At 65.4% G+C, this 453620-nt stretch carries 413 protein-coding genes, 12 tRNA genes, 6 rRNA genes, 1 other RNA gene, 2 pseudogenes and 6 riboswitches (1 of these 440 running past the window's edge); of the genes and pseudogenes, 230 read left to right on the plus strand and 204 right to left on the minus strand.

Translation table 11 applies throughout. The features are described from left to right. Positions 1 to 100: 100 nt before the first annotated feature. The 10 genes from dnaA to AC6I21_RS00050 all read left to right on the plus strand — a co-directional run bounded on the left by dnaA (position 101) and on the right by AC6I21_RS00050 (position 11070). Positions 101 to 1543 carry a chromosomal replication initiator protein DnaA gene (dnaA, locus tag AC6I21_RS00005; protein WP_054820493.1) on the plus strand — a complete coding sequence of 481 codons (1443 nt, stop codon included), beginning with the start codon at positions 101 to 103 and terminating at the stop codon, positions 1541 to 1543. Positions 1544 to 2073: 530 nt separating this feature from the next. Continuing rightward, positions 2074 to 3201 (plus strand): DNA polymerase III subunit beta, encoded by a 1128-nt coding sequence (dnaN, locus tag AC6I21_RS00010; protein WP_138176445.1) that lies wholly within the window; start codon positions 2074 to 2076, stop codon positions 3199 to 3201. Between the two features lie 56 nt (positions 3202 to 3257). After that, entirely contained in the window at positions 3258 to 4421 is a 1164-nt protein-coding gene (gene recF, locus AC6I21_RS00015; RefSeq protein ID WP_446754463.1) for a DNA replication/repair protein RecF, read from the plus strand. Then, positions 4411 to 4938, plus strand: a complete 528-nt coding sequence (locus AC6I21_RS00020; protein WP_497762828.1) for a DciA family protein — start codon at positions 4411 to 4413, stop codon at positions 4936 to 4938. The genes recF and AC6I21_RS00020 overlap by 11 nt, the downstream gene beginning before the upstream one ends. 343 nt (positions 4939 to 5281) lie before the next feature. Then, a complete protein-coding gene (gyrB, locus tag AC6I21_RS00025; protein WP_138176439.1) occupies positions 5282 to 7282 on the plus strand; it encodes a DNA topoisomerase (ATP-hydrolyzing) subunit B in 2001 nt (666 codons plus the stop codon). 79 nt (positions 7283 to 7361) lie between these two features. After that, positions 7362 to 9992 (plus strand): DNA gyrase subunit A, encoded by a 2631-nt coding sequence (gene gyrA / locus AC6I21_RS00030; protein ID WP_360028968.1) that lies wholly within the window; start codon positions 7362 to 7364, stop codon positions 9990 to 9992. Continuing rightward, positions 9989 to 10642 carry a DUF3566 domain-containing protein gene (locus AC6I21_RS00035; RefSeq protein ID WP_138925379.1) on the plus strand — a complete coding sequence of 218 codons (654 nt, stop codon included), beginning with the start codon at positions 9989 to 9991 and terminating at the stop codon, positions 10640 to 10642. Before gyrA ends, AC6I21_RS00035 begins: the two co-directional genes overlap by 4 nt. A 121-nt stretch (positions 10643 to 10763) precedes the next feature. After that, positions 10764 to 10837 (plus strand) — tRNA-Ile (locus AC6I21_RS00040). Between the two features lie 30 nt (positions 10838 to 10867). Then, positions 10868 to 10987 (plus strand): DLW-39 family protein, encoded by a 120-nt coding sequence (locus AC6I21_RS00045; RefSeq protein ID WP_212743898.1) that lies wholly within the window; start codon positions 10868 to 10870, stop codon positions 10985 to 10987. A 7-nt stretch (positions 10988 to 10994) separates the two neighbouring features. Continuing rightward, a tRNA-Ala gene (locus tag AC6I21_RS00050) sits at positions 10995 to 11070 on the plus strand. Positions 11071 to 11151: 81 nt separating this feature from the next. Here the strand turns inward: AC6I21_RS00050 and AC6I21_RS00055 are convergent. After that, entirely contained in the window at positions 11152 to 12297 is a 1146-nt protein-coding gene (locus tag AC6I21_RS00055) for a glycosyltransferase family 4 protein (protein WP_497762829.1), read from the minus strand. Between the two features lie 98 nt (positions 12298 to 12395). On the opposite strand from AC6I21_RS00055, the gene AC6I21_RS00060 reads away from it, so the two are divergent. Beyond that, positions 12396 to 13388, plus strand: a complete 993-nt coding sequence (locus AC6I21_RS00060; RefSeq protein ID WP_497762830.1) for a bile acid:sodium symporter family protein — start codon at positions 12396 to 12398, stop codon at positions 13386 to 13388. Positions 13389 to 13472: 84 nt separating this feature from the next. Further along, positions 13473 to 14360, plus strand: a complete 888-nt coding sequence (locus AC6I21_RS00065) for a DMT family transporter (protein WP_497762831.1) — start codon at positions 13473 to 13475, stop codon at positions 14358 to 14360. A gap of 60 nt (positions 14361 to 14420) precedes the next feature. Here AC6I21_RS00065 and AC6I21_RS00070 read toward each other — a convergent pair whose 3' ends face one another. Continuing rightward, complete coding sequence (locus tag AC6I21_RS00070) at positions 14421 to 14627, minus strand: hypothetical protein (RefSeq protein ID WP_497762832.1); 207 nt, start codon at positions 14625 to 14627, stop codon at positions 14421 to 14423. Between the two features lie 182 nt (positions 14628 to 14809). On the opposite strand from AC6I21_RS00070, the gene AC6I21_RS00075 reads away from it, so the two are divergent. Together AC6I21_RS00075 and AC6I21_RS00080 are read left to right on the plus strand one after the other, a co-directional pair. Next, entirely contained in the window at positions 14810 to 15355 is a 546-nt protein-coding gene (locus AC6I21_RS00075) for a peptidylprolyl isomerase (RefSeq protein WP_138176427.1), read from the plus strand. A 345-nt stretch (positions 15356 to 15700) separates the two neighbouring features. Next, a complete protein-coding gene (locus tag AC6I21_RS00080) occupies positions 15701 to 16327 on the plus strand; it encodes a rhomboid family intramembrane serine protease (RefSeq protein WP_360028965.1) in 627 nt (208 codons plus the stop codon). 570 nt (positions 16328 to 16897) lie between these two features. Here AC6I21_RS00080 and AC6I21_RS00085 read toward each other — a convergent pair. Next, positions 16898 to 17509: a LysE/ArgO family amino acid transporter gene (locus AC6I21_RS00085; RefSeq protein ID WP_360028964.1), complete on the minus strand. Its 612-nt coding sequence runs from the start codon at positions 17507 to 17509 to the stop codon at positions 16898 to 16900. A 71-nt stretch (positions 17510 to 17580) separates the two neighbouring features. Between AC6I21_RS00085 and AC6I21_RS00090 the strand changes: the two genes are divergently transcribed. After that, positions 17581 to 18465, plus strand: a complete 885-nt coding sequence (locus tag AC6I21_RS00090) for an ArgP/LysG family DNA-binding transcriptional regulator (RefSeq protein WP_343832189.1) — start codon at positions 17581 to 17583, stop codon at positions 18463 to 18465. Between the two features lie 37 nt (positions 18466 to 18502). Here AC6I21_RS00090 and AC6I21_RS00095 read toward each other — a convergent pair whose 3' ends face one another. Then, positions 18503 to 18754 (minus strand): cell division protein CrgA, encoded by a 252-nt coding sequence (locus tag AC6I21_RS00095; RefSeq protein WP_054820827.1) that lies wholly within the window; start codon positions 18752 to 18754, stop codon positions 18503 to 18505. Positions 18755 to 18961: 207 nt separating this feature from the next. Here AC6I21_RS00095 and AC6I21_RS00100 point away from each other — a divergent pair, with 207 nt between their 5' ends. Both AC6I21_RS00100 and AC6I21_RS00105 read left to right on the plus strand, forming a co-directional pair. Beyond that, positions 18962 to 19726, plus strand: coding sequence for a class E sortase (locus AC6I21_RS00100; RefSeq protein ID WP_497762833.1), 765 nt, complete (start codon positions 18962 to 18964; stop codon positions 19724 to 19726). Positions 19727 to 19899: 173 nt separating this feature from the next. Beyond that, a complete protein-coding gene (locus tag AC6I21_RS00105; RefSeq protein ID WP_138176417.1) occupies positions 19900 to 20541 on the plus strand; it encodes an anthranilate synthase component II in 642 nt (213 codons plus the stop codon). Between the two features lie 28 nt (positions 20542 to 20569). On the opposite strand, the gene pknB is transcribed toward AC6I21_RS00105, so the two are convergent. The 7 genes from pknB to AC6I21_RS00140 are packed head-to-tail and all read right to left on the minus strand — an operon-like array spanning position 20570 to position 29789. Then, positions 20570 to 22420 carry a Stk1 family PASTA domain-containing Ser/Thr kinase gene (pknB, locus tag AC6I21_RS00110; protein WP_497762834.1) on the minus strand — a complete coding sequence of 617 codons (1851 nt, stop codon included), beginning with the start codon at positions 22418 to 22420 and terminating at the stop codon, positions 20570 to 20572. Beyond that, positions 22420 to 24240, minus strand: coding sequence for a protein kinase domain-containing protein (locus AC6I21_RS00115; protein WP_497762835.1), 1821 nt, complete (start codon positions 24238 to 24240; stop codon positions 22420 to 22422). The genes pknB and AC6I21_RS00115 overlap by 1 nt, the downstream gene beginning before the upstream one ends. Beyond that, complete coding sequence (locus AC6I21_RS00120; protein ID WP_138176412.1) at positions 24237 to 25688, minus strand: penicillin-binding transpeptidase domain-containing protein; 1452 nt, start codon at positions 25686 to 25688, stop codon at positions 24237 to 24239. The genes AC6I21_RS00115 and AC6I21_RS00120 overlap by 4 nt, the downstream gene beginning before the upstream one ends. Next, a complete protein-coding gene (locus AC6I21_RS00125) occupies positions 25688 to 27073 on the minus strand; it encodes an FtsW/RodA/SpoVE family cell cycle protein (RefSeq protein ID WP_497762836.1) in 1386 nt (461 codons plus the stop codon). The genes AC6I21_RS00120 and AC6I21_RS00125 overlap by 1 nt, the downstream gene beginning before the upstream one ends. Beyond that, positions 27070 to 28467 (minus strand): PP2C family protein-serine/threonine phosphatase, encoded by a 1398-nt coding sequence (locus tag AC6I21_RS00130; RefSeq protein ID WP_346922433.1) that lies wholly within the window; start codon positions 28465 to 28467, stop codon positions 27070 to 27072. The genes AC6I21_RS00125 and AC6I21_RS00130 overlap by 4 nt, the downstream gene beginning before the upstream one ends. A gap of 3 nt (positions 28468 to 28470) precedes the next feature. Further along, positions 28471 to 28950: an FHA domain-containing protein FhaB/FipA gene (locus tag AC6I21_RS00135; RefSeq protein WP_054821811.1), complete on the minus strand. Its 480-nt coding sequence runs from the start codon at positions 28948 to 28950 to the stop codon at positions 28471 to 28473. Continuing rightward, positions 28947 to 29789, minus strand: coding sequence for an FHA domain-containing protein (locus tag AC6I21_RS00140; RefSeq protein ID WP_138176408.1), 843 nt, complete (start codon positions 29787 to 29789; stop codon positions 28947 to 28949). Before AC6I21_RS00140 ends, AC6I21_RS00135 begins: the two co-directional genes overlap by 4 nt. Positions 29790 to 30057: 268 nt before the next feature. Here AC6I21_RS00140 and AC6I21_RS00145 point away from each other — a divergent pair. Together AC6I21_RS00145 and AC6I21_RS00150 are read left to right on the plus strand one after the other, a co-directional pair. After that, positions 30058 to 30141 (plus strand) — tRNA-Leu (locus tag AC6I21_RS00145). Between the two features lie 123 nt (positions 30142 to 30264). After that, complete coding sequence (locus AC6I21_RS00150) at positions 30265 to 30768, plus strand: metallophosphoesterase family protein (protein ID WP_497762837.1); 504 nt, start codon at positions 30265 to 30267, stop codon at positions 30766 to 30768. Positions 30769 to 30815: 47 nt separating this feature from the next. On the opposite strand, the gene AC6I21_RS00155 is transcribed toward AC6I21_RS00150, so the two are convergent. Together AC6I21_RS00155 and AC6I21_RS00160 are read right to left on the minus strand one after the other, a co-directional pair. Further along, positions 30816 to 31883 carry an ABC transporter ATP-binding protein gene (locus AC6I21_RS00155; RefSeq protein WP_497762838.1) on the minus strand — a complete coding sequence of 356 codons (1068 nt, stop codon included), beginning with the start codon at positions 31881 to 31883 and terminating at the stop codon, positions 30816 to 30818. Positions 31884 to 31997: 114 nt separating this feature from the next. Further along, the gene (locus tag AC6I21_RS00160) at positions 31998 to 33041 is read right to left on the minus strand and encodes a LacI family DNA-binding transcriptional regulator (RefSeq protein ID WP_497762839.1); all 1044 of its coding nucleotides are present in this window, start codon (positions 33039 to 33041) and stop codon (positions 31998 to 32000) included. Positions 33042 to 33207: 166 nt separating this feature from the next. On the opposite strand from AC6I21_RS00160, the gene uriH reads away from it, so the two are divergent. The 13 genes from uriH (at position 33208) to AC6I21_RS00225 (ending at position 43329) form a co-directional block, all read left to right on the plus strand. Next, positions 33208 to 34203, plus strand: a complete 996-nt coding sequence (gene uriH, locus AC6I21_RS00165) for a uridine-preferring nucleoside hydrolase UriH (RefSeq protein ID WP_138173190.1) — start codon at positions 33208 to 33210, stop codon at positions 34201 to 34203. Positions 34204 to 34214: 11 nt separating this feature from the next. Then, the gene (uriT, locus tag AC6I21_RS00170) at positions 34215 to 35621 is read left to right on the plus strand and encodes a uridine transporter UriT (protein WP_138927123.1); all 1407 of its coding nucleotides are present in this window, start codon (positions 34215 to 34217) and stop codon (positions 35619 to 35621) included. Continuing rightward, positions 35618 to 36574 carry a ribokinase gene (locus AC6I21_RS00175; RefSeq protein ID WP_497762840.1) on the plus strand — a complete coding sequence of 319 codons (957 nt, stop codon included), beginning with the start codon at positions 35618 to 35620 and terminating at the stop codon, positions 36572 to 36574. Before uriT ends, AC6I21_RS00175 begins: the two co-directional genes overlap by 4 nt. A 215-nt stretch (positions 36575 to 36789) precedes the next feature. Then, complete coding sequence (locus tag AC6I21_RS00180) at positions 36790 to 37197, plus strand: four-helix bundle copper-binding protein (protein ID WP_497762841.1); 408 nt, start codon at positions 36790 to 36792, stop codon at positions 37195 to 37197. A gap of 211 nt (positions 37198 to 37408) precedes the next feature. Next, on the plus strand, positions 37409 to 38107 hold the full coding sequence (locus AC6I21_RS00185; protein ID WP_138173184.1) for a dienelactone hydrolase family protein: 699 nt from the start codon (positions 37409 to 37411) through the stop codon (positions 38105 to 38107). A 91-nt stretch (positions 38108 to 38198) separates the two neighbouring features. After that, a complete protein-coding gene (locus tag AC6I21_RS00190; RefSeq protein ID WP_138173182.1) occupies positions 38199 to 38630 on the plus strand; it encodes a universal stress protein in 432 nt (143 codons plus the stop codon). A gap of 62 nt (positions 38631 to 38692) precedes the next feature. Next, on the plus strand, positions 38693 to 39382 hold the full coding sequence (locus tag AC6I21_RS00195) for a LysR family transcriptional regulator substrate-binding protein (protein WP_346922646.1): 690 nt from the start codon (positions 38693 to 38695) through the stop codon (positions 39380 to 39382). A 67-nt stretch (positions 39383 to 39449) separates the two neighbouring features. Further along, positions 39450 to 40238 (plus strand): enoyl-CoA hydratase/isomerase family protein, encoded by a 789-nt coding sequence (locus AC6I21_RS00200; RefSeq protein ID WP_138173178.1) that lies wholly within the window; start codon positions 39450 to 39452, stop codon positions 40236 to 40238. Then, positions 40235 to 40915, plus strand: a complete 681-nt coding sequence (locus AC6I21_RS00205) for an alpha/beta hydrolase (protein ID WP_446753953.1) — start codon at positions 40235 to 40237, stop codon at positions 40913 to 40915. Before AC6I21_RS00200 ends, AC6I21_RS00205 begins: the two co-directional genes overlap by 4 nt. Continuing rightward, complete coding sequence (locus tag AC6I21_RS00210; protein WP_138173173.1) at positions 40912 to 41814, plus strand: carbohydrate kinase family protein; 903 nt, start codon at positions 40912 to 40914, stop codon at positions 41812 to 41814. Before AC6I21_RS00205 ends, AC6I21_RS00210 begins: the two co-directional genes overlap by 4 nt. Positions 41815 to 41819: 5 nt before the next feature. Further along, positions 41820 to 42245, plus strand: a complete 426-nt coding sequence (locus tag AC6I21_RS00215) for an HAD family hydrolase (RefSeq protein ID WP_497763434.1) — start codon at positions 41820 to 41822, stop codon at positions 42243 to 42245. Next, entirely contained in the window at positions 42242 to 42604 is a 363-nt protein-coding gene (locus AC6I21_RS00220; protein WP_497762842.1) for an HAD family hydrolase, read from the plus strand. The genes AC6I21_RS00215 and AC6I21_RS00220 overlap by 4 nt, the downstream gene beginning before the upstream one ends. Then, positions 42601 to 43329 (plus strand): glycerophosphodiester phosphodiesterase family protein, encoded by a 729-nt coding sequence (locus tag AC6I21_RS00225; protein WP_497762843.1) that lies wholly within the window; start codon positions 42601 to 42603, stop codon positions 43327 to 43329. Before AC6I21_RS00220 ends, AC6I21_RS00225 begins: the two co-directional genes overlap by 4 nt. Positions 43330 to 43455: 126 nt before the next feature. Here AC6I21_RS00225 and AC6I21_RS00230 read toward each other — a convergent pair whose 3' ends face one another. Then, positions 43456 to 44436, minus strand: coding sequence for a hypothetical protein (locus tag AC6I21_RS00230; protein WP_138173167.1), 981 nt, complete (start codon positions 44434 to 44436; stop codon positions 43456 to 43458). Positions 44437 to 44525: 89 nt separating this feature from the next. On the opposite strand from AC6I21_RS00230, the gene AC6I21_RS00235 reads away from it, so the two are divergent. Beyond that, positions 44526 to 47723, plus strand: a complete 3198-nt coding sequence (locus AC6I21_RS00235; protein ID WP_138173165.1) for a beta-phosphoglucomutase family hydrolase — start codon at positions 44526 to 44528, stop codon at positions 47721 to 47723. A gap of 10 nt (positions 47724 to 47733) precedes the next feature. Here AC6I21_RS00235 and AC6I21_RS00240 read toward each other — a convergent pair whose 3' ends face one another. The 6 genes from AC6I21_RS00240 to AC6I21_RS00265 all read right to left on the minus strand — a co-directional run bounded on the left by AC6I21_RS00240 (position 47734) and on the right by AC6I21_RS00265 (position 55204). Next, positions 47734 to 49140: a sugar porter family MFS transporter gene (locus tag AC6I21_RS00240; RefSeq protein ID WP_497762844.1), complete on the minus strand. Its 1407-nt coding sequence runs from the start codon at positions 49138 to 49140 to the stop codon at positions 47734 to 47736. Between the two features lie 60 nt (positions 49141 to 49200). Continuing rightward, positions 49201 to 50493, minus strand: a complete 1293-nt coding sequence (locus tag AC6I21_RS00245; protein WP_497762845.1) for a uracil-xanthine permease family protein — start codon at positions 50491 to 50493, stop codon at positions 49201 to 49203. A 34-nt stretch (positions 50494 to 50527) separates the two neighbouring features. Continuing rightward, positions 50528 to 51970 (minus strand): bifunctional hydroxymethylpyrimidine kinase/phosphomethylpyrimidine kinase, encoded by a 1443-nt coding sequence (locus tag AC6I21_RS00250; RefSeq protein ID WP_497762846.1) that lies wholly within the window; start codon positions 51968 to 51970, stop codon positions 50528 to 50530. Beyond that, a complete protein-coding gene (gene thiE / locus AC6I21_RS00255; protein ID WP_497762847.1) occupies positions 51967 to 52608 on the minus strand; it encodes a thiamine phosphate synthase in 642 nt (213 codons plus the stop codon). Before thiE ends, AC6I21_RS00250 begins: the two co-directional genes overlap by 4 nt. 68 nt (positions 52609 to 52676) lie before the next feature. Then, positions 52677 to 53462, minus strand: a complete 786-nt coding sequence (gene thiM / locus AC6I21_RS00260) for a hydroxyethylthiazole kinase (RefSeq protein ID WP_360028948.1) — start codon at positions 53460 to 53462, stop codon at positions 52677 to 52679. Next, positions 53454 to 53548: riboswitch (TPP riboswitch) on the minus strand. (Overlaps the previous gene by 9 nt.) Positions 53549 to 53614: 66 nt before the next feature. Beyond that, positions 53615 to 55204: a hypothetical protein gene (locus tag AC6I21_RS00265; RefSeq protein ID WP_497762848.1), complete on the minus strand. Its 1590-nt coding sequence runs from the start codon at positions 55202 to 55204 to the stop codon at positions 53615 to 53617. Between the two features lie 76 nt (positions 55205 to 55280). Between AC6I21_RS00265 and AC6I21_RS00270 the strand changes: the two genes are divergently transcribed. Beyond that, a complete protein-coding gene (locus AC6I21_RS00270; protein WP_360028946.1) occupies positions 55281 to 56714 on the plus strand; it encodes an aldehyde dehydrogenase family protein in 1434 nt (477 codons plus the stop codon). Positions 56715 to 56735: 21 nt separating this feature from the next. On the opposite strand, the pseudogene pgm reads toward AC6I21_RS00270, so the two are convergent. Then, a pseudogene (pgm, locus tag AC6I21_RS00275) lies at positions 56736 to 58342 on the minus strand (phosphoglucomutase (alpha-D-glucose-1,6-bisphosphate-dependent)). A 296-nt stretch (positions 58343 to 58638) separates the two neighbouring features. Here pgm and AC6I21_RS00280 point away from each other — a divergent pair. After that, positions 58639 to 58779, plus strand: coding sequence for a hypothetical protein (locus tag AC6I21_RS00280; RefSeq protein ID WP_497762849.1), 141 nt, complete (start codon positions 58639 to 58641; stop codon positions 58777 to 58779). Positions 58780 to 59640: 861 nt separating this feature from the next. Here the strand turns inward: AC6I21_RS00280 and AC6I21_RS00285 are convergent. Next, a complete protein-coding gene (locus AC6I21_RS00285) occupies positions 59641 to 60057 on the minus strand; it encodes a POT-type proton-dependent oligopeptide transporter (protein ID WP_497762850.1) in 417 nt (138 codons plus the stop codon). 408 nt (positions 60058 to 60465) lie between these two features. Then, positions 60466 to 61818 carry an amidase gene (locus AC6I21_RS00290; protein ID WP_497762851.1) on the minus strand — a complete coding sequence of 451 codons (1353 nt, stop codon included), beginning with the start codon at positions 61816 to 61818 and terminating at the stop codon, positions 60466 to 60468. Between the two features lie 67 nt (positions 61819 to 61885). Between AC6I21_RS00290 and AC6I21_RS00295 the strand changes: the two genes are divergently transcribed. Together AC6I21_RS00295 and pheA are read left to right on the plus strand one after the other, a co-directional pair. After that, a complete protein-coding gene (locus AC6I21_RS00295) occupies positions 61886 to 62212 on the plus strand; it encodes a rhodanese-like domain-containing protein (protein ID WP_054821759.1) in 327 nt (108 codons plus the stop codon). Next, positions 62209 to 63132, plus strand: a complete 924-nt coding sequence (gene pheA / locus AC6I21_RS00300; RefSeq protein ID WP_497762852.1) for a prephenate dehydratase — start codon at positions 62209 to 62211, stop codon at positions 63130 to 63132. The genes AC6I21_RS00295 and pheA overlap by 4 nt, the downstream gene beginning before the upstream one ends. Here the strand turns inward: pheA and AC6I21_RS00305 are convergent. Then, on the minus strand, positions 63129 to 64172 hold the full coding sequence (locus AC6I21_RS00305; protein WP_343832144.1) for a diacylglycerol/lipid kinase family protein: 1044 nt from the start codon (positions 64170 to 64172) through the stop codon (positions 63129 to 63131). The genes pheA and AC6I21_RS00305 overlap by 4 nt on opposite strands. Before the next feature lie 38 nt (positions 64173 to 64210). Here AC6I21_RS00305 and serS point away from each other — a divergent pair, with 38 nt between their 5' ends. Beyond that, positions 64211 to 65488 (plus strand): serine--tRNA ligase, encoded by a 1278-nt coding sequence (serS, locus tag AC6I21_RS00310; protein ID WP_138173137.1) that lies wholly within the window; start codon positions 64211 to 64213, stop codon positions 65486 to 65488. Between the two features lie 59 nt (positions 65489 to 65547). Here serS and AC6I21_RS00315 read toward each other — a convergent pair whose 3' ends face one another. From AC6I21_RS00315 to AC6I21_RS00325, 3 genes are all read right to left on the minus strand, one after another. After that, on the minus strand, positions 65548 to 67479 hold the full coding sequence (locus tag AC6I21_RS00315; RefSeq protein ID WP_497762853.1) for a heavy metal translocating P-type ATPase: 1932 nt from the start codon (positions 67477 to 67479) through the stop codon (positions 65548 to 65550). Between the two features lie 14 nt (positions 67480 to 67493). After that, complete coding sequence (locus tag AC6I21_RS00320; RefSeq protein WP_054822077.1) at positions 67494 to 67727, minus strand: heavy-metal-associated domain-containing protein; 234 nt, start codon at positions 67725 to 67727, stop codon at positions 67494 to 67496. 117 nt (positions 67728 to 67844) lie between these two features. Beyond that, on the minus strand, positions 67845 to 68606 hold the full coding sequence (locus tag AC6I21_RS00325; protein ID WP_343832140.1) for a Crp/Fnr family transcriptional regulator: 762 nt from the start codon (positions 68604 to 68606) through the stop codon (positions 67845 to 67847). A gap of 123 nt (positions 68607 to 68729) precedes the next feature. Here AC6I21_RS00325 and AC6I21_RS00330 point away from each other — a divergent pair, with 123 nt between their 5' ends. Then, the gene (locus tag AC6I21_RS00330) at positions 68730 to 69560 is read left to right on the plus strand and encodes a Cof-type HAD-IIB family hydrolase (protein WP_054821662.1); all 831 of its coding nucleotides are present in this window, start codon (positions 68730 to 68732) and stop codon (positions 69558 to 69560) included. Here AC6I21_RS00330 and AC6I21_RS00335 read toward each other — a convergent pair. Next, entirely contained in the window at positions 69557 to 70999 is a 1443-nt protein-coding gene (locus tag AC6I21_RS00335) for an HNH endonuclease signature motif containing protein (protein ID WP_497762854.1), read from the minus strand. The genes AC6I21_RS00330 and AC6I21_RS00335 overlap by 4 nt on opposite strands. A gap of 91 nt (positions 71000 to 71090) precedes the next feature. Then, positions 71091 to 71693 carry a hypothetical protein gene (locus AC6I21_RS00340; RefSeq protein ID WP_446754966.1) on the minus strand — a complete coding sequence of 201 codons (603 nt, stop codon included), beginning with the start codon at positions 71691 to 71693 and terminating at the stop codon, positions 71091 to 71093. Positions 71694 to 71805: 112 nt separating this feature from the next. On the opposite strand from AC6I21_RS00340, the gene AC6I21_RS00345 reads away from it, so the two are divergent. Then, positions 71806 to 73119: a serine/threonine-protein kinase gene (locus AC6I21_RS00345; RefSeq protein ID WP_497762855.1), complete on the plus strand. Its 1314-nt coding sequence runs from the start codon at positions 71806 to 71808 to the stop codon at positions 73117 to 73119. Positions 73120 to 73126: 7 nt separating this feature from the next. Here the strand turns inward: AC6I21_RS00345 and AC6I21_RS00350 are convergent, their stop codons facing one another. Both AC6I21_RS00350 and AC6I21_RS00355 read right to left on the minus strand, forming a co-directional pair. Beyond that, a complete protein-coding gene (locus tag AC6I21_RS00350; protein ID WP_497762856.1) occupies positions 73127 to 74380 on the minus strand; it encodes a hypothetical protein in 1254 nt (417 codons plus the stop codon). Next, positions 74377 to 76371, minus strand: a complete 1995-nt coding sequence (locus AC6I21_RS00355; RefSeq protein ID WP_497762857.1) for a vWA domain-containing protein — start codon at positions 76369 to 76371, stop codon at positions 74377 to 74379. Before AC6I21_RS00355 ends, AC6I21_RS00350 begins: the two co-directional genes overlap by 4 nt. A gap of 86 nt (positions 76372 to 76457) precedes the next feature. On the opposite strand from AC6I21_RS00355, the gene AC6I21_RS00360 reads away from it, so the two are divergent. After that, positions 76458 to 76934, plus strand: coding sequence for a DNA-binding protein (locus AC6I21_RS00360; RefSeq protein WP_138173121.1), 477 nt, complete (start codon positions 76458 to 76460; stop codon positions 76932 to 76934). Here the strand turns inward: AC6I21_RS00360 and yczE are convergent. Next, on the minus strand, positions 76897 to 77544 hold the full coding sequence (gene yczE, locus AC6I21_RS00365; RefSeq protein WP_138173119.1) for a membrane protein YczE: 648 nt from the start codon (positions 77542 to 77544) through the stop codon (positions 76897 to 76899). The genes AC6I21_RS00360 and yczE overlap by 38 nt on opposite strands. Before the next feature lie 60 nt (positions 77545 to 77604). Further along, entirely contained in the window at positions 77605 to 78219 is a 615-nt protein-coding gene (locus AC6I21_RS00370; protein ID WP_497762858.1) for a pyroglutamyl-peptidase I, read from the minus strand. An 85-nt stretch (positions 78220 to 78304) separates the two neighbouring features. Here AC6I21_RS00370 and AC6I21_RS00375 point away from each other — a divergent pair, with 85 nt between their 5' ends. Both AC6I21_RS00375 and AC6I21_RS00380 read left to right on the plus strand, forming a co-directional pair. Continuing rightward, a complete protein-coding gene (locus AC6I21_RS00375; protein ID WP_497762859.1) occupies positions 78305 to 79540 on the plus strand; it encodes a DNA recombination protein RmuC in 1236 nt (411 codons plus the stop codon). Between the two features lie 86 nt (positions 79541 to 79626). Next, positions 79627 to 79968 (plus strand): YciI family protein, encoded by a 342-nt coding sequence (locus tag AC6I21_RS00380; protein WP_054821889.1) that lies wholly within the window; start codon positions 79627 to 79629, stop codon positions 79966 to 79968. Between the two features lie 3 nt (positions 79969 to 79971). On the opposite strand, the gene AC6I21_RS00385 is transcribed toward AC6I21_RS00380, so the two are convergent. Next, on the minus strand, positions 79972 to 80439 hold the full coding sequence (locus AC6I21_RS00385) for a hypothetical protein (RefSeq protein ID WP_138173113.1): 468 nt from the start codon (positions 80437 to 80439) through the stop codon (positions 79972 to 79974). 94 nt (positions 80440 to 80533) lie between these two features. Further along, positions 80534 to 81013 (minus strand): inorganic diphosphatase, encoded by a 480-nt coding sequence (locus AC6I21_RS00390; RefSeq protein WP_054822082.1) that lies wholly within the window; start codon positions 81011 to 81013, stop codon positions 80534 to 80536. A 98-nt stretch (positions 81014 to 81111) separates the two neighbouring features. On the opposite strand from AC6I21_RS00390, the gene AC6I21_RS00395 reads away from it, so the two are divergent. The 13 genes from AC6I21_RS00395 to panC all read left to right on the plus strand — a co-directional run bounded on the left by AC6I21_RS00395 (position 81112) and on the right by panC (position 93627). Then, the gene (locus AC6I21_RS00395) at positions 81112 to 82473 is read left to right on the plus strand and encodes a D-alanyl-D-alanine carboxypeptidase/D-alanyl-D-alanine-endopeptidase (protein ID WP_497762860.1); all 1362 of its coding nucleotides are present in this window, start codon (positions 81112 to 81114) and stop codon (positions 82471 to 82473) included. Positions 82474 to 82500: 27 nt separating this feature from the next. After that, positions 82501 to 83424, plus strand: coding sequence for a zinc-dependent metalloprotease (locus AC6I21_RS00400; RefSeq protein ID WP_138173109.1), 924 nt, complete (start codon positions 82501 to 82503; stop codon positions 83422 to 83424). Positions 83425 to 83434: 10 nt separating this feature from the next. Continuing rightward, positions 83435 to 84385, plus strand: coding sequence for a tRNA lysidine(34) synthetase TilS (tilS, locus tag AC6I21_RS00405; RefSeq protein ID WP_497762861.1), 951 nt, complete (start codon positions 83435 to 83437; stop codon positions 84383 to 84385). Between the two features lie 64 nt (positions 84386 to 84449). Further along, complete coding sequence (gene hpt / locus AC6I21_RS00410) at positions 84450 to 85001, plus strand: hypoxanthine phosphoribosyltransferase (RefSeq protein ID WP_054821563.1); 552 nt, start codon at positions 84450 to 84452, stop codon at positions 84999 to 85001. Between the two features lie 110 nt (positions 85002 to 85111). Continuing rightward, on the plus strand, positions 85112 to 87040 hold the full coding sequence (gene ftsH, locus AC6I21_RS00415) for an ATP-dependent zinc metalloprotease FtsH (protein ID WP_138173107.1): 1929 nt from the start codon (positions 85112 to 85114) through the stop codon (positions 87038 to 87040). A gap of 183 nt (positions 87041 to 87223) precedes the next feature. Then, positions 87224 to 87835 carry a GTP cyclohydrolase I FolE gene (folE, locus tag AC6I21_RS00420; protein ID WP_054821888.1) on the plus strand — a complete coding sequence of 204 codons (612 nt, stop codon included), beginning with the start codon at positions 87224 to 87226 and terminating at the stop codon, positions 87833 to 87835. Positions 87836 to 87839: 4 nt separating this feature from the next. Continuing rightward, positions 87840 to 88742 (plus strand): dihydropteroate synthase, encoded by a 903-nt coding sequence (gene folP / locus AC6I21_RS00425; protein ID WP_497762862.1) that lies wholly within the window; start codon positions 87840 to 87842, stop codon positions 88740 to 88742. Next, positions 88729 to 89568, plus strand: coding sequence for a 2-amino-4-hydroxy-6-hydroxymethyldihydropteridine diphosphokinase (folK, locus tag AC6I21_RS00430; protein ID WP_497762863.1), 840 nt, complete (start codon positions 88729 to 88731; stop codon positions 89566 to 89568). The genes folP and folK overlap by 14 nt, the downstream gene beginning before the upstream one ends. Then, positions 89565 to 90041: a DUF3180 domain-containing protein gene (locus tag AC6I21_RS00435; protein ID WP_497762864.1), complete on the plus strand. Its 477-nt coding sequence runs from the start codon at positions 89565 to 89567 to the stop codon at positions 90039 to 90041. Before folK ends, AC6I21_RS00435 begins: the two co-directional genes overlap by 4 nt. Next, complete coding sequence (locus tag AC6I21_RS00440; protein ID WP_171021076.1) at positions 90028 to 90513, plus strand: PH domain-containing protein; 486 nt, start codon at positions 90028 to 90030, stop codon at positions 90511 to 90513. The genes AC6I21_RS00435 and AC6I21_RS00440 overlap by 14 nt, the downstream gene beginning before the upstream one ends. Continuing rightward, complete coding sequence (locus AC6I21_RS00445) at positions 90510 to 91871, plus strand: PH domain-containing protein (RefSeq protein ID WP_497762865.1); 1362 nt, start codon at positions 90510 to 90512, stop codon at positions 91869 to 91871. Before AC6I21_RS00440 ends, AC6I21_RS00445 begins: the two co-directional genes overlap by 4 nt. A 3-nt stretch (positions 91872 to 91874) precedes the next feature. Beyond that, positions 91875 to 92741, plus strand: a complete 867-nt coding sequence (locus AC6I21_RS00450; RefSeq protein ID WP_497762866.1) for a Rossmann-like and DUF2520 domain-containing protein — start codon at positions 91875 to 91877, stop codon at positions 92739 to 92741. 4 nt (positions 92742 to 92745) lie between these two features. Further along, entirely contained in the window at positions 92746 to 93627 is an 882-nt protein-coding gene (gene panC / locus AC6I21_RS00455; RefSeq protein WP_497762867.1) for a pantoate--beta-alanine ligase, read from the plus strand. Here the strand turns inward: panC and AC6I21_RS00460 are convergent. Next, positions 93624 to 94586, minus strand: a complete 963-nt coding sequence (locus AC6I21_RS00460; RefSeq protein WP_497762868.1) for an NAD(P)H-dependent flavin oxidoreductase — start codon at positions 94584 to 94586, stop codon at positions 93624 to 93626. The two genes, panC and AC6I21_RS00460, sit on opposite strands and share 4 nt — an antisense overlap. Positions 94587 to 95174: 588 nt before the next feature. Here AC6I21_RS00460 and AC6I21_RS00465 point away from each other — a divergent pair. The 3 genes from AC6I21_RS00465 (at position 95175) to rrf (AC6I21_RS00475) (ending at position 100709) form a co-directional block, all read left to right on the plus strand. Further along, positions 95175 to 96711 (plus strand): 16S ribosomal RNA (locus AC6I21_RS00465). A gap of 553 nt (positions 96712 to 97264) precedes the next feature. Continuing rightward, positions 97265 to 100405: ribosomal RNA gene (locus AC6I21_RS00470) — 23S ribosomal RNA — on the plus strand. A 187-nt stretch (positions 100406 to 100592) separates the two neighbouring features. Beyond that, positions 100593 to 100709, plus strand: a 5S ribosomal RNA gene (rrf, locus tag AC6I21_RS00475). Together the 16S, 23S and 5S rRNA genes form the textbook arrangement of a ribosomal RNA operon. Positions 100710 to 101283: 574 nt before the next feature. On the opposite strand, the gene AC6I21_RS00480 is transcribed toward rrf (AC6I21_RS00475), so the two are convergent. Together AC6I21_RS00480 and AC6I21_RS00485 are read right to left on the minus strand one after the other, a co-directional pair. Continuing rightward, positions 101284 to 102483, minus strand: a complete 1200-nt coding sequence (locus AC6I21_RS00480) for an IS1249 family transposase (protein ID WP_497762869.1) — start codon at positions 102481 to 102483, stop codon at positions 101284 to 101286. A gap of 1303 nt (positions 102484 to 103786) precedes the next feature. Further along, positions 103787 to 104221 (minus strand): MepB family protein, encoded by a 435-nt coding sequence (locus AC6I21_RS00485; RefSeq protein ID WP_497762870.1) that lies wholly within the window; start codon positions 104219 to 104221, stop codon positions 103787 to 103789. A gap of 1118 nt (positions 104222 to 105339) precedes the next feature. Between AC6I21_RS00485 and AC6I21_RS00490 the strand changes: the two genes are divergently transcribed. The 8 genes from AC6I21_RS00490 (at position 105340) to AC6I21_RS00525 (ending at position 117959) form a co-directional block, all read left to right on the plus strand. Further along, positions 105340 to 106876 (plus strand): 16S ribosomal RNA (locus tag AC6I21_RS00490). 555 nt (positions 106877 to 107431) lie between these two features. Then, a 23S ribosomal RNA gene (locus AC6I21_RS00495) occupies positions 107432 to 110572 on the plus strand. 185 nt (positions 110573 to 110757) lie between these two features. Further along, positions 110758 to 110874 (plus strand): 5S ribosomal RNA (rrf, locus tag AC6I21_RS00500). 158 nt (positions 110875 to 111032) lie between these two features. After that, positions 111033 to 112997 (plus strand): M13 family metallopeptidase, encoded by a 1965-nt coding sequence (locus AC6I21_RS00505; RefSeq protein ID WP_497762871.1) that lies wholly within the window; start codon positions 111033 to 111035, stop codon positions 112995 to 112997. A gap of 117 nt (positions 112998 to 113114) precedes the next feature. Beyond that, on the plus strand, positions 113115 to 114635 hold the full coding sequence (lysS, locus tag AC6I21_RS00510; RefSeq protein ID WP_497762872.1) for a lysine--tRNA ligase: 1521 nt from the start codon (positions 113115 to 113117) through the stop codon (positions 114633 to 114635). A gap of 1 nt (position 114636) precedes the next feature. Continuing rightward, positions 114637 to 114825: a hypothetical protein gene (locus AC6I21_RS00515; protein ID WP_138174729.1), complete on the plus strand. Its 189-nt coding sequence runs from the start codon at positions 114637 to 114639 to the stop codon at positions 114823 to 114825. A 116-nt stretch (positions 114826 to 114941) separates the two neighbouring features. Then, positions 114942 to 115262 (plus strand): histone-like nucleoid-structuring protein Lsr2, encoded by a 321-nt coding sequence (locus AC6I21_RS00520; protein ID WP_138174727.1) that lies wholly within the window; start codon positions 114942 to 114944, stop codon positions 115260 to 115262. A 183-nt stretch (positions 115263 to 115445) separates the two neighbouring features. Then, on the plus strand, positions 115446 to 117959 hold the full coding sequence (locus AC6I21_RS00525) for an ATP-dependent Clp protease ATP-binding subunit (RefSeq protein ID WP_138174725.1): 2514 nt from the start codon (positions 115446 to 115448) through the stop codon (positions 117957 to 117959). A gap of 99 nt (positions 117960 to 118058) precedes the next feature. Here the strand turns inward: AC6I21_RS00525 and AC6I21_RS00530 are convergent, their stop codons facing one another. Beyond that, positions 118059 to 119273 carry an MFS transporter gene (locus AC6I21_RS00530; RefSeq protein ID WP_497762873.1) on the minus strand — a complete coding sequence of 405 codons (1215 nt, stop codon included), beginning with the start codon at positions 119271 to 119273 and terminating at the stop codon, positions 118059 to 118061. A 212-nt stretch (positions 119274 to 119485) separates the two neighbouring features. On the opposite strand from AC6I21_RS00530, the gene AC6I21_RS00535 reads away from it, so the two are divergent. After that, entirely contained in the window at positions 119486 to 119992 is a 507-nt protein-coding gene (locus AC6I21_RS00535) for an amino-acid N-acetyltransferase (protein WP_138925417.1), read from the plus strand. 19 nt (positions 119993 to 120011) lie between these two features. Here AC6I21_RS00535 and AC6I21_RS00540 read toward each other — a convergent pair whose 3' ends face one another. Then, a complete protein-coding gene (locus tag AC6I21_RS00540; RefSeq protein WP_497762874.1) occupies positions 120012 to 120920 on the minus strand; it encodes an iron-sulfur binding domain-containing protein in 909 nt (302 codons plus the stop codon). Positions 120921 to 121006: 86 nt separating this feature from the next. On the opposite strand from AC6I21_RS00540, the gene AC6I21_RS00545 reads away from it, so the two are divergent. After that, positions 121007 to 121630, plus strand: a complete 624-nt coding sequence (locus tag AC6I21_RS00545; protein ID WP_497762875.1) for a hypothetical protein — start codon at positions 121007 to 121009, stop codon at positions 121628 to 121630. A 3-nt stretch (positions 121631 to 121633) separates the two neighbouring features. On the opposite strand, the gene disA is transcribed toward AC6I21_RS00545, so the two are convergent. From disA to AC6I21_RS00560, 3 genes are read right to left on the minus strand one after another with little or no spacing between them, the layout of a single operon-like run. Then, entirely contained in the window at positions 121634 to 122707 is a 1074-nt protein-coding gene (gene disA / locus AC6I21_RS00550) for a DNA integrity scanning diadenylate cyclase DisA (RefSeq protein WP_054821708.1), read from the minus strand. Between the two features lie 33 nt (positions 122708 to 122740). Then, positions 122741 to 124132, minus strand: a complete 1392-nt coding sequence (gene radA, locus AC6I21_RS00555) for a DNA repair protein RadA (protein ID WP_138925420.1) — start codon at positions 124130 to 124132, stop codon at positions 122741 to 122743. 44 nt (positions 124133 to 124176) lie between these two features. Further along, entirely contained in the window at positions 124177 to 125310 is a 1134-nt protein-coding gene (locus AC6I21_RS00560) for an FUSC family protein (RefSeq protein WP_343831806.1), read from the minus strand. A gap of 218 nt (positions 125311 to 125528) precedes the next feature. On the opposite strand from AC6I21_RS00560, the gene pstS reads away from it, so the two are divergent. From pstS to pstB, 4 genes are all read left to right on the plus strand, one after another. Beyond that, positions 125529 to 126662, plus strand: coding sequence for a phosphate ABC transporter substrate-binding protein PstS (gene pstS, locus AC6I21_RS00565; RefSeq protein ID WP_138925422.1), 1134 nt, complete (start codon positions 125529 to 125531; stop codon positions 126660 to 126662). Between the two features lie 110 nt (positions 126663 to 126772). Continuing rightward, a complete protein-coding gene (gene pstC / locus AC6I21_RS00570) occupies positions 126773 to 127705 on the plus strand; it encodes a phosphate ABC transporter permease subunit PstC (protein WP_138174709.1) in 933 nt (310 codons plus the stop codon). Then, positions 127705 to 128859, plus strand: a complete 1155-nt coding sequence (pstA, locus tag AC6I21_RS00575; RefSeq protein ID WP_138925424.1) for a phosphate ABC transporter permease PstA — start codon at positions 127705 to 127707, stop codon at positions 128857 to 128859. Before pstC ends, pstA begins: the two co-directional genes overlap by 1 nt. A gap of 54 nt (positions 128860 to 128913) precedes the next feature. Beyond that, on the plus strand, positions 128914 to 129693 hold the full coding sequence (gene pstB, locus AC6I21_RS00580; RefSeq protein WP_138174705.1) for a phosphate ABC transporter ATP-binding protein PstB: 780 nt from the start codon (positions 128914 to 128916) through the stop codon (positions 129691 to 129693). Between the two features lie 309 nt (positions 129694 to 130002). On the opposite strand, the gene AC6I21_RS00585 is transcribed toward pstB, so the two are convergent. Then, a complete protein-coding gene (locus tag AC6I21_RS00585; RefSeq protein ID WP_497762876.1) occupies positions 130003 to 131439 on the minus strand; it encodes an IS1380 family transposase in 1437 nt (478 codons plus the stop codon). A gap of 549 nt (positions 131440 to 131988) precedes the next feature. Between AC6I21_RS00585 and AC6I21_RS00590 the strand changes: the two genes are divergently transcribed. From AC6I21_RS00590 to AC6I21_RS00600, 3 genes are all read left to right on the plus strand, one after another. Continuing rightward, a complete protein-coding gene (locus AC6I21_RS00590) occupies positions 131989 to 132984 on the plus strand; it encodes a hypothetical protein (protein WP_497762877.1) in 996 nt (331 codons plus the stop codon). Between the two features lie 111 nt (positions 132985 to 133095). Then, a complete protein-coding gene (locus AC6I21_RS00595) occupies positions 133096 to 133704 on the plus strand; it encodes a hypothetical protein (protein ID WP_497762878.1) in 609 nt (202 codons plus the stop codon). 64 nt (positions 133705 to 133768) lie between these two features. Then, complete coding sequence (locus AC6I21_RS00600; protein ID WP_138174703.1) at positions 133769 to 134290, plus strand: hypothetical protein; 522 nt, start codon at positions 133769 to 133771, stop codon at positions 134288 to 134290. Between the two features lie 87 nt (positions 134291 to 134377). Here AC6I21_RS00600 and AC6I21_RS00605 read toward each other — a convergent pair whose 3' ends face one another. From AC6I21_RS00605 to AC6I21_RS00615, 3 genes are read right to left on the minus strand one after another with little or no spacing between them, the layout of a single operon-like run. Further along, the gene (locus AC6I21_RS00605) at positions 134378 to 134815 is read right to left on the minus strand and encodes a DUF4913 domain-containing protein (RefSeq protein WP_497762879.1); all 438 of its coding nucleotides are present in this window, start codon (positions 134813 to 134815) and stop codon (positions 134378 to 134380) included. A gap of 52 nt (positions 134816 to 134867) precedes the next feature. Beyond that, positions 134868 to 135068: a hypothetical protein gene (locus AC6I21_RS00610; RefSeq protein ID WP_497762880.1), complete on the minus strand. Its 201-nt coding sequence runs from the start codon at positions 135066 to 135068 to the stop codon at positions 134868 to 134870. Continuing rightward, positions 135065 to 135595, minus strand: a complete 531-nt coding sequence (locus tag AC6I21_RS00615) for a type IV secretory system conjugative DNA transfer family protein (RefSeq protein WP_497762881.1) — start codon at positions 135593 to 135595, stop codon at positions 135065 to 135067. The genes AC6I21_RS00610 and AC6I21_RS00615 overlap by 4 nt, the downstream gene beginning before the upstream one ends. 294 nt (positions 135596 to 135889) lie before the next feature. Here AC6I21_RS00615 and AC6I21_RS00620 point away from each other — a divergent pair, with 294 nt between their 5' ends. Beyond that, complete coding sequence (locus AC6I21_RS00620) at positions 135890 to 136078, plus strand: hypothetical protein (RefSeq protein ID WP_138174701.1); 189 nt, start codon at positions 135890 to 135892, stop codon at positions 136076 to 136078. 287 nt (positions 136079 to 136365) lie between these two features. On the opposite strand, the gene AC6I21_RS00625 is transcribed toward AC6I21_RS00620, so the two are convergent. The 4 genes from AC6I21_RS00625 to AC6I21_RS00640 form a co-directional block, all read right to left on the minus strand. Further along, a complete protein-coding gene (locus tag AC6I21_RS00625) occupies positions 136366 to 137385 on the minus strand; it encodes an inorganic phosphate transporter (protein ID WP_497762882.1) in 1020 nt (339 codons plus the stop codon). Positions 137386 to 137390: 5 nt separating this feature from the next. Next, entirely contained in the window at positions 137391 to 138005 is a 615-nt protein-coding gene (locus tag AC6I21_RS00630; protein WP_497762883.1) for a hypothetical protein, read from the minus strand. Positions 138006 to 138291: 286 nt separating this feature from the next. Then, the gene (locus AC6I21_RS00635) at positions 138292 to 139536 is read right to left on the minus strand and encodes an MFS transporter (protein ID WP_138925429.1); all 1245 of its coding nucleotides are present in this window, start codon (positions 139534 to 139536) and stop codon (positions 138292 to 138294) included. 55 nt (positions 139537 to 139591) lie between these two features. Continuing rightward, entirely contained in the window at positions 139592 to 140257 is a 666-nt protein-coding gene (locus AC6I21_RS00640) for a hypothetical protein (protein WP_138174693.1), read from the minus strand. Positions 140258 to 140445: 188 nt separating this feature from the next. Here AC6I21_RS00640 and AC6I21_RS00645 point away from each other — a divergent pair. Beyond that, positions 140446 to 140521, plus strand: a tRNA-Lys gene (locus AC6I21_RS00645). 73 nt (positions 140522 to 140594) lie between these two features. On the opposite strand, the gene AC6I21_RS00650 is transcribed toward AC6I21_RS00645, so the two are convergent. The 6 genes from AC6I21_RS00650 to AC6I21_RS00675 form a co-directional block, all read right to left on the minus strand. After that, positions 140595 to 141209, minus strand: coding sequence for a dienelactone hydrolase family protein (locus tag AC6I21_RS00650; protein WP_497762884.1), 615 nt, complete (start codon positions 141207 to 141209; stop codon positions 140595 to 140597). A 97-nt stretch (positions 141210 to 141306) separates the two neighbouring features. Then, positions 141307 to 141558 (minus strand): hypothetical protein, encoded by a 252-nt coding sequence (locus tag AC6I21_RS00655; protein WP_497762885.1) that lies wholly within the window; start codon positions 141556 to 141558, stop codon positions 141307 to 141309. 312 nt (positions 141559 to 141870) lie between these two features. Then, a complete protein-coding gene (locus AC6I21_RS00660; RefSeq protein WP_497762886.1) occupies positions 141871 to 142350 on the minus strand; it encodes a DUF3817 domain-containing protein in 480 nt (159 codons plus the stop codon). 72 nt (positions 142351 to 142422) lie between these two features. Beyond that, on the minus strand, positions 142423 to 143136 hold the full coding sequence (locus tag AC6I21_RS00665) for a demethylmenaquinone methyltransferase (RefSeq protein WP_497762887.1): 714 nt from the start codon (positions 143134 to 143136) through the stop codon (positions 142423 to 142425). 97 nt (positions 143137 to 143233) lie between these two features. Continuing rightward, positions 143234 to 144205: an SRPBCC family protein gene (locus AC6I21_RS00670; RefSeq protein ID WP_497762888.1), complete on the minus strand. Its 972-nt coding sequence runs from the start codon at positions 144203 to 144205 to the stop codon at positions 143234 to 143236. Positions 144206 to 144215: 10 nt separating this feature from the next. Further along, positions 144216 to 144557, minus strand: coding sequence for an ArsR/SmtB family transcription factor (locus tag AC6I21_RS00675; RefSeq protein WP_497763394.1), 342 nt, complete (start codon positions 144555 to 144557; stop codon positions 144216 to 144218). A 220-nt stretch (positions 144558 to 144777) separates the two neighbouring features. Here AC6I21_RS00675 and AC6I21_RS00680 point away from each other — a divergent pair, with 220 nt between their 5' ends. After that, positions 144778 to 145674 carry an ABC transporter ATP-binding protein gene (locus AC6I21_RS00680; protein WP_396277689.1) on the plus strand — a complete coding sequence of 299 codons (897 nt, stop codon included), beginning with the start codon at positions 144778 to 144780 and terminating at the stop codon, positions 145672 to 145674. Next, the gene (locus AC6I21_RS00685; protein ID WP_497762889.1) at positions 145671 to 147329 is read left to right on the plus strand and encodes an ABC transporter permease; all 1659 of its coding nucleotides are present in this window, start codon (positions 145671 to 145673) and stop codon (positions 147327 to 147329) included. Before AC6I21_RS00680 ends, AC6I21_RS00685 begins: the two co-directional genes overlap by 4 nt. A gap of 12 nt (positions 147330 to 147341) precedes the next feature. On the opposite strand, the gene AC6I21_RS00690 is transcribed toward AC6I21_RS00685, so the two are convergent. After that, positions 147342 to 147620 carry a hypothetical protein gene (locus AC6I21_RS00690; RefSeq protein WP_138174676.1) on the minus strand — a complete coding sequence of 93 codons (279 nt, stop codon included), beginning with the start codon at positions 147618 to 147620 and terminating at the stop codon, positions 147342 to 147344. A gap of 193 nt (positions 147621 to 147813) precedes the next feature. Between AC6I21_RS00690 and AC6I21_RS00695 the strand changes: the two genes are divergently transcribed. Further along, the gene (locus AC6I21_RS00695; protein ID WP_497762890.1) at positions 147814 to 149037 is read left to right on the plus strand and encodes a transcriptional regulator; all 1224 of its coding nucleotides are present in this window, start codon (positions 147814 to 147816) and stop codon (positions 149035 to 149037) included. A 1-nt stretch (position 149038) separates the two neighbouring features. Here the strand turns inward: AC6I21_RS00695 and AC6I21_RS00700 are convergent, their stop codons facing one another. Next, the gene (locus tag AC6I21_RS00700) at positions 149039 to 149935 is read right to left on the minus strand and encodes an amidohydrolase family protein (RefSeq protein ID WP_497762891.1); all 897 of its coding nucleotides are present in this window, start codon (positions 149933 to 149935) and stop codon (positions 149039 to 149041) included. Between the two features lie 226 nt (positions 149936 to 150161). Between AC6I21_RS00700 and adh the strand changes: the two genes are divergently transcribed. From adh to AC6I21_RS00715, 3 genes are all read left to right on the plus strand, one after another. Next, entirely contained in the window at positions 150162 to 151685 is a 1524-nt protein-coding gene (adh, locus tag AC6I21_RS00705) for an aldehyde dehydrogenase (protein WP_138174670.1), read from the plus strand. A gap of 165 nt (positions 151686 to 151850) precedes the next feature. After that, on the plus strand, positions 151851 to 152879 hold the full coding sequence (gene adhP / locus AC6I21_RS00710) for an alcohol dehydrogenase AdhP (protein WP_138174668.1): 1029 nt from the start codon (positions 151851 to 151853) through the stop codon (positions 152877 to 152879). Positions 152880 to 152996: 117 nt separating this feature from the next. Next, positions 152997 to 153410, plus strand: a complete 414-nt coding sequence (locus tag AC6I21_RS00715; protein WP_138174665.1) for a DUF779 domain-containing protein — start codon at positions 152997 to 152999, stop codon at positions 153408 to 153410. A 24-nt stretch (positions 153411 to 153434) separates the two neighbouring features. Here AC6I21_RS00715 and AC6I21_RS00720 read toward each other — a convergent pair whose 3' ends face one another. Next, entirely contained in the window at positions 153435 to 154079 is a 645-nt protein-coding gene (locus AC6I21_RS00720) for an AmiS/UreI family transporter (protein WP_138174663.1), read from the minus strand. 185 nt (positions 154080 to 154264) lie between these two features. Here AC6I21_RS00720 and AC6I21_RS00725 point away from each other — a divergent pair, with 185 nt between their 5' ends. From AC6I21_RS00725 to AC6I21_RS00735, 3 genes are all read left to right on the plus strand, one after another. Further along, positions 154265 to 154729 (plus strand): pyrimidine dimer DNA glycosylase/endonuclease V, encoded by a 465-nt coding sequence (locus AC6I21_RS00725; protein WP_138174661.1) that lies wholly within the window; start codon positions 154265 to 154267, stop codon positions 154727 to 154729. A 34-nt stretch (positions 154730 to 154763) separates the two neighbouring features. Beyond that, positions 154764 to 155195: an acyl-CoA thioesterase gene (locus tag AC6I21_RS00730; protein ID WP_497762892.1), complete on the plus strand. Its 432-nt coding sequence runs from the start codon at positions 154764 to 154766 to the stop codon at positions 155193 to 155195. 326 nt (positions 155196 to 155521) lie between these two features. Next, positions 155522 to 155860 carry a hypothetical protein gene (locus AC6I21_RS00735; protein ID WP_138174657.1) on the plus strand — a complete coding sequence of 113 codons (339 nt, stop codon included), beginning with the start codon at positions 155522 to 155524 and terminating at the stop codon, positions 155858 to 155860. On the opposite strand, the gene AC6I21_RS00740 is transcribed toward AC6I21_RS00735, so the two are convergent. Then, positions 155857 to 156510, minus strand: a complete 654-nt coding sequence (locus AC6I21_RS00740; RefSeq protein ID WP_497762893.1) for a GntR family transcriptional regulator — start codon at positions 156508 to 156510, stop codon at positions 155857 to 155859. The genes AC6I21_RS00735 and AC6I21_RS00740 overlap by 4 nt on opposite strands. A gap of 128 nt (positions 156511 to 156638) precedes the next feature. Here AC6I21_RS00740 and AC6I21_RS00745 point away from each other — a divergent pair, with 128 nt between their 5' ends. Continuing rightward, a complete protein-coding gene (locus tag AC6I21_RS00745) occupies positions 156639 to 159470 on the plus strand; it encodes an FAD-binding and (Fe-S)-binding domain-containing protein (protein WP_497762894.1) in 2832 nt (943 codons plus the stop codon). 451 nt (positions 159471 to 159921) lie between these two features. Here the strand turns inward: AC6I21_RS00745 and AC6I21_RS00750 are convergent, their stop codons facing one another. The 6 genes from AC6I21_RS00750 to AC6I21_RS00775 are packed head-to-tail and all read right to left on the minus strand — an operon-like array spanning position 159922 to position 163758. Then, positions 159922 to 160083, minus strand: a complete 162-nt coding sequence (locus tag AC6I21_RS00750) for a DUF8730 family Cys-rich protein (protein ID WP_138174651.1) — start codon at positions 160081 to 160083, stop codon at positions 159922 to 159924. Between the two features lie 35 nt (positions 160084 to 160118). After that, positions 160119 to 160397, minus strand: coding sequence for a metal-sensitive transcriptional regulator (locus AC6I21_RS00755; RefSeq protein ID WP_054821262.1), 279 nt, complete (start codon positions 160395 to 160397; stop codon positions 160119 to 160121). A 42-nt stretch (positions 160398 to 160439) separates the two neighbouring features. After that, positions 160440 to 160811: a thioredoxin gene (trxA, locus tag AC6I21_RS00760; protein ID WP_138174649.1), complete on the minus strand. Its 372-nt coding sequence runs from the start codon at positions 160809 to 160811 to the stop codon at positions 160440 to 160442. A gap of 24 nt (positions 160812 to 160835) precedes the next feature. Continuing rightward, the gene (locus AC6I21_RS00765; protein ID WP_497762895.1) at positions 160836 to 161708 is read right to left on the minus strand and encodes a sulfite exporter TauE/SafE family protein; all 873 of its coding nucleotides are present in this window, start codon (positions 161706 to 161708) and stop codon (positions 160836 to 160838) included. A gap of 10 nt (positions 161709 to 161718) precedes the next feature. Further along, the gene (locus AC6I21_RS00770) at positions 161719 to 162324 is read right to left on the minus strand and encodes a rhodanese-like domain-containing protein (protein ID WP_497762896.1); all 606 of its coding nucleotides are present in this window, start codon (positions 162322 to 162324) and stop codon (positions 161719 to 161721) included. 36 nt (positions 162325 to 162360) lie between these two features. Then, positions 162361 to 163758, minus strand: a complete 1398-nt coding sequence (locus AC6I21_RS00775; protein WP_497762897.1) for an MBL fold metallo-hydrolase — start codon at positions 163756 to 163758, stop codon at positions 162361 to 162363. Between the two features lie 215 nt (positions 163759 to 163973). Between AC6I21_RS00775 and AC6I21_RS00780 the strand changes: the two genes are divergently transcribed. Next, positions 163974 to 165329: a TIGR01777 family oxidoreductase gene (locus tag AC6I21_RS00780; protein WP_497762898.1), complete on the plus strand. Its 1356-nt coding sequence runs from the start codon at positions 163974 to 163976 to the stop codon at positions 165327 to 165329. A gap of 75 nt (positions 165330 to 165404) precedes the next feature. Here the strand turns inward: AC6I21_RS00780 and AC6I21_RS00785 are convergent, their stop codons facing one another. Then, the gene (locus tag AC6I21_RS00785; RefSeq protein ID WP_497762899.1) at positions 165405 to 166046 is read right to left on the minus strand and encodes a carbonic anhydrase; all 642 of its coding nucleotides are present in this window, start codon (positions 166044 to 166046) and stop codon (positions 165405 to 165407) included. A 373-nt stretch (positions 166047 to 166419) separates the two neighbouring features. Between AC6I21_RS00785 and AC6I21_RS00790 the strand changes: the two genes are divergently transcribed. The 3 genes from AC6I21_RS00790 (at position 166420) to AC6I21_RS00800 (ending at position 170165) form a co-directional block, all read left to right on the plus strand. Next, on the plus strand, positions 166420 to 168081 hold the full coding sequence (locus tag AC6I21_RS00790; RefSeq protein ID WP_497762900.1) for a thiamine pyrophosphate-binding protein: 1662 nt from the start codon (positions 166420 to 166422) through the stop codon (positions 168079 to 168081). A gap of 41 nt (positions 168082 to 168122) precedes the next feature. Continuing rightward, the gene (locus tag AC6I21_RS00795) at positions 168123 to 169262 is read left to right on the plus strand and encodes an endonuclease/exonuclease/phosphatase family protein (protein WP_497762901.1); all 1140 of its coding nucleotides are present in this window, start codon (positions 168123 to 168125) and stop codon (positions 169260 to 169262) included. Positions 169263 to 169355: 93 nt separating this feature from the next. Next, the gene (locus tag AC6I21_RS00800) at positions 169356 to 170165 is read left to right on the plus strand and encodes a hypothetical protein (RefSeq protein ID WP_138174637.1); all 810 of its coding nucleotides are present in this window, start codon (positions 169356 to 169358) and stop codon (positions 170163 to 170165) included. A 23-nt stretch (positions 170166 to 170188) separates the two neighbouring features. Here the strand turns inward: AC6I21_RS00800 and AC6I21_RS00805 are convergent, their stop codons facing one another. Next, positions 170189 to 171445, minus strand: a complete 1257-nt coding sequence (locus AC6I21_RS00805; protein ID WP_497762902.1) for a DUF445 domain-containing protein — start codon at positions 171443 to 171445, stop codon at positions 170189 to 170191. Positions 171446 to 171588: 143 nt separating this feature from the next. On the opposite strand from AC6I21_RS00805, the gene AC6I21_RS00810 reads away from it, so the two are divergent. From AC6I21_RS00810 to AC6I21_RS00830, 5 genes are all read left to right on the plus strand, one after another. Then, positions 171589 to 172458, plus strand: coding sequence for a glycerophosphodiester phosphodiesterase (locus AC6I21_RS00810; RefSeq protein WP_497762903.1), 870 nt, complete (start codon positions 171589 to 171591; stop codon positions 172456 to 172458). A gap of 89 nt (positions 172459 to 172547) precedes the next feature. Next, positions 172548 to 173228: an alanyl-tRNA editing protein gene (locus AC6I21_RS00815; RefSeq protein WP_497762904.1), complete on the plus strand. Its 681-nt coding sequence runs from the start codon at positions 172548 to 172550 to the stop codon at positions 173226 to 173228. Then, positions 173221 to 173943 (plus strand): AzlC family ABC transporter permease, encoded by a 723-nt coding sequence (locus AC6I21_RS00820; RefSeq protein ID WP_138174629.1) that lies wholly within the window; start codon positions 173221 to 173223, stop codon positions 173941 to 173943. The genes AC6I21_RS00815 and AC6I21_RS00820 overlap by 8 nt, the downstream gene beginning before the upstream one ends. Beyond that, a complete protein-coding gene (locus tag AC6I21_RS00825) occupies positions 173940 to 174257 on the plus strand; it encodes an AzlD domain-containing protein (RefSeq protein WP_138174627.1) in 318 nt (105 codons plus the stop codon). The genes AC6I21_RS00820 and AC6I21_RS00825 overlap by 4 nt, the downstream gene beginning before the upstream one ends. Before the next feature lie 85 nt (positions 174258 to 174342). After that, entirely contained in the window at positions 174343 to 174657 is a 315-nt protein-coding gene (locus AC6I21_RS00830; RefSeq protein ID WP_054821224.1) for a thiamine-binding protein, read from the plus strand. A 106-nt stretch (positions 174658 to 174763) separates the two neighbouring features. Here AC6I21_RS00830 and AC6I21_RS00835 read toward each other — a convergent pair whose 3' ends face one another. Next, positions 174764 to 175135 (minus strand): hypothetical protein, encoded by a 372-nt coding sequence (locus AC6I21_RS00835; protein ID WP_054821225.1) that lies wholly within the window; start codon positions 175133 to 175135, stop codon positions 174764 to 174766. 199 nt (positions 175136 to 175334) lie between these two features. On the opposite strand from AC6I21_RS00835, the gene AC6I21_RS00840 reads away from it, so the two are divergent. Both AC6I21_RS00840 and AC6I21_RS00845 read left to right on the plus strand, forming a co-directional pair. After that, entirely contained in the window at positions 175335 to 175850 is a 516-nt protein-coding gene (locus AC6I21_RS00840; RefSeq protein WP_497762905.1) for a GNAT family N-acetyltransferase, read from the plus strand. Next, positions 175843 to 176670, plus strand: coding sequence for a spermidine synthase (locus AC6I21_RS00845; RefSeq protein ID WP_497762906.1), 828 nt, complete (start codon positions 175843 to 175845; stop codon positions 176668 to 176670). The genes AC6I21_RS00840 and AC6I21_RS00845 overlap by 8 nt, the downstream gene beginning before the upstream one ends. 6 nt (positions 176671 to 176676) lie before the next feature. Here the strand turns inward: AC6I21_RS00845 and AC6I21_RS00850 are convergent, their stop codons facing one another. Together AC6I21_RS00850 and AC6I21_RS00855 are read right to left on the minus strand one after the other, a co-directional pair. Next, positions 176677 to 177159, minus strand: a complete 483-nt coding sequence (locus tag AC6I21_RS00850) for a DUF2087 domain-containing protein (protein WP_497762907.1) — start codon at positions 177157 to 177159, stop codon at positions 176677 to 176679. A gap of 192 nt (positions 177160 to 177351) precedes the next feature. Further along, a complete protein-coding gene (locus AC6I21_RS00855; protein ID WP_054821227.1) occupies positions 177352 to 178809 on the minus strand; it encodes an NCS2 family permease in 1458 nt (485 codons plus the stop codon). 169 nt (positions 178810 to 178978) lie between these two features. Here AC6I21_RS00855 and AC6I21_RS00860 point away from each other — a divergent pair, with 169 nt between their 5' ends. Further along, positions 178979 to 179941, plus strand: a complete 963-nt coding sequence (locus AC6I21_RS00860; protein ID WP_138925458.1) for a universal stress protein — start codon at positions 178979 to 178981, stop codon at positions 179939 to 179941. Between the two features lie 244 nt (positions 179942 to 180185). Here the strand turns inward: AC6I21_RS00860 and AC6I21_RS00865 are convergent, their stop codons facing one another. Continuing rightward, on the minus strand, positions 180186 to 181742 hold the full coding sequence (locus AC6I21_RS00865; RefSeq protein WP_497762908.1) for an NlpC/P60 family protein: 1557 nt from the start codon (positions 181740 to 181742) through the stop codon (positions 180186 to 180188). A 707-nt stretch (positions 181743 to 182449) separates the two neighbouring features. Next, positions 182450 to 182821, minus strand: a complete 372-nt coding sequence (locus AC6I21_RS00870; protein ID WP_138174615.1) for a metallopeptidase family protein — start codon at positions 182819 to 182821, stop codon at positions 182450 to 182452. A gap of 145 nt (positions 182822 to 182966) precedes the next feature. Between AC6I21_RS00870 and AC6I21_RS00875 the strand changes: the two genes are divergently transcribed. The 4 genes from AC6I21_RS00875 to AC6I21_RS00890 all read left to right on the plus strand — a co-directional run bounded on the left by AC6I21_RS00875 (position 182967) and on the right by AC6I21_RS00890 (position 183431). Further along, positions 182967 to 183039, plus strand: a tRNA-Glu gene (locus AC6I21_RS00875). A gap of 54 nt (positions 183040 to 183093) precedes the next feature. Continuing rightward, positions 183094 to 183167: transfer RNA gene (locus tag AC6I21_RS00880), tRNA-Asp, on the plus strand. 53 nt (positions 183168 to 183220) lie between these two features. Beyond that, a tRNA-Phe gene (locus tag AC6I21_RS00885) sits at positions 183221 to 183293 on the plus strand. Between the two features lie 61 nt (positions 183294 to 183354). Further along, positions 183355 to 183431: transfer RNA gene (locus AC6I21_RS00890), tRNA-Asp, on the plus strand. Between the two features lie 85 nt (positions 183432 to 183516). On the opposite strand, the gene AC6I21_RS00895 is transcribed toward AC6I21_RS00890, so the two are convergent. Both AC6I21_RS00895 and AC6I21_RS00900 read right to left on the minus strand, forming a co-directional pair. Beyond that, positions 183517 to 184371 carry a DUF8083 family protein gene (locus AC6I21_RS00895; RefSeq protein ID WP_138174613.1) on the minus strand — a complete coding sequence of 285 codons (855 nt, stop codon included), beginning with the start codon at positions 184369 to 184371 and terminating at the stop codon, positions 183517 to 183519. Beyond that, positions 184371 to 185171: an exodeoxyribonuclease III gene (locus AC6I21_RS00900; RefSeq protein WP_138174611.1), complete on the minus strand. Its 801-nt coding sequence runs from the start codon at positions 185169 to 185171 to the stop codon at positions 184371 to 184373. Before AC6I21_RS00900 ends, AC6I21_RS00895 begins: the two co-directional genes overlap by 1 nt. 158 nt (positions 185172 to 185329) lie before the next feature. On the opposite strand from AC6I21_RS00900, the gene AC6I21_RS00905 reads away from it, so the two are divergent. Together AC6I21_RS00905 and mmsB are read left to right on the plus strand one after the other, a co-directional pair. Then, on the plus strand, positions 185330 to 186379 hold the full coding sequence (locus AC6I21_RS00905; RefSeq protein WP_497762909.1) for a 3-hydroxyisobutyryl-CoA hydrolase: 1050 nt from the start codon (positions 185330 to 185332) through the stop codon (positions 186377 to 186379). Between the two features lie 7 nt (positions 186380 to 186386). Further along, complete coding sequence (gene mmsB, locus AC6I21_RS00910; protein WP_346921838.1) at positions 186387 to 187283, plus strand: 3-hydroxyisobutyrate dehydrogenase; 897 nt, start codon at positions 186387 to 186389, stop codon at positions 187281 to 187283. Between the two features lie 12 nt (positions 187284 to 187295). Here mmsB and AC6I21_RS00915 read toward each other — a convergent pair whose 3' ends face one another. Beyond that, complete coding sequence (locus AC6I21_RS00915; protein ID WP_054821581.1) at positions 187296 to 187799, minus strand: MarR family winged helix-turn-helix transcriptional regulator; 504 nt, start codon at positions 187797 to 187799, stop codon at positions 187296 to 187298. Positions 187800 to 187871: 72 nt separating this feature from the next. On the opposite strand from AC6I21_RS00915, the gene AC6I21_RS00920 reads away from it, so the two are divergent. From AC6I21_RS00920 to AC6I21_RS00935, 4 genes are all read left to right on the plus strand, one after another. After that, entirely contained in the window at positions 187872 to 189014 is a 1143-nt protein-coding gene (locus AC6I21_RS00920; protein ID WP_497762910.1) for an acyl-CoA dehydrogenase family protein, read from the plus strand. 93 nt (positions 189015 to 189107) lie between these two features. Continuing rightward, on the plus strand, positions 189108 to 189347 hold the full coding sequence (locus AC6I21_RS00925) for a hypothetical protein (RefSeq protein WP_138174601.1): 240 nt from the start codon (positions 189108 to 189110) through the stop codon (positions 189345 to 189347). Next, complete coding sequence (locus AC6I21_RS00930; protein ID WP_497762911.1) at positions 189344 to 189781, plus strand: hypothetical protein; 438 nt, start codon at positions 189344 to 189346, stop codon at positions 189779 to 189781. The genes AC6I21_RS00925 and AC6I21_RS00930 overlap by 4 nt, the downstream gene beginning before the upstream one ends. Next, positions 189778 to 190077 (plus strand): winged helix-turn-helix domain-containing protein, encoded by a 300-nt coding sequence (locus tag AC6I21_RS00935; RefSeq protein ID WP_249354287.1) that lies wholly within the window; start codon positions 189778 to 189780, stop codon positions 190075 to 190077. Before AC6I21_RS00930 ends, AC6I21_RS00935 begins: the two co-directional genes overlap by 4 nt. On the opposite strand, the gene nadE is transcribed toward AC6I21_RS00935, so the two are convergent. Beyond that, on the minus strand, positions 190074 to 190904 hold the full coding sequence (gene nadE / locus AC6I21_RS00940) for an NAD(+) synthase (protein WP_497762912.1): 831 nt from the start codon (positions 190902 to 190904) through the stop codon (positions 190074 to 190076). The two genes, AC6I21_RS00935 and nadE, sit on opposite strands and share 4 nt — an antisense overlap. 9 nt (positions 190905 to 190913) lie before the next feature. Continuing rightward, positions 190914 to 191360: a MarR family winged helix-turn-helix transcriptional regulator gene (locus AC6I21_RS00945; RefSeq protein WP_446754024.1), complete on the minus strand. Its 447-nt coding sequence runs from the start codon at positions 191358 to 191360 to the stop codon at positions 190914 to 190916. 39 nt (positions 191361 to 191399) lie between these two features. Here AC6I21_RS00945 and pyrE point away from each other — a divergent pair, with 39 nt between their 5' ends. After that, positions 191400 to 191957 carry an orotate phosphoribosyltransferase gene (gene pyrE / locus AC6I21_RS00950; protein ID WP_497762913.1) on the plus strand — a complete coding sequence of 186 codons (558 nt, stop codon included), beginning with the start codon at positions 191400 to 191402 and terminating at the stop codon, positions 191955 to 191957. Between the two features lie 229 nt (positions 191958 to 192186). Here pyrE and AC6I21_RS00955 read toward each other — a convergent pair whose 3' ends face one another. Further along, entirely contained in the window at positions 192187 to 193020 is an 834-nt protein-coding gene (locus AC6I21_RS00955; protein WP_138174757.1) for an HAD-IIA family hydrolase, read from the minus strand. A 190-nt stretch (positions 193021 to 193210) separates the two neighbouring features. After that, positions 193211 to 194218, minus strand: coding sequence for a magnesium/cobalt transporter CorA (gene corA, locus AC6I21_RS00960; RefSeq protein WP_138174592.1), 1008 nt, complete (start codon positions 194216 to 194218; stop codon positions 193211 to 193213). A gap of 73 nt (positions 194219 to 194291) precedes the next feature. Here corA and AC6I21_RS00965 point away from each other — a divergent pair, with 73 nt between their 5' ends. From AC6I21_RS00965 to AC6I21_RS01000, 8 genes are all read left to right on the plus strand, one after another. Further along, positions 194292 to 194966 (plus strand): TrmH family RNA methyltransferase, encoded by a 675-nt coding sequence (locus tag AC6I21_RS00965; protein ID WP_391495632.1) that lies wholly within the window; start codon positions 194292 to 194294, stop codon positions 194964 to 194966. A 172-nt stretch (positions 194967 to 195138) separates the two neighbouring features. Continuing rightward, complete coding sequence (locus AC6I21_RS00970; protein ID WP_497762914.1) at positions 195139 to 196503, plus strand: M23 family metallopeptidase; 1365 nt, start codon at positions 195139 to 195141, stop codon at positions 196501 to 196503. Between the two features lie 151 nt (positions 196504 to 196654). Next, complete coding sequence (gene fbaA / locus AC6I21_RS00975; protein ID WP_138174586.1) at positions 196655 to 197677, plus strand: class II fructose-bisphosphate aldolase; 1023 nt, start codon at positions 196655 to 196657, stop codon at positions 197675 to 197677. Positions 197678 to 197679: 2 nt separating this feature from the next. After that, on the plus strand, positions 197680 to 198096 hold the full coding sequence (locus AC6I21_RS00980; RefSeq protein WP_138174755.1) for a DUF3151 domain-containing protein: 417 nt from the start codon (positions 197680 to 197682) through the stop codon (positions 198094 to 198096). A gap of 97 nt (positions 198097 to 198193) precedes the next feature. After that, positions 198194 to 199108 carry a hypothetical protein gene (locus AC6I21_RS00985; RefSeq protein WP_497762915.1) on the plus strand — a complete coding sequence of 305 codons (915 nt, stop codon included), beginning with the start codon at positions 198194 to 198196 and terminating at the stop codon, positions 199106 to 199108. A 185-nt stretch (positions 199109 to 199293) separates the two neighbouring features. After that, positions 199294 to 199653 (plus strand): hypothetical protein, encoded by a 360-nt coding sequence (locus AC6I21_RS00990; protein WP_497762916.1) that lies wholly within the window; start codon positions 199294 to 199296, stop codon positions 199651 to 199653. Positions 199654 to 199987: 334 nt separating this feature from the next. Continuing rightward, a complete protein-coding gene (locus AC6I21_RS00995; protein WP_346921845.1) occupies positions 199988 to 200389 on the plus strand; it encodes a hypothetical protein in 402 nt (133 codons plus the stop codon). 468 nt (positions 200390 to 200857) lie between these two features. Next, on the plus strand, positions 200858 to 201217 hold the full coding sequence (locus tag AC6I21_RS01000) for a hypothetical protein (protein WP_497762917.1): 360 nt from the start codon (positions 200858 to 200860) through the stop codon (positions 201215 to 201217). A 177-nt stretch (positions 201218 to 201394) separates the two neighbouring features. Here the strand turns inward: AC6I21_RS01000 and AC6I21_RS01005 are convergent, their stop codons facing one another. Beyond that, the gene (locus AC6I21_RS01005; protein WP_497762918.1) at positions 201395 to 201613 is read right to left on the minus strand and encodes a hypothetical protein; all 219 of its coding nucleotides are present in this window, start codon (positions 201611 to 201613) and stop codon (positions 201395 to 201397) included. Between the two features lie 54 nt (positions 201614 to 201667). Between AC6I21_RS01005 and AC6I21_RS01010 the strand changes: the two genes are divergently transcribed. Beyond that, on the plus strand, positions 201668 to 202303 hold the full coding sequence (locus AC6I21_RS01010) for a DUF4956 domain-containing protein (protein ID WP_421014688.1): 636 nt from the start codon (positions 201668 to 201670) through the stop codon (positions 202301 to 202303). Further along, on the plus strand, positions 202303 to 203163 hold the full coding sequence (locus AC6I21_RS01015; RefSeq protein WP_497762919.1) for a polyphosphate polymerase domain-containing protein: 861 nt from the start codon (positions 202303 to 202305) through the stop codon (positions 203161 to 203163). The genes AC6I21_RS01010 and AC6I21_RS01015 overlap by 1 nt, the downstream gene beginning before the upstream one ends. A 29-nt stretch (positions 203164 to 203192) precedes the next feature. On the opposite strand, the gene mgtE is transcribed toward AC6I21_RS01015, so the two are convergent. From mgtE to AC6I21_RS01040, 5 genes are all read right to left on the minus strand, one after another. Next, positions 203193 to 204548, minus strand: a complete 1356-nt coding sequence (gene mgtE / locus AC6I21_RS01020; protein WP_343831697.1) for a magnesium transporter — start codon at positions 204546 to 204548, stop codon at positions 203193 to 203195. Positions 204549 to 204714: 166 nt separating this feature from the next. Then, entirely contained in the window at positions 204715 to 205383 is a 669-nt protein-coding gene (locus tag AC6I21_RS01025) for a response regulator transcription factor (protein WP_346921848.1), read from the minus strand. Then, the gene (locus AC6I21_RS01030) at positions 205380 to 206834 is read right to left on the minus strand and encodes a sensor histidine kinase (protein WP_497762920.1); all 1455 of its coding nucleotides are present in this window, start codon (positions 206832 to 206834) and stop codon (positions 205380 to 205382) included. Before AC6I21_RS01030 ends, AC6I21_RS01025 begins: the two co-directional genes overlap by 4 nt. Next, positions 206821 to 207225, minus strand: a complete 405-nt coding sequence (locus AC6I21_RS01035) for a hypothetical protein (protein WP_497762921.1) — start codon at positions 207223 to 207225, stop codon at positions 206821 to 206823. Before AC6I21_RS01035 ends, AC6I21_RS01030 begins: the two co-directional genes overlap by 14 nt. 101 nt (positions 207226 to 207326) lie before the next feature. After that, on the minus strand, positions 207327 to 207812 hold the full coding sequence (locus tag AC6I21_RS01040) for an Lrp/AsnC family transcriptional regulator (RefSeq protein WP_497762922.1): 486 nt from the start codon (positions 207810 to 207812) through the stop codon (positions 207327 to 207329). Between the two features lie 125 nt (positions 207813 to 207937). On the opposite strand from AC6I21_RS01040, the gene kynU reads away from it, so the two are divergent. From kynU to AC6I21_RS01055, 3 genes are all read left to right on the plus strand, one after another. Then, positions 207938 to 209218, plus strand: coding sequence for a kynureninase (gene kynU / locus AC6I21_RS01045; RefSeq protein WP_497762923.1), 1281 nt, complete (start codon positions 207938 to 207940; stop codon positions 209216 to 209218). Between the two features lie 120 nt (positions 209219 to 209338). After that, the gene (locus AC6I21_RS01050; protein WP_497762924.1) at positions 209339 to 210748 is read left to right on the plus strand and encodes an amino acid permease; all 1410 of its coding nucleotides are present in this window, start codon (positions 209339 to 209341) and stop codon (positions 210746 to 210748) included. Positions 210749 to 210758: 10 nt separating this feature from the next. Next, positions 210759 to 211382, plus strand: coding sequence for a thymidine kinase (locus AC6I21_RS01055; protein WP_054820926.1), 624 nt, complete (start codon positions 210759 to 210761; stop codon positions 211380 to 211382). A gap of 37 nt (positions 211383 to 211419) precedes the next feature. Here AC6I21_RS01055 and AC6I21_RS01060 read toward each other — a convergent pair whose 3' ends face one another. After that, positions 211420 to 211965, minus strand: coding sequence for a TetR/AcrR family transcriptional regulator (locus tag AC6I21_RS01060; RefSeq protein ID WP_346921853.1), 546 nt, complete (start codon positions 211963 to 211965; stop codon positions 211420 to 211422). 128 nt (positions 211966 to 212093) lie between these two features. Between AC6I21_RS01060 and AC6I21_RS01065 the strand changes: the two genes are divergently transcribed. The 6 genes from AC6I21_RS01065 to AC6I21_RS01090 all read left to right on the plus strand — a co-directional run bounded on the left by AC6I21_RS01065 (position 212094) and on the right by AC6I21_RS01090 (position 216672). After that, complete coding sequence (locus tag AC6I21_RS01065) at positions 212094 to 212711, plus strand: GyrI-like domain-containing protein (RefSeq protein WP_497762925.1); 618 nt, start codon at positions 212094 to 212096, stop codon at positions 212709 to 212711. Continuing rightward, on the plus strand, positions 212708 to 213145 hold the full coding sequence (locus AC6I21_RS01070; RefSeq protein WP_497762926.1) for a hypothetical protein: 438 nt from the start codon (positions 212708 to 212710) through the stop codon (positions 213143 to 213145). The genes AC6I21_RS01065 and AC6I21_RS01070 overlap by 4 nt, the downstream gene beginning before the upstream one ends. 18 nt (positions 213146 to 213163) lie before the next feature. Then, on the plus strand, positions 213164 to 213733 hold the full coding sequence (locus tag AC6I21_RS01075) for a TetR/AcrR family transcriptional regulator (protein WP_497762927.1): 570 nt from the start codon (positions 213164 to 213166) through the stop codon (positions 213731 to 213733). Next, positions 213730 to 214695, plus strand: coding sequence for a DMT family transporter (locus tag AC6I21_RS01080; protein WP_497762928.1), 966 nt, complete (start codon positions 213730 to 213732; stop codon positions 214693 to 214695). The genes AC6I21_RS01075 and AC6I21_RS01080 overlap by 4 nt, the downstream gene beginning before the upstream one ends. Before the next feature lie 77 nt (positions 214696 to 214772). Continuing rightward, entirely contained in the window at positions 214773 to 215141 is a 369-nt protein-coding gene (locus AC6I21_RS01085; RefSeq protein ID WP_497762929.1) for a hypothetical protein, read from the plus strand. Between the two features lie 241 nt (positions 215142 to 215382). After that, positions 215383 to 216672: an adenylosuccinate synthase gene (locus AC6I21_RS01090; protein WP_138174555.1), complete on the plus strand. Its 1290-nt coding sequence runs from the start codon at positions 215383 to 215385 to the stop codon at positions 216670 to 216672. 118 nt (positions 216673 to 216790) lie between these two features. Here AC6I21_RS01090 and AC6I21_RS01095 read toward each other — a convergent pair whose 3' ends face one another. Further along, a complete protein-coding gene (locus AC6I21_RS01095) occupies positions 216791 to 217414 on the minus strand; it encodes a flavodoxin family protein (RefSeq protein WP_497762930.1) in 624 nt (207 codons plus the stop codon). Positions 217415 to 217746: 332 nt separating this feature from the next. Between AC6I21_RS01095 and AC6I21_RS01100 the strand changes: the two genes are divergently transcribed. Together AC6I21_RS01100 and AC6I21_RS01105 are read left to right on the plus strand one after the other, a co-directional pair. Continuing rightward, positions 217747 to 218115 carry a hypothetical protein gene (locus AC6I21_RS01100; protein ID WP_138925481.1) on the plus strand — a complete coding sequence of 123 codons (369 nt, stop codon included), beginning with the start codon at positions 217747 to 217749 and terminating at the stop codon, positions 218113 to 218115. A 74-nt stretch (positions 218116 to 218189) separates the two neighbouring features. Next, complete coding sequence (locus AC6I21_RS01105; protein WP_497762931.1) at positions 218190 to 218621, plus strand: SRPBCC family protein; 432 nt, start codon at positions 218190 to 218192, stop codon at positions 218619 to 218621. Positions 218622 to 218628: 7 nt separating this feature from the next. Here AC6I21_RS01105 and AC6I21_RS01110 read toward each other — a convergent pair whose 3' ends face one another. From AC6I21_RS01110 to AC6I21_RS01150, 9 genes are all read right to left on the minus strand, one after another. Continuing rightward, complete coding sequence (locus AC6I21_RS01110; protein WP_497762932.1) at positions 218629 to 219402, minus strand: polysaccharide deacetylase family protein; 774 nt, start codon at positions 219400 to 219402, stop codon at positions 218629 to 218631. Between the two features lie 114 nt (positions 219403 to 219516). Further along, complete coding sequence (locus AC6I21_RS01115; RefSeq protein WP_138925484.1) at positions 219517 to 219795, minus strand: HPr family phosphocarrier protein; 279 nt, start codon at positions 219793 to 219795, stop codon at positions 219517 to 219519. Positions 219796 to 219893: 98 nt separating this feature from the next. Continuing rightward, entirely contained in the window at positions 219894 to 221588 is a 1695-nt protein-coding gene (ptsP, locus tag AC6I21_RS01120) for a phosphoenolpyruvate--protein phosphotransferase (RefSeq protein ID WP_497762933.1), read from the minus strand. Beyond that, the gene (locus AC6I21_RS01125; RefSeq protein ID WP_497762934.1) at positions 221585 to 223609 is read right to left on the minus strand and encodes a PTS fructose transporter subunit IIABC; all 2025 of its coding nucleotides are present in this window, start codon (positions 223607 to 223609) and stop codon (positions 221585 to 221587) included. The genes ptsP and AC6I21_RS01125 overlap by 4 nt, the downstream gene beginning before the upstream one ends. Positions 223610 to 223624: 15 nt before the next feature. Continuing rightward, on the minus strand, positions 223625 to 224584 hold the full coding sequence (locus AC6I21_RS01130) for a 1-phosphofructokinase family hexose kinase (RefSeq protein ID WP_497762935.1): 960 nt from the start codon (positions 224582 to 224584) through the stop codon (positions 223625 to 223627). Further along, the gene (locus tag AC6I21_RS01135; RefSeq protein WP_497762936.1) at positions 224581 to 225354 is read right to left on the minus strand and encodes a DeoR/GlpR family DNA-binding transcription regulator; all 774 of its coding nucleotides are present in this window, start codon (positions 225352 to 225354) and stop codon (positions 224581 to 224583) included. Before AC6I21_RS01135 ends, AC6I21_RS01130 begins: the two co-directional genes overlap by 4 nt. A gap of 135 nt (positions 225355 to 225489) precedes the next feature. Next, the gene (locus AC6I21_RS01140) at positions 225490 to 226797 is read right to left on the minus strand and encodes an MFS transporter (RefSeq protein WP_497762937.1); all 1308 of its coding nucleotides are present in this window, start codon (positions 226795 to 226797) and stop codon (positions 225490 to 225492) included. A gap of 126 nt (positions 226798 to 226923) precedes the next feature. Continuing rightward, positions 226924 to 227418 (minus strand): CoA-binding protein, encoded by a 495-nt coding sequence (locus tag AC6I21_RS01145; RefSeq protein WP_138925489.1) that lies wholly within the window; start codon positions 227416 to 227418, stop codon positions 226924 to 226926. Next, positions 227418 to 228782, minus strand: coding sequence for an O-acetylhomoserine aminocarboxypropyltransferase/cysteine synthase family protein (locus AC6I21_RS01150; RefSeq protein ID WP_138174531.1), 1365 nt, complete (start codon positions 228780 to 228782; stop codon positions 227418 to 227420). Before AC6I21_RS01150 ends, AC6I21_RS01145 begins: the two co-directional genes overlap by 1 nt. 122 nt (positions 228783 to 228904) lie before the next feature. Then, positions 228905 to 228999, minus strand: a riboswitch (SAM riboswitch). Between the two features lie 137 nt (positions 229000 to 229136). Between AC6I21_RS01150 and AC6I21_RS01155 the strand changes: the two genes are divergently transcribed. The 3 genes from AC6I21_RS01155 to AC6I21_RS01165 all read left to right on the plus strand — a co-directional run bounded on the left by AC6I21_RS01155 (position 229137) and on the right by AC6I21_RS01165 (position 230955). Next, a complete protein-coding gene (locus AC6I21_RS01155) occupies positions 229137 to 229706 on the plus strand; it encodes a histidine phosphatase family protein (RefSeq protein WP_497762938.1) in 570 nt (189 codons plus the stop codon). A gap of 113 nt (positions 229707 to 229819) precedes the next feature. Beyond that, complete coding sequence (locus AC6I21_RS01160; protein WP_497762939.1) at positions 229820 to 230317, plus strand: RNA polymerase sigma factor; 498 nt, start codon at positions 229820 to 229822, stop codon at positions 230315 to 230317. After that, positions 230314 to 230955, plus strand: coding sequence for a methylated-DNA--[protein]-cysteine S-methyltransferase (locus tag AC6I21_RS01165; RefSeq protein ID WP_497762940.1), 642 nt, complete (start codon positions 230314 to 230316; stop codon positions 230953 to 230955). The genes AC6I21_RS01160 and AC6I21_RS01165 overlap by 4 nt, the downstream gene beginning before the upstream one ends. Positions 230956 to 231157: 202 nt before the next feature. On the opposite strand, the gene AC6I21_RS01170 is transcribed toward AC6I21_RS01165, so the two are convergent. Together AC6I21_RS01170 and AC6I21_RS01175 are read right to left on the minus strand one after the other, a co-directional pair. Then, positions 231158 to 232552 (minus strand): flavin reductase family protein, encoded by a 1395-nt coding sequence (locus AC6I21_RS01170; RefSeq protein ID WP_497762941.1) that lies wholly within the window; start codon positions 232550 to 232552, stop codon positions 231158 to 231160. Continuing rightward, positions 232549 to 233853 (minus strand): aromatic ring-hydroxylating oxygenase subunit alpha, encoded by a 1305-nt coding sequence (locus AC6I21_RS01175; RefSeq protein WP_497762942.1) that lies wholly within the window; start codon positions 233851 to 233853, stop codon positions 232549 to 232551. The genes AC6I21_RS01170 and AC6I21_RS01175 overlap by 4 nt, the downstream gene beginning before the upstream one ends. Before the next feature lie 156 nt (positions 233854 to 234009). Between AC6I21_RS01175 and AC6I21_RS01180 the strand changes: the two genes are divergently transcribed. The 3 genes from AC6I21_RS01180 (at position 234010) to AC6I21_RS01190 (ending at position 238592) form a co-directional block, all read left to right on the plus strand. Further along, positions 234010 to 234942: a LysR family transcriptional regulator gene (locus tag AC6I21_RS01180; protein WP_497762943.1), complete on the plus strand. Its 933-nt coding sequence runs from the start codon at positions 234010 to 234012 to the stop codon at positions 234940 to 234942. A 110-nt stretch (positions 234943 to 235052) separates the two neighbouring features. Then, positions 235053 to 236267, plus strand: coding sequence for a formaldehyde dehydrogenase, glutathione-independent (fdhA, locus tag AC6I21_RS01185; protein WP_138925495.1), 1215 nt, complete (start codon positions 235053 to 235055; stop codon positions 236265 to 236267). 411 nt (positions 236268 to 236678) lie between these two features. After that, positions 236679 to 238592 carry a BCCT family transporter gene (locus tag AC6I21_RS01190; protein WP_497762944.1) on the plus strand — a complete coding sequence of 638 codons (1914 nt, stop codon included), beginning with the start codon at positions 236679 to 236681 and terminating at the stop codon, positions 238590 to 238592. A 139-nt stretch (positions 238593 to 238731) separates the two neighbouring features. Here the strand turns inward: AC6I21_RS01190 and acs are convergent, their stop codons facing one another. The 4 genes from acs to AC6I21_RS01210 all read right to left on the minus strand — a co-directional run bounded on the left by acs (position 238732) and on the right by AC6I21_RS01210 (position 243483). After that, a complete protein-coding gene (gene acs / locus AC6I21_RS01195; RefSeq protein WP_497762945.1) occupies positions 238732 to 240690 on the minus strand; it encodes an acetate--CoA ligase in 1959 nt (652 codons plus the stop codon). Positions 240691 to 240722: 32 nt separating this feature from the next. Continuing rightward, positions 240723 to 241547 (minus strand): ABC transporter permease, encoded by an 825-nt coding sequence (locus tag AC6I21_RS01200; protein ID WP_138174510.1) that lies wholly within the window; start codon positions 241545 to 241547, stop codon positions 240723 to 240725. Positions 241548 to 241550: 3 nt separating this feature from the next. Further along, positions 241551 to 242564 (minus strand): aliphatic sulfonate ABC transporter substrate-binding protein, encoded by a 1014-nt coding sequence (locus tag AC6I21_RS01205; protein ID WP_497762946.1) that lies wholly within the window; start codon positions 242562 to 242564, stop codon positions 241551 to 241553. A 91-nt stretch (positions 242565 to 242655) separates the two neighbouring features. Next, positions 242656 to 243483 (minus strand): ABC transporter ATP-binding protein, encoded by an 828-nt coding sequence (locus tag AC6I21_RS01210; protein WP_497762947.1) that lies wholly within the window; start codon positions 243481 to 243483, stop codon positions 242656 to 242658. Between the two features lie 5 nt (positions 243484 to 243488). Beyond that, a riboswitch (SAM riboswitch) is annotated at positions 243489 to 243599 on the minus strand. A 264-nt stretch (positions 243600 to 243863) separates the two neighbouring features. Further along, positions 243864 to 243953: riboswitch (SAM riboswitch) on the plus strand. A 15-nt stretch (positions 243954 to 243968) separates the two neighbouring features. On the opposite strand from AC6I21_RS01210, the gene AC6I21_RS01215 reads away from it, so the two are divergent. Beyond that, on the plus strand, positions 243969 to 245309 hold the full coding sequence (locus AC6I21_RS01215; protein WP_138925499.1) for an acyl-CoA dehydrogenase family protein: 1341 nt from the start codon (positions 243969 to 243971) through the stop codon (positions 245307 to 245309). A gap of 45 nt (positions 245310 to 245354) precedes the next feature. Continuing rightward, positions 245355 to 246758 (plus strand): LLM class flavin-dependent oxidoreductase, encoded by a 1404-nt coding sequence (locus AC6I21_RS01220; RefSeq protein ID WP_138174502.1) that lies wholly within the window; start codon positions 245355 to 245357, stop codon positions 246756 to 246758. Positions 246759 to 246849: 91 nt separating this feature from the next. Here AC6I21_RS01220 and ggt read toward each other — a convergent pair whose 3' ends face one another. Continuing rightward, positions 246850 to 248691, minus strand: coding sequence for a gamma-glutamyltransferase (gene ggt, locus AC6I21_RS01225; RefSeq protein WP_138174500.1), 1842 nt, complete (start codon positions 248689 to 248691; stop codon positions 246850 to 246852). Positions 248692 to 249059: 368 nt separating this feature from the next. Here ggt and AC6I21_RS01230 point away from each other — a divergent pair, with 368 nt between their 5' ends. The 10 genes from AC6I21_RS01230 (at position 249060) to AC6I21_RS01275 (ending at position 259368) form a co-directional block, all read left to right on the plus strand. Continuing rightward, entirely contained in the window at positions 249060 to 249524 is a 465-nt protein-coding gene (locus AC6I21_RS01230; RefSeq protein ID WP_249354281.1) for an ASCH domain-containing protein, read from the plus strand. 395 nt (positions 249525 to 249919) lie between these two features. After that, positions 249920 to 250010: riboswitch (SAM riboswitch) on the plus strand. A 118-nt stretch (positions 250011 to 250128) separates the two neighbouring features. Then, complete coding sequence (locus AC6I21_RS01235) at positions 250129 to 251760, plus strand: ABC transporter substrate-binding protein (RefSeq protein WP_138174496.1); 1632 nt, start codon at positions 250129 to 250131, stop codon at positions 251758 to 251760. An 11-nt stretch (positions 251761 to 251771) separates the two neighbouring features. Then, positions 251772 to 252728, plus strand: coding sequence for an ABC transporter permease (locus AC6I21_RS01240; protein WP_497762948.1), 957 nt, complete (start codon positions 251772 to 251774; stop codon positions 252726 to 252728). A gap of 14 nt (positions 252729 to 252742) precedes the next feature. Next, positions 252743 to 253633, plus strand: coding sequence for an ABC transporter permease (locus AC6I21_RS01245; protein WP_138174492.1), 891 nt, complete (start codon positions 252743 to 252745; stop codon positions 253631 to 253633). 16 nt (positions 253634 to 253649) lie between these two features. Next, complete coding sequence (locus AC6I21_RS01250) at positions 253650 to 255275, plus strand: ABC transporter ATP-binding protein (protein WP_249354279.1); 1626 nt, start codon at positions 253650 to 253652, stop codon at positions 255273 to 255275. A gap of 70 nt (positions 255276 to 255345) precedes the next feature. Beyond that, positions 255346 to 256569 carry an acyl-CoA dehydrogenase family protein gene (locus AC6I21_RS01255; RefSeq protein ID WP_138174490.1) on the plus strand — a complete coding sequence of 408 codons (1224 nt, stop codon included), beginning with the start codon at positions 255346 to 255348 and terminating at the stop codon, positions 256567 to 256569. Next, positions 256570 to 257988: an NtaA/DmoA family FMN-dependent monooxygenase gene (locus tag AC6I21_RS01260; RefSeq protein ID WP_138174488.1), complete on the plus strand. Its 1419-nt coding sequence runs from the start codon at positions 256570 to 256572 to the stop codon at positions 257986 to 257988. Between the two features lie 130 nt (positions 257989 to 258118). Then, a complete protein-coding gene (locus AC6I21_RS01265) occupies positions 258119 to 258535 on the plus strand; it encodes a CoA-binding protein (protein WP_054820967.1) in 417 nt (138 codons plus the stop codon). A gap of 94 nt (positions 258536 to 258629) precedes the next feature. Next, the gene (locus AC6I21_RS01270; protein ID WP_138174486.1) at positions 258630 to 259031 is read left to right on the plus strand and encodes an MmcQ/YjbR family DNA-binding protein; all 402 of its coding nucleotides are present in this window, start codon (positions 258630 to 258632) and stop codon (positions 259029 to 259031) included. 13 nt (positions 259032 to 259044) lie between these two features. Continuing rightward, positions 259045 to 259368, plus strand: coding sequence for a putative quinol monooxygenase (locus AC6I21_RS01275; RefSeq protein WP_138174484.1), 324 nt, complete (start codon positions 259045 to 259047; stop codon positions 259366 to 259368). Positions 259369 to 259489: 121 nt separating this feature from the next. Here AC6I21_RS01275 and AC6I21_RS01280 read toward each other — a convergent pair whose 3' ends face one another. From AC6I21_RS01280 to AC6I21_RS01295, 4 genes are all read right to left on the minus strand, one after another. Further along, on the minus strand, positions 259490 to 261724 hold the full coding sequence (locus tag AC6I21_RS01280) for a bifunctional metallophosphatase/5'-nucleotidase (RefSeq protein ID WP_138174482.1): 2235 nt from the start codon (positions 261722 to 261724) through the stop codon (positions 259490 to 259492). A gap of 262 nt (positions 261725 to 261986) precedes the next feature. Next, positions 261987 to 262196: a hypothetical protein gene (locus AC6I21_RS01285; protein WP_138174479.1), complete on the minus strand. Its 210-nt coding sequence runs from the start codon at positions 262194 to 262196 to the stop codon at positions 261987 to 261989. Positions 262197 to 262397: 201 nt separating this feature from the next. Further along, complete coding sequence (locus tag AC6I21_RS01290) at positions 262398 to 263126, minus strand: HNH endonuclease family protein (protein WP_138174477.1); 729 nt, start codon at positions 263124 to 263126, stop codon at positions 262398 to 262400. A gap of 146 nt (positions 263127 to 263272) precedes the next feature. After that, positions 263273 to 263431, minus strand: a complete 159-nt coding sequence (locus AC6I21_RS01295; RefSeq protein WP_171021127.1) for a hypothetical protein — start codon at positions 263429 to 263431, stop codon at positions 263273 to 263275. A 143-nt stretch (positions 263432 to 263574) separates the two neighbouring features. Continuing rightward, positions 263575 to 263669: riboswitch (TPP riboswitch) on the plus strand. 79 nt (positions 263670 to 263748) lie between these two features. Between AC6I21_RS01295 and AC6I21_RS01300 the strand changes: the two genes are divergently transcribed. Then, complete coding sequence (locus tag AC6I21_RS01300; protein WP_138174475.1) at positions 263749 to 264552, plus strand: 3-oxoacyl-ACP reductase; 804 nt, start codon at positions 263749 to 263751, stop codon at positions 264550 to 264552. Beyond that, positions 264549 to 265889 carry an LLM class flavin-dependent oxidoreductase gene (locus AC6I21_RS01305; protein WP_138174473.1) on the plus strand — a complete coding sequence of 447 codons (1341 nt, stop codon included), beginning with the start codon at positions 264549 to 264551 and terminating at the stop codon, positions 265887 to 265889. The genes AC6I21_RS01300 and AC6I21_RS01305 overlap by 4 nt, the downstream gene beginning before the upstream one ends. A gap of 14 nt (positions 265890 to 265903) precedes the next feature. On the opposite strand, the gene AC6I21_RS01310 is transcribed toward AC6I21_RS01305, so the two are convergent. The 4 genes from AC6I21_RS01310 to purS form a co-directional block, all read right to left on the minus strand. Further along, positions 265904 to 267025, minus strand: coding sequence for a siderophore-interacting protein (locus tag AC6I21_RS01310; RefSeq protein WP_138174471.1), 1122 nt, complete (start codon positions 267023 to 267025; stop codon positions 265904 to 265906). 563 nt (positions 267026 to 267588) lie between these two features. After that, entirely contained in the window at positions 267589 to 269904 is a 2316-nt protein-coding gene (gene purL / locus AC6I21_RS01315) for a phosphoribosylformylglycinamidine synthase subunit PurL (protein ID WP_396277770.1), read from the minus strand. Then, positions 269901 to 270653, minus strand: a complete 753-nt coding sequence (gene purQ / locus AC6I21_RS01320; protein WP_138174467.1) for a phosphoribosylformylglycinamidine synthase subunit PurQ — start codon at positions 270651 to 270653, stop codon at positions 269901 to 269903. The genes purL and purQ overlap by 4 nt, the downstream gene beginning before the upstream one ends. Beyond that, on the minus strand, positions 270653 to 270904 hold the full coding sequence (gene purS, locus AC6I21_RS01325) for a phosphoribosylformylglycinamidine synthase subunit PurS (protein WP_054820624.1): 252 nt from the start codon (positions 270902 to 270904) through the stop codon (positions 270653 to 270655). Before purS ends, purQ begins: the two co-directional genes overlap by 1 nt. A 203-nt stretch (positions 270905 to 271107) precedes the next feature. On the opposite strand from purS, the gene AC6I21_RS01330 reads away from it, so the two are divergent. Beyond that, positions 271108 to 271530 (plus strand): YchJ family protein, encoded by a 423-nt coding sequence (locus AC6I21_RS01330; protein ID WP_246049680.1) that lies wholly within the window; start codon positions 271108 to 271110, stop codon positions 271528 to 271530. 20 nt (positions 271531 to 271550) lie between these two features. On the opposite strand, the gene AC6I21_RS01335 is transcribed toward AC6I21_RS01330, so the two are convergent. Further along, entirely contained in the window at positions 271551 to 272504 is a 954-nt protein-coding gene (locus AC6I21_RS01335) for an ankyrin repeat domain-containing protein (protein WP_138174465.1), read from the minus strand. A gap of 154 nt (positions 272505 to 272658) precedes the next feature. Here AC6I21_RS01335 and rlmC point away from each other — a divergent pair, with 154 nt between their 5' ends. Then, positions 272659 to 273804 carry a 23S rRNA (uracil(747)-C(5))-methyltransferase RlmC gene (gene rlmC, locus AC6I21_RS01340; protein ID WP_138174741.1) on the plus strand — a complete coding sequence of 382 codons (1146 nt, stop codon included), beginning with the start codon at positions 272659 to 272661 and terminating at the stop codon, positions 273802 to 273804. On the opposite strand, the gene AC6I21_RS01345 is transcribed toward rlmC, so the two are convergent. From AC6I21_RS01345 to AC6I21_RS01360, 4 genes are all read right to left on the minus strand, one after another. Next, a complete protein-coding gene (locus AC6I21_RS01345) occupies positions 273801 to 275384 on the minus strand; it encodes a cation:proton antiporter (protein WP_138174463.1) in 1584 nt (527 codons plus the stop codon). The genes rlmC and AC6I21_RS01345 overlap by 4 nt on opposite strands. 87 nt (positions 275385 to 275471) lie before the next feature. After that, positions 275472 to 275966 carry a hypothetical protein gene (locus AC6I21_RS01350; RefSeq protein ID WP_138174461.1) on the minus strand — a complete coding sequence of 165 codons (495 nt, stop codon included), beginning with the start codon at positions 275964 to 275966 and terminating at the stop codon, positions 275472 to 275474. Between the two features lie 46 nt (positions 275967 to 276012). Further along, entirely contained in the window at positions 276013 to 276933 is a 921-nt protein-coding gene (locus tag AC6I21_RS01355) for a 3-methyladenine DNA glycosylase (protein WP_138174459.1), read from the minus strand. 135 nt (positions 276934 to 277068) lie between these two features. Continuing rightward, positions 277069 to 278481, minus strand: a complete 1413-nt coding sequence (locus tag AC6I21_RS01360; RefSeq protein ID WP_138174457.1) for a CitMHS family transporter — start codon at positions 278479 to 278481, stop codon at positions 277069 to 277071. Between the two features lie 170 nt (positions 278482 to 278651). Here AC6I21_RS01360 and AC6I21_RS01365 point away from each other — a divergent pair, with 170 nt between their 5' ends. Genes AC6I21_RS01365 through AC6I21_RS01375 form a run of 3 tightly spaced genes read left to right on the plus strand, consistent with a single transcriptional unit; the run spans position 278652 to position 282004 of the window. Next, positions 278652 to 280334: a sensor histidine kinase gene (locus tag AC6I21_RS01365; protein ID WP_138174455.1), complete on the plus strand. Its 1683-nt coding sequence runs from the start codon at positions 278652 to 278654 to the stop codon at positions 280332 to 280334. A 3-nt stretch (positions 280335 to 280337) separates the two neighbouring features. Then, on the plus strand, positions 280338 to 281012 hold the full coding sequence (locus AC6I21_RS01370) for a response regulator (protein WP_138174453.1): 675 nt from the start codon (positions 280338 to 280340) through the stop codon (positions 281010 to 281012). 50 nt (positions 281013 to 281062) lie between these two features. Continuing rightward, complete coding sequence (locus AC6I21_RS01375) at positions 281063 to 282004, plus strand: cytochrome b/b6 domain-containing protein (RefSeq protein WP_138174451.1); 942 nt, start codon at positions 281063 to 281065, stop codon at positions 282002 to 282004. Positions 282005 to 282106: 102 nt separating this feature from the next. On the opposite strand, the gene AC6I21_RS01380 is transcribed toward AC6I21_RS01375, so the two are convergent. The 9 genes from AC6I21_RS01380 to AC6I21_RS01420 all read right to left on the minus strand — a co-directional run bounded on the left by AC6I21_RS01380 (position 282107) and on the right by AC6I21_RS01420 (position 293890). Continuing rightward, a complete protein-coding gene (locus tag AC6I21_RS01380; protein ID WP_138174449.1) occupies positions 282107 to 283393 on the minus strand; it encodes an aspartate kinase in 1287 nt (428 codons plus the stop codon). A gap of 265 nt (positions 283394 to 283658) precedes the next feature. After that, positions 283659 to 284210, minus strand: a complete 552-nt coding sequence (locus tag AC6I21_RS01385) for a hypothetical protein (RefSeq protein ID WP_138174447.1) — start codon at positions 284208 to 284210, stop codon at positions 283659 to 283661. A 140-nt stretch (positions 284211 to 284350) separates the two neighbouring features. Continuing rightward, entirely contained in the window at positions 284351 to 284857 is a 507-nt protein-coding gene (locus AC6I21_RS01390) for a MarR family winged helix-turn-helix transcriptional regulator (RefSeq protein ID WP_138174445.1), read from the minus strand. A gap of 6 nt (positions 284858 to 284863) precedes the next feature. Continuing rightward, the gene (locus AC6I21_RS01395) at positions 284864 to 286609 is read right to left on the minus strand and encodes a DHA2 family efflux MFS transporter permease subunit (RefSeq protein ID WP_249354277.1); all 1746 of its coding nucleotides are present in this window, start codon (positions 286607 to 286609) and stop codon (positions 284864 to 284866) included. Positions 286610 to 286788: 179 nt separating this feature from the next. After that, positions 286789 to 287424: a recombination mediator RecR gene (gene recR / locus AC6I21_RS01400; RefSeq protein ID WP_138174443.1), complete on the minus strand. Its 636-nt coding sequence runs from the start codon at positions 287422 to 287424 to the stop codon at positions 286789 to 286791. 102 nt (positions 287425 to 287526) lie between these two features. Next, a complete protein-coding gene (locus AC6I21_RS01405) occupies positions 287527 to 291336 on the minus strand; it encodes a DNA polymerase III subunit gamma and tau (RefSeq protein WP_497762949.1) in 3810 nt (1269 codons plus the stop codon). Positions 291337 to 291345: 9 nt separating this feature from the next. Continuing rightward, positions 291346 to 292266, minus strand: coding sequence for a tRNA glutamyl-Q(34) synthetase GluQRS (gene gluQRS / locus AC6I21_RS01410; protein WP_497762950.1), 921 nt, complete (start codon positions 292264 to 292266; stop codon positions 291346 to 291348). A 27-nt stretch (positions 292267 to 292293) separates the two neighbouring features. Beyond that, positions 292294 to 292390: signal recognition particle sRNA small type (gene ffs / locus AC6I21_RS01415), an RNA gene on the minus strand. Positions 292391 to 292474: 84 nt separating this feature from the next. Beyond that, on the minus strand, positions 292475 to 293890 hold the full coding sequence (locus AC6I21_RS01420) for an HNH endonuclease (RefSeq protein WP_497762951.1): 1416 nt from the start codon (positions 293888 to 293890) through the stop codon (positions 292475 to 292477). A 293-nt stretch (positions 293891 to 294183) separates the two neighbouring features. On the opposite strand from AC6I21_RS01420, the gene AC6I21_RS01425 reads away from it, so the two are divergent. Beyond that, positions 294184 to 294271, plus strand: a tRNA-Ser gene (locus AC6I21_RS01425). Between the two features lie 144 nt (positions 294272 to 294415). Here the strand turns inward: AC6I21_RS01425 and AC6I21_RS01430 are convergent. Continuing rightward, positions 294416 to 295615, minus strand: coding sequence for an IS1249 family transposase (locus AC6I21_RS01430; protein WP_497762869.1), 1200 nt, complete (start codon positions 295613 to 295615; stop codon positions 294416 to 294418). Positions 295616 to 295714: 99 nt separating this feature from the next. Between AC6I21_RS01430 and AC6I21_RS01435 the strand changes: the two genes are divergently transcribed. Both AC6I21_RS01435 and AC6I21_RS01440 read left to right on the plus strand, forming a co-directional pair. Further along, positions 295715 to 296110, plus strand: a complete 396-nt coding sequence (locus AC6I21_RS01435) for a VOC family protein (RefSeq protein ID WP_497762952.1) — start codon at positions 295715 to 295717, stop codon at positions 296108 to 296110. A gap of 140 nt (positions 296111 to 296250) precedes the next feature. Then, entirely contained in the window at positions 296251 to 297045 is a 795-nt protein-coding gene (locus tag AC6I21_RS01440; RefSeq protein ID WP_138925534.1) for a response regulator transcription factor, read from the plus strand. Positions 297046 to 297315: 270 nt separating this feature from the next. Here the strand turns inward: AC6I21_RS01440 and AC6I21_RS01445 are convergent, their stop codons facing one another. Further along, positions 297316 to 298356 carry an isopenicillin N synthase family dioxygenase gene (locus AC6I21_RS01445; RefSeq protein WP_497762953.1) on the minus strand — a complete coding sequence of 347 codons (1041 nt, stop codon included), beginning with the start codon at positions 298354 to 298356 and terminating at the stop codon, positions 297316 to 297318. A 254-nt stretch (positions 298357 to 298610) separates the two neighbouring features. Here AC6I21_RS01445 and AC6I21_RS01450 point away from each other — a divergent pair, with 254 nt between their 5' ends. Then, positions 298611 to 298910 carry a type II toxin-antitoxin system VapB family antitoxin gene (locus AC6I21_RS01450; RefSeq protein WP_054821128.1) on the plus strand — a complete coding sequence of 100 codons (300 nt, stop codon included), beginning with the start codon at positions 298611 to 298613 and terminating at the stop codon, positions 298908 to 298910. Positions 298911 to 299001: 91 nt separating this feature from the next. Next, a complete protein-coding gene (locus AC6I21_RS01455; RefSeq protein WP_497762954.1) occupies positions 299002 to 299643 on the plus strand; it encodes a LytR C-terminal domain-containing protein in 642 nt (213 codons plus the stop codon). Positions 299644 to 299682: 39 nt separating this feature from the next. Here AC6I21_RS01455 and AC6I21_RS01460 read toward each other — a convergent pair whose 3' ends face one another. Both AC6I21_RS01460 and AC6I21_RS01465 read right to left on the minus strand, forming a co-directional pair. Next, entirely contained in the window at positions 299683 to 300336 is a 654-nt protein-coding gene (locus tag AC6I21_RS01460) for a DsbA family oxidoreductase (RefSeq protein WP_497762955.1), read from the minus strand. Between the two features lie 28 nt (positions 300337 to 300364). Then, positions 300365 to 301711: an amino acid permease gene (locus AC6I21_RS01465; protein WP_138174737.1), complete on the minus strand. Its 1347-nt coding sequence runs from the start codon at positions 301709 to 301711 to the stop codon at positions 300365 to 300367. A gap of 269 nt (positions 301712 to 301980) precedes the next feature. On the opposite strand from AC6I21_RS01465, the gene AC6I21_RS01470 reads away from it, so the two are divergent. Continuing rightward, entirely contained in the window at positions 301981 to 302637 is a 657-nt protein-coding gene (locus tag AC6I21_RS01470) for a YoaK family protein (RefSeq protein WP_138174427.1), read from the plus strand. 13 nt (positions 302638 to 302650) lie between these two features. Here the strand turns inward: AC6I21_RS01470 and AC6I21_RS01475 are convergent, their stop codons facing one another. The 4 genes from AC6I21_RS01475 to AC6I21_RS01490 form a co-directional block, all read right to left on the minus strand. Beyond that, on the minus strand, positions 302651 to 303751 hold the full coding sequence (locus AC6I21_RS01475; RefSeq protein ID WP_138174425.1) for an alpha/beta hydrolase: 1101 nt from the start codon (positions 303749 to 303751) through the stop codon (positions 302651 to 302653). Between the two features lie 210 nt (positions 303752 to 303961). Next, positions 303962 to 305599 (minus strand): malate synthase A, encoded by a 1638-nt coding sequence (gene aceB / locus AC6I21_RS01480; protein ID WP_138174423.1) that lies wholly within the window; start codon positions 305597 to 305599, stop codon positions 303962 to 303964. Between the two features lie 129 nt (positions 305600 to 305728). Then, entirely contained in the window at positions 305729 to 307030 is a 1302-nt protein-coding gene (aceA, locus tag AC6I21_RS01485; RefSeq protein WP_138174421.1) for an isocitrate lyase, read from the minus strand. A 515-nt stretch (positions 307031 to 307545) separates the two neighbouring features. Further along, entirely contained in the window at positions 307546 to 308151 is a 606-nt protein-coding gene (locus AC6I21_RS01490; protein ID WP_138174419.1) for a HutD family protein, read from the minus strand. Positions 308152 to 308451: 300 nt separating this feature from the next. On the opposite strand from AC6I21_RS01490, the gene AC6I21_RS01495 reads away from it, so the two are divergent. The 7 genes from AC6I21_RS01495 to AC6I21_RS01525 all read left to right on the plus strand — a co-directional run bounded on the left by AC6I21_RS01495 (position 308452) and on the right by AC6I21_RS01525 (position 317848). Further along, positions 308452 to 309942 carry a helix-turn-helix domain-containing protein gene (locus tag AC6I21_RS01495; RefSeq protein WP_171021125.1) on the plus strand — a complete coding sequence of 497 codons (1491 nt, stop codon included), beginning with the start codon at positions 308452 to 308454 and terminating at the stop codon, positions 309940 to 309942. Positions 309943 to 309981: 39 nt separating this feature from the next. Further along, positions 309982 to 310881 carry a universal stress protein gene (locus AC6I21_RS01500; RefSeq protein ID WP_138174415.1) on the plus strand — a complete coding sequence of 300 codons (900 nt, stop codon included), beginning with the start codon at positions 309982 to 309984 and terminating at the stop codon, positions 310879 to 310881. Between the two features lie 11 nt (positions 310882 to 310892). Continuing rightward, the gene (pdxR, locus tag AC6I21_RS01505) at positions 310893 to 312401 is read left to right on the plus strand and encodes a MocR-like pyridoxine biosynthesis transcription factor PdxR (RefSeq protein WP_138174413.1); all 1509 of its coding nucleotides are present in this window, start codon (positions 310893 to 310895) and stop codon (positions 312399 to 312401) included. A 110-nt stretch (positions 312402 to 312511) separates the two neighbouring features. After that, complete coding sequence (alr, locus tag AC6I21_RS01510; RefSeq protein ID WP_138174411.1) at positions 312512 to 313702, plus strand: alanine racemase; 1191 nt, start codon at positions 312512 to 312514, stop codon at positions 313700 to 313702. A 130-nt stretch (positions 313703 to 313832) separates the two neighbouring features. Continuing rightward, positions 313833 to 315227, plus strand: coding sequence for an aspartate aminotransferase family protein (locus AC6I21_RS01515; RefSeq protein WP_138174409.1), 1395 nt, complete (start codon positions 313833 to 313835; stop codon positions 315225 to 315227). Between the two features lie 27 nt (positions 315228 to 315254). Next, the gene (locus AC6I21_RS01520) at positions 315255 to 316241 is read left to right on the plus strand and encodes a phosphotransacetylase (protein WP_212743863.1); all 987 of its coding nucleotides are present in this window, start codon (positions 315255 to 315257) and stop codon (positions 316239 to 316241) included. 53 nt (positions 316242 to 316294) lie between these two features. Beyond that, the gene (locus AC6I21_RS01525) at positions 316295 to 317848 is read left to right on the plus strand and encodes an APC family permease (protein ID WP_497762956.1); all 1554 of its coding nucleotides are present in this window, start codon (positions 316295 to 316297) and stop codon (positions 317846 to 317848) included. Positions 317849 to 318456: 608 nt separating this feature from the next. On the opposite strand, the gene AC6I21_RS01530 is transcribed toward AC6I21_RS01525, so the two are convergent. Genes AC6I21_RS01530 through AC6I21_RS01540 form a run of 3 tightly spaced genes read right to left on the minus strand, consistent with a single transcriptional unit; the run spans position 318457 to position 322004 of the window. Beyond that, positions 318457 to 320181, minus strand: coding sequence for a cobaltochelatase CobT-related protein (locus tag AC6I21_RS01530; protein WP_138175175.1), 1725 nt, complete (start codon positions 320179 to 320181; stop codon positions 318457 to 318459). Positions 320182 to 320193: 12 nt separating this feature from the next. Beyond that, positions 320194 to 321174, minus strand: a complete 981-nt coding sequence (locus tag AC6I21_RS01535) for an AAA family ATPase (protein WP_212743869.1) — start codon at positions 321172 to 321174, stop codon at positions 320194 to 320196. A 2-nt stretch (positions 321175 to 321176) separates the two neighbouring features. Beyond that, a complete protein-coding gene (locus tag AC6I21_RS01540; RefSeq protein WP_054820484.1) occupies positions 321177 to 322004 on the minus strand; it encodes an IclR family transcriptional regulator in 828 nt (275 codons plus the stop codon). 175 nt (positions 322005 to 322179) lie between these two features. Here AC6I21_RS01540 and xsc point away from each other — a divergent pair, with 175 nt between their 5' ends. Next, positions 322180 to 324039, plus strand: a complete 1860-nt coding sequence (gene xsc, locus AC6I21_RS01545; RefSeq protein ID WP_246049685.1) for a sulfoacetaldehyde acetyltransferase — start codon at positions 322180 to 322182, stop codon at positions 324037 to 324039. Positions 324040 to 324185: 146 nt separating this feature from the next. On the opposite strand, the gene AC6I21_RS01550 is transcribed toward xsc, so the two are convergent. From AC6I21_RS01550 to AC6I21_RS01570, 5 genes are all read right to left on the minus strand, one after another. Then, a complete protein-coding gene (locus AC6I21_RS01550; RefSeq protein WP_138175171.1) occupies positions 324186 to 324848 on the minus strand; it encodes an alpha/beta hydrolase family protein in 663 nt (220 codons plus the stop codon). A 52-nt stretch (positions 324849 to 324900) separates the two neighbouring features. Further along, on the minus strand, positions 324901 to 325227 hold the full coding sequence (locus AC6I21_RS01555; protein ID WP_249354351.1) for a hypothetical protein: 327 nt from the start codon (positions 325225 to 325227) through the stop codon (positions 324901 to 324903). 9 nt (positions 325228 to 325236) lie between these two features. Beyond that, the gene (locus AC6I21_RS01560; protein ID WP_249354349.1) at positions 325237 to 325830 is read right to left on the minus strand and encodes a hypothetical protein; all 594 of its coding nucleotides are present in this window, start codon (positions 325828 to 325830) and stop codon (positions 325237 to 325239) included. Positions 325831 to 326035: 205 nt separating this feature from the next. Further along, positions 326036 to 328579, minus strand: a complete 2544-nt coding sequence (locus tag AC6I21_RS01565; protein WP_138175169.1) for an ATP-dependent Clp protease ATP-binding subunit — start codon at positions 328577 to 328579, stop codon at positions 326036 to 326038. Between the two features lie 116 nt (positions 328580 to 328695). Next, entirely contained in the window at positions 328696 to 329388 is a 693-nt protein-coding gene (locus AC6I21_RS01570) for a response regulator (protein ID WP_138175167.1), read from the minus strand. 314 nt (positions 329389 to 329702) lie between these two features. On the opposite strand from AC6I21_RS01570, the gene AC6I21_RS01575 reads away from it, so the two are divergent. Together AC6I21_RS01575 and AC6I21_RS01580 are read left to right on the plus strand one after the other, a co-directional pair. Further along, the gene (locus tag AC6I21_RS01575; RefSeq protein ID WP_138175165.1) at positions 329703 to 330893 is read left to right on the plus strand and encodes a sensor histidine kinase; all 1191 of its coding nucleotides are present in this window, start codon (positions 329703 to 329705) and stop codon (positions 330891 to 330893) included. Positions 330894 to 331234: 341 nt separating this feature from the next. Further along, positions 331235 to 331855, plus strand: coding sequence for a malonic semialdehyde reductase (locus AC6I21_RS01580; protein WP_138175163.1), 621 nt, complete (start codon positions 331235 to 331237; stop codon positions 331853 to 331855). A gap of 79 nt (positions 331856 to 331934) precedes the next feature. Here AC6I21_RS01580 and AC6I21_RS01585 read toward each other — a convergent pair whose 3' ends face one another. Further along, positions 331935 to 333128 carry a hypothetical protein gene (locus AC6I21_RS01585; RefSeq protein ID WP_138175161.1) on the minus strand — a complete coding sequence of 398 codons (1194 nt, stop codon included), beginning with the start codon at positions 333126 to 333128 and terminating at the stop codon, positions 331935 to 331937. Positions 333129 to 333490: 362 nt separating this feature from the next. On the opposite strand from AC6I21_RS01585, the gene AC6I21_RS01590 reads away from it, so the two are divergent. Beyond that, a complete protein-coding gene (locus tag AC6I21_RS01590; RefSeq protein WP_138175159.1) occupies positions 333491 to 334768 on the plus strand; it encodes an NAD(P)/FAD-dependent oxidoreductase in 1278 nt (425 codons plus the stop codon). 152 nt (positions 334769 to 334920) lie between these two features. On the opposite strand, the gene AC6I21_RS01595 is transcribed toward AC6I21_RS01590, so the two are convergent. Next, a complete protein-coding gene (locus tag AC6I21_RS01595) occupies positions 334921 to 335769 on the minus strand; it encodes an NAD(P)H-binding protein (RefSeq protein ID WP_171021148.1) in 849 nt (282 codons plus the stop codon). Positions 335770 to 335922: 153 nt separating this feature from the next. Between AC6I21_RS01595 and AC6I21_RS01600 the strand changes: the two genes are divergently transcribed. The 3 genes from AC6I21_RS01600 to AC6I21_RS01610 are packed head-to-tail and all read left to right on the plus strand — an operon-like array spanning position 335923 to position 338971. After that, complete coding sequence (locus tag AC6I21_RS01600; RefSeq protein WP_054821624.1) at positions 335923 to 336339, plus strand: LexA family protein; 417 nt, start codon at positions 335923 to 335925, stop codon at positions 336337 to 336339. Further along, positions 336329 to 337654, plus strand: a complete 1326-nt coding sequence (locus AC6I21_RS01605; protein ID WP_138175155.1) for a Y-family DNA polymerase — start codon at positions 336329 to 336331, stop codon at positions 337652 to 337654. Before AC6I21_RS01600 ends, AC6I21_RS01605 begins: the two co-directional genes overlap by 11 nt. A gap of 48 nt (positions 337655 to 337702) precedes the next feature. Next, the gene (locus tag AC6I21_RS01610; protein WP_138175152.1) at positions 337703 to 338971 is read left to right on the plus strand and encodes a glycoside hydrolase family 3 N-terminal domain-containing protein; all 1269 of its coding nucleotides are present in this window, start codon (positions 337703 to 337705) and stop codon (positions 338969 to 338971) included. Between the two features lie 94 nt (positions 338972 to 339065). On the opposite strand, the gene AC6I21_RS01615 is transcribed toward AC6I21_RS01610, so the two are convergent. The 5 genes from AC6I21_RS01615 to AC6I21_RS01635 form a co-directional block, all read right to left on the minus strand. After that, entirely contained in the window at positions 339066 to 342398 is a 3333-nt protein-coding gene (locus AC6I21_RS01615; RefSeq protein WP_138175150.1) for a S8 family serine peptidase, read from the minus strand. A gap of 370 nt (positions 342399 to 342768) precedes the next feature. Continuing rightward, positions 342769 to 343257 carry an FBP domain-containing protein gene (locus AC6I21_RS01620; RefSeq protein ID WP_138175148.1) on the minus strand — a complete coding sequence of 163 codons (489 nt, stop codon included), beginning with the start codon at positions 343255 to 343257 and terminating at the stop codon, positions 342769 to 342771. A 410-nt stretch (positions 343258 to 343667) separates the two neighbouring features. Continuing rightward, positions 343668 to 344492 (minus strand): bifunctional hydroxymethylpyrimidine kinase/phosphomethylpyrimidine kinase, encoded by an 825-nt coding sequence (gene thiD / locus AC6I21_RS01625; RefSeq protein WP_138175146.1) that lies wholly within the window; start codon positions 344490 to 344492, stop codon positions 343668 to 343670. 30 nt (positions 344493 to 344522) lie between these two features. Next, on the minus strand, positions 344523 to 345143 hold the full coding sequence (locus tag AC6I21_RS01630) for a hypothetical protein (protein ID WP_138175144.1): 621 nt from the start codon (positions 345141 to 345143) through the stop codon (positions 344523 to 344525). A 109-nt stretch (positions 345144 to 345252) separates the two neighbouring features. Then, entirely contained in the window at positions 345253 to 345963 is a 711-nt protein-coding gene (locus tag AC6I21_RS01635) for a TetR/AcrR family transcriptional regulator (protein WP_138175142.1), read from the minus strand. A 507-nt stretch (positions 345964 to 346470) separates the two neighbouring features. Between AC6I21_RS01635 and AC6I21_RS01640 the strand changes: the two genes are divergently transcribed. The 3 genes from AC6I21_RS01640 to AC6I21_RS01650 are packed head-to-tail and all read left to right on the plus strand — an operon-like array spanning position 346471 to position 349502. Continuing rightward, entirely contained in the window at positions 346471 to 347187 is a 717-nt protein-coding gene (locus tag AC6I21_RS01640) for a queuosine precursor transporter (RefSeq protein WP_138175140.1), read from the plus strand. A gap of 58 nt (positions 347188 to 347245) precedes the next feature. After that, the gene (locus AC6I21_RS01645; protein ID WP_138175138.1) at positions 347246 to 347932 is read left to right on the plus strand and encodes an ABC transporter ATP-binding protein; all 687 of its coding nucleotides are present in this window, start codon (positions 347246 to 347248) and stop codon (positions 347930 to 347932) included. A gap of 1 nt (position 347933) precedes the next feature. Next, positions 347934 to 349502, plus strand: a complete 1569-nt coding sequence (locus AC6I21_RS01650; protein WP_138175136.1) for a hypothetical protein — start codon at positions 347934 to 347936, stop codon at positions 349500 to 349502. Positions 349503 to 349524: 22 nt separating this feature from the next. Here AC6I21_RS01650 and tgt read toward each other — a convergent pair whose 3' ends face one another. Further along, positions 349525 to 350817: a tRNA guanosine(34) transglycosylase Tgt gene (gene tgt, locus AC6I21_RS01655; protein ID WP_138175134.1), complete on the minus strand. Its 1293-nt coding sequence runs from the start codon at positions 350815 to 350817 to the stop codon at positions 349525 to 349527. Positions 350818 to 350988: 171 nt separating this feature from the next. On the opposite strand from tgt, the gene AC6I21_RS01660 reads away from it, so the two are divergent. Next, a complete protein-coding gene (locus AC6I21_RS01660; protein ID WP_171021147.1) occupies positions 350989 to 352074 on the plus strand; it encodes an FUSC family protein in 1086 nt (361 codons plus the stop codon). Between the two features lie 78 nt (positions 352075 to 352152). On the opposite strand, the gene AC6I21_RS01665 is transcribed toward AC6I21_RS01660, so the two are convergent. Beyond that, positions 352153 to 352692: an NUDIX hydrolase family protein gene (locus AC6I21_RS01665; protein ID WP_054821910.1), complete on the minus strand. Its 540-nt coding sequence runs from the start codon at positions 352690 to 352692 to the stop codon at positions 352153 to 352155. A 199-nt stretch (positions 352693 to 352891) separates the two neighbouring features. On the opposite strand from AC6I21_RS01665, the gene AC6I21_RS01670 reads away from it, so the two are divergent. Then, positions 352892 to 354337 (plus strand): MDR family MFS transporter, encoded by a 1446-nt coding sequence (locus tag AC6I21_RS01670; RefSeq protein WP_138175130.1) that lies wholly within the window; start codon positions 352892 to 352894, stop codon positions 354335 to 354337. Between the two features lie 160 nt (positions 354338 to 354497). Further along, complete coding sequence (locus tag AC6I21_RS01675; protein WP_138175128.1) at positions 354498 to 355274, plus strand: SDR family NAD(P)-dependent oxidoreductase; 777 nt, start codon at positions 354498 to 354500, stop codon at positions 355272 to 355274. 9 nt (positions 355275 to 355283) lie between these two features. Here the strand turns inward: AC6I21_RS01675 and AC6I21_RS01680 are convergent, their stop codons facing one another. The 7 genes from AC6I21_RS01680 to AC6I21_RS01710 all read right to left on the minus strand — a co-directional run bounded on the left by AC6I21_RS01680 (position 355284) and on the right by AC6I21_RS01710 (position 364216). Beyond that, positions 355284 to 356168, minus strand: coding sequence for a hypothetical protein (locus AC6I21_RS01680; protein ID WP_138175126.1), 885 nt, complete (start codon positions 356166 to 356168; stop codon positions 355284 to 355286). Between the two features lie 105 nt (positions 356169 to 356273). Continuing rightward, on the minus strand, positions 356274 to 357287 hold the full coding sequence (locus tag AC6I21_RS01685) for a pseudouridine synthase (protein WP_171021150.1): 1014 nt from the start codon (positions 357285 to 357287) through the stop codon (positions 356274 to 356276). 11 nt (positions 357288 to 357298) lie between these two features. Beyond that, positions 357299 to 358111 (minus strand): Fpg/Nei family DNA glycosylase, encoded by an 813-nt coding sequence (locus AC6I21_RS01690; RefSeq protein WP_138175122.1) that lies wholly within the window; start codon positions 358109 to 358111, stop codon positions 357299 to 357301. A 71-nt stretch (positions 358112 to 358182) separates the two neighbouring features. Beyond that, a complete protein-coding gene (locus AC6I21_RS01695; protein ID WP_497762957.1) occupies positions 358183 to 362844 on the minus strand; it encodes an ATP-dependent helicase in 4662 nt (1553 codons plus the stop codon). A 58-nt stretch (positions 362845 to 362902) separates the two neighbouring features. Further along, on the minus strand, positions 362903 to 363208 hold the full coding sequence (locus tag AC6I21_RS01700; protein WP_446753892.1) for a transcriptional regulator: 306 nt from the start codon (positions 363206 to 363208) through the stop codon (positions 362903 to 362905). Next, positions 363192 to 363662: a hypothetical protein gene (locus AC6I21_RS01705; protein ID WP_497762958.1), complete on the minus strand. Its 471-nt coding sequence runs from the start codon at positions 363660 to 363662 to the stop codon at positions 363192 to 363194. Before AC6I21_RS01705 ends, AC6I21_RS01700 begins: the two co-directional genes overlap by 17 nt. A 95-nt stretch (positions 363663 to 363757) precedes the next feature. Continuing rightward, complete coding sequence (locus AC6I21_RS01710) at positions 363758 to 364216, minus strand: 23S rRNA (pseudouridine(1915)-N(3))-methyltransferase RlmH (protein WP_421014783.1); 459 nt, start codon at positions 364214 to 364216, stop codon at positions 363758 to 363760. Between the two features lie 91 nt (positions 364217 to 364307). Between AC6I21_RS01710 and AC6I21_RS01715 the strand changes: the two genes are divergently transcribed. From AC6I21_RS01715 to AC6I21_RS01735, 5 genes are all read left to right on the plus strand, one after another. Continuing rightward, on the plus strand, positions 364308 to 364997 hold the full coding sequence (locus tag AC6I21_RS01715) for a phosphatase PAP2 family protein (protein ID WP_421014784.1): 690 nt from the start codon (positions 364308 to 364310) through the stop codon (positions 364995 to 364997). Positions 364998 to 365434: 437 nt separating this feature from the next. Beyond that, positions 365435 to 366154, plus strand: a complete 720-nt coding sequence (locus tag AC6I21_RS01720; RefSeq protein ID WP_175419293.1) for an IclR family transcriptional regulator — start codon at positions 365435 to 365437, stop codon at positions 366152 to 366154. Beyond that, positions 366151 to 367089, plus strand: a complete 939-nt coding sequence (hutG, locus tag AC6I21_RS01725; protein ID WP_497762959.1) for a formimidoylglutamase — start codon at positions 366151 to 366153, stop codon at positions 367087 to 367089. Before AC6I21_RS01720 ends, hutG begins: the two co-directional genes overlap by 4 nt. A gap of 6 nt (positions 367090 to 367095) precedes the next feature. Beyond that, on the plus strand, positions 367096 to 368379 hold the full coding sequence (locus tag AC6I21_RS01730; RefSeq protein WP_138175108.1) for a sodium/glutamate symporter: 1284 nt from the start codon (positions 367096 to 367098) through the stop codon (positions 368377 to 368379). 122 nt (positions 368380 to 368501) lie between these two features. Continuing rightward, on the plus strand, positions 368502 to 369671 hold the full coding sequence (locus tag AC6I21_RS01735) for a hypothetical protein (protein ID WP_497762960.1): 1170 nt from the start codon (positions 368502 to 368504) through the stop codon (positions 369669 to 369671). Between the two features lie 11 nt (positions 369672 to 369682). Here the strand turns inward: AC6I21_RS01735 and pcaC are convergent, their stop codons facing one another. The 7 genes from pcaC to AC6I21_RS01770 form a co-directional block, all read right to left on the minus strand. Then, on the minus strand, positions 369683 to 370078 hold the full coding sequence (gene pcaC / locus AC6I21_RS01740; protein WP_138175104.1) for a 4-carboxymuconolactone decarboxylase: 396 nt from the start codon (positions 370076 to 370078) through the stop codon (positions 369683 to 369685). A gap of 13 nt (positions 370079 to 370091) precedes the next feature. After that, positions 370092 to 370889 (minus strand): alpha/beta fold hydrolase, encoded by a 798-nt coding sequence (locus AC6I21_RS01745; RefSeq protein ID WP_497762961.1) that lies wholly within the window; start codon positions 370887 to 370889, stop codon positions 370092 to 370094. Further along, positions 370871 to 372277: a lyase family protein gene (locus AC6I21_RS01750; RefSeq protein WP_497762962.1), complete on the minus strand. Its 1407-nt coding sequence runs from the start codon at positions 372275 to 372277 to the stop codon at positions 370871 to 370873. The genes AC6I21_RS01745 and AC6I21_RS01750 overlap by 19 nt, the downstream gene beginning before the upstream one ends. A 106-nt stretch (positions 372278 to 372383) precedes the next feature. After that, entirely contained in the window at positions 372384 to 372962 is a 579-nt protein-coding gene (gene pcaG / locus AC6I21_RS01755; RefSeq protein ID WP_346922578.1) for a protocatechuate 3,4-dioxygenase subunit alpha, read from the minus strand. Continuing rightward, positions 372963 to 373802 carry a protocatechuate 3,4-dioxygenase subunit beta gene (gene pcaH / locus AC6I21_RS01760; protein ID WP_054821288.1) on the minus strand — a complete coding sequence of 280 codons (840 nt, stop codon included), beginning with the start codon at positions 373800 to 373802 and terminating at the stop codon, positions 372963 to 372965. A gap of 50 nt (positions 373803 to 373852) precedes the next feature. Further along, the gene (locus AC6I21_RS01765) at positions 373853 to 375049 is read right to left on the minus strand and encodes a 4-hydroxybenzoate 3-monooxygenase (RefSeq protein ID WP_138925579.1); all 1197 of its coding nucleotides are present in this window, start codon (positions 375047 to 375049) and stop codon (positions 373853 to 373855) included. Between the two features lie 257 nt (positions 375050 to 375306). Then, positions 375307 to 376536 (minus strand): MFS transporter, encoded by a 1230-nt coding sequence (locus tag AC6I21_RS01770; RefSeq protein WP_497762963.1) that lies wholly within the window; start codon positions 376534 to 376536, stop codon positions 375307 to 375309. A gap of 80 nt (positions 376537 to 376616) precedes the next feature. Here AC6I21_RS01770 and AC6I21_RS01775 point away from each other — a divergent pair, with 80 nt between their 5' ends. Continuing rightward, a complete protein-coding gene (locus tag AC6I21_RS01775) occupies positions 376617 to 377507 on the plus strand; it encodes a LysR family transcriptional regulator (RefSeq protein ID WP_497762964.1) in 891 nt (296 codons plus the stop codon). Between the two features lie 59 nt (positions 377508 to 377566). On the opposite strand, the gene AC6I21_RS01780 is transcribed toward AC6I21_RS01775, so the two are convergent. Together AC6I21_RS01780 and AC6I21_RS01785 are read right to left on the minus strand one after the other, a co-directional pair. Next, positions 377567 to 378316 (minus strand): IclR family transcriptional regulator, encoded by a 750-nt coding sequence (locus tag AC6I21_RS01780; RefSeq protein ID WP_497762965.1) that lies wholly within the window; start codon positions 378314 to 378316, stop codon positions 377567 to 377569. A gap of 194 nt (positions 378317 to 378510) precedes the next feature. Then, the gene (locus AC6I21_RS01785; protein WP_246049687.1) at positions 378511 to 379704 is read right to left on the minus strand and encodes an MFS transporter; all 1194 of its coding nucleotides are present in this window, start codon (positions 379702 to 379704) and stop codon (positions 378511 to 378513) included. 206 nt (positions 379705 to 379910) lie between these two features. Between AC6I21_RS01785 and AC6I21_RS01790 the strand changes: the two genes are divergently transcribed. From AC6I21_RS01790 to AC6I21_RS01820, 7 genes are all read left to right on the plus strand, one after another. Then, a complete protein-coding gene (locus AC6I21_RS01790; RefSeq protein WP_497762966.1) occupies positions 379911 to 381122 on the plus strand; it encodes a thiolase family protein in 1212 nt (403 codons plus the stop codon). Positions 381123 to 381177: 55 nt separating this feature from the next. Continuing rightward, a complete protein-coding gene (locus AC6I21_RS01795; RefSeq protein WP_497762967.1) occupies positions 381178 to 381849 on the plus strand; it encodes a 3-oxoacid CoA-transferase subunit A in 672 nt (223 codons plus the stop codon). Further along, positions 381849 to 382505: a 3-oxoacid CoA-transferase subunit B gene (locus tag AC6I21_RS01800; RefSeq protein ID WP_054821251.1), complete on the plus strand. Its 657-nt coding sequence runs from the start codon at positions 381849 to 381851 to the stop codon at positions 382503 to 382505. The genes AC6I21_RS01795 and AC6I21_RS01800 overlap by 1 nt, the downstream gene beginning before the upstream one ends. 149 nt (positions 382506 to 382654) lie before the next feature. Continuing rightward, positions 382655 to 383452 (plus strand): IclR family transcriptional regulator domain-containing protein, encoded by a 798-nt coding sequence (locus AC6I21_RS01805; RefSeq protein WP_497762968.1) that lies wholly within the window; start codon positions 382655 to 382657, stop codon positions 383450 to 383452. 127 nt (positions 383453 to 383579) lie between these two features. Then, positions 383580 to 384785 (plus strand): glycerophosphodiester phosphodiesterase family protein, encoded by a 1206-nt coding sequence (locus AC6I21_RS01810; RefSeq protein WP_497762969.1) that lies wholly within the window; start codon positions 383580 to 383582, stop codon positions 384783 to 384785. Between the two features lie 344 nt (positions 384786 to 385129). After that, a complete protein-coding gene (locus AC6I21_RS01815; RefSeq protein WP_497762970.1) occupies positions 385130 to 385813 on the plus strand; it encodes a hypothetical protein in 684 nt (227 codons plus the stop codon). A 288-nt stretch (positions 385814 to 386101) separates the two neighbouring features. Then, positions 386102 to 387511, plus strand: coding sequence for an anaerobic C4-dicarboxylate transporter family protein (locus tag AC6I21_RS01820; RefSeq protein WP_497762971.1), 1410 nt, complete (start codon positions 386102 to 386104; stop codon positions 387509 to 387511). Here the strand turns inward: AC6I21_RS01820 and AC6I21_RS01825 are convergent. From AC6I21_RS01825 to AC6I21_RS01845, 5 genes are all read right to left on the minus strand, one after another. Then, complete coding sequence (locus AC6I21_RS01825) at positions 387508 to 388647, minus strand: N-formylglutamate amidohydrolase (protein WP_497762972.1); 1140 nt, start codon at positions 388645 to 388647, stop codon at positions 387508 to 387510. The genes AC6I21_RS01820 and AC6I21_RS01825 overlap by 4 nt on opposite strands. Positions 388648 to 388708: 61 nt before the next feature. Continuing rightward, the gene (locus tag AC6I21_RS01830; RefSeq protein WP_497762973.1) at positions 388709 to 389212 is read right to left on the minus strand and encodes a molybdopterin-binding protein; all 504 of its coding nucleotides are present in this window, start codon (positions 389210 to 389212) and stop codon (positions 388709 to 388711) included. Beyond that, positions 389205 to 389723: a cyclic pyranopterin monophosphate synthase MoaC gene (moaC, locus tag AC6I21_RS01835; RefSeq protein ID WP_497762974.1), complete on the minus strand. Its 519-nt coding sequence runs from the start codon at positions 389721 to 389723 to the stop codon at positions 389205 to 389207. Before moaC ends, AC6I21_RS01830 begins: the two co-directional genes overlap by 8 nt. Then, positions 389716 to 390948: a molybdopterin molybdotransferase MoeA gene (locus AC6I21_RS01840; protein WP_497762975.1), complete on the minus strand. Its 1233-nt coding sequence runs from the start codon at positions 390946 to 390948 to the stop codon at positions 389716 to 389718. Before AC6I21_RS01840 ends, moaC begins: the two co-directional genes overlap by 8 nt. A 3-nt stretch (positions 390949 to 390951) precedes the next feature. Beyond that, complete coding sequence (locus AC6I21_RS01845) at positions 390952 to 391203, minus strand: MoaD/ThiS family protein (protein ID WP_138175032.1); 252 nt, start codon at positions 391201 to 391203, stop codon at positions 390952 to 390954. 53 nt (positions 391204 to 391256) lie between these two features. On the opposite strand from AC6I21_RS01845, the gene AC6I21_RS01850 reads away from it, so the two are divergent. Beyond that, on the plus strand, positions 391257 to 392426 hold the full coding sequence (locus AC6I21_RS01850; RefSeq protein WP_497762976.1) for a ThiF family adenylyltransferase: 1170 nt from the start codon (positions 391257 to 391259) through the stop codon (positions 392424 to 392426). 22 nt (positions 392427 to 392448) lie between these two features. Continuing rightward, the gene (locus AC6I21_RS01855) at positions 392449 to 392856 is read left to right on the plus strand and encodes a molybdenum cofactor biosynthesis protein MoaE (protein WP_138175028.1); all 408 of its coding nucleotides are present in this window, start codon (positions 392449 to 392451) and stop codon (positions 392854 to 392856) included. A 360-nt stretch (positions 392857 to 393216) separates the two neighbouring features. Here the strand turns inward: AC6I21_RS01855 and AC6I21_RS01860 are convergent, their stop codons facing one another. Further along, positions 393217 to 394173, minus strand: coding sequence for a helix-turn-helix transcriptional regulator (locus AC6I21_RS01860; RefSeq protein ID WP_497762977.1), 957 nt, complete (start codon positions 394171 to 394173; stop codon positions 393217 to 393219). A 91-nt stretch (positions 394174 to 394264) separates the two neighbouring features. Here AC6I21_RS01860 and AC6I21_RS01865 point away from each other — a divergent pair, with 91 nt between their 5' ends. After that, positions 394265 to 394813 carry a DinB family protein gene (locus tag AC6I21_RS01865; protein WP_497762978.1) on the plus strand — a complete coding sequence of 183 codons (549 nt, stop codon included), beginning with the start codon at positions 394265 to 394267 and terminating at the stop codon, positions 394811 to 394813. On the opposite strand, the gene moaA is transcribed toward AC6I21_RS01865, so the two are convergent. Then, a complete protein-coding gene (moaA, locus tag AC6I21_RS01870; protein ID WP_346921446.1) occupies positions 394814 to 395857 on the minus strand; it encodes a GTP 3',8-cyclase MoaA in 1044 nt (347 codons plus the stop codon). 240 nt (positions 395858 to 396097) lie between these two features. Between moaA and modA the strand changes: the two genes are divergently transcribed. From modA to AC6I21_RS01885, 3 genes are read left to right on the plus strand one after another with little or no spacing between them, the layout of a single operon-like run. Then, on the plus strand, positions 396098 to 396898 hold the full coding sequence (modA, locus tag AC6I21_RS01875) for a molybdate ABC transporter substrate-binding protein (RefSeq protein ID WP_497762979.1): 801 nt from the start codon (positions 396098 to 396100) through the stop codon (positions 396896 to 396898). Positions 396899 to 396901: 3 nt separating this feature from the next. Beyond that, a complete protein-coding gene (locus tag AC6I21_RS01880) occupies positions 396902 to 397711 on the plus strand; it encodes an ABC transporter permease (protein ID WP_497762980.1) in 810 nt (269 codons plus the stop codon). Continuing rightward, positions 397708 to 398466, plus strand: a complete 759-nt coding sequence (locus AC6I21_RS01885; protein WP_497762981.1) for an ABC transporter ATP-binding protein — start codon at positions 397708 to 397710, stop codon at positions 398464 to 398466. The genes AC6I21_RS01880 and AC6I21_RS01885 overlap by 4 nt, the downstream gene beginning before the upstream one ends. Positions 398467 to 398562: 96 nt before the next feature. On the opposite strand, the gene narI is transcribed toward AC6I21_RS01885, so the two are convergent. Genes narI through AC6I21_RS01905 form a run of 4 tightly spaced genes read right to left on the minus strand, consistent with a single transcriptional unit; the run spans position 398563 to position 405432 of the window. Beyond that, positions 398563 to 399345, minus strand: coding sequence for a respiratory nitrate reductase subunit gamma (gene narI, locus AC6I21_RS01890; protein WP_175419295.1), 783 nt, complete (start codon positions 399343 to 399345; stop codon positions 398563 to 398565). Next, on the minus strand, positions 399342 to 400046 hold the full coding sequence (gene narJ / locus AC6I21_RS01895) for a nitrate reductase molybdenum cofactor assembly chaperone (RefSeq protein ID WP_138175006.1): 705 nt from the start codon (positions 400044 to 400046) through the stop codon (positions 399342 to 399344). Before narJ ends, narI begins: the two co-directional genes overlap by 4 nt. After that, positions 400043 to 401698, minus strand: coding sequence for a nitrate reductase subunit beta (narH, locus tag AC6I21_RS01900; RefSeq protein ID WP_138175004.1), 1656 nt, complete (start codon positions 401696 to 401698; stop codon positions 400043 to 400045). The genes narJ and narH overlap by 4 nt, the downstream gene beginning before the upstream one ends. Beyond that, positions 401695 to 405432 (minus strand): nitrate reductase subunit alpha, encoded by a 3738-nt coding sequence (locus AC6I21_RS01905; protein ID WP_497762982.1) that lies wholly within the window; start codon positions 405430 to 405432, stop codon positions 401695 to 401697. Before AC6I21_RS01905 ends, narH begins: the two co-directional genes overlap by 4 nt. A gap of 205 nt (positions 405433 to 405637) precedes the next feature. Here AC6I21_RS01905 and AC6I21_RS01910 point away from each other — a divergent pair, with 205 nt between their 5' ends. From AC6I21_RS01910 to AC6I21_RS01925, 4 genes are all read left to right on the plus strand, one after another. Then, a complete protein-coding gene (locus tag AC6I21_RS01910; protein ID WP_138175000.1) occupies positions 405638 to 406870 on the plus strand; it encodes an MFS transporter in 1233 nt (410 codons plus the stop codon). Positions 406871 to 406961: 91 nt separating this feature from the next. After that, positions 406962 to 408209, plus strand: a complete 1248-nt coding sequence (locus AC6I21_RS01915; RefSeq protein WP_497762983.1) for a molybdopterin molybdotransferase MoeA — start codon at positions 406962 to 406964, stop codon at positions 408207 to 408209. Further along, a complete protein-coding gene (gene mobA, locus AC6I21_RS01920; protein WP_497762984.1) occupies positions 408206 to 408886 on the plus strand; it encodes a molybdenum cofactor guanylyltransferase in 681 nt (226 codons plus the stop codon). The genes AC6I21_RS01915 and mobA overlap by 4 nt, the downstream gene beginning before the upstream one ends. 79 nt (positions 408887 to 408965) lie before the next feature. Further along, positions 408966 to 409235 carry a DUF6457 domain-containing protein gene (locus tag AC6I21_RS01925; protein WP_138174994.1) on the plus strand — a complete coding sequence of 90 codons (270 nt, stop codon included), beginning with the start codon at positions 408966 to 408968 and terminating at the stop codon, positions 409233 to 409235. A 38-nt stretch (positions 409236 to 409273) separates the two neighbouring features. Here the strand turns inward: AC6I21_RS01925 and AC6I21_RS01930 are convergent, their stop codons facing one another. From AC6I21_RS01930 to AC6I21_RS01950, 5 genes are all read right to left on the minus strand, one after another. After that, the gene (locus AC6I21_RS01930; RefSeq protein ID WP_497762985.1) at positions 409274 to 409885 is read right to left on the minus strand and encodes a M23 family metallopeptidase; all 612 of its coding nucleotides are present in this window, start codon (positions 409883 to 409885) and stop codon (positions 409274 to 409276) included. Between the two features lie 127 nt (positions 409886 to 410012). Then, on the minus strand, positions 410013 to 410567 hold the full coding sequence (locus tag AC6I21_RS01935; RefSeq protein ID WP_497762986.1) for a DUF421 domain-containing protein: 555 nt from the start codon (positions 410565 to 410567) through the stop codon (positions 410013 to 410015). 271 nt (positions 410568 to 410838) lie between these two features. Then, the gene (locus AC6I21_RS01940) at positions 410839 to 411072 is read right to left on the minus strand and encodes a hypothetical protein (protein WP_497762987.1); all 234 of its coding nucleotides are present in this window, start codon (positions 411070 to 411072) and stop codon (positions 410839 to 410841) included. 437 nt (positions 411073 to 411509) lie between these two features. Continuing rightward, positions 411510 to 412544 carry a helix-turn-helix domain-containing protein gene (locus tag AC6I21_RS01945; protein WP_497762988.1) on the minus strand — a complete coding sequence of 345 codons (1035 nt, stop codon included), beginning with the start codon at positions 412542 to 412544 and terminating at the stop codon, positions 411510 to 411512. A gap of 41 nt (positions 412545 to 412585) precedes the next feature. Continuing rightward, positions 412586 to 413242, minus strand: a complete 657-nt coding sequence (locus tag AC6I21_RS01950) for a hypothetical protein (protein WP_497762989.1) — start codon at positions 413240 to 413242, stop codon at positions 412586 to 412588. Positions 413243 to 413806: 564 nt separating this feature from the next. Here AC6I21_RS01950 and AC6I21_RS01955 point away from each other — a divergent pair. From AC6I21_RS01955 to AC6I21_RS01965, 3 genes and pseudogenes are all read left to right on the plus strand, one after another. Further along, entirely contained in the window at positions 413807 to 415195 is a 1389-nt protein-coding gene (locus AC6I21_RS01955) for an IS256 family transposase (protein WP_497762990.1), read from the plus strand. 643 nt (positions 415196 to 415838) lie between these two features. Next, positions 415839 to 416205 (plus strand): annotated as a pseudogene (locus AC6I21_RS01960) (IS1380 family transposase); the annotation flags it as partial. 312 nt (positions 416206 to 416517) lie between these two features. Next, positions 416518 to 416988, plus strand: coding sequence for a tyrosine-type recombinase/integrase (locus AC6I21_RS01965; protein ID WP_497763395.1), 471 nt, complete (start codon positions 416518 to 416520; stop codon positions 416986 to 416988). Positions 416989 to 417186: 198 nt separating this feature from the next. Here the strand turns inward: AC6I21_RS01965 and AC6I21_RS01970 are convergent. Together AC6I21_RS01970 and tadA are read right to left on the minus strand one after the other, a co-directional pair. Further along, a tRNA-Ser gene (locus AC6I21_RS01970) sits at positions 417187 to 417277 on the minus strand. Positions 417278 to 417408: 131 nt separating this feature from the next. After that, positions 417409 to 417885 carry a tRNA adenosine(34) deaminase TadA gene (tadA, locus tag AC6I21_RS01975; RefSeq protein ID WP_343833357.1) on the minus strand — a complete coding sequence of 159 codons (477 nt, stop codon included), beginning with the start codon at positions 417883 to 417885 and terminating at the stop codon, positions 417409 to 417411. Positions 417886 to 418065: 180 nt separating this feature from the next. On the opposite strand from tadA, the gene upp reads away from it, so the two are divergent. After that, complete coding sequence (gene upp, locus AC6I21_RS01980) at positions 418066 to 418713, plus strand: uracil phosphoribosyltransferase (protein ID WP_497762991.1); 648 nt, start codon at positions 418066 to 418068, stop codon at positions 418711 to 418713. Between the two features lie 12 nt (positions 418714 to 418725). Here upp and AC6I21_RS01985 read toward each other — a convergent pair whose 3' ends face one another. Together AC6I21_RS01985 and AC6I21_RS01990 are read right to left on the minus strand one after the other, a co-directional pair. Beyond that, positions 418726 to 420210 carry a sensor histidine kinase gene (locus tag AC6I21_RS01985; RefSeq protein WP_497762992.1) on the minus strand — a complete coding sequence of 495 codons (1485 nt, stop codon included), beginning with the start codon at positions 420208 to 420210 and terminating at the stop codon, positions 418726 to 418728. Beyond that, on the minus strand, positions 420207 to 420947 hold the full coding sequence (locus tag AC6I21_RS01990; RefSeq protein ID WP_054821151.1) for a response regulator transcription factor: 741 nt from the start codon (positions 420945 to 420947) through the stop codon (positions 420207 to 420209). The genes AC6I21_RS01985 and AC6I21_RS01990 overlap by 4 nt, the downstream gene beginning before the upstream one ends. Before the next feature lie 614 nt (positions 420948 to 421561). Here AC6I21_RS01990 and AC6I21_RS01995 point away from each other — a divergent pair. Together AC6I21_RS01995 and AC6I21_RS02000 are read left to right on the plus strand one after the other, a co-directional pair. Beyond that, entirely contained in the window at positions 421562 to 422353 is a 792-nt protein-coding gene (locus AC6I21_RS01995) for a winged helix-turn-helix domain-containing protein (RefSeq protein WP_138174982.1), read from the plus strand. A 120-nt stretch (positions 422354 to 422473) separates the two neighbouring features. Continuing rightward, entirely contained in the window at positions 422474 to 423013 is a 540-nt protein-coding gene (locus tag AC6I21_RS02000; RefSeq protein WP_497762993.1) for a SixA phosphatase family protein, read from the plus strand. Positions 423014 to 423094: 81 nt separating this feature from the next. Here AC6I21_RS02000 and AC6I21_RS02005 read toward each other — a convergent pair whose 3' ends face one another. From AC6I21_RS02005 to AC6I21_RS02030, 6 genes are all read right to left on the minus strand, one after another. Beyond that, a complete protein-coding gene (locus tag AC6I21_RS02005; protein ID WP_497762994.1) occupies positions 423095 to 423697 on the minus strand; it encodes a TetR/AcrR family transcriptional regulator in 603 nt (200 codons plus the stop codon). Continuing rightward, complete coding sequence (locus AC6I21_RS02010; protein WP_497762995.1) at positions 423694 to 426030, minus strand: YhgE/Pip family protein; 2337 nt, start codon at positions 426028 to 426030, stop codon at positions 423694 to 423696. Before AC6I21_RS02010 ends, AC6I21_RS02005 begins: the two co-directional genes overlap by 4 nt. Then, on the minus strand, positions 426027 to 427091 hold the full coding sequence (locus AC6I21_RS02015) for a P-loop NTPase family protein (RefSeq protein WP_497762996.1): 1065 nt from the start codon (positions 427089 to 427091) through the stop codon (positions 426027 to 426029). Before AC6I21_RS02015 ends, AC6I21_RS02010 begins: the two co-directional genes overlap by 4 nt. A 136-nt stretch (positions 427092 to 427227) precedes the next feature. Then, on the minus strand, positions 427228 to 428346 hold the full coding sequence (gene ald, locus AC6I21_RS02020) for an alanine dehydrogenase (RefSeq protein WP_497762997.1): 1119 nt from the start codon (positions 428344 to 428346) through the stop codon (positions 427228 to 427230). Between the two features lie 310 nt (positions 428347 to 428656). Continuing rightward, positions 428657 to 428730: transfer RNA gene (locus AC6I21_RS02025), tRNA-Arg, on the minus strand. 275 nt (positions 428731 to 429005) lie between these two features. Further along, positions 429006 to 429082, minus strand: a tRNA-Arg gene (locus AC6I21_RS02030). Between the two features lie 316 nt (positions 429083 to 429398). Between AC6I21_RS02030 and AC6I21_RS02035 the strand changes: the two genes are divergently transcribed. Next, positions 429399 to 431231, plus strand: a complete 1833-nt coding sequence (locus AC6I21_RS02035) for a phosphoenolpyruvate carboxykinase (GTP) (RefSeq protein WP_138925608.1) — start codon at positions 429399 to 429401, stop codon at positions 431229 to 431231. 127 nt (positions 431232 to 431358) lie between these two features. Here AC6I21_RS02035 and AC6I21_RS02040 read toward each other — a convergent pair whose 3' ends face one another. Both AC6I21_RS02040 and AC6I21_RS02045 read right to left on the minus strand, forming a co-directional pair. After that, positions 431359 to 432561: a multidrug effflux MFS transporter gene (locus tag AC6I21_RS02040; RefSeq protein ID WP_175419296.1), complete on the minus strand. Its 1203-nt coding sequence runs from the start codon at positions 432559 to 432561 to the stop codon at positions 431359 to 431361. 52 nt (positions 432562 to 432613) lie between these two features. Then, positions 432614 to 433543: an EamA family transporter gene (locus tag AC6I21_RS02045; protein WP_497762998.1), complete on the minus strand. Its 930-nt coding sequence runs from the start codon at positions 433541 to 433543 to the stop codon at positions 432614 to 432616. Between the two features lie 154 nt (positions 433544 to 433697). Between AC6I21_RS02045 and AC6I21_RS02050 the strand changes: the two genes are divergently transcribed. Both AC6I21_RS02050 and AC6I21_RS02055 read left to right on the plus strand, forming a co-directional pair. Next, on the plus strand, positions 433698 to 434225 hold the full coding sequence (locus AC6I21_RS02050; RefSeq protein WP_054821049.1) for a PadR family transcriptional regulator: 528 nt from the start codon (positions 433698 to 433700) through the stop codon (positions 434223 to 434225). Continuing rightward, positions 434222 to 435802: an alpha/beta fold hydrolase gene (locus AC6I21_RS02055; protein WP_497762999.1), complete on the plus strand. Its 1581-nt coding sequence runs from the start codon at positions 434222 to 434224 to the stop codon at positions 435800 to 435802. Before AC6I21_RS02050 ends, AC6I21_RS02055 begins: the two co-directional genes overlap by 4 nt. A gap of 136 nt (positions 435803 to 435938) precedes the next feature. On the opposite strand, the gene AC6I21_RS02060 is transcribed toward AC6I21_RS02055, so the two are convergent. The 4 genes from AC6I21_RS02060 to AC6I21_RS02075 all read right to left on the minus strand — a co-directional run bounded on the left by AC6I21_RS02060 (position 435939) and on the right by AC6I21_RS02075 (position 439674). Then, entirely contained in the window at positions 435939 to 437117 is a 1179-nt protein-coding gene (locus AC6I21_RS02060) for a globin domain-containing protein (RefSeq protein WP_497763000.1), read from the minus strand. A gap of 106 nt (positions 437118 to 437223) precedes the next feature. Further along, on the minus strand, positions 437224 to 437682 hold the full coding sequence (locus AC6I21_RS02065; RefSeq protein WP_497763001.1) for an RrF2 family transcriptional regulator: 459 nt from the start codon (positions 437680 to 437682) through the stop codon (positions 437224 to 437226). A gap of 45 nt (positions 437683 to 437727) precedes the next feature. Continuing rightward, the gene (locus AC6I21_RS02070) at positions 437728 to 438204 is read right to left on the minus strand and encodes a hypothetical protein (RefSeq protein ID WP_343833347.1); all 477 of its coding nucleotides are present in this window, start codon (positions 438202 to 438204) and stop codon (positions 437728 to 437730) included. A gap of 45 nt (positions 438205 to 438249) precedes the next feature. Continuing rightward, positions 438250 to 439674 (minus strand): phosphomannomutase/phosphoglucomutase, encoded by a 1425-nt coding sequence (locus AC6I21_RS02075; protein ID WP_497763002.1) that lies wholly within the window; start codon positions 439672 to 439674, stop codon positions 438250 to 438252. 155 nt (positions 439675 to 439829) lie between these two features. Here AC6I21_RS02075 and AC6I21_RS02080 point away from each other — a divergent pair, with 155 nt between their 5' ends. From AC6I21_RS02080 to AC6I21_RS02090, 3 genes are all read left to right on the plus strand, one after another. Then, the gene (locus tag AC6I21_RS02080) at positions 439830 to 441950 is read left to right on the plus strand and encodes a RecQ family ATP-dependent DNA helicase (RefSeq protein ID WP_497763003.1); all 2121 of its coding nucleotides are present in this window, start codon (positions 439830 to 439832) and stop codon (positions 441948 to 441950) included. A 30-nt stretch (positions 441951 to 441980) separates the two neighbouring features. Continuing rightward, positions 441981 to 443006 carry an ICP22 family protein gene (locus AC6I21_RS02085; protein WP_446754181.1) on the plus strand — a complete coding sequence of 342 codons (1026 nt, stop codon included), beginning with the start codon at positions 441981 to 441983 and terminating at the stop codon, positions 443004 to 443006. A 155-nt stretch (positions 443007 to 443161) separates the two neighbouring features. Further along, on the plus strand, positions 443162 to 443353 hold the full coding sequence (locus AC6I21_RS02090) for a CsbD family protein (RefSeq protein ID WP_054821052.1): 192 nt from the start codon (positions 443162 to 443164) through the stop codon (positions 443351 to 443353). A gap of 1018 nt (positions 443354 to 444371) precedes the next feature. Here the strand turns inward: AC6I21_RS02090 and AC6I21_RS02095 are convergent. Beyond that, complete coding sequence (locus AC6I21_RS02095; RefSeq protein ID WP_497763004.1) at positions 444372 to 444701, minus strand: helix-turn-helix domain-containing protein; 330 nt, start codon at positions 444699 to 444701, stop codon at positions 444372 to 444374. Positions 444702 to 444707: 6 nt separating this feature from the next. Between AC6I21_RS02095 and AC6I21_RS02100 the strand changes: the two genes are divergently transcribed. From AC6I21_RS02100 to AC6I21_RS02110, 3 genes are all read left to right on the plus strand, one after another. Beyond that, positions 444708 to 444941, plus strand: coding sequence for a hypothetical protein (locus tag AC6I21_RS02100; RefSeq protein WP_446754182.1), 234 nt, complete (start codon positions 444708 to 444710; stop codon positions 444939 to 444941). Then, positions 444938 to 445174: a helix-turn-helix domain-containing protein gene (locus AC6I21_RS02105; protein WP_396277865.1), complete on the plus strand. Its 237-nt coding sequence runs from the start codon at positions 444938 to 444940 to the stop codon at positions 445172 to 445174. Before AC6I21_RS02100 ends, AC6I21_RS02105 begins: the two co-directional genes overlap by 4 nt. A gap of 95 nt (positions 445175 to 445269) precedes the next feature. Continuing rightward, positions 445270 to 445518 (plus strand): hypothetical protein, encoded by a 249-nt coding sequence (locus tag AC6I21_RS02110; protein WP_446754183.1) that lies wholly within the window; start codon positions 445270 to 445272, stop codon positions 445516 to 445518. A 2-nt stretch (positions 445519 to 445520) separates the two neighbouring features. Here the strand turns inward: AC6I21_RS02110 and AC6I21_RS02115 are convergent, their stop codons facing one another. Then, complete coding sequence (locus AC6I21_RS02115; protein ID WP_396277867.1) at positions 445521 to 446171, minus strand: hypothetical protein; 651 nt, start codon at positions 446169 to 446171, stop codon at positions 445521 to 445523. A gap of 75 nt (positions 446172 to 446246) precedes the next feature. Here AC6I21_RS02115 and AC6I21_RS02120 point away from each other — a divergent pair, with 75 nt between their 5' ends. The 5 genes from AC6I21_RS02120 (at position 446247) to AC6I21_RS02140 (ending at position 448317) form a co-directional block, all read left to right on the plus strand. Next, the gene (locus AC6I21_RS02120; protein WP_396277868.1) at positions 446247 to 446537 is read left to right on the plus strand and encodes a hypothetical protein; all 291 of its coding nucleotides are present in this window, start codon (positions 446247 to 446249) and stop codon (positions 446535 to 446537) included. A 22-nt stretch (positions 446538 to 446559) separates the two neighbouring features. Then, positions 446560 to 446838: a hypothetical protein gene (locus tag AC6I21_RS02125; RefSeq protein WP_346922755.1), complete on the plus strand. Its 279-nt coding sequence runs from the start codon at positions 446560 to 446562 to the stop codon at positions 446836 to 446838. Between the two features lie 114 nt (positions 446839 to 446952). Then, complete coding sequence (locus AC6I21_RS02130) at positions 446953 to 447354, plus strand: hypothetical protein (RefSeq protein ID WP_446754184.1); 402 nt, start codon at positions 446953 to 446955, stop codon at positions 447352 to 447354. A gap of 166 nt (positions 447355 to 447520) precedes the next feature. Then, on the plus strand, positions 447521 to 447685 hold the full coding sequence (locus AC6I21_RS02135) for a hypothetical protein (protein ID WP_396277871.1): 165 nt from the start codon (positions 447521 to 447523) through the stop codon (positions 447683 to 447685). Between the two features lie 299 nt (positions 447686 to 447984). Then, positions 447985 to 448317, plus strand: coding sequence for a YqaJ viral recombinase family protein (locus AC6I21_RS02140; protein ID WP_497763005.1), 333 nt, complete (start codon positions 447985 to 447987; stop codon positions 448315 to 448317). Here AC6I21_RS02140 and AC6I21_RS02145 read toward each other — a convergent pair. Continuing rightward, positions 448300 to 449607 (minus strand): ISL3 family transposase, encoded by a 1308-nt coding sequence (locus AC6I21_RS02145; RefSeq protein ID WP_497762827.1) that lies wholly within the window; start codon positions 449605 to 449607, stop codon positions 448300 to 448302. The two genes, AC6I21_RS02140 and AC6I21_RS02145, sit on opposite strands and share 18 nt — an antisense overlap. Positions 449608 to 449650: 43 nt before the next feature. On the opposite strand from AC6I21_RS02145, the gene AC6I21_RS02150 reads away from it, so the two are divergent. From AC6I21_RS02150 to AC6I21_RS02165, 4 genes are all read left to right on the plus strand, one after another. Next, entirely contained in the window at positions 449651 to 450058 is a 408-nt protein-coding gene (locus tag AC6I21_RS02150) for a hypothetical protein (protein ID WP_497763006.1), read from the plus strand. 177 nt (positions 450059 to 450235) lie between these two features. Beyond that, the gene (locus AC6I21_RS02155; RefSeq protein WP_446754461.1) at positions 450236 to 450901 is read left to right on the plus strand and encodes a hypothetical protein; all 666 of its coding nucleotides are present in this window, start codon (positions 450236 to 450238) and stop codon (positions 450899 to 450901) included. A gap of 341 nt (positions 450902 to 451242) precedes the next feature. Continuing rightward, positions 451243 to 452631, plus strand: coding sequence for an IS256 family transposase (locus AC6I21_RS02160; RefSeq protein WP_497763007.1), 1389 nt, complete (start codon positions 451243 to 451245; stop codon positions 452629 to 452631). A gap of 711 nt (positions 452632 to 453342) precedes the next feature. Next, on the plus strand, positions 453343 to 453537 hold the full coding sequence (locus AC6I21_RS02165; RefSeq protein ID WP_446754460.1) for a CsbD family protein: 195 nt from the start codon (positions 453343 to 453345) through the stop codon (positions 453535 to 453537). A 59-nt stretch (positions 453538 to 453596) separates the two neighbouring features. Here the strand turns inward: AC6I21_RS02165 and AC6I21_RS02170 are convergent, their stop codons facing one another. Next, on the minus strand, positions 453597 to 453620 hold the end of the coding sequence (locus tag AC6I21_RS02170) for a type II toxin-antitoxin system death-on-curing family toxin (RefSeq protein WP_446754459.1). 393 nt of this gene lie beyond the right edge of the window; the window shows 24 of its 417 coding nt (coding positions 394-417); the start codon falls outside the window, past its right edge; its stop codon occupies positions 453597 to 453599.

The raw sequence follows: 453620 nt of genomic DNA on the forward strand, positions 1-453620 counted from the left end.
GAATCAGAGTCGATGTCCCGCGATTGCCAAGCGTTTTCGGCCCCCAGGGCGACCGAAATGTGATGAGAATTGCACAAACTGAAGGAAGTGGAGCACCTACGTGAGCACCGACGAGACCAATACCATTGGCAGCTCATGGCGTCAGGTGATCCGCCAGATCGAGGATGACGACCGGGTCAAGGCGCGCTACCGCCCGTTTGTATCACTGGCCAAGGCCCAGGGTCTGATCGGCAGCACTCTCTTGGTAGCAGTGCCCAACGATCTCACACGCGATATTCTCCAGACGCAACTGCGCGAACCTCTTGACGATGCACTGCGCATTGTCTTCCAGGACGAGATTCGCTGTGCAGTCAGTGTTGATCTGACGCTGGCAGATTCTGAGGAAGAAGAGAAGGCCGAGGATGTCGCTGCTGCCGCAGCCATCGAAGAAGACACCGGGCCAGAGCCTACCGGCCCACGTCCCAAGCCGGCGCCGCAGCCGACTCCCCCATCGAATTCTCAAGAGTTCGGTCGTCTGAATCCGAAATACATTTTTGACACGTTTGTGATCGGTTCCTCCAACCGCTTCGCCCACGCCGCAGCGGTGGCGGTCGCCGAAGCGCCGGCCAAGGCCTACAATCCTTTATTCATTTATGGAGATTCCGGACTGGGCAAGACTCACCTCTTGCACGCCATTGGCCACTATGCTCGCCACCTGTATAAGGGCATTCGGGTTCGCTACGTAAATTCCGAAGAGTTCACAAATGATTTCATCAATTCAATTCGGGATGACGAGGGCGCAAGCTTCAAGCAGACCTATCGCAACGTGGACATCCTGCTCATTGACGACATCCAGTTCCTCGCGAATAAGGATGCCACCCAGGAAGAGTTCTTCCATACCTTCAATGCGTTGCACAACCACAACAAGCAGGTAGTGATTACCTCCGATCTGCCTCCGAAACAGCTACAGGGCTTCGAGGACCGGATGCGTTCCCGCTTCGAATGGGGTCTACTCACGGATATTCAGCCTCCGGAGCTGGAAACACGTATCGCCATCCTGCGTAAAAAGGCAGATGCCGAGAACCTGTCCGCACCCAGTGACGTCATGGAGTACATCGCTTCCAGGATCTCTACAAATATCCGCGAACTGGAGGGCGCCCTGATTCGGGTGACGGCGTTCGCTTCCCTGAATAATCAGCAGGTTGACCTGACGCTGGCGGAAACCGTGCTGAAGGATCTCATCAGCGAAGACGGCGCGCAGGAGATCACTCCCTCCACCATCATCAAACAGACCGCCGAGTATTTTGGTTTGACTATTGACGAGCTGAACAGCAAGTCGCGAACGCGTACTTTGGTCACCGCGCGACAGATCGCCATGTACCTGTTGCGGGAATTGACCGACATGTCGCTTCCTAAGATCGGTGCGGAGCTGGGCGGACGTGATCATACGACGGTGATCCACGCCGATCGCAAAATCCGCGAACTCATGGCTGAACGTCGTGCCATCTTCAACCAGGTCACAGAGCTAACTAACCGCATCAAACAGAGCCAGCGCGAACATTAGGACCGAAAACCACAGCTGTGGATAGATTTGTGGATGAACTGGTGACAGCTCCTGAGTTCTCTGCGGATAACTCAGGGGGTCGCTGTGGATCTAAAAAATCGTGAAACTGAGTATCAACACCTTCGTGGAACTGAGTTCCACTTGAAACCACAGACTGTTCACATGCACAATCTGGGTTCGATCTGCCCTTTAATCGGTTATCCACAGGATCCACAAGGGTTATTAACACTCCCCCTTTAAACCCTTAGGCCTTCAAATAACGAGTCCTTGTTCCCCCGACCTATTCCTCTCACCGAACACCAAGATCAGCTGTCGCTGATGTCGGAGACATTCTGGACAACGCAGGAACCTCGTGACATCACATCGAGCCACTTACCGGAGCGATCAGCTTTTCTCGATGAGAGCAATAGCTCTAAACATGGCAAGATTGACCTTGCTCCGTGGTTCGTTGTCTATGCTTAAGAACTCGGTAGAGATTGACCTCAAAGGCTTGCTGGCAAGCTAGTGCGCTCCGAAAGGCGGATTGATTCGTGAAGTTCAGCGTTGAAAAGGATGTGTTGGCTGAAGCCGTGTCCTGGACCGCTCGGTCTTTGTCGCAGCGTCCGCCGTCGCCGGTCCTAGCCGGTATTTTGCTGACCACCAATCAAGGAATGGTTCGGCTTGAGGGATTCGACTACGAGATCTCCTCGCATATCCAAATTCCCGCTGACATTTCCGAAGAAGGCTCGATTCTCGTTTCGGGACGCCTCCTGGCGGACATCACCCGAAGTTTGCCTCAGTCCACCGTGACGATTGAAACCGAAGGGTCAAAGATCACGGTGACCTGCGGTCGCTCACGGTTCCATCTGGCAACGATGCCGGTGGATGAATACCCTGAACTGCCCAAACTCCCGGAAGTCTCGGGAACCGTGGACGGTCAAGCTTTCGCCGAAGCAGTTTCACAGGTGATTGTTGCTGCCTCAAAGGACGACACCCTTCCGGTTCTGACCGGGATCAAGGTTGAAATTGAAAATGACCTGATAACGTTCCTGGCCACCGACCGTTACCGATTGGCCATGCGTGAGCTGCACTGGAAGCCTGCCCAGCCGGAAATCTCAACCTCACTGCTCATCAAGGCCAAAACGCTCAATGAAGTCGCCAAGACCTTGGCCTCAGCGGGAGAATTGAAGATTGCCATTGGCGAGAACGGCGAAATGGTCGGTTTCGAAAGCGCCAACCGGCGCACCACCTCGCTGCTGATCAACGGCGATTACCCCAAGATCCGCTCGCTCTTCCCCGAAAACACCCCGATTCATGCGACCGTGCGCACCAACGAACTCATTGAGGCGGTTCGCCGCGTCTCGGTGGTGGCCGAACGAAATACTCCAGTGCGCATGGCATTCACCGACGGACAGCTGACGTTGGATGCTGGAACCGGGGAAGACGCCCAGGCCGAAGAGGCAATCGAAACCCAGCTCTCCGGTGAAGACATCACCGTCGCCTTCAACCCCACCTACCTGGGTGAAGGGCTGGGATCCTTCAACACTGACTACGTGCGCTTCTCATTCACCAGTGCACCTAAGCCGGCAATGATGACCGGACAGGCCTCGGCCGAGGATGACGATCAGGACCAGTACCGGTATCTGGTCATGCCTGTGCGCCTTCCGAACGCGAACTAACTACCTTTGCGGTGGGGGGGCAGGCAGCCCTCACCGCTTTCATTTCAGGACTCTTGGTGTACATCTCGCAACTCTCCCTCACCGACTTTCGCTCCTACGCGCAAGCCGATGTGCGGTTGGCTCCGGGGATCAACGTACTGATCGGTCCCAACGGGGTCGGCAAAACAAATATCGTCGAGGCCGTCGGCTACCTCGCCACCTTGTCATCGCACCGGGTGAGCAACGATGCACCTCTGATCCGTTTCGGTGCCGAGCGCGCCATTATCCGCGGAGCCCTGCATCGAGCCGAGCGCGTCACGTCGCTGGAGGTTGAAATCACCAGCGGGAAGGTCAACAGGGCGCGGATCAACCGCGCCAATCCGGTGCGGGCGCGGGAAATCGTGGGGATTGTTCGCACCGTACTGTTCGCCCCCGAGGATTTGGCCTTGATCAAGGGTGACCCGTCCAACCGCCGCAAGTTCCTAGATGACTTGTTGCTTTCCCTGCGCCCAGCGGAAGTGGCCACAAAGAACGACTACGAACGCATCGTCAAGCAGCGCAATGCGCTGCTGAAGTCGGTGCGCGGACGCACCACCCTCAACTCATCGCAGGAAGCAACCCTGCAGGCATGGGACCTGCAACTGGCCGCCATGGGCGCAAGGTTGATGCACGGACGGCTTCGGGTGCTGGAACTGCTCGAGCCCTACATGGCGGCGGCCTACGCCGACTTGGCCGACGGCGCCAAGAGCGCGAGCACCCAATACCTCAGTTCGATCAGTGGAGAGGGTCCGGAGGCGGAACTGGATCATTCGCAGTTGCCCGGCCTCACCCAGCAGCAGCTGCAGGAACAGCTGCTGCACATGGTTGAATCCAACCGGGACCGTGAGCTGGAGCGGGGGATCACATTGTTTGGCCCGCACCGCGACGACGTGGCCTTGTATCTGGGCAGCACCCCGGCCAAGGGCTACGCCTCTCACGGCGAAACCTGGTCCTTCGCACTGGCGCTGCGCCTGGCCGCCTACCGCGTGTTCGGCGATGACGACCCGCGTCCGGGATCCGGGCCGATCCTGATCCTCGACGACGTTTTCGCCGAATTGGATGCCACCCGCCGCGATCGCCTGGCCCATATTGTTGCCGGCGCGGAGCAGGTGCTGGTCACGGCGGCGGTGCCCGAGGATGTACCTCCCACGCTCAAGGGCAGTTTCTTCCAGGTCAGTCCGGGACACGTCGATGACGTCTGAGGAAGAGATTGACCCGGCCAAGGCACTGCTAAACCGGATGCGCCGTCTGGCCGAGGAACGCGGGGAAACCCGCATCGATGCCGCACGCATGGCCCGCGTGCAGCAGCGCCAGGCGGCACGCAAGTCCGGGGACAAGGCTCCCCGCAAGGCCGCCGACGGGGGCCGGGACCCCAGGGTCATTGGCGAAGTGATTTCCCGTTTGTCCAAAACCCGCGGCTGGGGAACCCAGGTGGCCGTGGGCTCGGTGCTCGGACGCTGGGAAGAGATCGTGGGTCACGACGTGGCTGCCCACTGCAAGCCCGAGTCCTTTGCGGATACGGTGGTGGTGGTGCGCTGCGATTCCACCTCGTGGGCCACCCAGCTGCGGCTGCTGACCCACCAACTGCTCAAGCGCTTCGACGCGGAGCTGGGGCCAGGAATTGTCACCGTGATCAAGGTGCTGGGTCCCAACGCCCCCTCCTGGCGCCATGGCAGTCGTTCGGTCGCCGGCCGTGGTCCGCGGGACACCTACGGGTAGAAATTGCTGGCGTGCCATGTGGCGCTCTCACGCCCCCGGTGCATGCATCCCCCCTCAGTTGCGGTCCCCGAACCTCTTAGATGCAGGATTTTGTGCGTTTAGCGGCCTGTTTTGAGACGCCGATCCCAGCATTTTTCCATAAACCGGGTAGAATTGGTGTAAGTGTGCCCGCGCGGGAGTGTTGCGATTCATTCCGGTCAGGGCATAGGAACATGGCCGCGTCTTTCCGGATCAACCGGAAGCATCGGCCAGCGCATCAAAATTCGAGGAGTACGTAGCACCCGTGTCTACCGAAAACGCTTCACCGCAGGAGCCAGCGAACAGCCCCAGCTCCACGGAATCGATGTCTTCCAAAGTTGAACACACCTATGGAGCCCAGGACATCACGGTGCTCGAGGGCCTGGAGGCCGTCCGCAAACGCCCCGGCATGTACATCGGCTCCACCGGACCGCGCGGGCTGCACCACCTGGTCTATGAAGTCGTGGACAACTCTGTGGACGAGGCCCTGGCCGGGTACTGCGACACCATCGAGGTGACCCTGCAGGCCGATGGCGGGGTACGCGTGGAGGACAACGGACGCGGCATCCCGGTGGACGTGCACCCCACCGAGGGCAAACCCACCGTTGAGGTCGTCATGACGATCCTGCACGCCGGCGGCAAGTTCGGCGGTGGCGGCTACGCCGTGTCCGGGGGCCTGCACGGCGTAGGCATTTCCGTGGTCAACGCGCTGTCCCGGCGCGTGGAGACCGAGGTCCGCCGTGAGGGCTATGCCTGGCGGATCTCCTTCGCCAACGGCGGGGTCACCCAGCAGGAGCTGACCCGGGGCGAGGAAACCCAGGAAACCGGCACCATCCAGACCTTCTACCCGGACCCGGACATCTTTGACACCACCGAGTTCGACTTCGAGACGCTGCGGGCCCGCTTCCAGCAGATGGCGTTCCTGAACAAGGGGCTGCGCATCCGGCTGACCGACGAACGGGTGCTGCACACCGAGGACGCGCTGGAGGACGACGAGGCCGGGCAGGACGCCGACCCCAAGCCCCGCGTGGTGGACTACCTGTACGAAAACGGCCTGCTGGACTACGTCAAGCACCTGAACCAGGCCAAGAAGGTCGAGCTGGTGCACGATGAGGTCATCGCCTTCGAGGCCGAGGACACCGAACGCGGAATCAGCATCGAGGTGGCCATGCAGTGGACCACCGCGTACGCCGAATCGGTGCACACCTACGCGAACACCATCAACACCCATGAGGGCGGCACCCACGAAGAGGGCTTCCGCGCCGCGCTGACCAGCCTGATCAACCGCTACGCCCGGGAAAACAAGATCCTGCGCGAAAAGGACGACAACCTCACCGGCGACGATGCCCGCGAGGGGCTGACCGCGGTGGTCTCGGTCAAGCTTGCCGAACCGCAGTTCGAGGGGCAGACCAAGACCAAGCTGGGCAACTCGATTGCCCGCGGCTTCGTGCAGGGCGTGGTCAACGACCAGCTCGGCGACTGGTTCGGGCGCAACCCGGGCTCGGCCAAGGACATCATCCGCAAGGCCCAGCTGGCCTCCCAGGCCCGCGTCGCCGCCCGCAAGGCGCGTGACAACGCCCGGCGCAAGTCCCCCATGGAGTCCTTCGGCATGCCGGGCAAGCTCTCGGACTGCTCCTCGAAGAACCCCGAGGAATGCGAGATCTTCATCGTCGAGGGTGACTCGGCCGGCGGTTCGGCCAAGCGCGGGCGGGACCCGCACACCCAGGCGATCCTGCCGCTGCGCGGCAAGATCCTGAACGTGGAGCGCGCCCGCCTGGACCGCGCACTGGGCAACGCCGAGGTGCAGGCGATGATCACCGCCTTCGGCACCGGCATTGGCGAGGAATTCGACATGGCCAAGCTGCGCTACCACAAGATCGTGCTGATGGCCGACGCGGACGTGGACGGCCAGCACATCACCACGCTGCTGCTGACCCTGATCTTCCGCTTCATGCGCCCGCTGATCGAGCAGGGCTACGTCTACCTGGCCTCCCCGCCGCTGTACCGGATCAAGTGGTCCAACGCGCCGCACGAGTTCGTCTACACCGACAAGGAACGCGACGACGCGCTGCTGGCCGGGCAGGCCGCGAACAGGCGCCTGCCCAAGGACAACGGCATCCAGCGCTACAAGGGCCTGGGCGAGATGGACTACTCGGAGCTGTGGGACACCACCATGGACCCCGAACACCGCACCCTGCGCCAGGTGGCGATGGACGACGCGGCCGCCGCCGACGAGGTGTTCTCCGTACTGATGGGCGAGGACGTCGAATCCCGGCGCAGCTTCATCCAGCAGAACGCCAAGGACGTGCGCTTCCTGGACATCTAGTCCCAGGCGCGCTCCGCGCAGACACTTCGCCGCATGACGGCGTGACTACCTAAAAGCTTGACTTACCCAAAGGGATGAAATGAGCGACGAGCAGACTCCTGGCAGCGAACCGGTCGACGGGGAGATCGTGGCCGACGGCGGCGACGTGCTGGACCGCATCGACCAGGTTGACTTGCAGACCGAAATGCAGCGGTCCTACCTGGACTACGCGATGGCCGTGATCGTCGGGCGTGCGCTGCCCGACGTGCGCGATGGGCTCAAGCCCGTGCACCGGCGCGTGCTGTACGCGATGTACGACGGCGGCTATCGTCCCGAACGCGCCTACAACAAGTGCGCCCGCGTGGTCGGCGAGGTCATGGGCCAGTACCACCCGCACGGCGACAGCGCGATCTACGATGCGCTGGTGCGCCTGATCCAGGATTGGGTGATGCGCTACCCGCTGGCCCTGGGACAGGGCAACTTCGGCTCCCCGGGCAACGACGGGGCCGCCGCCCAGCGTTACACCGAAACCAAGATGGCCCCGCTGGCCATGGAAATGGTCCGGGACATCAACGAGAACACCGTTGACTTCCAGGACAACTACGACGGGAAGAACCAGGAGCCGGTGGTCCTGCCGGCCCGCTTCCCGAACCTTCTGGTCAACGGCTCCTCGGGCATCGCGGTGGGCATGGCCACCAACATTCCGCCGCACAACCTGCGCGAGGTCGCCGAGGGTGTGCAGTGGTACCTGCAGAACCCTGAGGCCTCCCGCGAGGAGCTGCTGGCCGCGCTGATGCAGCGCATCAAGGGCCCGGACTTCCCGTCCGGATCGATGATCCTGGGCACCAAGGGCATCGCCGACGCCTACCGCACCGGCCGCGGTTCGATCACCATGCGCGCGGTGGTCAACGTGGAGGAAATCCAGGGCCGCACCTGCCTGGTGGTCACCGAACTGCCGTACATGGCCAACCCGGACAACCTGGCGATGAAGATCGCCGACCTGGTGCGCGACGGGAAGATCTCTGGCATCGCGGACATGCGCGACGAGACCAGCGGCCGCACCGGCCAGCGCCTGGTGATCATCCTGCGCCGTGACGCGGTGGCCAAGGTGGTGCTGAACAACCTCTACAAGCACACCGAGCTGCAGTCCAACTTCTCCGCGAACATGCTCGCCATCGTCGACGGGGTGCCGCGCACCCTGCCGCTGGACGGATTCATCCGCCACTGGGTCACCCACCAGATCGAAGTGATCGTGCGCCGCACCCAGTACCGGTTGGCCAAGGCCGAGGAGGAAGCCCACATCCTGCGCGGGCTGCTCAAGGCCCTGGACGCGCTGGATGAGGTCATCGCGCTGATCCGCCGCTCCTCCACCACCGAGGCCGCCCGCGACGGGCTGATGGAGCTGCTGGACATCGACGAGGAGCAGGCCCGCGCCATCCTGGACATGCAGCTGCGCCGCCTGGCGGCCCTCGAGCGCCAGAAGATCCAGGACCGCCATGCGGAGCTGGAAACCATGATCACCGAGTTCAAGGCGATCATCGCCGACCCGGCCCGCCAGCGGGAGATCGTCTCGGAGGAACTGGCCGAGATCGTGGACAAGCACGGGGATGAGCGCCGTACCCGGATCCTGATGGGCTACGACGGGGACATGAGCGTCGAGGACCTGATCCCCGAGGAGGAGATGGTCGTGACCATCACCCGCGGCGGCTACGTCAAGCGCACCCGGATCGACAACTACCGCTCCCAGGCCCGCGGCGGCAAGGGCATCCGCGGGGCCAGCCTGCGCGGGGACGACGTGGTGGAGCACTTCTTCGTCACCTCCACCCACAACTGGCTGCTGTTCTTCACCAACCACGGCCGCGTCTACCGCACCAAGTGCTACGAGCTGGCCGAGGCCAGCCGGGACGCCAAGGGCCAGCACGTGGCCAACGTGATGGCCTTCCAGCCTGATGAGCACATCGCCCAGGTGCTGGATCTGCGCACCTACCAGGACGCCGAATACCTGATGCTGGCCACCCGCGACGGGCTGGTGAAGAAGACCCGCCTGGAGGACTACGACACCAACCGCACCGCCGGGGTCATCGCGATCAAGCTGCGGGAGGGCGATGAGCTGGTCTCCGCCCAGCTGCTGACCCCCGAAGATGACGTGATGCTGGTCTCACGCAAGGGACAGTCGGTGCGCTTCACCGCCACGGACACCGCACTGCGCCCGATGGGCCGGGCCACCTCCGGGGTGACCGGCATGAAGTTCCGCGACGGGGACGAGCTGCTGGCCGCCGATGTGGTGCGTGATGAATCCTACGTCTTCACCGTCACCAACGAGGGCTACGCCAAGCGCACCGAAGTCTCCGAATACCGTGTGCAATCCCGTGGTGGCTTGGGCATTAAGGTGGCCAAGCTGAATGAGGAGCGCGGTGAACTGGTCGGCGCGCTGATCGTGGAGGAAAGCGACGAGGTGCTGGTGGTGATGCAGTCGGGCAAGGTGGTGCGTTCGGCCGTTTCCCAGGTCCCATCCAAGGGGCGTGACACCATGGGCGTGATCTTCGCCAAGCCCGGCAAGAAGGACCACATCATCGCGGTGGCCAAGAACTCCGAGGAAGAGCTCGAAGAGAACTTGGAGGAAAGTGCAGTACCGTTGAACCCAGAAAATACGACCACTGAATCATCCGAGGACGATCACACCCCCACCGAGGGCACCGCGGATGAAAGCACTGACGGAGGTAACGCATGAGTACACCATCGACGCCTCGCCCGAGCGGTAATGGTGAATCAGGCAATGCGACACCACGGACCACTCAGGTGAAACGGCCGGCGCAGGGCACCGCCCCGCGCGGCAACCAGCCCCGTCCGGCGGCCCGCCCGGGCACCGGCACCGCGCGTCCGGCCACCGGTTCCCGGCCCGCCGCCGGCCAGGCCCGCCCCGCAGGCGCCGCCCGCCCGGCAGCCGGTCGTCCCGCTCCGGCCAACGCCCGACCGGCCGGCAGCCAGGAGAAGCTGGTGCGTCCGGCTCCGAAGGCCAAGGTGCGCAAGGCCCGGCTGCTGGTGTCGAAGGTGGAGCCGTTCTCGGTGCTCAAGCTCGCCTTCCTGCTTTCGGTCGCCTTCGGCGTGGTCACCGTGGTGGCCGCGGTGGCGTTCTGGGCGGTGCTGGATCTGACCGGCACGTTCGACAGCTTCAACCAGCTGATGCGCGACGCGATCGGCGCCGACAGCGGCTTCGACCTGCGTGACGCGTTCTCGCTGGGCCAGGTCGCCTCCTACGCCACCATTCTCTCGGTGGTCAACGTGGTGGTCATTTCGGTGCTCTCGATGCTGGGCGCGGTCCTGTACAACATCGCTGCCTCGCTGGTCGGCGGCGTCGGAGTCACCCTGACCGACGACTAAACACGCACCGCAACGCGCTTTTCGAGCCCTGGAGGGATCTGTGATGGATGCCACCAGGGCTCGATTTGTGTCCGGGCCAAAACCCCGGTAATGTTTTATTTCGTTCCGAAGGGAATGGCAAGGGCGTATAGCTCAGGCGGTTAGAGCGCTTCGCTGATAACGAAGAGGTCCCAAGTTCAAGTCTTGGTACGCCCACGGAAACCTTGCCACTGGGAAAGAGGGAAAATGAAAAAGATCCTGATTCTCGGCTCGATCGCGGCCGCTGCAGCGGTTCTGATCAAGAAGGCCAAGGGTTCTTCGGAAACCAAGGAGACCTGGCAGCAGGTCACCGACAAGGTATCCTGATCCCTGCGGGGGTATGGCGCAATTGGTAGCGCATCTGCTTTGCAAGCAGAGGGTTAGGGGTTCGAGTCCCCTTACCTCCACCAGCACAGAGAATCCCATCCCACACCGGATGGGATTTTTGCTTTAATCACGCCAGGTTCCCGGCGCCTGCCAGGAGAAAACGCTCAGCGGCCCGTCAATGCGTGCTCTGCGGCGGCAACGTAGTGGCCGAGCAGCTGATCCCCGATGCGGCCCCAGGAGCGCTCCTGGACGCTTTCCAACGCCGCTGCGGAGAACGCCGCGCGCTTGGCGTCATCATAGATCAGATCGGCCACCTGGGAACGCAGCTGCACCAGGTTCCCGGGCTGATACAGCCAGCCGTTGTGCGAGGAAGAGACCAGGTCCACCGGTCCCCCGCGTCCAACCGCCACCACCGGGACCGCACTGGCCATGGCCTCCTGGATGGTCTGGCAGAAGGTCTCCGACTGCCCCGGGTGCACGAACAGATCCAGGGAGGCCAACATCTCGGCCAGCTCGCTGCCGCGCAGGAAGCCGGGGAAAACGGCACCGGGCAGCTGCTGCTGCAGGCTTTTACGCAACGGCCCGTCACCGACGATCACCAGCCGCGTGCCGGGAAGGCCAGCCAGTACCCGCAGGTCGCCGACCTGCTTCTCCGCTGCCAGGCGTCCCACGTAGCCGATGATCCGCTGCCCGCCGGGCGCCAGGCGCTGCCGCAGTTGCTCGTTTCTTCGCACCGGGGTGAATAGGGCGGTGTCCACGCCCCGGCGCCACAGCTTGACGCGTCCCACCCCCAGCTGCTGCAGCTGCGAACGGGAGAACGTGCTGGGGGCCAGGGTCAGGTCCGCCGCCAGGTGAATGGCCCGCACATGTTCCCACAACCGGGCCTCGAGCCAGGGCACGCGGTACGGACGGGCATAGGCCGGCACCTCGGTCTGATAGACCGCCACGGTGGGCAGGCCCAGCTCCCCCGCGGCCCGCAGTGCCCGCCAACCCAGCACGAAGGGACTGGCCAGGTGGACGACATCCGGGGCCGAGGCGTGGAACATGCGGCGCAACACCCCGACCGGGCCAGCGGCCAACCGGACACTGGGATAGCTGGCCAGGGACATGGAGGGCAGGGTGCGTACCGGAAAGCCGCAGTACTGCCCCGGAACTCCCCTCCCGCGACGCTGCCGCGCCTGGGAAGCGGCAGGGGCGATCACCTCGGCCTCGTGGCCGGTGGCCCGCAGATGCTCCAGGGTGCGCAGCACCGAATTGGTGACTCCGTTGGTGTGGGGCAGGAACGATTCGGCGACGATGCTAACCTTCACGCCACCCATCGTGGAAGGCGCATATGGCCGCTTCATGAACCGCTCGGCTCCCCCGGGTGAACTTCGCGTTCGTGCACCGCCGTGCCATGATATTGCACATGCCCACGCACGACCCATACACCGCTGATGCCGCGCAGGAAAACGAAACCCGCAGTGCACGCACCGCGGTACTGCTCTTTCCCGCCTTGATCCTGCTTGGCGGGCTGACCGGCATGCTGATGCCCGCAGCCTTCCAGCCGCTGTCCCCGTTGATTAATCCGCTGCTGATGGTGATCATGTTCGGCATGGGACTGACCCTGACCCTGCCGGACTTCGGGATGGTGCTGCGTCACCCGCTTCCGGTGCTGGGCGGGGTCTGCGCCCAGTTTGTCATCATGCCGCTGGTGGGTTGGGCCATCGCCGCGCTGCTGGGCCTGGATCCCGCGCTGGCCGCCGGCGTCATCCTGGTCGGCTGTGCCCCCGGCGGCACCGCCTCCAATGTCGTTACCTACCTAGCACGCGGGAATGTGGCACTGTCCGTGGCCATGACCAGTATCTCCACCCTGCTGGCACCACTGCTCACTCCCCTGCTCACGCTGTGGCTGGCAGGGCAGTACCTGCCGGTGGCTGCCGGGTCGATGGCCGGCACCGTAGTTCAAATTGTGCTGATTCCGGTCCTGCTGGGCCTGGTCATCCGGTTGATGTTCAACCGGGCAGTGGAAGCCGTCCTCAAGGCCCTGCCCTGGGTTTCCGTACTGGCGATCGCATTCGTGGTCACCATCATCGTTGCCGGCAGTGCCCAGACCATTTTGCAGGCCGGGCTGCTGGTGCTGGTTGCAGTGATCCTGCACAACGCGGCAGGACTGCTGCTGGGTTATGGAGTCGGAGCCGCACTACGGTTGCCCGAGGGGTCCAAGCGCACCGTATCCATCGAAGTGGGAATGCAGAACTCGGGATTGGCCGCCGGATTGGCAACCCAGTACTTCTCCCCTGAAGCCGCTCTTCCAGGCGCGGTGTTCTCCGTCTGGCACAACCTCTCAGGAGCCCTCGTGGCCGCGTTCTGGCAACGCCGGCGCCAGAACGCGGAGGCAGCAGGCGCATCCAAGAACTAGCCGGCCACAGGCGATTACAGCGCCTTGCGGCAACATAGGACTCGCGAGGCGGCCAACAGCGGGGTGGAAATGTAGCCTTGGTTGGTGACCATCCTTCTTGTGATCGTAGGCGTCCTGGGAGTCTCCGCCTCCGGCCCGCTGATTGCGGCGTTTCCCGGTGTTCCCGTCTTGGCGATGGCCTTGTGGCGGAACTTCGGCGCCACCGCGGTGCTGGTGGCGCCGACACTGCACCGGGACCCGACCTCGTTTCGCCGCATGGGTCGACGCGAATGGGCCTTTTGTTCCATCGCCGGAGTCTGCTTGGCTTTGCACTTCGTCTGCTTCATGTACGCAGTGCGCATGACCTCGGTGGCGGCCGCAACGGCCTTGGTCTGCATCCAGGGTGTCTGGATTGTGGTGTTCCAACGGTTGCGGGGAGTTAGCTACACCCGCATGGTGTTCCTGGGAATTGCGCTGTCCATCACCGGCGTCGTGATCATCACCGGTTTTGATCTTGGGCACGGGCGTGAGGCCATTCTCGGTGACCTTCTGGCTATCCTCGGAGGAATGCTTGCAGGAGCATATACCCTAGCGGGATCGGTGGCGCGGCGGACAATGTCAACCGGTGCCTACGCATCGGTCTGCTATGCCGTGACCTCCCTGGTACTGCTGGCGATTTGCCTCCTGGCCGGGGAGCGGATCTGGGGTTTTGACGCCTGGGGATGGTTTGGCATCGTCGCACTCACCGTGTGTTCGCAGCTTCTGGGTCATACGGCCCTAAACCATTTGCTGAGCATCCTCGGTCCACTGACGGTCTCGACTCTCATTTTGCTCGAGATCCCCGGGGCGGCATTCATCGCGGCCCTGATGATCGGCCAGCTCGTGCCCGCCGGAACCATCCTGGGCCTGATCGTGATCCTCGGCGGCCTAGTTCTGGTGGTCCGCGGACAAGCCAAGCCCGAGCCACCCACTGTGCCCCTCGAATCACCGTAAAAGTAGCCAAGCACGTGCATTCCCTTAAAGGAATACACGTGCTTGGCTTGGTCTTTTTTGTTATTCGGATGCCAGCCTGCGAATGTCTTCGGTCTCGGCTTCCGTGGACTTTGCCACCGGAGACTGCGGCTCAGTCGAAGGGGCAGGCATTTGCCAGGGGTCTTCAATCGGCTTCGACGCCTTCCACACCGCTACTAACGCGGCGACGGCCGCGGCGAGCACACCGATCATCATGAACTTGCCGAACCCGAACTTCTTCTTTTCCATGTGAACTCCTTTAGCTAGACCACGCGCCGGCCCAATGGAAGACCTTCGACTCATCCAGCCTATGCACTTTCTCCCTGACGCACCATGCGAGAATCGCCAGACCACGCCTTTACCGCGTTTTTCACTCAACGCGTACAGGTGTCTTTGGCAGTCGCCGGTCTCAACGTGGGAGAATAAGGAGCATGACCGCAATTGCAACGCATAAAGCCACAATCCACACCAATAAGGGCGACATCGTCGTCAACCTCTTTGGCAACCACGCCCCGAAGACCGTGAAGAACTTCGTGGGACTGTCCACCGGTGAGCAGGAATGGGTGCATCCCGAAACTGGCGACAAGAAGACCGATACCCCGCTGTACAACGGCACGATCTTCCACCGCATCATTTCTGACTTCATGATTCAGGGCGGCGATCCGCTGGGCCAGGGCTTTGGCGGCCCCGGCTACCAGTTTGATGACGAGATCAACCCTGAGCTGGACTTCAACGCGCCCTACAAGCTGGCCATGGCGAACGCCGGCATTCGTATGGGTCGTGGAACCAACGGATCCCAGTTCTTCATCACCACCGTTCCCACCACCTGGCTGCAGGGCAAGCACACCATCTTCGGTGAGGTTGTTGACGAGGACTCGCGCAAGATCGTCGACTCGCTGAACGCAGTGGCCACCGACGGGCGTGACAAGCCGCTTGAGGATGTCGTCATCGATTCGATCGATATCGAGACCCTCTAGGATCTTCGCGTCATTGACGCCGCGGGCTCCGGTCGCCATTGAAGTGGCGGTCGGAGCCCATACCTTTAACGTCCCCGCCGCTTCCCCAACACTAAATATCTGAGGAACACCCCCATGTCCTACGGGCAAGTCTCACCGGAATCAACGCAGGTACCGACGTGCTACCGACATCCAGACCAGATCTCCTACGTGTCCTGCCATCGATGTGGGCGACCAGTATGCCCACGGTGCCAGGTCTCTGCCCCGGTGGGGGTGCAATGCATTGAGTGTGTCCGCAACGCCAACAGGGCCATACCCAGTGCGAAGACCGAGTTTGGTGGGACCGCCCGCTCGAGTGCAAAACCGGTGTTGACCTACACCCTGATCGGCGTGAATTTGCTGATGTATGTCCTGCAATGGGTCATCCCCAATTTCACGCAGCAAATTGTGCTCGTCGGCGCACTGGCTTACTGGGAGCCCTGGCGTGTACTGACCAGCGCTTTCGCCCACTCGCAGGGGTCTTTGCTGCATATCGCCATGAATATGTACGGCGTGTATATCTGCGGGGTGCTGCTGGAACCGCGTCTTGGACGCGTGCGCTTTGGCTGGCTCTATTTCCTCTCGGCCTTGGGTGGTTCTCTGGGCGTCTTGCTTCTCAGTGACCCGTACACTGCGACATTGGGTGCATCGGGAGCGCTCTCGGGTTTGTTCCTGGCCTTGTTTGTGGTTTTCCGTACCAACCGGACCGCGTTGCGCCAAATGGGCATTGTCCTACTGCTAAATGTCGTTATGGGCTTCGTGGTGCCCGGGATCTCCTGGCAAGGCCACCTAGGCGGAGCAGTGCTTGGCCTAGCTGCCGCAGCGTCCATCGTACTTATCCCCAAGGGATCCCAGCGGACGACCTTGCAATTTGTTCTGCTCGGTATTCTCAGCGTGGTGGTAACGGGCATGCTCTATCTGGCAGCGGTGGCCGTTCGTTTTCCACTGGCCTAGTTCGAACACTACTCCAGCGCCTTATCCACACTGCTTATCCACACTGTTAATAACTTACACACATGTAATTCCCGAGCCGAACCGGGTTGTTAGATACCGTGGATCCCCTTGTTGCCGGGGCTGGAGGGCCGACGTTCAACTATTTTACACAGGAATCTCCACACCTGTGGATAAATTTTAAACAGGGCCTGTAGATTCACGTTTTCCGAGCATGGGCGCATTCGGGGCGGCTGATTCGAATTTTTAAACGACTCAAGGCTGACATGTACTTATGTGGATTCCTGGTGACTCAAAGTGCTCGTATCCACAGCGGTAATCCACACTGTTAATAACTTACAGGCGTGTAATTCCTCTCCCTCCACCTCCCGGGATCCCTGGGTTTTCGCTTCTTTTGGGGGCGGCGCCGACGGACTTCTCCCCAGCTGTGGATAACTTTGTGAACAAGTTGTCGCGAAAGATTCCCACAGGTGCTGTGGATAGATGTGGAGAGCTGTTGATAACTGCGCAATCAAATCGCCCACCTATTAGCCAAGGATGATGTCGCCGGCGGCTCGGGGCGGGATTTTCCGCCTAGAACAGGGGGAGGACCAGGCGGATCGCAAAGTAGAGCATGAACAGGCAGATGAACCCGTCGAGCAATTGCCAAGCGCGTGGCTTGGCGAAGATGCGCGCCAAATAACGCGAACCGACACCCAGGGCCGTGAACCAGACCAAGCTGGCGACGATGGCACCAGCACCAAACTGCCAACGGGCACCGGCAAATGAGTTGCCGATAGAACCTAAGAGCAGAACAGTATCAACGTAGACGTGAGGGTTGAGCCAGGTGAGGGCGAGGGTGGTCAGAGCCACTCTCCATGCCGAGGATTCGCTGGGGGAGTTCTTGGTAGCCATGCTCGTGGGAGAGAGCGCGCGGCGTAGCGCGAAGAGGGCATAGAGCGCCAGGAAAAGTGCTCCACCTATGCGTGCCGCACTCATGATCCATTCCGCGCGCTCTATCAGGGCACCCAGGCCGGCAATACCCGCAGAGATCAGGACAATGTCCGAGAGCATGCAGATGATGATCGCCACCCAAACGTGCTGACGAGTGATTCCCTGGCGCAGGATGAAGGCATTTTGGGCGCCGATCGCGACGATGAGCGACAGTCCGGTGCCGAAGCCCAACAGGGCAGGTGTAGCAAGCATGTAGCAACAGTAGAAAAACCTCATAACTATTGTCGAACTTAAAAGTCTTAGGACACTTTAGAGTTGCTAATGTGAACTTCGATTTTGAGCAGCTGGAGACTCTCCTGGCGGTCATCGAGGCTGGCAGCTTCGATGGCGCCGCCATTGACCTGGGGATCAGCGCTTCGGCGGTGAGTCAGCGCATGAAGGCACTGGAGAAACGGGCCGGGACCATTCTCGTGTTGCGTAGTAAGCCGGTGCGGCCCACGGAGCCCGGTGTCACGGTGCTGCGCTACGCGCGCCAGATCGTCTCCCTGGGCAGAGAGCTGAACACGCATCTGGGGGAAGGGGAGCATGCGGAAACGCCCCAACGGATCACCATTGGCGTCAATGCCGATTCCCTGGCAACTTGGTTCATCGACGTTCTGCGGGAACTGGGTCGGCGCGAGGACCTCATTTGTGATTTGCGCAGGGGAGATGAGCACCGTAACGCGGAACTGCTGAGGAAGGGCGAGGTCAGTGGGGTGGTGACGACCAGCGCCGATGCGGTGCAAGGATGCGCGGTGCAAAAGTTGGGAACCATGCGCTACTGGGCGGTGGCATCAACGGAATTCATTGCCCGCCGGGACGGGATGGCGCCACGTGACTGGCTGGCGGTGGCCCCGGTGGTGATCTTTGACCGCGACGATCCGCTGCAAGCCCAGCTGCGTGGGCGAGTGACCGGACAGTCAACGTGGGACGGAGTGGCGACGCACTATGTCCCGGACTCGTGGCGTTACGCTACGGCAATTGAGGCAGGTATGGGCTGGGGGATGCTGCCGGAACTGCAGCTGCGGCAGCTGCCTGAGCTGCACCGTCTTGACGATGCATGGAGCATTGAGGTGCCGCTGTACTGGCAACGGTGGTCCATGGGTTCGCGGGCACTGGACAGTTTCGGTCGGATTCTGATGTCCGCGGCACAGGCCGCCGGGCTTTAGGCTGTCTACGCTGCGGACCACAGCGGTGTTGCGGAAACTATTTCCAATTTGTGGTCATGAAGAAGCCGATCATGGCAATGCCAAAACCGATCACGATGTTCCAGCCACCAATGTTGGGGATGGGGAAGAGCGTCTGCGAAATGTAGTACACCATGACCCAGACCAGGCCAAGGAGCATCAGCCCGAACATTACCGGCTTGTACCAAACCGGATTCGGGCTCTCAGCGCTGCGCGCCGCGCGCTCCGCGGCGGCCTGGGGCTTCTTCGTGCGACGCTTCGATTCCGGCAATGTATAGCTCCCTAGCTTCATCAGCTCATTGTATTAAACAGGACTCGCCACGGCGTTCCCGGTAGTCTTAGGAACGAAGTATCACCGACAAGACGATCCATACTTCGCGTAGCTTCCATACTAGCCGTTGCGCCGCTTCCCGCGGGGGCTAACTGGCTATGATGCGAACAACTTTGCTCCAAGTATCCCGTGCTAAGGACCGCCCCTTTGAACCGAACGCTTGCCCGGCCCGGACGCCGAACCGACCGCCGTCCCGTCAGCGTGGGTAATCGTCTGCTCGGGTTTTTCGGGGAACTGCTGATCACCCTCGGAATTGTGTTGATGCTCTTCGTTGTGTGGGAATTATGGTGGACGAATATTGACTCGGCCCACGCGCAGAAGCAGGCCACCGGTGAGCTGGTGCAAAGCCTGGGCGAAGTGAACATCCCCGAGACGGTGGATGAAAAGGACTACGGACCGGCCCCCGTTACGGAGATCGCCGATGCAGAGACCTTCGGAATCATGTATTTTCCGCAGTTTGGCCGAAATGGAACGCATCATCCGGTCACCAATGGAGTGGGCAGCGATGTGATCGACAGCGTGGGCATCGGCCACTATCCCACGACCCAGAAGCCGGGGGAGCAGGGCAACTTCGCGGTCGCGGCCCACCGCCAGACGCACGGACAGGTTTTCTGGGACATCGACAAGCTCGGAGAAGGCGACAAGGTCTACCTGCAGACCAAGCAGGGGTACTACACCTACACCTGGCGCAAAACCGAGATCGTCCCGCCCAGCGCCGGGGAAGTGCTGTTGCCGGTGCCCCACGAGTACGGAGCCGAACCGACCATCTCGATCCTGACCATGACCAGCTGCCATCCGCCGTTCACCACCCGTGAACGCATCATCGCCTACTCCGAACTGACCAGCTGGCGACCGCTGGAGGCCGGGCCTCCCGAGGAGATCCGGGACCTGGTCAAGGACGCCACGAGCTAGGGGTAGGAAATGTATTCATGGATTTTTCGTAATTTGCCCGGACCGCTGTGGTTTCGCGTCATCCAGGCACTGATTCTGATTGCCGCAGTCGTACTATTACTGATGGTGTATGTTTTCCCGTGGCTGAGCCAGTTCAGCCCCTTTACCGAGTCGACGATTGGTTTGAGGATACTGTGAGTGCGACAAAGATCCTGGTGATCGACAACTACGACAGCTTTGTCTACACCCTCGTCGGATACCTGCAGGAGCTGGGGGCGCAGACCACGGTCATCCGCAACGACGACCGGGACCTTTCCGGGGCCATTGCGCTGGCCCAGGAGCATGACGGGGTGCTCATCTCGCCTGGGCCGGGGGATCCGGCCGGGGCCGGGGTCAGCATTGACCTGATCAAATGGTGCGGCGAGCACAACAAGCCGATGCTTGGGGTCTGCCTGGGGCATCAGGCCCTCGCCGAGGCCTACGGTGGCACGGTGACCCACGCCGAACAGCTGATGCACGGCAAGACCTCGCTGGTGCGCCATGCTGAGCATCCGGTCTTCGCGCAGGTGGCCAACCCGTTCACGGCAACCCGCTACCACTCACTGGCCGCGGTGCGCTCCACGATCCCGCAGGAACTGGAAATCATCTGCGAAACCGAGGACGGGGTAGTGATGGGTCTGGCGCACCGCACCGCGCCGCTATGGGGGCTGCAGTACCACCCGGAATCGGTGCTGACCCAGGATGGCTACCTGATGCTGGGCAACTGGCTGCAGTTTGTGGGGCTCGAGGGAGCCGCTGCCAAAGCCGCCGGACTCAGCCCGCTCTTCTCCGCGTAGCCTCCCGCCCGGGGCGGGAGACAGGGAGCTAGTCCTCCTTGGCCGAGGGCGAAGGGCTCTCGCTGGGGGATTCGCTGGACTCATCCGATTCATCCGGCGAAGGGCTGGAAGAGGCGGCCGCCCGGGCGATGGTCAGCTGGATGGTGCTGCCCTGTTCCACATCCTCGTTCGGGCCGGAGGACTGCTCGAGCACGGTGTCGACGGCTTCGCTGCTCTCCTCATAGGTGTACTGCACCTTCAGGCCGAGGTCATCGGCCTCGAGCTTCGCCTTGGCGTCATCCAGGCTGGACCCGGTGACATCCGGGACGGTGACCTTGCCGGTGGACAGGATCAGGTCTACCTGCGAGCCGACCTTGACCTTGGAACCCATTTCCGGGCTGGTCTGCACCACCCAGTCGGTGGGGATGCTTGGATGGTTGATCCTGGTGACTTCGCCAACTTCCAGCCCGGCTTCACGCAGTGCCTCGCGCGCGGCGACCTCGGTCTGGTTTGCCAGCGAATCGGGGATGGTGCGCTGTTCAGAGCCGTCGGAGATGTACAGGCGCACCAGGCTTTCCTTGGGCACCGAGGCACCGCTCTTCGGGTCGGTGCGCACCACCAGGTCCTCGTCGACGGCGTCGCTGTATTCGTGCTCCACCTGCACGTTCAGGTTCAGCGCGGTCAGCTGGGCGGTGGCTTCCTCCTCGGAGAGCTTTTCCACGTTCGGGATGCCCACCGGGGCGTTGCGCTCCTGGTCCAGCTGGACCATCCGGTAGACCATGAAGCCGGCGACGATGACCGCGATCGCGGCAATGATGGAGATCAGCCAGAACATGCCGCGGTTGGACTTGTGCCGCCGGGTGGCGTCGTGCAGCTGCTGGCGGCTGGCGAACACCGGGTGCTCGTCGGTCGGCGGACGGGTGGCGGACGCATCGTATGCGGCGGCCTCGGCGTCCATCGCCTGGGTCGGCTCCTGGTAGAGGGCGACCGTGGGCTGGGTGCTGGTGGCCAGCTGCGGGTCCTGGTAGGGGATGCCGTGCAACGCGTCGTCCAGGGCCCGGGACAGGTCCGCGGCCGAGTCGAAACGGTCGTCGCGTTCCTTGGCCAGCGCCTTGAGCACCACAGCATCGTAGATCTGTGGAACGTCCGGGTTTGCCTCGCTGGGCGGCACCGGGTCCTCGCCGACGTGCTGGTACGCCACCGATACCGGGGAGTCCCCGGTGAAGGGTGGCTCGTGCACCAGCAGTTCATAGAGCAGGCAGCCGGCGGAGTAGATGTCGGTGCGGTGGTCCACGATCTCCCCGCGTGCCTGCTCCGGGGAGAGGTACTGGGCGGTGCCCACCACCGCGGCGGTCTGGGTCATCGTGGCCGAGGAGTCGTTCACGGCCCGGGCGATGCCGAAGTCCATGAGCTTGACGTGCCCGTCGTCGGTGACCATGACGTTGGCCGGCTTGATGTCCCGGTGCACCACGTGGTTCGCGTGCGAGTGCTCCAGCGCCTGGCAGACCCCGTGCATCACGTCCACGGCGAACTCGGGTTCGATCCGCTCTTCCTTCAGCATTTGGCGCAGCGTGCGACCGGTGACGTACTCCATCACGATGTAGGGCAGCTCATCGGGCCGGGTGTCCCCTGCCGGGATGACCCCGGTGTCGTAGACGCCCACGATGTTCGGGTGGCTGAGCCCGGCCACCGCCTTGGCCTCACGCTCAAAGCGCGCCACCACCATCGAATCGCGCGCCATGTCCGGGCGCAGCAGCTTGATGGCGACCTTCCGGGAAAGCACCCGGTCCATGCCCAGGTACACGTCCGCCATCCCGCCGCGCCCGATCAGCGACTGCAGCTCGTAGCGCCCGGCCACCAGGTCGGGCACGCCCGGCGGAAGCACTGACTGTTCGTTCATCAGTTATCTTCCGTGGCCGATGCGGTGGGCGAGGAGGAGGGGGCGGCGGCAGGGGAGGAAGTCTCGGCCGGTGCCGAGGAGGTGGCTTCGGTCGGCTCGGGGCTGGGCTCCGGGCCGGAGGAGATGACCAGGCTGACCTTGCTCCCCGGGGTCTGGCTGCTGCCGGCGGCCGGGCTTTGGCTCAGCACGGTGCCGGCCGGCTCGTCGCTGGCACGCTCGGTCACCGAGCCGACCGACAGGCCGGCCTGTTTCAGCTGCGACCTGGCGGCACTGGAGGACTGGCCGAGCACGCCGGGCACCTCCACGGTTTCCGGGGCAATGGCGTAGGTGACCCGCACGGTCGATCCCGCATTGACGGTGCCCATCGGGGAAATGTCGGTGACGTTGCCCGGATCCTCGTCCTGCATGGGCCGAGCCACCGCGTCCACCTTCAGGCCCAGGTCCCGCAGCTGCGCGGTGACCGCATCAATGTGCTGGCCGAGCAAGGCGTTGCTGACCTGCACCGTCTTCGGCGACTGCGCATCCTCGGAAGGGGAGCTGGCGGCGGTGGTGCTCTGCGTCGGCTCGGTGGTTTCCTCGCTCGGCTCGCTGCTGGTCTCGCTCGCGCTCACCGTGGGGGAGACGCTGGACTCATCATCGTCGCTGGCGCCGGTGAACATCGGCATCAGCCAGGCGCCCAGGGCGATCAGCACCGCCAGGACGATGACCACGATCAGCGGGACCAGCCACGGGGCGCGCTTCCTCTCCTCCTGGTCGTGGGCGTCCTCGTTGTCCGCCAGCCCATCGGAGTCGAAGTCCTGGTAGCTGGAGGAGGCCTGCAGCGACTGGGTGGCCGCCGGGGTGACCGGCAGGGCGCTGGTGGCCGGGGCGGCAGCCTGCACCGTGGTGTCCTGGGTGGGCACCGCCTGGGTCTTCTCATCGTCCAGGTTCATCGCCTGGGTGGCGGTGTCCTCGATCCCGGTGCGCAGCATGCCCGGCACCGCGAGCACCGCGGTGTGCGTGTCCTCGTGGCGCAGGGCCTCGGCGGCGTCGGCCAGGGCGTTGGCGTTCTTCGGGCGGTCGGCCGGGTCCTTGGCCAGCATGGACATGATCAGCTGGCGCACCGGGGCCGGAATGGATTCGGGCAGCGGCGGGGGAGTGTCGTTGACCTGGGCCAGTGCGATGGCGATCTGGGATTCGCCGGTGAAGGGCCGGCGTCCGGCCAGCAACTCGTAGCCGATGACGCCCAGCGCGTAGATGTCCGAGCTGCCGGTGGCGGTCTGCCCGGTGGCCTGTTCCGGGGCCAGGTACTGGGCGGTGCCCATCACCTGGCCGGTGGCGGTCAGCGGGACCTGGTCGGCCAGTCGGGCGATGCCGAAGTCGGTGATCTTCACCTTGCCCGAGGGGGTGACCAGGATGTTGCCCGGCTTCACGTCACGGTGCACCAGCCCGTGCTCGTGCGCTGCGGCCAGGGCCCGGGCGGTTTGGGCGATCAGCGACAGCGTGCGGTCCACATCCAGCTTGCGGTCCCGTTCAATGATGGTTGACAGCGGCGGGCCGGGCACCAGTTCCATGACCAGGTAGGCCGAGCCCTCTTCCTCGCCGTAGTCGAAGACGCCGGCGATGCCCGGGTGGTTCAGCAGTGCGGTGTGCCGGGCCTCCACGCGGAAGCGCGTGAGGAAGCCCTCGTTGCCGGTGTACTCCTCCTTGAGGATCTTGATGGCCACCAGCCGACCCAGCACCTGGTCGCGAGCCTTCCAGACTTCGCCCATGCCACCGATCGCGATGCGGTCGGTCAGCTTGTAGCGACCTCCCAATGTAGTACCGGTAACTGGTCTCACTGGTTGAACACCGCCTCTGTCATTTGCTTCATAAGGGAAACCGCCAACCGGTGGTTCTTGTCGTAGTCAATTCTTTCAAAGGCCACCGTGATGGCCACTTCGGGGTCATCGCCCGGGGCGAAGCCGGTCACCCAGGAGTTCACCGTGCGCCCCGGCTGGTCATCCGGCACATCCGCGGTGCCGGTCTTGACCCGCAGGTCCACGCCGGGCACGTTGGCCCGCATCGCCGTGCCGGACTGCACCGGGCCCTTCATCAGTTCGGCGACCTTGTTGGCCACCTCCTTGGTGGTGGCCGTGGAGAACTCCTTCGGCTTGGTCTCCTCCAGGACCCGCAGGTCCGGGGCGATGACCTTCTTGACCAGGTTCGGCTGCATGATCACCCCGTCGTTGGCGATGCCCATGGCCACCATGTTCATCTGCAGTGGGGTGGCCTGCACGTCACGCTGGCCAATGACCGACTGGGCCAGTTCGCCGGCGCTCATGTTGGGCTTGAACTGGCTTTCGGTTACCTTCAGCGGGATGTTCAGCTGTTGGTTGAAGCCGAAGCGCTCGGCCACGTCCTCGAACGGTGCCGAACCCAGCTTCTCGCTCATCTGCGCGAACGGCGTGTTGCAGCTCTGCGCGGTGATGAAGCGCAGATCCGCCTGCGTCCGGTTGGCGCAGATTCCCTCGGCGAAGTTGCTGATCTTCGCGCCCTGGATGTTCACCTGCTGCGGGTTGGGGACCGGGGTGTCCATGTCGTACTTCCCGGACTCCAGCCCGGTGACCAGATCCAGGATCTTGAAGGTCGACCCGGGGCTGAACCGGTTGCCCAGCGCCGGGTTGACGTACGGGCTCAGACCCTTGACGCCGGTCAGCTTCTTCAGGTTCTCCGAGGCGGCCTTGGTGGAATGCACCGAGAGCTTGTTCGGGTTGTAGCTGGGCTTGGAGGCCATGGCCAACACGTCGCCGGTCTTCACATCGGTGACGATGATGGTGCCGCGCAGTCCGTCGGGCAGCATGTTGAACGCCTTGTGCTGCAGCTCGTCGTCGATGGTCAGCTCCACCGAGGCGCCCTCGGTGGTCTTGCCGGTGAACAGCGCGGAGAGCCGGTCAAAGAGCAGGTCGGAGCTCTTGCCGGTCAGCCAGTCGTTCAGTTCGCTTTCCAGATGAGTGGACATGTTGGCCAACGAGTAGAAGCCGGTCAGGTGCGCGTACACTTCCGGGTCGTTGTAGACGCGCTGGTAGGTGAACTGCCCGTCCTCGGTTGGCACCGACTCCGCGATCGGCTTGCCGTCCACCAGGATCGCCCCACGGGGCATGTCGAATTCACGGTACAGCTCACGCTTGTTCAGGGCGTTGCCCGCCAGCTGGTCGGCGGCGAAGAACTGGATATAGCTCAGCGCCCCGAAACAGACCAGGAACATCACCATCAGGGCAACCCAAACGCGCCGAATGGCCTGATTCACTAGCTTTTCACCGCCTTCGGATCGCTGGCACCGGGGGTGGCCACTTCATCGGTCGGGCCCACATGCCCGGTCATTGGTCTGCGTGAGTTGTGGGAGATCAGCAGCAGCAGCGCCACAATGATCCAGTTCGCCAGCAGTGAGGATCCGCCGGCCGCCATGAACGGGGTGGCCAGACCGGTGAGCGGGATCAGCCGGGTGACCCCGCCAATGATCACGATGCACTGCAGCGCCAGGGTGAAGGACAGGCCGGTGGCCAGCAGCTTGCCGAAGCTGTCTCGCGATCCCAGTGCGGCGCGCAGCCCACGGGAGACCAGCAGCAGGTAGAGCATGATGATGGCGGCCACGCCGATCAGCCCCAGCTCCTCGCCGAAGGAGGCGATGATCATGTCCGAGTTGGCCAGCGGCACCCGGTAGGGCGAACCGTTGCCCAGCCCCGTGCCGATCAGCCCGCCGTCGGCCATGCCGAACAGGCCCTCGACGATCTGCATGCTGCCGCCGGTGGCGTAGTAGATGTCCGGGTTGAACGCGTCCAGCCAGGTGGTCAGGCGTCGGGTCACGTGGCTCATGGTGGTCGCGGCGAACACGCCGCCGACCGCCACCATCAGCAGGCCGATGACCACCCAGGAGATGCGGGCGGTGGCCACGTAGATCATCACGATGAACAGGCCGAAGAACAGGATCGAGGACCCCAGGTCGCGCTGGACCACCAGCACGCCGATGGACAGGATCCAGGCGACCACCATGGGCGCCATGTCCCGCATGCGCGGCAGCTGCATGGGACCGACCTTGCGCCCGGCCATCAGGATCAGGTCGCGGTTGGAGGAGAGATAGCCGGCGAAGAAGATCGACAGGGTGATCTTGGCCAGCTCACCGGGCTGCAGGGAGAACCCGGCCACCCGGACCCAGATCCGCGCGCCGTTGATGGTCACCCCGAGCCCGGGAATCATCGGAAGCAGCAGCAGCACAATGGATGCCAGCAGGGCGATATAGGTAAAGCGGCGCAGGTTGCGGTGATCGCGCACCGCCCACATCACCACCGCGGCGATGAGCATGGCGATGCCCGTCCACAGCAGCTGGCGGAACGATTGCTCCGTGGACTTTGCCAGGTCCAGGCGGTAGATCATGGCCAGACCCAGCGAGTTCAGGGCGATCGTGATCGGAAGTATTACCGGATCAGAATATTTGGCGAAAAGCCGCAATAGGATGTGGACCAGCAGCGCCAGGCCACTGAGGATCCCCATCTCCAACACGAAGCCGCTGCGGTCGGTTTCCTCGGTGGCGGTCCCGATCAGGTAGAAGGCGGCGAAGCCAACTCCCAGGGCGAGCACGAGCAGGAGGAGTTCGAAATTGCGCCGGGGAACCGGTGCTGTCTGCAATTCGCTCATTGCATGATCTCCTCACAGTAGGCGGGCACGGGTTCCTGGTCATTGTTCTGGTCGTCCTTGGCCGGGGCCTGCACCGGACATTTCTGCTTGGCGGTCACCAGCAGTTCGTGCACCATCGCCTGGGCGTGGTTCAGGTCCTGCGCGTAGAGCGAGGACTCGACCCGCTGACGCGAATAGGTGGGCAGGGCCTCGAGCGGGATATTGCTGACCGACTCCACCTCGGAGAGGGAGATCGGCCCCAATTCCTGGGGCACCCCGCGGTAGATGGCCACATTGCCGTCCTTGGGAGCCACGAAATACTGGGTTTGGGTCCACAGGTAGCCCCACGCGCCGACGATCACCACCAGCACGCTCATCAGGGTCAGCAGCGCCGGCAGGAACCAGCGTCGACGCGGGCCGTGGCTCTCGAGCGGGTCGAGCATGTCGCCCGCTTCCGGTGAACGGTGGGTGAGCAGGGCCGCGGCGCGGCGCTCACCGGTGCTCTGGGTTACCACCGGGATCTGCCCGGTCTGGGTGGCCAGGTCGGCGGCGCCCACCAGTACGTGCGGGCGCTGGGAGATCTCATGGCGGATCAGCGAGGCGCTGGCCTCGATGTCACCCTCCACGGCGATCGTCAGCTGTCCGGTGTCCGGTTCCGGCTCCCCGGAGACCGCCTGGACCGGGGGCAGGTCAGGAGTTTCGACAATGTCGAACAGGACGATGGTGACGTTGTCCGGCGCCCCGTTGTGCAGGGTCGTGGCCACCAGGTCGGCCGCGATCTCCTCCAGGTCCGCGGTGGTGCGCATCGCCTGCTCAATGATTTCGTCGGGCACCACATCGGTCAGGCCGTCGGAGCACAGCAGCCAGCGTTCACCGACCGCGGCCGGCAGCTGCTGGATGTCCAGTTCGGGGGAGGCATCCGAATCGCCAAGGACGCGCAGCAGCACGTTCTTGTGCGGGTGCACCGATGCTTCCTCGGGGCGGATTCGGCCTTCCTCGACCAGGCGCTGCACGAACGTGTGGTCCCGGCTGATCTGCTCGAACACCCCGTCCTTCAGGCGGTAGGCGCGCGAGTCGCCGATGTGCGCCAGGTGCAGCGTTTCCTCGGAGAGCAGCAGCGAGGTCACGGTGGTGCCCATGCCCGAAAGCTTCGGGTTCGCGCCCACCAGTTCGTTCAGCACCAGGTTCGCCGCCTGGATCTCATCGGGCAGCGCGTTCTGCGGGTCCGGGGTGTAGCGGCGGTCCAGGTGGATCAAATCCAGCACGGTGGAGGCCGAAGCCACGTCGCCACCGACATGCCCGCCCATGCCGTCGGCCAGCACCGCCAGGTACTCGCCAACGTAGGCCGAATCATCGTTCTTTGAACGCACTCGGCCTACGTCTGACAGGGCGGCAAACTTGAGCTTCAATGCCATAGGCTAGGCCTTCAACTCCAGCACAGTCTTGCCAATGCGGATCCGCTGGCCCAATTCCACGGGCTGCGGACGCGACAGCTGGTTCTCCCCGATAAAGGTGCCGTTGGTGGATCCCAGGTCCTCCAGGAACCAGCGCGAACCCTGCGGGAAGAGCCGGGCGTGGCGACCGGAGGCGTAGTCGTCTTCCAACACGACGGTTGCATCCTGGGCGCGCCCAAAGAGGATCGGCTGGCCGTCAAGCTTGATTTCGCGGCCGGAAAGTGGGCCTTCCACCACCTGCAGGGCGGTGGCCGTCTTGCGGGCGGTCGGTTCGGGTTCAGCCAGTGTCGGGTTCTTCTTGATCGCCCGGGCGCTGGGCTGGCCGGTGCGGGCGCGGGTCCCGATGACCAGGTCACGGCGCATGGCGCCCACGACGCTGAGCACCAGAAGCCACAGCAGAACCAGGAAGCCCAGGCGGAACAGGGCGAGCAGCAGGTCGTTCATGCGCGTCCCTTCTGCCCCTGGGCGATGAGTCGGAAGACAACCTTGGTCTTGCCCAGGGAAATGACCGAGCCATCGCCCACCCGGGTCTCGCCGTTGACCTTGCGGCCGTCGACGAAGGTGCCGTTGGTGGACCCCAGATCGAGCACCACGTAGTCATCTCCTCTTTGTTCGACACGGAAATGTTGCCGGGAAACGCCCGGGTCATCGATCGGGATGTCGGTGGAGGCTGAACGGCCCAGCACAATCGAATGATGGTGCAGGGCATAGCGCTGGCCATCAACCTCCAGCACGGCCTGTTTGGCCACCGGTGCCGGGGCGGCGCGTGCCGGTTCGGGGCGGGCCGCGGCCCGCGGCTGGGCGGTGGTGCGTGGCTGCTCGGCCGCCGGGGTTGCCGGAGCCGGTGCTGCGGCCGGTGTGGGAGCGGGAGCTGGATTCTTTACCGACGCGGAGGCGGCGGCGCCTGCCGCGCCTTCCTTGATGGAGGCGCTGATCTCGACTTCACCGCGGCGGCGGTCCTCTTCGCCCACGAAGTGAATGCGGATGTTGTCCCGCACCGAGTATCCCTGGCTCATCGCGTGCTCGGCGGTAACCTTGGCCATTTCGTTGACAACCGAGGAACCCCAGGCCTTGGCGGTCTGGTAGTCATCGTTGCTCAGGTGTACGACAAAGTCGTTGGGGGCAAGGCTGCGCCCTTCGCTGATGGCCAGGATGCCCCGGTCCATTTCATTGCGCAGGGCAGTAGTCAGTTCCACCGGTTTGATCTCCGCGCTGCTGTTGCCACGAAAGAAGCTGGTGACGACCTTCTCTAGACCACGTTCGACGTTGTCGAGAAAGCTCATTTCGAGCGCTCCTTTCTTAGATTCACGCATGTCGCAGGGCAAGTGCTTGGTTCCTGCGACCCGTGTGGCGCGGAACGTCTCTGTCGATCTTACTGTTTTCGGCTGTGGAAATGCAGGATGCCAACTGCACGCAGTCCGACGATACGGCAACGATTTGGACACCTAAAGAGTTTCAATTGTGTCGCTAACCACATTTGCCCATTTCGATTAGGAGAATCGAATCGAGTGTGTATAAGATTATTTTCGTTGCTGCGAGAGTAGCGAACAAGCGCGAGTGGCGGAATTGGTAGACGCGCTGGCTTCAGGTGCCAGTGCCCGCAAGGGCGTGGGGGTTCAAGTCCCCCCTCGCGCACACACCGGATATCCCGGGACATCACATAGTTGATGTCCCGGGATATTTCTTTAACCCAGGCCCCGCGAGCCAGTCTGGATTCGGCGCTTGTCCCCGGCGTGCCGAGGCCCGAAGATGTAAGGCATGGCCACACGACTTCTTCTGCTCGCCGACACCCACGTCCCCGCCCGGGCAAGGAAACTGCCCTCTGCGGTGCTTCAGGCCGTTGCGGCCGCCGATGCCGTGATTCATGCGGGGGACTGGATCGATCTGCCGACCTATGAACTGCTCTTTAACCGGGCCCGCCAGCTCCATGGGGTCTACGGGAACAATGACGGTCCGGATTTGCGGCAGCGGCTGCCGGAAGTCGCGCACTTCACCGTGGAGGAGCTGAAGTTCTCCCTCATTCACGAGACCGGGCCTGCCCGGCGCCGTGAGGAACGCGCGGACGCGGCGTTTGCCGGCAGCGACGTACTGGTGTTCGGGCACTCGCATATCCCCTGGGATACGGTTTCTCGCGGCGGGATGCGCCTGCTCAATCCCGGTTCCCCCACGGACCGGCGCCGCCAGCCACACTGCACCATGATGAGCGTGGTGGTGACGGGGCGCCGCCTGGAGGTCGAATTGCACCGGGTGGAGCGCGACTAGGCCGGTCCTGGCCGCCGGACACGGCGGCCAGGACCATCAGTGGGAAGTCAGGCCTGGGTCAGGCGCTGGCCCGAGGCGGTGTCGAACAGGTGGATGTGTCCGGGCTCCGGGACGATGTTGATCTTCTCGCCCCGCCGCGGCGGCTTGCGCCCATCCACCCGCATCACCACCGGGTGGTCCTTGCCCTCAAGGTGCACGCTGCCGTAAATGTAGGCGTCCGCGCCGAGTTCCTCCACCACGTCCACGTGCAGTTCGACACCCTCGCCCGGGGCTGCCCGGCGCAGATCCTCGGGACGGATGCCGAAGGTGGTGCCGCCGGAGGCTCCCGGGGCGGGGTAGGCCGTGTTGCCCAAGGCCACCTGGCCCCCAGTCTCGGTGAGCTCCAGCAGGTTCATGGACGGGGAGCCGATGAAACCGGCGACGAAGACGTTGTTGGGCCGGTCGTAGAGTTCACGCGGGGTTCCCACCTGCTGCAAGGTGCCTTCCTTCAGGACCGCCACGCGGTCTCCCATGGTCAGCGCCTCCACCTGGTCGTGGGTGACGTACACGGTGGTGACCCCGAGCCGGCGGGTCAGCGAGGAGATCTGGGTGCGGGTCTGCACGCGCAGCTTCGCGTCCAGGTTCGACAGCGGCTCATCCATGAGGAACACCTGCGGTGAGCGCACAATCGCCCGTCCCATGGCCACGCGCTGGCGCTGGCCGCCGGACAACGCCTTCGGCTTGCGGTCCAGGTACTGTTCCAGATCCAGCAGTTGCGCTGCCTCGCGCACCCGCCGGGCCCGTTCTTCCTTGTCCACCCCGGCGATCTTCAGGGCGAAACCCATGTTCTCCGCCACGCTCATGTGCGGGTACAGCGCATAGTTCTGGAAGACCATGGCAATATCCCGGTCCTTGGGTGGAACGTTCGTGACGTCCCGGTCCCCGATGCGGATGGTCCCGCCGTCCACCTCCTCCAGCCCGGCCAGCATGCGCAGGGTGGTGGACTTGCCGCAGCCCGAGGGGCCGACCAGGACGAGGAATTCCCCGTCGGCGATTTCCAGGTCGATGCCGTCCACCGAGGGGACCAGTGCACCGGGATAGATACGCGTGGCTTTCTCAAAAGTCACAGATGCCATGACGACATTCCTTTCACGGGCAGGTACGTGCCCGACGATCCGTAGTGAAAGTGATATGGGTAACAGCATTCTTGCACACTTCTGCCCCGGGTTCCGGCCTGGTGTTGTTCGCCCCTAGGCTTGGGCGACGGTGGAGCCGCGCACCACCAGCTGTCCGGGCAGCACCAGATGTGAGGCATCCAGCGGTTCGCCCTCGATAAGCCGGCGCAGCTGCCGGGCGGCCCCGCTGCCCAGCCCTTCGGCGTTCAGGTTGATACTGGTCAATGGAGGATTGGTGGTGGAGGAGTAGGGAAGGTCATCGAAGCCGGCCACGGCCAGCTCGTCGGGAAGCTGCAGCCCGGCCACCCGGGCCTCCTGCAGCACCCCGTAGGCGTGGGTGTCGGTGGCGCAGCCGATCGCGGTGATCCCCTGCGCCTGCCACTGCGGCCACGCCGCGGCGAAACCGGCGGCCGCCTCTCCCACGTCGATGGTGGTGGCGATCACCGCCCCCTCGGGCAGCTGCATTCCGTGTTCGTGCACGGCATGGGTGAAGGCCTGCTGGCGCTGGCGCAGGGTGGCGGTCCCGGTGTTCGCGTCCAGGTACGCGACCTTGCGGTGCCCGAGTCCGGCGAAGTGTTCGACCATGTCCCGGGCCCCCTGGGCGACATCCAGGTTGACGGCCGGCACCTGCGGCGGGGCGTCGGGGGCGTCGATGGCCACCACCGGGATGGGCGAACCCAGTTCGCTCAGGAACTGCCGGTTTGGCGCATCGATGAGCAGACCCGCCGGACGCAGGCCCAGCAGCCGGCGCACCTCCGGGACGCTGGGGGACTGGCCGGGATCGGTGACCGAAAGCAGCAGCTGGTAGTCCGAACCCAGGACCTTGCGCACCCCGGCGATCAGCCGGGCGAAGAAGGGGTTGGAGATGTCCGGGGCGACCATGATGACGGTGGAGCTCACGCCCCGGGCCAGGGAGCTGCCGATCCCGTCCACCACGTACCCCAGATCGCTGATGGCCTGGCGCACCTTTTGCACGTTGCGCTCGGAAACCCGTCCGCTGGCCTTGCCGTTGGCCACCAGGGAGACGGTGGCGGTGGAGACCCCGGCCGCGCGGGCCACCATGGCCGCGGTGACGCGGCGAGGCGGCCGTTCGCCGGTGCTGGGGTCCTTGGGATTCATGTCACTATCCTATCCGCTGCGCCCCCTGGGGCAGGTGCGCGCGGGAACCCCAAACCCGAAGCCAAGTTAAGCGTTTGACGTAAAGCGCTTAACGAAGCAGAATCTTCCCAGAACCAAGCTCTGTACCGGCCCAAGCGGCCGGTTCCCCAATGATGTGGAGGACCTGATGGCCGTGACGAACCCCGATGCGCCGCGCAAGATCATCCTGGACTGCGACCCCGGGCATGACGACGCGGTGGCACTGCTGCTGGCCCATGGCAACCCGCGGATCGACCTGTTGGCCGTCACCACCGTGGTGGGCAACCAGACCCTGGAAAAGGTCACCGCCAACGCGCTGGCCGTGGGAACCATCGCCGGAATCACCGGTGTTCCCTTCGCCGCCGGTTGTGCCCGGCCGCTGGTGCGCACCATTGAAAACGCCCCCGACATCCACGGGGATTCGGGGATGGATGGACCGCTGCAGCCGGAACCGGCCATTGAACTGGATCGGCGCCACGCCGTGGACCTGATCATCGAGACGATCATGAGCCACGAACCGGGGGAAATCACCCTGGTGCCCACCGGCGGGCTGACCAATATTGCGCTTGCCGCCCGCAAGGAACCACGCATCGTCGAGCGCGTGCGTGAAGTGGTGCTCATGGGCGGGGGCTGCCATGTCGGCAACTGGTCGGCCGTGGCCGAGTTCAACATCAAGATCGACCCCGAGGCCGCGCACATCGTCTTCAACGAATCCTGGCCGGTGGTGATGGTGGGCCTGGACCTGACGCACCAGGCGCTGGCGACCGACGAGGTCATCGAACGGATCGAAGCGGTGGGCACCGCCCCGGCCCGCTTCGTGCGCGAACTGATGGACTTCTTCAAGGCCGCCTACAAGGACGCCCAGGGCTTTGACGCCCCACCGGTGCACGACCCCTGCGCAGTTGCCTACGTCATCGACCCCACCGTGGTCTCCACCGTCAAGGTGCCGGTGGACATTGAACTGTCCGGCGCACTGACCCTGGGCATGACCGTCGCCGACTTCCGCGCCCCGGCCCCCGCCGACTGCAACACCTCGGTGGCAATGGAGCTGGACCACGAACGCTTCTGGGACCTGGTGATCCAGGCGCTGCACAACATCGGTGAAGTCCAGCTGCCCACCGCACAGAACGCCGGTGCCCGGTGAGCGCCCCAGCGATGCCGGGAACCGACCGGCGCAATGCCGCGGGGTTGATGATCGCCCTGCTCACCGCCTGCGTGGCCTTCCAGCTCAACGCCTCCATGCTGTCCCCGGCCCTGGTCACCATGGGCGAGGAACTCAACGCCGACCAGGCCTCCATCGGGCTGAGCCAGACCTGGTTCTTCACCACGGCGGCACTGTTCTCCCTCTTCCTGCCGCGCTTCAGCGATGTGGTGGGGCGCAAGCGGGTGCTGGTGGGCATGATGCTGGCCACCGCCGTCGGTTCGATGATCGCCGCGCTGGCCCCCAACATCGGGTGGCTGTTCGTCGGGCGCATCATCCAGGGCGTCTCCGGGCCCACCGTGCCGCTGTGCCTGCTGATGCTGCGCAGCGCGGTGAGCGACCCGAAACGCTACGGCACCCTCATGGGATTGATCCTGGCCGTGAACGGCGGGGTGGCCGGGGTGGACTCCTTCCTCGGCGGCTACCTGGCTGAGAACTTCGGGTTCCGCTCGATCTTCTGGTTCATGGTCGTGCTCGCCCTGCTGGCCACCGTCGCGGTGGCGATGCTGTGCGCCGAAAGCAAGCCGCAGGCGGGGACCGGCATGGACTGGCGTGGAGTCATCTACATTGTGATCGCCGTGGGTGCGCTGCTCACGGCCCTGAACGAGGCGGCCACGCTCATTGGCGCCTTCAGCACCGACACGCTGCTGATTTCACTGGCGCTGCTGGCGCTCGCCGGACTGTGCTTTGCCGCGTTCTGGCGCACCGAACAGCGGGTCGCCGAGCCGATGGTGCAGATCCGCCATCTGCGCCTGCGTTCCACCTGGGCGCCGTTGTTGACCACCCTGCTGACGATGACCGGTATTTTCGCCGTCATCAACGGGATCATCCCGGCCTTCGTCCAGGCCGCCGAGCCCGGCTTCGGCATCGGGGCCACCCAGACCGCGCTGCTGATCCTGACCCCGTACGCCCTGCTGGGCTGGGTGTTCGGCCCCATCAGCGGACGGCTGGCCCCGGTCCTTGGCTACACCACGGTGCTGCGCGCCGGAATGATCGGCTCCATCCTGTCCCTGGTGCTGATCCTGGTCCTGGGCCTGAACTCCCTGCCGTGGATGATCGCCGGCAGCGCGTTGTTGGGCATCTGCTATGCCGGTACGGTGAACATCATGCTCAACGGACTGGGCGTGGTCCTCTCACCCCCGGGCAACCCGGGCTTCCTGCCGGGGATGAACGCCGGGGCGTTTAACCTCGGTGCCGGGGTCAGCTTCCTGCTGCTGCCGGCCGTGCAGGTGGCCGCGGCGCCGCTGGGCGTACACGGGTCCTACCTGGCCGTGCTGGTCACCGGCCTGGTCATTACCGTGCTGGCCCTGGCCACGTCGTTGTTGATTCCCAAGCCCGTCGATGCGGAGGTCGAGGCATGAACGCCACACCAGGACGAGAAATTATCGTAGTCGGATCGCTGAACGCCGATTTGGGGATCTACACCCAACGCCACCCCCAGCCCGGGGAAACCCTGCACGGGCACGGCTTCAACGTCGGGCCGGGCGGCAAGAGCGCCAACCAGGCCGTGGCGGCCGCAAAACTGGGGGGCCGGGTGGCCCTGATCGGAGCCGTGGGCAACGACGCGAACGGTGCGATGCTGCTGGATTCCTGCCGGGCCGCCGGAGTTGACGTCTCCAGCGTCTACCGCCGGGGACAGGTGGAGACCGGGGTCGCGGTGATCACGGTGGATGCCAGCGGGGAGAACACCATTGTCATTTCCGCCGGCGCGAACGGCACCCTGGACCGTGAGGATGTGGAGCAGGAGGAGCAGCGCTTTGCCCAGGCCGGCGTGGTCTGCCTGTGCCTGGAGGTTGCCCCCGATACAGTGCTGGCCGCCGCGCAGGCCGGCCAGCGGCATGGCGCCACCGTGCTGCTGAACCTTTCCCCCTACGCGGAGGTGGACCCGGCGCTGGTCCAGGCCACCGACGTGCTGCTGGTCAACGTGCATGAGGCTTCCCAGTTCCTGGGCGGGCAGCCGCTGCCCGATGCCCAGGCGCCCCTCGCGGCCTGGTCTGCGGTGACCGACCTGCTTAGCACGCGGGGGATCAGGAATGCGGTCATCACCCTGGGCAGTGCAGGCTCGGTGGTGCTCCAGGCCGGGATCGAGGCGGTGCGCATCGCTCCGACCAAGGTCAAGGCGATTGACACCACTGGTGCCGGGGATGCGTTTACCGGGGCGCTGGCCGCGCGGCTGGCCGCCGGGGACCCGCTGCACAGCGCGGCGGCCTACGCTTCGCGCAGCGCCGCGCTGGCCACCACCGCCAAGGGAACCCAGGCCGCCTACCCGGATGCGGGCCGCCTGGAAAGCAGCCTCGGCACCTCTCAGGTCTAAGGCCACTGCGGCGTCATTCTGCAACGCCTCGGAAGTCGCTGACTTGGCTGTATTCCCAGAATGGAATGTGATGTCGGAGCATGGTCATGGGAGAGATCGTCACGTCGCCTTGGTAAACGCTCAATCGGGTGTACTGCTCCTGGGGTTATCCCTAGTGTCGTGAGCAAGGTGAGCCGGAGCCACCGGCGCACCGCGCTTGTGGAAAGGGGAACATCATGACGCACGTAAGCTCGATGCTCGAGACCTACCCGAAGGACCTGGCCGGGGTGGATCGCGAAAAGTTGGACGCCTGCATTGCTGCCTGTTTTGAATGCGCCCAGGTCTGCACGGCCTGCGCCGACGCCTGCCTGGCCGAGGACATGGTGGCAGAGCTACGCACCTGTATCCGCACCGACCTGGATTGTGCCGACATCTGTGCCGCCACCGGCGCGGTGCTGACCCGGCAGACCGGGGCGAACCCGACCCTGCTGCGCTCCATCCTCGAAGCCTGCCAGGCCGCCTGCGAGGTGTGCGCCGAGGAATGCGAACGCCACGCCGAGATGCACGAGCACTGCCGCATCTGCGCCGAGGCCTGCCGCCGCTGCGCCCTGGCCTGCGCCGACCTGATGGCGTCCATGGCCTAGGCAAAGCGCCCCCGGCATCGGCGCTGCCGCCGGCGCCCCGCCCAACGCCGTCGAGTCTCCGCCCCGTGGCGGTGCCCGGCGGCGTTGTCTCATTCCGGGGGCCGAATACGTGCGGAAACCGCTGGATTTTGTGATACCGATTAATGCCAAAGGCTCCGGCGATTACATAGACTGTTATCAAAGTTCAAGTCACCCCGACTAAGGATGTGTCATGGCTGTCAAAACTCCCCATCAGAACGTCACCTTCGACTCGGTCGACGGCGAGGCCCACGGATACCTGGCGGTGCCCGAATCCGGGCGCGGACCCGGGGTGATTGTGATCCAGGAATGGTGGGGCCTGACCGACCACATCCGCGACGTGGCAGACCGACTGGCCGCCGAGGGGTTCGTCGCCCTGGCCCCGGACCTCTTTGGCGGCTGGATCACCCATGACGGGGATGAAGCGGCCAAGATGATGAGCGAGCTGCCCGAGGCCGAAGGCGCCCGGCTGCTGGCCGGAGCCGTGGACTACCTGCTGGGACGCGAGGAGGTCACCTCCACCAAGGTCGGTGCGATCGGCTTCTGCATGGGTGGCGGCTTCGTGCTGAACCTGGCCGCCCAGCAGGGGGAGAAGATTTCCGCCGCCGTCCCGTTCTACGGGGTGGGCCAGGCGGTGCCGGATGACTACACGGGCGTCAAGGCCGCCATCCAGGGCCACTACGCCATCCATGACGGGTTCTACCCCGTCGAGGACGCCCGGGCCCAGGAAGAGCAGATCCGCCGCGAATCCGGGGCGGAGGTCACCTTCTACTACTACGACGCGGACCACGCCTTCCACAATGACCAGAACCCGGCGGGCAACTACAAGCCCGAATACGCCCGGCAGGCCTGGCAGCGCTCGGTCGAATTCCTCAAGAAGCACGCCGGCTAAGGACTTTCACGTGGCACGCATCACATAGAGTGGTGTGCACAAGCGCGTGCTACGCACAGAACTGGAACATCAACCCAAGGAGAAACGCATTATGTCTGAAACCATCATCGTGGGCGTTGACGGCTCGGAAACCGCACTGAAGGCCGCGCGCCGCGCCGCCGACCTGAGCGCCAAGCTCGGTGCCGAACTGGTCGTGGTGACCGCCCACGCCTCGGACAACACCGAGGTCGTCTCCATCGGCTCGGACACCTGGATCCTGGATGACGCCGAGCAGGCCCGCAAGCTGGCCGAGCGTGTGGCCCGCGACGTGCGCGACGCCCAGCCCGAGGCCAACGTCTCCGCCGCCGCCGGACACGGCAAGCCTGCCGAGGTGCTGATCTCCGAGGCCAACTCCCGCAACGCCTCGATGATCGTGGTCGGCAACGTCGGCATGCGCGGCCTGGGCCGCGTGCTGGGTTCGGTCGCCTCCTCGGTCGCCCACTCGGCACCGTGCGATGTGCTGGTTGTGAAGACCGACAAGTAGGACACTGCGCACCGCAGATGCGTGGCCACCGGGATCCGGCGGCCACGCATTAGTCTTTAAGCGTGCAACAGCTACGCATTACCTACGCCGCCGGGGTGGTTCCGGGCAAATGGATTGACCGTTTCGCCCAGCGCTACCCGCAGATCGAGCTCAGCGCCCGGCGCCACGACGCCGGGCCGATCCTGGAGGAACTGTCCGCCGGGCGCGCCGATGTGGTGTTCGTGCGCTACGCCCCCGGGCAGTCGCCGAAGGACGAGACCCGCCACGTGATCCCGCTCTACCAGGAGCTGGAGGTGGTGTGCGCCGCCCGTGAGCACGACGTGGAGTACTACGACGAGAGCATTCCGGCCGCCGAGGTGGAAAAGTTTGCGCTGCTGGACCTGGCGGACTACCCGCCCGAGCGCGGCGGGGTGGAGATGGCGCTGGAGGTGGTGGCCAGTGGCGCGTTCGTGGCCCGCATGCCGATGAGCCTGGCCCGGCTGCACGCCCGCAAGGACGTCATCCACCGCGTGATCGAGGACGGGCAACCCACCCAGATCGGCATTAGCTGGCCGGTGGACGCGGCGAACCTTGAGATCGTGGAGGAGTTCATCGGGGTGGTGCGCGGGCGCAGCGCCACCAGTTCCCGGCAGGCCTCGGTGCGCCAGAAGCAGCAGCACCAGGCCCGCACCGAACGCAAGGCCGGGCGCAAGCCCGCGGCGGGCGGCAAGCCGTCCCCGGGACGCCACCCCAAACCCCGCAAGCGCCGCTAGCCCCGCCCCGGTGCGCCGGCCGCTAAAAGTCTAGTGGGGCAGGGGTTGGGCATGAGAAGGTGGGGTCATGGAGCAATTTGAGACACTGAGCCTACGCACCCAGGGCAGCGCCCTGATCGTCACCATCAACCGCCCCGCGTCGATGAACGCACTGGCCCTGGAGGTCGTGGAGGACCTGGAGAAGCTGGTCACGCACCTGGCGGGCACCGGGTTCGAGCACCGCGGCGTGGTGCTGACCGGGGCCGGGGAGAAGTCCTTCGTGGCCGGGGCGAACATCGTGCAGATGAAGGACATGGACGCCGACGCCGCCGACGCCTATGGCCGGCGCATGCACCGGGTCACCGAGGCGCTGGAGGCCCTGCAGGTTCCGGTCATCGCCGCGGTCAACGGCTTCGCCCTGGGCGGGGGCTGCGAACTGGCGCTGGCCTGCGACTTCATCTACGCCGCGGAGAACGCCAGCTTCGGCCAGCCGGAGGTCAACCTGGGCCTGGTGCCCGGGTTCGGCGGGTCGGTGCGCCTGCCGCGGCGGGTGGGCGTGGCCATGGCCCGCGAACTGATCTTCACCGGCCGGCGCATCAAGGCCGCCGAGGCGCTGCGCATTGGACTGGCCAACCGGGTGGTGCCGGCCGCGGAGCTGATCGACACGGCGGTGGCCACCATCGAGGAGATCGCCGCCGTCTCCCCGATGGCGGTGGCCAACGTGAAGGGGGCGATCAACCAGATCGCCGACACCGACGTGCACGCCGGACTGGACCTGGAGGCCGCCAGCTTCCGCAAGGCCTTCACCACCGAGGATTCGGTGGAGGGCCGGGCGGCGTTCGTGGAGAAGAGGAAAGCGCAATTCCCGGGCAAGTGATCCGCTACGGCACGCACCCGGACCAGTACCTGGAGGCCCACCTGCCCGCGGCGGCCACCGGGTCCGGGGCCGTGCTGATCATCCACGGCGGCTACTGGCGCACCGGCTACGACGCCGGCCTGGGCCGGCCCCTGGCCGCGGACCTGGCCCGGCGCGGGGTGGCGGCCTACAACCTGGAATACCGCCGCGGGCCGGGCAGCGCCCGGCAGATGGTGCAGGACGCGCGCACCGCGCTGGGGCTGATTCCCGCCGACGGGCCGCTGAGCGTCATCGGGCATTCGGCCGGCGCCCAGCTGGGTTGTGTGCTGGCCGCCGCCGAGCCGCGCATCACCCAGGTGATCAGCCAGGCCGGGCTACTGGACCTGCAATTGGCCCAACGGCTGCGGCTCAGTGACGACGCGGTGCCCCTGATGCTGGGCGACACCCCGTTGGCAGAGGTCAACCCGGTGGCGCTGTGGCCGATGAGGGCGCGTGTCATAATCTTTCATGGGAGCCAGGACGAGGATGTTCCGCTGCAGGTGGCCGAGCAGGCCGCCGCACAGGCCCGCGCCCGCGGCCAGGAGCACCGCACCGAAATTTTCGGCGGGGACCACTACACGTGGATTGACCCGGCCAGCGACCAGTGGCGGGCCTGCGTCGCAGAACTGGCACCCTGGCACTTTGGAGGAAGCACATGAACCCGACGGTGATCGGCGAGGCGCTGGTCGATGTCCTGGCCCCCGGGATTTCCCCGCCCCAGGAGTTCGTGGGCGGCAGCCCGCTGAACGTGGCCGTCTCGCTGGCCCGGCTGGGCTACCCCGGCACCCTGGTTTCCCGGTGGGGGCAGGACGAGAAGGGGCGCACCATCGAGCAGCACCTGGCCGAGAACCAGGTGAAGTTCCTGGGCGGCGCCGATGACAAGCCCACCGTGATCGCCCATGGCGTGCTGGACCCGGCCGGGGGAGCGACGTTCGCCTTCAACGCGTTCTGGCAGATGCCCACCCTGGTCACCGAACTGGATCCGGGCAGCCAGCTGGTGCACACCGGCTCGATCGCCACCCTGTTCAGCCCCGCGGAGCTGCTGCCGCTGATCACCCGCGCCCGGCAGCACGCGACCATCAGCTATGACCCGAACCTGCGCCCCTCGCTGGTCTCCAACCACGCCCAAACGGTGGCCGAGGTGGAGCAGTTCGTCGCCGCCGCGGACGTGGTGCGGGTTTCGGGCATCGACCTGCGCTGGCTCTACCCGATGCGCTCGGTCAAGCAGACCGCCCGCGCCTGGCTGGAGCTGGGACCTGCCATGGTGGTCTCCACCGCCGGTTCGGCCGGGTCCTTCGGGGTGGTGCGCGCCGGAACCGTGGAACAGCAGTCCAGGCTGGTGGAGGTCACCGACACCGTGGGCGCCGGGGACTCGTTCACCGCGGCGCTGCTGTGCTGGTTCGCCGACCACGGGCTGATCGGCGCCGGGCAGCGTGAGCGGCTGGCCGCGGTGAGCCTGCAGGAGCTGCAGGCCGCCCTGGACTTCGCCTCGAAGGCCGCGGCCGTCACCGTCACCCGGGCCGGGGCGAACCCGCCCTACCGCCGGGAGCTGGCGTGATCAAGATGATCGCCTCCGACCTGGATGGCACGATCGTCTCGGGAACCGGGCAGATCTCGGCCCGCACCCGGGACGCGTTCCTGGCCGCCCGGGCCGCCGGGATCCACATCGTCTTCGTGACCGGACGGCCCTACCGCTGGCTGACCCCGATCGTGGACGCCTTTGGCGGGCTGGGAACGGTGATCTGCTCCAACGGGGCGGTGCTGTACGACCTGGAAAACGACCAGGTGCTGTGGGCGCAGACCATCGACATCGCCACCGCCCGCCAGGCCCAGCAGATCATCCTGCACCATGAACCCCAGGCCAGCTTCGCCGCCGAAACCACCAAGGGCCTGCACCTGGGCCACGGGTTCGCCCAGGCCGGGCGCACCTGGGCTCCCTGGCGGAACTGGACCTGCACAGCCAGGAGCTGGACACGGAGGGGATCGTGAAGTTCCTGGCGCGCTCGCCGGGGCTGCCGGTCGAGGAGTTCTACCAGGCCGTGTACCCGGATTTGTCCCAGCTGCTGTGGCTGACCCATTCGGCCACCGACGTCTCGCTGCTGGAGATGGCGCACCTGGAGATCCACAAGGCGCACACGCTGGATGAGTACGCCCGCAAACTGGACATCAAGCCCGAGGAGATCATGGCGTTCGGGGACATGCCCAATGACATTGAGATGCTGCAGTTCGTGGGGCACGGGTATGCGATGGCCGATGGCCACCGCGAGACGCTGGCCGCCACACGGCTGACCGCCCCGCCGTTTTCCCAGGACGGGGTGGCCCAGGTGATCGAACGGCTGCTGAAGTGAAGTTCGGTTTCAGCCACCGCGGGTACCGCCGCGGCGCCGAGGAGAACACGCTGGCCGCGTTTCAGCGCGCCTATGCGGCCGGGATCCGCCATTTCGAGACCGACGTGCGCGCCACCAGCGACCAGACCGTCTATGCCTTCCACGACGAAACCCTGGAGCGCATCACCGCCGGGACCGGCCGGTTCAACGACCTGAGCGCCGAGCAGGTCGGCGCGCTGCGGGCCGGCACCGAGCCGCTGGCCACCCTGGAAGAGCTCATCAACGCCTTCCCCGATGTCATGTTCAACATCGATGTGAAGGACGTGGCGGTCATTGCGCCGCTGGCCAAGGTCATTGAGCGCACCTCTAGCCATGACCGGGTGGCGCTGGCCTCCTTCGACACCGCCCGCACCCGGGCCACCGCCCACCTGCTCTCCCGCCCGGTGCGCACCAGCCCGGGCACCCGGGAAATGATCCGCATCTGGCTCTGGGCCCATCTGATCGGGCGGATTCCGGCGAAATACCCCAAGGAGTTCTGGGCCGTCCAGGTTCCCCGGCGCCACGGCATGATCCCGGTGACCACCGGACGCTTCATCCGCGCGGTGCGTCGTTCGGGCATGCAGGTGCATGTCTGGGTGGTCAATGACGAGCCGAGCATGCGGCGGCTGCTGGATCAGGGGGTGGATGCGCTGGTCAGCGATGAGGCGCAGCTGCTCAGCCGGGTGCTGCAGGACTACCCCGGGTAGCGCTGCCGCCAGCTGAATTATCCGGCAAACCGCAGCCTCGCGCGCATGCCTCAGCTTCGATCGCCAAGCTCATCCCCGGCAGCCCCGTGGCTGGGGACTCTGTGCCGGTGAACGCGGCCGGGACCGCTACCCGGAGATCTGCAGGGTCTGCAGGATCTGCGGGGCAAAGTGCTCGATCTCCGCCGGCTCGGCCTCCACCAGCAGCCGCAGCCAGGCCTCATGCTGGGCCAGCGGGGCGATCAGGCAGGCCGGGTCGATCAGCGCGTAGAGCTCGTCCGGGGTCCCGTAGGCGGAGAACTCCTCCAGGTAGGCGAACAGCGCCCGCATGATGCGCTCGTCCTGGATCTCGCAATCCCACTGCTGCTGCATCGCCGCCAGCGGCTGGGCCAGGGAGGAGAACGGGTGGGCCCAGTGCCCGGCCCCCAGGTTCAGGATCCGCCCGTGCAGCCCCACCTCCGGGGGAATGACCACCTGGTCCAGGCCGAAGGCGCCGTGTTCCACGCTCAGGGGAACCGGGGCCTGGGCCAGCACCTGGCAGGCTTCGGCCAGGGCCGGGGTGCCGGCATACAGCTCGTCGGCCTGTTCACCGGTGATCGCCAGCGGGTGCCCGTTTTCCAGGGACACGTGCAGCATCAGGGCCTGGTCGAACTGCTCGGGCAGGAACTGCGGATCCACCACCGGCATCCCGGCGTCAAAGAACGTCTGTTCCTGGCCCATCAGCCCCACCTGCAGCGAGGCCAGCGAACGCAGGGCAAATTCCCAGCTTTCCACGGTTTCGCCCAGGGCCTGCACCGTGTGCCCGAAGTCGGGGCTGAGCAGGTAGCCGGCGGTGCGGTCGATGGCCAGGGGCATGACCACCCGTTCGGGCAGCAGCTGCCCGGCCGCCACGGTGATCGCCGCCTCGGCCGTGAGGCCCGGGGCGGTGGCGGTGAAGATCAAATCGGCGGCGTCGGTGCGCACCAGGGCGCTGATCTGCTGCAGGGTGGCGGGCCAGAAGTCCACGTCCCCCTCACGTTGGATGCCATAGGCCTCGCACGCGGCATCGATCCAGGCGGCGGTGTCCTCACGCCATTCATTGCTGTTCCACACGTCTATCCAGTGAGCCACGTATTCCATCGTAGTATGTCGCCGCAAGCCCCCGATGTTGCTACCGTGGGGCTGACGGCCAGTTTGTCCTCCACCAAAGGATTTTGCCTGTGAACTCTTCGCGTCCGATGTACCGACACCGTGACTTCAAAGCCGTGCTCTTCGACCTGGACGGGGTGCTGACCCCCACCGCCCAGGTGCACCGCGAGGCCTGGCAGGAGCTGTTTGACCGGTTCCTCTCGGCCCGCCACCCCGAGGCGGCCCCCTACACCCTGGATGATTACTTCACGCTGGTTGACGGGCGCCCGCGCTACGACGGGGTGCAGGCGGTGCTGGATTCGCGGGGCATCAGCCTGCCGCACGGCACCGGGCGGGACCTGCCCGGGTTTGAGACCGTGTGCGCGCTGGGGAACCTGAAGAACGACGTGTTCATCGACATCCTGGAACGGGAGGGCATCGCCCCCTACCAGGGGTCCTTGGACTTCTTGAACCAGGTGCTGGATGCCGGGCTGGACGTGGCGGTGGTCTCCTCCTCGCGCAACGCCCGCACCGTGCTGAACGCCGCCGAGCTGGCGGACTTCTTCCCCACCGTCGTCTCGGGCACCGAGGCGACGCTGCGCCAGCTGCCGGGCAAGCCGGCGCCGGACACGTTCCTGGCCGCCGCCCGGGACCTGGGCTGGCGCCCGGAGGAGTGCGTGGTCATCGAGGACGCGGTCTCCGGGGTGCAGGCCGCGGTGGCCGGCGGCTTCCGGGTGATCGGGGTGGCCCGGGAAAACAACGCCGCCTCGCTGGCCGAGGCCGGCGCGGACTTTGTGGTCACCGACCTGTCCGAGGTGATGACCGACGAATCCGGGGATGCGCTGAGCTACGACCCGTGGTCCATCACCCTGGATGAGGCGCGCGACGACGAGGGCGCCCAGGACACCGTGTTCTCCCTGGGCAACGGCTTTTTGGGGGCCAAGGCCCCGATGCTGGGCGTGGGGGACCAGGTGGGGGGCAGCTTCATCAACGGGCTGCACGAGACCTGGCAGATCCGCTACGCGGAGAACGCCTACGGGCTGGCCTCCACCGGGCAGACGATGATCGCGGCCCCGGACTTCCGCACCATGCGCGTGTACATCAACGACGAGGCGCTGGAGGTGGGCCGCACCGAGATGGTGCGCGATGACCTGCGCCTGGACTTCCGGGACGGCACCCTGGTCTCCACCACGCTGTGGCGCACCGCCGAGGGCCACCGGGTGGCGGTCACCAGCCGCGCCATGGTCTCCTTCACCGACCGGCACCTGGCGGTGGTGGACGTGAACGTGCGCCTGCTCGACGCGCCGGGGCACGTGGTGGTGCAGTCCTCGGTGATCGGCATCCCGCCCACCACCCTGGTGCCCACCCCGGCGGACCTGGATGCCGGGGAACCCTCCCCGTTGGATCCGCGCAAGTCCGAATCCACCGGGCAGAACCCGCTGCAGCCGGCCGGGCACTATGAGCGTGACGGTCGGGCCGGGCTGTCCTACATTGTGCGCGGTTCGGGGATGAGCGTGGCCACGGTCGCTGAACACCGGGCCAGCCTCACCGGCGGCTCGCAATCCCGGATCCACACCACCACCGATGTCAGCGCGGAGCGTTCGGACCACGTGGCCAGCGCCTCGCTGCAGCCCGGGGAGGGGCTGCGGCTGAGCAAGTTCGTGGCCTACCACTCCTCGCGGCGGCACACCGCCCGGGAAATGCTGGCCCGCTCGCACCGCGCCCTGGGCCACCTGGTGCCGCGCGGCGCCGACGACCACTTCCGCGGCCAGCGCACCTACATGGGCGAGTTCTGGCAGCGCAGCGACGTGCGGGTGGACAGCGACGACAAGACGCTGCAGCGCAAGATCCGCTGGAACATCTTCCAGCTGGCCCAGGCCTCGGCCCGCGCCGACGGGCTGGGGATCTCGGCCAAGGGCACCAGCGGCAACGGCTACTCCGGGCACTACTTCTGGGACACCGAGATCTATGTGCTGCCGTTCTTGACCTACACGAACCCGCAGTGGGCGCGCAACGCGCTGCGGGCGCGGGTCTCGATGCTGCCGGCCGCGACCCGCCGCGCGCAGATCATGAACGAGGACGGGATCCTGTTCCCCTGGCGCACCATCAACGGTGAGGAGGCCAGCGCCTACTACCCGGCCGGTACCGCCCAGTACCACATCAACGCGGACATCGCCTACGCGCTGAACCGCTACATGAACGCGACCGGGGACGTGGAGTTCCTGCGTTCGGGCGGCGCGGAGATCCTGGTGGGCACCGCCCGGATGTGGTCCTCGCTCGGGTTCTGGCGCACCACCGGAAGCCGGCAGAGCTTCCACATCCACGGGGTGACCGGACCGGATGAGTACACCGCGATCGTGAACGACAACGTCTACACGAACGTGATGGCGCGCTTTAACCTGCGCTGCGCCGCGGACATGCTCGACACCCTGGCCAACCGCTTCCCGCGCTTCCACGCCGAACTCACCGAGCGCCTGCAGATCCGCGAGGGGGAGGCCGAGAACTGGCGCAAGGCCGCGCACTGCTTCCACATCCCGTTCTCCGAACGGGTGGGCATCCACCCGCAGGACGAGCACTTCTTGAACCGGGAGATCTGGGATGTGTCCAACACCGACCCGGCGAAGCTGCCGCTGCTGCTGCACTACCACCCGCTGGTGATCTACCGTTTCCAGGTGATCAAGCAGGCGGACACGGTGCTGGCCCTGTGGCTGCGCTCCAGCGACTTCACCGATGCGGAGAAGCTGGCGGACTTCAACTACTACGACCCGCTGACCACCGGGGACTCCTCGCTCTCCGCGGCCGTGCAGTCCATCGTGGCCGCGGAGGTCGGCTACCGGGACCTGGCCTACGAGTACTTCCAGGCGGCGCTGAACGTGGACCTGGAGAACTCGCACCGCAACACCGCCGACGGGGTGCACGTGGCCTCCACCGGCGGGGTGTGGGCGACGCTGATCTACGGATTCGCCGGCATGCGCGATGACGGGGACGTGCTCAGCTTCGACCCCCGGCTGCCGGCCAGCTGGTCCACGCTCTCCTTCCGGCTGGCGTGGCGCGGCTCGATGATCACGGTGCGGCTGAACAGCGATTCCATGCGGCTGAGCATGGAGGGCGGGGCCACCTTGTACTTCGCGGTGCGCGGGAAGAACTACTCGCTCTCGGCCTCCGAACCGGTGGAGATCGAACTGGACGCCCACGGCCAGGTCCGCGAGGGCAAGCCCAGCATGGAGCACGTGGTGGCGCTGCACAGCGAGGACTCCGCCGACGTCATGCAGCCCCCGCGCGGGTTCTGACCCGCGCGGGCTAGAGCGTCATCTCCTCCAGCTTGCGTCCCTTGGTCTCCTTGACCATGAACAGCACGAACAGGAAGGAGAGCAGCGCGAAGCTGGCGTAGATGCCGTAGGCCAGCTGCAGCCCGGCCTCGGCCAGGGACGGGAACGTGGTGGAGACCAGGAAGTTGGTCAGCCACTGCGCGGCCGCCGCCACGCCCAGGGCCAGGGTGCGGATGGAGTTGGGGAACATCTCCCCCAGCAGCACCCACACCGCCGGGCCCCAGCTGGCGCCGAAGCCGATCACGAACAGGTTCGCGCTGATCAAGGCGATGGTGCCCCAGGCCCCGGGCAGGCTCAGCGCCCCGTCGACGGTCACGGCCTGGGAGAACGCGAGCGTCATGGCCCCCAGGGACAGGGTCATGATCCCGGAGCCGAGCAGCAGCAGCAGCTTGCGCCCCAGCACGTCGATGAGCGAGATCGCGATGATGGTCGCCACGATGTTGGTCACCGAGGTGATCAGCGAGATGGTGAAGGAGTCCGATTCGGCGAAGCCCACCGACTTCCACAGGGTGGTGGAGTAGTAGAAAATCACGTTGATGCCCACCAGCTGCTGGAACATCGAAAGCAGGATGCCGATCCACACCACCGGGTGGAAGCCGAAGCGCCCGATCAGATCGGAGAAGGTCTGGTGGCGCTCCAGGTGCACGGTGGCGCGGATCTCCTCGATCTTCTGCTCGGTCATGGCGCCCGGCTCCATGCCCACATCCCGGGACAGGACCTGGGCGGCCTCCACGTAGCGTCCGCGTTCGACCAGGTAGCGCGGGGACTCGGGCAGCCGGGCGGCCAGCACCCCGTAGACCACCGCGGGCACCAGCAGCGACAGGTACATCCAGCGCCAGGCCTCCAGGCCGAACCAGCCCACCGCGTCGGCCGAACCCATCACGTACACCAGCAGCGCGCTGGCCAGGAAGGCGATGAAGATGCCCACCACGATGCTCATCTGCTGCAGCGAGCCCAGCCGGCCGCGGTGCGCGGCCGGGGAGATCTCGGCGATGTAGGCCGGGGCGATCACCGAGGCGAAGCCCACGCCCAGCCCGCCCACGATCCGCCAGATGATCAGATCCACCGGACCGAAGCAGAATCCGGCGCCCAGGGCGGAGGCGCCCAGCAGGACGGCGGCGATGATCATGGTGCGCACCCGGCCCACCCGCTCGGCCACCACCCCGGCCACCCAGGCGCCGATCGCGGCGCCGATCAGGGCGCAGGAGACGGTGAAGCCGATGGTGACCGCGTTCAGCCCGAACTGTTCCTGCACCGCATCCACGGTGCCGTTGACGATGGAGCTGTCATAGCCAAAGAGCAGCCCGCCCAGGGCCGCGCCCAGCGCGATCCCGATCAGGCGGGCCGATATCTTGCCATCCGTTGTGTGTGAGCTCATGAGCCGATCGTAGCGCGTGGACGGTGCCAACCCTAGGCTTTCGCGTGCGCTGGTTTCCGGCTACCGCTGTTCGCCTGCGGCCGGGGCCGGGGCGTGGGCCGGATCGCTGCCGCGCCAGCGCGCCACCAGGGACATCAGGTGGTAGACCACCAGGGTGGCGATGGTCCCCAGCGCGATCCCGCCCAGCTGGAACTGGCCGAAGCTGATCTCGGAGGTGACCGCGATGGCGATGATCAGGCCCACCCCGGCGGTCATCAGGTTGATCGGGTTGCCGAAGTCCACCCGGTGTTCGATCCACAGCCGGGCCCCGATGATGCCGATCATGCCGTAGAGCACGATCCCGGCCCCGCCGATGACCCCGGCCGGGATGGTGCCGATCAGCGCCCCGAACTTGGGCAGGAACGCCAGCGCCATGGCGGCGATCGCCGCCACCCAGTAGGCGGCGGTGGAGTAGACGCGGGAGGCGGCCATCACCCCGATGTTCTCCGCATAGGTGGTGGTCGCCGAGCCGCCGCCCAGCCCGGCCAGCACCGAGGCGGCACCGTCGGCCATCAGCGCCCGGCCGTTGAAGCGGGACAGGTCCCGCCCGGTCATCAGCCCCACGGTGCGCACGTGGCCGATGTTCTCGGCGATCAGCACGAACACGGCCGGCAGGAACATCAGCGCGGTGTCCAGGTGGAAGCTGGGGGTGTTGAATTCGGGCAGCCCGAACCAGGGGGCGTCGGCCACCGGGGCGAAGTCCACCTGCCCCTGGGCCAGGGCCACCAGGTAGCCGAGCACCAGGCCCACCAGGATCGAGAGCCTGCCCAGCAGCCCCTTGAACACGACGGTGGCCAGCACCACGGCCAGCACCGTGGCGAAGGTGGTCAGCGGAACCCGCTTCATCGGCTCCAGGGTCGCCCCGGCCAGGTTCAGGCCGATCAGCGCCACGATGGTGCCCATCACCACCGGCGGCATCAGCGCGTGGATCCAGCCGGTGCCGGTCTTCTGCACCACCAGCCCGACCACGAACAGCAGCGCGCCGGTCATCACGATCCCGCCCAGGGCCGCGGACATGTCATGGCTGGACATGGTGGCCATCACCGGGGCGATCAGCGCGAAGGAGGAACCCAGGTAGCTGGGCACCTTGTTCGCGGTGATCAGCAGGAACAGGATGGTGGCCACCCCGGTAAACAGCAAGGTGGTGGTGACCGGGAAGCCGGTCAGCGTGGGCACCAGGATGGAGGAGCCGAACATCGCCAGGATGTGCTGGGTGCCGATGGAAATGGTCTGCGGCCAGTGCAGCCGCTCATCCGGGGCGACCACCTCACCGGGGGTGATGGACTTCCCGTCGCCGTGGATCGACCATTTCATGCGTGTTCCTCCTGATTATGGGCCGGGAAGTATCTTACGCTTCGGCCCCCGATTGCGCGAAAAACGCCAGCTCATGGCGGCTGGAGGTCTCAAAGGCCCGCCACATTGCCTGCCGGGTGCGTTCATCGGCCCGCCGGTAGGCGGCACGCACCATGCCGATCGCCGCCGCGGTGGCCGCATCGAACTCGGCGGAGGAGTAGGTGGCCAGCCACTGCCGGTAGGGGTGTTGCCCGTGCCCGGCCGCCGCCAGCCGGGACCCGACGTCCTGGTAGATCCAGTAGCAGGGCAGGATCGCGGCGATCAGCACCGGGTAGTGGTGCCCGGCCGCCGCCAGGTGGTTCACGTAGTTCGCGGTGGTCTCGCTTCCGTGCGCCGCGGTGTCCAGCGCGAATTCGCGGTGCAGCGCCATTTCCTCCTCGAACGTCGCCGAGGCGGCGGCGGCCCAGAAGCGCTGGGCGGCCGCGTCCGGGGCGATGATGCTGGCCTGGGCCAGCACCTGGGCGTAGCCGCGCAGGTACAGGGCGTCCTGGTTGATGTAGTAGTCGAAGTTCGCCCGCGGCAGGGTGCCCGCCCGCAGCTGGCGGATGAAGTCCAGCTCATCGATCCCCTCCCGGATCCCGGCGATGTCCTGCCACCACTGCTGCATCGGGTCCTGCGCCGGCGCCAGCCCCTGCCCGGACCACAGCCCGGCCAGGTGGTGCACCGGCCCGTGCCCGGCCCCCACTGACAGCTGCCCGGAGGCGGCGATCGCCTCGGCCAGGTACTCCTTGGCCGCGCCCAGCGCCGCCGCCCAGTTACCGCCGCGCGCGTACAGGCTGGCCAGGGCGCTGGAGAGCGTGCACCCGGTGCCGTGCGTGTTTTCGGTGTCGATCCGCGCGGCCGGGAAGTCGGCCAGCACCCCGGTGGCGTCCACCAGCGCGTCCGGGCACTGCTCCCCGCCCAGGTGCCCGCCCTTGGCCACCACCAGCACGTCGTGGGCGGCGGCCAGGCGCTGCGCCTGGGCCAGCACGCCATCCCAGGTGGTGGCGCGCGCTTCACCCAGCAGCACCGCCAGTTCGTCCATGTTCGGGGTCAGCACCGTGGCCCGGGCCAGCAGCCGGGACATCGCCTGGTGGGCCGCGTCATCCAGCAGCCGGTCCCCGCTGGTGGCGATCATCACCGGGTCGAGCACCACCGGCAGCCCGGCCGGCTGTTCGCCCAGCCACTGCTGCACCGCGTCGATGATCCCGGCGTTGGCCAGCATCCCGATCTTCACCGCGTCGATGCGCACATCGGCGACGATGCTGCGCAGCTGGGCGGTGACGAACTGCGGCTCAACGGCCTGCACCGCGTCCACGCCCCGGGTGTTCTGCGCGGTCAGGGACGTGATGGCGGCCATCCCGTAGCCCCCGGTCGCGGCGATCGCCTTCAAATCCGCCTGGATTCCGGCGCCCCCGGAGGGGTCGGAACCGGCGATGGACAGGATGTTGTGGATCATTTCGCCTCCTGCCAGGCGCGCAGCAGCCCGCCGGCGGCCGCACCGGGGTCGGTGCTGGAGCAGATGGCGCGCACCACCGCCATGCCCTCGGCCCCGGCCGCGCGCAGCGCCGGGGCGTCCTCGGCCTGCAGCGCACCGATGGCCACGCAGGGCAGCTGGGCGATCTTCCGGGCCCGGGCGAAGCCCTCGATCCCGATCGGGGTGGGGTGGTCCTTCTTGGTGGGGGTGGCCCGGATGGCCCCGACGCCCAGGTAGTCGATCATCGAGGCGTTCGCGTTCGCCGCCGCCAGCTGCTCATCGGTGGAGGCGCTCAACCCCAAGGTGGCGTCCCCGATCAGTTCGCGCACCCGCTGCACCGGCAGGTCCTGCTGCCCGATGTGCACCCCGGTGACCGCGGCCCCGGCGGCCCGTGCCGCCAGGTACACGTCCACCCGGTCGTTGACCAGCAGTTCGGCCCGGCCCGCGGTGAGCTGACCGGCGGCCAGGGCCAGTTCATAGAATTCGCGCGCGTTTTCCTCCTTGGCGCGCAGCTGGATCCACTGCACGCCAGCCTGCACGGCGGCCTGGATGACCTCAAGGGTGCGGTGTGGGGTGCAGCTGGCGGTGTTGGCGACCAAATATACGCCGAGATTTCGCATGATTGTCCTTAAACCGCCCCCTGCGGGGCCGGCGGGTTGACTCGTGGGCGGAATGAAGAATGAGGGATCTAGAGTTCCTCGATGCGCACCGCACCCAGTTCCTGCGGATCGGTCAGGGCCAGGGCGTCGAGGAACTGCGCGGCAAAGCTGCCCGGCCCCAGGGACAGGGCGGCGGCGCGTTCGGCGGCCCGCCCGTAATAGGCGTGGGCGGCCACGGTGGAGGTGAACACGTCCTGCCCGGCGGCGATCGCCGCCGCGGCGAACGCACCCAGGGCGCACCCGCCGCCGGTGACGCGGGTCAGTTCGATCCCGTCGGTGTGCACCATGACCGTGCGCTGGGCACTGACCACGGCGTCGGCCGGCCCGGAAATCGCGACCACCGCGCCGTGGCGTTCGGCCAGTTCCCGCCCGGCGGCGATGGCCGCGGCCACGGGGTCGGCCGAATCCACCCCGCGCCCGGTGGACTGGTGCCCGGCCAGGGCCATGATCTCCGAGGCGTTGCCGCGGATCAAGGCGGGGCGCAGCGAAACGATGCGCTGGGCGTAGCGCGTGCGCACCGGCAGCGCGCCAACGGCCACCGGGTCCAGCACCCAGGGCGTGTTGGCCTGGTTCGCGGCCTCGATCGCCTCATCCATGGCGGCCAGCTGTTCGGTGCTGGGGGTGCCCAGGTTCACCAGCACCGCGCAGGCGGTCTTCGCGAACGGCCCCGCCTCCCCGGGCAGGTTGGTCATGGCCGGGGCGGCGCCGGCGGCCAGCAGCGCGTTGGCGGTGAAGTTGGCGACCACGGTGTTGGTCAGGCAGAACACCAGGGGGCTGGTGTGGCGCAGTGAATGGATCACGGCAGGCAGGGTCATGTGCGACATCCCTCCGCTAGTTTGAACTAGTTCAGGTTCGACGGGTGTCATCTCAGTCGGCGGCGCCGACACCCCGTGTCACTCGTGACCGAGCGTACGCAATCGCCCACCCGTTGACAAACCTGTGACGCGCCGCACCGCGCCGCCCCCGGTCAGGGCCGGCCCGGCGCGCCCGGCGGTGCTGCAGGGCCGGCAGCAGCCGGGCGCCCATGTGCCGCTGCCGGGTGCCGTTCGGGGCCGGGGTGCGGGATGAGCAGCCGCGCCGGGAAGCACAGCACCGCCAGGCTGAGCCCGACCCATCCGTAGTCAAACCCGTAGCCGCAGAACAGCAGGGCGCCCAGGGCGGCGGTCACGGTGCGCAGCGAACGCAATTCGATCACCTGCCGGTACCAGCGCTCCCAGTGCCCATCCACCGCCCAGGCCACCTGCATCCGCCGGCTGGCCAGGCGCACGGCGGCGTGGGCCAGCAACAGCACCGCCACCAGCAGCAGGATGAACGCCGCCGGGGCGGTGACCAGCCCCCACAGGTAGTCCAGTGGCGGGCGCAGCAGGAAGTAGACGCTGGCGGCCATCAGCAGCCCGGCCACCGGGTAGATCCAGCGCGGCAGCGGTCCCCAGTGCCGGGGCCCGGTCCGACCGGCCTTGCCGTGCACGTACCCCATGCTGCTGCCGGTGATCACCAGGTAGAGCAGGGCGGCGCCGGTGATCAGCACCATCAGGTGCATCCCCGGCCGTGCATCGGGCAGGGCCTGCGGCTGCGGTGAGTGCGTGGGCCACAGGACGAGCAGCAGGATCAGTGAGGCGCCCAGCGCCAAGTACTGGGTGGCGAACAGGTGGTCGCGCAGGGCGCGCACCGGATGCCGCGGCACGGCGGTGACGCCCTCGAAGTTCTGTGGCGGGCGCCAGAACAGCATCACCAGGGCGACGCCGAGCACGGCGTAGTTCCCTACCGAATCCCAGCCGTCGCCCAGCGCGCGCAGCCGCTCAAGGTCCCCGTCCGCGGCCTGCTGGTGGAACCACCGGGCCTTGTAGTGCAGGGCGGCCGCGCCGTTGGCGGCCAGGACCACGGCCACGGTGCGGTACAGCCGGTTCAGCCACACCCGGCGCAGCATCCGGTTGTCGTGCCGCGAGATCCCCGGCAGCGGCCTGCGGCGCAGGATCACCAGGCTGGCCAGGAGGGTGGCGGCCACCAGCAGTCCCAGGCAGAGGGCCAGGTACGGCAGCACCTCGCCGGCCGGGCGCAACCCGTCGGCGGCCGGGATGAAGTAGCTCAGTTCCTCCCCGCTGAGCTCGCGCTGCGCGGTGGGAGCCCGGTAGGGCACATCGCCCGCCGCCCACAGCGCGGTGAGCGAGCCGGCCAGGACCAGGACGAGGGCCGCCACCAGCTTGCCCGGCACCAACCCGGTGCGCGGCTGCGGGTCGGCGCTGCGCTGCACGCGCGGCCCGGTGAACTGGGCCAGCACGTAGACGAACCCGACCCACAGCGCCGGGGTGGCGGCCCGCCCCACCGCGCCCGGCCAGCCGCCGGGCACCGCCTGCCCCTCCGCGCTGATCGGGTAGAAGGCATCGAACCAGTCGGTGGAGACGGCGGCGAGGAATCCGATGAGCGCGCACCACCGGGCGTACCGGCGCGCCTGGGACAGCAGGTTCCCGCTCCCGCTCGGGCTGAGGGCCCGCAGGATCAGCGCCACCAGGGCGGCGGCGACGGCGAACGAGCCCAGCGGGGCGCTCAGGTCGGTCATCGGCCCTCCTTTATCCAGCCCAATGTATCAACCCGGTGGCGCAAACGGGGGCCGGGGGATGACGTACGCTCGAGCCATGGGAATCTTCACCTCACAGCAGCCGCCGGAACCGGTCGGGGAAACCGCGCCGCCGGTCGACGAGCACCCGGGCAAGATCGCGGAGATGATCGCGCACCTGCGCCGCTCCGCCGACGCGCGCATCACCCATCCGCGCCGTTTCCGCGCCCAGCAGCTGCGGGCCCTGGAGAAGATGCTGGCCGAACGCGAGGAGGACTTCATCGCCGCGCTCGCCGAGGACCTGGGCAAGAGCGCGACCGAGGCGAAGTTCTCCGAGATCGACTTCCTGCGCACGGAAATCGACGTTGCCCAGCGCCACCTGGCCGAGTGGATGGACTCCACCTCGGTGAAGGTGCCGCTGTCGCTGCAGCCGGCGATGGCCAAGATCGAGCCGCGGCCGCTGGGGGTGGTGCTGATCATCGGCGCCTGGAACTATCCGCTGCAGCTGCTGCTGGCCCCGCTGATCGCCGCGATCGCGGCCGGCAACGCGGCGGTGCTCAAGCCCTCCGAACTGGCCCCGGCCACCTCCGGCACGATCGCCCGGCTGCTGCCGCACTACCTGGACCCGCGGGTGTACGCGGTGTGCGAGGGCGGGGTGGACACCGCCACCGAGCTGCTGGCCGCGCGCTGGGACCACATCTTCTACACCGGCGGGGCGCGGGTGGCGCGGATCGTGGCGCGCGCGGCCGCCGAGCACCTGACCCCCACCACGCTGGAGCTGGGCGGCAAATGCCCGACCGTGGTGGACAACCACCTGCCGGCCACCGCCAAGCGGATCGCGTTCGCTAAGTTCATGAACAGCGGGCAGACCTGCGTGGCCCCGGACTACATCCTGTCCATCGGGGACGCGGACGCGCTGGTTGACCGCCTGGCCAAGGCGATTAGCAGCTTCTACGGCCGGGACCCGATCAGCCACCAGGACTACGGGCGGATCGTCTCACGCCAGCACTTTGAGCGGCTCACCGGGCTGCTGGAGCACGGGCGGGTGGTCATCGGCGGGCAGAGCGACGCCCAGACCCTGCGCCTGGCCCCCACGGTGATGCGCGACGTGGAGCTGGACAGCCCGCTGATGACCGAGGAGATCTTCGGTCCGATCCTGCCGGTGATCGAAGTGGAGTCCTTCGACGCGGCCCTGCAGTTCATCGCCGAACGCCCCGCCCCGCTGGCAGCCTACCTGATGAGCGAGAACCCGCGGCTGCAGTCGATCTTCTCCGACCGGGTGCGGGCCGGGGCGATCGTGCACAACGCGCCGATGACCCACCTGATCGTCCCGACCCTGCCCTTTGGCGGCGTGGGGGACAGCGGCATGGGTTCCTACCATGGCAAGCACGGCTTTGAGCGGCTCTCGCAGATGCGTCCGGAGCTGAACAAGACCACGGTGATCGACACCCTGAACGCCGTCTACCCGCCCTACTCCTGGGCCAAGCGCAAGTTCATCGACAAGCTCATCTAGCCCCGGCGCCGTGGCGGCGGGCTACACCTGGCCGGCCAGCGCGGCGTCCACGATCTGGCGGGCCTCGGCGAGCACCTGCTGCAGGTGCTCCTGGCCCACCGTGGATTCGGCGTAGATCTTGTAGATGTCCTCGGTGCCCGAGGGCCGGGCGGCGAACCAGGCGCGCTGGCTGGAGACCTTCAGCCCGCCGATCGGGTAGCCGCTGGCCTCGGTGGCCTTGGTGGTGATCGCGTCCCCGGCCAGCTGCGTGGCCTGCACCGCCTGCGCATCAAGCCGGCCCAGCACCTCCTTCTGCTGCAGGTCCGCCGGCGCGTCGAAGCGGGCGTAGTAGCTGGTGCCGTGTTCCCGCACCAGCCCGGCGTGCAGCTGGCTGGGGGACTTGCCGGTGACCGCGCGGATCTCGCTGGCCAGCAGCGCCAGCATGATCCCGTCCTTGTCGGTGCTGAACGGGCGCCCGTCCCGGGTCAGGAAGGAGGCCCCGGCCGATTCCTCCCCGCAGAACACCGCCCGGCCGGTGGCCAGCGGCTGCACGAAGTACTTGAAGCCCACCGGCACCTCCAGCAGCTGGCGGCCGTGGGCGGCGACGACCCGGTCGATGAGCACCGAGGAGACCAGGGTCTTGCCCACCTGCGCGTCCCCCGGCCACTGCGGGCGGTGGGTGAGCAGGTAGTCGATGGCCACGGCCAGGAAGTGGTTCGGGTTCATCAGCCCGGCGTCCGGGGTGACGATCCCGTGCCGGTCCGCGTCCGCGTCGTTGCCGGTGGCGATGTCGTAGCTGCGGCGGTTCGCCACCAGGGAGGCCATCGCATCCGGGGAGGAGCAGTCCATGCGGATCTTGCCGTCCTTGTCCAGGGTCATGAACCCGAACCGCGGGTCCACCCGCTCGTTGACCACCTCCAGGTTCAGCCCGTAGCGCCGCCCGATTTCTCCCCAGTAGTGGGCCGAGGCCCCGCCCAGCGGGGTCGGCGCCAATGCTGATCCCGGACTCGGCGATCGCGGCGAAGTCGATCACCTCGGCCAGGTCGGTGACGTACAGTTCCCGGAAGTCGAACGCCTCGGCGTCCGGTTCGGCCCGGCGGATCTGCCCGGATTCAAGCAGCTCGTTCGCGCGCTGGGCGATCGGGCCGGTGATTTCGGATTCGGCCGGCCCGCCGTGCGGCGGGTTGTACTTGATCCCGCCGTCGGCCGGTGGGTTGTGCGACGGGGTGATGATCAGCCCGTCGGCCTGCTGGCCGCCGGCGGCGTTGTGCACCAGGATGGCGTGGCTCAGCGCCGGGGTGGGGGGTCAGCCCGTCCTCGGCCAGCACGCGCACCGAGTTGCCGGCCAGCACCTGCAGCACGGTGCGGTACGCCGGTTCGGACAGGGCGTGGCTGTCCTTGCCCACGTACATGGGACCGGTGATCCCGGCCGAGACGCGGTAGTCCACCACCGCCTGGGTGATCGCGGCGATGTGCGCCTCGTTGAAGGAGCCGTTCAGCGAGCTGCCGCGGTGCCCGGAGGTGCCAAAGGAGACCCGCTGCCCGGCCTGCTGCGGATCGGGAACGCGGCTGAAGTAGGCGTCCAGGACCTCCTGCAGGTCGATCAGGTCTTCTTCGCGTGCCGGCTGTCCCGCGCGTTCGTGTGCCATGCCCATCCTTTGTCTGCCAGGTCAAGAGTCTGCTACTAGGCATCCTATCGGGGTTGGCCGTGCGCGCCGCGCCGGTTTCCCTGGTTCCCGGACGGTTTATAGGATGGAGGCGATGAGCTACCACCCGTACCCCCAGAACACCTATGTGCCCCCGCCGCAGCCCACCGGACTCTCGGTGGCCTCCCTGGTCCTGGGAATCCTGTCCCTGCTTGGATTCCTGGTCATCATCTTCATCCCCCTGGCCGGGGTGATCACCGGCCACCTGGGGGTACCGGCGCGAGCCGGCCGGGCGCGGGATGGCTCTGGCCGGGCTGATCACCTCCTGGGTGGGGCTGGTGCTGGCGCTGCTGTGCTACGCGTTCATCATCTTCGTGTTCTTCTTCTCCGCCTCGTTCTACACCGACCTGAACCAGAGCATGTACTCCGACTACGCCTAAGGGCGCGCAAACACGCCAATGGCCTGGCCCCCGCATGGGGGACCAGGCCATTGTGTGTTTGCGGGGACCCTGCTAGTGCACGGTGCCCATCAGCTTCTTCAGCGCCGGGGTGGCGGCGAACATCGCCAGGCCCCAGCACCACCGCGGTGCCGCCCAGCCACAGGAAGTAGGCGACCTCATTGCCCTCGGTGTAGTACCCGGCCAGCACGCCGGACAGGGTGGGTGCCCAGCGAGACCGAGAGGAAGAACAGGGCGATCATCTGGGTGCCGAACGGCGGCCGGGGCCAGCTTGGGTGGTCACCGCCTGGCCGATCGGGGGGAGAGCAGCAGCTCGGCGATGGTGCACAGCAGCAGGATCCCCCACCAGGGCCAGCAGCGGGGGTCTTGGCCAGCGAGTTCAGCGGGATGAAGCACAAGAAGGCGATGCCCACCACGGACCCAGCGACAGGCCGAAACTTCACGCTGGTGCGCGGCTGGCGGGAACCGAGCTTCGTCCACATGGTGGCGAACACCCCGGCCAGCAGCACGATGAACACCGGGGTTGATGGACTGCACCCAGCTGGCCGGCATTTCCCAGCCGAACAGGCGGCGGTCCAGGCGTTCGGGCCGAGTACGCGGCGATGAAGGTGAACTGCTGCTGGAACAGCGCCCAGAACGCGGCGGAGGCGATGTAGAACGGGATGAACGCGTACACGTGCTTGCGTTCGGTCGCATCCACCCGGGGGGCTGCGCAGGATCAGCACGAAGTAGATGATGCTGGCGGCGATCACCACGTAGGCGATGGTGGAGGCCAGGTTCTCGGGGGGTGGACGATCTTCAGCGTGAAGGCCAGCACGATGACCACCAGCACGGCGGCGAAGATCAGCAGGTAGCGCTTGCGCTCAGCGGTCGGCAGCGCGGGTTGGCGACCTGGCGCACCGACTCGGGCAGGTTCTTGCGTCCGAACCCGTAGATGACCAGGCCCAGGGCCATGCCCACCGCAGCGGCGCCGAAGCCCACGTGGAAGCCGAAGTGCTTGTGCAGCAGCCCGGTCAGCAGCGGGGCCCGACCAGCCCGCCGATGTTTACGCCCATGTAGAAGATCGAGAAGCCGGCGTCGGCCTTCGGGGTCCTCCTTGGAGTACAGCCGAGCCGACCAGGGCGGTGGCGTTGGGCCTTCAGCCCCGCCCGAGCCCACGGCCACCATCACCAGGCCGATGGCCAGGCCCCACCACGCCGGGGCAGCAGCGCCAGGGGCCAGGTGACCGCCCATGATCACGATCGCGGAGATGAACAGCACCCGTTCCGGGCCGAGCAGGCGGTCCGAGACCCAGGCCCCCCAGGATGGTGCTCAGGTAGACCGCGCCACCGTAGGCGCCCACCAGCGACAGCGCCAGGCCCTGCTCCATGCCCAGGCCGCCCCTCGGTGGCCGAGAAGTACATGTAGTAGGCCAGCAGTGCCTGCATGCCGTAGAAGGAGAAGCGTTCCCACATCTCGACGCTGAACAGGTTGGCCAGCGCGCCGGGGGTGACCGAAGAAGGTCTAGCAGTTTTTCCTCGTTGGCGTGGGCTGAAATGAGCTGAATGCTCATTGCCCGTACCGGTGGTGCTCGGTGAAACAGTAGACATGCGTAACATTTTTCGCCCTTCTTGACTTCGATGCCTACTTTTGCGATAGATCTCACACGGTTTGGTGGATCACAGCCTGTTATGCTTCGGCCAGCAGCTGGTGTGCCAAAATGAGCAGTTTTTCCTCGTTGGCGTGGGCTGAAATGAGCTGAATGCTCATTGGCATGCCATCGGCGGCTGTGGCCACCGGGACGGTGATCGCCGAGCACCCGGCGACGTTGACCATCGAGGTGTATGGGGTGTACTGGCACTGCAGCCGGTAGTCGGTGTCCGCGTCATGGCGGGTGTAGTAGCCGATCGGCGGGGGCGTGTGGGCCATCGCCGGGGTGGCGATCACGTCATAGGCCGACCACTGGGCGATGAAGTCCGCGGCGATCTGCTTAATCCGGGTCGCGGCGCCCAGCGAGACCTGCGCGCTGCGCTGGCGGGAGCGGCGCCGGTAGTCCCGGGCCAGGGTGCCCAGCAGCGATTCGTCGCCGATCGCCACGTCCTTCAGTCCGTTGGTCCACACCGTGGCGAACGTTTCGGGGTAGTCCGGGGCGTAGCGCAGGTCGGCGGGCATGACGTGGTGGCGGTGCTCCAGCAGCCGCAGCCCGCGCTCGAACGCGGCCCGCGCGTCACTGCTGAGCCGGATCTGGTAGACCGGCTCGAAGGGGGAGTGGGTGCTGTAGCCGATGCGCAGCCCGCGCAGCGCGTCCACCGGGCCGTCCTGTAGGGCCGGCAGGTAGCGGTCCTGGCCGAGCATCGCATCCAGCAGCAGGGCGGTATCCTTCGCATCGCGCCCCAGCGGACCGCTCACGGTCAGCTTCGGGGCGCCGAAGCCGTCCAGGTAGCCCTCGGCGACATCGGCCGGAACCCGCCCGAGCGCCGGCTTCAGGCCCACCAGCCCGCAGGCCGCGGCCGGGATGCGCACCGACCCGCCCCCGTCGCTGCCCGGGGCCAGCGGCAGCAGCCCGGCGGCCACCGCCGCCGCCTGCCCGCCGGAGGATCCCCCGGAGGACAGCTGGGGGTTCAGCGGGTTGCGGGAGGGGGCGGCGACCAGGTTCTCCGAATAACTGCTCAGTCCGAACTCCGGGACCTGGGTCTTTCCGGTGATGACCACCCCCTCGGCGCGCAGCCGGGCCACCAGCGGGTGGTCGCGTGCCGCCACCAGGTGCGACACCGCCCTGGACCCGTAGGTGGTGGGCATCCCGGCGACCTCATTCAGGTCCTTGAACGCGATCGGCATCCCGTGCAGCCGCCCGATGGGCCCACGCATGAACTGGCGGTCCGCGGCCGCCGCGGCCTGCAGCGCCCGCTGCTCCACGTGCACGAACGCGCCCAGGGAGGCGAAGCGTTCGATGCGCCGCAGGTAGTGTTCGGTCACTTCCCGGCTGGAGACCTCCCCGGCGGCCAGCTGGTTGCGCAACTTCAGGGCGGATGACGTCAACATGTCTGCTTTCGATGCTCGAACTCATTAGTCTTATAAGCAAACACCCTATGCGAGAGGAACGCTAACCATGAGTGACTTCGAGACCGTCTCGGTGACCGAGGTGCCCGACGGGGCGCTGATCCTGGATGTGCGCGAGGACTTCGAATGGGTTGAGGGCCACGCCAAGGGCGCCACCCACATCCCGCTGGGCCAGCTTCCCGAACGCTTCGAGGAACTGGATCCGGATGTGGACACCTATGTCATCTGCCGCACCGGGGGCCGCTCCGCCCAGGCCTCGGCCTGGCTGACCGGGATGGGCTACTCGGTGTACAACATTGCCGGGGGCTCGGACGCGTGGATCGAGGCGCAGCTGCCGATGGAATCCGAAAACGGGCAGGAGCCGGCCGTTCGATGAGATATGCCTACCTGGGCCCGTCGGGAACCTTCACCGAGGCCGCCCTGCTGCAGGTTCCCGGCGCGGACGAGGCCGAGCGGGTCCCGGGCGCCAACGTGAACGAGGCGCTGGCGATGGTGCTGGAGGGCTCGGTGGACGGGGCGATGGTGCCGATCGAGAACTCCGTGGAGGGCGGGGTCTCGGCCACCCTGGACGCGATCGCCCGGGCCGACCACCTGCAGATCGTGCGCGAGGTGCTGGTGCCGATCACGTTCGTGCTGGCGGTGCGCGAGGACATCGACGCGCTGGAGCAGATCACCCAGATTTCCACGCATTCGGTCGCCTGGGCGCAGTGCCGGGGCTGGGTGCAGGCCAATATTCCCGGAGCGGAATTTATCCAGGGCTCCTCCACCGCGGCCGCCGCCGTGGGGCTGCAGGACCCCGAACAGCACCACCAGGCGGCGATCTGCTCGCCGCTGGTGGCCCACGACCGCAACCTGAAGGTGCTGGTCGAGGGCGTGGAGGATAACCTGGGGGCGGTGACCCGCTTCTTCCTGGTCACCCGTCCCGGACCGCTGCCGGCGCCCACCGGGGTGGACAAGACCACCCTGATCGTCCCGCTGCCCGAGGACAAGCCCGGCGCGCTGATGGCGCTGCTGGAGCAGTTCGCCGCGCGCGGGGTGAACCTCTCACGCATCGAGTCCCGGCCCACCGGCACGGGGCTGGGCAGCTACTTCTTCTCCGTGGACATCGACGGGCACCTGGCCGAGGAGCGGGTCGCCGCGGCGCTGACCGGGCTGCACCGATTGTGCCCGGACCTGAAGTTCCTGGGCTCCTACAATGCCGCGGAGGGAATCACCCCGAGCATCGACTCACACAACTCCAACGAGGCCTTCATCCGGGCCCGGGAATGGGTGGGCCAGCTGCTGCACCGCCTCTAGGCGGTGCGGATGCGCAGCGCCGACGGGTTGATCCAGGCCTGCAGGGTATTGACCATGCCGGTCGGGTCCCCGTCGATCTGCGTGTTCATCGGCTCCGTGCAGCGCAGCGAGACCTTCTTGGTCTTGTAGAAGGAAATCACCGGGATCTCGTTCTTCGCCCGGAACGCGGTCTTCAAAAAGATCCACACCCACCCGGCCGCCGAGCGCGGGGAGAGCACCACCGCGTCCAGGATCCCGTCATCGAGCTTCGCCTCGGGCACGAAGTCCAGGCCCTGCAGCTTGCCGCAGTTTGCGAACAGCACCGAACGCACCCGGCGGGTCTGCCAGGGGCCGTCCCCGAGCTGGAAGGAGACGCGCTTGCGCTGCCCGGGCAGCTGGCGCAGCCCGGCCTCCGAGTAGGCCAGCCAGCCGACCCGGCGCTTGAGCTGCTCGTCGGTGTCGTCAAAGAGGTCCGCGTCGGTGCCCACCCCGGCGATCACCAGGAACGCGTGGTCCGCCTCCGTGCCGTTCAGGTGCTGCAGGCGCAAATGCCCCACGTCGATGCGCCGCACCCGGCCGCGCACCGCCAGCAGCGCGGTGGTGTGCACATCGTCGATCGGGATCTCCAGGTTGCGGGCCAGCAGGTTGCCGGTGCCCAGCGGCAGGATGCCCAGGGTCGCCTCCGCGCCCTCGATCACCTCGGCCACCGCGCGCACCGTGCCGTCCCCGCCGGCGGCCAGGATGGTGTCGCACCCGGCCTGCAGCGCCTGGCGCGCGCCGCCCTGCCCGGCGTCGTCCACCGTGGTCTCAAACACCAGCGGCTCGGGCAGCCCGGCCTCGGCACACACCCGACGCACCGCGTGGCAGGCGGCTTCGGCTTGTGACTTGGAGGGATTGACCACGATGGCGACCTGGCCGGCCGCGACCTGCTCCACCTCATCCGGTTCCCGGCTCAGCGGGCTGCTGGGTTCGATGAGCTTGCGCACCGACCGCCAGCTCAGCAGCGCGGCCACGCCGGCGCCGCCGGCCAATGAAGCGATGATCACGCGGTTTCTATGCATAGTGACTTCATCGTACTCATGGTTGCTACGCTTATCTTGTGATCGACCTGAAAATGCTCACCGATAATCCGGACCTGTACCGCGCCTCGCAGCGTGCCCGCGGCGCCGACGAGACGCTCGTTGACCAGCTGCTGGACGCCGATGTGGCCCGCCGTGAAACCATTGCCGCCTTCGAGACGCTGCGCTCGGAGCAGAACGTGTTCTCCAAGAAGGTCGGCAAGGCCAAGGGCGAGGAGCGCGCCGCCCTGCTGGCCGAGGTCAAGGACCTGGCCGCGAAGGTCAAGCAGGCCCAGGCCACCGCCGACGCCGCCGCCGCGAAGGCCAGCGCCCTGCAGCGCTCCATCCCGAACCTGATCGTCGAGGGCATCCCCTCCGGCGGCGAGGACGACTTCACGGTGCTCAAGACCGTGGGCACGGCCCGCGACTTTGCCGCCGAGGGCTTCGAGCCACTGGACCACCTGCAGATCGCCGAGAAGCTGGACGCGATCGACATGGAGCGCGGGGCGAAGGTCTCCGGTTCGCGCTTCTACTTCCTGAAGGGGATCGGCGCGCGCCTGGAGATGGCGATGATGAACATGGCCCTGGACCAGGCGGTCTCCTACGGGTTCATCCCGATGGTCACCCCGACCCTGGTGCGCCCGGAAATCATGCAGGGCACCGGCTTCGACGTCGAACACGATGACGAGATCTACCGCCTGGAACGCGATGACCTGTACCTGGTGGGCACCAGCGAGGTGGCGCTGGCCGGCTACCACGCGAACGAGATCATGGACCTGTCCGACGGGCCGCTGCGCTACGCCGGCTGGTCCTCCTGCTACCGCCGCGAGGCCGGGGCCGCGGGCAAGGACACCCGCGGGATCATCCGCGTGCACCAGTTCAACAAGCTGGAAATGTTCGTCTACACCACGATCGAGCAGGCCGAGGCGGAGCACGCCCGGCTGCTGGCGTGGGAAGAGGAAATGCTGGCGAAGATGGAGCTGCCCTACCGGGTGATCGACACCGCCGCCGGGGACCTGGGCATGAGCGCGGCCCGCAAGTTCGACTGCGAGGCGTGGGTGCCCACCCAGGGGACCTTCCGCGAGCTGACCTCCACCTCGAACTGCACCACCTTCCAGGCCCGCCGCCTGAACATCCGTGAACGCCAGGTGGTGGACGGCAAGGCGGGCAAGACCCGGGCCGTGGCCACCCTGAACGGCACCCTGGCCACCACCCGCTGGATTGTGGCGATCCTGGAGAACCACCAGAACCCGGACGGCACCGTGAACGTGCCCAAGGCGCTGCAGCCCTACCTGGGCGGGCTGGAAGTGCTGTCCTAGCACGCCCGCGAACGCCACGGCCGCCGGTAGGGTACCGGCGGCCGTGGCGTTTTTTCGCCTCATGCCTCGACTTGGACGCCCAGCGCGGCCGGGCGCTGGACCCCGGCGTCCCGGCGGGCCGGGCTGCGGCGCAGCAGGCGCATCGCGTTGCCGATGACCACCAGCACCGAGGCCTCGTGCACCAGCATGCCCAGCGCCATGGTCACCCCGCCGGCGAACACGCCGGCCAGCAGCAGCACCACGGTGGCCACCGCGATGATGATGTTCTGGCGCATCACCCGCACCGTGCGCCGGGCCGCACCGATCGCCTGGGGCAGGCGCAGCAGGTTGTCCCCCATCAGCGCCACATCGGCGGTTTCCACGGCCACCGCCGAACCGGCCGCGCCCATGGCCACCCCGATGTCCGCAGCAGCCAGGGCCGGGGCGTCGTTCACCCCGTCGCCGACCATCGCGACCGTGTGCCCGCCGCGCTGCAGTTCGCGCACCATCTCCAGCTTGTCCTCGGGCAGCAGCGACGCCCTGACCTCGGTGATGCCGGTGCGGGCGGCGATCGCGTGCGCCACCGGGGCGCTGTCCCCGGTGAGCATGACGATGCGCTTGACCCCCACCGCGCGCAGCTCGCGCACCATCTGCGCGGCGTCGGCGCGCACCGTGTCCGCGACCGCGACCACCCCCAGCACCTGACCGTCCAGCGCCACCAGCATCGGGGTCTTGCCGGTGGCGGCCAGTTCCCCGGCCGCCGCGGCCGCCCGCGCCCCGGGCACCAGCCCGTGATCGGCCAGCAGGGCGGGGTTGCCGATCAGGATCCGCTGGCCGGCGGAGCGGGCCAGGATCCCCTTGCCCAGCACCGGTTCGACCTGCTCGGGCAGCGGCACCACCAGGCCCCGCTGCGCGGCGGCCGTAAGGATCGGCTGGGCCAGCGGGTGCCCGGAGCCGGCCTCGCCGCGGGCGGCTACCTCCAGCAGCTGCGCGGCGTCCACGCCCCGGCCGACCGGCACCAGGTCGGTCAGCTGGGGGCGGCCTTCGGTCAGGGTGCCGGTCTTGTCCACGGCCACCGTGTCAATCCGTGCCGCCTGCTCCAGATACTCCCCGCCCTTGATCAGGATCCCGTCCTTCGCGGCCCGGCCAATGCCGGCCACCACCGCCACCGGGATGGAGATCACCAGGGCCCCGGGGCAGCCGATGACCAGCAGGGTCAGGGCCAGCACCACATCGGAGGTGAGCAGCCCGGCCACCAGCGCCAGCAGGATGATCGCCGGGGTGTACCAGGTGGCGAACCGGTCGAAGAAGCTTTGCGTGCGGGCCCGGGCGTCCTGCGCCTCCTCGACCCGGTGGATGATGCGCGCCAGGGTGGTGTCCGCGCCGATGCCCTCGGCCACCACCTGCAGGAAGCCGCTGGTGGCGATGGTGCCGGCGAAGACCTGGTCCCCGGCGGCCTTGTCCACCGGCAGGGACTCCCCGGTGATCGAACTTTCATCCACCCCGGCCCTGCCGTGCTGCACCCGGCCGTCGACCGGGACCTTCGCCCCGTCCTTGACCAGCACCAGCTCGCCGACCAGCACCTGCCCGGCCGGAACGCGGTGCTGCTGCCCCTCCCGCAGCACCACCGCCTCGTCCGGGGCCACGGCCACCAGCGCCGAGAGCGCCGAACGGGTCCGGTCCAGCGTGGCGGCCTCCAGGGCGTGCCCGACGGCGAACAGGAACGTCACCGCGGCCGCCTCCCAGTAGTTGCCGATCACCACGGCACCGGCCGCGGCCACCGTGACCAGCAGGTCGATGCCCACATGCCGGCCCCACAGTGCCCGTCCGGCGGCCAGCGCGATCCGGTACCCGGCCAGCACCGCGGCGGCAACCATGAACACGTCGCCGGCCGGCTGCTGGCCCAAGCCGGCGGAGAGCAGGAGGGAAACCAGGATCAGCGCCCCGGAAACGGCGGGGATGAACCAGCGTCCGGCGGTCAGCCGCCGCAGCGTTTGCCACACCTTTTGCATGATCACCACGACCTCTAGAACGCCGCCGGGACGGCCTTGTAGCCGGCCTTGGCGATGGCGGAGACCAGGTCCTGCACGCTGGCGCGCTGCGGGTCGTGCTGCACCTGGACGCGGGAGGAGGCGAAGTGCACCTTCACCTCGGTGACCCCATCCAGCTTCTTGACCTGCTTTTCAATCTTTCCCACACAGGACGGGCAGGAGAATCCCTCGGCGCGCAGCGTGGTCCAAATGCTGGTCGTGGTGCTCATGATGGCTTTCCTTTCGCAGGTTGCGTCCTTCCCGGTATCCCGGGAAGTACCTTCACCCTACGAACGGGCCCCAACCCCCACCATGATCTGCGTCAGTTAACCGCACATACGCTCTGGCTAGTAGTTTTCGGCGATCTCCGTGAGCCTGGCGCGGTCGGTCAGCGCCGTCCAGCGCCGCCCGGTCTCGATGATGCCGGCCTTGCGCAGAGAGCTCATCGCCCGGGAAACCGATTCGGGGCTCGCCCCGGTGATCCCGGCCAAATCGGCGCGGGAGAGTGGGAACTGGATCAGCTCACCCTGCCGGCTGGGGGTGCCGAACTTGTCCGCCAGGCGCAGCAGGGTCGCGGCGACCCGGCTGGCCACCGGGGCGGCGTGGTGTTCGGCCAGCGTGGAGCGGGTGGTGCGCAGCTGCCCGGCCAGGGCGTTGAGCACCTGCAGCGCCACCGGGGGGAACTGCCCCAGGATGTTTTCGAACGTGGCGTTGTCCATCCGCAGCGCGCAGGTGGTGCTCAGCGCCTGCACGGTTTCCGGGTAGCGGTCATGGCCCAGGGCCGGCACCCCGCCGAACAGGTCGCCGGGGCCCAGCAGGTCCACCACCACCTGCTGGCCCTCGGCGGTGTCGTGAAACGCCTTGGCCCGCCCGGACGCAATTACGTACAGGTCGCTGGCCGGCTGTCCGGCCGCATACAGGTGCTCACCCTCCGCCCAGGCCAGGGACTGCATTTGGCCGTCAATGACCCGCAGCTGCTGCTCGGAGAGGCCGCGGAAATACGGGACCTGGCCCAGCACCCGCAGCCGCACCGGTTCCGGGCAGCTGTGCGGCTGGCCGCACCCCTGGGCCAGTGGCGTGTGGCGCCGGGTGGCCGATGGTTCGCGCATTGTTGCTGCCCTCCTGCAAAATGGGCGCTCTTATGCTCAGGTTTACCACGAAGTCGCCGCACGTTCATCGCACATGTGCGCCGCATCATCGCCAATTGTGGGACAAGATGGTTCACTGGGGTTATGACAGTCATGACCAAGACCGGCAACGAAGACCGGTTGACCAACGATAAGTTAATGGTGTGCCTAGACGTTGACGGCACCATCGTGAACCATCAGGACCAGATGAGCCAGCAGGTGCGCAGCGCCGCGCGCGAAGTGGTGGACGCCGGACATGAAGTGGTGATTTCCACCGGCCGCTCCCTGGGCGCCGCCCTGCCCGTGGTGCAGGAACTGGGCATCGAGCACGGCTATGTGGTGGCCTGCAACGGCGGGGTGCTGGCCAAGGTGACCGGAGAAGAGGTGGAGGTCATCCACCGCGAGATTTTTGACCCCTCCCTGGTGTTGGCCACCCTGTGGCGCACCCTGCCCAACGCGAAGTACGCGTTGGAGAACGAGCGCGGCGAGTTCCTTTCCAGCGAGCAGTTCAGCGACGTCAGCTTCGGCGCCCCGGCCAGGGTCGTCGACTTTGAGGAGCTGGTGAACAGCAAGGCGGTGCGTGTGGTGGTGTTCTCCACCGACTCCAGCGCCGAGGAGTTCGGCCGTGCCGTGCACGGGCTGGGACTGTCGGGGGTCACCTATTCGGTGGGCTGGACCGCCTGGCTGGACATCGCCGCCGAAGGCACCACCAAGGCCAGTGGCCTGGAACGGCTGCGCGGGATCCTGCGCTTTGCCCCGGAGCAGACCATCGCGGTCGGGGACGGGCGCAACGACATTGAGATGCTGCAGTGGGCCGGGCTGGGGGTGGCCATGGGCCAGGCCCCGGATGAGGTCAAGGCGGTCGCCGACTCGGTGACCGATTCGGTGTGGGACGACGGTCTGGTGCCGGTGCTGCGCGGAGTCCTGGCGCGCTAGGCTGCGGCGTCGGTGGCGGCAGGCAGCCAGCAGGCCTGGGCGATCAGCGAGGGTGAAGGATTGCGGTAGACCGTGGTTGGCGGTGGGGCCAGTGATTGGTAGACCGCCCCGTCGGGGGTGGTGATCCGGATGGTGTGCGGGTCCTCCCGCACCACCCTTTCATGCCATCCCGGGGTTTCCTTGGCCTGGTTGCACCAACGGCACCGGTAGTTCGTGTTGTGCATGTTGGTCAGGCCCCCGGCCCGCCACGGGGTGATGTGGTCAAATTCGGCGGCGTCGTTATCACAGTACGGGGTGCGGCAGCGCACGTCCCGGATCTGCAGGAAGTCCTTGAGGTTCTCCGGGACGACGCGGGCCTTGGAATCCATCGCGATCAGCTCCCCGGTGCCGGGGGCCGTGAACAGGCGCTGGAGCTCCGGGAAGGCCCCGATCCGGTCGCTGAGCTCCTCGGTGTCCTCATTCCACTTCGCATCGTAGAGCCGGGTGTCCATCTCCGTGACCAGGCTGCGCGCATACTGGGCCGGCACGAAGCCGTAACCGCACAGGTAGGCCGGCTCCCGATCCCCAAGCAGCAGCGTGCGGTCGGTCATGATCAGCTTGACGTCCACGAACACCGGAAGCTTCGCGGCGTTGCCGGTGATGGACTGGCGGGTGAGCAGATCGGTCATCAACTGGGCCATGCTGCGCTTGTCCCCGGCCGCGCGTTCCCGCCTGGCCCGCCGCTTCAGGCTGGTCTCCAGGCCCACACCCTCCTCCAGGGGCAGCTTGGCGCGCAGCCACACGCAGTCCTTGCCGCGGGTGAAGATCACGTGGCGTTCCTCCGCGGCCTTGCCGATCCGGTCGGCCTTCTCGATGCTCTCATGGCGCATAGTGAAGCGTTCGACCGCGTCGCGGCACCGCTTGGTGCCCAGGTCCTGGAACATGTCCGGTTCGCGGGCAAAAAGCTCATCGAATTCCCGGCGACGGCGGGCGTTCACGTCCGTCAACGGGCCGGTGACCGCCAGGATCTGGCGTTCGGAAAGATGCCCGCGCTCAAAACTGGCGCACAGGTTGGGAAGATCCTCCACCAGCATCCGGCAGGCCTGAAGATAGGAGCGGGCCCCCTGCTGGGACTGGCGCCGGGCCATGGCCACCGAGGCCGCGGCACCGCGCTCAAACTGGTCGATGTTGATGCAGCGGTCCTCCGCATCCAAGATCGTGTCCTTTTCCAGGCGGTAGGCCAGCTTGGCCTGCATGGCGCAGTAGCTGGCCTTGGCGCTTTCCAGCTGACGCAGCGCCTCCGCGCAGTCCCCGCGTTCCCCGGCGCGCAGCAGGATGTCCACGCGGCGGGTGAGCTGCTCGATCAGCTCGGCCACCTCATCGTGCAGGCAGCCCTCAGGCATCTGCTGCCTGATCTTCCGCTCCGCCTTGCGGCGGTGGCTGTGTTCTTGCTGGTCCATACTTCCAGCGTAGGTGTGACCCCCGACACTTTGGGTCCGGTTGCGGGGCAGCGCGCAAGATGGTTCGAAAATCTTTTCGGGCGCCGGCGTGCTAGCCCGCGTCGGCCAGCTGCAGCAGCCGGGCCACCCCGGCCCGGGCGTCGTGCTCGTCGTTGAACCCCGAGCGCACGATCGCCGCGGAGACCGCCTGCGGGGTGATGTCCAGGGCCTGGGCGATCGCCCGCTGCTGCCCGCGGACCCCCGGGGTCATCAGATCCACCACCGCCCATTCGGCCTCGGTGCGGGTGCGGATGGACTGGCCCAGCAACCGCAACAGCCCCTCGATGCCCGTGTCCAGCTCCGCCGCCGGCCCCGAGACGCAGATCGGAACCCGCTCCCCGCGGTGCCCGGCCGCCTGCAGCGCACCCAGCGCCCGGCGCAGCGCCCGCCCGTCGATCTGCTCGGCATCCTCGGGCACCGGAGTGTGCAGCGGGCCGATGCCCAGCCCGATGTTGCAGAAGTTCAGCCGCGCCACCCGCAGCACCGCGTCCACGGCCGCCGCCGCATCCGCCGGCACCCCCAGCAGCAGCTGCCCGGACAGCGCGGTAAACGGTGCGTGGGTGTGCACCTGGCCCAACTGGTGCCACAACGCCTCTCCGGCCGCGGCCACGTCAGTGACCGAACGGGGCCGGGGGCTGAGCGCAACGACAAACATGGCTTAAGTATTGCGTGCCGGGCCCGCTTTGTCCTGATGTTGCGCGAATCCGGCCCGGCGCGCGGGCGGCGGTGACCTAGGCTGGTACCGCAGGGAAACTGAAGGAGAGCGCATGGCAGAGGTCATAGCCGGGCGGTTTGAGCTGATCGAGCACATTGCCCAGGGCGGCTCGGGTTCGGTGTGGCTGGCCCGGGACCTGCAGTGCCGGCGGCGCTGCGCCGCGAAGGTGATGCGCCAAAGCTACAGCGGGGAGCTGCTGCGCTTCGTGCGCGAACAGGGCGTGAAGTTCGACCACCCCCATCTGCTCACCCCCTACGGGTGGGCGGCCGTGGATGACCGGGTGGTCATCGCCTCCCAGCTGATGCGCGGCGGAAACCTGCACACCGCCCTGCAGGACTACGGGGCGATGAGCCCCGAGCTGACGGCCGAGGTGCTGGCCCAGCTGCTGGAGGCGCTGGGCCACGTTCACGCCGCCGGGTGGATCCACCGGGACGTGAAGCCGGCCAATGTGCTGCTGGAGCTGACCGGGACCGGGGTGCCGCGGGTGCGGCTGACCGATTTCGGGATTGCCGCCCACATGGACCAGCCGCGGCTGACCCAGCTGGGGATCACCGTGGGCACCGACGGCTTCCTGGCCCCGGGGCAGCGGGCCGGCGCCGACCCGGAACCCGCCCAGGACCTGTACGCGCTGGGGGTGCTGGGGGTGCAGCTGCTTGACCCGGCCCTGCACGGCCCGGCGCTGCGTGAGCGCTGCGAGGCGCTCTCCGGCCAGCCGCCCGCCGGGCCGCTGGAGCGGGTGCTGGTTGGGCTGCTCAGCCCCCAGCCGGATGACCGGCAGCGGGCGGCCGTCCGGGCCCCGGAACTGCTGGCCGGGCTGCGCAACCGGGAAGGCTACCGGGTGGCCTCCGGGGAGGTGTTCGAGGTGTTCGACCACTTCCCGCCCAACGAGGCGCCGGACCCGGCAGGGCCAGACGCCGCGGTGCCGCCGCAGCCCGAACCGGCGATCGCACGGGAAGCGGAAGCGGCCCAGCGCCGCGGCGCACCGCGCAAGGCGCTGCCCTGGGCGCTGCTGGCGCTCGCGGTGCTGCTCGGGGCGCTCTCGCTGTGGCTCATCGGGGCGGGACAGGACGCGGGGCAGGACGCGGGGCAGGGCAGCACGGACCCGGCACCGCAGCAGCAGACACCCGGCCCCGAGCCCGGCACGGCGTCCGCAGCGCCCAGCACCCCGGCCAGTGCGCCCAGCACTCCGGCCAGCAAGCCGTCGGCCAGCGACCCGGGGGTGGAGATCAGCTCCAATGTGCGGGCCGGGGAGCAGTGCACCGTTCTGGAGGCCGGGCTGAAGGTGCGCGGGCTGGATGATGAGCAGCTGCGCTGCGAAGAAGGGGACACCGGGTACCGATGGCACCCGGTGTCCCCGTCCCCCTAGGGGCGCGCTAGGCGCGTTTGCGGCGCAGCAGCCACAGCCCGGCAAAGCCGGCCAGCGCCACCGCCGCCCCGCCCAGGAATGCGCCGAGCTGGGCGCCGCTGGGCAGCCAGGAGGAGGAACCGGCATCCCCTGCGGCCAGGGCCTGGCCCTGCTCGCCGATGTCCGGCTCCCAGGCGCCGGTGTTCTTCGCCTCCCCGCTGACCTCAACGGCCAGCGAATAGTTCAGCGGATTCAGTCCGCGCGGGTCATTCGCGGTGCCGGCCACCGCGATGTAGTAGTCGCCGGGCACCCGCAGGCCGAACCTTCCCCCGTAGCCGTCCACCAGGTCGCGGGAGACCTCGCTGAGCGTGCTGCGGGTGACCGAGGCGCCCACATCCTCCCGGGAGAGCTTGTCCCAGCTCGTGCCGGCCACGTCCGGAGCCAGCAGCGGGGAATAGGTGCCGGTGGCCAGCCCGGAGGCGCTGGCGTTCTCGGAGGGCTGCACGCTCAACCGGTAGCTCAGCCGCTGACCCTCCGAAATGTGCACCTTGTAGTACTTGACCTCGTAGGGCAGCACCGAATCGGCGGAGATCGTGCCGGCGGAAAGCTCGGTGGCGGTGGCGAAACCGCTGCCGCCGGACACCGGGCTCGGCTCCCCGCTCAGGCTCACCGAGACCGGGGGCTGCTGTTCGGGCATCACCCCGGACAGCGAGGTCGGATCCACCGCCGGTTCGACGCTGACCCGCAGCTCCACCGGCACCTCGTCCTGCGCCTGCCACTGCCCGGTGCGCTGCAGCTTCAGGTACACCGTGTCATCCTCGTTGGAGAAGCAGGTGGAGTAGGTGTCCTTCGCCGTGGTCTGCAGGTGCAGGACCGGCAGCGGGGTGGAATTGCTGCGGGAGATCGAAGCGTTCGAGTTGCCGGCGCAGGCGCGCCCCTGCGAATCAAGCAGCTCGGCGCGCAAGCGCATCGATTCGCGGCTGGTGGGTTCGCCCATCATGTCCACGATCGGCTGGCCGCTGACCGTCAGGCGCTCGCCGTCCTGGATGTCGGGCAGCTTGTAGTAGCGGGCCTGCTCCTCACCGGTGACCGGCAGGCGGTCCTGGTGGGCGCCCGCCTCCAGCCGGGGCGCCGAATCCATGGAATCCGAGCCGGTGATATCGGCGCCCACCGGCTGGTGCGCCAGGATCTTGCTCTCCGGGCTCTGCTCGGCCACCGCGGCGGTGGCGCCCTGGGCCACCAGGGCCAGGCCCAGCGCCGTGCTCAGTACAAGCTTCCTCATGGCCGTCCCTTCGGCTCGTTGTTCTGGATCTGGGTGGTCGCCGGTTCCACGACCGCCGTGGCGCGGTGGCGCTGCAGGAAGCTGCCGGCAGCCAGCACGGCCGCGGTGATCAGCAGCCCGGCGGTGAACCAGGGCCACAGCGGGCCGCTGGAGGGGCCTGCCTGCCCGGTGGCCTGCGGCTGCTGGCTGGGCTCCGGCTGATCCTGCTGCTGTTCGGCGGGGGCCGGTTCGGCTGAAGCCTGCCCGGCATCCTGGTCGGTGTCCGGTTCGCCGGCCGGTTCGCCCTCGAAGATCGGCGCGGCGCCCGGGAAGGGCTGCTCGGTGCCGGTGACCTCCACGGCCAGCTCGTATTCGAAGGGCACCGCATTGGACTTCTGCTGCCAGGTGTCGGAATACACCACCACGTAGTAGTCCCCGCCCAGGTAGGCGTCCTTGCCGATCGAACCGGAACGGTTGGACTGGTCGACCGCGGTGCGCATGTTCAAGGTCGCCGTGGAGTTCGTCTTGGAGCGGTACAGGGAATTTTCCCCCACCATCTGCACCTGCTCGCGCACCGCCGAGTACACCGCCACGCCCACCTTGTTGGTGCCCGCTTCGGTGTTGTTCCCGCTGGTGGCGCGCAGGTTCAGCTTCTGCCCGTTGGCCACGTGCACCTTGTAGTAGCGTCCCTCGCTGGTCAGCGCGGAGTCGGCATAGATCTTCCCGGACTCGATGGGCAGCGCGTCGTTGAAGCTGGAGCCGCCCAGCACCGGGTCCGCCTGCCCGGTCACGGTGACGGAGCTGGGTTCATCGGCCTGGCGCGCCTCGGCGCCTAGCAGCGTGGCGTCCACGGCCGGTTCCAGCACGTAGAGCAGCTCCACGTCCATGGGGGCGTCCTTTTGCAGTTCCCCGTCGCGGGTCACCTTGGCGAACAGTTCGCCGGTGCCGTCGGCGAAGCAGCCGGTGGAGGCGTCCTGGCGGTACTCGGGGCTGTTGACGTAGCCGCTCATCGGGCGGCCGAGCTCACTGGTGTTGGAGTTGGCGCTCTGCGCGGAGGTGCACTCGCGCCCCTGCCCGTTGACCAGCTGCACCCGCACCCGGCCGGAGGCCACGGTGGCGTGGTCGTAGGTCTGGTCCGGGATCATGGTGGCGGAGAAGTGGGCGCGCTCGCCGGGCTTGAGCGGACCGATCTTGTAGTACTTGGTGGTGCCGTCCTTGCTGACCCAGCTCTCGGTTTCCCCGCGCTCCAGGGTGTCCAGGTACTGGCCGGGAACCATGGTGGGGGCCTCATGCATCTGGGTGGCGCCCTGAATGGGGGCGCCGGCCGGGGTGTAGCCGGCGAAGGCGCGCAGGGTGCGCACCGTCAGCTCCTGCTGCAGCGAGTCGGCGTCCTGGGCGGTGACGTAGCTGCCGCCGGTGGTCTTGGCGATGCATTCCAGTTCGGCCCGGGCCTTGGAGTTCACCTTGAAGCCGATGGTGTGCACGGTCAGGTCGATGCCCTGCCCGGCCAGGTCCTTCGCCGCGTCACAGGCCGGGGGCTCGAAGCAGTTCTCCTCGCCGTCGGAGACCAGGATGATCGACTTGGGGCCCTTGACCTGCTGCAGCTCCTTGGCCGCATGCAGCAGCGAGGCCCCGATCGGGGTTTCGCCCACGGCCTTCAGCCCGTCCAGCTTGCCGGCCAGCTCCTTCTTGTCCACCGGACCCGGTTTCTGCACGGTGGTGATGTCATCGCACTTCTTCGGGGTCTTGGAGCCGTAGACGACCAGGCCCATCGACGCGTCCTGGGGTGCGTTGTTGATCAGGTGCTTGGCGGCCTTCTTCGCGGCGTCGATGCGGGTGGTGCCCTTCCCGTCCGCGTCCTTGGCCAGCATGGAGCTGGAGTAGTCCATGACCACCATGACCGGCTGCAGTTCGGCGGCCGGGGGCTCATCGGCCTGCGCGGCGGCCAGGGGTGCCGCGCAGAGCAGCCCGGTGGCCAGCAGCGCCACGAGGCGGGTCAGATAGCGGGGCATCTCTCGATCCTTCCGTTGCGAGTGTTTGCAAAAGCAAATATAGCTCATGCGTTTGCAAATGCAAACGTCCGTGGGAAACTATTTCCATGGACAACACCATCGAACAGCAACGGGCCATCTATGGCACGTCCCTGGCCGAACGTTTCGGCGCGGTGATGAAGGATTACGGGTTGTCCCAGCGTTCCCTGGCCGCCGTGCTGGGCATCAGCGCGCCGATGCTCTCCCAGCTGATCGGCGCCCGGCGCATCAAGATCGGCAACCCGGCGGTCTACGGACGGCTGCTGATGCTCGAGGCGCGGGTGGGCGAGCCGGACCGGCAGGCGGTGCTGCGCGAGGTGCAGGCCGCCGACGCGGTCACCGCCACCCACTCCGAGACCCCGCGCACCGGCGCCGGGCGCGCCGGGGCCCTGGACTACCTGCGCGGCAGCGACCCGCAGCTGCTGCGCCGGCTGGCGCAGGTCGCCGGGCAGGGCGGGGACCAGGCGCTGGCGCAGTTGTTCACCGAAGCGGCCGACCGGCCCGGAACTACGCCCCCGCCGGCTGCGGCGCGGGCAGGCGAATGATCGTGTAGCGGAAGAAGAACTGGGTGGCCGGGCCAATCAGCAGCGCATAGACCACGGTGCCCAGCCCCACCGGGCCGCCCAGCGCCCAGCCCACCCCCAGCACGCCCAGCTCGATCAGCGTGCGGATCAGCCGGATCGACCAGCCGGTGCGCAGGTGCAGCCCGGTCATCAGCCCGTCGCGGGGTCCGGGCCCGAAGTGGCAGCCGATGTACAGCGCACCGCCCAGCCCGTTGATGAGGATTGCGGCCAGCAGCACGCCCAGCTGCCAGCCCAGCCCCTGCACCGGCGGGATCAGCCACAGGAACAGGTCCAGGCCCACCCCGATCAGCACCACATTGGCCAACGTCCCCAGCCCGGGCCACTGGCGCAGCGGAATCCAGGCCAGCAGGACCAGGGCGCCGACGATGATCACGATCGTGCCCAGCGACAGCGGCAGGTGTTCGGCCAGGCCCAGGTGCAGCACATCCCACGGATCCACCCCCAGCCCGGCGCGGATCATCAGCGCCATCGCCAGCGCAAAGAGCAGCAGGCCGGTGATCAGATTGAACAGGCGCACCGGCAGGCGCCCGGCCCGCAGTTGCTGGACGGGGGTGAGGTTGGTCAGGCTCATGATCCATCCAGCCTAGGACCAGGACGCGAACCGGGGCCAAAAGCCGCGGGACGCGGCCGGTCACAATGTGCCCAGCGCCACTTCCAGCGCCCGGGCCAGCTCGTTTAGATCCCGCGGCCCGGCCGCGTGGTTGTTCCCGGTCCCCGCATCGGTCTCCGCCCCCACCGTGGCCGCCTGCCCGGCCGGGCGCAGCGCCGGAACGTGGATGAACAGGGCCGGCAGCGCCATCCGGTAGGCCAGGTAGGCCACGTGGTTGCACACGAAGCGCCCGGCGTCCTGGGAGACGCGGGCGCCGAACCCTGCCGCGTTCAGGGCCGCGGTGAGCGGTTCGGGGTCCAGGGTGCTGGCCACCCGCGGCGGCCCGGCGGTGATCGGGCGGCTGCGGGGCTGGGCGCCGTCATTGTCCGGGATCCTGGCGTCGTCCTCATTCACGCCCCAGCGTTCGGGGGTGATCCGGCTGCGGCCCCCGGCCTCGCCCAGGCAGATCAGCGCCTGCGGGCGGTGCTCGGCGACCAGGTGCTGCAGGGCCGGGCCGGAACGCGCGAAGGAGACCGGCAGCAGCGCCGTTGCCAGGGTGTGCTGCCCGACCCGGGAGGGCAGCAGGGCCAGCACCTGGCCGCTGGCATTGAAGTGATCGGAACCGAAGGGCTCAAAACCGGTGACCAGAAGACGCATGCCTCCCATTATCGCGCCAACTGTCCGGCACGGGTGCTAGAACTGGGAACACGAAGCGCTTCCCAACCCGAAAAGGACGAATCCCATGACCGTGGCCCTCGTGATCCTGGTGGTCATCAACATCCTGTTGAGCGTGCTGCTCGGCCTGCTGGTGGTGCGGCGCACCGGGGCGGCGGGACAGGACCCGGCCGCCATCACCCAGGCGGTGCGCGCCACCCACGGGGAACTGCGCCAGGACCTGGGCAGCCAGCGCGCCGAGCTGCGCCAGGCGCTGGGTGAGGTCCGCCAGGACAACGAGGTGCGCCTGGAACGGGTGCGCGCCACCCTCGACGAGCGGCTGACAACGCTGACCGAGTCGAACTCCGCGCGCCACCTGCAGCTGCAGAGCCTGCTGCGCGAGGAAATGGACAAGCTGCGCGCCGGCAACGAGGCGAAGCTGGAGAAGATGCGCGAGACGGTGGATGAGAAGCTGCAGGGCACCTTGGAAAAGCGCCTGGGCGAATCCTTCGAACTGGTCAGCAAGCGCCTGGAGATGGTGCAGCAGGGCCTGGGGGAGATGCAGTCCCTGGCCTCCGACGTGGGCGGGCTCAAGCGCGTGCTGACCAACGTGAAAAGCCGCGGCTCCTGGGGCGAGGTGCAGCTCTCCCGGCAGCTGGAGGACATCCTGACCGCCGAGCAGTACGAGCAGAACGTGGTGATCCGCCCAGGCAGCCGCGAAAGCGTGGAGTTCGCCGTCGTGCTGCCCGGCCGGGAACAGGGGGTGGTGTACCTGCCGATCGACTCGAAGCTGCCGCAGGAGGACTATGAGCGGCTGCTTGACGCCCAGGAATCGGGAATCAAGCAGGACATCGAGCAGGCCAGCCGGGCCCTGGACCGGGCGATCATTGAGCAGGCGAAGCTGATCTCCGGGAAGTACATCGCCCCGCCGCACAGCACCGATTTCGCCATCATGTACCTGCCCACCGAGGGATTGTTCGCCGAGGTGGTGCGCCGCCCGGGGCTGGCCAGCCGGCTGCAGACCGAGCACCGCGTGCTGATTACCGGACCCACCACGCTGATGAGCCTGCTGAACTCGCTGCAGATGGGCTTCCGCACCCTGGCCATCGAACAGCGCAGCAGCGAGGTCTGGCAGGTGCTGGCCGCCGCGAAGGAGGAATTCCGCAAGTACGGGGACGTGTGGGACAAGCTGGGCAAGCAGCTGGCCACCGCGCAGAACACCGTGCGGGAAGCCGGCACCCGCACCCGGGCGGTGGAGCGCAAGCTGCGGGATGTGGAAAGCATCGAGGTCACCCAGGGCGACGTGCTGGACTCCATCCTCTAGCCGGGCAGCTGGGCGGCGCCTGCGAAACGCTGCGCCGGTCCCGGTGCTTGGCTAGCATGGCCAAAACCCGAGCGAAGGAGTTGACCATGAGCAAATACCTCATCTCATTTCCCAGCGGAGCGATGGACTTCCCGCCCGAGGACCTGCACGAGGTGGCGCGCGCCTCCCACGAGGTGGTCCGGCAGGCCAAGGAGGCCGGGGTGTGGGTGTTCGGCGGCGGCATTGATGAGAGCATCCCGCCGGTGATGGTGCACGCCGACGGGACCGTGAGCAAGCAAACCTACCCGCAGACCAGCCAGCTGGAAGGCGGGTACTCGGTGCTGGAGCTGCCCAGCTACAAGCAGGCGCTGGAATGGGCGGCGAAGTTCGCCGCCGGCTGCCGCTGCGCCCAGGAGGTGCGGGTCTTTCAGGACGACCCGGAAAGCTGAACCTCAGCCGCGCAGCGCCTGGGCCAGCTGCCGGGCGAGCTGCGGCCGGTCCAGCACGAACTGGTAGCGCCGCCCGCCGGCCGAGAAGCTCACGGCCGTGCGCCCGCCCATGTTCAGGCGGATCAGCCCGCCGGTGCGCAGCACCGGCCAGTTCAGCAGCCCCGGGTTCAGCCCGGAATCCGGCTCGACACGGACCTGGCTGATCTGCTCCCGCGGCAGCCTGCGCCGCCACAACGGGGCGGCCAGGGTGAGGGTGTGGGCATCCAGCCGCGCCGAGATCCGGGCCGCGAACGCCCACCAGATCCCGGCCAGGGCGAAGAACCCGGCCCCCAGCAGCGCCGGCAGGCCCGCCGTGGCGGTGCCCGCCGCCAGGCCGGCCGCCACGAGCAGGAGCAGGACGCCCCCGCCCCGGCGCAGCCAGCGCGGGGGACGCTGCCTACACAACAGCACCGTGGGGTGTGCCGATGTCATCTTGTTCCCTCTCCGGGCCGCGGCGGCCCCGATCCGCCCTCGGGTACGGTGAAGGGCGGCAACCCCGCGGTCACCGCCCCCTGCACCGTTTGGCCTAGCCCTTGAAGCGGGCGATGGAGCGCTCCAGCTCCGCCTCGGCGGCCTCGCGGCCCTCCCAGCCCTCGGCCTTGACCCACTTGCCCGGCTCCAGGTCCTTGTAGCGGGTGAAGAAGTGCTCGATCTCCTTGATCAGCCACTGGTCGATGTCCTCAAGCTCCTTGATGTGCTCAAAGCGCTTGTCGGTCGGAACGCACAGCAGCTTCGCGTCGCCGCCGCCGTCATCGGTCATGTTGAACACGCCGATCGGGCGGGCCTCGACCACCACGCCGGGCAGCAGGTCCACACCGGGGATGAAGACCATGGCATCCAGCGGATCACCGTCCTCGCCCAGGGTGTCATCGAAGTAGCCGTAATGGGTCGGGTACTGCATCGAGGTGAACAGCACGCGGTCCAGGCGCAGGCGGTGGGTTTCGTGGTCGATCTCGTACTTGACGCGCGATCCGGTCGGGATCTCGATAGTGACGTCGTGGCCCATTAAAAGCACGCTCCTAAACTAGTCTTAGGGATATCCGATTCCAAGCGTATATGGCAACGACGCAGAGTTGATAAACCGGGGAAGGGAAAAATTCGCGCATGAAGGCGTCCACCCGACGGCTGGTGACCCTGATCGCCGCAGCAGCGGCGGCCCTGGCGATGATCGTGGCGATGTTCAGCGCCCCGCGCCTGTTCACCGGCGCCCCGCAGGCCTTCCACACCCCCGCCAGCGCCACCCTGGAGCCGGCGTCCGCGGCGCAGGTCACCGACCCGGGTGAGCAGGCCCCGATCCCGGATGCCGGGATCCTGACCGCCAAGCTCGACGCGATCCTGGCCGATGCCCCGGACGGCACCGGCTTCAGCGCCCAGGTGCTGGATTTGCCCACCGGCCAGGTGCTCTACGAGAAGAACGGCGCCGGGCCCGGCACCCCGGCCTCCAGCCTGAAGATCGCCACCGCCATCGCCGCCCTGGACACCCTGGGCGCCGGGCACCGGCTGCAGACCAGCACCCTGCTGGACGGGGACACCCTGGTGCTGCGCGGCGGCGGGGACGTGCTGCTGGGGGACGGGGCCTCGGATCCGGCGGCGACGGTGGGGCACGCCGGGATCAAGACTCTGGCCGAGCAGACGGCCAGGGAACTGAAGCTGCGCGGGGTGCAGCAGGTCAAGCTGTGGCTGGACGATTCGCTGTTCGCCGGCGCCCAGGGCAACGCGGCCTGGGACAAGTCGCTGTACACCTCGAACAACATTGCCGACCTCTACCCGCTGGCGCACTATGCCGGGCGGGCCTCCGCCGTGAAGGGCGCGGCCCATGAGCGGGATGCGGCCCAAGCGGTGCGCCGGGTCTTCGCCCGCGAACTGTCCGCGCACCTGCAGGTCACCGACGGCGGGCGCGGCGCCTATCCGGGCGGCGAGGTGCTGGCCAGCGTCGACTCGGCCCCGCTGGGGGCGCAGATCAAGCACATGCTGCTGGTTTCGGACAACTACCTGACCGAGACCATGGGCCGGCTGGTGGCCGTGGAGCTGGGGCTTGAGCCCGGACAGGCGAACCAGGCGGTGCAGCAGGTCGCCGAACGGCTTGGCGCGCAGGGGATGGAGCTGGCCGACGCCAGCGGCCTGGCCGCCAGCAACAAGGTGCCCCCGGCCGCGCTGACCGGCCTGCTGCACGCCGCCAGCCACAGCCCGGACGCGGGGCTGCGCGAGCTGGCGTACTGGCTGCCGGTGGCGGGGTACAGTGGCACCCTGGCCGATCGGCTGGGCACGGCGGACACCCGCGGGCTGATCCGCGCCAAGACCGGATCGCTGTCCGGGGTGGCCACCCTCACCGGGGTGACGCTGACCAGCGATGGCCGCCCGGTGGCCTTCAGCATCTTCGCCCACCACCCCGGCGGCGGACTGGCCCCGCACAAGCCGACCCTGGATGCGGCGGTGCGGGCGCTGCACGCCTGCGGCTGCCGCTAGCAGACCGTCAACCAAAGGAGAAACACCATGAACCAGTGGATTGACTGGGAGGTGGCCCTGTCCACCGCCAAGGCGCTGACCCCCGCCGGGCCGGCCCTGGACGGGGCGCAGGCCGCGCGGATCGTGGCCGAGCTGCGCCAGGCGGCGGAACTGGGTCTGCGCAAGGCCGAGGCGATCTCGGGGCTGGGATCCACCAAGCCGGCCCAGGTGCTGGTGGTGGACCGTGCCGGATGGGCCAAGGCCGTGAGCCAGAACTTCGCCGCGATGATGCCCGAACTGCCCAGCACCCCGCCCAGCGTGCCGGTGATCGCCGGGGCCGAGCTGGGGGCGGTGCTCTCCATCCTCTCCACCCGGGTGCTGGGCCAGTTTGACCCCTACAGCGGTTCGCGGCTGCTGCTCAACGCCCCCACCATCACCCAGATCCGTGGGGAGATGAACCTGAACGCGGCGGACTTCTACCTGTGGATCGCCACCCACGAGCAGACCCACCGGCTGCAGTTCGAGGTGGCGACCTGGGTGCCGGAGGTGATGCGTGAAACGCTGGCCGCGATCTTCACCGGAACCGGGGGCAAGACCCGCTCCATGGCCGAGATCGGCCAGCGGGTGAAGTCGCTGCGCAGCGAGGTGGGGGAGCTGACCACCATCATGTCGGTGCTTGAGGGCCATGCGATGGCCGTGATGAACGACGTGCACGACATCCCCAGCATCAAGACCATCCGCCAGCGCTTCGCCGCCCGCGGCCAGAACCGCGGGGTGATCGCCACCTGGGTGGGCAAGCTTTTGGGCATGGACGCCAAGGCCCGGCAGTACGAGCGCGGGGAGAAGTTCGTGCGCCACATCGTCGGGCAGATCGGCTATGACGGGTTCAACCGGATCTTCGAATCCCGCCAGGCCTTCCCCACGGCCAGCGAGCTGGACCACCCGCAGCAGTGGCTGGCGAGGATGGCGTGAGGCCGGCGCGATGAGCAGCGCCCTGTCCCAGGCCAGGATCGCCATTCAGCGCCAGGTTGGCGGGCAGTTCGTGCTGCTGGGGGTCTCCGGGGGATCGGACTCGCTGGGGATGGCGGTGGCCGCGGCCGAACTGGTGCGCGCCGGCAAGCTGCGCGCCGGGGCGGTGATCGTGGACCACCAGCTGGCCGCGGGCAGCGACGCGGTGGCCCGGCAGGCGGCCGAAACCTGCCGGAGCCTGGGCCTGGACCCGGTGCTGGTGCGCCAGGTGAGCACCGCCGCGGATGAGGCCAGCGCCCGCCACGCCCGCTACCAGCAGTTCGAGCACGCCCTGGGCGCCACCGGTGCCCAGGCCCTGCTGCTCGCCCACACCCAGGATGACCAGGCCGAACAGGTGCTGCTGGGGCTGCTGCGCGGTTCCGGGACGCGCTCGCTGGCCGGAATCCGCGCGGTGCGCGGCCCCTACCGGCGCCCGCTGCTGGGCCTGCGCCGCGAACAGCTGGAGCAGATCTGCCGGCAGGCGTCGGTGAACTGGTGGCAGGACCCGAGCAACACCGATGTGCGCTACCGGCGCAACCAGATCCGCCACCGGGTGCTGCCGGTGCTGGTCCGGGAGCTGGGCGCCCACCTGCCCCAGGCGCTGGCGGGCACCGCCGAACTGGCCGCCCAGGACGCGGACGCGCTGGATGAGTGGGCGGCGCAGAGCTACCGGCAGCTGGCCGACGGGCACCGCCTGCCGCTGCGCGGGCTGCGTGAACTGCCCCCGGCCGTCTCCTCGCGGGTGCTGCGCCTGGCCGTGCGCGCGGCCGGGGGAACGAACCCGAGCCGGGAACGCACCGCGGCGCTCCAGCAGCTGGCCGGACTGGGCACGGCGCCGAGCCGTTCGGCCGGCCCGGTGCAGCTGGAGGGAGAGATCTACGCCTACCGGCGCGGTCCGGTGATCGTTTTCACCAGACCCGGCTAAACACTGGGGGCCGGAGTGTGGCAATCTAGTGGGGTACCACCCCTCTACATTCAGGAGAACCTTCGTGGATTCGAACGAGATCAAGGCCGATCTGGCCCACGTGCTGTACACCAAGGAAGAGATCCAGGCCCGGATCAACGAACTGGCCGCGCAGATCGACAAGGACTACGAAGGCCGCGACATCCTCGTGGTGGGTGTGCTCAAGGGCGCGGTGATGGTCATGGCCGACCTCTCGCGCGCACTGAAGTCGCACGTGACCATGGACTGGATGGCGGTCTCCTCCTACGGTTCGGGCACCCAGTCCTCCGGGGTGGTACGCATCCTCAAGGACCTGGACACCGACCTGATGGGCAAGCACGTGCTGATCGTGGAGGACATCATCGACTCCGGGCTGACCCTGTCGTGGCTGAAGTCCAACCTGGAATCCCGCGGCCCGGCCAGCGTGGAAATCTGCACCCTGCTGCAGAAGCCGGAGGCGGCCAAGGTGAAGATCGATGTGAAGTACGTGGGCATGGACATCCCCAACGAGTTCGTGGTCGGCTACGGGCTGGACTACGCGGAGAAGTACCGCAACCTGGACTGCATCGGCACCCTGGCGCCCCACATCTACCAGTAGGGAACTTTTCGTGCGCCGCGTGCGTTGATCAGTATCGATAGACATGGCGTAGCCCGGACGTCGGATGAAGTGCGTGAGGGGGATGCGGGGGAACGGGAACCTCCGGATCGATGAAAACCAAGAAACTTTTTAACAGCTGGATCATTTGGGTGCTCGTCGGGGTCACCGCCGTGCTGTTGTTCCTGCCGATGCTTTTCGGGCAGAACAGCGCGCGCGTGGACACCTCGGTGGGCCTGAACCAGCTGCGTTCGGGCAACGCCGCCGAGGCGAAGATCTTCGACGGGGACCAGCGGGTGGACCTGCTGCTGAAGGACCCGCTGAACGTGGACGGGGTCGACAAGGGCAAGAACGTCTCCTTCTACTATTCGGTGGCCCGCAGCGAGCAGGTCATCGACGCCATGAACGGCGCGAAGCTGAACAAGTTCACCGACCAGCCGGTGCAGAACAACTGGTTCGTCTCCATGCTGGGCGTGATCATCCCCTTCCTGCTGATCGCCGGCCTGTTCTGGTTCATCCTGGCCCGCTCCCAGGGCGGGGGCTCGAAGGTCATGCAGTTCGGCAAGTCCAAGGCGAAGCTGATCACCAAGGACATGCCGCAGGTGACGTTCAAGGACGTGGCCGGGGCCGATGAGGCCGTGGAGGAGCTGCACGAGATCAAGGAGTTCCTGCGCGAGCCGGGCAAGTTCCAGGCCGTGGGCGCGAAGATCCCCAAGGGCGTGCTGCTCTACGGTCCGCCGGGCACCGGCAAGACCCTGCTGGCCAAGGCCGTCGCCGGTGAGGCGCAGGTCCCGTTCTACTCGATCTCCGGTTCGGACTTCGTGGAAATGTTCGTCGGCGTGGGCGCCTCGCGCGTGCGCGACCTGTTTGAGCAGGCGAAGAACAACTCCCCGGCGATCATCTTCGTCGATGAGATCGACGCGGTGGGCCGCCACCGCGGCGCCGGCATCGGCGGGGGCAACGACGAACGCGAGCAGACCCTGAACCAGCTGCTGGTGGAGATGGACGGCTTCGACGCCACCACCAACGTCATCCTGATCGCCGCGACCAACCGTCCCGACGTGCTGGATCCGGCGCTGCTGCGCCCGGGCCGCTTTGACCGGCAGATCCCGGTCGAGGCCCCGGACTTGAAGGGCCGCGAGCAGATCCTGAAGGTGCACGTGAAGGGCAAGCCCGTGGACGAGTCCGTGGACCTGACCGCGGTGGCCAAGAAGACCCCCGGGTACACCGGCGCGGACTTGGCCAACGTGCTGAACGAGGCGGCGCTGCTGACCGCGCGCTCCAACGCGAACCTGATCGATGACCGCGCCCTGGATGAGGCGATCGACCGGGTGATGGCCGGCCCGCAGAAGCGCACCCGGCTGATGGACGAGCACGAACGCAAGGTCACCGCCTACCATGAGGGCGGGCACGCGCTGGTGGCCGCGGCCATGAACCAGACCGCCCCGGTCACCAAGATCACCATCCTGCCGCGTGGCCGCGCCCTGGGCTACACCATGGTGGTGCCCGAGTCGGACAAGTACTCGGTGACCCGCAACGAACTGCTGGACCAGATGGCCTACGCCATGGGCGGGCGCGTGGCCGAGGAAATCGTCTTCCACGACCCGTCCACCGGGGCCAGCAACGACATCGAGAAGGCCACCGCCACCGCGCGCAAGATGGTCACCGAATACGGGATGAGCGAGAAGGTCGGCGCGGTGCGCCTGTCCTCCTCCTCCGGGGATGCGATGTACGGCCAGGCCGGCAGCCGCGAATACTCCGATGAGATGGCCTCGCTGGTCGACGACGAGGTGCGCAAGCTCATCGAGGCGGCGCACGACGACGCGTACTGGGCGCTGACCCACAACCGTCCGGTGCTCGACCGGCTGGCGCTGGCGCTGCTGGAGCACGAGACGCTGAACCAGAAGGAGATCGAGGAGATCTTCTCCGACCTGGTCAAGATCGACAAGCGCGAGGTGTGGCTGTCCAACGCGCAGCGCCCCGTGCACGAGGCCGGGCCGATTCTCAGCCCCAAGGAGCGGGCCGCGCAGGCCAGCGACTAGGCAGGCACCCCGCGGGCGGCCGGAGGCAAAACGCCCCGGCCGCCCGCGGCGTATCGCCCACCGCCCACGGGTGCCGGCGGTGCCCGTGTTACCTTTCGATGCGCGGGCCGGCACCCCAAACCGGATAGGATCTAGAACGTGAGTAGTTCCAAGACCATAGACAGTTCGAAGAGCCAGGACAGCGTGCCCGGTCCCGAGGGAGCCCAGTCCTCCAACGGCGTGCCGGCCAAAGAAGTGGACCAGCCGCGCATCGCGGCGGCGGTGCGCGAGATCCTGCTGGCCATCGGCGAGGACCCGGACCGTGACGGGCTGGTGGACACCCCCAAGCGGGTCGCCAAGGCGTACGCCGAATTCTTTGCCGGGCTCAGCCAGGACCCGGCCGAACACCTGGACACCACCTTTGACATCGAGCACGATGAACTGGTGCTGGTCAAGGACATCCCGTTCTACTCCACCTGCGAGCACCACCTGGTCCCGTTCCACGGTTCGGCGCACATCGGCTACATTCCGGGCAAGGCCGGAAAGGTCACCGGGCTGAGCAAGCTGGCCCGGCTGGTGGAGGTCTTCGCCCGCCGCCCCCAGGTCCAGGAGCGGCTGACCACCCAGATCGTCGACGCCCTGGTTGAGCACCTGCACCCGCAGGGCGCGATCGTGGTCGTGGAATGCGAGCACATGTGCATGTCCATGCGCGGGGTGCAGAAGCCCGGCGCGAAGACCGTCACCAGTGCGGTGCGCGGCCAGCTGCGCGAAACCGCGACCCGCGCCGAAGCCATGAGCCTGATCTTAGGAAAGTAGTGATATGTCTCTAGGAGCGATTCCGGGCACCGGCCCGGCCACCAGCCCGCTGACCGTGATCCGCAAGATCAAGCGCAAGACCTTCGCCGATCTGCCCACCGACCGCACCCTGGTCATGGGGATCCTGAACATCACCGAGGACTCCTTCTCCGACGGCGGGAAGTACCTGGACTCCGGGGCCGCCATCGACCAGGGCCTGAAGCTGCTGTACTCCGGCGCGGACATCATTGACGTGGGCGGGGAGTCCACCCGCCCCGGCGCCGCTGAGGTGGATCCGCAGCTGGAACGCGAACGCATCATCCCGGTCATCCAGGCCCTGGTCAAGGGCGGGGCCGTGGTGTCGGTGGACACCATGCACGTGGACACCGCCCGTGCCGCCATCGACGCCGGCGCGCACCTGATCAACGACGTTTCCGGGCTCACCTACGAGCCGGGCATGCCCGAACTGATCGCCGAAACCGGGGTCCCCTACGTGCTGATGCACCGCCGCGGCACCGCGCAGAGCATGGTCACCGAGGCGAACTACCAGGACGTGGTCACCGAGGTGGTGGGCGAACTGCGCCAGCTGCGCGACGAGTTTGTGGCCAAGGGCGTGCGGACCGAACAGATCATCCTGGACCCGGGGCTGGGCTTCGCCAAGGACGCCGAACACAACTGGGCGCTGCTGGCCGCACTGGGCGAGCTGGAGGCGCTGGGGCACAGGGTGCTGATTGGCACCAGCCGCAAACGCTTCCTGGGTGAACTGCTGCGCGAGGGCGGCGAGCCGCGCGACGTGCAGAACCGCGATGCCGCCACCGCCGCAACCACCACGCTGGCCGCCGCCAACGGGGTCTGGGCGGTGCGCGTGCACGACGTGCAGTCCAGCCGCGACGCCATCGAAGTAGTGAAGGCGCATGGATCGCATTAGCGTCACCGGCATCACCGCCACCGGCCACCACGGGGTCTTCGAGCACGAGAAGCGCGAAGGCCAGCCGTTTACGGTGGACGTGGTGCTGCACACCGACACCACCCGCGCGGCGCTGAGCGACAACGTGACCGATACCGTGCACTACGGGGAGGTCAGCGAGCTGGTCGTCGGCCAGATCCAGGCCGGGCCCTGGGACCTGATCGAGAAGCTGGCCGAACAGATCGCCCAGGCGATCCTCACCGGCTACCCCAGCGTGGCGCGGGTTGATGTCACCGTGCACAAGCCCCAGGCCCCGATCCCGGTGCCCTTTGATGATGTCACCGTGGCGATCAGCCGCGTGCAGAGGGAGCACCGCGCGGTGCTGGCACTGGGCTCGAACCTGGGCGAGAGCCGGCAGACGCTTCAGGCGGCCGTGCGCGAACTGCAGGACCACCCGCAGGTGCGGGTCGAAGCCGTGTCCCCGCTGGCGCTGACCAAGCCGGTGGGCGGGCCCGGGGGCCAGCCGGACTACCTGAACCAGGTCATCTCCGTGCGCACCACCCTGGACCCGCACCAGCTGCTGGATCTGTGCCAGCAGGTGGAGCGGGAGCACCACCGCACCCGCACCGTGCGCTGGGAGGCGCGGACCCTGGACGTGGATGTGATCACCTATGACCAGCTGGTGCTGCAGGACGAGCGGCTGACCCTGCCGCACCCGCGCGCGCACCTGCGTGGCTTCGTGCTGGCGCCGTGGAGCTGGATGGACCCCGACGCGGTGCTCGGCGGCCAGCTGGTCTCCCGCCTGGCCGCGCAGGCCGAAGACACCCCCGGCATCATCCGGCTATGAGCACACTGCGTTTCCTGCCCCTGGCCCTGTGCGCCGTCGCTGGCGCGGTGATCGGCTACGTGCTGATGCTGGTGATGAGCGGGCGCGGGATGATGGCCCCGGTGCTGGACTATTCGGCGCTGTTTTCCATGGCCGCGGTCTCGGTGATCACCCTGATCCTGGGGATCCGGGTGAAGCTGTTCACCGCCGGGCGCACCCGGCACCGGGTGGAGCCGATCGCCGCGGCCCGCATCCTGGTGCTCGCCCAGGCCGGGGCGTACGCCGGGGCGGTGATCGCCGGGTGGCACCTGAGCCTGATGGCGGCGCTGCTGGGCGCCAGCGGCCCGAGTCCCACCGCCACCCGGGCGATCGTGCTGGCCGGGGCCGGGGTGCTGATGGTGGTCATCGGGTTCATCGTCCAGCACCTGTGCAAGCTGCCCCCGGAGGACAACGATGAGGATGCCGATGGAGCCCAAGGATATGCCACCGACTGACTTCACCGCGGTGGACCCCGCCTACTTCAAGGTCCGGCTGCTGACCTGGCTGGCGAACACCGCCCTGTACCTGATCATTGCGCTGGTGCCGCTGGGGCTGGCGCTGTTCGGGGTGCAGGTGCCCCGGTGGCTGGTGGTGCTCCCGCCGCTGCTCGTGCTGGGGATCGCGCTGTGGGCGCTGGCGCTGATCCGGCGCCGGGTGCGCGCCCTGGGCTACAGTGAACGCGCCGAGGACCTGGTGGTGCGTTCCGGGGTGCTGTTCCGCAAACGCGTGGTGATCCCCTACGGGCGGCTGCAGTACGTGGAGATGAGCTCCGGGCCGCTGGAGCGGCGCTACGGGCTGTGCCGGCTGACGGTGAACACCGCCGCCGGGGCCGCGACCGCGGTGATCCCCGGGATCCCGGCCCGGGAGGGCCAGCAGCTGCGCGAACGGCTGGTGGCGGCCGGTGAAGAGAAGATGATCGGGCTATGAGCGGGCCGTGGCAGCGGGTGCACCCGGCCAGTCCGTTCGTGCACGGCTGGCTGGCGATCGTCGGGCTGATCTACGTCTACTACACGAACACCGACGAACTGTCCTGGTCCGAACGCTTCGAGGGCCCCCGGCTGGGCTGGACCGCGGCGATCGGTTCCGCGGCGCTGCTGGTGATCCTGGTTTTCTACGCCCTGTCCTGGTATTTCACCCGCTACCGGCTGAGTGAAACGCACGTGTACGTGAACTCCGGGATGCTCTTTCGCAGCCAGAAGCAGGCGCGCATCGAACGGGTGCAGGCCATCGACATCGCCCAGCCGCTGGTGGCCCGGCTGCTGGGCCTGGCCGAACTGCGCTTTGACGTGGCCGACGGCTCCGATTCGGTGATGCGCCTTGCGTTCTTGAAGAAGGCCGACGCGCACCGGCTGCGCGGGGTCATCCTGGACCGCGCCCACGCCGCCCGCCACGGCTCCGCCCCGCCGGCGCCCGGCCCGCAGCCCGGCACGGCCGATCACCCGGCCCCGGCGGCGGACACCGGGCAGCTGATCGTCTCCCGGGTCCCGGCCGGGCGGCTGCTTGGCTCCCTGCTGCTGCGCATCCCCACCATCGTGGGCCTGCTCTTCGCCCTGTTCTTCGCCGTGATGGTGCTGCTGGGCAACGCCGGTGCGTTGGCCGGGGTGATTCCGGCGCTGCTGGGCTTTGGCGGCTGGCTGTACAAGGAGCTGAACAACTCCTGGAACTTCACCGCCTCCAACACCGACACCGGGCTGCGGATCAGCCGCGGGCTGGCCGACACCCGCCAGCAGTCGATCCCCGCCGGGCGGGTGCAGGCGGTCAAGATCAGCGCCCCGGCCCTGTGGCGGCCGCTGGGCTGGTACCGGATCGAGGTCAACGCGCTGGGCCTGGGGGAGGGCGCGGAGAGCGAAACCCTGGTGATGCCGGTGGGCGACTTCGACTCGGTGTGCCAGGTGATGTGGATCCTGCTGCCGGACCTGGGCGTGAACGAACAGCGCGCCGTGCTGCACACGGCGCTGTCCACCGGCGCGCACCACGGCTTCACCACCTCCCCGGCCAGCGCCCGGCTGATCTCCCCCGGGGCGTGGCGGCACCAGGGGTACCTGCACACCGACACGGTGCTGATCACCCGCTACGGCTGGCTGGCCCGGGTGGCCAGCTTCATCCCGCACCGGCGGATCCAGGGGGTCACCTGGCACCAGGGGCCGCTGGAGCGGCGCCGCGGGCTGGCCGGGGTGCGGGTGCACTCGGCCGGGGGCAGCATCATGGGTTATGCCCACCAGATAGACAGCCGCCAGGCGCTCGAACTGTTCGAGGCCCAGGCGCACCGAGCGGCCGAAAGGTAGACAGTGCACGCTCCACGACTAGGAATTGGAATCATCTCCGCCGGCCGGGTCGGCAGCGTGCTCGGCGCGGCGCTGGCCGCGGCCGGGCACCACATCACCGGGGTGCACGCCGTGTCCGAGGCCTCCCGGGAACGGGCCGGCGCCCTGCTGCCCGACGCCCAGGTGCTGCCCCCGGATGAGATCCTGCGGCGCAGCGAACTGGTGCTGTTCGCGGTGCCCGACGACGTACTGGGGGAACTGGTGGCCGGGCTGGCCGCCGCCGGGCACTTCGTGGCCGGGCAGCTGGTGGCCCACACCGCCGGACGCTACGGCACGCGCATCCTGGAACCGGTGTGTGCCGCCGGCGCGTTCCCGCTGGCCATCCACCCGGCCATGACGTTCACCGGGATGAGCCTGGACCTGGAGCGGCTGACCGACTGCGCGTTCGCGGTCACCGCCGACGAGCCGATGTTGCCGGTCGCCCAGGCGCTGGTGGTGGAGATGCGCGGTGAGCCGGTCACCATCGCCGAGGCCGACCGCACCAGCTACCATGCGGCCCTGGCCCACGGGGCCAACCACCTGAACACCATCACCGCCCAGTCCATGGACCTGCTGCGGCGCATCGGGGTGCAGGAGCCGGGCAACACGCTGCGTGCCCTGATGAGCGCCAGCCTGGACAATGCGCTGCGTTCCGGGGCCGGTCTGCTCACCGGCCCGGTGGCGCGCGGGGATGTGGGCACCGTGCAGGCCCACGTTGAATCCCTGGCCGATGATCCGCAGGAAACCGCGGACAGCTACCGCACCCTGTCCCGCGCGACCGCCATCCGCGCCCGCGCCCAGGGCCTGATCTCCGAGGCGACGCTGCGCGAACTGCTGGGCATCCTAGAATAGTGCTGTGAAAAGCCCCGCCGCGAAAAGCCCCCAGGTCCTGACCACCCGCGCCGAACTGCGCGCCGCCATCCGCGCCGCCGCCCCCGCCTCACTGGGTTTCGTGCCGACGATGGGCGCCCTGCACTCGGGACACGAACAGCTGTTCCGGCAGGCGCGGGAGGAAAACCAGCTGGTGGTGATCTCCATCTTCGTCAACGAACTGCAGTTCAACGACCAGCAGGACTACCAGCGCTACCCGCGCGACCTGCAGGCCGATGTGCAGGTGGCCGCCCGGGCCGGGGTGGACCTGGTCTTCGCGCCCGCACCACAGGAGGTCTACCATGCCGGGACCCCGCTGATCCGGCTGGACAGCGGCGCCTTGGGACGCATGTATGAGGGGGCCTCACGCCCCGGGCACTTCGACGGCATGCTGGCGGTGGTCGCCAAGCTGCTGCACTACGCCGATCCCGGGCAGGGGCACTACCGTGCCTACTTCGGGCAGAAGGACGCCCAGCAGCTGGTGCTGGTGCGCCGCATGGTCGCCGACCTGGACTACCCGGTGCAGATCCGCGCGGTGCCGATCGTTCGCACCGCCCAAGGGCTGGCCCTGTCCAGCCGCAACGCGCTGCTCAGCCAGCGGCAGGCCACCGCCGCCCTGGTCATCCATCGGGCCATCGAACTGATCGCCGGGCGGGCCGCCCGCCACGAACCGCTGTATCTGGAGGACGCGGTCGGGCTGTTCCAGATGGAACCGGAAGTTGAGCTGGACTACTTTGTGGTGGTGGACCCGGACACCCTGCAGGAGCTGGCCTTCAACTGCCAGGACACCCCGTTCACCGGGCAGGGGCTGATCCTGGTGGCCGCCACCGTCGGCGGGGTGCGGCTGATCGACAACCAGCCGATCTAGGCAAAGCGCCGTGCCGCGTCCGCCAGCAGCTCGCGGAACCCGCACAACTCCTCCATGATCTGCGCCGCGGGCTGCACCCGGATGCTGAACGCTGCCGCCTGGCCGGCGTAGACCGGGGCGATCTGCGGATCCGCGTCCGCCCGGGCCTGCTTCATCCGCTCCCGCAGGGCGGCATCGGCGCGCTCTTCCAGCCCGGACAGATCCCCGGCCCAGCGCCGGCAGAACTCATTGGCCAGCGCCCGCCCACCGAACTCGGGCGCCCACGGCAGCTGCTGGGCGATGTCAAACGCCCGGGTGTAGACGGTGTCATCCAGGCCCGCGGCATTAACCGCATCCTTGAAGCGGGCATGGCCGCTGGCTTCGGCCGCGGTGATGAAGCGCGTGCCAACCCACACCGCCTGCGCGCCACCGGCCAATGCGGCCGCCACGCCGCGCGCGGTGCCGATCCCGCCCGCGGCCACCACCGGTTTGTCGGTTGCATTAACCGCCAGCTGCAACAGTGCCAAGGTCCCGGCCTCGTTCCGCCCGTGGCCGCCACCCTCGCCACCGCGGCAAATGATGATGTCAATATCGGCGTCCTGGGCCCGCTGCAGGTCCTGCGCGTTGCCGATCTGCATGGCGGTGAGCACCCCGGACTCGCGGGCCAGCGCGGCTGGACGGCCCACCTCGCCGAAGCTGATGCACACCAGGGAAGGGCGCTCATTCAGGAAGGCCTGCAGCGGACCCATGTCCTGCTCCAGGGCCCAGCCCATGAATCCCGCTCCCCATGGTGTGGGCAGTTCCCGGACATGGGAGAGCTGTTCCTCGATCCACTGCGGGCTCGGTGCCGCCGGAACACCGATCATGCCCACACCTCCGGCCGTGGACACCGCTGCGGCCAACTGACCGCCGGCCGCTCCGGCCATTGAGGCGTTGAAAATCGGGTGACGGTAGCCAAGACGTTTCTGCAGATCGCTCATGACTCCCACACTAGGGCAGAGCACCGGCCGGTCCGAAGAGTGGGGCAGGCAGATACGCCAACGAAGACGATGAAACAGCCCGGGCGATCATCATCCGGGTTTCCGCGCCCAGCCCGGACACCAGGCACCGTGAAACGCCCCCATGACGGCCCCGCGGGAGTATGACGCAGAACACCGCTTTTCGATTTGCGTGGGTGGTGGAACCTGCGTATAGTTTTTATCTGTTGCCAGCGGGAAACACACACCGGAAACGGGATGTTTACCTGGCAGCGAGAATCCCTTCCTTTGCAGGTCACCGGATGTTCGGGTCGTTTTGACTCGGGTCGGGGATGTGGTAAGGTTGGAAAGTTGCTCCGGAGCGAAGCGGCCAGCCAGATGATGGTGGTTCGTGGTGTCGGAAGCGCTTGTTGTTTGAGAACTCAATAGTGTGCCAAGTTTGTTGATACCAAATTATTTTTGTTTGGTGAATACGAAACATTTATTTGCTTGATCGCCCGCACCCCCGTGTGTGGTGGTTGAGTGTTTTTTATTCGCCGGGATTGCATCATTGGCCGCCGTGTGGTGGTTGGTGGTGTGCTTTTCTTGTTTTTTATGGAGAGTTTGATCCTGGCTCAGGATGAACGCTGGCGGCGTGCTTAACACATGCAAGTCGAACGATGATGCTGGTGCTTGCACTGGTGGATTAGTGGCGAACGGGTGAGTAACACGTGAGTAACCTGCCCCTGACTTCGGGATAAGCCCGGGAAACTGGGTCTAATACCGGATATGACTTCCTGCTGCATGGCAGGGGGTGGAAAGATTTATCGGTTGGGGATGGACTCGCGGCCTATCAGCTTGTTGGTGAGGTAATGGCTCACCAAGGCGACGACGGGTAGCCGGCCTGAGAGGGTGACCGGCCACACTGGGACTGAGACACGGCCCAGACTCCTACGGGAGGCAGCAGTGGGGAATATTGCACAATGGGCGAAAGCCTGATGCAGCGACGCCGCGTGAGGGATGACGGCCTTCGGGTTGTAAACCTCTTTCAGTAGGGAAGAAGCCCCTTTTGGGGGTGACGGTACTTGCAGAAGAAGCGCCGGCTAACTACGTGCCAGCAGCCGCGGTAATACGTAGGGCGCAAGCGTTATCCGGAATTATTGGGCGTAAAGAGCTCGTAGGCGGTTTGTCGCGTCTGCCGTGAAAGTCCGAGGCTCAACCTCGGATCTGCGGTGGGTACGGGCAGACTAGAGTGATGTAGGGGAGACTGGAATTCCTGGTGTAGCGGTGAAATGCGCAGATATCAGGAGGAACACCGATGGCGAAGGCAGGTCTCTGGGCATTTACTGACGCTGAGGAGCGAAAGCATGGGGAGCGAACAGGATTAGATACCCTGGTAGTCCATGCCGTAAACGTTGGGCACTAGGTGTGGGGGACATTCCACGTTTTCCGCGCCGTAGCTAACGCATTAAGTGCCCCGCCTGGGGAGTACGGCCGCAAGGCTAAAACTCAAAGGAATTGACGGGGGCCCGCACAAGCGGCGGAGCATGCGGATTAATTCGATGCAACGCGAAGAACCTTACCAAGGCTTGACATGTTCCAGACCGGGCCAGAGATGGTCTTTCCCCTTTTGGGGCTGGTTCACAGGTGGTGCATGGTTGTCGTCAGCTCGTGTCGTGAGATGTTGGGTTAAGTCCCGCAACGAGCGCAACCCTCGTTCCATGTTGCCAGCGGGTTATGCCGGGGACTCATGGGAGACTGCCGGGGTCAACTCGGAGGAAGGTGGGGATGACGTCAAATCATCATGCCCCTTATGTCTTGGGCTTCACGCATGCTACAATGGCCGGTACAATGGGTTGCGATACTGTGAGGTGGAGCTAATCCCTAAAAGCCGGTCTCAGTTCGGATTGGGGTCTGCAACTCGACCCCATGAAGTCGGAGTCGCTAGTAATCGCAGATCAGCAACGCTGCGGTGAATACGTTCCCGGGCCTTGTACACACCGCCCGTCAAGTCACGAAAGTTGGTAACACCCGAAGCCGATGGCCTAACCACCTTGTGTGGGGGGAGTCGTCGAAGGTGGGACTGGCGATTGGGACTAAGTCGTAACAAGGTAGCCGTACCGGAAGGTGCGGCTGGATCACCTCCTTTCTAAGGAGCTAACCATTATTGGTTGCCCGTTGCCGCCACGAGTGTTGGTGGGCGGGTTGCTCATGGGTGGAATATCAATGAACTATCGGTCGTGGTCCGTGCACTGTTTGGTGTGGGGGTTGTGGTCGGGTTTGGTGCTGTGGGTGGTGCTGCTGGTGAGTACGCCGTGGGTTTCCTTTGTGGGGGCTTGTGGTTGGAAGGCTGGTGGTGGTGCTTGTGGTGCTGGGTTGTGGCGCACTGTTGGGTTTTGAGGCAACAAGCATGCTGTGCCTGCCGTTGGGTGGGTGTGGTGTTCTTGGTGTTTCGGTTGAAAGACCATGTTTGTTTTCCTGTGTCCTTGGCACGCGTGCCCCTTGTGTGGGTGTGTGGTGTGGGGGTGTGGGGTTGTTGTTTGGGAACTGTATAGTGAACGCGAGCATCTTGAAATGACAGGTGCCTGCCGCATTTTGTGTGTGTGGGTGTTTGTTGTTTTGTGATTTTGTTGATTGTTTTGTTGCTCATGTATTTGAGGTTTTCTGTGCTGTCGTTTGTCTGTGATGGATGGATGATTGTGTTGAAAGTTTTTAAGGGCGCACGGTGGATGCCTTGGCATCAGGAGCCGATGAAGGACGTGGGAATCTGCGATAAGCCTGGTGGAGTCGATAACCGGACGTTGAGGCCAGGATTTCCGAATGGGGAAACCCGGCACCATGTTATGTGGTGTGACCCGTGGCTGAATGTATAGGCCATGTGGGGGGAACGCGGGGAAGTGAAACATCTCAGTACCCGCAGGAAAAGAAAACAATAGTGATTCCGTTAGTAGTGGCGAGCGAACGCGGATGGGGCTAAACCGGTAGGTGTGTGATAGCGGATAGGCGTTGCATCTTCGGGGTTGTGGGGTCCATGTGTGCCAGTTCTATTCGGCTGGCGGGATGAGGTGCAGGCGTATAGGTGAATCGGTTGGAATGCCGGACCAGAGAGGGTGATAGTCCCGTAGTCGTCATGCGTGCTGCCGTCCTAGTGTGGGTGCCCGAGTAGCACGGGGCTCGAGGAATCCCGTGTGAATCTGCCAGGACCACCTGGTAAGCCTGAATACTACCTGATGACCGATAGTGAATCAGTACCGTGAGGGAATGGTGAAAAGTACCCCGGGAGGGGAGTGAAATAGTACCTGAAACCGTGTGCTTACAAACCGTTAGAGCAGGGCTTTGTGTTCTGTGATGGCGTGCCTTTTGAAGAATGAGCCTGCGAGTTAGTGCTGTGTCGCGAGGTTAACCCGTGTGGGGTAGTCGTAGCGAAAGCGAGTCTGAATAGGGCGTTTGAGTGGCACGGTCTAGACCCGAAGCGAAGTGATCTACCCATGGCCAGGTTGAAGCGCGTGTAAGAGCGTGTGGAGGACCGAACCCACTTCAGTTGAAAATGGAGGGGATGAGCTGTGGGTAGGGGTGAAAGGCCAATCAAACTTCGTGATAGCTGGTTCTCCCCGAAATGCATTTAGGTGCAGCGTTGCGTGTTTCTTACTGGAGGTAGAGCTACTGGATAGGCGATGGGCCCTACAAGGTTACTGACCTTAGCCAAACTCCGAATGCCGGTAAGTCAGAGCGCAGCAGTGAGACTGTGGGGGATAAGCTTCATAGTCGAGAGGGAAACAGCCCAGAACGCCAACTAAGGCCCCTAAGCGTGTGCTAAGTGGAAAAGGATGTGGAGTTGCTGTGACAACCAGGAGGTTGGCTTAGAAGCAGCCACCCTTGAAAGAGTGCGTAATAGCTCACTGGTCAAGTGATTCCGCGCCGATAATGTAGCGGGGCTCAAGCACACCGCCGAAGTTGCGTCATTCAAACATGTCATTGGCTTTTGTGGTCCAGTGGTTTGGATGGGTAGGGGAGCGTCGTGTGGCCGGTGAAGTCGCGGTGGAAACCAGCGGTGGAGGCTACGCGAGTGAGAATGCAGGCATGAGTAGCGAATGACGGGTGAGAAACCCGTCCGCCGAATGATCAAGGGTTCCAGGGTCAAGTTAATCTGCCCTGGGTTAGTCGGGACCTAAGGCGAGGCCGACAGGCGTAGTCGATGGACAACGGGTTGATATTCCCGTACCGGCGAAGGACCGCCCATACTGAGCATCTGATGCTAACCACCTGCCGCCATGACGTGCTGCCCCCTTTGGGGGGTGGTTGTTGTGGTTGGTGGCTGGGAACCGAGGGTGTGAGGTCAGCGTGTTAACAGGTGTGACGCAGGAAGGTAGCCGAGCCAGGCAATGGAATTGACCTGGTCCAAGGGTGTAGGGTGTTTCGTTGGCAAATCCGCGGAACGTGTGCCTGAGACCTGATAGGCGCCCACTTTGGTGGGTGATTCGGTGATCCTATGCTGCCTAGAAAAGCATCGGCGTGAGGTCCCAGTCCGCCCGTACCCTAAACCGACACAGGTGATCTGGTAGAGAATACCGAGGCGATCGAGAGAATCATGGTTAAGGAACTCGGCAAAATGCCCCCGTAACTTCGGAAGAAGGGGGGCCTGCCTCGTGAGGGAAACTTGCTTTCCTGAGCGGGTGTGGGCCGCAGAGACCAGGGGGAAGCGACTGTTTACTAAAAACACAGGTCCGTGCGAAGTCGCAAGACGATGTATACGGACTGACTCCTGCCCGGTGCTGGAAGGTTAAGAGGACCTGTTAGACCCTTTTGGGGTCGAAGCGGAGAATTTAAGCCCCAGTAAACGGCGGTGGTAACTATAACCATCCTAAGGTAGCGAAATTCCTTGTCGGGTAAGTTCCGACCTGCACGAATGGAGTAACGACTTCCCCGCTGTCTCAACCATGAACTCGGCGAAATTGCAGTACGAGTAAAGATGCTCGTTACGCGCAGCAGGACGGAAAGACCCCGAGACCTTTACTATAGTTTGGTATTGGTGTTCGGTGCAGCTTGTGTAGGATAGGTGGGAGACTGTGAAGCCTGGACGCTAGTTCGGGTGGAGTCATCGTTGAAATACCACTCTGGCTGTACCGGTCACCTAACTTCGGACCATGATCTGGTTCAGGGACAGTGCCTGATGGGTAGTTTAACTGGGGCGGTTGCCTCCTAAAGAGTAACGGAGGCGCCCAAAGGTTCCCTCAGCCTGGTTGGCAATCAGGTGTTGAGTGTAAGTGCACAAGGGAGCTTGACTGTGAGAGTGACAGCTCGAGCAGGGACGAAAGTCGGGACTAGTGATCCGGCGGCACCGTGTGGAAGGGCCGTCGCTCAACGGATAAAAGGTACCTCGGGGATAACAGGCTGATCTTGCCCAAGAGTCCATATCGACGGCATGGTTTGGCACCTCGATGTCGGCTCGTCGCATCCTGGGGCTGGAGTAGGTCCCAAGGGTTGGGCTGTTCGCCCATTAAAGCGGTACGCGAGCTGGGTTTAGAACGTCGTGAGACAGTTCGGTCCCTATCCGCTGCGCGCGTTGGAAATTTGAGAAGGGCTGTCCTTAGTACGAGAGGACCGGGACGGACGAACCTCTGGTGTGTCAGTTGTACTGCCAAGTGCATCGCTGATTAGCTACGTTTGGAAGGGATAACCGCTGAAAGCATCTAAGCGGGAAGCCTGCTTCGAGATGAGATTTCCATGCACTTTTTGTGTGAGAGGCCCCCAGCTAGACCACTGGGTTGATAGGCAGGATGTGGAAGCAAGGACTAAAGACTTGTGTAGCTGACCTGTACTAATAGGCCGATGACTTATCAACACACAACAAAACCACCCCCCTTTTGTGTGGGGTGTTCGGCAAAGAGTGTTGCTCGCGTTCACTATACGGTTACGAAACAACAACCACACCACCCCGGGCCCCTTTGTTGGTGGGGTGTGGGGGTTGGCAGGTGTTGTTCATGGATGGTTTTGCAGCCGGCACCAGGTGTGTGGTTGTTTCACTGCTGTTACGGCGGTCATAGCGTGGGGGAAACGCCCGGTCCCATACCGAACCCGGAAGCTAAGGCCCACTGCGCCGATGGTACTGCACTCGTGAGGGTGTGGGAGAGTAGGACACCGCCGGACTTAACTTGATGAAGGGTTTGAGGCTCCAACCAGTGATGGTTGGAGCCTCACCTGTTTAAGCCCAAATGTTCTCGTGCTAATCGGTAGCCCTGATCCGGCACTCGGGAAACCGCGCGTCGGCCCAGAGCTGCTGGCTTCTTATCTTCGTACTCTGCTATTGGACTTCAAAGACTTTTTCGACATGGTCTGGTTGTACTCGTCGCGTTCGTGGTTACGGTGAGATACCCCTCTCCAGCGGAATATGGTTCTTTTCTTGCCGTGGAATAGGTGGCAAGCACCCGTGTTTCTGTCCGTTGGGGTCTATGAATAGACGTCCGTGGAAAATCGTGATCAGTTTGCCACTCATCGGTACCGGCTGGGACACGCGGCTTCAAGACAGCCGGTCGTCGGGGTCGCTACCTCCTTGCTCTTGCTGCGCACACCGGAAGACTCTGGGGCTCGAGCATTGCTTCACGGTTGATCTGGAAGATTTGTATGTTGCAGCAACCGGTCGACCGCGGAAGTGGGGGCTATAGGCAATAAAGTGTGTCTGGCCCGGGCGTGTTCCAAGGCCAGACACCTTCAAGACCAGTGACTAGTAGCTGTTTCGAATCCAGCCTCTTCTGATGAACTGTCCATCTTCGGTACTAGCGCCGGTGCCATAAAGCTCCGGGCCGATTGGCTCGTCATCTGACACTTGCTCAGCTGCCTTCTTTGCTTCTGGAGAGAAGTGCTCCGGCCGTAAAAGCTCTCCCAACGCAGGGCGATTCGCCTCATCGGTGTGCGTCCAGCAGAACCACTCGCATGCTCGTCTTCGATGCTCGACCGGCATCCCGCGATGATGAAAGATCATGGCTCGGATCCCGGAGTTCACCGCGCCTTCAATCATGTTCGTCGTCGCGTTGATCCCCAGACCTTTTAGGTCCTTGTTCAAGTACGTGAACAAGTGACCGCGCTGCATTGCTTTCCTCATGGACTCGTAGGCGCTTCGTAGCCGTTCATGGGTGTACCACCACTTCCGGGTGCCATGAACACCTTGCGGTCTGGCACCGGGCCAGTCAGCAGCGTAGGTCTTCTCATTGATCAGGTTCTGGTTCTCTGCATGCCAGGCAGCGAAAGCGGCCATCCATTCTGTCGCGGCTTCCTGCGTCTGGATTTTCGTGAGTTTCAAGCTTAGACGCCGCAGCGATTTACCAGCCTGCAACCGAGGATTCATCGTCAGGTAGGTGCGAACGTTGCGCTGGATATGGACCAAGCAGCGTTGGATCTTCACATTAGGCCAGAGCTTTTTCAACGCTTTCATCAGTCCTGATCCGCCATCAGTCAGCACGACTTTCGGCTCGGGAAAATGCTCCAACAAAGCGATCCATGCCACGGCTTTTTCACGGTCGCACCACTGCCATCCGATAACGCTTCCGTTAGCGATAGCGATCAGCAGGCACCAGCCTGGACGGATATAGATACCGTCGACTTGGACTTCATTGAAAACTTCACCAGTTCGCGGTAAATAGGGTTCGACGTTCCAGCACCAAGCGGTCTGGTAGCGGAAAGTCCGGCCAGTGCCTCCGCCGAATTCGGCTTGAGAAAGCTTGCTCATGAGCCAACCGACGAAGCCAGTGAGTTGGTTGCGAGCTGTGGTGTCAGCTCGCTGGAAAGTGGTGCTCGAATTGCAGTTCTTGCATCGCCAGCGTTGGGTTCCTTTGGATGTCGTGCCGTTCTTTTTCATGGGTGAATGGCAGATAATACAAGTATGGGATTGTCCAGTAAGCTTCACACTTATGGATTGAATACCCATGTGAACCTTGATCCTGTCCCGGCTTTCCGGGGCAGGACCAGGTTTTCAGACACACTTTATTGCCTATAGGCCGGAAGTGGTCAGTGTGCTGGGCATCAACTTGGGCCGCTACCGAGTACAGGTCCGAGGGCACCTGCACCGCTTGTTTCCCATGGGCGGCTGCACCACCTTGTACAACAGCACTCTCGTCTATTGGGATGGCGACATAAGCCAGCTTGCATTTAACGCACCCCTTCCCTTGTACGACCTTGCCGAGTGTCTTGCTGGCCGTGATACCAGGCCGGCGCAAACGCATGCAGATGGCCGTCGGTTCCGGCAACAGGCATCGAAGGAGTAGAGGAGCTTACGTTCCCTCGTTCTGGACTGCCTCCTTCGAGCCGCCGGCGGATAGTGCTTCCCCATGCTGCCAACGCCAGCTTCTTCCATGAGTTGCCTCGAATGACGAGTTTGAGGGCACGATCGAGCCCTGCCATGAAAGTGTCAGCGCTGTGCCATTCGACCGGGATCTGACGAACTCGTGGTTGGCTGTACGATCCCCCTACCGATCCACCGTGGGCTTGGCAGCTCTAGCATGCTCGGCGAATTTGCCTTTGTCCCCAGGCGCGCAACGAGATCACGGCATCGGCGCCGACGCCTTCATCGTCATTGAGTGGTATTACCGACTCGCTCAGGTTGGGTGGCCGACCATCTGCTCCTGGCCGGCACTATGGAACTGCACTTGCGCGTTGGGCACACCTTGAAGCTGACGAGAGCCAATGGTCGGCTTTCCCTGGGGAATGCTGCTCGAGCGTCGCTCAGTTAGCGCTTTGACCTGATGAAGGACGCTTGTGCGAGTGAAGCCAAGAGATGAGCCATCGAAGATGCCACTCTGGTCGTGAACCCATGTTCGGCGAAATGCATTCTCATGGTAGAGGAGGCGTACTTCCCGCAGCAGAACCGGCTTCAGGCCCGGTTCTGAATGCTCACAGCTACATATTGGGTTGCGTGGTCGACAGACGATCGCAACCTGCATGGCGAAATCATGTGGAACCTGAGCATACAAGGCTGGAGAACTGTCTGGCGTGGATGGTTGAGGTGCCATGTACTTCACTATTTGGGGACCAGATAGCAGCATTAGGTGGCGCTGGCGCGAGCAAGACTTCTCGACCCAAGCCTCGGTCAGAGACTACGGACACCGCAGGTCCAAGGAGAGCTCTACCCACACAGCCAACCATTTGGCTCTCAGGGTCGAGTGCCTTGCTAATCCTAACTTGGTGTATCGCGAAGGCACTCCGCTATGCGACGTCCAACGCGAGCTGTTAATTTATCCCGGGCGGTGGCACAGCAGGGCAACGAACGCTCCCGCCTGTGCTGTCTCGCTCTGAGTTGTTTGGGTATTGATCCCACAACAGGGGTATGCCCGGGATCCTCGTTTGCCTGGCGTTCTGCCTGTAGCAAGGACACCCAGTTCTGATGCATGCTCCGAACAGAGGGTGAAGGCACCGAACCGAACACCGTACTCCGCGAGGATGAGTACGCCTACATCATTCCAATCACTACAAAATGGCTGCACAGCCCCAGGCCGGCTGCGATGCCAAAGGGGGCAACGAACGCGTCCGACATCGATGCTGGCAACGGCCGCTTCGTAGTGAGCTGGTTGAACTGCAACGCCGATCGACGAGACAACTCGTCCGGTGAGCAAGCACTGCCGCTCTAAGGTTGTAAAGGACAACGAGCTTCCTCCTGAACGAAGGAGCACCGCTCTCGAGTGGGGCGAAGTCTTCTGGGCGGGTCGTTCGGTCTAGCGGTGGTGGCGAGAGCCTCGCAGGCAGTCTCTGGAAGGAGACGCTCCGGGTTCCGCTCCGAGGCCAGCACAGCTATCAATCTCTAAATGGGACGGGCACCAGTTCCAGCGACACATCAACTCCGACAGGGCATGGGGATGCTGTCTGTTGGAGCCGCTGCCTCCTGCAGAGTCGAAAACTCTGCAGATCATTGAGCTGAGCCTTGTATCTGCAGCTCCGGTCCCGAACAGGTCTTAGGCTATCGCCCAAGGTCAATGGCGATTGCACCTGAGAGCTATGTGCGGCTTGCGGGTACTGAAGCAGCTGTCAAAGGCGATCGCGGCCCTCGCGTGATGACCTGCCGGGAATCAGCATCGGAGTTTGCGGTTGCGCGAAGTTCGGCAGTGAGGAAACCTGCCCTGCTTTAGATCGAACCCGCTTTGTTAGAACCCTCTACATTGGCGGAGACATGCTGAAAGTCCCCCTTTACCTGGTATCTGGGCGCAGTCACGAATGAGGACGCAGGCAAAATTCTGAAGCATTAAATGGGGGGAATCCTTAAATACCGGTTCTATTGATCAACGAGCAGCGAGGATTTTTGATGTGGCCACGCTCACCACACAAAAACAGGTCCTCGATTTGCGGAGGCCTAAAAACCTGTGTATAGTTTTTCCTTGTCGCCGAGAAGCGGACCGGAGAAAACCGGTACCAAATCAAGGCGAGAAGCCCGGAAAATCAACGATTTTCCACAGGTCACTGTGGACAGGCGAAGATTCAACGGGAAAGTGAAAACTGATTCAAATCACAAAGAATGGATTTGACTTTCAGGAATTCGCTGGGATAAAATAATTACAGAGCGCCGGACGAGATCACGGGTCGAAATGATGTCGATGATGAACCGGTAAGCGCTTGTTGTTTGAGAACTCAATAGTGTGCCAAGTTTGTTGATACCAAATTATTTTTGTTTGGTGAATACGAAACATTTATTTGCTTGATCGCCCGCACCCCCGTGTGTGGTGGTTGAGTGTTTTTTATTCGCCGGGATTGCATCATTGACTGCCGTGTGGTGGTTGGTGGTGTGCTTTTCTTGTTTTTTATGGAGAGTTTGATCCTGGCTCAGGATGAACGCTGGCGGCGTGCTTAACACATGCAAGTCGAACGATGATGCTGGTGCTTGCACTGGTGGATTAGTGGCGAACGGGTGAGTAACACGTGAGTAACCTGCCCCTGACTTCGGGATAAGCCCGGGAAACTGGGTCTAATACCGGATATGACTTCCTGCTGCATGGCAGGGGGTGGAAAGATTTATCGGTTGGGGATGGACTCGCGGCCTATCAGCTTGTTGGTGAGGTAATGGCTCACCAAGGCGACGACGGGTAGCCGGCCTGAGAGGGTGACCGGCCACACTGGGACTGAGACACGGCCCAGACTCCTACGGGAGGCAGCAGTGGGGAATATTGCACAATGGGCGAAAGCCTGATGCAGCGACGCCGCGTGAGGGATGACGGCCTTCGGGTTGTAAACCTCTTTCAGTAGGGAAGAAGCCCCTTTTGGGGGTGACGGTACTTGCAGAAGAAGCGCCGGCTAACTACGTGCCAGCAGCCGCGGTAATACGTAGGGCGCAAGCGTTATCCGGAATTATTGGGCGTAAAGAGCTCGTAGGCGGTTTGTCGCGTCTGCCGTGAAAGTCCGAGGCTCAACCTCGGATCTGCGGTGGGTACGGGCAGACTAGAGTGATGTAGGGGAGACTGGAATTCCTGGTGTAGCGGTGAAATGCGCAGATATCAGGAGGAACACCGATGGCGAAGGCAGGTCTCTGGGCATTTACTGACGCTGAGGAGCGAAAGCATGGGGAGCGAACAGGATTAGATACCCTGGTAGTCCATGCCGTAAACGTTGGGCACTAGGTGTGGGGGACATTCCACGTTTTCCGCGCCGTAGCTAACGCATTAAGTGCCCCGCCTGGGGAGTACGGCCGCAAGGCTAAAACTCAAAGGAATTGACGGGGGCCCGCACAAGCGGCGGAGCATGCGGATTAATTCGATGCAACGCGAAGAACCTTACCAAGGCTTGACATGTTCCAGACCGGGCCAGAGATGGTCTTTCCCCTTTTGGGGCTGGTTCACAGGTGGTGCATGGTTGTCGTCAGCTCGTGTCGTGAGATGTTGGGTTAAGTCCCGCAACGAGCGCAACCCTCGTTCCATGTTGCCAGCGGGTTATGCCGGGGACTCATGGGAGACTGCCGGGGTCAACTCGGAGGAAGGTGGGGATGACGTCAAATCATCATGCCCCTTATGTCTTGGGCTTCACGCATGCTACAATGGCCGGTACAATGGGTTGCGATACTGTGAGGTGGAGCTAATCCCTAAAAGCCGGTCTCAGTTCGGATTGGGGTCTGCAACTCGACCCCATGAAGTCGGAGTCGCTAGTAATCGCAGATCAGCAACGCTGCGGTGAATACGTTCCCGGGCCTTGTACACACCGCCCGTCAAGTCACGAAAGTTGGTAACACCCGAAGCCGATGGCCTAACCACCTTGTGTGGGGGGAGTCGTCGAAGGTGGGACTGGCGATTGGGACTAAGTCGTAACAAGGTAGCCGTACCGGAAGGTGCGGCTGGATCACCTCCTTTCTAAGGAGCTAACCATTATTGGTTGCCCGTTGCCGCCACGAGTGTTGGTGGGCGGGTTGCTCATGGGTGGAATATCAATGAACTATCGGTCGTGGTCCGTGCACTTTTTGGGTGTGGGGGTTGTGGTCGGGTTTGGTGCTGTGGGTGGTGCTGCTGGTGAGTACGCCGTGGGTTTCCGTTGTGGGGGCTTGTGGTTGGAAGGCTGGTGGTGGTGCTTGTGGTGCTGGGTTGTGGCGCACTGTTGGGTTTTGAGGCAACAAGCATGCTGTGCCTGCCGTTGTGGTGGGTGTGGTGTTCTTGGTGTTTCGGTTGAAAGACCATGTTTGTTTTCCTGTGTCCTTGGCACGCGTGCCCCTTGTGTGGGTGTGTGGTGTGGGGGTGTGGGGTTGTTGTTTGGGAACTGTATAGTGAACGCGAGCATCTTGAAATGACAGGTGCCTGCCGCTTTTTGTGTGTGTGGGTGTTTGTTGTTTTGTGATTTTGTTGATTGTTTTGTTGCTCATGTATTTGAGGTTTTCTGTGCTGTCGTTTGTCTGTGATGGATGGATGATTGTGTTGAAAGTTTTTAAGGGCGCACGGTGGATGCCTTGGCATCAGGAGCCGATGAAGGACGTGGGAATCTGCGATAAGCCTGGTGGAGTCGATAACCGGACGTTGAGGCCAGGATTTCCGAATGGGGAAACCCGGCACCATGTTATGTGGTGTGACCCGTGGCTGAATGTATAGGCCATGTGGGGGGAACGCGGGGAAGTGAAACATCTCAGTACCCGCAGGAAAAGAAAACAATAGTGATTCCGTTAGTAGTGGCGAGCGAACGCGGATGGGGCTAAACCGGTAGGTGTGTGATAGCGGATAGGCGTTGCATCTTCGGGGTTGTGGGGTCCATATGTGCCAGTTCTATTCGGCTGGCGGGATGAGGTGCAGGCGTATAGGTGAATCGGTTGGAATGCCGGACCAGAGAGGGTGATAGTCCCGTAGTCGTCATGCGTGCTGCCGTCCTAGTGTGGGTGCCCGAGTAGCACGGGGCTCGAGGAATCCCGTGTGAATCTGCCAGGACCACCTGGTAAGCCTGAATACTACCTGATGACCGATAGTGAATCAGTACCGTGAGGGAATGGTGAAAAGTACCCCGGGAGGGGAGTGAAATAGTACCTGAAACCGTGTGCTTACAAACCGTTAGAGCAGGGCTTTGTGTTCTGTGATGGCGTGCCTTTTGAAGAATGAGCCTGCGAGTTAGTGCTGTGTCGCGAGGTTAACCCGTGTGGGGTAGTCGTAGCGAAAGCGAGTCTGAATAGGGCGTTTGAGTGGCACGGTCTAGACCCGAAGCGAAGTGATCTACCCATGGCCAGGTTGAAGCGCGTGTAAGAGCGTGTGGAGGACCGAACCCACTTCAGTTGAAAATGGAGGGGATGAGCTGTGGGTAGGGGTGAAAGGCCAATCAAACTTCGTGATAGCTGGTTCTCCCCGAAATGCATTTAGGTGCAGCGTTGCGTGTTTCTTACTGGAGGTAGAGCTACTGGATAGGCGATGGGCCCTACAAGGTTACTGACCTTAGCCAAACTCCGAATGCCGGTAAGTTAGAGCGCAGCAGTGAGACTGTGGGGGATAAGCTTCATAGTCGAGAGGGAAACAGCCCAGAACGCCAACTAAGGCCCCTAAGCGTGTGCTAAGTGGAAAAGGATGTGGAGTTGCTGTGACAACCAGGAGGTTGGCTTAGAAGCAGCCACCCTTGAAAGAGTGCGTAATAGCTCACTGGTCAAGTGATTCCGCGCCGATAATGTAGCGGGGCTCAAGCACACCGCCGAAGTTGCGTCATTCAAACATGTCATTGGCTTTTGTGGTCCAGTGGTTTGGATGGGTAGGGGAGCGTCGTGTGGCCGGTGAAGTCGCGGTGGAAACCAGCGGTGGAGGCTACGCGAGTGAGAATGCAGGCATGAGTAGCGAATGACGGGTGAGAAACCCGTCCGCCGAATGATCAAGGGTTCCAGGGTCAAGTTAATCTGCCCTGGGTTAGTCGGGACCTAAGGCGAGGCCGACAGGCGTAGTCGATGGACAACGGGTTGATATTCCCGTACCGGCGAAGGACCGCCCATACTGAGCATCTGATGCTAACCACCTGCCGCCATGACGTGCTGCCCCCTTTGGGGGGTGGTTGTTGTGGTTGGTGGCTGGGAACCGAGGGTGTGAGGTCAGCGTGTTAACAGGTGTGACGCAGGAAGGTAGCCGAGCCAGGCAATGGAATTGACCTGGTCCAAGGGTGTAGGGTGTTTCGTTGGCAAATCCGCGGAACGTGTGCCTGAGACCTGATAGGCGCCCACTTTGGTGGGTGATTCGGTGATCCTATGCTGCCTAGAAAAGCATCGGCGTGAGGTCCCAGTCCGCCCGTACCCTAAACCGACACAGGTGATCTGGTAGAGAATACCGAGGCGATCGAGAGAATCATGGTTAAGGAACTCGGCAAAATGCCCCCGTAACTTCGGAAGAAGGGGGGCCTGCCTCGTGAGGGAAACTTGCTTTCCTGAGCGGGTGTGGGCCGCAGAGACCAGGGGGAAGCGACTGTTTACTAAAAACACAGGTCCGTGCGAAGTCGCAAGACGATGTATACGGACTGACTCCTGCCCGGTGCTGGAAGGTTAAGAGGACCTGTTAGACCCTTTTGGGGTCGAAGCGGAGAATTTAAGCCCCAGTAAACGGCGGTGGTAACTATAACCATCCTAAGGTAGCGAAATTCCTTGTCGGGTAAGTTCCGACCTGCACGAATGGAGTAACGACTTCCCCGCTGTCTCAACCATGAACTCGGCGAAATTGCAGTACGAGTAAAGATGCTCGTTACGCGCAGCAGGACGGAAAGACCCCGAGACCTTTACTATAGTTTGGTATTGGTGTTCGGTGCAGCTTGTGTAGGATAGGTGGGAGACTGTGAAGCCTGGACGCTAGTTCGGGTGGAGTCATCGTTGAAATACCACTCTGGCTGTACCGGTCACCTAACTTCGGACCATGATCTGGTTCAGGGACAGTGCCTGATGGGTAGTTTAACTGGGGCGGTTGCCTCCTAAAGAGTAACGGAGGCGCCCAAAGGTTCCCTCAGCCTGGTTGGCAATCAGGTGTTGAGTGTAAGTGCACAAGGGAGCTTGACTGTGAGAGTGACAGCTCGAGCAGGGACGAAAGTCGGGACTAGTGATCCGGCGGCACCGTGTGGAAGGGCCGTCGCTCAACGGATAAAAGGTACCTCGGGGATAACAGGCTGATCTTGCCCAAGAGTCCATATCGACGGCATGGTTTGGCACCTCGATGTCGGCTCGTCGCATCCTGGGGCTGGAGTAGGTCCCAAGGGTTGGGCTGTTCGCCCATTAAAGCGGTACGCGAGCTGGGTTTAGAACGTCGTGAGACAGTTCGGTCCCTATCCGCTGCGCGCGTTGGAAATTTGAGAAGGGCTGTCCTTAGTACGAGAGGACCGGGACGGACGAACCTCTGGTGTGTCAGTTGTACTGCCAAGTGCATCGCTGATTAGCTACGTTTGGAAGGGATAACCGCTGAAAGCATCTAAGCGGGAAGCCTGCTTCGAGATGAGATTTCCATGCACTTTTTGTGTGAGAGGCCCCCAGCTAGACCACTGGGTTGATAGGCAGGATGTGGAAGCAAGGACTAAAGACTTGTGTAGCTGACCTGTACTAATAGGCCGATGACTTATCAACACACAACAAAACCACCCCCTCGCTGGGGTGTTCGGCAAAGAGTGTTGCTCGCGTTCACTATACGGTTACGAAACAACAACCACACCACCCCAGGCCCCCCCTTGTTGGTGGGGTGTGGGGGTTGGCAGGTGTTGTTCATGGATGGTTTTGCAGCCGGCACCAGGTGTGTGGTTGTTTCACTGCTGTTACGGCGGTCATAGCGTGGGGGAAACGCCCGGTCCCATACCGAACCCGGAAGCTAAGGCCCACTGCGCCGATGGTACTGCACTCGTGAGGGTGTGGGAGAGTAGGACACCGCCGGACTTAACTTGATGAAGGGTTTGAGGCTCCAACCAGTGATGGTTGGAGCCTCACCTGTTTAAGCCGTTGGCGCACGGGGCAACATCTTTTGCCCCCAGCGGCGCTCAGCTGACTACAGTACAGAGGTAGAAACAGTCAGGTTTGGACAGGGGAGCATTTAGTTGAGCGCGAAGGCATTGAAATACCGCGACGAATCCATTCGGCCGCAGGACGATCTATACCGCAACGCGAATGGCAAGTGGTTTGCCTCGGCGAGCATCCCCAGCGACCAGGGTCTGTACGGCTCGTTCATGGAACTGCGTGACGAGGCGGAAGCTGCGGTCCATGCGATCATCGAAGATGCCGTCGAAGCCGTGAAATCCGGCACCGAGCAGGCTCCGGATAAAGTACGCATTGCCCACCTGTATGGCAGCTTCATGAATGAGGAAGCCATCGAGGCCAAGGGGATCGAGCCGGTTCGCGGCTATCTGGAGGATATCCAACGGGTTTCCACTGCCGAAGAGCTCATTGAGCTATCCGGAGGCTTCTACCGCAAGGGCATCAGTAGCTTCCTGCAGGCCGGCGCCATGAATGACGCCGGTAATCCCGAGCGCAATCTGCTGACCTTCCTGCAAGGTGGACTGGGCCTACCGGATGAGTCTTACTACCGTGAAGAGCAGTTCGCCTCGACCGTCAGCGACTACCAGGAGCACCTGGCACGCCTGTTGGATCTCGGTGAAGTGGCGGATCCGTCGAAGGCCGCCGAAGACGTCGTGGCGTTGGAGAAAGTCATTGCCTCCCACCATTGGGATCGCGTCAAGGTCCGCGATGCCCAAGCCCGGTACAACCTGATGAGCGATGAAGAACTGCTCCAGATTTTCCCAGGGATGCGCTACTGGCTCCAAGGCGCGGGAATTGAACCGAAGTACTATGCCGAGGTTGTGCTGTGGCAGCCCAGCTTCTTCGAAGCGCTGGGCCAGACGCTGGAGGAAGAACCCCTCGAGCGTTGGAAGGCCTGGCTCACCGTCCAGGTGCTGCGCTCCTTCGCACCCTACCTTTCCAGCCCCTTCGTCAACGAAAACTTCGCGTTCTACGCCGCGAAGCTGGGCGGAGTGGAAACCCTGAAGGAGCGCTGGAAGCGTGGGGTCAGCTTCACTGAAAGCGCCGTCGGTGAGGACCTGGGACAACTCTACGTGGCCAAGCACTTCCCGCCGGAGGCGAAGGACGCCATGGACCACCTGGTGGAGCGGCTGATCGAGGCCTACCGGGACTCGATCACCACCCTGCCGTGGATGGGGGAGGAGACAATCGAGAAGGCGCTCGAAAAGTTGTCCATGTTCCGTCCCAAGATCGGCTACCCCAACGAGTGGATCGACTACTCGAGCATCACCACGGACCCGCAGGACGTGATCGCGAACCTGGCGGCCGCCAACGAGTTCGAGTTCAAGCGTGAACTGCAGAAGATTGATGACGGGGTGGATCGGGAGCTGTGGTTCATGTACCCGCAGACCGTGAATGCCTACTACCATCCGCTGTTGAACGAAATCGCCTTCCCCGCCGCGATCCTTCGCCTGCCTTTCTTTGACGTCGATCGCGACCTCGCCTCGAACTTCGGGGCGATCGGCGCGGTCATTGGCCACGAGATCGGACACGGCTTTGATGATCAGGGTTCGCAGTACGACGGCAGCGGGCAGCTGAAGAACTGGTGGACAGCGGAAGACCGGGAAGCTTTCGAAAAGCTGACCACGAAACTGGTTGACCAATACGATGCCCTCAGTCCAAGCGAAGCCCCGGACCATCAGGTTAACGGCAAGCTCACCCTGGGGGAGAACATCGGCGACCTGGGTGGCTTGGGCATCGCGTACAAGGCCTACAAGCTTGAGCTGGCCGCCCGCGGCATCGAGCAGGACCAGGTGATTGACGGGGTCAGCGGGGACCAGCGGTTCTTCTACGCCTGGGCCGAATGCTGGCGCACGCTGATTCGCCCGGAAACCGCAGTTGTTCGAGTGACCACCGACCCGCATGCGCCGGGCGAATTCCGCTGCAACCAAGTGCCAAAGAACCTGGATGCTTTCCACGAGGCCTTCGGCACCCAGCCCGGTGACGGGATGTGGCTGGATCCGGCCGAACGCGTCGAGATCTGGTAGCCGGAAGAAAGGCGGGCGCGACGTGCGCCCGCCTTTTGGCTGTTGTGGCCAACCTCAGGTGAGAGTCCAGTCATGAAGCGGCCACAACGAGAATTTTCACACGTAGAATGATGTACTGTGACTTCCCAAGATAATTCCCCTGCAGCAGACAGCCAGAACACCAACGACCAGCGGCAGGTGCGCCTGAGCAAGCGCGCCGAACTGCTGTCCCGTGGTGAAGAGGCCTACCCCGTAGGCGTGCCGCGCACCCACAGCCTGGCCGAGGTTCGCGAACAGTTCCCTGATCTCGAGCCGGACCAGGCCACAGGAGTGAACGTGGGGGTCGCCGGTCGCATCGTCTTCATGCGCAACACCGGCAAGCTGTGCTTCGCCACCCTGCAGGAGGGCGGACCGGAGGGCGCCGGAACCCGGCTGCAGGTGATGATCTCGCTGGCGAAGGTCGGCGAGGAGCGTCTGGCCGACTGGAAGGCCCTGGTGGACCTGGGTGACCATGTCTTCGTCAAGGGAGAGGTGATCTCCTCACGCCGCGGCGAACTGTCGATCATGGCCGATGAGTTCCAGATGGCCTCCAAGGCCCTGCGTCCCCTGCCGGTGCTGCACGCCGACCTGAACGAGGAGACGCGCGTCCGTCAGCGCTACGCCGATCTGATCGTGCGCAACGAGGCCCGGGAAATGATCTACAAGCGAGCAGCCATCATCCGTGCCGTGCGCCGCACCCTGGAGGAGCGCGACTACGTCGAGATCGAGACCCCGATGCTCCAGTTGGTGCACGGCGGGGCCTCGGCCCGGCCGTTCCATACCCACCTGAACGCCTTCGACCAGGAAATGACTCTGCGCATCGCCCTGGAACTATACCTGAAGCGCACCGTGGTCGGCGGAGTGGATCGGGTCTTCGAACTCGGCCGCATCTTCCGCAATGAGGGCGTGGACTCCACGCACTCCCCGGAGTTCACCATGCTCGAATGCTATGAGGCCTACGCCGACCAGTTCGTGATGGCCGAGCGGATTAAGGAGATCATCCTCAACGCCGCGGACGCCATCGGCGCCGGACGCGTGCTGGAAACCCCGAAGGGAACCATCAACCTGGACGGCGAATGGGGCTGGCTCGGGGTCTACCCAGGTCTGTCCGAGGCCGTTGGCATGGAGATTACCCCGGAAACCCCGGCCGAGACGCTGCGCGAGATCGCCGACAAGCACGAGGTGAAGATCGACCCGGCCTGGGATGCCCAGAAGCTGGTCATCGAGCTCTTCGGGGAGATCGTCGAACCGAACCTGATGGACCCGACCTTCGTCTACGACTACCCGCCGCTGGCCCAGCCGCTGGCGCGGCCGCACCGTTCCAAGCCCGGTGTCATCGAGGCTTGGGACCTGATCATCGGGGGCATGGAACGCGGTACCGCGTTCTCCGAGCTGATCGACCCGGTCATCCAGCGTGAGCGGCTGACCGAGCAGTCGTTGATGGCCGCCGGTGGAGACCCGGAGGCCATGCAGCTGGACGAGGACTTTTTGCGAGCCCTGGAGTACGGAGCCCCGCCCATGGGGGGCATCGGCCTGGGCATCGATCGCCTGGTCATGCTGTTCACCGACGTGGGAATCCGTGAAACCATACTGTTCCCATTGCTAAAGCCGGAGGCATAATATGCCCTATGTTGAAGCCATTCTTCCAACAATCGTTGTCGCCCTGATTTTCTGGTACGTTATCAAGGCTGTTATGAATGCCGACCGTTCGGAGCGTCAAGCTCAGGCGGAAGTTGATCAGAATAATGATTTTGGAACTACAGGTGTAGATCTGAAATCAGGAGATAATAAAGGTCACCCTGATAATTAGGTGTTAATCGTAGGATTAATGCGTAAATCATCGCCGTTATTGCCTATGATGGATACAGGTTAAGGTCTGAAGATTATTTCAACGACCAAAAATGTACCAACCCGGAGGCTAATAACATGGCACGCCAAGTACAAATTGCATTGATCGACGATATCGATGGGGGAGAAGCCACGGAATCATTTTCCTTCAGCTTCGGCGGGCAGCATTACGAAATTGACCTGAATGATGAAAATGCGGAGAAATTCCGTGCCGCCATGGAGCCTTACATCCAGGCGGGGCGTTCCTCCAAGCAGAACTCCACCAGCGAGGCGCCGGCCATCCGCGCCTGGGCCAAGGAGAACAACATGAAGGTCAACGCCCGCGGACGACTGAATGCGGATGTGGTGGAGGCCTACTACGCGGCGCAGCGCAAGGGTGGACGCAGCCGCTCGCGCTAAGGCTTCGAACACCCCAAGCCACGACGCAAAATGACCGGGATGATTTCATCCCGGTCATTGTCGTTGGCGCACCTTCTCGGGCGCCGGGGCAACCTCACGCGGTTATCCCTGTGGCGAACAAGGCAGATTCCCGGCCTCATGGTGCGTAGCATCGAACTATTGGTAAGCAAGGAGTGTGCCGCAATGTTTGAGAGATTTACCGACCGTGCCCGTCGCGTTGTCGTGCTCGCCCAAGAAGAGGCGCGCATGCTCAACCACAACTACATCGGCACCGAGCACCTGCTGCTCGGGCTCATCCACGAAGGTGACGGAGTTGCAGCCAAAGCGCTCGAGTCCCTGAACATCTCCCTGGGCGCCGTGCGTGAACAGGTGCAGGAGATTATTGGCAAGGGGCAGCAGGCCCCATCTGGACATATCCCGTTCACTCCGCGCGCCAAGAAGGTTTTGGAGCTCTCGCTGCGCGAAGCGCTGCAGCTGGGCCACAACTACATTGGCACCGAGCACATCCTGCTGGGCCTGATTCGTGAAGGCGAGGGCGTGGCCGCACAGGTGCTGGTCAAGCTCGGTGCAGACCTGGGACGCGTGCGTCAGCAGGTCATCCAGCTGCTGTCTGGTTACCAGGGCGGGAAGGACACCGCCGCGGCGGGCGTCAGCTCCGGCGGCCAGAGCGAGGGCGCCCCGGCTGGCTCGGCCGTACTGGACCAGTTCGGCCGCAACCTGACAGCCGCAGCCCGCGAGGGCAAGCTCGACCCGGTGATCGGTCGCGAGCATGAGATGGAACGCGTCATGCAGGTCCTTTCCCGGCGCACCAAGAACAACCCTGTGCTGATCGGTGAGCCGGGCGTCGGCAAGACCGCGGTCGTCGAGGGCCTGGCCCAGGCGATCGTGCGCGGCGACGTGCCCGAGACCATCAAGGACAAGCAGCTGTACACCCTGGACCTGGGATCCCTGGTGGCCGGCTCCCGTTACCGCGGTGACTTCGAAGAGCGCCTGAAGAAGGTGCTGAAGGAAATCCGCACCCGCGGGGACATCATCCTGTTCATCGATGAGATCCACACCCTGGTCGGTGCCGGTGCCGCCGAGGGCGCCATCGACGCCGCCAGCATCCTCAAGCCGATGCTGGCCCGCGGTGAGCTGCAGACCATCGGCGCCACGACCCTGGATGAGTACCGCAAGAACATTGAGAAGGACGCCGCGCTGGAGCGCCGCTTCCAGCCGATCCAGGTCAAGGAACCGACGGTGGAGCTGACCACGCAGATCCTGCGTGGGCTGCGTGACCGCTATGAGGCGCACCACCGCGTCTCGATCACCGACGGCGCCCTGCAGGCCGCCTCCCAGCTGGCCCACCGCTACATCTCGGACCGCTTCCTGCCGGACAAGGCCGTTGACCTGATCGACGAGGCCGGGGCGCGACTGCGCATCCAGCGCATGACCGCTCCTCCGGCGCTGAAGGAAATGGACGAGGAAATCGCCACCGTGCGCCTGGAGAAGGAGGCGGCGATTGACGCCCAGGACTTCGAGGGCGCCGCGTCGCTGCGCGACAAGGAATCCAAGCTCATCGAGGCCCGCAACGAGAAGGAAAAGTCCTGGCGCAATGGCGACATGGACGAAATCTCGGAGGTCACCGAGGAGCTGATCGCCGAGGTGCTGGCCAACTCGACCGGCATCCCGGTCGTGAAGCTGACCGAGGAAGAGTCCACCCGCCTGCTGAACATGGAAGACGAGCTGCACAAGCGGGTCATCGGCCAGGATTCGGCGATCAAGGCGATCTCCCAGGCGATCCGCCGCACCCGTGCCGGACTGAAGGACCCGAACCGCCCCGGCGGCTCGTTCATCTTCGCCGGCCCCACCGGTGTGGGCAAGACCGAGCTGGCCAAGGCGTTGGCGGAGTTCCTCTTCGGCGAGGAAGATGCGCTGATCACCCTGGACATGTCCGAGTACTCGGAGAAGCACACCGTCTCCCGGCTCTTCGGCGCCCCTCCAGGCTACGTGGGCTACGAGGAAGGCGGCCAGCTGACCGAGAAGGTGCGTCGCCGTCCCTTCTCCGTGGTGCTGTTCGACGAAGTGGAAAAGGCCCACGCGGACCTGTTCAACTCACTGCTGCAGATCCTGGAAGACGGTCGCCTGACCGACTCCCAGGGCCGGGTGGTGGACTTCAAGAACACCATTATCATCATGACCACGAACCTGGGCACCCGGGACATCTCCAAGGGCGTGATGACCGGCTTCCAGTCCTCGACCGACACCCGCACCGGCTACGAGCGGATGCAGGCCAAGGTCCAGGAGGAGCTGCGCCAGCACTTCCGTCCCGAGTTCCTGAACCGTGTCGATGACATCGTGGTGTTCCCGCAGCTGAGCCAGGAAGAGATCGAGCAGATCGTGGACCTGTTCGTGCAGCGCCTGGCCAAGCGCCTGGAGGAACGCAACATGACCATCGAGCTGACCCCGGCGGCCCGCACCGTGCTGGCGGCCCGCGGCTACGACCCGGCCATGGGTGCCCGTCCGCTGCGCCGCACGATACAGCGGGAGATCGAGGACCAGCTTTCCGAGCGGATCCTGTTCGGCCAGATCCTGGCCGGCCAGCACATCCACGTGGATGTCGAAGGGGAGCCCGGCGCCGAGAAGTTCACCTTCCGCGCCGAAGGCGGCAACGGCCAGCTGGAAGGCGAGCCGGCCCCGGCGGCCATCGAGGGCTGACCCCCGGGCCAGCACCCCGACCAGAACCGAAGGGCGGTTCGACGGACATACCCGTCGAGCCGCCCTTTGGCGTCGGGCGCCACGGGTCGCGCTGAGTGCTCAGCCGCGCCGGCGGGCCCGCAGCACCAGCAAGACCCCCAACACCGTACAGCAAAGGTAGATCCCGGCCACCATGAGCCAGCCCAGGGTGAAACCCCCGGCCGAGGAGATCACCATCCCCATCACCAGGGGGCCAATGGTGAACCCGCCAAACTGCCCGGCGGAGACGATCCCGCTGGCGCTTCCCATCAGGGAGGCCGGAACCGCGCGCAGCAGGGCCGCCATCAGCACCACCGAAACGCCCAGGGCGGACGCGCCGTGCAAGGCCACGGCCAGCCACAGCAGGGTGGGGCAGTGCCAGGATTCCGCCAGCAGGAATGTGCCGGCGCCGGCCAGCGCCAGCACCGCCAGAAGCAGCAGCAGCCGCGGCGCGGAGATCCCACGCGACATCATCCGGCCCCAGCCCACCCGGGCGGTGACCCCGATGGCCCCGGCGGCCGCCGCCGTCAGCCCACCAAGCACCAGGGAGAAATCCAGTTCCCGGACCGCAAACAACGGCAGGTACACGTTCGTGGCCTGTACACCCATCCCGTTGATGAAGCCGAACACCGTCAACGCCAGGATCATTGAGCGTGTCGAGCCGCCCGCCGTCGTGGGAACCGGTGCCGCTTCGGCGGCCCGGGGCGGGGCGTCCTGCGCCAACAGCGGCACCGCGGCCAGCATCCGCACCGCCGCCAGGCCCAGCACGCCAGCGGCGACCGCGCCAACCAGGCTGGCCCCATGCCAGCCAATCCAGGCGGCCAGCAGCGGGAAGCCGACACTGCCCACCAACTGGCTGACCTGCACCCCGGACTGCTTCACTCCGGTCCAGGCGATCCGCTGGGCACTGGGCACCCGCTGGGCCAGCACCCGGTTGGTGACCCCGTTGGGGAACGACTGCGCCAACCCGGACAGCGCCGCGGCGGCCAGCAGCAGCAGATAACCGCCGGGCAGGGCCGGCAGCCCCATCGATACCGCGGCGGCGCCGAAGATCAGCAGCATCAGGGTGCGGTCCGGCTGCCGGTCGCTGAACTTGCTGAACACGGCATTGCCGACCGCGGCGAAGCCAAAGCAGACGGTGGCCAGCAGTCCGAACTGCGCCTCGGAGATGCCCAGCTCCCGAATGATCAGGTCACTGGTGGCACTGAGCCCGTAGTTCAGCAGTGGGGCGATGCCCACCGCGCTGAGCAGCACCGCCAACAACCCCAGTCCGGGACGTCGCGCGCCGGTGTGCATGTGGCCCCATCCTCCTTTGCGCCCGCCATCGGGTCGAACCCCACCAGTCTGGCACAGCGCTGCCTCGCCCAGCGGCTTGCGGCAGGATTCTTACAACAGGCCGCCTTCCGCCCGGCCGCCGCACCCAGCGGGCAGGAAGGTGGGCAAACAGATCCGAAATACAGGGGTAAACTTCGCCAGCTGCCCATGGTGCGGGGCATAGGATCAATAAGGTGAGTTCTTTTACCGTCCGTCCCGCCCGCACCACCGACGTCCACGCCATCCGCAATCTAGTCCGCCCCCTGGCCGAGCAGCGCATCCTGCTGGACAAGGAGGCGGTGACCTACTACGAATCCATCCAGGAGTTCGTGGTCGCGGAGGACGCGGCAGGGCAGGTCATCGGCTGCGGGGGGCTGCACGTGATCTGGGAGGACATCGCCGAAGTGCGCACCCTGGCCTCCGCCGAATCCTGGCGCGGGCAGGGAGTGGGCACCGGGCTGATCAACGAGTTGCTGCGCCGGGCCCGCGATCTGGGGGTGCACCGGATTTTTTGCCTGACCTTCGAGGTCGAGTTCTTTGAGCGGCATGGCTTCAGCGTCATGGCCGACCAGAGCGCCGTTGACCCGGCGGTGTATGCCGAACTTCTGCACTCGCGCGATGAGGGCGTGGCGGAGTTCCTGGACTTGGCAAGGGTTAAACCCAACACCCTGGGCAACACCCGCATGATTCTGCAGTTTTGATGCCCCCGGACTGTCCGGCCTAGCTGGGCAGCACGATTCCTTCATCGCCGCTGGCCGCCAGGCCGTCGGCCAGCAGTCCGGACAGCGCCCGCTGGCGCTGCTGGAGCGGCGCATCAAGCTTCTGCAGCGGCGTGAACACCGGGTCTTGCTGCATCGCCAGATCGGCCAGGAACACGGCGGGATCCACGGCCTGCTCGCCGGCCCGCAGCACCGCCATGATTGCCCCGCGCACTTGCCGGTCGGTCCCGTGCCAGGCCTGCCCCTTGGGCGTGTAGTGCGGGGCCGGCTGCCCGGCGGCCACCCAGGCACAATGGGCGAACACCGGGCACTGGGAGCATTTGGGGCTGCGCGCGGTGCACACCAGTGCCCCCAGCTCCATGACGGAGATGTTCCAGGTGACGGCTGCTTCATGGTCCTCGGGCTGAACCTGGCGGGCGCGGGCGAACTCGCTGGCCCGCGGGCTGGGTTCGGGCAGCGCCGCGCCGCCGAAGAGCCGGGCCTGCACCCGGCGGATGTTGGTGTCCACCACGACGGTGGGTTTATCGAAGGCGAAACAGGCGATGGCGGCGGCGGTGTAGTCGCCCACTCCCGGCAGGGCGCGCAACTGCTCCTCGGTGCGCGGGACCATCCCGTTGTGCTCGGTGGTGATCTCCACCGCTGCGGCATGCAGGCGCATTGCCCGCCGCGGGTAGCCCAGCCGCCCCCACGCCCGAATCGCTTCGGAGACCGGTTCGGCGGCCAGGTCCTGGGGGCGCGGCCAGCGTTGCATCCACTGCTCCCACACCGGCAGCACCCGCACCACCGGGGTCTGCTGGAGCATGAACTCACTGACCATGATCGCCCACCCGGAGGCCCCGGACTCCCGCCAGGGCAGGGTGCGCGCATTGGCGTGGTACCAGTGGTTGATCAGCTCGTGGATTTCGTGCACCCCACCACTGTATGGCCTGGCACCCCCGGTCAGGGAATCACCGCGAAATCACCGGGAAGCGCACCGCAATGAACTAGCCTTGAGCTATGAGTAAAGCACCGCAGGGCAGGCTGCCGACCAGCGTCTACCGGCGCCGGCGGATCACCGTGTCAGTCATCGCACTGCTGCTGGTGGGTCTGCTTGTCTGGGGTGTGGTTGCGGTGGTCTCGGCCCTGGGCGGCGAGGAGAAGCCGCCGACCGCAAACGAGCAGCCGCAGCAGCCGGAGCCGGGCCAGCAGCCCGAAAGTGAGCCCGAGAGTGAGACTGCCTCCCAGTCGCCGGAGGGCATGTGCGCGGAATCGGATATTGAGCTCAGCGCCGCCACCGACGCCGCGTCCTACACCGCGGACCAGGACCCGGTGCTGATCCTGCAGGTGAAGAACGCCTCGGAATCCGAGTGCAAGATCAATGTGGGCACCAGTCAACAGGAGTTCCGGGTGATGAGCGGCTCGGACCGCATCTTCTCCACGGCCGACTGCGCCCAGAACGGGGAGGACGTCATCTTGGACTTCAAGCCCGGACAACAGGAGAACGCGCGCTTCACCTGGCAGAAGGAACGGTCGGCCCCCGGGTGCAAGGCCGTAAACGTGCAGCCGCGGCCCGGCACCTACCGGTTTACCGCGCTGCTGGGGGAGTTGGAGTCCGAACCGAAGTCCTTTGAACTGAAGTAGCCGCTACAGGTAGCGGTCCAGCAGGGAGGACTCGGCCATCCTGGCCAGCCCTTCGCGGATGGAGCGGGCCCGCTGTTCCCCAATGCCCTCGACTTGAATCAGTTCGGCCGTGGACGCGGCCATCAGCAGCTGCAGGTCACCAAACTTCTCCACCAGGCGCTCGCCGACGGCGCGCGGCAGGCTGCGGATCAGCGAGAGCATCCGGTAGCCGCGCGGGGTCAGCGCGTCATCCAGGCTCAGCGGCGCCTGCGGGATCAGCACCCGCAGCAGTGCATCCAGTTCAATCAGCAGCGCGTCGGGCACCTGCTCCAGGCGGGCCAGCGCCTCGGAGAGGTGCTGCGCCCCGCCGGCCAGGTCCGGGTAGTCCCGCAGCACCATCTGGTTGTCGGTCTTCACCCCCGCCAGCAGCTCGGCATGCTGGGCGGCCAGCAGCCGCCCGTCCGCACCCAGCTCCAGGACCTGGCGGGAGATGTCCTGGCTGGTGCGGCGCACCATCTCGGTGCGCTGCAGCACCGCCAGCACGTCACGCACGGTGGCCGCGTCCTCGATCTCCGCGGCGGTCAGGGCGCTGGTGACCTGGTCCAGGCGGTGCCGGTAGCGCTCCAGGGTGGCGATGGCCTGGTTGCCGCGCACCAGCAGGCGTTCACTAGTTTCCAACACATGGCGTTCGGAACCGGCGTACAGGGTGATGGTCTGCATGGAGGAGGACACCGCCACCACCGGGAAGCCGGTCTGCAGGGCCACGCGTTCGGCGGTGCGGTGCCGGGTGCCGGATTCGGCGGTGGGCAGCGCCGCATCGGGCATCAGCTGCACCCCGGCCTGCAGGATCCGTCCCCCGGACTCGTCGCAGATGATCGCCCCGTCCATTTTCGCCAGCTCGCGCAGCCGGGTGGGGGAGAAGTCAATGTCAATGTGGAAGCCGCCCGAACAGATCGATTCGACCACCTGGTCGTAGCCCAACACGATCAGTGCCCCGGTGCGCCCGCGCTGGATCCGCTCAATCCCCATGGCCAGTTCGGTGCCCGGCGCGATCCGCGCCAGGGTGCCAAGCAGTTCGCCGGAGGGTTCTCGTTGCACCTGGTGATTCCTTTCGGGCGGGACGGATCAATCCTATCCTGCCTGCTTCTGGCGTTGGTTGAATGCCAGATCCAGCGCCTCGGCGATCGATTCGACCTGGAACACCCTGATCCCGGCCGGGATGTTCTTCAACGGCTGCGGGGTGGCCGGAACCATGGCGAAGGAGAAGCCCAGCCGCGCCGCCTCGGTCACCCGCCGGGAAATCTCCGGGACCTGGCGCACCTCCCCGGCCAGTCCGACCTCCCCGAACGCCACGAAGTCCTGCGGCAGCGCGAAGTCATGCATCGAGGAGGCCACCGCCAGGGTGCAGGCCAGGTCGGTGGCCGGTTCGGAGAGCTTCACCCCGCCCACGGTGGCGATGTAGGAGTCCATCCCGGACAGGTCCATGCGCGCCCTGGCCTGCAGCACCGCCAACACCATCTGGGCCCGGGCCGCGTCTAGGCCGCTGGTGGCCCGGCGTGGGGCCGGGCCGGCGGAACGCGAGAGCAGCGACTGCACCTCCGCCACCAGGGGCCGGCGCCCCTCCAGAGTGACGGTGATGCAGGTGCCGGGCACCGGGTGCTTGGTGCGGGTGACAAACAGCCGCGAGGGATCCGACAGGGACTCGATCCCGTCCTCGGTCAGGTCAAAGCAGCCGACCTCATCGGTCGGCCCGTAGCGGTTCTTCAGGGCGCGCAGCAGTCGCAGCCGCGAATGCTTCTCCCCGTCAAACTGGCAGACCACATCCACCAGGTGCTCCAGCAGCCGCGGCCCGGCGACCGAGCCGTCCTTGGTCACGTGCCCCACCATGATGGTGGTCATGGCCCGGGTCTTCGCGGCGTTGATGATGCTGGCCGCGACCTCGCGCACCTGGGACACCCCGCCCGAGGCCCCGTCCACATCCGCGCTGGAGAAGGTCTGCACCGAGTCCAGGATCAGCAGCTGCGGGTCAATCTCCGCAATCTGTCCCAACGCCAGGGCCAGGTCGGTTTCCGCGGCCAGGTAGAGCGAATCGGCGACCGCGTCGATGCGTTCGGCCCGGGACTTCACCTGTGGGGCGGATTCCTCCCCGGTCAGGTAGAGCACCCGCAGCCCGCTGCGGGCGGCCTTGGCGGCGACATCCAGCAGCAGCGTGGACTTGCCCACCCCGGGTTCCCCGGCCAGCAGGATCGCCGCGGCAGGCACCAGCCCGCCTCCCAGCACCCGGTCCAGTTCGGTGACCCCGCTGGTGCGGAACGCAGCCTGGGAGGCGTCGATGGCGGCGATCGGCTGGGCGGGGTTGGCCACCCGGGCCGCGGCGGTGGTGCGCGCGGCAACGACCCCGACTTCCTCCACGGTGCCCCAGGCCTGGCATTCGGCGCAGCGCCCCACCCATTTGGCGGTGGTCCAGCCGCATTCGGCGCAGCGGAACTTGGCGGAATTCTTCGTACGCGCGGTCTTGCTCATGGATTCATGCTACCCACGGGACCGGACAGTTCGGGCATGGGTGCCTAGCGGTGCAGCGGAGGCAGGGCGGAGGTGGCCTCCTCGGTGTCCGCGCCGGCGGCCTTGAGCAGGTCCACCACCATCGGGCGCAGCAGCAGCACCAGGCCCTCGCCCTGCAACCCCTCGATGCCCATCTGGTGCGGGTCCAGCTTCGCAGCGCAGTCCTGCAGCTGGTGGCGGGCCAGCCGCTCGTACTTGTGCTGCCCGGCCACGGTGGGTTCCCGCACCGAATGCGCCAGCGTGCCCACCGCCTCGGACAGTTCGCGCAGCAGCGCGGTGATCTGCTCGGCCCCCTCGGCGCTCAGCGCGCTTTGGCTCAGCACGGCGGCCAGGCGGCGCACCACCACCCGCAGGTTGCGGGCGGCCAAATCGAAGTGGTCGCTGCGTTCGGAGAGCTGGCGGATTTCCTGGCGGTGCCGGCGCTGGGTGGGGGCGAAGGTGGCCACCTCCAGCGCGGCGGAGAAGGCGGCCGGCAGCTTGTCCACGTGGCGTTGGGTGCCGCGCGCCTTGACCAGGGCATGGAACGCGGAACGGTGGTCGTCATCGCGCACCGCCCAGGAGCATTCCAGCAGCACCTCGGCCATCTCACGCAGCAGCTCGGACAGCGCCGCGATCGGGGTGCGCCGCGAATCGCTGGGCAGCAGGATCATCAGCAGAATCGCCAGGGTGACCCCCACCACCGCATCCAGGGAGCGGGCAAAGGGCCCATCCACCGAGATCGGCAGCAGCACCACCAGCGCGGACTGCATGCCCAGCTGGGTGGAGAAGATCGGCCCGGAGTTCAGGTAGCGGGCCACCAGCAGGCTCAGCGACATCACCGCGGCGGCCTGCCACAGCCCCTGGCCCCACCAGTGCATCAGGAAGTCGCCCATCGCCACCCCCAGGGTGCATCCCACCGCCACCTCCAGCACCTTGCGCATGGTGGTGGCGGTGCCGAAGCCGGAGGCCACCAGCGCGCTGGTGGCGGCGAAGATCGGCTGGGTGTGCCCCAGCAGGGAATCGGCGATCCAGTATGCGCCGATCGCCGCAATGGTCATCCGGATAATGCGCGGCAGGGAGTTCCAGGCACGGGTGAGCCCCACCCGGTTGCGCTGGCGCACGAAGAGCCGGGCGCGCCTGAGGTTCGGTGCACTGGCCATGACAACCAGTCTTTCACGCCTGCCGCGCCGATGGGGGCATCATGACGCACTGTCGATGGTGGGGCTCGGGACGCCGGGATGTGAGGCGGTTCATAGCGGCGCGCGGCGGTGTTAACCTTCCGTTCACCTTCGCCGGGGGTGCTGGTTACCTGCACTGCCTACGCTCAAGGCAGACCTAAAGCCTGTATGGCGGTCACACCACACCGCAATTCCTGAATATGGGGGAAACACTCGTGAACTTCAAACGCCTCTCCAGTGCGGCCGCTGTGCTGTCCGTGGCCGCCCTGGCCCTGACCGCCTGCGGTTCAGACAACCCGACCGGCGCCGCGCAGAGCAGCCCCTCGGGCGACCAGGACACCGCCGCCAGCGTTTCGGGCACCCTGACCGGCGCCGGCGCCTCCAGCCAGAGCTCGGCCATGGACGCCTGGACCAACGCGTTTGCCGCCGCGAACTCTGGCGCGCAGGTGCAGTACTCCCCGGATGGCTCCGGCGCCGGGCGCAAGGCGTTCTTGGCCGGCGGCGCCCAGTTCGCCGGATCCGACGCCTACATGAGCGAAGAGGAGCTGGCCGACTCGAAGAAGGTCTGCGGCCCCGAGGGCGCCTTCGACGTGCCGGCCTACGTCTCCCCGATTGCGATCGCCTTCAACCTGGAGGGCGTGGAAAGCATCAACCTGGATGCGCCGACCATCGCCAAGATCTTCAAGAAGGAGATCACCAAGTGGAACGATGAGGCCATCGCCAGCCAGAACCCGGACGTGCAGCTGCCGGACACCGCGATCACCGTGGTGCACCGCAACGATGAATCGGGCACCACCGAGAACTTCGTGGAGTACCTGAAGGCCGCGGCCGGGGACGTGTGGGACTACGAGGTCTCCGGCGACTGGCCCAAGGACATCCAGTCGGAGAACGCCAAGGGCACCTCCGGGGTGGTTTCCACCACCTCGAGCACCGACGGGGCGATCACCTACGCCGACTTCTCCGCGGTGGGCAAGCTGTCCACCGTGAACGTGAAGGTCGGCCAGCAGTACACCGAAATCTCCGCCGAGGCCGCGGCCAAGGCCCTGGAGGCGGCCACCCCGGTCGAGGGCCGCGGTGAGCACGACATGGCCCTGGAGTTGGCGCGCGACACCACCGAGGCCGGCACCTACCCGATCGTGCTGGTCTCCTACCACGTGTACTGCTCCAGCTACAAGGATCAGCAGACCGTGGACCTGGTCAAGGCCTTTGGCAACTACGTTGTCTCCGAGGAAGGCCAGAAGGCCGCCCAGGAGTCGGCCGGCAACGCCCCGCTCTCCTCGGCCATCGCCGAGCAGGCCGGTGCGGCCATCGATTCGATCACCGTGGCCGAATAGGCCAGTGCACCATCCGGCGCGGGCCGCAGCCCGGCCCGCGCCACACCCCTCCAACCCTCCTTCGCGCCGGTAAACCCGCCGGCATACGACCCCACTAGAAGGCTTATCCCATGACCACCAATGCCCTGAAGAGCGGCTCGACCGCCGGGCGCGCCGGGGACAGGATTTTCTCCACCGCGGCGCTGTCCGCGGGCGTGCTGATCCTGCTGACCCTGTTCGCGGTCGCGGTCTTCCTCTTCATCCAGGCCCTGCCCACCTTCACCGCCGACCCGGCGGAGATCTCCGGCGGCGAGGGCTTCTTCGCCTACATTTTCCCGATCATCATCGGCACCGTGATCGCCGCGGCGATCGCCCTGCTGATCGCCACCCCGATCGGCATCGCGGTGGCCTTGTTCATCTCCCATTACGCCCCGCGTTCGATCGCCGGCCCGCTGGGCTACGTCATCGACCTGCTGGCCGCGATCCCCTCGGTGATCTACGGCGCCTGGGGCTACCTGGTGCTGGCCCCGGCCCTGGTGCCCGGCTACCAGTGGCTGGCAGAGAACCTGGGCTTCATCCCGATCTTCGGCGGCCCGGCCAGCCAGACCGGCAAGACCATGCTCACCGCCGGGATCGTGCTGGCGGTGATGGTGCTGCCGATCATCACCTCGCTGTGCCGTGAAATCTTCCTGCAGACCCCGAAGCTGCATGAGGAGGCCGCCCTGGCGCTGGGCGCCACCCGTTGGGAAATGATCACCACCGCGGTGCTGCCCTTCGCCCGCCCCGGCATCATCTCCGCGGTGATGCTGGGCCTGGGCCGCGCCCTGGGCGAAACGATGGCGGTGGCCCTGGTGCTGTCCACCGGTGCGCTGATCCCGTCGCTGATCCAGTCCGGCAACCAGACCATCGCCGCGGAAATCGCGCTGAACTTCCCGGAGGCGTTCGGCCTGCGACTGGCTGAGCTGATCGCCGCCGGCCTGGTGCTGTTCGTGATCACCCTGGTGGTCAACATGATTGCCCGGGCCATCATCGCCCGCCACAAGGAATTCTCGGGAGCGAACTGATGAGCCTGACCAAAACCCCACAGCCAAAGTCCACCTCCGGCTCCGCCCAGTCCCGCGCCGAGCTGGCTCCGCGCACCCGCAACGCGCTGGCCAAGGGCAAGCTGCCGCGATGGGCCGTGCCGGCGACCGCGGCCGGCGCCGTCATCCTGGGTGCGGCGCTGTCCACCCTGGGCGGGTTCTCGGTGGCCAGCTTCGCGATCTACGCGGCGCTGCTGTTCGTCATCGGGGCCACCACGGCCACCGGCATTGTCGAGGGGGCCCGGCGCGGGAAGAACGCGCTGGCCCTGTACCTGATCTATGGCGCCTTCATCCTGGCGCTGATCCCGCTGGCCTCGGTGATCTACACCGTGCTGGAAAAGGGCCTGCCGGGGATGAGCCTGCACTTCTTGACCAGTTCAATGAACGGGGTCACCGGTGCGGTGGACAACCAGAGCGTAGCCGAGGGCGGGCCGGTCGTCGGCGGGGCGTACCACGCGCTGATGGGCACCTTGCTGATCACCCTGTGGGCGACCATCATCTCGGTGCCGGTGGGCATGCTCACCGCCATCTATCTGGTCGAATACTCCAAGGGCGGGCTGCTGTCCCGGGCGATCACATTCTTCGTCGACGTGATGACCGGCATCCCCTCGATCGTGGCCGGCCTGTTCGCCGCCGCGTTCTTCGGGGTGATCCTGGGTCCCAACGCCCGCATGGGCATTGTCGCGGCCGTCGCGCTGAGCGTGCTGATGATCCCCACGGTGGTGCGTTCCACCGAGGAAATGCTCAAGATCGTGCCGAACGAGCTGCGTGAGGCCTCCTACGCGTTGGGCGTGCGCCGCTGGCGCACCATCCTGAAGGTGGTCATCCCCACCGCGATCTCCGGCATCGCCTCCGGCGTCACCCTGGCCATCGCCCGGGTGATTGGTGAGACCGCCCCGATCCTGGTCACCGCCGGCATCGCCAGCAACATCAACCTGAACGTGTTCGCCAACTGGATGTCCACGTTGCCCACGTTCATCTACTACCAGATCCTGACCCCGACCAGCCCGACGAACATCGACCCGTCAATCCAGCGTGCCTGGGCCGCTGCCCTGCTGCTGATCCTGATGGTGATGGCCCTGAACCTCGTCGCCCGCCTGGTCGCCTCGATCTTCGCCCCCAAGAAGGGCCGTTGAGCCGCACCGGCTCCGGACCAGTCACCCACAGTTTTTCCAAAGGACCCAACCACCATGTCAAAGCGCATCGACGTCAAAGACCTGAACGTCTACTACTCCAAATTCCTGGCCGTGCAGGATGTAAACATCAACATCGCCGCCAAATCCGTCACCGCCTTCATCGGCCCCTCCGGCTGCGGCAAGTCCACCTTCCTGCGCACCCTGAACCGCATGCACGAAGTGATTCCCGGCGGCCGCGTCGAGGGTGAGGTGCTGCTGGACGGGGACAACCTCTATGAGGCCGGGGTGGACCCGGTGACCGTGCGCAGCCAGATTGGGATGGTCTTCCAGCGCCCGAACCCGTTCCCGACCATGTCCATCCGCGACAACGTACTGGCCGGGGTGAAGCTGAACGGCAAGAAGATCTCCCGCTCGGATGCCGAGGCGCTGGTGGAGAAGTCGCTGCGCGGGGCCAACCTGTGGAACGAGGTCAAGGACCGCCTGGACAAGCCCGGCTCCGGCCTTTCCGGTGGCCAGCAGCAGCGCTTGTGCATTGCCCGCACCATTGCGGTCAAGCCGAACGTGATCCTGATGGATGAGCCCTGTTCGGCCCTGGACCCGATTTCCACGCTGGCGATCGAGGACCTGATCAATGAGCTGAAGAACGACTACACCGTGGTGATCGTGACCCACAATATGCAGCAGGCGGCCCGGGTGAGCGACAAGACCGCTTTCTTCAACATTGCCGGCACCGGCAAGCCGGGCAAGCTCATCGAGTACAACGACACCGCTACCATTTTCTCCAACCCTGCCCAGAAGGCCACCGAGGACTACGTCTCGGGCCGCTTCGGGTAGGCGCGGAAGCACAGAATTCGTCCGCTGCCGTTGGCGGCGGGCGGTCCGGAAGGGGGTCTTCCGGGGGATCCTGGAGGGGATCAGGCCGGTGGCCCACCCGCGTGCGGGTGGGCCACCGGCTGTTTAACCCAGATGTTTCATCACGCCTTACACGGCCACCGAAATCCATTACCGAGTGATTCCCGGTGGCCGTTTCCGGTTGCGCGCACGACCAAGAGCGCCTGAACCACCAGCGCTGGGTGCCAGGCTCCACCAACCTGGACTGAAATGACCTTTCGAAACCAAAGAAATAACAGGACAACCGCCAGTTCAGGCAGCGAGCTCGCCGTGCCGCCACCGCTGGAACAGCAACCTAATATTCTGCTGAAGCTGGAATAGCAGCTGAGCTTCCGGCGCATTTTTGGGGATCAGCAGCCGGCGTTGCCGGCCGCCAGAGACAATTTTGCCGGCCATTGAAAACAGCCGGTACCGCCACCGCTTCAAATCCCAGCAGCCTGCCTCATGGCCACCAGGCAACACCGCCAGCTGCAGCCAGGACACCAGATTCACTGCGAACATTGCCAGATCAGCCCATGCCTGGTTCGCGGTAAAAGACCAATAAGGCAGTTTGCCCAACCCCGTGCTCTTCAGCGTTTTGATCCTGTTCTCGCACCGGCCACGCGCCCGGTGCCGGGCATCGAGGAACGCCACGTTGAACCGCGGGCTATTGGTCAAGAACGCGGTCACCCGGTTCCCGTCCGTATCGAACAAAGTCGCTTTCGCCCCGGGATGCAACGGCTCAGCCCGCAAATAAATCCTTGTTCCTGGTGGGTAGTCATTCAGCTCGATCACCTTGCTCGCGTCGATCACCCACGCATCATCACGCTGCTCCCCGCCAGCGGTCAGGGCCGGTTCCCAGTACTTCTTCTCATCGATCCACCGGATGAACCGCTCCTTGAGCACCGGCAACGAATACGAAGTGGAGAACTGAATCCCCAGCGACTGCAGGTGGTGCAAGAACTCACGGGACGAGCCGGCACTATCGGTGCGGACCAGAATCTTCTCTCCATGCAGGTTTCCGTGCTCGTCATAGAAATCATCAGGCAGCTGCGCCAACGCCTGGTTGAGGACTCCAATATGGGATTTCGCGGAATTTGCGCCCCGGTTTCCCGGACGCAACTGCACGGCCAACACTTCGCCGGTTCCATTCGTCTTGCCGTAGTCGGCCATGGCGATCATGGGTGAGAATCCGTACCCGCCTTTATACGTGCCGGCACTGTTCTCTTTGTCGGAGTGCACGTGTACTAGCGAGGCATCGATGTCGATGATCAGCGGGTTGGCTGACGTGGCCAGCCGGGCAGGATTCCGTGACCCGGCTGCAGCCCAAGCTTTGGAGCGCAGGCTGCGGGTCATGGTGGCGAAGCCATACTCGAAAGCTTCTGGCTGGTCCTTGATGCGGCCCATGAACCTGCTGACTGTGGCATCGGACGCTATCGGGCCGAAGAGCCCTGGAGCGACACGTAGCTGGTCGATATCAGCGGCCTGCTCGCCACCGGCGGCCAACGACAACGCCAATGTTCCGAGGATCTTTCCTGGCCGGTGTGTTGCGGTGGCTGGCACGAACTGGCTGAACCGGTCTTCGCAAAGCTGGCGGAAGCCCAGGGCGTTCAGGAAGCTGGTGAGCACCGACAACCCAGCATGGGAGACGAGGGCTTGGCTGGTGCGTTGGGTCGGGAGGGCAGGGAAAACGTGGGTAGAATGGTTCACTGAAAAGGTGATCCTTTGATCTGGTGATTTAGAGCTTCAACAACTCCTATTTTTCCAGTTCAGGTCACCTTTTCTTCTTTTAAGTCAGTTAATGACTGCCGTTGCCATGGAATACCCGGGTTAATACGCACGCCACCTGTCGAGGAAGCTTGTCCTGGTCATTTGGCTGCCCGATTTTGCCCATTTTAGAAGAACGTGCTGAACATGGTCACACTCTTTATCCAGGCTGGTGGACTATCGCCGGTTTTACCACGCTTTGGACTGACACGACGCCTGGACGGCACGGCAACGAAGCCTGGCGGGCGCTCCCGCAGCATCAGCCGGAAACTCAGTCCTACATGGATTACTGCCGCATCTTCCGCGCAGCGGTCCTTTACCGGCCGCGCCAGTGCGGCATAGGCCGTGCTGGACCGGCTGCACGCCGGGCAGGCTAAGCCCGCAACCGCGGCGGCTTCACCCATCTCCAACAAGATCGAGCCAGCCAAGACCCATCAGAGAACCACGCCGGGTACGGACCGAGGCCCGGAACGATAGAAAAGGGAGCCGATCATGGCCGAGGAAACAGATGGAATTGAGGAAGCCTTCGAAGGCCAATTGAGAGTCCTGGTCACCGCTACCGGGCAGATTGCCGAACGGATGGCCAGAGCCCGCGAGGAAGCTTTACGCCGAGTGCAAGCGGCCAGCGAGCAGGAAGATCGCGAGCTGCAATCCCGGTTCGCTGCAGAACAGCGCGCCGCCCGGGCAGAGATGAGCAACGTTCATCGCGCCGAGTGGTGGGACCGGGCCACCCCGGAACAGATCGGCCACACCTACCAGGTGGTCCGCGCCTGGTCCAAGGAAGAACCCGAAGCGGTGCGAGCTGAACAGAGGATGAGAGATGAGCTGCGCACCCGCTACTCGGTCGACGTCGAGAATGCGGGCGCGGACCCCGAGGCAGTTCGCCAGGCGGTCCAACGCGAGCTGGCCAGGTCCGAGCATGAACGGGCGGCCGCGGCCGCCGAGCAGTCGCGCTCAGAGCAGGAACGAGCCGAAGCGCAACGTTTGATGACGATGGCAGACCAGGACGAGCGCCGGGCCGAGGAATCCCGGGTGGCTGCCGAGCATGAGCCGGACCTCGAGGAACGCGTGCGTGCGACCGCCGAAGCTGAACAGCGCGAGGCACAGGCGGGCCGTGCCCGAGAGGACGGGCGCACCGTCTACGACAGTGCCGAGCGCCGCGCAGGCACCGCTCAGAGTCTCGAAGCCCAGGGAATTGACCATGAGGTGGTGGCCACGCGTATGCGGGCTGATGTTAGCCAGGGCAAGCCCGCCACCGAGGCCGTTAAGGGTGTTGGGAAGGCCAAGGCACCCAAGGCCCGCAAGACCCGCGGCCACGGCGCCCAAGTCCAACGAGCGGGCCTGGATCGGTGGGAACCGAGCCCACGACCCACAACACAAAGAGGGACCGCACCGACCAGGTGTGGTCCCTTCTTTGTGTTGCCTGCTATGTCGTATTCGGAGGTCTTGCCATTTACGCTCACTATGTCTGGCATGATAGGCGAATAGTCAAATCCATCTGAAATATTTCATGACTAGAGGTTTGTTTTTGCAGTAGTTGTATAAGTAATATAATCTCGGCTCAAATAGTCGCAACTTTAAACAACTTGAGTGTGAATTTTGAAACAAGCAACCAAAGTAATCTCCTCGATCGCGGCTGTTTTATGCCTTTCAGTCTCGCTTGCCGCGCCGGCACAAGCGGCAGATGTGCCTGACGAAAAGGCTGATAGTGTCATCTCATCTATCCTCCAAGACGCAAATTGGGAACCTGATGACGCATCTCCTTTTGTGGATTCGTCCAAAGAGTCATTAGAGGTATCTGCCACGAATGCACCTGTAGGGGTGGCCACTATGGCCGAAGCTAAGGCGCAAGTTGGAATGAATCCGTGGCGCTGTGCAGGATACACAGAGCGGGTTCACAAAAGTAGTGGTTTTGGGTCGCTGCATAGCGGAATTAAGGACTGCCGTAAAGCGCCTGACTACCAAGTTACAGGTGCTGAGATCATGAAGAAGGGATGGGTCGGTCTATGGCATCGTGCTTCTTTCCACCAGCGTGAGGTAAAGAAGAAAACGATGTCGAAGATTGATGTCCATTCAAAGTTTGTCTGCTCCTCGAATTCCGCGCAGACTTATCGAGGGAATGGCTATCATCGAGTAACTTTTGGAACGACGAACTTCTCAGGTCGGACTTCAAGTGACATTGAAACCCGTTTCTACTGCAACAATTAAACTTGGCGTACTGATCGGCTGCTCGCTCATATCTTTATCGACGCTTACTGGGTGTAGCTCTAACATGGCTAGCTCAGTGGAAAACGGTGGTGCAGTTGCTGTGAAGCCTGAACAAACTCAGGAACAGGATGTTCTTTCGTTGACTCCGGATGCACTTGAGCTTCCTCCAGTCCTCCAGTTCGAGCAAAAAGAGGTTCGATCATTTGCTGTTGACTGGAAGCATCCTAATGGAGAGGTTAGTCGGCTACAAGAGGATCTTGAAGTCCCTAATGTACGCACCACAGAAGGTTCTCTAGAGCTGCTGATAGACGGAACCGTTCAGCCAGTCTCGCTCGTGTTATCGATTTATCAAACGAATATCAGGGACATTGACCCGACGGGGGACCCAGACTTAGTTGTAGATTGCTTGAAAGCTGATTCACTATGTGATTTTGCCATGAGTGGCGGTAATACCGGCATGCTTCGAATTGATCAGCTTGAAGACGAAGAGATGGTCATGAGCTTGCAAGCTGAGTATTATGCTGATCCTTCCTTAAATGCCGAAAGATTTGTCAATACTATCGGGTGGATTTTTTCTTTGAACTAAAGCTCAAGACTGCTGACCGTATTTCTTGGCGCAGAACAGCGACCGTGCATCCAACTCATGGGGTGGATGTACGGTCGCTGTTTTAGCTTAATGTTGTTCCGAAAGTCGTTGGTCTGTGAACAATCCTGCCGGGGGTGGGACATAGGGCAATGGCTGCCCTTTTTTGGACTTGTTTTCGTCGGCATCCGCTGCCGAGGAAAACGGCCCGTCCGGGTCCATCAATACCGCCATATGGTGGTCCGCGTGATCGCGCCACCACACGCTCATGCCGGTGCTGGGGTCCGTGCGCAGGTGTTCCCAGGAGCGCCATAGCGCTTCCAGACGGATCACTGCCTCATCGTATTCCCACCACCGGGCAGCCCAGACCCGTGCGCGGCCGTTGATCGCCCGGCGATAGACATTGCGCAGGTACTCACGAACAAACTCATCGACGGAACCGTAGTAGAGGGTTTCCTCCGGTTCCTCCTCGCCGTCGTCGTCCTGGCCTTCGTCGGCCGCCTGGTTGGCCTCGACCTGTTCGGTCACGGCGGCCACTGCCGCCTGGCCGGCTCGCTGCCTGAGGGATTCCAACAACTCCTCAGTTTGCTTCGTCGACCGCGGCCGTGGCCACGTCATTGACCTGCTTGCGGACCGAGGCTTTGACCTCCGCATCGACGTATTCACCGGCAAGCCCGCCAATGTCGAGCCCAAACACTCGCCCAGGCGAGCTGGATGTATCCGTGACAGCGGAAGGCTGCCCCTCGTTTTCGGTGTATTCGTCCTCTCCCCAGTCGCTCATGATGCGCCCTCCGTGCTCAATGCGGATTCAATCACCGAGAGTTCCTTCTCGGCTTCGGGGTCATGGGCCAGGATGGATGCCCGCACGGCGTCGGCGTGCGGGTCAGCCATCCATGGCTGCGTGCGGATCAGCGTGGGCCGGTTGCCCGAGGACAACACCACAGCGCGTCCCTTGGGCATGGCCGCCAGGTCGTCCACGTCCAAGATGCGCTCACGGTGAAGCTGCTGCGACACGGTGCGCTGTCCGCGTCCGTATGAGGTGGAGGAAGTCAGACGGTCATAGTCACCGATCATGCGGACAAGGTCTTTGAGGAAGCTGCCGTCATGGGTGGTGCCACCGCCGCCGTAGACGCGGATATTCGATGCGCTCCACAGCTTCTTCATCCCTGATTTACCCCATACCTCGATGCCCTGGGGCCAGCTCTGCAGAGTGGTCATGAGGATGATTCCGCGGGAACCATAGTGGCTGTAGAGGTTCGGCAGATCGCGCCACCGGCAGACGTTGGCGGCCTCGTCGAGCACTCCCACCAGAGGAGTCTTTAGCCGGCTCCCGGCGGAGCGAGCTGCCAGCTCCTCGACGGCTTCCACAACTGCAACCGTCAGGGCACAATCGGTCGAGGGGAACGGTGTTGAGATGGTTAGGGAGGTGGCGAAGTTCCGCTGGGACAGGGCACTGTTTGGAGGCCCGCCGGCGACGCTGATCGCTGTGTCGCTGGCCTGCGCGCTACTGCTGGCGCTGGGCCTGGGAGTGCTTTTCGGGCTGAGCACCGCGGGGATTGGCCAGTGCTCGGCGCGGTATTGGGGTCGCTGATGGTGCTTTACATGACCGTTGCCCTTTGCTGGGCGCTAGGCGTGGAACGCAAGACGCTGGCCGCAGCCATCGAAGATGTCGCGTCCTCGGTCGAAAGCCACTGGTACGGCCGGGCGGCCAGCGCCGTGTTTGCCGACCTGCTGCTGGTGGTGGGAACCGGGCGAGGATCTTCGACTCTCCCCGGGGGCGCGCGCCGCTGAACCTGGTGCTGGTGGCAGTGCTGCTGGTGATACTCGACTTCGCCGCCCACTACCGCTCGCCAAGACGGGCCGAAGGCTGATGCGGAACCGCTTGGCCGAATTCCGCAGGGTCCTGGGGCTGTCCCAGTCGGCGCTCGCCCAGGCGCTGGCGTCTGGCGGAAGACGTTGATTTCATCGCAGAAAGGTCGGTATGACCCGTCCCTTCCGCCGGCCTTCCGGCTGGCGAGCTGTTTCGAATGCGCCATCGAGGAATTGTTCATCCCCGAGCCCCGGGACTGGCTTTGGGACTACAGCTGGGTCAGGGGATAGGCCGCCAGCGCCAGGACGGCGCCGCCTAGGACACACACCACCGGGGTGGCCAGCCAGTGGCCCACGACCCGCATGACGTTGCGCCAGATCACCGACTCAAAGGGCTGGTTGGCGCCGGCACCGACTATTGCGCTGGTCACCGACTGGTTGGTGGACAGCGGCAGGTGCAGCAGCAGGGCGCCGACATACAGCAGCCCCGCGGCCACCCCCTGGGCGACCATGCCGCGCAGCGGGTCGATCTTCACCAGCCGGTGCTCCAGGGTATGAGTGATCCGCCAGCCGCCCAGCAACACCCCGAAGGCCAGGAAGGCGGCCGCGGTCAGTTGCAGGGCCCAGGGGGTGGTTCCCGGCTCCATGGACTGGGCGGTAATGAATACCAGCATCAGCATGGCCCCGGAACGCTGTCCGTCTTGGAGCCCCAGCCCCAGGGCCACCGCGCAGGCGCCCAGGGCTTGGCCGGCTCGTGAACGGGCGCTGACATTGCGCGCCGTTTCGTGGCGGATCAGCCAGGTGGCGGGCAGGACCAGGAAATAGGCCAGTAGGTAGGCGACAATTGGGGTGACCACCAGCGGCAGCAGTACGCCGCTGGCCAGGATGTCCAGGCCGCTGCCGCCGGGCAGGGCCCCCAGCAGCACCGCCGCGCCCGTGGCCCCGGCGATCCCGGAGAGCAGCGCGTGCGTTGAAGAGGTCGGCATGCCCCGCCACCAGCAGAACAGTCCCCAGCCGGAGGCGGCCAGCAGCGCGCAGATCAGCATCATTAGTCCAGCGTTGCCCTCGGGCAGGCTGACATCCAGGCGGTTAACCAGGAAAAAACCGAAGCTGGAGCTGGCCAGGGTGCCCAGGAAGGCGAAGATCGCCGCCACGGTGACCGCGATGCCCGGGGTCAGGGCCCGGGTGCGCACCGCTGCGGCCACCGCCGTGGAGGCGTCACGGAAACCGTTCAGGGTGGTGTAGCCAAGGGTCAACAGCACGGCCATAGCGCACAGGATGGTGGTCATTGCCCTTAGGACTCCTTGACCAGGACGCGGCCCAGGTGATCAGTGAACTGGCGCATGACGGTGCACGCGTCCTGCAGCTGATCGGCCACCAGCTGGTGGCGGTGCATGGTCGAGGCCTTGGAGTAGGAGGCGTTCTCCACGCTCCAGGCCAGATGGGTGCGGGCCATGCGCTTGGAGACGTGCAGCATCTGCAGCCAGTTGTCCTCCAGGTCATCAAGGTGGTGCAGCTGGCGCAGCGAGGCGGTGGCCATTTCCCCCAGCTGCCCCATCAGGTCCAACTGCTCGGAGGCCCGGGCGGAGAGCGGGGTGGAGCCCACCAGCGCGATCAGCTCGCCGGTGCCGCGCAGCTTCTCAATGGTCTCGTGCAGCAGCCGGGCGAAGGTGTACACGTCTTCGCGCGGCAGCGTGGACAGGTAGGAGGTGCGCAAGTGGGTGAGCACCGCGTGGTGCAGGTCGGAGGCCTTGGTTTCGGCCTCGGCCAGGGAGCGCAGGGTCTGCTCCCGGCCCTCGGCGTTGCCGATCATTTCGGCCAGGGTGTCCACCGCGCCGTGAATCAGCGCGGCCAGGTCTCGCAACAATTCAAGTCCGCGGGAGGCGGAGGGAAAGAGCTGGAACTTCACGATTTACGGCGCACCATTCAAGTCGTACTTCATTGGGGGAGGACTGACGTTGAACAGTGTACGTCGGGAAGGTTAACAACCGTGATTGGTGGTGCCGGACCGGGAACGCCTCTCGGCGGAAGGCCGCTCGCAGCGGCTAATGGTTGGAGCCCGGGGTTACCAGCGGCCCGACACCAGAGTCCAGTTTTCTCGCTTGCCCCGGTAGATGTCAACCGATTTCAGCTTCCGTGCTGGATCTCACGCATCCGGACGCGGCGGCTGCGGGGCGAGCCTGCCCCGCCGGGCCTCAGGTGGCGCGGCGGCGCAGTGACTTTTCCAGCCCGCTGGCCGCCAGCAGGGCACAGCAGAACCAGATGGCCCCGGCCGGGCCCAGGCCCACCGCCGCGGTGCCGGCCACCATCGGCACCACCACCTGGCCCAACCGGTTGCCCATGAGCCGCACCGCCAGCGCAGCACCGCGGTCCTGCCCGGGCACGGAGGTGGAGACCATGGTCATGGTCAGCGGCTGGCCCAGGCCCAGCAGGAACCCGCCGGCGAACAGCGCCAGCGAGGCCACGCCCAGGTGCTCCATCAGCAGGGGCACCAGGGCGATGGCCAGCCCGGAGCCGAAGAGGCTTCCCAGCACCATCTTCTGCCGGTCAAAGCGCTTCGAGGCCCACGGCAGGATCAGCCGGGAGAGCACCGAGGCGGCGCCGCGCACCGCCAGCAGCACCCCGACGGTGGTCGGCGCCACCGCGTGATGTTCGGCCACCAGCGGCAGGAACGCGGCCAGGATGTCAATGATCGCCAGCAGCGTCAGCGAGGCGAACATGTGCGAGGCCATCCCCGGGATCCTGATGATGGAAAGAATGGTGGCCTGGGAGCGCGCCGGTGCACCCTGCGCCCGGGCCGGCCCATCCACCGCCTCGGTGCGTCCTGCCCGGCGTGGCTGCAGGTTCGGCAGCAGCAGCGGGATAGCCACCGCGGCAATCACCGCGCCCAGCCACAGGGATAGGGCGATGTCCCCGGAACGCTGTGTGGACTGCAGCTGCGCATCGTTGCCCAGGATCAGCCCGCCCAGCAGCGGTCCAAGGAACTGGCCCACCGAATAGGCGGCCGTGAACCAGCCGAACCCCTTGTCCAACTGGTCATCGGGGAAGAAGCGGGCAATGGAGGACTGCCCGCCAATGGTGAACATCAGGTGGCCCATGCCCAGCACCGCGCTGCCCGCGGCCACCACCAGGACGCCCGGGGCGCTGGCGATGGCCGCCGCGCCGAGCACGAACAGCAGCACCCCGGCCAGCATCAGGTAGCGGATGCGGCGGATGCGGGAACTGGCCCTTCCCAGCCACATGGCGCTGAGCAGCGGCAGCAGGGCGTAGGCTGCGGTGGTCAAACCCACCGCCACCGGCCCGGCGGAGAAGGTCAGCAGCTTGTAGGTGGTCACCGGGCGCACCAGGTTCAGCGTGGTCTGGGTGAGAATTGCGGTGAGAATCAGAACCAGAAGCCATCGGCCGGTGCCCGTAGCTGGCCGTCGTGGTTCTTCGCTCAATCTGCCCGCCCTGGTCGCCTGGAATCTGCCAAGCTACAACTTATCGCGCCCGTGGCTAATCGAGGCAATCATTGCGCCACATGTGGGCGCAGGCCTCCAGGTCCTCGGCGGTGCGCACCAGGGCGGTGGCCCGCTGGGTCAGCACGCTGCCGCGCACCGCATTGGCCAGATCCGCGGCGTCCGCATGCTCCGCCATGCCCAGGGCGATGACCCGGCAATAGGCGGCCGTGCGTTCCAGGGCATGGGCGAAGTCCCCGTCAAAGGCGCCGGAGAGAATCGAGTCGGCCATCCTGCGCAGCTCATCGGCTGTCGGCGGCTCCGCCGCCCCGGCCACGATCCGGTCCACCTCGGCCCGCTCGGCCCCGGCACGGAACCGGGTGGCCATCACCTCCGGGTTGTTCAGCGTCGCGGTGCGGATGGCGTACAGCCGCCACAGGGCACCGGGCAGCGAGCGGGCCGGGGCTTCGCTCCACAGCTCGGCCAGCACCTCGATGCCCTCATCCTCGGCCACGGCCACCAGCCGGGCACTGACCTTCGGATCCTGGTTGGCCAGCCCGCCGTGCACAAAGGCGCGGGCCGAAAGGTGCGCGGCTTCCGAAACGCGCGCGGGATCGGCACCACCCACGTAGGCTTCGAACTCGCGGGGGGTGAATGGCTTGGGCTTGTGGTGGCGGAATCCGGAGTCGTGGGGGACCTTGGAACCTGCGCGTGGGCCTTTCATGGTGTCGAGAATACTCCCTGTTGCTGGGTGGGTGGTCTAAAAGCCGCGGCCAGCCAGTCTACGCCACCGTGGCGCCCGGGGGCAGTTAGCTGGCACACCCCGTGGGCGAGAGCGCTAGCACCGGGCTGACCTGCGGATTAAGAGCGGGTGGCGGTGATCGGGTAACATTGATCTTGGCTAAATGCCGTGCGCCTTTAGCTCAGTTGGTAGAGCACTGGACTTTTAATCCATTGGTCGTGGGTTCGAGCCCCACAGGGCGCACCATCAAGATCGGGTCCGGCGAGGAACACCTCGTGGGGCCCGATCGTTTTTGTTTCGCGCACCCGCGGCGAGGCGGTTATGGCGTGGACCGGTCCGGGGACGCGGCGAGCCGCTCAAGAAACACCCCGACGCGCTGCATCAGCAGCGCAGTGGCCTGCGGATCGTGGCCGGGCAGGGAACTGTCGGTGAACGGGTGGGCCCGTCCCGGGTAGGTGAAAACCTGCGCCAGCCCGGCGCCCGGACCCTGCACGAACTGCTGCGCCGCGTCCAGGTCCCCTTCATGGGCGAAAAACGGGTCATCAGCCATGCCGTGGATCTGCACCGGCACGGTACTCGGCCACGGCCCGAAGGACCAGGGGGCCTGCGGGTCCATAAAGGACTCCAGCAGCAGGGCACCACGCGCCCCGGCCCGCTGCTGGGCGAAGCGCTGGGCCAACATCACGCCCCAGGAGATCCCGGCATAGACCAGATCCTGCGGCAGGGCGCTCACCAGCTCATCGGCCCGCTGGTTCACCGTCTCCTGCCCGAGCCGCTGCACCAGCTCCATCCCGGAGGGAATGTCGGGCGGCAATTCGCCGGAAAAGAAGTCCGGTGTGTGAACGACGTGCCCGGCCTGCTCCAATTCATCGGCCAGTGCGCGCACCCCGTCGGTCAGGCCCTGCACGTGGTGGAACAAGATGACTTCGGCCATGGGGGCTCCTGAGAGTGGGAGAGGCGGGGATGCGCCCGATCCTAGGGCGTGGGCCGCAGCGCGTCAACGTCCCGCCGCCGCTAACGCCCGGCACCTCTTAGCGTTCGTCCACCAGGTTCTCGATGCGCTGGGGCAGGTGCTGAAGCGCCGAATCCCAGCCGGGCATCTCACTGTTGATCTCCACGCTGTACCCCTCGGTGAGGATGAACTCGGCGCAGGTCAGGGTCCGTGATCCGGAGGTGCTTTCATAGATGAAGGCGCGGCGGATGTCATGCCACAACAAGGTGGCGGACTCGTCGATGACCAGCCCGGTGGGTTGAACCTCGACGGTGCGCTGCGGGTAACTCATGGGGGCCTTCCGTGGCTGAAAAACGTGCTTTCGTCCCAGTGTAAGGGCAGGATGCGGCGAATCCGTAGGCCCCGGCCGCAACTCAGGTAATCTTTGGCGGATCCACACGACGCAGCGAGCCCTCGGGCTCCGCGGGTGGCATCTACTGCGTATTCACAGAATCACGAAAGAACCTATTAGGAGCTTCACTTCGCGAATGCGCCTGCGGTGGATGGCTTTAATCCGTGCTTGCTGTTGTCTACGCAGCGATTTCACACGCAGATAGGGAAGCAAAGATGTGTGTCAACGAGTGGGTGTCGTTTTCTGCACTTTTTACGCGCGAGGGACTGGCGGGCCCAGATAGAGCAAGGTGCTGAAGAGCACGACTACGAGTACCAGTAAAAGCAGGATTGCTATTACTGGTCTACGTAATACAAACGCCTGCATCTGTTCAATTAATCCCTTAGGGGCGTCGCGGCCCGGGGCGAGACGCCAGTCTCCGTCCAGAAGGCCATGACGATGTACATAGAGCTCGAAGGGAACTGTTGCGAAAGGGATGATGGCAAGTACCAGTCCCGTCGATCCCACTGACGGACTCCACTTCTGATTAACCCACACGAAAACCGTCGTAACCGCGTAGCTAAGAAATACGAAGCCGTGAACGCCCCCTGTGATGGGAACAATATTGACGGTATCGGTAGCGCGCAAAATAAGGCCGGTAATCAGCCCAGCCCAGGTAACTACCTCTGCAATGGCGAAGAAGCGAAATAGTGCCCGCGGGCTAACGCTTCGTGGGTGTGATCGTGTAATCAAAGCTGAAACGGTCCTTTCGGGCGCGTAAGGATCACGAGATTAGGTGGCCAAGGGGTCACCAGTGCCGTCTGCTCAATCTTCTTTCGCCTTGGTTGCCCGGTGCAGGGCAACGATGCCCCCGGTGAGGTTGCGGAACTCCACGTTCTGCCAGCCGACGGCCAGGAACTTGTGGGCAAGCTGCTGCTGGTTCGGCCAGGCGGCAATCGACTCCGCCAGGTAGGCGTACGCCGAGGGGTTGGAGGAGACCAGGTAGCCCAGCGCCGGAATCACCCGGGGCAGGAACTGCTGGTAGGCAATCCGGATCGGGGCGAAGGTGGGGGTGGAGAACTCCGCCACCACAATCCGTCCGCCGGGTTTGGTGACCCGACGCATCTCGGACAGCGCCTTTTCGGTGTCGGAGATGTTGCGCAGCCCGTAGGAGATGGTCACCGCGTCAAAGGTGTCGTCCTCAAACGGCAGATCGGTGCCGTCCCCGTACACGAATTCCAGTTCCGGGTGGCGTTTGCGGCCCTCGGCAAGCATGCCGTGGGACATGTCGCAGGCGGTGACCTTCGCCCCGGCCTGTGCGAAGGGAACCGATGAGGTGCCGGTGCCGGCGGCCAGGTCCAGGATCCGCTCCCCGGACTTGGGGTTCACGGCCTCGGTGGTGAGCTTGCGCCAGTAGTTGACGATGCCGCCGGTCATCAGGGTGTTGAGCAGATCGTAGCGGGGTGCCACGTTGTCGAACATCTCCTGAACCTGGTTTGCCTGCTTGTCCAGGCCCGCACGCACATTATGGGAAGTCATGGATCCAAGTCTTTCACAATCTTGGTGGGTTGGCGTCCAGCCTATGCCGCACATCGCCCCGCGCCCCGGCGGGTGCCGGGGCGCGGGATGCGCACGGTCAGAGCAGGGAGTCCAGCCGGGCGTAGCTTGCCTCCATCCCGTCGGTCATGCCGGTGCCCAGGATCGAGTCGCGGGTGTGGGCGTCCGGGTAGGTGATCACCAGGGTCAACAGGGTTCCGCCGGGCGCCGGGGTCAGTGTCAGCTCATTGACGGTGACCGGGGAATCGGTGCCGATCATCTGCTCGGTGGTGCGTTCGTAGACCGGGGCCTGGCGGGCCAGGATTCGGCCGCAGAAGCCGAATCCTTCCTGCCCCGACCCGGCCTGCGGTTCCCACCAGGAACGGTGCTCCTGCCCTACCTCGCTGCCGACCACGCATTCGGTCAGCCCCCAGCCGTCCGGGCCGAACATCCAGCGGCGCAGCATTTGGGGGTCGTGGTAGGCGTGCCAGACCTGCTCCCGGTTGCCGCGGATGACCCGGCTGATGCGCACCTTCGTGTCGCTGAGCAGCTGGGCCTCGGTGGGCCGTGCCAGGGCCACATCACCCAGGTCGACCAGCACCTGGTCCAGCTGTCCCATGGCCAGGCGCAGGCCTTCATCCATCCCCATTTCCAGCAGCTGCTCCAGGTCCTCGACGGAATTGAAGTGGGAGGTGACCGTCAATTTCGAGCCTTCTTCCCACGGGCTGAAGGCGAAGCTGACCCGGGTGGTGGGCAGTTGCCGATTTGGTTCCCCTTCGGCCGTGGCGAAGCCGTCGATGACCTCGAAGAGCCTGTGTTCGAGAAGTCCACTCCACTGCCAGTAGCCGTGGAACGTCTCGCCCTCGGGGGAGGTCATGTAGTAGTGGCTGAAGCCGTTGGCGCAGCCGTCGTGGCGGGTGAAGGTGGCCGGGTAGCCCGGAGGCCCCCAGAATTTTTCGATCTGGCGCGGGTCGAGGTAGGCCTGCCAGAGGCGTTCGACCGACACGGGGAATTCGGCGTGCACGGTGAGGGTCAGTGTGTCGGCGTCCTTGAGGACCGAGGTGACGGGCATGGCGTGCTCCTTAGGATGGTGCCTCGTCGGCGAGGAAGCCATCCGGGCGATCGATGCGCTGGCGCCAGATGTCCTCGAAGGCTGAGAGTGTTTGCGTGATGTGCCGGAGTCTTTCCGGCTGGCCCCGAACGAGTCGTTCGCGGCCACGTGCGATCTTGCGGACCAGGCCCGCCGCCTGAAGCGCGGCCACATGCTTTTGCACCGCGGCGAAGGACATGTCGTAGTCCGCCGCCAGGTCCGAGATGCTGACCTCGGCGTAAAGGGTTCGCCGCACGATGTCACGTCGTGTGGCGTCGGCCAAGGCACGGAAGACACGGTTCAGCTGCTCATCGCTCAACTCTTGTACAACCATTTGGTTGTACAATACCGGATGCCGCACGGGCTGGGAAGGGGGCGGGGCAGAAAAATCTCCGCGATTCACTAGGGCGCTAGTCAGATGAGAATTCACCTAATGAAAAGGTGATAAGTCACCGGGAATCAGGGCGACGGCTCCGGCTCTTCCCAAGGCGTCGCCCGGAGCCTAGCATCTAAGTCACCACCGAGGGGGCGGACAGAGCACGCTAGGGGGCGCAATGGGCGAGGCGATCATCCAGATTTCCGCACTGAGGAAGAGTTTCGGACGCGTCGAGGCGCTAAGGGGCCTGGATTTGGAGTTGGCTCCCGGTCAGATCCATGGCTTTCTTGGCCCCAATGGGTCGGGTAAGACCACGACCATCCGGGTGCTGTTGGGGCTGTTGCGGGCCGATGCGGGCCGGGTGCGGCTTTTCGGGGCTGATCCGTGGCGCGGGGCGGTGTCCCTGCATCGGCGGTTGGCCTACGTCCCCGGGGAGGTGAACCTGTGGCCGAAGCTGACCGGTGGGGAGGTGATTGACCTGCTCACCGCGCTGCGCGGCGCCGTGGACAAGGCGCGGCGCGATGAGATGATTGAACGCTTTGAACTGGATCCGCGGCGCAAGACCCGCACCTATTCCAAAGGCAACCGGCAAAAGGTGGCCCTGGTGGCCGCCCTGTCCAGTGACGTGGATCTGCTGATCCTCGATGAGCCGACCAGCGGCCTGGACCCGCTGATGGAACGCGTGTTCCAGCACGCGGTGCAGGAAGCAGCCGAGCGCGGCACCGCCGTGCTGCTCTCCAGCCACCTGCTGGCCGAAGTGGAGAAGCTGTGCAGCCACGTCACCATCATCCGCGATGGGCGCAGCGTGGAATCCGGAACCCTGCAACAGCTGCGCCACCTGACTCGCAGTGATGTGGTGCTTTCCAGTGACATTCCGCTGGAGCGGCTGCGCGGGTTGCAGGGAGTGGAGGCGGTCCACCAGGAGCAGGGGCTGATCCGGTTCAGCATCGAGCAGCAGCGCGTGGCCGGGCTGCTGCGGGTGCTTGGCGGGTACACCGTGCACTCCTTCAGCTGCACTCCGCCGAGCCTGGAGGAGCTGTTCCTGCACCACTATCAGGCCGGGGCGGGACGATGAGCGCCCGGCGCGGGGGGCGGCATGCGCAGGTGGGTGTGCGCCGGCAGGGGTTCGGCGCCGCACTGCTCCTGTGGCGGCGGATGTTGTTCGCCTCCCGGTGGGGCATCCTGGTCTGGTCACTGGTGATGGCGGGCCTGCTGTACTACATGGTCCAGGCGGTGCACACCGTGATGGGCCCGGACGGGTTGCAGGCCCGGGCACAGGTGATTGGGCTGCCGGCCGGAGCCATGTTGTCCGGGCCCGGGTACGGACTGGAGGACTATACGCCGCAGGCCATGACGGCCAACGAGCTGCTCGGGGGCTTCGCGGTGGCCGTGGCGATCATGTCCCTGCGTCTGGCGGTGCGCCACACCCGGGGCGATGAGGAAGCCGGGCGTACCGAGCTGCTGCGGGCGCTGCCGGTGGGCCGGTTCGCGCCGCTGGGTGCCGCCGTGGGTACCGGGCTGACGGCCAACCTCGGTGCGGCTGTGCTGGTGTTTCTGGCGTTGCGGGCCTGCGGCTTCGAGGCCAACGGCAGCCTTGGATTCGCCCTCGGGCTGCTGTTGCTGGGGTCGGTGTTCACCGGCGTCGGGGTGCTGTGTGCGCAGCTGAGCCTGACGGCGCGCACGGCCAGCGCCTGGGCGGGAATGCTGCTGGGTTTGGCCTACCTGCTGCGTGCCGTGGGGGACGCCGGGCAGCGTGGGGGCGGTGTGCTGTCCTGGGCCAGCCCGATTGGGTGGATCCAGCAGCAGCGGCTCTTCGTTCAGCAGCGCGTCTGGCCGCTGTGGCTGGTGCTGGGTTTGGGGGTGCTCCTGATCGCTGCCGCCTTCGCGCTGCAGGCCCGGCGGGAGGTCGGTGCCGCCGTCATTGCCCAGCGTGCCGGCCGGGGGAAGGCTGGGATGCTGGGCCGTACCCTGCTGGGCTTTGGGCTGCGCATGGAGCGCAACCGGATGCTCTGCTGGGCTGCCGCCGTGCTGGTAGCCGCGGTGCTCACCGGCTCCCTGGCCCGGGCGGTGGCCGATGCCTTCGCCCAGTTGCCCCAGCTCCAGGCCCTGTTGGGGGCGCCGGGGGCGGATGCCCAACTGGATCAGCTGGTGATGGCCGCGCTGGCCAAGTTCCTGGCCTTCTTCGCGATGGTGGTGGGCGTCTTCGCCGTGCAGAGCCCGCACCGGCTGCGCCGCGATGAACTGCACCACCGCGGTGAGGTGGTGTTGGCGCTGCAGGTGTCCCGGTGGTGGCTGATGGGACACCAGATGCTGCTGGGTCTGCTGGGCAGTGCACTGCTGCTGGCTATGGCCGGGCTGGGTCTGGGGATCGGGGCCGGTTCCGCGCTGGCCGCTCCGGTGCTCGGGAGCTTTGTTGCCGCGAGCCTGTGGTACCTGCCGGTGGTGGCCTGCTGGCTGGCGCTGTCCATGGTGGCGCTGGGCATCGAGGTGCGCGGCGGGGCAGCGCTAGTCTGGGTGCTGCTGGTTGGCTGCATCCTGATCGGCGCCTACGGGCCACTGCTGAATGTGCCGCAATGGGTCATGGACGCCGAACCATTCACCTCCATCGTGGCACTGGAAATCGTGCGCGAGGGCGCATCCGCCGTCCCGGCGGCGGGGTTCACCGCCGCGGCGCTGCTGCTCGGTGCCCTGGCCCTCGGGCTGTACCGGCGCCGGGATCTGCGTGGCTAGCCGGCAACGCGCCTAGGGGAGCTCCTGGACCTGGATAATCTTGCCCGTCTGGACATCAACCACAATGGTGGCCGGCTGTCCCGACAAAACCGCGGCCCGATCCTGCAGCGACAGCTCGCTGACGGCTTCGGCCAGCGAACCCTGCGGGACAAAGGCCTCCTGCAGCGGGAAGGGCCGGGACTGGGGCGCGACACCCGCAGGCGCGGGCGCCAGCACGGGCACGGCGATGACAGCGGCCGCCAGCATCAGCACAGCGGCGCCGGCAACGCGGCGCAAGGAGGTGAACTTCACGGTGTTGTCCAATCACTGGGGAACGAGATTAACCGTCATTGTCTCCCAAGGTGGGACTGTTGCGGGAAAAGAACCACGCATCGGTGCGCGCCCTGGCGGCGGCGCCCTTCAAAAGCCCGCGGATTTGCCCTAGTCTGATGTTCCACGATCAAAAGTTTTAGGCACGGGTCTACGCTTCGGGGTTTGGAGTGGCATGGGGGGAGCGGTCATCGACTGGACGGCAGAGGCCCGCAAGGCGGCGCGCGCCCACGAAATGCTTGGCAGCCAATCCGGGAACATCGACGCATTGCCGCTGCGCAACGTGGTGCGCGAATCCTGGAAGCGCTCCCTGTCCATTCCCGGGATCCGCCGCGAACCGGCGGTGCTCAGTGATGAGCGGCTGCGGTTGACTCGCGAACGCAGTGAGCTGCAGCGGATTTGGCCGGTGTTCGAAAAACTACTGGTGCCCGCCGCCACCGACGCGAACCTGCTGGTGGCGCTCGCCGACGCCCAGGGCACCTTGCTGTGGGTGGCCGGCAGCGGCTCCTCCGTGGACGGGGCCGAACGGGTGGGGTTCGCCGCGGGCGCGAACTGGGCCGAAAGTTCGGTGGGAACCTCCGCCCCGGGGCTGGCGCTGGCCACCGGTGACGGGGTGCAGGTTTCGGGGGCCGAGCACCTGTACGAGCACGTGCATCACCTGAACTGTTCGGCAGCGCCCATCCACCACCCGAAGACCGGGCGGATCATCGGCGCGGTGGACCTGACCGGCGGGGATGAGGCCATCGCCGTGCACTCCCTGCCGCTGTTGCGTGCCGCGGTGGCGGCCGCCGAAAGCCAGCTGCTGCTGCCGGGGCCCGCCCACCGTCCGGACAGCGGGGACTTCCTGGATCTGGGCGCCGCCGAGGGCCCGGAACTGTCTGGCCAGCCCATCTCGCTGCGCCACGCCGAGATCCTCACCCTGCTGGGCGCCCACCCGCGGGGGCTGAGCAACGCCGAGCTGGTCGAGCGGCTCTTCGAATTCCCGGATGCGGCCGCCGCCGGGACGGTGCGCGCCGAGATCGTTCGGCTGCGCAAGGTGCTGGCCGCCGTCCCGGGCCGCAGCATCGCCGCCCGCCCCTACCGGCTGGGATGGGATCTGCACACCAGTCTGGGCCGGTTGTGGCAGGCACTGGAATCCGGGGACCTGGAACAGGCGCTGGCCCTGCACCCGGCGGACATGCTGGCCCGCTCCCAGGCGCCGGGCATCGTGGAACTGCGGGCCCGGGCGCACGCCGCCCTGCGCGAGGTGGCAATGGACCGGGGCAGTGCCCACCAGCTGCTGCGCCTGGGCCGGCAGCTGGCCGACCCGCAGCTGCTGCAGGCGGCGTTGCGCGAGCTGCCCGCGGACTCCCCGGCCCGCTCCCTGGTGGTGGCCGAGGTGGAGGCCATGATCCGCTGAGCTAGGCGGGTAGCCCCACCAGCCCACGGGGCGTATGCCACAGGGCCCCGGCCAGCCAATCGGCACCCAGCCCCCAGTCGTTCAGCACCTGCAGCTGATGGCTGTAGGGGTAGGGGATCGAGGGGAAATCGCTGCCCAGCACCACCTTGCCCGCCAGCGCATGCAGAATGCGGGCATAGTCGGGCGGGACTGGAAAGAGCTGCTGCATGTAGGAGGTGCCCACCATCGTGGTGTCCAGGTAGACGTTGCGGTGCTTGTGGGCCAGCTCGGCAAACGGCAGATAGTCCGGCAACCCGGCGTGGGCGATGATCAGCACCAGACCCGGGTGGCGTTCAATGAGCCGCCGGATCGGTGCGATGCCGGTGAACGTCCCGGGGTGCGGCCCATGCCCGCAATGGATAACCACGGGGGCGCCGGCCTGCTCCACCAGACTCCAGGCCTCCTCCAGCCACGGATCCAGGACGCAGAACCCGCCGACCTGGACATGGATCTTGAAGATCCGCGCCCCGGCGTCCAGCGCCCGCTGCACCACGGCAGGGGCCTGGGGTTCCGGGAAGAACGTGGCTGAGTGAATCACCTGCGCATGGTCTTGGGCCAGGGCGGTGCTGAAGTCGTTGAGCCACTGGGCCATGCCCGGGCGGTGCGCGTAGTTCAGCGAACTGAAATTGCGCACCCCCAGCCCGGCCAGCGCCTCGATCCTCTGCTGGAGCGGAAGCCGGTAGTGGATTGGCCAGGCTGGCGCGCCGCTGGCGGCCACCCCATCGAAGAATCCCCAGACCTTCTGCTGCACCCGATCCGGCATGAAATGCACATGCAGGTCAGTGATCCCGGCAATGCCCAGTTCAGCCAGCCAGCCGCTGACCTGCGCATCACCACCTGGCCCCGCCCTATGCCGCATAGCGCTGCCCACCTGTTCTTGAATCGTCCGCCGCCCGGTCCCCTCGCGCCTCATCGTACGTTGCCCGGGGCATGCAACCTAGTTGCAACCTTCCAGTGACTATCGTCACATCCAACAGCTGCGGTTCACCGCGAAGGAGTCCGCGGCACCGCGGGCCCGGCGCCGGCGGACGGGCCAAGAACCACCACGGGCAGCATCTGTCCGGCCACGAAGGAGCAAGACAACCATGGGTATTTACGCCAACCCGAACACCGACGGCGCACTGGTCGCGTTCAAGTCGCGCTACGAGAATTACATCGGGGGCCAATGGGTGGCCCCGGTCAAGGGCATGTACTTCGAGAACATCACCCCGGTCACCGGCAAGGCGTTCTGTGAGGTGGCCCGCTCCACCGCCGAAGACATCGAATTGGCGCTGGACGCCGCACATGCCGCCGCCCCTGCGTGGGGCAGGACCAGTGTCGCCGAACGGGCGGTCATCCTGAACAAGATCGCGGACCGCATCGAGCAGAACCTGGAAATGCTGGCGGTCGCCGAAACCTGGGACAACGGCAAGGCGGTCCGTGAAACCCTGAACGCGGACCTGCCCCTGGCGGTGGACCACTTCCGCTACTTCGCCGGGGCCATCCGCGCCCAGGAAGGCACCCTGTCGCAGATCGATGATGACACCACCGCCTATCATTTCCACGAACCGCTGGGCGTGGTCGGGCAGATCATCCCCTGGAACTTCCCGATCCTGATGGCCGTGTGGAAGCTCGCCCCGGCGCTGGCCGCGGGCAACGCGGTGGTGCTGAAGCCGGCCGAGCAGACCCCGGCCAGCATCCTGGTGCTCATCGAGCTGATCGGGGACCTGCTGCCCGAGGGGGTGGTGAACATCGTCAACGGCTTCGGTGCCGAGGCCGGCAAGCCGCTGGCCTCCAACCCGCGCATCCGCAAGATCGCGTTCACCGGTGAAACCACCACCGGTCGGCTGATCATGCAGTACGCCTCGGAGAACCTGATCCCGGTCACCCTGGAACTGGGCGGTAAGAGCCCGAACATCTTCTTCGAGGACATCGCGGCCAGGGACGACGCGTTCTACGACAAGGCGCAGGAGGGCTTTACCCTGTTCGCGCTGAACCAGGGCGAGGTGTGCACCTGCCCCTCAAGGGCACTGGTCCAGGAAAGCATCTATGGCGAGTTCATGGAGAAGGTGCTGGCCCGCACCCGGGCGATCAAGCAGGGCAACCCGCTGGACACCGAAACCATGATGGGGGCCCAGGCCTCCAACGACCAGCTGGAGAAGATCCTGTCCTACATGGACATCGGCACCGCGGAGGGCGCCAAGGTGCTCACCGGCGGCGGTCGGGCCGAGCTGGGTGGGGAGCTTGCCGACGGCTACTACGTGCAGCCCACCATCTTCGAGGGCAGCAACAACATGCGCATCTTCCAGGAGGAGATCTTCGGTCCGGTCGTTGCGGTCACCAAATTCAGTGACTACAACGACGCGATCACGATCGCCAATGACACCCTCTACGGCCTGGGGGCCGGCGTGTGGAGCCGCGAGGGCAACACCGCCTACCGGGCCGGACGACAGATCCAGGCCGGTCGTGTCTGGGTCAACCAGTACCACGCCTACCCGGCGCACTCGGCCTTCGGGGGCTACAAGTCCTCCGGCATCGGCCGGGAAAACCACCTGATGATGCTCTCGCATTATCAGCAGACGAAGAACCTGCTGGTCTCGTACTCGGAGGACAAGCTCGGCTTCTTCTAAGCAACACCGTTCACACCCTCCCCGTCCTTGGGGAAACCACTTCCACATTTTGATCAGACCTCGAGGGCGTGGGGTCACCGGGTGCAGCGCCGCCGATAGCCAGCCTCATCGGCGGCCGCCCCGCTCACGCTGCACGCCTTCGAACGCCAAGCAAAGGACAACACCATGAGCACCATGAAAGCAGCCGTCGTCGAGGACTTCGGCCAGGAATTCCAGGTCAAGGACGCCCCCATCCCGGAGCCGGGCCCCGGCCAGGCGCTGGTGAAGCTCATCGCCTCGGGCGTATGCCACACCGACCTGCACGCGGCCGAGGGGGACTGGCCGGTCAAGCCGACGCTGCCGCTGATCCCCGGGCACGAGGGGGTGGGCACCGTTGAGAAGGTCGGCCCGGGCGTCACCGAGGTGAAGGTCGGCGACCTGGTCGGCAACGCGTGGCTGGCCAGCGCCTGCGGCAGCTGCGAATACTGCCGGACCGGCTGGGAAACCCTGTGCGAGTCCCAGACCAACGGCGGCTACTCGGTGAACGGCAGCTTCGGGCAGTACATGCTGGTGGATGCACGGTTCGCCGCCCTGATCCCACAGGGCTCGGACCCCCACGAAATCGCGCCGGTGCTGTGTGCCGGCGTGACGGTGTACAAGGGCCTGAAGATGACCGGGGTGCGCCCGGGACAGTGGGTGGCCATCTCCGGCATTGGCGGGCTGGGGCACATCGCGGTGCAGTACGCGGTGGCCATGGGCATGCGGGTGGTCGCCATCGACGTCGCCGACGAGAAGCTGGCGCTGGCCACGAAGCACGGGGCCGAACTGACCGTCAACGCGTTCGCGCAGGACCCGGCGGAGGTAATCCAGGAAAAGATCGGCGGTACCCACGGGGTGCTGGTCACCGCCGTGCACCCTGCTGCCTTCGGCCAGGCCATCGGGATGACTCGCCGCGGCGGCACCATTGTCTTCAACGGCTTGCCGGCCGGGGACTTCCCCGCCCCGATCTTCGACATTGTGCTCAAGGGACTGACCATCCGCGGCTCGATCGTCGGCACCCGCCAGGACATGATTGAGGCCCTGGAATTCTATGCGGCCGGGAAGATCAAGCCGACCTTCCACACCCGACCGCTGGAGGACATCAACGCCGTCTTCGACGAGATGCGCCATGCGAAGATCGATGGCCGCGTCGTGATCGACTACACGGCGCAATAGTAGGACACTGGGGACCCGGCCACTGCCCGAAGAACGCAGCGTCAGCGCTCACGCGTGCACTTCGGGCGCAGGCTTCCCCGCCGACGCCAAGCCGCACCAACCAGCAAAGGACACACCATGGCCCAGGTTATCGAATCCCGCCCGGTGATCGATGGTGAGCAGTTCTCCCGGGTCGACTTCACCGCCCAGTGCGTGCAGCTGCTGCGCCGGCTGTGGGATCTGCACGGCCCGCTGATGTTCCACCAGTCCGGCGGCTGCTGTGACGGCTCCTCTCCCATGTGCTACCCGGCCGGGGAATTCAAGACCGGCAACGCCGACATCCTGCTGGGGGTGCTGGCGCTGCCTGCTGAGGACGGGACCGTGCTGGGCGACATCGATTTTTGGATGTCAAGGGAACAGTTCGAATACTGGAAGCACACCAGGCTGACCGTGGACGTGGTCAACGGGCGCGGCTCGGGGTTCTCGCTCGAAGCCCCGGAGGGCAAGCGGTTCCTGATCCGCAGCCAGCTCATCGAACCGCCAGCTCACTAGCGGCGCGGTGCGGGGGCACCGGGCCTAAAGCCCCGTGGAGGGCAGCAGGGGCTGCTGCGGGTGGCGGGGCGCCGCCGTGCGCCGCGCCAACTGGCTGCACACCAGCAGGACCAGCACCAGGGCCGCCAGGCACAAGCCACCGGCCAGCGGCAGGGTGGTCCAGCTGCCGCGCATCAGGAACAGGGCCGGCACCGTGCTGCTGGGAATCCCGGTGAGGACCAGGAACCAGCCGGTAAAACGCTGGATGTCCACCTCGCCGGCCCGTTCCCGGCCCAGGGACAGGCGCCAGAAGAACAGGAACCAGGCCACCGCCCAGCAGAGCCAGATCACCGCAAACACCGGGTCGCTGCCCAGCAGGGACAACGCCTGATACAGCGCAATGGCCGCCACGAACAGGCAGTACCAGCCAAAGCCGTGCTCTTCGGCGCCGGTGACCAGGCTGTAGCCCACCCAGAGATAGGTGATGCCAAACAGGTAGCTGGGCCACGCGCCGGACACCAGCTGCGGGTCACCGCCGGCTTGGGCCAGGATGATGGTGGGCAGCACCACCTGGATGGTCCCCACCAGGAAATTTAGGGGAATAGTGGACCTCGCGCCAATAATCCCGGCCGCGGCCAGGCCGTTGACCAGCAAAATGACACCGACGAATACCAGTCCCACATGTTCCATATTCCACTCCTCGCCATGCATTGCCGGGGCAATTGGGCTCAACCGGGTCGCGGCAGCGAACCGGGAAGATTTTGGCCGCCAGAGCAGCGGTTGAACATATTGTAGCGCCCCCGGGCCTTGAACGTGACCGGCGGCACTGGCCCGGGGCCGTGGTGTGCGCCGCGCTCGATGCGTAGACTGTGGCCATGCGACTATGGTCCCTGCATCCAAGCCTGCTCGACGCCAAGGGACTCGTGGCCTGCTGGCGTGAAACGCTGCTGGCGCAAAAGGTCCTGGCCGGACAAACCAAGGGGTACACCGCGCACCCGCAGCTGGTGCGCTTCCGGGCCGTGGACCAGCCGCTGGCGGTCATCGGCCGTTACCTGCAGGGACTGTGGGATGAGGCCGCGAACCGTGGCTACCACTTCGACCCCTCGCGCATCCGCGAACCACACCCGGCGGCGGGGGAGCCGACCCTGGCACTGCCCAGCGGGCAGGCGGCCTTCGAACGACAGCACCTGCTGGGCAAGCTATTGATCCGCGACCCGCAGCGTGCCGAGCCGCTGCGCCGCCTTGGGGTCCAGCAGCTGCCGTTGCATCCGCTGTTTCACCTGGTTCCCGGATCCGTGGAACCCTGGGAGAAGGACACGGCCATCACGCGTAACGGATGATGCCGCGGCGCCGGGAAGTTGCTGAAATGGGGGAATGAGCCAAACTTCACCAATCCCCACCGGTGGGACCGACATTGAAATCCAGTTGCGTTGGAGCGACGAGGACAAGCTGGGCCACGTGAACAACGCCCGGATCGTGACGTTGATGGAGGAGGCCCGGGTCCGCTGGCTGCGCCGTGATGGAATCGCCGAACGCTTCGGCAACGGGCTGGTGGTTGCCGCGCTGCAGATCAGCTACCTCAAGCCGCTGTACTACCGGCCGTCCATGACGGTTCGCATGGGGGTGGACCGAATCGGCACCAAGTCCTTTGCCCTGCGGCATCTGGGTTACCAGGACGACCAGATCGCCTTTGACGGAACCACGGTGATGGTGGCCCTGGACACCGATGGCGTGTCCTCACGCCTGCCCACCCCTGCCGAACGCCAATGGCTGCAGGACCAGACGCTCAGCGTCGGCAACGCATAGCGTCCACGCCGCCGGTGCCTTCCCCCATGCGGGGCCCGGGGAAGGGTGTCCAACCCGTGGGCGCATCAGTGTGCTGGCCGCCCGCGTGGCAGGTTGTTTGGCCGCACTCCGGGCTGCCCCACGCTGGCCGTGGCCGCCGGGAAAGCGGGAGGAAGGGCTTTCCCAGTTCCTCGCGGGCCTGCGCATCCCGCGCTTCGGCGGCCCTTCCCGGATCAGGCCGGCAACAGCGCAGCCGGTCAAGGCCGGTTCTATGATGGCACCAGGAAACGGTGAACGTCGGCGGCGGAGGGCAGCTGGCGGCGCCTTGCGGCAGAAGGGAAACGGCAATGAGTGAACAGCGCACGGGGCAGGCACGGACAGTTGTCCTGCACGCCTCGGACAAGGTGCAGGACGTGCAGCGGGCGATCGATTCGGCCCGCCGGCTGGGCGAGGCATTTGAGGGGGTTCGGGTGCGCATCATCATCAATGGCCAGGCGCTGGACGCGGCCACCGGACTGCGCCCGGATCGCCTGCCGCCGGAAACGACGGTGGGGGTGTGCGCGGTGGGTTTGGCCAACCGGGGGATCGATGCCGCCCAGCTCCCCGCGGGAATCCAGGTGGTCCCGGCCGCCCCGATCGCGATCGCGCAGGAGCAGTTCGCCGGCGCCGCCTACGTGCGGCTTTAGCTGGCCAGGACCGCCAGGTGTCCGGCCAGCCGGGTGCTGGCATTGGCCAGGTGCGCGGCCAGCACCTCGGCGGCCGCCTGGCTCTCGCCCCGCGAGATCAGCTCGAGCAGCTGCGCATGCTCGCCCGCAATGCGTTCGGTGGACAGCAGCGTCGCGTCCTGGACATGGCTCATGCACAGCCGGATCTCATCGGTGAGCTGGCTGTAGATGGTGCTGGTGCGCGGTGACTCCAGGGCGTCGACCAGTGCGGCATGAAACCGCACGTCGGGGTCGACGATGTCGATGGGCGAGGCGCCGCGCAGGGCGGTGATCTCCGCGTTGGCCTGCAGGGCGGCCTGCGGCACACGGCGTTCGAGGGCCAGCAGGCGCACCGCCTCGGCCTCGATGATTCCCCGGGTTCGGTAAATGTCCCGCGCGTCATCGGCGTTCAGCACCCGCACCCGCGCGGTTTGGTGGGCGTTGCGGCTGAGCAGGCCGCTGGCCACCAGGTTTTCCAGGGCCGCCTTCGCGGTGGGACGGGCCACCTCATAGCGCGCGGCCAGCTCGGTTTCACGCAGCGGTGTTCCCGGAGCCAGTTCCCCGCTGAAGATTCGCTCCCGCAGGTCACGGATGATCGCCTGAACCACGGAGACCACTTGCAAGCGCGCCACCTGCGCTCCTTTCCGCCTTGGTGCCTGGACGGTTCAAGTATCGCACGCAAGGGTCTACCATGGCATGTGTACTTGTTAGACAATTTTTTATGTGGGTAGTCTGGATCCCCAGATGACAGGAGCACACCATGGCCGTGAGCACGCCAGCATTGGGTGAGAGCACCGTTGCGCCGGAAGTATTGAACGTCGTCACCGACGCGTCGCGGGTGCGCACCCGCTCCATTGACCGGGTCGCCTACGCCTCTGATGCCTCGCACTACCTGTTCACCCCGCAGGCGGTGGTCATCGCCGCCGACGCCAAGGAAGTCAGCGGGCTGCTGGCCGCCGCGGCACGCAACCATCAGCCGGTCACCCTGCGTTCGGGCGGCACCTCCCTGGCCGGGCAGGCCAGTGGGGAGGGGCTGCTGGTGGACGTGCGCAAGAACTTCCGCCAGATCACCCTGCTGGACGGGGGCCGGCGGGTGCGGGTGCAGCCCGGGGCCACCATCCGCCAGGTCAATGCGCGCCTGGCCCGCCACGGCTACAAGCTGGGCCCGGATCCGGCCAGCGAGGCGGCCTGCACGGTGGGCGGGGTGATTGCCAACAACTCCTCCGGCATGGCCTGCGGCACCGAGTTCAACACCTACCGCACCCTGGAGTCCATGGTCTTCGTGCTGCCCAGCGGGACCATGATCGACACCGCCGCCCCCGACGCGGATGCCCAGTTTGCCGCCGCCGAACCGCACCTGGTGGCCACCCTGCAGCGCCTGCGTGAACGGGTGCGCGGCAACCGGGCCTCGGTGGCACTGATTGAAAAGCACTTCGGGCTGAAAAACACCATGGGTTACGGCATCAACGCCTTTTTGGACTTCGACTCGCCCGCGCAGCTGATGGCCCACCTGATCATCGGCTCCGAGGGCACCTTGGCGTTCGTGGCCGAGGCCGTGTTCCGCACCATCCCCATCCGCAAGCTTGCCGTGGCCACCCTGGCCGTCTTCGACAACCTTGACCAGGCCACCCGGGCGCTTCCCGAGCTGGTGGAGTCCGGGGCCGCAACCCTGGAGCTGATGGACAGCACCTCACTGCGGGTGGGGCAGGGCCTTCCCGGGGTGCCCGAGGCCATCCTCGGATTCGAGGTCAGCGACCAGGCCGCGCTGCTGGTCGAATACCATGCCGACAGCGAGCAGGAGCTGGCCGCGCACACCGCCGCCGGGCAGCGCCTGCTGGATGCCGCCGCCCTGCGGGCCCCGGCCCGTCTCTCGGCCGACGCCGCCACCCGGCAGGCCGCCTGGAAATTCCGCAAGGGGCTATACGCCTCGGTGGCTGGCGCCCGGGCTTCGGGAACCACCGCGCTGCTGGAGGACGTGGCGGTACCCGTCGCCGAGCTGGCCGACACCTGCCAAAACCTGCAGGAACTGTTCGGCTCCTACGGGTACGCCGACTCGGTGATCTTCGGCCATGCCAAGGACGGAAACATCCACTTCATGCTCACCGACCGCTTTGAAGGCGACGCCGCCCTGAAGCGGTACAACGCTTTCAACGAACAGATGGTGCAGTTGATCCTGGACAAGGGCGGGAACCTGAAGGCCGAACACGGCACCGGGCGGGCCATGGCCCCCTTCGTCCGCCGACAGTACGGGGATGAGCTCTATTCGGTGATGTGCGAGCTGAAGGCTGCCGCCGACCCGCGCAACATGCTCAACCCCGGGGTCATCATCGATGAGGACCACGCGGCGCACATGCGCAACATCAAGCTGAACGAGACCATCGAAGTTGAGGCGGACCGCTGCGTGGAATGCGGCTACTGCGAGCCGGTGTGCCCCTCCAAGGACCTGACCCTCACCCCGCGCCAGCGCATCGTGGTGCGCCGGGCCATCGCCAAGGCGCAGGCCGAGGGAAACCACGAGCTGGCCCGGGAACTGGAGCGCGAGCAGGGCTATGACTCGGTGGACACCTGCGCCGTGGACGGCATGTGCGTCACCGCCTGCCCGGTGCAGATCAACACCGGGCTGCTGGTCAAGCGGCTGCGGCGCGAAACCGCGAACCCGGTGCTGGCCGCCGGCTTCAAGGCCGCCGCCAAGGGCTGGGGTGCCGCCACCCGGGCCGGGTCGGTCGCCCTGAGCGTGGCGGACAAGCTGCCGGCGCCGCTGGTGCGCGGCACCACCGAGGTGGCGCGCAAGGTCCTTGGGGATGATGTCATGCCGCGCTATGACGCGGACCTGCCGGCCGGCGGGGCCGCCCGCAAACCGTTGACCGGACGGCTCGGTGCCCCCGATGCCGAGCCGGTGGCGCTCTACCTGCCCGCCTGCGTCAACTCCATGTTCGGCTCCTGCGGGGATGGGCCGGGGGTGGGAGCCGCGTTCGAACAGCTGCTGCGCCGGGCCGGGGTCGCGGTGCTGGTGCCCGAGGGCATCGAATCCATGTGCTGCGCCACACCCTGGACCTCCAAGGGCTATGCGCAGGGTCATGAGGTGATGGAGGCCCGCGTCCTGAACCGGGTGCGTGCCGCCCAGCCTGCCGGCGGCAGGCTGCCGGTGATCTCCGACGCGAGCAGCTGCACCGAGGGGTTTGAGCACATCCTGGGCCAGGCCGGATTCCAGGTCATCGATGTGCTCGGCTTCACCGCCGAGCACCTGCTGCATCGGTTGCCGGCGGGGCGGAAAATCCAGTCGCTGACCCTGCACCCCACCTGCTCCTCCACCCAGATGGGGCTGAACGACCAGCTGGTGCAGATTGCCCAGGCGGTTGCCCACACCGTGCAGGTGCCCCAGGACTGGGGATGTTGTGGCTTTGCCGGGGACCGGGGCATGCTGCATCCGGAGCTGACCGCCTCGGCCACCGCTGTGCAGGCCGAACAGGTGCGCCAGCTGGACAGCCAGGCCCACGCTTCCTGCAACCGCACCTGCGAATTGGGAATGAGCCGGGCCACCGGCAAGGACTACCAGCACGTGTTGGAGCTGCTGGCCGCGGCTACTGCCTGAAGCCTGAAGAGACGGTGAGGCAAACTCCCTTTGCACTGGGTGAGTTGATCTCACACGCGAAGCGTGGGGGATGCAGGATCCCCCTGAGGTCCGCCCCGTGGGTGCTTGAGCGCGCGAATCCATCGTTGTCCTAGCACTCGCACAGGGCAGCACGGCGGCCACGTGATACTTGGTGCCGGCTCGTGGGGCAGCCGCCAGTCCAAAGTGCTGGCGGTCGTACCCCAAAGCGCTTCCGCCGGTACACTTCGTGCCTGGCAGACCAGCGATCCGGTGGCCCCACATGCCTTATGATGCCCCGCCTTGCGTCCTTATCAGGCGGTAGCTACCGGGAGATCAAAAGGCAGTGGACTTCATGTCTTGCGGGAATCGGGTGTACAACCCGGATTCCCGCAACGCAGCTGCAGTTTCTTGCACAACTGCTTCCAGGCGCCTGTGTTAACCGCTCCCGGCTCTAGCGTCCAAAGAGCCGGCTAAAGAAGCCCTTGCCCGGCTCGTTCTCGTGGCCTTGACAGCGGTCCTTGGCGGGGACGCCGCGCATAACCGAGTCAACGTGCTGGCCGCAGCCGGCCCAGGTGGTCTTGCCACATTTTTTGCAGGAAACCTGTCGGCACATGAGGTGCCTCCTTCTCTGGCTCGTAAGCCGTAAATCTAGGAAAGTGAGAGGAAGAGCTTCTCCAGCTCTTCAACGGTCAAGCCGTCTTCCGCTTCGGCGGTCTTTTCGGGATCGATGAGGCAGTGCTGCATGGCCGTGGCCACGATGGCGAATCCGGCGCGGTCCAGGGCCGTGGACACGGCAGAGAGCTGGGTGACCACGTCGCGGCACTTGCCGTCGTTTTCAACCGAGTTGATCACTGCATCAAGCTGGCCGCGGGCCCGCTTCAGGCGGTTGAGGATGCGTTTGCGTGTGGCTTCATCTGCGTTGCGCATGATGTGCTCCTATTCGAAAAGACCATGGGGTGCACCCCCGGATTACTGTTGGGACTTCCCCGCGGCCGCCATCTGGGCGTGCACGGCTTCCATGTCCAGGTTCTTCAGCGAGGCAATCAGTTCCTCCAGGCCGCGGGAGTCCAGCGCACCGGGCTGGGAATAAACCAGCACGCCGTCCTTGAACGCCATCAGCGTGGGAATGGAAGTGATCTGGGCGGCGGCCGCCAAGTTCTGCTGCGTCTCGGTGTTCACCTTGCCGAAGGTCACCTCCTGGTGCAATCCGGCGGCGGTGTCGAAGACGGGTGCGAAGTTGCGGCACGGGCCGCACCAGGCTGCCCAGAAGTCGACCAGCAGCATGGCAGAGGACTTGACGGTTTCAGCGAAGTTCGTTTCGGTCAATTCTAGCGGTTTCATTGATGCTCCTTTGGTTGTTGGCGGTTACTGCGCCGCCCGGGCATTGCGCCAGGGGCATATGGCGGAGAGAGTCGGGATTTTGGTGCAAAGCACCCAGGCGAGGGTGAGCAGGGCCATGGCAGCGGCAAGGATGGCGCCTGCCGGGTGCGGCAGTTCCTGGGCCAGGACGAAGACGCCCATGGCCAGCACGAAGTATCCGAACCCGCGGCGCAGTCTCTGCTCCGGCACCTTCGAAGCCAGTCGCGCTCCAATCAGGGAGCCAATGATCGCTGCTGCCGTGATGAGCAGGGTCAGCGGCCAGTTGACCGCGGTGGAGTTCAGGTGCCCCAGCATCCCGGATGCCGAGTTCAGGGCGATGACCAGCAGGGAAGTGCCGACCGCATGCTTCATCTGCAAGCCTGCCAGCAGCACCAGGGCCGGGACGATGAGGAAGCCACCGCCGGCACCCACCAGGCCGGTGACCAGGCCGACGACCAGTCCGACGGGAATGTACAGCAGCACAGAACGGCCCTTGGCATCGGCGCCGGCGGCCTTCTTCCGTCCGCGGATCATGTTCCGGGCACTGGCCAGCATGATGATGGCGAAGGCCACCATCAGCACCGTGGCGGGAATGGCCGCGCTGGCCAGGCCGCCGAGGAACGCGCCGCTCATGCTCGCTGCGGCGAAGACCAGGCCGGGGACCCAGCGCACGTGGCGTGCCCGCGCGTGGGGCGGCAGGCTGGCCAACGAGGTCACGCCCACCACGAACAGCGAGGTGGTGATCGCTTCCCTGGCGTCCATGCCCGCCACGTAGGTGAGCAGTGGAACCATCAGGATGGAACCACCGCCACCCAGCAAACCCAGGGTCAGGCCGACGACGATCGACAAGGCCAGGACCAGAATCACCAATGGCTCCACGTCCTTGCCCCTACTTGCCGTTCGGGTTCAGCAGCTGCCCGGCGTTGGGGATCTGGCCCAGGGGGTTGGCCTTGGCGGCCGTGCTGGCCTGGTTCCACGGCATCTTGGACAGCAGGCTGGCCATGGCGCAGGAATTGCTGGCCGCGGAGTAGGTCAGGCCCGCGCCGATCGCCGCCGAGAGGTAGCCCAGCTTCGGGTGGATCAGCTTCGAGGCGACGAAGCCCAGCAGCACCAGCGAGCCTGCGCTCATGCGGACCTGGCGGTCCATGGCCCAGCGCCGGGTGCCGCGCACCACGGGGCCGCCGGACTTCTCATAGGCCGCGATGCCGCCTTCGAGCACGCTGCCGGCTTCGATGTGGATGTCGACCAGCCTCTGCTGCGCCTGGCCGGCGCGGACACCGGACTGGCAAACCAGCACAATCTGCTTGCCCAGCTTGCGGGTCACGTCGTGGGCGTGCTCCGCGACCAGCTCCAGCGGCAGGTTGTAGGAGCCCGGGATGTGCACGGATTCAAACTCCGCGGGGGTGCGCACATCCAGGACTGCTACGCCGGATTCGTCGGACGCCAGCAGCTTTTTCAGGGCCGCTGCGTCCATGACATCAAGGGGGGTGCTCATGTTTGAGGGGGTGTCCTTCTTCTTCGTGGGGTTGGATTAGGCGTTGGTCTTGTTCATGGCGGCAGCCCAGCCGGCGTAGCTGCCGGTCAGTTCGACCACGTCATACCCGGCATCGCGCAGGGCGCTGGCAACGATCGAGTTGCGCAGGCCACTTTGGCAATAGGTGACGATCTTGCCGTCGGTCGGAAGTTCGTCCAGGGCCCACAGGGCGCGGCCGCCGGAGATGTGCTTCGCGTCCGGGATGGCTCCGGCGTTGAACTCGCCCCGGCCGCGGACGTCGAGGAGCAGGGCGTGATCAAAGTCCTCCAGCTCCGTCGGGTCCACGCGTGGCGGGGTAAAAGCCGGCAGGCCCCGAAGGCTGGTGGCGTAGCCGGACACCGCATCGATGCCCACACGCATCAGGTGGTCGCGCATTTCCTCGGCCGACTCCAGGTTCTCGGCGAACAGGATCAGCTGGCGGTCGTCGGCTTGCGGGTCGAAGGCCCAGGCGCCGAAGCTCGCCATCTTGGAAATGGCCGGGATGGCCAGGGCGCCGGCGACGGTGCCCTGGGCTACGGCCACATGTCCGCGGGTGTCCACGAAGACCGCCTCTTTCGCGGAGGTCTTCTCGATGATCTGCTGTGCGGTGAACTCAACCAACTCCGGCAGGGTGCCCAGCACCTTGGCGCCGTCGCGGTTCTGGCGCTTCATCCGGGCGAAGTAGGCGTGGGCGTCGGGCTGTCCGTCGAGCAGCTCGGCGATGAAGCCCTCTTCGTCGTTATTGGCCAGGTAGCGGCCCCACCAGGCGAAGTTGCGCTCGTAGCCCACGGTGGTGGAGGGAACGGCGCCCAGCGCCTTGCCGCAGGCGCTGCCCGAACCGTGGCCCGGGTAGACCTGGATGTGGTCCGGCAACTTCAGAAAGACGTCGCGCAGCGAGGCGAACAGGTCCCTGGCCCCGGCGAAGCGGGTGTCCACGCCGCCGGCCGCCTCGTCCAGCAGGTCCGGGCGGCCCAGGTCGCCGGCGAAGATGAAATCGCCGGAGAGCATGTAGCCGGGCTGGTCGCTGAAGGCGCCGTCGGTGATGAGGAACGAAAGGTGCTCCGGGGTGTGGCCGGGGGTGTGGCGCGCGGTCACGGTGATGTTGCCCAGGGTGATGGTGTCCTTGTCCATTAGGCGCTCGGCCTGGAAACCGTATTGCCAGTCGGCTCCGCCCTCGCCCGAGATGTAGGTGGCGGCCCCGGTGGCGGCAGCCAGCTCGCGGGTGCCGGAGAGGTAGTCGGCGTGGATGTGGGTTTCGGTCACCGCGACGATGCGCATTCCGTGCTTGGCGGCCAGTGCCAGGTACCCGGAGATGTCACGCCGGGCATCGACGACGATTGCCTCGCCCTTGGCCTGGCAGCCAATGAAATAGCTGGCTTGGGCCAGATCTTCGTCATAGAAGCGTTCCAGAAGCATGGTGCATCCTTTCGTGGGGGTATGCATCCAACCTAAGCTATACCCCGGGGGGTATGTCAAGCGGGCCCGTCGGCCCGTGATCGGTGGTAAGGGGCCTGCGAAAACAAGCTGGAACTTTTCGCTGGCCCGCAGCCCGCAAATTTGCGGCATATCCTGCCCTGAGCGCCGCGGCAGGAGACCGCTCGGGCCGCCTGGTTCTCCGCTAGGGTTGGGACATGAGCATTGAACGCGCCGTGCAAGTGTCCCAGCCCATCGATGAGGTGGTGGCCTGGTTCTCCCGGCCTGGCGCGGTGCGCCGCCTGCTGCCGCCCTGGCTGCCGCTGAAGGTGGAACAAGAAGCCCGATCACTGCGTGACGGCACCGCGCTGCTGCGGCTTCCAGCCGGAGTGCAGTGGGTGGCCCGGCATCAGCCGCGGCAGTACATTCCGGGCCGGCGCTTTGTCGACCAACTGGAGCCCCAAGGGTGGCGGTCCCTGCCCACCAGGGTGCTGCACTGGCGCCACGAACACCTTTTTGAACCGGTCGGTACCGGGCACACGCGGGTGGTCGACCGGATTGACTCCAGCATGCCGGCCTCCTCCACCGTGCGCATGCTCGCCTACCGGCACCGCCAGCTGCTCGGGGACTTCGCCGCGCACCAGCAGGCGGCCGACGCCGGACTGGGTTCTGGCACGGTCGCAATCACCGGCTCCAGCGGACTGGTGGGCCGGGCCCTGGCCGCCCTGCTGTCCACCGGCGGGCATCGGGTGATCCGTCTGGTGCGCTCGGCCCCCGCCGGGCCGGGGGAGCGCCTGTGGGATCCGGCCAACCCCGACCCCCGGCTGCTTGCAGGGTGCGATGCGGTGATCCACCTGGCCGGGGCCAGTATTTTTGGCCGTTTCACGAAGGAACACCGGCACGCCGTCGAGTCCAGCCGCATTCAGCCGACCGCCCGGCTTGCCCGGTTGGCCGCCGACAGCGGCGTGCAGACCTTCATCAGCGCCTCGGCGATCGGCTACTACGGTGGTGCCGGCGGGGACCAGGAATGGACCGAAGAGGCTGCGGCCGGCAGCGGCGGGGATGACTTTCTCAGCCAGGTGGTGCGCCGCTGGGAGGCCGCGGCCCAGGAGGGAAGCAGCCAGGGGATGCGCCGTGTGCAGGTCCGCACCGGAATCGTCCTGGATAGCGGCGGAGGGATGCTGGCGGTGCTGCGCCCGCTCTACGCGGCCGGCCTGGGTGGCAAGCTGGGCCATGGGCGGCAGTGGATGTCCTGGATTGGCCTGGATGATCTGCTCGACATCTACCTTCGCGCGCTGTGGGACCGTTCACTGAGCGGCCCGGTGAATGCGGTGAGCCCACATCCGGTGCGCAATGAGCGTTTCTCCGCGGACCTGGCCGCCACGCTGCATCGCCCCGCGGTGATCCCGGTGCCCCAGTTCGCGCCGCGCCTGGTGCTCGGACGCCAGGGCGCGCAGCTGCTGGCCATGGCCGACCAGCGGGTGGTGCCGGAGAAGCTGCTGCAGGCCGGGCACCGCTTCCGTACCGCGCAACTGCCCCAGCTGCTGGCCCACACGCTGGGCCGCGCCGAGTAGGATACGGCGGCCGGCCGGTACACCGGCAAAAGGACCCCGGCTGCCCGTACTATCGGGAAGCCGGGGTCCACAGGATTAGTCCAGCACCGGGGCCTGCAGGCCGAAGCGGGATACCGCCTGGGCCTCTCCATCGGCCAGGTGGTAGGTGACGCCCACAACGGCGGTGCGTCCCTCATCGATGGCGTCGGCGATGATGCGTGAACGGTCCACGAGCCGCTCGGAGGTCTCCCGCACGTGTTCCACCACGGTGGAGTTCACATCGCTCAGCCCTTTGCGCTCGGCCGCGAAGACCGACGGGGTGATGTGCTCGACCAAATCGCGGATGAACCCCTTGGGCAGGGTGCCGCTGCGCTTGGAGTCAATCGCGCTGGTGACCGCGCCGCAGCTGTCATGGCCCAGGATCACGATTAGCGGGATGTTCAGGATGTCCACGGCGAACTCCAGCGAGCCCAGGCTCGCCGAGTCGATGACGTGGCCGGCGGTGCGCACCACGAAGACGTCCCCCAGACCGACGTCGAAGATGATCTCGGCGGCCAGGCGCGAGTCCGAGCAGCCGAAGATCACGGCGAACGGCTCCTGCCCGTCGACCAGGGATTGACGTCGATCCCCGTCCTGGTTCGGGTGTTCGGTGTGGCCCTTGATGAACCGCTGATTTCCTTCGGTGAGCTTCTTCCACGCTTCGGTGGGGGTCATGGCATGCTGTGCGGGATTCGACATACCTCAAAGTTTATCCCCGCCCGATGCCCGCGCCCCGTCGCCGGAGCCCGTACAGTGCGCCACCGGACTGGCACGGTGCCGGTTTCTGCTCAAATTTCCTAGTCAGCCTTCGGTGGCGGGGGTACCGCAGGACACGGCTGGTGCGCCGTCACAAAACTGCACATCGCCAGGCTGGGGGCTAGGCTCCGGCGCCGGCACCGGCCGGGTGTGGTCTTCGGCGCGCGGCATGCCTTATCCTATTGAATGTCAGGAACCGTTTTGCGGTTTCCGGCGCTCTCAAAAGGGGCGATACCCGCTGACGGCTCTCCGGTAGCGAACGGTAGCGGCAGACATATATGGAATTTTCTCAATCAGCATTTCGTGAAAAGAGTCCATGATGTCCAGCGTCTCAGCTGTAATCGCCCGCGCCCTGAAGCCGATCGCCCCGCAGATTTTCGGATTGATGGGCAACGGCAACGCCCACTTCCTGGATGCCGCGGTCCGCCAGGGCTTCGACTACACCGCCGTTCGCCACGAACAGGCCACCGTCACCGCCGCCGACACCCACTTTAGGCTCAGCGGCAAACTCGCCATCGCCTCCACCACCTACGGCGCCGGCTTCACCAACGCCGTGACCGCGCTCGCCGAGGCCGCGGCCGCCAACACCCCGGTGCTCTTTGTAGCCGGGGACGCGCCCACCGGTGGGCTGCGCGGCTGGGACGTGGATCAAACGGCGATTAACACCGCGGTACGCGCCGTGACCTACACGGTGGACGCCCAGAATCCCGGACACACCGCCCTGCAGGCCGCAGCCCACGCACTGCGTGAACGCACCCCGGTGGTGCTGGCGATCCCCTACGACCTGGCGGCTGCCCCGGCAAGCCAGGAAGGGCCCTGGGATCTGGGTCAGTACAGCTTTGACCCGCCGGCTCCGCGGTTGGGCGAGGAACAGCTGCAGCAGATTGCCGCGCTGCTCAACGCCGCACAACGCCCCCACGTGCTCTACGGCCGCGGTGCCCTGGACGCAGCCGGACCCATGGCCCGGCTGGCCGACAAGCTCGGGGCCACCAGCTCCGGCACCCTGCTGGCCCGTGATCTGTTGGCCCGTCCCGCCGATCTTGGCATCACAGGGGGCTTTTCCACCGAAGCCGCGGCGCAGCTCATCGCACAGGCCGACACCGTGCTGGTGCTCGGTGCGTCGTTGAACCAGTTCCAGATGCGCTTCGGGCAGCTGTTCGACCCGGCGGCCCGGGTCATCCAGATCGATGTCGCCCCGACCGCCACCAGCCCGCGCGTGGATGTCTTTGCCAGCGCCGACTCCGGACAGGCCCTGGACCAGCTGCTGCCCCTGCTTCAGGAACGGGCCGGAGGACGGCGCTACTGTGACGGGCTGGACCTAACGGCGGTACGTGCCCGCCCGGCCGGTGACCCGGTGGCCGCGGATGGGCTGCTGGATCCCCGCCGAGTGGCCAGTGAACTGGAGGAAATCCTGCCGGAGAACCGGCTGCTGGTGCAGGACGGCGGGCATTTCATCGGTTGGGGCCCCATGTACTGGTCCACCAGCGGCACCCGGTCGCTGAGCTGCGTGGGCACCGCCTACCAGTCCATCGGCCTGGGCGCGGCTTCCATGGTCGGCGCCGCCCCGGTGGCCGAGGGGCGCACCGTGGTGCTGGCCGCCGGGGACGGCGGGTTCCTGATGTCCCTTTCGGACCTGGAGTCGATCGTGCGGACCGTTAGCAGCGGGGTCATCGTGATCTATAACGATTCCGCTTATGGGGCCGAGATCCACCAGTATGGCTCGATCGGGCTGCACGAGGATCCAATGCTGATTCCGACCGTGGACTTCGCCGCCCTGGCCACCGCCTTTGGAGCCACGGGGATCACCGTGAAGAGCGTATCCGACTTGGAGCAAGTTCGTGCATGGGTTGGGGCAGGCGCCAACGGCGTCTGCCTGGTTGATGCGCGCATTTCCCCGTTGGTGCGCGCCCCCTATATGGAGGAAGTGCTTCAGGCCAACGCAAAAAGCGCCGCTGAGCTGGTATCACAATCTGATTAAGCCGCTGGAAATCCCCAACGCGTTCAGCGTAGGGTTGCCACGTGCAGTTTTTGTCGGTTAGCCTTGCAGCTTTTGGCCTGGGAAGCGCCCTGATCTTTCCCACCACCCCGGCTGCCGAGCAGACCCCAAAACCGGTGGACTACCAGCAGTGCGGGATCTTCGACATTGAAGAGGACCCGGCCTACCCCTTCGGGGCCCAGTTGTTGGAGGACCTCTGGGTCGATTCACCGGATGGCAAACTGCGCGTGGCAACCTTCGACGTGAACCTCAGCGCCAAACAGCAGGGCCAGCTCGGCGCCGACCTGGCCGGGGGCGCCAGCACCGAGGCCGCGCAGGTGGCCAAGGCCATCCAGCAGGCGGACGCCGACGTGGTGCTGCTGACCGGCATTGACGCGGATGAGGCAGCGGCCCGCTCCCTGAACAACCAGTACCTGAAGCACGCCCAGGATGGTGGGCGGGCGGTGAACTACCCCTATGTCTACGCCGGGCCCACCAACAAGGGCACCCCCAGCGGCGCCGACCTGGACAACGACCAGGTGGTCGGCGGCCCAGCCGACGCCTGGGGGTACGGCGAATTCCCCGGGCAGGGTGCCATGGTGCTGCTTTCCAAGCACCCCATCGACACCCAGCACGTGCAGACCGTGACCAAGCAGCGCTGGTTCCAGATGCCGGGGAACACCATGCCCCAATCGGGACTCAACGGCACCATCGCCGAGGCCATGCCGGTCATGGAATCCGGACTCTGGGATGTACCTATCAAGGTGGGTGGCAGCACCGTGCGGGTCATCGCCGTGCAGACCGACCAGGTGCGCGAGGAACTGACGCACTCCGCGCCGCGGCACAGCGACCAGCTGCGCATCGTGGGCGACTGGCTTTCGGCGGCCGACTACCTGCAGGATGACCGCGGCGCCGCCCCCGGCAACCACCAGCCCTACGTCGTGCTGGGCGAGCTGGGACGCAACCACGGCAATAACCAAGCCGTGGATGACATGCTGGAGAACCTCGGGGTCGCCGAGCAGGGCATTCACGACGACACCAACTACATCCTGCCCGCCGACACCCTGGAGATCGCCCGTCACGGGAGCATCCGGGACCAGGAAATGACCCCGTCGAACCCCGGCACCGAGCAGCCCAACCTCAGCGGAACCCCGGAACTACTCTGGAGCGATTTGACCTACTAGCGGGTAACGCGGCGCGGCCGCAGCCGCACCCGGTCGATCCGAACCACGTTTTCCCTGCAAATTTCTAGCCTTGCTCGCTACAGTTGGTACATCATGAGCAAAGACCCCATCACCATGTCACTGATCGGACCCGACGGAAAACCCCGTTCCGGCGTCCAGCAGGCCATCCTCAAGGGCATTGGCGTGCAGCGTCCCATCGTGCTGGCCTACCTCAAGCGCCTGCACCGCAAGCACCCCCAGGCCACGGCGGCGGAACTGGCCAAAATCGTGGAACGGGACTACCTGGCGCTGGCCACGGGATCGGGTGCAGCGGTCGGCGGGACCGCCGCCGTGCCGGTGGTGGGAACCACCGCTGCCCTGGGGCTGTCCCTGGCCGCCACCCTCGGGTTCCTGGAGGCCAGCGCGCTCTACGCCCAGGCCCTGGCCGAACTGCACGGGATCGCCATTGAGGATCCGGAGCGCTCCCGGGTGCTGGTGATGGCGGTGCTGATGGGCGAGGAGGGAAGTTCGATGATTTCGGGCCTGACCGCCCAGGCCGCCGGCCGCGGCGGGGGACCGGTCAAGGGCTGGGCCCGGGCATTCGGGGCAGGACGCCCCACCAGCTTCTACACCTCCATGCAAAGAACCCTGCAAAAGAAGTTCATGCGCAAGATCCTGGGCACCCAGGCCGCCAGCATGCTGGGCAGGGTGGTGCCCTTCGGGATTGGGGCGGTCATTGGCGGAGCCGGAAACCGGTTCCTGGCCAAACGGGTCATTGAGACCGCCGCGGACGCGTTCGCCGGAATCCCCACGCTCAGCGACCAGCAGCTGGCGCTGGATGACCCGAACATCATCGACGCCGAAGTCATTGAGCCGGCTCCGCAGCCGGCCCTGCGCCGCAGCGGCCGCCGACGCCGGGGCTAGAGGTAGCCTGCCGGGCCGCCCGGCTATCCGGCCAGGAGCAGGATTAGCTGCCCTCCGGTATAGATGGCCACCCCGGCCAGGGCCCCGATGACGGTCCCGTTGATTCGGATGAACTGCAGGTCCCGGCCCACCTGCAGCTCCAGCTTCGCGCTGGCCTCGGCCGGATCCCAGCCGCGCACGGTGTCGCTGACCAGAGCCGCCAGGGACTTACCGTGTTCTGCGGTGAACCGCTGCACCACCGTGACCAGACGGGCCTCAAGACTTTGGCGCAGGGCCCGATCACGCAGCAGTCGACGCCCAAAGTCCTGTACGGCTCCGTTCAGGGCCCGGCACAGTGGGGAATCCGGATCGGCCAGGGAGGCATCCAGGCCGGCCTTCAGTGACCCCCACCCGGTGACCGCAAGTTCCCGCAACTGCCGATCCCCGAGCAGCGAGTGCTTGAACTGCTCCACCTTGGCTATGGTGGCCGGGTCGCTTTGCATGTCCCGGGTGAATCCGGCCAGCCAGTCGGTGACCGCCCGGCGCAACGGGTGGTCCCGGTCCCCGGCCACGGCGCTCAACACCCCGCCCAGTTCGCGGTGGATCTTCTGCGCCAGCAGCTCATCCACGACCCGGGGAACCCAGGAGGGCGAACGTCCGGTGACCACCTCACGAAATACCTCCGGGTGCCCGGCCACCCACACCTGGGCACGTTGGGCCAGCAGCTGCACGGCCGCCTCGTGGTGCCCGTCCTGCACCAGCTTGGCCCCCAGGGTGCCCAAGGTGGTGGACCACTGTGGGGCCACCATGTAGTCCCGGGCCAGGGCCTGCAGCACCGGCAGGACCTGTTCGTCATCCACCGTGTCCAGCATCCCCCGGGCCACCGTGCGCAGCTGGGCGCTGACGGCGTCCGCTCCGGGCCGGCTGGCCAAATAGCCGCCGGCGCGGGCCAGCAGCCTGGCTTCGAGTAGCTTGCGGCCCACCACCGCAGGGTTCAGGAAGTTTTCCTGGACAAAACTGCCCAGCGAGGCGCCCAGTTCGTCCTTCTTGCGCTGAATCAGGTTCGTATGCGGAATCGGCAGGCCCAGCGGGTGGCGGAACAACGCGGTCACCGCAAACCAGTCGGCCAGCGCACCGACCATCCCGCCCTCGGCGGCCGCCCGAAGATAGGCGAAGGCGGGCCACAGGCCCTGCAGCAGCAGCCCGGCCACAAAAAGCACGAACATCAGCAGCAGCAGTGACAGGGCCACGCGTTTCATCCGGCGCAGGGCAGCGGCGCGCGGCTCCAAAAGCTGGGACATGCGCACCACTTTAACGCACGGTAGACCCTGGCACGCTGGGCCGCGACCGGTGCGCCGACCATTTTTCGAAGTTCGCCGGCTCTTGGCCAACACACAACCCGAGGACCGTGCACCGGGCGGTGACTGGCCAGTAGCGTAGGGGCATGAGCACTCTCTTCTACGCCCACCGCGGAAGCTCGGCACAATTCGCCGAAAACACCCGTGCCGCCTACCTGCAGGCCATTGCCGAAGGTGCGGACGGAATCGAATGCGACGTGCACCTCAGCGCGGACCAGGTGGTGGTCTGCCACCACGACCCCACCGTGAACCGCACCTCCAACGGCGAAGGGCGAGTGGCCCAGTACACCGTCAAGCAGCTGAAGGAGCTGGACTTCACGGTGCTGCGTTCCACCCCGATTCCGGCCGCCTATGGGGACATCCACGAGCAGCTGCTCACCCTGGATGAACTGCTCACACTGATTGAGCACAGCCATGCCGCGGTGGGGCTGGCCGTGGAAATTAAGCATCCCAGCCCGGCTGGGCGCGGACTGGAAGACGCGGTGCTGCAGGTGCTCGACGCCCACGGGTTCAACCGCGAAACCGGCGCCGCCGGAAGCAGCGGGCAAATTCAAGTGAGCCTGATGAGCTTTGAGCCGGAGTCCAACCGCTACCTGGCGGACCTGGTCAACCGCGAACTGCTGTGCCAGCTGATCACGGAGGTGGACGCCGAATGGGTCGACGAACTGCTCTCCAGCGGGCAGACCGACCGTGCCGCGGTGTACCGGGTGCTGCAGCGTTCGGTCGAAGAAGGCCTGGAGCTGATCAGCCGCGGCACCGTGGGAATGGTCGGGCCGGGCGTGGCCTGGGTGCGCCGGAACGAGGACCTGGTCCGGCGGTGGATCGGTGAAGGCCTGGTGCCCCGGGTCTGGACCGTTGACGAGCCGGCGGACGCGCGCTACCTGCACGGCCTGGGGGTGCGCCAACTGACCAGCAACCATCCGGCTTGGCTGCGCGGGGCCACCGGCCTGGCCTAGACGCCCCGCCCGGTGCACGTGCCTTCGGTTACGGTCGGTGAACCGGCTCAACAAACGTTTGCCGGTGATCTGCGGCTAAGCTAAAAAACGTGAACACGCCAACATCCCCACAGGAACAGGCCTACCTGTTCGACACCTACCTGTTTGAGAACGAGGCGGAGGTCATTGCCGCCGGCACCGATGACGAGGGGCAGTACATCGCCCTGAGCCCGAACATCTTCCATCCGCGCGGCGGCGGCCAGCCAGAGGACACCGGAACCGTCAATGGCCAACCGGTCACCGTATCGCGCATTGAATCCCTGGTGGTGCTCCACGGAACCACCGGGCTGCAGGTCGGGGACCGGGTGGTGGCCACCATCGACGCCGAACGGCGCAAGCTGCATGCCGCACTGCACACCGCGGGGCACCTGTTGGGGTTCGCCGGTGAGGAGCGCGGCTGGCAGCACCGCGGGCATTCGCACTTCCCGGGCCAGGCCCGCCTGGACTTCGATCCACAGAGCCTGGATGTGCCGGTGGAGCAGCCCGAGCAGCGCCAGGCGGCGGAGGCCTGGCTGCAGCGGCGGGTCGATGAGCTGCTTGCCGCCGGCGCAGCGGTCACCAGCTCCATCGCCGCGGATGGGACCCGCACGGTCAGCATCCAGGGCGTGAACAGTGAACCGTGCGGCGGAACGCACGTCCAGCACGTGTCCCAGCTGCGGCAGGTGCAAATTGGTCAGGCCCGCGTCAAGCGCGGGGTGTACAAGGTGCGCTACGATGCCGGACATGCCTAGGGGCAAACTGACGCCGGCGACCCGGATGGGCCTGTCCATAGCGATTGCCACAGGGCTGTACGGCATTTCCTTCGGGGCCCTGGCCATCGCCGCGGGACTGAACCTGTGGCAGACGGTGGCCCTGAGCGCGCTGATGTTCACCGGCGGTTCGCAGTTCGCATTTATCGGGGTGATCGCCGGCGGCGGGACGGCCTCGGCCGCCTTTACCGCCGCCTCGCTGCTTGGGGTGCGCAACGCGGTCTACGGCATGCAGATCAAGCAGGCCCTGCGTCCGCGGGCTGGCCAGGTGCCGCTGATGGCCCACGTGACCATCGACGAATCCGTGGCTACCTCGCTGGCCCAGTCCTCCCCGGCAGAGAAGTCCCGGGGGTTTTGGACCGCGGGCCTTGGAGTGTTCATCCTGTGGAACCTGTTCACCCTGGCCGGGGCACTGCTGGGAGAATCCCTGGGGGACCCGGCCGCCTGGGGGCTTGACGGCGCGGCCGTGGCCGCGTTCCTGGGCCTGCTCTGGCCCCGGCTGAAGGGCGCCGAGCCGATCCTGGTGGCGATCGGTGCGGCGCTGGTCACCGCGCTGGCGGTACCCTTCACTGCGCCGGGCCTGCCGATCCTGATCGCCGCAGCAGGCGCGGTGCTGTACGCCCTGGCCGGGTCCCGGCACGCGCCGCGGGCCACCGAGCACGGCAGACTGCGTGAAGTTGATGGAGGCAAGCCGTGAGTGAATTGAGCTGGTGGATCCTGGGCGCCTGCGTGAGCGCCTTCGCGATCAAGCTGTGCGGCTACTTCGTGCCGCGCCGGGTGCTGGATTCCCCGGTGATGTCCCGCGTCGCCGGCATCCTGACCATTGCCCTGCTGGCCTCGCTGGTGACCATGAACGGGTTCACCTCCGGGCAGGACTTGGTCATTGACGCCCGGGTGGGGGCCTTGGCCGCCGCAGCGATTGCGCTGCTGTTGCGGGCCCCGTTCCTGTTGGTGGTAATTGCCGGGGCAGGGGCCGCGATCCTGCTGCGGGCCACCGGGCTGGCCGCGTAGCGTACGCACGCAAAGGGATGACAATGACGGTGGGACGGTGGCACAGTGGGGATCGACACCACCTGCCCCAAGGAAGGATTTTCCCATGATCGTCGCATTCTCCGTAGCCCCATCCGGAACCGGCAGCAACCCCGACGGCTCCGTCCACGATGCCGTCGCCGCTGCAGTCAAGGTCGTCCGCGACTCGGGCCTGCCCAATAGGACGTCGAGCATGTTCACCGAACTTGAAGGCAGCTGGGACGAGGTCTTCGACGTCGTCAAGCGGGCCACCGAGGCCGTGGCCCCGTTTGGGTCGCGGATCTCCCTGGTCATCAAGGCCGACATCCGCCCGGGTTACGAAGGTGAGATCCACGGCAAACTCGAACGCCTGGAGAGCGCCATCGAGGAATCCGGGCAGTAGCGGCCCGCCAGCCGAAGGGGGAAGCAGCCGTCGATGTGCTCCGCCCCGGTTTGCGGGGGCGGGAGGTTGCCGCAGCGCGTTGGGCCGAGGAGACGAAGAAACCTGGCTAGACGTGGTGCTCGCTATCCACCAGTGGCTCCTGGACAGGGCGCGGCTCACCGATCACCGGATAGCTGCGGGCCAGGTAATAGGTGGCGACCCCGCCCACCACGGCGATGAGCGGGCCCATCCAAAAGGTGACCGGCCCGGAAAGCAGCCCGCAGATGCTCGGAGCCAGCACCAGCGGCACCAGGTAGTACCAGTGCCTGCGGTTCAGCTGCGCGGAGCCGCGTTCAAGCTGGGCGATGACGGTGAAGCAGCCCATCAGCAGGATCGCCCCGGCCACCGCCAGCCACAGCCCGGGCGCCAGGCAGATCACCAGCGAAAAGCCCGTCACCATGGCGGCGGCCACCCACGCGAACTTTTCATTGTTGCTCACGCGTCAGGGCACCTCCAAGGCGGGTCGTGGTGCCGGTGGGCACCGAGTGTTTGTCTAAATGCCAGTCTTTCAAATCCGGGCGGGACGCTCAATCGTACTTAAGTAGGAGAGCATCCGCGCGCCCACCGTGAGATGGCTGAAATTTTCCATCCGCGTGGTTTCTTGGTCACTCTCGCATGGCCTGTCGTACGCTGTAGTGGTGCAACTGAGGAACGACTATCGAATTCGTTTGGCCCGGACCGAGGACATCCGCCCGGCACTGCTGATGAAATTGCAGGCATGGCGCGAGGCGTATGGGCATCTGCGGCCCGAATCCTTCTTTACCGAGCAGGAGGACCAGCTAGAGGCGCAGGTCCAATGGTGGGAGCGCGGGATTGAGGCCGGCGCCCAGTTCTACATCGCCGAACTGGCCGACGGGACCATCATCGGACTGGCTGGCGGTACCCCGGTGATCGATGAGGACAAGGACGCCGGGGTCGAGATCGAGCTGGGCATGCTCTATGTGCTCTCCCCGCTGTATGGAACCGGGGTGGGCGAACACCTGCTGGAGACCGTGCTTTGCCGGCGCGACGCGCTGGTTTGGGTTCTGGAGCAGAACGCCCGCGCCCGGGCCTTCTATGCCAAGCACGGTTTTGAGGCGGACGGTACCGGGGAAGACCTGGCCGGCTGCTGGGAAGGCCTGCGCGAAATCCGGATGGTGCGAAAACGTGGCTAGAACCACCGGTGCCCTGCTGCCCGGGCAGTACCCGATTGACACCGGACTGGCGGAGATTGAGCCGGACCCGTACGGGGCCGAACGCTACATCCTCAAGGTCAACGGGGTGCCCTCCTCGCATATTGACCTGAATGATCCCACGTTCCTGGACTTCGAATACATGCGGTGGATGCAACCGCTGTTCGGCTTCGGCTATCCGGCGGAGCGGTTTGATGGCCGGCAACGCAAGCTGCGCGTCCTGCATCTGGGCGGGGGCGGATGCACCATGGCGCGCTGGGTGGCAGCCACCTACGACAACGCCCGGCAGGTGGTGGTGGAACTTGACGCCAAGCTCGCCGAGCTGGTGCGCACCCAGTTCCAGGTGCCCCGGGCCCCACTGGTGCGCCTGCGGGTGGGGGATGCCGCGCAGGTGCTGCCCCGCCTGAGCGATGCCAGCCGGGACATCATCATCCGGGATGTCTTCGCCGGCAGCACCACCCCGGTGGAACTGACCACGCTGGAATATGCCCGTCAGGTGCAGCGCGTACTGGATGTGGGCGGCACCTACCTGGCCAATTGCGGGGACACCGCGGATCTGGCCGGGGCGCGGGCCGAGGCCGCCACCCTCAGCGAGGTGTTCGCCCATGTGGCCATGGTGGCCGATGCCCCCATGCTCAAGGGGCGGCGCTACGGGAACATCGTGTTCTTGGCCAGTGACGAACCGCTGCCGCTGGATGCCGGATTCGAACGCAACCTGCGCATGGCCCCGTTGCCGGCCCAGGTCATTTCCGGGGCCGGGGTGCGCCGCTTTATTGCCGGCGCCAGCCCGATCAGCGGCTAGCCTGCGCTACGCCGCGCCGGTGCTTCGGTAGGCGCTGCCGTTCGCGCTGCGCTCCAGAAGCAAGCTGTCAACCATGTAGCGGCGCAGCAACGCGACGTCCGGGTGGATGGTGCGCAGCCGGTCGTTGAGCCGCTCTTCACTTAGTTCCTCATCAGCGCCAATCGCCGCATCCCGGATCTGGCGCAGCACCTCGTGCCGTTCAGCGGGCTTCGCCGGCAGCGAGAGCAGGCGCGGCCCGTTGAAAAATCGCTGCACCCCTTCGGGCTTGGGCCGGGCCCGAGCCCGAAGGGCCGAGGTGAGCAGCTGCTCGTTCAGCTCCCAGCCCGGCCCCTGGCGCAACAGGCCAATTTTCTCCCACCGCTCCAGATTCTTCGTGGTGGTTCGATCCTCGGGCAGCTGCTCTCGCTGGCCGCAGAGCACCAGCCCCAGCACGTGGCGCATCCCGGGATTCTTCATGCCGGCAAAAACTTCGATCCATTGGGTGCCCATGCCGCGTAACCTCCTGCAGGTGGGATGTGGTATTCGGCCGCCGCGGAGCGCAGGACCGTTGTCGGTGAGTCTACATTGACCCATCACGGCCGTGGCGCATGCCGGATGGCCCGGTGTACGACAAACGGGTCGAATCCGGAGCGCCATCCGACGCTCCGGATTCGACCCGTGCTGCGCAGGGGCGTTGAACGGCTACACGCCCGTGAGCTGCTCGATCAGGCCAATGCCGAAGAACAACACGAAGGCGGCGGCCACTACCCACATCAGAGGGTGCACTTCGCGGGCCCGGCCCTGGGCTGAGCGGATAAACACGAAGGCGATGAAGCCGGCGCCAATGCCGTTGGCGATCGAGTAGGTGAACGGCATCAGGGTGAAGGTCAGGAACGCCGGCAGCGCCAGGCCCCAGTCGTTCCAGTCGATCTTGGTGACCTGCGAGATCATCATGAAGCCAACCACCACCAGTGCTGGGGCCACGGCCTCGAAGGGCACCAGGTAGATCAGTGGGGTCAGGAACATGGCGGCCAGCAGCAGCAGTCCGGTGATCACCGAGGCAAACCCGGTCCGTGCGCCTTCGCCGATGCCGGCGCCGGACTCGACGAAAATCTGGGACGAGGAGCTCGAGGTGCCGCCACCGACAATGGCGCCGGCGGCATCTACCAGCAGGACCTTCTCAACGTCGGGGATGTTGCCTTCCTCATCAATGTTCCCGGCCTCGGCCGCCAAGCCCACCATGGTGCCCATGGCGTCAAAGAAGATTGACAGAAGGATCACGAACGCCAGCAGCAGCGCTGCGGTCACGCCCAGGGAGGAGAACGCGCCGATCGGGTTCACGTGGCCGATCAGGCTCAGATCCGGCAGGGTCCAGGAGGGAAGGGAGGGGACCACCAGCGACCAGCCGCTGGGGTTCTCGGCGCTGGAGGCGCCGATGTCGAACATGGCCTCCAGGATGTTGGCCAGCACCGCTGCGGCGACAATGCCGATGAGGATGGCCCCCTTGACCTTGCGGACCACCAGGGCCATGGTCAGCAGCAGTCCGACGATGAACACCAGGATGGGCCAGCCCAGCAGCTTGCCGTCAAAGCCCAACCCCACCGGAACCGTGGTGCCCGCGGCGTCCGGGATGCGGCGCACAAAACCCGAGTTCACCAGACCGATCAGGGCAATGAACATGCCGATGCCCACTACGATCGCCGTTTTCAGCGAGGCCGGCACCGCGTTGAACACCGCCGTTCTAAAGCCGGTTAGCACCAAAACGAACATCACCACGCCGGCGATGACCACCAGTCCCATGATGTCCTGCCAGGTAAGGCCCGGATTGGTGGCTACGGTGATGGCCACAAACGCATTTACGCCAAGGCCGGTGGCCATGGCGAAGGGGTGGCGGGCCCAGACGCCCATGATGATGGTCAGGATGCCGGCCACGAACGCGGTCACGGCGGCCACGCGCTGCAGCCCGAGCTCGGTGCCGCTGGCATCGGCCCCGGAGAGCACCAGCGGGTTGAGCACGACGATGTAGCTCATCGCAAAGAAGGTGGCGATGCCACCGCGGATTTCGGTGGAGAAGGTTGATTGGCGTTCGGAGATCTTGAAATAGCGGTCTACGCGCTGGGCGAACGTAAGTGTCGCGGGGGTTTGGGTGCTGGAGGACATGGTAAAAATTCTATGCTTTTCTGCCTCGGCGAAAAACCCCGAACCCCGCAATGAGTAGGCTGTGCGTGAAATCATTAGACCCAACTCACACCAATGGGAAGAATGGAAGTACATTGGGGGTAACGGGAATCACCCCGATGTAAGTGCCGGGCTATGAGGAGTGAATCTGATGAGCGACCAGACACCTGCCGCAACCGAGAAGATCGAGGGGATCGTCGTTGGCGTCGATGGCTCCCAGCAATCGCGTTGCGCCCTGAAGTGGGCGGTGCGTGAGGCGAGCCGCAGGGGAACCGTGCTGAACGTGGTTTCGGCGTACACCATTCCGGTGTTCGCCGCATCGTCAATGGACGCGGGCTATTCCACCCTGGACGACGACTTGATCCGTGGCGGCGCCGAGGACATTGTGCGCCAGGCCCGCGAGGAAATAGGGGACACCGACGTTCAGGTTCGCACCTACATTGAATCCGGGGACCCGGCTGGAGTGCTGTTGGACCTGAGCAATGACGCCGATCTGGTGGTCGTGGGCACCCGCGGCCGCGGCGGCTTCGTCGGGCGCCTGCTCGGCTCGGTGTCCTCCGCCTTGCCGGCCCACTCCAAGTGCCCCACCGTGGTGGTGCCGCTGAGCATGGCCAGGGAGCAGGAGAGCCAGGAGATCGAAAGCCGCGAGGCCATCGTGGTCGGTGTGGACGGTTCGGACCGTGCCCGCGCCGCGGTGCTGGCCGCGGCGGAGGCCGCGCTGGCCCGGGACATCACCCTGCGCGTCGTGTGCGCTGTGGCCCCGGTCAGTGCCGCGCTGGCCTGGATGCCGGCCACCGTGGACCAGGAGGCGGTGCTCGAAGACGTGCGCTATCAGATGGAAGTCGGTGCACGCTGGCTGAAGTCCCATTTCCCGGACTTGAAACTGGAAACCGATGTCATCCCCGGCCCTCCGGTGGAAGTGCTGATCCGTGAATCCGAGCACGCGGTGCTGACCGTGACCGGTTCGCGGGGCCGCGGCGGATTTGCCGGCATGCTGTTGGGCTCGACCAGCCAGGGCGTGCTGCACCACTCGAAGGGCCCGGTGATGGTGGTCCCGGACAGCGAGGACCCGCGCCTGGCAGACCGCAAGGACTTCGAGGAAGAGGAACAGTAGAAAGACCCAGCGCTCCGGCACTCACGTAGCCGGAACCCTGAACGAGCGGCCGCTGGACCGCCGGGAAGCCCCGGTGATCCAGCGGCCGCTGGGCGTCAGGGGTTGCGCGGAGGGTTGGGGAGCCCCTGCATCCGCCGGGTCAGGTGTTCGGGGCATGAAAAGGGACCGTGGGCGGGGCAGTTCGAGAAGAATGCTCCATCCACGGTCCCTGTGACCGGGTGCCGGCTGTCCCTTTCGGGTGTGCCTAGTAGCGTGCCGCCCGCGGCATGATGTTGTTGACGTAGCTCAGCGGGGTCACCGAGATGCCGGCCTGTGGGTTGCGTGCGTGCACGACCTGTCCGTTGCCGATGTAGATGGCCACGTGGTACATGGAAGCCCCACCGTTGGAGGAGGAGAAGACCAGGTCCCCTGGGCGCAACTGGCTCAGCGACACGTACTGCGGGGCAGCCTGGTACTGCTGGGTGGAGGAACGTGGCAAGGAGATGCCCGACTGGGCGAAGGCCCGCTGGGCAAAGCTGGAGCAGTCGAAGGCGTTCGGGCCATTGGCGCCGAAGACGTAGTACTTGCTCGGGTCATTGGCGGTCTTCATGGCCCAGGAGATCGCCGCCGAGTAGTTGCTGCTGCTCTGCGGGGTGATGGTTTCCTTGGGCTTCTCCGTCACCTGCGGCTTAGGCTGCGGCTTAGGCTTCGGCTTGGGAGTAGGCTTCGGAGTGGCCTGCGGCTGCGGCTGCGGCTTCGGCTTGGGCTTGGCGGTTTCCTTCGGCTTCTCAGCCTTGGGCTTTTCCGTCTTTGGCTTCGTTGATTCCTTGGGCTTATCCGCCTTCGGCTTGCTGGTTTCCTCGGGCTTCTCGGTGGCCTTCGGCTTTTCGGCCTTTGGCTGCTCTGGCTCGGGTGCCTTGCTCTGCTCCGGCTTCGGGGCCGGCTTGGCTGCTTCCTGAGGCTTCTCTTCCTCGGCCTGCTCCGTTTCGACTTCCGGAGTTGGCGCCACGTTCGGCTTGTCCTGCTCCTGTGAGTCCTCCGGCTCGCTGGCAGCCAGTTCCTGAGGCTTCTCCACCGTCAGCGGAGTGACCTGCCCGACCGTCGGGGCCTGCTCGTTGTCCTCAACCTTGGGCTCAGTGTCCTGGGCAATGACGGAGTCAAGCTTCTCTTCGTCCGCCTTGGCTTCAGCCTTCTCGACCTGCTTGCGAACCTCGGCTTCTTCCTGCTCTTGCAGGGTGGCCAGGTGACCGATCAGTTCGTCGCGCAGCTTGCGCTGCGGATCCACGGCGGATTCGTAGCGGTTCAACGTGGAGTTGGCGGTCGAAGCAGCCTGATCGTAGTCCTCGGTGGCCTTCTTTGCCGCCTTTTCGGCTGCAGACGAATAATCCTGCCAGGCGTCGACCAGGGCCTGCGCTTCAGCGGCGGAGTTCAGTTTGTGGGATTGGCTTTGGCTCAGCGCATCAATGGTTGCGGCCTTGTAGAACACGTCGTTGGACTCGTCGTCCTGCAGGAGAATGCCCAGGGTGGAGGAGCTTGCGCCGCCGCGGTACAGGTCGGCCGCGATATTTCCAACGGCTTCGCGGCTCTGGTCCAAGTAGGTCTTGGCCAGTTTCACCTGCTCGCGGGCCCGGTCGGCCTCGGCAACGCGGGCGTCGCGCTCTTCGGTGGCCGTGAGTAGAACATCTTGCGCCTGCAGTGCCTCAGCTTCCGCCTGCTCCAGCTGATCCCGGCTGGCGGCCAGTGAGCTCTCCAGTCGGCTGATCATGGCGTCGGTCGCGGCCTTGTCGCCCTTGGCGGCTTCCACCTCTGCGGCAGTGGGCATGCTCGAACCTTCTGGTGCTGCCGGGACCGTGAAGGATGAGGTAACAGATGGCTGGCTGGAGGCCGCGGCCGGAATGGCGCCGGCGAGGCAGGTGGCAGCCAGGGCAAGGGAGCATGCAGCGACGCTGAGCGTGTGGCGTTTAGGCATGTGGTCGTTCCTCACGAGTTTTGAATGATGATGAGTGGTGCCCGCATCCGTTGTTATGAAGCCTTCGAAATCCGTCTCAAAGGTCACGGTTTGGATAAGGTTCCAACTAGCACACTAGGCCAATTCCGTAACCGATGGCAACACTCGTCACACCAGTCACATGAATTACATTGCTGGAAGATTCTTCCGAAACGGTGTGACATGAGGACTTTTGGTATGCATGAAAGAGATTGGGTTTCCTTGAGCTAGTGCTGGGCCTCGCTAAACTCCGCATGAAGGTCGCAGAATTTGGAGGATTGTTGCGATTCGGTATAAGGAAGCGTCCTGCATTCGCTGTCGGAAAGAGCCCGGGCGGTGGCCCTGGATCCAACACGGGCTGGGTCGGATGGCGTCGGGTGCGGCCCCTCTCCGGCAGCTCTCGTCCGTTACCTATAGATAGGCTCTCAAGGGGATTCGCGGTTTGATCCGGTCGCGATCGGCGTGGGGTGCGGCGGTCTCGCCCTGCGGCGGGAACCTGCCTGGTGACGCAGATCTCAAAAAACTTTGCGCCGCCTTCGGAGCTATCCCCAGCCCAATTCATGCAGTCGGGCGTCATCGATGCCGAAGTGATGAGCGAGCTCGTGCATAACGGTAATGCCCACTTCCCGTACCACTTCTTCAGGTGATCGGCAGACCCGCAGCGTTGGGTTTTTGAAGATGATGATCCGGTCCGGCATGGCACCCGCCGCCCAGTCGTGGTCCCGCTCGGTGAGGGCGATGCCCTCATAGATGCCCAGAATCTCGGTGTTTTCCGGTTCTCCGGGCAAGGGTTCGTACTCGTCTTCAATGAAGAAGGCGACGTTATCCATCATGCGCTGGGCAGAGGCGGGAATCGCCTCGATCGCCTGACGGACCAGCTCGTCAAACTCCTCGTCGGGCATCTGCAAATCCATGCCTCCAGACTACGTTGGAAGATGGCGGCGAAGGGTCTTCGGGTGCGCCACGGGAGGGGTGGAGCTCGTTTTGCGAAATCAAAAAATGCCACGTATAGTTATTGAAGTCCGCAGCGGAGACGCAAGAAACCGCAGCAGATCATAGGCCCCCATCGTCTAGCGGCCTAGGACACTGCCCTTTCACGGCAGCGGCACGGGTTCGAATCCCGTTGGGGGTACAAGCAATCGTTATCGATTGCCAGGTGGAGTAATTCACCGGCTTGCAATAGCAAGGCCCTGTAGCGCAGTTGGTTAGCGCGCCGCCCTGTCACGGCGGAGGTCGCGGGTTCAAGTCCCGTCAGGGTCGCTTAGGTTTCCAAGAAATTGGATACCGGGTGTCCGTCAGCAATGGCGATACCAGGCTCTGTAGCTCAGTTGGTAGAGCGTTCGACTGAAAATCGAAAGGTCACCGGATCGACGCCGGTCGGAGCCACGCAAGCCCTCGGGTGACCGAGGGTTTTACTATGTCGTTTGGGTGGCAATCCAAATCACATGGCCCTGTAGCGCAGTTGGTTAGCGCGCCGCCCTGTCACGGCGGAGGTCGCGGGTTCAAGTCCCGTCAGGGTCGCCAAGAAAAGCCTTCCTTCGGGAAGGCTTTTTGCGTTAAGCTTGCCGGTGGCGCGGACCGAAGGCTCACCCGCCTCCCGTGACCGGCCCTAGTTGGCGCGTCCCAGATGTCGCGGCCCCAGCCACCGGTTGCTTAACCTCCGGTATGCGGCAGCCGCCCCGGTGGCGTCGCTCTCTTCCAGCGCCTGCAGGCCATGGTGCAGGTCATTGACCGAATCGTCCGGCCAGACCAATTCGGCCAGGGTGCCGTAATCGAGTTCAAGCACCGACTCCCGGTCAAAGCCCTCCAGCCAGGTGCCCAATTGTCCCAGTTCTTCAAACAGCGGGGCCTGGGCGGCGTGCGCGACCATGACGTTCAGGGCCCAGGACAGTCGCTCCACTGCCTGCGAAAACGTGGTCAGCAGGCGAACCGAGCGCAACTTGTCGCCCTGCTGGTGAACCCGAACCTCATCATCCTCGCGGAAGAGCGCGAACCAGCTCAAGGGGATGCCCCAGCTGGAGGTGCGGGTGTTCAGGTGCGTCAGGTCCTCGGCCAGCCGGTTGGTGTCCAACCGGACAGCGTTGGCTTCCCGCGCTGCGGGGGGAACGAGCAGGTCAAAAACCTCCGGGCGCATAGCTTCCTCCGCCTGCTCCGCGGCGAGCAACGCCCGGGCCGGCAGTTGGCCTGGGCAGTACCGCGTGTGCTCTGTACCGTCATAGCCAGCGACGGTTACCGCGCGGAAGAACTCCGGCTCGTCGTGGGGGAAGGGATCCGAAACCCTGCGCAACGTGCGGGTCCAGAGCAGACGGGTTTCATGTTCCTCGGATTGTTGCCAGTCGCGCTTGGGGGTGGACAAGATGATACTCTGCGCCCAGTCCTCAAAAGCGGCCAGCGGTTCATACACCCGCAGGTGAGCGGTGGCTGCACTCAGCTCCTGAAGTGGGCCAGAGATCTCCGGAGTCATCAGCCGGCGAGCTCCACAACCACCGGGGCATGGTCCGAAGCACCCTTGCCCTTGCGTTCTTCACGGTCAATCCATGCATTGTTCACGCGGGCGGCCAGCGCCGGCGAGGTTAGCGCGAAGTCGATGCGCATGCCCTCACCACGCGGGAAGCGCAGCTGAGTGTAGTCCCAGTAGGTGAAGGCGCCCTCGGTGAAGGGGCGCACCGGGTCGCTGAATCCTGCGGTCTCAAAGGCCCGGAACGCGGCGCGCTCGGGCTCGGAAACGTGGGTCATCCGGTTCTCAACGAAGAAGTCGATGTCCCACACATCTTCGTCCCTTGGGGCAATGTTCCAGTCCCCGGCCAGGGCAATCTGGGCGTCGGGATCCCGTTCCAGCCAGGAGGCCGCATTGTCCTTCAGCACATCGAGCCACTGCAGCTTGTATTCCATGTGCTCGTCATCCAGTGCGCGTCCATTGGGAACGTAGAGGCTCCACACGCGAACGCCGTTGCAGGTGGCGGCCATGGCGCGCGGCTCCTGGATCGGATCCTTCCCACCCTTGCCGAAGGAGGGTTGACCGCCAAAGGTGCGTTCGACGTCGTCCAGCCCTACGCGGGAGGCGATCGCCACCCCGTTCCACTGGTTCACCCCGAAATGGGCCACCTCGTAGTCGTTGTTTTCGAACAGTTCCCAGGGGAAGTTCTCGTCCTTGCACTTGGTTTCCTGGATCGCCAGGACATCGACGTCGGTGCGCCGCAGCCAGTCCTCAACACGGTCGGCGCGGGCCCTGAGGGAGTTCACATTCCAAGTCGCAATCTTCACGTCTTCAACCTATCAATTTTTGGCGCGGGAATCCGGGTCGATGAAATCACGGGCTGGCCGCTGCGGCGAGCGAGTTTGGATGGCACCCTTCAAAATACTTGGATGTCCGAGTATATTCGTCAGTAGCATGTGACCGCCCTCACGAGAAGGCCTGATAGATGAGCGATATCCGCATTGAACAGCGCGGCACCCTGGGGCTAATCACCTTGGACCGTCCCCGTGCGCTGAACGCCCTGACGACCGCGATGTGCCAGCAGATGCTCGACGTTTTGCTGGCTTGGCGTGATGATCCGCAGATCCACCAGGTCGCAGTGACCGGGGCCGGGGAGCGCGGGCTGTGTGCCGGTGGGGACATCGTTGCCATCTATCGCGACATTAACGACCGCGAAGGGTCCACCGAGGAATTCTGGCGCATTGAATACCAGCTCAATGCGCTGATTGACGAATACCCCAAACCCTACATCGCCCTCATGGACGGGATCGTTCTGGGCGGGGGCATAGGCATCTCGGCCCACGGCAGCCACCGTGTGGTCACCGAGGCCAGCAAATGCGGCATGCCAGAGGTCTCCATCGGATTCTTTCCCGACGTGGGCGGCACCCACCTGCTGGCGCGCGCGCCGCGTTCGGCGGGACGCTACGCGGCGCTGACGGGACAGAGCGTCGGGGCGGCCGACGCGATCGAACTGGGCCTGGCCGACGTGCACGTGGAACAGCGCCTGTTGCCGCAGCTGCTGCGGGAGCTGGAAACCCTGTCGGCGGACCAGGTGCTCAACCAGCACCGCAGCCAGCCGGCCCCCGGGATCCTGTCCGAACCGTGGATCACGGCGTTTGAGGCCGCGGAACCGGTGGATATCCTCCAGCAGTTGCAGCGGTACCAGGATCCGGCGGCGCAGCGGGCGGCCGCCGCCCTGCAACGGGCCTGCCCCAGCTCGGTAGACCTGGTGTTGGTGTTGCTGCAGGAGGCGGGCAGCGACCTGCGCGAAGACCTGCGCCGGGAATTCCGGGCCGCAGTGCACCGCCTGGACGACCCGGACTTCGGCGAGGGGATCCGTGCCCAGGTGATCGACAAGGACCGCAGCCCACAGTGGGCGGCGCGGGTGGACGGGCTCAGCGCGCAGCAGCGCGTGGCCCGCCACCTGGCGCCCCTGGCCGGGCGCGAACTGGATTTCGAGTTGATCGAACATGGCACCGTAAGCGTTAAGGAGTGAAATAGGCATGGACAGCAAACCTCGGATCGGATTTCTCGGGCTGGGCCACATGGGCCTGCCCATGGCGGCAAACCTGCGCGCAGCCGGCTATGAACTCAAGGCCTTCGACGTCATGCCCCAGGCACTTCAAGCGGCCACCGGCCTGGGCATCACCACGGTGCAGGAAGGGGCGCAGGCGGCGCAGGGCGTGGACATCGTGGTTACGATGTTCCCCACCGGTCAGCACGTGCTTGATGCCTACCGCGACTACCTGCTGGAGGCGGCCCCGCCAAATACGCTGTTCCTGGAATGCTCCACCATTGATGTGGCCCAGGCCCGCGAAGCCGCCGAGTTGGCGGTGGCCGGTGGGCACCGCAGCGCCGACGCCCCGGTCTCCGGTGGGGTGGTGGGAGCCGAGGCGGGAACGCTGACCTTCATGCTCGGTGCCGAGGAGGCGGACCTGGACCAGATCCGGCCGGTCCTGGAAGTCATGGGCAAGCGGGTGGTGCACTGTGGCGGGCACGGAGCCGGGCAGGCGGCCAAGGTCTGCAACAACATGCTGCTGGGGATCTCTATGATCGGTGCCGCGGAGGCCTTCGTGCTCGGCGAGCGGCTGGGGTTGAGCCACCAGGCTCTCTTTGACGTCATCTCCTCGGCTTCCGGCCAGTGCTGGTCGGTGACGACCAATTGCCCGGTGCCCGGACCTGTGCCTTCATCCCCGGCAAACCGGGACTATGCCCCGGGCTTCGCAGCGGCCCTGATGAGCAAGGACCTGGGCCTGGCCGCCAGCGCCCTGCAACTGACCGACACCGACGCGCACATGGGCGCGCTGGCCACGCAGCTGTACAAGAAGTTCAGCGAGGCCGGGGGAGCGGGCAACGACTTCTCGGCCATCATCACGGCAATTCGCGAAGGCTCGCTGTAGCGCCGTGGCACGCTACAGGAAATCGCCGGCCCGGTGCCGGAAGGCGGCCAGGATTTCGAACAGCTGTGTGGCTTCCGCGTGCTGCAGCCCGCTGTTGGCGAAGAGCTGCTGGTTCAGTTCATCGCGTGCCTGCTCCAGGACCGCGCGTCCCTGTCCGGTCAGTTCCAGGAGCCGGGTTCGCCCATCGGTGGGATGGGCCACCCGCCGGACCAGGCCCGCGGCTTCCAGCCGGTCCACGGAGCTGGTCAGGGAGGTGGCATGAACCTGCAGGCGCTGGCTGGCGTGGCTCATTGGCAGCGATCCGCGCGAGGAGAACCCCAGCAGGGCGAGCACCTCGAAGCGCGCGAAGGTCAACCCATGCGGCTTGAGGATCGCGTCGGCACGCTGCAGGAAGATCGAGGCGGTGCGCATCACGGCGGTAATCGCCGCCATGGCGTCGGCCTCCTGGCCCCACCCATGTGAAACCCACTGGCTGCGCGCCTCGGCGATCGGATCGCGTGGTAGCGGATCAGTCATCTCATACCCCTAGGAAAACGGAACTAGTCCAACAATATACTTGGACGTCCAAGGTTTGGAAGGAGACCCCAGATGGACCTTTTGGGAATCGAAACGCAGCTGTCACCGGCAGAACAGGCCCGGCTGCGCGAAGTGCGTGAACTGGTGCAGCAACAGCTGCGGACACAGTCGGTCGAGTACTGGAACAAGGAGGCGTTCCCCGCCGAGCTGGTGCGCACGCTGGGCGATGCCGGGCTGGGCGGGCTGCAGCTGCAGTCGGGCTCCCAGCTGCTGCGCGGACTGATCCATGCCGAAATCGCCCGGGCCGACATTTCCCTGTCCTCCGTGGTGGGCATCCACAATGAACTGATCGTGGGGATGATCGACTCGCTGGGCTCCCAGGAGCAGAAGGACACCTGGCTGCCCAGGCTCAGCCGGTTCGAGGCCTTTGGCGCCTTTGCCCTGACCGAACCGGAACACGGCTCGGATGTCGCCGGCGGGCTGGGCACCGAGGTGGTGCGCGATGGCCAGGAGTACGTCATCACCGGCTCCAAGCGCTGGATCGGGATGGCGACCCTTGCCGACTTCGCCCTGGTTTGGGCCCGCGACCCAGAAAGCGGCGAGGTCGGGGCGTACCTGGTGGAAAGCAGCCGGCCGGGATACCGGGCCAGCAAGATCGAGAACAAGATCGGGTTGCGGATCATGCAGAACGCGGATATCGAATTGGATCAGGTGCGCATCCCGGTGGCGAACAAGCTGCCCGGAGCCACCAGCTTCGCCGCGGCCAATGAACTGCTGATGCAGTCGCGCGCCTGGGTGGGCTGGCAGGCGGTCGGGGCGATGATGGCCACCTTGGACATCACCCGGCAGTACAGCCTGCAGCGCGAGCAGTTCGGCAAGCCGATCGCCTCCTTCCAGCTAGTGCAGCAGTCGTTGGCCGAGATCGCCGGTCACCTGACCGTTTGCCTGTCGATGATGCGCGATGTGGCCCTGCGGCAGGAGCAGGGGGAGCTGGAGATGGTGCAGGCGGCCCTGGCCAAGTCCACCGCCACCCGCCTGGCCCGCGAATCGGTGTCTCAGGGCCGGGCGCTGCTGGGTGGAAACGGCGTGGTGAGTGACGGGCACATGGCCAAGGTCTTCTGCGATGTCGAAATCCTGCATACCTATGAGGGGACCTATGAAATCAACTCGCTCATCGTGGGGCGGGCCCTGACCGGGGTGAGCGCGTTCGTCTAGCCCGGGGGCCAGCTGTTTGCTGAAAGTACTTTCCAATACGGAAAGTACTTGTTATGGTGGTGGAAACCAACGGCGACGGCAGGGGAGCACGACATGGGCGGCACCGGCAGCACGATCAGGGGCACAACTCATCGGCAGAACACCCGCGGCAGGGCGGCGATGGCGCTGCGCATCACGCTGGTCCTCGCCGCGACGGTGGTGCTCGGCGCCTTCATAGCCTTCGCCCTGACCGGGGCCCCGGTCTACTTTGTGGCCGGGATGTCCGGATTCGCGGCAGTGGGCGCGGCGGCCAGCGCCGCCCACCAGGTCACCGGCCGCAAGGAGGCGGCATGAGTTTTGGCGAACGGGAGGAAGCGGCCCGGCAGTTGGCCGCCGTGCAGGCTGCCCAGCGGGCCCTGGCCTCGCCACGCCGGGCCGGGGCCCGCCAGATCGGCTGGCTGAGCGTGCTGCTCGGTCTGCTCCTGGGGGCGCTGCACGTACTGCTGCATTTCTTTACCCCGCAGCGAAGCCTGACCGGTTTCTGGGTGCTCTGCGCGGCTGCGGCGGTGGCGATCACCGTTCTGGCGCTCGGGTACCGCCGGCTTCACCGGGTGCTGCCAGCGGGCTTCGGGCGCAGGTACCTGGTTGCCCTGGCCGCCAGCCTGGTGCTGTATGCCGGGCTGCTGGCCCTGATCATGACACCGATGCCGTTGGCCGTGGTGTTGCTGCTCGGCGCCGTGGTGGCCCTGCCGCTGGCGATGGCCGGAGGGTGGATGATCCGCCAGTGACGCAGCATCCCCGGGCCCGAATGAATGAGGACTTCACCAACCCGGTGCGGCTTTCGCTGATGGCGGCGCTGCAGCAGGTGGACGAAGTCGATTTCAGGACCCTGCGCGAAACCCTGGGGGTCTCGGACTCGGTGCTCTCCCGGCACCTGGCGGCCCTGGAGGAGAAGGGCCACCTGGTGATCCGCAAGGGTTTTGTCGGCAAGCGGCCGCGCACCTGGGCGCACCTGTCAAAAACCGGGCGGCAGAGCCTGGCCGAACATGTCCAGGCCCTGCGGGAAATCACCGGGACGCTCTAGTCCTGGGCACGCCACCAGGTGTCGGCCGGGGTGGCCGGGGTGGTGCGCTTGTGCCGGGACACCAGGTAGCGCCGTTCCAGCAGCTCGGCCGCGGCGGTGTCGATCTGCTTGCCCTCCAGGTAGTCATCGATCTGCTCGTAACGCAGGCCCAGTTCGTCCTCGTCGGTGCGCTGGGGCTGATCATCGAGCAGATCCGCGGTGGGCACCTTGGCCCACAGGGCCTGCGGGGAATCCAACTCGCGCAACAGCGCCTGGTTCTGCCGCTTGTTCAGGCCCGCCAGGGGAACCAGGTCGGCCCCGCCGTCACCGAACTTCGTGTAGAACCCGGTCACCGCCTCGGCAGCGTGGTCGCTGCCCAGGACCAGGAGATGACGGTCCCCGGCCAGGGCGTACTGCACAATCATGCGCATCCGGGCCTTGACGTTGCCGCGGTTGAAGTCCGAGAGCTGCTGGTACCCGGATTCGGCGATGGCCTTGTCCACCCCCATCACCGCGTCGGCGATGTTCACCGTGTAGTCCTCATCCGGGCCAATGAAGTCGATGGCCGCCTGGGCGTCCGCCGCGTCCATCTGCACCCCGTGCGGCAGCTGCACCGCAACGAAGGCGGCCTCGGTGCCCTCCGCCCGCAGTTCCTGGACCGCCAGCTGTGCCAGCTTGCCCACCAGGGTGGAGTCCACTCCGCCGGAAATGCCGATGGTGAAGCCCTTGGCGCCGGTCACCTTCAGGTAGTCCTTCAGGAAGCCGACGCGGTTCCGGATTTCCTGTGCCGGGTCTATGTGGGGCTTGACGCCCAGTTCCTTGATGATTTCAGCTTGAAGTTCGCGCATGCCTCCATCCTAGGTGCCGGCCTCGGGGGACGTCTGCGGTTCCCAGCCAAGATTGCGGGCCATCTGCTCCAGTGAGGCCACCGTGGTTGCGTACTGTTCCTCGCTCAGGTTTTCTCCGCACTGTTCGCGAATCTGGTCGACCAGTTCGCTGAGCGTGGACAGGGAGGTGCTGCCGCGTTCGGTGATCGAGAAATATTCGCCCTCGTGGGCGATCCACCCGGACTCCACCAGCTCGGCCAGGTGCTCGCTCACGCTGGGCGGTTCATCGGCCGAGGCGAAATAGGGGGCCAGCGCATCGATCAGGGAGCGTTCGGTGGCGGGGTGTTGTTCGAGCATGTTCAGTACCTGCCATTGGCGCCGGGTCACGCCATGTTCATCGAGAGTCGCTGCGAAGTGCTCGTCAATCAGCGAATCAACCAATTTCAACCAGAAACCCAGTGGGCGAGTCGCGTTCATGGCATCAGCCTAAACCGGATGCCGACTAGAATCGAGGGCATGAGCAAAACCAGCGCCCGCGAGCGACTCAAAGAACTTATCCAGGAACTTGCCATCGTCAGGGGCAAGGTGACTCTCTCCTCCGGCAAGGAAGCCGACTACTACATCGATCTGCGCCGCATCACCCTGCATCATGAGGCATCAGGTTTGGTTGGCCAGGTCATGCTGGAGATGCTGGATGTGGCCAAGCTGGAATTCTCCAACGTGGGCGGGCTGACCATGGGTGCGGACCCGGTCGGCACCGCGATCATGCACAGCGCTCGCGCCGCACACCGCAACATCGACGCTTTTGTGGTGCGCAAGGCCCAGAAGTCCTATGGGATGGCCCGCCAGGTTGAAGGCCCGAGCATCGAGGGCAAGAACGTGGTCGTCCTGGAGGACACCTCCACCACCGGCGGCTCGGCATTGACCGCCGTTGAGGGCGTGCGCAAGGCCGGGGGCAACGTGGTCGCCGTCGCCGTGCTGGTTGACCGGGACACCGGGGCCAAGGAGCGCATCGAGGCTGAAGCCGAGGTGCCGTATCTGTTCGTTTACGGCAAGGACGAGCTGGGTCTCTGATCCCCGCCGGTTTCCTCCGCACATCCCGGGCCAATTGCCCATGATGTGCGGAGTCGTCGTTTAAGCGCCGGTGCATCTGCGGCGGGCCGTGCTGCTTCGCGAGCACGGTCTGCGCCGTGGCGCGCCGGAGGCGGAGTGCACCGGCCGGGGGCAGGCCCGCACCCACACCGGGGAGCGGGGACCTCAGGTGGGTGCTCGTTGCCCGGCCCCGCTTCGGGGCAGTGAGGTGCTACTTGGCTTGGGGAAGGTCCTCATCCTGTACGGCGTCCGTCCCGGACACGACGGGCGGGACATCGGCCGCGGCCTCCGGATGTGGTCCTTCCTTCAGCTGCTGCTGCAGCTCGGCCACGGAACCGGCCATTAGATCCGGCCGGAACGGGAAGGAGGCCACATCGGACTTGGAGGTGATTCCGGTGTGGACCAGGATGGTCAGTAGCCCCGCTTCCATACCGGCCACGATATCGGTGTCCATCCGGTCCCCGATCATGGCGGTGGTTTCCGAGTGCGCGTCTATCCGGTTCAGGGCGGAGCGGAACATCATGGGATTGGGCTTGCCCACCACGTACGGGTCGCGGTTGGTGGCCCGGGTGATTAAAGCGGCCACGGCGCCGGTCGCCGGCAGCAGGCCCTCGGGGGAGGGGCCGGTGGCATCCGGGTTGGTGGCAATGAAGCTGGCTCCCGCCTCGATCAGCCGGATGGCCTTGGTGATGGCTTCGAAGGAGTAGGTGCGGGTCTCGCCCAGCACCACGTAGTCCGGTGCCACATCGGTGAGGATGAAACCGGCGTCGTGCAGGGCCGTGGTCAGCCCGGCTTCACCGATCACGAAGGCCCTTCCGCCGGGACGTTGGCGGGAGAGGAATTCCGCCGTGGCCAGAGCCGAGGTCCAGATGTTTTCTTCGGGCACGTCCAGTCCGCTGGACAGCAGACGGGCGCGCAGATCCCGCGGGGTGTAGATCGAGTTGTTGGTCAGGACCAAAAACGGCATGTCATTGGCGCGCCAGTAGTCGATGAGGTCCGAGGCGCCGGGGATCGCCTGGTCCTCATGGACCAGCACCCCGTCCATATCGGTCAGCCAGCTGTTGATGTCGTGGATGGTGCGTTTTGCCCGCTGTAGCTTGGACACGATGCCAAGGTCCTTTCGTTGGATGGAACCGGCGGAACCAGTCGTCGTTGAGCGGCTTCCCTCTTAGGTACAGATTACACAGCCGCGCTCGGAGCCCCGCCGTGCCCTCAGAGGACCGTGCGGAAGATGCTCAAAGCCATTTGTTCTTCTTGAACACCAGATACAGTCCCAGCGCGGCGGCCACCATGAGCCCCAGCGCGTAGGGGTAGCCGAAACTCCATTCCAGCTCCGGCATGATCTCGAAGTTCATGCCGTAGATGGCACCGATCAGGCTGGGGGTGAACAAGATGGCGGCCCACGAAGAAATCCGCTTCATCTGCTCATTCTGGGCCAGACCCGTTTCGGTCGCCCGCTGTGAGGCCAGGGTCGCCGACAGGGACAGGGCGTTGGAGAGCAGGGCGCGGAAGGACTCCACCCGTTCGGCGCAGCGAATTGCGTGGTCGATGACGTCCACCAGGTTGGCGTCCAGGCTCTTGGCCTCATCCCGATCCATGCCCGTGCGCCGCACCAGCCGGCGCAGCTGCTCCAGGACCTCGGGCAGTGGGGCCACGGCGCGCTGGAAGTCGATCACCTCGCGGGACAGCTCGTAAATGCGCCGCGAGACGTCCAGGTTGCCCTGGAAAAGCTGTTCATCGATCTCGTCGATGTCATTTTGCAGCCCGTCGATCACCGGGAAGTACTCGTCGATCACCTGGTCGATGATGGCGTACAACACCGCCGCCGGGCCGCTGGCCAGCAGCTGTGGGGACTGCTGCAGGTGCCGGCGCACGGTGGCCAGCCGCGGGGACTCGGCGTGGCGCACGGTCACCACGAAGTCGTCGCCCGCGTAGATGTGAACCTCCCCGAACTCCACCTCCTCGACGTCATCGAGGTAGCGTGCCGGGCGCAGCACCATAAACAGATGGCCCTCGTAGCGATCGAGCTTCGGGCGCTGGTGGCCCTTCAGGGTGTCTTCCACGGCCAGTGAATGCAGGGAGAATTGCTCGCTGACCACCTGAAGCTCCTGTTCGGTGGGTCGGTACAGGCCGATCCACCCCATGCCGCCGGTGCGTCGCATCACTTCAAAGGTCTGGTCCAGGTCCTGCGGATGGGCCACGGCCTTGCCCGCCACGTAGATGACGTTGTCGATCACTGTCACCGGTTACCACCCGTTCGTTCCATGGACAGAAAGAATCCCATGACCTACTACCCTAGTAAGAGTGAGTCAAGAAGTGCATGATCCCTCCCGCGAGTCGACCGCCCAAGGTGAGGCTGCAGGCCAAGACACGGCGCAGAGCGAGGTCGGTGTCGGTCCCTGGCAGGGCCCCTGGCCGCAGGATGAGCGGCTGGATCCGCAACTGCTGGAGCACGGGGACCGGCGCAACGTGGCCGACAAGTACCGCTACTGGTCCATGGAGGCGATCGTCGCCGACCTGGATGAACGCCGCCATGACTTCCACATCGCCATCGAGAACTGGCAGCATGACATGAACATCGGCACCGTGGTGCGCACCGCGAACGCGTTCCTGGCCAAGGAAGTGCACATTATTGGCCGCCGCCGCTGGAACCGGCGCGGTGCCATGGTCACCGATCGGTACCAGCATGTGCGTCACCATCCCACCGTTGAGGACTTTGTCCAATGGGCCCAGGGCGAGGGCCTGGCGGTCATTGGGGTGGACATCTTCCCGGACTCGGTGCCGCTGGAAACCTATGAGTTGCCGCGCCGCTGCGTGCTGGTCTTTGGCCAGGAAGGGCCCGGACTGAGCGATGAGGTGCATGCCGCAGCCGAGGCCACCTTGTCCATTGAGCAGTTTGGCTCCACCCGCTCCATCAACGCAGCCTCCGCGGCCGGTATTGCCATGCATGCCTGGATCCGCAGACACGTGTTTAACCAGCAGGTCGGCTAGCCGCCACTCCAAAACTCCCCTACTTTTTACTCAAGCGCCTTTATTAGTCGCGCGGGAGTGCCTAGGCTTGGAAGTGTTCGTCCTCGGGGGAAAGCGGGCACTTGTGAAACGGCGTCACCAGGTTAATCGCGAGCTCTTGCTGCCCACGCGCACACGCGGCGCGCGCCGTGCCGTGAAAGTGTCCTTAACCGGACTGGCGGCAGCCGGCCTGAGCGCGGCCCTGGCCTTCCCGCTGGTGGCCCAGGGCACCGAGGACCGTCAGGGCAACATCCCGGTTGCGATCGATGCGATCGGCGACCCGAACTTCTTTGCCGGTGATGTTGTCGTCGACCAGTACGCGCCGCTGGCGGTATTCGGTGGATCGGGCAAAGTGGTGGCCATCGATGGCCGGCCGGTGGAGATGCTGAAGGGCGCCGCCCCGCACACAGCGGCACCGGACCGGGATTCCCCCCGGGCGCCGCTGCTGGCCGGGCAGGTGGGGCAGCTGGGTGTGCTGCCCGGCAGCCTGCAGCTCATGCACCCGGTCACGACACGCAACATTTCCAGCCCCTACGGGTGGCGCAAGAATCCCACGGGTCCCGGCAACCAGATCCACATCGGCCAGGACTATCCCATCGCCTGCGGTTCACCGGTCTATGCCGCCGAAGCCGGCCGCGTGGTCGTCTCCGGTTGGCGCGGCCATTCGGGCAATCGGGTGACCATCGACCACGGGAACAATGTGCACACCGGCTACAGCCACAACTCCCGCCTGCTGGTGGGGATCGGGGACGAGGTCGAACAGGGTCAGCTGATCGCCCGCAGCGGAACCACCGGCAACTCCACCGGATGCCATGTGCACTTTGAGGTCATTGTGGATGGGCGCTGGCACGACCCGCGCAACTACCTGCCGGGCATCCCCGGGCAGCGTCAGGCCATGATCGACTCGCGGCGGCTGACAGTGAAGTCCCCGACCCTGCCCGGCGGCGGCCAGCATCGTGAGGAACCGACCCCGCCAGCCGCGGCGCCGGATCCGGATGTGGTGGTGCCGGAGGATGACACCCCGGTGGTTCCCCAACCCAAGCCCCGCAAGCGGCCCAGCTCAGCACCGCCCACCCGCCCGGCAGCGGAACCTTCCCCGTCCTCAACGCGCCCGGATAAGCCGCACAGCTCACCTATACCGAGCACATCGCGTCCCGCACCCCCGAGCTCGACCTCGCCGAGCCCGGAGGAGAGCAGCACCCCACCGAGCGCCGAAGGCTCCAGCCCGTCCTCGACGGTACCGACAGCGTCGCCAACGCCCACCGATTCCACACCCCCGGAAACCACGCGAAGCCCGCAAAGCGAACCTTCTGAGTCCACCACCGCGCACAGCCGGAGCGCCCCGCACACCGAGTCCCCGGATCGCGAACCCACCCACAGCGCGCCGGCCCAGCAATGTGAAGAAGCAAGCCCCTCGGTCCTTGAATCGCTGGTTCCCTCCGACAGCGCCTCGCCCTTCGACCGGTCGACGCCGCCCACGCATGGGTACCCCGCGCCCAGCGGCCCCACTGCCTGCTAGGTCAACCGGTGGGTCCGGCGCCCGGTGCCCGGCGTAACTGGCGCGTCACTTACCGTGGCCTCCTGATGCCAACCCAGCGAGGAAGCTAGGATGGAAACGAATTGTCGTCGAGGATGACGGGTTATCCCCGCTCAATCACCAGGAGTGAAGCATGCCTATCGCAACCCCGGATAAATACAACGCCATGATCGACGCTGCCAAGGCAGGGGGATACGCCTTCCCCGCCGTCAACGTCACCAGCTCCCAGACCCTGAACGCGGCCATCCGCGGCTTCGCCGAAGCCGAGTCCGACGGCATCATCCAGGTTTCCACCGGTGGCGCCGCCTACTTCTCCGGCGCTTCGGTCAAGGACATGACCGCGGGCTCCCTGGGCTTTGTGGCCTTCGCCCGGGAAGTCGCCAAGAACTACGGGGTCAACATCGCCCTGCACACCGACCACTGCCCGAAGGACAAGCTGGATTCCTTCGTGCTGCCGCTGCTGGCCGCCTCGGAGGCCGAGGTCAAGGCCGGACGTGACCCCTTCTTCAACTCGCACATGTGGGACGGCTCCGCCGAGACCCTGGACGAGAACCTGCGCATCGCGGCCGAACTGCTGCAGCGCACCTCCGCCGCCAAGCAGATCCTGGAAGTTGAGATCGGCGTCGTGGGCGGCGAGGAGGACGGCGTGGAAAACGCCATCAACGACAAGCTGTACTCGACCGTTGAGGATGCCATGGCCACCATCCAGGCCCTGGGCACCGGCGAACAGGGCCGCTACATCACCGCCCTGACCTTCGGCAACGTCCACGGTGTGTACAAGCCCGGCGGCGTGAAGCTGCGCCCGGAAATCCTGAAGGACATCCAGGCCCAGGTTGGCTCGAAGGTCGGCAAGGACAACCCCTTCGACCTCGTCTTCCACGGTGGCTCGGGCTCCTCCGAGCAGGAAATCGCTGATGCGGTGTCCTACGGCGTGATCAAGATGAATATTGACACCGACACCCAGTACGCCTTCACCCGCCCCGTGGCCGGACACATGTTCACCAACTACGATGGCGTGCTGAAGGTTGACGGGGAAGTCGGCAACAAGAAGACCTACGACCCGCGCGTCTGGGGCGCCAAGGCCGAGGAATCCATGGCCGCCCGCGTGGTTGAAGCCGCGCAGCAGCTGGGTTCGGCCGGGAAGGCCCTGAAGTAATGATGATTGGCAAGAACCTGCTGGGCATCCCCGAAACCCTGCTGCCGGAGGAGACCGAGGTTCTTGAGCGGCTGCAGGCCGGCGATGAGCCGGTGGATGTTGCCGCCAAGTACCCCGCCTCCTCGCTGGCTTGGGCACTGCTATCCAACGAGGCCCACGACGAGGGGCGGGCGGTGGAGTCCTACGCATACGCGCGGGTCGGGTACCACCGCGGCCTGGATGCCCTGCGGCGAGCCGGTTGGAAGGGCCAGGGCCCGGTGCCGTGGCGTCACGAACCGAACCGCGGCTTCCTGCGCTCGCTCTATGCCCTGGGGCGTGCCGCCGCCGCCATCGGTGAAAGCGAAGAGGTGCAGCGCATCTCGGACTTCCTGAACGATTCGGACCCCAACGCGAAGGCCGCCATCGAGGCCGGCGAGTAATCCGAGTAGCACCATCCGCGCCGTTGCCCGGTCCGATCCCGCATCGGTCCGGGCATTCGTGCGCTCAAACGCGCCGGACGGCGGGGAGGGGAAAATCATGAGCAACCCAAAATTCCGGGTTCGCCGAATACTGATTCCGGACTGGCATAGGTCAGTTGCGGGGGTTTACGAAGTCGAGGCGACTCCTCGCGGTGCTTCGATCCCAGCCTTTAGGCTCCGTACTCGTTTTCCCGTGGATGTCATGAGCGCCAGTCGACAACCCGGCAGCTTACTTGCCCAGACGAACCAGATTGAACCTCGTTTGGCGTCCAGCATCGTTCAAGAAGCTGACCGCGCGGCGGGAAAGCGAGGTATTCTCTGGGCTAAGTTTGCGAAGACCGAGGAACCCGGACCCTGGTGCGGTTCGGAGAAGGATCATACTGAACCGGAATGGCCAGTATCTTCAGCACAGGAACGAATGGTCCTGATGCAGTGTCAGTGGATGGCCGAGTGGTTCAGTCGCGAAATGGGTAAGCCCGCCCTCCACGAGACATATTCACTGCTCAGTCGCGGAACTCCAGGTCCTGCTCTTGAACAGCTCCTTGCGACGGTTCGGAAAGGGGGAACTCCTGTTCCGCGTCGTTATGCGAACACCTTCGAGCGTCTGGCTCTAGTGTGTGGTCTACCCGACGATGTGGCCACATCGATCTGGTCATTTGTGTCGCCAACAGATGGTGTGAACTTCTGGTCGGAGCTTTTGCCATTACCAAGAATTAGAGTTTGTTGGGTGCCCGAAGTGGAGGATGAGTTGGTGGAAATTGAATTTACGCCGATTGGATCCTCGGAACCAGAATGGGTCGAGACGAAAAAGTTTCCGACCGGGTGGGCGCCGGGGCCCAGCGAAGCGAGAGAGGTCCTTAACGACCTGCTAGATCGAGACTTCGCAAAGAGCCTTACGGATCTCATCGAAGACGAGCAGTATGCTCCAGCGCACCGCTGGCTGTCGCTATTCCGACAAGACGAATTGGAATGACAACAACTGGGAGCGGGGTTGTCGTTCAATAGTCCGACGGATCGTCGGACGCGGAAGGGTTGCCCGAGGTTCTGGGTGTAGGCATTTCTGAAACATGACCGCCAAGAAAGGAACCTAATTTATCTTGGCGGTACGAATCAACCATGCCTCCCGAACCCATGGAACCGAGGAGCGATCATTGATACATGGTAGTTGAACTAGAACACGAATCGTTCGGGCAGGTTGCGGATCAGTTGCGTGAACTAGCCGCCTACGTGGAACACGAGCGTCTCATTGCTGCGGCCCAAACCTTCAGGGCGTTCGCCAGTGAACTTGAGGAGGAAGTCCTGCCCGATCGACTGCGGCAGATCGCCAGCGAACTGCAGGAGGCGCTTCGAGCCGGTCCCATGAGTATCAGCGATCACCCGATAACGAATTCAAGCGGGGAAGTGGATCCCCAAGTCGCGGCACGATTCGATGCGCTCATCGAGCAACTGCGTAAATTCGCGCGACAGACCAGTCGCCGACCCAGCATGTTCGGCTTGCTGGGCAAGCGAAAACGATAGGCAGTTCGTCAAGGTGCCGTTCACATTGAATTGAATGCCAATCGGCGGTCAGGCAAGTGACGGCGCACCGGCACCCACCGATTTGGACGAAAAATCGGGCTGCGCGCGGAGATTATGAGCAGATGGATGCCTAGAAAGATAAGTGTTCCTGAGGATCCATGGCAGCAAGTTGAAGCGGCTGGCGGAACAGGTAGGGCGCCGCTTGACGACGGTCGGTCGTCAGCTTGACGCTACCTCTGGAAGCTACAAACACGGTGGTTTGCATGGAGATTGCAACAGTGAGCATCGAATCGCCGTTCGAGGAAGATGACTGTAATGGAAGTTGGTGGAGACAATGATCGAGAAAGCTGAGCGCAAACCGCGTTATGCCAAGGGGGCCGACGCCGTGTCCTGGGCTGTTGCCATCGCCGCTCCATTCTCGGCAGTTGCGTTGTCTCTGTTCTTCGTGGGGGTGGGTGTGCTTCCACTGCTTTTGCTGGGAGTAGCCGTAGGAGTGCTGTGTGGATCTGCGATGTACTATTTTCTGCGTCCAAATCTGGCTGGTGTGGCGCTTTCACTAGTGGTCTTCGCCAGCGTTGCGCTGCTTGGCCTGACCGAGAGCCGATGGCTGGGTTTGTGGCCAACGGAATTGGTGAGTGCGGTGTCCGGGGCCATTATTGGGGCACACTTCAGGTTCCTGGCGGATCGGCGCTATTCGAGAACCGGCAATGTGTCGCGTCGTGAGGGAAGAGTTTGAAGAACGCTCGGTCCAGGGTCCGCCGAATCAATAATGGCGCCCGCAATTTTCTTCGCGGTGCGTTGTATAACGTCGAGGCAATCCCGCCGGCGCGGTTATGTCAGCTTTCCGTGGAGGGGCAAGTAGCTCCCCAATGACCCATGAACGAAATCTGTAGACATCGGCGCATGGACTCCAATCTTTACTAGTCGACGTAATGTTGTTGGTTCAACAAGCCGATCGAACCCGCTGGAAAGGCGGTGCCGGGCGCCGGGACAAGTGGCAGTCGCTATTCAGGGGGACGTGATCTCGAGCCAATCACGGTCACGTCTTTGAAGGCGGGTTCAGGCCGACGACCCCAAGACATGCCAGACATATCGCGCCGCAAACCGGATTTAAGGGATCATGCTAGTGGCGGGACGTGAACCAAACAGGAAAACCGAATTCTCGGCGACTCGGCGACTCGGCGACAGGGGAGCTCATAGGAAAATGGCCGCTCAATTAGACGGAGCATCAGGCAAGGAGTTAGCAGGCAAGCTTCAACAGCTTGCGAGGTACCTTGAGGGAATGTGGCAACCAGAAATTGCCCAGAAGTACGAAAAGGCTGCACTTGAACTTGAGCGCGGTGTCACGCCACAACGGCTATATCAAATCTGCAAGACGGTTTTGGGAACGGTCACCGGACACCATGATGGTCTGTTGGTAATTTACGTTCAAAAATCTGACGGATCACCGGACTCCAGAGAATCTGAAAAATATAATGTTTTACTCAAAGAAGTTCAAGCTTTCGCGCGCCGAACCGTTATTGTTGCTAGATTCCATTGGGCTGCCCGTGGATTCCGGTGGTAGGCATTAAAAGGTCATCTGACGCACTGTATCTAATGAAATAGGCGACCGTACTCCTCGGGGCGAAGTGCGGAAGGACTACACACTGGGGGCGTGGGTCGAATCTTCCGATGGGTGCATCGGGCAGATCTGGCTCCTGAAAGGGGCACCGCAACCCGGTGAGCTGCCTGGTTCAGCGATCTAGTTGACAAGAAGACGCTGGAGTTGGTCTATCTTCTGATCGCTTCCGGAGGCGCCCGATCCGCCCTTGACCCCTCGTGCGCCGGGGTCCCTTGCTCTCTCGGGTGATTGATGCGGGTTTTTCAGGGCTTCCACTGGTAGCGCCGGACCGTCAGTTGTTGTCATGCATCCCATGACGCACATGAGAGTCTTCTCATCGGCTTCTTTTATTTCCTTCATTTGGCCTTCCTACTCTTGAAACAAGAGATGAACTTCCGGTGAAAGGTAAATGAAATGTTGTCATTCTGGATGGCGCTGGCGGCCAATGTTCTTGGCATGACGGTGCTGGTTTACTTCGTGTACTTCCGTCGGCACTTCCGCCGCGACCTCGTGCTGGCCTACATTGCCCTGAGCATGGGCATCTTCGCGGTCACCCTGCTGCTCTCAGGCAGCGGCGCAGGGATGGGCCTCGGCTTGGGGCTGTTCGGCATCCTGTCGATCATTCGTCTGCGCTCGGACACGCTGACCCAGGAGGAAGTGGCCTACTACTTCATTTCCCTGGCCATCGGTCTGGTCAACGGCCTGCACCCCGATCCGGCCTGGTTCTCCCCGGCGGTGACCGCCGCCCTGGTGTTGGTCATGTTCCTGGCCGATCACCCGGGTTTCGCCCCGCGCACCCAGCGCCAGACCGTCACCCTGGAACGCGCCTACCCGCGCAATGAGGACCTGGTCGCGGCACTGGAGGAACTGCTGGGCGCCAAGGTGCTGCGCACCGTGGTGACCGAGCTGGACATGGTCCGGGATCTGACCATCGTTGACGTCCGCTTCCGGGTGACCCCGGCCACCGGCACCAAGGACTTCCACGGCACCTACGAGCTGGCCAATGTCCCCTCCCAGGTTCCCGGCGGCAAGCAGGAGACGTGGTCCTAATGACTGCGGCACCACAAGACGTCCACGCGGCGGGCACCGGGCATACCGGACGCGCCCGCCAGGCGTTGGAGGAAGCCGTCGCCCACCGGGCCCCGATCCAGCTGGAGGAAGTGATCCGCGAAGCGGCCCTGCAGACCCGGGTGGACCGCAAGTTCCTGTTGACTCCCGAGCAGTTCACCGCCATGGTGCAGAAGCTGGGGAAGGACTTCAGGATCATGCAGATCGAGGGACTGCGCACCTTCCGCTACGAGTCGGTGTACTTCGACACCGCCGATTTTGAGCAGTACCGTGCCCACCGGCAGGGTCGGCGCCGGCGCTACAAGGTTCGCAGCCGCACCTACGTGGACACCGGGTTGTCGATGTTTGAAATCAAGACAAAGGGACTGCGCGGCAACACGGTCAAGCACCGCATCGAGCAGGACCCTGCCGACTGCGGGCGGCTCACCGAACGCAGCATGCGCTTCCTGGACGAGGTGATTGCCCGTGAGTACGGCGAACAGGTGCCGGATTTGCGCCCGGTGCTGGACAGCTCCTATGTGCGGGCCACCTTCGTGAACCCGCTGGATGGGGAGCGGGTCACCTGCGACGTGGAGCTGGCCTATTCCAATGGCCGCGAACAGGTGGACGGCCCGGACCTGGTCGTCGTGGAGACCAAGTCCGCAGACGGGCGGGGGGTCTCGGACCGGGCCCTGGCGGAGCTGGGCATCCGGCCGGAAAGCATGAGCAAGTACTGCATCGGCGTGGCACTGCTGAACCCGCAGCTGCCGGCCAACTGCTGGAGCCGGCTGCTGAAGCAGCGGTTCAGCGCCCCGCGCGGTTCCCGGGGGCCGGGACGCCGGATCCCCAAGACCCGTCCGTAGCCCGTGGCGGCGCCCCGGCGGTCCTGGGACTAGTTCAGGCCCAGGACCGCGGTGGCGATGGAAAAGTAGATCAACAGGCCCGTGGCATCGCAGAAGGTCGAGATGAACGGGTTGGAGAACACCGCCGGGTCGGCGCCGATCTTCTTGGCCAGCAGGGGCATCAACCCTCCAACGCAGGCGGCCATGACACAGATGGAGAGCAGGGTCAGTCCGATCACCGCGCCGATGTCCATGCCGTAGACCAGTGAGGCCACCGCGAACCCCAGGGATCCAAGGGCCGCACCGAGAATGGTGCCCACCCGCAGTTCCCGCCAGATCACCCGCGGCAAATCTCGCAGCCGCACGTCTCCAACGGCCAGCGCCCGGGTGACCGTGGTGGCCGCCTGGTTGCCGGTGTTCCCGCCGGTGCCGGTGAGCAGCGGGATGAACAGGGCCAGCGCCACCACCTGGTCCAGACGGTCCTCGAAGATTTCCAGCACCTGCACCGTGAGCACCGCGGAGAGCGCCAGCACGACCAGCCAGACGATGCGGCTGCGGACAATGCGCAGGACCGAGGTGCTCAGGTAGGAGCGCGAGATCAGCTCCGAGCTGCCCGAACGTGCGGCGCTGCGCGCGGCGGCCTCATCGAGGATCGCCGAGGCGTCATCGTTGGTCAGCATCCCCACCAGGCGTCCGTCGGCATCGGTGATCGGCATCGCCACCAGCTTGTGCTTCATGAACCTTCGGGCGACCTCCCGGCGGTCTTCATCGGCCCGCGCGCTGATCGGCACGTCGCTGATCTGCGCCAGCCGGTCCCCGGGTTCGGCCCCCAAGAGGTAGCGGATCCCGATCACTCCGGTCAGTTTCCGGTCTTGGTCAATCACCGGCAGCAGGTAGACGGTCTCCGGTTCGCGGATCCGCGAGCGCAGGTACTCCAGCGCCTGCCCGGCGGTGAAGTTCTCATCCAGGCCCAGCACGGCCGGGGACATGTAGCGGCCGATCGCGGTGCGGGGGTAGCCAAGCACCAGTGCGGTCATCTGGCGCTGGTCGGCGCTGAGCGAGGTGAGCAGCTCCTCCCGCACGGCGGCGGGCAGCTCATCGAGCAGGGAGGCCCGGTCATCCGGGGCCAACGCCTCCACCAGGGAGTTGATGTCCTGGCCCTGCAGCACCGAGAGCAGCTTGCCCTGGTAGGCCGGGGCCAGGTCCTGGAACACCCGCAGCCGGGTCTCGGCGTCCAGCGCCTGGAACAGTTCGGCGCTTTCGGTGGGGGAGGTGGCCTGGATGAGATAGGACAGCTCGTCCACCGACAGCTGCCGGGCGTGGTCGGCCACGCTGACCAGCGGGCCCTGCCCGCCCGGTCCGTTGCGCAGCGTCCGCTCGATTTGCTTCATGATCTGTGTTGACACGCTGCGCTCCCGTGATCCCGCTCTGCCTGGTATCCGGTTCGGGCGGGCGCCGCGAACCCTCACCAGCACCGTATCCACCGGCCGCGCCGCTTACAATTCACCTTCGGTGGACATCGAGCAAACACCCAGCCTCACTGTTCGGCCCGCCCCCGCCGGCGGGGAACCGCTAGGCTTCCCGGGCGAGCCGGTAGCCCATGCCGCGCACCGTCTCAAAGCGTGCTCCGCCGAGCTTGTTGCGCAGGTAGCGCACGTAGACGTCCACCACGTTGGAGCCCGGGTCGAAGTCATAGCCCCACACCCGGGAGAGCAGCTGTTCCCGGCTGAGCACCTGCCCGGGATTGCGCAGGAACGCCTCGGCCAGCGAGAACTCACGGGCCGAGAGATCCACCTCCGCCCCGTCGACCTCCACCACCCGGCGCAGCAGGTCCATGCGCAGGCTGCCGTGCTCAAGCACCGCGGTGTCCGCGCCGTTGTCCTCGCTGCGCAGCCGCAGCCGCACCCGGGCCAGCAGCTCATCAAAGTGGAAGGGCTTGGCCATGTAGTCATCGGCCCCGTCCCGCAGCCCGGTGACGGTGTCATCCACCGAGTTGCGGGCGGTGAGAATGATGACCGGCGAATCGATATGCGCCGAGCGCATCCGGCGCAGCAGGCTGAACCCGTCCTCGTCGGGCAGTCCGATGTCCAGGATGATCAGTTCGTAGAAGCCGTTCTGGGCGTGCTCGAACCCGTCCGCGGCGGTGTCGCACACGGCGGGGGCGAAACCGGCGGCCTTCAAGCCCTTGGCGATGAACGAACTGATCCGTGCCTCATCTTCGATGATCAGGATCCGGCTCATGGGGTGGGGGCTCCTTCGGCTAGGGGGATGTCGATGTAGAACGTGGAACCGCTTCCGGGGGTTGAATCCACCCAGACCTTACCACCATGGGATTCGGCGATGGCCGCGACGATGTTCAGCCCCAGGCCCGAGCCCATGGCCCGTTCACTGTTCTTCCCGCGCCCGAAACGCTCGAAGATCCGCTGCAGGTCATCGGGGGCGATGCCCACCCCGCCATCGCGCACCCACAGGCGCAGGCACGGGGCTGATCCGTCATTGTGCACCAGGGCCGAACCCAAATCGATGCGGGAGCCGGGGCTGGAGAACTTCACCGCGTTGGCGCTTAACTGCAGCATCGCCTGGGTGATGCGCGAGGCGTCGAGCCGGACGCTGGCCTCGGCACGGTGCCCGATGCGCCAGTCCCGTTCGCCCAGGCCCCGGGCCTTGTCCAGGATGTCATCCAGCAGCGCCCCCACCTCGCAGGGCCGGCTGACCACGAAGTCGGCCTGGTTCGCCCCGGCCAGGGTCACCAGGTCGTTGATCAGCAGCGACATCCGCTTGAGCTCATCCAGCGAAATTTCCCGGGTCTGGGCCACATCCTCGGCGTCATGCACGTCCATCAGCTCCAGGTGCCCGCGGATGATGGTCACCGGGGTGCGCAGTTCATGGCCCACATCATCCAGCAGCTGGCGTTGGGACTGCAGGGCCGCCTCCAGGCGGTCGAGCATCTCATTGACGGTCACCGTCAGCTCGGCGAACTCGTCGTGGCCGGTCACCTCGATGCGGGAGGAGACATCGGATTCGGAGATCTGCCGGGCGGTGTCCCGCAGCCGGCGGATGGGCTCGAGCATCCGCCCCACGATCAGCCAGGCCGCGATGGAGGCCAGCACCACGACCATGGCCCCGGCGGCGATGAACACCATGATCTGGGTGTTGATGTGCCGGACCTCGGAAGTGTAGTCATAGGCCAGCACAAAACGGGCCGGCTTGGGATCCGAGGCCAGCTGGATGGGCACCACCATGGCCCGGTAGGTGCTGTGCTGGGTGGAGACATTCTCGATGCGCACCCGGGCGTCGGTGGAACTGTTCTTGGCCCACTCCAGGAATTCCGGGTCATCCTCCAGGCGCAGTGTCACCGAATGCGGCGCGGTCCACTGCAGCTGATCGGCGCTCAGGCCCAGCATGCCCTGGTAGCGGGCCGGCACGGTGCGCTGCATCGCGGTGTACAGCAGGTCCTCGGCGTGTTGGAAGCCCTGTTTGGTTTGCGGATCCACCCCGGTCTCGGCCAGCACCCGATATTCCTCCACGGTGCGGATCAGCGAGTCATCCAGCCGGTCGTTGAGCTCGTGGCGCTCCAGCACGTACATGGCCGTGCCGGCGGTGGCCAGGGCAATGGCCACCAGCAGGATCATCCCGGTGATCACCTGGGCCCGGATGGGCATGCGCCGCTGGCGCGGCCTAGTCGTCGTCATAGTCGTCATCATCGTCCCATTGATCATCATCCCAATCATCGTCGTCGTCATCGTCATCGGTGACGCGCGGCGTCGAGGGGGAGGTGGGCGGCAGGGGCTTGACCGGCCCGTGGGAGCGCGACGGCGTGGGTTTGGGGGTGGGGCTTGGCTTGGGCGTGGCCTTTCCGCTGGCCGGTGGGTCACCGACCTTCGGGGTGGGCTCTTCGGAACCGGGAGACGGGTCGCTGCCGGTGCCCGGCGGATCGGCGGGCGGCTGGTCCACGACCACCCCCGGCCCCAGGTCTCGTTGTGTCGGCCCGGAAAGCACGTGGGCGATTCCCACGGCGCCCAGGGTGAGCAGCACGATGACTGTCACCACGACCAGGATGCGAAAGATTGCCTGCCTACCCATGTGATCCATTCTCCCCAAGCCAGATGAGACGAGGATGAGAACCGCCGCGCACGCCGGCCCGCCGGCCTGCACCAGCGTTCCCCGGCGCCCGCCGGCGGTTTTCAGCGTAGATGCTCGAAGATGATGCTGGTCTGGGTGGAGGAAAAGGCGGGGTTTGCCCCCAGGTGGCGGGCCACAAAGTCCCGCAGCTCGTCGATGGTGCTGGTGGCCACCCGCACCAGCAGGTCCGGCGTCCCGCCCAGCACGAACACGTCACGCACCTGGGGCAGCGCACCCAGGGCCTGGGCCGAGGACAGCATCCGGTCCCGGGCATGGGCGGCGACCACGATGGAGATCATGGCGTTGACGCTCACCCCCAGCAGCTTCTCGTTGATGCGGGCCTCATAGCCCTGGATGATCCCGCGGGCCTGCAGCGCCCGCACCCGTCCCAGGCAGGTGGAGGGCGCCAGGCCCACCCGGGCGGCGAGCACGTTGTTGGCCACGCGGGCATCCCGGCCCAGTTCAGCCAGGATCGCCAGGTCCGTCGCATCGACGCGAACCGGATTCGACGCACCATCCTCGGGCACCGGAAATTTCGAATCAGCCACGGAACCTCCGGCCCTTCTTGCGCAGAACTTCGGCTGCGCCACCACAATCTTGATTCCAATTCTATGATGGGGTTTCACCTCCGATCACGCGCAGACACCGGCGCACCGTTTGTTGAAAGGTCACGATGAGCACTCAGATCAGTCGCGAAGCCCTGCAGGCCCTGGACCGCCAGGATCCCCTGGCCTGCTTCCGGGACCGTTTTGTGTTGCCCGAGGCGGTGATTTACCTTGACGGCAATTCGCTGGGGCCGCTGCCGGTCGGGGCGGCCGAACGGGCCGCCGAAGTGGTGAACGAACAGTGGGGCCAGGGGTTGATCCGCTCCTGGAACACCGCGGGCTGGTTTGAGCTTCCCACCCGGCTGGGCGACAAGCTCGGAACACTGCTGGGGGCCAACCCCGGGGAAACGGTGGTCACGGACACCACCAGCCTGAACCTGTTCAAGGCGCTGGCCTCGGCGCTGCGCATCCAGCAGGTCGACGGACCCGGGCGCCGGGTAATCATCACCGAGCGGGACAACTTCCCCACCGACATCTACATCGCCCAGGGCCTGGCGGATTTGCTGAACTCGGTCACCACCGAAACCGGCGTGGACTACGAGGTACGGCTGATCGACACCAAGGACGAACTGCTGGCCGCCCTGGGGCCGGACACCGCGCTGATCTCCCTGTCCCACGTGAACTACCGCACCGGGCGGATGTGGGACATGCCCGCCATCACCGCCGCCGCCCATGAGGCCGGGGCGCTGGCGATCTGGGATTTGGCCCACGCCGCGGGCGCGGTGCCGGTGGACCTGAACGGGGCCGACGCGGACTATGCGGTGGGCTGCACGTACAAGTACCTCAACGGCGGGCCGGGCGCCCCGGCGTTCATCTGGGTCAACGCCCGGCACCAGCGGCGTTTCTGGCAACCGCTCTCCGGCTGGTGGTCGCACGCCCAGCCCTTTGCCATGGATGAGGACTACGCCCCGGCCGATGACGCCCGCCGCTTCATGTGCGGCACCCAGCCGATCACTTCGCTGGCGATGCTCGAGGTGGGCCTGGACGTGTCGCTGGAGGCGGACCAGCACCAACTGCGGGCCAAGTCCCTGGAGCTGACCGACCTGTTCATCGAGCTGGTGCGCGAACGCTGCCCCGGACTGGGACTGGAACTGGTCACCCCGCAGCAGCACGCCGAGCGCGGCAGCCACGTCAGCTTCCGCCACCCCCACGGCTACGCCGTGATGGCCGCACTGATTGAGCGCGGGGTCATCGGGGACTACCGGGAACCGGAGGTGCTGCGTTTTGGGGTGACCCCGCTGTACCTTTCGCGCACCGATATCTGGGATGCGGTGGAAATTCTGCGTGAGGTTCTGCACACCGGGGCCTGGCAGCGGGAGGAGTTCACGCGTCGAAACGCGGTGACCTAGTCCAGCTTGGCGTCCCGGGACCAAGACCGGGGCAGGCAGCGGCCCCGGGGGTGGGCGCGGTAGCGTTGTTCACGGCGCCCCAGCGTGGGGCGCGGTGAACTGTGAATCCGAGGACGGTACGTGTCAGAAAGTACGGTGCCCAACGCCACCGGCGGCGGGCTGAAGCGCACCCTGGGCTCCGGGCAGATGTCCATGATCGCGCTGGGCGGCGCGATCGGCACCGGGCTGTTCATGGGCAGCAAGCTGGGCATCGAGATGGCCGGCTCCAGCGTGATCCTCAGCTACGTGCTGGGCGGGCTGATCGCGCTGCTGGTGATGGGCGCGCTCGCCGAAATGACGGTGCAGCACCCGGTGTCCGGCTCCTTCGGCCTCTTCGCCCAAAAATACCTGGGCAACTATGCCGGGTTCATGACCCGCTACCTGTACTGGTCCGCGCTGGTGCTGGCGGTGGGGACCGAGGTCAGTGTGGTCGGGCAGTACATGCAGCTGTGGCTCCCGCAGGTGCAGCCGCTGTTGTGGGTGGTCCTGTTCTCGGTGGCCCTGCTGGGGGTGAACATGAGCAATGTGCGCGCCTTTGGCAGCACCGAGTACTGGTTCTCTGCCATCAAGGTCTTCGCCGTGCTGGCCTTCATCATCGTGGCCGGGTGGCTGGTGCTGGGCAGCGGCAACCCCGACTACGGGCTGGCGAACTACACCGCGCAGGCCCCGTTCTTCGCCGGCGGCCCGCTGGGGGTATGGGGTGCGGTCATCGTGGCGATCTTCTCCTACATGGGGGTGGAGGTCATTGCGATCGCCGCGGCCGAGGCCCGTCAGCCGCGGGTGGCGGTGCGCCGGGCCTTCAAGGTCACGTTCCTGCGCCTGCTGCTGTTCTACATCGCCACCCTGGGCCTGATCCTGTGCATTGCCCCGCGTGATGAGCTGCTTAACGGCGGATCCCCGTTCGTGACGGTGATGCAGGTGGTGGGGATCCCCTACGCCGATTCGGTGCTGAACTTCGTGCTGATCGTGGCCGCGCTGTCGGCCATGAACGCCCAGCTGTACGCCGCCTCCCGCACCCTGAAGTCATTGTCCGAGGTCGGCTACGCGCCGGCGCTCAGCGGCAGGGTTGCTGCCAACGGGGCCCCGGTGCATGCGGTGTGGATGTCCGCCGGGGGGATCGCGGTCGCCGCGGTGGTCTACGCCCTGGTGCCCGAGGGCGGGATGGGCATCATGATTTCCCTGGCGACCTTCGGCGCCATGGCGACCTGGCTGATGATCCTGCTCAGCCACGTGGCCTTCCGCCGCCGGCATCGCCAGCAGGGCACCACCCCGGACTTCCGGCTGCCAGGCTTTCCGGCCGGTTCGCTGCTGGGCGCCCTGCTGCTGGCCGGACTGCTGGTGACCTCCCTGTTCACCGAACAGTTCCGCCTCACCCTGGTCTTTGGCGTGCCGTTCGTGGTGGTGATCAGCATTATTTACCGATTCCTGGGGCGCCGGGCGGACAAACTACACTCGGGAACCGTGGCTTCCGGGCCATCCGGTACGAGCTAAGGGAGCGTCAGTGGCCAAACTGTATTTCCGCTACGGGGCAATGAACTCGGGCAAGTCGACCAGCCTGCTGCAGGCCGCGTTCAACTATGAGGAGCGCGGCCAGCGCATCGCGCTGGCCAAGCCGGGGGTCGACACCAAGGGGGACAGCTCGATTGTGTCCCGGCTGGGACTGGAACGGGAAGTTGACTTCGTGGTTGGTCCCGCGGACAACCTGCGCGAGCAGTTCGCGGCCCTCGCCTCCGGGGAGGACCCCGAGGCGCTGCTGACCCACGTGGATGCCCCGCCGGTGGCGTGCCTGCTCGTGGACGAGGCCCAGTTCCTCAGCCGTGACCAGGTTGATGACCTGCTGCGCATCGCGGTGCTCGATGACGTGCCGGTGCTCGCCTACGGCATCCGCACCGATTTCAGGACCCACGCGTTTCCCGGGTCGGCCCGGCTGATGGAGCTGGCGCACTCCCTTGAGGAGCTCAAGACCATCTGCCGTTGCGGGCGCAAGGCCATGTTCAACACCCGCCGGGTCGGCGATGAGGTGGTCTTCGACGGGGACCAGGTCGCCATCGACGGCGAGGACGTCTGGTATGAGTCGCTGTGTGCCGGCTGCTATCTGCGGCTGTCCGGCGGGGAGCTGAGCTAGTTTCCCTGCCGCCCTGCGGCGGGCGGGACGTTGGGGCTCAGCCCGTGGTCTTCGGCAACAGCCCGGCGACCGCCCGCTGCAGGGCCCAGTCAAACCCGTCCGCCTGCTCGTGGCTGACGTCCAACTGCACCAGGTTCTGCCGGTAGGCCACCGACCCCAGAATGTGGTTCAGCAGCAGCTGGCGGCCGAACGCGGCCTCCTGGGCCGGCAACCCGGCCGACTGCAGCAGCCGATCCAGCTGGGCCAGCGGGGCCAGGCCGGTCACCTGCAGGGCGCTGGCCACCTCAAGCACTTCCGGGCTGTCCTGGATGGGCAGCAGGGTCAGATACAGCTTGCGGCACAACTGCAGCAGCGCATCGCGGGGGTGCGCAAAATCGGTGGGATCCACCGCGAGCTGCGGAGTGTTCAGCAGGGCAGCGGCGACCTGGCCGAGCAGTTCCTGCTTGTTCTTCACGTGCCAGTACAGCGCCCCCACCTGGACGTCCAGTTCCCGGGCCAGGCGGCGCATTGACAGGTCGGCCAACCCAAACCGCTGCAGGATATCCACTGCGGTGCTCACCACCGCCGACTGAGTTAGGGCCATACCCACCAGTCTAGGGGCAGTTGTCCCGCCCTGCGCATTAGCCCCCCTGCCGCTGGGATAGGTGACCTGGGTAGTCTGGACACCAGGATTCAGGGCCGTGCGCCCATGACGGGGAGGGGTGAGCCGCAGTGGGAGCGAAGGTGGACTTCAAGCGGCAGATCGAGGCGTATCGTGCGCCGCGCGGACGCGTCCAGCGGATTGCGGTGCCCGCCCTGCAGTACCTGATGATTGACGGGCACGGTGACCCGAACACCTCCCATCGCTTTGCGCAGGGCATCGGGGCCCTATTTCCGCTGGCCTACAAACTCAAGTTCCACAGCAAGAACGAACTGCGGCGGGACTATGTTGTCATGCCCCTGGAGGGGCTGTGGTGGGCCGAGGACATGGGGGCCTTTACCGTCCGGCGGGACAAGTCCCAATGGCTGTGGACACTGATGACCATGGTCCCGGACTGGATCAATGCGTCCCTGCTGGACCTGGCCCGCCAGCAAATTGGGGCCAGCGGCGCCAGTCCGCTGCTGGATCAGGTGCGTCTGGAACGACTGGAGGAGGGAACGTGTCTGCAGACCCTGCATGTGGGTTCGTTCGATGACGAGGGCGGGGTGATGGGGCAGCTGCATGCCCACGCAGCGGATGCCGGCCTGCGGCTGACCGGGCGGCATCACGAAATCTATTTGAGCGATATCCGGCGCAGTGCGCCGGATAAACTGCGCACCATCCTGCGCCAACCGGTGACCGGCACATGAAGGAGCCCCGGGGCCAGCGCCCCAGAGGTGGTCAGGGGCAGGGGCATGCGTCCGATGAGCAGGTCGCGGCCCAGCACAGGTTCCTGCGGGAGGTCGTGGCCGCGTTGCCCGCGCTGAGTTCGATCCTGGCCAGCCAGTTTGCCGCCTGCCTTGTCGAAGCCGCCCCGCACTGCGGCCAGTGCCTGGTCCTGACCAGAAGGGGCGCTGCGGCCCCATTGCCGGCGGGAGTGGAAAACCCGTTACCTCTCGATGCGCAGATCGATGAGGTCCCCGGCGCGGCGCAGGTGCTGCTGTGGCATGAGGCAGGGTTCGTGGAGCAGGTGGAGATCTGCTGGTTCGGTCAGGAGCATCCGTTGCTGGGGGATTTGCGCCTGATTGCGGACGCGTCGCCGCGGGCCGTCATAGTTCCTGGGCCACCACAGGTTCTAGACTAGTCTGTCTAGTGGAGGTGGATGATGTCCCCACGGATCAGTGCCAGGGAGAGGCTGCTGCAGGAAGCGGCGCAGCGTTTCTACGCGAACGGGATCGCCGCCACCGGCATCGACGGGATCATCCAGGGTGCCGGGGTGGCGAAAATGAGCCTGTACAACAACTTTGGGTCCAAGGCCGAGCTGGTCGCCGCCTACCTTGAGCGGCGCCACCAGCAGTGGCTGGAGCTCTACCGTGAACGCTTGGGCCGCCAGCGCGGGGCGCAGGCCGGGGTGCTGGCGGTGGTGGACGCGTACCTGGACCACGCGCACATGGCCTACGCGCACGGTTTTCGCGGGTGCGGCCTGCTCAACGCGGCGGCCGAATTGCCCGTCGGCCACCCTGGTCGTGCCGCCGTGGCCCGGCACAAGGCCGAAGTTGAAATCCTCCTGCGCGGGCACCTGGGCACGCAGGACCCGGGGCGGGCCGCTGCGCTGGCCGAACAGATCTCCTACCTGCTGGAGGGTGCCATGGCCCGGGCCGGCCTGGAAGGCAGCGACCAGCGCCTGGTGGCGGCGCGCCGGATCATCGCCGGATGGGTGGAGTCCCGGTGAGCCGCGCCGCGGCCCCCGGCATCCTGGCCCTGGTGGTCACCTCGATCCTGTGGGGAACCACCGGGACCGCGGCGAGCTTCGCCCAGGGCGTCTCCCCGCTGGCCATTGGGGCGGCGTCCCTGGGCATTGGCGGACTGCTGCAGGGGATGATTGCCCTGCCCCAGCTGCGCCGGCAACGCTCGGAGCTGCGTCGGCGCGGTGGGCTTCTCGCCGCCGGCGCGCTGGCGGTCTTCGTGTATCCGCTCGCTTTCTATTCCTCCATGCATCTGGGCGGGGTGGCCCTGGGAACGGTGATCTCCCTGGGCTCCGCGCCGGTGCTCTCCGGAGTGCTGGAACGGATTTTTGACGGACACCCCCTGCGGGCACGGTGGTGGCTGGCCGTGGCCGTGGGGGTAGCCGGCAGCGTCCTGCTGTGCCTGGCCCGCAGCGCCGGTGACCAGGCCGGGCAGCAGCAGGTCGTGGCCAGCGTGTTGCTGGGTCTGCTGGCCGGGGCCAGCTACGCGCTGTACTCCTGGGTGGTGGGCCGGCTGATGGGCAGCGGCGTCGAGCGCCGCGCGGCGGTGGGGTCGGTGTTCAGTGCCGGCGGGCTGCTGCTGATGCCGGTGCTGCTGCTGACCGGCGCGCCGCTGTTGGCTTCGGCGGTGAACACCTGGGTGGGCCTGTATTTGAGCCTGGTCCCGATGTTCCTGGGGTATGTGCTCTTCGGGGTGGGACTTTCGCGGGTCAACGCCAGCACCGCCACCACCATCACCCTGCTGGAACCGGCGGTGGCCGCCGTGCTGGCCGTGCTGATTGTGGGCGAACACCTGGGCGTCGTTGGATGGCTGGGGGTGGCGCTGATTGGGCTGGCGCTGGGTGTGCTGGTGTACTCTCCGCGGCGGATCACGGCCCAAGGCCGGCCGCGCGGCCCCGCGCGGTCCAGCGGGGGGCAGCATTGCCCAACCTCCAGGACGATGCAGTAACATCGCCTTCTTATGCACCACGCTGGCCGATGAACCGGACACCGCGGGGGTGCGCGGTGTCGATCTTTGGAGGAAGAATGCGCAGCAGTACCGTGGGTGGAGCCCTGGAGGTGCTGCTGTTCGCCGGCGCGGGCCTGGTGGTCCTGCTGAGCCATTCGGTGCTGTTCCAACTGCCCGGGCTGCTGCTGCTTGGCGGAATCGTGCTGGCGTACCGGATGACGGTGCGGGGGCATATTCTGGGCTGCGCCCCGCAGGTGGCCCGGGTCTACCGCAGGAACACGCTCATCCTTGGAAGCGTGGGGTTCCTGGGCCTCTTTGATCCGCTGGGCTGGCCAGCCGCGCTGCTGCTGTTTGTCCTGGCCGTGGTGATCGGCAAACGTGCCCGTGACTACGGGCACCCGGCCACGGAGCGAGGGGATGTCCCGCGTTTGATGCAGCTTTTCTAGTTCCGGATCCGGGTCCGGGCCTGCTGGCGGAGCCGGCGCAGGCAGAACACATGACGGCACACGGCAACGAGCTCGAGAATAACCTACCGGTTCGCTAAACTTTGGTTGTAAGAGCCCCCTGAACTCTTATGGTGGACCCATGGTCCTGTAAGTGCGTCAAGGGGTATATTTTTGCCCGGCACCGTGCCGGGGCGGCGCGAAGCACGCCGGTACCACTGCTTTACGCAAGGGGGAGGATCCCATGCCAGCAATCGTGATCGTCGGCGCCCAGTGGGGCGACGAAGGCAAGGGGAAGGCCACCGATCTGCTCGGTGGCAAGGTCGACTACGTGGTCAAGCCCAACGGCGGCAACAACGCCGGGCATACCGTGGTTGTTGGCGGTGAGAAGTATGAGCTCAAGCTCCTTCCCGCCGGCATCCTGTCCCCGAACGCCACCCCGATCATCGGCAACGGCTGCGTGGTGAACCTCGAGGCCCTGTTCGAGGAAATTGACGGGCTGGAAGCCCGCGGGGCGGACACCTCACGCCTGCGGGTCTCGGCCAACGCCCACCTGGTGGCCCCCTATCACCAGACCATGGACAAGGTCACCGAGCGTTTCCTGGGCAAGCGGGCCATCGGCACCACCGGCCGCGGCATCGGGCCCACCTACATGGACAAGATCGGCCGCCTGGGCATCCGGGTGCAGGACGTGTTCGATGAATCAATCCTGCGCCAGAAGGTTGAAGGCGCGCTGCGTCAAAAGAACGAACTGCTGGTCAAGGTCTACAACCGCCGTGCGGTGACCGTCGAGGAAATCGTCGAGTACTTCCTGTCCTTCGCCGAGCGCCTGCGTCCACTGGTCATCGATTCCACCTATGAACTGAACAAGGCCCTGGATGAGGACAAGGTGGTGCTCATGGAAGGCGGCCAGGCCACGTTCCTGGATGTTGACCACGGCACCTACCCGTTCGTGACCTCCTCCAACCCGACCGCCGGCGGTGCGTCCGTGGGCTCGGGCATTGGCCCCACCCGGATCAACCGCTCCATCGGCATCATCAAGGCCTACACGACCCGTGTGGGTGCCGGGCCGTTCCCCACCGAACTGTTTGACGAGATGGGCGAATACCTGCAGAAGACCGGCGGCGAGTTCGGCGTGAATACCGGTCGTCCGCGCCGCTGCGGCTGGTACGACGCGGTCATGGCCCGCCACGCCTCGCGCGTGAACGGCTTCACCGACTACTTCGTGACCAAGCTGGATGTGCTGACCAGCATCGAGAAGATTCCGGTTTGCGTGGCCTATGACGTGGATGGGGTGCGCCACGACGAAATGCCGATGACGCAGACCGAATTCCACCACGCCAAGCCGATTTTCGAGTACTTCGACGGCTGGACCGAGGACATCAGCGGGGCCCGCAGCCTGGAGGACCTGCCGGAAAACGCGCGCAACTACGTGTTGGCGCTCGAGGCCATGAGCGGCACCCGGATCTCGGCCATCGGCGTTGGCCCGGACCGCGACCAGACGATCGTGCGCTACGACCTGCTCAACGACTAGTCTCCGTCGGCTGCCGGACCCGCCCGGTTGCCGCGCAGGATGGCCGGCACCCCAGGGGTGCCGGCCATTGCCCTGCCCAGGGCGGCCGCCGTCAACGGGGCGCCTGCGACGGTGTCCGCTAATCCTGCGGGGGCGCGGGGTAGGGGTTCTGCCGCAGCAGCCGAGCCAGGTGCGCGGTGTTGCGCACCGCGATGGAGGTGGCGTTCGCGGTCACCTCCGGGGTCTGTTCCAGATCCTGGTAGTCCACGGTGTGCATGGCCTCGCCCACCCAATAGGTGGAGCCCTGCGCCGGAAGGCTGAAGCCCACCTCGGCCAGCCCCTGGGAAAGCTCCGCCACCACATGGTGGGCACCGTCCTCGTTGCCCACCACCGCAACCAGGGCGACGCGGTCAAAGAGAATTGGACGCCCCTTCTCATCGGTTTCCGACAACTCGGCGTCCAGCCGTTCCAGGACGCGCTGCGCCGGGCTGGCCGGGTGGCCCACCCAGATGGGGGCGGCCATCACCAGGATGTCTGATTCCAGCATGGTCTTGCGGATCTGCGGCCAGGCGTCACCTGGGCCCATGTCGGTGAGCACCCCGGGTTTGACGTCGTGGTCGACCACCCGCAGCAGCTGGCTTTCGACGTGGTGCTTTTTCAATTCCTCGGCGACCTGCCGGGCCAGCAGGTCACTGCTGGAGGGCTTCGGGGAGGGGGTGAGCGTGCAGACCAGGATGAGGGCCTTGAGCGGTGTAGGTGTCATGCCCCCAGTCTGCGTGAGGCGCTCCACCCTGGCCACGGTCGCCAGCAGATCGCCAGCTACCGCCAAGTTTTGGCTCTTGCCAGCCGGTTGGGCAGCGCCTCCGGTCGTGCCCGGGCCCTCGGTGCACACCCCAAGTCCCTGCCTGGCACGACCTGACCTGGAAAAACCGGGTTCGTTCCGGCATGCTCGCCGGGTCGCGCCACGGCAAATTCCCTGCCCGCCATCGTGGCCGGGGGTGGAGATAGATCACGGAGAATCGGCATGACAGCTCCGGCTGTGCGTCATAAGATGAATTGCTACGAACCACCACAGCGACCCCGAGGCGGAGAACAATGGCACAGATGAGCGAGGAGCTCATTGAGCAGTGGGCTGATGCCACTGCTGAGATCTACAACGAATCCCTGACCGGCATCAACCTGACCCGGCTGGAATCCGCGGTGGAGCGCTATATCGACCTGTTCGCCCAGACCGAGGACCTGACCTTCAACCCGGAGGTCACGCCCCTGGACTTCTTCGAACGCCACCCGTTCCATGCAGTGAGCACCATCCTGAACCTGCCCGAGGCCCAGGAAGTGCTGGACTCCGACCAGCTGGACGAGTTGGACGCGATTGCCGACTTCACCGAAGCGTGGCACACCTTTGACGCGGAACAGGAACCGGAGCTGGGGATTTCCGAGGCGGACGACGAAGAGGGCTGGTAGCCGGGCCCCACCGGCTCCCGCCCCCGGCTCGTGGAGCTATTCACATTCCGGGCCACCCATGGCACGATGCGCGTATGAGTCAGTTCACTGTGTTCGAAAGCGTGGAAACCATCCACCTGCCGGTGCACCGCGTCTGGGAGCTGCTGACCGACTGGGGGTCGGCGAACCTGTGGATGCCGCAGGTGAGCTACATGGACGCCAGCCAGGACCCTCCGCGGGTGGGCACCCTGCTGGATTACCAGGTGGCGGGCCGTTCACGGCAGTTCGTCATCCACGACCTGGTGGAGCCCAACACCCTGGTCCTGTACTCCTCGGAGGATACCGACGCGCTGTCCTACCGTTTTGACCTCACCGCGCTGGGCGCCGACACCCGGGTGATCCTGCAGGTGATGATCATCGACCCGGACCTGACGGTCCAGGAATGCGAGCGCTTTGCCGAACACGTGCAGGCCAGCGACGAAACGATGCTGGCGCGCCTGAAGCAGTACGCGCAGCAGGCCCCCTGACCGGCGATTACTGGGAATCGGCCGGGGCGCTGGGGGAGGGCCCGGCGCTGGCCGGGGTCTTCAGCTTCGTGTAGACGGCTCCGGGCTCGAACTCCGCGTGGGCGAACAGATCCTGCACGGTCACCAGGGTATACCCGGCCTCGCGCAGCTGCTGCACCAGCTCGGGCACCGCGTCCACCGAGGTCTCGTGGATATCGTGCATCAGGATTACCGACCCCGGGCTGACCTCCTGCATGGCGATCTTCACGGTTTTCTTCGGGTCGTGGTGCTTCCAGTCCAGCGTGTCCACGTCCCACAACAGCAAGGGGGTGGGAATCAGCCGGTTGTAGACCACCCCGTTGGCGCCGTACGGCGGACGGAACACCTCGGGCGTCACCCCGGCGGCCTGCTGGACGGCCTCATCGGTCCACTGCACCTCATGCTCGATTCCCTCACGGGTCAGCTTGGTGATGTCCTTGTGGTCATAGCTGTGCGAACCGACCTGGTGGCCCTCCGCCACCAGGCGCTGCAGCGCCTGCGGGTAGTGCCCCACATTCTTTCCCAGCACGAAGAACGTGGCCGGGGCCTGGGCTTCGCCCAGTTCATCAAGCAGCCGGTCGGTGTACTCTCCCGGACCGTCATCGAAGGTCAACGCGACGCAGGCCACCTGCTGGCAGTCCACCTGCTGCGGCGCCTGCTCCTGCGGGGCCGGCTCCTGATCGGATCCGGGGTTTGCGCACCCGGCCAGCAGCGGCAGCAGCAGGGCGGCGGCCACCATCCGGTGCCGCCGACGGTTGAACAAACGCATCCTTCCACTGTGCTCCGGACCCGGGACAAAGTGAAATCGCCACGCGCACCGCGTGGCGATTTCACAGGGTGATCTGTGCCGTACCGCTGGGGCCGGCGGCGCGGGCCCCTACTGGGCGTCGTGGTCGGTTTCCAGTACTGCGGCCAGTGTCTCCAGCGCCTGTTCGGCACCTTCGCCTTCGGCCCGCAGCACCACCCGGGTTCCGTGTTCGGCGCCCAGGCCCATCAGGGACAGGATGCTGGAGGCGTCCAGCGCCTCCTCGATGGGTTCGCCCTCCAGGGCGATGGTGACCTCGACGGGCTGCTCGGCGGCGGCCTCGGCGAAGATCGCGGCCGGGCGGGCGTGCAGGCCCACACGGCTGGCAATGGTGGCGATACGTTCTGCCATGATGACTCCTTCGGTGAAATGGTAATCGGTGGTGTTTTCGGTAGGGCTTGGGCGTGCTGCTTGGTCCTGGTTTCCGCTGGCCGGCGCGGTGCCGGGCGCTAGAGGCCGAAGCGCTGCAGGTCCGGCAGCTCGGCGCGCACCAGCTGTCGCGCCTCGGCGGCGGACGCGGCATGCAGCGCCAGCTGTGCCAGGCGGCGCGCGGTGTGCGAGTCCACGCCGCGCAGCACCTGGGCGACCGCCGGCAGGGCGCGCTGGTTCATGGACAGGGAGGCGACTCCCAGCCCGACCAGCACCACGGCCAGGGCCGGGTCGGCGGCCGCCTCACCGCACACGCCCACGGGTTTGCCTCCGCTGCTGCGTGCGCCCTGCGCCGTGGCCTGCACCAGGTGCAGCACCGCCGGCTGCCAGGGGTCGTTCAGGGCGGCCAGCGCGCCCAGCTGCCGGTCGGCGGCCATCGTGTACTGGGTCAGGTCGTTGGTGCCGATCGACACGAAGTCGCAGCGCTGCAGGATCGGGGCGGCGAGCAGCGCCGCGGAGGGCACTTCCACCATCACCCCGCTGGTGTCCAGGCCCGCCTGCGCCGCCAGGGCAGCGAAGTCGGCCGCTTCCTGGGCGGTGGAGACCATCGGGGCCATGACCCACACCTGGGCCGTGCTGGACCGGGATGCCTCGGCGATGGCCGCCAGCTGCCGGGCGAGCACCCCGGGAACGGAGGAGTCGGTGCGGTAGCCGCGCACCCCCAGGGCAGGGTTCGGTTCGGCGGTGTCGGTCAGGAACGGCAGCGGCTTGTCCGCCCCGGCGTCCAGGGTTCGCACCACCACCTTGCGTCCCTCAAAGGCCTGGAACACCGCCTGGTAGGCGGCGACCTGCTCGGCGTGCTCAGGTTCGCTGTCGCGCCCCAGGAAGCAGAATTCGGTGCGCAGCAGCCCGACCCCCTCGGCCCCGGCGGCGGCCGCGCTGCGGGCATCGGAGCCGCTGCCCACGTTGGCCAGCAGCGCCACCGCGGTGCCGTCGCCCAGGCGACCTGCGCCGTCGAAGGCCGGCAGCGGCTCGCGCCGGGCGTAGGCCTCGGACAGCTGCCGCTGGGCCTGCCCCGGGTCGGGGATCACCTGTCCGCTGACCCCGTCCACGAATACCTCCTGCCCCTCTGCGAGCCGCTGGCTGTCCCGGGCGGCCACGACGGCCGGCAGCCCCAGCGACCTGGCGATGATCGCGGTGTGGGACTGCGGTCCGCCTTCGGCCGTCACCAGGGCCAGCACCCGTGAGGGGTCCAGGGTGGCGGTGTCGGCCGGGGCCAGGTCCTCGGCCAGCAGCACGAAGGGCTGCCGTTCGTCCGGGATGCCCGGCGCCGGTTCCCCGCGCAGCTCGGCGACGATGCGGGCGCGCACATCCAACACGTCCGTGGCCCGCTCGGCCATGTACCCGCCCAGCGCGCTGAGCTGGGTGGCGACCGCGTCGGCGGCCTCCCAGATCGCCGATTCCGCGCGGGTTCCGGAGGCGACCAGGGCACTGGCCGACTTGAGCAGGGTCTTGTCCGCCGCCATCAGCGCGGTCGCCTTGAGCACCGCGCGGGCGTCGCCGGTGGCCAGCGCGGCGCGCTCCTTCAGCCGTTGGGCCACCCGCCCGGTGGCCTCGGCCAGCCGCGCGGTTTCCTCCTCGACGCTGCTGCCCTCGGGCAGCGGGGCGCCCTCGGGTGGGGCCGCCAGGGGTGCGGGCATCCGGCGCACCGGACCGATCACGCGGCCCGCGCTGACCCCTACACCGTGCACTATCTGGGATTGTTGCCGGCTCATGCCGCCACCTCCGTCTTGACCGGTGCGCCCTTGCGCACATACTTCTTCAGTCCCACCACCAGCAGGCCGGAGACGATCGTGCCGAGCACTGTGGAGACCAGGAACATGGGCCAGCTGCCCTGCATCGCGAAGAAGACGAAGATCCCGCCGTGCGGGGCCTGGCTGACCACGTCGAAGGCCATGACCATCGACCCGGTGATCCCGGCGCCGACCATGGACGCGGGGATCACGCGCAGCGGGTCCGCGGCGGCGAAGGGAATCGCTCCCTCGGAGATGAAGGCCGCGCCCAGCAGCCAGGCCGCCTTGCCGTTCTCCCGCTCGGCCGGACTGAACAGCTTCGGGGCGATGAGCGTGGCCAGGGCCATGGCCAGCGGCGGCACCATGCCCGCGGCCATCACCGCGGCCATGATCATCCAGGGGGCCGGGTTCTCCAGCGAGCCGGTGCCCAGCCCCGCCACGGCGAAGGCGTAGGCCACCTTGTTCACCGGCCCGCCCAGGTCAAAGGCCATCATCAGGCCCAGGATCAGCCCCAGCAGCGCGGCCCCGGTGCCGCTCATTGAGGAGAGGAACAGGTTCAACGCGTCGGTCAGCCGGGCGATGGGGCCACCCAGGAACAGGAACATCAGCCCGGAGGCGATGATGGAGCCAAGCAGCGGCACGATGACCACCGGCATCAGCCCGCGGGCCCACTTGGGCACGTTCCAGGAGCTGATCCAGCGGGAGGCCAGACCGGCGATCACCCCGCCAACGATGCCACCCAGGAACCCGGCGCCCATGAACCCGGCGACGGCGCCGGCCGTGAAGCCCGGGGCGATGCCCGGCCGATCGGCGTAGGCGTAGGCAATGTACCCGGCCAGCGCGGGGACCAGAAAGCCCATGGACAGCGAACCGATCTTGAACGCCACCGCCCCCAGGTAGGCGCTCAGCCCTCCCGCGGGCAGGTTGAACAGCGTGTTCGTTCCCAGGATGTCATCGGCCACGTCGGTGATGTCGTAGCCGCCAAGCAGGAAGCCCAGGGCGATCAGCAGCCCGCCGCCGGCGACGAAGGGGATCATGTAGGACACCCCGGTCAGCAGGGCCCGCTTCAGCCCGGCACCGAATGATTCTCGCTGGCCACCGCGCGGGTCCTGATGCCCGGATCCTTCCGGCGTGCCGGCCGGAACCCGCCGCGCCGCGGGGTCGGTGGCGGTCGCGATGGCCTGGCGCAGCAACGCTTCCGGCTCGTCGATGCCGCGCTTGACCGGCACCTGGATGACCGGTTTGCCCGCGAAGCGGGAGCGGTCGCGCACATCGACGTCCACGGCGAAGATCACCGCGTCGGCGCGGTCAATGACCTGCTGGTCCAGGGCCGTGGAGCCGGAGGATCCCTGGGTTTCCACCGCGAAGTCCACCCCCATCTCCTCGGCGGCCTGTGCGAGCGAATCGGCGGCCATATAGGTGTGGGCGATGCCCGTGGGGCAGGCGGTGACCGCCACGATGCGTGCGCCGGACTCCTGCTGGGCGCCAGCGGCTTCCGGTGCGGTGCTGGGGGTTTGTGGGGCCGGCGCGGCGGGCGCTGCCGGGGCCGGGGTCCCGGAAAGCACCCCGTCGATCAGCTCCACGACCTGTCCTGGCTCGCGGGCCTCACGCAGCGCCGTGGTGAAGGACTTTTTCACCAGGGCCCGGGCCAGGGTGGACAGCAGCTTCAGGTGGTCCTTGTCCGCCCCTTCCGGGGCGGCGATGAAGAACACCAGGTCCGCCGGTCCGTCCTTGGCCCCGAAGTCCACTGCCGGGGCCAGGCGGGCCATCGCCAGCGTTGGCGCAGTCACGGCGGCCGAGCGGCAATGCGGGATGGCGATGCCGCCGGGAACCCCGGTGGCCGTCTTCGCTTCCCGGGCCTTGGCGTCAGCGGCCAGGGCCACGGCGTCGCTGGCCCGGCCCTGCCTGGCCACCAGCGCGGCCAGCTCGTCAATGACCTGGTCGGTGCTGGAACCCAGGTAGGTGTCCAGGCTCACCAGGTGCTGGTTGATCAGTTCGGTCATGGCTGCATCCTTGACTTAGAACGGTCCGTCGACGCTGACCGCGTCGGCGGTGAGATGGGTGGGGGAGGGGATGGTGGAACCCGGCAGGGCGACGGCCGCCGAGCCGTAGGCCACCGCGTGGGCCAGGCTTCCGGCCGGGTCCGAACCGGTGGATTCTGCGATCAAGTACCCCGCCAGGGCCGAGTCCCCGGCCCCGACCGTACTGCGCGGGATCACCGGCGCGTGCCGGGCCAGCCAGCAGCCCTCGGTGGTGGCCAGCACGGCACCCTGCGCGCCGAGGGTGGCCAGCACGGTGCCCACCCCGCGCTGCACCAGGTAGCCGGCGGCGCGGGCCGCCTCCGTCGGGGACTGCTCGAACCCCAGGGCCGAATCCTGGGCGATCAGTTCGGTCAACTCCTCGGCGTTGGGCTTGATCAGATCCGGCAGGTGGTTGGCATCAAAGGCAAACAGGCTGGCCAGCGGGGCGCCGGAGGTATCCACCGCGATGCGTGGGGTGCGGTCGGCGAGCCTGCTGCGCAGGGTGGCGCACAGCCGGGCGTAGAAATCCGGGGCGACTCCCGGCGGCAGGGACCCGGCCAGCACCACCCAGCGGGCCGAGGCGCCCAGCTCGCACAGCACCTCGGTGACCTGTTCCAGAGCTGGTGCGTCCAGTGCGGGGCCCGGCTCGTTGATCTTGGTGGTGGTCCCGTCCGGGTCGGTGATTGTGATGTTGGTGCGCAATGGCTGGTCGATGGGGATGATCCGGTGCGGCAGCCCGTCGGCTTCCAGCGCCCGCACCAGCGGGTCGTGGGCCGCCCCGGGCAGTACGGCCAGCACCGGCTGGCCGGCCTGGGCAATGGCACGGGCAACGTTCACGCCCTTGCCGGCGGCCTGCACCCTGCTGGCTGCGGCGCGCTGCACCTGTCCCGGGGCCAGCGCGGAGCTTAGCTCCACCGTCTGGTCCAGGGCCGGGTTCATGGTCAGGGTGAGGATCATGCCAGCACCACGTCCACGTCGGCCGCCTCCAGGGCGGCCGCCAGTGCGCCGGCTGGCGCGCGGTCGGTGACCAGGGTGTCGACCTGGTCCAGGGTGGCGAACTGGACCAGGGTCAGTTCGTCGTGTTTCGTCGCGTCGGCCAGCACGACCACGCGCTGGGCGCTGGCCACCATGGCGGCCTTGACGCTGGCCTCCAGCGGGTCGGGGGTGCTGAGGCCGAAATCGGCGTGTAGGGCGTTGGTGCCCACGAAGGCCAAATCCGCCCGCAGCCGCGCATAGGCTGTTACGGTTCCGGCCCCGGTGGCCGCACTGGTCAGTCCCCGAACCCGTCCGCCAATGAATTCCAGTGCCAGCTGCGGGTTCGCGCTGATGCGGGCGGCGATTGGCAGGGCGTGGGTGATCACCAAGGTGTCCTCGCCACCCTGCTGGGCGATCAGGCCGGCCAGCTCGGCGGTGGTGGTGCCGGCATCCAGCATGATCGAACCGCCCGCGGAGGGCAGCAGCTGTTGTGCGGCCTGGGCGATGGCCTGCTTCGCCTCGGCGTGCAGGGTGCTGCGGTCGCTGTGGCTTTGCTCCCGGGTGCTGGCCGCGGCCAGTCCGACCGCCCCGCCGTGCACCCGGCGCAGCAGGCCGTCGGTTTCCAGCAGCGCCAAATCCCGCCGGACGGTTTCGCGGGTGATGGCAAAACGTTCGGAGAGTTCCGCGACGGAGACCTTCCCGTGTGTTTCCACCGCTTCGGTGATGAGCCGGTGTCTCTCTTCGGCGAACATTCCTGCCTCCCATGTGCGTGAGCTGACCCACAGCGATCTGTGTTTGTATGACTTTATGCCTGTTTGTGTGGCATCGTCAAGACATTTGGGGGACAAAAGTTGGCGTTATGTTTGCTTATCTGTGCTTTGGGGCTCTTATTCGCCCTGCGGGGCCACTGGCTCCGGGGCGCCCTCGTCCAGCGGGTGGGCGATTTCGTCCCGCCAGAAGCGGCCGCACCACCAGGCGATGACGGCAAAGACCGGGGAGGCCAGGCCCGCGAAGATGAAGATCTCCCGCGGCGCAACAAGCTGGCTCAGCGGTCCGGTGACGGCCATAGAGACCGGCATCAGGGCCAGGGAGACGAAGAAGTCCAGGCTGGAAATCCTGCCGAGCAGGTGCGCCGGCACCCGCCGCTGCAGCAGCGTGCCCCAGGTGACCTGCCCAATCCCGTCGGTCAGCCCCACGATGAACAGCAGGATCACCAGGCACCACAGGGCCGGGACGAAGCCCACGGCAACCAGCGGCAGGGAGCCAAAACCCCAGCAGGCCATCATGATGCTCAGGTAGCGCCGGGGCATGCGCAGCGTGGCGGTGGCCATTGACCCCAGGGCGCAGCCCACGCCGTAGGCGGCCAGTGCGGAGGCGAAGTCCGTCGCGTCCCCGCCCAGCCGGTCGCTGACCTCGAAGGGCAGCAGTACTTCGAAGGGCCCAATGAACGTGAAGACCGCAACCACCGCGAACAGCAGCGTCCAGCGCAGCCACGGGGTGCCCACCGTGTAGCCCACGCCCTCCCGCAGCTGGTGGATGATGCCGCCCCCGGCCTGCTGCCCGCTGCCGCCGGCGGGCCGGTCATAGGCCGAGGCATGGGAAATGCGGCGCAGGGTCAGCAGGGCCGCCACGTGGGTTACCGAAATCCCGGCAATCGCGTGGGCGGGGGAAACCGAGGCCACCAGCACCCCGGCCGCCAACGGACCCAACGCGGTCTGCACCACCGGGCGCACCGTGCCCTCGATGCCGTTGGCCGCCAGCAGCTCGGCGGCCGGCAGCATTCGCGGCAACAGTGCCGAATAGGCCGGATAGAAGAACGCGGCCCCGGCCCCGGAGAGGAATCCGGCCAGCACCAGGTGCCACAGCTGCAGGCTGTGGGTCAGGGCCAGCGCCGCCGTGGCGCTCATCACCAGCAGTGAGGCGGTTTCCACCAGCAGCAGGATCTTGCGGCAGGAGTACCTGTCGGCAGCGATCCCGCCCAGCAGCACCAGGCCAATCAGGCCGAGCGAGGTGGCCGTGGCGACGCTGGAGAGCTGCACCGGACCGCCGCCGAGCTGGCGCACCTGGTAGACCATGGCCACCGCCCACATGCCGTGGGCCAGGGTGGAGAGCACCAGGGCGCACGCCAACACGGTGTAGTCGCGGCGCGCGAAGGGCCGCAGCAGGCGGATCGCGGCGAATGGCTTGGCGCCCATGGCGCACTCCTCGGGTCGGTGATTTGTCTATCGTCACCGATCCGATTGATATTTGTCAATCACTATTTGCCGGGCCCGCCGCCCCGCCTGGCCGCAGCCTGCCGTGGCGGGGGCAGCGGGCAAGCGCTAGGCCAGCAGCTGGCGTTTGGAGGAGATCACCCCGGTGTTGAACCCGGCCAGGCGCAGCCCGCCGTGGAAGCGGGCGTGTTCGATCTTCACGCAGCGGTCCATGACCACATTCAGCCCTGCGGCCTCGGCGCGCTCAGCCACCTCCTCGTGCCAGGAACCCAGCTGCAGCCACAGGGTCTTGGCCCCCACGGCCAGGGCCTCGTCCAGCACCCCGGGCAGGTCATCATGCTTGCGGAAGACCTCGACCAGGTCGGGGGTCTCGGGCAGGTCCGCCAGCGACTTGTAGACCGGTTGGCCCAGGATCTCGTCCACCACCGGGTTGATGAAGTACACCCGGTAGTTTGAGGAGGACAGCAGGTAGGTGGCCACGAAGTAGCTGGCCCGAGAGGGCTTGTTCGAGGCCCCCACGATCGCGATCGAGGTGGTCTCGCGCAGGATCTGGAGGCGCTGCGCGGCGCTGGGGCCCTGCCAGGTGCGTAGTGCGGTGCTCATTAGTTCGCTCCCTTCCCGGCCGGCACGGCGCAGGCCGCCGCGTCATAGGACGGCATCTCGAATTGGTGCTCCGGCTCCGGCTGCTGGGCGGCGCTCAGTGCCTGGTCCAGGTCCCAGATGATGTCCTCGACATCCTCCAGGCCCACCGACAGGCGGATCAGGTCCTGCGGCACCCCGGCCGCCTGCAGCTGCTCCTCGCTCAGCTGCTGGTGGGTGGTGGACCCCGGGTGCAGCACCAGGGTGCGTGCATCACCGATGTTTGCCAGGTGGCTGGCCAGCTGCAGGGCCTGGATGAACTTGGCCCCGGCCTGCCGGCCGCCCTTGATTCCGAAGCTGAAGACCGAACCCACACCCAGCGGCAGCAGCTTGCGCGCCTGCTCGTGCTGGGGATGGGAGGCCAGGCCCGCATAGTTCACATAGCTGACCCGGTCATCGGCCTCCAGCCACTGGGCGACCTGCTGGGCGTTGGCCAGGTGTGCGTCCATCCGCTGGGCCAGGGTCTCCACGCCCTGCAGCAGCTGGAACGCGGACTGCGCCGGCAGGGAGGGGCCGAAATCGCGCAGCTGCTCACTGCGCAGCTTGGTCAAAAACCCGTACTCCCCGAAGTTGCCCCACCAGGAGACGTTCCCATAGCTGGGTACCGGCTCGGTCATGGTGGGGAACTTCCCGTTGCCCCAGTTGAAGGTGCCCGATTCGATGACCACCCCGCCCAGGGTGGTGCCGTGGCCGCCAATGAACTTGGTCGCCGAATGGATCACGATGTCCGCGCCGTGCTCGATCGGACGCAACAGGTAGGGCGGGGTCAGCGTCGAATCGACCACCAGCGGAATGTCGTGGCGGTGCGCCACCGCCGCCAGCCCGGCCAGGTCGGCAATGTCCCCGGAGGGGTTGGCAACCACCTCGGTGTACACCGCCTTGGTGTTCGACCCGATCGCGGCCTCGAAATCGGCCGGGTCGTTGGAGTCGATGAAGGTGGTCTGAATGCCAAAGCGGCGCAGTGAGACATCCAGCTGGGTGATGGTCCCGCCGTAGAGCTTCGCAGAGGCGACAATGTGGTCTCCGGCCTGGGCCAGCGCGGCAAAGGTGATGAACTCCGCCGCCATGCCCGAACCGGTGGCCACCGCGCCGATCCCGCCCTCCAGGGAGGCCATGCGCTCCTCGAAGGCGGCCACTGTCGGGTTGCCGATGCGGGAGTAGATGTTCCCGTACTTCTGCAGCGCAAACAGGTTCGCCGCATCATCGGTGTCCTTGAATACGAAGGACGTGCTTTGGTAGATCGGCACCGCGCGGGCGCCGTGTTCGGCATCGGGGGTTCCGCCGGCGTGCAGGGCACGGGTGCGGAATCCAAACTTGTGGTCGGCCATGGTGGCGTGACTCCTTATCGGCTCGTCTTCCGGCCCACCGCGGCATTGGCCGGGAGGGCCATCAAGGCAATATCCCGGAATCAATGTCTGTCTTCACTGCACTGGCCCTACGGCCGAAGACAGCTCCATCGTTTCTGGCGGTAGCACCGTATCCACCGGCTGTGGCAGGTTGCTGCGGCGTCATCGAACCAGATCTCTCGGCCGCTCGGGATGGTTACCCCCAGTGTCTCAACATGTGTGAATGTGACCCAAGTTGTGCGTCGAAAGATTGCGCGGCGCGTCACAGGCCCCATCCGGCCATCCGCACCCCGGGGGATTCAGCGCCACCGGCAGTACTGGCTAGACTCAAGAAGTATGAATGGTGCACTGGCTTTGGTTCGACACGGACAAACCGACTGGAACCTGGCAGGCAGGCTGCAGGGGCAGACGGACATCCCGCTCAACGCGACCGGGCGGGAACAGGCGCGCGCGGTCGGCGCCCGGCTGGCCGATGAGGGCTGGGATGTGGTCCTGGCCTCCCCGCTGGGCCGCGCCCAGGAAAGCGCGCAGATCATTGCCAAGACCCTTGGGGCCCGCACCGGCCCGCCGGTGCCGGAACTGGTGGAGCGCGGATTCGGGCCACTGGAGGGGCAGTGCCGCTCGGAGCTGGATGAGGACCTGGTGCAGGAGCTGATGGAGCAGGCCGAACCTCGTTCGGCCGTGCTGCGCCGGGCAGTGCCGGCCCTGCTCCAGCTGGCCGCCACCCACCCCCAGCAGCGCATCCTGTGTGTCAGCCACGGGGCGACCATGCGCATCATCCGCGACACCCTGCTCGGACGCCGCCTGCCCCAGGGCGTGGAGAACGGGGAAGTGGTGCCCCTGGACCTGGGCGAACTGCGCGAACTGGAACTGGCCCTGCGCGACGGTGACCCGGTCGTGGTCTAGGAACAGGGCCAGCCGCCACCGCCCGGTGGGTGGTCGCAGGAAATCCGGTCAAAGACCTCACGAAAAGCTGTCCCGCCACGTTTACATGGTGAGAGCCAATCACCAGGAGCACCATGAAGCAGCCATTCGAACAGATCGTGCAGGCCCACGGACTGAGCGTGTTGCGCGTGTGCCGCTCCCTGCTGGATGAACACCGCGCCAAGGACGCCTGGTCGGAAACCTTCCTGGCCGCCCTGCGGGCCTACCCGCAACTGGATCCGGAGGCCAACGTCCAGGCTTGGCTGGTGCGCATCGCCCACCGCAAGGCCATCGATGAGCTGCGCCGCCACCGCGGCGAGGATCTGGAGACCGACCCCGTCGCACACGCCCACTCGACGGAGGCCGGGCCAGAAGGCCGGGCCGAAAACCTGGAGCTGTGGCAGCTGGTCAAGCAGTTGCCGGAAAAACAACGCTTGGTCGTTGCGTACCGCTATTTGGGTGGATTGGACTACCGGCAGATCTCCCAGATTCTTTCCGGAACCCCGGAAGCAGCGCGGCGCGCCGCCGCCGACGGGATCAGCAATCTGCGACGCCGAATGGACGCCGGATCAGCAACTGGAGGAAAACCATGAGTCAGCTTGATGGCACCGCCCCGCTGAACACCCCGCCGACCGCCGCTGAGCAGCGCCTCCTGGCCAGCCTGCACGACCGGCTGGAGCAGGCCGCCCACCGGGAGCACCTTACCGATGCGGTGTACCGGATCGTGCAGTCGCCCCTGGGTCCACTGTTGGTGGCCGCCACGGAGGCCGGGCTGGTGCGGGTGGCCTTCGCCTCGGAGGAGCACGAGCGCGTGCTGGAACAGCTCAGCGAAAGCCTGGGTGCCCGGATCCTGCGCTCGCCGGGCGCATTGGACACCGCGGCCCGGCAGCTGGAGGAGTACTTCAGCGGCCACCGCACCAGCTTCACCCTGCCGCTGGATCTGCGGCTCTCCACCGAATTCCGGCGCCGGGTCCAGCTGGAACTGGGCCACATCGGTTACGGACACACCCTGAGCTACCGGCAAATGGCCGAACGCATCGGAAAGCCTGCGGCCGTACGGGCCGTGGGGTCGGCCTGCGCCACCAACCCGCTGCCCATTGTGCTGCCCTGCCACCGGGTGCTGCGTACCGATGGTTCGCTGGGCGGCTACCTGGGCGGGCTGCAGGCCAAGCGGATCCTGCTGCAGCTGGAAAACCCGAACGGCGCGCGGCAACCCTCCACCCTGTTCTAGCTCCCCATGCGACGCCCGGGGTGCCGGCGCTTGCGTGGGAGGGCGACCGCCGATTCCACGTGAAACAACCTTGAGAGGCTGATAGCGTCACCGACGTGGTGTGATAGAGGTTTGGCGCCACTACGAGAGAATGTTCGACAAACGATTTCGTTTGCCATCCGACCCTGTTGTCCTCCCGCGAGGATCGGGGGTACGGACCGGATCAGGCATCGATGACCAGGTCCGTGCTCGCGGTGGAGCAACAGGGCAGGAATTTTCCGGCTTCGATTTCCCGGGCCCGGATCCCGCCCTGGTGGTTCATGTCCACCTCACCGGAGAGCTTGATGACCTTGCAGGAGCCGCACATGCCCTCCTGGCAGTTGGCCCCGATGCGCACCCCGGCCTGTTTGGCGACCGGCAAAATCCGCTGGTCGGGGTCGATGCGCACCTTCAGGCCGGACTTGAGGAAGGACATGGTCAAACTGCCTTCCCCGACGGTGGCAAACTCCTGGGGGTCCGTGGGCGGTGTGCCGCCAAGGTCCGGTGGCGGCCCGGGCGCCGCATCCGATGCGGAACCACGCCCGCCCTCCTCCGTGGGCAGGGCGCCGGGCGGGTTTCCCGGCGGCGTGGCTGGCGCCGGGTCGTACAGGCTTAGGTTCTGCTGTTCGAATTGGGATTCGGGCGCCTCGGCCATTTCCCCGGCCAGGTCCTCGGCATATGCCAACTCCTGCTGGTATTCCAGGCGGGTCTGCCGGCCCCCCGAGAAGAACTCCATGTGGATGGAGGTGTCGTCAACCCCCACCTCCAGCAGCAATTGGGCCGCGTTGTTCAGGTACCCCTCTGGGCCGCACGCATAGACGTGGCGGCCGTTCGCGTCCGGGGCCACCTGCTCAATCATGTGGCAGGTCAGCCGTCCCAGCATCCATTCCCAGTCCCCGGGCACGGAGCGGTCCCCCAGGGAGTAGTACACCGTGATGCGTTCATCGACCGCCGCAATGTACTCCAGTTCCTTGGCGAATCCGAACCCGCCGGGTTCGGCTCCGTGGTACAGCACCACGACGTCGGCCTGGCCGGGCAGGGCGTGGATGGTGCGCACCATGGAGATGATCGGGGTGATGCCCGCCCCGGCGGCCAGGAAGAGAAAGCGCGCGCGGCGCTCGGCGTCGGGCAGGTGGAAGGCGCCAATCGGGCCGAGCATCTCTAGCACGGTGCCCGGGCGCACGTGCCGGTGCACCCACGGGGAGACCAGACCCTGTTCCTCGCGCTTGACGGTGATGTTAAAGGTCCATGGTTCGGTGGGCGCACTGCAAATCGAATAGTTCCGGTCGACCGGTTCCTGGCCTTCCCCGTGAACGGGAAAGGCGATGTTCAGGTACTGGCCGGAGCGGAACGCCAGCGGGGCCCCGTCGGTGCGGCGGAAGACGAAGGTCATCATGCCCCCGGCCTCGGGGATCGTTTCCACGCATTCGGCGCTGAATTCCTGCGGGTGCCATGGGCTCAGGGCGCGGGCGGCACCGGCGGCCTGGTTCGTGGCCCGCAGCATCCGGTTCCAGGGCATCTCCAGGCCGCGGATGCGCTGGATGCCGGAGGCGCGGATGCTCGTGGTGGTGACCGTCATGCCAGATGCTCCCGCATCCGCTGCACGTACCAGTTGATGAACGCCTCCACCTGGTACTCGCTTTTCATGTAGGGCCCGGGCTCGTAGGCGGGACTGGCGGCACCGGCCTGGCACAACTCCACGAAGGCCTTGTCCTGCAGGTTGGTCTGCTTCCAGGTGTGCGTCAGGGACTCCACCTCGTAATCCACCCCGGCCTGCGCGTCGTCGGCCACCAGCCAGGTGGTGCGCACCAGGGTCTGGTGTTCGTTGATGGGGAAGACCGCAAAGGTGATGACGTGGTCAGCAAGCAGGTGGAACCAGCTGTTGGGCTGAATGTGCAGCGAGCAGCGGCCGAGGCGGAAATCTGGGAGGTCGCCGAGCAGTTTCTTGGACAGCCGGCGCCCGGTGGGCGAGAAGGATTCGCCCTGTCCGTCCAACGGTTCGCGCGAGACGCGGAACCCGGCCACCCGGGTATCCAACTCCTCGATGACCGCATAGGGCAGCCCATAGCGTCGGCAGCGTTCCTCCAGTGCGCCCTGCGCCTGTTGGTTCCGGTCCCAGACCTCGACCAGGTGCGGCGGCACCGTGCTCTCATTCAGGCCCCAGGTGGGGAAGAGCGCGCAGGCCAGCTCCGGGTGGCCATCGCAGTGGTAGCACTCGCGGTTGTTCTCCATCACCAGTTTCCAGTTGCCCTGCTCAACAATGTTCTGCTGGTAGGCCACCTTGGTGCGGGACAGGTCATGGGGCGCGAGGTAGGGCTCGAAGACGGCCGCGGCCCGGTCAAAGTCCTCGGGCGGCTCGGGGGACAGGCAGACGAAGATCAGTCCGGCATAAACCCTGCTGTGTGCCCGTTTCAGCGCGAAACAGCCCTTGTCGAAATCCACTTCCCCGGGGGCCGAGGCGTGAATCAGTTCCCCGTCCTGGGAGTAGGTCCAGGAATGGTAGCCGCACACCAGGTTGCCGGTCGAGCCGGAGGCCTCGGTCAGCACCCGCGCGCCGCGGTGTCGGCACACGTTGTGCAGGACGTTGATTTGCCCGTCGTCCTTGCGCAGGATGATCAGCGAGCTGGGGCCGAAGTCCACGGTGATGTAGTCCCCGGGCTCCGGGATTTCCGCGACACTGGCGGCGTAGAGCCACTGGGTGCCGAAGATCCCCTCCATGTCCAGGGCGAAGAGGGCCGGGTCGGTGTAGAACGGCGCATTGAGCGAATACCCCGAGCGGCGCCGGGCGAAGAGCTGGCGTATTTCCTCCAGCTGCCCGGCCGGCAGGGCGGTGGCAAGGCTGCCGCGGGCCGTGCGCGGCGCATTCATCGAAACAGACATGGGCGGTTCCTTGGAAGGGGGGCGGAAGGGGAGCCTGTCAGCGGCCGCGGTGTCGCGGGGACCGCAACGTGAACGGATGTTGTACCGATCACATTAGATGCTGTGAAAGTGCAATAAAAGCGCAAAAAACTGCCGATCATCGTGCACAATATCCGCATGATCGATGCCCGTCTCCACACGCTGCGCGTGTTCGCCACCTGCGGCACCGTGGCGGCCACGGCCGAGCTCACCGGCTACTCCCCGTCGGCGGTCTCCGCGCAGCTGCGTGAGCTGCAGCGCTCGCTGGGCATTGAGCTGCTGGTCCGTGACGGGCGGGGCGTGCGGCTCACCGCGGCCGGTCGGCACCTGGTGGCGGGTTCGGATGACCTGGTCGCGCAGTGGGAGGGGCTGCGCGCCGCGGCCCTGCGCGCCGATGAGCAGGTGCCGGCGCAGTTTGGCTTGGGCGGGTTCTCCAGTGCCGCCGCGCAGCTGCTGGCCCCGCTGGCCGCCGCGCTGCGCGAAACCCGGCCCGCCCTGGCGGTGCGCCTGATCGAGGCCAGCCCGGCACGCTGCTACGAGCTGCTGGTGGCCGAACGCATTGACCTGGCGGTCGTGGTGGCCATGCAGGCAGACACCGTGGGGGAGGAGGACCCCCGCTTTGAGCAGACGTTCCTGCTCAACGATCCGCTGGACGTGTTGGTCCCGGCCGGGCATCGGCTGGCCGAGCGGGTCTCGGTGCGCCTGGAGGAGCTGGCCTCCGAGCCCTGGATTACCGACACCGTCGGATCCACCTACCGGGCGCTGTTTACGGCGGCCTTCACCGCGGTGGGCGCCACCCCGCGCATTGCCCACGAGTCCCTGGAGTGGGAGACCATGATCGCCTTCGTCGGTGCCGGGCTCGGGGTGGGCCTGTTGCCGCGGCTGGCACCCATCGGTGGGCATGAAAATGTGCGCAGGCTGCGACTGACCGGGCCAGGACGCCCCACCCGACGCATCGTCGCCGCCGCGCGGCGCGGCAGCATGGACTCCCCGCTGATTGGTCAATGCCTGCAGATCCTGCAGGGGAGGGCGCGCAGCATCCTGGATGAGCGGCTGGACGAGGAGACGTAGGTCGACCAGTCCGCGGAGCTCACCCTTGACACCCCCTGTGACGCAGAGCACACTGTTGCTAGGTTGGACTCATTTATCCAACTTATATTTAACAAAGCGGAGGTTCTCAGGTGGGAAACAAGGCAGTGAGCTACGCAGGACCGGGCAAGGTCGAGGTCATCGACACCCCCTATCCGGAATTCGTCCTGCGCGACGGGCCCGGGGTGCACCCAGACAACGTCGGACGCAAGGTGGAGCACGGGGTGATCCTGCGAACCATCGCCACCAACATCTGCGGTTCGGACCAACACATGGTGCGCGGACGCACCACCGCCCCCTCGGGCCTGGTGCTCGGGCATGAAATCACCGGTGAAGTCATCGAGGTGGGGCGGGACGTCGAGTTCGTCAAGGTCGGGGACGTCGTCTCGGTGCCGTTCAACATCTCCTGCGGACGGTGCCGCAACTGCAAGGAAGGCAAGACCGGCATCTGCCTGAACGTGAACCCGGACCGTCCCGGCTCCGCCTACGGGTACGTGGACATGGGCGGCTGGGTGGGTGGCCAGGCCGAATACGTGCTCGTTCCCTACGCGGACTGGAACGTGCTGAAGTTCCCCGACCGCGACCAGGCGATGGAGAAGATCCTGGACCTGGCGATGCTCTCGGACATTTTCCCCACCGGGTACCACGGGGCCGTGGGCGCCGGGGTGGGTGTGGGATCAACCGTGTACGTGGCCGGCGCGGGCCCGGTGGGACTGGCCGCCGCCACCTCCGCCCAGCTGCTGGGCGCCGCGGTGGTCATCGTCGGGGACCTGAACGCCGACCGGTTGGCCCAGGCCCGCAGCTTCGGCTGCGAAACCGTGGACGTCTCCCAGGGCGACCCCGGTGAGCAGATAGAACAGATCCTGGGCGTGCCGGAGGTGGAGTGCGGGATCGACGCGGTCGGGTTCGAGGCCCGCGGCCACGGCCACGAGGCGGCCACCGAGCAGCCGGCCACGGTGCTGAACTCGCTGATGGAGATCACCCGCGCCGGTGGCCACCTGGGGATCCCGGGGCTGTACGTCACCGGGGATCCGGGTGCCGCCGATGAGGCGGCGAAGGTCGGTTCGCTGTCGATGCGCTTCGGCCTGGGCTTCGCCAAATCCCACACCTTCGTCACCGGACAGTGCCCGGTGATGAAGTACCACCGCGGGCTGATGCACGCGATCCTGGCCGACAAGGTGTCCATTGCCAGGAACGTGAACGCAACGACCATTTCCCTGGATGAGGCCCCGGCCGGGTACGCGGCCTTCGACGAGGGGGCGGCACAAAAATTCGTGCTTGACCCGCACGGCCTGATTCGCGGCTAAACGCCGAAGGCGGGCGCAATGCGGGGGCGCGGGGGCGGGGAGGCGAGGAATTTCACATCCCCGCCCCTGGCACTGCATGGCACAAGGGCAAAAAGCGTTCTGGTGGGAACGGGATCGGGGGCAAAAAAGACCGTGGGGCTTGACCTGACTTGCCTGCATCCAACAGTATTGAACGCAGACCCTAGGGCCGCGGTGGGCCGTGTTGGCCGTTGTCGCATGCATCTGAACGGCGGGCTCGCCGATCTTCGAAGCGCCGCCGTTTCCGGCCCCTGCCGTCTGCCGGCCCGCCCGACTGGGGCCATGCAACCGTTCCGCTGCCACCGCCTGGCAGCCTGCCGCCCGGAGCGCGCTGCCGCCGAGTCGATGATTTCCCCGTCGGCAGCGCCATCCTGCCAGTGAAGGAAGAACGTAATGAAGCCAAGTGATCAATCGATCCAGGAGCTCGTGGGTGAGCTGCACACAGCTCGCAAACGCCGCCCCCGGAAATACACCGCCTCCGGCACCGACTACTGGGTGTTCGGCATTGCCGGCTGCCTGGCCCTGGCGTTCATCGTCTGGGGGTTTGTTTCCCCCGAGGGCCTGGGCGCAGTGGCCGGCAAGGCACTGGATTGGGTGATCACCAACACCGGCTGGCTGTTCGTCATCGCCGCCTCGGTGTTCGCGGTCTTCGTGATCGTGCTCGCTTCGAAGAACTTCGGGCGCATCCCGCTGGGCAAGGACGGGGAAAAGCCCGAATTCAGCACGGTCTCCTGGATCTCGATGATGTTTGCCACCGGCATGGGCATTGGCCTGGTGTTCTACGGGGTGGGCGAACCGCTGTTCTTCTACATGTCCCCGCCGCCGGGAACCGTGGAGGGGCAGACCGATGCGGCGCTGAGCACCGCCATGGGCACCACCTTGTTCCACTGGACGCTCTACCCGTGGGCGATGTACGCCATTGTGGGCCTGGGCATGGCCTACGGCAGCTTCCGCCTGGGCCGCCCGCAGCTGTTCTCCTCCATGTTCTCCTCGATCTTCGGCGAGCGCGCCATCCACGGTTGGGGCGGACGCACCATCAACATCCTGGCCATCCTGGCCACGCTCTTCGGCTCGGCCTGTTCGCTGGGCCTGGGCGCCCTGCAGATCGGCGGCGGCATCCAGGCCACCGGCGTGATGGAGAACGTCGGCTCGGGCATCCTGGTGATCATCATTGCCATCCTCACCGCCCTGTTCGTGGCCTCCGCGGTCTCCGGCATTGAGCGCGGCATCCAGTGGCTGTCCAACACCAACATGGTGCTGGCCCTGGTTCTGGCGCTGATTGTCTTCATCGGCGGCCCGACCCTGTTCATCCTGAACGTCATCCCGAACGCGATTGGCGCGTTCATCCGCGACCTGCCGGAAATGGCCTCGCGCACCGCGGCCTCCACCGACGGGACCATGGCCGACTGGCTTTCGTCCTGGACCGTGTTCTACTGGGCATGGTGGGTGTCATGGACCCCGTTCGTGGGTCTGTTCATTGCCCGCATCTCCCGCGGACGCAGCATCCGCCAGTTCGTCACCGGCGTGCTGCTGGTGCCCTCGACCGTGACCCTGCTGTGGTTCGCGATCTTTGGCGGCGGCGCAATCGGCCTGCAGGAACGTGCGCAGCGTTCGGGGGATTCGAGCCAGGCGCTGGCCAGCATCGTTGACGGCGCCCCGGACATCAACTTCGACCTGGTGCTCTTCGACCTGCTGGAGAAGCTGCCGGTGCCCGGCTGGGTGGCGGTGGTGCTGATGGTGGTCACGGTGCTGCTGATCGCGATCTTCTTCGTCACCGGCGCCGACTCGGCCTCCATCGTGATGGGGGCGCTCAGTGAGCGCGGGGCTGAACACCCGACCCGCAAGTCCGTGATCTTCTGGGGCATCGCGGTGGGCGCCGTGGCGGCGGTGATGCTGCTGGCCGGCGGGGACCACCCGGCGGCGGCCCTGAACGGGCTGAAGAACATCACGATTGTCTCGGCCCTGCCCTTCGTGCTGGTGATGCTGCTGCTGTGCGTGGCCATCTGGAAGGATCTGAGCCGCGACCCGCTGGTCATCCAGAACAAGGTGGCCCGTGAGGTGCTGGAGCAGTCGGTGGCCGAGGGCGTGGAACGCCATGAGGGCGGGCACTTCAGCCTGATGACGACCGAAATCGACATCATCACCATCGAACGGGCCCCGGCCCCGCACGACACGATCGTCTACGAGGAGGGGCAGCAGCCGCCGGCCAAGCCGGTGACCGATGAGGACCGTCCCGACCCGGAAGGGGAGAACCCGCGGACCGGGGACGATGACCCGCAGTCCGATGGCACTGATCCACGGAAATAGCCGGCCCACCGGCTAGGCACCGGCCGGGCGTACGCCCCGGCAGGCACCACAACGGCCTTGCCCCGCCCCGCGCAGCTCACTGCGTGGGGCGGGGCAAGGCCGTTGTTCTCCAAGAGGCTCAGGCCAGCGGGCCCGGCGCCTAGCGGTGGCGGCAGATTTCCTCCAGCTTCGCGATGCATGGCTCGTTTTGCAGGCTGGTGGTGTCACCCAGTTCGGTGCCCTGGAACAGCTGGGTCAGCAGCCGGCGCATGATCTTTCCGGAGCGGGTCTTGGGCACGTCCGGGACCAGCACCACGTCCCGCGGCTTGGCGATCGGGCCGATCTGCCGGCGCACGGTCTCCCGCAGCTCTGCCACGAACGCCGCGCGCCTCGCCGCGGTGGCCGCATCCGGTGCGGCCGCGACCAGCGACTGGTCCAGCGGCACCACGAACGCGGTGGCCGCGTGCCCGGTGGTGGCATCCGGGGTGGGGCACACCCCGGCCTCCACGACGCCCGGATGGGTGACCAGCGCCGATTCGATTTCAATGGTGGACAGCCGGTGCCCGGAGATGTTGATGACGTCATCGGTGCGTCCCAGGATCCAGATGTCCCCATCCGCATCGAACCGGGCCCCGTCCCCGGCCAGGAACCAGCCCTGCTCGGCGTACTGCTTCCAGTAGCTGGTGTAGTAGCGCCGCGCATCACCCCACACGGTGCGGGCCATTGCCGGACCGGTGCGGGTGATGACGATGTTGCCCTGTTCGCCGGGGGCCACACGTGTTCCCTGGGCGTCCACGATGTCCACCGCGACCCCCGGGGTGGCTCGCGCGGCACAGCCGGGCTTGAAGCCGGTGTCGGTGGGCCGCGGGGAGAGGATCGTCGCCCCGGACTCGGACTGCCACCAGGTGTCCACCATGGGGATGCCTTCGGCGGTGTTGCGTCCCACTTCGGTGCGCAGCCACCGCCAGGCTTCCGGGTTCACCGCCTCGCCCACGGTGCCGCCCACCCGGATGGAGGACAGGTCATAGTGTGCCGGGATGCCGTCGGGGAACCAGCCCATGAGCGAACGCACCAGGGTGGGGGCCGTGTAGTAGCTGGTGACCTTGTAGCGTTCGATGATCTCAAAATGCCGTCCCGGGTGCGGGGCGTTGGGCACCCCCTCGTAGATCACCTGGGTGACCCCGTTGGCCAGCGGACCATAGATTTCGTAGGTGTGGGCGGTGACCCAGGCCAGGTCCGCCGTGCACCAGTGCACGTCCAGCTCGCGCAGCGCCGGGTCCGGGTTGGCGAACAACAGGTTGTGGCTGTAGGCGGCCTGGGTCAGGTAGCCGCCGGTGGTGTGCACCAGCCCCTTGGGCTTGCCGGTGGTCCCGGAGGTGTACATGATGAACAGCGGGGTTTCGGCGTCAAACGCCTGGGCCTGGTGCTCGGTGGGCTGGCTGTCCACCAGCTCGTGCCACCACACGTCCCGTCCCTCGGTCCAGGCGATGTCGCACCCGGTGCGCCGGATCACCAGCACGTTCTCAATGTTGTTCTCCCTGGCCACCGCCGCGTCCGCGTTGTCCTTGACCGGGACGGCGGCGCCGCGGCGAAACTGGCCGTCCGTGGTGACCAGCAGCTTCGCTGCGGTGTCCTCGACCCGGAACTTCAGGGCCGCGGCGGAGAACCCGCCGAAAACCAGGGAGTGGATCGCGCCAATGCGGGCGCAGGCCAGGGTGATGACCACCGTCTCCACCAGCACCGGCAGGTAGATGACCACCCGGTCACCCTTCCCGATCCCCAGTTCGGTCAGCGCGTTCGCGGCCTGGCATACCCGTTCGGCCAGTTCCCGGTAGGTGACGGTCTCCCGGTCCCCGGGTTCCCCCTCGAAGTACAGGGCCACCTTCTCACCGCGGCCGGCCGCCACATGACGGTCCGCGCAGTTCACGGCGGCGTTCAGCGTGCCGCCCAGGTACCAGGAAATCTGCGGGCCGCGTTCGGCGGCGGGGTCGGCGGCAACGATCCGGGAGGTGGTGTGCCATCGGGTGTCCCAGTCCAGCAGGTTCGCCGCTTCATCCCAGAAGCGCTGGCGGGTGGCTTCGTCGGTGCTTTCCTCGGAGGTCAGGTCGATGGTTGTCATCGAAGAAAATCCTTTACACGTGGTCGCGGGCCCTAGGCCCAGCGGGCAATGGCCTTGCGTTCGGCGATGGACAGCAGGGCATCGGTGAGTTTGCCAAAGATCGCCAGCAAGATGATGGTCAGGATCAGGCGGTCAATGCGCCCATTGTTTTGGGAATCGGTGAGCAGGAACCCCAGGCCCATGGAGGCGCCGAGCAGTTCGGCCGCCACCAGGAACAGCCATGCCTGGGCCAGGGCCAGGCGCAGCCCGGAGAAGATGGCGGGAACCACGGCCGGCAGCTGAACGGTGCGCAGCAGGCGCAGGCCCCGGTAGCCAAAGGAGCGGGCCGCCTCCACCAGCTGGGGATCCACGTGGCGCAGCGCCAGGGAGACGGTGGTGAAGACCGGGAAGAAGGCGCCGATGATGATCAGGGTGACCTTGGAGTCCTCACCCATCTTCATCCACAGCACCAGCAGCGGAACCCAGGCCAGTGACGGGACCGCGCGCAGCGCCCCGATGCTCAGGCTCAGCAGGGCATCGGCCAGCTTCGATAGTCCCACCAGGGCACCGAAGACCAGGCCCAGCAGCGAACCGGCGGCAAAGCCCAACAGGACCCGCTGGGCGGAGATGCCTATGTGGGTCCACAGCTCACCGCGCTCCAGCAGGTCAACGGCGGCGGTGATGACGGAGGCCGGGGTGGGCAGCGCATAGGAGGGCACCAGTCCGCTTGTCGTGGCCAACTGCCACGCCACCAGGACCAGGGCGGGGACAACCAGGCCCACTAGCCAGTGCGGGAGCCCCAGCAGTGCGGCGAGCAGTCCGGCGCGCGGGGCATCGGCTTGTGTGGTGGCCGGCTGCTGGTCAACAGGAGCGGTCATCGCCTATTCACCCGCAATCTGTGAGGCATCGGCCTGCCGGGCAAACTGGTCGTCAACCAGGGTGTCCAGTGCGGCGTCCACCTCGGCTTGGCTCTTCACATCGCCGCTGTCGACAAACACCGGCCCAATGTTGCCCAGCACCTGAACGAACTTCTCGTCCGGGACCGCCGCCACGTCGAGGTTGGATCGCTCGGAGATGACCGTGTCGGCGACCTGAGCGTCCAGTCCGGCGACATCGGCCAGGATCTGCGCGGTTTCCTCCGGGTGGCTGCCGGCCCACTGGCGCGCCTTCTCATAGGCGTCAACCACGGTCTGCGCCACTTCCGGGCTGTCCTTGAGGAAGTCCTCGCGGGCGTTGAGCGCCCCATAGGTGTTGAAGTCCAGGTTGCGGTACAGCAGGCGTGCACCGTCCTGTTCGGCGGACGCCATGATCGGGTCCAGTCCGCTCCAGGCATCCACCGAGCCGTTGGCCAAAGCGGTGCGCCCGTCGGCGTGCTGCACGTTCTGCAACGTGATGTCCTTTTCCCCCAATCCCGCCTCCTGCAGGGCCTGCAGCAGGAAGAAGTAGGGGTCGGTGCCCTTGGTGGCCGCGACCTGCTTGCCCTTCAGGTCGGCGACCGAGGAAACCGGTGAATCCTTGCCCACGACCAGTGCTGACCATTCGGGCTGCGAGTACAACGCGATCGTCTTGATCGGGGAACCGTTGGAGCGGGCCAGCAGGGCGGCGGAGCCGGCGGTGGAACCCACGTCGATGGCGTCCGCACGCAGTGCCTCGTTGGCCTTGTTTGACCCGGCCGACTGGATCCATTCGACGCTGATGCCGTCGTCGGCCAGCGCATCCTCCAGCCATCCCTTTTCCTTCAGCACCAGGCTCAGGGGGTTGTAGGTCGCATAGTCGAGGGTCAGGGTCTCACCGGCAGCGGCGTTCTCCCCGGCGCAGCCGCTGAGGCTGCTCGCGGCCAATGCGACGGCGGCGAAGGTGAATGCGCAACGGCGGGACAGGGTGAATTTTGACATGGGAATCCTTAGCGGGTGGGTTCGGCGGCGCACGGGAGTAGGCCCGGACGCAAGGGTGAGGGGTGGACAGGAAGGCGACGCGGCGCGGGGGTTAATGGCCCGACGGGTCGACACCGAGCAGCTGCAGCAGATGCGCGCGCTGGGTGGTGAATCCGGAACCCGTCCGGTTGCGGGGCCTGGGGGAGTTCAGGATCAGGTCCTCGATGACCCCGGCCCCGTTCTGCTTCTGCTCCGCGTTCGGCCGCCGGTGCCCCAGGACAATGACGCGGTCGGCCAGGCTCAGGGCCTCGTCCACGTCATGGGTGACCATCAGCACCGTGGTCGGGAACGAACGGTGGATGTCCAGCAGCAGATCCTGCATTTTCAGGCGGGTCAGGGCATCCAGCGCGCCGAACGGTTCGTCCAGCAGCAGGACCCCGGGGCGCCGTGCCAGGGCGCGGGCCAGTGAAACGCGCTGGGCCATGCCCCCGGAAATCTCGCGTGGACGAAGTTCCGCCGCGTGGGTGAGTTCGGTCAGTTCCAGCAGCTCGGCGATCAGCTCGCGGCCGGCCTGGGCTGTCAGCTGCGGAGACAGGCCCAGGGCGATGTTTTGGCGCACCGTCCGCCACGGCAGCAACCGGGGTTCCTGGAACGCCACCGCACAGCGGTCATCGATTCCCTCCACGGCGTGGCCGCCAATGCGGACCTGGCCGACACTGGGGTGATCCAGGCCGCTGACGGTGCGCAGCAGTGTGGACTTGCCGCAGCCGCTGGCGCCGAGGATGGCCACCACCTGACCGGCGGTGATCTGCAGGTCGATGCCTGACAGGACCGTGCGGGTCTGCCGGCCTGCGGTGAACGAACGCCCCAGGTTGTGGAACTGAACCGATCGGGCAGTGGATGGCGCCACGGGTGTGGGCGACACAAGGACAGTACTCATTGTCATCTCCATCGCTTCTGGCGTTAGCACCGTCCATGCAGGAAGAGGCCTTCTCCCCGTCATGGTGGTTGCTGCGGCGTCAACGAGCCAGATCTCTCGGCCGCTCGGGATGGTTACGCCACCATGTAATCGTCCCGAACGGATGGAAGGCAAATCGTTCGTAATGTGACGAATCTTCGAAGCGTACGTTTCCGGGGCCGGTAATTCTGGTATTTCTTTGATCCCTTGTGGATTCTGCATCATTCTGCCGCTTGACGGGGTCAGGCTGTAACGTCTTGCCCATTCGCGCGATCCGGGCGTTCGACGTCATCTGCGCTTCATGCCCCGAAATATGACGGCCGGCCTTGAGCCGGCTTCGTCACCGCCGGTACAAATGAGATGAACCATCCAGAGCGGCCGAGAGATCTGGCTCCACGACGCCGCAGCAACCACCCCATGCGGGCCGGTGCTACCGCCAGGACCGATGGAAGAATTGAGGCTCTTGCATGTCATTCGGCGAACCCCAACCGGACTTCAACACGCTGTCCGACCCTGCCCAGGCCCCTGCCGGCAACGCCGTGGATCTGGACCAGCATCCCGAGCAGCTGCCCGAGCGGCAGCTGCTGAAGATCACCCCGGGGCCTGGGGCCGACGAACAATATGAACGCCTGGCCGCCACCTTCCGACCGGTCTTCGCGCAAATCGCCGAGGGCGCAGCCCACCGGGACCGGGAGCGCATCCTGCCCTTTGAGCAAGTGGGGCTGCTGAACCGGGAACGCTTCGGGGCCCTGCGCGTCCCGGTGGACCGCGGCGGGTACGGTGCCCGCATGTCCGATGTCTTCCGCCTGCTGATTGAACTGGCCGAAGCCGACTCCCACATCGCCCAGCTCTGGCGTGCCCACCTGGCCTTCGTCGAAGACGTGCTGGCCTTCGAGGACCAGTCGCTGCAGGCCAAATGGCTGGAGCGGATCTCCGCCGGGCACATTGTGGGCAACGCCTACACCGAACGCGGCGGCAACCGGCTGGGCAGTCTGAACACCACGGCCACCGAGCACGAGGGCCGCTGGTTCGTCACCGGGGAGAAGTACTACTGCACCGGGACCATCTTTGCCGACTGGACCATGGTGGCCGTGGCCCACCCGCAGCTGCCCGGTCGGCAGATCGCCGTCGTGGCCACCCAGCATTCCGGGGTGCGGATCCTGGATGACTGGGACGGGTTCGGCCAGCAGCTGACGGGCACCGGCACCACCACGTTCGAGCGGGTCCCGGTGGACAGCTTCATCCCGCAGCATGAGAACGACACCGAATCGGCGATCTTCCAGCTGGTGCTGCTGGCCGTGCAGGCCGGCGTGGCCCGCGCGGCGCTGAATGACCTGCGCTCCTCGGTCCAGCTGCGCACCCGCAGCTTCAGCACCGGCACCGGGGTCCCGGTCCGCCACGAACCGCAGGTCCTGCAGGTCGTGGGGGAGGTCTCGGCCGAGGTATTCGCCATCGAGTCGGTGGTGATGGGCGCGGTGCTGGAGGTCGAGGCCGCCCTGGCCGACGCCAACCTGAGCCCCGCCGAACGCTATGCGGTGTGCGAGTTGGCCGCCAACCGCGCCCAATCGGTCACCCAGCCGCTGACCATCGGGGTGACCAGCAAGCTCTTTGACCCGCTGGGCGCCTCGGCCACCAAGGCCAGCTGCAACATGGACCGGCACTGGCGCAACGCCCGCACCATCGCCACCCACAACCCCGCCATCTACAAATCCCGCATCGTGGGCGACTACGAGATCAACGCGGTGCCCCCGGTGCGGCTGAACGCCACCGGGGACGTCCCCGCCCCGGGTCAGGTCAGCTTCCGCTAGTCCCGCCCGCCACCATCGAATCAAACCCCTGAAAGAAGGACCGCCATGAGCCGCACACCCCGCGAAATCCTGTTCAACGCCTTTGACATGAACTGTGTCGCCCACCAGTCGCCCGGACTCTGGCGCCACCCGCAGGACCAAGCCGCAAGCTACAACACCCTGGGCTACTGGACCCACCTGGCCAAGGTGCTGGAAAAGGGCAAGTTCGACGGGCTGTTCATCGCCGATGTGCTGGGCACCTATGACGTCTACAACGGCACCAACGAATCCCCGCTGCGCACCGGTGCCCAGGCCCCGGTCAACGACCCGATCCTGCTGGTCTCCGCCATGGCCGCGGTCACCGAGAACCTCGGCTTCGGCATCACCGCGGGCACCGCCTACGAGCACCCGTACCCGTTCGCCCGCCGCCTGGCCACCCTGGACCACCTCACCGGGGGCCGGGTCGGCTGGAACGTGGTCACCGGCTACCTGCCCTCCGCCGCGCGCAACATGGGCCAGGAAGACCAGATGGAGCACGACGAACGCTACGACCACGCCGATGAGTACCTGGAAGTGGTGTACAAGCTGCTGGAGGGCTCCTGGGAAGATGACGCGGTCAAGGCCGACAAGGTCAGCGGCATCTACACCAACCCGGAGCAGGTGCACCCGATCAACCATGAGGGCAAGTACTTCAAGGTTCCGGGCATCGCCATCACCGAACCGAGCACCCAGCGCACCCCGGTGATCTACCAGGCCGGGGCCTCCAGCCGCGGGGTGAAGTTCGCGGCCGAGAACGCCGAGGCCGTCTTCGTCACCTCGCCGACCCGGGAAATGCTCAAGGCCACCGTCACCAAGATCCGTGACGCCGCCGAGGCCGCCGGCCGGGACCGCTACGACATCAAGATCTTCGCCATGCAGACCATCATCACCGGCCAGGACTCGGCCACCGCGCAGGCGAAGTACGAGGACTACAAGTCCTACGCTGACGTCGAGGGGGCACTGGTGCTGATCTCCGGGTGGATGGGGGTGGACCTCTCGGCCTACGACCCGGACGACGTGATCGGCTCGAACGTGAAGTCCAACGCGATCCAGTCTTCCGTGGAGACCTTCCAGAAGGCCAGCGGCGACGAGGGCTCACCGTGGACCATCCGGCAGCTGGCCGAGTGGGTCGGCGTGGGCGGTTTCGGCCCGATCACCGTCGGTTCGGGCGCCGAGGTGGCCGAGAAGCTGATCGACTGGGTGGACTACACCGACGTGGACGGGTTCAACCTCGCCTACGCGATCACCCCGGGAACCTTTGAGGACATCGTCGAGTATGTGGTTCCCGAACTGCAGGCCCGCGGCGCCTACAAGACCGAGTATGCCGAAGGCTCGCTGCGCAACAAGCTCTTCGGTGCCGGCGACCGGGTCAAGGACACCCACCGCGCCGCCCAGTACAAGATCGCCAACCGCCTGGCTGCCGCCCGCTAGCGGCCAGCGGTGAACAGGGCGGCGCGGCCGCGGAAAAACCCGTCACTGGTCTTTCCGCGGCCGCGCCGCCTTCGGTGTGGATGCGCGGGAGCTACTTGTGCTTCTTGTGTCCCTTCAGCTGCTTCACCACCATCGCCGAGCCGCCCCCGCGCCGGGTCGGTTCGGCCGCGGCGGTCAGCTTGCCCCGCGGGCCGATCTCCACGGCCGCCACCGCACCGATCTCCGCCTGCGGGGTAAAGGAATCCCCGGACGGCACGAACTGGTGGCCGAAGGGCTCCAGCATCCGGGCATCATCGGCAATGAACTCCGGTTCGGCGGTGACCGCGGTAGTGTTGCGCTGTGAGGCGCGCGGCGCGGCAATCGCCTCGGGAAGCTCCATGCCCAGATCCACGCGGTTGACCAGGGTCTGCAGCACCGTGGTGATGATCGTCGAGCCGCCCGGGGAGCCAACCGCCAGCACCGGCTTGCGGTCCTTGAGCACAATGGTCGGCGCCATGGAGGAGCGCGGCCGCTTGCCCGGCTCGATGCGGTTCGGGTCGGCCGGATCGTAGACGGTGGAGAAGTCGGTCAACTCGTTGTTGAGCAGGAACCCGCGGCCCGGCACCACGATGCCCGAACCGCCGGTCTGTTCAATGGTCAGCGTGTAGGACACGACGTTGCCCCACCGGTCGGCCACCGACAGGTGCGTGGTCGAGATGTTCTCCGTGTCCTTCTCCTGCGCCACCACACCGGCTTCGGTGGGGCACCGCCCGTCATAATTGGCGGCATCGCCCGGCGCTACCGGTTTCACGGAGGCGCGCTGCGGATCCAGGGCGCAGGCCCGCTCGGCCCCGAAGAGTCGGTCGGTCAGCTGGCGGGTGGGCACATCGACGAATGCCGGATCCCCGACGTATTTGCCGCGGTCGGCAAACGCCAGGGCGCTGGCCTCCAGGTAGTGGTGCAGCGCGTCGGGTCGCGGCATCGTTGAAAGCTGGAACCGATTCAGGATGTTCAGGGCCTCGCCGACCGTGGTGCCCCCACTGCTGGAGGGGGCCATCCCGTAGACGTCCAGGCCGCGATAGTTCACCCTGGTCGGCTTCTGCTTCACGACCTTGTAGCGTGCCAGGTCCGCGGCGGTCATGTGGCCGGCAGGCACGGGCAGCTCGGTTCCCGGCACCACCGGCGGGGCCTGCACGGTCGCGGCGATCTGCTCGGCGAGCTCACCGCGGTAGAACGAGTTGATGCCACGGCGCGCAATCATGCGATAGGTCTTGGCCAAATCGGGGTTCTTGAACACGGTGCCCACCTTGGGGGCATCCCCTCGGGGAAGGTACAGCTTCCTGGTGGACTCGAAGGCCTCGAACCGCTCCTTGTTATCCAGGGTTTGCTCGCGGAACGTCTCATCCACGACGAAGCCGCGCGTGGCCGTCTTGATGGCCGGCTGCAGGGCCTTTCCCAGGCTCATCGTTCCCCAGCGGTCAAGTGCCTCATCCCAGGTGGCCAGCGTGCCGGGCACGCCCACGGACACCCCGCTGGTCACCAGCTCCGGGGTGAAGGGGTAGGGGCTGCCGGTCTGCGGATCAATGAAGGCGTCGTGGGGCATGGCGGCCGGGGCGGTTTCCCGACCGTCCAGCGTGCTGATCTTCCGGGTGTCGGCGTCGTAGTACATGAAGTAGCCTCCGCCGCCAATGCCAGCGCTGTAGGGTTCGGCGACTCCCAGTGTCGCGGCGGCGGCCACCGCCGCGTCCACGGCGTTGCCGCCGCGGCGCAACACGGAAATCGCCGCGGAAGAGGCCTCCGGGTCGACGGTGGCCACGGCGCCACCGTAACCGGTGGCGGTGGCTTGCTTCTCGGTTTGGCGTGGTTCCGCCTGGGCCGGCGCCAGACTGAGCGCGGTCAAGCCCAACGCCAGGCTGATCGCGCAGGCTGGGGCGCGAAGTGATCGTGGGTGCACAGCTACCCGCTCCTTGGGGGTTGATGGGTTCTGACCCCCTCAAGCTAGGCGAAGTGCACCACATCCAATGGAAGTGAGACGCATCACATTCCAAAAGTTGTGGTTGCCCTGAGGAACCGGCTTTCGGCGCAGTGCCTCCGGGGCGGGGCAGTCCTTCGGAGAGGAGCCAGCGGTTTCTGCGCACGAAGCACCATATGCCTTTCCCGCCGATTTTTGCGCGCAACCTTGGTTCCGGGCAGAGGCAATGAAAGGCCCCTGTGCAGCGCCGGCCCATGGCGGAAAGCACTAGGCTTGGGGCCATGGATTCCTCGGCCTCCCGGCTCCCGCCGGTCGACCTCGCGCGGGCAAGACAATTGTGGGGCGACTATGTGCTTTGGGCAGGGGGCGGGGTCCTGCGACCCGAGGTGTTGCCTGTCGTTGACTACTTCGGGGACAGTCCCGCATTGGCCGATGCGTTGCTGCGCGCAGTTTCCGACGGGGATAAGCGCGCAACCTCGAGCCTGGAGAACGAGTACACGGCAAGCGGTGAACCGTTGCCGGAGGCAGGCGCCTATTGGCTAGCCTGCGATTCCACCGGTACGGCGCGTCTCATCCTGCAGACCACCGAGGTCACCTTGGCGGCCTTTGACCACGTGGACGCCGATTTCGCCTTTGCCGAAGGGGAGGATGACCGCTCGTTGGCCAGCTGGCGCCGCGAGCATGAGAAGTACTGGCGTCGCACCCAGCGGGCTGCTGGACACCAATGGGATCCGACCCTGACGTCGCAGCCGGGTTTCCGGGTCGTGCTTGAGCGTTTCGTTGTCGCCTGGCCTATGGGCCCCGGCAGGGCGTAGCCCCCAGCGGTTTTTCCGCGCCGGTGGATCTGCCGGCTCGTGGATGAGGAATCTGCACAGGGTTTCACAGGGCTCCAACTGCGGGACAAGGCCAAGCCGGCCCGGCCCTGCGGCTGCTGCACGGTACTGCCCCCGGTCCGCGGAGGCGTGTAAAACCCGCGCCACCCACTACAGCGGGCGCGGTGGCACCGGCGCCACCCTGCCGGAGGAATTGTCAAGGATCTGCGGTTTTCGCCTTCACACAATGACTTACCGGCGCGTGTGACCCCATTGTTACGGTGCTGCCGAGCCTTTGTCGCCTCCTCGGTGGCGATGTGACGTCGATGTTTCGTCATGGTTGGTCACATGAATGTCCCCGCCGCACACTGAAATCACCCGGAACACCCACCGGAACAACACCATCCAGAGCGACTGAGAGACCTGGCTCGTTGACGTCGCAGCAACCACCCCGACGGGGAGCGGTGCTAAGGCCAGGACCGATGGAGATTGCTAGATTTCGCAACGGTCCCCGCACACGGGCGGATGTCTGCCTGTTTTGCCTCCCTTCGCGGGAGGGACCTGAATTCAGCGTGCTCCTCGGGCTAAACCGAGAGGAACACGGATTATGCGGCCACCACGTTTGGCGCTGAAAGCCACCGCACTGCTTGCGGCCCTGGGGCTGTCGTTGACCGCATGCGGCGGCAGCGGCGCGGCAAGCCCGAACACCGAGTCGGCACAGCCAGCCGGCGACCCGGTGCAGGGTGGAACCCTGACCTACGCCGAGGTCACCCCCATCGACAACTGGCAGACCCAGGCGGCCCGGTTCTACGAGAAGGCCAACGTGCTGAACTCGGTGCTGGACCGGCTGACCTATTTTGACGCCGAGCAGGGCAAGCTGGTGGGGTGGATCGCCAGTGACTTCACCTCCAACGAGACCAAGACCCAGTACACGTTCACCATTCGTGACGGGGTGACGTTTTCCAACGGCACCGCACTGGATGCCAAGGCCGTCAAGGCGAACCTGGACGCGCTGGGACTGGGCATCAAGGATGCGCAGATCCAGCCGAACGTGGATTTCTCGGCGTACAAGTCCTCCAAGGTGCTGGACGGGAACAAGGTCCAGGTCACCCTGAAGCGTCCGGACGCCAACTTCCTGCGCGCCACCTCCTCGGTGACCGCCGGGCTGGTGGCCCCCGAAACGCTGAAGCTGGACAACGCCGGGCAGTCGGCGATCTCCAAGATCGTGGGTTCCGGACCGTTCGTCTTCGCCTCGGAAAAGCCCGATGAGGAAGTGGTGTTCAGCGCCCGCGACGACTACGCCTGGGCTCCGCAGGGTGCCCAGAACCCGGGGGCTCCCTACCTGGATGAGCTGGTCATCAAGTACCTGCCGGAGGTTGCACACCGTGCCGGAGCCGCCCAGTCCGGGCAGGTGGACCTGGTTCGGGGATTGCAGCCGGTGGATGAGCAGGTGCTGAAATCCGGCGGCGGCCAGGTGTTCGCCGCGCAGGGCGTGGATTTGACCACCAACAACGCCTCGGTGCGCATTGGCTCCGGGCAGCTGGCCGACGCCAAGGTCCGCCAGGCGCTGCAGGTGGGCATCGACCGCCAGGCGCTGAAGGACACCGTGCTTTCGGACAGCTATGTGATTTCCGCATCGATTCTGAACCACAAGGCCCCGGGCTTCGTGGACTTCTCCGCGGAATTGGCCTACGACCCGGCGCGGTCCAAGGAGCTGCTGGATGAGGCCGGCTGGGTTCCGGGACCGGACGGGATCCGGCAGAAGGACGGGAAGAAGCTGGAGGTCACCGTCGCCTCCTCGAACAACTCGGTGGTCATCAAGCCGGCCTTCGAACTTATTGAGCAGCAGTGGCGCGAGATCGGGGTCAAACTGGTGAACCGGGCAGCGGACAACACGTTCCTGACCAGTGCCCTGGTCGATGACAAGGTCGAATTCTTCGGCACCCGGCAGTTCGCCTACGGCGGGCTGGGGCCGGTCTTCGGGCCGGCGAACAACACCCAGACGCTGAACGCGGACGAAGAGTTGAACGAACTGTTCACCCGGGAACAGGCGGCCACCACCGAGCAGGAGCACCTGAAGCTGATCGGTGAGGAACAGCGTGCCCTGGTGCTGGACAAGGCCCTGACCCTGGTGCTGTGGGATGAGGTCCAGGTCTACGGCGCGCATTCGGGCACCCACGTCGACTTCACCTCCGGCACCGCCCCGATCTTCCAGGGCGCCTGGAAGAGCGGCAAGTAGGGGAGGGAAGCATGGGCGGATACATTGCCAAGCGCGTTGGCCAGGCCCTGCTGGTCATCTGGCTGGCCTACACCGCGGTTTTCCTGGCGGTGCAGGCCCTGCCGAATGACCCGGTGACCATCTTCCTGTCCACCGACGCCGCCGCGGACCCGGCCACCATCGCACAGCTGAAGGCCCACTACGGCTATGACCAACCGCTGATCACCCAATACCTGGGGCAGCTGGGCGCGCTGCTGCGCGGGGACCTGGGCTACTCGCTGTCCTCCGGGGCGCCGGTGGCCGCCCGGATCGGGGAGGTCATCGGATCCACCCTGGTCCTGGCCGGCAGCGCCTTCGTGCTGGCCGTCCTGCTGGCGGTGGCCCTGGTGGCCGCGGCCACCCTGGCCCGTGGTGAGCGGCTGCGCCGGGCGCTGTTGAACCTGCCGCCGCTGTTCATTTCAATCCCGGTGTTCTGGCTGGGCCTGGTGCTGCTGCAGCTGCTGGCAGTGCAGCTGGGGGTGATGTCCCTGTTCCCGGACGGTTCGGCGCTGTCGCTGCTGGTGCCGATCCTGGTGCTGGCCCTGCACCTGAGCGCACCGATCGCCCAGGTGCTGCTCAAGAGCGTTCAGCAGGTCTCGGCCCAGCCGTTCGTGGACGTGCTGCGCGCCAAGGGGGCCGGGGAGTCCTGGATCTTCTACCGCCACACGCTGAAGAACGCCGCCCCGGCCGCGCTGTCGATTGCCGGGATCACCATCGGCACCCTGCTGGCCGGCTCGGTGATCACCGAGACCGTGTTCGCCCGCGCCGGACTGGGGCAGCTGGTGCTGCAGGCGGTCACCGTCCAGGACATTCCCCTGGTGCAGGCTCTGGTGCTGCTCACCGCCGCCACCTTCACCGTGGTGAACCTGCTGGTGGACCTCATCCACCCGCAGCTGGACCCACGAATCATTACCGCCCACGCCGGCTCGGCACGGGCCCTGGCTGCCTGAAGGGACAAGGGATCATGAGCGTACTGACCGAACAGAACACCACCCCGGCCGGGCTGCCGGTTCCGGAGCCGGCACCAACCACCGCGGCGCCAGCACCGGGCCGCCCGGTGCGCCGCTGGCTGGGACGCTGGTGGATGCTGCTGCCGCTGGGCCTGCTGCTGGCCTGGGCGCTGGTGCCCGGCGCGTTCAGCGCAGCGGACCCGATCACCGGGATCCCGGCGCAGAAGCTGAGCGCCCCCAGCCCCGCCCACCCCTTTGGCACCGACCACCTGGGCCGCGACGTATACTCCCGGGTGGTGCACGGCACCGGGCAAACCCTGATGACCGCGGGACTGGCCTGCCTGATCGGTTCGGTGCTCGGCAGCGTGCTGGGCCTGCTGGCCGGCACCACCGGAAGGGCGGCGGACGCCGTGGCCATGCGCCTGGTGGACGTGCTGCTGGCGGTGCCCGCGTTCCTGATCGCGCTGATCCTGGTCACCGCCACCGAGCCCGGGCCGCTGTCCCTGGGCCTGGGGGTGGGGATCGCCTCGATCGCCGCGTTCGCCCGGCTGGTGCGCACCGAGGTGCTGCGGGTGCGCTCCCACGACTTCGTGCAGGCGGCACTGATGAGCGGCGGCGGCTACTTCACGGTGCTGCGCCGGCACATCCTGCCGCACGTGATCGGACCGGTGCTGGCCCTGCTCGCCGTGGATTTGGGGGCGGCGATCCTGGCCATCTCGGGACTGGGCTTCCTGGGCTTCGGCGCCCCGCCGCCCACCCCCGAATGGGGGCTGCTGATTTCCGAGGGACGCCAGTACCTGTCGGTGGCCTGGTGGCTGACCACCCTGCCGGGCCTGGTGATCGTCACGGCCGTCATGCTCACCGCCGCCCTGGGGCGCAGCATCAACCGCGCCTTCCGCTTCTAGGACAAGGACAGTGGACATGGAAATGAACGCCAAGAACACCCCCGCCGCACCGGTGGTGCGCATCGAGGACCTCACGGTACGCTACCCCGGCGGGACGGTGGCCGCCAACGGGCTGGACCTGCACATCCCCTCGGGGCAGATCCTCGCCGTTGTCGGGGAATCCGGGTCCGGCAAGTCGACCCTGACCAAGGCGCTGATCGGGCTGCTGCCGGCCGGCACCCGCGTCGAGGGGTCCATCCGCTTTGGCGGCACCGAGGTGACGAACCTGGATGTGCGCCGCTGGCGGGCCATCCGCGGGGCCGGTATCGGGCTGGTGCCCCAGGATCCGGGCTCCAGCCTGGACCCGGTGAAGACCATCGGCTCCCAGCTGATCGAGGTGTTCCGGCTGCACCCGCAGCGTTCGGTGCCCAAGGCCCAATGGCGGTCCCGGGCCGTCGAACTGCTGGCAAGCGTGGGCGTTGACCGCCCGGAATACCGGCTGGGCCAGTACCCGCACGAGCTGTCCGGCGGACTGAAGCAGCGGGTGCTGATCGCGATCGCCTTCGCGCTGGACCCGCAGCTGCTGATCGCCGATGAGCCGACCAGCGCCCTGGACGTCACGGTGCAGCGCACCGTGCTGGAGGTCTTCGTCTCCCTGGCCCGGCAAAAGGGCACCACGGTCCTGTTCGTGACCCACGACCTGGCGGTCGCCACGGACATCGCCGACCGGGTGCTGGTGATGAATTCGGGGCGGATCCTGGAGGACCGCAGCGTGCGCTCGCTGATCACCGAAAGCACCGAACCCTACACCCGGGCGCTGCTGGCCCAGGCCACCGGCAGCCGGCAGCGGCCCCAACCGGTCGCGCACGCAGACATCGCGATCGACGTGCAGGAGGTGTCCAGGACCTTCGGCCGCGGCGCCACCGCCCACCGCGCGGTGCACCAGGTCAGCTTCCAGGTCCCGCGCGGCACCACGTTCTCCCTGGTCGGGGAATCGGGTTCGGGCAAGTCCACGACCGCCAAGCTGATCATGGGCCTGCTGGATCCGCAGTCCGGGCAGATTCGGGTCAACGGACAGCGGGTGGGTGCGGCCCACGGCCGGCGCCGGCACCAGCTGTGGCGCCAGGCCCAGCTGGTCTACCAGAACCCGGACTCGGCGTTGGACCCGCGCCAGCGCATCGCATCGATCATTGCCGAGCCATTGCTGAACTACCGGCTGGGGGACCCGCGCTGGCGTTCCGGACGGGTGGCCGAGCTCATGGAGCAGGTCAGCCTGGCCCCTTCCCTGGCCGCGGCCCGCCCGCCCCAGCTCTCCGGCGGACAGCGCCAGCGGGTGGCGATCGCCCGGGCGCTGGCGTCCGGGGCCGAGATCCTGGTGCTGGACGAGGCGCTGAGCGCACTGGATGTGCTCACCCAGGAGCAGATCCTGGCCTTGCTCCAGTCCCTGCAGCGCGAGCACGGGCTGACCTACCTGTTCATTTCCCACGACCTGCATGTGGTGGAACGCATCAGCCACCATGTGGGGGTCATGCGGCGCGGGGAGCTGGTGGAGAGCGGCAGCGTGCACCAGGTGTTCACCGAACCGGCCCACCGCTACACCCGCACCCTGCTGGCGGCGAACCCCGGGCAGGTTCTGCGTGAACTGTGCCCTGCCGCCGGCTGAACCCGAGCCCGGCCGGGAAGCGCCCGGCCACCGTCGAACGACGAACTTCCCCCGTCACGAAAAGAGGAGCATGAGCACCCACGCCATCCAGGCCACCAGCGACGAAGCGGTCTACCAACGCCTGCTGGAACGCTTTCGCCCGGTCTTCACCCGCATCGCCCAGGGCGCCCGGGAGCGCGAACAACACCGTGAACTGCCCTACCAGCAGGTGGCGTGGCTCAAGGACGCCGGCTTCACGGCGCTGCGGGTCCCGGCCAGCCACGGCGGAACGCCGGTGAGCCACACCGACCTGTTCCGGCTGCTGATCGAATTGGCGGCCGCCGACTCCAACGTCGCCCACCTGCTGCGCAGCCACTTCTCTTTCGTGGAGACCATCGCGCTGCAGCCCGCCGAGTTCCAGGACCGCTGGTTCCCGCGGGTGCTGGCCGGCGAAATCTTCGGCAACGCCGCCACCGAACGCGGCGGCAACGCCCTGGGCGCCACGAACACTAAGCTGATCAACACCGGGGCCGGGTGGGTGCTGCGCGGGGAAAAGTACTACACCACCGGCTCCATCTTCGCCGACTGGGTGGTGGTGATGGCCTCCACGGACGGCGTGGAGGGGCGGCAGTACGCGGTCGTGGAACGCACCGCGCCGGGCGTGCGGATCCTGGATGACTGGGACGGCTTCGGCCAGCCGCTGACCGGCACCGGCACCGCCATCTTTGAGGATGTCCCGGTGCAGGAGCAGAACATCATCCAGCGCAAGGTCGCCTCCACCCTGGAACCGGCGTTCTTCCAGCTGTGCCTGCTGGCCGTGCTGGTGGGCATCGGCAAGGCGGCCCGTGGCGAGGCGGCCGGGCTGGTGGCCGCGCGCACCCGCACCTTCAACACCGGTTCCGGGGCGCTGTTCCGCGATGACGCACAGATCCAGGAACTGGTGGGGCGCCTGGCCGCCAATGTGTTTGCCGCCGAGTCGATTGTCATCACCGCCGCCCGGGAACTGGATGCCGCCCACGATGCGGCACTGGGGCTGGACGAGCAGCAGGCCTACCTGCGTGCCGAACTGGCGGTGCAGCAGGCCCACGTGGCCACCCCGAAGCTGGTGCTGGATGCCACCAGCGAGCTGTTCGACGTCACCGGCGCCTCCGCGGTGTCCACCAGCAAGTCGCTGGACCGCTACTGGCGCAACGCGCGCACCGTGGCCACCCACAACCCGGTCGCGTTCAAGGCCCGCTCCGTGGGGGACTACTTCATCAACGGCACCATCCCCACCGGGTTGAACTCCATTGGCGAAGCGAAGGGAAAGAAGTAAATGGGAACCTTTGACCAGCGACCGCGCCTGCTGCTGTCCGCCTTCTTGATGACCACCTCCAGCCACATCCTGGGCGGCATGTGGCGCCACCCGCAGGCCCAGCAGCACCGATTCCACGAACTGGCGCCCTGGGTGGACCTGGCCCGCAAACTGGAGGACGCGAAGTTCGACGCCATGTTCTTCGCCGACGTGGTGGGCCTCTATGGGGACCACGAGGGCGGCTGGGCCTCCCACGTGCGCAAGGGGCTGCAGGTGCCCAGTCACGATCCACTGGTGCTGCTCTCCGCGCTGGCCGCCGGCACCGGGCAGATCGGGCTGGCCATGACCAGCTCGGTCATCCAGGCCCACCCCTTCCAGTTCGCCCGCCAGCTCTCCACCCTGGACCACCTCTCCAACGGCCGGGTCGCCTGGAACATTGTCACCAGCGTCCTGGAAAACGCGCACCGCAACTTCGGGGGAGCCTCCCTGGTCGCCCACGATGACCGCTACAGCTGGGCGGAGGAATACGTGGAGGCCGCCTACAAGCTGTGGGAAGGCTCCTGGGCGGACGACGCGGTGCTGGCGGACAAGGCCAACGGGATTTACGCGGATCCGGACAAGGTCAGCAAGATCAACCACCGCGGCCAGATCTATTCCATCGACGGGCCGCACCTGGCCGTGCCCAGCACCCAGCGCACCCCCTTCCTCTTCCAGGCCGGTTCCTCCCCGCGCGGCACCCAGTTCGCCGCGACCCACGCCGAGGCGACCTTCCTGTTCGCTCCGCACCCGCAGTACGTGGCCAAGAAGGTCGCCCAGCTGGAGACGAACCTGCAGGCGGCCAGGCGCCGCCGCCAGGACCTGAAGGTGTTCGCCGGGCTTTCCTTCGTGGTGGGCTCCACCGAGGCGGAGGCCAAGGCGCTGGAAGCCGAATACGACCAGTACCTGGACCCGCACGCGATCATCGCGCACATCGGCGGCGGGCTGGGAATCGACCTGGGCGGACTGGATCTGGACACCCCGCTGGGCCAGGTGCAGACCGAAGGCGCCCAGGGGGTGCTCGAAGCGGTGCTGGCCTCCACCCCCGGCGGCAACCCGACGCTGCGGGATCTGGCCCACTACCGGGCCAAGGCCCAGCAGCTGGTGGGAACCCCGGAACAGATCGCCGACCAGCTGGAGCAGTGGCAGGACGCGGGCATCGACGGGCTGAACATCATGAACCACGTGCTGCCCGGCTCCTACGACAACTTCATTGACGGGCTGCTGCCCGAACTGCGTCGCCGCGGACTGGCGCAAACCCAGTACACCCCGGGAAGCCTGCGCCACAAGGTGTTCGGGCGCGGGGACCGGCTGCCGTCAAACCACCCGGCCGCCGCGTACCGCGGGGCATTCACGCACTCCAGCGCCGTCAGCGGCCAACCGGAGCAGAACCTGGTCCCGTAGCCGGACACAAGACCCGGGTAGCGGCCCCTTGGATGGCTGGGGGAGGCCGGGCCGCTACCCGCACCTGAACCACCGCTGCAAGTTCGCAGCGGTGGTTTTCCCCTGCCCGCACCCGGGGTAGGGTGACGGCATGAACGCCAAACATGTCAATGATCCAGAGGTTATCCGCCGGCTGCTGACCACCCCCGCCCGCTGGGCCGTGGTGGGATTGACGAACAACCCGCGGCGGGTGGCCCCCTCCATTGCCCGCTACCTGAAGGAACAGCTGGGAATGCAGATCCTGCCGGTATCCCTGAGCGGGGAAACCGTCATGGGGGAAACCGGCTATGAGCGTCTGGATCAGATCCCCGGGCACATCGACGTCGTGGACTGCTTCGTGAACTCGGCGAAGGTCGGGGACATCGTGGACCAGGCCATCGAGGTCGGCGCCAGCGCCGTCTGGCTACAGCTGGGCGTTGTCGACGAAGCCGCCGCGCAGCGCGCCAAGGACGCCGGGCTCGAGGTGGTCATGGACACTTGCCCGAAGATCGAATATCCGCTTCTCTAGCGCCAGTGCTGCGAAGGAGCCCACCCCAGTCCCTGCCCCGGACGGCGACTGCTACCGTGGGAACCGGACGCGGCGGAGATCCGGGACGGTGGAAATGAGCGCGCTGGAGGAACACCACGAAGTGTGGCGGACCCTGTGCCTGTCCATGCCCGGAGCCTACGAAGACTTCCCCTTTGGGGAACACAGCACCGTGTTCAAGGTTGCCGGACGGGACCGCGCCAAGGGCAAGATGTTTGCCCTGCTGATGGTGCATCAGGGCGAACTGCTGCTGAACCTGAAGTGTGAACCGGCCATCGCCGAACGGCTGCGAGACGAGCACGAACAGATCACCGGCGCCTACCACATGAACAAAAGACACTGGAACTCAGTGCGCGTGGGACTGGACCCGCAGGTGATGCGCGAACTGGTCGAGGATTCCTATGACCTGGTGATCGAGGCAATGCCGGCACGTGACCGGAGCGCCATCCAAATCAAGAGACACACCGGCGGCGGCTAACTAGACTGGTGGCATGTACTTCATCGTTGTTAAGTTTCAGGTAAAGCCCGAATTCACCGACAGCTTCATGGACCGCGTCGCCGAGTTCACCCGCACCACCCGCGCCGAGGAGGGCAACTTGTTCTTCGACTGGTCCACCAGCGTCGAAGACCCGAACGAGTTTGTGCTGGTTGAGGGGTTCCGTGACGACGAAGCGGCCGCCACCCACGTCAATGGCCCGCACTTCGCCGCAGGTCTGGAAGCCATGCGTCCGGCCCTGGTGTCCACCCCGAAGATCATTTCCCGCAAGGTCGATGGTCAGGGCTGGGAAGAAATGGGCGAGCTGAAGATCGACTAGTTTCTGCCGCTGAGCGACCCCGCTTCCCCGGCCGGGGTCAGGGCGTCGACACGTCAAAAGCACCGCCGCTGGCGGTGCTTTTGACGTTAATCTTCACCTTGTCTCCCTGGGCTCTCGGCCTCTAGTGGGTGTTGCCCCGGCGACGCAGCAGCACCATGAGCAGCCCAACGACCAGGATGACCGCGGCAACGATGCCGATGCTCGAGTACGCGAAGCCCGTGTCGGCCAGATCCTGATGATCGGGTGCCGGTGACTGGGAAGCGTCCGGGCGTGGCGGCGCGGGGCTTTGGGTTGACTGGGTCGGCGACGGCGACGCCGACGGGGACGCCGTGGGCGAGGCGCTCGGCTGCGGGCTGGGTTCCGTGCTCGGCGTGGTGGGTGCCTCGACAGCTACCGTGAGCGGCACGGAAATGTCCTCCCGGCCCACCTGCGAGATCACCAACTGGTACTGGCCTTCCTTCAGCTTTTGAGGCGCGGTCAGCTGGAAGGAGGTGGAGCCGGCGCCATCGGCCGCGGCGATGTCCTGAACTTCAACCTCCCCGTCGAAGGCGCTGGCCGAGATCTTCGCCCCGGGCTCCAAATCGGAAACCGCCACCTCCAGGGTGGCGCCAGGAGCGAGGGTGGCCGAGGAGAGGCTCACGGTGGCCCATTCGGCGCCCGCCTGCACGGCGCGGCCCAGCGGCGCTGGATCCACGACGTCGTGGGACTTGAAGTAGTTCACCGTGGCGTCCAGGTCCACCTGGCCGCTGTCGGCATGGTCCTTGGCTTCGGCGAAGGCCGTGAAGTTATCCCCGCCGGAGGCCAGGAACGCGTTGGCCGCGACCCGAAACGTGTCAGAGTCGGCGACGGGCTTTCCGTTGAAACTCACCGACGTGATGTGCTCACCGCGGGCCGCGTCCTCCACGTAGGTGTAGCTCAGTCCTTCGGAGATCCCCAGGTGCAGCTTTTCACGGGAAGCTCCTTCCGGCTGCCATTGCTGTTCGAGCACTTCATACAGCTGGGCGCCGGTCATGTCCATGGTGATCAGGGTGTTGGCGAAGGGCTGTACGTCCGCGGCTGCCTTGTAGGTGACGATGCCGTTTTGGCCGTACAGCAGATCAGCGCGCAGACCACCGGGGTTCATGAAGGCGATTTGTGCCGGGGCCCCGCCGAAGTCCTCGTTGGAGGTCGCCCACAAGTGGACATCGGCGATGGTGTTACCCAGGGTGGATTCCACGCCGCGGTCATCACCTGCCGGTTCGCCGCCGCGCAGGATGTCGGCGCTGATGGCGCCGATTTCCTGCTGGCCTACTTCTTCGGATTCGGCAACGGCCTTGTCAACAATCTCTGTGACGGCAGCGTTTGGCTTGAAAGCCGAGCCGCCTTCGGCAGCCAAGGGGACAAGCTTGGAGTCCGACTGCGTGACCGTGCCGTCGCTGGCATCAATGCTCAGGGAGATTTCGCCCAGGGTGGTGCCGTACTGATGCGCCTGGATCACCGGCCGGGTTTGGTCAGTGCCCGCGATTGGCACTGAGCAGTGGTAGGGCTTATGGGTGTGTCCGGAAATGATGGCGTCGATGTGCTCATCGGCATTGCGGATCAGCTGCCCATAATCCGTTGATTCCTTGGCAATCGTGTCACAGGCCGTGCTTTCGGATCCGTCGTGGGTCAGCAGCACCAGCACGTCGGCTTCACCGTTCTTCTTGTCGCCGTCGCTCAGCTTCTCTGCCACCCGGTTGGCGGCCTCGAGCTGGTCGCCGAAGGTGAGGTCGCTGATCCCGCTGGGGCTAACCAGCGTGGCCGTGTCCGCGGTGACCGTGCCGATGAACCCGACCGATACACCGTCGACTTCGCGGATTGTGTACTCCCTGAGGACCGGCTTGCTGGTGCCCTTCTCGTATACGTTCGCGCCGAGGGCATAGTCCGCCCCCTCGGCTCCTTCGGCTTTGGACTTGGTGCCGTAGCGGGGGATTACACGCTCCTCCAGGTCCTGGAAACCACGATCGAATTCGTGGTTGCCCACCACCGACAGGTCCAACCCGGCGGCGCCGAGCGCGTCAATCGTGGGCGCATCCTGCTGTGAAGCGGAGGCGAACGTGGAGGCACCGATGTTGTCGCCGGCCGAGACAAAGAGGGTATTCGCATTCTCCTGCCGATATTTTGCGACCGCTCCGGCCAGTACTGCAGCTCCGGCAGATTCGCCCTCGGCCTGGATGCGTCCGTGGAAGTCATTGATGCTCAGCAGGTTGAGCTCTACTTCCTTGGCCCGACTTGGGTCGGTGGGCGCTGCCTGCGCGCCAACGGCGCCGGAGGCAATGAGCGAAAAGGACGCCAGGGCAGTGAAACCGACCCTGGGCAGACGTCTGGAGGTAGACATGGAAAATCCCCTAGAGGTAAACAAGTGATCGTCACATGTTTATCCCACGGGAGTGAACCTGTCGATACTTTTTGATGAAGTGTGGGGTTGATGTCGGGGGCCGTTCACGTGGCCTCGCTTCACACGGCGTTCCCGCAGCGGGTCGGCCTGGTCGGCTTTCATCGCGAAATCCGCGCCACAGTTTGACTATCAAGCAGATCTTTCACGTTCACCGTGTGATCGTGGCCGGCTTCGGTGCAGAGCCGCAACGGGGGCGTGCGGATCATTCGCCGCTGGGTGGCCCCACCCGCGAGGCTCCCACGATTCGTCCGACCAGCGCGCATACGGCCAGCACGAAGAGCAGGTATGCCCCGGTAAGCAGACCGTAGGCCAACTCACGATGCTGGACGTTGAGGGCAAAGATGAAGACCGCGGCACCGCACACCAAAAGCGCAACCCCCAGAAGCCGCATCTTCATCTCTGCATCACGCATCCCTTGTTCCGTAGACCACGCTGTCCCGTGAAAAACCAATGACTGTAATTACAATAATTGCACAAATAGTTGTCCGAAGGAATCCTCCGAAAGGACTAGATGTGCCTGCTCACCTACCGCAGTGGGATGAAGCGGCGCCTCGGGGAGCAGGGTAAACCTAGGAAAAACCGGTTCACCGCCGTGAGCCGGGGGTGTGCGCGGTTAGAGGCAGCTGCGCAGGATCTTCTCAATGGCCGCCTGTTCGGCCTTTGTCATCCACGCGTCATATTTCGCCTTCACCTGCGTCTGACGGGAAACGTAGCTGCACCGGAAGGAGCGGTTGGGCGGCAGCCACGTTGCCGCGTCCTTGTCGCCCTTGGATGCATTGGTCGGGCCATCCACAGCCATCAGGTTCAGCGGGTCGTTGGCAAAGTTCAGGCGGGTTTCGGCGTCCCACTGCTGGGCGCCCTTCTGCCAGGCATCCGAAAGCGCCACCACATGGTCGATCTGCACCGCGCTGCTGGTTCCCTGCCCGCGCACAAAGGAGATGCTCTTGCCGGTGTAGGGGTCATCAAGTACGCCGCTGAGCACCACGCATTCAATGCGTCCCTCCCGGTATTCCACGTCCTTCAGGTCCCGGGCGAGAATGTCATTGCGCGCGTCGCACCCGTTGCGGTCGGGGTCCTTCCAGCCCTTGCTGAATTCCTCGCGCGAGTACCCGGTCTTCGGGGCGCGGCCCTTGACGTCGATTTCCTCAAGCAACGCCAGCGATTCTGCGAACTCAAGGCTTTGCTCTTCGGTGATGGGGCCGCCGGTGGAGGGGGCTTGTGACTGCGTTTGCCCTGGAGCGGCGTCGGGGTTGAAATCGCTGAGCGTCCCGGCCGAGCATGAGGTCAGTGACAGTGAGCCAAGCAAGAGGGCCAGGGTGATGAAGCGACGCGGGCTGCGCATGCGGTAGAAGGTTCCCTTCGATGCAGTGGGCGCACCAAAAATAAGGTGCTGCCTGTGGTGTACAGCCAGCACCTTATCGCTTCGGGGCGACACTATCGCCCGAACCGCCGGGGCACCTTCATGTGGTGTCCGTGACGCAGACCGCGCTAGTTGGTCGCGGTTCCCGGATCCTCGTCCTGGCCCGGACGGGTGTGCGATGCCCCGCCCTCATCACGCCACTTCTTCAGCTGCTCGGGTGACACTTCGCCGGTGTCGATGTTTTCTGGTGCGTAGGGGTCCTTGCCCTTGTCATTTACCGTGTCCATATCCTCACCGTAGGCCGGTTCCGGCAAAGCGACAAGGAGTCCGGTCCCGTCCGTTTTCGTAACGGCAACGGCGCGGCCTCGGCATTGTCCGGGCCAAAAAGTCTCCAAGTCGGTGCCTGGTCGCTGGATGTGGTAGGAATGGGGTTAGTGACACGGGGTGCCGCCGCAGCGGCTGAGAAAACACCCGTCGAACCTGCACCAGTTAGTACTGGCGAAGGGAATGTCCTGGATTCCACGATGCCCCGCACCTTTGAGTGGCTGCGGCGTATCCACCGGGTTCCGTTCGCCTTGACCCACATTCAAGGAGTTCGAACACCATGAACACACAAACCACCACCGTCGAAACCAGCAACAGTGCTCTGCCCCTGGCAGAGCAGCAGGTGTTGGTCACTGGCGCCGCGCGCGGGCTGGGCGCGGCCATCAGCACCGCCTTCCTGGACGCCGGAGCGAACGTGGTCCTCAACTACCACTCCTCGGGGCAGGCCGCCAACGATCTGGCTGTCCGCTACCCCGAACAGGCCCTGGCCGTACAGGCTGATGTGCGTGAAGCCGGGCAGCTGAAGGACCTGGTCCGCCAGGCCGAAGAGCACTTCGGCAAGCCGCTGACCACGCTGGTCAACAACGCGCTGGTCGACTTCTCCTTCAACGGGGACGCCCGGCCCAAGGCTGGCGAACTCAGCGCGGCCGATTTGAGCAAGCAGTTCACCGGGTCGGTGCTGGCCCCGGTCGCCGCAATCCAGGCCGTGCTGCCGAACATGCGCAAAGCCGGTTTTGGACGGATCATCAATATCGGCACGAACCTCTTCCAGCATCCGGTGGTCCCGTACCACGACTACACGGCCACCAAGGCGGCACTGCTGTCGCTGACCCGCACCTTCGCCGATGACCTGGGACCCGAGGGGATCACCGTGAACATGGTCTCGGGCGGACTGCTGCGCACGACCGACGCCTCCGCGGCCACCCCGGAAGAGGTCTTTGACTTCATCGCCTCCGGCACACCGCTGCGCAAGGTCACCAGCCCGGCCGAACTGGCGGACGCCGTCCTGTTCTTCGCCTCCCCCTGGGCCCGCGGCGTGACCGGACAGAACCTGATCGTGGATGGGGGACTGGTCAAGGGATGAGCCCCAAGCAATTGAAACTCAACCTGTTCATCTACGGTGCAGGCCACCACCAGGCTGCCTGGCGGGACCCGGACTCCGCTGCCGAACGCCTGGGCGACACCGGGTACTACACGCAGCTGGCGCAGACCGCAGAGCGCGGGCTGCTGGACGCGGTGTTCCTGGCCGACGGCCAATCCATCTCCCCGCAGGCCGCAAAGGCCGGACCCACCTGGTTCTACGAGCCGCTGACCCTGCTCTCGGCGTTGAGCCAGCACACCGAACACATAGGCTTGGTGTGTACTGTCTCCTCCAGCTTCTACTCCCCATTCCATGCCGCCAGAATGCTGGCCAGCCTGGACCACCTCTCCGGCGGACGGGCCGGGGTCAACGTGGTCACCAGCATGTGGGATGCCGAGGCGCAGAACCATTCGATGCCCGGGCTGGGGGACCATGACACCCGATATGCGCGAGCCGATGAATTCATTCAGGTGGTGCGCCGACTGTGGGATTCCTTCCCGGCCCAGGCCATACAGGCCAGCCGGGACGGGGACTTCGCCAGCCCGGAACTTCTGCAGCCCATCGAACACGTGGGGGAGCACTTCACGGTGCGTGGCCCCCTGAACGTTCCCGGCGGCCCGCAGCGGGCCCCGGTGTTGTTCCAGGCCGGCTCCTCCCCGCAGGGTCGGGAGCTGGCCGCGAAGTATGCCGAGGCCGTGTACGCGGTGGCCGCCGATCGGCAGATGGCCCTGGACTACGGTACCGATCTGCGCTCCCGGATCGCCGCGGCCGGACGCGACCCGGAAGCGGTGGCGATCATGCCGGGTCTGGTGACCTATGTGGGGCGCACGCATGAGGAAGCCCGGGCCAAGCAGCGCCGACTGAACGAGCTGCTGCCCACCGGTGACGCGCTCAAGCAGCTGGGCGTCTTCGTGCAGCAGGACACCTCCGGATGGGACCTGGATGCCCCGGTGCCCGAACTGCCGCCACTGCACAGCTTCACCGGACCGAAGGGACGCTATGCCACGATCCAGCGGCTGATCGCCGTGCACCAGCCCACGGTGCGCGAACTGCTGGGGCTGCTGGCCGCCGGAGGCGGACACGCCACCATGATCGGTACCCCGCAGTCCATTGTCGATGAGATGGAGCAGTGGCTGGACTGCGGGGCGGCGGACGGCTTCAACCTGATGCCGCCCACTCTGCCCGGCGGCATCGAGGATTTCGTGGACCTGGTGATCCCCGAACTGCAGCGCCGGGGACTTTTCCGCACCGCGTACTCCTCCTCGACCCTGCGCGGGCATCTGGGACTGGGCCTGCCCGCATCGTCCCGGCCCCGCGAAGAAGCCAGCCAGCCCGGATAGCGGCCGGGGCCGGTTCAGCGCGATCGGGTGCGTAGCGTCCAGTAGGAGGAGACGTGCACCCGCTTCTTGTCCAGGCCCCAGCCAGCGACGATGCGGGAGATCGCCTTGGCGGCAGAGCGCTCGCCGTGGGCGATCACCGTGCTCTGTGGCGGGGGAGTGGGCAGCTCCAGGAAAGCTTCGGCCAGCAGGTCGGTGGTGCCCGGAGGCTGTCCATTGCGGTGCAGCCAGCGCAGCTCCACTCCCGCAGGGTGGGGGATCTGCAGTTCGCCCTGCGGCCCGGCCACCTCCAGCAGGGCCACGCCCAGCGCCGTCTCGGGCAGGGCGGCAAGGGCGCGGGACGCCGCCGGGATCGCCGTTTCATCGGCGCCGAGGACGAAGTACTGCGAGTCCGGGTCCGGGCTGAACTTGCCGCGGGCCGCCGAGATCACCAGCCGGTCCCCGGGGCGCGCGGCCTGCGCCCACTCCCCGGCGGAACCGGGTTGATCATGCAGCACGAAGTCGATGGCCAGTTCCTGCGCGGCGCGGTCCACCCACCGGATGGTGTAGGAGCGGGAGCGGGGCACCTGGTGGCGGGGCAGGTGCTGCCGCAGCGCCTTAATGTCATAGGGCGGTTCAAGGCCCAGCTGGGGGTCGGCGAAGTAGACCTTCACATATTGGTCGGCCTTCGTGTTGGGCTGGAAACCGTCCAGCTGTGGTGCTCCGGCGATGATCCGCAGCATTTGTGGGCTCAACTGCTCGCTCCGGCGGATCTCCAGCACGTGCTGGCCCTTGCCCTGCGCCGGCGCCACACGGGGCTGGTCGGATTCGGGGGCGGCGGAGACCGGTGCCTCGGCGGGTTCCCCTTCACGGTGCGGTGCGTGGAGCGCGGAACCGTGCAGCATGTCGCGGGCTTCGAGCAGGGCCGCGGCGGCCCCGGCACGTTCGGCGGCCGCCCGAAGCTGCTCCTGCTGCTCTGGGCTCAACTCGAAGCCAGGGGTGTGGGCGTACTTCAGCGCCTTCCTCACCGCTTTGATCCCGGCCTTCGCCCCGGCCTGCTCGGCGCGTTCAAGCACCTGCAGGACGAACAGATCAGCGCCACTCGGAGCCCCCTCGCCTCGTCCGGGGCGCGGGTACTTCTGCCTCTGGTGCTTCGACATCTGCCGGCCCCCTTCGAATCATGCGCGGGTATCGGGTGGCGGTGCCGCACTGGCCCGGCCCACCGCGCTTGGGCCGGCACCTCGAGTCTGCGCGCTGCCGAGCTGGGATACAAGATGGGGCGGCTCACCTCCGCTACCGACATGACTCCCCATAGCGCCGCCCTACCTTGCACTATTACACGGCTACCGTGAACCTCAAGGCGGAAGAATCGAAAATTTTATTTGCCATCGTTAGTTGCGAGACAGCTTTGACGTACTAAAGTTCAGGCTGCGCAGATACGTCCGCGCATCTACCAAAGCCCAGAATACAGATCTGCAGATTTAGGTTCTTCTCGCGGCAGAGGTGTCCGGGGATAACGTCTATGTGGACCATGGCATTTCCATTGCACCCGCCAAGCGACCAATACCGGGGAAAGCACTCGGCGCATTGCGCCCAAAGGGACTCTGGTCATCACCGCCATGTACAAGATGGGAAGGCTCACCCCTGCGGAGAGGGGGAAACGCAACGACCCGTCTCCCCGCGAGGGGGAAACGGGCCGTTGCGTTAAATCGGAGAGTGGCGATTAACCGAAGTACTTCTCCATGGTGCCCTCGTGGGCCTCACGCAGTTCCTCCACCGAGGCGGTGAAGTGCCCCTGGACCTCCAGCGCGTTGGACTCGGCGTCCACCACACCGATCCGGGCCACGGTGATCCCGCGGGCGCTGGTCATGTCGTTGAAGCGCACTTCCTCGCTGCGCGGCACCGCGACCAGGGCGCGGGCCTGTGTTTCGGAGAACAGCGCAGTGAACGCGTCGATGCCATCACGGGTCATGACCTCATCCAGCGCCACCCGGGCACCCACGCCGTAGCGCAGCACCATCTCGGACAGCGCCGCGGCCAGGCCGCCTTCGGACAGGTCGTGCGCGGCGTCGATCATGCCGTCGCGGCTGGCGTTGATCAGCACCTGGCCCAGCGCCTTCTCCGCGGCCAGGTCCACCTTCGGCGGCAGCCCGCCCAGGTGCCCGCGCAGGTTCGCGTACTCGGAGCCGTCCAGCTCATCCAGGGTCTTGCCGATCAGGTAGATCGCCTGCCCGTCGGCCTCGGCGCGCCACCCGGAGGGGGTGCGGCGGGCCACGTCATCCAGCTTGCCCAGGGTGGCGACCACCGGGGTCGGGTGGATGGCCTTCTCCCCGGTCTGGTTGTACAGCGACACGTTGCCGCCGGTGACCGGCACGCCCAGCTCCATGCAGGCGTCGGACAGTCCGCGGATGCCCTCGGCCAGCTGCCACATTACGTCCGGGTCCTCGGGGGAACCGTAGTTCAGGCAGTCGGAGACCGCCGCCGGGATGGCCCCGGAGGTGGCCACGTTGCGGTAGGACTCGGCCAGCGCCAGTTGCGCTCCTGCGTAAGGATCCAGGTAGGTGTAGCGGCCGTTGGCGTCGGTGGCGATCGCCACCCCCAGCCCGCTCGCTTCGTCCACGCGCACCACGCCGGCGTCATCCGGGGAGGCCAGCGCGGTGTTGCCACCCACGTAACGGTCGTACTGGCGGGTGATCCAGGACTTGTCGCACAGGTTCGGGCTGGCAATCAACTCCAGCACCGCCGCCTTGAGCTGCTCACCGGTGCCCGGCAGGTCCTGCCCGGCCGCGGAGGAGCGGAAGGTGTCGGCCTGCAGCGCATCCTGCCAGTCGGGGCGGGCGTATGGGCGGTCGTAGACCGGGCCGTCGTGGGCGACGGTCTTGGGATCCACGTCCACGATCACTTCGCCGTTCCAGGTGATGACCAGGCGGTTGGTGTCGGTGACCTCGCCCAGCCAGGAGTACTCCACGCCCCACTTGGCCATGACGGCCTCGAACGCCTCAACGTTTTCGGGGGAGACCACCGCCATCATGCGTTCCTGGGACTCGGACATCAGGATTTCGCCCGGGGTCAGGGTCGAGTCGCGCAGCAGCACGTTGGTCAGCTCCACGTGCATGCCGCCCTCGCCGTTGGAGGCCAGCTCGCTGGTGGCGCAGGAGATGCCCGCGGCACCCAGGTCCTGGATGCCCTCGACCAGGGAGGCCTTGAACAGTTCCAGGCAGCACTCGATGAGCACCTTCTCGGCGAACGGGTCACCGACCTGCACGGCCGGGCGCTTGGAGGGCTTGGAGTCGTCGAAGGACTCGGAGGCCAGCACGGAGGCGCCGCCGATCCCGTCCCCGCCGGTGCGTGCCCCGAAGAGCACCACCTTGTTGCCCACGCCAGAGGCGTTGGCCAGGCGCAGGTCCTCGTGGCGCAGTACGCCCACGGCCAGCGCGTTGACCAGCGGGTTGCCCTGGTAGATCGGGTCGAACACGGTTTCCCCGCCGATGTTCGGCAGGCCCAGCGAATTGCCGTAGCCGCCGATGCCGGAGACCACCCCGTGCACCACACGCTGGGAATCCGGATGGTCGATGGCGCCGAAACGCAGCGGATCCATGACCGCCACCGGGCGGGCGCCCATGGAGATGATGTCACGCACGATGCCGCCGATGCCGGTGGCCGCACCCTGGTAGGGCTCCACGTAGGAGGGGGAGTTGTGCGATTCGATCTTGAAGGTCACGGCCCAGCCGTCGCCCAGGTCGGTCACGCCGGCGTTTTCGCCGATGCCGACCATCAGGTCCTTCTTCATCTCCTCGGTGACCTTCGCGCCGAACTGGCGCAGGTGGTTCTTCGTGGACTTGTAGGAGCAGTGCTCGGACCACATCACCGAATACATCGCCAGCTCGGCGGCGGTGGGGCGCCGGCCCAGGATCTTGACGATCTCGTCGAACTCGTTTTCCTTCAGGCCCAGTTCGGCCCAGGGCAGCTGAACCTGAGGGGTGGCCGAGGCATTCTCCACGGTGTCGATATTGAATTCCTGAGCGACGTCCTTGCTCATTTCTTGCCTCCAACAAGGTGGGTCAGAACACTGGTGAAGAACCGCAGGCCGTCGGTGCCGCGGTGGTCCGGCCCGAAGCCGGGCTCGATGGCGTGCTCCGGGTGCGGCATCAGGCCCACGACGTTGCCGGCCTGGTTGCTCACCCCGGCAATCGCGCGGCGGGAGCCGTTCGGGTTCCAGCCCACGTAGGAGAACGCGATGCGGTTCTCCGCCTCCAGCGCGTCCAGGGTCTTCTCATCGGCCACGTACTGGCCGTCCTGGTTCTTCAGCACGATGGTGATTTCCTCACCCTGCTCGTACTCACCGGTCCAGGCGGTCTGGTTGTTCTCCACGCGCAGCACCTGGTCGCGGCAGATGAACTTCAGATGGTCGTTCTTGATCATCGAACCGGGCAGCAGGTGCGCCTCGGTCAGGATCTGGAAGCCGTTGCAGATTCCCAGCACGGGCAGCTTCGCCTCGGAGTTCGCCGCGTCCACGATCTTGTCCATCATCGGGGCGAAGCGGGAGATCGCCCCGGCACGCAGGTAGTCGCCGTAGGAGAAGCCACCGGGGATGATCACCGCGTCCACCTCTCCCAGCGAGGTGTCGGCGTGCCACAGCGCCACGGCCTGGGCGCCGGCGGCGCGAACCGCACGGGCGGCGTCGCGGTCATCCAGTGTTCCGGGGAAGGTCACCACGCCGATGCGGGCGCCGGACAGTTCAGCACTGGGCGTCGAATAGTCGCCAATCAGGGGCAGTTCGGTGCTCATTAGTCCGCGACGACCTCGACGTTGACGACGTCCTCGATCACCGGGTTGGACAGCAAGGTGGCGGCCGCCTCACGGGCCTGGGTGAGGATCTGCTCGGTCACCTCGCCCTCCACGGTCAGCTCGAAGCGCTTGCCCTGGCGGACAGCTTCGAAGGAGGAGAAGCCAAGGCGGGGCAGTGCTCCCGCAATCGCCTTGCCCTGGGGGTCAAGGATTTCTGGCTTGAGCATGACATCAACAACGATCCGGGGCATCCGGCATATCTCCTGTGCGCGAGGGGGTTAAATGCCACACGGAGTTGCCGTCTCACACCAGGGGGATTGGCGCTCCGCGAGCTTGCCCATCCAGTCTACCGGCAATGTGACCGGTGCTGGGCCGAGTGTGAGCCAGCTATCCCCGGGACCGGAACCCGCCCGCCGCACGGGTGCCGGGCGCAGCCAGGCAGTACGCTGGAGGCGTGGCTACTTCACTGAGCACTTCACTCGCGGCGACCTGCCCTTGCCGGGTCGCCGAGGAGCACGCGCGCAGCTATGGGCGCTGTTGCGCCCCTTGGCACGCGGGACGGGCCGATGCCAGCGCGCTGCCGCAGAGCGCCGAACAGCTGATGCGTTCACGCTACAGCGCGTTTGTGCTGCAGCTGGCCGACTACCTGCTGGCGACCTGGCATGAGAGCACCCGTCCGCGCAGCATCGACTTCGACCCGGGTGTGCACTGGCTGGGGCTGCGGATCCTTTCCACCCGGGCCGGCCAGGAATCAGCCTCGCGCGGGGTGGTGGAGTTCGAGGCCAGCTACCGTGCGGCCGACGGGGTGGGCACGCAGCACGAAAAAAGCACGTTCGTCAAGGAAGACGGGGCCTGGTTCTACCTGGACGCCCTGTAGCCGCCGGGCGCGGCCGCACCCTAGCGCGAGGCGCTGCGGATGGCCTGCACCATCTGCGACAGCCCGCGTTCGCTGGCCAGCTCCAGCGCGTCGCTGCCGGTGCGGTCCTTGATCGTCGCATCGGCCCCGCCCAGCAGCAGCAGCCGGGCGACGTTGACGAAGTTCGAGGAGCCCTGGCCCAGCACGACGGCCTCATGCAGCGCCGTCCAGCCCAGGTCGTTGACGTGGTCGACCTCCACGTCGTGCTGCAGCAGCAGCCGCACGGATTCGACCTCACCGTTTTCGCTGGCCATCATCAGCGCGGTGCTGCCCATGTGGTTGGTGGCCTCCAGGTCCGCACCGTGCTCGATCGCGGCGGAGAGCACCGGCACCATTCCCTCGGCGCTGGAGCGCAGGTAGGCGGATTCGTGGAAGTCATCGGTGGCGTTCGGGTCAGAGCCCAGCTTCAAGAGCTTCAGGGCCATCGCCTCGTCCTTGTTCACCACCGCCTTCAGCAGCGCGGTGCGCCCGTAGCTGTCGCGGGCCTCCAGGTCCGCGCCGTCGGCAACGGCCTTCTCCGCCTGGGCGACCTTCTTGTTCTTTACCGCATCCAGGAGCTGGGTGGTCGCCTTGTCGTAGCTGGCACTGGTGCTAGGCAGCAGGGACACCGCCGGGGCCTTCGCGCCGGTGCCGGCGCTGGAAAGGGGGGCCACCTCATCGGCGGTCTTGCTCGCAGCGGTGGAGGGGGCCGGTTCGGTGGTGGCCGGCGCCTTGCCGGTGCTGCTGGCCTTGGGGTCACTGCTGGGCTGTGGGGCGGCCGCGACCTGGCCGGAACCCTGTGCGGCGGCCTCGGGGGCCGAAGACGAGGTGGGAGCGACGGGCTGGGCCGGTTGGGACGGGGCCGAGCAGCCGCTGACACCCAGCGCAGCGGCCAAGGGCAGGGCCGTGAAGGCCAGGGGACGACGAAGCGAGCGGCGTCGAATCTGCTGAACCATTGTCCCTTTCCGGGGTTGCGAGTGCGGTCATCATGCTACGCCCCAGCGAAGCAACTGGGTTTGAGCCTATCGCCGGAACCTGAAAAATCCCGGGCAATCAGCGTCGAGCTCACTTAGTTGGCAGCGGGGCGGATTCGATAACATGGCCAGCATCATGCAATGCCTCTACTTCTCGGCCGGCCGGTGCCGTTCCTGCAGCCAAATTACCCGCCCCTACCAGCAGCAGCTGCAGGGCAAGGCCGAGCACTGCGCCCAGCTGCTGGCCGGGCATGAGCAGCTGCGCTTCCTGCCCCCGCAGCCCAGCGTCGAATCAGGGTTCCGCAACAAGGCGAAAATGGTGATTTCCGGCACCAGCGAGAACCCCACCATCGGGATCCTGGACGCGGACGGGCACGGGGTGGACCTGCGCCACTGCGGGGTCTGCGACCCGGCGTTGCGCGCCGCGTTTCCCGTCATCGAACACTTCATCCGCCAGCTGGGGCTGATCCCCTATGACGTGCCGCGGCGCAAGGGTGAGCTCAAGCACGTGATCATCACCCTGGCCCCCTCCGGGCAGCTGATGGTGCGCTGGGTGCTGCGCACCAAGAAGCACTTCGTGGCGCTGCGCGATTCGCTGCCGCTGTTTTCCAAGGCGCTGCCCGCGGCGAAGGTGGTCTCGGTGAACTTCCTGCCCGAGCACAAGGCCGTGCTCGAAGGCAGTGAGGAGATCGTGCTCAGCGCCGCCCAGACCCTGCCGATGGAGTTGAACGGCATTGGGATGCACCTGCGCCCGCAGGGCTTCTTCCAGACCAACACGCCGATCGCCGCCGCCCTGTACCGCCAGGCCGCCAGCTGGGTGCGGCAGCTGCAGCCGGCCAGCGTCTGGGACCTGTACTGCGGGGTCGGCGGGTTCGCACTGCACGCCGCCGCACCGGGGCGCAGCGTGACCGGGGTGGAAACCAGTGCCGAGGCGGTGCGCGCGGCCGAACGCAGCGCTGCGGACCTGGGGCTGGCCGATACCCGGTTCATCGCCGGGGACGCCACGCAGTTTGCCCTGGCCCAGGACCAGGCCCCGCAGCTGGTCGTCGTCAACCCGCCGCGGCGCGGCATCGGGCCCACCCTGGCCGACTGGCTGAACGCCTCTGAGGTGCAGCACGTGATTTACTCCAGCTGCAACGCCGTGAGCCTGGCCAAGGACCTGCGGCGCATGGACCGGTTCACCGCCGTCCAGGCACGGGTGATGGACATGTTCCCGCAGACCAACCACTATGAGGTGATTGTGCGCCTGCAGCGCCGCCCCCGGACGGCGGACAACGGCTAGCGGTCCAGGATCATGGTGCGCTGGTCGAGGCGGTGAATGATCTCATCGACCATGTGCGGGTCCACCCCCGGTTCGTTGCGCGCCCGCAGCAGCTCATTGCGGGCCGCGTCCAGCGCCTGGCTCTGCAGGGAATCGGAGATGTGGATCAGCTTGCGGTACTTGGCCATTTTCTGCCCGTGCAGGGTGTCGCTTTCCACCTGCGACTCCTCGCTGAGCAGCAGGGTGTGCAGCGTCTGCAGCCGGCGGGTCACCAGCTCCCGGTAGTCATCGGGCAGCCTGTCCAGGTCCGGGGAGGCCTTCAGGGTCTCCATCGCGGTGTGCTGTGCCCGGTTGGCCAGCTTGCGCCGCTTGCGCCCCAGCAGCTCCACATTGTCCTGGATCTTCAGCACCCGCATCAGCGCCGGCAGGGTCAGCCCCGGGATCACCAGCGTGGTCAGCAGCACCGCGCAGGCGGTGACCACCGCAAAGTTCCGGCCTTCGATCGCCTGCCCGGCCGCGTCGCTGACCGGCAGCGCGAGCGCCAGGGCCAGGGTGGCCAGCCCGCGCATCCCGCACCAGGTGAGCACCAGCGAGTCCTTGGCGGCGGACAGGCCCTGCGCCCGCACGTGCGGCAGGTAGTAGGTGGCGAAGATCCAGGCCAGGCGCACCAGGATCACCACCGCGCAGATCAGGGCCACCTGCGGGATGAAGGTCAGCAGGTGCGCGCCCTCCTCGATGACCACCCGGTTCATCTCAATGCCCATGAACCCGAACGCCAGGCCCGTGGCCAGCATCTCCAGCACTTCCCAGAAGGCGGTGCGGGTCAGCCGTTCACGGGAGTCCTGTGGGCGGGCCCGGCGGCCCAGCTCCAGCGCCGTGACCACCACCGCGATCACCCCGGAGGCGTGCACCTCCTCGGCCAGCAGGTACACCGCATAGGGGGCCACGAGCGTGGCCGCGCAGCGGGCCACCAGGTTCGGCACGAAGCGGTTCATCGCCCCAACGAGCCAGGCCATTGCAATGCCCAGGATGGTGGCGGCCGCGGCGCCGAGCACGAACTGCGGGATGATTTCCAGTCCCACGTCGGTGCGGTTGATGGTGGCGTTCACCGCCAGCTGGAAGATCACGATCGCCATCGCGTCGTTGAACAGGCCCTCGGTCTCCAGCAGCGAGGTCAGCCGGCGCGGCATCTTCACCTTCGTGGCAATCGCGTCCACGGACACCGGGTCCGGCGGGGCGACGATGGCGCCCAGCGCGATGGCCAGGGGCAGGGACAGCAGCGGCACGAAGGCCCAGACGGTGGCGGCCACGGCGCCGGCGGTGACCACGATCAGCAGCACCGCCATGCGGATCAGCGTGCGCCAGCGCAGCCGGAAGACCGACCAGGAGCTGCGTTGGGCGGTGGCGAACAGCAGCGGCGGCAGGAACAGCGGCAGGATCAGTTCGGGGTCGATGTGCAGGGTCGGCATGAACGGCAGGAAGCCGGCCACCAGCGCGGTCAGCAGCATCAGGATCGGATAGGGCAGTCCGATGCGTTCGGAAACTCCCACCACCAGCACGGTGACAAAGAGCAGGGCGACGGTGAGGAGGAAGAATTCCATGACACCTCAAATCCTAGTTGTCACACGATCAAATGTAGTTGATTTTCATCAACTTTTTTCCGTGTCGGTCCGCGGGTGGCAGGTCGCCTAGAGTCCGCCGTGGCCCAGCAGTGGAGCCAGCGCATCCCATTCGGCGATCGCGCAGCCGTTGCTGCGCGTAAAGGAGGTTTCCACCGCGTCGCCCCGGTGGGTGCCGGTGACCACGGCCCGGTCCGGCCCGCCGTACTGCTCGGTGCACGGCTGGGAGGCCGGGCGCTGCGGGGCGAGGACCGCCGGGTTCTCCTCGATCAGCGCGCAGGCCGCCGCCGCATCCGGGACGGTGCTCGAATCCACCGGCTCGGCGCCCCGGCAGCTCAGCGTGTACTGGCTGTTCAGGTTCGTGCCGTCGGCGTACAGCTCCACCGTCAGCGCGGTGTCCACGGCCGGATCCGTGGGGCTGGGGGAGGAGGCGGAACTGCTGCTGACCGTGGTCGTTGGCTGCTGCCCGTCGGGCTCGACCTGCGCGCAGCCGCTGGCCGCCATCAGGGCCAGCAGGCAGGTCAGCGAAAGTCCGGCGCGGCGCGCCAAGCGTAGAACGTCCATAGTCCATTGTGGCTTGAAGCACAGCCCGGCCGCCAGCGTCCCGGCGCTAGCTGGTGCTCAAGGTGTTGCCGGAGGCCGGCAGCGCCACGGATTCGGCGACTGCCAGCAGCCGCGAACGCAGCACGTCGGCGCGTTCGGCGAAGCGCTTCTGCTCCCGCACGTAGCGGGCCTTGCCCTCGGCGGTTTCGATCCGGATCGGCGAGTAGCCCCACTCGGCCAGGTCGTAGGGGGAGGCCTGCATGTCCATGGTGCGGATGTCCCAGGCCAGCTCGAAGCAGTCCATCATCAGCTCACTGGAGACCAGCGGCACCAGCTTGTACGCCCACTTGTACAGGTCCATGTTGGCGTGCAGGCACCCGGGCTGTTCCAGGTCCCGCTGGGTTTCCCGGGTGGGCTGCAGCTCATTGAGCGGCGCGGCCTGCGGGGTGTAGAAGCGGAAGGCGTCAAAGTGGGTGCAGCGGATCCGATGCCTCTCCACCACCCGGTCGGTGCCGGCCGCGCCCAGCCGCAGCGGCAGGTATTCGTGCCGGATCCCGTTCTCCTCGGACTTGTAGGCCATCGCCCACTCGTGCAGTCCAAAGCAGGAGAAGCTGGCGGGGCGGCTCGCGGTGCCGCGCAGGATCACCCGGGCGAACTCCACCATCCGGGCCCGTGCGGCGGCGAACGCGGCGAGATCGACCTGCGCGACCGGCGTGCCGTCCACCTCGGAAACCCGGTAGAACTTCCAGTGGGCCCGCTGCCGGGCCGGTTCCCCGGCCAGCTGCACCCCGGCCCCTGGATGCCAGCGGTACAACTGGCCGGGCTTCTGCGTGTAGTAGGTGAACAGGAAGTCCTCAACCGGGTGCTTCTTCCCGCTCATCCGCCGCGTGGTGAAGGCCTCGCCGAAGCTGCGTGCGCGCCGCTCATGCTCCAGGGCGCGCTCGCCCCATGCGGCGGCGGGCAGCAGGACGGTTTCAGGCGTGGGCATGGCACCCATTATCCCGCCCCTGAGGCGGTGGCGGCCAGCGGGCGTCGCGCATCTCACTCCCACCGCCCGCTTAACGCCGCTGGCGGCTCTTCCCGGCAATGTCGGGAAGAGCCGCCAGCGGCGTGGGAAGTGGGTCTAGCCCATGTGGATCACGCCGAAGAGCACGCCGGAGGCGAGCATCACCAGAGAGACCACCAGGGCCCGCCACAGCACCTTCTTGTGGTGATCGCCCAGGTCAACCTTGGCCATGGAGACCAGCAGCAGGATCGCGGGCACCAGCGGAGACTGCATGTGCACCGGCTGGCCGGTGATCGAGGCGCGGGCCATGTCCACCGCGTCGATGCCGAAGTGGGCTCCGGCCTCGGTCAGCACCGGCAGGACACCGAAGTAGAACGCGTCATTGCTCATGAAGAACGTCGCCGGGACGGAGATCAGGCCGGTGAGCACGGCCAGGTAGGGGCCCATGGAATCCGGGATGATGTCCACGAGCCAGGCGCTCATCGCATCGACCATGCCGGTGCCCGAGAGCACGCCGGTCAGCACCGCGGCGGCCAGCACCATGGAGACCACGGCGATGATTTCGCTGGAGTGCGCGGTGATCATCTTCATCTGGTCGCTGACCTTCGGGAAGTTCACCACCAGGGCGATGCCGGTGCCGACCATGAACAGGTAGGACAGCGGAACAACGTCGATGATCAGCAGCACCATGATCGCCACGGTGAGCACCAGGTTGAAGATGAACAGCTTCGGGCGCAGCGTCTCGCGGTTCGGGTCCAGCGCGGTTCCGTCCATGGTGGGCCGTTCGCTGCCATCGCCCTTGGTGGCCACCGCTTGCAGCACGGCCACCGGGGAGGAGCCCGGGCCGCCGGCCGGGGCCTTCGGGCGGTTCAGCGCGCCGCCGCCCAGCTCGGTGCCCCACACCTCGGGCATTTCGCGGTGCAGCCGGCGGCGCTCGGACAGGCCTAGCTGCCAGGCGAAGATGCCGACCACGACCAGCGCGACACCCAGGGAGGGGAGCATCGGCACGAAGATGTCGGTGGCCTCCACGCCCAGGGCGGCCGCGGCGCGGGCGGTGGGCCCGCCCCAGGGCACGACGTTCAGGGTGCCGTTGGTCAGGCCGGCCACGCAGGTGAGCACCACCGGGCTCATGCCCAAGCGCTGGTACACCGGCAGCAGGGCGGCGGTGACCACGATGAACGTGGTGGAGCCGTCGCCGTCCAGCGAGATCACGGCGGTGAGCAGCGCGGTGCCGATGACGACCTTGGCCGGGTCGTTGCCGACCAGCTTCAGGATCGCGGCCACCAGCTTGTCGAACAGGCCCACGTCGATCATGATGCCGAAGTACATGATGGCGAACATGAGCAGGGCCGCAGTGCCGGACATCGACTTCACGGCGTCCATCACCATGTCGCCCAGGCCCAGCCCGGCCCCGGCGAACAGCCCGAACACGGTGGGCACAATGATCAGTGCCAGCATCGGGGTCATGCGTTTGGTCATGATCAGCACCATGAAGGTGGCGACCATGAGGAATCCGAGGGCAACTAACATTGCACCGACCTCCTTGGCGGAAAAACGTTGATGATTGCACCCGTGGGGCGGGTACGCCATTGACGCTACGTGGGCTGCGTCACGACCGCGGCTTGTGCCGGGTTCTGATCGCTTTTAGTTTTTGACCGCTTTTTGCTCATTAAAATCTCCCCGGCCCGTATGCTGGGTAAATGCGCTCCACCACCGCCACCAGCCGCCGCCTGAGCGGCAAGCACTTCGCCTCGCGCATCATGCGCCTGCAGTTCGCGGTGCTTGGGCTGCTGATCCTGGTGGTGACCGCCGCGACCATCGCGGTGCGCTACGACCAGGTCTTTGAACGTGCCGAAGCCACGGCCCTGGGTATCGCCCGCACCGTGGCCGCCGATCCGCAGGTGCGCCAGGTGGCCGCCGAGCAGGCCGAACGTGAGCGGCTCGACGCCGGTTCGCTGCGCCGTGGGCCGCTGCAGGCGCAGGCCGAGGCGGTCCGGCGGGACACCGGGGCCGCGTTCGTGGTGATCACCGAGGACCGCGGGCTGCGCCTGACCCACCCGAATCCGCGGCAGATCGGCCAGCGGGTCTCCACCGATCCGGTTGCGCTAAGCGGGGTGGAGGATGTCTCGCGGGAGCACGGCACCCTGGGCGATTCGGTGCGCGCCAAGGTGCCGGTCCGGGCCCCGGGCACTGACGCCGTGGTCGGGGAGGTCTCGGTCGGGCTGGCCACCGAGTCGCTGACCCGCACCCTGCTGGTCTCCATTTCCTGGATCATCCTCTTCGCGCTGCTGGCCGCGGTGCTGGCCACCCTGGTTGGCCGGGCGACGGTGCGCCGGCTCAAGCGTGAGACCCTGGGGCTGGAACCGGCGGAAATCGCCCAACTGGTCCGCGACCAGCAGGCCGTGCTCTACGGGGTGACCGACGGGGTGATGGGCCTGGGCAGCGACGGGGTGATCACGGTGCGCAACAAGGCCGCCCGGCAGATGCTCGGGCTGCCGCACCGCACCGAGCTGGCCGACGTGGTGGGCCGCCACTACGCGGCCGCCGGACTGAACGAGCGGCTGGTCACCGCCATCCGGCAGCGCGAACGCACCCCGGTGCGCCTGGAGGTTGGCCAGACCTCGCTGATCGCGCGCATCAATGACGTGGTGCGCGACGGGGTGGACCTGGGCCAGGTGATCCTGCTGCGCGACGTGACGGTGGTTGAGGCGTTGGGCACCAAGCTGGATGCGGTGCAGGACATGGCCGACGCGCTGCGCGCGCAGCGCCACGAATTCGCCAACCGGATGCACGCGGTGCTGGGACTGCTGCACCAGGGCAGGATCGACCAGGCCCGCGACTACCTGCGTGAGGTCACCGACTCGGGGCCGGCCATTGTCCCGGTCCAGGGGCTGGAAACCATCAGCGACCCCTATCTGGCCGCGTTCATTGCGGCCAAGGGGATCAGCGCCCACGAAATGGGAATCGAGCTGCGCATCTCCCCGGACTCAATGCTCTACGCGCCGGTCGCCAGCGCCCACGACGCCCAGGACGTCACTGCGGTCCTTGGAAATATGCTTGATAATGCATTTACTGCTTCACTAGGGGCTGAAGGGCCGCGGTGGGTGGAAGTCGACCTGTTGTCCGAGGGGAGCACCCTGCACCTGGCGGTAGCCGATTCGGGGGCGGGCATCACCACCGCACAAGACATCTTCAATCCCGCGGTCACCACCGGCAGCCAGCTCGGTGCCGGGCACGGACACGGGGTGGGACTGCCCCTGATCCGCCGGCTGGCCCGGGCCCGCGGCGGGGACGTGTGGGTGGCCGACCGGGGCGGGGAGCACGGCGGGGCGGTCATTGCCGCCCGGCTGCCGTCGGTACTAAGCGAGGAAAGGAAGGGCTGAACCATGCCAACCCCTGGGGACTACCGGGTGCTGATCGTCGACGACGACTTCAGGGTCGGTGAACTGCACGCCTCCATGGTCAATGAGATACCGGGTTTCACGGCGCTGGAACCCGTGCAGGATTCGCGCACGGTGCCCAAGGTGGTGGCCGCGCAGCAGCCGGACCTGGTGCTGCTGGATTTGTACCTGCCGCACGTGAGCGGCCTGGAGCTGGCCAAGGTGCTGGACGTGGATGTCATCATGGTCTCGGCCGCCAGCGAACCGCAGAACATCGCCGCGGCCCTGCGCGCCGGGGTGCTGGCCTTTGTCATCAAGCCCTTCGAACCGCGCACCCTGGCCGCCAAGCTCAAGGGCTGGGCCCGCTACCGCCGGCAGCTGGCGGCGAGCACGAACCTGGACCAGGGTGCCGTGGACCGGCTGTACAAGGCGTTGTGGGCGGGGGAGGAGACCGCCGCGCCGTCCGGAGGCGCCGCCCCCACCGAGCAGGCGGTGCTGGCCTGCGTGCAGGATGCCAGCGAACCCTTGAGCGTCGCCCAGGTCGCCGAGGCCGTGGGAATCGCCCGGGCCACCGCGCAGCGGTATCTGGCCGCGCTGGTCGCCAGCGAGGCCCTGCAGCTGCAGCTGAGCTACGGAAACCGGGGCCGACCTGAACACCGATACCTGACTTCACCTCGGTAGGAACGCTACGATAAGTGCAATCACCACTTCGTGTCGAAGGAAAAACACATATGTCTACGATCGGCAAGAAACCGTCACGCACCGGGAAGGCCACACCACCCCCGTGGCTGCGCCCGGTTCTCACGGTGGCAGCGGCATTGATCGTCGCCGCCCTCGTGGTGCTGCTGGCGCGCTGGCTGCGCACCCTGGAACCGGTGCAGGATTTCCTGACCCGCTACCCGGGGCATTCCACGCTGCCGCAGAACGCGCCGGTCGGCTTCCCGGCCTGGATGGGCTGGCAGCACTTCCTGAACATGTTCCTGATCGTGCTGATCATCCGCTCCGGCTGGCAGGTGCGCAGCACCGGGCGCCCGCGCACCTTCTGGACGCGGAACAACAAGGGGCTGGTCAAGACGAAGGGCACACCGAAGAAGATCAGCCTGGAACTGTGGTTCCACCTGAGCCTGGACGCCCTGTGGGTGCTCAACGGGCTGGTGTTCTACATCCTGCTGTTCGTCACCGGCCAATGGGTGCGCATCGTGCCGACCCACTGGGACGTGTTCCCCAACGCCCTGTCCTCCGCCCTGCAGTACGCCTCCTTCGACTGGCCCCTGGAGAACAGCTGGACGAACTACAACGCCCTGCAGATGATCACCTACTTCCTGGTGGTGTTCGTCGCTGCGCCGCTGGCCATCATCACCGGGCTGCGGATGTCCAACGCGTGGCCGAAGCAGGCCAGGATCAACAAGGCGTACCCGATCGAGCTGGCCCGGGCGATCCACCTGCCCACCATGCTGTTCTTCGTCATGTTCATCATCGTTCACGTGGTGCTGGTCTTCTCCACCGGGGCGCTGCGCAACCTGAACCACATGTACGCGGCACGTGATGACACCGGCTGGCTGGGCCTGTGGGTCTTCATCGGCTCGGTGGTCGTGGTCGTCGCCGGCTGGCTGCTGGCCCGCCCGATCTTCCTGCGCCCGATCGCCGGGCTCACCGGCAAGCTCAGCCGCTAACGCGCCGGCACCCTGACGCCAAAGGGCCCGGGTTTCCTCCCGCTGTGGGAAGGAACCCCGGGCCCTTTTTGTGCTGTTGCTGGCCGGCCGCGCGCTGCGGGCCTAGCGCCCGGTGCCGCCGTAGACGGTGGCCTCGACCTCGGCGTCCAGATTGAACGCGGTGTGGATCGCGCGCACCGCGTCGTTGAGCTTGTCCGCGTCGGTGACCACGGAGATGCGGATCTCCGAGGTGGAGATCATGTCCACGTTGATCCCGGCCTGGTGCAGCGCCTCGAAGAAGGTGAAGGACACCCCGGGGTTCGAACGCATCCCGGCGCCGACCAGGGAGAGCTTGCCGACCTCCTCGTTGTACTCCAGCTCCTCAAAGCCGATCTCGCCCTTGGCGGTGTTCAGCGCATCGAGCACCCGCTTGCCCTCGGTCATCGGCAGGGTGAAGGAGATGTCGGTCTTGCCCGAGCCCTGGGTGGAGATGTTCTGCACGATCATGTCGATGTTGGCCTGCGCGGCGGCGATGACCCCGAAGATCTGCGCGGCCTTGCCCGGGATGTCGGGCACGCCGATAACGGTGACCTTCGCCTCGGAGTGGTCGTGGGCGACACCGGAGATGATTGGCTGTTCCATGGGTTCTCCCTCTTGGATGGTGATCTTGTCGTCCGGGTCGGGGATGACCCAGGTACCCTCATGGGTGCTGAATGAGGAGCGCACGTGCAGCGGCACGCCGAAGCGGCGGGCGTACTCCACGCAGCGCAGGTGCAGGATCTTCGAGCCGCTGGCGGCCATCTCCAGCATTTCCTCGCTGGAGATCTTCTCGATCTTCTGCGCCGAGGAGACCACCCGCGGGTCGGCGGTGTAGATGCCGTCCACGTCCGTGTAGATCTCGCAGACATCGGCGTCCAATGCCGCGGCCAACGCCACCGCGGTGGTGTCCGAGCCGCCGCGGCCCATGGTGGTGATGTTCTTCGTTTCCTTGCTCATCCCCTGGAAGCCGGCCACGATCGCGATGTACCCGCGCTCGATCGCCCGGTGCACCCGCTGCGGGGAGACCTCCATGATGCGGGCCATGCCGTGGGAGGCATCGGTGATCAGCCCGGCCTGCGAGCCGGTGAAGGAGGCGGCCTGTTCGCCCAGCTCGTCGATGGCCATGGCCAGCAGCGCCATGGAGATGCGTTCCCCGGCCGAGAGCAGCATGTCCATTTCCCGGGCCGGGGCGTTGGTGGTGAGCTGGGCTGCCAGATCCAGCAGGTCGTCCGTGGTGTCACCCATGGCGGAGACGACAACGACCACGTCGTTGCCGGCGGCCTTGGTGTCAATAATCCGGCGCGCAACACGCTTGATGCCTTCGGCATCCGAGACGGACGAACCACCGAATTTCTGGACGATCAGGCTCATGGGCAAGCACACTCCAACACTGAGAGTTGTTGAACCACACCCGTGGCAACAACCATGATGTACGCGCGGCAGCCAGCCGATTTTGGCCGGCGCGGCCGCGGTATTTCTATCAGTGTCCTATTGTGACAGCAGGTGCCCCACTTGACCTAGTTGCGGTTCTTAACATTAGTCATATTGCCCAACATCTTCGCAACATGCTGTTGAAATCGTTTCCCGCAAGCCCGATCGACCGGTCAAAGGGCGGGATCCGCGGGGCCGGACCGTCTCAGGAGGGCAGCTGGGCGAGCAGCGAGCGCCAGTAGGACTTCCAGTTCTCCACCAGATCCGGGTCCATGATCCCGCTGTGGTTCACCACCACCGCGGACTTGGCACCCTTGGCGCTGATGTTCACCGCGATCCGCGCCCCGTCCTGCAGCCCGATGCGCCAGTATCGCCATTTCGGGGTGCTGCTGGCGCGCCCGGGCTCCTGGATCGGCACCCCGTTGAAGTCGCCGCGTTCCTGGGCCAGCTCCTGCCAGCGCTGCAGGGCCTGGTCCATGTCGGCGTCGATGGTGCGTGAGACGGAGAACTGGAAACTGCCGTCGTTGGCCTGGCCCGGCAGCCGCCGTCCGATGTGCTGCTCATAGGCCACCGCCACGCTCTGGGCCCACCAGCCGGAGTTCTGCACCCGGTGCGGCATGCGCTGCTCGGCCAGCTCGGCGATGCGCGCGTGGGCCAGCGTCTGGGCCTGGGCCGCGCCCAGGTGCTCAACCCATTGTTCCCACCCAATCCCGGTGGCGCGCTCGATGGCTGGGATGTTGCTGGACTTACTGGTCATGGCACGACCTTACCGAAGCCGCGCCTCGGTGTCAGGGGTGGAGAAACAGCAGGACGCCGGGGGACTTTCGCAGTCCCCCGGCGTCCTATCCGGTGATACACCTTGTTCTCCGCCTCGGAGCACGAGGTGAGTCCGGCTGTTTAGTTCTCCCGCAGATCGATGTTCAGCCGGTCCAGGAGTCCGATCAGCCGGTCCACATCGTCACGGGGCCACTCGCTTACCTTGGACCGCCAGCGCGACCGGTGCTCTCCCATCAGAGCGCGCCAGCGTGTGCGCGCTTCGTCGGTGGCACTAAGCCGGCTGACCCGGCGGTCATCCGGATCCAGGCTGCGCGCCAGCAGCCCGACCTCTTCCATCCGGGTCACCAGCCGGGAGAGGCTGGCCTTGTCGATCATCAGCTGCGAGCACAGCTCCGACTGCGCGATATGGTCGTTCTTCAGCACCAGCGCCAGTACCGGCAGCGCGGCCGGCGGCAGCTGATCCCCGAATCGGGCCGCGAGGTTCCGTTTGGCGTGGGTGTTGTTCACCATCAGCTGCACCAGCTGGTGCTCCAGCGCCTCAAAGCGGTGGCTGAAGTCATCCCCGGTGGCCGCCGGCCCCAGGTCTTCCCGGGCCGGTTCGGCCGCGGCCGCTAGATCCGTGTTCATCGTGGATTACTTTCCCGCCGGGTTCCCCGGGCGTTGCTGCGCGGTGGAGCCCGAGCCCAGTGTCTTGCCCTGCTCCGGGGCCTGCGGTGCATCGGCGGCATCCCCAGTGGGCTGTGCGGCCTCGGTGGTCACCGCGGCGGCGGCCAGGCCGTGCTCCGGGTCAACCTCAACCAGGCCCTGCTCATCGCGCATGCGCTCGGTGCGGGTCTGGGTGCTCAGCGACTGGTTCGGCAGCAGCAGCACCGCGATCACGGTGATGATGCTGATCGGTGCGGCGACCGCGAACAGCTGGGCCACGGCATCGCCATAGGTGGATTCCAGGATCACGCGCACCGGTTCGGGCAGCGAGGAGATTTCCGGCAGCGAGCCCGAATTCAGGGCGGCGCCCACCTCAGCGGCCTTGTCGCCCAGCGAGGCCAGAGCCTGCATCAGCTCGTTCTTGCGGTCCTCGAGCATGTTCGGGATGCTGACCGCCAACAGTGCGCCCAGCCCGGCGGTGCCGGCGGTGCCGCCCAGGGTGCGGAAGAAGTTCACGGCCGAGGAGGCCACGCCCAGCTCACGCTGTGCCACCGAGTTCTGCACGACCAGCACCATGTTCTGCATCACCAGGCCCACGCCGGCGCCCAGGATGAACATGTACGTGGCCACCAGCACGAACGGGGTGTCGTAGTGGATGCTGCCTAGCAGGAACAGCCCGATCACCTGCAGGATGGACCCGCTGACCACCAGCGCCTTCCACTTGCCGTAGCGCGAGATCAGCCAGCCGGCGCCGGTGGAGATCACCAGCAGGCCCGCCATCATCGGGAAGGTCATCAGCCCGGCCTGCATGGCGCTGGCGCCGCGGGCCATGATCATGTACTGGCTGAGGAACACCGAGGTGCCGAACATCGACACGCCCACCGCCAGCGAGGCGATCACGGCGAAGGTGAAGGTGCGGTTGCGGAACAGGGTCAGGTTCAGCAGCGGCTCCTCGGCGCGCAGCTCGACCAGGACGAACGCGGCCAGCAGCAGCACCGAGCCGGCGACCATCAGGTAGCTGGTCAGGGAGGCCCACTCGAATTCACTGCCGCCCAGCGACATCCAGATCAGCAGTAAGGACACGCCGGCGGAGAGCAGGATCATGCCCCAGTAGTCGATCTTGAACGACCGCTTGGTCACGGCGGGCAAATGCAGGGTCCGCTGGATCATGATGACCGCGACGATCGCCACCGGCAGGGCGACGAAGAAGTTCCAGCGCCAGTTGATGGTGTCGGTGATGAACCCGCCGATCAGCGGTCCACCGACCGTACCCACGGCCATGACCGCGCCGAACAGGCCCATGTACTTTCCGCGTTCGCGCGGGGAGAGGATGTCGGCCATCACGATCTGGCTCAGGGCGCCCATGCCGCCGCCGGCCAGGCCCTGGATGATGCGCATCGCGATCAGGAAGTTCGTGTCCTGCGCAAAGCCGGCGGCCGCGGAGGCCAGCACGAACATCATCAGCGCGATCTGCAGCAGCAGCTTGCGGTTGCCCAGGTCGGCGAACTTGCCCCAGATCGGGGTGGAGACGGTGGTGGCCAGCAGCGTGGCGGTCACCACCCAGGTGTAGGCGGTCTGGCTGCCGTGCAGGTCGGCAACGATCACCGGCAGCGAGCTGGCAACAACGGTGCCGGCCAGGATCGAGACGAACATGCCCATCAGCAGCCCGGTGAGAGATTGCAAAACCTCCCGGTGCGACATACGCGGGTTCTGATCCGCGGGTGTAGTGGTCATAGTGCTCCAAAGTCTGTTAGTTGAACTACGTCAACTATAGACCGATGGTTGAGTTCGATCAACCAAAGTGGGCGATTCCACATTCATTGACTTTTGACAACTAAAAACCGGGCGCGTGTGCCCGTCCACGGGAGGCGAACCGTGGCGTGCCGGGGAGGGCGATGGCCGTGGGGGCAGCCCTAGGAGTCCTGGGAAGCGGAGGGCGTGGCGGGGGCCGCGGGCGCGGTGTCGCGCCGCCCCTCGAACGCACGGGCCAGGGTGACCTCATCGGCGTACTCCAGGTCCCCGCCCACCGGAAGGCCCGAGGCCAGCCGGGTGATGCTGATGCCCAGCGGCCGCAGCGCACGAATCAGGTAGGTGGCCGTGGCCTCGCCCTCCAGGTTCGGGTCGGTGGCCACGATCAGCTCGGTGATCGACTCATCGCCCAACCGGGCGAGCAGCTCGCGGATGTGCAGCTGCTCCGGGCCGATGCCCTGGATCGGGTTGATGGAGCCACCCAGCACGTGGTACTTGCCGTTGAAGGCGCGCGTGCGCTCAATGGCCAACACGTCCTTGGACTCCTCGACGATGCAGATCTTGCTGCCATCGCGGCGTTCATCCCGGCAGATCGCGCAGATCTCCTGCTCGGTGATGTTGAAGCAGATCTGGCAGAACTTCACCTTCTCCTTCACCGTCTGGATGGCGGCCGCCAGCCGGGTCATATCACCCGGATCGGCATCGAGGATATGGAAAGCGATGCGCTGTGCGGACTTCGGACCGATGCCCGGAAGCCGACCGAGCTCGTCGATCAGTTCCTGAACTGCTCCCTCGTACACTGCTGCTCTCTTTCCTTGCTGGGCGAACCCGTGCTGGCTGGCCGGGGTTCGCGTACTAGATTAGCGTCTCACACCGACACTTACCCGTGGCGGGCGGCGCAGCTAGAGGCTGCGGCGAAGTTCCACCGGATTGCCGTTGGTGTCGCGCTGTTCGATCACCACGCCGCCCAGCAGCCGTTCGATGGCCGGCACCCCGATCAGGTTCGAATCCTCCACCGCGATGTCATCATCGCTGGGCACGAACTCATCCGGCTCCGGTTCCGGCTGCGGTGTGGGGCGCTGCGGTGCCGAACGCTGCGGCTGGCCCCAGGAACCGGCGGCCGAATCCATCGGGGACGAGGAGCTGCGCGCCTGGTTCATCAGCTGCTGGTAGCGGCTCAGCCGCTGGCCGCCCTGGGCTGCAGGAGCAGCGGGGGCCGCGGGTGCGGGGGCTGCGGGTGCGCCCGACTGTGCGCGCGGCGCTGCGGGCTGCCCCCACGCATTGTCCGCCGCCGAGGCATGCCCGGCGCCAGGAGCCGGGGCGACGGGGGCCGATTCCTGGTCCATGGGTGGGCGCTGCTGGTGCGGCTGCGATGGCTGTGACGGTTGGGCCTGCGGCAGGCCGGCCGGCTCCGGCCTGGCCGGGATCGGGGCTTCGCGGTGGGCCTGGGGTGGTTCCGGTTGCCGACGCTGTGGCTCGTTGCCCGGGGCCGGCGGTGCCGGCTCGGAAGGCACGTCCACCGGACCGGTAGGTGCCGGGAAGGAATCGGTGGTGCTGCCCGGGCGCAGCGGAACGTCGCTGACCGGCCGGGAGTAGCCGCCGGCCGCCGCGGCAGGTGTGGCCGACCCGCCCTGCTCGGCCTGCCGGGCACTCATGCCGGCGGTCATCCGCGGCTTGGGCGCCACCGGTGGCCCGTCAAAGGTACGCGGGGCCCCGGGGGCCGACGGCGCGTTGGTCGTGGCGGGTGCGGGGGCAACCGTCTGCCCGGAGGGGGCCACGGGACCGGACGGGTCCTGCCGGTCAGGCGTAGCTGGTACGCCGGCAGCGGCCGGGCGCGCGGCTGGCTGGGGGCGCGACGGCTCGGGGGAGTAGTAGCTGTCCTCTGGGGGGTAGGAGTCCTCGTACGGATCGTACGGCGGTTCCTCATCGTAGGGCGGTTCGTCGTAGGACGGGGCGGAGATCCCCGCCGGTGCGGAGCCCGCACCGGCGCGCTGCCCGGCAGGTTCCTGCCGGGAGGGCTGGGCGACCGATGCTGCCTGCGGTGCGTGGGGAGTGGGCGCCGGGGCGTCCGCCGCTGCGTTCGACTGACGTTCAGCTACTGGTGCGGACGCCGGCTGGGGCCGGCGGTCACCTTTTGGGGAACCACCACCGGTGGGACCCGAGCCTCCCTCGGTGAGGACCACCTCGACCTGTTGCCGCATGACCTGGCTGACCGTATTGGTCAGCAGCCCCATCATGTCCGGCCGGTTGCGCAAGTTCACCAGCGGCCCGGAGTTTGAGAAGGCCAGCGTCAGGGTGCGACCGTCGAAACCTCCGATGTTCGCATAGTTCGCAACCATCGAGTGCAGAACCCGCGAGTGGGACTGCAGCTGCTCCAGGATCGTGGGCCAGGCCTGCTGGAACGCCTGGACTGCACCGCCGGACCCGCCTGAGGCGGCAGCCGCTTGAGACTGCTGCTGTGGCTGTTGGCGCTGCGGGGAAGGCTGACCATGTGGTGCCTGCTGCTGCGGCCGCTGCTGCTCCTGCTGCATCTGGCGCTGCTGTTCGGCGCGCTGGGCCTGCTCGCGCTGGGCTTGTTCGCGTTGGGCCTGTTCGCGGCGTGCGTTTTCTTCGGCCTGGCGCTGCGCTTCGGCGCGTTGGGCTTGTTCGCGTCGGGCCTGTTCTCGGCGTGCGTTTTCTTCGGCTTGACGCTGCGCTTCGGCGCGTTGGGCTTGTTCGCGTTCGGCCTGCTCGCGCTGGGCTTGTTCGCGCTGGGCCTGTTCGCGGCGCGCGTTTTCCTCAGCCTGGCGCTGCACTTCGGCGCGCTGCTGTTCCGCGTGCTGATCCTGCTCGTCGGTTCCCCGGTGCTGTTCGAACTGGGCTGGATGGGCAGGGGAATCCTGTGCGGGTTGTGGCGAGGCGGGCTGCTGCTGAGCAGTTTGCTGTCGTGCGGCTGGGCCCTGCGGCTGGGACTGTTCGCGCTGCGCCGCCGCGCGCTTGGCGAATTCGGCCATGGCCGCGTTCTGCTTCACGTCGTCGATAGGCACGCCGGTGCCAAAGGAGAGGTCCTCGCCGCTGGCCGGATCCGGAACCAGGCTGAACGGGGAGACGCCTTCCGGACGCTGGGCCGGGACACTCGGGGAAGGATCCACCGGGGTGGTTACCGGATTGCTCGGCGCATCACTGATCGGACCCCAGGTGCCGCCCCAGTCGGCGTCGGCCCCGGTGTTGAGTGAGCCGCCCGGATCCAAGGGTCCGTCTTCGGCATCCGGGATCTGCTGCGCGCTCGGCTCCTGCGGCTGCGGGTGATCGGAAGCCGGAATCTGTGAGTGAGCGGTCTGAGCGTCGGCTGGAACCTGTTCGGGCTGCTGAGCGGCGGGGGTTCCAGGCTCCTGGGATTGCGGGGAGGCAGTCTCGGCGGGGGCTGTTCCCTGCTTGCGGGCGCGGGCAGCCGCCAGTGCCTCACGTACTGCGGCGGCGCCCTGGCGGGTGCTTTCCGGAGATGCCATGGGAGCGCTGGACATCGGTGCATCGCTGGAGCCATCCTGCGCCAGCTCGGGCAGCGCGCCGCCGGTCATGGCATGGCGTTCGAGCCGATCCAGGCGGGCGGCAACGGCGCTGGCCCCGGCATCGGCCGAAGGCAGCAGCAAGCGCGCGGCCAGCAGCTCCAGGTGCAGGCGCGGTGAGGTGGCCCCGGTCATGTCGGTCAGGGCCTGGTTGGTTACATCGGCCCAACGGCTCAGCTCGGCCTGTCCGAACAGGGTGGATTGATCGGCCAGGCTCTGCAACTGGTCGCCGGGCATGCCGCGCAGGATCTTTTCCAGCCCCTCAGGCACCGCCTTGGCGATGATCAGGTCACGGAAACGCTCCAACAGGTCCTCGACGAAGCGGCGCGGATCCAGGCCGGTCTGCACGATCCGGTCGATCGCGTTGAACAGGCTGGCCCCGTCGGCCTCATGCAGCGCCAGGGACACCTCATCCAGCAACGTGGCGTGCGTGTAGCCCAGCAGGGCGACCGCGGTTTCGTAGTCGACCCCGGCCTCCGAGGCCCCGGCCATCAGCTGGTCCAGTACGGAGAGGGTGTCACGCACCGATCCTCCGCCGGCGCGGATCACCAGCGGCAGCACGCCCTCGGCCACCTGGACGTTCTCACGTTCGCAGAGGGTCTGCAGGTACTGCAGCAGGGCCTCGGGAGGAACCAGGCGGAACGGGTAGTGGTGGGTACGCGAGCGAATCGTGCCGATGACCTTGTCCGGTTCGGTGGTCGCGAAGATGAACTTGATGTGGGCCGGCGGCTCTTCAACGATTTTCAGCAGGGCGTTGAATCCTGCCGGGGTAACCATATGGGCCTCATCGATGATGAAGACCTTGTACCGGTCGCGGGTCGGGGCAAAAGTTGCACGCTCGCGAAGGTCGCGGGCGTCTTCGACGCCGCCGTGGCTGGCCGCGTCGATCTCGATGACGTCAAGGGAGCCCGGGCCGCCGCTGGCCAGTTCAATGCAGCTGTCGCATTTGCCGCACGGGGTCGGCGTCGGGCCTTCGGCACAGTTCAGGCAGCGTGCCAGGATGCGGGCGCTGGTGGTCTTGCCGCAGCCGCGGGGCCCGGAAAAGAGGTAGGCGTGATTGACCCGGTTCTTCGACAGGGCAGTCATCAGGGGGGTGGTCACGTGCTCTTGCCCGATAACGTCGGCGAAGGTGTCGGGACGATATCTACGGTAAAGCGCTGTACTCACACCGATACCCTATCTGTTCTTCGATGCATCAGGCATCAGCTGGTGAACAATTTCATCTGGCCGTACCACCCAAGGCTCCCGGGGCAGCCGGGCCGGGTCAAAGGCCCGCAACGCGGCGTCGAGCGAGCTGGTAGGCAGGCCCAATGACTCTAGCAAGATCCCGCGCACTTGGTCGGCATCAATGCCTTTCTCGAAAAGGTCTTCGAGGGTCACTGACCCGTCGCGTTTGGCCAGCCGTTGCCCCTTGTCGTTGACCGCCAACGGCACATGGGCATATTCGGGGACGGGCAGTGACAGCAGCGACGCCAAATAGGCCTGCCGGGGCGCCGAAGAGAGCAGGTCGTCCCCGCGCACGACGTAGTCGATGCCGAAGTGCCCGTCATCAACCACCACGGCGAGATTGTACGACGGTGCGCCGTCGTTGCGTAACAGCACAAAGTCGTCGACCAGTCCGCGGTATTCGCCAGCCAATTCGTCATGGACGGTGAAGGAGGCGGTTTCGGCGCGGAGCCGCAAAGCGGCAGGCCGAACTTTGGCTCGCTCGGCCCGCTGCACGTCCGTCAGATTTCGACAGGTGCCCGGGTAGGCGCCGGGTGCGGCGTGCGGCGCGGACGCCGCTTCGGCGATGTCCTTGCGTGAGCAGAAGCATTCGTAAACCATTCCGCGTTCAGCCAGAGACGCGATGATCTGCTGATAAGTGTCCAGCCGCTCGTGCTGGCGGACCAGGGGACCATCAAAATCCAAGCCCAGCGCCGCCAATTCCTTGAGTTGCATTTCTTCGGCGCCGGAACGCACACGGTCCAGGTCTTCAATGCGCAAGAGGAACTGCCGCGAGGTTGAGCGGGCAAATAGCCAGGCCAGAATCGCAGTGCGTAAATTGCCAAGGTGAAGCGGCCCCGAAGGACTTGGGGCGTAACGACCAGCGCCCACCTAGACTCCATTCACGCATCGTGGAAAAGTAAAGACCCCTCATGCACCTGCCAGAGCCCATCTACCCTTGCTACCTTCCGGTCCTGGGGGAGTTCAACAGGATGACACCACACGAGGGGTCACCGAAAATACTACCGGAGACGTGCCCGTGGATGAAATCGAGGAGACGTGCCCTTGCTCTCAACGAGGGTGTCAAGATCCTTGCCGCTTACCCGGCATTCTGTTGGGGAGGGTCACGCCAGCCCAGAACCCGGAGCACTTCATCGTTCACCTCGACTGTGGGCAACATGGGATTTGTCGCCATCTCGGGTTCGAACGATTGGGCGCTGCGGATGCTGCCCGGCAGGTGAGTTTGAATCATCCCGTTGGGGGTGCGCCATTCAACCGAGCCATCCGGGCGGTATGTGGATTGCCACCCGAGCGCATGCTTGAACATCTGGTGCCGCTTGCACAGCAGTCTCGTGTTCCGCCGTGTCGTTCCGCCGCCCTTCGCCCAGTCATCGATGTGGTCGATTTCGCTGGCATCGGGCAACCGACGACATCCGGGGAAGCAACAGTGCTCGTCCCGCCAGCGAAGGAATTCCCTTAGCACGTTGGGTGGCCGGTAGCGGGCTCGACCAATGTCGATTACCGCTCCGGTCCAGGGGTCGGTTAGCACCGGAATCAACGAAGGCGCGTTCTTGGCCAGCTGCAGCGCCACTCCCAGTGGGACCGGCCCGTAGCCTTCTAGTTCCGCTACCGTCCGTTGTGGGTTTGCAAGCATCTCCAGGGCCGGGATGGTGATTGCAATACGAGCCTTGACGTCGGCTCCCTTGCGCTCCGGCCAGCCATCCAACAACACATCCCGGAAGATGTCCGCGCGAATCTGCGCGTCGCCGCGATCGTCGTCCGGGTCGCGGTGTCCCGCGATGTGCCAGTTCAGCGTATTCATGATCGCGAGTGCGTCCTGGGCTTCCAGGGTGATCAGAATCTTGGCCATCCCGCCATCTTCGTTCCAGCAAATGACGCCGCGTTCGGCCTGCTTCACCTTGTGGCGTTCCTCCGGGCTTTGTGGATGAAGGCGTCCGCGCATCTTCTGCGCCTGTTTCTTGACGGTGTGGTCGGGGCTGGTGCGGGCAATGGGCAGCAGCACCTCTTCCAGATGGTGGGCTTCCTCCGGTTCAAGATCCTGCGAGTTTTTCACGATTTCCACCGCGCTCTTGGTGGTGATGCTTCCTTGGCTGAGCTCGCTGAGCGTCCTTGGGCACAAATGGCGCAGGCCTTCTGCGGTGATCAGTTTGCCTCGCACTACCCGCTCGGGTTCGCGCATGGCGATGGAAACTTCACTGACCAGCGAAGAGCGGATGATGTCCGGGTTTCGAGGGTCGACTCCGTAGTACTCAGCGCTGCGTTCCTGGAGTGCGTCCTGGAAGAGGACCTGTTGCTCGGCGTTCTGTTCCGCCTCCCGATTGGCCAGTTCCAAGGCATCAGCCAGCAGGAGCGCTTCCGCGCTATCCAGTTGTGAGCGAATTCTGGCGATTTGCTCAAGCTGGGTCAGGGCCTGCTTTGCAGTGGTGGCAACACCGAGCGCCGACAGTGTGGTGACGTTATCTGCCAACGAGCTGAAGACAACTTCCCGTTCCACCTGCGCGGACCAGTCTCCATCTGATCCACAAAACTCACGATGAGCAGATGGGAGGATGTGCAAACGGTGAGGATCACCGTCGTTATGAAATACATCTCTTTTTCCCATGTATTCATTGTCTCGTGGCACCCCGACACTTTGATCTCGCGGTCTGCGCGATGGGGATAAGCGTCCGGAATCCCCGAACTTCCGGGGATCTTGAGCGACTGGGATACTTTTGAGGCTGGCCCGGAACCCGATTCGTGAATCAGGAAAAATTTCGATATGCTGGAGCCTGCTCTACAGAGCGCTATGGAGGATTCGCCTAGCGGCCTATGGCGCACGCCTGGAACGCGTGTTGGGTTCACGCCCTCGGGGGTTCAAATCCCCCATCCTCCGCCAGATGGATGTCCCGGTGGACCGTAACTTCGGTTCACCGGGACATTATCATTTAAGCCCTGGGATCCTGCGGACTTGAGGGCTATAGGCAATAAAGTGTGTCTGGCCCGGGCGTGTTCCAAGGCCAGACACCTTCAAGACCAGTGACTAGTAGCTGTTTCGAATCCAGCCTCTTCTGATGAACTGTCCATCTTCGGTACTAGCGCCGGTGCCATAAAGCTCCGGGCCGATTGGCTCGTCATCTGACACTTGCTCAGCTGCCTTCTTTGCTTCTGGAGAGAAGTGCTCCGGCCGTAAAAGCTCTCCCAACGCAGGGCGATTCGCCTCATCGGTGTGCGTCCAGCAGAACCACTCGCATGCTCGTCTTCGATGCTCGACCGGCATCCCGCGATGATGAAAGATCATGGCTCGGATCCCGGAGTTCACCGCGCCTTCAATCATGTTCGTCGTCGCGTTGATCCCCAGACCTTTTAGGTCCTTGTTCAAGTACGTGAACAAGTGACCGCGCTGCATTGCTTTCCTCATGGACTCGTAGGCGCTTCGTAGCCGTTCATGGGTGTACCACCACTTCCGGGTGCCATGAACACCTTGCGGTCTGGCACCGGGCCAGTCAGCAGCGTAGGTCTTCTCATTGATCAGGTTCTGGTTCTCTGCATGCCAGGCAGCGAAAGCGGCCATCCATTCTGTCGCGGCTTCCTGCGTCTGGATTTTCGTGAGTTTCAAGCTTAGACGCCGCAGCGATTTACCAGCCTGCAACCGAGGATTCATCGTCAGGTAGGTGCGAACGTTGCGCTGGATATGGACCAAGCAGCGTTGGATCTTCACATTAGGCCAGAGCTTTTTCAACGCTTTCATCAGTCCTGATCCGCCATCAGTCAGCACGACTTTCGGCTCGGGAAAATGCTCCAACAAAGCGATCCATGCCACGGCTTTTTCACGGTCGCACCACTGCCATCCGATAACGCTTCCGTTAGCGATAGCGATCAGCAGGCACCAGCCTGGACGGATATAGATACCGTCGACTTGGACTTCATTGAAAACTTCACCAGTTCGCGGTAAATAGGGTTCGACGTTCCAGCACCAAGCGGTCTGGTAGCGGAAAGTCCGGCCAGTGCCTCCGCCGAATTCGGCTTGAGAAAGCTTGCTCATGAGCCAACCGACGAAGCCAGTGAGTTGGTTGCGAGCTGTGGTGTCAGCTCGCTGGAAAGTGGTGCTCGAATTGCAGTTCTTGCATCGCCAGCGTTGGGTTCCTTTGGATGTCGTGCCGTTCTTTTTCATGGGTGAATGGCAGATAATACAAGTATGGGATTGTCCAGTAAGCTTCACACTTATGGATTGAATACCCATGTGAACCTTGATCCTGTCCCGGCTTTCCGGGGCAGGACCAGGTTTTCAGACACACTTTATTGCCTATAGGCCGGACTTGATCCCTGAGGGGAGCCGAGAATGACTAGTTGGATCACCGAGATCGGAATCGACTGTCATCAACCCGAAGCCTTGGGGGATTTCTGGTGTGCCGCACTGGGCTTTGCCGTTATCGAACGCACCGCCGAATTCGTGTCCATAGGTTCGCCCGCACTACGTGGTGAAGGTGGGCTTATGAGGAGTGCGGGTGAGGGGTCCGGGACCCCGATCCTGACCTTTGCTCGAGTTCCCGAGGGCAAGGGCGTCAAGAACCGGCTGCACCTGGACCTCACCCCGCATGGTGTTTCCCAGGAGGAGGAAGTGCGGCGTCTAATTATCCTTGGGGCCCGTCCCATCGACATTGGTCAGGGCATTCAAGAATGGGTGGTCATGGCCGACCCCGAGGGCAATGAATTCTGCGTCCTATCTGATCGATAGGCCCGCCGCGTCGACGGTTATGGGTGTGGCGTCGTTGTTCCTGGATTGCATTGGATTTGCGGCTTCCCAGGTAATCTGCGCTCTTTACCCGTCATCTCTTTCCCCGTCAGCCGCATGTTCTGCTGTAGTATCTGCTGTACTTGGGAAAAATTGGATCGTTCATCGATGTTTGGGGCATAGATATGGTGAATGAGAAGCGCAGAGTTGTGCTTATTTGTGGAGACGCGGCGGCGGGACCAGATTTTGATTTGGTGCTGCATAACGCCGGGTTCTCTGTTGACCGTGCGGACTCGGGCCGCTTAGGGGTGCAGCAGGTTGAGAGGGCCGAAACGGACATTGTCCTGGTCTTCCCCGGGCTGCCGGATATCGACATGAATGAAACCATTCAGCGAATCCGCCCGATAACCAAAGCGCACATCATTGCGATGTTGCCCAGCGACGACGAGATAGAAGTCGTGCTGGCGCTGGAGGCTGGGGCCGATCAATACATGGCCGGAACCGGACGCATGCGGGAGCTTCGCGCCCGGATCAACGCGATCATGCGGCAACGCGAGCGAATGCGGCAGCTGCTGAACGGAATCGATCCAGACGGCGGCGAGGAATTGCGCCACCGGGATCTGATTCTGAACACCAGCACGTGGGATGTGACGATTGACGGAACCTCCATTCCGGTCACCGCCACGGAGTTCTCGCTGCTGCACATGTTGCTGATGAATCCGGGGCGTGTGCGCAGCAAGCAGGAGATGGTGCGCCATCTCAATGGCTACGAGAACGGCGGAGACAGCTACATTTCCTCCGCCGATCAACGCAGCATCGAGGTGCATATCGCAAACCTGCGCCGCAAGCTGGGTGACTCGGCGCGCGAACCAAAATGGATTGAGACCGTTCGCGGCGTTGGCTACCGAATGATTACGGAACAGAAACTAGCGGTCTGACAGGCGTATTCAGATGAATTGATGAAATCTTTAGATGAACCTATCAGTAGTTTGAGTCACACGGGTAAGAATGGGGGCACGGTGTATACCGGGAGTGCTTCTCAGATGACGGCCTGACTGGTAATTGGGGGACCAGTTGACGTCATGAACACTCGCACTGTTAACAGCAGACGGTTGGCAAGAGCTTCAGGTTCCTGCCAACCGTCTGCTGTTTACAGCACCGTAAGGGCTCCCGCGCTCGCGGCGTCCGTTGCGCCCGGCCTTGCGAACTTAAGCGCTGGCCTTGCTCTGCACCAGTTCTGGGTAATGGATTGCCGCGGTCTGTGGGTGGGCGCGCAGCCAACCCTTGAGCACATTGGCGCCGTAGGAGGCCAGCATCGGGTTCTGCGGATCATCGGAGACACCCCGGGCTTCGGCCGCCAGTTCGGCTGGCAGCTGGACCTTGTCGATCACCGCGTCCAGACGCGGGGAGTAGAAGAAGGGCACCGAGTAGCGGTCCACGCCCGCCGGCGGGGCGATCACCCGGTGAATGGTGGCCATCAGGTAGCCGTCCGTTGCCACCTCGAGCATCTCCCCCAGGTTCACCACCAGCGCGCCGGGAGTGGGTGGCACTTCAATCCACTCTTCCTGCCCGTACGGCTGCACCTGCAGCCCGCCCACGCTGTCCTGCAGCAGCAGGGTGATGAAGCCGTAGTCGGCGTGCAGCCCCACGCCCTGGTTGCCGGCGTCCGGGACCACGTCACCGGAGACGTAGTGCACCAGCTTGCCCATCCAGGCCGGGGTGTTGGCAAACGGCTCATCGAAGTGGTCCTCATCCAGCCCCAGGCCCACGGCCAGCGCCGAAAGCAGCTCATGTCCGGTCTGGTGCATCAGCTCGGCCCACGCCATCGCGCGTTCCTCCAGCTGTGGGAAATCCTGGGGGAACTGGTTCGGGCCCTGCAGATTCAGGTAGGGGGCGTCCGCGGGAACGGCGTCGAGGGCAGGGCGCTGTGGGCCGTAGTCGATCTGTTCGCGCGCATCGGCCCGTCCCCGGGTGATCTCGGTGCCCATCCGGGTGTAGCCGCGGAACTGGGCGCTGTTGCGGTTATCCAGCTTCAGCTTCTGCTCCACCGGCTTGGCGAAGAACTCGGCGATGGTTTCCAGCAGCTGCTGGTCCTGGTTCTCGGTCTTGGCGTAGCCGACGATCTGGAAGAAGCCGACGCGGTGCGCCGCGTCGCGCAGCTTCTGGACGAACTGCTGGCTGAAGGAGCCGTCGGCGTTGCGGGCGGTGGAGATATCGAGCACTGGGATCTCGGTGACTGCGTTGTTCATGCCCACAATGTTGCACCCGCCGCGGCGATTGTTACCAGCGTAGGTTACGCACGGTTCCGGCAGGTTAATGAATGCGTCGAAATCCTTGTTTTCTGCGTGATTACTGGGGCATACTGCCCGGCGACGGCACGCGGGGGCGCTGTGTAGAGGACAACGAGCCGCTCCGCCGGGGACATGGTAACCCACGCGGGGGCGGCTGGCCGCATCCGTTGCGTTGCGGGTCTGGGCCGACAGTGGTTTTCTATGCTGGAGGGGTGATTTTTAAAGCAGTAGGAGAGCAGCGCCCCTATCCAGAGCATCAGATGCGCAGCACCCGGGACTGGAGCGCGATTCCCCCGCAGCAGGTGCGCCTGGAGGAGCTGACCACCACAAAGCGGACCCTGGACCTGGAAGCCCTGTTGGCCGAGGACTCGACGTTCTTCGGGGATCTGTTCCCGCACGTGGTGCGCTGGCAGGGCAACCTGTATCTGGAGGACGGGCTGCACCGCGCCGTGCGCACCGCCTTGCACCACCGTTCGATAATGCACGCCAGGGTGTTGAACCTGGACGAGTAGCCGGTAAGCTACAGGTCACACAGGGCATCGACGCCGCCCCGGCCAGGCCGGCCACTACGGAGCGCGGCGCGCGGGCCCGGAAAGGTGGGCCATGAGCGGCGAGCAGGAACCCCAGGACGCGAACACCTGGCATGGGCAGCGGATCGTGGGGGAGGATGAGCTGTCCTTCCAGTCCGACGCCCAGGCCAAACGGCGCCGCCGCCGGCGGCAGAACGTCGTATTCGGCGCGCTCAGCGCACTGGTGGCCGTCGTGCTGGTCGTGGCGCTGCTGGTGTTCACGCAGAAGATCCAGCTACCCGGGCAGCGGCAGACCCCGGCCGCCGCCGACCAGCAACAGCCGATTGCCGACCCCGATTGCCCGCAGCGTGACTTCACCTACCTGGATCCGAACGAGGTCGAGGTGCGGGTGCTGAACGCGGGCGGGCAGAACGGCCTGGGCGGCAGCACCGCACAGAAGCTGTCCCAGCGCGGTTTTCAGATTGCGCTGACCACCAGCGCGGTCAGCGACTACGCGGACACGGTGGGCGCGGTGGTTTCCGGCCCGCAGGGCTATGCGCAGGCGCTGACCCTGCAGCGGCACTTGGATGGGGCCGTGTACGTGTTCGACAAGGACAAGCGCGGGGCGCAGGTGGACTTTGAAATCGGTGCGAAGTTCGCCGAAATGACCAAGACCCGGCGCCTGGACAAGACGCCGGGTCCCCTGCAGTGTGCCGCGTCGGCGGCGAAGAAGTAGGAGAAGCCGGACGGCAGGGCTGCCGGCGGTCTCCTGCCGCTAGCCCTGCTCGGCGCGCACCTGACGCAGCGCCTGGACAAAGTTCTCGGCCGGCTGCGCGCCGGAGATCCCGTACTTGCCCTCCAGCACGAAGAACGGCACCCCGCTGATGCCCAGCTGGCGGGCCTGGTCGATGTCGGCTCGCACCTCATCGGCGTGGGCATCGGTTTCCAGCACGTCCAGCGCCTGCGAACGATCCAGGCCCACTGCGGCGGCCAGGTCGGCCAGGGTTTCCCGGTCGCCGGTGTCCAGGCCGCGCTCGAAGTGCGCCGAGAGCAGCGCCTCCTTCATCGCCGAGCCCTGCCCCTGCTGCTTGGCGAACTGAAGCAGCCGCAGCGCGTTGAACGAATTGGCCGGACGCAGTTTCTCAAAGTCGTAGGACAGCCCCTCACCGGCGGCCTGGTCGGTGACGTGCTCCAGCATGCCCTGCACCTGCTCGGCCGGCATTCCCTTGACCTCGCTGAGGTACTGAAGTTCAGTGCCCGCATAATGCTCGGGCAGGCTCGGGTCCAGCTGGAAGGCGTGCCAGTGCACGTCGACCTGGTCGGCAAAGTCCAGCTGCTGCAGCGCGGACTCGAAGCGGCGCTTGCCGATGAAGCACCACGGGCAGGCGATGTCGGACCAGATGTCCACGCGAAGACGTTGTTCACTCATGTCGGTGCCAACCCGGGGCCGGGCGGGCTTATTCCCGGCCGCTGCCCGAGGGGGCGTCCACCGCCTGCGCGGCCGGGGCCTTGACCAGCAGCTTGTAGCTGATGCCCAACAGCACCAGCCAGCCGGCGCCCACGTAGAGTGCGACCCGGGTTTCGGCGCTCAACGCCAGCAGCACCACCACAAAGCCCATGAATGCCAGCGCCGCCCAGGCGCTCAGGCTGCCGCCGGGCACCTCGAACGCGTTGCGCTTGCCGCCGGTGCGTCCCATTTCACGGCGCATCGACAGGTAGGAGGCCAGGATCATCACCCACACCCAGACGGTGGCGAAGGTGGCCAGCGAGGCGATCATCAGGAACAGCTGCTCGGGCAGCAACACGTTGAGCACCACCCCGATCACCAGCACCAGCACCATCACCAGCACGGTCATCCACGGCACCCCGTTGGCCGAGACCCGGGTGAAGGAGCGCGGGGCCAGGCCCTTCAGGGACAGGGCGTAGAGCATCCGCCCGGCGCCGAAGGTGTCCGCGTTGATCGCGGAGATCGCCGCGGTGATCACCACGAAGTTCAGTACGTGGGCGGCGGCCGGGATGCCCAGCGCGTCGAAGATCTGCACGAACGGGGAGGTGGTCCCGTCGATCTGGCGCCAGTCGAAGAGCATCATGATCACGGCCAGCGAACCGACGTAGAACAGCAGGATCCGCCACGGCACCGTGTTGATCGCGGCGGGCACCGCCCGGGCCGGGTCATCGGCCTCCCCGGCGGTGATGCCGATGGTCTCGATGCCGCCAAAGGCGAACATCACCACGGCGAAGGAGAGCAGCAGGCCGGTAAAGCCGTTGGGGAACAGGGTGCCGGCGGCCAGCAGCGTGTCCAGGCCCGGGGCGGTGTCCTGCCCGGGGGCGTGGAACCCGAAGACGATCAGCGCGGCGCCGGCCACAATCATCGCCACGATCGCGCTGACCTTGATCACCGCCAGCCAGAATTCGGTTTCCCCGAACACCTTGACCTTCATCAGGTTGATCACCAGGATCAGCAGCACCACCGCCGCCACCCAGATCCAGCGCGGGACCTGCGGAAACCAGAAGCCCATGTAGATGCCGAACGCGGTGACGTCGGCGATCGCCACGATCGCCATCTCAAAGGTGAATGTCCAGCCGGTGACGAATCCGGAAAAACGCCCCAGGTAGCGCGCGGCGTAGTGCGCGAAGGAGCCGGAGACCGGGTGCTTGACCGCCATCTCGCCCATGGCGCGCATCACCACGAACACCGCGGCGCCACCGATCATGTACGCGAAGAGCACCGCCGGTCCGGCGGCCTGGATGGCGGCCGAGGAGCCGTAGAACAGCCCGGTGCCGATGGCCGATCCCAGGGCCATGAAGCGGATGTGTCGGGCATTCAGGCCCCGGGCGAGGGCCTGCTGGGTTTCACTCACGGTGCGAACTCGGTTCCTGGTTGGCTAGATTGGAGTCGGTGACGCGCCTACCGCGCACCGCTCTGCCGGCCTTGCGCCGGCACCTGCGCGGCGGTGGACGTCGAACCGTGAAAATCATACGCGCTGCCGCGCCCTTTTGGGTACTGATGTGGCGCAAGTCAATATGAGGTTGACCGCAGGCACGCGCCGGGGCCTGGGTAAAGGGGGAAGTGGTGGCCAGAAACCTGTCGTGGCGGGGAGTGTTCTTCGCCGGCGCGATCACGGCGATCGCCGGATTCGTGGACGGGGTAGGGTTCATCCACTACTCCGGGTACTTCCTGTCGTTCATGTCCGGCAACTCCACCCGCTCCTCGGCGGCGCTGGCCGGCGGGGATGTGACCGGGTGGTGGCTGGCGATGGCGTTTGTCTCCTGCTTCGTGCTCGGGGTCATCCTGGCCACGCTGGTCGGCGCCCGGGCCCGGGTGCACCGCCGGCCGATCGTGATGTACATTTCCGGGGCCCTGCTGGTGGTAGCGGCGCTGCTCGGCGAGCGCGGGCAGGTGCTCACCGCCTGCGTGCTGGCCAGTGCGATGGGGGCGGTGAACGTGAGCTACACCCGCTCCGGGGAGGTGTCGATGGGGCTGACCTACATGACCGGCACGCTGGTCAAGCTCGGCCAGCAGCTGGCGGCGGCGCTCAGCGGCGGGAACCGGGGGATGTGGGCGCCCTACGCGGTGCTGTGGGCGATGATCACCCTGGGCTCGCTTCTGGGGGCGATCAGCTACCTGGCGTTCGGGCTGGCGGTGCTGTGGATCGCGGCCGCGGCGATGCTGCTGTGGGCCACCCTGGGGCTGAACCATGAGCGGCGGCAGCGAGCCCTGCGCACCTAGCCGCAGCCGAGCGCTACCTTGCGACCGGCTGCTGCCCGGCCCCATCCGCTGGCGTGGCCGCGGCGCTGCGCCGGGCGGCGGTGTCCTCGGTGACCCTGCGGGCCAGCGCCTGCAGCCGGGACCCGGCCATCCGGTGGCGCTGGGCATCCAGCCAGGAGCCAACGGCCAGGTAGGCGCGCTGGCGCACCTGGGGCACGGAGAGGAAGATGTCGTGCAGCGCCCCGTCCAGGCGCAGCAGGGACAGGTTGGCGCCCAGGTCCACGCTGCGCCGGGCCACCACCTGAACGTTCAGGGCCACATCCGCGCGGGTGGCGTCCGGGGTCCAGCGCGGCAGCAGGTAGTCGCGGGCGGAGAGCAGCACCAGCACCGGCTGCTGCAGCTCCAGGCCCTTGGCCACGGTGGCCTGGGCGCGGAACACGGCGTTGACGAACCCGGTGGTGATCCGAAAGCCCTGCGGGGGACGCCACTGCAGGTTGTAGTCCCATTCCCCGTCGTAGGCGCTGGAGACGCTGCGGGTATAGAACCCGGGGTCCACCCGCGGCAGTTCCCGCAGCGGGTTCAGCCGCGAGCCGGCGGCGAACAGCGCGGAGATTGCGGTGCGCCCGAACTCGGTGGCCTGGAATTCCAGCCAGGGGCTGTTGAGCACCAGCGCATCCACCTTTTGCGGGTTCTGCGCCGCGTACAGGGACGCGGTCAGCCCGCCGGTGGAATGCCCCAGCAGCACCACCCGGTTCTGCGGGTGCTCGGCGCTCATGATCCGGTGGGCGGCATCCAGTTCGGCGAAATACTCCTGCAGGTCCGTGATGTACCCCGGTGTGCTTTGCGCGGTGAGGTTGCGCCCGTAGTTGCGCAGGTCCACCGCGTAGAAGTCCGCCCCGGCGGCGCTGAAGAACTCGGCCAGCTCGCGCTGGAAGAAGTAGTCGGACCAGCCGTGCAGGTAGAGCACCGAGTGCCCGCGCAGCACCCCGCCCACGGCGCGGCGCCAGCGGGCCGGACGGTGCCGGATGAGGGTGGCCTGCTCAGCGTCGGGCAACGGCAGCACCCGGCACTCAAAGTCCTCGCCGAGCACGTCAGCGGTCCATCCCTGCCCTTGCCGGTCCCATTCTGCTGCCATGCCTCCAGCATAGGCGCTGGCCGCCACCGGTCCCTCCGCCCCCGGTCCCGGCGCACAGCTGCAGCGCCCGGGCACAGCACAGCGGCACCCGCCGCGGATTCCTGGGGCCCCGGCCCGCCTCGCCCCCGGTTCGGGCAACAGTGCCGGAACCGGGAACTTGGGGGCCGAAACCTGGTGGAACGCTGGCGGGTGCCGCAGGTCCTTGCGGGATTAGCTGGCCATCGCGTACTGGCGGGCCGGCTTGTCCAGGTAGCGCAGGTAGGCGTTGGAGGTCAGGAACGTCGGGAAGTCATCGCGCAGCGAGCAGGCCTCGAAGATCTCCATGGCCTCCTCAAAGCGGTCACCTTCGAAACGCTCAATCTTCTCCATGGTTTCCTCGGCCAGTTCGCTCACCCAATGCCGGGTGACCACTTCGCCCTCGTCGGTGATCGCCGACTGGTGGATCCATTGCCACAGCTGGGAACGGGAGATCTCCGCGGTGGAGGCGTCCTCCACCAGGTTGCGGATGGTCACCGCGCCGTTGCCGCGCAGCCAGGACTCGATGTAGCGGATGCCGATCTCCACATTGTCCCGGATCCCGGTTTCGGTGATGCGCCCACCCAGCCCGGAAACGTTCAGCAGCTCGGAGGCCGAGGGCTGCACATCCTCACGCAGCCTGGAGACCTGGTTCGGATTCTCGCCCAGCACGTTGTCGTAGGCCTTCATCGCCACCGGCACCAGGTCCGGGTGCGCCACCCAGGAGCCGTCAAAGCCCTCGGCCGCCTCACGGGACTTGTCCGCGTTGACCTCGGCGAAGCCCTGCTCGTTGATGCGCGGATCCTTGCGGTTGGGCACGAACGCGCTCATCCCGCCAATCGCCAGCGCCCCGCGGCGGTGGCAGGCGCGCACCAGCTGTTCGGTGTAGGCCCGCATGAACGGGCTGGTCATGGTCACCGAGTCGCGGTCGGGCATCACGAACCGGGCGCCGCGGGAACGGAAGTTCTTGATGATCGAGAAGATGTAGTCCCAGCGTCCGGCCACCAGGCCGGCCGAGTGGTCGCGCAGCTCGTAGAGGATCTCCTCCATCTCAAACGCGGCGGTGATCGTCTCGATCAGCACGGTGGCGCGGATGGTGCCCTGCTCGATGCCCAGCAGGTCCTGGGCCAGGATGAACACGTCGTTCCACAGCCGCGCCTCGGCGTGGTTCTCCAGCTTCGGCAGGGAGAAGTACGGGCCGCGCCCGGCGGCGATCAGGCGCTGGGCGTTGTGGAAGAAGTGCAGTCCGAAGTCCACGAACGCGCCAGCGATCGGCTTGCCGTCGATGAGCATGTTCTTCTCCGGCAGGTGCAGCCCACGGGGGCGAACCACGATGGTGGGCAGCTCGCGCAGCTCGGTGCTGTGCGGGGTGAGCACGGTGCCCTCCACGGTGGTGTAGTCAATGGTCCCGTCCAGCACCCGGCGCAGGTTCACCTGGTTCTTGATGACGTTCGCCCAGGTGGGGGAGCACTGGTCCTCCATGTCGGCCATCCACACCTTGGCACCGGAGTTCAGTGCCCTGATGGTGGACTTGCGGTCGATGGGGCCGGCGATCTCCACGCGGCGGTCCTCCAGGCCCGGCGCGGCCGGGGCGACTTGCCAGCTGTTGTCTTCGCGGATATGGCGGGTGGAATCCAGGAACTTCGGGTCGTGGCCGTTGGCGATGCGGGCCCGGTTCAGCTGGCGGCGCTGCATCAGTTCCACCCGGCGGGATTCGAATGCCTGGTGCAGCTTGGCGATGAAATCCAGTGCGTCGGCGGTCAGGATCTGTTCCTGGTAGCGCACCGGGGAAGCGGTGATGGACACGGTGTTCAAAGTGATTGGGGAGTTCATGGCTGCATATCCTTAAAGACTTAATGGCTGGTGGGGCCCGTGGGCCCCGGCAACCGCTGACGACTGGTGTTGAGTTTGTCGGCTGCCGGGGCGTTTCAGACCCCACCAAGGCTCGAAAAGTGAGCCGGTTTAGTGGAATTGGCCTTCTTCGGTGGATCCCACCAGGGCCAGGGTCGAAGCGTTCGGGTTCAGGGTGGTCGAGATGTCATCGAAGTAGCCGGTGCCGACCTCACGCTGGTGCCGGGTGGCGGTGTAACCGCGGTCCTCGGCGGCGAACTCGCGCTCCTGCAGGTCGACGTAGGACTTCATGCCGTCCCGGGCGTAGCCGTGGGCCAGGTCGAACATCGAGTAGTTCAGGGCGTGGAAGCCGGCCAGGGTGATGAACTGGAAGCTGAAGCCCATGGCGCCCAGCTCGCGCTGGAACTTGGCGATGGTCGCGTCGTCCAGGTGCTTCTTCCAGTTGAACGACGGTGAGCAGTTGTAGGCCAGCATCTGATCCGGGAACTCGGACTTGACAGCTTCGGCGAACCGACGGGCCACTTCCAGGTCGGGGGTGCCGGTTTCCATCCAGATCAGGTCCGAGTAGGGCGCGTAGGCCTTGGCCCGGGCGATGCACGGCTCGATGCCATTCTGCACCTTGTAGAAGCCTTCCGCGGTGCGTTCGCCGGTAATGAACTGCTGATCGCGTTCATCCACGTCCGAGGTGATCAGGGTGGCGGCCTCTGCATCGGTACGGGCGATGACCACGCTCGGGGTGCCGGCGACGTCCGCTGCCAGGCGGGCGGCGTTCAGGGTGCGGATGTGCTGCTGGGTGGGGATCAGGACCTTGCCGCCCAGGTGGCCGCACTTCTTCTCGCTGGCCAGCTGGTCTTCCCAGTGCACGCCTGAGGCGCCAGCCGTAATCATCGACTTCATCAGTTCGTAGGCGTTCAGCGGCCCTCCGAAGCCGGCTTCGGCGTCGGCGACGATCGGAACCAGCCAGTCCTCGACGGTCTTGATGTCTTCGGAAAATTCGATCTGGTCGGCGCGCAACAGGGCATTGTTGATGCGACGCACAACCTGCGGCACCGAGTTGGCTGGGTACAGCGATTGGTCCGGGTAGGTGTGGCCCGAAAGGTTGGCATCCGCGGCGACCTGCCAGCCGGAAAGGTAGATGGCACGCAGGCCGGCCTTGACCTGCTGGACCGCCTGGTTGCCGGTCAGGGCGCCCAGTGCGTTCGTGTAGCCGCCGGTCGGGGTTTCTTCAGTCAGCTGCTTCCACAGCTTTTCCGAACCGCGTTTGGCCAGTGTATGCTCCTCTTGGACTCGGCCCTGGAGCTTGACGACCTCGGCTGCCGAGTAATCACGGGTGGTCCCCGCCCAGCGCGGGTTGTTTGCCCAGTCATTCTCAAGGGTTGCAATCCGGTTCTCGGTGGTGTTCTGATCGGTCATGTCCTGCTCCTTCGTCAGCTGTCGTCCTCTACCGGTGATGCTCCGGTCTTGCCGGATCTTGCCGGTGGACTTCCTCGTGACAACTACTTTTCCCCAGGGGCAAGAGTGTTGCTAGAGGTTATCCAAGGAAAGATCTCCGATTATTGATGGCGTGAGAAGAACTAGTTTTTTTCGCTTATCTATGAGGTGGATCATGAAGAACGTGCGATTTTTGAGGATTCAACCCAGAAGAATCGTCAAATTATAGATTTCAGGGTTTTTTGCAAGCGCAACGTGGTGCGATTCGTGGATAAGAGGGAACCGCTTGCAGTGGTGGTACAGAACTGCGCGCAAGAAGCCGCCCGGAAGTTTGCAATGTGTCGGAACTCCAAAAAGCCTCCCGGCTATACAACCGAGGTATAGCGAATGCATGGCCATGCAGTGGGATGGGTGGGCAATTCCGAGCATAGACGGCCCTTATTCCCAGGCGCGGGCTTAACTCTGAGTGCGGGTTCGCAGGGGTAGCGAGGTGCTGTTTACCCGTTTCGGTCCAGAGAAACGACGGCGAGCGTCCCCCGCCCGTGTAATCTAACGCCTTCTGACTCGCTACCGATGACCGTGTCACGCAACATCATGCGGGACTCGTTATCGGCGGTATTCACGATGGCCTGTCCTTGGATGAGGACGCCGAGTTGCCCGTCAAATAGATATTGCTCGCGGTTTTTGGACAGTTCGACCAGGCGGACGACACCGCTTACCTTGGATGTGTCATGCGCCAGATGAAGAATCAGCAGTTGTTCCATGGGGCGGGCGGCTTCGATTGATGACCTATCGGCAAGAGTAAGAGGTCGAAATAATTCGAGGCCTTGACTCTTTCCCTCAACCTTTAGCTGGAGGAACTCGCCTTCGATAATAGTCACAGTCTGTCGGAGCATTGACGTCTCAAAAATACCAGCGCGTTCTACGGACCGAACCGAAAGAAACCATGATGTCTCGTCATTCGATGATGGCACTAGTAGTCCCTTCTGGGAGACTGTTCCAGTGGCTATTTGTCGCATGTCCCCCAACTCCCACGACCGCTTCGTGCTGGTGGCAAGTGGAATGATTGAACCGGGCGTGTATGACGAGACGTTTTCGCTCATGGTACGAGTCTAAGGGTCGTAGTTTGAGTCGGGGTACCGGCGGTGAACGACAAAGAAGCGCACACGCAGAGATCTCCGGCACCTTAGGTTTCCGGCCTACTCGATGCGGACTCGGTCCTAAAGGACTCACGAGGCGAAGACTATAAGCGTGTTCCGGTTTTCCAGGACCTGGAGCTCCTGCCATGAGTCATCTTGTAATTTCAGGGATTCTTTGACGGCGTACGCACCACAGGTATTCAAGGACGGCAACGAAATTACCAAAGGCTGGAAAGTATCTCAGTTCTTTCCTAGACTGTGCGTGTGACGACTACCACATGGAGCGGGCAGGTTCCCGGTGAATCAGACGATTCCGAACGCGCAGAGCTAGATTCCATCGCGCTTGGACGAAGGATTCGGCACCTTCGGAAGCAAAAGGGCTTCACCCTCGATGATGTTTCCGGACTCGTGGATACAGCACCCAGCCAGCTGTCGCTCATTGAAAACGGCAAACGGGAACCGAAGCTTTCACTTCTCAGAACTTTGGCCCGAGCCCTAGAAGTCGGTATCGATGACCTTCTTGGTACTGAGCCGCCCTCCAGAAGGGCAGCACTCGAAATCGAACTGGAGCGGGCTCAGCGAGGGCCCTTATATCAATCGTTGGGCCTGCCGACGGTCCGCGTTAGCAGCACGCTATCCATGGATGTGCTGGAATCCTTGGTGGGGCTGCAACGAGAACTGGAACGACGACTTAATGAACAAGCAGCGACACCGGAGGAGGCGCGGCGGGCGAACACCAAACTTCGTGAAGAGATGCGGCAACGAAACAACTACTTCCCGTCCTTAGAGGAAGAAGCCAGCTCGTTGCTGAAAGCAATCGGCCAAACCGAGGGACCGCTGTCAACACATCAGATTACCGATATCGCGAGTCACCTGGGCTTTACACTCCACAATGTGTCTGACCTCCCTCACTCGACACGATCCGTAACCGACCTGAAAAACAAGCGCATTTACTTGACACAGTCGTCTCGATCGGAGTTCAGCACACGTTCGGTCCTTCTGCAGGCTTTCGGACATCAGGTACTTGGGCATCAAACGCCGAAGGACTACGCCGAATTTCTGAGACAACGAGTTTCTACCAATTACTTTGCTGCAGCGCTGATGATGCCCGAAAAAGCTACTGTCGATTTTCTGCAACGCGCAAAGGAAGCCCGCGAAATCGCAGTGGAAGATATCCGGGACGCTTTTGCTGTTTCCTACGAGACGGCAGCTCACCGTTTCACCAATCTTGCGACAGAACATCTGGGAATTCCGGTGCATTTCCAGAAGGTGCACGAGTCAGGCATCATTCACAAGGCGTATGAGAATGACGGCGTGAATTTTCCGCAGGATCACATTGGCGCGATCGAAGGGCAGTCGGTGTGCCGGTACTGGACCAGCCGAGAAGTCTTTAACGTTCCAGACCAGTTCAGTGCATTTAACCAATACACGGATACGATTGCAGGAACGTTCTGGTGCACGGCGCGTACCGAGCGTTCGACCAGCGGCCGATTCTCGCTGAGTATCGGGGTTCCATATGTCCATGTCAAATGGTTTCGCGGCCGCGATACAACTGAGCGATCAACTTCAACCTGCCCAGACCCTTCCTGTTGTCGTAGGCCCCCTCACGATCTGCAACAAGAGTGGGCAGGGCAGGCATGGCCAAGCGCCCGAGCTCAGACTCATCTTTTGGCAGCGATGCCGCAGGGCGCATTCCCCGGTGTTGACGAAACAGAGGTTTACGCCTTCCTCCATCATCATGCGCAAATCAAGTGACCTAGCACCGTCAGATATCTCGTTAGAAGGAAGTGAAGCTTGAAGTATGTAATCGGTTGTACCGATGATGAACGGGGACGAGCCGCGATTTCGCTGGCTTTGACCTTGGCCCGTTCCCTGGCTGAGCTTGATCAGGTGGAGCTGGAACTTGTGCACATCATTCACGGTGTCTCCCCGGAAGATGCGTCTACCCAGAGCGAGAAGGTGTTTCAGCAGTACCAGCTTGAAACTGCGCAAACATGGATGAAGAGGTCCTTGGACCTGGTACCTTCGTCGATAAACGCTCAGGCCCGGGTCCGTTTCGCAGACTCGATGGCTCAAGGGCTGTTGGAGAGTGTTTCCAGTTTTAACGCTGACCTGGTCGTTATTGGCGCAGCGAGTCATGGCCCACTGCGGCGTTTTACTGTCGGAAGTGTTGCCAATGCCCTTCTGCATTCATCACCGGTTCCGGTGGCTTTGGCACCAACAGGGTATCTTCCGCCGCGTCACCTCACACGTTTTACCTGCGGTGTGGGACTGCGTTCCGGATCTGATGCCGTCTTAGACGTAGCCGTTGAAGCCGCAGCATTACGCCATGTTCCGTTGCGTCTCGTGTCGTTGGTTGCCTTGGATCTCAGCGCCGCGCGTAAAGTTGGCAATTTGCAACAACGAGCGCAGGCGCATGCCACACGAATGCTCAATCAGGCCGTGGCGGCCGTAGCCCATCGAACTCTCGTAACTGCCGAAGTGGCTCAGGGAAAGACGATTGAGGCGGCTATTGAGCAGTTGGAATGGGACGAATCCGAAATTGTTCTCATCGGTTCCAGCCGTCTGGCCGAGCGGAGCACGATTTTCATGGGAACAACCGCCAACAAAATGCTCCGGGCTCTTCCTGTGCCCATGGTGGTAGTTCCCCGGTACCACCTGAGCAGAAATTCCACGCACTCAATCCAGCTCTGAGTGACGCTGACATGACGAATAACTCTCAGAAACCTGCTCCTGAAGTGTATGAGCAGATTCTTGCCCCAATCTCGATCAGTTCCGAGGTCGGAGAGCCGCTTTACCGGCAGTTGCGTCGAGCTCTAGAGCATCAGATCCGCGTGGGCGGCTTTGCTCCAGACGCTCCTCTGCCTTCTTCCAGGGAGCTTTCACGCGAGCTCGGGTTGTCACGAAACACAGTAAATGCGGCCTTCCAGGAGTTGCTGGCCTCTGGAATCATAGAATCCCACGCTCGACGCGGCTATTTCATCAATGCTCAGATCTTAGACGCCTCTGCGCCTTTGCCCCACAACGCGGTTGTTGGCCCCACGGCCATCGACTGGAGTCAGCATATTCGTCCGCGCGTAGGCGCAGACAGGCCCGAAATCACCAAGGTAAGCAATTGGCGAGAACACCGCTATCCGTTTGTCGCCGGGCAGGTTGACGAACGCGATTTCCCGCGTTTGGCGTGGGCTCGGGCATTGCGGGAAGCGCTGGATCCACCACACTTGCATTACTCCTTACGCGACTCTGTCGATGAGGATGACCCTTACCTGATTGATGTTCTGTGCCGCAGAGTGCTACCGTCCCGCGGGATTGTTGCCGAGCCCAAGAACGTACTTATAACCGCGGGTTCGCAACAAGGACTAGATCTTCTGGCCCAGACGATCATGGATAGCCGCTCAACAGTTGCCGTGGAGGATCCTGGCTACGTGGACGCTCGTCATACTTTCGCGCGTACTGGAGCTGAACTGCGCCCTCTGGCCGTAGATGAACATGGGCTGATCCCGCCAGAGTCATTTGCTGGTTTGGACGCACTCTACTTGACCCCAAGCCACCACAGTCCAACGAATGTGACACTCAGCGTTAGTCGCCGCAGAACTATTTTGGATGCGACACTTGCAAGCGGAACCTTGGTAATCGAGGACGACTACGACAGCGAGTTTCGGTATCGGGGAAAACCCACTCCGGCGTTGAAAGCTCTACCTAATTCGGCGCACGTCGTTTATCTGGGATCCTTCACCAAGTTTCTCGCTCCGGGGCTTCGCATGGGGTACATAGTTGGTGACCCCGTGATCATTGCTGAGTTGAGAAGCCAACGGCGATACCGCATCCGCCATATCGCCGGGCATCCCCAGCGCGCCATGGCGATGCTGATTGACTCTGGGCAGTACCATCGAACAATTTCGCGGCGGCGCACGCAACTCCAGCGGAAATGGCGCTTGCTTGTCGAAGCACTTGAAAAGTACCTCCCCTGGGACGTGTCGGCTCCACCCGGAGGAGTCAGCGTGTGGATTAGGGGGCCGCAGGAATTGGATTGCATCGAACTTCAAGCGGCGTGCCTGAGGGAAGGAGTCGTCATCGAACGCGGTGACGTGTTCTTTGACGATCCGTCTACTCACCGGAATTTTTTCAGACTCGGGTTTGCCGCAATCGACGCAGCGGCCATAGAACCGGGGATAAGACGACTGGCGAAAATCGTTCACGGCCTCGGCCTATAGACCTTCTTACCGCTGGTTCTTGGAAAACCAGTGCGATCTGGGTCTAGGGCCGCGAGTCTGCTTCGGCGACAGTAGTTGGGAAGGTACCCGAGTGTGTAAAGGAGCACGCTATGACCGCCCAACAAGAAGCCGCGTTTGCGGCTAAACCCGAGGCCCAATATGGGCGTGGACAGCGAAATGCCGATATCGATTTGGCTGCCATCAGCAAAAACGTTTCTCTTCTGAGCCAGTTTGCCGCGCAATCCAAGGTGATGGCCGTGCTAAAAGCCGATGCCTATGGTCATGGGTTGATTCCCTCGGCCGAGGCTGCGTTGCGGGGTGGCGCGGATTTCCTGGGGACTGCCGTTCTGGAGGAGGCGTTCGCCCTGCGAGACGCGGGTATCGAGGCGCCGGTTTTCGCATGGCTGGCGGCACCAGGCGCAGATTTTGTCACCGCACTCTCCAAGCAGATCGATGTAGCGGCTTACAACATCGAACAGCTAGCAGAAATCATCAAAGCCTCCCGAGAAGCCGGAGCCACTGCCCGTATTCACCTGAAAATCGACACCGGCATGTGGCGGGGTGGCGCCGACGCAGCGACATGGCCTCAATTATGCGCAGCCGCCCGCCGTGCAGAAGCTAACGGTGTTGTCCGCATCGTCGGGGTATGGTCCCATCTGGCTTGTGCCGATGAACCCGGGCATCCTTCCATCGACGCTCAGCTTTCCAACTTTCGTCGAGCAATAGCCGTCGCACGAGATCTGGGGCTCAGACCAGAGCTTTGCCATATTGCAAATTCTGCCGCAACCCTCTCCCGCCCCGATGCCCATTTCGACATGGTGCGCACCGGCCTAGCCGTCTATGGCATCAACCCATTGCCCCGTGAAGCCCGAACTTCACGGATGCAACTACAGCCCGCCATGAGATTGAGCGCGAAGATCGTGAACGTGAAGCCAGCGCCTGCTGGAGCACCTGTCAGCTACGGGGCGACCGAGAAAACCGCTCGAGCCACGCGGCTGGCTGTCGTGCCTCTTGGGTACGCAGATGGTGTGGTTCGGAGTGCCAGTTCAAGGGGACCTGTGCGCATCGGGGACGAGCACTTCCGCGTTATAGGGCGCATTTGCATGGACCAGTTCGTGGTCGACGTGGGCGACTACGCGATCCAGGCGGGAGACGAAGCCGTTCTCTTCGGTTCTGCACAAGATGGCGAACCAACAGTTGAGCATTGGGCGGAAGCCGCAGGAACCATACCCTATGAGATCCTCACGGGCATTGGCGCAAGAGTCCCACGAAACTATCGAGATTCAACATCTGGTACCTAAAAACTGGCTCCATTGTGGCTCTGGGAAAGGACCCAGCGACAAGGCAGAGTGATATTCACCACATCAAATCTTGGTAGTTGTTAGTGAATCTAACGCTGGCAGGATCAGATCTTCATCAAGGAGGAAAGCAATGACCGCTTCAGACATCCGCAATCGTGCCCAGCAGCACCTCTACCCGCACTTCACTGCCGGCCAGGTGTGGAATGACAAGAATCTGCCGATTATCGTCAAGGGCGAAGGAAGCTACTTATTCGACGAGTCCGGGGAACGCTACCTCGATGGCTTGGCAGGGCTTTTCTGCGCGAACATCGGTCATGGTCGACAGGATATTCCGAAGGCCGCCTATGAGCAGATGTCCGAACTGGCCTACTGGACGAACTGGGGTTCAGCTCACCCTGCAGCGGTGGAGGCAGCGACTCGTATTGCCAACTTGGCTCCGGGTGACCTGGATGTAACGTTCTTCGTCAACTCCGGCTCTGAGGCCGTGGAATCGGCGATCAAGTTCGCGCGCCAGTACCACCGCAGCCAGGGGCAGCCCGAGCGAACCAAGATCATTGCTCGCAACATGGCCTACCACGGCACCACCCTCGGTGCGCTGGCAGTAACGGGAATCCCGGCCTACAAGGAACCTTTCGGCAACTTGATGCCCGGTGTGTTCCATGTTCCAAATACTCTGGGAGAAACGATTCCAGAAGGCGGAAGCGCCGCAGACCTGCCCTCGGTTCAAGCGATTCGGCAGGTCATTGAGGAGCAGGGCGGTCACACGATCGCGGCCTTGTTCGCCGAACCAGTTCAGAACTCGCGCGGCGCCTTGGTGCCCCCGGCCGGCTACTGGCAGGAACTGCGAAAGATCTGTGATGAGCATGGAATCCTGCTGGTCGCGGACGAAGTCATTACGGGCTTCGGTCGACTGGGCGAGTGGTTCGGCAGCATCAAGTTTGATGTGGTCCCTGACATGATTACCTTTGCAAAGGGGTCCACAAGTGGCTATGCGCCACTCGGGGGAGTGATCATTCGCAAGCCGCTGGCCGATGGCATGCTCGCCAGTCCGCAGGCGGGGATCTTCACACATGGCGCCACCTGGGGCGGCCACCCCGTGTCGACTGCCGTGGCCGTGGCCAACCTGGATGCTCTGAAGGAAGAGAACATTACAGGCAACGTTCGTAGCCTCGAGCCTTACTTCCAGAATGGACTGAACCAGCTGGTCGATGTCCATTCGAGCATCCGAGAATACCGAGGTGCGGGATTCTTCTATGCAATCGAACTGATGGGTGACCGGAACACTGGACGAGAACTGACTGAGGAAGAATCCAAGCACTTGCTGACCCAGGTGATGCCGAAGGCGATGCGGGAAGTCAATCTCATTACTCGCCCGGACAACCGGGGCGCCACCATGCTGGTGCTCTCCCCGCCGCTGGTCGCCGACCAGGACGTTCTGGATGACTTGCTGGGCAAGGTGGATCATGTGATGAGCGCAGCCGATCAGTACTTGCGCACTAGCGTGCAATCGCTGGCAGGCGTCTAAGCGCGGGACCGCAGGAAGGACCATTCCATGGCCAGCACCATTGTGGATCTCGCCGGCATTGACCAGATGCTTCTACAGCGTTTCGAACAAGCTCTTGCCTACCGGAACATGCATCGCATCATCTTGCCGGAAGGACAAGATGAACGGATACAGCGCGCTGCGGATATCTTGAGCGGACTGGGTGCCCAACCAGTCTTGCTTCAGGCGCCCGCCGCAGCGGTCGGGAACTGTTCGATACGCGAACTGCGCACCTCATCGGTTGAGGAGCACCTGCGTTCCTCGCTGGAACCACGCGGTGCAGAAGCGGTGGACCAGGCCTTGCAAGACCCGGTGGCGCTGGCCATGGCGAAAGTCGCATGTGGAGAAGGAGAAGCTGTTGTGGCGGGGGCAACCCTGCCCACGGCAGACATCATGCGTTCCGCATTTCGTGTCGTCGGACCGGCAGAAAAAGGGGCGACCGTATCGTCCTGCTTTCTGATGCGCTTGACGTCTGGACAGTATCTTGCCTACGGCGATTGCGCGGTGGTACCCGACCCCGAGGTCGAACAACTGGCTCGGATCGCCATCGATACTGCCGGTACGTTTCAAGCAATAACAGGCACAACACCTCGGGTTGCAATGCTTTCTTTCTCCACAGCCGGAAGCGCCGAGCATCCGAGTATTAGGACGGTACGTGAAGCCACGAAATTGGTACGCCAATGGCGCCCCAGCCTATGCGTAGATGGTGAACTTCAGTTTGATGCGGCAGCGGATTCCGCTGTCGCAGCCGCTAAAGCACCGCAATCTGAAGTAGCCGGAAGAGCCAACGTGTTTATATTCCCGAACCTGGCGGCCGGGAACATCGGATATAAAATCACTCAGCGGTTAGCCGAAGCGCAGGCCTATGGGCCGATCCTTCAGGGCCTGGCCGCGCCGGTCAATGACTTGTCCCGTGGGGCGAGCGTCTCAGACATCGTAAATGTCTCCCTTATCAGCTTGGTGCAGTCTCTGCCTTCACCGCCCGCCGAGGCGTGAAGGAGTAAGAGTCAGTCCAAAGAAGTGCAGCACCACTTGAGATCGAGGTAAAAATGAAGGCGACTACTACAAGCAACACCAGCCAACCGGCGAGACCTTCCGGAATCGCTATGGAATCCGCGTCAGGGGGAGAACAGCCCGAACGCCTAGCCAAAACACTTAAGGCCCGGTGGGTCTGGGCAATTGCTCTGGGATCTGCCGTCGGATGGGGCGCGTTTATTTTGCCCACTGACTGGCTCGTGATCGGCGGACCCGTCGGAGCTTTGAGCGGCTTCATGATCGGTGGAGCGCTGATGATTCTTATCGCCGTCAGCTATGGCTTCCTGATCAAGTCCTTCCCGGTTTCCGGTGGTGAGCTAGCATTCGCGCTTGTCGGTTTCGGACGTACACACGCGTTCTTCTGCGGCTGGTACCTGACCCTGGGGTATACCTGTATTGTGGCCCTGAACGCTTCAGCCATGGCCTTGCTTTTCCGCAAGCTCATGCCGGACGTAGTGCAGCAGGGATACCTCTACACCGTGGCCGGATGGGATGTGTACATCGTCGAGGTAGCCATCTCGTTGACTGTGCTGATCGTCTTCGCCCTGCTCAACATTCGAGGCACAGCGCTGTCGGGCAGAATTCAATTCATCGCCTGCGTCATCATGCTGATAGCGGTGGCGTGCATCCTGGTCGGCGTCCTGGCCAGTCCACAGGCAGTACTGAGCAACGCTACCCCCGCGTTTCCCGCTGAAGTGAATCCAGTTGCCGCTATTGCCGCGATCGTCGCCATCGCGCCTTGGGCATTTATCGGATTTGATAATGTGCCTCAGGCGGCCGAAGAGTTCGATTTTCCTCCGGCCAAAGCCATGCGACTGATCGTGCTGGCTCTGTTGGCTGCTGCATTGCTGTACTGTGCAATGATTGCGGCAGTTGCTTTCAGTGCACCTTGGGAGGCCTTGGCAAATGGGACTTCGGCCTGGGGTAGCGCCGATGCTTTGACCGCGGTCATGGGCGGTGTAGGAATGCTGTTGCTGACCATCGGCATCACCATGGGCGTCAGCACGGGGCTGAACGGTTTCTACGTATCGGCCAGTCGCATCCTGCTGGGCATGGGGCGCGCGCAGATGATTCCGGCAGTGTTTGCCCGGCTTCACCCCAAGTACAAGACCCCCCACTACGGAGTTCTCTTTGTGGCAGCAGTTTGCTTGATCAGCCCGTGGTTTGGCCGCGCTGCGCTTACCTGGGTAGTAGACATGTCGGCTGTCGGTGTAACGGTCGCTTACCTGTACACGTGTTTGTGCGCTTTCAAGCTTTTCCGCACGACAAATTCCAAACAGGGAATCAGCTCTCTAGGAGACGTCAACTCGACTTCAAAGAAGGTTCTCAGCCTGCTTGGGGCGATCACCTCGCTGACGTTTATGGCGTTGCTATTGATTCCTGGGTCGCCTGGAGTGCTCGGAAAGGAATCGATGATCGCGCTGGCTGTGTGGACGCTGCTCGGAGTTCTGTTCTTCCTCATGCGTCGTAAGCACAATAAGACACTGAGCGATGAGCAAGTCGACATGCTAGTGCTCGGAGCACCGCGGCCAGCAGGCACGGAGCTAGCGGTCAAAGTGAAAAGGTAGGCAATCGAATAAAGGCTGACAAGGCCCGGGAAGCAACCTCGTCTTCGCGGGCCTTGTCTTGTATTCAAGGGACTAAGGTGTCGGGACGCCCATCACCGGATGAGGTAAGCCTGGTGTGCTCTGTCGGTTAGCCAGTTATCTTTCCCACCTCCGCATTGTCCTGCGCAGAGATCCCTCTCATGGAAATGGTTTGACGTGCTTCCAGTCTGCGGGCTTGTCGTGAGTGAGATTCAGGCAACGGAAGCCTTTTCTCTGGCGTGGTCACGCGAGCCTACGAATGTGCCATTGGGTTCGGCCCTCACCAAGTTGCCGAAGAACTATTTGGCCAGCCTCCGTTTTTGAATCTGGACGCCGTTCCTTTGACCGCATAAATTAACCTGGGAAACAGCGTGCCGAGGGTAAGCATTCTTCTCGGGCGGGCTCAATGGGCCGGGAGCGGCTGGCGTTTCAGACAACGCAATTTCGCCCGCCTGAAAGGCAGCATCTAGCGGACAGCCTGAATTGCGATAACTTACGTTTTTTGGAAGACCCATTCTCCTATAGATGACGAGAGCGCAACAGTGTCTACTGGGTCTCCAACGGGTACGAATGACAGCAGGAAGTTGAATTTAGCGGAGGGTGGGAAGCCTTGCCAAGAGCGACAAGAAGGCACGGATCCCGCGGTCGCTGGAAAGCTCACAGTCTTCAATTACTACTGCCTGATCACCGAAATACGGGCTCATGTCTAATCCCAAACCTATTCCTGCGACACTTGTTCGGCTAGTATTTGCGTGCCTGATCACCTCAACCAGATCCTGGTGGAGGTAGGATGCACCGTTCGTTTGTGTCGTGGCGGTATCCGATGGACTTCCATCTGAAATGACGATAAGAACTCGACGTTCTGCGGCATTTTCGGATAGACGGTGTAGGGCCCATCTCACAGCTTCACCGTCTACGCCCTCCTTGTAGAGAGGCTGGTGCAACAATGCGCCGATGCTGTTCCGGCTCGTCCGCCAGCTTGAAGTGAAGTCTTTAAAGATAAGATGGTTTATCTCGTTCAGCCGTCCCGGCTGTTGGGGTGAGCCGGCACGACGCCATTCGCTTAGCGGGCGGCCGCCATTCCAAGCTCGCGTTGTGTAGCCGAGGACCTCTACGGGAACCTCACACTGATCCAGCGCTCTTATCGTCAGGTTCAGAAACGAAGCAATCGATTTCGCATGGTGCCGCATCGATCCCGAGCAATCGATGAGAAAGCTGATCGCTGCGAATGGATGCGATGCTTCGTGTGTTTCTCGAAATACTCTATGGTCAGTGGGAGAGGCAATCAACGTAGCCAACCTGCCGCCGTCAATCAAGCCGCGTTCGGCACCCCCATACCAGCCATCCGGTGTGGGATAGCAGAAGATCGCTCGCAGGGCCCGTGCGAGGAATCTGTGGTTTATTCCAGATTGAGACGCTAAATGCGCGATCTCCGCACGGTAGCGTTCGAGTAGCCCAGCACGAATATGCTGGGTTGCCGGAACAACCTGATCATACTGTCGGGTAAAGGCACGGTAGCGGGAATCCTCGCGCCCGCTCTTGGATCCAGGGTCCAATGCTGCACGTGCGACGGCAGCAGCTTCACCAGCGACATCCAGATGTAGAGTGAATCGTGAATCATCCGCTCGACGTCGTGGTGCCGGCCGACTGCCGCGATTGGAGTGGTGCGCGGCGATACTGTCGTCTACCAGTCTGGCAATACGCAGTGAGATCTGCGCGAATCGGAGCTGGTCAAAACGTGCCGGACGGAGACGGGCCGCTAACGCCCCGATGCCGGATGGGAAAGCTATGCGCGCAGCTTCGATGGAATCTTCCATCTCTGGAGCTAGCCCGGTGCCATTGATTTTGGACCGGCAGACTTGGGCCAGTGCGAATAGCATCTGCCCTAGCTCCGTCTCTGCCAAAGCTGACGCCTGAAACTGTGTGGTCCAACTGTGAAATCCATTGTCGAGATTTGAGCGAACGCCAGGCAACCTGTTTAGCGACTCGCACCGGAATTGCTCGAGAAGCTCGAAGATGAAACGGCCGCCCGAAGATTTCGGAAGTAGCTCTTGATGCTGTCTCATATCTGAATGACGCACCCGAAGGGCCATTCCGTCGCTAGCGCCTCGATAGGCGTGCAAATCGGAATAGCCAATTTGAGGGTAGAGATGGGCTGCGTTGATGGGAAGCATCCTGCCGGAGCTCCAGGCAGTGTTGCCACGTAACTCTAATCCGGCATCAGCACTCAGTGCCCGGAGGCAAGCGCTCTGGAGGCGTCTGATCTCCTGAGCGTGTTGTGATATGCGGGGCGGCTCCGTAGGCTGTTCAGTCATCGCTGAAGCCTTCTAAAAATCAATGGCCATAGACTCTGGCAGTTCTGTGTCAAAACAACGTTGGAAGTATTCCGCGATGAGAGAGTGTTCTGATTCATCGCACTTATTGAGGAAGGTGAGGCGAAATGCCAAAGCAGGATCGCGGAATATTTCGATGTTTTGGGCCCAGGTGATCACGGTGCGTGGCGACATGAGTGTAGAAACATCGCCGGCCGCAAACCCGTCACGCGTCAATGCAGCAACGGACACCATGGCACGAATTAGCTCCATGCCTTCCGGAGTGCGAGCCAGTTCCGGAACACGCCCCGCTACGATAGAGATCTCGTCCTCAGCCGGCAGGAAGTTGAGGCTGGCGACAACGTTCCAGCGGTCAATCTGCGCGTGATTTAAGCGCTGCACACCATGATAGAGACCGTTCAAGTTTCCCAATCCGACAGTATTAGACGTTGCGAACAACCGAAAATGCGGATGGGGCTGAATGACGCGATTCTGGTCGGGCAGCACGAGTGCCCCGTTCTGCTCTAGCAGGCGTTGGATTACAAACATGACATCTGGACGACCTGCATCGTACTCATCAAGAATGAGGGCCATTGGTTGGCTCATCGCCCAAGGAATGACACCTTCTTGGAACGATGTAGTCGGCTGCCCATCACGTATCACGACGCTATCCTTGCCGACCAAATCCATACGCCCTAACTGCCCGTCAAGGTTGACTCGCATCACCGGCCAACGAAGACGCGCCGCGACCTGCTCAATATGGCTCGACTTGCCCGTGCCATGCATCCCCTGCACCAAGACTCGCGAATCGTGCATGAAACCCGCGAGTATGGCCAACGTGGTGGGCTTATTGAACCGATAGTTCGTGTCGATTGTTGGTACATGAGGCGAGTCACCAAGAAATCGAGTCACCGTTAGGTCAGTATCAATATCGAAGAGTCTGCGCGCGCTCACGCTTTCGAATTCGTCAGTCGGTGCCGGGGCGAAGGTCGTCATCTTTACCATCCTGCAGCTAGTGGGCTGTCGTCTTCTTCCAAATCCTCAATTCGCGCAATATCTGCGGCTGCTTGCTGTACCAACGGCAGTAGCTGTTCCAGATCCGATGCAGATTTGCGCATTACCGGTGCTTGAATAGCAACGCACATATTCGAGCGTCCTGCCGCGTTCGGAACTAAGACCGCGAGACACACTAGGCCGTTCAAGAATTCTTGACGGTCGAGTGCATAGCCCTGCTGGCGAACGAGTGCCAGCTCGGATTCCAGTGCCTCAAAATCGGTCAGCGTTTGCTCCGTGTACCGAGGTAGGCGACCCGTGCCGAGTAGACGACGGCGCTGCGCAGGGCCAAATTGAGCGATGATGAGCTTTCCACTCGCTGAACAGTGCGCCGGAACGCGAGAGCCCGGGCCGAGGTGTACGCGAATTGGTTCAGAAGTTTCGACGCGATCTAGATAGATCACCTCGTTGCCAGAGAGGGCGGTGATATTGCAGCTTTCGCCGATGCGGGACACTAGGTCCTGCAAGATCGCGTTACGCGCACCTTTGCGTGTGTCGTTAAGTAAAACGTCCTCGGCAAGACGCCGCATTCTTGCTCCCGTGGCGTAATGGCGTCCATCGCTGTGCCGAGTTAGCAGATCCGCGCTTTCCAGCTGCTGCAACATCCGGTGCAATGTCGGCTTAGGCAGACCGGTCTGATCGACAAGTGATTGCAGCGTAAATAGCTGATCTCGGCTCGTGATGAGTTCCAGTAAGGCGAACAAGCGTAGTGCCGGCGTCTCGCCCTGAACTGACCCCTGCGCCCCGAGCGAAGGCTCGGTGAGATTGTCCATGGTAGGACTCCTCCCGATTCGAAGTTTCATTAAATACTAACATTCGAAACAAAAAGCTGAACAGGTCTTGACGAATGTGACTCAGCTCGCATAGCTTTGGTGTCAATCCCATTTTCTATGGGAAAACGCACCATTTTCTGAGATGCAGAAAGTATGTTCCACTGAAGGGGGCAACATGTCCGAACAGATCATTGAATCCCAGCGGGTTGAGACGGACGACGCGAGCGCGCAGGCAGCGCCGGTCGCCAAGCGCGAAGCGGTCAAGGGAGTGCAAAAGATGACGCCGTCTGAGGCGTTCGTCGAAACTTTGGTAGCCAATGATGTCACCGATATCTTTGGAATCATGGGCTCAGCCTTCATGGACGCCATGGATATCTTTGCGCCCGCAGGGATTCGCCTGGTACCGGTGGTTCACGAGCAAGGCGCTGCACACATGGCTGACGGCTACGCCCGTGCGTCCGGGCGGCACGGTGTAGTCATCGGGCAGAACGGCCCTGGCATCTCAAACTGTGTCACCGGTATCGCCGCTGCATTCTGGGCCCATAGCCCGGTTGTTATTGTGACTCCAGAAGCGGGCACCAACACCATGGGACTGGGTGGTTTTCAGGAAGCCAACCAGTTGCCTATGTTCCAGGAGTTCACCAAGTACCAGGGACATGTCACCCATCCCAACCGCATGGCAGAATACACGGCACGTTGCTTCGATCGGGCCATGAGCGAAATCGGCCCGACACAGCTCAACATCCCTCGCGATTACTTTTATGGCGAGTCCACGACGGAGATCCCTGAGCCACGTCGTGTCGACCGTGGAGCGGGTGGAACGAAATCGCTCGACGAGGCGGTGGAACTGCTGGCCCAGGCCAAGTTCCCCGTGATTATTTCCGGTGGGGGCGTCGTTATGGCTGACGGCGTCGAAGAGTGTAAAGCCCTCGCCGAACGGCTAGGCGCTCCGGTCGTGAACAGCTACCAGCACAATGACTCGTTCCCTGCCAGTCATCCTCTTTGGGCCGGTCCTCTGGGATACCAGGGCTCGAAGGCGGGGATGAAGCTGATTTCCCAAGCTGACGTCGTCCTCGCACTGGGCACGCGACTTGGACCATTTGGCACCTTGCCGCAGTACGGCCAGGCTTACTGGCCAAACGATGCAAAAATCATTCAAGTCGACGCTGATCACAAGATGCTGGGCCTGGTTAAGAAGATCTCCGTCGGTATCTGCGGGGACGCCAAGGCTGTCGCGACGGAACTGGTCGCGCGTCTGAAGAGCCGTGCGCTTGATTCGGATGCCACGAAGGCGGAACGTGCTTCAGCTATCCGGGCTGAGAAAGAAGCGTGGGAAGAAGAGCTCTCGGCTTGGACTCACGAAAAGGATGACTATTCGCTGGATGTGATTGAAGAAGCCAAGGACGAAGACGGCAATTGGCTGCATCCTCGTCAGGTCCTGCGCGAGCTGGAGAAGGCCATGCCGGAAGACGTTATGGTTTCAACCGACATCGGCAATATCAACTCTGTGGCCCACAGCTACCTTCGTTTTGAGAAGCCACGCAGCTTCTTTGCGCCGATGTCCTTTGGCAACTGCGGCTACGCGCTGCCGACGATCATTGGAGCTAAGGCAGCCGCGCCTGAACGACCGGCGATTGCTTACGCAGGGGACGGCGCGTGGGCCATGAGCATGGGAGAAGTTCTGACGGCGGTCCGCCACGATATCCCTGTCACTGCGGTTGTATTCCGGAATCGGCAGTGGGGTGCAGAGAAGAAGAACCAGGTGGAGTTCTACGGGCGCCGCTTTGTTGCTGGCGAACTCGACAACGGCGAGAGCTTTGCAGAGATGGCTCGCAGCATGGGCGCTGAAGGAGTCGTAGTCGACAAACTTGAGGATGTCGGACCCGCACTCCAAGCTGCCGTGGATGCACAAATGAACGACGGCAAGACCACTGTCATCGAAGTGATGTGCACCCGAGAATTGGGTGACCCGTTCCGCCGTGATGCGCTGTCGACTCCAGTGCGCCACCTCGAGAAGTACAAGGACTACGTATAAAAGGAGACCGAATATAAGCAGCGAATAATCTGCAATAAACGGCCCGACTAGAGGGCTCTGTACACCGGGTAATGGGTGTCCTGTCACTCTCCCACTAGGGGAGGGCCAGGACACCCATTGCCTTTACCCTCGGGCCCAAAAAATAGTTACAGCAGAAACTGGTCGATGAAGTTGGAGGCAAGCGGAGCGAGCAGGGCTCCATCTTGCTCGACCGAGCGCCCGGAGTATGCAGTTTTGAAGGAATGATCCCCGCCTTCGATCCAATGCAGCGTTGCCCTTGCGCCAAGTTTTCCGACCACATCCTCGAGCAGCTGCGGTGTTGCAAAAGGGTCCTTGGTTCCCTGCAAGAACAACATTGGGGTGTCCAGACCGTACAGATGCTCATCGCGCAGTTTTTCGGTCTTCTTTGGTGCGTGCAGCGGATAACCAAGGAAGATGAGGCCTGGAGTCTGCATCCCTTCGGCCACCGCTGCCGACGCCATGCGCCCACCGAAGGATTTGCCAGCGGCGAATACGGGAAGACCTGCGGCAAGATTTTCAGCAGCCCATTCCCTTACCTGTTTCCACACTTCTACTGCTCGGGGAGCGCGGTCCGGAAACTTCTTGCCCGCATCCATGTATGGAAAATTAAAGCGCAGCGTGCTGATCCCAAGTCCGGGCAACGCAGTGGCAAACCCGGACATAAACGGGTGGTCCTTGCCCGCGCCTGAGCCGTGAGCGACGATGAGAAGCGCCTTTGGATCCGCGGCTGGATCCCAGAGCGCGCTCACGGTCTCGCCGTCGAATGGAATTCGTAGTTCTTCGCTCATGTGGTTAACCCTATGTGGAGGCATTGACGTCGTAAGGTCGTGGAGTAGAGCATTACTGGCTCCATTGCTCGCGCGTTCCCGTGCTGGATTCCTTCCCGTTTTCAGTTTTTACAGTCAACTTCTCCACGGCCTCACTACTATGAGCTTTCTTGTTGATCTTCAGAATCATGTTGCCGGAGACAAAATCAACACCGGGGATTCTTGCAGTGTCGTAGGTATTGTTTTGCCATTTTCCGTCCGCCAAGGTCACCAGGAGCTCTCCGCGTGCAGGCGCCTCAACGGATGCAATGTACGCGTGAGGATCGGTGGGAATGCAGGACCGATAATCCTCCAATTTCTTGATGCTCTTTCCGCAGAAGGACTCGTACGTATCATTCATGCTGTCGAGCTACTGCACGTATTTTTCTTCGGCCCAACTCTCCAGGTCGGCCGGATCCGCTCCGGTGCGCGCACGAGAGTAGGTGCCGCTTTTTGAGCCGTCTTCTGTCGTGAAAGTGACGGCTTCCAGCTCTGGAGAGGATTCTCCGATGCTCTCGAACATAACTAGTCCCATGACGCGCAGCTCATCCTCAGCGGTTTGGTAGCTCTGGAACATGCCGTCCGAATTGAACCGATAGGAATTCTCTAGGTAGACAGTGATATTGCCCGGTTCGTTAACTTTCCATGAGTTGATGAGGTTGTAGGGCGGAAGAAACCCCTTAACGGACTTGATCCCCGAATTCTCTACCCACATGGCCATCTTTTCGTCCGCCCACTGCTGGGCGGTAGCCGTCGTGGCAGGGGATGCGCCCGGACGTGACGATGCAGGATCCTCACTCTGAACGGAGGATACGTCTGGATTCGCTGTAGCGGCAGCAGTGGACGGTGCCGCCGACGAAGGCTGGGTGACCGCTTCAGCGCTCTTCTGCGGAACCGCTGCCGTGGAACAGCCGGTGAGCAGCAGCCCGGCAACAACAAGAGACAAGGGGATAGCTGCGCGCATGAGGCCTTCCAGGTCGGGTGATTCCCGATCAGTGTAGACCGGGACCTGATAAGGAACGAAACCTGTTTGGCCACCTTCTCGCCTCGTCTCGCCCCGCGGCTCTGTCCGCTGTTCCCGGCACAGCAAAACTGCCCCGCAGCCTTCGCACACAAGGTGAAAAGGACTGCGGGGCAGTTGCAGCTAGCAGCTGGCTACCGCGTTCGGGTTAGACCCCGAAGTATTCGGCGGTGGTGGCGGCCGCCACCGGCTGGTCCTTGCCGACCGACAGTTTCCCGTCGACGACATCGACCAGAACGGTGTCGCCCTCGCCCAGTTCGTCGGCGACCAGCAGATCCGCGATCGCGTCGTGAACCCTGCGCTGCACCAGGCGGCGCAGTGGGCGGGCGCCGAACTCCGGATCGTAGCCCTCGGTTGCCAACCAGCTGGTGGCCGCATCGGTCACCTTCAGCTGCAGCTTCTGGTCGGACAGGTAGCTGCGGGTTTCCCCCAGCACCAGGGTCACGATCTGGGCAATCTCCTCCTCGCTGAGCTTGCTGAACAGCAGTACCTCATCCAGGCGGTTCAGGAACTCGGGGCGAACGAATTCGCGCACCTTGCCCATGACCTTTGCCCGGATGTCCGAGCGTTCGCTCTGCGCATTGGCGGAGGCGAAGCCCAGTGAACCGGTGCGGCTGGCCAGGTACTGGCTGCCCAGGTTGCTGGTCATCAGGATCAGCGTGTTCGAGAAGTCCACGGTCCGGCCCTGGGCGTCGGTCAGCCGTCCGTCATCGAGCACCTGCAACAGAACGTTGAAGATGTCCGGGTGGGCCTTCTCGATCTCGTCGAGCAGGATCACCGAGTATGGGTTGCGCCGCACCTTTTCGGTCAGCTGGCCCGGCTCGTCGTGACCGATGTACCCCGGAGGGGCACCGATCAGCCGTGCCACGGTGTGCTTCTCACCGTATTCGCTCATGTCGATACGGATCAGCGCATCGGACTTGCCGAACAGGTTCGTCGCAAGCGCCTTGGCCAGCTCGGTCTTACCCACGCCGGTCGGGCCCAGGAACATGAACGAGGCAATCGGACGGTTGGCGTTGGCCATGCCGGTGCGTGAACGACGCACCGCACGAGCCACCGCGGAGACCGCATCGTGCTGGCCGATGACCGAGGAATGCAATTCCTCTTCCAGTTTGGCCAGGCGCGACTTGTCATCCGAGGTGATCCGGGCGGCCGGGATGCCGGTCGAGCGGGCAATGACCTCGGCGATCTGCTCCTCATCGACCACGCGGGTCACGCTCTTGCCACCGGTGGACTCCACCTGGCGGATCCGTTCGGTCAGCTCGGTGATGTGGTCGCGCCACGCACCGGCGTCCTCGAACCGTTCCTCCGCGATGGCCCGGGCCTTGTCCCGTTCGGAGTCAACCAGCTCGGAACGCAGCGCCTGGACATCCACGGTGCCGTCGGCGGCAATCGAGCGCCGGGCACCGGCAATGTCCAGCAGGTCGATGGCCTTGTCCGGCAGCTGACGGTCGGTCAGGTAGCGGGCCGAGAGGCTCACCGCGGCCTGCAGGGCCGCGTCCGTGTACTGGACTTGGTGGTGATCCTCGTAGGACTCCTTCAGACCCTGCAGGATCTGCAGTGCATGCTCCTCGCTGGGCTCATTGACGGTGACCTTGCCGAAGCGGCGGGTCAGCGCGGCATCCTTCTCCACCTTGCGGAACTCGGAGAGGGTGGTGGCGCCGATCAGCCGCAACTCACCGCGGGCCAGCCGCGGCTTGAGGATGTTGGCCGCATCCATGCTGCCCGATTCCCCGGCCCCCGCGCCGACCAACAGGTGCATCTCATCGATGAACACGATGGTCTGGCCCTCGGCGCTGGCGATTTCCTCCAGCAGGGAGGTCAGGCGCTGCTCGAAGTCACCGCGGTAGCGGGTACCGGCGAGCATGCCCGGCAGGTCAATGGAGATCAGCCGGGTGCCCGAGATCTGCTCCGGCACCTCGTCGGCGACGATGGAACGGGCCAGGCCCTCGGCGATGGCGGTCTTGCCGACGCCGGCTTCACCGATCAGCACCGGGTTGTTCTTGGTGCGCCGGGCCAGGATCTCAATGACCTGCTCCAGTTCCTGGTCGCGACCGATCACCGGGTCGATCTGCCCATCGGCAGCCAGTGCGGTCAAGTCGGTGCCGAAGCGCTCCAGCATCGACTCGTCGGATTCCTGTTGCTGTTCCTGCTGCCCCTGGCCGGCGGCACGCTGTGCCTGTTCGGCAGCGGCCTGCTGCAGGGACTGGGCGGTCACACCGTGCTCGGCCAGCAAGATTCCCACCGGGGACTCCGGGGAGAAGACAAAGGCCAGGAACAGGTGCTCCGGATCAATGTAGGTGGAGCCGTAGTTGCGAGCCACCTGGTAGGCGTCAAACAGGGAACGCTGGGCAGCGGCCGAGAGCCGGTTGGTCTTCTCGTTGCTTTCCGAGCGCTTGGGAAGACGCTGGTTGGCTGCGGCGGCCAGGGCCTCGAGGTCCACTCCCATGAACTTCAAGTGCGAGGCAACCGGTTCGGTATGCAGCAATGCCAAAAGCAAGTGCAAGGCATCGATTTCGTCGTGGCCGTCCTCGCTGGCAATAGTGGCAGCCCGTGAAACCACTTCATGAGTGCGTTGCGAGAGCAGACGGGTGATGTCGATCGGACGGGCTGATTGGGCTCGCGAAGAGAGGAACCGCGAAAGGAATTCCTCAAACGAGCCATCGGCGGATGAACCGAAGAACGCTGGCAAGTGAGCCTCCTGAAACTTGAGTGTTACGTACTCATGTTCAACGCTACAGATCGCCAACTATTCCCGAACACCGAAAATTGGTTCGAAAGTTATGCGCTTCACACGCTGGGGCGGCTTTAACGGTGCGGGGGGTCGATTTCTCGCGCGTTGAGATTCACCAGTTGGAGCTGGGTGGCCACGATCAGTGCCTGGACGCGGTCACGCACGCCAAGCTTGTGGAAGATTTTGGCCATATGCGATTTAACCGTCGTCTCGGCGACATCGAGGTATTTGCAGATTTCGGTGTTGTTCAGGCCTTGGGACAAGAGGGTGAGGATCTGCATCTCGCGGGCGGTGAGGCCCAGCTCGTCAGCGACACCTTCGGAGGAGGCGGGCGGGCTGTAGGCACGCTGCACGGCTGCGATCAGGTCCGTGGATACCGAGGGGGAGATGGCGGCGGTGCCCGAATGCACCGACAATACTGCCTGAACGATTTCCGCCGGCTCGGTATCCTTCACGAGGTATCCCGAGGCGCCGGCCAGTAGGACGGGCACCAGGTAATCATCGGAGGAGAACGCGGTAATCGCCAGGATTGCCGTTTGTGGACTGTGGTGTTTGATCTGTCGGGTGGCCTCGACGCCGTCCATGATCGGCATCTGCAAATCCATGAGAACAACATCCACCTCGTGAGAGGAGCAGTAGTTTACTGCTTCCTGTCCATTTTGTACGGAATTTAATAACAAAATGGCATCGTCTGTTGCTAGGATTGTGCCCAAGGCACGCCGGATGAGCGGTTCGTCGTCCGCAATCAGAACTCTGACTTGCTCCATGGGTAATTCAACTTCCTTTGCGGGAACCGAAAAAGTGGCTGCTTAGTGTCGAAGTATATAAGTTCTAGCGTTGGGGATGGATTATGAAACTCGTATATGCAGCAGCTGCACTGGCCTTGGCTATCTCGCCAATTGCCGCCGTTCAGTCCGCCGCACCCGCCCAGGCCGCACCGGCCGTGGCGCAGGCAGGACCTCCGGTGGCTTCGCCGGCCGGTTGGGCAACCGACTTCTCGAAGTGGGTCTGCAAGCGCTACGGAGTGTCTTGCTAATCAGCCTTTCGATGGCTTACCGCTTAGGCCCGGTTTAGAGTGCGCATGAGTTTACGAACAAAATTGCACCTAAGCCGGGTCTTCGGCGGTAGGAACCTGATTATTTGGCTCGGAATACTCGCTCTCGCAGCTGTAACGCTTACTGAGATTGTAACGCTGCTACAGAACGGCATCGGAAACAGTGATGGGCGAGTGATCCGAGCTGCTGGCTTTGCGGTCCTACTTATAATCATTCTTGCTCTGGCTTACAGGTTTGTGTGGGCTTCCCTTGGCGCCTACATTGCGATGTTGTTTTTTGCCTTTGGCAATGGGGAACAATTACTTCTTCTTGTTGCTTCACTCGGTATTTTTACCGCCTTGGTCGCAAGCGTTGATTCTGCGCTCGTCCGAAACATCTACCTGTCATTGTTAGTGGTTTGGATGTTGCAGTTTGCCATCCGTGCTCAAGATGACGCAATCACGCTAGTCGTACAAATTCCCGTAGTTATTCTTGCTTTTATGACCTCACGCAGCATCTTTGTGCTGCTCGAGAAGAACCAGCAGAGCGTGAAACAGATGGAGAGACTGCGGGAACGTACAGAGAACGCTATTCGTGATGAGCGAAAGAACATCGCGCGGGATTTGCATGACATTGTCGCCCACGACATCACTATCGTGGCGATGCAGTCCAAGGCCGCGAAGTTCGCAAACAATGACAATACTTCGCGTGAAGCGATCGACGTGATCTCTAAGCTCAGTTCGGAAACGCTGCACGATCTACGCTTAATGCTTAATGTTCTCCGTAGCGATGGAACCATGAGTGATATTGGGGCAGATCTCGACGGGAAGCCATCGGCAACTACTATCCAAGCCCTCCAGGGAGTAGCGGTTTTCTCCCAGCGTCTCAGAGACGCTGGGTTCGGCGTGCAGACTGACGTAGACGAAGAAGAAATTTCTGAATTGCCACGCTCGGCACATACTGCTCTCTATCGAGTGATGCAGGAAGCAACTACTAACATCATCAAGCACGCGGAGCCTGGCAGCCAGTGTTCCATTTCGCTCAAGCGCCGCGGAGACACTGCGGTGCTGCGCATGGTGAATCAAGTGATGACTAGCAAGAAGATCGCCACCAACGACGCATTGTGGGGTGGCAGTGGTCTCATTGGCATGGAAGACCGCATGCGGGCTTTCGGAGGCCAATTTGAGGCCGGAAAGCATGCTCACCAGTGGATTTTGGTCGCTGAGATCCCCTTCTGACCCACCCCCTCCTACTTAAGTACTATTTCGCTTCACAGAATGACGGGTTAAGTTAGATATGTATCGGTGAAGACCGATCACCGCGGAAGACGAATGACGGGGTTTTGCGAGTGGCTCCTGATTTTATCCGCAGTGATTAAAAGGTACGTTGCGTGTACTACGGAGTGTAACTTTCTCGGTGATGTGCCCCCATCGCATGCCGTGTCCGAGAGTACATGCAACGTACCTTTTATAACGTCCAAACGCATTCTGTATGTGCTTCCACTCACAATCGGTTGCACGGATCCCCAATGATGGCGAACTGTTGAGTTGTAAACGAATTCGCCCCTGAAGGAGACCCCGTGACCCAGCAGGCATATGCCACGGCCCACGACGCATACACCATCGATCCCGCAGCGATGGATCAGCTGTTTTTCGAAGCCCGCAGCGCTAATTCCTTCAGTGGCGAACCGGTATCCGACGAGACCCTCGAAGCCATTTACGATGCCATGAAGATGGGTCCGACGCTGATGAACAATCAGCCGCTGCGCATCAGTTGGATCAAGAGCGATGAAGCGCGCAACGCCATCGCCGCTACCATGTCCGGCTCAAATGCTGCCAAGGCGCTGGCGGCCCCGGCCCTGGCGGTGTTGTCCTTCGATCCGGAATGGCATGAACAGTTCCCCAAGTTCTTCCCGCACGCCCCGGAACGCAAGGCAATGTTCGAGGACGCCGAGTCCCGCGCCGCCGTGGGCAGCAGCAATGCCTGGCTGCAGGCGGGCTACTTCCTGATGGCCGTGCGCGCAGTAGGCCTGGCCGCCGGACCGATGGGTGGATTTGACCATGCAGCTGTGGACGCGGCCATTAACGAAGAAACGGGCCACAAGTCCTTCATGATCGTCAACGTCGGCAAGCCGGGCGCCAATGCCTGGATGGAGCGCCTGCCGCGCCATGAGGCGAAGTTCGCGGTGCGCAGCCTCTAGCAAGAAGTACAGGTGGGGCGCGGTCCATACTTGGACCGCGCCCCACCTGTATCAGACGTCCTGTTCGTGGGACTGTTTGCTAGCCCTGTTCTGGGGCCTCGGATTCGCCGCTGAGCAGCCGTTCGGATACCTTCTCCAGCGCGCGTTCCAGCGGGCCGCGAACGACTTCTGGCACCTCGATGAACTCGTCGATGACCACCAGGCCCTCGCGCTCGAAGCAGCGCAGCACGCGCTCAACTTCGGGGATGGTCGATTCCAGCTTGGGAATCAGGTGATGTTGTTCCTCGGGCAAGTCATCCTTGCCCGGTACTTGCAACGCGAACTCGGCACGCGGCTGGTTGGACGAAGCGGCATTGCTCAAGACGCCGGCCACCATCTCGGCCACCTCGCCTTGGCCGGGAACCGCCAGAGCATTGGTGAGCACGTTGGAGAAGATGACTTCGGCGACGAGCTCCTTGATCAGCCGGGCGCCTGGGCCGGTGGCGGCGTTCAGGGCGTCCCGCAGGCTCTCGGTGGGCACTGCGTTGGGCGCATCGTAACGCAGCATGGCCGTTCCAATCAGGGCATCCCAGTAGGCCGAAAGCCGTGGAATCTGGCCGAGGGAGGAAACTGCCGTTCCATCGGCCGGTTCCCAATCCTTTACCGGGTCCGTGGCGGCCTCATCAATCCGCACGTCCATGCCCAAGGCCGCGGCGGCCTGCTGCAGCTGATCGCCATGCAGCACGCCACTGGGGTCTGTCGGCTGACCCGCGCCAACCCACGCCACCAGCTCCCGCGCGGCGAAGACCAGCGGCAACTGCTCCAGTGCGGCGTTGGCCTCGTCGTCCTCCATGAAGGGCACGACGATGGGGGAGTCTCCGGCCATGCGGGAAAGGAACTCGAAGCTGGCCTTGAAGTCCTCGACGCTGCCGCCGAAGTGGGCGCTTTGACCCAGGAAGACCAGGTACTGCTTCAGCAGCCCGGCGCTGGCCTTGAGCACTTCCTCACCCAACGAGCGCAGGTGTCCGAGTTGCTCACCCAGGGCTGTGGAATCCAGGGTTGTCACATCGACTTCCTTGCGCAGCTGCGCATGCACGGTCAGCAGGGTGGTCAGCCCCTCCAGCGCGGCGCGGGTTTCGGCGGCAGACTCGTGTTGGAAGTGGCGGTACAGGGCCTGCTTGAAGGGCTGCAGGGCCTGGCGGACCTCGGTTTCGAAGGGTACCGAGCTCGCGCCGGGGCGGCGCGCGGGGTGGCCCTGGGCGGTCTTCTTCTTGTGCGGTTTGCGTGATGCCATGACGGGCGCGCGGTCCTTTGCGTAGGTTGGCAGTAAGAATCTGATTCCAGTCTACGCAGGCGGTTCTTAGCCCCGATGGGCTCCATCGGCGGGCTGGAATTCCAAAACGTGGAAAACATCAGCAAAACACCGGTATTCCGAGCAGAGGCAGCGAAAGCCCGTTGAGCGCCGCAAATATTGCGGTAGTTCCCAAGTTTTACTCCAAAAAATTCAGCGTAGTACAAAATGTGGTCTGGATCACCGTTGAATCTCCAGTTCGCGTTGCAATCGGGCGGCAAAACCGAGACAGTGAGTGCAAAGTTATTCCCTTGTGTCTGCAGGGGAAGCAAAAGATTTTCGTTGGTTTCCAAGGAGTGTGGATCATGGCCAAGGGTGCTGCCCCGGATCATGTAGTTATCGTCGGCGCGGGCTTCGTCGGCCTGTCGACCGCCTGGTACCTCCAGGAGCAGGGTGTGAAGGTCACGGTCGTAGACCGCGGCGGTGTCGCCTCCGGTGCATCCTGGGGCAATGCCGGCTGGCTGACCCCGGCCCTGACCCTGCCGATTGCAGAGCCCTCGGTCTTCACCAACGGGCTGAAGATGATGTTTGACCCGGCCTCGCCGCTGTACATCCCGCTGAAGGCCGACGCCAAGCTGATCCGCTTCCTGCTCGGCTTCGCCTGGCACAGCACCCCGAAGAAGTGGGAGCAGGCCATGCGGACCTTCTCCGAGATCGGCACCAGCGGCCTGGACGCCTTCGACGAGATTTCCGAATCCACCTCGGCCGGCCCGGGCGTGCAGGAAACCACCACTCCGGCCAACCCGTTCCTCACCGGCTTCCGCACCATGGCGGACCGCGACGGGCTGCTGCACGAATTCGAGATGATCCACAAGACCGGTGGCAACGTGGAGTACGACCTGCTGACGGGCGATGAGCTGCGCGGCATCGAGCCGACCCTGTCGGAGAACGTCGTGGCCGGCATTGCCATCAAGAACCAGCGCTTCCTGAACCCGCCGAAGTACATGGCTTCGCTGGCGGAGTCCGTTCAGGCCCGCGGCGGTGACATCATCGGCTCGTTCAACGTCACCGATGTGCGGGACAACGGCGGCTCGGTGACCGTTATCGGTTCCGAGGGCCGCGCAATCACCGCGGATCACGTGGTCATGGCCACCGGCGCCTGGATGAACGACCTGACCAAGAAGTTCGGCGTGAACGTCGTCGTGCAGGCAGGCCGCGGCTACTCCTTCACGGTCAAGCCGGAGCACATGCCGACCCACCCGATTTACTTCCCGGCACAGCGCGTGGCCTGCACCCCGCTGGGGGACCGCTTCCGCATCGCCGGCACCATGGAGTTCCGCGACGCCAACCACAAGCTCGAGCCCAAGCGCATCGAGGCAATTGTGGCGGCCGCGAAGCCGGTCTACACCGGCATCAACTGGGAGAACCGCCAGGAGGAATGGGTTGGCGGGCGTCCCTGCACCGCCGATGGCCTCCCGCTGATCGGGCAGACCAACTCCTCGCGCGTTTCGGTCGGTGGCGGACACGGCATGTGGGGCGTGGCCCTGGGGCCGCTGACCGGCAAGATCCTGGCCTCGCAGATCACCGGCCAGTCGGTGCCCGCAGTGGCCCGTCACTTCAACCCGTTGCGCAAGGGCTTCTAAGACCAGTAATCGGTCGAAGACCAACACGCATTCTGCCTCGCGGCCGGAGCCTCACCTTGGGGGATCCGGCCGCGAGGCCGTTTAAGAGCCCGGCCCCGAGGTTCGGGCCGCCCCGGAACGCCGGGGCCGGGAACCTTCAAGGTGTTGCGCGGTCAGTGGTGCCGGCGACCGGAGCCGCGCAGGATGGCCCGGTACCCTTCCCGGTAATTCGGGAAGGTCGGCTCCCAGCCGGTGGCGCGCAAGCGTGCGTTGCTCAGCCGGCGGTCGGCCCCACTGCCGGGGGCCTCCTCGCTGGCGGGTGGCGGCGTGGTGCCCAATAGGCCGGCCAGGTGCTCGTAGACCTCGGCCAGCTGCGCCGGCTCGTTGTCGGTGGCCAGGTAGAGCTCGTCGATATCGGAGCCAAAGTGCGCCAGGTGCACCACTGCCTTGGCCAGATCGTCGCGGTGGACCCGGTTGGTCCACTGCGAGCTTCGCGGCAGGCGGGCCTTGCCCTCGCGCAGGGAGTCAATCAGCCGGGTGCGCCCCGGTCCGTAGATGCCCGAGGCGCGCAGGATCGTGACCGGCAGGGCTGAATCCAGCAGGTAGTCCTCGGTGCAGGCCAGGACCTTGGCCGTTTCCCGCCGCGGCTCCTTGGGGTGTTGCTCGGTGACCCACTGCCCGTCGTTGCCGGCGTTCACCGCCGTGGAGGAAATGTAGAACAGCCTGCGCAGCGCGGGGGCCTGTTGCTGCAGGGCGGTGACCAGGTGCCGGGCCGCCTGCAGATAGCTGTGCTCGTAGCCTGCGGCGTCGCGGCTGGCCGGGACCGGGGTGAACAGCGCGACCTCGGTGTCCGGGTCGATTGGCGGCAGCTGCCCGCTGGCCACATCCACCTGCTGCCCGTGAAAGGTTGGCGGCAGCTTCTGCGGATTGCGCCGCCAGGCGGTGACATGGGCTCCGCGGGCCTGGAAGCGGAAACCGGCCTCCGTGCCCACGTCCCCGCAGCTGATCAGTAGTACCTTCACGAATGCGGCTCTCTTCCCCCGGGTGCAATCTTGGCAGGTGCGCCGGCCGACGGCCGTGGTGCGCAAATCCTGCCTGCTTACAGCATAGACACTGCGGCGTGTTTCCTTGCTAGAATCACAGTGTTCGAATATGTGTACGAAAAGTGGTGGGCGATGGCTGCGAAGGATCCGCTGGTCCCCGAGGCCAGCAGCAGCGGGCCGGTCGGCGCGGTGCAGGCCATGGGGTTCCCCTCACCGGCGCGCGATTACTTCGACGGCGGGCTGGACCTGAACCGGCTGCTGATTACCGACCGCGTCTCCACATTCATCATGCGGGTCGCCGGAGGGGCGATGGTCTCCGCAGGGATCCATGACGGGGATGAAATCATCGTGGACCGCTCCCGCTCGGTCCAGCACGGCAGCGTGGTGGTGCTGAGCCTCAATGAGCAGATGCTGGTGCGCCGCTGGCAGGTGGAGCGGGGCCGGGTCGGGCTGCTCAGCGACGAGTCGGCCCAGCCGCAGTGGCTGGGTGAGCATGACGAGGTCGAGGTATTCGGCGTCGTGACCAGGTGCCTGCATTATGTCCGCTGACCCATCCGCACAGGCCGGCGAGCACATCGCCCTGGTGGACGTGAACAACTTCTACGTTTCCTGCGAACGGGTTTTTGATCCCACCCTGCGCAACCGGCCGGTGGTGGTGCTGTCCAACAACGACGGGTGCGTGGTGGCCCGCTCCGCCGAGGCCAAGGCCCTGGGCATCACCACCGGCCAACCCTACTTCCAGGTCCGCGACCTGCAGCGCAGCCACGGGCTGGCGGTGCGCTCGAGCAACTACGAACTGTACGGGGACCTCTCGGCCCGGGTCATGGAGGTGCTGGCCCGCTTCGGAACCTGGCAGGAGGTGTATTCCATCGACGAGTCCTTCCTGGGGCTGACCGGGTCCCTGCAGCAGGTGCAGCGCACGGCCGCGCAGATTAGGGCGGCCCTGCAGCGTTCGGTGGGGGTGCCGGTCTGCGTGGGGGTGGCCGCCACCAAGACGCTGGCCAAGTTCGCCAACCATGTGGCGAAGAAGAACCCCGGACTGCAGGGGGTCTGCGTGGAGCAGTTGATGGACCCGGAGGTGGTGGCGCGGATCAAGTCCCTGGTGCCGGTCACCGAGGTGTGGGGTGTGGGACGCAAAACCGGCAGGAAACTGGCCGGGATGGGCATCGTGAGCATCGCCGACCTGGCGGGCGCGGACCCGCAGCTGATCCGCAAGAGGTTCTCCGTCGTGCTGCAGCGCACCGTTTTTGAACTGGGCGGCACCCGCTGCATCGGCCCGGTGGAGGAGCGTGCCGACAAGGGGCAGGTGATGTTCACCCGTTCCTTCGCCCACCCGGTGACCAGCCGGGAGCAGATGCGCGAGGTGATGAGCTTCTACGCCCAAAAGGCCGCGGCGCGCCTGGCGCGGGAGGGGCGCTACGCCGCACTGCTGACGGTGATGGCCGGAACCAGCCGCTTTGCCGCAGGCCCGGCCTCCTTCCCCTCCACCCAGGTGCGCCTGCCGCAGGCGACACGGGACCCGATCCTGATTACCCGGCTGGCGGTGCAGGCGATGGAGGGGCTGATGGAGCCCGGCACGGAGTATGTGCGTGGCGGGGTGATCCTCTCCGGGCTGAGCGACCAGCCCGAGGCCACCCAGCTGGACCTGCAGTGGCAGGACGCGGCACCGGCACCGCAGGGCGCCGGGGACAGCGGGGAAACACTGAGCCAGATGGTGCAACAGGTGACCGAGCGTTTTGGCAGCAAGGCGATCGGGCTGGGACGCAGCGGACTGGCCGGGGACCCGGACTGGGCGATGCGCCGCGAGCACATGTCCCCGCGCTTCACCACGAACTGGGATGAGCTGCCCACGGTCCGGGCCTGAATCCGGTTGCCGCGCGGCGGGGGCCCGGCGGGGTGCCACAATGAGAGCATGAGGTTTCCCCGGCGTGCACCACAGTCCCTGGCCCTGTCCTGCGTCCTGGCGTTGGCGCTGAGCGGATGTTCCGGCGGGGCCCCGCAGCCCGACCCCGCCCCGACCCCGGCCCCCGGCTCTTCCAGCCCCGCCCCCAGCGGCAGTGCCTCCGCACCGGCGTCCCCCACGGCGTCGCAGAGCCCCACCGCCTCCCCGACGCCCACCGCCTCCCCGCAGGATCCGGAGGCGCAGCGGGCCAGTGAACTGGTGCGGGACCTGGAGGTGCAGCAGCAGGCCGGACTGCTGGTGATGGCCGGGGTGCCGGCCACCGGTGCCACGCAGCAGGAACTGGACCAGCTGGCGGACGCGGGGATTGCCAGCGTGTTCCTGCGCGGGCGCTCGCAGTTGTCGCTGCAGCAGACCGCCGGCCAGGTGAAGCAGATCCGCAAGGCCGTGGCACCGAACGTGCCCGGCCAGCTGGAGCCGTGGATCGCCACCGACCAGGAGGGCGGTTCGGTGCGGGTGCTGCAGGGCTCGGGCTTCACCAACCTGCCCAGCGCGCTGACCCAGGGCGGCTGGTCGGCCAAGCGTCTGGCCCAGTCCACCGGGCAGCTGGGCCGGCAGCTCAGTGAGGCCGGGGTGAACGTGAACCTGGCGCCGGTGGCCGACACGGTTCCCAAATCGCTGGGGGCCGGCAACGCCCCCATCGGGCAGTGGCAGCGGAATTTCGGTTACGACCCGGACACCGTGTGGGATGCGGTGGGCGAAGTGAACCAGGCGCTGGATGATGCCGGGGTGCAGCCGGTGATCAAGCACTTCCCGGGCCTGGGAAGGGTGAAGGGCAACACCGACACCACCGAACGCGTGGTGGACACCGTCACCGACGCCCAGGACCCATACCTGCAGCCCTTCGTGCGCGGCATTGAACAGGACCTGGCCTGGGTGATGATCTCCAACGCCAGCTACTCCAAGCTCGACGCCAAGAACCCGGCCCCGTTCTCCCGGGCGATCATCGATGAGCTGCTGCGCGACCAGCTGGGCTATGAGGGCCTGGTGATCTCCGATGACCTGTGCGACGCAGCGGCCGTGTCCGAGACCGCGCTGGGGCAGCGGGCGGTGAAGTTCATTGCCGCCGGCGGCACCTTGGCCCTGTGCGTGCAGGCCGATGAGGCGGTGCAGATGGTGCAGGCGATTGCTGCCCGCGCTGCCAAGGACGGGGCCTTCGCCGACACCGTGCGCCAGGCGGCCACCCTGGTGGTCACCGAGCACCTGCGGGCGCAGGAGTAAGTGCAAGAGCCCCGGTCGTGCCCCCAGCATCTGCTGGGAGCACGACCGGGGCTCGGTACCTCAGGACGGAACAAGTCCTGCCGGATCGTGCCGGCTAGTTCTTGTGGTGTCCCGACTTGTGTCCGTCGACCACGGTGAGCACCTCGGCGCGATCACCATCGTTCTGCGGCTTGTGCTTGTTCTTCTTCTCACCGAGCTTTCCGGTGCCGTTGTGCAGGTGCAGCAGCAGCGCCTTGGACTCCTTCTTCACGTTCTCGACGCTGACCGGGATGTGGTTGCCCTTCAGGTCGGTGAACAGGGTGCCGGTGGCGCCGAAGTCCAGCTGCGGGCTGGCGACGTTGAAGTCGATCCACTTCGTGGTGTCCACCGGAACCAGGGCGCCCTGGTCATCCGTGTGGTACCAGGAGTAGGACTGCACGCGGTAGGAGATCTTGCTGCTGGACTCATCCAGGCCCAGCGAGCTGAGGGCCACCGGCAGGATCGCCACGTTCGTGTCGAAGGTGTTGGTGTCCACGTCTCCCAGCACGCCGTTCAGCGGCTGCAGGTCAACCTGGGCCCCGGTCTTCGAATCGAAGGTCGCCACCAGGTCCAGGTCGATGTCATCGAGCTGGGTGGTGAACGAGACGTAGTCGGCCTTGCCGTCCCCGTTGGTGTCGAATTCGACGTCCAGTTCGGTGGCGCCGGCCAGGTTCGCCCAGTTGTCCCAGGTGGAGATGCCGATGTTCAGCAGCCCATCGGCCACCCCGGTGCGCGGTGCAGTGGTGGAGGCGCCCACGTACTGCAGGTCCATGGCGCTGGCCACGGGGATCGACTCCAGGCGCTTGCCCTCACGCTTGCTGGTGGCGCCCAGTTCGAACGCGCCCAGCAGGCTGGTCACCTGGCCCTCACCCTTGCCCAGGGCCAGATCCTGGCCCTTGAGCTTGATGCTGGTCTGGTTCTGCCCCTTCTTCAGCTTCTTGACCTGCCCGCTCATCTCGGCAGTGGGCTTCGGCGCGGCCTGGACCGGCACCCGCAGGGTGGGGGCCTTGGAGCTGCTCAGTTCCACGCGCCCGGTCACGTCGCTGACCCAGGCCCGGGCCAGGCCGGACTGGGTGCGCTCCATGGTCGGGTCCATGGTCTTGGAGAACTTGCGTGGGTCGATGCGCAGGGTCACGTTGACCTTGGCGCTCTTGCCCGGCGCCACCCGTACCAAGGAACGGTCCAGGCTGTAGCTGGCACCCGGGATCTCGGTCGAGGGCACGTACTTCAGCTTGTAGTCCACGCTCTTCTTGCTGGTGTTCTTCACCGTGATCGAACGGGTGGCGGAGAACTTCTTCTTCGCGTCCAGTTCAATGACCCCGAATACCACGGAGGTCAGGTCCGGGTTCTTGGTGTCGAAGGCGTAGGCCGGGGAGGAGATTGCAGCATCGGCCATCACCCGTCCGGCGCCCACGCGGTTCGGCCCGTAGGCCTTGCCGTTGGCGGCCAGCACGTCGGCGGCGGCGGTGTTCATGATCAGGCTCTTGGCCTGCTCCGGGCTGTAGTTTTTGCCTTCCAGCACCAGGGCGGCCACACCGGCGACCATTGGGGTGGCCATCGAGGTGCCGGACTTGACGGACGGACGGTTTCCTGTGCCTACGGCCACGGAGCCGATCTGCGTTCCGGGGGCCGCCACGTCCGGCTTCACCACGCCGTTGGAGCCGTGCACCCCGCGCGAGGAGGAGGAGTTCAAGGTGTCCTTCGCCCCGGAATCCCCGGAGGTGGCCCCGATCAGATCGGGGGACAGGGTGACCTTCAGGGTTCCGGCCTCGGCCGCCGGGCGCAGCTTCTTGGAGTTGTCCAGGGTCAGCTGGGCGCCGGGGATGGTGGCGTTGCCGGCGATCCCGGCATCAAACAGGTTCGTTTCCGAATCCAGCAGCACCCCGGTGGCGCCCCCGGCTTCGGCGTTGTTGAAGCGGGCGGCGGAGCCACAGGGGAACTGCCCGTCTTCGCTCCACTGCAGCCACACCCACTTGCCCTTGAGCGAATCGGCCGCAAAGGGCTCACAGCCAAAGGCGTTGGAGGACGGGGCCATGACCACTTCACCGCTGAGCTTGGCAGGATCGGCGGAGGTGTAGTTGAAGTTCGAGGAGTACTGTCCGGCGACGGTGCCGGCCACATCGGCCGGGGCATCGACCTGGATGCCGTCCAGGGAAACCTGCGAGCCCACGGTGTTGGCCACCGTCAGGGAGCTGCGTGAGTTGCCCGGCGAACCGCCGATGTCGGTAACGTCCCCGGCGTTGCCGCTGGCGACGACCGAGAGGATCCCGGCCTTGCTCAGCGCGTCAACGATGTCGTTTTCCGGGTCCTGCGTGGGGGAGCGGTCCGAACCCAGGGACATGTTCACCACGTCGGCGCGGTCGGAGAAGTCCCCGTCGCCGTTCGGGTCCAGCACGTAGTCCAGGGCCTGGCCCACCACGGCGGAGGAACCGGAGCAGCCAAAGACGCGGATGCCGATCAGCTGGGATTCCGGCGCCGTGCCCGGACCGACGCGCATCGTGGAGACCTCCTTGGCGGTGAGCTTGGAGTAGTCCCCGCTGAAGGTGGTGCCATCGGCGTTCACGCCGTAGCCCGAGGAGCTGCCGGCCACGTGGGAACCGTGCCCTGCGCTCTGGCAGTCCAGCGGGTTCGGGTCGGGGCGCGGCACCGGCTGGTAGTCCGCAGCCTTCGGGTCGGCATTGTAGTCATCGCCCACCAGGTCCCAGCCGCCAATGAACTTCTCGGGATCCAGCAGGCCGGAGTCGGCCGAAGGCAGTTCGTGGGAGGCCTGGGCCTGCTTGTATCCCTCCAAGGTCCCCGGACCGCCGAATCCGGCGTGGGTGTAGTCCACGCCGGTGTCCAGCACGGCGATCTTCACGCCCTCGCCGGTCTTGCCCAGCGCCTTCCAGCTTTCCAGCGCGCCGGTGTCAATGACGGCGCCGCGGTTGGTTGGATGCTTGGGAACGATGGCGCTGATCTTGGCAACGTCCGGGCTTTCAGCCAGTTCGCGCAGCTGTTCGGCATCGCCCTTCAGTGCCACGCCGCGCAACGTGTTTGCCGTGGTGTACAGGACTTCGGACTTTGATTCCTTGGCCAGCGCCTTGCCGCGCTTTTCGACCTCGGAACGGATCTGCTTGACCCGCTTGGTGTTCTTCTTGCGGGTCTTGACCTCCACTTCCTCGAAGGCGCCGGCGCCTTCGAGCTGAACGTATACCGATACTTCACCGCTGGCCTTGGCCAGCGGCCCGGAGACCTTCAGGTCCTCCAGGGTTGAATTGTGCTTGCCGCCAAGCGACTGTGCTGCCTCACCGTCGGCAGGTCGCGGCACCGGGGCCGCCATGGTGGGTGAGGATATGGTGACTGCCAACGCCAAGGCGGTGGCCGACGCCATGACCGTACGGGCAAGGCCCGATGGGCGCCGAGTGATCATGATTCTCCTAGCTGGGCTGGAAAGCGGAATCATCCTGCGCGAGTATCGGCTCCCGGCAGAAGCACCCCATTGCCCCAAGATCAGTCGCCGCTAGGCTTTCTTGACGTCCGCTCGTGCGTCAAGATCCCACCGTTATCTTATGTGACCATGACCACATTTCAAGCGTTTATTGAATAGTAATCTTCGGAGCTTCGCATTTTCACTACCCAGCGGGCGATAGCGGGAGGAAAAATGCCGCGAGATTCCCGGCCCGGAGGCGGTTCGCAGCTCGCGCGGCGTTCGTGGGAAGTATGACGCCATCTGACGTCCGCCCCCGGCCGGGGGCGGAGATCAGCTGGCGTTGTTGGTGCTGTGGGGTGCGGGCGCCGGGCTACACCCGGTTGATCAGTGCCTGCAGCCGTTCGCCCATTTCAATGATGCGTTCGGCCACGACCGCCGCGGGGTCCGGGTTGATTGCGTTCTTCGGCGGCAGTACACGGATGTTCTGCGGGCATTGGAAGTCCGAGCAAATCAGCGTGCCCAGGCTGTTGCCGTTGCGTCCGCTGGCGCCCGAACGCCGGGCGTTCCACATGGTGACAGGGTTGGGGGCGTTGACGTCACGGCAAATCTCGCACATGATCGCGCGCTTGACCTTCGGGGTGGTGTCCGGCGCGCGCAGCAGCAGTGCGCGGGTCGTGCCGTCCGGGCCCGTGGCGACCAGGTAGGCGCGCTGCGGCATTTTAGGATCGCGCCAGCCCAGGAAATCATGTTGCTCCCACTGCAGGGTGGGGAAGCTTTCCGGAAGGGTGAGTTTGCGGGCTTCGGAGCGGGAGGCGTTGATGAAGCTGGAGCGGATGGTGGATTCGGTAATGGGCTGCATGAGGATGTCCTGGCGTAGGTGGGTGCGGACAAGGCGCACCGGCGGGTAGGGAAGCTAGGCCCTGCAACGAACATCGGGAACGCGAAACGGCGGCAGCGCGCACGGCGCACTGCCCGAGGTGGCGTTAACCCCGTCCGCCGGCAGGGGCGAACGGGCGGGGAATCCTCAAGCCCATGTGGGCCACACCCCTTTCCCGTGCCAGGCACGTATCGCAGTCAGCAGACAAGTCATCGGCGGCTCCGGCAAGGGCGGAACCAGAATGAGCCCTGCGGCGCCAACAGCGGCACACGACTCACTTTTTAGGGTAACAGCCAACGAACGCCGAGGATCTCACATTCCCGGGGGGAGATGCGCCACAAGGGGGCAGTATCGCAATATTGCCCCCTTGTGGAATCCTGCGTGGCTGGAGCCTAGCGACGTCCGCCCTGCCAGAGGGCATCGAACGGGGTGGCGCCCGAGACGCGGTGGCGGATGCCCTCGGTCACGAACTCCTTGGCGGTGCGGGCCGCCTCCAGTGGGGAGGCGCCCTTGGCCAGCTCAGCGGTCACGGCGGCAGCCAGGGAGCAGCCGGCGCCGGAGACGGCAACATCACCAATCTTCTTGGCGCGCAGCACCTCCAGGGTGGTGCCGTCGTAGAAAACGTCGATCGCGTCCTCACCGGCAATGCGGACCCCGCCCTTGGCCAGCACCGCGGCGCCGGAGGCCTCGTGGATCTTCTTGGCGGCGGCGATCAGGTCTTCCTCCGAGGAGATCGAGATCCCCGACAGCTGCTCGGCCTCGAAGTGGTTCGGGGTGACGAAGGTGGCCAGCGGCAGGAGGTTCGCCTTCAGGGCCTGGTCGGTGTCCAAGGCGTGGCCCGGCTCCTGGCCCTTGCAGATCAGCACCGGGTCGAGCACGACGTTCTTCCACGCCTGCTTCTTCAGGGCGTTGGCCACGGTGTCGATCGTGGTCGGCGAACCCATCATGCCCAGCTTGACGGTGTCCAGGCTCTCGGCGTAGCAGGCCTGCACGGCCTCGAGCTGGTCGGCGATCACCTGGGCATCGACCGGCACGAAGCGGTGGTTCCAGTTGTCCTTCGGGTCAAAGGAGACGATGCAGGTCAGTGCGATGATGCCGTAGGTGTTCAGTTCCTGAAAGGTCTTCAGGTCGGCCTGCGCCCCGGCGCCGCCGGTCGCTTCGGAACCGGCGATGGTCAGGGTGATGGCAGGGCGTTCAGCAGTGCTCGTAGAAGTCATAGTTCAAGTGTAGGGAATCGGCGGGGGTGCTCAGTTCGATTCACGGGACATGACACTGATCTGTGTGGCCTTGGACCAGCCGGGCGCCAGCGGGTTGGCGTGCTGCTCCTCGGCGACCAGCAGCATCCAGCTCATCCCGTGCTGAAATGCCGAGCCGGCGAAGTTGGCCAGTACGGCCCTTCGGGCCAGGTCCGGTTGGGAGGGCGAGTACAGGTCCGGGTCGGAGAGCAGCGCGAAGTTCGAACCCAGGTGCATCCGCCCGCGGGCGACGGGGCGGTCAAAGTCGGTGACCTCCACGACGTCGTAGTTATCCATCGGTGCTTCAAAAATGGTGGAGGTATCGGGCAGCTTGACGACCTGCTCGACATCTTCGGGCTTCCCGGCCAGCAGGACGAGCGTGGCGGTGTGCTGCCAACCCTGCTGCGAAAGTTCGGTCGCGGCCTGGTCATTGCGGGCGCCGAGCAGCATCAGCCGGGTCGCGTCGGAAGGGGCCTTCCAGGAGCCCTGGGGCCAGTAGCGCAGCAGCTCCACATCATTGCCGTCCTCGGAGACCGAGCGGACTTCCTCCGGGGAGGGCACCGAGGGAATGCGGTCCCGCAGCAGGGCATAGCTGTTCGTCCATTCCGGAAGCTGTCGGGCTGCGGCGTTCATGCGGGACTCCTCTGGTGGTCAGGGCCTGGGATTCGTACTTTCGACTTTACGCCCATTTGCCGCCCCGTCCAGATCAGTGTGACCAAACCCGGGCCGGGAACCCGGTGCGTCAGGAGGCCAGGTTTCCGGCGGCAGGACGCCCGGGGTGGGTGCCCTGGGGTTCCTCGGCATCCCGGGCTGCGGAATCATCCAGCAGCCCCAGCAGGTCATCGAACAGGGAGCGCACCACCGGCAGCCGGGAGAGAACCGCGAACTTCGCGGCAAGGGGCGCCGCATTGCGCATTAACCGGCGGGAGCGGCGTTGGTTTGCAGTGCTGTCATAGGCCCAGAGGAAGAACAGCATCCGGGAGAGCAGCAGCAAGAAACGCGGCAGGTCCCGGCGGATTCCCAGGGGCGGCAGGGGTCGGGCCTGCTCGACCACCTGCTGCCACATCTTCAGCTCGGTCTCCCGGCCCGGCGCGCCGGTGGGCTCCGCCTCGCCGAGCAGCACCTTTAGAAAAGTGGGGCCAAAGCCGTGGTACGGCTGCAGTACGCCGACCGAGATATCCAGTGCGCTGCGGATATTGCTTTCCAACGTGTTGCCCTCTGTCAGGACCTGCTGGCAACGCTCGAACTGTTCCTGGCGCAGGCGCAGCAGCAGCTGCCCGACAATCTGTTCCTTGGACTCGAAGTAGTAGTACGCGTGCGACAGCGACACACCGGCCCGCTGGGCGATGACGCGCATGCTCGCCTCCCGGTAGCCGAGCTCGGCAAAGGCCTCCAGGGCGGTCTGCAACAGTTCGGCCCTGGTGTTGCGGCCCTTGCGGGTGGCTGGCTGCACGGCGGCGATTCTCCTTCAAGGCCCGGCGATCAGGGTCCCGGGCTCTATTCTACGGACTTTTGAACGCGTTCAAAAATAACGGTTCGGAAACGACGGATCCAGGCCTGAATCAACTGAAGCCCCCTGTTCCTACCGGATGTTGATCGAAGAACACCAGATGGAAATGGGTTTGGGAGCCTACCCGTATCCACTGTGACGCAGCTGACTTTTGACCCGACAGGCTGCAGGCGGCCCAAAGTGCTGTGGTTCTTCGAATGGGGCTGGCTGATCGGCGGGAACCCGAAGGGGCAACAAGCGCCGGGCAGGCCGCTGGGCCCAGCGCCATCCAAGGGGCCGAAGCGTGGGATAATGGTGGGGCAAGTGCTAATACAGCGGGGTCCGGTCGGCCCCACTTCCGGGGCGGATCGCCCCACCCCTCCAGACGGAAACCGCAGCCGGTTTCCCGCGGGCGGCGAAGTGGGAAGGCAGGCAGGACCCTGGCGAACCACTTCTAATGAGGAAAATTTCATGGGCGCATCAAACGCCAACTCCCTGACCGAACATCGCTCCAAGGCCATTTTCGCGGCCACCGGCAGCCCCTATTTCTCCACCGTCCTGGCCCTGATGGCCACCGTGGTCATCCTTTCGAACATCGGCGCCTCCAAGGGCGTGGCGTTCGGGCCGATCATCACCGACGGCGGGTTCTTCCTGTTCCCCATCGCCTACATCCTGGGCGATGTGATCTCGGAGGTGTACGGGTTCAAGGCCGCACGCCGCTCCATCCTGGTCACCTTCGCCCTGGCCATCTTCGCGGTGGTGTGCTTCTGGATCATGATTGCCCTGCCGTCGGCCGACTTCTATGACGGACAGCAGGCCCTGGAGCGCACCCTGGGCCCGGTGTGGCAGATCGTGCTCGCCTCCGTGCTGGGCTTCCTGACGGGGCAGATGGCCAATGCCTGGGTGCTGGTCAAGCTGAAGGAACGCTTTGGCGAACGTGGACTGATCGGCCGCCTGATTGGATCCAGCGGGGTTGGTGAATTCCTGGACACCCTGATCTTCTGCTCCATCGCCGCCTCGGTGATCGGCATCGCCGATGCCGCCAGCTTCATCAACTACGTGGTGGTCGGCTTCGTGTACAAGACCGGGGTGGAGATCATCTTCGTTCCCCTCACTTCCCTGGTGATCCGCTGGTTCAAGCGACGCGAGCCCGGGTACCGGGACGCTGGCCTGCAGGGCCAGGGCTAGGACGAAATCCTCCACGCGGAGGATGCCTCTGCCACCGCGGGGCCGATAGCCTCGAAAGATGAGCGAAGCGGCCCCCACCATCGGCATTCAGGGCCTGGTCGCCGGTTACGGCGCCCAGGCCCTGTGCGCACCCCTGGACCTGCAGCTGCACCCCGGGCAGGGGGTTGGCATCATCGGGGTCAACGGCAGCGGGAAGTCCACGGTGCTGCGCGCCATCTTTGACCTGCAGGCGCCGCTGGAGGGCAGCGTGCGTTTCGGGGACGAACCGATGAACGCGGCCGCGCTGGACTACCGGCGCAAACTGGCCCTGCTGGTGGAGGACGCCGCCTTCCTTGACGAGCTGAGCGTGGCCGAACACCTGGACCTGGTCGCGCGCGGACACCAGGTCCGGGACCCGGAACAGGCCGTGGCCCGGGAGCTGGACTTCTTCGGCCTGCAGCCGGTGGCCGCGCATCTGCCCCACGAGCTCTCCTCCGGTCAGCGGCGCAAGCTGATGCTCGCCGCCGCCCTGATCCGGCCGGCGGACTACCTGGTGCTTGATGAACCCGAACAGCGCCTGGATCCCCAGTCCAAGGCCCGGCTGGCCGAGCGGCTCAGAGACCGCCGCGAGCAGGGGGCCGGGCTGGTGCTGGTCAGCCACGATGCCGGCTTCATCGGGCAGTGCACCGCTCGCGTGCTGCTGCTGGACCAGGGGCAGTGGAGGGAACTGACAAGCGCGCAGGCGGTGAACTGGCTTGCCCGCTAGCATGCGCTATCCGCAACCGGCCGCCAACGCACCGGGCCTGGATCCGCGCGCGGTACTGCGCCAGGCGCGGCGGGCGCGCAGCCGGGCAGAGAAGTTCGACGCCTTTTCCGACACCTACATGTGGATCCTGCTGGTGGGTTTCGGGTTGGCCTATGCCTTTGGTTTCCTGCGGGCCTGGCTGGGGGCGCTGCTGGGCGAGTTCGCCGCGCCGGTGCCGTTGCCGAGCGCGGTGCTGCCCCTGGGACCGGTGCTGCTGGTCGCGGTCCTGGTGATCCCGGCCCTGGTGGCGCGCCTGCTGCTGCATCTGGGGCCGGCCGCGGTCAGTGCCGCCCAGGCGGTGTGGTGGCTTTCGCTGCCCATTGACCTTCGGGGGCTGCACGCCGCGGCGTTGCGCCGCGCCCGTTGGATTGGGGCGCTGGGCAGTGTGGCCGCCGGGGTGCTGTGGTTCGCCCTGTGCTGTGCGGTGATGCCGGCCCCCACCCTGGTGCTGGCCGCTGCCGCGCTGGGAGCTGCGGTCCTGGCCGGGGTGCTGGTGGCGAACCTGGCGGTCATCGCCCAGGCCCGCGGCGCCACCAACCGGCTGCGCCGGGCCGGCACGATGCTGTTGTGGTCGGTGATGCTGGCGTCACTGGCCGGGTGGGGGCTGGCGGTGGCCGGGATCCTGCCCGATGTGGAGGGCTGGATGCGGGACTGGGCCTGGCAGGGGAGGAGCTTCCTCGTGCTCGTCCTGGTTCTGCTGGTGCTGGTGCTGCTCACCCACGGCCCGGCCGGGCGTGCGGTGCGCGGCATTCCGCCACGGGTGCTGCGCGCTGCCGGGCAGCGGCAGCAGGTGGTGTCCGCGGCGCTGGGCGTGATGAACCCGGGAGCCGCGTTCGTGCAGGCCCCGGCCATTCGCGGGCCGCGTCCGCGGCGCCAGAAACGGGGCGCGCGGCTGCCGGTGCTGCAGCAGGTGCTGCTGACCCGGGTGTGGCGCCGACGCCTGGCCGTGCCGCCACTGGGGATGGGTCTGGCGCTGGCGGCGGTGCTGCTGCTGGTGCGTTCGGCGGCGAACCCGATGACGCTGGCGGTTGGGTTGCTGCCGCTGCTGGTGCTGCTGATGCTGGCCGCGGCCAGCGCGGTGGAACCGCTCCTGGCCTCGGCGGCGCTGCGCCGGATGCTGGCGGCGGACCGCACCCAGGTGGTGCGCGCGGCGGCGTGGCTGATCCTGCCCGCGGCCCTGCTGGCGACCTGCCTGGCGGTGGGCGTTGCCGCCTGGTTGTTCGTGCTGCCCTCCTGGACGGCGGCACTGGCCGGGGTGCTGCTGGCCAGCGGCGGGGTGTTCGCCGGAGCGGTGCAGCGGGCCGGGCGCGGGCACCAGAACTTCTCAGGCCAACTGCTGGCGGCCGGCACCAGTACCGAGGGGTTCGCAGCGGTGGGGTATTCCCTGTCCGGGGTGCTTCCGGTGTTGGCCGGGGCCGCACCGCTGCTGGCGGTGCTGCTGGGCACCACCGATGTGCCCTGGGTGCTGTGGGCCGTGGGCGCACTGGCCTGCGGGGGCGCCCTGGCGGCGCTGCGCGAGAAGGCAGCCTGAGCTTCCTCCGGCCGTTAGGCCGTTAGGCCGGCTGGCCCTGCGGGTCGGGTTTGCCGGCGTAGTACTTGGCCATGACCTCGTCCTTGAACTCGAAGAACGTGCCCTGTTCGATCGCTTGGCGGGCGGATTCAACCAGGTTCACGGTGAAGTGCTCATTGTGGATCGAGATCAGCGTGTGGCTGAGCAGCTCCTTGGCCTTGTACAGGTGGTGGATGTAGGCCCGGGTGAAGTGCTGGCAGGCGTAGCAGGTGCAGCCGTCGACCAGCGGGGTGAAGTCGCGCTTGTAGCGGGCGCCGGAGAGGTTGAAGCGGCCGTGCGGCGTGTAGAACGCCGAGTTGCGCGCCACCCGGGTGGGGGAAACGCAGTCGAAGGTGTCGGCCCCGTTTTCGATGGCGGTGAAGATGTCATCCGGTTCGGAGATCCCCAGCAGGTGCCGCGGCTTGTCCTCGGGCAGTTCCTGCGCGCACCATCCCACGATGGTGCCCAGGTTTTCCTTCTCCAGGGCCCCGCCGATGCCGAACCCGTCAAAGGCCATTGCCCCCAGGTCCCGGCAGGCCTTGCGGCGCAGGTCTTCGTACTGGGCGCCCTGGATGACCCCGAACAGGGCCTGGTAGGGCTTGGTGCTGCGCTCGTCGGTGAGCCGGAAATGTTCGGCGATGCAGCGTTCGGCCCAGCGCCGGGTGCGCTCCAGAGACTCGACCTGGTAGCCGCGCGAGTTCTGCAAGGTGGTCAGCTCGTCAAAGGCGAACATGATGTCCGCCCCGATCTGGTGCTGCACGCCCATGGAGATTTCCGGGGAGAAGCGGTGCATGGTCCCGTCCAGGTGGGATTTGAACCAGACCCCGTCCTCGTCCACGTTGGCCATGCGCTCCTTGCCGGGGGCCACCGCATCATCCGGGCCGGACTGGTCCACCGACTTCATGTCGATGACCTTCTTGAACCCCGACCCCAGGCTCATCACCTGGAAGCCCCCGGAGTCGGTGAAGGTCGGGCCCTGCCAGCCCATGAACGAGCCCAGTCCGCCGGCGGCGTCCAGGATGTCCGCCCCGGGCTGCAGGTACAGGTGGTAGGCGTTGGCCAGCACCGCCTGGGCGCCCAGCTCCTGGACCTGCACCGGGGTTAGTGCCTTGACCGTGGCCTTGGTGCCCACCGCGATGAACGCGGGAGTCTTGATCTGCCCGTGCGGGGTGGTGATGGTTCCGGTGCGCCCGGGCAGGGTGTTGCCCTCGCCGTCCGTCAGCCGGGTGCCGACCTGGAAGGAGAACTCGGCTTGCTGGGGGTGGGCGGCGGCGGGATCAAAAGTTGTTTCTGGCACCTATCTAGTGTGCCGCATGCGCGCACCCGTGAGGAAAACGACAGGTGGCGGCGTGGAACAAACTAGGCAATGCGCGGTGCAGCGGACAAGAATGGACAGCGGAAGGCCGCGGGCCGCCGGAAAGCGGTGGGGCCGTGGGCGCAGGTGGTGTCGTTGGGCAAGGGAGGCAGCGTGGGTTTGGAGCAGCCGGGACTGCGTGGAGCATTGAAGTCGCTGGTGACGCTGGGCCCTGCCCGCAATGACCACTGGATCGGGTTGCGCACCGCGCTGGGAATCTTCCTGCCGCTGCTGGTGCTGATGCTCGTGGACCGGCTGGATCTGATGGTGTTCGTGGTCTTCGGCGCGTTCACCGGCGTCTACGGCCGAGTGGACGGGTACTGGAACCGGCTGCGCATGCAGGTGCGCTCGGGGCTGCTGTTCTTCGCGGTCATCACCCTGGCGCTGGCGGCGTCCACCTGGTGGGTGGCCCACGATGACCCGGAACTGAAGTCCTGGCAGATCGTGGGGGCGACCACGCTGGTGGCCGGGATCTGCTCGGTGCTCGCTGGGCTGCTGCGGTTGCGTCCGGCCGGTTCCCTGTTCCACATTTTCGCGTTTGCCGCGATTGCCTCCATCCCGCAGCCGGTGCCGTTTGCCGATGCGTTGATCGCCACCGGGGCCACCATGGCCCTGGCCGTGGGGATCGGGGCGGCCGGGGCGGTGGGCCAGTGGGCGAACGTCTGGCAGCGCACGAAGTTGCCGCCGTTGTCGGACAACGTGAAGAAGGCGATCTGGTGGGAGGGACTCTTCCACATCCTGACCGCCGGTGCGGCCGGGGCGCTGGCCAACATCGTGGGCAGCCAGCTGGCGGCCGGGCACAACTACTGGGCGATGGTCGCCGCGGTGGTGCCGTTGGCCGGGCACACCACCCGGCTGCGGGTGCGCCGCGGCATCCACCGTGTGCTGGGCACCTTGGTGGGCATGATCCTGATGGCCGCGCTGATTCTGATCAACCCGCCGCTGTGGGTGCTGGTCGGCTGCATTGGTCTGTTCCAGTTCATGACCGAGGTGCTGGTGATGCGCAACTACTTCTTCGCGCAGATCTTCGTCACCCCGCTGGCCCTGGTGGGGGTCACGCTGGTGACCGGGTTGTCCACGGCCGTGATGTATGACCGGATTGTGGAGACCGTGATCGGCTCGCTGGTGGGCATCATTGGCGTGCTCGCCGGCAGCGCCTTCGGGCGGATGCTGCTGCGTCGCCGCGCTGAGCAGGCATAGCCGCCGGCGCTTCGGTGCCGGCACCGCCGCAGGACGGGGGTCCGGTGCGGCGGCGCGGGCGGTGGATTGGCGGTCGGGTTAGACGTTGATGCCCACGTGGGCCATGGCCTGGCGCAGGATGTTTTCCCGTCCGCCCACGAACTCGGACTGGATCTGGCTGCTCAGCGCCTCGGCGGGTGACAGCCAGCTCAGTTCCAGGGCGTCCTTGCGCGGGGTTGACTCCCCGCGCACCGGCACGATGTAGCACATGGCCACCGCGTGCTGGCGGTCATCGGTCAACCCGGTCTCGCTGGGGGCCGGGAAGTATTCGGCGACCGTGAACGGCACCGGGCTGGCCGGCAGCTGCGGCAGCACCAGGGTGCCCAGGTCCTTCTCAATGTGGCGGATCAGCGCGGCCCGGATGGTCTCGCGGTACATGACCCGCCCGGAGACGAAGGTGCGGCGCATGCGCCCGTCCCCGTCCCCGGTGAGCATCAGGCCCACCTCGTTGACGTAGCCCAGCGGGTCCAGCCGGACGGGGATCGCCTCCACGTACAGCATGGGCAGGCGTTGGCGGGCCTCGTAAAGATCCTCTTCACTCAGCCATCCCGGATAGGGGTCAGGTGTGCGCACGTTCATACTTCCCATCTTCTCCCACAGCCGGGCGAATGGAACAGAAGCTGACCCGGTGTTGCGCAACTCACTGGCGAAGGTACCCTCCGGGGGTAGTCAGCAGCCGCGCAGGGCGGTAAACTTGTTGGGATTCTTCAATCACTTGCGGCGCGATGTCGGGCCCGCCCTTTCAACCACGCGACCATCCACTCGAGCGGGGACCAAGATGACCAATGCCACCGAGCGCCTGAGCGCCAAAAACTTCACCACCATTGCGGTGCTGATCGTCTCGACTTTCGTGGTCATCCTCAACGAGACGATCATGAACGTTGCCCTTCCCGTGCTGATGGGTGAATTCCAGGTCACCGCCGACACGATCCAATGGCTGACCACCATCTTCATGCTCACCATGGCGGTGGTCATCCCCACCACCGGGTTCCTGCTGCAAAAGCTGAGCACCCGGCAGGCCTTCGTGCTGGCCATGGGCCTGTTCACCCTGGGCACCGCGCTGGCGGCGCTGGCCCCGGGCTTCTCGGTGCTGCTGGGGGCCCGCATCATCCAGGCCTCCGGCACCGCGATCATGATGCCGCTGCTGATGACCACCATCCTGGACCTGGTGCCCCCGGAGCGCCGCGGCGTGCTGATGGGCAACGTGTCCATCGTGATCTCGGTGGCCCCGGCGGTCGGGCCGACCCTGTCCGGGCTGATCCTGCAGTACCTGTCCTGGCGGTTCATGTTCATCGTCATCATCCCGGTGGCGGTGCTGGCCCTGCTGATCGGCACCCCACGGCTGGATGCCACCGCCCAGAGCTCCAAGACCCCGCTGTCGGTGCCCTCCCTGCTGTTGGCCTTGCCGGGCTTCGGCGGCCTGGTGTACGGGCTGAGCCGGCTCTCGGCCGCGGGGCTGAACGCCGTGAACGCCACCGTGCTGGTAGTGGCGGTGCTCTGCCTGGTGACCTTCACCCTGCTGCAGGCCCGCCTGCAGCAACGCGATGCTGCGCTGCTGGATCTGCGTTCGTTCACCTACCGGCCCTTCACGCTTTCGCTGCTGCTGATGGTCTTTGCCATGGTGGCCCTGTTCGGGGTCATCATCCTGCTGCCGATGTTCTTCACCTCGGTGCTGGGCCTGGACACGCTGGCCACCGGCCTGATCATGCTGCCCGGCGGGCTGTTGATGGGTCTGCTGGCCCCGTTCGTGGGCCGGCTGTTCGACAAGGTCGGTGCCCGGCCGCTGCTGGTGCCCGGCGGGGTGATCCTGACCGCGGTGCTGCTGGGCTACGCGCTGGTGCTCGATGCCCAGACCCCGGTCTGGCTGCTGGTGGTGATGCACCTGGTGATGAGCCTGGGCATGGCGCTGATCTTCACCCCGGCGTTCACCACCGCGCTGAACCCGCTGCCGCACCACCTGCATTCGCATGGTTCGGCGGTGCTCTCCACGCTGCAGCAGCTGGGCGGGGCCATGGGCACCGCCCTGGTGGTGGGCGTGGTCGCCGCCACCACCGGTGCGCGCGCCGCCGCCGGCGTGGATGAGCTGGATGCGACCATCCAGGGCTTCTCCGCCGGTTTCAGCGTCGGGGTGGTCTGCGGCATCGGCGTCATCGTCATCGGGTTCCTGCTGGGCGGCAGGCAGCAGGCGCCGGTTGCCGAGGAGGGCGCCCTGTCCACCCACTAGCCAAGCGCGTGGATCCTACTGAGCAGGCCGCATCCGGGATTTGCCCGGATGCGGCCTCTTCAATTTCCGCCGGTCCCGAACTAGGCTGAAGTCGAAACCACATCAGTAAGTGAGCATTAACCGAATGTCGGTGGTCGCCACGACGGCGGAGGGGTAGCGGATGCAAATCAAGAATGCGGTGGCACTGGTCAGCGGCGGCCTGTCGGGATTGGGGCGGGCCACCGCCCAGACCCTGGCCGAGGCCGGGGCCAAGGTCGTGGTGCTGGACTTGCCGCGGGAGGACGGGGATGAGCTTGCCGCGCAGATCGGGGCGGAGGTCAGCTACTGCGCGGCCGACGTGACCAGCGCCGAGCAGGTGCAGGCGGCCGTACAGGCCGCCGCCGCGCGTGGGCCGCTGCGCATCGTGGTCAACTGCGCCGGGGTGGCCACCCCGGGCAAGGTGCTGGGCCGTGAGGGGGTGCTGCCGCTGGAAAAGTTCGCCAAGGTCCTGGAAATCAACACCATCGGCACCTTCAACGTCATCCGGCTGGCGGCCGAGGCCATCAGCCAAACCGATGCGCTGCAGGACGAGCAGGGCACCAGCGAACGCGGGGTCATCGTCAACACCGCCTCGGTGGCCGCATTCGACGGGCAGATCGGCCAGCCGGCCTACGCGGCGTCCAAGGGGGCGGTGGCGGCCATGACCCTGCCGCTGGCCCGTGAACTGGCCCGCCACCAGATTCGGGTGATGACCATTGCCCCGGGGATTTTCGAAACCCCGATGATGTCCGGGCTGCCGCAGGCCGCCCAGGATTCGCTCGGCGCCCAGGTGCCGCACCCTTCCCGGCTGGGCAAGCCGCAGGAATATGCCGCGCTGGTGAGCCACATCGTGGCCAACCCGATGCTGAACGGGGAAATCATCCGGTTGGACGGCGCGATTCGGATGGCGCCGAAGTAGGGGGCGGTTCTACCCCGAGGAATCTTCCGGCAAGGTGCTCCCGGGGTCGGCGGGGTGGGAAGCGTGGTGCCGGGCGGCCCGGTGCTCGGCGTGCGTGACCTGGTGACGTCGGGTCTCGGCGGCGATCAGCACGATCACGGCGCCCAGGGCGGTGCTGACGGGCAACCACCATGAAAGCCCGGGGTCCCGCCACTGGCCAAGGGCCACCGGCAGCATCCCGGCAAGGAAGCCCATGGCCACCGAATGCCGCCCCCGTTCACCGTGGGCGGCGGCCGCGCCCAGCACGGCCAGCACCAGGACCGCCACCAGCCCCGCCCACGCCTGCTCGTTCCATTGCGTGGCGGAGAAGAACAGCTCGGTGGTGAAGACCAGCCCGTAACCGGTCAGCAGCCCCAACGGCACATCGGTGCCCAGCCGCTCGGTGAGGTTGCCGGCGGTGTGCCGATTCAGCTCCCGCAATCCCAGGGCCGCGGCCCCCGTGGTCGCCACTGCCGCGACCACCGCCGTCCACGGCAGGAACGCGGCCGCCAACACCTGGCTGCAGCCGAACAGCGCTGCCGTGCAGGCCAGCAGCGGGCCGGCCGCCCGCTGCCGACGGGCGCTGCGCTGGGTGGGCAGCAGCGCAAAGAGCCCGGCCCCGAACACCGCGAACGCCAGGACCGGCCAAACCGCCACCTGGCTGGCACCGGTGCTCCACAGGGCGGTCGCGGTGCGTGCCACGCCGGCGGCGCCCAGCGTCAGGACGCTGAGCGCAAACAACACGGTGGCCAGCAGCTGCACCCCCAACCGGTAGTGATCCAGCGCCTCCACCGGCGGGTCGGTGCGCAGGGCCGGGGCCGCGTAGGGCAACGGAACCGCGCTGCCGCCGGCGGGACCGGCTGCGTCGCTGCTCATGACGGACCTCGCTTCCCGGGCGGGCGGAGCCGCCCGCGGCTGTGCCACCCAGCCTAGGAGGAATGCCCGGCCCTGACCAGCGCCCGGCGGGAAGCGCCCGGCGGCTCACGCTGCCGGTGGGGCCTCCAGCAGCTGCTGTTGGGAGGTGAAACTGCGCGCCTGGCCGCTGAGCGGGTCGGTGAACGCAATGGACTTGGCCAGCAGCTGCAGCGGACGGTCGTAGTCATCCGGGGCCAGGTCCCACAGCCTGGGGTAGAACGCGTCATTGATGATGCCCAGGCCCAGCGAGGCCAGGTGGACCCGCAGCTGATGGGTCTTGCCGGTCAGTGGATCCAGGTCCAGCAGCGCCACCGGAAGGCCGCTGAAGTGCCCGGCACTGCGCCCCAGGGCGGCCAGGCTGATTCGGGTGCGGGCATTGGGCTCGCCGTCCTGCACGATGGAGCGCAGCTGGCCCTTGACCTTGGTCATCCGGTTGGCGAAGTCCAGGGGCAGGCTCTCGATGAGTTCGCGCAGCTGGGCGGGGCTGCGTTCGGCGATGATGTCCCCGGCCTGCAGCACCTTCCCGGTTTCCAGTCCGGGCCCGGGGGCCAGCGGAACCACCGCCTGGTAGCCCTTGCGGATTTCGCGGCGTTCAAACAGGCTCTGGTAGGCGCCGCGGGTCTGCGGGTTGACCGCAAAGAGGATCACCCCCGCGGTGGCCCGGTCCAGCCGGTGCATCGGCACCAGCTCATCGATCCCCGTCTGGTTGCGCAGGCGCACCAGCGCGGACTGCTGGATGAACCGTCCGCCCGGGGTGGTGGGCAGGAAATGCGGCTTGTCCACCGCGATCAGGTGCTCGTCCTGGTGCAGGATCCGCGCCTGGAACGGGATCGGCTCCTCTTCCGGCAGGGAGCGGTAATACCAGATGAAGTCGTGACGCCCCAACGGTGTGCCGGCATCCAGCGGCTGCCCGCCCAGCCCCACGATCTCCCCGTCCTGGAAACGGCGCAAGATACCCGCCGGGTCAACATGCCCGAAGCGTTCGAGCAGGTAATCGGCCACGGTGGGCCACGGGCCGGAGCCGGGCAGGCGCAGCCGGGTGGCGTTCACGCCGTTGCGCACCGGTAGCGGGGAGAGCATTGCCATGGGTTCTATTGTTCCAGCTGTTGGCAGTGCGGGCAGTAATAGCAGTCTCGTTCGTGCTGCCCGGATTCCTCGGCCAGCTTCAGCAACCGGATCCCGGTGCCGCAGCGCAGGCACGGTTTGCCGGCCCGCCCGTAGACCCAGAACGGGTCCCGGGTGCGGGCGGTGCCGGTGGTGACCCGCCGCCCGCGGTCCTTGTTCGCCTGAATCAGCCGGTGGGACATGGCCACCACCTGATCCAGCTGCGCCACCTGCCCGCACGGGGTCAACGGGTGCAGCCGGGTCAAAAACAGCACCTCACAGCGGTAGATGTTGCCCAGGCCGGCCAGCAGGCGCTGGTCCAGCAGCGCGGTGCCGATGGTGCGCCGCGGGTCGCAGCGCAGGTTCTCCGCCGCCAGCCCGGGGTCCCAGTCCGGGCCCAGCAGATCAGGTCCCAGGTGGCCCACCAACTCGGATTCCCGGTCGGTGGGCACCAGGCGCAGCTGCTGGATGTCGTAGCCGACCACGTCCGCCGACTCGGTGCGAAGGATCACCCGGGCGGTATGGGCCGGGCGCTTGAAGCGCTCGCCGGGAACGTAGAAGTCCCAGCGCCCCTCCATCATCAGGTGTGAATGCAGGCTCAGCGTCGGCTGCTCACTGTCCGGGTTGTGCAGGCGCAGCAGCAGGTGCTTGCCGCGCGGAACCACCTCGGTCACCCGGTACCCGGCCAGGTTGGTGGTGGCCAGCTGCGGCACCCGGAATTCGGTGGAGCGCAGCACCTGCCCCTCAAGGGCCGTGCGCATGCGCCGCGCCAGGCGGTAGACCGAATCTCCTTCGGGCATTGTTGCTCTTCCTCCTGCATCGGGAAGCGCCGGCCGGGTCGCGTCGGGTCCCGGCCGGCGCCGTGGTCGGGTTAGCGCCGGAAACGGATTCCCTGCGGGGTGCTGTAGAAACCGGCCTGCAGCAGCGCCTGGGCCAGCGGGTCCTCAAGCACGGGGAGCCCGTTGACGGTGGCGATGGCAATCTTTTCCACCGCCGCGGTGCGCAAGGTGGCCACCAGCCTGGCGCCCAGGGCCGCCAGGTGCTCGGCCGGCCAGGAGCCGAAGCTGAGCACGGTGCGTCCACCGCGTTCCAGGTAGAAGGCCAGCTCCCCGTCGATCAGCCCCACCAGCGCCCCGGCCTTGCGCCCGGGCCGGTGCCCGGTCTCGGTGGCCGGCCAGGGCAGGGCGGCCCCGTACGGGTTGGCCGGGTCGGTGGCCGCCAGCACCAGGATGCGCGGTTGGCGCCGCGGGGTCTGGGTTTCCAGTTGGAAGGAACGCAGCCGGTCGATGGTGTTGGCGGAGGCGAACTGGGCGGCGCCGAGCTTCTCGATGAAGTAGCCGCGCCGCGTATGCCCGGCCTCCTCCAGCTTGCCCAGCACCCGGTACAGGGTGCCGAAGCCGCCGGGCACCTGTTCGGCGGCGACCGAGCCGCGGGTCACCACCCCGTAGCGTTCCAGCAGCACCTCCGCGGCGGCATGGGAGCGGATGGTCGGATCGGCCACCGGCTCGGGCAGCCGGCTCCAGCGGGCCCCGCCCGAACGCGCCGGGGCGTGCGGCGCGGCCGGGCTGCCGGCCAGCCGGGTGAGTCCGGAGAGCCGGTTCAGCCGTGCCGCGCGGGCCCGCGGCGGGGGCTTGGCGATCTTGTGCGCGGTGCTGCCCCCGGCCAGATAGCCGCGCACCGGGGACAGGGTGTCCGGGCTGATGAAGCCGGCCCAGAACAGCTGCCAGCACGCGTCACCGACCTGGGACAGGGACGGGGGCGCGTTGTCCTCCTCGGTCATCCAGGCGGCCAGCTCCTCCACAAAGTAGGCGCCGGTGCTCTCGAACCGCTCCAGCAGGCGCAGCGCGAACGCGTCCAGTTCGCTGCGGTCCCCCGGCGGCAGGGTCAAGCTGGCGTGCTCGGCCGTGTGCAGCGCCAGCCAGCCGTCCTTGCCGCCGGCGGCCCCCGCCCCGGCAATCAGCACATCACCGGAACTGGTCAGCTCATCCAGCGCGGCGCCGGTGTAGTTTTTCACCCGTGCCGGCAGCACCAGGGATTCCAGGGCGCTGGCCGGCACCTGGGCGCCGGTGAGCTGGCCGATGGCCTCATAGAGCCCGTCGGCGCCCTCCAGCTGGGAGCCCACCTGCTGCCAGACCGGCAGGAACCGGGCGAAGGTGGGCTGGTCCACCGGCTCAACCTCGGCGCGCAGCGCAGCCAGCGAACGGGTCCGGATGGTGCGCAGCACCTGGATGTCGCAGTACTCATCGCCGCTGACCCCCTCGGGCACAATCTCCAGGGGGCGGAACGCCCCGGTGGCCAGGCGCCCGGCGGCCACCAGCGCGTCGAGCACCGCCCGCACCACCGCCACGCCCAGGCCCAGTGCGCTGCCCGCCTCGGCCGGGGTGAACGGCCCGTGGGTGCGGGCGTAGCGGGAGACCAGGTCCTCCACCGGGTTGCTGGCCGGCTCCAGGAACGCCTGCGGGATCCCCGGCGGCAGCGGGGTGCCCAGCGCGTCGCGCAGCTTGCCGGCGTCCTCGATGGCCGCATACGCGTTCTGCCCGCCGCGGCGCAGCGGGAACACGCGGCGGGCGGCGAGCAGCGACTCGGCGTGCATCCCGGCGGCCGCCGCCTGCAGCGGCTCCCGCTCATCACGGGGGTCCGCCAGGCGCCGGGCCAGCTGCTCGGCGGTGAGCGGGCCGAGCAGGCGCAGCAGGTCCGCGGCCCCCTCCATGCCGCGCAGCCGCCGCTGCGGGGCCAGGTGCTGCAGCTGCGCCTCGTACTGGCGGATCACCTCGGCGTCCAGCACCTCGCGCACGTCGTTGCGGCCCAGCAGTTCACCGAGCAGCACCGGGTCCAGGCTCAGCGCCGCGGCGCGCCGTTCGGCCAGCGGGGCGTCGGACTCGTAGAGGAACTGGGCCACGTAGCCGAACAGCAGCGACTGGGCGAACGGGGAGGGGGTGGGGGTCTGCACCTCCACCATCCGGATGCCGCGGCTGCCCAGATCCTTGAGCACCTGCACCAGCGCCGGCAGGTTGTACACGTCATTGAGGCACTCGCGCACGGTTTCCAGGATGATCGGGAAATCCGGGTACTTGCGCGCCACATCCAGCAGCTGGCTGGCCCGCTGGCGCTGCTGCCACAGCGGGGTGCGCTTGGCCGGGTTGATCCGCGGCAGCAGCAGGGCCCGGGCCGCGCACTCCCGGAAGCGGGCGGCAAACAGCGCCGAGTTGGCCACCTGGGAGGTGACCGCGTCCACGATCTCATCCTCGGCGAAGGTGAACAGCTCGGCGCCCGGTGGCTCGTCATCCATGGCCGGGATGCGCAGCACGATCCCGTCATCGGCGGCCATCGCCGAGGCGTCCAGGCCCCAGCGTTCGCGGATCCGCGCCCCGATCGCCAGCGCCCAGGGGGCGTGCACGCTCAGCCCCAGCGGGGAATGCAGCATCACCCGCCAGTCCCCGAGCTCGTCGACAAAACGCTCAACGACAAAGGTGGTGTGGCTCGGCACGGTGCCGGTGGCCTGCTTCTGCTCCTGCAGGTAGCTGAGCAGGTTGTTCGCCGCGTACTCGTCCAGGCCCTGCCCGCGCAGCCGGGCCAGGGCCGCGGGCTCCTCGGCGGCCAGCAGCCCGGTGGTGAAGCGCCCCAGCTCCCGGCCCAGCTCGATGGGCCGGCCCTGCCCGTCCCCGTGCCAGAAGGGCAGCTTGCCCGGCTGGCCGAACGCCGGGGAGACCAGCACCCGGTCGTGGGTGATGTCCTCGATCCGCCAGCTGGTGGCGCCCAGCGCGAACACGTCGCCCACCCGGGACTCGTAGACCATCTCCTCATCCAGTTCACCCACCCGCTTCGGGGCCTTGGAGTCCTCGGCCCCGGCCAGGAACACCCCGAACAGCCCGCGGTCCGGGATGGTGCCCCCGGAGATGACCGCCAGGCGCTGGGCCCCGGGGCGGGCGGAGAGGGTCCCGGCATCCCGGTCCCAGATGATCCGGGGCTTGAGGGTGGCGAACTCATCGGAGGGGTACTTGCCCGAGAGCATGTCCAGGGTGGCCAGGTAGGCGCTGCGCGGCAGCTGGGCATAGGGGGCGGAGCGGCGCACCGTGTCAAACCAGGATTCCACGCCCAAGTCCGCTAGGGCGACCGCGGCCAGGGTCTGCTGGGCCAGCACGTCCAGCGGGTTGGCCAGCACCGTCATCTTCTCGATCTGCCCGGTGCGCATCCGGGTGACCACCAGCGCGGTGGACAGCAGGTCCGCCCGGTGCTTGGGGTAGAACACGCCGCGGGAGACGGAGCCGACCTGGTGCCCGGCACGGCCCACCCGCTGCAGCCCGGAGGAGACCGAGTTCGGCGACTCCACCTGGATCACCAGGTCCACCAGCCCCATGTCGATGCCCAGCTCCAGGGAGCTGGTGGCCACCACGGCGCGCAGCCGCCCCAGCTTCAGGTCCTCCTCGATCACCGCGCGGGTGTCCTTGGACACCGAACCGTGGTGGGCGCGGGCCAGGATGGGGGCCGCCGGGTCGCTGCCGGCACTGGAGCCGGCCTGGGCCATCAGCACCGCCGGGGTGCCGGCCGGTTGCGCCGGGTCCGGGGTGAAGCCCTCGCGTTCGGCGTAGAGCTCGTTGAGCCGGCCGGTCAGCCGTTCGGCCAGGCGGCGCGAGTTGGCGAAAATGATCGTGGATTGGTTGGCCAGCACCAAATCCACCAGCTGGTTCTCCACGTGCGGCCAGATGCTGGCCCCGGCGGTGGGGGAGGAGCCGGGCCCCAGGTCGTGGGCGGCGGCCGCGGCCGGCAGGTCGGTCATGTCCTGCACCGGCACCCGCACCGACAGCTCCCACTGCTTGGCCGCCGGCGGGCGCACAATGTTCACCGGCCGGGTGCCGCCCAGGAAGCGGGCCACCTCCTCGGGTGGTTCCACGGTCGCCGACAGCCCGATGCGCTGGGCCGGGGCGCCCAGCAGCGCATCCAGCCGCTCCAGGGACAGGGCCAGGTGGGTGCCGCGCTTGGTCGCGGCCAGGGCATGGACCTCGTCAATGATCACCGTCTGCACGGTGGCCAGCGTGCTGCGGGCCTGGCTGGTGAGCATCAGGTACAGCGATTCGGGGGTGGTGATCAGGATGTCCGGCGGGTTCTTCACCAGCTGGCGGCGTTCGGCGGCCGGGGTGTCCCCGGAACGGATGCCCACGCTCACCGCCGGCTGGCTGATGCCCAGATCGTGCGCGGTGGCCCTGATCCCGGCCAACGGGGAACGCAGGTTGCGTTCCACATCCACGCCCAGGGCCTTCAGCGGGGAAATGTAGAGCACGCGGGTGCCGCCGCCGCTGGGCGGCTGCGGCAGCCCGGGCAGCGCCGGGGCGCCGGTGGCGGTGTTCAGCAGCGAGTCCAGGGCCCACAGGAACGCGGCCAGCGTCTTGCCCGAGCCGGTCGGGGCGATCACCAGCGTGTGGTTGCCGCGGGAGATCGAGTCCCAGGCGCCGTTTTGGGCCGCGGTGGGTTCCCGGAAGACATCGGTGAACCATTTGCGGGTCGGGGCGCCAAAACGCGAAAGGATTTCGCTCATGGTTCGATCTTAGGACCTGGGACCGACGGGTTAGGCGGGAGCCGGAGCCGGGGCCCGGTCACCGGGTGGTCCCGGTGATTTCGCGCAGCGCCGCCAGGTGCCCCACATAGGCGGCGCGTCCGGCGGCGCTGAGGCTCAGGCGCGTGTGGCTGCGCCCGGCGCGGCTGAAACGCTCGGCCCGGAGGTAGCCGGCGGCGTCCAGCTGCCGCAGGTGCTTGCTCAATACCGAATCGGTGATGCCCAGCAGGTCGCGCAGCTGGGCGAATTCGGCCCACTGGACCGGGGCCAGGCTCGCGCAGATGCGCAGCCGTATCGGGGCGTGGATCAGCGCATCGAATCCTTGTGGTTCAGTGGGCGTGCTCATGCGCGTCCTTCTGCCGGGCCAGCGCCAGCGCCCGGCGCATGCGCTGCTGGCAGAACCAGAACACGGCGAAGACGCTGAGCCACTTCGCCGTGATCGCGATGGGGCCCAGGGCTTCCCAGAACTGCAACACAGCCAGCGCCAGCAGGCCGAACAGGAAATAGCCGGCGTAGGCGCCGTCATTCTCCACCAGCCGGCGGGGCCGCGGGCGGCGGCGGTAGTGGAGCAGGCACCACAGGGCCAGGGGCAGCAGCAGGCTGGCCAGGACGATCAGCAGCCCCGGCGGGGCAACGTGCCGCAGGCTGAGCAGAGTTGCCACCCAGGCCCCCAGCAGCGCCACCAGGCCCCGGGGGGCAGCGCTGGTGCGCACCATGTTCGCCGCGGCGTCATCGGCCAGTGCCAACAGCTCGGCCGCAGACTGCGCCGGTGCTCGGCCGGAGCCCGTGGATCCATGCATGAGCCACTCTCTTTCCGTTGTGGAAAGTCTTGTCTTTCCGGTATGGAAAGTCAACCGGGTGCCATCGCCAGGGGCACTGATGGGGGGCCGGAAGTCTAGACGTGGTGGTACTTGCCGCCGGCCAGGATGTCCTGGGCCCGGTAGAGCTGTTCGGTGAGGATCAGCCGGACCAGCTGGTGGGGAAAGACCAGCTTGGACAGCGACCAGGTGAAATCCGCGCGGTCGTGGACCGTGGAGTCCACCCCGTAGGCCCCGCCGATGATCACCACCACATTGCGGCCGGCGTCGATCGGGGAGCGCAGCGTGTTGGCCAGGGCCGGCGAATCGACGTTGCGCCCACGCTCATCAAGCAGCACCACGAAGTCGCCGGGCGCCACCTTGGCCAGGATGCGCGTCGATTCCTCGGCCCGCGCCGCCTCGTTGTCGCGGGCGGAATGGCTCAGCAGCTGCCAGGACAGGTTGAAGGGCTTCTTCAGCCGCTTCTCATAGCGCCCGATGCCCTCGGTGACCCAGGACTCATGCTTTTTCCCAACTGCCAGCACCTTGATTGTCATGACGCCATTCTCCCGCATCCCCGACGGTGACCCGGTGACTTCCGCCGCAGGGCACGCACCGGGGCGGGGGGCGAAGACTACGATGGAAGCCATGCGATCCTCGTGGTATTTCCGGCCCGGCCAGCGCACCGGCGCAGCCCGGGCGCTGTGGGTGGTGCTGGGCCTGATCGTCGCCATGTTCTACTTCACCCGTCGTGTGGTGGTTTCCCTTGGCGCGGGTGGCTGGGTGCAGGATTTTGACGCCCCGGTGCAGCAATGGGTGCTGGAGCACCAGGACCCGGTGCTGGCGACCCTGGCCCATGGGTTGTATTGGTGGGGGTCCACCCCGGGGATGACCGCCACCATGGTGTTGGTGACCGCGCTGTTGTGCTGGTTTACGCGCAGCTTCTGGCCGCTGGCCACCGTGGGCTTCACCGCGCTGGTTTCCGTCCTGCTCACCACGATTCTCAAGGGACGGCACGAGGTGATCAGGCCCGACGGGATCCCCGGGGGTCCGGAACCTCCCGGTTCCTTTTCCTTTCCCAGCGGCCACACGCTGAACGCCGCCGCGCTGATCGGCATCGCCGCCTACCTGGCCATCGTCTACGGGCTGCGCCGCTACGCCTACCTGATTGCCTCGCTGGCCGTGCTCTTCGTGCTGGCGATGGGCTTCTCCCGGATCTACCTGGGCCACCACTGGCTCTCCGATGTCGTGGTCGGCTTCGTGATCGGGGCGGGCTGGGCTGCGGTGGTGGCCATCCTGCACTACTACTTTGTTCCCTCGAAGCGCATTCGCCGATAATTCCGGTGCGCCAACGATCATTTCGAGTTGTGAGAAATATATCAAAGAACCGACGGTCTGTTGAGACTCACGGCACACTAAAGCGACGGGCGAGATCGTCGGATTTTCCGGCGCGGATGTTGCCGCGGCCACGCGATGGGGCCTGCTCCGTCACATAAAAACGTTGGATTCGCGCCGATCAGGGACCCTTGGGCCGCGCTGCGGCCCGCGCGTGCGGTGTCCTTTGGGAACACGGTTAACCCAGCTCACTCTTTTCCAGCTCCCGGGAATTTTCCCTGCGGCATTCTCATGCGGTGAGAATTTCGACTTGCCCCACCGCCGCGGTGGAAAGAACAATGGGTGACTGCGCCTGATTCCACCTGCCTTGAATCGGGTGGTGAACAGATCGTGGCCCGCAGCCCAGGGCCCCCGGCAAAGGTGCTATGTACGTAAGAAAAGTGTCCGATTCGCAGACCGCCCGGGTCCTGTGGATCCTCGCGGCGTTGGCCAAGGTCCCCCAGGCGACCGTTAAGGAGCTGTCCGAGGCGTCCCAGATTCCGGTCAGCTCGGTCTACCGGCTGCTGGATGACCTGGTGACCTCCGGCTTCGTGCACAAGACCTCCTCGCGGCACTACGGGGCCGGCCCGGTGGCCGTGCAGCTGGCCGAACGCTACCGCGACACCACCATGATGACCGGGACAATCACCCCCTACCTGCGCCAGCTCAGCCAGGACACCGGGGAGCTGGCCGCGTTCATGGTCGCCCACGGCGCCGAGGCGGTCTGCGTGGAATCGGTGGAGGCGGCCCGGGCGCTGCGCTGCAGCTACACGGTGGGCGCCTCCCAGCCGCTGACCTTCGGCGCCAGCGCCACCGCACTGCTGGCCCAGCTTCCGCCCGCATCCCGGGCGGAGATCTTTGACTTCCATGCCCTGGCCGAGACCGACCGCGAGCGCATTGACGCCGCCTGCGCGGCCGCCCAGGCCGCCGGCTACGCCCAAAGCGCCGGGGAACTGGACGAAGGCATCTGGGGAGTCAGCGCCCCGGTGCTTGACGGCGCCGGGGAACTGCAGGGTGTGGTCACCCTGATGGCTCCCATCCAGCGCAGCCAGCAGCGCCGCGCCCACCTGATCGAGCAAACCCGCCGCACTGCGATGAACCTGAGTGGAGGAATTAAATGACTTGGAAACAGCCCCAGGGCTGGTCCGGACGCGATGATGGGCCCGGACCCCAGAACGCCCGATGGCACAACACCATCACCCCGTGGCAACCCGGTGCCGACGTGGGCACCGCGTTGCTCGGCTTTGCCAGCGACGAGGGCGTGCGGCGCAACAAGGGCCGCACCGGGGCCCGCACGGGTGCCGCCTCGCTGCGCACCGCCCTGTCCTCGCTGGCCCTGCACGAACCGCTAAGGCTCTACGACGCCGGAGACATTGAAGTCCAGGGCCAGGAGCTGGAGGCCGGTCAGGAGGCCTTCGCCGCCGCGTTGGCCACCCTGCTCAGCGAGGGACACTTCACCGTGGGCCTGGGCGGTGGACATGAAATCACGTTCGCCAGCTACCGCGGGCTGGCCCGGGCCCTGGGCGATGAGGCGCCGTGGAGCCTGGGCATCGTGAACATCGACGCCCACTTTGACCTGCGCGAAGAGCCGCTGGCCAGTTCCGGCACCGGGTTCGCCCAGATCGCCCGGGCACAGCAGGACGCCGGCCGGGACTTCCGCTACGCCGCGGTGGGCATCAGCGAGGCCTCCAACACCCGCAAGCTCTTCGACTACGCCCGCAGCCTGGGCGTTGAGGTGCTGCTGGACACCGAATGCCATCTGGGGAACCTGGATGGGGTGCGCGGCTTTGTCACCGACTTCGCCGACTCGGTGGACCACCTGTACCTGACCATCGACCTGGACGCGCTGCCGGCCAGCGTCGCCCCGGGAGTCAGCGCCCCGGCCGGATTCGGCATCGGGCTGGAGGTGGTGCGCGAGGTGGTGCTCGCCGCGGCCGGCAGCAACAAGCTCATGCACGCGGACATTGCGGAGCTGAACCCGCTCTTTGACATTGACCAGCGCACCGCCCGCACGGGCGCTCGGCTGCTCAACGACCTGATCCTGAACCGAGGGTAGACATCTATGGAATTGCAATTATCACTGGTCCAGACCTCGGCGCTGGCCATGGTCCTGCTGGCCTTCGGCGAGTTCGCCCGGCGCCGGGTGGGATTCTTGGAGAAGTTCTGCATTCCCGCCCCGGTGGTGGGCGGCTTCCTCTTCGCACTGCTGGTGCTGGTGCTGCGCCAGACCGGCGCGGCCGAAATCAGCCTGGACACCTCGCTGCAGACCCCGGCCATGATCGCGTTCTTCTCCACCATCGGCCTGGCCGGTTCGCTGGCCACCATTAAAAAGGGCGGCAAGCTGCTGCTGGTGTACCTGGTGGCCTGTTGGTCCCTGGCGATCGCGCAGAACCTGATCGGCATGGGCATGGCCAAGGTGCTGGGGGTGGATCCGATGCTGGGAATCATGGCCGGCGCGGTCAGCCTGGAAGGCGGGCACGGCGGCGCGGCCGCGTTCGGCCCGACCGCCGAGGAAATGGGCGTGCAGGGCGCAACCACCGTGGCGATCGCCTCGGCGACCTTCGGCCTGGTGGCCGGCAGCCTGCTGGGCGGCATGCTGGCCAGCTTCCTGATGCACTGGCACAAGCTCAAGGCCCCGCAGAAGGCCGGGGTGCGTGAGGCAAAGCAGCCGGTGGGCGCGGGCATGCGCAAGCTGGCCGGTGGCGGCGGCTCGGCCGGCGGCCCGGCGGTGGGTGAGGACCTGGACGAGGCGATCAAGCAGCCCGGGGATGAAATCAGCAACTACTCCTCGCTGTTGTCCACGGCCACGGTCATCGGCATCATCATGGTGGTCGGCATGCTGCTGGGCGACTGGATCGCCGAGATCACCGGCTTCTCCCTGCCGGCCTACGTCGGTGCGATGATCATCGCGGTGATCTTCCGCAACCTGAACGACAAGCTGAAGCTGATCAAGATCAACGACGACTCGGTCAACCTGATCTCCCAGATGACCCTCGGCTTCTTCCTGACCCTGGCGATGATGAGCCTGAAGATCTGGGAGCTGGCGAACCTGGCCGGCCCGCTGTCGGTCATCCTGCTGGTGCAGCTGGTGTTCATCGTCCTGTTCTCCGCGTTCGTGGTGTTCCGGATGATGGGCAAGGACTACGACGCGGCGACCATGGTCGCCGGCTTCCTGGGCCACGGCCTGGGCGCCACCCCGAATGCGCTGGCGAACATGGACGCGTTCAACGCCAAGTTCGGGATCCGCTCCGAGAAGGCGTTCCTGATTGTGCCGCTGGCCGGTGCGGTGCTGATCGACCTGGTGGCGCTGCCCTGGATTGTGTGGTGCATGAACCTGGTCGCCTAGCCGCGCCACGGTCTTCACCCCGCGGTGCCCCATCCCCTGCTGTTGCCGGGGGTGGGGCACCGTTGGTTTCCCCGGTCCGCTGACCGTCGCGCTAGGCTGGGGCGAAACCCCGGGGAGGAACAATGGGCGCCGAGATGGACATGCAGGCCGCGCTGCTGGCCGGACGCCGTGGACGGCGGCTGCTGTACGAGCTGGTTGCGGCCAGCCAGCTGGAGCAGGACACCGAGGGTGGCGGGCCGGCACCGGTGCTCGGTGCGTTCCACGACGCCGCCTACCTGGTGGCCAAGGAGCGCGGGGATGCGGTGGCCCGGTTCGTGGCTGTCCCCGAAGGCGCGCCGGTGACCACCGCGGACCTGGAACCGGTGATGCCCACCGACGCCGAACTGGCGGCGCTGCTTGGCCAGGTGGCGCTGCCGGAACCGAGCCTGCCCACGGTGCGCCGGGCCCTGGCCGCCTCGGTGGACGCCGCAATGTACTGGCAGCCACCCGATGGCGAGGACACGCTGCTGGGCCGGGCGGACATCATCCCGGCCCTGCGCCGGCTGGCGGGTGCGCTCGGCCCCTCACGCCCGGTCACCGGGTGGACGGATGCGTGCGCCCGGGCGGATCAATGGAGCATCATCTGGGATGATGCGCAGGGCCTTGGCGAGCCCGGGCCGGAGGAACCGGTGCCTTCGGCGGCCGAATGCCTGGCCCGCTGGAAGGAACAGGTTCTGCGGGAGAACGGGCGGCGGCGCCGGGAGCTGCGCCGGCCGCTGCGCAAGCTGGGCAGCGGGCCGTGGTGGTCCACCCCGCCCTTTGGCACGGTCCGCTCCACCGGGCGTTTTGCCGACGGCACCCCGGTGGGGCTGTGGTGCGCCGAAGACGGGATGGGTTGGCGCGGGGCGCAGCTGCGCCGGCTGAGCGTGCCGGCCGATGCCCCCGTCTATGAGATCACCGGGCCCAACAGCTGGGCCCGGCTGTGCCGCCAGTACCCGCTGGAGGTCACCGCGCTGCGCCGCCGCGACTGGTTTGATACCACCGCGCGCGACGGGCGCTGGGTGATCCCGGACTTCTCGGCGGTGGCCCGGGACTACGCGGGCGTGCACCTGAGCATTGCCGGGTACCTGGCCACCGCCGGGGAAGTGGTCCCGGTGGATGAGCACACCGCCTCGCTCATCGCCGGCTGGGACCCCGATGCCACCTACTGGCTGCGGGACGAAACGGCGCTGGTCGGGCAGGCGCAGCGCTGGGTGCTGGACGATGCCGGTCCGGGCCCGGATGACTGGGTCCGGGTCCGGTCCTCGGCCTGAGGACCGCTGGGCTACTGCTGGTACTCGGCCAGGACCTTCTTGCCGATCTTGAAGGCCACGTTCGCCGCCGGGACCGAGCAGTAGATGGCGCTTTGCAGGAACACTTCCTTGATCTGCTCGGGCGTCATCCCGTTGCGCAGGGCCGCGTGCACGTGCATCTCCAGCTCCTCCCAGTAGCCGCCGGCAATCATGGCCGTCAGGGTGATGGCGCTGCGGGTGGTGCGCGGCAGGCCCTCGCGGGTCCAGATCGTGCCCCAGGCGTAGCGGGTGATCATTTCCTGGAATTCATCGGTGAACTCGTTCGAGGTGCTGCTGGCCCGGTCCACGTGCTCGTGGCCGAGCACCTCACGGCGGACCGCCATCCCGGCATCATAGGTGTCCCCGGGCAGGCGCTGTGAATCTGTCATGGTCAAACCTTTGCTAGTTGGCGGTGAAGAAGGCGCTCAGCTGGCGCGCGGTGGCCTGCGGGTCCTCGGCCGGGGCCAGGTGGGCGACGCTCTCAATGATGGCGCAGCGGCCCCGCGGGGCGTGCTCGGCAATGAACTGGGCATCGGAGGGCGGACAGACCTGGTCATGGGCGCCGTTCAGGGCCAGCAGCGGGTCGGTGAGCCCGGCCAGCTCTTCGCGCAGGTCGAACCCGGCCAGCGCCCGGCAGACGTGGGCGTAGGAGAAGCGGTCGGCGTCCTGCAGGTTGTGCAGCAGGTTGGTGGAGGTGACCGGGTCCTTCTCGATGAACCCCGGGGCAAACCAGCGCTGGGCGGAGCCGACCACCATGGTCGGGGTTCCGGCGGCGGCGACCAGGTCGGCCCGTTCGTTCCAGGCCTGCTCGGTCCCGATCTTCGCCGCCGAGCACACCACCGAGAGCGCCTGGAACGCGCCGGGATGGTCGTGGGCCAGCTGCAGGGCGATGGCCCCGCCCACGGACACCCCGGCATAGTAGGGCACGGCCCCCTGGTCGATGACCCCGTCCACGCGCAGCGCCTGGATCATGTCCATGACCGCCTGGGCCAGCTCGGTCATGGTGAACGGCTGCGTGGCCGGCTGGCTCGCACCGTGGCCGGGAAGGTCCCAGCCGATGAGCTGGAAGTCGTCCTTCAGGTGGGGGACGGCCGGGCCCCACAGGTGCAGCGCGCCGGTACCCAACGACGGGCCCAGGATCAGCGTCGGCAGCGAGGCGTCGAGGTGGAGCAGCGAGGGGGTTAGTTGTGGGACAGCCATGATTCCTTCCACAGGGCGTAATCGGCAAGAACGGTGTCGGTGAAGCGTGCGGCGCTGCCCAGGTAGCCGGCCGGGTCCAGCAGCTCATCAAGCTGCGCGTCGGACAGGTCCGTGTGGGAGACCTCCAGGCGCAGCAGCTCGCGCAGGCTCACCTGGTCGGTGAGCGAACGGCGCACCAGATCCTGGACGGCGGGCTTGCCGCCCGCAATGACCGGGGCCAGCACGGTGGCCAGGCGTTCGGAGAGCACCGCGTCCCCGCCCAGGGCCAGGTTGCGGGCCAGCGCCGATTCGTTGACGCGCAGCCCGTTGGCCAGCACGTCGGCGTGCTCGGCGCTGCCCACCGCCAGGCGCAGCAGTTCGCGCAGTGCCGGCCATTCGGCGTGCCAGGCGCCATCCGGGCGTTCGTCGGCCGCGGTGCCGGCGGCGGTGAACAGCGTTCCCACCAGGGCCGGGGCGCTGAGCGCCGCGGTGCGCAGCAGCAGCGAATGCACCGGGTTCTGCTTCTGCGGCATGGCCGAGGACCCGCCCTTGCCGGCCTCGCGTGGCTCGGAGAGCTCCCCAATTTCCGGGCGGGAGGCGGTGAGCACATCGGTGCCGAAGGTGCCCAGCGCCGCGATCACCGTCCCCAGCGCGGAGCCGGCCTGCAGCAGCGGCACGCGGTTGGTGTGCCACGGGACCTGCCGGTCCACCAGCTGCAGTTCGGCCGCCAGACGGCGGACCAGTTCGGCGCTGTCTGGGTGGGTCCCGGGCTGGTCGGCAAGGAACTGGTCCAGGGAGGCCAGCGTGCCCACCGCGCCGCCCCACTGCAGCGCCAGCGTGTTGGACAGCTCCTGCAGCGCCCGGCTGGCCGAACCCAGCGCGGAAAGCCACGCGGCGGCCCTGTAGCCGAAGGTGGTGGGCAGCGCATGCTGGGTCAGCGACCTGGCAATGCACGGGGTCCGGGCGTAGGCGCGCGCCAGTGCGGCCAGGCCGTCACCCGCCGAATGCAGGTGGGCGGACACCACCTTGATGCCGCGGGCCAGCAGCAGCATCAGCGCGGAATCGATGATGTCCTGGCTGGTGGCCCCGCGGTGCAGCACCGTGCCGGTGCCCTCAGGTGCGCCGTCCTGGGCCAGCAACTCGCGCATCATGCCCAGTAGCGGGATCAGCGCGTTCGCTCCGTCCGGGGTCCGCCGCGCCACTTCGGCCAGGTCGTAGCGTTCGGCGCGGGCCACGGCGTCCACCGCCGCGGCCTGCTGCGCGGTGCACAGTCCGGCCCCGGCCTGCACCCGCACCCAGGCGGCCTCAACATCAAGCATCGCCTGGACGAAGGCGGTGTCATCGGCCAGCGGGGCCGCGGCGCCGCCGGCCCACGCGGGGTTGAGCACCCCGTAATCGGCATTAGTCATCGGTCAACCTCACTTCGGCACTACGTTCAACGCCCCGCCGGGGCGGAAGGCCGCGGTGCTTGGGCACCTGCAGCTTCCACCCTAGCGGGGCAGCTTCTCCTGCTTCCTAGCTTTCGCGCGGGTAGGTCAGGAACACGGTCTCGTCCTCACCCTGCAGCCGAATGTCAAAGCGCAGCGATCCGTCCTGTTCCCGGGTGGCGATCAGGGTCTTGCGCCGCTCCTCGGGCAGCGCCGACAGCAGCGGGTCATTGGCCAGCGCCTCGGTGTCCTCCGGCAGGTAGATGCGGGTGAACAGGCGGTTGAGCAGCCCGCGGGCGAACACGGTGAGCATGATGAACGGGGCCTTGCCCGCCTCGGTCGCGCCCGGGTTCACGGTGGTGAAGGTGTAGTGGCCCACGTTGTCCACCGCCACCCGGCCCCAGCCGGTGAACGTGTAGCCGTCGCGCAGCAGCGAACCGTCCTGGGTGGGCACCCGTCCCTGATGGTCCGCCTGCCAGATCTCCAGCATCGAATCCGGGATGGGGGTGCCCTGCCCATCGGTGATCACCCCGTGCAGGCGCACCGCGTTCGGGTTGGACGGGTGGATCAGCTCGTGGCCCTTGTCGTAGGGCAGTGCGTAGCCGTAGAACGGGCCGATGGTCTGTCCCGGGGTCGGGACGAGCTTCAGCTCTGGTGCCGGTGCCATTTAGTGGTCCCCCTCTTCGTCTTCCATCCAGGTGCGGTTGCTGCCGGTGAGCACAATGTCCCAGTTGTAGCCGGTGGCCCACTCATGCGAGGTGATCGAGTGGTCGTAGGTGGCGACCAGCCGGTCGCGGGCCTTCTGGTCGGTGATCGACTGGTAGATCGGGTCCAGGGAGAACAGCGGGTCACCGGGGAAGTACATCTGGGTGATCATCCGCTGGGTGAAGTCCGTGCCAAACAGCGAGAAGTGGATGTGCGCCGGACGCCAGGCGTTGTGGTGGTTCTTCCACGGGTACGGTGCCGGCTTGATGGTGGTGAACGTGTACTCGCCATTCGGCCCGGTGATCGCCCGGCCCACCCCGGTGAAGTTCGGGTCAATCGGGGCCGGGTGCTGGTCGCGCTTGTGGATGTAGCGCCCGGCCGCGTTGGCCTGCCAGATCTCAATCAGCTGCCCGGCCACTGGACGGCCGTCCCCGTCCAGTACCCGGCCGGAGACCACGATGCGCTCGCCGATGGGGTCCCCGTTGTGCTGGATGGTCAGGTCCGATTCCAGGATGTGCACGTCCCGGTCCCCGAAGGCGGGGGAGTGCAGCTCAATGGTTTCCGGATCAGTGTGGTGCAGGTCCTTGGTGGGGTGGCGCAGCAGGGAGGAACGGTAGGGGGCGAAGTCGATCCGCGGCTGGGTTTCCTCCTTCTTCCCGGCCAGCACCTCCTGCCGGTAGGCCTCATGGATGTCCTGGATTTCGCTGGTGATGGTTTCCTGCGAGTCGGCGGTGGCGGCAGGATCCAGGACGCGCGGGTTCTCGAACGTCTCATCGGTGGTGTGGTTCGTATCGGTGCTCACTGCGTGCTCCTTTCAGTGGTCAATGGGCGGGAAGGTGGTGGTTGGGCGGGTTAGGCGTGCGGCCAGCCGGTGTAGGACTCGGCCAGGTATTGCTGGCCGAAGCGCGAAGAGGTCACGGTTTCCAGCTCTCCCAGGGCGCGGCGGGTCATGAACGGGTCGGCGCCCACGGGGGTGTGGAGCATGGAGGTCATCCAGTACGAAAAGTTCTGGGCCTTCCAGACCCGCTTCAGCGCCAGGTCCGAGTAGCCGGCCAGGAGCCGGTCACTGCCGGTCGTGTAAAACGAGTCGATGGCCTCGAACAAGACCTTCACATCCGCGAAGGCCAGGTTCAGGCCCTTCGCCCCGGTGGGCGGGACCGTGTGCCCGGCATCTCCGGCCAGGAACAGCCGGCCGTGGGAGAGCGGTTCGCGCACAAAGGAGCGGAACCCCAGCACGGTTTTGTCGAAGATTGGCCCGGTCGCCAGCTGGAAGCCATCCGGTCCATCCACCCGCCGCTGCAGCTCGCTCCAGATCCGGTCCTCGCTCCAGTCATCAACGTTTTCGTTCGGGTCGCACTGGAAGTACATGCGCTGCACCGTCTCGGAGCGCTGGGAGATGAGCGCGAATCCGTGGGGGGAGTTCGCATAGATCAGTTCCGGAGAGGACTTTGGGGCCTGGGTGAGGATGCCGAACCAGGCGAAGGGGTATTCGACCTTGAAGTCATTGCGCTGGGCTGCCGGCATCTGGCGGCGGGTAAAGGAACGTGACCCGTCGGCGCCCACGATCACGTCAGCGTGCACCTCGAACAGGGTGCCCGCTGCGTCGGTGAAGCGGAACTTCGGGGTGTCGGTTTCGATGCCCAGGATCTCGGTGACTTCGGCCTCGTAGCGCACGTCCCCACCATCGCGCTTGCGTGCCGCGGCCAGGTCGATGAAGACCTCGTTTTGGGCGTACAGGGTAACCGTGGCGTCCACCAGGTCGCGGAAGTCCAGCGGATGGGACTCGCCGTTGAAGCGCAGGTCGATGCCGGCGTGCTCGTCGCCCTCGGTCAATACCCGGCCGTTGACTCCGCTGTCGGTCAGCATGGCCACGGCCTGGGCCTCAAGGATGCCAGCGCGGTGGGTATTGCGGATCGTTTCGTGATCCCGTTTTTCCACCACGATGTTCTCGATGCCTGCCTGGGCCAGCAGATGCGAGAGCATGAGCCCGGCCGGACCGCCGCCGATGATGCCCACCTGGGTGCGGATGATCCGGGGAGTCTGCGTCATTGAAGCCTGCCTCAGCGTTCGGGGCCGTGTCTGCCGCTACGCCGATTCTCGGCGGGCAGGGCGACATGGGTGGGGACAAGAGATTGACTTCAAGAATGCAGTGACGTGGGGAACAAACACATCATGCTTCTCATTGAATGAGAATATTTATTTGGAGTGCGTTGGGAAGCATGAAATGCGGCGCCCGCCCCGGGGCGGTCACCCGGGTGGCCGCCGCATTTTCAGCATCGGGAAGGTGCGGGGCGAATGCTTCTGTCCTAGATGCCCGTGCGCCGGCTGCGCATCAACAGCAGGAGGGTGACGCCCAGCAGCAGCAACATGAAGGCGCCAAAGCCGAGCACCGATGGCGCCAGCGCAATGAACTGCATCAGTGCGCCAAGCAGCAGGACCGGCACTGACATTCCCAGGTAGCCGGCCAGGAAAATGCCGGCGAGGGCTTCGCCGCGCTGGGCCGGGGAGGCAATGGAAATGGCGGTGCCGATTCCTGCCTTGAACGACATCCCCGAGCCTGCACCGGCCACCAGTCCGCCAATGACCAGCAGCGCCAGGGACGCCACCAGGATGCTGGCGGTCACCAGGAGCAGGCCGATACCCAGGCAGGCCAGACCCGCCGTGGTCTGCCGGTGCAGGCTCCAGCGCGAGGAAACCACCTGCATCGCGGCAGCCGCGGCAAAGACCACGGAGGCCACGGCGCCGGAGACCACATGGGAGGTGATGGCCAGCTCGCCGGCAATCAAAGCCGGGGCCAGGGAGGTGAACAGCCCAAACATGGCAAATCCGACAAATGCCATCATCGCCGCGGCCGCAAAGCGCGAATGGGCCTCCGGGGGCACCGAAACCCTTTGTGGCCGATATTTCCAGTTGCGATCCACCTGCACGGTTTCCGGGACACGGACCAGTGACAGCAGGCCGAGCAGCAGCAGCGCGGCAAAGACAATGTAGGTGGTGTAGAGCGGAGCCGGGGCAAACTCCGCCAGCATTCCAGAGACCAAAGGCCCCAGACCCAGCCCGCCGATGTTGGCGGCGGTGGCGATGACCTCGGCCCGGCGCAAGCCCGTCCCCGGGCGGGAAGTGGCGTGCAGTTCGGTCATGCAGGCGGTCGCGGTCGCGGTCAACATGCCCACCCCAAGGCCCGAGACGAAACGCGCGGTGAGCAGCCCGGGCAGGTCCTGCCAAAAGATGAAGACGAGTGTGGAGATGAAAACCAGGGCCACGGCGGGCACCAGGATGCGGCGTCGGCCGACACGGTCGGAGATATGTCCGGCCAGAAACAGGCTCACCACTACGCCCAGGGCGTAGGCGGCAAAGATCAGGGTGACGGTGAAGGAGCTGAACCCTGACCGCTGTTGATATAGGACGTAGAGCGGGGCCGGGGCGGAGGCAAAGGCCATCGAGGTCAGGAACGCGAAGGCGACAATCCAAAAGCCGCGGCCGTGCTGCACGGCGGGTGCGGAGCGGGTTGCCGCGGGGGAAGATGAAACGGGCATGAATCCATCATCCGTGGCGGTGTTGATCGCGTCCAACGATAAATGTTGATTGCTTGCATCTTGCTTGGTGATACTGAAGCATGCAGTTATCCCAGATCCAGTACTTTCTGGCCGTCGCCGAACAGCTGAGCTTCACCCGTGGAGCACAGGAGTTGAACGTGGTCCAGTCGGCCGTCTCGGCGGGAATCAAGCAGCTTGAACGCGAACTGGGAGCCCAGCTTTTCGTCCGTCAGGGGCGCAGCGTTCGCCTGGCTCCCGCGGGGGAGGCGCTGCTGCCCCGGGCGCGGGCCATCCTGGCGGAAGTGGATGGCGCGCGGGACGCAGTCGATGCCGTGGGAGGAACGGTGCGCGGCACGGTGTCGCTGGGCACCCTGTCCTATCTGGGGACCTTGGACATGGGGAAGGTGCTGCTGGAGATTCATCGACGGTATCCGGAAGTCGTGGTCAAGCTGCGGCTGACCGTGGAGGGGACGCGCACCAGTCTGGCCGCTGTGCAGGAGGGAACGCTGAACCTGGCACTGCTCTCGGTCAGTGATCCCCAGGTCGCGGGGATAGCGCTGCATGAGATCCATGCCGAGCCAATGGTCCTGGTCATCCCGGCGGGGCATCGGTTCGCCGGGCGTCAGCACGTCGACCTTTCGGAAATCGCCGGGGAACAGTACGTGGACTTCCCCGAAGGCTGGGGAAACCGAACGACCATTGACTCCGCCTTCTCCGCGCAGGGACTGCACCGCAGCGTGCGCACGGAGGTCGTCTCACTGGATTTCGCACTGGAGCTTGTCCGACAGGAGCTGGGTGTCGCCTTTTTGCCGCAGTCCACCGTCGAGCGCTCGGGGACCCAGGGAATCTGGGCGGTGCCGGTGCCCCTGAAGTGGCGAATTCAGCTGGCCCGCGCCACGAATCGGCAGCCGACCGCCGCCGAGGACGTGGTCATGCGGGCCATCCTTGCCGAAGCACGCAACGCCATATAGACCGACCAGCCCAGGCAGCATCAAGCCCGTCCGCGCTGTGGGGGAGCCGGCGGCCCGGGTTAACCGTCGGCGGCGTAGCCCAGGGCCCGTGAGATGCCTCGTGCCGCAGTGCGCAGAGCCATGGCCGCGGCGGGCAGCGTTGCAGAGCCCCGGGGAACCACCACAGCCAACACGGCCGCCGCGTACCCGTGACCGTCAAGAATCGGGGCCGCCGCCCCGGTCGTCTCGGGATCGATAAAGCCATCGAAGGTGGCGTAGCCGCGGCGTCGGATCTCAGCCAGCTCATGACGCAGCCGGGGATGGTAGTCGAGGACGGCTTCCTCGTGTCGGCTCAGGTAGTCCTCCAGCACCGGGACCGGGGAGTAGGCCAGCAGCGCCATGCCCATGGAGGTGCGGTGGATCGGCATGCGCCCGGCAACGCTGGCCTGATTGACCACCGACCCGGGACGGGAGAGACGCTCAATGACCAGGACGTCATCCTGATGCAGCATTGCCAGCTGGGTGTTCTGGCCCAGAAGCTGATTGATGTCCTCCATGAAGGGCAGTGCTGCGGTGCGCAGGTCCTGGGTAGCGGCACTGCGGTTGGCCAGCTCCCACAGCCGCAGCCCCAGTGAAATTTGTCCTTCGTGATCACGCGCCAGCAAACCGTGGCCGACCAGATCCTCAATCAAGCGGTACATGGTGGCGCGGGGAATCTGGGCGCGTCGAGCCAGGGCGGCGACCGAAAGCTTCGGGGTCTTGGGGTCAAAGGAATCCAGGATCCGCACAATGCGGTCCAGCATGGAATCCCCACTGGGCGAGTTGGCCATGAATCAACTTTAGTCTGTTGACGGCAGCGGGAATATTGGCGAACGAGTGGGAGGGGCTGGGAGATGCGCTGGGCATGGTGGGGGAACCCGGCAGGTCTTCTAGGGGACGGAATGAGTAAGAGTGTGCCGGTGCCATCCTGTGGCACCGGCACACTCTTACTCAATTGTTGGCCCCGGGATTCGTCCGTTTGCCGCTAGGAGGACTTCGGCTTGGGGATCTGCGCGATGACCAGCACCGCGATCAGTGCAGCACCCCCGTAGAGGAAGAACGCCCCAGGATATGCGGTCCCCGCGGCCACCATGAGACCGGTGACGTAGGGGCCGATAATCGCGCCGAAACGCCCGATCCCCGAAGCCAAACCGATGCCGGTGGCCACCATGTCACGAGGATAGACGTGCCCGGCATAGACGTACATCAGGCATTGGGCGCTGAAAACAAAGACGCCGGTGATGAAGAGGACCACCGTGAGCAATGCCTGGCTTCCGAAGGGCAGGGCCAGAAGAACCAGGAAGACAGCCGAGGCGGCGAACCAGAGCAGGGAAACCAGTTTGATTCCCTTCGCGTCGGCGGCATAGGCGCTGATGATGAGGCCGGCGATCGCCCCGAGGTTCAGGACAAAGAGCATTGTCAGGGAGTCGGCCACCGGGTAGCCGGCGGCGCCCATGATCTTGGGCAACCAGGCGTTTAATCCATAGACCAGGACCAGACCCATAAACGCCGCAATCCACAAGCCGATCGAGCTGCGCAAGTACTTGGGCTTGAGCACATCTGCCAGCGAGCTGCGCTCTCCCGCGGGGCGCACTTCGCTTTCGGGGAGCTTGAACCAAAGCAGGCCGAGCAGCACCAGGCCTAGTCCGCCGCCCAGATAGTAAAGCAACGACCAGTGCATGCCCGCGGCCCGGCCAGCCAGGGAGGCCAGTACGGCACCCAGGTGATATCCGACCATGGGCAGGTTGTTGGCCAGGGCCCGGCGTCCAACCGGCGCGTTCTCCTGCATCAACGCCAGGGCCACCGGCATGCATCCACCGAGTCCCAGACCTGCGATAAAACGCACCAACCCCATCAGTGCCGCATTGGGCATCAGCGGAAAGACCAGCGTGAAGGCCGAAAACACCAGAACCGCCAGGAGCAGGGGGCGTCGACGGCCAAAGTGGTCGGCCAAACGCCCCATGAGCGCGGCTCCCACTCCGACGCCGATCAGGGAAAACGTGTTTACCCAGTTCATGGCGGCGACACTGAAGCCTCCGATGTCCGGGTCGGTCAATACGGGAATGGTGGCTCCCAACGCCACGATGTCGTAGCCCTCGAAGACCACGATGAAGAAGCAGAGGGCGGCAATCCAGCCGCCAAGTTTTTGCGGCCTGGTGCCGCTAAGCGACGTAGTCAAGGTGGCTCCCTTCGAGTCCCGCCGACGAAGTGGCGGTGATGTGCGTCATAGCAAAGCGATGTTAGCACCAAATTCACTTCACGCACACTAGTTCGCATAGCGAACTTCTTTGCTAGTATTGAGCGCGAGGGCTGTGGCTGATATTGTTCGTTTTACGAACGAAAGTTCACAGTATGAACATCGAACGGTAATGGAGCAGTGACTTAATGCAGCAGGCCTATCTCTATGACGCGATCCGTACGCCTTTTGGCAAGCTGGGCGGGAGCCTGTCAGGGCACCGGCCGGATGATCTTGCCGCGCACGTGATCCGCGAACTGGTGGCCCGCGCGCCGCAGCTGGATGCCTCCGCCCTCGATGAGGTTATTTTCGGCAACGCCAACGGGGCCGGCGAGGAGAACCGGAATGTCGCGCGCATGGCCACGCTGCTGGCCGGGCTGCCCACCTCCATCCCCGGCACCACCATGAACCGGTTGTGCGGTTCCTCCCTGGACGCGGCCATAGCCGCCTCCCGCGAGGTCGCCACGGGGGATGCGGACCTGGTGCTTGTCGGGGGAGTGGAGTCCATGAGCCGTGCGCCATGGGTGCTGCCCAAGACCGAGCGCCCCTTCCCCATGAACAACCTGGAACTGGCCAACACAACCCTGGGGTGGCGCCTGGTCAATCCGTCCATGCCTGGGGAATGGACCGTTTCGCTTGGTGAAGCGACCGAGCAGCTGCGTGAAAAGTACCAGATCAGCCGCGAAGACCAGGACCAGTTCGCGGCGACCTCCCACCAGCAGGCTGCCGCCGCCTGGCAGGCCGGCAAGTACGACAACCTTGTCGTGCCGGTGCCCCCGGCGTCCAAGAAGGGCACCGAAGTCACCCGCGACGAGACCGTCCGCCCGGACTCGACGGCGGAAACCCTCTCCGGACTGCGCACCGTGTTCCGCCCGGCCGAAACCGGAACCGTGACCGCAGGGAATGCCTCACCCATGAATGACGGGGCCTCGGCAGCCTTCATTGGCTCGGAAGCCGGAGGTCAGGCGCTCGGGTTGGACCCGCTGGCCCGCATCATCTCCAACGCGGCCCACGCCCTGGACCCGCAGTACTTCGGCTTCGCCCCCGTCGAAGCCGCCAACAAGGCGCTGTCCAAGGCTGGACTGTCGTGGAACGACATCGCCGCGGTGGAACTGAACGAGGCGTTTGCGGCGCAGTCGCTGGCCTGCCTGCGCGCCTGGGACATTGACCCGGGCATCGTCAACGCCTGGGGCGGGGCCATCGCCATCGGCCACCCGTTGGGCGCCTCGGGCCTGCGCATCCTGGGGACCTTGGCCCGCCGGCTGCAGGAGTCGGGGCAGCGCTACGGCCTGGCGGCCATTTGCATTGGCGTTGGCCAGGGCTTGGCCGTGGTCATCGAGAACGTCAACGCCGCCAACTAGCCACACCGGGGGTTCGCCCCTCCCCAAGGATTTTTGCTCAGAGAGGTAGACACTGATGGCACCACGTATCGCCACCTCGCCCGCCGAGGCCGTGGCCCAAGTGAAGGACGGCTCCACCGTCCTGATCGGCGGCTTCGGCAACGCCGGGCAACCCATGGAACTGATCGACGCCCTGCTTGATGGCGGGGCCACGAACCTGACCGTGGTGAACAACAACGCCGGACAGGCCGACGCGGGCCTGGCCCTGCTGATCAAGGAACGCCGCGTAAAGAAGATCATCTGCTCCTTCCCCCGCCAATCCGATTCCTGGCACTTCGATGAGGCCTACCGGGCCGGGGACATCGAGCTGGAACTGGTTCCGCAGGGAAACCTGGCCGAACGCATTCGTGCGGCGGGCGCCGGGATCGGCGGATTCTTCACCCCCACCGGCTACGGCACGCTGCTGGCCGAGGGCAAGGAAACGCGCATGATTGACGGGCGCGGTTATGTCCTGGAGACCCCGATCCGCGCCGATGTCGCACTGATCAAGGCGCTGCGGGCCGACACCCACGGCAACCTGGTCTACCGCAAGACCGCGCGCAACTTCGGACCAATCATGGCCACAGCCGCCAAGCAGGCCATTGTCCAGGTTGATGAGATCGTGCCGGTGGGCGGCATCGACCCGGAGGTCGTGGTGACCCCGGGCATTTACGTGGACACCATGGTGGCACTGGGAGGGAAGAACTGATGAGCACGCTGCTGCACACCGACGAAAAACTGACCCGCGATGCGATGGCCCAGATGGTGGCCGCGGACATCCCCGCCGGTGCCTTCGTCAACCTTGGCATTGGCCAGCCCACCAACGTTTCCAACTTCCTCACCGCCGAACAGGGCGTCACCCTGCATACCGAGAACGGAATGCTGGGCATGGGACCGGTAGCCACCGGGGAGCAGGTGGACGAGGACCTGATCAACGCCGGCAAGATTCCGGTCACCGAGCTGCCCGGAGCCAGCTTCTTCCACCACGCCGACTCCTTCGCCATGATGCGCGGCGGGCACCTGGATGTCTGTGTGCTCGGGGCCTTCCAGGTCTCGGCCGCCGGGGACCTGGCCAACTGGCACACCGGAGCCGAAGGGGCGATCCCGGCCGTGGGCGGCGCCATGGACCTGGCCATCGGCGCCAAGCAGACCTGGGTCATGATGAGCCTGTTTACGAAGAACGGGGACTCCAAGCTGGTGGACCAGCTCAGCTATCCGGTCACCGGGCTCGGCTGCGTCTCGCGAATCTACACGGAGGTCGCGGTCTTTGAGCTGCGCCAGGGGCAGGTGTTCGTGCGCTCCACCCACGGGATCAGCTTCGAGGAGCTTCAGGCCAAGCTGCCGGTCGAACTCGCCCGCGGCTAAACGCGCCAGGCCTCCGCGGGCATCCGCGAAGGCGGTGCTCGCCAACAACCAGTAAATTAGGAGGGGCACGCGCCATCCAAGGCCACGTGCCCCTTCACCATCCCCGCAGCACGGCACCCCGTGGGCGGAGCACATCAACCAGGAGAGCCTTGAGCAGCGAGAACAGCGAGAACAGCACGTCGGCGAAGACCTCGGTGCAGTCCCTGGCCCGCGGACTGCAGGTCATCCGCAGCTTCGACGCCGAACACACGTCCATGACGCTGTCCGAGGTCGCCGCACGCACCGGACTGTCCCGGGCCACCGCGCGCCGATTCCTGCACACCCTGGCCGAGCTGGGCTACGTGCGCACGGACGGGAAACAGTTCGCGCTCACCGCGCTGGTGCTGCAGCTGGGGTATGCCTACCTGTCCAGCGCCACCCTGCCGCAACTCATTGAACCGGTGCTGGAGGAGCTCTCCGCCAGTGTCGGGGAATCGGCCTCCGCCTCCGTGCTGCAGGGCAGTGAAATCATGTACATCGCCCGCGTGCACACCCGCTCCATCATGCAGGTGGGGATCTCTGTGGGGACCCGCTTCCCGGCGCTGAGCACCTCCATGGGCCGGGTGCTGCTGGCCCATCAGCCGGCGCAAACCGTGCAGCAGGTCCTCCAGGACACTCCGGCCGCACTGACCCCGCGCACCATCACCAACGCCGAGGCCCTGGAAGCGGAACTGGAGAAGGTCCGGGAACGGGGGTATGCCCTGGTGGACCAGGAGCTGTCCGTGGGACTGCGCTCGGTGGCTGTTCCAGTGTTCAGCAAGGACGGCAGCATCGCCGCGGCCATGAACGTATCCATGAGCGTGGGACCCGACAGCCCGGCCGATGCGCAGGAAGCGGCCCAGCGGGTGCTCCCGCAGCTGCTGCGGGCGGCCGGCCAGGTCGAGGAGGCGCTCGCCGCGCGGCGCTAGTTATCAAGAGATGTACTGACCCGGAATATCTTCGGTTCAGGCTCAGTTCACGTCCATTTCGCGGAGCTGTTGCCCGCGCGCGAAACAGTAGGCGGTGTTGTATTCGAAACACAGGAGAACCGCTGACGTGAACATTCGATCGCTTTGCCTTGGGGCGCTTTCAGCCCTCATGCTCGCCGGGCTGGGGCTGCCGGCCGCTGCCGCTCCGGCACCCCACTCACAAGACGAACCCCTACTCATCGGCCACCGGGGAGCTGCCGGAGTGGCTCCGGAAAACACGCTTCCCGCCATCAAGGCCGGCAGCCAGTCCGGTGCCGAATTCATCGAAATCGACGTGCAGCTCAGCCGCGACGGCGTCCCGTTCGTCTTCCATGACGACACCCCGGCACGCACCACGAATGTCGAGCAGGTGTTCCCAGGCCGCGAGCATCAGCCGATCACGTCATTTACCTGGGATGAGCTGCAGCAGCTGGATGCAGGATCCTATTTCTCCGCGGCCTACGTTGGGGAACGCATCCCGCACTTTGACCAGGTGCCGCAGGCCGTTACCGGCACTACCGGGGTTTTCATTGAGATCAAGTCGCCCAAGAATTCGCCGGGCGTCGAAGAAGTGGTGGCCAAGGCGCTGGAGCAGGAGCGCAGCTGGTCCCGGCTGCTCGATGCCGGGCGCATTGAAGTACTCGGCTTTGACGCCGTATCCAACCAGCGGTTCGCGCAGCTGGCCCCCGAGGTGCCGCTGCAGCAGCTGGCCGGTACCGTGCCAGATGCCGCTACCTTGGAAGGCTACTCCCGATTCGCAGACGCCTTCGGCACCAGCTATCGGACCCTGGATGCGGCCGGTGCCGAACGGGTCAAGCGGGCCGGGCTTAGCCTGGGCGTCTACACCGTGAACTCCACCGAGACTGCCGATGCCGCCAGGCAGCTGGGCGTTGAACGCATTACCGGTGATTTCCCGGCCCAGCTCTCCCGGCACTTCTCCGGTCGTGACCCGTTTCCGGGCAAGCCCGGCTTGGTGATCCACTCATCGGTCAACGACGTGCCGGGCAATGACCTGCAGCCCGAGACCGGTGAACACGTGGTGCTGAGCAACCCCGGGCACCGTCCGGTCGATGCCTCGGGCTATCTGCTGCGCGATGCCGCCAATAACCTGCTGCAGATTCCTGCCGGCTACACCATCCCCGCCGGAGGTCAGCTGCGCGTCTACCCTGGCCCCGGCACCAACAGCATGGATGCCTTCTACGCCGATATGGGCAGCGCAATCCTGAACAACGGTGGTGACTCGCTGGGGTTGTGGAACGGGCAGGGCAAACTCGTGGACACCTTCGCCAACTAACCGGCCCGGATCCGCCAACGTCACAATCCCATCCACCGCTTCTGCCCCTGCCGGCTTGGGGGACCCACAGATTCCCAAGCCAGCAGGGGCAGGGGCGTGCCGGGGGCGAAAAACTGATGAAAGCTCCCACCACGCGACACGCGCGCCCTGCGACACGGTTTGCCCCGCCCCGGGAAAACCGGGTTCACTAAAGGTGGGGAAATTGGGGTCCGAACCTTGTGCCACTGCACTGGAACGGCAAAGTCGCAGGGGGAGCATTGGGCGTAAACGAACTGAAATGCAAGCTTCGAACCGTTACCGGCAACTGGTGGAGCGCCGCGACCGGGCGTGGCCCGCGAACGCTGTTGGGACGAAGCTTTCCCTGGCATCTGTGCCTGGTGGCCACCACCTTCTGGGTTGGGGAAATCCATGATCCGAACGCCTACGACGGCTCGCAGATGATCAGTGCCTACGACGGATGGTGGTACGAGCGCTACGGCGGATGTGACGGTGTGGTCGAAGACGGCGTCTGCAACACGGAGGTTCGTGAGGCGGCCAACAACTATTTCCCGAAGCACATGACACCCCAGCAGAACCCCTTCTACCTGGACCTGCCGTTCAATGACGTGACCAACGAGAAGGCGTTCTCGCAGCGCCACCTGATTCCGTGGGCCAACGACTTCGGGTATGCCGGAAATCTGGAGAACAAGAATTTCTCCTACATGAAGAACCGCTGGGTTGAATTGAGCTTTCGGGGCAAGACCTGTTTCGCCCAGATCGCCGATGCGGGCCCTGTCGTCTACGACGACTTTGAGTATGTTTTCGGGGAGAACAACGAACGCCCGAAGAACACCGAGTTCAACGGGGCCGGAATGGATGTTTCCCCGGCAGTCGTTGGATGCCTGGGCTTTGATGCGCTGAACGGAACCCAGGCCGGGGTCTCGTGGCGGTTCGTCGATGAAGTCGATGTCCCCGACGGACCGTGGAAGATTGTGGTGACCGAAAGCGGCTACGACTGGAGCAGCGGCGGTCCGCAGGCCAACCAGTAAGTGCGCCAGCATGGCCAACCTCAGCAGGTAGGGAGCCAGGAGCTGGAATACACGGGAGAAGTCTGTTTGATCATGGTCCGGCGTGGTGGCGGCAACCGGCCAGCGATAGGTTACTCACAGCAGTTGGGCGCTGCCATGACTTCTCGTGGGTAAAACGGCGGATGTACCAGTCTGTAGTGGGGTTTTAGTTTCTCCGCTTGGCTTTCCCGGTGATCTAATGGGAAATACCTGCCCTTGAAGCAAGGCTCACGCGCTGTAGGCCTACAGCCCGAATAACGGAGTCACCACGTGGAAACAGTAAAGGTCTTACTCGAACTAGCGGTTGTCATCCTGGCGATCCTGATGGGCACCCGCTCCAGCGGCGTCGGCCTGGGGCTGTGGGGAGGAACCGGCGTTGCAGTGCTGGTCTTTGGCTTCGGTCTGCAGCCCGGGGCGATTCCCACCTCGGCCATCATCATTGTGCTGGCCGTGGTGCTCTCCGCGGCGGTGATGCAGCAATCCGGCGGCATTGACTGGATGGTGGCTGTTGCGGCGAAGGCCATCGCCAAGAACCCGAAGATGATTACCTTTGTCGCCCCGCTGATTTCCTTCCTCTTTTCTGTCGGAGCCGGTACTTCGAACATCCTTTATCCGCTGCTGCCAGTCATCAAGGATGTCGCCTACCAAAACGGGATCCGCCCATCGCGGCCGCTATCGCTCTCGGTGGTGGCCACCGGTGTGGCCTTGGCGGCCAGCCCGGTTTCTGCGGCCATGGCAGCAATGATTGGGTTCACCAGCGAACTTGGCTTCGAAATGATCAACATCATCATGATCACCCTGCCCGCAGCCCTCATCGGGATCGTGGTGTCGGCCTTCATCGTGAACAAGCTGGGCAAGGACATTGAGGACGACCCCCAGATCCAGGCGAAAATCGCGGCGGGGGAAATTCCGCCGCCGGCCGGAGCTGCCGCGGTCAAGGCCGCCGCGGATGCACACCGTTCCGGCACAAGCGCGCCAAGGACCCAGCTGTCCACCGCTCCGGCGAAGGCCGCTATTCCGGAGCCGACGGCCGCCGGCCGCAACGCTGCTCTGATCTTCTTTACCGGAGTGCTGGCGATCGTGGTGTTCGGACTGTTCCCATCGCTGCGCCCGCCCTTCGGCGCCGAAACGCGCATGGAAATGAGCCAGCTGATCCCAGTGATCATGTTCGTGGCCGGAACCGTGATCATCATGGTGGCCCGCCCGAAGGTGGGGGACATCCCCTCCTCTACGGTGTTCAAAGCAGGCATGGTCTCGGCCATTGCACTGTTCGGTCTGGCCTGGCTGACCAGCACCTTCCTCGAAGCCCACAGCGACCTGGTCAGCAACGGCGTAGGGGCACTGATCGGACAGGCGCCGTGGATCTTCGCCCTGGGCGTGTTCCTGATCTGCGTGCTGACCACCAGCCAGTCCACGGCGACCAACACCGCGGTGCCGATCGCGCTGAGCGCCGGTATGCCACTGGGACTGCTCTCAGGCATGTGGGCCGGCGCATTTGCCGGAATCTACCTGCTGCCGACCAACGGCTCACAGATCGCTGCCGCGAACTTTGATGACAGCGGCAGCACCAAGCTCGGCACCAAGCTGGTGGATCACTCCTTCTTCCTTCCCAGCATTATTCTGGCCGTTACCACCATCATCGCCGGATCGGTCATTGGCCTGGCCGTGGACGCGTTCTAGCCGCGGTAGCGGTCCCAGGCAGCTTTGCAGGCGCGGGCCAGGAACTCCACTCGCTGCGGGTCTTCCTGAGGCCAAGAGGTTCCCGGCTCGTGCAGTTGCGCGGTGAATGCCTGACCAAGCAGGTATTCGCGACGGAACTCCGCCTGCACCGCGTCGGTGAGCAGGGCCGAGTCCGGGTGCCGGTGGTGGAAGTCTGAGAAGCGTTCGCGTGCGGCAATGATTTCCTGGCTGCCCAGGTATGGGGTGTTCAGCTGAACCTCATCCGCACTGGCGACCTCGAACGCCGCCCGGTGCGCCTCCGCCAAGCGGCGCAGACGTTGCGGATTCATGCTGGGCGGGTCCTCTTCGGTGCGGGCTTCACCGCGCTGATCCCCGCGGTTGGACAACGCCACCACGTTGGGCAACCGGTCTTCGGGCTTGCGCTGCACATTAACCGCGCCTTGCGCAGTGGTGGTTGTGTTCATGGTGTCGTGGAAGGAAAGGAAGCTCAGCGACGTCTCGGCACCCGGGCTGGCGATCGCATGCCTGATCTGCAGCAGCCGCTCCAGCAACTCGTCACGGGTCCGCTCGTAGACACCCAATCCCTGCTCGGCGGTGTCGGCGAAGTCCTGGCACAGTTTCTGCAGCGCCTCATGGTCTTCGGGGATTTGCAGGATGGGGAAGAAGGAAAATGTCACCGGGCGGATCGCATCTACTCCGCTAAGGTCTACCGGATTCCATTTCCCGGCTTGTCCCACCCGCTCAATGGCCTTACTCAGGGTCTGCACCACGTCCTGGGGTTTAGCCCGGTTGGGGTCACGAACCATACGTGGATGCGGGTTGATCACGGCAACGATCCGCGGATCAATGTCTGCCCAGCGACGGACCACGGAGGCGGTGGCCACATCGGAGAAATCGTACTGCAGTCGCTGGGTCAGTTCTGGGGCAAGATAACCGGCCAGCTCCTCGGGGATCGCGGCACCTGAGTGGGGTGTGCTGACCAGCAGATCGGCCTCGGTCAGGGCCTGCTCCAGGGTGCGGGAGTCCGTAGGCTGGCCGGTGGTGTCCGTGCCGCGCGGATTCTTGCCCTGCCAGTGGGTAATGTCCTCGGAACGGAATTGGGTGCCTGCCGGAATCAAGGTTGGTGCAGTGTCCATGACTTGACTCTACTGCTGCATCACCGGTTGGCGCAGGCGCGGCACCGGGTCGGGCCGCCCCCTAGGGTCGCGGGCCGTGCCCACCGCCGGTGATGCGCTGTTCGAGCAGGTGTTCCAGCAGCGGGTCCAGGACCGCCAAGCCGTCACGCACCCCTCCGGTGGAGCCGGGCAGGTTCACGATCAGGCAGGAGCCGGCGAAACCGGCGACCCCGCGGGTGAGGACGGACAGTGGGGTCACCGCTTCACCGCGACGGCGAATGGCCTCAATGACTCCGGGCAGCTGCACCTGCAGCAGCGGCGTCGTCTGCTCGGGGGTGAGGTCGGTGGGGGAGACCCCGGTGCCGCCGGTGGTCAGGATGAGCCGGGGCTCATCCGCCAGCAGCTGGCGCAGTCCGACACCGACCTCCGGCCCGTCGGCGGTGATACGAAGATCCACGGCGAAGCCGCGCTGTTGCAGCCACTGGCTGATCATCGGCCCGGTGCGGTCCGGGTTCGTCCCGGCGGCTGCGCTGGTGGAGGCGACCAGCACCCCGGCGCGGCGCACGGCGGCGGCTGCATCAGTCACGGGCCCAGTCCCCGGATTTTCCGCCGGATTTGGCCAGTACCCGGATGCCGGTGACCTCGGCGTGCTTGTCCACGGCCTTGACCATGTCATAGAGGGTCAACGCGGCGACGCTGGCGGCGGTCAACGCCTCCATCTCCACCCCGGTGACCCCCTTGGTGGTCACCTGCGCGCTCACCCTCACCGCCGACTCCTCGGCAGTGAAGTCCACCGACACCTTTGAAATCGGCAGCGGGTGGCACAACGGCACCAGCTCCCAGGTGCGTTTAGCCGCCATGATCCCGGCGATGCGGGCCGTGCCCAGCGCCTCACCCTTGGGCAGGTTGCCGCTCATCAGCATCTGCACCACGTCCGGGCGGGTGACGAACACGGCTTCCGCGGTGGCCACCCGCTTGGTGACCTGCTTGTCGCTGACATCAACCATGGCCGCGCTGCCATCGGCGCGCAGGTGGGTCAGCTGCTGCTCGCCGGACGGGTTCGGATGAGCTGCGTGTGGGGTGTTTGAGTCAGTCATGGAATCTCCAAGTGTCTACCTTGGTGCCGGCCGGAAGGTGGGCGACACCGACGGGAAGGTGCACGAGCACATCGGCCCGTGCCAGGTCGTGAATCAGGTGGGAGCCGGGATCCAACACGGTGACGTGCCCGTCGTTGAGCAGTCCGCGGCGGACCTGGTGCTTGTCGCCCGGGGAATGCACCTCGTTGGCCAGGGCGTACTGTTCGGGGACGGGCTCGGCCACTGCGGCCAGGCGGCGCAGGGTGGGGGCCAGGAACAGTTCCAGCGAGAGCAGCGCGCTGACCGGGTTGCCCGGGAAGCAGAGCACCGGGGTGCCCTCCAGCAGCGCGAAACCCTGCGGACCACCGGGTTGCAGGGCCACATGGTGGAAACTGCCGCCGGAGGGGGCCAGCGCCTCGCGCACCACCTCGTAGGCCCCGGCGCTGATGCCGCCCACCGTGAGGATGAGATCCACCTCCCGCGCCTGCTTGGCCAGTTCGCGGGCCAGCGCCGGCGCGTCATCGGGCAGCCGCAGAACTTCCACCTGGGCGCCGTAGCCGCGCAGCACCGCCGCGAGCATCGGTGAATTTGAATCGGGGATCCGCCCGGACTCGGCGGTGCCGCCCATCAGCTCATTGCCGGTGGTGCACACCAGCACCCGCAGCCGTGCGCGCACCGGAACCCCGCGCACGCCACTGGCCGCCAGTGCGCCGATCAGGGTGGGCGTCAGCCGGGCGCCGGCCTCCGCGACCACGGCACCGGCCTGCAGGTCCTGGCCGAGCGGCCGGATGAAGCGCCCGGGCTTCGAGGGCTGCGTGAAGGTCGCCACCCCGCTCGGCTCGCCCTCGCCCCGGCGCACCAGCGGACCGAAAGCGCCCTGCACGGTGGCCTCCACCGGGATGACGGTGTCCGCCCCGGAGGGGATCACGGCCCCGGTCATCACCGGGGACACGGTGCCGGGCAGCAGTTCGATTTGCCGGTCCCCGGCCGCGGCGGTCACGCCCAGCGGCAGCTGCACCGGGTGCTCGGCGCTCGCGCCGGCCAGCTCCGCGCTGCGGGCGGCGAACCCGTCCATCTGTGAATTGGTGAAGGCGGGAATGGGCAGGGGCGCGGTGATGCGGGCCGCGGTGACGCGACCGGGCAGATCGGCGGCGTCGACGCCCAGCGTCTGGGTGCCCAACGCCGCGATCACCGGGTCCAGCAGCGCCGCGATTTCCGCGCGGTGGGTTTCCAGGGTGCAGCTCATGGGCTATCCGCCGGCGAAGGGAGGCAGCACGTCCACGGTCAGGTCGGCGTCATCGCCCAGCTCACCGTCATCGCGCCGGACCACCCCGTTGATCAGGAAGCTGCCCGCCCGCAGGACCTGGGCCATGGCATCGCCATAAGCGCCGGCCAGCTCGGTGCGCAGCTGGGACAGTGAATCGGGGCGCGCCCAGCGCTCCTGCTCGGTGCCCGCCGCGGCCGCCGCCGCGGCGAAGTAGCGTATCGTAATCTGCGACATGACTTCATGCTATCGCCTATCCTCCGGCGCGGCCGGGCGCGTAGGATCCGACTATGAGTGATCGTGCGTTTAAGCCCCTGGTCGACCCGGCCCCTGCGCTGAGCGACGAGCAGCTGGCCCGGGCCCAGCGCCAGCTGTCCCTGCCCGGATTCGGGGAGGCGTCCCAGCGCCGCCTGGCCGCCGCCCGCGTGCTGGTGATCGGGGCCGGGGGACTGGGCAGCGCCTGCATCCCGTACCTGGTCGGCGCCGGGGTGGGCACCGTGGGCATCGTGGATGACGACGTGGTGGAGCTGTCCAACCTGCACCGCCAGATCACCCACACCACCGCCAACATCGGGCTGCCCAAAACCGCCTCGCTGGCCGCCGCCGCGCGCGCCCTGGACCCCGGGGTGCGGATCATCGAACACCACCTGCGGTTGACCTCCGCGAACGCGTTGGAAATCTTCTCCGGCTACGACCTGGTGATCGACGGCAGCGACAACTTCCCGACCCGCTACCTGAGCAACGACACCGCCCAGCTGACCGGCATCCCGCTGGTGTGGGGCTCGATCCTGCAGCACCACGGTCAGGTGTCCGTGGCCTGGCACGAACACGGACCGGGCTACCGCGACCTGTTCCCGCTCCCGCCGGCCCCGGGCACCGTGGCCGACTGCGCCACCGGGGGTGTGCTGCCCGGACTGTGCGGAACCATCGGCTCGCTGCTGGCCACCGAGGCGCTGAAGCTGATCACCGGGATCGGCGATCCGCTGGTGGGCCGGGTACTGATCTACGATGCGTTGGGCGCAAGCACGCGCACCCTGGAGTACGCGCCGGATCCCACCGCGCCACCGGTGACCGAGCTGATCGACTATGAGCTGTTCTGTGCCGGCAACCTGCCGCAGCCCAAGCAGCTGGCCCCCGAGGCGCTGGTGGCTGCGCTGGCTTCGCAAGAACCCCCGTTCCTGCTGGATGTGCGCAACCCGCAGGAACGCGCCGCGCTGAACCTGCGCGGCTCCCATCACCTGCCGCTGCCGCAGCTGGAGGCGGCCATCGACGCGGGCTCGGAGCTGCCGGCGCTGCCCGAAACCCTGGTGGTCTACTGCGCCAGGGGTCCGCGGGCCCTGCGCGCCGCGCAGCTGCTGGCCGGGCGCGGCATCACCGCCTCCTATGTGCCCGGCGGCGCCCCAGCGGTCGCGCAGCTGGCCCCCGACCTGACCGAATCCGCGCTGCACCAGCAGTCATAAGAGTTCTAAGCAGAGGAGCTACGTGAGCTACGCACTGATCACCGACCAGCCCATCGATGAGGACGCCGTCAGGCAGGGCGTGCAATCGGACACCGCCGGAGCCGTGGTGCTGTTCCACGGGATCATCCGCAACCACGACGGCGGCCAGGCGGTGAACTCGCTGGACTACTCGCATCACCCGCAGGCGCAGGAATTCCTGGAGAAGATCCTGGCCGAGGAGGAGGCCCGCACCGGGCTGCGGTTGGCAGCCGTGCACCGGGTCGGGGCCCTGACCATCGGGGATGCCGCGCTGGTTGCGGCATCCGCAGCCGCGCACCGGCGCGAGGCCTTCGAAGCCATCGAGAATCTGGTGGAGCGCATCAAGGCGGAGGTGCCCATCTGGAAGCGTCAGCACTTCACTTCGGGATCCTCCGAATGGGTGGGGCTCTAGTCTCAATGCTCGGCTCGTGCAGGGCTTGCTGATGGGCGATGCCCGGACCCTGAAACACCGGGACGTGCAAGAGTTGGGATGAATCCCTCGACCACGCGGGCGGTAATTTTGTTGTCCGTGATCGCTGGCTGCGCGGCATGGCAAGCATCCCCAGCTGGTGCGTCAGGGCGTGGGTCCAGCGGGAAGCACCACCGGGCCAGACAAACGCGGGCCCGGTTGCCGCGGTTGATCTTTTGATCTGGGGGTCGTTGGCCGCAGCCCCGTGCCTCCACGACGCCGCGTTCACCCCAGCCATCGCTATCTTCGGTTCACTGCCGGTAGATCGGGTTCCCGAGGTTGCTCAGATCGGCCGGCCTCGCTCTACGAGTCGGGCCGCGATGTCAGGTTGGCGGACCACGTCGCAAGCAGCTCACGCAGCTTCGGCGGCTGCACCTCGCTGACCGGGGCCTCGCACAACGCCAGTCCAAAGGCGGCCCAGCGCAGGTCTGCGTTCTGGGTGCGCAACATGCTGCTGTGCTCATCCAACGGCTCAATCTCAAACCACCGCCCCACACGCGGGGCCAGCTGCCCGGCGCTTGCCTGCACCCGTGCGCTGACCTGTGGGTGCCCGGACCCGCTTAGTCCGGCCCGCACGAACTGCGCCGCGTCGCCACCTGGAATCCGCCGCGGCGCGAAGCGCAGCGCCCGGGGTTGGGCGTTTTCGGCCCGGTCCACCCGGAAACTGCGCCAATCCGCACGGTCCACATCGTAGGCCACCAGATAGTAGCGGTTTCCCACATTGACCAGATTGACCGGCTCCACCCGGCGCGAAGTGGCGATGCCCTGGGCATCGCGGTAGTCGAAAGCCACACGTTCACGGTCGCGGCATCCCTGGGCGAAGACCACCAGCACCTGCGGGTCTACCGGCTCCGGCGCGGAATACTGGGTAGTTAGCGCAACGGTGCTCGAAGCCAGTGCCTGGGCCCGTTGCCGCAGGCGCGTCGGAAGCACCGGAACCACCTTGGACAGGGCACGCAGTCCCGCCTCAGCCAGCGTGTTCTCCCCGCCGTGGATGGTGGACTGTAGGCCGATGACCAGCGCTACGGCTTCCTCGTCGTCGAGCACCAGCGGCGGCAGCGCGGCTCCGGCGGCGAGCTGGTAGCCCCCGCCCACACCGCGTTCGGCCTGTACCGGGTAGCCCAGTTCACGCAGCTGATCCACGTCGCGGCGCAGGGTGCGCAACGAGACCTGCAGACGCTGTGCCAGTTCCTGTCCAGACCAGTAGCGCCGACTCTGCAGCAGCGAGAGCAGGCGCAGCGAACGTTGGCTTGTACTCATGCCCACATTCTGCCTCGATTTAGGACAGAAATAGACACCTATGGCTCCTAGGGTGGTTTTATCCGGCACACCGAGAATGAGGAGCAATGCCATGAGCACCACCATGAAAGCCGTCAGCACCACGCTGAGCGGCGAGCGGGCCGACCTGCACCGGGCGCTGGCCAACGCCCGCCACTTCCTGCGCTTCACCGCTCAGAACCTGAGTGACGAACAGGCCGCAACCCGCGCCACCGTCAGCGAACTATGTGTCGGGGGACTGATCAAGCACGTAAGCGCCGTGGAACTGCAGTGGCAGCAGTTCATGATCAGGGGCAAGGCCGCCATGGACTGGGACGGAGTGGACTTCTACAACATGCCGCCCGAGGCGCTGCAGGCTTTGAAAGCCGAGTTCAGCATCCAGCCCGGCGAGACGCTGGCCGGGCTGCTGGAGAAGTACGCCCACATCGGCGAAGAAACCGACGCGCTGCTGGCGGAAATCGACCTGGACACGGTCCACGAACTGCCCCGGGCGCCGTGGTTTGTGGACACCCATTGGTCGGTGCGCCGCACGCTGCTGCACATCATCGGCGAAACCACCCAGCACGCCGGGCATGCGGACATCATCCGCGAGGCGCTGGATGGCCAGAAGACCATGGGCTAGCTAACCGCCGATGTAGGACATCTCGATGCGTCGGCGGTTGCCGGGGGTCAGCGCAGCGCGCAGCTCCGAGTAGTTGTCATTGCGCACCCGCCACAGTCCGCTCAGGGCCACAGCCAGCTGCTCATCGTCGGCCCCGCCGCGCAGCAGGGCCCGCAGGTCGGTGCCGCCGGTGGCGAACAGGCAGGTGTACATCTGGCCCTCGGCCGAGATCCGGGCGCGGGTGCAGTTGCCGCAGAACGCATTGGTGACACTGGAAATCACGCCAATTTCCCCCTGCCCGTCGGTGAAGCGCCAGCGGTTGGCGGTCTCCCCGGGGTCGGTGCGGGCCAGCGGCTCCAGCGGGTATTTCTCATGAATCCGGGAAATCACCTCGCTGGAGGGGACCACGTCATCCAGCCGCCAGCCGTTGGTGCTGCCCACATCCATGTACTCGATGAAGCGCAGTATGTGCCCGGTGCCGCGGAAGTGTTCGACCAGGTCCAGGATTTCGTCGTCGTTGACCCCGCGCTTGAGCACCGTGTTGATCTTCACCGGTCCCAGCCCGGCCTCGGCCGCGGCGTCAATGGCCTGCAGCACCCGGGAGACCGGGAACTTCACATCGTTGATCGCCTGGAAGCGCTCTTCAATCAGTGAGTCCAGGGAAATCGTCACCCGGTTCAGCCCGGCCGCCTTCAGTGCGGCGGCCTTGACCGGCAAGGCGGAGCCGTTGGTGGTCAAGGCCAGGTCCACCGGTTCACCGTCCGGGGTGCGCAATGCGGCGAGCATTTGGATCAGCTCCTCGATGCCCCGGCGCAGCAGCGGCTCGCCGCCGGTCAGGCGCAGCTTGTGCACGCCCAAACCCACCGACACCCGGGCCAGGCGCTCGATCTCCTCAAAGCTGAGCAGTTCGGAACGCTCCCGGAACTGGAAGTCGCGCCCAAAGATTTCCTTGGGCATGCAGTACACGCAGCGGAAGTTGCAGCGGTCGGTCACCGAAATCCGCAAATCCCGCAGGGGCCGGCCCCGGGCATCACCCAACGGTACGAATGCGGGCTTGTCTGCCACGCCAACCTCCTGACTAGTCGGTGCCGCCACGATAGCAGATCGCGGCGCCGCCACCTTCAGCTTACGACAGCCAGTCTGCGCGCTGTAGGGCTCACGGGGCAAGCACCGGGCAGAATCCGCAGCCGCCGGTCAGCTCGCCCCGCCCTGCCCGCGGCCCGAGCCGCGCTTCTCAGGTCACACTTTGGCGCACCGGGCGCAGGCGATAGCATGGCGGCAACCGTTCACGATCAAGGAGTGGGTATGCGCATCCGCGGAACACTGGCACTGCTGGCACTGACGGGGCTGGGCCTGACCGGATGCTCCACCGCGGATCAGCCCGCCGATTCGCCGGCTGCGCAGGATGAAGGCCACACCCAGATCACCATCTCCGCGGCCGCCTCCCTGCAACGCTCCTTCGATGAGATCGCCAAGGACTTCCAGGAAGAACACCCGCAGATCAAGGTGAAGCACATTTCCTATGACGGCTCCTCCACCCTGGCCACCCAGATCGTGGAGGGAGCCCCGGTGGACGTCTTCGCCTCCGCCGATGAACGCAACATGGACACCGTGAGCGATGCGGGCCTGGCCAAGGACCCGGTCATCTTCGCCACCAACACCCTGGTGATCGCGGTCCCGGCCGGAAACCCGGCCCATGTACAGTCCCTGGCGGATCTGTCCCGGGTGACCACGGTGCTGTGCGCACCCCAGGTCCCGTGCGGCGGGGCCTCGCAGAAGCTGCTGGATGGTGCCGGGGTGCAGGTGGAACCGGCCAGCATGGAACAGAACGTGAGCGCGGTCCTGCAGAAGGTCTCGGCCGGGGAAGCCGATGCGGGGCTGGTGTACCGCACCGATGTGGTGGGCGATGACAGCGTGGACAGCATTGTGCCCGACGGGGCGCAGGAGGTCGTGAACTCCTACCCGATTTCCGTGCTCAGCACCTCCCAGTCCCAGCAGCAGGCCGAGGCCGCCCAGCAGTTCGTGGACTACGTACTTGGCGCCGAGGGCCAGGAAGTGCTGGTTGAGCACGGGTTCGGCAACGCCGGCGCCGGAGCCGAAGGCTAGGGCATGGGCCAGGCCGATGTGGGGGTGCGCGCACCCGTTGCCGCGGTGCTGCCGGCCATCCTGGGGGTGGGGCTGCTGGTGCTGCCGCTGCTGGCCCTGGTGGGCCGGGCCTCCTGGGGAACCCTGTGGGCGGATGTGACCAGCCCCAGTGCGCTGCAGGCGCTGGGGCTGTCGCTGCGCACCGGGGTGGCGGCCACCGCGCTGTGCGTGGTGCTGGGGATCCCCCTGGCCCTGGTGATTGCCCGCAGTTCACCGCGCACCGCCCAGCTGCTGCGCGCCGTGGTGGCGGTGCCGCTGGTGCTGCCGCCGATGGTCGGGGGCGTGGCGCTGCTCTTCCTCTTTGGCCGCACCAGCCCGGTGGGCCAGTTCATTGAGTCGTTGTGGGGGTTCACGCTCCCGTTTTCCACCCCGGCGGTGGTGATCGCCCAGGCGTTTGTGGCGCTGCCGTTCCTGGTGCTCTCCGTGGAGGGGGCGCTGCGTTCGGCCGGGGCCGGGTACGAGCAGGCCGCCGCCACCCTGGGGGCCGGGCGCTGGATGGTGCTGACCCGGGTGACCCTGCCCTTGGCGGCCCCGGGCCTGGTGGCCGGGGTGATCCTGTGCTTTGCCCGGGCGATTGGCGAGTTCGGGGCCACGGCCCTGTTCGCCGGCAACGCGCCGGGGGTGACCCAGACGATGCCGCTGGCCATCTACACGGCGTTCAACGGTGCCGGGACCGGGCGGGAATCCGCGGTGGCGCTGTCCCTGCTGCTGCTGGCCACCGCCGTGCTGGTGCTGGTCTGTGTGCGGGCCTGGCGTCCCGGGGCCCTGAAATGAGCCCGATGCTCACGGCCCGGTTCGCGGTGCCGCGCTCCGGGTTTGAGGTTTCCATCGACCTGGAGCTGGACCGGGGCCAGGCGCTGGCCCTGATGGGCCCCAGCGGGGCGGGCAAGTCCACGATCGTGCACGCGCTGGCCGGGATCGAGCAGATCAGTGGCGGGCAGATCACCCTGGACGGGCAGCGTCTGGCCGCCCCGGGGGTGCACCTGCCCCCGCACCGGCGCGGTATTGGGCTGCTGGGCCAGGACCCGCGGCTGTTTCCGCACCTGGATGCGGCCAGCAACATCGCCTTCGGGGCGCGGGCCGGCGGCAAGGACAAGCGCCAGGCCCGGCAGGTCGCCCAAGGGTGGCTGGAACGGCTGGGCTTCCAGGCCCTGGCAGGGCAGCGTCCGGCGGCCCTGTCCGGCGGTCAGCGCCAGCGCATCGCCCTGGCCCGCGCCCTGGCGGCCGGGCCGAAGATGCTGCTGGTCGATGAGCCGTTCGCGTCACTGGATGTGGAGGCCGCCGCGGACATGCGCGAGCTGCTGCGCACGGAACTGCAGCGCACCGGGATGACCTCGATCGTGATTTCCCATTCGGCGGCGGACGCGATTGCCCTGGCCGGGCAGCTGGCGGTCATCGAGCACGGGGTGGTGGTCCAGCGCGGCCCGGTGGCCGAGGTGCTCAGCGCCCCGGCGACCCGTTTCGTGCGCGCCGTGGCCGCGACCGTGCCGGCCAAGGGCGTCTGCGGGACCGCCGGCGAACCCGGCTAGGGTCCCGGGCTCCCCGGCCTCAGGACGGCAAAAAGCCTCCGGACCGAGAAGGGAACAGGAAGTCCCTTTTCGGTCCGGAGGCGGTGCCGGGCCGGCCTAGGGCCGGTTGGCGGTGATGCCGCGGCGGTTGCGCCGCCGCTCCGGGGGAGCGGTGACCGGGTCCCAGCCGCGGCGCACCGGGCGCATGCCGCTGGGGGCCTCATCGCGCGAACGGTACACGATGTAGGGGCGGAACAGGTACGGGATCGGTGCGGAGAACACGTGCACCAGCCGGGTGAACGGCCACAGGGCGAACAGCAGGTTCGCGGTGATCACGTGCAGCGCGAAGGACAGCGGGATCTGCTGCATCAGCGCCGGGTCGGGCTGGAAGATCAGCAGGCTGCGCACCCAGGGTGAAATGGTTTCACGGTACGGGTAGCCGGGCCCGAACACCTGGTGGACCATGGTGGCCACGGTGCCGAAGAACAGGCTCGCCCCCAGCAGCACGTACATCAGCTTGTCCATCCGGGTGGTGGCCAGGAACACCGGTCCCACGGTGCGCCGCCGGTAGATCAGGATCACCAGCCCGGCCAGCGTCAGCACGGCCGCCGCGGTGCCCATCCAGGTGGCGCCCAGGTGGTAGAGGTGTTCGGTGACGCCGATGGCGTAGAGCCATTCGCGCGGGATCAGCAGCCCCACCACGTGGCCCACCAGCACCAGCAGGATGCCGAAGTGGAACATCGGTGAGCCCCAGCGCAGCAGCCGGTTCTCATAGCTTTGGCTTGACCGGGTGGTCCAGCCGAACTTGTCGTAGCGGTACCGCCAGATGTGGCCCACGATGAACACGGCGGCGCACGCGTAGGGCATCGCCACCCACAGCAGGAATTGCATGGTGCTCATACTCCCGTCCCCTCCCTCGGACTAAATGGTGGTAGGTTGCCCAGGAAGCTGAGCCCCACGGTCTCGGTTGGCGGGCCCTCGCTGACCAGGGACAGGATCCGTTCCTGGGTGGCCCTATCCACCGGTGGCAGGGATAGGGTGATGGTGCGCACCACGTTCGCCCAGGGGCTGTGCATCCCCTCCAGGGCGGCGCGCAGCACCTCAATGCCCTCCACGTGCGCGGCCAGCAGCGCCCCGGCGATCTCATCGTCGCTGCGGGCGGAGAACTCCAGCACCGCCGGCAGGTAGTCCGGCAGGTCCTGGGCGTCGAACTCGAAGCCGGCCGCCCGGTAGGCCTCCAGGAAGGTGACCAGCGCGGTGCCCCGCTTGCGGGTGTCCCCGGTGGCGAAATAGCTCAGGTACAGGCTGCACTTGCGCTTCTGGTCGAAGGTGTCCACATAGCTGCGCTGCCACTGGGCCGAACCGGCCGCCCGGGAGGCGGCCACGAACTCGGTCAGCGGCCCGGCGAGCGGCGCCGGCAGCGCGGCGATGTGCGGTTCGAGCACCTCCAGCTGGGCGAACCAGTCCTCGTCGGGGTAGTCCAGCAGCAGTGAGGCGAGCATGTGCACGGCCCGGCGCTGCGGGTTCTTCAGCGGCACCGGATCCAGGGTGCCGGGCAGCCGGCGGCGCGGGGTGGCCCGGTTGAGCAGCTTGGGAATCATTGCTCATTCTCCTTGGAACGCTGGTGCTGCGGCGGGAAGAGCCCCTCGGGCCGGCCATTGCCGTCCCAGTTCAGCAGGTTCACCCGTCCCGGGGTGGAGGGCCGGTCCGCGGTCTGCCGGCTCTGCAGCGAATGGAAGTTCTCCACCGCCACCGGCACCTGCTCGCCGCTGGAGGAGCCGAACGGCCCGGCCCCGCCCATGCCCGGTCCGCCCTCGAACTCCAGCGAACAGCCCATTTCCTCCAGGTCGTGGGCCTGCTCGGCGTGGGCCGGGGGAATCACATAGCGTTCCTCGTACTTCGCGATCGCCAGCAGCCGGTACATTTCCTCGATCTGCGGCCCGCTCATGCCCACCGCGTTCGCGATCGACTCATCACGCACGTCATCGATGGACACCCCGCGCATGTAGGAGCGCATGGCCGCCAGCTTGCGCAGCGCCAGGTCCACCGGGGCGGTGTCCCCGGCGGTGAACAGCTCGGCCAGGTAGCCGATCGGGATGCGCAGCTTGTCAATCGCCGCGAACAGGTTGTTCGCGTCCTCCCCGTCGTTGCCGGTGCCGGTGACCACGTCCACCACCGGAGACAGCGGCGGGATGTACCAGACCATCGGCATGGTGCGGTACTCCGGGTGCAGCGGCAGCGCCACCTGGTAGTCGCGGATCAGCTTCCAGATCGGGCTCTGCTGGGCGGCGGTGATCCAGTCCTCGTCCATCCCCTCGGCCCGGGCCGCGGCGATGACCTCGGGGTCACGCGGATCCAGCAGCACCTGGCGCTGGGCCTCGAGCAGTTCATGCTCGTCCTCCACGCTGGCCGCATCGGCCACCGCGTCCGCGTCGTAGAGCACCAGGCCCAGGTAGCGCAGGCGCCCCACACAGGTTTCGGCGCACACGGTGGGCAGGCCCACCTCGATGCGCGGGTAGCAGAACGTACATTTTTCGGCCTTGCCGGTGCGGTGGTTGAAGTACACCTTCTTGTACGGGCAGCCCGAGACGCACATCCGCCAGCCGCGGCAGGCGTCCTGGTCCACCAGCACGATCCCGTCCTCGGCCCGCTTGTACATCGCCCCGGAGGGGCAGGAGGCCACGCAGGAGGGGTTCAGGCAGTGCTCGCAGATGCGCGGCAGGTAGAACATGAAGGCCTTCTCGTACTCGGCCTTCACCTCCTCGCTCATCTTGGCCAGGATCGGGTCATCGGCCATGGTCTCCAGCGAGCCGCCCAGGTTGTCATCCCAGTTCGCCGACCAGCCGATCTTCATGTCCTTGCCGGTGAGCAGGCTCTTGGGCCTGGCCACCGGAGTGTGCTCCCCGGAAGGGGAGTTCAGCAACATGTCGTAGTCGTAGGTCCACGGCTCGTAGTAGTCCTGGATTTCGGGCAGCTTCGGGTTGGAGAAGATGCGCGAGAGCTTGTGCAGCCGCCCGCCGTCCTTCAGCTTCAGCCGGCCGCGCTTGGTGCGCTCCCAGCCGCCGCGCCACTTCTCCTGGTCCTCATAGGTGCGCGGGTAACCCACCCCGGGGCGGGTCTCCACGTTGTTGAACCACACGTACTCCACCCCGGAACGGTTCGTCCAGGCCTGCTTGCAGGTCACCGAGCAGGTGTGGCAGCCAATGCACTTGTCCAGGTTCATCACCATCGACATCTGGGCCATGACCTTCATCGGTATTGCACCTCCTGGTTGCGGCGACGGATCGTGGTGACCTCATCGCGCTGGTTTCCGGTTGGACCAAGGTAGTTGAACGCCCAGGCCAGCTGGCCGTAGCCGCCGATCAGGTGGCTGGGCTTCATCAGGATCCGGGTCAGTGAGTTGTGGATGCCGCCGCGCAGCCCGCTGGTTTCGGCGATCGGCACGTCCACGGTGCGGTCCTTGGCGTGGTACATGTACACCGTGCCCTCGGGCATGCGGTGCGAGACGATCGCGCGGGCCACGACCACGCCGTTGCGGTTGTAGGACTCAATCCACTCGTTGTCCCGCACCCCGATCTTCGCCGCGTCCAGCGGGCTCATCCAGATGGTCGGTCCGCCGCGGGAGAGGGAGAGCATGAACAGGTTGTCCTGGTATTCGGAGTGGATCGACCACTTCGAGTGCGGGGTCAGGTAGCGCACCGCCACCTCGGCGTTGCCCGACTCGTGTTCGCTGGTGCGCCCCAGCTGCGCGTCCCCGTACAACCGGTGCATGTCCAGCGGTGGACGGTAGATCGGCAGGGCCTCGCCCAGCTCGTCCATCCAGTCGTGGTCCAGGTAGAAGTGCTGGCGCCCGGTGAGCGTGTGCCAGGGCTTGAGGTGCTCCACGTTGATCGCGAACGCCGTGTAGCGCCGGCCCCCGTGTTCGGAGCCGGACCATTCCGGGGAGGTGATCACGCTGCGCGGCTGGACCTGCACGTCATGGAAGGAGATGTGCGTGCCCTCGTGCTCCTCGGAGAGGAAGGCCATCTTCTGCCCGGTGTGCTCCTCCAGCGCCCGGAAGCCCTGCGTGGCCAGCCGCCCGTTGGAGGTGCCGGAGAACGCCAGGATCATCTCGCACGCGCGCCGGTCGGTGTCCAGGCGCACATGCCCGGCGTACGGGCCGGAGGGCACGGTGCCGTTCAGCCCCTCCAGGGTGCTGATCTCCGGTTCCGGGTGGTAGTTGATGCCCTTGGTGGTCATCCCCAGCTTGGCGGTCAGCGGGCCCAGGCTGCGCCACTGGTCGAACAGGTTCGGGTAGTCGCGTTCGACCACCTTCAGCTTGGGCATGCTCACCCCGGGCACCAGCGGCACCTCGCGCTGCACCCGCCCCTTGGGGGTGGCCATCGCATCCGGGGTGTCGTGCTGCAGCGGGGTGGCGACCAGGTCCCTGCGCACCCCCAGGTGCTTGGCGGAGTACTGGCTGAAGCGCTGTGCCATCAGCCCGAACAGCTCGAAGTCGGTCTTCGTCTGCCAGGGCGGGGCGATCGCCGGGTTGAAGGAGTGGATGAACGGGTGCATGTCCGTGGAGGACAGGTCGTATTTCTCGTACCAGGTGGCGGCCGGGAAGACCAGGTCGGAGAACAGCGTGGTGCTGGTCATCCGGAAGTCCGCGGTGGCCAGCAAATCCAGCTTGCCCTCCGGGGCCTGCTCATGCCAGGCCATCTGCTGCGGCCGGGAGCCTTCGGCGGCCTCGGGGGCGCGCACCGCCGCGTTGGTGCCCAGCAGGTGCTTGAGGAAGTACTCGTTGCCCTTGCCGGAGGAGCCGAGCACATTGGCCCGCCACATCAGGATCACCCGCGGGAAGTTCGCCGCATCATCCGGGTCCTCGCAGGCGTAGGCCAACGAGCCGTCGTTCAGCGAATCCACCACGTGCTGCGCCGGGTCCTTGCCGGCGGCTTCGGCCTCATCCACCAGATCCAGCGGGTTGCGGTTGTAGGTGGGGTAGGAGGGCATCCAGCCGCGCTTGGCCGATTCGACCAGGCAGTCCGCGGTGGTCAGCCCGTCGAAGTGGCCGCGGGCCAGCGGGGAGGCCAGCTGGTTGGCCGGCAGCCCGTCGTAGCGCCACTGGTCGGTGGACAGGTACCAGAACGCGGTGCCGATGGTGTAGCGCGGGGGCCGCACCCAGTCCGAGGCGCCGGCGTACTGCTGGTAGCCGGTGAGCGGGCGGACCTTTTCCTGACCCACGTAGTGCGCCCAGCCCCCGCCGTTGACGCCCTGGCAGCCGGTCATCATGGTCAGCGCCAGGAAGGTGCGGTAGATGGTGTCCGAATGGAACCAGTGGTTGGTGCCCGCGCCCATCAGGATCATCGAGCGTCCCCCGGACTTCTCCGCGTTGTCCGCGAATTCCCGGGCGATGCGGATCGCCTGCTCGGCCGGCACGTTGGTGTGCTCCTGCTGCCAGGCCGGGGTGCCCGGGGCGGTGGCGTCATCGTAGCCGGTGGGCCACACCCCCGGCATGCCCGCGCGCTGCACCGCGTAGCGGGCGAGCATCAGATCGAACACGGTGGTGACCAGCTTGCCGGCCACCCGCATCACCGGCACGCCGCGGGTGAGGATCCCCGAACCGCCGGCGTGTTCCTGCCCGGCCTCCGGTTCCAGGTCGAAGCGCGGCAGGTTGACCTCGCTGGCCGCGCCGTCCCAGCCATCCAGGTCCGCGACCGAGAGCATCGGGGTGATGTCCCCCAGGTCCAGGTTCCATTCGCCCTTGTCTTCCGCGGCGAAGCGGTGGCCCAGGGTGCCGTTGGGGACCCGGGCGGTGCCGCTGGCGTCCAGCAGCACCGGCTTGAACTCGGCGTTGGCGGCACCGGCGGCCTGCCCGCCCAGATCCGCGGCGGTGAGGAACTTGCCCGGCACCGGCAGCCCGTTGGCTTCATCGATTTCCACCAGGAACGGGGAGTCGGTGTAGCGGCGCATGTAGTCCTGGAAGGGGGCGGTGCGCTTGGCCACGTAGTGCTCGTTGAGGATCACGTGGCCCATCGCCATGCCCAGCGCGGCGTCCGTGCCCGGGTGCAGGGCCACCCATTCGTCGGCGAACTTGGTGTTGTCGGTGTAGTCGGGGGAGACGGTGACGACCTTCTGGCCGCGGTAGCGCGCCTCGGCCATGAAGTGCGCGTCCGGGGTGCGGGTCACCGGCACGTTCGAGCCCCACATGATCAGGTAGCCGGCATTCCACCAGTCCGCGGACTCGGGAACGTCGGTCTGGTCCCCGAACACCTGGGGGCTGGCCACCGGCAGGTCGGCGTACCAGTCGTAGAAGGAGAGCATGGTCCCGCCCACCAGGTTCAGGTAGCGTGATCCCGCCCCGTGGGAGACCATCGACATCGCCGGGATCGGGGAGAACCCGGCGATCCGGTCCGGGCCGTACTTCTTCACCGAGTACACCTGGGCGGCCGCGGCGATCTCCATCGACTCGTCCCAGGTGGTGCGGATCAGCCCGCCCTTGCCGCGGGCCTGCTTGTAGCGCTTGGCCTTGACCGGGTCCTCCACGATGGAGGCCCAGGCGTCCACCGGGTCGGGGTGTTCGGCCTTCGCCGCCCGGTACAGCTCGGCCAGCACGTCGCGGATGTATGGGTAGCGCACCCGGGTGGGCGAGTAGGTGTACCAGCTGAAGGCGGCGCCGCGCGGACAGCCGCGCGGTTCATATTCGGGGGAGTCCGGGCCCACCGACGGGTAGTCGGTCTGCTGCGTTTCCCAGGTGATGATCCCGTCCTTGACGTAGACCTTCCAGGAGCATGATCCGGTGCAGTTCACTCCGTGAGTGGAGCGCACCACCTTGTCGTGCGACCATCGGTCGCGGTAGAAGACATCGCCCTGGCGTCCTCCGGAGAGGAACATCGCCCGCAGATCCTGGCTGGTTTCCCCGCGGCGCAGGTACTTGCCCATGGTCAGCAGCGAATCGGCCAGTGGTCCGTCGGTGGCCGGTGTTGTGTGGTTTGGCCTTTCGGTCATGACAGTGACTCCCAACTGTGACGCTTGACTCAAGCTTCGTCCTTTGTCTCGATAGATGCAAGGGTTCTTCCCCGGGCGTCACTGGAAGTGAGATTTCACATTCCCTAGATAAAAATGTTTGTTTCACTAGCGCGTTGGCGTTTGAGCGGTTAGTGTGCACAACAAGTGGTAGTGCAGCACCTGACGGTTACGGTGGAGGAAAACCATGAGCCAGAAGTCCCCAGCACAAGCCGCGCAGACGTCCCCGGAGCTGCGTGGGCAATTCCCGCAGCTGCTGCTGGCCACGCTCGCCAGCGCCGTGGGTTTCTGGGCCTGGATGCTGATTTCCCCGATTCAAACCCACTACGCGGAGCTGATGAAGCTGGGCGAGGGGCAGATTTCCCTGATGCTGGCCACCCCGGTGCTGGTCGGTGCGCTGGGGCGCATCGTGATCGGTTCACTGACCGACCGCTTCGGGGCCAGGAAGATGTTCACCGTGGTGCTGCTGGCCTCCGTGCCGGCCGTGCTGCTGGTGGCGCTGGCCGGAACGCTGGGCAGCTTCGCGCTGCTGATCGCCTCGGGCACCTACCTGGGCATCGCCGGCACCATCTTCGCGGTCGGGGTGCCCTTCGCCAGCGCCTGGTACGAACCGCGCCGACGCGGTTTTGCCAACGGCGTGTTCGGCATGGGCATGATCGGCACCGCGGTGTCCGCATTCTTCACCCCCCGGCTGCTGCGCCAGCTCGGCTACTTCGAAACCCACCTGTTCATTGCCGGCCTGCTGGTGCTCAGCGCCGCGGCCGTGTGGTTCTTCATGCGCGAATCCCCGGCCTGGACCCCGAACCGCCAGCCGCTGCTGCCGAAGCTGATCGACACGCTGAAGCTGCCGATCACCTGGGAGATGTCCTTCCTGTACGGCATCGTGTTCGGCGGGTTCGTCGCGTTTTCCACCTTCCTGCCCAAATACCTGGTCACCATCTACCCTGATGACGTGGACCCGGTGGGGGCCGGCGCCCGCACCGCCCTGTTTGCGGTGGCCGCGGTGATTGCCCGGCCGATCGGCGGCGTGCTGGCGGACAAGTTCGGTCCGAAGCTGATTGCCCTGATCTCCCTGGCCGGGATCGTCTCGCTGGCCTACATCGTGGGCATGCAGCCCCCGGAGGGCATCCTGACCGGCATCACCTTCCTGCTGATGGCCTCGGCCATGGGCCTGGGCATGGGCGCCGTGTTTGCCTGGATCGGGCCCTCCACCCCGCCGGAGAAGGTGGGCGCGGTCTCCGGCGTGGTCGCCGCCGCCGGTGGCCTGGGCGGCTACTTCCCGCCGTTGGCGATGGGCGCGACCTACCACGCCGAAACCAACTCCTACGCGCTGGGGCTGTGGCTGCTGGTGCTGGTGGGCACGTTCGCGCTGATTGTGGCCGGCATGCTGCGCGGCACCAAGGGCCGCGGCGGCATGTAACACCGACCAGGCGCATGCCACATGGGCCTTTGCGGCTGACTTTGGGGTGCCAATGGGGGCATACTGGCGGTAGGCAACCGAAAGGACGCAGATGGCCCTGACCCCCGAAGCGCACCTGGAGTGGATCCTGGATCAGCTGAGCCCCCTACCGGCCCGGCAACGCAGCCTGGCCAACGGCTTCCACCACCTGTACGGCACCGTGCTGGCCGAGGACTTCGCCGCCCGCCACCCGCTGCCGCTGTGGGACAACTCGGCCATGGATGGGTACGCGGTGCGTGCCGCCGATACCCGCGGAGCCAGTGACAGCACGCCGGTCACCCTGCGCGTGCTGGGCGAAATCCCGGCCGGCAGCACCCAGGACCCGGCCCTGGAACCCGGGCAGGCGGTGCGGATCATGACCGGGGCGCCGCTGCCCACCGACGCGGACGCCGTGCTGCGGGTGGAGGACACCCTGGGCGAGGACGGGCAGCGCTGGGGCACCGGGCAGGTCACGATCCTGCGCGAGGTCCAACCGGGCAAGGACATCCGGCACCGCGGTGAGGACCGGGCCGCCGGGGACCTGGTTGCCGCCGCCGGACAACAGGTGGACGCGGCACTGCTCTCCGCACTGGCCGCCGCCGGGGCCGAACGGCTCTTGGTGCGCCCGCTGCCCACCGCCGCGGTCCTGGTGACCGGCGCGGAACTGCAGGAGGTGGGCGCGGTGCTGCAGCGCGGGCAGATTCCCGAATCGAACTCCTGGCTGATGCAGGGGCTGCTCACCGAAGCCGGCATCACCCCGATCACCGTGCAGCGCTGTACCGATGACACCGACCTGGTGCGTGAACAACTCGTCCGGTTGGGGGCCAGCCACGATGTGGTGATCTCCACCGGCGGGGTGGGCCCGGGCACCCACGACGTGATGCGCCAGGTGCTGCAGGACGAGCCGGGGGTGCGGGCGGTGCGGGTGGCCCTGCGCCCCGGAGCCCCGCAGTGCGCCGGACGCCTGGAATCCGGGGCGATGATGTTCGCCCTGCCCGGCAACCCGGTCAGCGCCGCGGTCGGATTCGAGCTCTTTGTGCGTCCGGCCCTGCGCGCCCTGCAGGGCAACGCGCAACTGCACCGGCCCCGGCTGCGCGCCACCGCGGCCGTGGGATGGAAATCCCCGGTGGGGCGTCTGCAGGTGCTGCCGGTCGTCTTTGACCCGGTGAACCCGCAATTGTGCGCCCCGGCCGTGCAGGCCCAGGCGATCTCCCATTCGGTGGGCGGCTTCGGGGCGGCCGAGGGGTACGCCCTGGTCGGGCCCGAACAGGGAGACGTGCAGGCCGGAGATCAGGTCGAAGTGTTGCGGGTGAAACCATGACGGAGGCACCTGCGCCAGGGAACCACCGGCCAGCGGACACGCCGGAGGCGGGCGTCGGATTTGACGCCCTGGTATTGGCCGGCGGGCGCGGCACCCGCCTGGGCGGGGCGGACAAGGCGGCCCTGACCCTGCACGGACAACGGCTGGTGGACCGGGTCGTCACCGCGGCACGAAGCGCCGGAGCAAACCAGGTGGTCGTCATCGGCCCGCCGCACGCCGGCACCGAAGCGGACCGGGTCGTGCGCGAGGAACCAGCATATGGTGGACCGCTGGCGGCACTGGCCGCCGGGATCCGCGCCGTGGACAGCGAATGGGTCATGGTGCTGGCCTGCGACCTGCAGCACCCGCTGGCGGTGGCCACCGCGCTGCGCACCGCCAGCGGCATGGAGCTGGGGGATGGGGCACTGCTGGAGGACGAGGAAGGCCACCTGCAGTGGCTGGCCGGCTACTATCGCACCGCCGCGATCACCGCCGCCTGTAGACGGCTCGGGGATGAGGTGGCCAACGCGCCGCTGCGCCGGGTCCTGGGTGAGCTGGAGCTGCACCGGATCCCGGTGGGTGAAAGACTCAGCGACGACATCGACACCCCGCAGGCCCTGGCCACCGCGCGGCAAAGCACGAAACCGGTGGAGCCAAAAGACGCGCGCGGCCCCGGGCAACCTGGGGCCGGCCGTTAAGCGTCGGCCCCACCCAGACCAAACTGAGTGAGAACATGACCAGCGCCACGCAAAGGGTGGCCGTGAAAGGAATTCGAAAATGGCACAGCATCTCCCACCGGAGGCCCTGGATGAATGGCTGAGCGCGGCTGCCGCCGAACTGGGCCTGGATGAAAACGAGGTGGACATTGCCACCATCCTGGACGTCGCCAAGCACGTCGCCCACGACGTCGCGCGCCCCGCGGCCCCCTTGAGCACCTTCCTGCTGGGCCTCGCCCTGGGACGCGCGGGCGAACAGGGCTCGCTGGCGGCGCTCGCCGGGCAGCTGACCGAGCGGGCCCACCGGTGGGAGCAGGAAAACCCCCAGTAGGAAGATCTGGTGAGGTACTTCCCGGCCAGCAGGGCCTTCTAGAGGTTCAGGATCTGCCGGTTGTGGGGCAGCTGGCCGTGGAACGTAATCGGTACCGGGGCAGCCCGGCCGGGCTGCGGGTCATCCATTGCCTGCAGGTGCAGGTGCGGTTCGGTGCTGTTGCCGGTATTGCCGCAGCGTCCCACGGGCTGCCCGGGGGCGAGGTGTTGCCCCACCTCCACGTTCACGCTGTCCTGCATGAGGTGGCAAAGCGCCACGATGATTCCGTCGTGCTCGATCACCACGTGGTTGCCGGCCAGTCCCGGCCAGCCGGCGCGGACCCGGGCGCGCTGGCCCAGCGCGTAGCCAACCGAGGCCAGGGCGCGGTGGGCTTGATGATCCGGGATGGCGCGCTCAACGGCGATCACCCGACCGCCGCACGGGGCCAGTACCCTGCGGCCAAAGCCAGGGAACGCGGCAGCCGGTTCGCGCCCACGCCAGGTGTTCCACGTCAGTGGGGCACGGCGCCCGCTGTCACCCACGGGCACAAAATCGATGGCATGGGAACTGGCGAACAACGTCGTTCCATGGCTCGGCACACGGTTGGCCGGACTGTTTTGCACCAGCCACGTGCCGGTGAATGGGTAGTCCAGGTCGATCTGCACTGTCATGGCAACCCCGCGGCTCGGTGATTTGGGTGTTGCCCGAATTCTTGCATCCCCGTCTGGAATTTGCCGATGAGCAGGTGTTGGTCGAGCCGGACTACGGTGCTGTGGGGCTGATTTTCGGTTGTTTCGCCTAGGCTTCGTGCGGGGCCAGGAAAGCCTTCGGAATCGATTCGGCGCCGGAGACATTCTCCAGGAACTCCGGTTCAATGGGCACCCCGGTGCGCAGAACGCTGATCTGCCCGGTGGGTTCGAGGATGACGCAGGCGATTTCCGAGCGGTTGCGGACCCCGCTCAAGCGCAGCCGGGAGAGCAGCTCGCTTTCCGAGACGTGAGTGCGCTTCAGATTCGCGGTGATGAATTCGTCCCCGGCCATCAGCAGGTACGCCTTGTTGTTGACTGCGGCCCGGCCCCGTGGAAATCGGCGCAGCTGACCGGTGAGGGCCTGCAGAACCAACAGGGTCACCAAGCCCAGCGCCCCGGCTGCCAGTGTTGGCGTGTAGCCGAGGATCGCACGGCCGATGACGGCGCCGAAAGCCACCACCGCAGCCAGGTCAAAGCTGGACAGGTTAGCCATCGTGCGCTGACCGAGCACTCGAATCGCCACGAGCACCAGAACGTATAGGGCGATCGCGGAAAGCACCACGCGCCCGGCGTCGGCCCAAGTTAGTCCGAAATCATGCCACACAGAGAATCCCCTCTAACATTGTCGCTGGAGTGCTTTCGCCCCAACCCATCCTCTCAATAGGGCAGGCACCCGACCGAATTGAACCCAGGACAAAGCGCAACCGAATCGATCGCAATCGGGGAGCACACCACCAGTGCATGAAACAGAACGGGGGACTCGAAACCTCTAATGTCATGGGTTGCGAACATGAGAGTGTTTGGGCCTACGGGGACCCGCGCGTCGCGAATCTTTTGGCGATTTGGCCTAGTTAAACCGGGGCCTTACAACGGGCTCACCCATTATTCAGATCCTTCTTGATGCCCACTGCTGCGAATCCGAGCGCGATGGCGAAGCAAATCCAGAGTGCGCCGAACGCAACCGGGTATGCGCGGCCGCCTATCAAGGTCATGGCGCCCATGAGCAGTCCGGTCAGGACCATGGTGATGGTGAAGCGGTGCGTGATGATCTTCTTCATGGTGTTGAGAATTGCCAGCTGTGTTTGCCGGGCGACCGGGGCAGTTGCCACATTTCGCGTTCTGGCTTCTGGAACTGCTCACTTCCCGCTCGCGGCCACGCGTGATCATGCTGGCTCACTGCGGTAAGGGCGCCGTGGCAAGCAAACGACGGAGACTAGCTCGTTCCCTTACACTTCCTTCCTCTGATAATCGTTTCCCGTGCAGGAGAGTGGCCGCTTTTTCTGGTGCGTTTCCGGATCGGGGCCATGAGGTTGATTATGCACGTCGAAGCCGACATTTTGACGCAGCCAACAGCTCGGTTCCATGCCCACACTTTGAATTCAGGCAGAGAAAAACCCCGTAGATTCATAACCTACGGGGTTCATCGTGGCGGGCATGCTGAGGGAACGTTGGAATGAAGATGCGTGGAGCCGCGTAGCGAAACTTATCGATAAGAGGTGATCTCGCCGGAGTATAGAAGTGAGTTCATCAAAGTGACAACGGGTATTTATGCCGCTACTGGAACCAGACCCTTTACGAATTCCGAAACTTCTTGCCTGTCACTAAGATCTAGCTCTGCTCCAACCGTTCGAAGCCCGATCTTATTCTCACCAAAGAGCACCTTGCGTAGAAGCAGTGAGGTTTCAGGAATCATTCCATCAGGCTCACTGCGACGATAACCTTGCTCTGCCAGTTCTATGCAGGTTGAGCGATATTGCCAGTCGGAGAGCAGATTAAGCTCTTTAAGTCTGTAAGTCATCGCCATTGCCGAGGTCTTCCAGTACTTTTTAGCCGCGAGAATTCTATCGATACTGGCCTTGTTCATGCTTTGAGCAAGCACCCCAGTTTGAGGCATTAGTAATGCCGAAGCGAACCTATGAGCTTGGGCCTCTCGGTCTTTTGAATCAGCTGAAACCATTTCTATGTCCCGGTGCAAAACCAGATGTCCGAGTTCATGGGCGAGGTCGAAGCGCTGGCGTTCGCCAGTCTTAGAGGTGTTGAGGAAAATGTAGAAGTTTCTATCTCTTGCGAAGCAGAAGGCATCAATATCGTCGAATTTATGAGATAGCGAAAGTATCCGGATTCCCTTTGACTCCAAAAGCCGGAACAGGTTTGGAATCGGTTTGTCCCCTAACTTCCAAAGATTCCGAATCAGATCAGCCGCCATCTCTGGTGAGTGCTTGCCCAAGTTGGGTATATCTGGGCTAGGCAAAGCGAAGTGCTTCTCTAGTACTTCAAAGAACTCGATTCCTAGATTCGCGGAAGCAAGCGCGGCATCGCGCATAAGTGCGCTGGTTTTGCTTAATTTGCGAAAGCTGACCGCCTGATACACCACAGGATCAACAATGTCTTTAAAGAAAAACTCCTTTTGGACTCCGAGCGCTTTGGCGAGTCGTTCAATAATTTCAGCAGTGGGCTCGTGCTTTGGAGCTTTCTCGTAAGTTGTCAGAGTACGAAGAGAAACCCCGCTTTCCTCGGAGAGGCGTTTAAGGGTCCAGCCGAGGCGCTGACGAGCTAACTTTAGACGTGAAGGCGTAAACATTGCAGAGTTTAGGTTATACGTAATCCGGGTTTGCGCTTGCATTAAACGCGGGGGACTTCGAAATCGATGTCACCGTCGCCATTTTCATTACGAAACAGGTCTAGGTCTTGATTGGCACTGAGCGGCTTGATGCGAATCTCGTTGCTAAAACCAATAATGTAGCCTGGCTTGTCTGCCGCAGCCGGGCGTGCGAGGGAAAGATAGAAAAAGTCTTCGCGCTCTTCGTGTAAAAGGAACCACAAGGGAGCATCCTTGAGCTTCTCATCGGCGGCATCTTGAAGCCTAAATTCTTCTAGATCAAAGGGGTGTTGTCCGGGTATCACTGACGAATCGAGGTCTTCAAGAGTACTTGGACCCTTTTTGGATCGAGTTCTGGGTTGCTTTTTCGGGTCATCACTGGCGACATTTGTTGCTGATGAAACTGCGATTCCGATTAGACCATGGGGATGGACGATTCGTTGCTGTCCATTTACAACGTCTTTTCTCCATCCTTGTGCCGATAGCACGATTGCTAACTGCTCGGTCATCTCTTGGTAGAGGTCGGTGCCGTGTGCGCTTGGGCTAGCAAGAGCCGTCCGCCTACGTGCCTTGTCCCAGGCATATTGTGCACAGCTCTGAAGAATGTCTTCAGTTAGATCGAACTGACCCAAACTGTTCTTACTGTGGTCATCTCGGAAATGCGACGCAAAAACACTCACGTGGTTCCTCTCTCGATCCGCTCGTTGCCGGTAACACTACCACGAATGTGGTTTAAAAACACGCAAAGCATACTCTCTTGACAAGCATTTTCTTGAACGGGGTGGGGCTGGCTGCGATGGCGCATGTGGTTAGGTGTTGAGTGTCGAAACCCTACCTCCTAGCGAATGTGGATTTGCCGACTAATCGATTCCACCCGCGGGGTGCGGCTACTTTTTTCCGAAGCGATCTTTTTGGTGCGCTTTGAGTATGGAGTGAGGTTGCGAATGGTTATAGGGGTGTCGGGGCGCATCTCATTTCCTGATTTTTACTTCTTCGGCGCCGCTATTACATGATCCAAATAGAGGGAGCAATGATGCATAAGGTTGAAGAGATGATAGCTTTGCGAAATGGATGACGATCAGGATATTTACCGGCTCTTCGAGTTTTAGCGTGGTGACCCCGAAAAAGAAGTAAGGCTGTGAGTATTGAGGTAGCTGGTCTGGGACTAGCTGGCAGGAGAGCCTGTCAGAGGGATTGTGTAAGACCTCTAGTCAGTTGATAGAAACGACTAGGAAGAACACACGATGACCGTTGAGAAAGACCAGGATCAGACCCCGATGAAGAATGCCTCCGACGTTGCCGAGAAACTCGCCGCCTTGGGTTCCATGGATGCGGTCAAAGAGTCCGGGGCGTTCGATGAGCTCATGGGGTTTATCGACCGAGGAGAGATCCAGCTCGATGGCAAGGACGGGTTTATTCAGCAGATCATCCGCGCCGGGCTGGAGCGCGGGCTAAAGTCCGAACTGACTGAGCACTTGGGATACGAAAAGGGCGACGGGCAAGGACGGTTCGCCCCGAATTCCCGCAACGGTTCCTACCCCAAGACCGTATCTACGGTGGCCGGGGACGTGGACCTGCAGATTCCGCGGGACCGGGCCGGAACGTTTACCCCCACCCTGGTGCCCAAGGGGTCGCGGCGTACCGGTGGCCTGGATGAGATGATCGTGTCCCTGTACGCCGGGGGCATGACCGTGCGGAATATCGCCTACCACCTGGAAACCACCATCGGCACCGAGCTGTCCCACGACACCATCAGCAAGATCACCGACGAGGTGCTGGATGAAGTCGCTGTATGGCAGGAACGGCCCTTGGAGGAGTTCTACCCGATCCTGTACCTGGATGCGATTGTCATCAAGGTCCGCGACGGGCACCAGGTACGTAATAAGGCCGCGCACATGGCCGTCGGGGTGAGCGTGGAGGGCATCAAACACGTGCTGGGCATCTGGGTGACCGAGAATGAGGGTGCGAAGTTCTGGGCTCAGGTGTGCGCCCAGTTGGCCAATCGAGGCGTGAAGGACGTGCTGATCGCCTGCTGCGACGGGCTGACCGGTTTCCCCGAGGCGATCGAGGCGACCTGGTCCAAGGCCACGGTGCAGACCTGCGTGGTGCACCTGATCAGGGCGGCGAACCGGTTCGTGTCCTACACCGACCGCAGGGCGGTCAGTGCCCAGTTGAAGAGTATTTACACTGCTCCGAGCATCGAGGCCGCGCAGGCGGCGTTGGAGGACTTCGAGGCCAGCGAGTTGGGGCGCAAGTACCCTTCGGCGGTGGCGACCTGGCGCAACGCGTGGGAAAGGTTCACCCCGTTCTTGGAGTTCGCCCTTGAATTGCGGAAGGTCATTTATACGACGAACGCGATTGAGTCGATGAACTACCAGCTGCGCAAGGTCACTAAATCCCGAGGGCATTTCCCGTCCGATACGGCGGCGGTAAAGATGCTGTGGCTGGCGATCTGCAATATCGAGGATAAGCGGGCCCGTGAACGGTTCAAGGACGCTGCCTGGAAAGGCCGCACCCCGCGCGCTGGTGCAGGTTCGCACCTGGTGGAAGGCGCTGGGACGAACGGGTGGAAACAGGCATTGCAGCAGCTGGCGATGGCTTACCCGGAACGTGTCGAGCCGTACGTGAACTGAGTATTACAAGTCCTGAAAATCAGAGGTGACTAGGGGCTTACACAATCCATCTGACAAGCTCGGGTGGGCCGGGTAGGCGCCGGCCGCCCAGCAACGTAGACAGACAATTCTCGCAAACGACACCTAACGGGTCAGCCTTACTTCGAGTCATGCCCACGTCGGAGGGAAGCCTGGCATCTACTCTGCCAGCTGATCCCAGACCAGCCACTACAAGACTCACAGCCTTACTTCTTTTTCGGGGTCACCACGCTAAAACTCGAAGAGCCGGTTAAGTCAAAAGGAACGTTAAACCGTTGCAGACTGAGTACTTTAATTCGACCCGAAGGATGTACGAGTAAGCGAGGCCTGTTGACGAGTTCGAAACTTGAGGGATGCCAAAGATTTTCCTTCGCGCAAAGCCTTCGTCAACCACCTGGAAAAGGGCGATATCCGAGGAGCGAAAACGGCTCTTCAAGTTTTAGCGTGATGACCCGAAAATGAAGTAAGCTCCTCGCAGCTCCTCTGCGAAGATGGATGTTCTCTGTCCCGGGGGTTTCATAGTTTGAGGCTTCATTAACCGTCTTTAAAGCGGAAAAGATGACCTAAACTGGGGAAATAGAGGTGTTGAAGCTTCATCCACCCGGTTCAAAAGGATCACTTTTCGATGCACAAGTCTACCCCGATTTTCCAACATGGTCCGACCCAAGTCACCAGCCAAGCACTGGTATCCCAAGCAGGGCTCGGGATACTGACCAGCTTCATGAACACGTTGGACTTCAGTAGGCTGTGTGAGGACCGATTCTCCCAATTCGTTCCGATCACGGCCATTCATCGTCCGGGCAAAGGTGATCGCTGACCTTGCCATCACGCTCGCCGCTGGAGCGGCCAGCTCAGCTCCTCACCGAGCCTATTCGGGCCGGTGGCCTTTCGAAGCCACGATCAGCCGGCTCATGAGCCGGGTCAAGGACCAACCCGCCGCGTTTGAATACGCGTTCTCTACCATGCACCGCATCCTACTGGGGCCGGGCTGGCTGGAACGCAAGCAAACTCTCAAGCCGTCGGCGTATCGCCCGCTAGAAATTGCTTGGCGCGTGCATGTTGAACCAGTTTGGGGCAAATACCCAATTACGAAAATCGTGTTTACCGACGTGCAAGCGTGGGTTACCATTCTTTCGATTGGCGACGCTAAAGCTGTGCCCGTAGTGAAGCCCAAATCAGCTACTACAGTCATTCGCGCCTATGGTGTGCTGGCTGCAATTCTTGATGACGCGGTGAAAGATCGGCGGTTTCAGGCTAACCCGGCGCGAGGCGTAGATCTTCCGCGCAAGTCGAAGAAAGAGCATGTGTTCTTGAGCCATGAGCAAGTGCGAGACTTGGCCGATAGCTCAAAGTATCCGGCACTAATCCGCGTGCTTGCACACTGCGGTTTGCGCTGGGGCGAAGTTACCGGGCTGCGGGTGCAAGATGTAGATATGATTCGGCGACGGCTGAACGTCAATCAGAACGCCGTTGACGTCGGCGGGAAAATCAGGGTGGGCACGCCGAAAAGTCATGAGCGCCGGTCAGTTCCGTTTCCTGAGTTCCTTGCTCCGGCAATCGGTGAAGCGTGCAAAGACAAGCATCGTGAGGATTTGGTTTTCCCGAATGAAGACGGCTCTTACCTGCGGGCCATCAGCGGTGGCAGTGGTCGCGGTAGCTGGTTCCTGAAAGCGGTTCAGCGTGCCGGGATTCCTAGAGTTACACCTCACGACTTGCGCCACACGGCTGCAAGCTTCGCGGTCAGCGCCGGGGCGAACGTGAAGGCGGTTCAATGAATGCTTGGGCATAGCTCGGCCTCGATGACCTTGGACGTCTACGCCGAACTGTTCGATGACGATTTAGACGGCGTAGCGGTCGCTCTGAATCATGCCGTGTCACAAATGGATGTGCCCAAAACGTGCCCAAATCAGGCGTGAGAAAACAAAAAAGACCTTGAAACTCCTGTTTGACTAGGAGTTTCAAGGTCTTTTCCGTGGCGGTGACGGTGGGATTTGAACCCACGGTACGGGGTTACCGTACACAACATTTCGAGTGTTGCACCTTCGGCCGCTCGGACACGTCACCAGACCTGATAACTCTACAACGAAGGAAAGCTGAAAACCAAAACAACGAGGGCCGGTTGGATGGGGAAGTGTCCAGAACCACATGGTGGCTTTCCGTGCGAGTCAGCCGTAACTGTTTGTGCCGGCAAGGTTCTAGCGGCGCTTGGCGCGGAAGAAATCCAGCAGCAGTTGAGCGCATTCAGCTTCCAAAACCCTGGGGTACACCTCGACCCAGTGGTTCAGTCGGGGTTCGCGCACAATATCGAATACCGAACCACAGGCTCCGGCCTTCTCATCCCATGCCCCGAACACCAGCTTTGGGATGCGGGAAAGGACAATGGCGCCGGCGCACATCGCGCAGGGCTCCAGGGTGACAACCAAGGTGCAGTCCTCCAGCCGCCAGCCATCATCCGTGCCGCGGGCCTGCAGGGCGCGAACGGCATTGCGGATGGCCACCACCTCGGCATGTGCGGTCGGATCTCCGCCGGCCTCGCGCTCATTGCGCCCGGAGGCCAGCACCTGCCGGTCGGGGGAGAGAATGACAGCACCGATGGGCACATCATCGGTAGCCAGCGCGGCCCGGGCCTCATCCAGTGCCAGCCGCATCCACTTCTCGTGTTCTTGCACCATAGTGTCACCCACTTTACGTGGCGCAGTGTCACCAGCGTGCGCAAGCTGGGGTGACAACGGTGCCCGGCGCCTCCCGAAACCTCCCGGGCCTGTTCGGTTGGGCACATTGGCCGGATTCAGTGCCCGAATCTCGGGTAAGGGGCTCGTCGGGGCAGGTGGACGGCTGGTAGATTTTTGCCTATGCGCGTACAGGTAGTTGACCACCCGCTGGTGGCACACAAGGTTTCGGTCCTGCGAGACAAGAACACGGCTTCGCCGACCTTCCGGCAGCTGACCGAGGAACTGGTCACCCTGCTGGCCTACGAGGCGACACGTGAGGTGAAGACCGAAGAGGTCGAGGTCGTGACCCCGGTGGCCACGACCACCGGAATCGCCTTCGCCAAGCCCACCCCGCTGGTGGTGCCGATCCTGCGCGCCGGGCTGGGCATGCTGGAGGGGATGACCCGCCTGGTGCCCACGGCCGAGGTCGGGTTCCTGGGCATGGCCCGCAATGACGAGACCCTGGACATCATCACCTACGCCGACCGGGTCCCGAACGACCTGCAGGGACGCCAGGTCTTCGTGCTGGATCCGATGCTGGCCACCGGCGGAACCCTTGCCGAAGCCATCAAGTTCATTTTCGAACGCGGGGCCGCCTCGGTCACCTGCATCTGCCTGATCGCCGCCCCGGAGGGGATCGAGCGCCTGCGCGAGATCCACGGCGAGGACGAGCGGCTCCACCTGGTGCTGGCCGCCCTGGACGAGCGCCTGGATGAGAAGGCCTACATCATTCCCGGGCTGGGGGATGCCGGGGACCGCCTGTACGGCGTGACCCCGCCCATGCACTAGGCCTTCTGGCCCCTACGCCGCCTCGGTTTTTGCCGCAGGCGGCGTTTGCGTATCGGCCAGCGGCAGCCGCACCTCGAAAACGGTGTCCCCGGGCTGGGAAGTGACCGTGATGGTGCCGCGGTGCGCCTGCACGATGCTCTTGGCGATGGGCAGGCCCAGGCCGGTGGTGCCGTCGGAGCCCGAACGGGCAGCGTTGGCCCGGGTGAAGCGTTCAAAGACATGCGGCAGGAACTCGGGGTCAATGCCCTCGCCGGTGTCCTGCACCCGCAGCACCGCCTGTCCCACGTCCGCATCGGCCAGCACGCTGACCGTTACGGAGTTGCCCACGCTGGTGTGCTTGCGTGCATTGCCCAGCAGGTTGGTGATGACCCGGCGCAGCGCCGAGGAGTCGCAATTGATCGCCACCTCGTCCTGGGTGGCGATGAACGTCCACCGGTGATCCGGGGCGGTGACCGTGAAGTCGTCGGTGATTTCCCGGGCCAGGTCCACCAGGTTCGCCCGGGAGAGCTTGTAGGAGGTTTCCTCCTCCAGCCGGGCCAGCAGCAGCAACTGCTCCACCAGGGCGCTCATGCGTGAACTTTGCTCCAGCACGCGATCCACGGCGCGCCGCCCGTCATCGGAGAAGTGCTCGGTAGCGGCCAGCAGCTCGGTGTAGCCGCGGATCGCCGACAGCGGGGTACGCAGCTCATGGGAGGCGTCGGCCACGAATTGGCGCATCTGCCCCTGGGAACGCTCACGCACCTTCAGCGCGCTGTCCACATTGTCGATCAGCGCGTTCAGCGCCTGGCCCACGTTGCCCACTTCGGTGCCCGGGATCGCATCGTGCGGGGAGACCCGCTGGGTCAGCTCCACCTTGCCCGATTCCAGGTCCGTGTGCGCCACGGAGGAAGCCACCGCGGCCACGCGCTTGAGCGGGTTGAAGGACCGGCCAATGGCCCAGGTGCCGGCCAGGCCGGTGCTGATCACGGTCAGCACGCTGATCACCAGGGTCAACCAGGCCATCTCCCGCAACGCGTATTCGGTGGGCTCGGTGGGCAGCCCGGTGATCAGGATGCCACCGGAGCCCTGGTCCGGGCGGGCGACCAGCACATAGTCCCCGATCGAGAGCTTGCGGATCACCGGGCGGGAGTTGACCTCCAGGGACAGCAGCGGGTCGATGTCCGCGTCAGTGATCGTGATGCGTTCACCGGTGCGTTCATCCAGCCACGCCCCGAAGGTCAGCTTGCCGTCCACGAAGCGCACGTTCAAGGTGCCCGAGGCCTGCCCGGGCGCGAACAGGTCATCGGGGGAGTTCTTCGGGGTGGAGTAGGCGGCGGCACGGTTCGCCGCCTGGGAGAGCTGCTCATTCAGCTGCGCCATCAGGGTCTGGCGCATGCCGGCGTTGTAGAGCAGGCCAATGAGCACACACACCATCGTCAGGGCGCCGAGCAGGATCACCAGCAGGCGGCGCTGCAGGTTGTAGGGGGTGTGCTTGGTGGCGGGGGAGAACAGGCTCATGCCGCCGGCTTCAGGACATATCCCACGCCGCGCACCGTATGGATCATCGGTTCGGCGTCCACGTCAATCTTCTTGCGCAGGTAGGAGATGTACAGTTCGACGATGTTCGCCTGGCCGTCAAAGTCGTAGTGCCAGACGTTGTCCAGGATCTGCGACTTGGACACCACCCGGCGGGCGTTGTTCATCAGGTAGGAGAGCAGGTCGAATTCGGTGGCGGTCAGCGAGATGGCCCGCCCGGCACGGGATACGTCGTGCGAATCCAGGTTCAACACCAGATCGCCCACCACCAGTTCGGAGGCGTCCGCGCTGGTGGCTCCGGAGCGTTCGACCAGCCGGTGCAGCCGGATGAGCACCTCCTCGAGGCTGAAGGGCTTGGCCACGTAGTCATCGGCCCCGGCCCCCAGCCCCTCGATGCGGTCCTCCACCGCGTCCTTGGCGGTCAGGAACAGCACCGGGACCTCCGGGAAGTAGGTGCGCACCTTGCGCAGCACCTCGGGCCCGTCGAAGCCGGGCAGCATCCAGTCCAGGACCAAGACATCCGGGGCGAAGTTGCGGGCGGTGGCCACCGCTTCGGGCCCGTCGTGCGCGATCGCCGATTCCCAGCCGAGCATCCGGGTGCCCATGGACACCAACTCGGCCAGCGACGGTTCGTCGTCGACCACCAGGACCTTGATGGCGGTGCCGTCCGGGTGGGTGAGCCGTGGGAGCTGTGAAGGAGAGAAACGCGAATCGTTCATGGTCTTACCTTCCCCCATGCCATTGGGCTGACTTTGTGTTTTACCTGTGTGCTTGCTGTGCCCCCAAGCCCGATTTTATGCGGTGCGAAGCCTTGCAGATAGCCGAATATTTGGTCAAGAGCAGCTCTGGGCGAATGTTTGCATCGTGAACAGCATCCAGCGCTGAATGCTTATTCATGGCAATGTATAGGGTAGTCAGATTGATCGATTCTCGTCGTATCATTGTGCAATGCGTGGCTAGTTAAACGTTTAACGGAAACATTTGTTCAAAGTGGCAAAGGTCACAAATGGATGGTTTTGTCTCGCATCGTGGACATGGAGGTTGATTGTTACTTGCAAGTTCCAATTGTTACGGGGAAACTGGAGGGGTGAGTCAGGCGCAGAACAGCAAAACAGGCAGGTCACGGTTCCCGTGGTCGGGTCCCCAGTGCTGTTCTCGAATGCTTTGCGTCAGCGGTCAGCTCGCAGCGGAAACCTAGTTTTCGTCGCGATCCAGCCGCTGGCGGGAAACCAACTGTCGTGGGTGTAGAGAAGGACGCCCGCGGCGCAAGCAACAAGCAAACAAGAAGCATCAGCGCCAAATCACTTGGCCTTCGCATAGTTAGAGGAAAAACATGACGGCTGGATCCGGATACGTACACGTTTCAATTCGCAACGCGCAGAACCGTGCTGCTGCAGCACAGCGTTCGACAGCTGGCGGCTATGCCCCGGCAGGCTACCGCCCACTGCGCGCCGTATCCACCAACCATGAGCCGCGCGATATTTCACGCCATCAGACCGCAGCCCCGGTCCAGGCCACCGGCGCCGGCTCGGGCAGCGCGGACACCACAGCCCGCGGGTTCGTCCTGTACGTGGGACTCGATGAGGCCACCGCGCAGGCCAACGGCACCTCGCTGGGCAAGCTGGCCACCCAGGTGCGCGCGTTCCTGGCCACCCTGTCCCCACAGGCGCAGACCCACGCCGCGGTCGCCCTGGCACCGGCCACCGCGCAGGGCGAAGCCATTGACGTGGTCCGCCAGGCACTGGGGGACCCGACGGTCAACCGCCGCGCCCGCACCGAGAACCGTCCCAGCACCCCACGGCCCTCCGGCGTGCTGATCGACCTGTCCCGCCGCGAGGTGTACCTGGACGGGGAGACCCTGAACCTGACCTTCAAGGAGTTCGAATTGCTGAACTTCCTGGTCGAAAACGGCACCCGCACCGTTGGCCGTGAGGAACTGCTGGAAAACCTGTGGCGCAACGCCGAAGAGGTGCCAAACGAGCGCACCATCGACGTGCACATCCGCCGCCTGCGCTCGAAGCTGGGCCGCCTGGCCAACACCGTGCGCACCGTGCGCGGGCAGGGCTACCGCTTCTACGAACACCCCGAGGTCGTCGTCTGGGCCGCCCCGGAATACTCGATCTAGCATCAGCTGGTCGCAGAACGGCCACACCGTCCAACGGGCGGGCGTGCTCCTGGCATGGAGGTACGCCCGCCCGTTCGGCGTTTAAGCGGGCCCGGGACGGTGACCCCGTAAGCTGGTGGCATGAATGCTGGAGGCAAGAACACTGCACAGGCCCGGCGGCTGATCCTGCTGCGGCACGGCAAGGCGGACTTTCCGCTCGGGGTGGCGGACCACGACCGTCCGCTAGGTGCCCGCGGTGACCGGGAGGCGCCGGCGGCGGGCCGCTGGTTGGTGGAGAATAACCTCATCCCGGACTACATCCTGTGCTCCGATGCGCTGCGCACCCGCTCCACCTGCGCCTGGGTGCTCTCCGAACTGGGGGAGAAGGCGCCCACCCCCTACATTGACTCCCGCATCTACTCCGCGGGCACCTCCGGGCTGTGCTCGATCATCAACGAAACCCCCGATACGGTCTCCACGCTGCTGGTCATTGGCCACCAGCCGGTGCTGCAGGAACTGGCGCTGCGCCTGGCCTCCAAGGACTCGGACCAGGAGGCCGTCTACGAGCTGGCCATGAACTACCCCACCCTGGGGATGACGGTCATGGAAACCGCCGAACCGTATTCGCACCTGGATGCGCGGGACGCAGCCGTGACGCACTTCGTGGTGCCCCGGCCCTAGCAAAAAGATCCCGTGACACCGCAGGCGGTGTCACGGGATCGGGGTTAGTTGGTTCGGTCGGTGGGGAGAGCCTGGGCCAGGTTATCCGGCGGCAGCGCGCTCCAGCCCGTGCACGGTGGCCAGCACCGCCTGCACGTAGACCTCCAGCCGAGGCATCGGGGTGGTTACCGCGCGTTCCCGGGCGGTGAGCAGCGTCGCGCCAAACATCGCGCTGGCCGCCACCTGCAGCAGGGGCTCGGGAACCTGCACGGTACGGCGCAGCACCTGGCGGATCAGCGCGGTGATCTGTTCCCTGAAGTCGCTGAGCTGTTCACCCCATAGGCTTTCGGAGCGCTGCTGCTCACTGATCCACAGCTGGGCGTAGGACGGGTAGCGCTCCACGAAGCGGAACGCGCTGACCACCATGGCCTCCAGGGCCTGCAGCCCGTCGGACTGTTCGGCGTACTGTTCCAGCTCCTCCAGGAGGATGTCGGCGCCAAAGGCCAGCAGGGCGCCGATCATCGAGTCCTTGGAGCCAAAATTGTAGTACACCGTGCCCTTGGAAACCCCTGCGGCCCGGGCGATCTCATCCACCGAGACCGCGTTGATGCCGCGGTGCCCCAGCAGGGTCATGGAGGCCGCGAACAGCCGTTCCTTGGAACCGGTGGCCCGCACCCGGGGGCGCCCGACCGCCTCGCCGGTCATACGACCAGCTCCGGCTGCAGGGTCTTCAACGTCCAGGTCTTGTGCTTGCGCACCGCCAGGGTGCTCAGCGCCAGACCCAGCAGCGTGTAGCCGATCAGGCCCAGCACCACTTCGGAGAGCAGCGCCAGATCCGCGCCGTAGACCAGGTGGCGCAGGCCGGCAACCACATGGCCCATCGGCAGGATGCGGTGCAGCACGTGCAGCGGCTCAGGCAGCGTCTCCCACGGGAAGGTGCCGCCGGCGGTGACCAGCTGCAGCACCATCAGCACCAGCACCACGAACTTGCCGGCCGCGCCCAGCAGGGCGGTGATGCCCTGGATGATCGCGGTGAAGGCCATGGAGGCCAGCGCCAGCAGGCCCCAGGTCATCCACGGGTGGGCGGTGTCCAGGCCCAGCCAGAAGAGCACCACCGCGTACAGCAGGCTGGACTGGATCACCGAGAGCAGGAAGAACGGCATCCAGCCGCCCAGCGCGATCTTCCAGTCCCGACCGTTGGAGGCCAGGGCACGCTTGGTGATCGGGCGCATCACCTGGGTCAGGATGAACGCGCCAATCCACGTGGCCAGGGTGATGAAGAACGGCGCCAGGCCCTCGCCGTACGCGCCGGCCTTGGCCTGGTCGGTGCGGTCCACGGCCACCGGGTCACCGATGACCTCGGAGAGGTGCTCGCGGGTCGGGTCATCCGGATTCGGGATTTCCTTGGTGCCGTCGGACAGGCCGGTGGCCAGTTCCCCGGAACCGTCGGCCAGGTCGTTGGAGCCCTTGCCCAGGTCGCCCACGCCGCTTTGCAGGTCCTTCAGGCCGGTGTACAGCTGGGCGCTGCCGGTTTGCAGTTCGGCGGCACCGGCGTTCAGTTCCTTGGCCCCCGAATCCAGCTGCTTCGCCCCGGCCAGCGCGTCACGCTGCCCGGCATACAGCGTCTTGGCGCCGTCGTTGAGCTGCGCCGCACCGGCGGCCAGGTCGTTGCCGCCGGTGGCGGCGGTGGAAATGCCCTTGACCAGGGTGGGCACCGCGGCGTTTAGCTGTGCGGTGCCGTCCGCCAGGGTGTCCAGCCCCGCCGAGAGCTGCTTGTTGCCCTGGGCGACCTGCTCGGAGCCGTCGGCCAGCTGCTGGATCTGCTGCTGGGCGGTCTTCAGCTGCGCCTTGATTTCCTTGGCGCGCTGGATCACCTGCGAGTTGGCCGCGGCCTCGTCCACTGAGCTGGAGACAGTTTTGATTAGCTCATCGGCCTGCTCCTGGGTGAGCGGGTTGTTTTTGTCATCCACCATTGCCTGGATGCGTTCTAAGCTCTTCTTCTCCACGGTTTGCAGGCGCTTGTCTGCATCGGCTTCCAGCGCGGTGATGACCTCGGCGGCCTCGCTGACCTTGTCGTTGAGCTGGGCGTTGCCGTCGGCGACCTGGCGGGAGCCGGCGGCCAGCTGCTTGGCGGCCTTCGCGGCCTGCTGGGCGCCGTCGTTCAGCTGCTTGGCGGAGCTGGGCAGCGGGGCGGTCTGCTTCTTCATTTCATTGAGCCCGGCAGCCAGCTGGTCTGCACCCTTCTTCAGGTCCCCGGTGCCGGCGGACAGTTCCTTGGCGCCGTCGCGCAGCTGGGTCTGGCCCTTGACCAGGTCCCCGGTGCCCTGCTTCAGCGTCTTGGTGCCATCGTGCAGTTCCACCGTGCCGCCGGCCAGCTGCTTGCCGCCGTCGACCAGCTGCTTGGTGCCGTCCGAAAGCGTGGCGACCCCGTCCTTCAGCTGCAGGGTGCCGTCGTAGACCTGGCCTGCGCCATCAGCGGCGTCGGCCATGGAGGAGTGGATGTCCACGAATCCGGCGATCATCGAGTCGGCGGTTTGGGTGCCCACTTCCTTGGCCACCGAATTGTGCACCTCATTGGCCAGGGTGTCGGCGAACGTGCCCACCATGAAGTTGTTGGCGTCATTGGTGGTGATCTTCAGCTGGGCCTGCTTGGCCTTGTCGAAGTCGGCCGGGGAGGCCAGGTTGGCGGAGAAGTCCTTGGGGATGGTCATGGCGAACGAGTAGTCGCCGTTGGCCACGCCCTCATAGGCTTCCTGCTCGGAACCCACCAGCTCCCAGCCGAAGGTGCCGTCCTCCAGCAGGGATTCGGTGACATCCTCACCGACCTTCAGGTCCTTGCCGGACTTCTCGGCTCCCTCATCGAGGTTGACCAGGGCGGCGCGCACGCCGGAGAGGTGGGACTGCGGATCCCAGTTGGCATAGAGGTACATGGCCCCGTACAGCAGCGGTACACAGCTCAGGGCGATAATCGCCAGCTTGGGCAGGGTGCCGCGGGTCATGCGCTGCAGCTCGGAAAGAGCCAGTCGCAGAATCGTCATTTGGTGTCCTCCGCGCGGGAAGTGGTCTCAGGTTTTGGGTTGAGCGCCGGGTCGTGGGGCTGGGCATGCTCGCCCGGCTCGGTGTCCCTGGCCGGCTCGGGCTCGGTGGCTTCGGGTTCGGCTGGGGCCGGGGGTGCCTCGTCCGCCGGCGGGGCCAGATGCTGCGGTTCGCGATCCGGCTCGATGTCGCCGGCTGCTTGTTCCACCGGTTCGGGACCCGGGTCCTCGGATTTGTGTTTCGGACCGTCCGGTTCATCGCCGTCGGCGGCAGCGTCCACCTCGATGTGCTCGGTGTCCTCGTGCTCGCCCAGCAGGGCATCAATGGCCACCGTCTGCTCCGCATCCTGGTTCTGCCCGGCCTGTTCGTGCACGGCATGCTCGCCGACGTCGGCGTCGTCCTGCGCATGTGCCGAATCGTGCGGAAGGTGCATCTGCGGTTCGACATCCTGCTCACCCATGAAGAACACCGGGCCATGCCAGTCATCGGGGACCCGGGAGACCACGGCCACGACCGCTGGCTTGCGGCGGGACTGGGCCATGGCCTCCAGCAGGTCCAGCCAGCTGGAGTCCTCCAGACGGTGGCGGTCGGGAGAGTCGAAGACCGACAAGCGCACCTGGTGGTACTCCTCGCTCAGCCGCGCCATGATGTCCAGGCGGGTCAGCGGATCGAGGGCATCCACCCATTCGCTGGCCACCTCGGAAAAGCCGTGCTGGTTCAGCCAGGAGTCAATTCCGCGCTTGCGCCAGATCGGCACCGGCACCAGGGAGAGGTCCTCGGCCACCAGGTCGCGCACCTTCAGGTGGGGTTCCGGGGCGTTGATTTCCGGTGAGTCCACCAGCGCGCTGTGCTTGCGCAACAGCTTCAGGCTGTCCTGGCCTTCCCAGCTAGCCGTGCCGGAGCTGGGCTTCATGCGTCCGGAGAGCACCAGGCTCAGTGCGGTGCGTGAGAGCGCCGGTTCGGCGACTACCAAGACCACCTCTCCGCGCTCTACTCGCACGGTGGTTGGAGGGCAGATGACGCCGTGGCGACCGTCCACGGAAACAGAGTCAGCAAAAAGCATGAAACAAGACTAATTGAACTGACCGGTCAGTTCAATTAGCAAGGCTGTTTTCTCACTCACACGCAGGAGTTTCACAGGTCATGCCGGTGATGCGGTCAGCTTCCGCGGCTGCGGCACTACGTCCGAACGCGGGCCCTTAGCTATCGGACAGCAGCTCTTGGCTCCGAGTGTACTGGTAGCCAAACTCGGTGGCTACCGATTCCAGGGTCAGCTTTCCGGCGTGGGTGTTCAGGCCGTTGGCCAGGCCCTCGTCTTCCCGCATGGCCTGCGCCCAACCCTTGTTCGCGATGCGCAGGGCGTAGGGCAGGGTTGCGTTGGTCAGGGCCGCCGTCGACGTCTGCGGCACGGCGCCGGGCATGTTGCCCACGCAGTAATACAGTGCATCGTGGACCTTGAAGGTCGGATCGTCATGCGTGGTGGGCCGCGAGCCTTCGAAGCAGCCGCCCTGATCAATCGCGATATCCACCAGCACCGAGCCCGGACGCATCCGCTGAACCATGTCCAGGGTCACCAGCTTCGGTGCTGCGGCTCCGGGGATCAGCACCGAGCCAATCACCAGGTCCGCATCGGCGACCTGCTCGGCGATGGCCAGCTTGGTGGACGCGAGGGTCTTGACGCGTCCGGCGTGGGCGGTGTCGATTTCCTTGAGTCGGGCCAGGTTCACGTCAATGACGGTGACGTCGGCGCCAAGTCCGGCACTGGCCACCGCGGCGTTCTCGCCGGCCACGCCACCACCGATGACCACGACCTTGGCCGGGCGGGTGCCGGGCACCCCGCCCATGAGGATCCCGGAGCCACCCGATGGATGCAATAGGGTGACGGAACCGATCTGCGCCGCCAGCCGCCCGGCGACTTCGCTCATCGGCGCCAACAACGGCAGCGTCCGACCCCGGGTGACCGTTTCATAGGCGACCGCGGTGGTTCCCGCGGTGAGCAAGGCGTCGGTGCATTCCCGGGAGGCGGCCAAGTGCAGGTAGGTGAAAAGGACCTGGTTCTCGCGCAGCAGCGGGTATTCGCTGGGCGTTGGCTCCTTGACCTTGAGCACCAGTTCTCCGGCTTCGAAGGCCGCAGCCGCATCTGGAACCAGGCGGGCGCCGGCCTGGCTGTACTGCTCGTCGCTGATGCCCGAGCCGATGCCCGCCTGGGTTTCGATGACCACTTCGTGGCCGTGGGCAACGAATTCGGCAACACCGGCCGGGGTGATCGCCACCCGGTGCTCGTTGTTCTTTGATTCCTTGGGCACGGCAATGATCATGGAACGTTCCTCCTTGGCGGCGAGCAGTCAAGCCCTGAAGTGTTAATCCTCCACGATACGTTCGGGCTCTGAAGTGTGCTCGAAGATGACGCAACAAAGAAGAGAACAGCTTCAGATGGCTCTGGGGCATGACCGCCCCTTGGTTCCGCGAATGCGGAGGCGGTACCAAGTGCCAATGCCTGAATGGAATAAGGGGATCAAAGCCAGCCGGACAAGCGCTCCCGGGTCGGAGCGGCAGCGGGGAGCAGGGGAGTTAGGTTAAAAGCAAGAATCCCGGGAGCTTGAAAGCTTCCCGGGATTCTTGAACCTGTGCGCCCAAAGGGATTCGAACCCCTGACCTTCTGTTCCGTAGACAGACGCTCTATCCAGCTGAGCTATGGGCGCTTATTGAGTTGTTGTCGTCGTGACGACTTGAATAACTATACACGGGCGAAGGCGGGCTAGCGAACCGGAACGGTTCAAAGTGCCGCGATTCACATCCACGTCCGCCAGTCCAGTGCGTGAGCCCGGGTTCCTCGCTTGGCGCGAGAAAGATGTGACAGGATCCGACGGGGCTGAGCGAGGGCGCCCGGGTGGCTGGGCCGGGGTGGGCCTCCTTGGAAGCTGAGAACGGGAACAAAAAATCCCGGAACTCGCCGTTGCGACGTTCCGGGATTTGCTGGTGCGCCCAAAGGGATTCGAACCCCTGACCTTCTGTTCCGTAGACAGACGCTCTATCCAGCTGAGCTATGGGCGCGTATTCTTTTATTTGGCCCGCAGGTGCGAACCTCGAATAACTATACAGGCCAACCGCCCGGCCTCCAAATTGGCTCGGCGGGGCGCCGGTATCTCGGTTTTTTACTTATATTGAGGACCGAAAAAGGGTACCGGTCTACGTGACCTTCGTCACAGTAAAAGCTGGTTGGTGCACCAATCTTCCCCGAATTCACGGTGTTTTTATTCTAAAGATGTTGACCATCCCCGGATTCTGCGGCTTGGGTCACAAGCGGCCGAAAACGTTGACCCCCTAGCCTTGAACTATTGCAAGTTCAGCCCAATGGAGGGAATGGATAATGAGCACCAGCTCCGATCAGAACGTACTCGATGCAGCACCGACCACCCACGCGAAGTTGGCGGCTTGGGTTGAGGAGGTTGCGGCACTGACGAAGCCTGATCGTATCTATTGGGTTGATGGCTCCCAGGAAGAGAACGACCGCCTGTGCGGCGAGCTGGTTGAAGCCGGCACCCTGGTCAAGCTCACCGACCCGAACTTCCCGAACTCCTACGCGGCCTTCTCCGACCCGGCCGACGTGGCCCGCGTCGAGGAGCGCACCTTCATCTGCTCCGAAAAGGAGGAGGACTCGGGCTTCACCAACAACTGGGAAGACCCGAAGGTCATGAAGGAGCGCCTGACCGGACTGTTCGATGGCGCCATGCGTGGACGCACCATGTACGTCATCCCGTTCGTCATGGGACCGCTGAATGCCGAGCAGCCTGCTTACGGTGTGGAAATCACCGACTCGGCCTACGTGGTCGCCTCAATGCGCATCATGGCCAAGATCGGCGATGAGGTCCTGCGCAAGATGGAAGCCGAGGACGCCTTCTTCGTTCCGGCCATGCACACCGTCGGTGCCCCGCTGGAGCCGGGACAGAAGGACGTGGCCTGGCCGTGCAACGAGGAGAAGTGGATCGTGCACTTCCCCGAGGAGCGCTCCATCTGGTCCTACGGTTCGGGCTACGGCGGCAACGCGCTGTTGGGCAAGAAGTGCTACTCGCTGCGCATCGCCTCGGCGATGGCCCGCGACGAAGGCTGGCTGGCCGAGCACATGCTGATCCTGAAGCTGACCAGCCCGCAGGGCAAGTCCTACAACATCGCTGCCGCGTTCCCCTCGGCCTGCGGCAAGACCAACCTTGCGCTGCTGGATCCGACCATCGACGGCTGGAAGGCCGAAACCCTGGGCGATGACATCAACTGGATGCGTCCGGGCAAGAACGGTGAACTGCGCGGCGTGAATCCGGAGTACGGCCTGTTCGGCGTCGCCCCGGGCACCGGCTGGTCCACCAACCCGAACGCCATGCGCGCCATCACCAAGGGCAACTCGATCTTCACCAACGTCGCGCTGACCGATGAGGGCGGCGTGTGGTGGGAAGGCATGACCGACGAGGCCCCAGCCCACCTGATCGACTGGAAGGGCAATGACTGGACCCCGGATTCCGGGCGCAAGGCCGCCCACCCGAACTCCCGCTTCTGCACCCCGATCGACCAGGTCGATATGCTCGCCGAGGAATACTACTCCCCGGACGGCGTGAAGATCGATGCGATCCTCTTCGGCGGCCGCCGCAAGACCACCATCCCGCTGGTGACCGAGGCCCGCACCTGGACCAACGGCATCTTCATGGGCTCGACCCTCTCCTCGGAGACCACCGCCGCCGCCTCCGGGGCCACCGGCGTGGTGCGCCGCGATCCCATGGCGATGCTGCCGTTCATCGGCTACAACGCCGGTGACTACCTGAACCACTGGGACCGCATCTCGCAGAAGCTGAACCCGGAACAGATGCCCAAGATCTTCCTGGTCAACTGGTTCCGCCGCACCGCCGAGGGTGGCTTCGCGTGGCCCGGCTTCGGGGACAACTCCCGCGTGCTGAAGTGGGTCATCGAGCGCATCGAGGGCACCGCCGAGGCCAAGGAAACCGCCGTGGGCTACGTGCCGACCGGTGATTCCCTGGACCTGACCGGCCTGGAAGGCTTCACCTCGGATGACGTGGAGGTCGCCGTGAAGGTTGACACCCAGGAATGGCTCGAGGAAGTCGAGAGCATCGAGGAATGGTACGCCAAGTTCGGTGAGGCACTGCCGGACTCACTGCGCGCCGAACTTGACGGCCTGAAGGAGCGCCTGAGCGCCTAATCCGGCTCCCGGACAAAACACCTACCCCGCGGAAGAATCATTGATTCCGCGGGGTAGGTGTTTTAAGCGCTCATCCACCGGCAAGTTCCCGGGGAGCACAAGCCCGGGCCGGAAAGAGGGCAGGGAGCTAGCCCCGGCGGGGGCGATGCCGCGCGTCGGCGGTGGACCAGTAGGCGCCCAGCGCCAGGAGCAGCCCAACCAGTGCGGTCACCGAGAACGCGACCGGGGAATCTTCCCCGCCCAGCCCCACCAGCGGGCTGACCAGTGCGCCGGCCAGGAACTGTGCGCAACCCAGCGCAGCCGAACCGCTGCCCGAGGTGCGTCGCACCTCCTCCAGGGCCAGGCCGGTGGTGTTGCCCATGACCAGGCCAACGGGAGCCACCATAAAGAAGATCACCACCGCCAGGATGGGGGAGCGCACCCCGGAAAACACCAGGGTGAGCATCACCAGGCTGGAAACCAGCAGGATCACCAGGGCCACCCCCACGGTGCGGCGCAAGGGGACCCGCAGCGCCAACCGGGCGGAGATCAGGCCGGAAAGAATCAGGCCCAGGGAATTGACGCCAAAGCACAGGGCGTAACCGGTGGGGCTGAATCCCATGACGTTCTGGTAGAGGAACGGGGAAGCCGAAATGTAGGCCATCATCGCTCCGAAAGTCGCCGCGAACTGGACCATGTAGCCCACGAACCGGCGCTGGGTCAGCACCGTCCCCAATGGGCCGAACAGTGCCCCGGTGGAACGGGCCGCGGCCGGGTGGGTTTCACGTACCACCGCAAACGAGCCCAGGGCCATCAGCCCCGCCGCCCCGGCCAGCACCCACAGCACCGCGCGCCAGCCCCCGGCATGGGCTACCGCGGCACCCAGGATCGGGGCGACCGCCGGAGCGACCCCGCCGATGGTCATCAGGATCGAAAAGATGCGTGCGGTGCGCGGCCCGGAGGTGACGTCGGAAACGATGGCCTTTGAAATCACCAGGCCCGCCGCAGCACCCACGCCCTGGATGCCGCGTGCGGCAATGAGCGTGGGCAGGCTCGGGGCCAGCGCGGCACCGATCGAGGCCAGCACGAACAACAGCGTTCCGTAGCGCAGCGGAATGGTCCGTCCCCAGCGGTCGGAGAACGCGCCCCACAGCAGCTGCCCCAGCGCCATCCCGATCAGGAAGGTGGTCAGCGTCAGCTGCACCCCCGAGGCGGTGGTGGAGAACTCGTCCTGCATTGCCGGGAAAGAGGGCAGGTACATGTCCGTGGCCAGCGGCCCGGTTGTGCCCAACAGCACGATCACCATAAACAGGGCAGCGGTCAGCCGGGAGGCGGAGGGGGAAGATGACATATCTGCCATTCTAAATGTGGCCCTGGTCGGGGACCGCGGCCGGCCTGGCAGGTTACGAAGCGCCCGTTCGGGCACCCACGGGGTCACCGGAAGCCGGGGGATTGGAGGCCGTGGCGTTGGGGCCCTCCAACCAGGCCACGCACGCCCCGGCCAGCGCAACCAGCCCAATGCCCGCCAGCGCCACCGGCGACAGGGCCTGATCCAGCAGCAGCCACCCGATCAGCGTGCCCATGGCCGGGTCAATGGCGAACAGGGTGCCAATCACGCGGGCCGAGGAAATCCGGGCCGCCAGGGTGTCCACCGTGTAGGGGATGGCCACCCCGATCAGCGCGCTGAGCGCCAGCATCATCCACTGTCCCCCGGAGACCTCCGCCACCCGTGGAACCCCGAAGGGCAGGCTGACCAGCGCCGCAACCGCGACTGACAGGGCCAGGGAGGAAATCGACTCCGAATCCTGTTTGCCGACCTTCTCCGCCAGCAGCGTATACAGGGCAAAGCACAGTCCGGCACCCAGACCGAAGGCGAAGCCCAGCAGATCGAAATAGCCGCCGGGCCCGGCAATCAGGATCACGCCGGCCAGGGCCAGCAATGCCCACAAGGCCTCGCGCACGCGCCGACTGAGCACCAACGCCACAATGGCCGGACCCAGGAAATCAAGGGTCACCGCGATCCCCAGCGGCAGATGCTCAATGGCCTTGTACAGCAGCAGGTTCATCGCTGCCATCGCGATCCCGTAGCCGGCAATGGCTGCCCACTGCCGGGCACTGCGCCCGGTGAGCCGGGGACGGAAGAAGGCCAGCAGCATCAGCGCTGCCAGCACCAGGCGCAGCGAGCTGACCGCCGGGGAGCCCAGCGAATCAAACATGCTCGCGGACACGGCGGAGGAGAGCTGGATCCCCAACGAGCCGATCAGCACATACAGTGCCGCCCGTGCGCCGGGGTGCGCCGGGGCCAACGCCGACGCATTTTTGTTCGTGGACAACAGCTCACTCCTTTGGGACGGGGCGGGACGTCACATCCCGGGGAGCCGGAGGACGGATGGAGGATGCGCTCCGACTTGAGCCTGAGTAAAGAATTCATTGCGCTCACGGCGCACCGGTGGGTGCAAACTCCCCTACCTGTGAAAGTATAGTCACATGGTTTTGGCGCGATTGATCCTCGGGTTGTTGTGCTTGTCGCCGATGACCGGCTACGAGCTGAAGAAGCACTTTGACTCCTCCATCAACCACTTCTGGAACGCCGACAAGGCGCAGATCTACCGCACGCTGGCCCAGCTGGTGGACAAGGGCTACGCCACGGTGCGCACCGTGCCGCAAAGCAACTACCCGGATCGCCAGGAACACCACATCACCCCCGAGGGCCGCCAGGCGCTGCGCCAGTGGCTGGGGGACGGGGTGGCCCGCGGCACCGAACGCGACCCGTTCATGGGCCAGGTGTTCTTCGCCGCGGAACTCGAACGCGAGGAAATCCAGGATCTGCTGGCCACCCGGCGGGATCAGACCCAGTCCACCCTGGATGACTACCTCTCCCAGCGGGAGGGCATCGACATGCGTGCGGCCGCCGACCGGCGCAGCTTCCTGATGGCCGCCACCTTGGACCACGCCATCCGCCAGCAGGTGGCCGAAATTGAATGGCTCGACGCGGTAATGGAGTACCTGCCATGACTGATAAGAAGAACCCCGAGGGCCTGGGCCCGAACCAGAAGAAACCGACCGGCCAGCCCGCCGGCGAGCAGCCAACGGCGGCCGGGCAACAGACCGGCAATAGGCAGCCAGCCGAGGGTAAACCTCAGCAGGCAGCGCCGCAGACCAAGGACGCCACCGCCGCAGGCAACCAGGCCAAGGGCAGTCGGCCCCAAGACGCGGCAGACAAGACAGCTGCCGCCAAGGCGAGTGCGGCAAAGCCGGACGCAGCAAAGGAGCCGGTGAAGGAAAAACCGGCCGCCAACGTCCCCACCGCGAAGGACTCGGGTCAGCAGGCCGCCGATGGGCCGAAGCCGGCACCCCAGAAGTCGTCGCCGACCAAGCCAGCGAAGAGCAATCCGGCGAAGAGCAAGGCGGCACAGGAGGGCTCGAAGCAGCCGGCCGCCGAGCCGCGGCCCAAGCCCACCGACCCGGTGAACAGCTCCGCCCCAGCGCAGGCGGCCAAGGACGGCAAGCTCAGGGCCGGTGAACCGATCGGTGAACAACCCAAGCCGGGCACCGGGCAGCGTCCGGGCGTGGTCAAGTACCCGAGCGGCCCCAGCCGTGAGGGATCCGCGCTGAGCCACCTGGCTGACAAGGTCAAAAACGGCCGGCTGCTTGCCGGACAGGGGTTCGGGCGCAGGCCGCAGGCCGGCCCACTGGCGGACAAGTCCGGCACCGGCGCGACGGCGAAGCCGGCTGCCGCCGCCAGGCCCGCCACCCCCACCCGGGTCGACGGCAAGGGGCCGGGCGACTACCCGGAGGTGCATCCGGTGCGGCGCCACAGCGGCAACCAGACCCCGCAAACCATTGTGTTCCTGCATGGCGGCAACGTCGGCAACTGGTCCTGGGACCCGCAGGTGCTGGCGCTGGGGGACTTCCACATCCTCACCCTGCACCTTCCGGCGTTCGGGGCCCGCAGCGAGGAGCCCTGGCAGGGACTGGAGTCCGCGGCCGATGACGTGGCGGCGCTGATCGCCGATGAGGTCGCCGAGGGCGGGGTGCACCTGGTGGGGATGTCCCTGGGCGGGGTGATCGCCCTGCACGTGGCCGCCCGCCACCCGGAACTGGTGGAATCCCTGATGATCACCGGCACCCCGGTGGCCGGGGTGCCCGCCCCGGCCCGGGCGTTGAGCCGGATGCAGCTCAAACTGCTGGGCAACGAATGGTACTGGCGTTTCCAGGCCGGCGCGCACGGCATGGTCGATGACGAACGCGACCTGTTCGCCTCCCACGGCCTGGCGTTGAAACCGGCCAACCTGCGCGCCATCATGGACGAGCTGGACCCGGGAGGGCTGCCGGCGAACCTGGCGGCCTTCACCGGCCCGGTGCTGATCCTGGCCGGGGCGAAGGAGCCGAAGGTGGTTCAGCGCTCCTTCGCGCCGCTGCAGACCCTGCTGCCCCAGGCGGTCACCCGCCTGGTTCCGAACCTGCACCACCAGTGGAACATCGAGGATCCGGTGTTCTTCAACTCCGTGGTCCGCCGCTGGGTCACCGAGGGCAAGGTCCACACCCGGCTCGTGGACCCCGCCGCAGCCAAGCCGGCCCAGGGCAAGTAGGGATCCGGGCCCCGGCCCGGTGGCCTGGGCCGGGGGACAAGGGAAAAGGCGCGCCCGCTGTCGCGGACGCGCCTGGTACCCGTGCGGCTCAGCGGACCCCCATGATCCGTTGGACTGCCAGAGTGCGGTGTTGTGGCTAGACGGCCAGCCACACATCCGGTCCGAAGACCTCATAGTGGATGCGCTCGGCCGGAATGCCTGCAGCCAGTGCCTGTCCACGCACTGCGTGCATGAACGGCAGTGGACCGCACAGGTAGACGTGGGAATTCGGGTCGAACTCGGCATTGTTCAGGTTCATCAGGCCGGCGGTGCTCTTCACATCGGTGGGCAGCTCGCCGCGCTCGAACCAGGTGGTCAGGGTCGCGTTGGGCAGCTTCTCCACGGATTCGACCATCTGGGCGCGCAGGGCCCAGGTGTCGGCTTCCTGGTCGGCGTGCAGCACCGTGATCGAACGCTGTGAGTTGCTCTCGGCCAGGGTGGCCAGGGCGGCGGCGCTCGGGGTGCAGCCAATGCCGGCGGTGGCGATCACCAGCGGCTCACCGGAGTGGTCGATGACCAGGTCGCCGTAGGGGTTGGAAATCTCAATGGTGTCCCCAACCTTCAGCTGGGTGTGCAGGATCGGGGTGAACTCACCGTTCGGATCCAGCTTCACGGTCACGGTGCGCCGGGAGGTGTCGGCGACATTGCCGGAGAGGGTGTACTGGCGGACCTGGCGGACGCCGTCGGCCATCGGCATGCGAAGCGAGATGAACTGGCCCGGCTCGGCGGGGGTGACCGGGGTGTCATCGGCCGGCTCAAAGGTGAAGGTCACCGAGCCCGGCGCGGTTTCCTCCCGCCCGGTCAGGGTCCACAGGCTGTAGTAGTGGTCGTTGACCTGCTTGGCGTACAAGCCCTTCTCGATCTTGATCAGCGCGTGGGCCATCAACCAGTAGACCTCGGACCAGGCGTCGGCGATCTCCGGGGTCAGGGCATCCCCGAGGTTCTCGGCGATGGCGGCGAACAGGTGTTCGTAAACGATCGGGTACTGTTCCTCGACGATGCTCAGCGAGGCGTGCTTGTGGGCGATGCGCGCCAGCATGGTCTCGGGCAGGGTGTCGGGGTTGTTCAGCAGGTGCGAGGCGAAGACCGCGATGGAACCGGCCAGCGCCTGCTGCTGCTTGCCGTTCTTCTGGTTCGAGCGGGAGAAGTATCCATCCAGCAGGTCCGGACGCGCGGCAAACATGCGGTTGTAGAAGTTCGGGGTGATGCTGGAAATCCGCTCGGCGATGATCGGCAGGGTGGCTTCGATGACCGGGCGGGATTGAGTGGAAAGCATCGGGTCTCCTTGTGGCGGTTTATCTTGCATCCCATATGCAAGATTTACATCTTAAGTTCTACGCGACGTAGAACTGATTGGCAAGTCCGTGACGCCCGGCAGCTGGCTAACGGGTGCCGCTGGGACGGATTTGGGGGAAGGGAAGGCGCGTAAGCGCCGGGGAAGCGGAGACCACATCGGCCACCGTCAGGTTGTCCAAAGAAGCGTAGAAAGCGTCTCTGGCTTGGCGCAACGCGCCGCGCAGCCGGCATCCGCCGACCATCGGGCAGTCATGGGCGGCGTCGTGGGTTGTGCAGTCCACCACATCTTCACGCCAGTCCAGGGTGCGCAGCAAGGAGCCCAGATTCATCTGCAGGCCCTGTTCGGTGATGCTGGCCCCGCCGTGCCGGCCTCGGGTCACCTCCAGGGCCCCGAGGCTGCCCAGCTCGGCCACGGCCTTGGTGACGTGGTTGTACGGCACGTGGATCAGTTCGGCGATCTGCCGGGTGGTCAGCTGGCCGACACCGTGCGCGCCAAGCACCATCAAGGTGCGCAGGCACACGTCGGTATAGGCGCTGAGTCTCATGGCTGATCCATCACTAGGTCCGGGTTGCTGGGCGGGGGCCGGTGGCTACTGGGCGTCCGGGGCGAACAGCGACATGTCCGCCGGTTCGGCCACCGGGTCCTCGAAGTGCCAGGTGCCGCCGGGCTCATCGGGCATGGTGTAGGGCTGGACAATTGCCAGGGCGGCGCCGGCCTTGTGCTCGGCCACCACATGGATCGCGTCGCGGTTGTCCTCGGCCAGCAGCACATCGGAGGTGATGGCCACGGCCGCGAAGTTCGCGCCCTCCTGGTTCAGCACCTGGACCAGGTCCGCGGCCATGGCCTCGGTGTCGATATCGGCTTCCGGGTCATCGGGGTTCTCGGTCGGCGGCACCGCCAGCAGACGCAGCTCCGGCTCCTCTGCCCCGCTCTGCGGTTCCAGGCCGATCGCGAAGGGCAGGAAGACGCCCTGCTCCTCCAGTTGCTCGCGAGCAACACCCAACGCCGTACCCAGCACCTTGTTCAGGGCTTCCTTGACCGAGTCATCGAGTTCGTCAAAATTCATGGTCTCGTCCTCTATTTCCTCGTCCGCTTGCTTCGTTTCGGTCGCTTACTTCGTTTTGGCGTTTTCCCGCACAATGCCCAGCACGGTGTCCCGGATGGGGGTGATCACCGAGGCCTGCGACCCCTCGCCGTTGAACCGCAGGTACGGTTCGGTGTTTGAGGGACGCAGGTTGATCCACCAGCTACCATCCTGCGCGCTGATGGTGGTTCCATCAAGGCGCTGCACCACCACCGGCTGGCCGGCGAAATGCTCCAGCACCCGGTCCACGGCCCCCTGCTTGTCCTCCACCTCGGAGTTGATCTCCCCGGTGGCGGTGTAGGGCTCGTATTCCGCGCCGAATTCTGACAATGGTAGCGGCTGGGAACCCAGGGCCGCCAATACGTGCATGGCCGCCAGCATCCCGGTGTCGGCGTTGAAGAAGTCCCGGAAGTAGTAGTGCGCCGAGTGCTCGCCACCGAAGACCGCGCCCTGGCGGGCCATCTCGGCCTTGATGAAGGAGTGGCCCACCCGGGTCATCACCGGCTTGCCCCCGGCCCGGGTTACGAACTCCGGGACCGCCTTGGAGGTGATCAGGTTGTGGATGATGGTCGGGGTCGGTTCCCCGTCCTTTTGGACGCGGGCGATTTCACGCACCGCCACCAGCGCGGTGATGGCCGAGGGGGAGAGCGGTTCGCCCTTTTCGTCAATGACGAAGCAGCGGTCCGCATCCCCATCGAAGGCCAAGCCCATGTCCGCACCGTGCTGGAGCACCGCGGCCTGCAGGTCCCTCAGGTTCTCCGGCTCCAGCGGGTTGGCCGGATGGTTCGGGAAGGTGCCATCCAGCTCAAAGTACAGGTCAATGATCTCCAGCGGCAGGCCGGGCAGCACCGCATCTCCCAGCACGGCCGGGGTGGTCATCCCGGCCATCCCGTTGCCGGCATCCACCACGATCTTCAGCGGGCGGATCTGGGACAGGTCCACCAGCTCACGCAGGTAGGCGGCGTAGTCGCCCAGCACGTCCAGTTCGCTGATCGTGCCCTGGGGAGCGTCCCCGGAGACCGGCAGGCCCTCATCGAGGTACCCCTGGGCCACGTCACGGATGTCATACAGCCCGGTCTCGGAGGAGATCGGCACGGCCCCGGCCTTGGACATCTTGATGCCGTTGTACTGGGCCGGGTTGTGGCTGGCGGTGAAGACCACCCCGGCCGCGTTGTGCTTGCCGGCGGCGAAGTACAGCTCGTCGGTGGAGATCAAGCCGAGCATCTTCACGTTGGCCCCGCGGTAGGTTGCCCCGCGGGCGAAGGCCTGGCAAAAGTCTGCGCTGGAAGGACGCATGTCCCCGCCCACCAGGACCTCGCGTCCGCCTAGTCCCAAAACATCGACGAACGCTGCGCCAATGGCTTCGACGGCTTCCTCGTTGATGGTCTGTCCCACCACGCCGCGCACGTCGTACGCCTTGAAGCACTGCTTAAGATCAATCTCTGCACTCACGCACCTCACACTACCGGGATGCCGGGCCCAATGCCCTGTCCTGGGGCGGTACGGGCATAGGAGTTCGCTAACAGTTTCGCCGTGGGCAGGATCGTGCGCACGCCGGTGCCCGGGCAGAAGCGCAAAAGGTCGGAGGCTGCTGGAATACTGGGGGCATGGCGCAGCTACAGCAGACCGAATTAAAGGAACTGGCACTGGAGAAGCTGCGGGCGCTGGTCCAGCACCCGCAGGCCGAGTTCCATCCTGGACAGTTCGAGGCGATCTCCGCCCTGGTTGCCCAGCAGCGCCGCGCCCTGGTGGTGCAGCGCACCGGCTGGGGCAAGTCGGCGGTCTACTTCGTTTCCTCCCTGCTGCTGCGGGCCATGGGCCGCGGGCCGACCCTGATCGTCTCCCCGCTGCTGGCGCTGATGCGCGACCAGGTCGCCGCCGCGGAGCGGGCCGGGGTGCGTGCCGCGGCGATCAACTCGGCCAACGTCCTGGAATGGCGTGAAATCCTGGACCAGCTGCAGCGTGACGAGCTGGACGTGCTGCTGGTCTCCCCGGAGCGGCTGAACAACCCCTCCTTCCGTGAACACCAGTTGCCGGTGCTGATCCAGCGCATGGGCCTGTTGGTGATCGACGAGGCGCACTGCATCTCCGACTGGGGGCATGACTTCCGCCCGGACTACCGTCGCATCCGAGACCTGATTTCCCGTCTGCCGCAGGGGCTGCCGGTGTTGGCCACCACCGCCACCGCCAACTCGCGCGTGGTGCAGGACGTGGCCGAGCAGCTGGCGGTGGGCGGTCAGGAAGTGTTTACGCTGCGCGGCACCCTGGCCCGCGACTCGCTGCGCCTTGGAGTGCTCAAGCTCGCCTCCCCGCGCATGCGCCTGGCCTGGCTGCTGAGCCACATTGAGGACTTCCAGGGCTCCGGGATCATCTACACTCTCACCGTCTCGGCGGCCGAGGACATTGCCCGGATGCTGCGCGAGGCGGGGCACGAGGTCGCGGCCTACACCGGGCGCACGGACCTGGAGCAGCGCGAGCGGCTGGAGGCGGCGCTGAAGGCCAATCAGGTCAAGGCGCTGGTGGCCACCAGCGCGCTGGGCATGGGCTTTGACAAGCCGGACCTGGGCTTCGTGATCCACGTGGGCGCGCCCAGTTCCCCGGTGGCCTACTACCAGCAGGTGGGCCGCGCCGGACGCGGCAGCATCAACGCGGACGTGCTGCTGCTGCCCGGGGTGGAGGACGCCGAGATCTGGGAGTACTTCGCCACCAGCTCGATGCCCGACGAACAGCGGGCCGGGCAGGTGCTCTCCACGCTGGCCGCGACCGATGGCCCCATGAGTGTGCCGGCCCTGGAAAGCGCCGTAAATCTGCGACGCACCCCGCTGGAGCTGCTGCTGAAGGTACTGGCCGTGGACGGGGCGGTGGAAAGGGTGGCTGGCGGCTGGATGCGCACCGACATGCCCTGGTCCTATGACGCCGAACGCTACCGCCGGGTCGCCCAGAGCCGGGTGCATGAACAGAACCTGATGAAGGACTATGAGAACACCACCGGCTGCCGAATGGAGTTCTTGACCCGCACCCTGGATGACCCGCAGTCCGAACCGTGCGGACGGTGCGACCGCTGCGCCGGGCCCTGGTATGACGATCACATCCCGGACAACGCGAAGGATTCCGCGCAGGCGGCCCTGGGCCGCGTAGGGGTGCCGATCGAACCCCGTAAGGCCTACCCGTCCGGGATGGACCGGCTGGGGCATTCGCTCAAGGGCAAGATCCCGGTTGACGAACAGGTCCAGGAGGGCCGGGCCCTGGCCAGGCTAACCGACCTGGGCTGGGGCAACCGGCTGCGCCAACTGTTCGCCGATCCCACTGACGCACCAATCAATGACGCCCTGCTGCAGGCCTGCGTGAAGGTGCTGGCCGAATGGGACTGGCAGACCCGGCCCGTCGGCGTGGTGGCGATGCCCTCACGGGCCCGTCCGCAGCTGGTCGGCTCCCTGGCCTACCGCCTGGCCGAACTGGGCCAGCTGCGCTACCTGGGCCAGCTGCAGTACCGCACCGCCCCGGCCGAGGGGGGAACCGGAGGCAACTCGGCGTTCCGGGTGGCCGAGGTGGCCGATGCCTTTGACATTCCCGCGGACATGGAGGCCCTGCTCTCCTCGGCGCCGGGACCGGTGCTGTTGGTCGATGACCTGTGCGATTCGCGCTGGTCACTGGCGATGGCGGGCCGTGCCTTGCGGATTGCGGGAGCTCCCGGTGTATTGCCTTTCACTTTGGGCATAGCCGGGTGAACGGGCAGGGAAAGGAAGTACGCTGGAAGCATGGAAATCCTCATCTGGCTCGTCGTGGTCATCTTTGTCCTGGTAGCGGGGTTCTTCTGGCTGCAGTCCGTGCGCAAGCGCAATATGGAGCAGATCTCCCAGTCGGTTAGCCGTGAAGCTGCCCAGGCTGCCGCGGCCAAGCTGGATGAGGAATCACGCAAGTCGATCTACCGGGACCTGGCCAAGGGGGATGTCATGGCCGCGGTGCAGAAGTACCGTGCCAAGACCGGAGCCAGCGTAAAGGAATGCGTGATCGCCGTGCGCAGCCTTGACGCCTACCCGCAGGCCGGTGGCCCCGCATCGATTCCGGAGCTGGATGCCGAACCGCACCAGGACAGTTTGGATCTGCCCCCGGCGGCGCGCGACGTGGCCGTGGCTGAAGCCCCCAAGGATGGAAGCGACCCGGACGCAAACGCCGAAGACTTGCCGGATTCGAAGGAGCCCGTCGCTGATCTGCCGGTTGATGACACCGGGGCGGGCATCGAGGTACCGCGCACTGCGGATACCGGGGACATCCAGTCGCTGCCCGATGATGAAACTTGGGTGGTGCCTACCGAATGGAACGAAAAATTTGGGTCGGATCGCACCCCCAGTTCCACTCATTTCAAGCTGGCCTACGAGGTGGATGGCGAACAGCATGAATTCTCCAGCGAGAAGCTGCCGCCGAACGAGTACGACCAGCTCTTCTCGATGTTGCGCGACGGTGATACGGCCGGGGCCGCCCAGATCCTGCACGAGCACACCATGCTTCCGGTGGAGGATTTGGAGCGCATGATCGCCACTTCACCGATGGCCGGGGGAGAGGGCACCGGGAACGTGGCCGACTTCCGTTTTGAGGGGCAGGGCCCGGACGGCCCGGTCTACTTTGACGCCGCGGACCTGCCGGAATCAGAACGCGAGGAGCTCTTTGACGCGATCGCGCGCACCGACCTGGAAAAGATGAGTTCCATCATCGTCAAGCACACCTCACTGCCTGCGGACATAGTCCAGAATATGCTCCGTTCCTTCGTCAAGCGTGAGGAATAGCCGCGCATTCACGGTGGCAGATAACTTCTGGAACATCTTCTTGGAGTTTCATGTGAGTCACCGATTTCCGGTTGCAGGCCCATAGCGCCCTCACTAGCGTCGTACATATCAACGCACCGCACGGTGTGTGAGATCGCTACGGAAAGGGGAAGTACATGGGACTCGGAGATAAGATCAAGAACCAGGCCCAGGACCTCTCGGGCAAGGCCAAGGAAAAGCTCGGCGATGCGACTGATAACCAGGACATGCAGGCCGAGGGTCTGAAGGACCAGGCCGGCGCCAAGGCCAAGAAGGCCGGCGAAGAGGTCAAGGACGCGGCACACGACGTGAAGCGTGACCTGAAGTAAACCAGTATTAACTTTTGAACCGGTGGGGCCGGAATCGACCAAGGGGTCGGCTCCGGCCCCACCGCTGTTTACCGGCAGAAATCGTCATAGGTCTGCAGCGCCTTCAACGGACGGGTAAAGCTGAACGAGAGTGAATGCCTGCTGCAGCCCAGCGTGCACCGAGAAGTGTGTGTGCCGGTAGAGGTTGCGGAACCAAGTGCCAGGGTCTGACTAGGGCGCAAGCTGATTATGCTGTGAAGAACCTCGACTAGGGTCTTTCGCCTCTTTGCCCCCTGCTAAAAAGCAGGGGGCATTTTTGTACTGACAAGCTCGTGTGGCTAGTGGCCTTTAGTCTTGCAAAGCAAACTGTCCTGTTGGTGGACCACACGTCTTTTGGGGTCCTCTTTAGGTGCGAGCGGCACAGAGGGTGCGCAAAGTATCGCGGCTCTCCGGTTGGAATCAGTTCTTACGGAATTGGAGCGCGTGTTTGGTTTTCAAGCGCACACGCTTCCCATTTGTCTTTGTCGGGCCAGTTGACGCGATAAGCGAAGATCTTCTTTGCAGCGCCTTTTGGGCCCAATGTATGACCTGTACGCGGCTCTATTCGCTTTTGAGAGGTCGCCGCCAATGACTGAAGCCCGGAAACTTCATTGAGTTTCCGGGCTTCTTTCGGCGGACACGGGGGGGGTTTGAACCCCATCACCAAAATCGGCTCGGAATCCGATTCTAGCCCGGAATCACGCGGAAGTTCAAACTTTGAGCCGCATTTTAGGACAGCACTAAACCACACTGTAAAGCACTTCAAAACACTGCCTATCCCCCCAACGGGGGAGACTTTAGGGCGACGAGATAGCCAACCGTCCGTTCCGCGTCGTAGGCTTAATGCAACCTCTCATTCGAACACCAGTACTAGTAATAAGGGGAAGTAGTGCAAGGTAGCACCGACGAAAAGAAAAGCGCCTCACCGGTGGGTGAGACGCTTTCCAGGATGACCGCAACCGACCTGGTTGTGATCGGACTAGCAAGTAGTGTTGCACCATCAGAGGTCCTTCGCGCCCTCGTTCAAAACAGTTCCGGGATCTAGTTCTAGAGCCTGGCATATCTGCATGAACGCGGACACCGGGATATCTCGATGTCCGTTCAGGTATCTAGACAGTGTGTTCACTGCGAGGCCTGACTGTTCCGCCAGATCCTTTTTCAAGATTCCCTTTACCGCTACCGTCGCCCGAAGCTGGGCGGCGATGGACTGACTTGCTTTCGCTTCGTTATCCATACTGGTTAGTTTGCCACCATATCGGGCATGTTCGCACCCACTAGGTTTATTTAACTTCTCACCCGAACAGAGTTGTACGTACCCAAGTGGGCGCATAGAGTTATGACCATAATCAACAACGAAGCAGCGCAGAAAGTTGCCGAGACGATCGAGAAGTCAAAGATTCCCGTCGCCCGAGTAGCCAGGGACTCCGGTATTCCCCGAGCAGCCCTCGTCTGCAGGATGAACGGTGGCGGCGAGTTCGGAATCTACGAACTCCTCCGACTCGCAAATGCAATCGGAATCCCGCCCGTCACCCTCTTGCCTGAGCAGTACCACGCCAAGGAAGCGGCATGACACGTCGTACCGATTCCTACGCCACCACGGAAGACCTCGCCGCTGAGTACGGAATCAGCGTAGTCACCGTCCAGCGCAGGGCGTCTGACGGTAGCTGGCCGGCAGGGAAGGTGGGAAACCGCTACAGGTTCTCACCCGAACAGCAAGACGAAATCCGTCAGATCGTCCTGGGCAACCATGACAGCCGGTTCGATAAGACCCGCATCGCGGACGCACTTCGCCGCATCGCCTAGTTCTAGGCACCCTCTCTAGCCCCTTGTCCGGGCAACCTTCCCCTAAGTCAGCCGATTGGCTGCAAGTTCACCAGCTTTAGAAAGGTCTAATTGTCATGCCCGAAAATAATGCTCTTCCATTCGTGAAGCTGAAAAACATGTTCAAAGAGTGCGCCACGGCAGCAGGAGAGAAGCTTCCCGACCGCAAGGCGCACCGCATGGCGCAGGGTTTCCTCCTGTCGTACGCCGCCGAGGAATCGCAACTGCAGTACAGCGACGAAACCGGAGAGACTGCGGTAAAGAACGCGCTCATTTCGTACGTGCGGAAGAACGGCACCTTACGCGCCACGGCGGTGGCAGCATGAGTTCAGTCGAAGTCGCCCAGGTAGCTCATAGGGTATCGCTCATCGTGCACTCTCGCGTTTCCGGCCTGAGTCTTCCAATCGATCCGTTCGTGGATGCTGTGGAACTGGTACTCGAACGTTGTCGGTTCGGGGATGTACATCCTGCTCCTGAGGGAGTTAGCTTGATGATTCCGTATCTTCGCCCGATGAGCACGTACCTCCTGGAGGTAGGTGGCTCGGGCTTGCGGACATTCGATCTTGATGCTGCTGCCGCCGGGGATCGTTTTATGGTCGGCGCGGATCTTTTCCTCATCGACGGTAAGGATGATTCGGACGTCGAGCGCTTCGTCATCTCCCCGGTTGGTTATCAGGTAGATGCCTGGCTCTTCCCAGTCGCATTCCCAGTGGATGTTGCTCGAGTCGCTTTGGCGCAGTTCGGACCGTTGAGCGACCGCCAGCGCTTCTTCGCCTATTTTGCGGGAGTCTACTGCGATGCTCTTACTGTCCTCCGCGATGACGTTCGCCTCCGTACTGAGCTGATTCGCAGCCTCGGCCTTATCAATGGCATTTTGAGCACTCTTGTTCGATCCCCGAGTGGCGTGAACTGCCCAAACGACCGAGGCGAACGAGACAAGTAGCGATAACGCTGCAATTAACAGGGCAATTAGATCCATCCAATAACGATATCTGCAAAATCCCCAACCCGGCCCCGTGCCGGGTTTTCTTTTACCAGAAAGGAAATCAAAAACATGGCTAGCTTACATCGCCTAGAACCGACGGTGGAAACCATTGGGCAGGGCACCTACCAGCAGATTCAGGTGCGCGCCAAGGTGAACCGGCACGAACCGGACATTGTGCTGTACCTGATCGACGCGGGCATGAAGTTCTTCATCTCGGAAACCCGAACCGGCATCGGGGGCACCCTCATTTCAGGGCACCGCCGCCGGGCGGACGCTGAGAAGAAGGCGTTGCGGATCGTTGGTAAGCGGTTCCGTGATGCCGAGAAGGCCGCGCAGAAGTGGATAACGCTTTATGGGTAGGGCGAAAACGAAGGGCTTGCCAGTGGCAATGGTCTTCGAATCCAAGGACGAGTTCTTTGAAGCGTTCGACGGCGCGGTTGTCGAGCTTGTCAACGAGGGCCGGTCATTCACGAATGACGATATTCGCGACCGCTTGCCAACGTACCCGCCGGAGTCGAATTGGTTCGGCGCAGCAATGAACCGAGCGATCACCGAGTTCTCTTTGGTCGAAGTCGGTTACGAGAAATCACGAACGAAGTCACGCAACGGCGGGCGCTTGATCCGCTGGGCAGTCAAGGGAGGTTCGCGTGAACGACGTTGAAATGACATGGGATGCCTAGCTATGGGTCGGGATTATCGTCGCCAGCCTTCTGGCTGGCGGCGTTCTTTTATTGCGCGGCCTGGCACTAGCCGCTTACTGGATTGGAGCGCCACTGTGAGCAACCGCGCATTCATGGACGGCAACTACGGGCCGTTGACGGCAGAAGCCCAACACCTCTACGGGCAGACAGAGGAATATCGGGAAGGCTACCGTCTCGGCAAGCGCACCGGGAACGAAGGAACCCTGAACGAGAACGCCGTCCACGCAGCACTTCGGGGCGAACGATTCCTCTCAGGATTCATCACAGGCAAGACCGTCCGCGCATTCGGCCCACACATCCTGCTAGGCCGCTACACAGGGTCATACCCCGACCCCGACATATCACCCCGCTGGCTCTCAGAAGCCGAATGGAAAGCCAACCAACACGGCCTAGAAGCATGGATCTACCGACGCGACTACCCAAAAATCATCAAGCGCCTGATCCAAGAAGTGCGGAAGCTACGGGGGTGGGCATGAAATTCACCCGCCGCACCTACCGAAAAGCCATCCGCCGATCAGTAAACCGCCAAGCCACCCTATTCGCAGGACACCCCAAACCGCTCTGGGCACTAGCGGGATGGCTCAAACAAATACGACACACCGACGCACTACGCGCTCGCCGTGTTCGAGAAACGGGGAAGTAATGACCGACAACCTAGACCAGCTGCGGCAGGTAGCCGAGGGTGCGACCCGCGGCCCCTGGCAGAGAGATGACTTCCACCAGGTGGTGCGCCGCCCTGCTCAAGGCATCATCTACGACGCGTCGTGCGATGGAGTGCTTGAGTGGATGGCGGACACGGACGCCTGATTTATCACCACGTTCGACCCGACAACCGTGCTGGCCCTGATCGACCGGGCCGAGCGTGCTGAACAGGCGGTGCAACGCGTGCGGGAATTGGCGGACGTTCTAGCAGATTACCAAGATTTCCAGAACGCATGGGAGGACTTCAATGACTGATGGTTTCACCAAGGAAGGCGGTGGGGGATGCGCCCGTTAGGCATCGGCGGCTATCAAAACAGTTGCGGCCCCGGTTGCGGTTGCGACAACAACTCACAAGACCCTGAGCACTCGGGGTCTTTTTTCATGCCCGAAAGTGAGGACGAAGAATGAGCCTAACAATCCTTGAGAACGTTGAGCAGGGAACCGATGAATGGTACGAACAACGGCGCGGCCTAGTCACCGCTTCCGTAGTCGGCCGACTGGTCACCACAAAGACGATGAAGGCCGCGAACAACGAAACGTCACGCGGACTGACCCGCCACCTTGCCGCTGAAAGGATCACGGGCTACGTCGAACCGTCGTTCACTTCACGAGACATGGAGCGCGGAAAGCTGGACGAACCCTACGCCCGGGCGCTCTACAGCGAAACCTATTCCGAAGCCCGCCAAGTTTGTTTCATGACCCGCGAGATTGGGGGCTCTTCACAATCCAGGGTGTAAAACGGGTCTGAACCCGCCGGATTCCAAAAGTGAACGAGCAATATAATTCGCTAGGCTCCGGAACCCCAGAGCACTACCGCGCAGGTGTTCCAACCTGCCGTTGATCGCTTCGGTGGGCCCGTTCGAGGTGCCTGCCCGGTCAAAGTAAGCCAGGATATCCCCGGCCCGGCGTTTCAGGGTGCGGCCCAGGGACGCCAGTTCGGGCAGCCCGGTAGGAATTTTTGCTTTGATCAGCTCTATGACCTGCTCCATCGACCACTTGCCGATACTCTTCTCCTTTTGCCGGTACGCGTCCACGATGCGCTGATAGATGTTCCAGGTGAATTGCACTGGCTCATGCTGCTGATCATCAAATAAGGCATCAAGCCGTTCAATCTGCTTCTCAGTAAGCAAACCATCCCCGGTCAATAGCGTGCGACGCGCCGCATAGAGCGGATCACCCTTGCGGCCGCGGTGACCACGGGTGTCTTGCTGCACCCGTTGACGGCACTTATCCAACGCTTCGGCAGCAAGGCGCACCACATGGAAGGGATCCATCACTTCTACCGCGTCCGGGAGTTCCTCGGCAGCTGCGGTTTTGAAGCCACTGAACCCGTCCATGGCCACCACTTCAATCCCGTCCCGCCATTCTTGGGGCCGGTTCGCGAGCCAGGACTTGAACACGGCCTTGGAGCGGCCTTGCACCATATCCAACAGCCGGGCCGGGCCAGCACCTTCGGTGACCGGAGTCAGGTCAATAATCACGGTGACGTACTTGCCTCCAGCACGGGTGTGGCGCCATACGTGCTCATCCACCCCAATGACTTTCACCCCGTTGAACCGTTCAGGCTTGTTGATCAGCACCCGTTGCCCCTGACCCAACACCGCGTCATTAGCGGTATTCCAGGACACGCCCAACCCCTCAGCAACCCGGGCCATGGACAAGTGCTGACACACGATCCCGGCCAGCGCCCAACCCAACCCGCCACGAGAAATCTTCGCCCGGGGCTCGGCAGCCTGGCTAGTGTCCTGACGCCACACAGTACCGCAGTCAGCACACCGGTACCGGCGCACCCGGATCACCAGCGTGGTCGGCCGCCAGCCGACTGGCTCATGCGCCAGCCGGCGCACCACGGTGCCACGAGACGTTCCCGGCTGCCCGCAGTTACGGCACCACGGATCCGCCTCGGTGACCTTGCACAGGATCTCGGCACGTTCAGGCAACAACCGCTGACCGCAGGCTGTCAGGCCCAGCTCGTCCAGGCGGCAGAACGTGGTCAGATCCGGGGCGGTAAAGGTAGTATGGGACAACGTCGAGGTCTTTCAAGAAGGTTGTGTAGGAACTTCCATTCTTGTGAAGACCTCGACTTTTTACTGCCCTGCGACACGCCCAGAAATCAGATCAACGGCAATGCTGCCCTACACCCTCGATTGCGAAGAGCCAGATTGGGGCTTCACCATCGGATATTCACCCGATGGGCTGGTGGGGGATGACGGCTTGATCGAGATCAAGTCACGCGCCCAGAAGAAGCAGCTCGAAGCGTTCCTAACTGACGAAGTGCCCGCTGAGAACATGGCGCAAATCCAGTGTCTCAAAGTGGATTTGATAGCGCCTCCGGTTATTTTGGCTAGCAGGGCGGCACCTTCACTTTTTCATTTCCCTGGACTTGCTGGCTGTTTTCAACCTTGCAAGCCCTCACGGAAGATCCACGGTTCTGCTAGGAGTGCTCCAATTGTTTTCCCCCTGCACCTCACTCTTTGATATATATGAGCAGCCGCTAGCAATCCAGCTGGTAGCCCTGGTTGACATCCAGCCCGAGGGGTGATTATCGTTATCGACTTGATATCAATCCGTTCGAGTTTCCTAAGATTCCGTTGCTATGGTTGAGTTTCATCAAACCGGCACACGAAATGTGTTGGAAAACGAATCGGAGGATAAGTGAGAACCAATCTCAAGCGAGTTCTTGCTCTTGCTGTCGCGTCAATTCTCGCGACAGCTACATTCACTTCACCGGCTTTGGCCTCTACGTCTCTGGCTGATGAAAGCGGCAAAATTTCCATAGAGGATCTTCGTACGAACTTACCTAAGGGAGAGCGCGTAAAGTTTGACAAACTCTCGTTAAGTCAGCAGGAAGCCGTACTATCTGCGGCGCTTGATCCGGAATCAATGTTTAATGCCGGGCGAGGCAAATGGAAATCAGTCAAAGAAGAGACTGTTGGCGGGGCCGAAGAATCCGTCAGCGAGCCTTCAGTTTCGATCGCACAGCCAGCGGCGACGGTTAGGCGGAAAACTGACACTCATAAGAAAACCTGGTCGATGCTTGGTATCAAGTATGCTTCACTTGAGGCACGTATGACGTACCGGTATAACGGGTCAAAGGTAACGTCAATCGACAGTTGCGGAGGGTTTTATACAAATATCGTACCGCTGAGATCTGTTCAGTCTATACCAACATCTTACCGGGAGAGCAAGAATACGAAGGCTGTCTGCGAGATCACATGGCACATCTCTAAAAGTGGTGGAATTCAGAACGGAAAGTCTGTCCAGGGGTTGAGGGTGAGTGGAAAGGGTAAGCGTATTGCGTACTGGGATTACGATGCTTGAGCTTGATGTTTTTGAAATGACGTTCATTGCTGCCTGGCTTTTAGCCGTCACTCTAAGCGTCTGGGTGGTGCTCGGAAATCGGTCATTAAAGAATGTTGTAGTCTTGGTGGTTGCCATTGTGGTTCCAGTCATTGGCACTGCTATTGGGCTTGTGGCCTTTGCGTGCGAAGTCGCACGCCGGTCAAGGAGCCGTCGGATCTCTCCCTAGTTTTCCGCGTGTTCAACCTAGGCTTGTGCTATTGACGATGGCAGAGAATTTTCAGCAAGACTCAAAAGAGCCTGTCAGAGGGATTGTGTAAGACCTCTAGTCAATTGATAGAAACGACTAGGAAGAACACACGATGACCGTTGAGAAAGACCAGGATCAGACCCCGATGAAAAATGCCTCCGACGTTGCCGAGAAACTCGCCGCCCTGGGTTCCATGGACGCGGTCAAAGAGTCCGGGGCGTTCGATGAGCTCATGGGGTTTATCGACCGAGGAGAGATCCAGCTCGATGGCAAGGACGGGTTTATTCAGCAGATCATCCGCGCCGGACTGGAGCGCGGGCTAAAGTCCGAACTGACTGAGCACTTGGGATACGAAAAGGGCGACGGGCAAGGACGGTTCGCCCCGAATTCCCGCAACGGTTCCTACCCCAAGACCGTATCCACGGTGGCCGGGGACGTGGACCTGCAGATCCCGCGGGACCGGGCCGGAACGTTCACCCCCACCCTGGTGCCCAAGGGGTCGCGGCGTACCGGTGGCCTGGATGAGATGATCGTGTCCCTGTACGCCGGGGGCATGACCGTGCGGGATATCGCCTACCACCTGGAAACCACCATCGGCACCGAACTGTCCCACGACACCATCAGCAAGATCACCGACGAGGTGCTGGATGAAGTCGCTGCATGGCAGGAACGGCCCTTGGAGGAGTTCTACCCGATCCTGTACCTGGATGCGATTGTCATCAAGGTCCGCGACGGGCACCAAGTACGCAATAAGGCCGCACACATGGCCGTCGGGGTGAGCGTGGAGGGCATCAAACACGTGCTGGGCATCTGGGTGACCGAGAATGAGGGTGCGAAGTTCTGGGCTCAGGTGTGCGCCCAATTGGCCAATCGAGGCGTGAAGGACGTGCTGATCGCCTGCTGCGACGGGCTGACCGGTTTCCCCGAGGCGATCGAGGCGACCTGGTCCAAGGCCACGGTGCAGACCTGCGTGGTGCACCTGATCAGGACGGCGAACCGGTTCGTGTCCTACACCGACCGCAGGGCGGTCAGTGCCCAGTTGAAGAGCATTTACACTGCTCCGAGCATCGAGGCGGCGCAGGCGGCGTTGGAGGACTTCGAGGCCAGCGAGTTGGGGCGCAAGTACCCCTCGGCGGTGGCGACCTGGCGCAACGCGTGGGAAAGGTTCACCCCGTTCTTGGAGTTCGCCCCTGAATTGCGGAAGGTCATTTATACGACGAACGCGATTGAGTCGATGAACTACCAGCTGCGCAAGGTCACTAAATCCCGAGGGCATTTCCCGTCCGATACGGCGGCGGTAAAGATGCTGTGGCTGGCGATCTGCAATATCGAGGATAAGCGGGCCCGTGAACGGTTCAAGGACGCTGCCAAGAAAGGCCGCACCCCGCGCGCTGGTGCAGGTACGCACCTGGTGGAAGGCGCTGGGACGAACGGGTGGAAACAGGCATTGCAGCAGCTGGCGATGGCTTACCCGGAACGTGTCGAGCCGTACGTGAACTGAGTATTACAAGCCCTGAAAAACAGAGGTGACTAGGGGCTTACACAATCCATCTGACAAGCTCACTCAAAAGTCTCTTAAGGAATTCAATAGCGCTGTGGTCCTGTGCTATTGGGTCATTGCTGAGGGCTGGCCGCAGGAGACCGCGGCGACGAATCCGCTGCAGGATGCCGTCACGAACCTCGGCCAGCCCGACTAAACAAGAACCGCCCCGATCACCACCCCGCTCGCAGGGTGGTGAACGGGGCGATCTTTTTTGCCTCGACTACTAGCCAACCGGACAGTGGCCGTTGAATAATGAACACTCTCGATAGCACTGTGCAGCCAATGTTGTTTCGAGGACGCCTATTTGGGGGCTCCAGGGACGCGTAGATCTTGGGGGACTCTACGCGCCCCTAGCTACCTCGACGGGCAATGACCCTTGGGAGTCTGCCATTGACCGCCACCAGCGAACTGGCCTCCGAATACTCTAGGATGCACCGCTTCACCGGGCAAGGGGTAAGCGGGTTTTTGTTCTTCTATTACACACTAGTCAGCCGTCGGTGGACGCTCCCTAAGTATCGTTGACGGGCGCAACCGGGTAGCAGTATGGTTGGGTCACTCCGGTACTTCCGGAATATGCAACCTCCATTGCAAGGTGGTGCCGCGAAAGTGCGAGCAAGACCTCGCGGCACCACCGGAGGACTGATTGTTGGTCGAACGAAAGGAACGCCTATGGGCCTGGGAGACAAGATCAAGAACAAGGCACAAGAAGTATCCGGCAAGGTCAAGGAGAGCGTTGGCGACGCCACCGACAACGAGAAGCTGCAGGCCGAAGGCGTGAAGGATCAGGCTGCCGCATCGGCGAAGCAGGCTGGCGAGAGCGTCAAGGACGCAGCTAAGGACGTCAAGAACGACTTGACCAACTAGAACAGAACCGCCCCACCCTCTACGTGAGGGTGGGGCGGTTTCCTGCGTTTGCGAGATAATCAAACCAAGTTCAGAGCGAGCCA

It is taken from the genome of Glutamicibacter sp. St.4D3, assembly GCF_059728615.1.

Excerpts from the sequence above, each read along its gene's own strand:
- AC6I21_RS00530 (WP_497762873.1), bottom strand. The coding sequence starts at position 119,273 with ATGCACACCGGCGCGCGACGTCCCGGACTGGGGTTGTTGGCGGTGCTG.
- AC6I21_RS00070 (WP_497762832.1), bottom strand. The coding sequence starts at position 14,627 with ATGGAAAAGAAGAAGTTCGGGTTCGGCAAGTTCATGATGATCGGTGTG.
- AC6I21_RS00360 (WP_138173121.1), top strand. The coding sequence starts at position 76,458 with ATGGACAACACCATCGAACAGCAACGGGCCATCTATGGCACGTCCCTG.
- AC6I21_RS00315 (WP_497762853.1), bottom strand. The coding sequence starts at position 67,479 with ATGCAAAAGGTGTGGCAAACGCTGCGGCGGCTGACCGCCGGACGCTGG.
- AC6I21_RS00770 (WP_497762896.1), bottom strand. The coding sequence starts at position 162,324 with ATGAGCACCCCCCTTGATGTCATGGACGCAGCGGCCCTGAAAAAGCTG.
- AC6I21_RS00345 (WP_497762855.1), top strand. The coding sequence starts at position 71,806 with ATGGCAGAGGTCATAGCCGGGCGGTTTGAGCTGATCGAGCACATTGCC.
- AC6I21_RS00735 (WP_138174657.1), top strand. The coding sequence starts at position 155,522 with ATGAGTGAACAGCGCACGGGGCAGGCACGGACAGTTGTCCTGCACGCC.
- AC6I21_RS02070 (WP_343833347.1), bottom strand. The coding sequence starts at position 438,204 with ATGAATTTTGACGAACTCGATGACTCGGTCAAGGAAGCCCTGAACAAG.
- AC6I21_RS01445 (WP_497762953.1), bottom strand. The coding sequence starts at position 298,356 with ATGAACAACGCAGTCACCGAGATCCCAGTGCTCGATATCTCCACCGCC.
- AC6I21_RS01685 (WP_171021150.1), bottom strand. The coding sequence starts at position 357,287 with ATGCTCTCCCCGCTACCGGTGCGCAACGGCGTGAACGCCACCCGGCTG.
- AC6I21_RS01710 (WP_421014783.1), bottom strand. The coding sequence starts at position 364,216 with ATGACAATCAAGGTGCTGGCAGTTGGGAAAAAGCATGAGTCCTGGGTC.
- AC6I21_RS01640 (WP_138175140.1), top strand. The coding sequence starts at position 346,471 with ATGGGCGCATCAAACGCCAACTCCCTGACCGAACATCGCTCCAAGGCC.
- AC6I21_RS00460 (WP_497762868.1), bottom strand. The coding sequence starts at position 94,586 with ATGAGCGATCTGCAGAAACGTCTTGGCTACCGTCACCCGATTTTCAAC.
- AC6I21_RS01865 (WP_497762978.1), top strand. The coding sequence starts at position 394,265 with ATGAGCACCACCATGAAAGCCGTCAGCACCACGCTGAGCGGCGAGCGG.
- AC6I21_RS00930 (WP_497762911.1), top strand. The coding sequence starts at position 189,344 with ATGAGTTTTGGCGAACGGGAGGAAGCGGCCCGGCAGTTGGCCGCCGTG.
- AC6I21_RS01355 (WP_138174459.1), bottom strand. The coding sequence starts at position 276,933 with ATGCCCACGCCTGAAACCGTCCTGCTGCCCGCCGCCGCATGGGGCGAG.
- purL (WP_396277770.1), bottom strand. The coding sequence starts at position 269,904 with ATGAGCAAGGACGTCGCTCAGGAATTCAATATCGACACCGTGGAGAAT.
- AC6I21_RS00290 (WP_497762851.1), bottom strand. The coding sequence starts at position 61,818 with ATGTTGACGTCATCCGCCCTGAAGTTGCGCAACCAGCTGGCCGCCGGG.
- AC6I21_RS01620 (WP_138175148.1), bottom strand. The coding sequence starts at position 343,257 with ATGCAGCCCATTACCGAATCCACCATCCGCTCCAGCTTCATCAACGCC.
- AC6I21_RS00895 (WP_138174613.1), bottom strand. The coding sequence starts at position 184,371 with ATGACTCCGGAGATCTCTGGCCCACTTCAGGAGCTGAGTGCAGCCACC.
- upp (WP_497762991.1), top strand. The coding sequence starts at position 418,066 with ATGCGCGTACAGGTAGTTGACCACCCGCTGGTGGCACACAAGGTTTCG.
- AC6I21_RS01270 (WP_138174486.1), top strand. The coding sequence starts at position 258,630 with ATGAGCGCGCTGGAGGAACACCACGAAGTGTGGCGGACCCTGTGCCTG.
- AC6I21_RS01000 (WP_497762917.1), top strand. The coding sequence starts at position 200,858 with ATGGCCGCTCAATTAGACGGAGCATCAGGCAAGGAGTTAGCAGGCAAG.
- AC6I21_RS00915 (WP_054821581.1), bottom strand. The coding sequence starts at position 187,799 with ATGACTGATCCGCTACCACGCGATCCGATCGCCGAGGCGCGCAGCCAG.
- AC6I21_RS00695 (WP_497762890.1), top strand. The coding sequence starts at position 147,814 with ATGGGGGGAGCGGTCATCGACTGGACGGCAGAGGCCCGCAAGGCGGCG.
- AC6I21_RS01715 (WP_421014784.1), top strand. The coding sequence starts at position 364,308 with ATGCGATCCTCGTGGTATTTCCGGCCCGGCCAGCGCACCGGCGCAGCC.
- AC6I21_RS01985 (WP_497762992.1), bottom strand. The coding sequence starts at position 420,210 with ATGAGCCTGTTCTCCCCCGCCACCAAGCACACCCCCTACAACCTGCAG.
- AC6I21_RS00655 (WP_497762885.1), bottom strand. The coding sequence starts at position 141,558 with ATGAGTTACCCGCAGCGCACCGTCGAGGTTCAACCCACCGGGCTGGTC.
- AC6I21_RS02120 (WP_396277868.1), top strand. The coding sequence starts at position 446,247 with ATGGCTAGCTTACATCGCCTAGAACCGACGGTGGAAACCATTGGGCAG.
- trxA (WP_138174649.1), bottom strand. The coding sequence starts at position 160,811 with ATGAAACCGCTAGAATTGACCGAAACGAACTTCGCTGAAACCGTCAAG.
- AC6I21_RS00140 (WP_138176408.1), bottom strand. The coding sequence starts at position 29,789 with ATGAGCTTTCTCGACAACGTCGAACGTGGTCTAGAGAAGGTCGTCACC.
- AC6I21_RS00780 (WP_497762898.1), top strand. The coding sequence starts at position 163,974 with ATGAGCATTGAACGCGCCGTGCAAGTGTCCCAGCCCATCGATGAGGTG.
- AC6I21_RS01990 (WP_054821151.1), bottom strand. The coding sequence starts at position 420,947 with ATGAACGATTCGCGTTTCTCTCCTTCACAGCTCCCACGGCTCACCCAC.
- AC6I21_RS01955 (WP_497762990.1), top strand. The coding sequence starts at position 413,807 with ATGACCGTTGAGAAAGACCAGGATCAGACCCCGATGAAGAATGCCTCC.
- AC6I21_RS01800 (WP_054821251.1), top strand. The coding sequence starts at position 381,849 with ATGAGCACGCTGCTGCACACCGACGAAAAACTGACCCGCGATGCGATG.
- AC6I21_RS02135 (WP_396277871.1), top strand. The coding sequence starts at position 447,521 with ATGACCGACAACCTAGACCAGCTGCGGCAGGTAGCCGAGGGTGCGACC.
- AC6I21_RS02060 (WP_497763000.1), bottom strand. The coding sequence starts at position 437,117 with ATGCTTTCCACTCAATCCCGCCCGGTCATCGAAGCCACCCTGCCGATC.
- AC6I21_RS00280 (WP_497762849.1), top strand. The coding sequence starts at position 58,639 with ATGGCTCTGGCCGGGCTGATCACCTCCTGGGTGGGGCTGGTGCTGGCG.
- AC6I21_RS01530 (WP_138175175.1), bottom strand. The coding sequence starts at position 320,181 with ATGACTGAACAGCCTACGGAGCCGCCCCGCATATCACAACACGCTCAG.
- AC6I21_RS02165 (WP_446754460.1), top strand. The coding sequence starts at position 453,343 with ATGGGCCTGGGAGACAAGATCAAGAACAAGGCACAAGAAGTATCCGGC.
- AC6I21_RS00725 (WP_138174661.1), top strand. The coding sequence starts at position 154,265 with ATGCGACTATGGTCCCTGCATCCAAGCCTGCTCGACGCCAAGGGACTC.
- AC6I21_RS00610 (WP_497762880.1), bottom strand. The coding sequence starts at position 135,068 with ATGAGCGACTGGGGAGAGGACGAATACACCGAAAACGAGGGGCAGCCT.
- AC6I21_RS01170 (WP_497762941.1), bottom strand. The coding sequence starts at position 232,552 with ATGACGGTCACCACCACGAGCATCCGCGCCTCCGGCATCCAGCGCATC.
- AC6I21_RS01995 (WP_138174982.1), top strand. The coding sequence starts at position 421,562 with ATGACGGCTGGATCCGGATACGTACACGTTTCAATTCGCAACGCGCAG.
- AC6I21_RS01765 (WP_138925579.1), bottom strand. The coding sequence starts at position 375,049 with ATGACGCAGACTCCCCGGATCATCCGCACCCAGGTGGGCATCATCGGC.
- AC6I21_RS00985 (WP_497762915.1), top strand. The coding sequence starts at position 198,194 with ATGAGCAACCCAAAATTCCGGGTTCGCCGAATACTGATTCCGGACTGG.
- AC6I21_RS00270 (WP_360028946.1), top strand. The coding sequence starts at position 55,281 with ATGGGAATCTTCACCTCACAGCAGCCGCCGGAACCGGTCGGGGAAACC.
- AC6I21_RS01290 (WP_138174477.1), bottom strand. The coding sequence starts at position 263,126 with ATGCGCAGCCCGCGTCGCTTCATCACCCTGGCCCTCTTGCTTGGCTCA.
- AC6I21_RS02000 (WP_497762993.1), top strand. The coding sequence starts at position 422,474 with ATGAATGCTGGAGGCAAGAACACTGCACAGGCCCGGCGGCTGATCCTG.
- AC6I21_RS01070 (WP_497762926.1), top strand. The coding sequence starts at position 212,708 with ATGAAGGAGCCCCGGGGCCAGCGCCCCAGAGGTGGTCAGGGGCAGGGG.
- AC6I21_RS00130 (WP_346922433.1), bottom strand. The coding sequence starts at position 28,467 with ATGGCATTGAAGCTCAAGTTTGCCGCCCTGTCAGACGTAGGCCGAGTG.
- acs (WP_497762945.1), bottom strand. The coding sequence starts at position 240,690 with ATGACAACCATCGACCTGACCTCCGAGGAAAGCACCGACGAAGCCACC.
- AC6I21_RS01435 (WP_497762952.1), top strand. The coding sequence starts at position 295,715 with ATGACTAGTTGGATCACCGAGATCGGAATCGACTGTCATCAACCCGAA.
- AC6I21_RS00600 (WP_138174703.1), top strand. The coding sequence starts at position 133,769 with ATGGCTAGCTCAGTGGAAAACGGTGGTGCAGTTGCTGTGAAGCCTGAA.
- xsc (WP_246049685.1), top strand. The coding sequence starts at position 322,180 with ATGTCCGAACAGATCATTGAATCCCAGCGGGTTGAGACGGACGACGCG.
- thiD (WP_138175146.1), bottom strand. The coding sequence starts at position 344,492 with ATGACTTCTACGAGCACTGCTGAACGCCCTGCCATCACCCTGACCATC.
- AC6I21_RS00730 (WP_497762892.1), top strand. The coding sequence starts at position 154,764 with ATGAGCCAAACTTCACCAATCCCCACCGGTGGGACCGACATTGAAATC.
- AC6I21_RS01090 (WP_138174555.1), top strand. The coding sequence starts at position 215,383 with ATGCCAGCAATCGTGATCGTCGGCGCCCAGTGGGGCGACGAAGGCAAG.
- AC6I21_RS00060 (WP_497762830.1), top strand. The coding sequence starts at position 12,396 with ATGCCCACGCACGACCCATACACCGCTGATGCCGCGCAGGAAAACGAA.
- AC6I21_RS00855 (WP_054821227.1), bottom strand. The coding sequence starts at position 178,809 with ATGTCCTCCAGCACCCAAACCCCCGCGACACTTACGTTCGCCCAGCGC.
- AC6I21_RS02080 (WP_497763003.1), top strand. The coding sequence starts at position 439,830 with ATGGCGCAGCTACAGCAGACCGAATTAAAGGAACTGGCACTGGAGAAG.
- AC6I21_RS01925 (WP_138174994.1), top strand. The coding sequence starts at position 408,966 with ATGGCACAGCATCTCCCACCGGAGGCCCTGGATGAATGGCTGAGCGCG.
- AC6I21_RS00340 (WP_446754966.1), bottom strand. The coding sequence starts at position 71,693 with ATGTTTGTCGTTGCGCTCAGCCCCCGGCCCCGTTCGGTCACTGACGTG.
- tadA (WP_343833357.1), bottom strand. The coding sequence starts at position 417,885 with ATGGTGCAAGAACACGAGAAGTGGATGCGGCTGGCACTGGATGAGGCC.
- AC6I21_RS00755 (WP_054821262.1), bottom strand. The coding sequence starts at position 160,397 with ATGCGCAACGCAGATGAAGCCACACGCAAACGCATCCTCAACCGCCTG.
- AC6I21_RS01610 (WP_138175152.1), top strand. The coding sequence starts at position 337,703 with ATGAGGTTTCCCCGGCGTGCACCACAGTCCCTGGCCCTGTCCTGCGTC.
- AC6I21_RS00075 (WP_138176427.1), top strand. The coding sequence starts at position 14,810 with ATGACCGCAATTGCAACGCATAAAGCCACAATCCACACCAATAAGGGC.
- AC6I21_RS01015 (WP_497762919.1), top strand. The coding sequence starts at position 202,303 with ATGACTGCGGCACCACAAGACGTCCACGCGGCGGGCACCGGGCATACC.
- fbaA (WP_138174586.1), top strand. The coding sequence starts at position 196,655 with ATGCCTATCGCAACCCCGGATAAATACAACGCCATGATCGACGCTGCC.
- AC6I21_RS01525 (WP_497762956.1), top strand. The coding sequence starts at position 316,295 with ATGAAGGCGACTACTACAAGCAACACCAGCCAACCGGCGAGACCTTCC.
- AC6I21_RS00440 (WP_171021076.1), top strand. The coding sequence starts at position 90,028 with ATGCCACCGACTGACTTCACCGCGGTGGACCCCGCCTACTTCAAGGTC.
- AC6I21_RS01700 (WP_446753892.1), bottom strand. The coding sequence starts at position 363,208 with ATGAGCACGCCCACTGAACCACAAGGATTCGATGCGCTGATCCACGCC.
- AC6I21_RS01200 (WP_138174510.1), bottom strand. The coding sequence starts at position 241,547 with ATGACCGCTCCTGTTGACCAGCAGCCGGCCACCACACAAGCCGATGCC.
- AC6I21_RS02050 (WP_054821049.1), top strand. The coding sequence starts at position 433,698 with ATGGTTTTGGCGCGATTGATCCTCGGGTTGTTGTGCTTGTCGCCGATG.
- AC6I21_RS00305 (WP_343832144.1), bottom strand. The coding sequence starts at position 64,172 with ATGCATAGAAACCGCGTGATCATCGCTTCATTGGCCGGCGGCGCCGGC.
- AC6I21_RS02040 (WP_175419296.1), bottom strand. The coding sequence starts at position 432,561 with ATGTCATCTTCCCCCTCCGCCTCCCGGCTGACCGCTGCCCTGTTTATG.
- pdxR (WP_138174413.1), top strand. The coding sequence starts at position 310,893 with ATGACGAATAACTCTCAGAAACCTGCTCCTGAAGTGTATGAGCAGATT.
- AC6I21_RS00400 (WP_138173109.1), top strand. The coding sequence starts at position 82,501 with ATGAACCAGTGGATTGACTGGGAGGTGGCCCTGTCCACCGCCAAGGCG.
- AC6I21_RS00375 (WP_497762859.1), top strand. The coding sequence starts at position 78,305 with ATGACCGTGGCCCTCGTGATCCTGGTGGTCATCAACATCCTGTTGAGC.
- AC6I21_RS01240 (WP_497762948.1), top strand. The coding sequence starts at position 251,772 with ATGGGCGGATACATTGCCAAGCGCGTTGGCCAGGCCCTGCTGGTCATC.
- AC6I21_RS02105 (WP_396277865.1), top strand. The coding sequence starts at position 444,938 with ATGACACGTCGTACCGATTCCTACGCCACCACGGAAGACCTCGCCGCT.
- AC6I21_RS00830 (WP_054821224.1), top strand. The coding sequence starts at position 174,343 with ATGATCGTCGCATTCTCCGTAGCCCCATCCGGAACCGGCAGCAACCCC.
- AC6I21_RS01375 (WP_138174451.1), top strand. The coding sequence starts at position 281,063 with ATGTCTACGATCGGCAAGAAACCGTCACGCACCGGGAAGGCCACACCA.
- AC6I21_RS01365 (WP_138174455.1), top strand. The coding sequence starts at position 278,652 with ATGCGCTCCACCACCGCCACCAGCCGCCGCCTGAGCGGCAAGCACTTC.
- uriH (WP_138173190.1), top strand. The coding sequence starts at position 33,208 with ATGGCCGTGACGAACCCCGATGCGCCGCGCAAGATCATCCTGGACTGC.
- folK (WP_497762863.1), top strand. The coding sequence starts at position 88,729 with ATGGATCGCATTAGCGTCACCGGCATCACCGCCACCGGCCACCACGGG.
- AC6I21_RS01025 (WP_346921848.1), bottom strand. The coding sequence starts at position 205,383 with ATGAGCCGGATCCTGATCATCGAAGATGAGGCACGGATCAGTTCGTTC.
- uriT (WP_138927123.1), top strand. The coding sequence starts at position 34,215 with ATGCCGGGAACCGACCGGCGCAATGCCGCGGGGTTGATGATCGCCCTG.
- AC6I21_RS02160 (WP_497763007.1), top strand. The coding sequence starts at position 451,243 with ATGACCGTTGAGAAAGACCAGGATCAGACCCCGATGAAAAATGCCTCC.
- AC6I21_RS01305 (WP_138174473.1), top strand. The coding sequence starts at position 264,549 with ATGAGCCCCAAGCAATTGAAACTCAACCTGTTCATCTACGGTGCAGGC.
- AC6I21_RS00385 (WP_138173113.1), bottom strand. The coding sequence starts at position 80,439 with ATGACATCGGCACACCCCACGGTGCTGTTGTGTAGGCAGCGTCCCCCG.
- AC6I21_RS00980 (WP_138174755.1), top strand. The coding sequence starts at position 197,680 with ATGATTGGCAAGAACCTGCTGGGCATCCCCGAAACCCTGCTGCCGGAG.
- AC6I21_RS01140 (WP_497762937.1), bottom strand. The coding sequence starts at position 226,797 with ATGGGCGCCAAGCCATTCGCCGCGATCCGCCTGCTGCGGCCCTTCGCG.
- modA (WP_497762979.1), top strand. The coding sequence starts at position 396,098 with ATGCGCATCCGCGGAACACTGGCACTGCTGGCACTGACGGGGCTGGGC.
- AC6I21_RS00870 (WP_138174615.1), bottom strand. The coding sequence starts at position 182,821 with ATGGATTTGCAGATGCCCGACGAGGAGTTTGACGAGCTGGTCCGTCAG.
- AC6I21_RS00925 (WP_138174601.1), top strand. The coding sequence starts at position 189,108 with ATGGGCGGCACCGGCAGCACGATCAGGGGCACAACTCATCGGCAGAAC.
- AC6I21_RS01360 (WP_138174457.1), bottom strand. The coding sequence starts at position 278,481 with ATGTTAGTTGCCCTCGGATTCCTCATGGTCGCCACCTTCATGGTGCTG.
- AC6I21_RS01180 (WP_497762943.1), top strand. The coding sequence starts at position 234,010 with ATGATCGATGCCCGTCTCCACACGCTGCGCGTGTTCGCCACCTGCGGC.
- pcaC (WP_138175104.1), bottom strand. The coding sequence starts at position 370,078 with ATGACAGATTCACAGCGCCTGCCCGGGGACACCTATGATGCCGGGATG.
- AC6I21_RS02100 (WP_446754182.1), top strand. The coding sequence starts at position 444,708 with ATGACCATAATCAACAACGAAGCAGCGCAGAAAGTTGCCGAGACGATC.
- AC6I21_RS00135 (WP_054821811.1), bottom strand. The coding sequence starts at position 28,950 with ATGAACGACCTGCTGCTCGCCCTGTTCCGCCTGGGCTTCCTGGTTCTG.
- AC6I21_RS01295 (WP_171021127.1), bottom strand. The coding sequence starts at position 263,431 with ATGGACACGGTAAATGACAAGGGCAAGGACCCCTACGCACCAGAAAAC.
- pheA (WP_497762852.1), top strand. The coding sequence starts at position 62,209 with ATGAGATATGCCTACCTGGGCCCGTCGGGAACCTTCACCGAGGCCGCC.
- AC6I21_RS01335 (WP_138174465.1), bottom strand. The coding sequence starts at position 272,504 with ATGGTTCAGCAGATTCGACGCCGCTCGCTTCGTCGTCCCCTGGCCTTC.
- AC6I21_RS01915 (WP_497762983.1), top strand. The coding sequence starts at position 406,962 with ATGGCCCTGACCCCCGAAGCGCACCTGGAGTGGATCCTGGATCAGCTG.
- AC6I21_RS00250 (WP_497762846.1), bottom strand. The coding sequence starts at position 51,970 with ATGATCCACAACATCCTGTCCATCGCCGGTTCCGACCCCTCCGGGGGC.
- rlmC (WP_138174741.1), top strand. The coding sequence starts at position 272,659 with ATGCAATGCCTCTACTTCTCGGCCGGCCGGTGCCGTTCCTGCAGCCAA.
- kynU (WP_497762923.1), top strand. The coding sequence starts at position 207,938 with ATGAGCACTCAGATCAGTCGCGAAGCCCTGCAGGCCCTGGACCGCCAG.
- pstB (WP_138174705.1), top strand. The coding sequence starts at position 128,914 with ATGTCAAAGCGCATCGACGTCAAAGACCTGAACGTCTACTACTCCAAA.
- AC6I21_RS00395 (WP_497762860.1), top strand. The coding sequence starts at position 81,112 with ATGAAGGCGTCCACCCGACGGCTGGTGACCCTGATCGCCGCAGCAGCG.
- AC6I21_RS02010 (WP_497762995.1), bottom strand. The coding sequence starts at position 426,030 with ATGACGATTCTGCGACTGGCTCTTTCCGAGCTGCAGCGCATGACCCGC.
- AC6I21_RS00150 (WP_497762837.1), top strand. The coding sequence starts at position 30,265 with ATGGCCACACGACTTCTTCTGCTCGCCGACACCCACGTCCCCGCCCGG.
- AC6I21_RS00820 (WP_138174629.1), top strand. The coding sequence starts at position 173,221 with ATGCCTAGGGGCAAACTGACGCCGGCGACCCGGATGGGCCTGTCCATA.
- AC6I21_RS01780 (WP_497762965.1), bottom strand. The coding sequence starts at position 378,316 with ATGGCCAACTCGCCCAGTGGGGATTCCATGCTGGACCGCATTGTGCGG.
- AC6I21_RS01455 (WP_497762954.1), top strand. The coding sequence starts at position 299,002 with ATGAGCGGCGAGCAGGAACCCCAGGACGCGAACACCTGGCATGGGCAG.
- AC6I21_RS02055 (WP_497762999.1), top strand. The coding sequence starts at position 434,222 with ATGACTGATAAGAAGAACCCCGAGGGCCTGGGCCCGAACCAGAAGAAA.
- AC6I21_RS00380 (WP_054821889.1), top strand. The coding sequence starts at position 79,627 with ATGAGCAAATACCTCATCTCATTTCCCAGCGGAGCGATGGACTTCCCG.
- AC6I21_RS01930 (WP_497762985.1), bottom strand. The coding sequence starts at position 409,885 with ATGACAGTGCAGATCGACCTGGACTACCCATTCACCGGCACGTGGCTG.
- AC6I21_RS01650 (WP_138175136.1), top strand. The coding sequence starts at position 347,934 with ATGCGCTATCCGCAACCGGCCGCCAACGCACCGGGCCTGGATCCGCGC.
- AC6I21_RS01060 (WP_346921853.1), bottom strand. The coding sequence starts at position 211,965 with ATGGCCCTAACTCAGTCGGCGGTGGTGAGCACCGCAGTGGATATCCTG.
- AC6I21_RS00955 (WP_138174757.1), bottom strand. The coding sequence starts at position 193,020 with ATGGACGGGGTGCTGGTCCATGAGGACCAGGCGATCCCCGGCGCCTCG.
- AC6I21_RS00860 (WP_138925458.1), top strand. The coding sequence starts at position 178,979 with ATGAGCGACCAGACACCTGCCGCAACCGAGAAGATCGAGGGGATCGTC.
- gyrB (WP_138176439.1), top strand. The coding sequence starts at position 5,282 with ATGTCTTCCAAAGTTGAACACACCTATGGAGCCCAGGACATCACGGTG.
- AC6I21_RS01395 (WP_249354277.1), bottom strand. The coding sequence starts at position 286,609 with ATGACCACTACACCCGCGGATCAGAACCCGCGTATGTCGCACCGGGAG.
- AC6I21_RS01790 (WP_497762966.1), top strand. The coding sequence starts at position 379,911 with ATGCAGCAGGCCTATCTCTATGACGCGATCCGTACGCCTTTTGGCAAG.
- AC6I21_RS00945 (WP_446754024.1), bottom strand. The coding sequence starts at position 191,360 with ATGAACGCGACTCGCCCACTGGGTTTCTGGTTGAAATTGGTTGATTCG.
- AC6I21_RS01135 (WP_497762936.1), bottom strand. The coding sequence starts at position 225,354 with ATGTTCGCCGAAGAGAGACACCGGCTCATCACCGAAGCGGTGGAAACA.
- AC6I21_RS00265 (WP_497762848.1), bottom strand. The coding sequence starts at position 55,204 with ATGACCGACCTGAGCGCCCCGCTGGGCTCGTTCGCCGTCGCCGCCGCC.
- AC6I21_RS00445 (WP_497762865.1), top strand. The coding sequence starts at position 90,510 with ATGAGCGGGCCGTGGCAGCGGGTGCACCCGGCCAGTCCGTTCGTGCAC.
- AC6I21_RS00480 (WP_497762869.1), bottom strand. The coding sequence starts at position 102,483 with ATGGGTATTCAATCCATAAGTGTGAAGCTTACTGGACAATCCCATACT.
- AC6I21_RS00545 (WP_497762875.1), top strand. The coding sequence starts at position 121,007 with ATGAGTAAAGCACCGCAGGGCAGGCTGCCGACCAGCGTCTACCGGCGC.
- AC6I21_RS01155 (WP_497762938.1), top strand. The coding sequence starts at position 229,137 with ATGAATGGTGCACTGGCTTTGGTTCGACACGGACAAACCGACTGGAAC.
- AC6I21_RS02065 (WP_497763001.1), bottom strand. The coding sequence starts at position 437,682 with ATGAGACTCAGCGCCTATACCGACGTGTGCCTGCGCACCTTGATGGTG.
- AC6I21_RS01275 (WP_138174484.1), top strand. The coding sequence starts at position 259,045 with ATGTACTTCATCGTTGTTAAGTTTCAGGTAAAGCCCGAATTCACCGAC.
- AC6I21_RS02115 (WP_396277867.1), bottom strand. The coding sequence starts at position 446,171 with ATGGATCTAATTGCCCTGTTAATTGCAGCGTTATCGCTACTTGTCTCG.
- AC6I21_RS00325 (WP_343832140.1), bottom strand. The coding sequence starts at position 68,606 with ATGCGCGAACCATCGGCCACCCGGCGCCACACGCCACTGGCCCAGGGG.
- pknB (WP_497762834.1), bottom strand. The coding sequence starts at position 22,420 with ATGAACGAACAGTCAGTGCTTCCGCCGGGCGTGCCCGACCTGGTGGCC.
- AC6I21_RS01175 (WP_497762942.1), bottom strand. The coding sequence starts at position 233,853 with ATGTCTGTTTCGATGAATGCGCCGCGCACGGCCCGCGGCAGCCTTGCC.
- AC6I21_RS00085 (WP_360028964.1), bottom strand. The coding sequence starts at position 17,509 with ATGCTTGCTACACCTGCCCTGTTGGGCTTCGGCACCGGACTGTCGCTC.
- AC6I21_RS00435 (WP_497762864.1), top strand. The coding sequence starts at position 89,565 with ATGAGCACACTGCGTTTCCTGCCCCTGGCCCTGTGCGCCGTCGCTGGC.
- AC6I21_RS00995 (WP_346921845.1), top strand. The coding sequence starts at position 199,988 with ATGATCGAGAAAGCTGAGCGCAAACCGCGTTATGCCAAGGGGGCCGAC.
- AC6I21_RS00920 (WP_497762910.1), top strand. The coding sequence starts at position 187,872 with ATGGACCTTTTGGGAATCGAAACGCAGCTGTCACCGGCAGAACAGGCC.
- AC6I21_RS01460 (WP_497762955.1), bottom strand. The coding sequence starts at position 300,336 with ATGAGTGAACAACGTCTTCGCGTGGACATCTGGTCCGACATCGCCTGC.
- adh (WP_138174670.1), top strand. The coding sequence starts at position 150,162 with ATGGGTATTTACGCCAACCCGAACACCGACGGCGCACTGGTCGCGTTC.
- AC6I21_RS01615 (WP_138175150.1), bottom strand. The coding sequence starts at position 342,398 with ATGATCACTCGGCGCCCATCGGGCCTTGCCCGTACGGTCATGGCGTCG.
- AC6I21_RS01265 (WP_054820967.1), top strand. The coding sequence starts at position 258,119 with ATGAACGCCAAACATGTCAATGATCCAGAGGTTATCCGCCGGCTGCTG.
- AC6I21_RS01490 (WP_138174419.1), bottom strand. The coding sequence starts at position 308,151 with ATGAGCGAAAACGTCTCGTCATACACGCCCGGTTCAATCATTCCACTT.
- AC6I21_RS01585 (WP_138175161.1), bottom strand. The coding sequence starts at position 333,128 with ATGGCATCACGCAAACCGCACAAGAAGAAGACCGCCCAGGGCCACCCC.
- AC6I21_RS01690 (WP_138175122.1), bottom strand. The coding sequence starts at position 358,111 with ATGCCCGAAGGAGATTCGGTCTACCGCCTGGCGCGGCGCATGCGCACG.
- AC6I21_RS01125 (WP_497762934.1), bottom strand. The coding sequence starts at position 223,609 with ATGACCGAACTGATCAACCAGCACCTGGTGAGCCTGGACACCTACCTG.
- AC6I21_RS01010 (WP_421014688.1), top strand. The coding sequence starts at position 201,668 with ATGTTGTCATTCTGGATGGCGCTGGCGGCCAATGTTCTTGGCATGACG.
- AC6I21_RS01745 (WP_497762961.1), bottom strand. The coding sequence starts at position 370,889 with ATGGCTGTCCCACAACTAACCCCCTCGCTGCTCCACCTCGACGCCTCG.
- AC6I21_RS00665 (WP_497762887.1), bottom strand. The coding sequence starts at position 143,136 with ATGACTTCCCATAATGTGCGTGCGGGCCTGGACAAGCAGGCAAACCAG.
- AC6I21_RS01550 (WP_138175171.1), bottom strand. The coding sequence starts at position 324,848 with ATGAGCGAAGAACTACGAATTCCATTCGACGGCGAGACCGTGAGCGCG.
- AC6I21_RS01560 (WP_249354349.1), bottom strand. The coding sequence starts at position 325,830 with ATGCGCGCAGCTATCCCCTTGTCTCTTGTTGTTGCCGGGCTGCTGCTC.
- AC6I21_RS01250 (WP_249354279.1), top strand. The coding sequence starts at position 253,650 with ATGGAAATGAACGCCAAGAACACCCCCGCCGCACCGGTGGTGCGCATC.
- AC6I21_RS01945 (WP_497762988.1), bottom strand. The coding sequence starts at position 412,544 with ATGTTTACGCCTTCACGTCTAAAGTTAGCTCGTCAGCGCCTCGGCTGG.
- aceA (WP_138174421.1), bottom strand. The coding sequence starts at position 307,030 with ATGACCGATCAGAACACCACCGAGAACCGGATTGCAACCCTTGAGAAT.
- AC6I21_RS01075 (WP_497762927.1), top strand. The coding sequence starts at position 213,164 with ATGATGTCCCCACGGATCAGTGCCAGGGAGAGGCTGCTGCAGGAAGCG.
- AC6I21_RS00245 (WP_497762845.1), bottom strand. The coding sequence starts at position 50,493 with ATGAAATGGTCGATCCACGGCGACGGGAAGTCCATCACCCCCGGTGAG.
- AC6I21_RS01190 (WP_497762944.1), top strand. The coding sequence starts at position 236,679 with ATGAAGCCAAGTGATCAATCGATCCAGGAGCTCGTGGGTGAGCTGCAC.
- AC6I21_RS00675 (WP_497763394.1), bottom strand. The coding sequence starts at position 144,557 with ATGGTTGTACAAGAGTTGAGCGATGAGCAGCTGAACCGTGTCTTCCGT.
- AC6I21_RS01280 (WP_138174482.1), bottom strand. The coding sequence starts at position 261,724 with ATGTCTACCTCCAGACGTCTGCCCAGGGTCGGTTTCACTGCCCTGGCG.
- AC6I21_RS01735 (WP_497762960.1), top strand. The coding sequence starts at position 368,502 with ATGGGCGCCGAGATGGACATGCAGGCCGCGCTGCTGGCCGGACGCCGT.
- AC6I21_RS00210 (WP_138173173.1), top strand. The coding sequence starts at position 40,912 with ATGAACCCGACGGTGATCGGCGAGGCGCTGGTCGATGTCCTGGCCCCC.
- AC6I21_RS00200 (WP_138173178.1), top strand. The coding sequence starts at position 39,450 with ATGGAGCAATTTGAGACACTGAGCCTACGCACCCAGGGCAGCGCCCTG.
- pstS (WP_138925422.1), top strand. The coding sequence starts at position 125,529 with ATGGGGGAAACACTCGTGAACTTCAAACGCCTCTCCAGTGCGGCCGCT.
- AC6I21_RS00670 (WP_497762888.1), bottom strand. The coding sequence starts at position 144,205 with ATGCCCGTCACCTCGGTCCTCAAGGACGCCGACACACTGACCCTCACC.
- AC6I21_RS02005 (WP_497762994.1), bottom strand. The coding sequence starts at position 423,697 with ATGACCGGCGAGGCGGTCGGGCGCCCCCGGGTGCGGGCCACCGGTTCC.
- AC6I21_RS02095 (WP_497763004.1), bottom strand. The coding sequence starts at position 444,701 with ATGCGCCCACTTGGGTACGTACAACTCTGTTCGGGTGAGAAGTTAAAT.
- AC6I21_RS01770 (WP_497762963.1), bottom strand. The coding sequence starts at position 376,536 with ATGCCCGTTTCATCTTCCCCCGCGGCAACCCGCTCCGCACCCGCCGTG.
- AC6I21_RS01465 (WP_138174737.1), bottom strand. The coding sequence starts at position 301,711 with ATGGCCCTGGGATCGGCCATCGGCACCGGGCTGTTCTACGGCTCCTCG.
- AC6I21_RS01150 (WP_138174531.1), bottom strand. The coding sequence starts at position 228,782 with ATGGCCGACCACAAGTTTGGATTCCGCACCCGTGCCCTGCACGCCGGC.
- AC6I21_RS00560 (WP_343831806.1), bottom strand. The coding sequence starts at position 125,310 with ATGGCCAGTGCACCGAACCTCAGGCGCGCCCGGCTCTTCGTGCGCCAG.
- AC6I21_RS02090 (WP_054821052.1), top strand. The coding sequence starts at position 443,162 with ATGGGACTCGGAGATAAGATCAAGAACCAGGCCCAGGACCTCTCGGGC.
- AC6I21_RS00520 (WP_138174727.1), top strand. The coding sequence starts at position 114,942 with ATGGCACGCCAAGTACAAATTGCATTGATCGACGATATCGATGGGGGA.
- AC6I21_RS02015 (WP_497762996.1), bottom strand. The coding sequence starts at position 427,091 with ATGCTTTTTGCTGACTCTGTTTCCGTGGACGGTCGCCACGGCGTCATC.
- AC6I21_RS00035 (WP_138925379.1), top strand. The coding sequence starts at position 9,989 with ATGAGTACACCATCGACGCCTCGCCCGAGCGGTAATGGTGAATCAGGC.
- AC6I21_RS01165 (WP_497762940.1), top strand. The coding sequence starts at position 230,314 with ATGAGTCAGCTTGATGGCACCGCCCCGCTGAACACCCCGCCGACCGCC.
- AC6I21_RS00620 (WP_138174701.1), top strand. The coding sequence starts at position 135,890 with ATGACCGTTGCCCTTTGCTGGGCGCTAGGCGTGGAACGCAAGACGCTG.
- AC6I21_RS00680 (WP_396277689.1), top strand. The coding sequence starts at position 144,778 with ATGGGCGAGGCGATCATCCAGATTTCCGCACTGAGGAAGAGTTTCGGA.
- AC6I21_RS01370 (WP_138174453.1), top strand. The coding sequence starts at position 280,338 with ATGCCAACCCCTGGGGACTACCGGGTGCTGATCGTCGACGACGACTTC.
- AC6I21_RS00805 (WP_497762902.1), bottom strand. The coding sequence starts at position 171,445 with ATGTCCCAGCTTTTGGAGCCGCGCGCCGCTGCCCTGCGCCGGATGAAA.
- mobA (WP_497762984.1), top strand. The coding sequence starts at position 408,206 with ATGACGGAGGCACCTGCGCCAGGGAACCACCGGCCAGCGGACACGCCG.
- AC6I21_RS01475 (WP_138174425.1), bottom strand. The coding sequence starts at position 303,751 with ATGGCAGCAGAATGGGACCGGCAAGGGCAGGGATGGACCGCTGACGTG.
- AC6I21_RS00650 (WP_497762884.1), bottom strand. The coding sequence starts at position 141,209 with ATGGCCGAAGTCATCTTGTTCCACCACGTGCAGGGCCTGACCGACGGG.
- AC6I21_RS01645 (WP_138175138.1), top strand. The coding sequence starts at position 347,246 with ATGAGCGAAGCGGCCCCCACCATCGGCATTCAGGGCCTGGTCGCCGGT.
- AC6I21_RS00215 (WP_497763434.1), top strand. The coding sequence starts at position 41,820 with ATGATCGCCTCCGACCTGGATGGCACGATCGTCTCGGGAACCGGGCAG.
- AC6I21_RS01795 (WP_497762967.1), top strand. The coding sequence starts at position 381,178 with ATGGCACCACGTATCGCCACCTCGCCCGCCGAGGCCGTGGCCCAAGTG.
- pyrE (WP_497762913.1), top strand. The coding sequence starts at position 191,400 with ATGAGCAAAACCAGCGCCCGCGAGCGACTCAAAGAACTTATCCAGGAA.
- AC6I21_RS00525 (WP_138174725.1), top strand. The coding sequence starts at position 115,446 with ATGTTTGAGAGATTTACCGACCGTGCCCGTCGCGTTGTCGTGCTCGCC.
- AC6I21_RS00390 (WP_054822082.1), bottom strand. The coding sequence starts at position 81,013 with ATGGGCCACGACGTCACTATCGAGATCCCGACCGGATCGCGCGTCAAG.
- AC6I21_RS00625 (WP_497762882.1), bottom strand. The coding sequence starts at position 137,385 with ATGACCACCATCCTGTGCGCTATGGCCGTGCTGTTGACCCTTGGCTAC.
- AC6I21_RS00175 (WP_497762840.1), top strand. The coding sequence starts at position 35,618 with ATGAACGCCACACCAGGACGAGAAATTATCGTAGTCGGATCGCTGAAC.
- AC6I21_RS01910 (WP_138175000.1), top strand. The coding sequence starts at position 405,638 with ATGAGCCAGAAGTCCCCAGCACAAGCCGCGCAGACGTCCCCGGAGCTG.
- AC6I21_RS01160 (WP_497762939.1), top strand. The coding sequence starts at position 229,820 with ATGAAGCAGCCATTCGAACAGATCGTGCAGGCCCACGGACTGAGCGTG.
- AC6I21_RS01210 (WP_497762947.1), bottom strand. The coding sequence starts at position 243,483 with ATGAGTACTGTCCTTGTGTCGCCCACACCCGTGGCGCCATCCACTGCC.
- AC6I21_RS01845 (WP_138175032.1), bottom strand. The coding sequence starts at position 391,203 with ATGTCGCAGATTACGATACGCTACTTCGCCGCGGCGGCGGCCGCGGCG.
- AC6I21_RS01345 (WP_138174463.1), bottom strand. The coding sequence starts at position 275,384 with ATGGAATTCTTCCTCCTCACCGTCGCCCTGCTCTTTGTCACCGTGCTG.
- AC6I21_RS00775 (WP_497762897.1), bottom strand. The coding sequence starts at position 163,758 with ATGCTTCTGGAACGCTTCTATGACGAAGATCTGGCCCAAGCCAGCTAT.
- hutG (WP_497762959.1), top strand. The coding sequence starts at position 366,151 with ATGACTTGGAAACAGCCCCAGGGCTGGTCCGGACGCGATGATGGGCCC.
- AC6I21_RS01350 (WP_138174461.1), bottom strand. The coding sequence starts at position 275,966 with ATGGACGTTCTACGCTTGGCGCGCCGCGCCGGACTTTCGCTGACCTGC.
- AC6I21_RS01205 (WP_497762946.1), bottom strand. The coding sequence starts at position 242,564 with ATGTCAAAATTCACCCTGTCCCGCCGTTGCGCATTCACCTTCGCCGCC.
- AC6I21_RS00125 (WP_497762836.1), bottom strand. The coding sequence starts at position 27,073 with ATGAGCGAATTGCAGACAGCACCGGTTCCCCGGCGCAATTTCGAACTC.
- pcaG (WP_346922578.1), bottom strand. The coding sequence starts at position 372,962 with ATGGCACCGGCACCAGAGCTGAAGCTCGTCCCGACCCCGGGACAGACC.
- AC6I21_RS00335 (WP_497762854.1), bottom strand. The coding sequence starts at position 70,999 with ATGGACCAGCAAGAACACAGCCACCGCCGCAAGGCGGAGCGGAAGATC.
- AC6I21_RS00905 (WP_497762909.1), top strand. The coding sequence starts at position 185,330 with ATGAGCGATATCCGCATTGAACAGCGCGGCACCCTGGGGCTAATCACC.
- AC6I21_RS01840 (WP_497762975.1), bottom strand. The coding sequence starts at position 390,948 with ATGAGCTGCACCCTGGAAACCCACCGCGCGGAAATCGCGGCGCTGCTG.
- ftsH (WP_138173107.1), top strand. The coding sequence starts at position 85,112 with ATGAAAACCAAGAAACTTTTTAACAGCTGGATCATTTGGGTGCTCGTC.
- AC6I21_RS01380 (WP_138174449.1), bottom strand. The coding sequence starts at position 283,393 with ATGAGCCTGATCGTCCAGAAATTCGGTGGTTCGTCCGTCTCGGATGCC.
- AC6I21_RS01905 (WP_497762982.1), bottom strand. The coding sequence starts at position 405,432 with ATGACCGAAAGGCCAAACCACACAACACCGGCCACCGACGGACCACTG.
- AC6I21_RS01750 (WP_497762962.1), bottom strand. The coding sequence starts at position 372,277 with ATGACTAATGCCGATTACGGGGTGCTCAACCCCGCGTGGGCCGGCGGC.
- AC6I21_RS01605 (WP_138175155.1), top strand. The coding sequence starts at position 336,329 with ATGTCCGCTGACCCATCCGCACAGGCCGGCGAGCACATCGCCCTGGTG.
- AC6I21_RS00990 (WP_497762916.1), top strand. The coding sequence starts at position 199,294 with ATGGTAGTTGAACTAGAACACGAATCGTTCGGGCAGGTTGCGGATCAG.
- AC6I21_RS00180 (WP_497762841.1), top strand. The coding sequence starts at position 36,790 with ATGACGCACGTAAGCTCGATGCTCGAGACCTACCCGAAGGACCTGGCC.
- purS (WP_054820624.1), bottom strand. The coding sequence starts at position 270,904 with ATGCCCCGGATCGTTGTTGATGTCATGCTCAAGCCAGAAATCCTTGAC.
- AC6I21_RS00190 (WP_138173182.1), top strand. The coding sequence starts at position 38,199 with ATGTCTGAAACCATCATCGTGGGCGTTGACGGCTCGGAAACCGCACTG.
- thiM (WP_360028948.1), bottom strand. The coding sequence starts at position 53,462 with ATGACCCTGCCTGCCGTGATCCATTCACTGCGCCACACCAGCCCCCTG.
- AC6I21_RS01555 (WP_249354351.1), bottom strand. The coding sequence starts at position 325,227 with ATGAATGATACGTACGAGTCCTTCTGCGGAAAGAGCATCAAGAAATTG.
- AC6I21_RS01245 (WP_138174492.1), top strand. The coding sequence starts at position 252,743 with ATGAGCGTACTGACCGAACAGAACACCACCCCGGCCGGGCTGCCGGTT.
- mmsB (WP_346921838.1), top strand. The coding sequence starts at position 186,387 with ATGGACAGCAAACCTCGGATCGGATTTCTCGGGCTGGGCCACATGGGC.
- AC6I21_RS01575 (WP_138175165.1), top strand. The coding sequence starts at position 329,703 with ATGAGTTTACGAACAAAATTGCACCTAAGCCGGGTCTTCGGCGGTAGG.
- AC6I21_RS01520 (WP_212743863.1), top strand. The coding sequence starts at position 315,255 with ATGGCCAGCACCATTGTGGATCTCGCCGGCATTGACCAGATGCTTCTA.
- AC6I21_RS01260 (WP_138174488.1), top strand. The coding sequence starts at position 256,570 with ATGGGAACCTTTGACCAGCGACCGCGCCTGCTGCTGTCCGCCTTCTTG.
- AC6I21_RS01850 (WP_497762976.1), top strand. The coding sequence starts at position 391,257 with ATGAGTGATCGTGCGTTTAAGCCCCTGGTCGACCCGGCCCCTGCGCTG.
- AC6I21_RS01590 (WP_138175159.1), top strand. The coding sequence starts at position 333,491 with ATGGCCAAGGGTGCTGCCCCGGATCATGTAGTTATCGTCGGCGCGGGC.
- AC6I21_RS01255 (WP_138174490.1), top strand. The coding sequence starts at position 255,346 with ATGAGCACCCACGCCATCCAGGCCACCAGCGACGAAGCGGTCTACCAA.
- AC6I21_RS01130 (WP_497762935.1), bottom strand. The coding sequence starts at position 224,584 with ATGATCCTCACCCTGACCATGAACCCGGCCCTGGACCAGACGGTGGAG.
- AC6I21_RS00355 (WP_497762857.1), bottom strand. The coding sequence starts at position 76,371 with ATGCCCCGCTATCTGACCCGCCTCGTGGCGCTGCTGGCCACCGGGCTG.
- AC6I21_RS00800 (WP_138174637.1), top strand. The coding sequence starts at position 169,356 with ATGAGCAAAGACCCCATCACCATGTCACTGATCGGACCCGACGGAAAA.
- narI (WP_175419295.1), bottom strand. The coding sequence starts at position 399,345 with ATGAGCACCATGCAATTCCTGCTGTGGGTGGCGATGCCCTACGCGTGC.
- AC6I21_RS01085 (WP_497762929.1), top strand. The coding sequence starts at position 214,773 with ATGCGCAGCAGTACCGTGGGTGGAGCCCTGGAGGTGCTGCTGTTCGCC.
- AC6I21_RS00640 (WP_138174693.1), bottom strand. The coding sequence starts at position 140,257 with ATGAAAGGCCCACGCGCAGGTTCCAAGGTCCCCCACGACTCCGGATTC.
- AC6I21_RS02110 (WP_446754183.1), top strand. The coding sequence starts at position 445,270 with ATGCCCGAAAATAATGCTCTTCCATTCGTGAAGCTGAAAAACATGTTC.
- ptsP (WP_497762933.1), bottom strand. The coding sequence starts at position 221,588 with ATGAGCCGGCAACAATCCCAGATAGTGCACGGTGTAGGGGTCAGCGCG.
- AC6I21_RS00865 (WP_497762908.1), bottom strand. The coding sequence starts at position 181,742 with ATGCCCACTGCCGCAGAGGTGGAAGCCGCCAAGGGCGACAAGGCCGCG.
- AC6I21_RS01220 (WP_138174502.1), top strand. The coding sequence starts at position 245,355 with ATGAGCCGCACACCCCGCGAAATCCTGTTCAACGCCTTTGACATGAAC.
- AC6I21_RS01310 (WP_138174471.1), bottom strand. The coding sequence starts at position 267,025 with ATGTCGAAGCACCAGAGGCAGAAGTACCCGCGCCCCGGACGAGGCGAG.
- AC6I21_RS01670 (WP_138175130.1), top strand. The coding sequence starts at position 352,892 with ATGACCAATGCCACCGAGCGCCTGAGCGCCAAAAACTTCACCACCATT.
- thiE (WP_497762847.1), bottom strand. The coding sequence starts at position 52,608 with ATGCGAAATCTCGGCGTATATTTGGTCGCCAACACCGCCAGCTGCACC.
- AC6I21_RS01215 (WP_138925499.1), top strand. The coding sequence starts at position 243,969 with ATGTCATTCGGCGAACCCCAACCGGACTTCAACACGCTGTCCGACCCT.
- AC6I21_RS02035 (WP_138925608.1), top strand. The coding sequence starts at position 429,399 with ATGAGCACCAGCTCCGATCAGAACGTACTCGATGCAGCACCGACCACC.
- AC6I21_RS00155 (WP_497762838.1), bottom strand. The coding sequence starts at position 31,883 with ATGGCATCTGTGACTTTTGAGAAAGCCACGCGTATCTATCCCGGTGCA.
- AC6I21_RS00370 (WP_497762858.1), bottom strand. The coding sequence starts at position 78,219 with ATGCGTCTTCTGGTCACCGGTTTTGAGCCCTTCGGTTCCGATCACTTC.
- moaC (WP_497762974.1), bottom strand. The coding sequence starts at position 389,723 with ATGACTGACTCAAACACCCCACACGCAGCTCATCCGAACCCGTCCGGC.
- AC6I21_RS00720 (WP_138174663.1), bottom strand. The coding sequence starts at position 154,079 with ATGGAACATGTGGGACTGGTATTCGTCGGTGTCATTTTGCTGGTCAAC.
- AC6I21_RS01030 (WP_497762920.1), bottom strand. The coding sequence starts at position 206,834 with ATGACGACGACTAGGCCGCGCCAGCGGCGCATGCCCATCCGGGCCCAG.
- AC6I21_RS00240 (WP_497762844.1), bottom strand. The coding sequence starts at position 49,140 with ATGAGCTCACACACAACGGATGGCAAGATATCGGCCCGCCTGATCGGG.
- AC6I21_RS00700 (WP_497762891.1), bottom strand. The coding sequence starts at position 149,935 with ATGCGGCATAGGGCGGGGCCAGGTGGTGATGCGCAGGTCAGCGGCTGG.
- AC6I21_RS01005 (WP_497762918.1), bottom strand. The coding sequence starts at position 201,613 with ATGAAGGAAATAAAAGAAGCCGATGAGAAGACTCTCATGTGCGTCATG.
- AC6I21_RS01035 (WP_497762921.1), bottom strand. The coding sequence starts at position 207,225 with ATGGGTAGGCAGGCAATCTTTCGCATCCTGGTCGTGGTGACAGTCATC.
- narH (WP_138175004.1), bottom strand. The coding sequence starts at position 401,698 with ATGAAGGTCATGGCCCAGATGTCGATGGTGATGAACCTGGACAAGTGC.
- AC6I21_RS00590 (WP_497762877.1), top strand. The coding sequence starts at position 131,989 with ATGGCCGAGGAAACAGATGGAATTGAGGAAGCCTTCGAAGGCCAATTG.
- alr (WP_138174411.1), top strand. The coding sequence starts at position 312,512 with ATGACCGCCCAACAAGAAGCCGCGTTTGCGGCTAAACCCGAGGCCCAA.
- AC6I21_RS01385 (WP_138174447.1), bottom strand. The coding sequence starts at position 284,210 with ATGACCAGTAAGTCCAGCAACATCCCAGCCATCGAGCGCGCCACCGGG.
- AC6I21_RS01235 (WP_138174496.1), top strand. The coding sequence starts at position 250,129 with ATGCGGCCACCACGTTTGGCGCTGAAAGCCACCGCACTGCTTGCGGCC.
- AC6I21_RS00685 (WP_497762889.1), top strand. The coding sequence starts at position 145,671 with ATGAGCGCCCGGCGCGGGGGGCGGCATGCGCAGGTGGGTGTGCGCCGG.
- yczE (WP_138173119.1), bottom strand. The coding sequence starts at position 77,544 with ATGAGCCTGACCAACCTCACCCCCGTCCAGCAACTGCGGGCCGGGCGC.
- AC6I21_RS01540 (WP_054820484.1), bottom strand. The coding sequence starts at position 322,004 with ATGGACAATCTCACCGAGCCTTCGCTCGGGGCGCAGGGGTCAGTTCAG.
- AC6I21_RS01570 (WP_138175167.1), bottom strand. The coding sequence starts at position 329,388 with ATGGAGCAAGTCAGAGTTCTGATTGCGGACGACGAACCGCTCATCCGG.
- gyrA (WP_360028968.1), top strand. The coding sequence starts at position 7,362 with ATGAGCGACGAGCAGACTCCTGGCAGCGAACCGGTCGACGGGGAGATC.
- AC6I21_RS00020 (WP_497762828.1), top strand. The coding sequence starts at position 4,411 with ATGACGTCTGAGGAAGAGATTGACCCGGCCAAGGCACTGCTAAACCGG.
- folP (WP_497762862.1), top strand. The coding sequence starts at position 87,840 with ATGTCTCTAGGAGCGATTCCGGGCACCGGCCCGGCCACCAGCCCGCTG.
- AC6I21_RS02085 (WP_446754181.1), top strand. The coding sequence starts at position 441,981 with ATGGAAATCCTCATCTGGCTCGTCGTGGTCATCTTTGTCCTGGTAGCG.
- AC6I21_RS01515 (WP_138174409.1), top strand. The coding sequence starts at position 313,833 with ATGACCGCTTCAGACATCCGCAATCGTGCCCAGCAGCACCTCTACCCG.
- pstA (WP_138925424.1), top strand. The coding sequence starts at position 127,705 with ATGAGCCTGACCAAAACCCCACAGCCAAAGTCCACCTCCGGCTCCGCC.
- AC6I21_RS01775 (WP_497762964.1), top strand. The coding sequence starts at position 376,617 with ATGCAGTTATCCCAGATCCAGTACTTTCTGGCCGTCGCCGAACAGCTG.
- AC6I21_RS00160 (WP_497762839.1), bottom strand. The coding sequence starts at position 33,041 with ATGAATCCCAAGGACCCCAGCACCGGCGAACGGCCGCCTCGCCGCGTC.
- AC6I21_RS02140 (WP_497763005.1), top strand. The coding sequence starts at position 447,985 with ATGAGCCTAACAATCCTTGAGAACGTTGAGCAGGGAACCGATGAATGG.
- AC6I21_RS01680 (WP_138175126.1), bottom strand. The coding sequence starts at position 356,168 with ATGAGCAGCGACGCAGCCGGTCCCGCCGGCGGCAGCGCGGTTCCGTTG.
- AC6I21_RS01430 (WP_497762869.1), bottom strand. The coding sequence starts at position 295,615 with ATGGGTATTCAATCCATAAGTGTGAAGCTTACTGGACAATCCCATACT.
- AC6I21_RS01600 (WP_054821624.1), top strand. The coding sequence starts at position 335,923 with ATGGCTGCGAAGGATCCGCTGGTCCCCGAGGCCAGCAGCAGCGGGCCG.
- AC6I21_RS00515 (WP_138174729.1), top strand. The coding sequence starts at position 114,637 with ATGCCCTATGTTGAAGCCATTCTTCCAACAATCGTTGTCGCCCTGATT.
- AC6I21_RS00745 (WP_497762894.1), top strand. The coding sequence starts at position 156,639 with ATGGCCGTGAGCACGCCAGCATTGGGTGAGAGCACCGTTGCGCCGGAA.
- pstC (WP_138174709.1), top strand. The coding sequence starts at position 126,773 with ATGACCACCAATGCCCTGAAGAGCGGCTCGACCGCCGGGCGCGCCGGG.
- tilS (WP_497762861.1), top strand. The coding sequence starts at position 83,435 with ATGAGCAGCGCCCTGTCCCAGGCCAGGATCGCCATTCAGCGCCAGGTT.
- AC6I21_RS01825 (WP_497762972.1), bottom strand. The coding sequence starts at position 388,647 with ATGGACACTGCACCAACCTTGATTCCGGCAGGCACCCAATTCCGTTCC.
- AC6I21_RS01730 (WP_138175108.1), top strand. The coding sequence starts at position 367,096 with ATGGAATTGCAATTATCACTGGTCCAGACCTCGGCGCTGGCCATGGTC.
- AC6I21_RS01860 (WP_497762977.1), bottom strand. The coding sequence starts at position 394,173 with ATGAGTACAAGCCAACGTTCGCTGCGCCTGCTCTCGCTGCTGCAGAGT.
- AC6I21_RS01145 (WP_138925489.1), bottom strand. The coding sequence starts at position 227,418 with ATGAGCACCGCACTACGCACCTGGCAGGGCCCCAGCGCCGCGCAGCGC.
- AC6I21_RS00350 (WP_497762856.1), bottom strand. The coding sequence starts at position 74,380 with ATGAGGAAGCTTGTACTGAGCACGGCGCTGGGCCTGGCCCTGGTGGCC.
- AC6I21_RS01535 (WP_212743869.1), bottom strand. The coding sequence starts at position 321,174 with ATGACGACCTTCGCCCCGGCACCGACTGACGAATTCGAAAGCGTGAGC.
- adhP (WP_138174668.1), top strand. The coding sequence starts at position 151,851 with ATGAGCACCATGAAAGCAGCCGTCGTCGAGGACTTCGGCCAGGAATTC.
- AC6I21_RS01675 (WP_138175128.1), top strand. The coding sequence starts at position 354,498 with ATGCAAATCAAGAATGCGGTGGCACTGGTCAGCGGCGGCCTGTCGGGA.
- AC6I21_RS00185 (WP_138173184.1), top strand. The coding sequence starts at position 37,409 with ATGGCTGTCAAAACTCCCCATCAGAACGTCACCTTCGACTCGGTCGAC.
- AC6I21_RS01095 (WP_497762930.1), bottom strand. The coding sequence starts at position 217,414 with ATGACACCTACACCGCTCAAGGCCCTCATCCTGGTCTGCACGCTCACC.
- AC6I21_RS00850 (WP_497762907.1), bottom strand. The coding sequence starts at position 177,159 with ATGGGCACCCAATGGATCGAAGTTTTTGCCGGCATGAAGAATCCCGGG.
- AC6I21_RS00750 (WP_138174651.1), bottom strand. The coding sequence starts at position 160,083 with ATGTGCCGACAGGTTTCCTGCAAAAAATGTGGCAAGACCACCTGGGCC.
- narJ (WP_138175006.1), bottom strand. The coding sequence starts at position 400,046 with ATGATTCCCAAGCTGCTCAACCGGGCCACCCCGCGCCGCCGGCTGCCC.
- AC6I21_RS01100 (WP_138925481.1), top strand. The coding sequence starts at position 217,747 with ATGGCACAGATGAGCGAGGAGCTCATTGAGCAGTGGGCTGATGCCACT.
- AC6I21_RS01705 (WP_497762958.1), bottom strand. The coding sequence starts at position 363,662 with ATGCATGGATCCACGGGCTCCGGCCGAGCACCGGCGCAGTCTGCGGCC.
- AC6I21_RS01695 (WP_497762957.1), bottom strand. The coding sequence starts at position 362,844 with ATGAGCGAAATCCTTTCGCGTTTTGGCGCCCCGACCCGCAAATGGTTC.
- AC6I21_RS00790 (WP_497762900.1), top strand. The coding sequence starts at position 166,420 with ATGATGTCCAGCGTCTCAGCTGTAATCGCCCGCGCCCTGAAGCCGATC.
- aceB (WP_138174423.1), bottom strand. The coding sequence starts at position 305,599 with ATGAACTCCCCAATCACTTTGAACACCGTGTCCATCACCGCTTCCCCG.
- AC6I21_RS00045 (WP_212743898.1), top strand. The coding sequence starts at position 10,868 with ATGAAAAAGATCCTGATTCTCGGCTCGATCGCGGCCGCTGCAGCGGTT.
- AC6I21_RS01665 (WP_054821910.1), bottom strand. The coding sequence starts at position 352,692 with ATGAACGTGCGCACACCTGACCCCTATCCGGGATGGCTGAGTGAAGAG.
- AC6I21_RS00295 (WP_054821759.1), top strand. The coding sequence starts at position 61,886 with ATGAGTGACTTCGAGACCGTCTCGGTGACCGAGGTGCCCGACGGGGCG.
- ald (WP_497762997.1), bottom strand. The coding sequence starts at position 428,346 with ATGATCATTGCCGTGCCCAAGGAATCAAAGAACAACGAGCACCGGGTG.
- purQ (WP_138174467.1), bottom strand. The coding sequence starts at position 270,653 with ATGAGCACCGAACTGCCCCTGATTGGCGACTATTCGACGCCCAGTGCT.
- AC6I21_RS01390 (WP_138174445.1), bottom strand. The coding sequence starts at position 284,857 with ATGAACACGGATCTAGCGGCCGCGGCCGAACCGGCCCGGGAAGACCTG.
- AC6I21_RS00330 (WP_054821662.1), top strand. The coding sequence starts at position 68,730 with ATGACAGTCATGACCAAGACCGGCAACGAAGACCGGTTGACCAACGAT.
- AC6I21_RS01885 (WP_497762981.1), top strand. The coding sequence starts at position 397,708 with ATGAGCCCGATGCTCACGGCCCGGTTCGCGGTGCCGCGCTCCGGGTTT.
- AC6I21_RS01630 (WP_138175144.1), bottom strand. The coding sequence starts at position 345,143 with ATGAACGCCGCAGCCCGACAGCTTCCGGAATGGACGAACAGCTATGCC.
- radA (WP_138925420.1), bottom strand. The coding sequence starts at position 124,132 with ATGAGCAAGACCGCGCGTACGAAGAATTCCGCCAAGTTCCGCTGCGCC.
- AC6I21_RS00785 (WP_497762899.1), bottom strand. The coding sequence starts at position 166,046 with ATGTCGAATCCCGCACAGCATGCCATGACCCCCACCGAAGCGTGGAAG.
- nadE (WP_497762912.1), bottom strand. The coding sequence starts at position 190,904 with ATGCGCGAACTTCAAGCTGAAATCATCAAGGAACTGGGCGTCAAGCCC.
- AC6I21_RS01300 (WP_138174475.1), top strand. The coding sequence starts at position 263,749 with ATGAACACACAAACCACCACCGTCGAAACCAGCAACAGTGCTCTGCCC.
- AC6I21_RS01115 (WP_138925484.1), bottom strand. The coding sequence starts at position 219,795 with ATGGCAGAACGTATCGCCACCATTGCCAGCCGTGTGGGCCTGCACGCC.
- AC6I21_RS00320 (WP_054822077.1), bottom strand. The coding sequence starts at position 67,727 with ATGAGCACCACGACCAGCATTTGGACCACGCTGCGCGCCGAGGGATTC.
- AC6I21_RS01285 (WP_138174479.1), bottom strand. The coding sequence starts at position 262,196 with ATGCGTGATGCAGAGATGAAGATGCGGCTTCTGGGGGTTGCGCTTTTG.
- AC6I21_RS01105 (WP_497762931.1), top strand. The coding sequence starts at position 218,190 with ATGAGTCAGTTCACTGTGTTCGAAAGCGTGGAAACCATCCACCTGCCG.
- AC6I21_RS00715 (WP_138174665.1), top strand. The coding sequence starts at position 152,997 with ATGGCCCAGGTTATCGAATCCCGCCCGGTGATCGATGGTGAGCAGTTC.
- AC6I21_RS01880 (WP_497762980.1), top strand. The coding sequence starts at position 396,902 with ATGGGCCAGGCCGATGTGGGGGTGCGCGCACCCGTTGCCGCGGTGCTG.
- AC6I21_RS00810 (WP_497762903.1), top strand. The coding sequence starts at position 171,589 with ATGAGCACTCTCTTCTACGCCCACCGCGGAAGCTCGGCACAATTCGCC.